This window comes from Bradyrhizobium sp. 4 (genome assembly GCF_023100905.1).
Classification (GTDB): domain Bacteria; phylum Pseudomonadota; class Alphaproteobacteria; order Rhizobiales; family Xanthobacteraceae; genus Bradyrhizobium.
Window position 1 is genome coordinate 2,390,989 of record NZ_CP064686.1, and the last position, 461,373, is coordinate 2,852,361.

The 461,373-nt window shown below is 64.5% G+C and carries 407 protein-coding genes, 5 pseudogenes and 3 riboswitches (2 of these 415 cut by a window edge); of the genes and pseudogenes, 239 read left to right on the forward strand and 173 right to left on the reverse strand.

What is annotated here, in order from left to right; translation table 11 throughout:
• Together IVB45_RS10955 and IVB45_RS10960 are read left to right on the forward strand one after the other, a co-directional pair.
• A protein-coding gene (locus IVB45_RS10955; RefSeq protein ID WP_247359997.1) for a cytochrome P450 crosses the window boundary here: on the forward strand, positions 1–2,105 show its 3' portion. The gene continues 1,126 nt to the left of window position 1, outside the view; only the last 2,105 of its 3,231 coding nucleotides appear in the window; its start codon lies off the left edge, out of view; it ends in the stop codon at positions 2,103–2,105.
• Positions 2,106–2,135: 30 nt separating this feature from the next.
• Positions 2,136–2,810 (forward strand): spermidine synthase, encoded by a 675-nt coding sequence (locus IVB45_RS10960; protein WP_027568902.1) that lies wholly within the window; start codon positions 2,136–2,138, stop codon positions 2,808–2,810.
• Between the two features lie 29 nt (positions 2,811–2,839).
• Here IVB45_RS10960 and IVB45_RS10965 read toward each other — a convergent pair whose 3' ends face one another.
• Both IVB45_RS10965 and IVB45_RS10970 read right to left on the reverse strand, forming a co-directional pair.
• Positions 2,840–3,304, reverse strand: a complete 465-nt coding sequence (locus IVB45_RS10965; protein WP_247359996.1) for a nuclear transport factor 2 family protein — start codon at positions 3,302–3,304, stop codon at positions 2,840–2,842.
• Positions 3,305–3,449: 145 nt separating this feature from the next.
• Positions 3,450–4,364, reverse strand: coding sequence for an alpha/beta hydrolase (locus IVB45_RS10970; protein WP_247359995.1), 915 nt, complete (start codon positions 4,362–4,364; stop codon positions 3,450–3,452).
• A 170-nt stretch (positions 4,365–4,534) separates the two neighbouring features.
• Here IVB45_RS10970 and IVB45_RS10975 point away from each other — a divergent pair, with 170 nt between their 5' ends.
• From IVB45_RS10975 to IVB45_RS11050, 16 genes are all read left to right on the forward strand, one after another.
• Complete coding sequence (locus IVB45_RS10975) at positions 4,535–4,918, forward strand: hypothetical protein (RefSeq protein WP_247359994.1); 384 nt, start codon at positions 4,535–4,537, stop codon at positions 4,916–4,918.
• A complete protein-coding gene (locus IVB45_RS10980; protein WP_007593822.1) occupies positions 4,915–5,997 on the forward strand; it encodes an alpha/beta fold hydrolase in 1,083 nt (360 codons plus the stop codon). Before IVB45_RS10975 ends, IVB45_RS10980 begins: the two co-directional genes overlap by 4 nt.
• A complete protein-coding gene (locus tag IVB45_RS10985; RefSeq protein ID WP_007593821.1) occupies positions 5,994–6,587 on the forward strand; it encodes a GNAT family N-acetyltransferase in 594 nt (197 codons plus the stop codon). Before IVB45_RS10980 ends, IVB45_RS10985 begins: the two co-directional genes overlap by 4 nt.
• 201 nt (positions 6,588–6,788) lie before the next feature.
• Entirely contained in the window at positions 6,789–7,244 is a 456-nt protein-coding gene (locus tag IVB45_RS10990) for a phasin (protein ID WP_027568907.1), read from the forward strand.
• A gap of 158 nt (positions 7,245–7,402) precedes the next feature.
• The gene (locus tag IVB45_RS10995) at positions 7,403–8,689 is read left to right on the forward strand and encodes a DUF445 domain-containing protein (RefSeq protein WP_247359993.1); all 1,287 of its coding nucleotides are present in this window, start codon (positions 7,403–7,405) and stop codon (positions 8,687–8,689) included.
• A 201-nt stretch (positions 8,690–8,890) separates the two neighbouring features.
• The gene (locus tag IVB45_RS11000) at positions 8,891–9,661 is read left to right on the forward strand and encodes an alpha/beta hydrolase (RefSeq protein ID WP_247359992.1); all 771 of its coding nucleotides are present in this window, start codon (positions 8,891–8,893) and stop codon (positions 9,659–9,661) included.
• Positions 9,662–9,756: 95 nt separating this feature from the next.
• On the forward strand, positions 9,757–10,623 hold the full coding sequence (paaX, locus tag IVB45_RS11005; RefSeq protein ID WP_247288567.1) for a phenylacetic acid degradation operon negative regulatory protein PaaX: 867 nt from the start codon (positions 9,757–9,759) through the stop codon (positions 10,621–10,623).
• A gap of 76 nt (positions 10,624–10,699) precedes the next feature.
• Positions 10,700–11,692, forward strand: coding sequence for a 1,2-phenylacetyl-CoA epoxidase subunit PaaA (gene paaA, locus IVB45_RS11010; RefSeq protein WP_247359991.1), 993 nt, complete (start codon positions 10,700–10,702; stop codon positions 11,690–11,692).
• A gap of 10 nt (positions 11,693–11,702) precedes the next feature.
• Positions 11,703–11,990 (forward strand): 1,2-phenylacetyl-CoA epoxidase subunit PaaB, encoded by a 288-nt coding sequence (gene paaB, locus IVB45_RS11015; protein WP_106942621.1) that lies wholly within the window; start codon positions 11,703–11,705, stop codon positions 11,988–11,990.
• The gene (paaC, locus tag IVB45_RS11020) at positions 11,990–12,766 is read left to right on the forward strand and encodes a 1,2-phenylacetyl-CoA epoxidase subunit PaaC (RefSeq protein WP_247359990.1); all 777 of its coding nucleotides are present in this window, start codon (positions 11,990–11,992) and stop codon (positions 12,764–12,766) included. The genes paaB and paaC overlap by 1 nt, the downstream gene beginning before the upstream one ends.
• Positions 12,760–13,263: a 1,2-phenylacetyl-CoA epoxidase subunit PaaD gene (gene paaD / locus IVB45_RS11025; RefSeq protein WP_247359989.1), complete on the forward strand. Its 504-nt coding sequence runs from the start codon at positions 12,760–12,762 to the stop codon at positions 13,261–13,263. The genes paaC and paaD overlap by 7 nt, the downstream gene beginning before the upstream one ends.
• A gap of 2 nt (positions 13,264–13,265) precedes the next feature.
• Positions 13,266–14,348 carry a 1,2-phenylacetyl-CoA epoxidase subunit PaaE gene (paaE, locus tag IVB45_RS11030; RefSeq protein WP_247359988.1) on the forward strand — a complete coding sequence of 361 codons (1,083 nt, stop codon included), beginning with the start codon at positions 13,266–13,268 and terminating at the stop codon, positions 14,346–14,348.
• Positions 14,349–14,403: 55 nt separating this feature from the next.
• Positions 14,404–14,853: a hydroxyphenylacetyl-CoA thioesterase PaaI gene (gene paaI, locus IVB45_RS11035; protein WP_247359987.1), complete on the forward strand. Its 450-nt coding sequence runs from the start codon at positions 14,404–14,406 to the stop codon at positions 14,851–14,853.
• A gap of 28 nt (positions 14,854–14,881) precedes the next feature.
• The gene (paaK, locus tag IVB45_RS11040; RefSeq protein WP_247288579.1) at positions 14,882–16,213 is read left to right on the forward strand and encodes a phenylacetate--CoA ligase PaaK; all 1,332 of its coding nucleotides are present in this window, start codon (positions 14,882–14,884) and stop codon (positions 16,211–16,213) included.
• 64 nt (positions 16,214–16,277) lie between these two features.
• The gene (locus tag IVB45_RS11045; protein ID WP_247359986.1) at positions 16,278–17,282 is read left to right on the forward strand and encodes a zinc-binding alcohol dehydrogenase family protein; all 1,005 of its coding nucleotides are present in this window, start codon (positions 16,278–16,280) and stop codon (positions 17,280–17,282) included.
• Between the two features lie 2 nt (positions 17,283–17,284).
• Positions 17,285–18,343 (forward strand): YeeE/YedE family protein, encoded by a 1,059-nt coding sequence (locus tag IVB45_RS11050; RefSeq protein WP_247359985.1) that lies wholly within the window; start codon positions 17,285–17,287, stop codon positions 18,341–18,343.
• On the opposite strand, the gene IVB45_RS11055 is transcribed toward IVB45_RS11050, so the two are convergent.
• Positions 18,322–19,236: a DMT family transporter gene (locus tag IVB45_RS11055; RefSeq protein WP_247359984.1), complete on the reverse strand. Its 915-nt coding sequence runs from the start codon at positions 19,234–19,236 to the stop codon at positions 18,322–18,324. The genes IVB45_RS11050 and IVB45_RS11055 overlap by 22 nt on opposite strands.
• Before the next feature lie 100 nt (positions 19,237–19,336).
• On the opposite strand from IVB45_RS11055, the gene IVB45_RS11060 reads away from it, so the two are divergent.
• Positions 19,337–20,767, forward strand: a complete 1,431-nt coding sequence (locus tag IVB45_RS11060; RefSeq protein ID WP_247360162.1) for a PLP-dependent aminotransferase family protein — start codon at positions 19,337–19,339, stop codon at positions 20,765–20,767.
• A 10-nt stretch (positions 20,768–20,777) separates the two neighbouring features.
• Here the strand turns inward: IVB45_RS11060 and IVB45_RS11065 are convergent, their stop codons facing one another.
• From IVB45_RS11065 to IVB45_RS11085, 5 genes and pseudogenes are all read right to left on the reverse strand, one after another.
• Positions 20,778–22,001 (reverse strand): bifunctional alpha/beta hydrolase/OsmC family protein, encoded by a 1,224-nt coding sequence (locus tag IVB45_RS11065; RefSeq protein ID WP_247359983.1) that lies wholly within the window; start codon positions 21,999–22,001, stop codon positions 20,778–20,780.
• 25 nt (positions 22,002–22,026) lie between these two features.
• A complete protein-coding gene (locus IVB45_RS11070) occupies positions 22,027–22,686 on the reverse strand; it encodes a sulfite oxidase-like oxidoreductase (protein WP_247359982.1) in 660 nt (219 codons plus the stop codon).
• Between the two features lie 3 nt (positions 22,687–22,689).
• Positions 22,690–22,908, reverse strand: a pseudogene (locus IVB45_RS11075) (alpha-ketoglutarate permease); the annotation flags it as partial.
• Positions 22,909–23,016: 108 nt separating this feature from the next.
• Complete coding sequence (locus IVB45_RS11080) at positions 23,017–24,240, reverse strand: cytochrome P450 (RefSeq protein WP_027568924.1); 1,224 nt, start codon at positions 24,238–24,240, stop codon at positions 23,017–23,019.
• A gap of 54 nt (positions 24,241–24,294) precedes the next feature.
• On the reverse strand, positions 24,295–24,504 hold the full coding sequence (locus tag IVB45_RS11085) for a ferredoxin (protein WP_027516766.1): 210 nt from the start codon (positions 24,502–24,504) through the stop codon (positions 24,295–24,297).
• 135 nt (positions 24,505–24,639) lie between these two features.
• Between IVB45_RS11085 and IVB45_RS11090 the strand changes: the two genes are divergently transcribed.
• On the forward strand, positions 24,640–25,287 hold the full coding sequence (locus tag IVB45_RS11090) for a TetR/AcrR family transcriptional regulator (RefSeq protein WP_247359981.1): 648 nt from the start codon (positions 24,640–24,642) through the stop codon (positions 25,285–25,287).
• On the opposite strand, the gene IVB45_RS11095 is transcribed toward IVB45_RS11090, so the two are convergent.
• The 4 genes from IVB45_RS11095 to IVB45_RS11110 all read right to left on the reverse strand — a co-directional run bounded on the left by IVB45_RS11095 (position 25,284) and on the right by IVB45_RS11110 (position 29,249).
• The gene (locus IVB45_RS11095; protein WP_247359980.1) at positions 25,284–25,934 is read right to left on the reverse strand and encodes an aspartate/glutamate racemase family protein; all 651 of its coding nucleotides are present in this window, start codon (positions 25,932–25,934) and stop codon (positions 25,284–25,286) included. The genes IVB45_RS11090 and IVB45_RS11095 overlap by 4 nt on opposite strands.
• 63 nt (positions 25,935–25,997) lie before the next feature.
• On the reverse strand, positions 25,998–27,011 hold the full coding sequence (locus tag IVB45_RS11100; RefSeq protein ID WP_027568927.1) for an amino acid ABC transporter substrate-binding protein: 1,014 nt from the start codon (positions 27,009–27,011) through the stop codon (positions 25,998–26,000).
• A 12-nt stretch (positions 27,012–27,023) separates the two neighbouring features.
• Complete coding sequence (locus tag IVB45_RS11105) at positions 27,024–28,373, reverse strand: aspartate aminotransferase family protein (protein WP_247359979.1); 1,350 nt, start codon at positions 28,371–28,373, stop codon at positions 27,024–27,026.
• Between the two features lie 3 nt (positions 28,374–28,376).
• A complete protein-coding gene (locus tag IVB45_RS11110) occupies positions 28,377–29,249 on the reverse strand; it encodes a MurR/RpiR family transcriptional regulator (RefSeq protein WP_247359978.1) in 873 nt (290 codons plus the stop codon).
• Between the two features lie 86 nt (positions 29,250–29,335).
• Here IVB45_RS11110 and IVB45_RS11115 point away from each other — a divergent pair, with 86 nt between their 5' ends.
• Together IVB45_RS11115 and IVB45_RS11120 are read left to right on the forward strand one after the other, a co-directional pair.
• Positions 29,336–30,523 carry an ABC transporter permease subunit gene (locus tag IVB45_RS11115; RefSeq protein ID WP_247359977.1) on the forward strand — a complete coding sequence of 396 codons (1,188 nt, stop codon included), beginning with the start codon at positions 29,336–29,338 and terminating at the stop codon, positions 30,521–30,523.
• Positions 30,524–30,525: 2 nt separating this feature from the next.
• On the forward strand, positions 30,526–31,629 hold the full coding sequence (locus tag IVB45_RS11120) for an amino acid ABC transporter permease (protein ID WP_247359976.1): 1,104 nt from the start codon (positions 30,526–30,528) through the stop codon (positions 31,627–31,629).
• Positions 31,630–31,699: 70 nt separating this feature from the next.
• On the opposite strand, the gene IVB45_RS11125 is transcribed toward IVB45_RS11120, so the two are convergent.
• Together IVB45_RS11125 and IVB45_RS11130 are read right to left on the reverse strand one after the other, a co-directional pair.
• A complete protein-coding gene (locus IVB45_RS11125; protein ID WP_247359975.1) occupies positions 31,700–33,118 on the reverse strand; it encodes an amidase family protein in 1,419 nt (472 codons plus the stop codon).
• Positions 33,119–33,273: 155 nt separating this feature from the next.
• Positions 33,274–34,050: an SDR family oxidoreductase gene (locus IVB45_RS11130; protein WP_247359974.1), complete on the reverse strand. Its 777-nt coding sequence runs from the start codon at positions 34,048–34,050 to the stop codon at positions 33,274–33,276.
• A gap of 157 nt (positions 34,051–34,207) precedes the next feature.
• Here IVB45_RS11130 and IVB45_RS11135 point away from each other — a divergent pair, with 157 nt between their 5' ends.
• Positions 34,208–35,281: a tartrate dehydrogenase gene (locus tag IVB45_RS11135; RefSeq protein ID WP_247288600.1), complete on the forward strand. Its 1,074-nt coding sequence runs from the start codon at positions 34,208–34,210 to the stop codon at positions 35,279–35,281.
• Positions 35,282–35,472: 191 nt separating this feature from the next.
• Here the strand turns inward: IVB45_RS11135 and IVB45_RS11140 are convergent, their stop codons facing one another.
• The 4 genes from IVB45_RS11140 to IVB45_RS11155 are packed head-to-tail and all read right to left on the reverse strand — an operon-like array spanning position 35,473 to position 39,687.
• Positions 35,473–36,549, reverse strand: coding sequence for a malate/lactate/ureidoglycolate dehydrogenase (locus IVB45_RS11140; RefSeq protein ID WP_247359973.1), 1,077 nt, complete (start codon positions 36,547–36,549; stop codon positions 35,473–35,475).
• A gap of 11 nt (positions 36,550–36,560) precedes the next feature.
• Positions 36,561–37,472, reverse strand: a complete 912-nt coding sequence (locus tag IVB45_RS11145; protein WP_247359972.1) for an NAD(P)-dependent oxidoreductase — start codon at positions 37,470–37,472, stop codon at positions 36,561–36,563.
• A gap of 14 nt (positions 37,473–37,486) precedes the next feature.
• The gene (locus tag IVB45_RS11150) at positions 37,487–38,737 is read right to left on the reverse strand and encodes a Zn-dependent hydrolase (protein ID WP_247359971.1); all 1,251 of its coding nucleotides are present in this window, start codon (positions 38,735–38,737) and stop codon (positions 37,487–37,489) included.
• Positions 38,738–38,769: 32 nt separating this feature from the next.
• The gene (locus IVB45_RS11155) at positions 38,770–39,687 is read right to left on the reverse strand and encodes a LysR family transcriptional regulator (protein ID WP_027568938.1); all 918 of its coding nucleotides are present in this window, start codon (positions 39,685–39,687) and stop codon (positions 38,770–38,772) included.
• Positions 39,688–39,808: 121 nt separating this feature from the next.
• On the opposite strand from IVB45_RS11155, the gene IVB45_RS11160 reads away from it, so the two are divergent.
• From IVB45_RS11160 to IVB45_RS11185, 6 genes are all read left to right on the forward strand, one after another.
• The gene (locus IVB45_RS11160) at positions 39,809–40,624 is read left to right on the forward strand and encodes a putative hydro-lyase (RefSeq protein ID WP_247359970.1); all 816 of its coding nucleotides are present in this window, start codon (positions 39,809–39,811) and stop codon (positions 40,622–40,624) included.
• Positions 40,625–40,713: 89 nt separating this feature from the next.
• Positions 40,714–41,958: an ABC transporter substrate-binding protein gene (locus IVB45_RS11165; RefSeq protein WP_027568940.1), complete on the forward strand. Its 1,245-nt coding sequence runs from the start codon at positions 40,714–40,716 to the stop codon at positions 41,956–41,958.
• 152 nt (positions 41,959–42,110) lie between these two features.
• Complete coding sequence (locus tag IVB45_RS11170; protein WP_026233279.1) at positions 42,111–42,989, forward strand: branched-chain amino acid ABC transporter permease; 879 nt, start codon at positions 42,111–42,113, stop codon at positions 42,987–42,989.
• Positions 42,989–43,972, forward strand: a complete 984-nt coding sequence (locus IVB45_RS11175; RefSeq protein ID WP_007593738.1) for a branched-chain amino acid ABC transporter permease — start codon at positions 42,989–42,991, stop codon at positions 43,970–43,972. Before IVB45_RS11170 ends, IVB45_RS11175 begins: the two co-directional genes overlap by 1 nt.
• Entirely contained in the window at positions 43,969–44,700 is a 732-nt protein-coding gene (locus IVB45_RS11180) for an ABC transporter ATP-binding protein (RefSeq protein ID WP_007593737.1), read from the forward strand. Before IVB45_RS11175 ends, IVB45_RS11180 begins: the two co-directional genes overlap by 4 nt.
• Positions 44,684–45,388: an ABC transporter ATP-binding protein gene (locus IVB45_RS11185; protein WP_247359969.1), complete on the forward strand. Its 705-nt coding sequence runs from the start codon at positions 44,684–44,686 to the stop codon at positions 45,386–45,388. The genes IVB45_RS11180 and IVB45_RS11185 overlap by 17 nt, the downstream gene beginning before the upstream one ends.
• A 184-nt stretch (positions 45,389–45,572) precedes the next feature.
• On the opposite strand, the gene IVB45_RS11190 is transcribed toward IVB45_RS11185, so the two are convergent.
• Positions 45,573–46,247, reverse strand: coding sequence for an aldolase (locus IVB45_RS11190; RefSeq protein ID WP_247359968.1), 675 nt, complete (start codon positions 46,245–46,247; stop codon positions 45,573–45,575).
• 103 nt (positions 46,248–46,350) lie between these two features.
• Here IVB45_RS11190 and ltnD point away from each other — a divergent pair, with 103 nt between their 5' ends.
• From ltnD to IVB45_RS11225, 7 genes are all read left to right on the forward strand, one after another.
• Positions 46,351–47,268 carry an L-threonate dehydrogenase gene (gene ltnD / locus IVB45_RS11195; protein ID WP_247359967.1) on the forward strand — a complete coding sequence of 306 codons (918 nt, stop codon included), beginning with the start codon at positions 46,351–46,353 and terminating at the stop codon, positions 47,266–47,268.
• Between the two features lie 16 nt (positions 47,269–47,284).
• Positions 47,285–48,067 (forward strand): 2-oxo-tetronate isomerase, encoded by a 783-nt coding sequence (otnI, locus tag IVB45_RS11200; protein WP_027516788.1) that lies wholly within the window; start codon positions 47,285–47,287, stop codon positions 48,065–48,067.
• A complete protein-coding gene (otnK, locus tag IVB45_RS11205; protein ID WP_247359966.1) occupies positions 48,064–49,356 on the forward strand; it encodes a 3-oxo-tetronate kinase in 1,293 nt (430 codons plus the stop codon). Before otnI ends, otnK begins: the two co-directional genes overlap by 4 nt.
• A 169-nt stretch (positions 49,357–49,525) precedes the next feature.
• A complete protein-coding gene (locus IVB45_RS11210) occupies positions 49,526–51,217 on the forward strand; it encodes a methyl-accepting chemotaxis protein (protein ID WP_247359965.1) in 1,692 nt (563 codons plus the stop codon).
• Between the two features lie 254 nt (positions 51,218–51,471).
• Complete coding sequence (locus IVB45_RS11215) at positions 51,472–53,166, forward strand: methyl-accepting chemotaxis protein (RefSeq protein ID WP_247359964.1); 1,695 nt, start codon at positions 51,472–51,474, stop codon at positions 53,164–53,166.
• Positions 53,167–53,320: 154 nt separating this feature from the next.
• Positions 53,321–56,500, forward strand: coding sequence for an efflux RND transporter permease subunit (locus IVB45_RS11220; RefSeq protein WP_247359963.1), 3,180 nt, complete (start codon positions 53,321–53,323; stop codon positions 56,498–56,500).
• The gene (locus tag IVB45_RS11225) at positions 56,487–57,689 is read left to right on the forward strand and encodes an efflux RND transporter periplasmic adaptor subunit (RefSeq protein ID WP_247359962.1); all 1,203 of its coding nucleotides are present in this window, start codon (positions 56,487–56,489) and stop codon (positions 57,687–57,689) included. Before IVB45_RS11220 ends, IVB45_RS11225 begins: the two co-directional genes overlap by 14 nt.
• Positions 57,690–57,796: 107 nt before the next feature.
• Here IVB45_RS11225 and IVB45_RS11230 read toward each other — a convergent pair whose 3' ends face one another.
• On the reverse strand, positions 57,797–59,314 hold the full coding sequence (locus IVB45_RS11230) for an acetyl-CoA acetyltransferase (RefSeq protein WP_247359961.1): 1,518 nt from the start codon (positions 59,312–59,314) through the stop codon (positions 57,797–57,799).
• A gap of 119 nt (positions 59,315–59,433) precedes the next feature.
• On the reverse strand, positions 59,434–60,567 hold the full coding sequence (locus tag IVB45_RS11235) for a nitronate monooxygenase (RefSeq protein ID WP_247359960.1): 1,134 nt from the start codon (positions 60,565–60,567) through the stop codon (positions 59,434–59,436).
• A 303-nt stretch (positions 60,568–60,870) separates the two neighbouring features.
• Between IVB45_RS11235 and yghU the strand changes: the two genes are divergently transcribed.
• Positions 60,871–61,752 carry a glutathione-dependent disulfide-bond oxidoreductase gene (yghU, locus tag IVB45_RS11240; protein WP_247359959.1) on the forward strand — a complete coding sequence of 294 codons (882 nt, stop codon included), beginning with the start codon at positions 60,871–60,873 and terminating at the stop codon, positions 61,750–61,752.
• A gap of 51 nt (positions 61,753–61,803) precedes the next feature.
• Here the strand turns inward: yghU and IVB45_RS11245 are convergent, their stop codons facing one another.
• From IVB45_RS11245 to IVB45_RS11255, 3 genes are all read right to left on the reverse strand, one after another.
• Complete coding sequence (locus IVB45_RS11245) at positions 61,804–63,081, reverse strand: acyl-CoA dehydrogenase family protein (RefSeq protein ID WP_027568951.1); 1,278 nt, start codon at positions 63,079–63,081, stop codon at positions 61,804–61,806.
• A gap of 273 nt (positions 63,082–63,354) precedes the next feature.
• A complete protein-coding gene (locus IVB45_RS11250) occupies positions 63,355–63,735 on the reverse strand; it encodes a VOC family protein (RefSeq protein WP_027568952.1) in 381 nt (126 codons plus the stop codon).
• 25 nt (positions 63,736–63,760) lie between these two features.
• Complete coding sequence (locus IVB45_RS11255; protein ID WP_247359958.1) at positions 63,761–64,540, reverse strand: SDR family oxidoreductase; 780 nt, start codon at positions 64,538–64,540, stop codon at positions 63,761–63,763.
• 165 nt (positions 64,541–64,705) lie between these two features.
• Between IVB45_RS11255 and IVB45_RS11260 the strand changes: the two genes are divergently transcribed.
• Genes IVB45_RS11260 through IVB45_RS11270 form a run of 3 tightly spaced genes read left to right on the forward strand, consistent with a single transcriptional unit; the run spans position 64,706 to position 66,857 of the window.
• Positions 64,706–65,494 carry an enoyl-CoA hydratase/isomerase gene (locus tag IVB45_RS11260; protein WP_027568954.1) on the forward strand — a complete coding sequence of 263 codons (789 nt, stop codon included), beginning with the start codon at positions 64,706–64,708 and terminating at the stop codon, positions 65,492–65,494.
• On the forward strand, positions 65,491–66,477 hold the full coding sequence (locus IVB45_RS11265; protein WP_247359957.1) for a phosphotransferase family protein: 987 nt from the start codon (positions 65,491–65,493) through the stop codon (positions 66,475–66,477). Before IVB45_RS11260 ends, IVB45_RS11265 begins: the two co-directional genes overlap by 4 nt.
• A gap of 2 nt (positions 66,478–66,479) precedes the next feature.
• Complete coding sequence (locus IVB45_RS11270) at positions 66,480–66,857, forward strand: DUF6285 domain-containing protein (protein ID WP_247288628.1); 378 nt, start codon at positions 66,480–66,482, stop codon at positions 66,855–66,857.
• 164 nt (positions 66,858–67,021) lie between these two features.
• Here the strand turns inward: IVB45_RS11270 and IVB45_RS11275 are convergent, their stop codons facing one another.
• On the reverse strand, positions 67,022–67,801 hold the full coding sequence (locus IVB45_RS11275) for an enoyl-CoA hydratase-related protein (RefSeq protein ID WP_027568957.1): 780 nt from the start codon (positions 67,799–67,801) through the stop codon (positions 67,022–67,024).
• Positions 67,802–68,009: 208 nt separating this feature from the next.
• Here IVB45_RS11275 and IVB45_RS11280 point away from each other — a divergent pair, with 208 nt between their 5' ends.
• Positions 68,010–69,284, forward strand: a complete 1,275-nt coding sequence (locus IVB45_RS11280) for an acyl-CoA dehydrogenase family protein (RefSeq protein ID WP_247359956.1) — start codon at positions 68,010–68,012, stop codon at positions 69,282–69,284.
• A 192-nt stretch (positions 69,285–69,476) separates the two neighbouring features.
• On the opposite strand, the gene IVB45_RS11285 is transcribed toward IVB45_RS11280, so the two are convergent.
• Positions 69,477–71,054: a fatty acid--CoA ligase gene (locus IVB45_RS11285; RefSeq protein WP_247359955.1), complete on the reverse strand. Its 1,578-nt coding sequence runs from the start codon at positions 71,052–71,054 to the stop codon at positions 69,477–69,479.
• A gap of 219 nt (positions 71,055–71,273) precedes the next feature.
• Entirely contained in the window at positions 71,274–72,146 is an 873-nt protein-coding gene (locus tag IVB45_RS11290; RefSeq protein WP_027568960.1) for an SDR family oxidoreductase, read from the reverse strand.
• Positions 72,147–72,261: 115 nt separating this feature from the next.
• Here IVB45_RS11290 and IVB45_RS11295 point away from each other — a divergent pair, with 115 nt between their 5' ends.
• From IVB45_RS11295 to IVB45_RS11310, 4 genes are all read left to right on the forward strand, one after another.
• Positions 72,262–73,071, forward strand: a complete 810-nt coding sequence (locus tag IVB45_RS11295; protein WP_018456967.1) for a crotonase/enoyl-CoA hydratase family protein — start codon at positions 72,262–72,264, stop codon at positions 73,069–73,071.
• A gap of 129 nt (positions 73,072–73,200) precedes the next feature.
• Complete coding sequence (locus tag IVB45_RS11300) at positions 73,201–74,745, forward strand: acyl-CoA synthetase (protein ID WP_247359954.1); 1,545 nt, start codon at positions 73,201–73,203, stop codon at positions 74,743–74,745.
• A 93-nt stretch (positions 74,746–74,838) separates the two neighbouring features.
• Positions 74,839–75,243 carry a YccF domain-containing protein gene (locus IVB45_RS11305; RefSeq protein WP_027568963.1) on the forward strand — a complete coding sequence of 135 codons (405 nt, stop codon included), beginning with the start codon at positions 74,839–74,841 and terminating at the stop codon, positions 75,241–75,243.
• Positions 75,244–75,706: 463 nt separating this feature from the next.
• A complete protein-coding gene (locus tag IVB45_RS11310) occupies positions 75,707–75,886 on the forward strand; it encodes a hypothetical protein (protein WP_027568964.1) in 180 nt (59 codons plus the stop codon).
• 134 nt (positions 75,887–76,020) lie between these two features.
• Here the strand turns inward: IVB45_RS11310 and IVB45_RS11315 are convergent, their stop codons facing one another.
• Together IVB45_RS11315 and IVB45_RS11320 are read right to left on the reverse strand one after the other, a co-directional pair.
• A complete protein-coding gene (locus IVB45_RS11315) occupies positions 76,021–76,938 on the reverse strand; it encodes an NADP-dependent oxidoreductase (protein WP_247359953.1) in 918 nt (305 codons plus the stop codon).
• A 345-nt stretch (positions 76,939–77,283) separates the two neighbouring features.
• Positions 77,284–77,907: a TetR/AcrR family transcriptional regulator gene (locus IVB45_RS11320; RefSeq protein WP_247359952.1), complete on the reverse strand. Its 624-nt coding sequence runs from the start codon at positions 77,905–77,907 to the stop codon at positions 77,284–77,286.
• A gap of 125 nt (positions 77,908–78,032) precedes the next feature.
• Between IVB45_RS11320 and IVB45_RS11325 the strand changes: the two genes are divergently transcribed.
• Positions 78,033–78,911, forward strand: coding sequence for an SDR family oxidoreductase (locus IVB45_RS11325; RefSeq protein ID WP_247359951.1), 879 nt, complete (start codon positions 78,033–78,035; stop codon positions 78,909–78,911).
• A 46-nt stretch (positions 78,912–78,957) separates the two neighbouring features.
• A pseudogene (locus tag IVB45_RS39055) lies at positions 78,958–79,080 on the forward strand (Ohr subfamily peroxiredoxin); the annotation flags it as partial.
• Here IVB45_RS39055 and IVB45_RS11330 read toward each other — a convergent pair.
• Both IVB45_RS11330 and dctA read right to left on the reverse strand, forming a co-directional pair.
• Positions 79,081–80,244 (reverse strand): mandelate racemase/muconate lactonizing enzyme family protein, encoded by a 1,164-nt coding sequence (locus IVB45_RS11330; protein WP_275992101.1) that lies wholly within the window; start codon positions 80,242–80,244, stop codon positions 79,081–79,083.
• Between the two features lie 32 nt (positions 80,245–80,276).
• Complete coding sequence (gene dctA, locus IVB45_RS11335) at positions 80,277–81,593, reverse strand: C4-dicarboxylate transporter DctA (protein WP_247359950.1); 1,317 nt, start codon at positions 81,591–81,593, stop codon at positions 80,277–80,279.
• A 195-nt stretch (positions 81,594–81,788) separates the two neighbouring features.
• Between dctA and IVB45_RS11340 the strand changes: the two genes are divergently transcribed.
• Entirely contained in the window at positions 81,789–82,679 is an 891-nt protein-coding gene (locus IVB45_RS11340; RefSeq protein WP_247359949.1) for a LysR family transcriptional regulator, read from the forward strand.
• A gap of 827 nt (positions 82,680–83,506) precedes the next feature.
• Positions 83,507–86,296, forward strand: a complete 2,790-nt coding sequence (gene ppc / locus IVB45_RS11345) for a phosphoenolpyruvate carboxylase (protein WP_247359948.1) — start codon at positions 83,507–83,509, stop codon at positions 86,294–86,296.
• Positions 86,297–86,346: 50 nt separating this feature from the next.
• Here ppc and IVB45_RS11350 read toward each other — a convergent pair whose 3' ends face one another.
• The 4 genes from IVB45_RS11350 to IVB45_RS11365 all read right to left on the reverse strand — a co-directional run bounded on the left by IVB45_RS11350 (position 86,347) and on the right by IVB45_RS11365 (position 90,102).
• A complete protein-coding gene (locus IVB45_RS11350) occupies positions 86,347–87,510 on the reverse strand; it encodes an SMP-30/gluconolactonase/LRE family protein (protein ID WP_027516817.1) in 1,164 nt (387 codons plus the stop codon).
• A 114-nt stretch (positions 87,511–87,624) separates the two neighbouring features.
• Positions 87,625–88,539 (reverse strand): SDR family oxidoreductase, encoded by a 915-nt coding sequence (locus tag IVB45_RS11355; protein ID WP_247288650.1) that lies wholly within the window; start codon positions 88,537–88,539, stop codon positions 87,625–87,627.
• A gap of 5 nt (positions 88,540–88,544) precedes the next feature.
• On the reverse strand, positions 88,545–89,684 hold the full coding sequence (locus tag IVB45_RS11360; protein WP_247359947.1) for a thiolase: 1,140 nt from the start codon (positions 89,682–89,684) through the stop codon (positions 88,545–88,547).
• Positions 89,685–89,688: 4 nt separating this feature from the next.
• Entirely contained in the window at positions 89,689–90,102 is a 414-nt protein-coding gene (locus tag IVB45_RS11365; protein WP_247359946.1) for an OB-fold domain-containing protein, read from the reverse strand.
• A gap of 173 nt (positions 90,103–90,275) precedes the next feature.
• Here IVB45_RS11365 and IVB45_RS11370 point away from each other — a divergent pair, with 173 nt between their 5' ends.
• The 5 genes from IVB45_RS11370 (at position 90,276) to IVB45_RS11390 (ending at position 95,166) form a co-directional block, all read left to right on the forward strand.
• Positions 90,276–91,625 carry an amidase gene (locus tag IVB45_RS11370; protein WP_247359945.1) on the forward strand — a complete coding sequence of 450 codons (1,350 nt, stop codon included), beginning with the start codon at positions 90,276–90,278 and terminating at the stop codon, positions 91,623–91,625.
• Positions 91,618–92,304: a DUF2848 domain-containing protein gene (locus IVB45_RS11375; protein ID WP_247359944.1), complete on the forward strand. Its 687-nt coding sequence runs from the start codon at positions 91,618–91,620 to the stop codon at positions 92,302–92,304. Before IVB45_RS11370 ends, IVB45_RS11375 begins: the two co-directional genes overlap by 8 nt.
• 156 nt (positions 92,305–92,460) lie before the next feature.
• Positions 92,461–93,207 carry a 2OG-Fe(II) oxygenase gene (locus tag IVB45_RS11380; protein ID WP_247359943.1) on the forward strand — a complete coding sequence of 249 codons (747 nt, stop codon included), beginning with the start codon at positions 92,461–92,463 and terminating at the stop codon, positions 93,205–93,207.
• 9 nt (positions 93,208–93,216) lie between these two features.
• Positions 93,217–93,870, forward strand: a complete 654-nt coding sequence (gene alkB / locus IVB45_RS11385; protein WP_027568978.1) for a DNA oxidative demethylase AlkB — start codon at positions 93,217–93,219, stop codon at positions 93,868–93,870.
• Positions 93,871–93,924: 54 nt separating this feature from the next.
• The gene (locus IVB45_RS11390; RefSeq protein ID WP_027568979.1) at positions 93,925–95,166 is read left to right on the forward strand and encodes an MFS transporter; all 1,242 of its coding nucleotides are present in this window, start codon (positions 93,925–93,927) and stop codon (positions 95,164–95,166) included.
• On the opposite strand, the gene IVB45_RS11395 is transcribed toward IVB45_RS11390, so the two are convergent.
• The 6 genes from IVB45_RS11395 to hpaH all read right to left on the reverse strand — a co-directional run bounded on the left by IVB45_RS11395 (position 95,144) and on the right by hpaH (position 101,485).
• Positions 95,144–96,772 (reverse strand): thiamine pyrophosphate-dependent enzyme, encoded by a 1,629-nt coding sequence (locus tag IVB45_RS11395; RefSeq protein WP_247359942.1) that lies wholly within the window; start codon positions 96,770–96,772, stop codon positions 95,144–95,146. The genes IVB45_RS11390 and IVB45_RS11395 overlap by 23 nt on opposite strands.
• A 25-nt stretch (positions 96,773–96,797) precedes the next feature.
• Positions 96,798–97,667, reverse strand: coding sequence for a fumarylacetoacetate hydrolase family protein (locus tag IVB45_RS11400; protein ID WP_247359941.1), 870 nt, complete (start codon positions 97,665–97,667; stop codon positions 96,798–96,800).
• Positions 97,668–97,670: 3 nt separating this feature from the next.
• Positions 97,671–98,654, reverse strand: coding sequence for a 3,4-dihydroxyphenylacetate 2,3-dioxygenase (gene hpaD / locus IVB45_RS11405; protein ID WP_027568982.1), 984 nt, complete (start codon positions 98,652–98,654; stop codon positions 97,671–97,673).
• A gap of 64 nt (positions 98,655–98,718) precedes the next feature.
• Positions 98,719–100,257, reverse strand: a complete 1,539-nt coding sequence (gene hpaE, locus IVB45_RS11410; protein WP_247359940.1) for a 5-carboxymethyl-2-hydroxymuconate semialdehyde dehydrogenase — start codon at positions 100,255–100,257, stop codon at positions 98,719–98,721.
• Positions 100,250–100,648, reverse strand: coding sequence for a 5-carboxymethyl-2-hydroxymuconate Delta-isomerase (locus tag IVB45_RS11415; protein ID WP_247359939.1), 399 nt, complete (start codon positions 100,646–100,648; stop codon positions 100,250–100,252). The genes hpaE and IVB45_RS11415 overlap by 8 nt, the downstream gene beginning before the upstream one ends.
• A 30-nt stretch (positions 100,649–100,678) precedes the next feature.
• Entirely contained in the window at positions 100,679–101,485 is an 807-nt protein-coding gene (gene hpaH / locus IVB45_RS11420; RefSeq protein ID WP_247359938.1) for a 2-oxo-hept-4-ene-1,7-dioate hydratase, read from the reverse strand.
• A gap of 110 nt (positions 101,486–101,595) precedes the next feature.
• Here hpaH and hpaR point away from each other — a divergent pair, with 110 nt between their 5' ends.
• The 18 genes from hpaR (at position 101,596) to IVB45_RS11510 (ending at position 124,919) form a co-directional block, all read left to right on the forward strand.
• Positions 101,596–102,114, forward strand: coding sequence for a homoprotocatechuate degradation operon regulator HpaR (hpaR, locus tag IVB45_RS11425; RefSeq protein WP_247288667.1), 519 nt, complete (start codon positions 101,596–101,598; stop codon positions 102,112–102,114).
• 118 nt (positions 102,115–102,232) lie between these two features.
• On the forward strand, positions 102,233–103,318 hold the full coding sequence (locus tag IVB45_RS11430) for a malate/lactate/ureidoglycolate dehydrogenase (RefSeq protein ID WP_247359937.1): 1,086 nt from the start codon (positions 102,233–102,235) through the stop codon (positions 103,316–103,318).
• A 142-nt stretch (positions 103,319–103,460) separates the two neighbouring features.
• Positions 103,461–104,237, forward strand: coding sequence for an aldolase/citrate lyase family protein (locus tag IVB45_RS11435; RefSeq protein WP_018456947.1), 777 nt, complete (start codon positions 103,461–103,463; stop codon positions 104,235–104,237).
• Positions 104,238–104,331: 94 nt separating this feature from the next.
• Complete coding sequence (locus tag IVB45_RS11440) at positions 104,332–105,855, forward strand: altronate dehydratase family protein (protein ID WP_247359936.1); 1,524 nt, start codon at positions 104,332–104,334, stop codon at positions 105,853–105,855.
• A 186-nt stretch (positions 105,856–106,041) separates the two neighbouring features.
• Positions 106,042–106,563, forward strand: a complete 522-nt coding sequence (locus IVB45_RS11445) for a PAS domain-containing protein (RefSeq protein WP_247359935.1) — start codon at positions 106,042–106,044, stop codon at positions 106,561–106,563.
• Positions 106,541–107,845: a methyl-accepting chemotaxis protein gene (locus tag IVB45_RS11450; RefSeq protein WP_247359934.1), complete on the forward strand. Its 1,305-nt coding sequence runs from the start codon at positions 106,541–106,543 to the stop codon at positions 107,843–107,845. The genes IVB45_RS11445 and IVB45_RS11450 overlap by 23 nt, the downstream gene beginning before the upstream one ends.
• Before the next feature lie 287 nt (positions 107,846–108,132).
• Entirely contained in the window at positions 108,133–111,402 is a 3,270-nt protein-coding gene (locus tag IVB45_RS11455) for a transglutaminase family protein (RefSeq protein WP_247359933.1), read from the forward strand.
• A gap of 27 nt (positions 111,403–111,429) precedes the next feature.
• The gene (locus IVB45_RS11460) at positions 111,430–113,967 is read left to right on the forward strand and encodes a circularly permuted type 2 ATP-grasp protein (protein WP_247807614.1); all 2,538 of its coding nucleotides are present in this window, start codon (positions 111,430–111,432) and stop codon (positions 113,965–113,967) included.
• A complete protein-coding gene (locus tag IVB45_RS11465; protein ID WP_247359931.1) occupies positions 113,964–114,842 on the forward strand; it encodes a transglutaminase family protein in 879 nt (292 codons plus the stop codon). The genes IVB45_RS11460 and IVB45_RS11465 overlap by 4 nt, the downstream gene beginning before the upstream one ends.
• A 216-nt stretch (positions 114,843–115,058) precedes the next feature.
• Positions 115,059–115,886, forward strand: coding sequence for a metal-dependent phosphohydrolase (locus IVB45_RS11470; RefSeq protein WP_027568994.1), 828 nt, complete (start codon positions 115,059–115,061; stop codon positions 115,884–115,886).
• Between the two features lie 12 nt (positions 115,887–115,898).
• The gene (locus IVB45_RS11475) at positions 115,899–116,789 is read left to right on the forward strand and encodes an alpha/beta hydrolase (protein ID WP_247359930.1); all 891 of its coding nucleotides are present in this window, start codon (positions 115,899–115,901) and stop codon (positions 116,787–116,789) included.
• 135 nt (positions 116,790–116,924) lie between these two features.
• Positions 116,925–117,551 carry a GTP cyclohydrolase I FolE gene (gene folE / locus IVB45_RS11480; protein ID WP_018456940.1) on the forward strand — a complete coding sequence of 209 codons (627 nt, stop codon included), beginning with the start codon at positions 116,925–116,927 and terminating at the stop codon, positions 117,549–117,551.
• Positions 117,552–117,578: 27 nt separating this feature from the next.
• Positions 117,579–119,102, forward strand: coding sequence for an FAD-dependent oxidoreductase (locus tag IVB45_RS11485; RefSeq protein ID WP_247359929.1), 1,524 nt, complete (start codon positions 117,579–117,581; stop codon positions 119,100–119,102).
• Positions 119,103–119,277: 175 nt separating this feature from the next.
• Positions 119,278–120,486: an ABC transporter substrate-binding protein gene (locus IVB45_RS11490; RefSeq protein WP_247359928.1), complete on the forward strand. Its 1,209-nt coding sequence runs from the start codon at positions 119,278–119,280 to the stop codon at positions 120,484–120,486.
• 250 nt (positions 120,487–120,736) lie between these two features.
• Positions 120,737–121,969, forward strand: a complete 1,233-nt coding sequence (locus tag IVB45_RS11495; RefSeq protein ID WP_247359927.1) for an acyl-CoA dehydrogenase family protein — start codon at positions 120,737–120,739, stop codon at positions 121,967–121,969.
• A 129-nt stretch (positions 121,970–122,098) separates the two neighbouring features.
• Positions 122,099–123,499 (forward strand): PAS domain S-box protein, encoded by a 1,401-nt coding sequence (locus IVB45_RS11500; protein WP_247288687.1) that lies wholly within the window; start codon positions 122,099–122,101, stop codon positions 123,497–123,499.
• Complete coding sequence (locus tag IVB45_RS11505) at positions 123,492–123,884, forward strand: response regulator (RefSeq protein WP_197031184.1); 393 nt, start codon at positions 123,492–123,494, stop codon at positions 123,882–123,884. Before IVB45_RS11500 ends, IVB45_RS11505 begins: the two co-directional genes overlap by 8 nt.
• A 543-nt stretch (positions 123,885–124,427) precedes the next feature.
• A complete protein-coding gene (locus IVB45_RS11510; protein WP_027568999.1) occupies positions 124,428–124,919 on the forward strand; it encodes a septal ring lytic transglycosylase RlpA family protein in 492 nt (163 codons plus the stop codon).
• Between the two features lie 156 nt (positions 124,920–125,075).
• Here IVB45_RS11510 and IVB45_RS11515 read toward each other — a convergent pair whose 3' ends face one another.
• The 4 genes from IVB45_RS11515 to IVB45_RS11530 all read right to left on the reverse strand — a co-directional run bounded on the left by IVB45_RS11515 (position 125,076) and on the right by IVB45_RS11530 (position 129,856).
• Positions 125,076–126,980: an AI-2E family transporter gene (locus IVB45_RS11515; protein WP_247360160.1), complete on the reverse strand. Its 1,905-nt coding sequence runs from the start codon at positions 126,978–126,980 to the stop codon at positions 125,076–125,078.
• 168 nt (positions 126,981–127,148) lie between these two features.
• Positions 127,149–127,463: a hypothetical protein gene (locus IVB45_RS11520; RefSeq protein WP_247288689.1), complete on the reverse strand. Its 315-nt coding sequence runs from the start codon at positions 127,461–127,463 to the stop codon at positions 127,149–127,151.
• A gap of 146 nt (positions 127,464–127,609) precedes the next feature.
• On the reverse strand, positions 127,610–127,792 hold the full coding sequence (locus IVB45_RS11525; protein ID WP_247359925.1) for a hypothetical protein: 183 nt from the start codon (positions 127,790–127,792) through the stop codon (positions 127,610–127,612).
• Between the two features lie 324 nt (positions 127,793–128,116).
• A complete protein-coding gene (locus IVB45_RS11530) occupies positions 128,117–129,856 on the reverse strand; it encodes a HAMP domain-containing methyl-accepting chemotaxis protein (RefSeq protein WP_247359924.1) in 1,740 nt (579 codons plus the stop codon).
• A gap of 220 nt (positions 129,857–130,076) precedes the next feature.
• Between IVB45_RS11530 and IVB45_RS11535 the strand changes: the two genes are divergently transcribed.
• From IVB45_RS11535 to IVB45_RS11550, 4 genes are all read left to right on the forward strand, one after another.
• Entirely contained in the window at positions 130,077–131,459 is a 1,383-nt protein-coding gene (locus IVB45_RS11535) for an ethanolamine ammonia-lyase subunit EutB (RefSeq protein WP_247359923.1), read from the forward strand.
• A 152-nt stretch (positions 131,460–131,611) separates the two neighbouring features.
• Positions 131,612–133,198, forward strand: a complete 1,587-nt coding sequence (locus IVB45_RS11540; protein WP_247359922.1) for a B12-binding domain-containing radical SAM protein — start codon at positions 131,612–131,614, stop codon at positions 133,196–133,198.
• 6 nt (positions 133,199–133,204) lie between these two features.
• Positions 133,205–133,990: an ethanolamine ammonia-lyase subunit EutC gene (gene eutC, locus IVB45_RS11545; RefSeq protein WP_247359921.1), complete on the forward strand. Its 786-nt coding sequence runs from the start codon at positions 133,205–133,207 to the stop codon at positions 133,988–133,990.
• Between the two features lie 206 nt (positions 133,991–134,196).
• The gene (locus IVB45_RS11550; protein ID WP_027569007.1) at positions 134,197–136,563 is read left to right on the forward strand and encodes an MMPL family transporter; all 2,367 of its coding nucleotides are present in this window, start codon (positions 134,197–134,199) and stop codon (positions 136,561–136,563) included.
• Between the two features lie 122 nt (positions 136,564–136,685).
• Here IVB45_RS11550 and IVB45_RS11555 read toward each other — a convergent pair whose 3' ends face one another.
• Positions 136,686–137,183, reverse strand: a complete 498-nt coding sequence (locus tag IVB45_RS11555) for a hypothetical protein (protein ID WP_027516853.1) — start codon at positions 137,181–137,183, stop codon at positions 136,686–136,688.
• Between the two features lie 461 nt (positions 137,184–137,644).
• Here IVB45_RS11555 and IVB45_RS11560 point away from each other — a divergent pair, with 461 nt between their 5' ends.
• From IVB45_RS11560 to IVB45_RS11585, 6 genes are all read left to right on the forward strand, one after another.
• A complete protein-coding gene (locus IVB45_RS11560; protein ID WP_007593627.1) occupies positions 137,645–137,878 on the forward strand; it encodes a hypothetical protein in 234 nt (77 codons plus the stop codon).
• A 195-nt stretch (positions 137,879–138,073) separates the two neighbouring features.
• Positions 138,074–138,958 carry a squalene synthase HpnC gene (gene hpnC / locus IVB45_RS11565; protein WP_247359920.1) on the forward strand — a complete coding sequence of 295 codons (885 nt, stop codon included), beginning with the start codon at positions 138,074–138,076 and terminating at the stop codon, positions 138,956–138,958.
• Positions 138,948–139,787, forward strand: a complete 840-nt coding sequence (hpnD, locus tag IVB45_RS11570) for a presqualene diphosphate synthase HpnD (protein WP_247359919.1) — start codon at positions 138,948–138,950, stop codon at positions 139,785–139,787. The genes hpnC and hpnD overlap by 11 nt, the downstream gene beginning before the upstream one ends.
• Positions 139,787–141,040: a hydroxysqualene dehydroxylase HpnE gene (gene hpnE / locus IVB45_RS11575; RefSeq protein ID WP_247359918.1), complete on the forward strand. Its 1,254-nt coding sequence runs from the start codon at positions 139,787–139,789 to the stop codon at positions 141,038–141,040. Before hpnD ends, hpnE begins: the two co-directional genes overlap by 1 nt.
• Before the next feature lie 76 nt (positions 141,041–141,116).
• On the forward strand, positions 141,117–143,084 hold the full coding sequence (shc, locus tag IVB45_RS11580) for a squalene--hopene cyclase (protein ID WP_247359917.1): 1,968 nt from the start codon (positions 141,117–141,119) through the stop codon (positions 143,082–143,084).
• Positions 143,081–143,830 (forward strand): phosphorylase, encoded by a 750-nt coding sequence (locus IVB45_RS11585; RefSeq protein ID WP_247359916.1) that lies wholly within the window; start codon positions 143,081–143,083, stop codon positions 143,828–143,830. Before shc ends, IVB45_RS11585 begins: the two co-directional genes overlap by 4 nt.
• A 170-nt stretch (positions 143,831–144,000) precedes the next feature.
• On the opposite strand, the gene hpnH is transcribed toward IVB45_RS11585, so the two are convergent.
• Positions 144,001–145,161: an adenosyl-hopene transferase HpnH gene (gene hpnH / locus IVB45_RS11590; RefSeq protein WP_027569013.1), complete on the reverse strand. Its 1,161-nt coding sequence runs from the start codon at positions 145,159–145,161 to the stop codon at positions 144,001–144,003.
• 35 nt (positions 145,162–145,196) lie between these two features.
• A complete protein-coding gene (ispH, locus tag IVB45_RS11595) occupies positions 145,197–146,123 on the reverse strand; it encodes a 4-hydroxy-3-methylbut-2-enyl diphosphate reductase (protein WP_027516858.1) in 927 nt (308 codons plus the stop codon).
• Positions 146,124–146,583: 460 nt separating this feature from the next.
• Between ispH and IVB45_RS11600 the strand changes: the two genes are divergently transcribed.
• Entirely contained in the window at positions 146,584–149,172 is a 2,589-nt protein-coding gene (locus IVB45_RS11600; protein ID WP_247359915.1) for an MMPL family transporter, read from the forward strand.
• Here IVB45_RS11600 and IVB45_RS11605 read toward each other — a convergent pair.
• Positions 149,140–149,772, reverse strand: a complete 633-nt coding sequence (locus IVB45_RS11605) for a DUF2147 domain-containing protein (RefSeq protein ID WP_247359914.1) — start codon at positions 149,770–149,772, stop codon at positions 149,140–149,142. The genes IVB45_RS11600 and IVB45_RS11605 overlap by 33 nt on opposite strands.
• A 141-nt stretch (positions 149,773–149,913) precedes the next feature.
• Here IVB45_RS11605 and hpnO point away from each other — a divergent pair, with 141 nt between their 5' ends.
• Positions 149,914–151,305 carry an aminobacteriohopanetriol synthase HpnO gene (gene hpnO, locus IVB45_RS11610; RefSeq protein WP_247359913.1) on the forward strand — a complete coding sequence of 464 codons (1,392 nt, stop codon included), beginning with the start codon at positions 149,914–149,916 and terminating at the stop codon, positions 151,303–151,305.
• 115 nt (positions 151,306–151,420) lie between these two features.
• Positions 151,421–151,825, forward strand: coding sequence for a GFA family protein (locus IVB45_RS11615; RefSeq protein ID WP_247359912.1), 405 nt, complete (start codon positions 151,421–151,423; stop codon positions 151,823–151,825).
• A 15-nt stretch (positions 151,826–151,840) separates the two neighbouring features.
• Here the strand turns inward: IVB45_RS11615 and IVB45_RS11620 are convergent, their stop codons facing one another.
• The 5 genes from IVB45_RS11620 to IVB45_RS11640 all read right to left on the reverse strand — a co-directional run bounded on the left by IVB45_RS11620 (position 151,841) and on the right by IVB45_RS11640 (position 156,415).
• A complete protein-coding gene (locus IVB45_RS11620) occupies positions 151,841–152,602 on the reverse strand; it encodes an anti-sigma factor (RefSeq protein WP_027569017.1) in 762 nt (253 codons plus the stop codon).
• A complete protein-coding gene (locus IVB45_RS11625) occupies positions 152,599–153,147 on the reverse strand; it encodes a sigma-70 family RNA polymerase sigma factor (protein WP_247359911.1) in 549 nt (182 codons plus the stop codon). The genes IVB45_RS11620 and IVB45_RS11625 overlap by 4 nt, the downstream gene beginning before the upstream one ends.
• 157 nt (positions 153,148–153,304) lie before the next feature.
• A complete protein-coding gene (locus IVB45_RS11630) occupies positions 153,305–153,640 on the reverse strand; it encodes a cupredoxin family copper-binding protein (protein ID WP_027569019.1) in 336 nt (111 codons plus the stop codon).
• 23 nt (positions 153,641–153,663) lie between these two features.
• The gene (locus IVB45_RS11635) at positions 153,664–154,608 is read right to left on the reverse strand and encodes a metallophosphoesterase (protein WP_027569020.1); all 945 of its coding nucleotides are present in this window, start codon (positions 154,606–154,608) and stop codon (positions 153,664–153,666) included.
• 187 nt (positions 154,609–154,795) lie between these two features.
• On the reverse strand, positions 154,796–156,415 hold the full coding sequence (locus tag IVB45_RS11640) for a GMC family oxidoreductase N-terminal domain-containing protein (protein WP_247359910.1): 1,620 nt from the start codon (positions 156,413–156,415) through the stop codon (positions 154,796–154,798).
• Between the two features lie 200 nt (positions 156,416–156,615).
• Between IVB45_RS11640 and IVB45_RS11645 the strand changes: the two genes are divergently transcribed.
• Positions 156,616–157,788 (forward strand): M20 aminoacylase family protein, encoded by a 1,173-nt coding sequence (locus IVB45_RS11645; protein WP_027569022.1) that lies wholly within the window; start codon positions 156,616–156,618, stop codon positions 157,786–157,788.
• 75 nt (positions 157,789–157,863) lie between these two features.
• Here the strand turns inward: IVB45_RS11645 and IVB45_RS11650 are convergent, their stop codons facing one another.
• The 3 genes from IVB45_RS11650 to IVB45_RS11660 all read right to left on the reverse strand — a co-directional run bounded on the left by IVB45_RS11650 (position 157,864) and on the right by IVB45_RS11660 (position 162,269).
• The gene (locus tag IVB45_RS11650) at positions 157,864–159,492 is read right to left on the reverse strand and encodes an inorganic phosphate transporter (RefSeq protein WP_247359909.1); all 1,629 of its coding nucleotides are present in this window, start codon (positions 159,490–159,492) and stop codon (positions 157,864–157,866) included.
• A gap of 99 nt (positions 159,493–159,591) precedes the next feature.
• Positions 159,592–161,034 carry a UdgX family uracil-DNA binding protein gene (locus IVB45_RS11655; protein ID WP_247359908.1) on the reverse strand — a complete coding sequence of 481 codons (1,443 nt, stop codon included), beginning with the start codon at positions 161,032–161,034 and terminating at the stop codon, positions 159,592–159,594.
• Positions 161,034–162,269: a putative DNA modification/repair radical SAM protein gene (locus IVB45_RS11660; protein WP_247359907.1), complete on the reverse strand. Its 1,236-nt coding sequence runs from the start codon at positions 162,267–162,269 to the stop codon at positions 161,034–161,036. The genes IVB45_RS11655 and IVB45_RS11660 overlap by 1 nt, the downstream gene beginning before the upstream one ends.
• A gap of 163 nt (positions 162,270–162,432) precedes the next feature.
• Between IVB45_RS11660 and IVB45_RS11665 the strand changes: the two genes are divergently transcribed.
• The 3 genes from IVB45_RS11665 to IVB45_RS11675 are packed head-to-tail and all read left to right on the forward strand — an operon-like array spanning position 162,433 to position 168,075.
• Complete coding sequence (locus IVB45_RS11665; RefSeq protein ID WP_247359906.1) at positions 162,433–163,221, forward strand: DNA repair protein; 789 nt, start codon at positions 162,433–162,435, stop codon at positions 163,219–163,221.
• A complete protein-coding gene (locus IVB45_RS11670) occupies positions 163,118–164,710 on the forward strand; it encodes a DNA polymerase Y family protein (protein WP_247359905.1) in 1,593 nt (530 codons plus the stop codon). Before IVB45_RS11665 ends, IVB45_RS11670 begins: the two co-directional genes overlap by 104 nt.
• The gene (locus IVB45_RS11675) at positions 164,707–168,075 is read left to right on the forward strand and encodes an error-prone DNA polymerase (RefSeq protein ID WP_247359904.1); all 3,369 of its coding nucleotides are present in this window, start codon (positions 164,707–164,709) and stop codon (positions 168,073–168,075) included. The genes IVB45_RS11670 and IVB45_RS11675 overlap by 4 nt, the downstream gene beginning before the upstream one ends.
• Before the next feature lie 246 nt (positions 168,076–168,321).
• Here IVB45_RS11675 and IVB45_RS11680 read toward each other — a convergent pair whose 3' ends face one another.
• Together IVB45_RS11680 and IVB45_RS11685 are read right to left on the reverse strand one after the other, a co-directional pair.
• Positions 168,322–169,092 carry an SDR family oxidoreductase gene (locus IVB45_RS11680; protein WP_247359903.1) on the reverse strand — a complete coding sequence of 257 codons (771 nt, stop codon included), beginning with the start codon at positions 169,090–169,092 and terminating at the stop codon, positions 168,322–168,324.
• Positions 169,093–169,267: 175 nt separating this feature from the next.
• Entirely contained in the window at positions 169,268–169,555 is a 288-nt protein-coding gene (locus IVB45_RS11685) for a hypothetical protein (protein WP_007593600.1), read from the reverse strand.
• A gap of 54 nt (positions 169,556–169,609) precedes the next feature.
• Between IVB45_RS11685 and IVB45_RS11690 the strand changes: the two genes are divergently transcribed.
• From IVB45_RS11690 to IVB45_RS11700, 3 genes are all read left to right on the forward strand, one after another.
• Positions 169,610–171,022 carry a CoA transferase gene (locus IVB45_RS11690; RefSeq protein ID WP_247359902.1) on the forward strand — a complete coding sequence of 471 codons (1,413 nt, stop codon included), beginning with the start codon at positions 169,610–169,612 and terminating at the stop codon, positions 171,020–171,022.
• A 145-nt stretch (positions 171,023–171,167) separates the two neighbouring features.
• Complete coding sequence (locus IVB45_RS11695; protein ID WP_247359901.1) at positions 171,168–172,412, forward strand: efflux RND transporter periplasmic adaptor subunit; 1,245 nt, start codon at positions 171,168–171,170, stop codon at positions 172,410–172,412.
• A gap of 38 nt (positions 172,413–172,450) precedes the next feature.
• Positions 172,451–175,567 (forward strand): CusA/CzcA family heavy metal efflux RND transporter, encoded by a 3,117-nt coding sequence (locus tag IVB45_RS11700; protein ID WP_247359900.1) that lies wholly within the window; start codon positions 172,451–172,453, stop codon positions 175,565–175,567.
• Positions 175,568–175,576: 9 nt separating this feature from the next.
• Here the strand turns inward: IVB45_RS11700 and IVB45_RS11705 are convergent, their stop codons facing one another.
• The 6 genes and pseudogenes from IVB45_RS11705 to IVB45_RS11730 all read right to left on the reverse strand — a co-directional run bounded on the left by IVB45_RS11705 (position 175,577) and on the right by IVB45_RS11730 (position 181,221).
• Positions 175,577–176,203 (reverse strand): LysE family transporter, encoded by a 627-nt coding sequence (locus IVB45_RS11705; RefSeq protein WP_247359899.1) that lies wholly within the window; start codon positions 176,201–176,203, stop codon positions 175,577–175,579.
• A 200-nt stretch (positions 176,204–176,403) separates the two neighbouring features.
• Complete coding sequence (locus tag IVB45_RS11710) at positions 176,404–177,366, reverse strand: amidohydrolase family protein (protein ID WP_247359898.1); 963 nt, start codon at positions 177,364–177,366, stop codon at positions 176,404–176,406.
• 51 nt (positions 177,367–177,417) lie between these two features.
• A pseudogene (locus IVB45_RS39060) lies at positions 177,418–177,973 on the reverse strand (hypothetical protein).
• 25 nt (positions 177,974–177,998) lie between these two features.
• Positions 177,999–179,429 carry a TolC family outer membrane protein gene (locus tag IVB45_RS11720; protein ID WP_247359896.1) on the reverse strand — a complete coding sequence of 477 codons (1,431 nt, stop codon included), beginning with the start codon at positions 179,427–179,429 and terminating at the stop codon, positions 177,999–178,001.
• 184 nt (positions 179,430–179,613) lie between these two features.
• A complete protein-coding gene (locus IVB45_RS11725; RefSeq protein WP_247359895.1) occupies positions 179,614–180,393 on the reverse strand; it encodes an enoyl-CoA hydratase in 780 nt (259 codons plus the stop codon).
• 162 nt (positions 180,394–180,555) lie between these two features.
• Positions 180,556–181,221, reverse strand: a complete 666-nt coding sequence (locus IVB45_RS11730; RefSeq protein WP_247359894.1) for a hypothetical protein — start codon at positions 181,219–181,221, stop codon at positions 180,556–180,558.
• A 288-nt stretch (positions 181,222–181,509) separates the two neighbouring features.
• On the opposite strand from IVB45_RS11730, the gene IVB45_RS11735 reads away from it, so the two are divergent.
• Together IVB45_RS11735 and IVB45_RS11740 are read left to right on the forward strand one after the other, a co-directional pair.
• Positions 181,510–182,055 (forward strand): sigma-70 family RNA polymerase sigma factor, encoded by a 546-nt coding sequence (locus IVB45_RS11735; protein WP_027569038.1) that lies wholly within the window; start codon positions 181,510–181,512, stop codon positions 182,053–182,055.
• 2 nt (positions 182,056–182,057) lie between these two features.
• Entirely contained in the window at positions 182,058–182,696 is a 639-nt protein-coding gene (locus IVB45_RS11740) for a DUF1109 domain-containing protein (protein ID WP_027516884.1), read from the forward strand.
• Between the two features lie 10 nt (positions 182,697–182,706).
• On the opposite strand, the gene IVB45_RS11745 is transcribed toward IVB45_RS11740, so the two are convergent.
• On the reverse strand, positions 182,707–183,807 hold the full coding sequence (locus IVB45_RS11745) for a DUF2336 domain-containing protein (RefSeq protein ID WP_247359893.1): 1,101 nt from the start codon (positions 183,805–183,807) through the stop codon (positions 182,707–182,709).
• Between the two features lie 63 nt (positions 183,808–183,870).
• Positions 183,871–185,028, reverse strand: coding sequence for a GGDEF domain-containing protein (locus IVB45_RS11750; protein WP_247359892.1), 1,158 nt, complete (start codon positions 185,026–185,028; stop codon positions 183,871–183,873).
• Between the two features lie 434 nt (positions 185,029–185,462).
• Here IVB45_RS11750 and IVB45_RS11755 point away from each other — a divergent pair, with 434 nt between their 5' ends.
• The 4 genes from IVB45_RS11755 to IVB45_RS11770 all read left to right on the forward strand — a co-directional run bounded on the left by IVB45_RS11755 (position 185,463) and on the right by IVB45_RS11770 (position 189,588).
• Positions 185,463–186,032, forward strand: coding sequence for a sigma-70 family RNA polymerase sigma factor (locus tag IVB45_RS11755; RefSeq protein ID WP_007593582.1), 570 nt, complete (start codon positions 185,463–185,465; stop codon positions 186,030–186,032).
• Positions 186,029–186,724, forward strand: a complete 696-nt coding sequence (locus IVB45_RS11760) for a hypothetical protein (RefSeq protein WP_247359891.1) — start codon at positions 186,029–186,031, stop codon at positions 186,722–186,724. Before IVB45_RS11755 ends, IVB45_RS11760 begins: the two co-directional genes overlap by 4 nt.
• 15 nt (positions 186,725–186,739) lie before the next feature.
• Complete coding sequence (locus IVB45_RS11765) at positions 186,740–188,446, forward strand: S8 family serine peptidase (protein ID WP_247359890.1); 1,707 nt, start codon at positions 186,740–186,742, stop codon at positions 188,444–188,446.
• Between the two features lie 479 nt (positions 188,447–188,925).
• Positions 188,926–189,588, forward strand: a complete 663-nt coding sequence (locus IVB45_RS11770) for a TIGR03809 family protein (RefSeq protein WP_247359889.1) — start codon at positions 188,926–188,928, stop codon at positions 189,586–189,588.
• A gap of 30 nt (positions 189,589–189,618) precedes the next feature.
• Here IVB45_RS11770 and IVB45_RS11775 read toward each other — a convergent pair whose 3' ends face one another.
• The 15 genes from IVB45_RS11775 to IVB45_RS11845 form a co-directional block, all read right to left on the reverse strand.
• Positions 189,619–190,989, reverse strand: a complete 1,371-nt coding sequence (locus IVB45_RS11775; protein ID WP_247359888.1) for a TIGR03808 family TAT-translocated repetitive protein — start codon at positions 190,987–190,989, stop codon at positions 189,619–189,621.
• Between the two features lie 104 nt (positions 190,990–191,093).
• On the reverse strand, positions 191,094–191,747 hold the full coding sequence (locus tag IVB45_RS11780) for a pyroglutamyl-peptidase I (protein WP_247359887.1): 654 nt from the start codon (positions 191,745–191,747) through the stop codon (positions 191,094–191,096).
• Positions 191,744–192,733, reverse strand: a complete 990-nt coding sequence (meaB, locus tag IVB45_RS11785; protein ID WP_247359886.1) for a methylmalonyl Co-A mutase-associated GTPase MeaB — start codon at positions 192,731–192,733, stop codon at positions 191,744–191,746. Before meaB ends, IVB45_RS11780 begins: the two co-directional genes overlap by 4 nt.
• Positions 192,734–192,784: 51 nt before the next feature.
• Entirely contained in the window at positions 192,785–194,299 is a 1,515-nt protein-coding gene (locus IVB45_RS11790; RefSeq protein WP_027569048.1) for a tripartite tricarboxylate transporter permease, read from the reverse strand.
• 4 nt (positions 194,300–194,303) lie between these two features.
• Complete coding sequence (locus IVB45_RS11795) at positions 194,304–194,798, reverse strand: tripartite tricarboxylate transporter TctB family protein (RefSeq protein ID WP_247359885.1); 495 nt, start codon at positions 194,796–194,798, stop codon at positions 194,304–194,306.
• Between the two features lie 89 nt (positions 194,799–194,887).
• Complete coding sequence (locus IVB45_RS11800; protein ID WP_247359884.1) at positions 194,888–195,880, reverse strand: tripartite tricarboxylate transporter substrate binding protein; 993 nt, start codon at positions 195,878–195,880, stop codon at positions 194,888–194,890.
• Between the two features lie 129 nt (positions 195,881–196,009).
• Entirely contained in the window at positions 196,010–196,780 is a 771-nt protein-coding gene (locus tag IVB45_RS11805; RefSeq protein WP_247360159.1) for an RsiV family protein, read from the reverse strand.
• Between the two features lie 53 nt (positions 196,781–196,833).
• Positions 196,834–198,990 (reverse strand): methylmalonyl-CoA mutase, encoded by a 2,157-nt coding sequence (gene scpA, locus IVB45_RS11810; RefSeq protein ID WP_247359883.1) that lies wholly within the window; start codon positions 198,988–198,990, stop codon positions 196,834–196,836.
• 23 nt (positions 198,991–199,013) lie between these two features.
• Entirely contained in the window at positions 199,014–199,478 is a 465-nt protein-coding gene (locus tag IVB45_RS11815) for a GFA family protein (protein WP_247288748.1), read from the reverse strand.
• Positions 199,475–201,346, reverse strand: coding sequence for a methylmalonyl-CoA mutase subunit beta (locus IVB45_RS11820; RefSeq protein WP_247359882.1), 1,872 nt, complete (start codon positions 201,344–201,346; stop codon positions 199,475–199,477). The genes IVB45_RS11815 and IVB45_RS11820 overlap by 4 nt, the downstream gene beginning before the upstream one ends.
• Before the next feature lie 82 nt (positions 201,347–201,428).
• Positions 201,429–201,920: a 2-amino-4-hydroxy-6-hydroxymethyldihydropteridine diphosphokinase gene (gene folK / locus IVB45_RS11825; RefSeq protein WP_247359881.1), complete on the reverse strand. Its 492-nt coding sequence runs from the start codon at positions 201,918–201,920 to the stop codon at positions 201,429–201,431.
• A 1-nt stretch (position 201,921) separates the two neighbouring features.
• Positions 201,922–202,290 carry a dihydroneopterin aldolase gene (gene folB / locus IVB45_RS11830; RefSeq protein ID WP_027516901.1) on the reverse strand — a complete coding sequence of 123 codons (369 nt, stop codon included), beginning with the start codon at positions 202,288–202,290 and terminating at the stop codon, positions 201,922–201,924.
• Positions 202,287–203,147, reverse strand: a complete 861-nt coding sequence (gene folP / locus IVB45_RS11835; RefSeq protein ID WP_247359880.1) for a dihydropteroate synthase — start codon at positions 203,145–203,147, stop codon at positions 202,287–202,289. The genes folB and folP overlap by 4 nt, the downstream gene beginning before the upstream one ends.
• Before the next feature lie 234 nt (positions 203,148–203,381).
• Complete coding sequence (locus tag IVB45_RS11840; RefSeq protein ID WP_007608193.1) at positions 203,382–203,789, reverse strand: DUF4332 domain-containing protein; 408 nt, start codon at positions 203,787–203,789, stop codon at positions 203,382–203,384.
• Between the two features lie 26 nt (positions 203,790–203,815).
• Positions 203,816–204,181 (reverse strand): DUF2267 domain-containing protein, encoded by a 366-nt coding sequence (locus IVB45_RS11845; RefSeq protein ID WP_247359879.1) that lies wholly within the window; start codon positions 204,179–204,181, stop codon positions 203,816–203,818.
• Between the two features lie 346 nt (positions 204,182–204,527).
• Here IVB45_RS11845 and IVB45_RS11850 point away from each other — a divergent pair, with 346 nt between their 5' ends.
• The 3 genes from IVB45_RS11850 (at position 204,528) to IVB45_RS11860 (ending at position 209,065) form a co-directional block, all read left to right on the forward strand.
• The gene (locus IVB45_RS11850) at positions 204,528–206,156 is read left to right on the forward strand and encodes a helicase HerA-like domain-containing protein (protein WP_247359878.1); all 1,629 of its coding nucleotides are present in this window, start codon (positions 204,528–204,530) and stop codon (positions 206,154–206,156) included.
• Positions 206,157–206,289: 133 nt separating this feature from the next.
• Entirely contained in the window at positions 206,290–207,618 is a 1,329-nt protein-coding gene (locus IVB45_RS11855) for a glycosyltransferase family 87 protein (RefSeq protein ID WP_247359877.1), read from the forward strand.
• Positions 207,619–207,670: 52 nt separating this feature from the next.
• Entirely contained in the window at positions 207,671–209,065 is a 1,395-nt protein-coding gene (locus tag IVB45_RS11860) for a M20/M25/M40 family metallo-hydrolase (RefSeq protein ID WP_247359876.1), read from the forward strand.
• 197 nt (positions 209,066–209,262) lie between these two features.
• Here the strand turns inward: IVB45_RS11860 and IVB45_RS11865 are convergent, their stop codons facing one another.
• On the reverse strand, positions 209,263–210,042 hold the full coding sequence (locus tag IVB45_RS11865; RefSeq protein WP_007593534.1) for a class II aldolase/adducin family protein: 780 nt from the start codon (positions 210,040–210,042) through the stop codon (positions 209,263–209,265).
• 180 nt (positions 210,043–210,222) lie between these two features.
• Entirely contained in the window at positions 210,223–211,872 is a 1,650-nt protein-coding gene (locus IVB45_RS11870) for a glycosyltransferase family 39 protein (protein ID WP_247359875.1), read from the reverse strand.
• Positions 211,873–212,185: 313 nt separating this feature from the next.
• Here IVB45_RS11870 and IVB45_RS11875 point away from each other — a divergent pair, with 313 nt between their 5' ends.
• Both IVB45_RS11875 and IVB45_RS11880 read left to right on the forward strand, forming a co-directional pair.
• A complete protein-coding gene (locus tag IVB45_RS11875; RefSeq protein ID WP_247359874.1) occupies positions 212,186–213,058 on the forward strand; it encodes a DUF308 domain-containing protein in 873 nt (290 codons plus the stop codon).
• Positions 213,059–213,230: 172 nt separating this feature from the next.
• Complete coding sequence (locus IVB45_RS11880) at positions 213,231–213,647, forward strand: MucR family transcriptional regulator (RefSeq protein WP_027569063.1); 417 nt, start codon at positions 213,231–213,233, stop codon at positions 213,645–213,647.
• Positions 213,648–213,652: 5 nt separating this feature from the next.
• Here the strand turns inward: IVB45_RS11880 and IVB45_RS11885 are convergent, their stop codons facing one another.
• Entirely contained in the window at positions 213,653–214,084 is a 432-nt protein-coding gene (locus IVB45_RS11885; RefSeq protein ID WP_247359873.1) for a SufE family protein, read from the reverse strand.
• 68 nt (positions 214,085–214,152) lie between these two features.
• Positions 214,153–214,578 (reverse strand): DUF5330 domain-containing protein, encoded by a 426-nt coding sequence (locus IVB45_RS11890; RefSeq protein ID WP_247359872.1) that lies wholly within the window; start codon positions 214,576–214,578, stop codon positions 214,153–214,155.
• A gap of 384 nt (positions 214,579–214,962) precedes the next feature.
• On the opposite strand from IVB45_RS11890, the gene IVB45_RS11895 reads away from it, so the two are divergent.
• The 3 genes from IVB45_RS11895 to IVB45_RS11905 are packed head-to-tail and all read left to right on the forward strand — an operon-like array spanning position 214,963 to position 217,983.
• On the forward strand, positions 214,963–216,894 hold the full coding sequence (locus tag IVB45_RS11895; RefSeq protein ID WP_247359871.1) for a PAS domain-containing sensor histidine kinase: 1,932 nt from the start codon (positions 214,963–214,965) through the stop codon (positions 216,892–216,894).
• The gene (locus tag IVB45_RS11900) at positions 216,887–217,582 is read left to right on the forward strand and encodes a peptidoglycan-binding domain-containing protein (protein WP_247359870.1); all 696 of its coding nucleotides are present in this window, start codon (positions 216,887–216,889) and stop codon (positions 217,580–217,582) included. Before IVB45_RS11895 ends, IVB45_RS11900 begins: the two co-directional genes overlap by 8 nt.
• Positions 217,583–217,638: 56 nt before the next feature.
• Positions 217,639–217,983, forward strand: a complete 345-nt coding sequence (locus IVB45_RS11905; protein WP_027569068.1) for a DUF1491 family protein — start codon at positions 217,639–217,641, stop codon at positions 217,981–217,983.
• Here the strand turns inward: IVB45_RS11905 and IVB45_RS11910 are convergent.
• Positions 217,980–218,978 (reverse strand): DUF2336 domain-containing protein, encoded by a 999-nt coding sequence (locus IVB45_RS11910; protein ID WP_247359869.1) that lies wholly within the window; start codon positions 218,976–218,978, stop codon positions 217,980–217,982. The two genes, IVB45_RS11905 and IVB45_RS11910, sit on opposite strands and share 4 nt — an antisense overlap.
• Positions 218,979–219,233: 255 nt before the next feature.
• Between IVB45_RS11910 and IVB45_RS11915 the strand changes: the two genes are divergently transcribed.
• Positions 219,234–219,422: a hypothetical protein gene (locus tag IVB45_RS11915; protein WP_027516916.1), complete on the forward strand. Its 189-nt coding sequence runs from the start codon at positions 219,234–219,236 to the stop codon at positions 219,420–219,422.
• A gap of 14 nt (positions 219,423–219,436) precedes the next feature.
• Positions 219,437–220,198: a hypothetical protein gene (locus IVB45_RS11920; protein WP_085395547.1), complete on the forward strand. Its 762-nt coding sequence runs from the start codon at positions 219,437–219,439 to the stop codon at positions 220,196–220,198.
• Between the two features lie 5 nt (positions 220,199–220,203).
• Here IVB45_RS11920 and IVB45_RS38910 read toward each other — a convergent pair whose 3' ends face one another.
• The 9 genes and pseudogenes from IVB45_RS38910 to IVB45_RS11960 form a co-directional block, all read right to left on the reverse strand.
• Positions 220,204–220,335 carry a hypothetical protein gene (locus IVB45_RS38910; RefSeq protein ID WP_256379048.1) on the reverse strand — a complete coding sequence of 44 codons (132 nt, stop codon included), beginning with the start codon at positions 220,333–220,335 and terminating at the stop codon, positions 220,204–220,206.
• 59 nt (positions 220,336–220,394) lie between these two features.
• Positions 220,395–220,592 (reverse strand): hypothetical protein, encoded by a 198-nt coding sequence (locus IVB45_RS11925; protein WP_247359868.1) that lies wholly within the window; start codon positions 220,590–220,592, stop codon positions 220,395–220,397.
• A 205-nt stretch (positions 220,593–220,797) separates the two neighbouring features.
• Entirely contained in the window at positions 220,798–220,965 is a 168-nt protein-coding gene (locus IVB45_RS11930; protein WP_247359867.1) for a hypothetical protein, read from the reverse strand.
• Between the two features lie 60 nt (positions 220,966–221,025).
• Positions 221,026–221,211 carry a hypothetical protein gene (locus IVB45_RS11935; RefSeq protein ID WP_027569072.1) on the reverse strand — a complete coding sequence of 62 codons (186 nt, stop codon included), beginning with the start codon at positions 221,209–221,211 and terminating at the stop codon, positions 221,026–221,028.
• A 190-nt stretch (positions 221,212–221,401) separates the two neighbouring features.
• Complete coding sequence (locus tag IVB45_RS11940; RefSeq protein WP_247359866.1) at positions 221,402–222,556, reverse strand: helix-turn-helix transcriptional regulator; 1,155 nt, start codon at positions 222,554–222,556, stop codon at positions 221,402–221,404.
• Between the two features lie 183 nt (positions 222,557–222,739).
• Positions 222,740–223,013: pseudogene (locus IVB45_RS11945) on the reverse strand (LysR family transcriptional regulator substrate-binding protein); the annotation flags it as partial.
• 95 nt (positions 223,014–223,108) lie between these two features.
• The gene (locus IVB45_RS11950) at positions 223,109–223,702 is read right to left on the reverse strand and encodes an amino acid synthesis family protein (protein ID WP_247288779.1); all 594 of its coding nucleotides are present in this window, start codon (positions 223,700–223,702) and stop codon (positions 223,109–223,111) included.
• Positions 223,703–223,711: 9 nt separating this feature from the next.
• A complete protein-coding gene (locus IVB45_RS11955; RefSeq protein ID WP_027569076.1) occupies positions 223,712–224,575 on the reverse strand; it encodes a fumarylacetoacetate hydrolase family protein in 864 nt (287 codons plus the stop codon).
• A 94-nt stretch (positions 224,576–224,669) separates the two neighbouring features.
• A complete protein-coding gene (locus tag IVB45_RS11960; protein ID WP_027569077.1) occupies positions 224,670–225,371 on the reverse strand; it encodes an FCD domain-containing protein in 702 nt (233 codons plus the stop codon).
• Positions 225,372–225,476: 105 nt separating this feature from the next.
• Between IVB45_RS11960 and IVB45_RS11965 the strand changes: the two genes are divergently transcribed.
• The 3 genes from IVB45_RS11965 (at position 225,477) to IVB45_RS11975 (ending at position 228,443) form a co-directional block, all read left to right on the forward strand.
• The gene (locus IVB45_RS11965) at positions 225,477–226,469 is read left to right on the forward strand and encodes a zinc-dependent alcohol dehydrogenase family protein (protein ID WP_247359865.1); all 993 of its coding nucleotides are present in this window, start codon (positions 225,477–225,479) and stop codon (positions 226,467–226,469) included.
• 16 nt (positions 226,470–226,485) lie between these two features.
• Positions 226,486–227,391, forward strand: a complete 906-nt coding sequence (locus IVB45_RS11970; RefSeq protein ID WP_247359864.1) for a VOC family protein — start codon at positions 226,486–226,488, stop codon at positions 227,389–227,391.
• A 74-nt stretch (positions 227,392–227,465) separates the two neighbouring features.
• The gene (locus IVB45_RS11975; RefSeq protein ID WP_247359863.1) at positions 227,466–228,443 is read left to right on the forward strand and encodes a tripartite tricarboxylate transporter substrate binding protein; all 978 of its coding nucleotides are present in this window, start codon (positions 227,466–227,468) and stop codon (positions 228,441–228,443) included.
• Positions 228,444–228,470: 27 nt separating this feature from the next.
• Here the strand turns inward: IVB45_RS11975 and arsC are convergent, their stop codons facing one another.
• Genes arsC through IVB45_RS11990 form a run of 3 tightly spaced genes read right to left on the reverse strand, consistent with a single transcriptional unit; the run spans position 228,471 to position 229,928 of the window.
• Positions 228,471–228,872 (reverse strand): arsenate reductase (glutaredoxin), encoded by a 402-nt coding sequence (arsC, locus tag IVB45_RS11980; protein ID WP_247359862.1) that lies wholly within the window; start codon positions 228,870–228,872, stop codon positions 228,471–228,473.
• Positions 228,869–229,573 carry an MIP/aquaporin family protein gene (locus IVB45_RS11985; RefSeq protein WP_247359861.1) on the reverse strand — a complete coding sequence of 235 codons (705 nt, stop codon included), beginning with the start codon at positions 229,571–229,573 and terminating at the stop codon, positions 228,869–228,871. Before IVB45_RS11985 ends, arsC begins: the two co-directional genes overlap by 4 nt.
• Positions 229,566–229,928: a metalloregulator ArsR/SmtB family transcription factor gene (locus IVB45_RS11990; protein WP_247359860.1), complete on the reverse strand. Its 363-nt coding sequence runs from the start codon at positions 229,926–229,928 to the stop codon at positions 229,566–229,568. Before IVB45_RS11990 ends, IVB45_RS11985 begins: the two co-directional genes overlap by 8 nt.
• Before the next feature lie 133 nt (positions 229,929–230,061).
• Between IVB45_RS11990 and IVB45_RS11995 the strand changes: the two genes are divergently transcribed.
• The 3 genes from IVB45_RS11995 to IVB45_RS12005 all read left to right on the forward strand — a co-directional run bounded on the left by IVB45_RS11995 (position 230,062) and on the right by IVB45_RS12005 (position 233,092).
• A complete protein-coding gene (locus IVB45_RS11995) occupies positions 230,062–230,379 on the forward strand; it encodes a metalloregulator ArsR/SmtB family transcription factor (RefSeq protein WP_063993077.1) in 318 nt (105 codons plus the stop codon).
• Between the two features lie 51 nt (positions 230,380–230,430).
• A complete protein-coding gene (locus IVB45_RS12000; protein WP_247359859.1) occupies positions 230,431–231,795 on the forward strand; it encodes an NAD(P)-binding domain-containing protein in 1,365 nt (454 codons plus the stop codon).
• A 115-nt stretch (positions 231,796–231,910) separates the two neighbouring features.
• Positions 231,911–233,092 carry an MFS transporter gene (locus tag IVB45_RS12005; RefSeq protein WP_247360157.1) on the forward strand — a complete coding sequence of 394 codons (1,182 nt, stop codon included), beginning with the start codon at positions 231,911–231,913 and terminating at the stop codon, positions 233,090–233,092.
• 12 nt (positions 233,093–233,104) lie between these two features.
• Here the strand turns inward: IVB45_RS12005 and fetB are convergent, their stop codons facing one another.
• The 3 genes from fetB to IVB45_RS12020 are packed head-to-tail and all read right to left on the reverse strand — an operon-like array spanning position 233,105 to position 235,536.
• Positions 233,105–233,905 carry an iron export ABC transporter permease subunit FetB gene (gene fetB / locus IVB45_RS12010; protein WP_247359858.1) on the reverse strand — a complete coding sequence of 267 codons (801 nt, stop codon included), beginning with the start codon at positions 233,903–233,905 and terminating at the stop codon, positions 233,105–233,107.
• Complete coding sequence (locus IVB45_RS12015; protein WP_027569088.1) at positions 233,902–234,498, reverse strand: ABC transporter ATP-binding protein; 597 nt, start codon at positions 234,496–234,498, stop codon at positions 233,902–233,904. The genes fetB and IVB45_RS12015 overlap by 4 nt, the downstream gene beginning before the upstream one ends.
• A gap of 3 nt (positions 234,499–234,501) precedes the next feature.
• The gene (locus IVB45_RS12020; protein WP_247359857.1) at positions 234,502–235,536 is read right to left on the reverse strand and encodes a Cj0069 family protein; all 1,035 of its coding nucleotides are present in this window, start codon (positions 235,534–235,536) and stop codon (positions 234,502–234,504) included.
• Positions 235,537–236,030: 494 nt separating this feature from the next.
• On the opposite strand from IVB45_RS12020, the gene IVB45_RS12025 reads away from it, so the two are divergent.
• The 4 genes from IVB45_RS12025 to IVB45_RS12040 all read left to right on the forward strand — a co-directional run bounded on the left by IVB45_RS12025 (position 236,031) and on the right by IVB45_RS12040 (position 238,407).
• Positions 236,031–236,264: a hypothetical protein gene (locus IVB45_RS12025; protein WP_247317834.1), complete on the forward strand. Its 234-nt coding sequence runs from the start codon at positions 236,031–236,033 to the stop codon at positions 236,262–236,264.
• Between the two features lie 17 nt (positions 236,265–236,281).
• Positions 236,282–237,190 (forward strand): DUF1259 domain-containing protein, encoded by a 909-nt coding sequence (locus tag IVB45_RS12030; RefSeq protein WP_247359856.1) that lies wholly within the window; start codon positions 236,282–236,284, stop codon positions 237,188–237,190.
• Between the two features lie 93 nt (positions 237,191–237,283).
• On the forward strand, positions 237,284–237,877 hold the full coding sequence (locus IVB45_RS12035; RefSeq protein WP_247359855.1) for a hypothetical protein: 594 nt from the start codon (positions 237,284–237,286) through the stop codon (positions 237,875–237,877).
• A 29-nt stretch (positions 237,878–237,906) separates the two neighbouring features.
• Entirely contained in the window at positions 237,907–238,407 is a 501-nt protein-coding gene (locus IVB45_RS12040) for a heme-binding protein (protein ID WP_247359854.1), read from the forward strand.
• A gap of 109 nt (positions 238,408–238,516) precedes the next feature.
• On the opposite strand, the gene IVB45_RS12045 is transcribed toward IVB45_RS12040, so the two are convergent.
• Complete coding sequence (locus IVB45_RS12045) at positions 238,517–238,777, reverse strand: DUF1127 domain-containing protein (protein ID WP_081747940.1); 261 nt, start codon at positions 238,775–238,777, stop codon at positions 238,517–238,519.
• Between the two features lie 285 nt (positions 238,778–239,062).
• Complete coding sequence (locus IVB45_RS12050; RefSeq protein WP_247359853.1) at positions 239,063–240,382, reverse strand: hypothetical protein; 1,320 nt, start codon at positions 240,380–240,382, stop codon at positions 239,063–239,065.
• A 333-nt stretch (positions 240,383–240,715) separates the two neighbouring features.
• Here IVB45_RS12050 and IVB45_RS12055 point away from each other — a divergent pair, with 333 nt between their 5' ends.
• The 3 genes from IVB45_RS12055 (at position 240,716) to IVB45_RS12065 (ending at position 244,116) form a co-directional block, all read left to right on the forward strand.
• Positions 240,716–242,677 (forward strand): PAS domain-containing sensor histidine kinase, encoded by a 1,962-nt coding sequence (locus IVB45_RS12055; RefSeq protein WP_027569098.1) that lies wholly within the window; start codon positions 240,716–240,718, stop codon positions 242,675–242,677.
• Positions 242,678–242,912: 235 nt separating this feature from the next.
• On the forward strand, positions 242,913–243,101 hold the full coding sequence (locus IVB45_RS12060; protein WP_027569099.1) for a hypothetical protein: 189 nt from the start codon (positions 242,913–242,915) through the stop codon (positions 243,099–243,101).
• Positions 243,102–243,510: 409 nt separating this feature from the next.
• Positions 243,511–244,116 carry a hypothetical protein gene (locus IVB45_RS12065; protein ID WP_247359851.1) on the forward strand — a complete coding sequence of 202 codons (606 nt, stop codon included), beginning with the start codon at positions 243,511–243,513 and terminating at the stop codon, positions 244,114–244,116.
• Here the strand turns inward: IVB45_RS12065 and IVB45_RS12070 are convergent.
• Together IVB45_RS12070 and IVB45_RS12075 are read right to left on the reverse strand one after the other, a co-directional pair.
• Positions 244,100–244,270: a hypothetical protein gene (locus tag IVB45_RS12070; RefSeq protein WP_247359850.1), complete on the reverse strand. Its 171-nt coding sequence runs from the start codon at positions 244,268–244,270 to the stop codon at positions 244,100–244,102. The genes IVB45_RS12065 and IVB45_RS12070 overlap by 17 nt on opposite strands.
• Positions 244,271–244,284: 14 nt before the next feature.
• Positions 244,285–244,395: pseudogene (locus IVB45_RS12075) on the reverse strand (IS1595 family transposase); the annotation flags it as partial.
• Between the two features lie 295 nt (positions 244,396–244,690).
• Here IVB45_RS12075 and IVB45_RS12080 point away from each other — a divergent pair.
• On the forward strand, positions 244,691–245,086 hold the full coding sequence (locus IVB45_RS12080) for a response regulator (RefSeq protein WP_247288815.1): 396 nt from the start codon (positions 244,691–244,693) through the stop codon (positions 245,084–245,086).
• 36 nt (positions 245,087–245,122) lie between these two features.
• Here IVB45_RS12080 and IVB45_RS12085 read toward each other — a convergent pair whose 3' ends face one another.
• The 4 genes from IVB45_RS12085 to IVB45_RS12100 all read right to left on the reverse strand — a co-directional run bounded on the left by IVB45_RS12085 (position 245,123) and on the right by IVB45_RS12100 (position 249,121).
• Positions 245,123–245,317, reverse strand: a complete 195-nt coding sequence (locus IVB45_RS12085) for a hypothetical protein (RefSeq protein ID WP_247359849.1) — start codon at positions 245,315–245,317, stop codon at positions 245,123–245,125.
• A gap of 346 nt (positions 245,318–245,663) precedes the next feature.
• Entirely contained in the window at positions 245,664–246,248 is a 585-nt protein-coding gene (locus IVB45_RS12090; protein WP_007593446.1) for a DUF1254 domain-containing protein, read from the reverse strand.
• On the reverse strand, positions 246,245–246,823 hold the full coding sequence (locus IVB45_RS12095; RefSeq protein WP_007593444.1) for a DUF1214 domain-containing protein: 579 nt from the start codon (positions 246,821–246,823) through the stop codon (positions 246,245–246,247). The genes IVB45_RS12090 and IVB45_RS12095 overlap by 4 nt, the downstream gene beginning before the upstream one ends.
• Positions 246,824–246,832: 9 nt before the next feature.
• Positions 246,833–249,121, reverse strand: a complete 2,289-nt coding sequence (locus IVB45_RS12100; protein WP_027569102.1) for a PBP1A family penicillin-binding protein — start codon at positions 249,119–249,121, stop codon at positions 246,833–246,835.
• Positions 249,122–249,415: 294 nt separating this feature from the next.
• Between IVB45_RS12100 and IVB45_RS12105 the strand changes: the two genes are divergently transcribed.
• The 3 genes from IVB45_RS12105 to IVB45_RS12115 all read left to right on the forward strand — a co-directional run bounded on the left by IVB45_RS12105 (position 249,416) and on the right by IVB45_RS12115 (position 252,978).
• Positions 249,416–249,931, forward strand: a complete 516-nt coding sequence (locus tag IVB45_RS12105; protein ID WP_027569103.1) for a YcgN family cysteine cluster protein — start codon at positions 249,416–249,418, stop codon at positions 249,929–249,931.
• A 167-nt stretch (positions 249,932–250,098) separates the two neighbouring features.
• Positions 250,099–251,190, forward strand: coding sequence for a M12 family metallopeptidase (locus IVB45_RS12110; RefSeq protein ID WP_247359848.1), 1,092 nt, complete (start codon positions 250,099–250,101; stop codon positions 251,188–251,190).
• Positions 251,191–251,397: 207 nt separating this feature from the next.
• Positions 251,398–252,978: an MDR family MFS transporter gene (locus IVB45_RS12115; protein ID WP_247359847.1), complete on the forward strand. Its 1,581-nt coding sequence runs from the start codon at positions 251,398–251,400 to the stop codon at positions 252,976–252,978.
• A 3-nt stretch (positions 252,979–252,981) separates the two neighbouring features.
• Here the strand turns inward: IVB45_RS12115 and IVB45_RS12120 are convergent, their stop codons facing one another.
• The 4 genes from IVB45_RS12120 to IVB45_RS12135 form a co-directional block, all read right to left on the reverse strand.
• Positions 252,982–254,625 carry an alpha/beta-hydrolase family protein gene (locus tag IVB45_RS12120; RefSeq protein ID WP_247360156.1) on the reverse strand — a complete coding sequence of 548 codons (1,644 nt, stop codon included), beginning with the start codon at positions 254,623–254,625 and terminating at the stop codon, positions 252,982–252,984.
• Positions 254,626–254,703: 78 nt separating this feature from the next.
• Positions 254,704–257,205 carry a GAF domain-containing protein gene (locus tag IVB45_RS12125; protein WP_247359846.1) on the reverse strand — a complete coding sequence of 834 codons (2,502 nt, stop codon included), beginning with the start codon at positions 257,203–257,205 and terminating at the stop codon, positions 254,704–254,706.
• A 114-nt stretch (positions 257,206–257,319) separates the two neighbouring features.
• Positions 257,320–258,975, reverse strand: coding sequence for a thiamine pyrophosphate-requiring protein (locus tag IVB45_RS12130; protein ID WP_256469484.1), 1,656 nt, complete (start codon positions 258,973–258,975; stop codon positions 257,320–257,322).
• A gap of 184 nt (positions 258,976–259,159) precedes the next feature.
• Positions 259,160–259,579, reverse strand: coding sequence for a hypothetical protein (locus IVB45_RS12135; RefSeq protein ID WP_247288826.1), 420 nt, complete (start codon positions 259,577–259,579; stop codon positions 259,160–259,162).
• A gap of 195 nt (positions 259,580–259,774) precedes the next feature.
• Here IVB45_RS12135 and IVB45_RS12140 point away from each other — a divergent pair, with 195 nt between their 5' ends.
• Positions 259,775–261,220: a hypothetical protein gene (locus IVB45_RS12140; RefSeq protein ID WP_247288828.1), complete on the forward strand. Its 1,446-nt coding sequence runs from the start codon at positions 259,775–259,777 to the stop codon at positions 261,218–261,220.
• A 1-nt stretch (position 261,221) separates the two neighbouring features.
• Here the strand turns inward: IVB45_RS12140 and IVB45_RS12145 are convergent, their stop codons facing one another.
• The 7 genes from IVB45_RS12145 to IVB45_RS12175 all read right to left on the reverse strand — a co-directional run bounded on the left by IVB45_RS12145 (position 261,222) and on the right by IVB45_RS12175 (position 266,817).
• On the reverse strand, positions 261,222–261,905 hold the full coding sequence (locus tag IVB45_RS12145) for a class I SAM-dependent methyltransferase (protein ID WP_247359844.1): 684 nt from the start codon (positions 261,903–261,905) through the stop codon (positions 261,222–261,224).
• Positions 261,906–261,913: 8 nt separating this feature from the next.
• Entirely contained in the window at positions 261,914–262,909 is a 996-nt protein-coding gene (locus IVB45_RS12150) for a glycosyltransferase family 2 protein (RefSeq protein ID WP_247288832.1), read from the reverse strand.
• A 171-nt stretch (positions 262,910–263,080) separates the two neighbouring features.
• Complete coding sequence (locus IVB45_RS12155; protein ID WP_247359843.1) at positions 263,081–264,643, reverse strand: hypothetical protein; 1,563 nt, start codon at positions 264,641–264,643, stop codon at positions 263,081–263,083.
• Positions 264,644–264,827: 184 nt separating this feature from the next.
• Positions 264,828–264,992, reverse strand: coding sequence for a Flp family type IVb pilin (locus tag IVB45_RS12160; protein ID WP_027516964.1), 165 nt, complete (start codon positions 264,990–264,992; stop codon positions 264,828–264,830).
• Positions 264,993–265,183: 191 nt separating this feature from the next.
• Entirely contained in the window at positions 265,184–265,366 is a 183-nt protein-coding gene (locus tag IVB45_RS12165) for a hypothetical protein (protein ID WP_027569114.1), read from the reverse strand.
• A gap of 173 nt (positions 265,367–265,539) precedes the next feature.
• Positions 265,540–265,776 (reverse strand): hypothetical protein, encoded by a 237-nt coding sequence (locus IVB45_RS12170; protein ID WP_027569115.1) that lies wholly within the window; start codon positions 265,774–265,776, stop codon positions 265,540–265,542.
• Between the two features lie 57 nt (positions 265,777–265,833).
• The gene (locus IVB45_RS12175; protein ID WP_247359842.1) at positions 265,834–266,817 is read right to left on the reverse strand and encodes a Ku protein; all 984 of its coding nucleotides are present in this window, start codon (positions 266,815–266,817) and stop codon (positions 265,834–265,836) included.
• A gap of 233 nt (positions 266,818–267,050) precedes the next feature.
• Between IVB45_RS12175 and IVB45_RS12180 the strand changes: the two genes are divergently transcribed.
• The 13 genes from IVB45_RS12180 to IVB45_RS12240 all read left to right on the forward strand — a co-directional run bounded on the left by IVB45_RS12180 (position 267,051) and on the right by IVB45_RS12240 (position 283,018).
• Complete coding sequence (locus IVB45_RS12180; RefSeq protein ID WP_007593402.1) at positions 267,051–267,206, forward strand: hypothetical protein; 156 nt, start codon at positions 267,051–267,053, stop codon at positions 267,204–267,206.
• Positions 267,207–267,436: 230 nt separating this feature from the next.
• On the forward strand, positions 267,437–268,108 hold the full coding sequence (locus IVB45_RS12185) for a response regulator transcription factor (protein ID WP_027569117.1): 672 nt from the start codon (positions 267,437–267,439) through the stop codon (positions 268,106–268,108).
• A gap of 121 nt (positions 268,109–268,229) precedes the next feature.
• Positions 268,230–269,606 (forward strand): sensor histidine kinase, encoded by a 1,377-nt coding sequence (locus tag IVB45_RS12190; protein ID WP_247359841.1) that lies wholly within the window; start codon positions 268,230–268,232, stop codon positions 269,604–269,606.
• Between the two features lie 162 nt (positions 269,607–269,768).
• Entirely contained in the window at positions 269,769–271,169 is a 1,401-nt protein-coding gene (locus IVB45_RS12195) for a hypothetical protein (RefSeq protein WP_247288838.1), read from the forward strand.
• A gap of 99 nt (positions 271,170–271,268) precedes the next feature.
• On the forward strand, positions 271,269–271,538 hold the full coding sequence (locus IVB45_RS12200) for a hypothetical protein (RefSeq protein ID WP_007593394.1): 270 nt from the start codon (positions 271,269–271,271) through the stop codon (positions 271,536–271,538).
• A 131-nt stretch (positions 271,539–271,669) separates the two neighbouring features.
• The gene (gene ccmI, locus IVB45_RS12205) at positions 271,670–272,785 is read left to right on the forward strand and encodes a c-type cytochrome biogenesis protein CcmI (RefSeq protein ID WP_247359840.1); all 1,116 of its coding nucleotides are present in this window, start codon (positions 271,670–271,672) and stop codon (positions 272,783–272,785) included.
• A gap of 37 nt (positions 272,786–272,822) precedes the next feature.
• Complete coding sequence (gene ccmE, locus IVB45_RS12210; RefSeq protein WP_027569121.1) at positions 272,823–273,350, forward strand: cytochrome c maturation protein CcmE; 528 nt, start codon at positions 272,823–272,825, stop codon at positions 273,348–273,350.
• The gene (locus tag IVB45_RS12215) at positions 273,347–275,329 is read left to right on the forward strand and encodes a heme lyase CcmF/NrfE family subunit (protein WP_247359839.1); all 1,983 of its coding nucleotides are present in this window, start codon (positions 273,347–273,349) and stop codon (positions 275,327–275,329) included. Before ccmE ends, IVB45_RS12215 begins: the two co-directional genes overlap by 4 nt.
• Positions 275,330–275,333: 4 nt before the next feature.
• A complete protein-coding gene (locus tag IVB45_RS12220; protein WP_027569123.1) occupies positions 275,334–275,816 on the forward strand; it encodes a cytochrome c-type biogenesis protein in 483 nt (160 codons plus the stop codon).
• Between the two features lie 228 nt (positions 275,817–276,044).
• A complete protein-coding gene (locus IVB45_RS12225; RefSeq protein WP_247359838.1) occupies positions 276,045–277,628 on the forward strand; it encodes a Do family serine endopeptidase in 1,584 nt (527 codons plus the stop codon).
• Between the two features lie 281 nt (positions 277,629–277,909).
• Positions 277,910–278,590 carry a response regulator transcription factor gene (locus IVB45_RS12230; protein WP_035969420.1) on the forward strand — a complete coding sequence of 227 codons (681 nt, stop codon included), beginning with the start codon at positions 277,910–277,912 and terminating at the stop codon, positions 278,588–278,590.
• A complete protein-coding gene (locus IVB45_RS12235; protein ID WP_247359837.1) occupies positions 278,574–280,034 on the forward strand; it encodes an ATP-binding protein in 1,461 nt (486 codons plus the stop codon). Before IVB45_RS12230 ends, IVB45_RS12235 begins: the two co-directional genes overlap by 17 nt.
• Positions 280,031–283,018, forward strand: coding sequence for a bifunctional [glutamine synthetase] adenylyltransferase/[glutamine synthetase]-adenylyl-L-tyrosine phosphorylase (locus tag IVB45_RS12240; protein ID WP_247359836.1), 2,988 nt, complete (start codon positions 280,031–280,033; stop codon positions 283,016–283,018). The genes IVB45_RS12235 and IVB45_RS12240 overlap by 4 nt, the downstream gene beginning before the upstream one ends.
• On the opposite strand, the gene IVB45_RS12245 is transcribed toward IVB45_RS12240, so the two are convergent.
• From IVB45_RS12245 to IVB45_RS12265, 5 genes are read right to left on the reverse strand one after another with little or no spacing between them, the layout of a single operon-like run.
• Positions 282,975–283,208 carry a formate dehydrogenase subunit delta gene (locus IVB45_RS12245; protein WP_219680856.1) on the reverse strand — a complete coding sequence of 78 codons (234 nt, stop codon included), beginning with the start codon at positions 283,206–283,208 and terminating at the stop codon, positions 282,975–282,977. The genes IVB45_RS12240 and IVB45_RS12245 overlap by 44 nt on opposite strands.
• On the reverse strand, positions 283,198–284,025 hold the full coding sequence (gene fdhD, locus IVB45_RS12250; RefSeq protein ID WP_247359835.1) for a formate dehydrogenase accessory sulfurtransferase FdhD: 828 nt from the start codon (positions 284,023–284,025) through the stop codon (positions 283,198–283,200). Before fdhD ends, IVB45_RS12245 begins: the two co-directional genes overlap by 11 nt.
• A gap of 4 nt (positions 284,026–284,029) precedes the next feature.
• Positions 284,030–286,903 (reverse strand): formate dehydrogenase subunit alpha, encoded by a 2,874-nt coding sequence (gene fdhF, locus IVB45_RS12255; protein ID WP_247359834.1) that lies wholly within the window; start codon positions 286,901–286,903, stop codon positions 284,030–284,032.
• 10 nt (positions 286,904–286,913) lie between these two features.
• Positions 286,914–288,470: an NADH-quinone oxidoreductase subunit NuoF gene (locus tag IVB45_RS12260; RefSeq protein WP_247359833.1), complete on the reverse strand. Its 1,557-nt coding sequence runs from the start codon at positions 288,468–288,470 to the stop codon at positions 286,914–286,916.
• A complete protein-coding gene (locus tag IVB45_RS12265) occupies positions 288,467–288,943 on the reverse strand; it encodes a formate dehydrogenase subunit gamma (RefSeq protein WP_247359832.1) in 477 nt (158 codons plus the stop codon). The genes IVB45_RS12260 and IVB45_RS12265 overlap by 4 nt, the downstream gene beginning before the upstream one ends.
• A gap of 223 nt (positions 288,944–289,166) precedes the next feature.
• Here IVB45_RS12265 and IVB45_RS12270 point away from each other — a divergent pair, with 223 nt between their 5' ends.
• Entirely contained in the window at positions 289,167–290,060 is an 894-nt protein-coding gene (locus IVB45_RS12270; RefSeq protein ID WP_027569133.1) for a LysR family transcriptional regulator, read from the forward strand.
• 3 nt (positions 290,061–290,063) lie between these two features.
• On the opposite strand, the gene IVB45_RS12275 is transcribed toward IVB45_RS12270, so the two are convergent.
• The 14 genes from IVB45_RS12275 to IVB45_RS12340 form a co-directional block, all read right to left on the reverse strand.
• Entirely contained in the window at positions 290,064–292,394 is a 2,331-nt protein-coding gene (locus tag IVB45_RS12275; protein WP_027569134.1) for a PAS domain-containing sensor histidine kinase, read from the reverse strand.
• Positions 292,395–292,620: 226 nt separating this feature from the next.
• Complete coding sequence (locus IVB45_RS12280) at positions 292,621–293,994, reverse strand: cation-efflux pump (protein ID WP_027569135.1); 1,374 nt, start codon at positions 293,992–293,994, stop codon at positions 292,621–292,623.
• Positions 293,995–294,203: 209 nt separating this feature from the next.
• Complete coding sequence (locus tag IVB45_RS12285; RefSeq protein ID WP_247359831.1) at positions 294,204–295,175, reverse strand: zinc-binding dehydrogenase; 972 nt, start codon at positions 295,173–295,175, stop codon at positions 294,204–294,206.
• A 25-nt stretch (positions 295,176–295,200) separates the two neighbouring features.
• Entirely contained in the window at positions 295,201–296,196 is a 996-nt protein-coding gene (locus IVB45_RS12290) for a nitronate monooxygenase (protein ID WP_007593350.1), read from the reverse strand.
• Between the two features lie 915 nt (positions 296,197–297,111).
• Positions 297,112–297,762 (reverse strand): hypothetical protein, encoded by a 651-nt coding sequence (locus IVB45_RS12295; protein WP_027569137.1) that lies wholly within the window; start codon positions 297,760–297,762, stop codon positions 297,112–297,114.
• A 67-nt stretch (positions 297,763–297,829) separates the two neighbouring features.
• Entirely contained in the window at positions 297,830–298,030 is a 201-nt protein-coding gene (locus IVB45_RS12300; protein WP_007608336.1) for a hypothetical protein, read from the reverse strand.
• Positions 298,031–298,200: 170 nt separating this feature from the next.
• Positions 298,201–298,959, reverse strand: coding sequence for a hypothetical protein (locus tag IVB45_RS12305; protein WP_027569138.1), 759 nt, complete (start codon positions 298,957–298,959; stop codon positions 298,201–298,203).
• Positions 298,960–298,978: 19 nt separating this feature from the next.
• Positions 298,979–300,385, reverse strand: a complete 1,407-nt coding sequence (locus IVB45_RS12310) for a hypothetical protein (protein ID WP_247359830.1) — start codon at positions 300,383–300,385, stop codon at positions 298,979–298,981.
• 282 nt (positions 300,386–300,667) lie between these two features.
• Positions 300,668–301,453, reverse strand: a complete 786-nt coding sequence (locus IVB45_RS12315; protein ID WP_247359829.1) for a fumarylacetoacetate hydrolase family protein — start codon at positions 301,451–301,453, stop codon at positions 300,668–300,670.
• Positions 301,453–302,472: a 2-dehydropantoate 2-reductase gene (locus IVB45_RS12320; RefSeq protein WP_247288860.1), complete on the reverse strand. Its 1,020-nt coding sequence runs from the start codon at positions 302,470–302,472 to the stop codon at positions 301,453–301,455. Before IVB45_RS12320 ends, IVB45_RS12315 begins: the two co-directional genes overlap by 1 nt.
• A gap of 104 nt (positions 302,473–302,576) precedes the next feature.
• Positions 302,577–303,002 (reverse strand): CBS domain-containing protein, encoded by a 426-nt coding sequence (locus IVB45_RS12325; protein ID WP_027569141.1) that lies wholly within the window; start codon positions 303,000–303,002, stop codon positions 302,577–302,579.
• Between the two features lie 174 nt (positions 303,003–303,176).
• Positions 303,177–304,499: an oxalate/formate MFS antiporter gene (oxlT, locus tag IVB45_RS12330; RefSeq protein WP_027569142.1), complete on the reverse strand. Its 1,323-nt coding sequence runs from the start codon at positions 304,497–304,499 to the stop codon at positions 303,177–303,179.
• A gap of 260 nt (positions 304,500–304,759) precedes the next feature.
• Positions 304,760–306,046 (reverse strand): oxalate/formate MFS antiporter, encoded by a 1,287-nt coding sequence (oxlT, locus tag IVB45_RS12335; protein ID WP_027569143.1) that lies wholly within the window; start codon positions 306,044–306,046, stop codon positions 304,760–304,762.
• Between the two features lie 251 nt (positions 306,047–306,297).
• Positions 306,298–306,435 (reverse strand): hypothetical protein, encoded by a 138-nt coding sequence (locus tag IVB45_RS12340; RefSeq protein WP_197031186.1) that lies wholly within the window; start codon positions 306,433–306,435, stop codon positions 306,298–306,300.
• 278 nt (positions 306,436–306,713) lie between these two features.
• Between IVB45_RS12340 and IVB45_RS12345 the strand changes: the two genes are divergently transcribed.
• Positions 306,714–308,045 carry an Hsp70 family protein gene (locus tag IVB45_RS12345; RefSeq protein ID WP_247359828.1) on the forward strand — a complete coding sequence of 444 codons (1,332 nt, stop codon included), beginning with the start codon at positions 306,714–306,716 and terminating at the stop codon, positions 308,043–308,045.
• A gap of 40 nt (positions 308,046–308,085) precedes the next feature.
• Here the strand turns inward: IVB45_RS12345 and IVB45_RS12350 are convergent, their stop codons facing one another.
• The gene (locus tag IVB45_RS12350) at positions 308,086–308,529 is read right to left on the reverse strand and encodes an SRPBCC family protein (protein WP_027569145.1); all 444 of its coding nucleotides are present in this window, start codon (positions 308,527–308,529) and stop codon (positions 308,086–308,088) included.
• 397 nt (positions 308,530–308,926) lie between these two features.
• Here IVB45_RS12350 and IVB45_RS12355 point away from each other — a divergent pair, with 397 nt between their 5' ends.
• The 3 genes from IVB45_RS12355 (at position 308,927) to IVB45_RS12365 (ending at position 309,756) form a co-directional block, all read left to right on the forward strand.
• On the forward strand, positions 308,927–309,136 hold the full coding sequence (locus IVB45_RS12355) for a cold-shock protein (protein WP_007593324.1): 210 nt from the start codon (positions 308,927–308,929) through the stop codon (positions 309,134–309,136).
• A 98-nt stretch (positions 309,137–309,234) separates the two neighbouring features.
• Positions 309,235–309,477: a hypothetical protein gene (locus IVB45_RS12360; protein WP_007593322.1), complete on the forward strand. Its 243-nt coding sequence runs from the start codon at positions 309,235–309,237 to the stop codon at positions 309,475–309,477.
• Between the two features lie 54 nt (positions 309,478–309,531).
• On the forward strand, positions 309,532–309,756 hold the full coding sequence (locus IVB45_RS12365; protein WP_027569146.1) for a hypothetical protein: 225 nt from the start codon (positions 309,532–309,534) through the stop codon (positions 309,754–309,756).
• A gap of 66 nt (positions 309,757–309,822) precedes the next feature.
• Here IVB45_RS12365 and IVB45_RS12370 read toward each other — a convergent pair whose 3' ends face one another.
• On the reverse strand, positions 309,823–310,005 hold the full coding sequence (locus IVB45_RS12370) for a hypothetical protein (RefSeq protein ID WP_007608360.1): 183 nt from the start codon (positions 310,003–310,005) through the stop codon (positions 309,823–309,825).
• A 168-nt stretch (positions 310,006–310,173) separates the two neighbouring features.
• Here IVB45_RS12370 and IVB45_RS12375 point away from each other — a divergent pair, with 168 nt between their 5' ends.
• The gene (locus IVB45_RS12375) at positions 310,174–310,368 is read left to right on the forward strand and encodes a hypothetical protein (RefSeq protein WP_247359827.1); all 195 of its coding nucleotides are present in this window, start codon (positions 310,174–310,176) and stop codon (positions 310,366–310,368) included.
• Positions 310,369–310,379: 11 nt separating this feature from the next.
• Here the strand turns inward: IVB45_RS12375 and frc are convergent, their stop codons facing one another.
• The 3 genes from frc to IVB45_RS12390 form a co-directional block, all read right to left on the reverse strand.
• A complete protein-coding gene (gene frc, locus IVB45_RS12380; RefSeq protein ID WP_247359826.1) occupies positions 310,380–311,657 on the reverse strand; it encodes a formyl-CoA transferase in 1,278 nt (425 codons plus the stop codon).
• 65 nt (positions 311,658–311,722) lie between these two features.
• Positions 311,723–313,456, reverse strand: coding sequence for an oxalyl-CoA decarboxylase (gene oxc, locus IVB45_RS12385; RefSeq protein WP_247359825.1), 1,734 nt, complete (start codon positions 313,454–313,456; stop codon positions 311,723–311,725).
• A 79-nt stretch (positions 313,457–313,535) separates the two neighbouring features.
• On the reverse strand, positions 313,536–314,228 hold the full coding sequence (locus IVB45_RS12390) for a GntR family transcriptional regulator (protein ID WP_197031202.1): 693 nt from the start codon (positions 314,226–314,228) through the stop codon (positions 313,536–313,538).
• A 350-nt stretch (positions 314,229–314,578) separates the two neighbouring features.
• Between IVB45_RS12390 and IVB45_RS12395 the strand changes: the two genes are divergently transcribed.
• The 11 genes from IVB45_RS12395 (at position 314,579) to IVB45_RS12445 (ending at position 327,547) form a co-directional block, all read left to right on the forward strand.
• Entirely contained in the window at positions 314,579–316,708 is a 2,130-nt protein-coding gene (locus IVB45_RS12395) for an acetate--CoA ligase family protein (RefSeq protein WP_247359824.1), read from the forward strand.
• A gap of 61 nt (positions 316,709–316,769) precedes the next feature.
• Complete coding sequence (locus IVB45_RS12400) at positions 316,770–317,612, forward strand: IclR family transcriptional regulator (RefSeq protein WP_247360155.1); 843 nt, start codon at positions 316,770–316,772, stop codon at positions 317,610–317,612.
• A gap of 103 nt (positions 317,613–317,715) precedes the next feature.
• Positions 317,716–318,684, forward strand: a complete 969-nt coding sequence (locus tag IVB45_RS12405) for a tripartite tricarboxylate transporter substrate binding protein (protein WP_018458586.1) — start codon at positions 317,716–317,718, stop codon at positions 318,682–318,684.
• Positions 318,681–319,166 (forward strand): tripartite tricarboxylate transporter TctB family protein, encoded by a 486-nt coding sequence (locus tag IVB45_RS12410; RefSeq protein WP_247359823.1) that lies wholly within the window; start codon positions 318,681–318,683, stop codon positions 319,164–319,166. The genes IVB45_RS12405 and IVB45_RS12410 overlap by 4 nt, the downstream gene beginning before the upstream one ends.
• Positions 319,166–320,665, forward strand: coding sequence for a tripartite tricarboxylate transporter permease (locus IVB45_RS12415; protein WP_247359822.1), 1,500 nt, complete (start codon positions 319,166–319,168; stop codon positions 320,663–320,665). Before IVB45_RS12410 ends, IVB45_RS12415 begins: the two co-directional genes overlap by 1 nt.
• A gap of 52 nt (positions 320,666–320,717) precedes the next feature.
• Positions 320,718–321,518 (forward strand): NYN domain-containing protein, encoded by an 801-nt coding sequence (locus tag IVB45_RS12420; protein ID WP_247359821.1) that lies wholly within the window; start codon positions 320,718–320,720, stop codon positions 321,516–321,518.
• A gap of 85 nt (positions 321,519–321,603) precedes the next feature.
• Entirely contained in the window at positions 321,604–323,406 is a 1,803-nt protein-coding gene (locus IVB45_RS12425) for an adenine deaminase C-terminal domain-containing protein (RefSeq protein WP_247359820.1), read from the forward strand.
• 153 nt (positions 323,407–323,559) lie between these two features.
• Positions 323,560–325,350: a glyoxylate carboligase gene (gene gcl, locus IVB45_RS12430; protein ID WP_247359819.1), complete on the forward strand. Its 1,791-nt coding sequence runs from the start codon at positions 323,560–323,562 to the stop codon at positions 325,348–325,350.
• A 12-nt stretch (positions 325,351–325,362) separates the two neighbouring features.
• Positions 325,363–326,148 (forward strand): hydroxypyruvate isomerase, encoded by a 786-nt coding sequence (hyi, locus tag IVB45_RS12435; protein ID WP_247359818.1) that lies wholly within the window; start codon positions 325,363–325,365, stop codon positions 326,146–326,148.
• A 12-nt stretch (positions 326,149–326,160) separates the two neighbouring features.
• Positions 326,161–327,048, forward strand: coding sequence for a 2-hydroxy-3-oxopropionate reductase (locus IVB45_RS12440; RefSeq protein ID WP_247288886.1), 888 nt, complete (start codon positions 326,161–326,163; stop codon positions 327,046–327,048).
• Between the two features lie 115 nt (positions 327,049–327,163).
• Entirely contained in the window at positions 327,164–327,547 is a 384-nt protein-coding gene (locus IVB45_RS12445) for a DUF1236 domain-containing protein (RefSeq protein ID WP_007593296.1), read from the forward strand.
• Between the two features lie 42 nt (positions 327,548–327,589).
• Here the strand turns inward: IVB45_RS12445 and IVB45_RS12450 are convergent, their stop codons facing one another.
• The 3 genes from IVB45_RS12450 to IVB45_RS12460 form a co-directional block, all read right to left on the reverse strand.
• Positions 327,590–327,967 carry a VanZ family protein gene (locus tag IVB45_RS12450; RefSeq protein ID WP_247288887.1) on the reverse strand — a complete coding sequence of 126 codons (378 nt, stop codon included), beginning with the start codon at positions 327,965–327,967 and terminating at the stop codon, positions 327,590–327,592.
• Between the two features lie 76 nt (positions 327,968–328,043).
• Positions 328,044–328,646, reverse strand: a complete 603-nt coding sequence (locus tag IVB45_RS12455; protein WP_247288888.1) for a thiamine pyrophosphate-dependent enzyme — start codon at positions 328,644–328,646, stop codon at positions 328,044–328,046.
• A gap of 11 nt (positions 328,647–328,657) precedes the next feature.
• Entirely contained in the window at positions 328,658–329,224 is a 567-nt protein-coding gene (locus tag IVB45_RS12460; protein WP_247359817.1) for a thiamine pyrophosphate-binding protein, read from the reverse strand.
• A 267-nt stretch (positions 329,225–329,491) separates the two neighbouring features.
• Here IVB45_RS12460 and IVB45_RS12465 point away from each other — a divergent pair, with 267 nt between their 5' ends.
• Complete coding sequence (locus IVB45_RS12465) at positions 329,492–330,541, forward strand: hydroxyacid dehydrogenase (RefSeq protein WP_247359816.1); 1,050 nt, start codon at positions 329,492–329,494, stop codon at positions 330,539–330,541.
• Positions 330,542–330,727: 186 nt separating this feature from the next.
• Positions 330,728–330,940, forward strand: a complete 213-nt coding sequence (locus IVB45_RS12470; RefSeq protein ID WP_027569161.1) for a hypothetical protein — start codon at positions 330,728–330,730, stop codon at positions 330,938–330,940.
• A gap of 61 nt (positions 330,941–331,001) precedes the next feature.
• Here the strand turns inward: IVB45_RS12470 and IVB45_RS12475 are convergent, their stop codons facing one another.
• The 4 genes from IVB45_RS12475 to IVB45_RS12490 all read right to left on the reverse strand — a co-directional run bounded on the left by IVB45_RS12475 (position 331,002) and on the right by IVB45_RS12490 (position 335,337).
• A complete protein-coding gene (locus IVB45_RS12475) occupies positions 331,002–333,206 on the reverse strand; it encodes a xanthine dehydrogenase family protein molybdopterin-binding subunit (RefSeq protein WP_247359815.1) in 2,205 nt (734 codons plus the stop codon).
• A gap of 7 nt (positions 333,207–333,213) precedes the next feature.
• Positions 333,214–334,230: a xanthine dehydrogenase family protein subunit M gene (locus IVB45_RS12480; protein WP_247359814.1), complete on the reverse strand. Its 1,017-nt coding sequence runs from the start codon at positions 334,228–334,230 to the stop codon at positions 333,214–333,216.
• Positions 334,227–334,718 (reverse strand): (2Fe-2S)-binding protein, encoded by a 492-nt coding sequence (locus IVB45_RS12485; RefSeq protein WP_247359813.1) that lies wholly within the window; start codon positions 334,716–334,718, stop codon positions 334,227–334,229. The genes IVB45_RS12480 and IVB45_RS12485 overlap by 4 nt, the downstream gene beginning before the upstream one ends.
• Positions 334,719–334,857: 139 nt before the next feature.
• Positions 334,858–335,337 (reverse strand): Lrp/AsnC family transcriptional regulator, encoded by a 480-nt coding sequence (locus IVB45_RS12490; RefSeq protein ID WP_027569165.1) that lies wholly within the window; start codon positions 335,335–335,337, stop codon positions 334,858–334,860.
• Between the two features lie 134 nt (positions 335,338–335,471).
• On the opposite strand from IVB45_RS12490, the gene ald reads away from it, so the two are divergent.
• Positions 335,472–336,587 carry an alanine dehydrogenase gene (gene ald / locus IVB45_RS12495; protein ID WP_247359812.1) on the forward strand — a complete coding sequence of 372 codons (1,116 nt, stop codon included), beginning with the start codon at positions 335,472–335,474 and terminating at the stop codon, positions 336,585–336,587.
• A gap of 9 nt (positions 336,588–336,596) precedes the next feature.
• Here the strand turns inward: ald and IVB45_RS12500 are convergent, their stop codons facing one another.
• On the reverse strand, positions 336,597–337,232 hold the full coding sequence (locus tag IVB45_RS12500) for a DsbA family protein (protein ID WP_247359811.1): 636 nt from the start codon (positions 337,230–337,232) through the stop codon (positions 336,597–336,599).
• 201 nt (positions 337,233–337,433) lie between these two features.
• Between IVB45_RS12500 and IVB45_RS12505 the strand changes: the two genes are divergently transcribed.
• Positions 337,434–337,652 (forward strand): hypothetical protein, encoded by a 219-nt coding sequence (locus IVB45_RS12505; protein ID WP_007593267.1) that lies wholly within the window; start codon positions 337,434–337,436, stop codon positions 337,650–337,652.
• A 130-nt stretch (positions 337,653–337,782) separates the two neighbouring features.
• Complete coding sequence (locus IVB45_RS12510; protein ID WP_247359810.1) at positions 337,783–338,841, forward strand: putative sulfate exporter family transporter; 1,059 nt, start codon at positions 337,783–337,785, stop codon at positions 338,839–338,841.
• A 77-nt stretch (positions 338,842–338,918) separates the two neighbouring features.
• Here the strand turns inward: IVB45_RS12510 and IVB45_RS12515 are convergent, their stop codons facing one another.
• The 5 genes from IVB45_RS12515 to IVB45_RS12535 all read right to left on the reverse strand — a co-directional run bounded on the left by IVB45_RS12515 (position 338,919) and on the right by IVB45_RS12535 (position 343,615).
• Positions 338,919–339,791 (reverse strand): ABC transporter ATP-binding protein, encoded by an 873-nt coding sequence (locus IVB45_RS12515; RefSeq protein ID WP_027517023.1) that lies wholly within the window; start codon positions 339,789–339,791, stop codon positions 338,919–338,921.
• Positions 339,788–340,624 (reverse strand): ABC transporter permease, encoded by an 837-nt coding sequence (locus IVB45_RS12520; RefSeq protein ID WP_247359809.1) that lies wholly within the window; start codon positions 340,622–340,624, stop codon positions 339,788–339,790. The genes IVB45_RS12515 and IVB45_RS12520 overlap by 4 nt, the downstream gene beginning before the upstream one ends.
• 68 nt (positions 340,625–340,692) lie before the next feature.
• A complete protein-coding gene (locus IVB45_RS12525) occupies positions 340,693–342,114 on the reverse strand; it encodes an ABC transporter substrate-binding protein (protein ID WP_247359808.1) in 1,422 nt (473 codons plus the stop codon).
• A 165-nt stretch (positions 342,115–342,279) separates the two neighbouring features.
• The gene (locus IVB45_RS12530) at positions 342,280–343,059 is read right to left on the reverse strand and encodes a Crp/Fnr family transcriptional regulator (RefSeq protein WP_247359807.1); all 780 of its coding nucleotides are present in this window, start codon (positions 343,057–343,059) and stop codon (positions 342,280–342,282) included.
• Positions 343,060–343,318: 259 nt separating this feature from the next.
• The gene (locus tag IVB45_RS12535; RefSeq protein WP_247288899.1) at positions 343,319–343,615 is read right to left on the reverse strand and encodes a gamma-butyrobetaine hydroxylase-like domain-containing protein; all 297 of its coding nucleotides are present in this window, start codon (positions 343,613–343,615) and stop codon (positions 343,319–343,321) included.
• Positions 343,616–343,823: 208 nt separating this feature from the next.
• Here IVB45_RS12535 and IVB45_RS12540 point away from each other — a divergent pair, with 208 nt between their 5' ends.
• From IVB45_RS12540 to mmsB, 16 genes are all read left to right on the forward strand, one after another.
• Positions 343,824–344,597 carry a ferredoxin--NADP reductase gene (locus tag IVB45_RS12540; RefSeq protein ID WP_247359806.1) on the forward strand — a complete coding sequence of 258 codons (774 nt, stop codon included), beginning with the start codon at positions 343,824–343,826 and terminating at the stop codon, positions 344,595–344,597.
• 104 nt (positions 344,598–344,701) lie between these two features.
• Positions 344,702–346,444 carry a fumarate reductase/succinate dehydrogenase flavoprotein subunit gene (locus tag IVB45_RS12545; RefSeq protein WP_247359805.1) on the forward strand — a complete coding sequence of 581 codons (1,743 nt, stop codon included), beginning with the start codon at positions 344,702–344,704 and terminating at the stop codon, positions 346,442–346,444.
• A 29-nt stretch (positions 346,445–346,473) separates the two neighbouring features.
• Positions 346,474–346,707: a ferredoxin family protein gene (locus tag IVB45_RS12550; RefSeq protein WP_007593252.1), complete on the forward strand. Its 234-nt coding sequence runs from the start codon at positions 346,474–346,476 to the stop codon at positions 346,705–346,707.
• A gap of 2 nt (positions 346,708–346,709) precedes the next feature.
• Positions 346,710–347,687, forward strand: coding sequence for a HEAT repeat domain-containing protein (locus IVB45_RS12555; protein ID WP_247359804.1), 978 nt, complete (start codon positions 346,710–346,712; stop codon positions 347,685–347,687).
• A 112-nt stretch (positions 347,688–347,799) separates the two neighbouring features.
• Positions 347,800–348,972 carry a fumarylacetoacetate hydrolase family protein gene (locus tag IVB45_RS12560; RefSeq protein ID WP_247359803.1) on the forward strand — a complete coding sequence of 391 codons (1,173 nt, stop codon included), beginning with the start codon at positions 347,800–347,802 and terminating at the stop codon, positions 348,970–348,972.
• Between the two features lie 428 nt (positions 348,973–349,400).
• On the forward strand, positions 349,401–350,366 hold the full coding sequence (gene ytfQ, locus IVB45_RS12565; protein ID WP_027569176.1) for a galactofuranose ABC transporter, galactofuranose-binding protein YtfQ: 966 nt from the start codon (positions 349,401–349,403) through the stop codon (positions 350,364–350,366).
• Between the two features lie 121 nt (positions 350,367–350,487).
• Positions 350,488–352,032, forward strand: coding sequence for a sugar ABC transporter ATP-binding protein (locus tag IVB45_RS12570; protein WP_247359802.1), 1,545 nt, complete (start codon positions 350,488–350,490; stop codon positions 352,030–352,032).
• Positions 352,029–353,021 carry an ABC transporter permease gene (locus IVB45_RS12575; protein WP_247359801.1) on the forward strand — a complete coding sequence of 331 codons (993 nt, stop codon included), beginning with the start codon at positions 352,029–352,031 and terminating at the stop codon, positions 353,019–353,021. Before IVB45_RS12570 ends, IVB45_RS12575 begins: the two co-directional genes overlap by 4 nt.
• A complete protein-coding gene (gene yjfF / locus IVB45_RS12580; RefSeq protein WP_247359800.1) occupies positions 353,018–353,995 on the forward strand; it encodes a galactofuranose ABC transporter, permease protein YjfF in 978 nt (325 codons plus the stop codon). The genes IVB45_RS12575 and yjfF overlap by 4 nt, the downstream gene beginning before the upstream one ends.
• Positions 353,995–354,774 (forward strand): FadR/GntR family transcriptional regulator, encoded by a 780-nt coding sequence (locus IVB45_RS12585; protein WP_247359799.1) that lies wholly within the window; start codon positions 353,995–353,997, stop codon positions 354,772–354,774. Before yjfF ends, IVB45_RS12585 begins: the two co-directional genes overlap by 1 nt.
• Positions 354,771–355,697: a Gfo/Idh/MocA family oxidoreductase gene (locus IVB45_RS12590; RefSeq protein WP_247288915.1), complete on the forward strand. Its 927-nt coding sequence runs from the start codon at positions 354,771–354,773 to the stop codon at positions 355,695–355,697. Before IVB45_RS12585 ends, IVB45_RS12590 begins: the two co-directional genes overlap by 4 nt.
• A 2-nt stretch (positions 355,698–355,699) precedes the next feature.
• Positions 355,700–356,776 carry an aldose epimerase family protein gene (locus tag IVB45_RS12595; protein ID WP_247359798.1) on the forward strand — a complete coding sequence of 359 codons (1,077 nt, stop codon included), beginning with the start codon at positions 355,700–355,702 and terminating at the stop codon, positions 356,774–356,776.
• Positions 356,776–357,654, forward strand: a complete 879-nt coding sequence (locus IVB45_RS12600; RefSeq protein ID WP_247359797.1) for an SMP-30/gluconolactonase/LRE family protein — start codon at positions 356,776–356,778, stop codon at positions 357,652–357,654. The genes IVB45_RS12595 and IVB45_RS12600 overlap by 1 nt, the downstream gene beginning before the upstream one ends.
• Positions 357,655–357,727: 73 nt before the next feature.
• Positions 357,728–358,801 (forward strand): multiple monosaccharide ABC transporter substrate-binding protein, encoded by a 1,074-nt coding sequence (chvE, locus tag IVB45_RS12605; RefSeq protein WP_247359796.1) that lies wholly within the window; start codon positions 357,728–357,730, stop codon positions 358,799–358,801.
• 188 nt (positions 358,802–358,989) lie between these two features.
• Positions 358,990–360,567, forward strand: a complete 1,578-nt coding sequence (gene mmsA, locus IVB45_RS12610) for a multiple monosaccharide ABC transporter ATP-binding protein (protein ID WP_247359795.1) — start codon at positions 358,990–358,992, stop codon at positions 360,565–360,567.
• Positions 360,564–361,754, forward strand: a complete 1,191-nt coding sequence (mmsB, locus tag IVB45_RS12615) for a multiple monosaccharide ABC transporter permease (RefSeq protein WP_247359794.1) — start codon at positions 360,564–360,566, stop codon at positions 361,752–361,754. Before mmsA ends, mmsB begins: the two co-directional genes overlap by 4 nt.
• Positions 361,755–361,837: 83 nt before the next feature.
• Here mmsB and IVB45_RS12620 read toward each other — a convergent pair whose 3' ends face one another.
• A complete protein-coding gene (locus IVB45_RS12620; protein ID WP_247288921.1) occupies positions 361,838–361,993 on the reverse strand; it encodes a hypothetical protein in 156 nt (51 codons plus the stop codon).
• 171 nt (positions 361,994–362,164) lie between these two features.
• Between IVB45_RS12620 and IVB45_RS12625 the strand changes: the two genes are divergently transcribed.
• The 21 genes from IVB45_RS12625 to IVB45_RS12725 all read left to right on the forward strand — a co-directional run bounded on the left by IVB45_RS12625 (position 362,165) and on the right by IVB45_RS12725 (position 384,355).
• On the forward strand, positions 362,165–362,740 hold the full coding sequence (locus IVB45_RS12625) for a cytochrome c oxidase subunit 3 family protein (RefSeq protein WP_247359792.1): 576 nt from the start codon (positions 362,165–362,167) through the stop codon (positions 362,738–362,740).
• A gap of 2 nt (positions 362,741–362,742) precedes the next feature.
• Complete coding sequence (locus IVB45_RS12630; RefSeq protein ID WP_027569188.1) at positions 362,743–363,003, forward strand: cytochrome C oxidase subunit IV family protein; 261 nt, start codon at positions 362,743–362,745, stop codon at positions 363,001–363,003.
• A gap of 96 nt (positions 363,004–363,099) precedes the next feature.
• The gene (locus IVB45_RS12635; RefSeq protein WP_007608447.1) at positions 363,100–363,552 is read left to right on the forward strand and encodes a cytochrome c; all 453 of its coding nucleotides are present in this window, start codon (positions 363,100–363,102) and stop codon (positions 363,550–363,552) included.
• Between the two features lie 39 nt (positions 363,553–363,591).
• Entirely contained in the window at positions 363,592–364,938 is a 1,347-nt protein-coding gene (locus tag IVB45_RS12640; RefSeq protein WP_247359791.1) for a cbb3-type cytochrome c oxidase subunit I, read from the forward strand.
• A 59-nt stretch (positions 364,939–364,997) separates the two neighbouring features.
• Positions 364,998–365,810 (forward strand): CbbQ/NirQ/NorQ/GpvN family protein, encoded by an 813-nt coding sequence (locus IVB45_RS12645; RefSeq protein ID WP_247359790.1) that lies wholly within the window; start codon positions 364,998–365,000, stop codon positions 365,808–365,810.
• A gap of 10 nt (positions 365,811–365,820) precedes the next feature.
• Complete coding sequence (locus IVB45_RS12650) at positions 365,821–367,737, forward strand: VWA domain-containing protein (RefSeq protein ID WP_247359789.1); 1,917 nt, start codon at positions 365,821–365,823, stop codon at positions 367,735–367,737.
• A 73-nt stretch (positions 367,738–367,810) separates the two neighbouring features.
• Positions 367,811–368,476 carry an HAD family hydrolase gene (locus IVB45_RS12655; protein ID WP_247359788.1) on the forward strand — a complete coding sequence of 222 codons (666 nt, stop codon included), beginning with the start codon at positions 367,811–367,813 and terminating at the stop codon, positions 368,474–368,476.
• A gap of 8 nt (positions 368,477–368,484) precedes the next feature.
• Positions 368,485–369,435, forward strand: a complete 951-nt coding sequence (locus tag IVB45_RS12660; RefSeq protein WP_247807615.1) for a sugar-binding domain-containing protein — start codon at positions 368,485–368,487, stop codon at positions 369,433–369,435.
• Positions 369,436–369,750: 315 nt separating this feature from the next.
• Positions 369,751–371,064, forward strand: coding sequence for a sugar ABC transporter substrate-binding protein (locus IVB45_RS12665; protein ID WP_247288933.1), 1,314 nt, complete (start codon positions 369,751–369,753; stop codon positions 371,062–371,064).
• A 92-nt stretch (positions 371,065–371,156) separates the two neighbouring features.
• Positions 371,157–372,029: a sugar ABC transporter permease gene (locus IVB45_RS12670; RefSeq protein ID WP_247288934.1), complete on the forward strand. Its 873-nt coding sequence runs from the start codon at positions 371,157–371,159 to the stop codon at positions 372,027–372,029.
• A gap of 3 nt (positions 372,030–372,032) precedes the next feature.
• The gene (locus IVB45_RS12675; RefSeq protein ID WP_027569196.1) at positions 372,033–372,863 is read left to right on the forward strand and encodes a carbohydrate ABC transporter permease; all 831 of its coding nucleotides are present in this window, start codon (positions 372,033–372,035) and stop codon (positions 372,861–372,863) included.
• 16 nt (positions 372,864–372,879) lie between these two features.
• On the forward strand, positions 372,880–373,887 hold the full coding sequence (locus IVB45_RS12680) for an ABC transporter ATP-binding protein (protein WP_027569197.1): 1,008 nt from the start codon (positions 372,880–372,882) through the stop codon (positions 373,885–373,887).
• A gap of 29 nt (positions 373,888–373,916) precedes the next feature.
• Positions 373,917–374,690 carry an SDR family NAD(P)-dependent oxidoreductase gene (locus IVB45_RS12685; protein WP_247288935.1) on the forward strand — a complete coding sequence of 258 codons (774 nt, stop codon included), beginning with the start codon at positions 373,917–373,919 and terminating at the stop codon, positions 374,688–374,690.
• 38 nt (positions 374,691–374,728) lie between these two features.
• Positions 374,729–376,375: an FGGY-family carbohydrate kinase gene (locus tag IVB45_RS12690; RefSeq protein WP_247359786.1), complete on the forward strand. Its 1,647-nt coding sequence runs from the start codon at positions 374,729–374,731 to the stop codon at positions 376,373–376,375.
• Positions 376,376–376,380: 5 nt separating this feature from the next.
• Positions 376,381–377,316 (forward strand): carbohydrate kinase, encoded by a 936-nt coding sequence (locus IVB45_RS12695; protein ID WP_247359785.1) that lies wholly within the window; start codon positions 376,381–376,383, stop codon positions 377,314–377,316.
• 123 nt (positions 377,317–377,439) lie between these two features.
• Positions 377,440–378,861 carry an amidase gene (locus tag IVB45_RS12700; protein ID WP_247359783.1) on the forward strand — a complete coding sequence of 474 codons (1,422 nt, stop codon included), beginning with the start codon at positions 377,440–377,442 and terminating at the stop codon, positions 378,859–378,861.
• An 84-nt stretch (positions 378,862–378,945) separates the two neighbouring features.
• The gene (locus tag IVB45_RS12705; protein ID WP_247359782.1) at positions 378,946–379,896 is read left to right on the forward strand and encodes an ABC transporter permease; all 951 of its coding nucleotides are present in this window, start codon (positions 378,946–378,948) and stop codon (positions 379,894–379,896) included.
• Positions 379,893–380,786, forward strand: coding sequence for an ABC transporter permease (locus IVB45_RS12710; protein WP_247359781.1), 894 nt, complete (start codon positions 379,893–379,895; stop codon positions 380,784–380,786). Before IVB45_RS12705 ends, IVB45_RS12710 begins: the two co-directional genes overlap by 4 nt.
• A 2-nt stretch (positions 380,787–380,788) precedes the next feature.
• A complete protein-coding gene (locus tag IVB45_RS12715; protein WP_247359780.1) occupies positions 380,789–381,802 on the forward strand; it encodes an ABC transporter ATP-binding protein in 1,014 nt (337 codons plus the stop codon).
• Positions 381,799–382,803 carry an oligopeptide/dipeptide ABC transporter ATP-binding protein gene (locus IVB45_RS12720; protein ID WP_247359779.1) on the forward strand — a complete coding sequence of 335 codons (1,005 nt, stop codon included), beginning with the start codon at positions 381,799–381,801 and terminating at the stop codon, positions 382,801–382,803. The genes IVB45_RS12715 and IVB45_RS12720 overlap by 4 nt, the downstream gene beginning before the upstream one ends.
• A gap of 55 nt (positions 382,804–382,858) precedes the next feature.
• Positions 382,859–384,355 carry an ABC transporter substrate-binding protein gene (locus IVB45_RS12725; protein WP_247359778.1) on the forward strand — a complete coding sequence of 499 codons (1,497 nt, stop codon included), beginning with the start codon at positions 382,859–382,861 and terminating at the stop codon, positions 384,353–384,355.
• Positions 384,356–384,412: 57 nt separating this feature from the next.
• Here IVB45_RS12725 and IVB45_RS12730 read toward each other — a convergent pair whose 3' ends face one another.
• The gene (locus IVB45_RS12730) at positions 384,413–384,673 is read right to left on the reverse strand and encodes a hypothetical protein (RefSeq protein ID WP_247359777.1); all 261 of its coding nucleotides are present in this window, start codon (positions 384,671–384,673) and stop codon (positions 384,413–384,415) included.
• 254 nt (positions 384,674–384,927) lie between these two features.
• Between IVB45_RS12730 and IVB45_RS12735 the strand changes: the two genes are divergently transcribed.
• Both IVB45_RS12735 and IVB45_RS12740 read left to right on the forward strand, forming a co-directional pair.
• Positions 384,928–386,604 carry a methyl-accepting chemotaxis protein gene (locus IVB45_RS12735; protein WP_247359776.1) on the forward strand — a complete coding sequence of 559 codons (1,677 nt, stop codon included), beginning with the start codon at positions 384,928–384,930 and terminating at the stop codon, positions 386,602–386,604.
• A 69-nt stretch (positions 386,605–386,673) separates the two neighbouring features.
• Complete coding sequence (locus IVB45_RS12740) at positions 386,674–387,030, forward strand: hypothetical protein (protein ID WP_247359775.1); 357 nt, start codon at positions 386,674–386,676, stop codon at positions 387,028–387,030.
• Here IVB45_RS12740 and IVB45_RS12745 read toward each other — a convergent pair.
• Positions 386,982–387,935: a helix-turn-helix domain-containing protein gene (locus IVB45_RS12745; RefSeq protein WP_247359774.1), complete on the reverse strand. Its 954-nt coding sequence runs from the start codon at positions 387,933–387,935 to the stop codon at positions 386,982–386,984. The genes IVB45_RS12740 and IVB45_RS12745 overlap by 49 nt on opposite strands.
• A gap of 203 nt (positions 387,936–388,138) precedes the next feature.
• On the opposite strand from IVB45_RS12745, the gene IVB45_RS12750 reads away from it, so the two are divergent.
• The 5 genes from IVB45_RS12750 to IVB45_RS12770 all read left to right on the forward strand — a co-directional run bounded on the left by IVB45_RS12750 (position 388,139) and on the right by IVB45_RS12770 (position 393,415).
• Positions 388,139–388,723, forward strand: a complete 585-nt coding sequence (locus IVB45_RS12750) for a response regulator (RefSeq protein WP_247359773.1) — start codon at positions 388,139–388,141, stop codon at positions 388,721–388,723.
• 452 nt (positions 388,724–389,175) lie between these two features.
• Entirely contained in the window at positions 389,176–390,261 is a 1,086-nt protein-coding gene (locus IVB45_RS12755) for a cytochrome c peroxidase (protein ID WP_027569211.1), read from the forward strand.
• Between the two features lie 17 nt (positions 390,262–390,278).
• Positions 390,279–390,599 (forward strand): plastocyanin/azurin family copper-binding protein, encoded by a 321-nt coding sequence (locus IVB45_RS12760; protein WP_027569212.1) that lies wholly within the window; start codon positions 390,279–390,281, stop codon positions 390,597–390,599.
• A 65-nt stretch (positions 390,600–390,664) separates the two neighbouring features.
• Entirely contained in the window at positions 390,665–392,284 is a 1,620-nt protein-coding gene (locus tag IVB45_RS12765) for a methyl-accepting chemotaxis protein (RefSeq protein ID WP_247359772.1), read from the forward strand.
• Positions 392,285–392,440: 156 nt separating this feature from the next.
• Positions 392,441–393,415: a magnesium transporter CorA family protein gene (locus IVB45_RS12770; protein WP_247359771.1), complete on the forward strand. Its 975-nt coding sequence runs from the start codon at positions 392,441–392,443 to the stop codon at positions 393,413–393,415.
• Positions 393,416–393,459: 44 nt separating this feature from the next.
• On the opposite strand, the gene IVB45_RS12775 is transcribed toward IVB45_RS12770, so the two are convergent.
• Positions 393,460–394,086, reverse strand: a complete 627-nt coding sequence (locus IVB45_RS12775) for an alpha/beta hydrolase (protein WP_247359770.1) — start codon at positions 394,084–394,086, stop codon at positions 393,460–393,462.
• Positions 394,083–395,021, reverse strand: coding sequence for a ring-cleaving dioxygenase (locus tag IVB45_RS12780; RefSeq protein ID WP_247359769.1), 939 nt, complete (start codon positions 395,019–395,021; stop codon positions 394,083–394,085). The genes IVB45_RS12775 and IVB45_RS12780 overlap by 4 nt, the downstream gene beginning before the upstream one ends.
• A gap of 129 nt (positions 395,022–395,150) precedes the next feature.
• Between IVB45_RS12780 and IVB45_RS12785 the strand changes: the two genes are divergently transcribed.
• A complete protein-coding gene (locus tag IVB45_RS12785; protein ID WP_247359768.1) occupies positions 395,151–396,080 on the forward strand; it encodes a LysR family transcriptional regulator in 930 nt (309 codons plus the stop codon).
• 174 nt (positions 396,081–396,254) lie between these two features.
• On the forward strand, positions 396,255–397,823 hold the full coding sequence (locus IVB45_RS12790; protein ID WP_247359767.1) for a hypothetical protein: 1,569 nt from the start codon (positions 396,255–396,257) through the stop codon (positions 397,821–397,823).
• Positions 397,824–397,904: 81 nt separating this feature from the next.
• On the opposite strand, the gene IVB45_RS12795 is transcribed toward IVB45_RS12790, so the two are convergent.
• Both IVB45_RS12795 and IVB45_RS12800 read right to left on the reverse strand, forming a co-directional pair.
• Positions 397,905–400,598, reverse strand: a complete 2,694-nt coding sequence (locus IVB45_RS12795; protein WP_247359766.1) for a hybrid sensor histidine kinase/response regulator — start codon at positions 400,596–400,598, stop codon at positions 397,905–397,907.
• Positions 400,595–401,626, reverse strand: coding sequence for an ABC transporter substrate-binding protein (locus IVB45_RS12800; protein ID WP_247359765.1), 1,032 nt, complete (start codon positions 401,624–401,626; stop codon positions 400,595–400,597). The genes IVB45_RS12795 and IVB45_RS12800 overlap by 4 nt, the downstream gene beginning before the upstream one ends.
• 293 nt (positions 401,627–401,919) lie before the next feature.
• On the opposite strand from IVB45_RS12800, the gene IVB45_RS12805 reads away from it, so the two are divergent.
• The 3 genes from IVB45_RS12805 to IVB45_RS12815 all read left to right on the forward strand — a co-directional run bounded on the left by IVB45_RS12805 (position 401,920) and on the right by IVB45_RS12815 (position 420,790).
• Positions 401,920–402,690 (forward strand): hypothetical protein, encoded by a 771-nt coding sequence (locus IVB45_RS12805; protein ID WP_247359764.1) that lies wholly within the window; start codon positions 401,920–401,922, stop codon positions 402,688–402,690.
• Positions 402,691–402,758: 68 nt separating this feature from the next.
• Positions 402,759–419,084 carry a leukotoxin LktA family filamentous adhesin gene (locus IVB45_RS12810; protein ID WP_247359763.1) on the forward strand — a complete coding sequence of 5,442 codons (16,326 nt, stop codon included), beginning with the start codon at positions 402,759–402,761 and terminating at the stop codon, positions 419,082–419,084.
• Positions 419,085–419,095: 11 nt separating this feature from the next.
• On the forward strand, positions 419,096–420,790 hold the full coding sequence (locus IVB45_RS12815) for a ShlB/FhaC/HecB family hemolysin secretion/activation protein (protein WP_247359762.1): 1,695 nt from the start codon (positions 419,096–419,098) through the stop codon (positions 420,788–420,790).
• Positions 420,791–420,918: 128 nt separating this feature from the next.
• On the opposite strand, the gene bluB is transcribed toward IVB45_RS12815, so the two are convergent.
• The 3 genes from bluB to cobU are packed head-to-tail and all read right to left on the reverse strand — an operon-like array spanning position 420,919 to position 422,838.
• Entirely contained in the window at positions 420,919–421,551 is a 633-nt protein-coding gene (bluB, locus tag IVB45_RS12820) for a 5,6-dimethylbenzimidazole synthase (RefSeq protein ID WP_247288979.1), read from the reverse strand.
• A 4-nt stretch (positions 421,552–421,555) separates the two neighbouring features.
• Entirely contained in the window at positions 421,556–422,338 is a 783-nt protein-coding gene (cobS, locus tag IVB45_RS12825; protein ID WP_247359761.1) for an adenosylcobinamide-GDP ribazoletransferase, read from the reverse strand.
• A complete protein-coding gene (cobU, locus tag IVB45_RS12830; protein WP_247359760.1) occupies positions 422,335–422,838 on the reverse strand; it encodes a bifunctional adenosylcobinamide kinase/adenosylcobinamide-phosphate guanylyltransferase in 504 nt (167 codons plus the stop codon). The genes cobS and cobU overlap by 4 nt, the downstream gene beginning before the upstream one ends.
• A 121-nt stretch (positions 422,839–422,959) precedes the next feature.
• Here cobU and cbiB point away from each other — a divergent pair, with 121 nt between their 5' ends.
• On the forward strand, positions 422,960–423,901 hold the full coding sequence (cbiB, locus tag IVB45_RS12835) for an adenosylcobinamide-phosphate synthase CbiB (RefSeq protein ID WP_247359759.1): 942 nt from the start codon (positions 422,960–422,962) through the stop codon (positions 423,899–423,901).
• Between the two features lie 11 nt (positions 423,902–423,912).
• Entirely contained in the window at positions 423,913–424,875 is a 963-nt protein-coding gene (cobD, locus tag IVB45_RS12840) for a threonine-phosphate decarboxylase CobD (protein ID WP_247359758.1), read from the forward strand.
• On the opposite strand, the gene IVB45_RS12845 is transcribed toward cobD, so the two are convergent.
• Both IVB45_RS12845 and cobO read right to left on the reverse strand, forming a co-directional pair.
• A complete protein-coding gene (locus IVB45_RS12845; RefSeq protein WP_247359757.1) occupies positions 424,864–426,312 on the reverse strand; it encodes a cobyric acid synthase in 1,449 nt (482 codons plus the stop codon). The two genes, cobD and IVB45_RS12845, sit on opposite strands and share 12 nt — an antisense overlap.
• A gap of 10 nt (positions 426,313–426,322) precedes the next feature.
• The gene (cobO, locus tag IVB45_RS12850) at positions 426,323–426,958 is read right to left on the reverse strand and encodes a cob(I)yrinic acid a,c-diamide adenosyltransferase (protein ID WP_247359756.1); all 636 of its coding nucleotides are present in this window, start codon (positions 426,956–426,958) and stop codon (positions 426,323–426,325) included.
• Positions 426,959–426,998: 40 nt separating this feature from the next.
• Positions 426,999–427,217: riboswitch (cobalamin riboswitch) on the forward strand.
• Positions 427,218–427,311: 94 nt separating this feature from the next.
• Between cobO and IVB45_RS12855 the strand changes: the two genes are divergently transcribed.
• The 7 genes from IVB45_RS12855 to cobJ are packed head-to-tail and all read left to right on the forward strand — an operon-like array spanning position 427,312 to position 435,226.
• A complete protein-coding gene (locus IVB45_RS12855) occupies positions 427,312–427,695 on the forward strand; it encodes a DUF1636 domain-containing protein (RefSeq protein ID WP_247359755.1) in 384 nt (127 codons plus the stop codon).
• Positions 427,692–428,726: a cobalamin biosynthesis protein CobW gene (gene cobW, locus IVB45_RS12860; RefSeq protein ID WP_247359754.1), complete on the forward strand. Its 1,035-nt coding sequence runs from the start codon at positions 427,692–427,694 to the stop codon at positions 428,724–428,726. The genes IVB45_RS12855 and cobW overlap by 4 nt, the downstream gene beginning before the upstream one ends.
• Positions 428,726–431,974, forward strand: a complete 3,249-nt coding sequence (gene cobN / locus IVB45_RS12865; RefSeq protein ID WP_247359753.1) for a cobaltochelatase subunit CobN — start codon at positions 428,726–428,728, stop codon at positions 431,972–431,974. Before cobW ends, cobN begins: the two co-directional genes overlap by 1 nt.
• On the forward strand, positions 431,971–433,134 hold the full coding sequence (cobG, locus tag IVB45_RS12870; RefSeq protein ID WP_247359752.1) for a precorrin-3B synthase: 1,164 nt from the start codon (positions 431,971–431,973) through the stop codon (positions 433,132–433,134). Before cobN ends, cobG begins: the two co-directional genes overlap by 4 nt.
• Positions 433,134–433,763, forward strand: a complete 630-nt coding sequence (locus IVB45_RS12875; RefSeq protein WP_247359751.1) for a precorrin-8X methylmutase — start codon at positions 433,134–433,136, stop codon at positions 433,761–433,763. Before cobG ends, IVB45_RS12875 begins: the two co-directional genes overlap by 1 nt.
• Positions 433,764–434,495, forward strand: a complete 732-nt coding sequence (locus tag IVB45_RS12880) for a precorrin-2 C(20)-methyltransferase (RefSeq protein WP_247289004.1) — start codon at positions 433,764–433,766, stop codon at positions 434,493–434,495.
• Positions 434,492–435,226, forward strand: a complete 735-nt coding sequence (gene cobJ / locus IVB45_RS12885) for a precorrin-3B C(17)-methyltransferase (RefSeq protein ID WP_247359750.1) — start codon at positions 434,492–434,494, stop codon at positions 435,224–435,226. The genes IVB45_RS12880 and cobJ overlap by 4 nt, the downstream gene beginning before the upstream one ends.
• Here cobJ and IVB45_RS12890 read toward each other — a convergent pair.
• Positions 435,202–435,948: a cobalt-precorrin-6A reductase gene (locus tag IVB45_RS12890; RefSeq protein WP_247359749.1), complete on the reverse strand. Its 747-nt coding sequence runs from the start codon at positions 435,946–435,948 to the stop codon at positions 435,202–435,204. The two genes, cobJ and IVB45_RS12890, sit on opposite strands and share 25 nt — an antisense overlap.
• On the opposite strand from IVB45_RS12890, the gene cbiT reads away from it, so the two are divergent.
• From cbiT to cobT, 8 genes are all read left to right on the forward strand, one after another.
• Positions 435,947–437,128 carry a precorrin-6Y C5,15-methyltransferase (decarboxylating) subunit CbiT gene (gene cbiT, locus IVB45_RS12895; protein ID WP_247359748.1) on the forward strand — a complete coding sequence of 394 codons (1,182 nt, stop codon included), beginning with the start codon at positions 435,947–435,949 and terminating at the stop codon, positions 437,126–437,128. The genes IVB45_RS12890 and cbiT overlap by 2 nt on opposite strands.
• A complete protein-coding gene (locus tag IVB45_RS12900; protein WP_247359747.1) occupies positions 437,125–437,493 on the forward strand; it encodes a cobalamin biosynthesis protein in 369 nt (122 codons plus the stop codon). Before cbiT ends, IVB45_RS12900 begins: the two co-directional genes overlap by 4 nt.
• On the forward strand, positions 437,490–438,272 hold the full coding sequence (cobM, locus tag IVB45_RS12905; protein WP_247359746.1) for a precorrin-4 C(11)-methyltransferase: 783 nt from the start codon (positions 437,490–437,492) through the stop codon (positions 438,270–438,272). Before IVB45_RS12900 ends, cobM begins: the two co-directional genes overlap by 4 nt.
• Positions 438,272–439,582 carry a cobyrinate a,c-diamide synthase gene (locus tag IVB45_RS12910; RefSeq protein ID WP_247359745.1) on the forward strand — a complete coding sequence of 437 codons (1,311 nt, stop codon included), beginning with the start codon at positions 438,272–438,274 and terminating at the stop codon, positions 439,580–439,582. Before cobM ends, IVB45_RS12910 begins: the two co-directional genes overlap by 1 nt.
• On the forward strand, positions 439,579–440,310 hold the full coding sequence (gene cobA / locus IVB45_RS12915; RefSeq protein WP_247359744.1) for a uroporphyrinogen-III C-methyltransferase: 732 nt from the start codon (positions 439,579–439,581) through the stop codon (positions 440,308–440,310). The genes IVB45_RS12910 and cobA overlap by 4 nt, the downstream gene beginning before the upstream one ends.
• A gap of 45 nt (positions 440,311–440,355) precedes the next feature.
• Positions 440,356–440,576, forward strand: a riboswitch (cobalamin riboswitch).
• A 36-nt stretch (positions 440,577–440,612) separates the two neighbouring features.
• Positions 440,613–441,290 carry an energy-coupling factor ABC transporter permease gene (locus tag IVB45_RS12920; protein ID WP_247359743.1) on the forward strand — a complete coding sequence of 226 codons (678 nt, stop codon included), beginning with the start codon at positions 440,613–440,615 and terminating at the stop codon, positions 441,288–441,290.
• A 45-nt stretch (positions 441,291–441,335) separates the two neighbouring features.
• Positions 441,336–442,085 (forward strand): precorrin-6A synthase (deacetylating), encoded by a 750-nt coding sequence (cobF, locus tag IVB45_RS12925; protein ID WP_247359742.1) that lies wholly within the window; start codon positions 441,336–441,338, stop codon positions 442,083–442,085.
• Between the two features lie 15 nt (positions 442,086–442,100).
• Entirely contained in the window at positions 442,101–443,153 is a 1,053-nt protein-coding gene (cobT, locus tag IVB45_RS12930; RefSeq protein WP_247359741.1) for a nicotinate-nucleotide--dimethylbenzimidazole phosphoribosyltransferase, read from the forward strand.
• Here the strand turns inward: cobT and IVB45_RS12935 are convergent, their stop codons facing one another.
• Positions 443,154–443,726 carry a histidine phosphatase family protein gene (locus tag IVB45_RS12935; RefSeq protein WP_247359740.1) on the reverse strand — a complete coding sequence of 191 codons (573 nt, stop codon included), beginning with the start codon at positions 443,724–443,726 and terminating at the stop codon, positions 443,154–443,156. It abuts the gene before it with no gap.
• Positions 443,727–443,798: 72 nt separating this feature from the next.
• A riboswitch (cobalamin riboswitch) is annotated at positions 443,799–444,001 on the forward strand.
• Positions 444,002–444,117: 116 nt separating this feature from the next.
• On the opposite strand from IVB45_RS12935, the gene IVB45_RS12940 reads away from it, so the two are divergent.
• The 7 genes from IVB45_RS12940 (at position 444,118) to IVB45_RS12970 (ending at position 455,007) form a co-directional block, all read left to right on the forward strand.
• Entirely contained in the window at positions 444,118–446,481 is a 2,364-nt protein-coding gene (locus tag IVB45_RS12940) for a TonB-dependent receptor (protein WP_247359739.1), read from the forward strand.
• Between the two features lie 11 nt (positions 446,482–446,492).
• Positions 446,493–447,920 carry a PepSY domain-containing protein gene (locus tag IVB45_RS12945; RefSeq protein WP_247359738.1) on the forward strand — a complete coding sequence of 476 codons (1,428 nt, stop codon included), beginning with the start codon at positions 446,493–446,495 and terminating at the stop codon, positions 447,918–447,920.
• A gap of 460 nt (positions 447,921–448,380) precedes the next feature.
• Positions 448,381–450,390: a hydantoinase/oxoprolinase family protein gene (locus tag IVB45_RS12950; RefSeq protein WP_247359737.1), complete on the forward strand. Its 2,010-nt coding sequence runs from the start codon at positions 448,381–448,383 to the stop codon at positions 450,388–450,390.
• Positions 450,387–451,967: a hydantoinase B/oxoprolinase family protein gene (locus IVB45_RS12955; RefSeq protein ID WP_247359736.1), complete on the forward strand. Its 1,581-nt coding sequence runs from the start codon at positions 450,387–450,389 to the stop codon at positions 451,965–451,967. Before IVB45_RS12950 ends, IVB45_RS12955 begins: the two co-directional genes overlap by 4 nt.
• A gap of 10 nt (positions 451,968–451,977) precedes the next feature.
• Positions 451,978–453,273 carry an aminotransferase class III-fold pyridoxal phosphate-dependent enzyme gene (locus IVB45_RS12960; protein WP_247359735.1) on the forward strand — a complete coding sequence of 432 codons (1,296 nt, stop codon included), beginning with the start codon at positions 451,978–451,980 and terminating at the stop codon, positions 453,271–453,273.
• Positions 453,274–453,400: 127 nt separating this feature from the next.
• Positions 453,401–454,333 carry an N-carbamoyl-D-amino-acid hydrolase gene (locus IVB45_RS12965; protein WP_247359734.1) on the forward strand — a complete coding sequence of 311 codons (933 nt, stop codon included), beginning with the start codon at positions 453,401–453,403 and terminating at the stop codon, positions 454,331–454,333.
• 5 nt (positions 454,334–454,338) lie between these two features.
• Positions 454,339–455,007, forward strand: a complete 669-nt coding sequence (locus tag IVB45_RS12970) for a flavin reductase family protein (RefSeq protein WP_247359732.1) — start codon at positions 454,339–454,341, stop codon at positions 455,005–455,007.
• Here IVB45_RS12970 and IVB45_RS12975 read toward each other — a convergent pair.
• Positions 455,004–455,666, reverse strand: coding sequence for an aspartate/glutamate racemase family protein (locus IVB45_RS12975; RefSeq protein WP_247359731.1), 663 nt, complete (start codon positions 455,664–455,666; stop codon positions 455,004–455,006). The two genes, IVB45_RS12970 and IVB45_RS12975, sit on opposite strands and share 4 nt — an antisense overlap.
• Positions 455,667–455,722: 56 nt before the next feature.
• On the opposite strand from IVB45_RS12975, the gene hydA reads away from it, so the two are divergent.
• From hydA to IVB45_RS13000, 5 genes are all read left to right on the forward strand, one after another.
• Complete coding sequence (gene hydA, locus IVB45_RS12980) at positions 455,723–457,192, forward strand: dihydropyrimidinase (protein WP_247359730.1); 1,470 nt, start codon at positions 455,723–455,725, stop codon at positions 457,190–457,192.
• 16 nt (positions 457,193–457,208) lie between these two features.
• Positions 457,209–458,183 carry an NAD(P)-dependent oxidoreductase gene (locus IVB45_RS12985; RefSeq protein WP_247359729.1) on the forward strand — a complete coding sequence of 325 codons (975 nt, stop codon included), beginning with the start codon at positions 457,209–457,211 and terminating at the stop codon, positions 458,181–458,183.
• A 1-nt stretch (position 458,184) separates the two neighbouring features.
• On the forward strand, positions 458,185–458,934 hold the full coding sequence (locus IVB45_RS12990) for an SDR family oxidoreductase (protein WP_247359728.1): 750 nt from the start codon (positions 458,185–458,187) through the stop codon (positions 458,932–458,934).
• Entirely contained in the window at positions 458,931–460,367 is a 1,437-nt protein-coding gene (locus IVB45_RS12995; RefSeq protein WP_247359727.1) for an NAD(P)/FAD-dependent oxidoreductase, read from the forward strand. The genes IVB45_RS12990 and IVB45_RS12995 overlap by 4 nt, the downstream gene beginning before the upstream one ends.
• 120 nt (positions 460,368–460,487) lie before the next feature.
• Positions 460,488–461,373, forward strand: the 5' portion of a protein-coding gene (locus IVB45_RS13000) for an ABC transporter substrate-binding protein (RefSeq protein ID WP_247359726.1). Its footprint extends 734 nt past the window's final position; only the first 886 of its 1,620 coding nucleotides appear in the window; it begins with the start codon at positions 460,488–460,490; its stop codon lies beyond the right edge, outside the window.

Genomic DNA, 461,373 nt, shown 5'->3' on the forward strand with positions numbered 1-461,373 from the left:
TCTGGGGTCCGAATCCGGACGCGTTCGATCCGGAGAATTTCAGCCGGGAGGCGGAAGCCAAGCGGCCGATCAATGCCTGGAAGCCGTTCGGCAACGGCCAGCGCGCCTGCATCGGCCGCGGCTTCGCCATGCACGAGGCCGCGCTCGCGCTCGGCATGATCCTCCAGCGATTCAAGCTGATCGACCACCAGCGCTACCAGATGCATCTGAAGGAAACGCTGACGATTAAGCCGGAAGGCTTCAAGATCAAGGTCCGTCCGCGCGCCGATCGCGAGCGCGGTGCCTATGGCGGACCTGTGGCGGTGTCGTCGGCGCCGAAGGCCCCGCGTCAGCCCACCGCGCGTCCCGGCCACAACACGCCGATGCTGGTGCTCTACGGCTCCAATCTCGGCACCGCCGAGGAGCTGGCGACTCGGATGGCCGATCTTGCCGAGATCAACGGCTTTGCCGTGCATCTGGGGCCGCTCGACGATTACGTCGGCAAGCTGCCAAGGGAGGGTGGCGTGCTGATCATCTGCGCTTCCTATAACGGCGCGCCGCCGGACAATGCGACGCAATTCGTCAAATGGCTCGGTGACGAGCTGCCGAAGGATGCGTTTGCCAATGTGCGTTACGCCGTGTTCGGCTGCGGCAACAGCGACTGGGCCGCGACCTACCAGTCGGTGCCGCGCTTCATCGATGAGCAGTTGTCGAAGCATGGCGCGCGCGCGGTCTATCCGCGCGGCGAAGGCGATGCGCGCAGCGATCTCGACGGCCAGTTCCAGAAATGGTTCCCGGCGGCCGCCCAGGTCGCGACCAAGGAATTCGGCATCGACTGGAATTTCACCCGTACCGCGGAGGATGATCCGCTCTACGCGATCGAGCCGGTCGCGGTGACCGCCGTCAACACCATCGTCGCCCAGGGCGGCGCGGTGGCAATGAAGGTGCTGGTCAATGACGAGCTTCAGAACAAGGCCGGTTCCAATCCGTCAGAGCGTTCGACGCGCCACATCGAGGTGCAGTTGCCGTCCAACATCAATTACCGCGTAGGCGATCATCTGAGCGTGGTCCCGCGCAACGATCCGACGCTGGTGGATTCGGTCGCCCGTCGCTTTGGCTTCCTGCCGGCCGACCAGATCAGGCTTCAGGTTGCCGAAGGCCGCCGCGCGCAATTGCCGGTCGGCGATGCCGTGTCGGTCGGCCGCCTGCTCAGCGAGTTCGTCGAGCTCCAGCAAGTGGCGACACGGAAGCAGATCCAGATCATGGCCGAGCACACGCGTTGTCCGGTCACGAAACCAAAACTGCTGGCCTTCGTCGGCGAGGAGCCCGAGCCGCTCGAGCGCTATCGCAGCGAGATTCTGGCCCGGCGGAAATCGGTGTTCGATCTGCTGCTCGAATATCCGGCCTGCGAACTGCCGTTCCACGTCTATCTGGAAATGCTCTCGCTGCTGGCGCCGCGTTATTATTCGATCTCGTCTTCGCCGTCGGTCGATCCGGTTCGTTGCAGCGTCACGGTCGGAGTGGTTGAAGGGCCGGCCGCCTCGGGCCGCGGCACCTACAAGGGTATCTGCTCGAACTATCTCGCCAATCGACGCGCGGGCGACGTGATCCATGCCACCGTGCGTGAGACCAAGGCCGGCTTCCGGCTCCCGGACGATCCATCCGTGCCGATCGTCATGATCGGCCCGGGCACGGGATTGGCGCCGTTCCGCGGCTTCCTCCAGGAACGCGCCGAGCGCAAGGTCAAGGGCGCCGCGCTCGGTCCGGCCATGCTGTTTTTCGGCTGCCGGCATCCCGATCAGGATTTTCTCTACGCGGACGAGCTGAAGGCGCTGGCGGCAAGCGGCATCACCGAGCTGTTCACGGCGTTCTCACGAGCGGAAGGCCCGAAGACCTATGTGCAGCACGTCCTCGCCGCGCAGAAAGACAAGGTCTGGCCGCTGATCGAGCAGGGCGCGATCGTCTATGTCTGTGGCGACGGCAGCAAGATGGAGCCCGACGTGAAGGCGGCGCTGGTCGCGATCCATCGCGAGAAGAGCGGCAGCGATGCCGCCACGGCTGCCCGCTGGATCGAGGAGATGGGCACGAAGAACCGGTATGTGCTGGACGTGTGGGCAGGTGGATAATCCGGCGGCCGATCGTGCTAAAGCTCTCGCATGATTCCCTGGGAAAAGATCGATACCGCCAAAATCCCCGGCTCCGATGAAGAGCTTCGCCTGATGCGGCGAGGCAAGGAGTTTTCCATCAAGCTCGGTACCAACGAGCTGATGAACAACCGCCTGTCAGGCTCGGAGGCCGCGCTCGCCACGCTCGCGGCGAAGCAGATCGAGACGGTCGCAAAACCTGTCGTCCTCATCGGCGGCCTTGGCATGGGTTTTACGCTGCGTGCGGCGCTTACCGTGCTGGGAGGCAAGGCCAAGATCGTGGTTTGCGAGCTCGTGCCGGCGGTCGTCGCCTGGGCGCGAGGCCCGATGGCGCAGGTGTTCGGTGACAGTCTCGATGACGTCAGGGTGAGAATCCGGGAAACCGACGTCGGCGAAACCATCCGAGCACAGCGGTCGGCCTTCGACGCCATTCTCCTGGATGTCGACAACGGGCCGGAAGGGCTGACCCGGAAGGGCAACGATGCGCTCTACAATGCGAGCGGGTTGAAGGCGGCGAAGACGGCGCTGCGGCCGGGAGGCGTGCTCGCGGTCTGGTCCTCGGGACCCAACCCGGCCTTCACCAAGCGGCTCGGGAGTGCCGGCTTCGACGTCAACGAAGTCAACATTCGCGCCACCGGAAGAGGCGGTGGCGCGCGTCACGTGATCTGGTTGGCCAGGAAGAGTTAGGCCGTCTGCGCAGCAACCGGTTCAATCCGTCAGAACATTGTGTTGTTGTTCGCCGGATTTTCCGGGATCGGTTGCACGACGTCCCAGTGTTCGACCACCTTGCCGTTCTCCAGCTTGAAGATGTCGACGATCGCGTTGCCCCTGCTGCCGGGCTCGCGAACCGCGTGAACGTGCAGGATGACGTAGTCGCCATCCACGAAGCTGCGCTTGATCTCGCTGTGCGAGTTCGGGAATTTCTCGCGCAGGAAGCCGATGAACTTTCGGAAGCCGTCTGGACCATCGGCCGCGTTAGGATTGTGCTGGACGTAGCGGTCGCCGACATGGGCGAGGGCTGCATCGGCGTCCTTTTGGTTGAGCCCCTTCTCATAGAACGCAAGCACAGTTTTGCGATTGGCTTCTTCTTGCGCGCTACCCGCCATCGCGGCGCCGCTGGCGAGGGACAGCGTGAGGACTGAAGCAGCCACGATTGCGGCCGACCGGACGATGAGATGCATGTGAACTCGGAGAGGCCGCAGCCTCTTTCTTGCGGATTGAGGTTCTTGGCGATTGAGGAAAGGCTGTATAGCTTTCGTGCCGGCTTGCGTTAAGAGAGTAACCGGCAGCTCACATGGTCACCGTGAGGAGACCTTCTGCGTCGGTTTACGCCGCACGCGCCGCTGCGCCATGTGCGTGCTGGGCGATGGCGCCGATGATCTCCGGCCAGAACCGCATCGGCAGCGCGTGACCCATGCCTTCGATCATCAGCAGCTTTGCGCCAGGAATTGACTCTGCCGTGTCCTTGCCGCCCTCGGGGCGGACCAACGGATCGACGGTGCCATGGATGACCAGCGTCGGTGTCTTGACGCCGTACAGTCGCTCCTTACGGCTGCCGGAGGCGAGCACCGCCCGGAGCTGCCGGCCGCCGCCGGCCGGATTGAGCCCGCGCGCGAACACGCGCTCGGCACGACCGGGATCGAGCGCCTCTTCCTCCGGAAAGGACCCGGCCCGCAACACGTTCCAGGTCTGGCCGTAGCGGACGATGAACTCCTCCTTGCTGCGCGGCGGCGGCGCCATCAGCATCGCGGCGGCCTCACGTGTCGGCGGCGGCACGCGCGGATTGCCGGTCGTCGACATGATCGAGGTGAGTGAGCGCACGCGCTCGGGAAACGACAACGTCACTTCCTGCGCAATCATGCCGCCCATGGACGCCCCGACCAGATGCGCCGACTTGATGCCGAGTGCGTCCATCAGCCCGACCGTGTCTTTCGCCATGTCGATCAGCTTGTAGGTTGCGGCCACGGGAATCCTGAGAAACCGTAGCTTCAACAACTCAAGCGGCGTCAGACGCTTGCCGCCGGTGAGATGGCTCGACTTGCCGATGTCGCGATTGTCGAACCGAACGACGCGAAAGCCCTGCGCCGCGAGCTGCTCGCAGAACGCATCGTCCCAGTGGATCATCTGGGCGCCTAACCCCATGATCAGCAGCAGCGGCTCGGCACTGTCGTTGCCGAAAGTCTCGTAACAGATGTCGATGCCGTTGGCGTGGACGGTTTGCGGCGGCTGATAGGCGTTCACGGGCGCGTTCCCTCGGCTTTTGATCAATGCTGTATCGCATGGTTTCGTCTCGCAATGAAGCCGCGTCCGCGACATCAGACCCGCTGCTTGCCGGTTGACCGGCACCGCGCAACGGTGTGGTATGGCGAAAAAGGAAGGGCATCGAAGCTCTCGAGTTCAGGAGGACGCCGATGACCGACAAGAGCAACGACCCCATTGCCATGTGGCAGAAGATGGTTGGCGAGATGGAAAAGGGGTTCAACTCCTTCGCCAATCAGGCCATGTCGTCGCCCGAATTTTCGCAGGCCGTGAACCGGGCCGGCGGCGTTGCTGCAGGTGCTCAGAAGCAGCTCGGCGAGCTCATGGAGAAATATCTGGTCTCCATGAATCTGCCGAGCCGGGAGCAAGTCATCGGCCTTGCGGAACGGCTGCAGTCCATCGAAGGACAGATCGGTGAGATCAAGTCGATGCTGAGCCAGATGGCGGCGAGTTCCGGCGTGTCTCAGGGCTCCGATGCCGCATTGCGCCCGCCGCGCACCAAGCGCCCGCCATCTGAAGGCGGAGAGCAGACATGAATGCACCCGCCGGATTAGATTTCGCAGGGATCCCGGAGCGCATCCAGTCCGAGGTGCAGCGCGCCATCCAGCGCAGCATCAAGGGCGTCGAATATTTCTCGACGTCCGGTCCCACGCTCGGCTCGACCCCGAAGGACGTGCTGCATTCGCGCGGCACGATGAGCCTCTACCACTATCGTCCGATGTCCGACGAGATCTATCGAATTCCGATCTTGATCGTGATGGCGACCACCAATCGTGGTTATATTCTCGACCTCGTGCCGGGCCAGAGTTTCATCGAGTTCCTGTTGAAGCGCGGCTACGACGTCTACATGCTCGACTGGAGCGCGCCACGACCGGAGGAGAAGAGCCTCCGCATGGAGGACTATGTCCTCGACTTCATCCCGGATTGCATCCGCCGCGTGCAGCAGGATTCCGGCGAACAGGACGTCTCCGTCATCGGCTATTGCTTCGGCGGCGTGCTGTCGCTGCTCTACGGCTCGATCCACAGGGACGGGCCGATGAAGAATTTGATCTGCTTCACCACGCCGATCGACTTTCGCGAGATGAAATTGTTTTCGAACTTCTCCGACCGTCGCTATTTCGATGTCGATCGCCTCGTCGACAGCGTCGGCAACGTGCCGCCCGAGATGATCCTGTCGTCGTTCGAGATGCTGCGCCCGGCCTCGCGCACCGTCAGCCAGATCCAGCTCTGGGAAAACATCTGGAATGACGAGTTCGTCAAATCCTACCGGATGTTCGACCGCTGGGCGACCGACACGCTGCCGCTGGCCGGCGAATATTTCCGCACCATCACCAAGGACCTGATGTGGGACAACAAGCTGTTCAACGATACCATGTCGGTCGGCGGCCGTGCTGCGAAGCTCGAGGACATCAAGGTGCCGTTCCTGCATGCGGTGGCGGAGCATGACCACATCGTGCCGTATGAGGCTGCAAAGCACCTGATCGCCAAGATCGGATCGGAGGACAAGGAGGAGGTGATGCTGAAGGGCGGTCACGTCTCGCTCGTCGCCGGCGCCAATGCGGTGAAGCGGCTATGGCCGAAACTGGATTCCTGGCTGGGGAAGAGATCGACATGAGTGAGCAGCGTTCCTATCCGCGTCATGTGAAGACGGACGCGGGCGATATCGAGATCCGCCTGATGTCGCCTGCGGACGAAGCCGCGGTGCTCGCCTTCGGCAAGGGCCTGCCGACCCACGACCTGTTGTTCCTGCCGCGCAACATCAGTGAGCCGAAGGTGCTCTCCGCCTGGGTCAAGGAGATCGAGCGCGGCGCGATCACGAGCCTGCTCGCGGTCAGGGGCGGCACGGTCGTCGGCTGCGGCACGCTGGTGCGTGACCCGCACTCCTGGTCGCCCCATGTCGGCGAGATCCGGATGGTGGTTTCGCTCGACGTGCGCGGAAAGGGGGTCGGTCGGACGCTGTCGCAGGAGACCTTCGCACTCGCGCTCGGAGCCGGCCTCGAGAAGCTCTCGGTCCAGATGACGGTCGATCAGCAGGCGGCGATCACGCTGTTCGAGAGCCTTGGCTTCAAGGCCGAGGCACTGCTGCGCGATCATGTCCGCGACGTCGACGGCAAGACCCACGATATCGTCGTGCTCGGGCACAACATCGCGCAGGTCCAGGCCCAGATGGAGGCCTATGGGCTGCCCGGCGCCGTCCAGCATTGAGAACCGGTGGACGGGTGTCGGGAACCGGATGGTCAGGGAGGCGCCAGATTGCCTCCCATTAAGGCTATTCACGGTTTCGTGATATCGCACTGCAATATGGATATTGCATCGCACAATTAACTATGCCATATAAGCCGTGCCCCGGGCCAAAACCGGACGGGGTGAGCCCATAGCTCAACCAATGAGGATGGAGAGACCCCAATGACCACCGAAACCAACACCGCTTTCGAAGGCTTCAAGGACGCGTTCAAGAACATCCAGAACCTGGAAGTTCCCGAGGCCGCCCGCGAGTTCGTCAAGAAGTCCGCCAATACCGCCAAGGACCGTGCTGCCGAAGTGTTCGCTGGCTCCGAGCGCGTGACCGCCGCCGTCGAGAACGCGGTGACCGAGTCCGTCACCGAAGCCGGCAAGATCAGCCGCAACATCCAGCAGGCGATCTACGAGGACGCCGAGGCATTCTTCGCGGGCATCGACAAGCTCGCGTCCGCCAAGTCGTTCAGCGAAGCTGTCGAGATCCAGTCCGGCCTGCTCCGCGCCCGCGGCGAAGCGTTCGTCTCGCGCGCCAAGGCGACCACCGACTATTTCGGCAAGCTCGCCGCCAACGGTGCGAAGTCCGCTCAGGACAATTTTGCCAAGGTCTACAACAAGACCGCCTGATACGGCCCCTGAGTAAAAACTGAATTTAAGGCCCGCTTCGGCGGGCCTTTTGTTATTCCGCCGCAGCTGTCATTGCGAGCGAAGCGAAGCAATCCAGTCTGCCTCCTTGCTCTGGATTGCTTCGCTTCGTTCGCAATGACGGATAGGGTGATGCTGTGATGAATACATCAGGCACCTTCTCTTTCGACTCCCCCGGCGACGCCGAACGCGCGGCCGAATTACGCCGCGTGAAAGCGCTGGCGACGCTGGTGCTGGCCTCGACGCTTGTCCTGTTCGTCTTTGCGAAATGGCTGCTGCCTGTGCATCCCGTGTTCGGATTCATCGCGGCCTTCGCGGAAGCCGCGACCATCGGCGGACTCGCCGATTGGTATGCGGTGGTCGCGCTGTTCAAGCGTCCACTCGGCCTGCCGATTCCGCACACCGCGATCATCCAGAGCAACCAGGCCCGTATCGCCGATAAGCTCGGCGAGTTCATTCAGGTGCATTTCCTAGAGGCTGCTCCCGTCGAGGCCAAGCTGAACGAGATCGATTTCGGCTCGTTCGTCGCCGACTGGCTGCGTGATCGCAAGCGTAGTGACGACCTTGCGCGCTTTGCGCTGCGCCTGCTGCCGGAGGCTGTCTCTGCGACGGAAACCTCGGGCCTGATGACCTTCATCATCCGCCGCATGTCCTCGCAGCTCCAGGCGATCGACCTCGCGCCGCTCGCGGCCGGCACGCTGCGGGGCTTCGTTGCCGAGGGACGTCACCAGATCCTGTTCGACGATCTCCTGCGCGTGATGCACGAGACGCTGAACCAGACCGAGACGATGGCGATGATCCGTGAGAAGGTGCGGGCGGAATTGCCGACCCTGCTCAGGCTCTATCGCGCCGACAAGTTTCTGGTGAACAAGATCGTGGCCTCCGCCACCGCTTTCTTCAATGAGGTGCGTAGCGATCCCAAACATCCGTTCCGCGGCGAGTTCGATCGCATGGTGCTGAGCTTCGTCGACCGGCTCGGCACCGACCATGCCTATATCGACCGCATCGACGGTTTGAAGCGCGATCTGCTCGCGCGTCCCGAGCTCGCCGATCTCGCCCGCACCGTGTGGGCCAACACGCGGTCCTTCATCGAGCGTAGTGCAAGCGGCGAGACGCAGGTCCTGCAGCATCATCTCGCCGGTATGTGTGTCGCGGCGGGCGAAGCGCTTGCCGGCGATGGCGAGCTGCGCGGCGAGATCAACAAGGGTCTGGTCGCGGTGCTGCGCAGTTTCGTCGCGGACCAGAAGAGCGGCGTTTCGACCTTCATCTCCGACCAGGTGAAATCGTGGGACATGGCGCAGCTGATTTCGCTGATCGAAATCAACATTGGCCGCGACCTGCAATACATCCGCTTTAACGGCTCGCTGATCGGCGGGCTCGCGGGTCTTGCGCTTTACTCCGTAGAATTCCTGCTTCGATTGTTGTGACTTTTGCGTCACGGACGCTCGCATTCACGCGCCGGCCTATTGTGGCCTCGGGTTTCACCCGCTTGAATGTAGGGAACCGGCGTTCTAGCTGATTCATGGTGCGCTGCGGAACGTTCGAAAAGCTGGCGTGTTGGAATTCATACCTATTTGCCGGCCTCGCAGCCGGTGGTCTTTTCAGCATTTCTTCCGAGGGATCCATTGATGACCGCTACTGCCCAGACGCTGAGCCCGCCGTCTCGCACCCTGATGTTCCTGGAAGGGCGAGCGATCCACGAGTTTGGCGCATTCCTCGGCGCGCTGCCGCTGCTCAGCCTTGCGCCGCGGGGCGATGGGCATCCGGTGCTGGTTCTGCCGGGCCTCGTGGCCTCCGACGGGTCCACGCGTGCACTGCGCACCTTTCTGTCCGGCAAGGGCTATGCGGTGAGCGGCTGGCGCCAGGGCCGCAATTACGGCCTGCGCGAGGGCGTGCAGCACGCGATGGTGGATCTGGTTCAGGAGCTCAGCGACGGGCATGGCCGCAAGATCAGCCTGGTCGGCTGGAGCCTCGGCGGTCTCTATGCGCGCCAGCTCGCCAAAATGATGCCCGACCGCGTGCGCCAGGTGATCACCCTCGGCAGCCCCTTTGCCGGCGATCCGCATTCGACCAATGCCTGGCGCGTCTATGAATGGGCGAGCGGGCGGAAATCCGACGAGGTCGATCCGCAGTTCGGCGGCGATCTCGCCGTCCCGCCGCCGGTGCCAACCACGGCGATCTTCAGCCGCACCGACGGCGTCTGCGCCTGGCAGGGCTGCATGGAGAAGTCGGGCGCGCAGACCGAGAGCATCGAGATCGAGAGCAGCCATTGCGGCATGGGCCATCATCCGGCTGCTGTCTTCGCGGTGGCTGATCGCCTTGCGCAGAAGGAAGGCAGCTGGCGGCCCTTCGACCGCAGCGGCTGGCGCAGCGTGGTCTATCCCGACCCGCATCGGTAGTTCTTTCCCTCTCCCCGTACGAACGGGAGAGGGAGAAACGAGACCGTCGCACCCGTCCATTGTCGCGCCCGCACCAAACGCGCTATGCCTCGCGCATGGCGCATCCGTTGTCCCGCATCATCGAGCAGCTCAAACGCGAACCGTCGCGCACCGGCTCCATCGTCATCACGGTGTTCGGCGATGCCATCGTGCCGCGTGGTGGCTCGGTATGGCTCGGCACGCTGCTGGAATTCTTCGAAAGTCTGGACATCGACAGCGGCGTGGTGCGTACCGCGATGTCGCGGCTTGCCGCCGATGGCTGGCTGACGCGCGAAAAGGTCGGCCGCAACAGTTTTTACCGCCTGGCCGACAAGGGCCGCCAGATCTTCGAGGCCGCGACACGCCATATCTACGATCCGCCGCCATCCGGCTGGACCGGGCGCTTCGAGCTGCTGCTGATCGGCAATGGCGAGGATCGCGACGCCTCACGCGAGGCGCTCCGCAATGCCGGCTTCGGCAGTCCGCTGCCGGGCGTGTGGGTCGCCCCGTCAGGCGTGCCAGTGCCGGACGAAGCCGCGGGCGCCATCCGTCTGGAAGTCTCGGCCGAGGATGACAGCGGCCGACGGCTGCTTAGCGCGAGCTGGCCGTTGGATCGCACCGCAGACGCCTATCTCAAATTCATGAAGACGTTCGAGCCGCTGCGCGCCGCGATCGCGCGCGGCACGGGCTTGTCCGAAGCCGACGCCTTCACGGCGCGCATCCTCCTGATCCACCATTACCGTCGCGTCGTGCTGCGCGATCCGCTGCTGCCCGAAAGCCTGCTTCCGGCGAACTGGCCGGGCAAGGCCGCCCGCGCGCTGTGCGGCGACATTTATCGCGCGCTGCTTGTCCCATCAGAACAATGGCTTGATGGCAATGGAACCAATGAAAAGGGCCCATTGCCGCCGGCGCGAAAACTCTTGGAACGGAGATTCGAGGCTTGATCGTTATGTTACAGAAATATCTTGCATGAGATAATTCTTGTTATATATTGTCTCTCAATAAAATGGGAGGGTGCGCATGTATACCCAGGCGCTGAACACGACCGAGACCGATGATCGCGGTCTTGAGGACGCGGCCAAGGCTGCGCAGTTCCAGGCCCGCATCGATGCCGAGGAGCGCATCGAGCCAAACGACTGGATGCCAGCGGCCTATCGCAAGACGCTGACGCGCCAGATCTCCCAGCACGCTCATTCCGAAATCGTCGGCATGCTGCCCGAAGGCAACTGGATCACGCGTGCGCCGTCCTTGCGCCGCAAGTCGGCGCTGCTCGCCAAGGTGCAGGACGAGTGCGGCCACGGGCTTTATCTCTATGCCGCGGCCGAGACGCTCGGCACTTCGCGCGAACAGCTGGTCGACGCCATGCTCGCGGGCAAGGCTAAATATTCATCGATCTTCAACTATCCGACGCTGACCTGGGCCGACATCGGCACCATCGGCTGGCTGGTCGACGGCGCCGCGATCATGAACCAGATCCCGCTGTGTCGCTGCTCCTATGGTCCTTACGCGCGCGCGATGATCCGCGTCTGCAAGGAGGAGTCGTTCCACCAGCGTCAGGGCTATGAAATCATGCTGACGCTGTGCCGTGGCTCCGACGAGCAGAAGGCGATGGCGCAGGATGCCTTGAACCGCTGGTGGTGGCCGGTGCTGATGATGTTCGGCCCGCCCGATGCCACCAGCCAGCACAGCGACATCTCCACGAAGTGGAAGATCAAGCGCTTCTCCAATGACGAGCTGCGACAGAAGTTCGTCGACGCCACCGTGCCGCAGGCGCAATATCTCGGCCTCACCATTCCCGATCCCGGCATGATTCAGGATGCGGACGGGCGCTGGCGTTACAGCGAGATCGACTGGACAGAATTCAAGCAGGTGCTCGCCGGCAACGGCCCGTGCAATCGTGACCGAATGGCCGCGCGCCGCAAGGCGCACGACGAAGGCGCCTGGGTGCGCGAGGCGGCAGCTAGCTATGCCGCAAAGCGCGCGCAGCGTCGAACTGCACAAGCGGCAGAGTAGGGAGATCGCAATGGCCACGCCAAACACGCCGCTGTGGGAAGTCTTCATTCGCAGCCGCAACGGGCTCGCGCACAAGCATGTCGGCTCGCTGCATGCGAGCGACGCCACGATGGCCTTGCAGGCCGCCCGCGATATCTACACCCGTCGCGGCGAAGGTCTTTCGATCTGGGTCGTGCCGTCGACGGCGATCACCGCAAGCGATCCCGCCGACAAGGGCATGATGTTCGAGCCGGCGGAGTCGAAGATCTACCGGCACCCGACGTTTTACGAAGTGCCCGAGGAAGTGGGACACATGTGATGCCCGTCGCGAACATCGAGGTCTCAGAAACACCACTGGTGCTCTACGCGCTGCGCCGGGCCGACGACGCGCTGATCCTTGGGCACAGGCTGTCGGAATGGTGCGGACATGCGCCGATGCTGGAAGAGGACATGGCGCTCTCCAACATCGCGCTCGACCTCCTTGGCCAGGCCCGCGAACTCTACTCTTACGCCGCCAAGGTCGAGGGCAAGGACAACGACGAGGACAGCTTCGCATACCTGCGCGACGTCAGGCAGTATCGCAATCTGCTGCTGGTCGAGCAGCCCAATGGCGATTTTGCCCAGACGCTGGTACGGCAGTTCTTCTATTCCGCCTTCGCTGATCTCTACTGGCGTGCGATGATGACTTCGCGCGATGCGGCGCTAGCGGCCATTGCCGCCAAGTCGGAGAAGGAGAGCGCCTATCACCTTCGCCATGCCTCGGAGTGGATCATCCGGCTCGGTGACGGCACGGCTGAAAGCCATGCCCGCGCGCAGGCCGCGATCAATCATCTCTGGGCTTTCACCGGTGAGATGTTTGCCGTCGATGAAGGCGAGCGCGCCCTGATCCATGCCGATATCGCCGTCGATCTCGGAAGCTTGCGGGGTCGCTGGATGACGACACTCTCGGGTGTCGTTAGTGAAGCCACGCTAGAGCTGCCGCAGACCGACTGGATGCAGCAAGGCGGTCGTTCCGGGCGGCACAGCGAGCATCTTGGCCATCTTCTGTCCGAGTTGCAGTCGATGCAGCGCACTTTCCCGGGGCAGACATGGTGACGGTGCTGGAGCCCGATAGCGAACTGCGCCAACGGGCCTGGGATGCCGCGGCGAGCGTGGTCGATCCCGAAATTCCGGTCTTGACCATCGCCGATCTTGGCGTGCTCCGTGATGTCGTCCTCGACGGCGATCACGTCGAGGTCGCGATCACCCCGACCTATTCGGGCTGCCCGGCCATGAACATGATCGCGCTGGAAATCGAAGTCGCGCTGGAGCGCGCCGGTTTCTTTCGTCCAAAAGTCCGCACTGTACTCTCGCCGGCCTGGACCACCGACTGGATGAGCGAAGAGGGCCGCCGGAAGCTTCACGCCTACGGCATCGCGCCGCCGCAGGATTCGAATTCCCGCCGCGCGCTGTTCGGCGAGCAAGCTGTTACGTGCCCGCAATGCGGCTCGGCGAATACCGAGTTGCTATCCGAATTCGGCTCCACCTCCTGCAAGGCGCTCTGGCGCTGCAGGGCCTGCCGCGAACCCTTCGATTATTTCAAGTGTCATTGACCATGTCAGCAGCCGCACCACGCTTTCATCGCCTGGCCGTCAACGACCTCCGCCGCGAGGCGTCGGACGCCGTATCGCTGACATTCGCCATCCCGGCGGAGCTTGCGACCGACTACGCCTTCACACCCGGCCAATACCTCACACTCCGCACCACGCTGGATGGCGAGGAAGTGCGCCGCTCCTATTCGATCTGCTCCGGGCCCGACGACGGCGAGATACGCATCGCCGTAAAGAAGATCGATGGTGGCGCGTTTTCGAGCTGGGCAGCGGACGATTTGAAGTGTGGCGACGCGCTGGATGTGATGACGCCCACGGGACGTTTCGGCGTGATCCCGCCGGCCGGCACCGGCCGCATCCATGTCGGCTTTGCCGCCGGCTCCGGCATCACGCCGATCCTGTCGATCGTCAAGGGCACGCTTGCGCGCGAGCCGGACAGCCAGTTCTTCCTGTTCTACGGCAATCGCACGACCGACAACATCATGTTCCTCGAGGCGCTCGAAGAGCTCAAGGATCGCTTCATCGACCGGCTCTCGATCTTCCACGTCATCTCCGGCGAGGAGCAGGACATCCCGATCCTGCATGGCCGGCTCGACGGCGACAAGGTGCGAGTGCTGCTGCGTTCGCTGGTGCCGGCGGAAAGCGTCGATCACGTCTTCATCTGCGGTCCGTCCGGCATGAGCGAGGACATCGAGGCGACCTGCCGAGGGCTCGGCATTGCGGAAGAGCGTATCCATGTCGAGCGCTTCGTCTCCGAGTTCGGTGGCAAGCCGCGGCCGAAGAAGATCGTTGCGCCCGACGCGCCCCCGAAAGCGATCGCGTCGCTGATCATCGACGGCAAGCGCCGCGACGTGCCGGTCGCCGAGGACGAGGCGATCCTCGATGCCGCACTACGCGCCGGTGTCGATCTGCCCTTCGCCTGCAAGGGCGGCATGTGCTCGACCTGCCGTGCAAAACTGGTGGAGGGTGAGGCGCCGATGGATATCAACTACTCGCTGGAACCCTGGGAGCTGAAGGCCGGCTTTGTCCTGACCTGTCAGGCGAAGCCATCATCGGAGCGGGTCGTGGTCGATTACGACCACGTTTGACAGTTTTAGTCAGGCAGCAGAACATCGTGTCCAAACACTCGGAGGGGAGAAGCGCGTGAACGTCAAAGCCGCCTTGTCGCCCGAGGATGTAGCCCGCGCCTGCGCCGATGCGATGTGGGCGCAGGACGATGCCTCCAAAGGACTCGGCATGGAGATCGTCGAGATCGGGCCGGGCTATGCGACGCTCGCGATGACTGTACGGCCGGACATGGTCAACGGCCAGCGCATCGCCCATGGCGGTTTCATTTTCACGCTGGCCGATTCTGCCTTCGCTTTCGCGTGTAACTCGCACAACGACCGCGTCGTGGCGGCGCAGGGCCAGATCACCTTCATCAAGCCGGGCAGGCTCGGCGATCGGCTGGTCGCAAGAGCGCGCGAGGTCACGCGCGGCGGCCGCTCGGGCATCTATGACGTGCGCGTCACCGCCGGCGATACAGTCATCGCCGAATTTCGCGGGCATTCGCGGGTCATTCCCGGCAATTGGCTGCCGGCGCAGGATCAATAAAGAAAAGTAATGATGCGGGGAAACGAGGATGGCTCTGACGAGGCTCAAGGAAGGTGGTAACACCTATCGCGCCGAAATGGATGCGCATGAGCGCGCATCGCGCGACGAGATCATGGCACTCCAGACGGAGCGACTGGCCTGGTCGCTGAAGCACGCCTACGACAACGTCCCGCATTATCGCAAGGCCTTCGACGCGGCCGGCGTGCATCCGTCCGACTTTCGAGAGCTCTCGGATCTTGCGAAATTTCCGTTCACGGTGAAGACGGACCTGCGCGACAATTATCCCTTCAACATGTTTGCCGTGCCCCGTGAAAAGCTGGTGCGCGTGCATGCGTCCTCCGGCACGACGGGCAAGCCGATCGTGGTCGGCTATACGCAACGCGACATCGACACATGGTCGGACGTGATGGCGCGCTCGATCCGCGCCGCCGGCGGTCGAACTGGCATGATCATCCACAATGCCTATGGCTACGGTCTCTTCACCGGCGGGTTAGGGGTGCACTATGGCGCCGAAAAACTCGGCTGCACCGTGGTGCCGATCTCCGGGGGCATGACCGAGCGGCAGGTGCAGCTCATCAACGACTTCCGGCCCGACATCATCACGGTGACGCCGAGCTACATGCTGGCGATCCTCGACGAGTTCAAACGCCAGAAGCTCGATCCACGCCAGTGCTCGCTGAAGGTCGGCATCTTCGGTGCCGAGCCCTGGACCAATGCCATGCGCGGCGAGATCGAAGACGCCTTCGACATGGACGCGACCGACATCTACGGTCTTTCCGAGGTCATCGGGCCCGGCGTTGCGCAGGAATGTATCGAAACCAAGGACGGTCTGCACATCTGGGAGGATCATTTCTATCCCGAAGTCATCGACCCCGACACCGGTGCAGTGCTGCCCGACGGTGAGAAGGGCGAACTTGTCTTTACCTCGCTCACCAAGGAAGCATTTCCGGTGGTCCGCTATCGCACCCGTGACCTGACGCGGCTGTTGCCGGGCACGGCGCGGCCGGGCATGCGGCGGATGGAGAAGGTCACGGGCCGTTCCGACGACATGATCATCCTGCGCGGCGTCAATCTGTTCCCGACCCAGATCGAGGAGGTTCTGCTCGCCACCGACTGGTGCGGAGGGCATTTCATTCTGGAACTGACCCGCGAAGGCCGCATGGACGAGTTGACCATCATTGCCGAGGCGCGGCCGGAGAGCTGGGACGGCCGGGGCCTCCTCGACCATGCGAGCCGGATCTCGACACACATCAAGAACACCATCGGCATCAGCTCCAGGGTAAGCGTGGTTGCGCCGGCCACGCTGGAACGCTCTCTCGGCAAGGCCAAGCGCCTCTATGACAAGCGGCCCAAGGATTGACTTGACGGATTGACTCGACCGTCCCCAAGGGCGACAAGGCCCGCGAGAAATCGCGGGTCTTTCCATGTCAACAGCCGATCCCAAAGCCGTCGACGCGCGCTGTGTGCGCCTCAACGCGAAGGCCGAGAACGCGGCTGCGGTTGCGCCGGTGGTTGAGCGTCAGACGCTCGCTCGCGGCCCTGGCGATCTCCTGATCGACGTGAGGGCCGCCGCCGTCAATCCGTCCGACGTCAAGGCCGCGACCGGGCTAATGCCCTATGCCATCTTCCCGCGCACGCCGGGTCGCGACTACGCCGGCGTGGTGATTGACGGGCCGGCCGGTACGATCGGCCGCGAGGTGTTCGGCTCCTCCGGTGATCTCGGCATCCGTCGCGACGGCACTCACGCCAGCCATCTCGTCGTTGAATCCGACGCGGTGGTGGAGAAGCCCAAGACCGTGTCCTGGGAGGAGGCCGCCGGCATCGGTGTGCCCTTTGTCACCGCGATGGAGGGCTTTCGCCGCGCCGGCATTCCAAAGCCCGGGGAGACGGTGCTGGTGTTCGGCGTCAACGGCAAGGTCGGTCAAGCGGCGGTGCAGATCGCGACCTGGCAGGGCGCGCGTGTCATCGGCGTGGTGCGCAAGGCGGAACCTTATGAGGGCCACACCAACGCCTCTGTCGAGGTGATCGACGCTTCCGCGACCGACGTCGCCACGCGCGTGCGCGAGTTGACCGGGAGTAAAGGTGCCCACATCGTCTTCAACACGGTCGGCGATCCCTATTTCCAGGCGGCGCACAAGTCGCTCGCGCTTCGCGGCCGCCAGATCCTGATCGCCGCGATCGACCGCATCGTGCAGTTCAACATCCTCGAATTCTACCGCGGGCAACACACCTATGTCGGCATCGACACGCTCGGCCTCTCGTCGATCGCGACAGGCGCTGTGCTGCGTGACCTCAGCCCGGGCTTCGCGAGCGGGCACCTGAAACCATTCCCGATCAAGGCGAACGCCGTCTATTCGCTCGAACGCGCGAAGGAGGCCTATGTCGCCGTTGCCGGCTCGTCGCGGAACCGCGTGATCCTGAAGCCTTGATCATGGAGTCGTCCACCCAGCTCGTCATCCTCGCCGGCCTCGGCATCGGCCTGCTTTACGGCGCCGTCGGCCTGCTCAGCGGCTTCTGCCTGATGAGCAGCATGCGCGGCTGGCTGGCGAAGGGGGATGGGCGCTTGGTACGCACCTACGCGTTGGCGATCGCGGTTGCGACCGCCGCGAGCCAATTCCTCGCCGGCAACGGCATGGTCGATCTCGGCAAGTCGATCTACCTGCAACAGTCCTTTTCGGTGCCAGTGCTGTTTCTCGGCGGACTTCTGTTTGGATACGGAATGGTGCTGTCGAACGGCTGCGGTTCGCGCGCGCTGGTGCTGCTCGGTCGAGGCAATCTCCGCTCCTTCGTCGTGGTGGTCGTGCTCGCCATCGCCGCGCAGATGACGCTCAAGGGCCTGATCGCGCCGGTGCGCATCGCGCTGGTCCAGGCCTCGCAAACCACGGTCAACGTGAATTCGCTGCCGTCACTGTTGGCGACGTTCGGTCCGGCTGAAGCGGTTTCGCGCGCGATGGCTGCTGCTGTCGTCGTTGTTGCGCTGATCCTGTTCGCTTTCGCGCACCCGGCGTTCCGGCGTTCCCCCGGCCAGATTGCGGCCGGTGTCATCGTCGGTCTCCTCGTCGCCGGCGGCTGGTTCGTCACCGGCTATCTCGGCGCGGATGACTTCAACCCGGTGCCGGTGACCTCGCTCACGTTCGTCGCGCCGATTGCGGACAGTCTGCAATATGCCATGCTCTCGACTGGTCTGACGCCGAATTTCGGCATTGCAACAGTTGCCGGCGTCTTCGCTGGCAGTCTGGCCACCGCGCTAGCTACGGGCCGTTTCCATCTCGAAGGCTATTCCTCGCCACGCCATATGCTGCGTTCGGCCAGCGGCGCTGCGCTGATGGGTATCGGCGGCGTGATGGCGTTCGGCTGCTCGATCGGGCAAGGGCTCACCGGGGTGTCGACGCTCGCGCTGGGCTCCTTCGTCGCCATCGCCGGCATCCTGCTCGGCACGATGGCGGGCTTGCGCGGGATGCTGCGCGTTCAGCCGTTCGCGGTAGCCTGACGGCGCAGCATACGATCGCCGAGCGTGGCAAAGCCAATGCCACCGATGATCAGTCCGGCCGCAACGGCAAGACTAAAATCAATAGGCTCGCCCAGCAGGATCGCAGCGCAGGCGATCCCGACGAGCGGCGTGCCGGTGGTTCCGAGCGCCGTCGTCAGAGCCGAGATGCTCTTGTTGACCATCGACATGGCCCAATAAGCCAGCGCCGTCCCGATCAGACCGGAGTACAGGAACAGCAGGACGAGTTTCCATGACCATTCCGCGTGCGGCAGCCCCTCCACGATCATCGCAGCCGCTGACAGCACGATCGTGGCAACGAGCACTTGCCAGATTAGGAGCTGAAGTGGCGATGCGATCCAGCGATGGGCCCGAATATAGATGATGTTCGCAGCCCATGAGATCGCGGCCAGGATCACCATGCCGGCGCCAAGCACGACGTTGGCATTCGTCCAGTCGATCGAGGTGGGATTCAGGATCACGGCAAGACCAATCAGCCCGAGCAGGGCGCCGGCCAGTTTTGGCGCAGTCAGCGTATCCTTCCCCAGCAGGGGCGCTGCGATCGCGACCCAGAGCGGCGTGGTGTAGCCGAGCACAATGGCCTTGCTCGCGGGCAGGAAGCGCACACCGGCCGCCACCAGGACAGAGAATATCGTCATGTGCAGCAGCGCGACACTCAGGACCACCGGAATGTCGCGCCGGTTCGGGATCACCAGATTGTTGCTGAGCCCCAGGATCACGAACAATGCTGCCAAAGCGATCCAGCTGCGGATCGCCGAGGTCCAGAGCGGCGGAAGGAATTGCACGAGTTGCTTCGTCACCGACCAGTTTACGCCCCAGGCCAGCACGACGATGAGGAATAGGCCGACGGCCGCGCGGGGCGAGAGGGAGTTCATCGGAAAATCCTTGAAGCAGTTCTATCCGGCGGATAGCATTCCGCCTGGCACCGAAAAAAGTGCCAGATCAGAAAGGATCAAGGTGCCAGTTCCGGAAAGCATGATCTCCGCCCTGATCGAGCTGAACCGGGCCGACGACGAGGGACTGGTGGCTCAGCTGACGAGCCAGCTCCGAAGCTTGATCGCGACCGGCCGTCTCGTCAAAGGCCGCACGCTGCCATCGAGCCGCCGGCTTGCGAGCGATCTCGGCGTCTCGCGCAACACCGTCAGCTATGCGTTCGAGCAGCTCGCCGCCGAGGGATATCTCGAGGCCTCGCACGGACGCCGTCCGATGATTACGCTCGAGGGCGGCGAGCGCATTGCAGAGGCGGGCGCCATCGCATCTCGCATGCGCCTTGCCAGGCCGCGGCTTTCGCCTTGGGCTTCAAGCCTCACGCAGACCGACTGGCCGATGTCTTATCAGGCGCGACTGAGACCCTTGCGTCCCGGGCACGGCGATTTCCGGGAGTTTCCGAACGAGGTCTGGGCGCGCTGCCTGCGCCGCAGCGCCGTGCGCGCGGCCAAGCGCGAGCTCGGACCGGTCAACCGGGCGCGCCTGCGCGAGGCGCTGGCGCATTATCTCGCGACCAGCAGGGGTGTGCGCGCGACGGCGGATCAGATCCTGATTCTGCCGAGCGCGCAGGCCGCGCTGACCTTGATTGCAGCCGCCGTCATCACGCCCGGCGACGACGTCTGGGTCGAGGATCCCGGCTACCCCGGCGCCGCAGCCGCGTTCCGCGCGTCCGGTGCGCGCGTGACCGGGATGAGGTTGGACGAGCAGGGCATGCAGCGGATTCCGGGGATAGCGACCCCGACATTGATCTTCATGACTCCGTCGCACCAGCACCCGACTGGTCGCCTGATGTCGCTCTCGCGCCGCACGGAGTTTCTTGGCCTGAGCAGGCCCGGCAAGACCTGGATCGTAGAGGACGATTACGACGGTGAATTCCACTATGACAGCCGGCCGGTGCCGGCCTTGCAGGGACTCGATGCCCATGGCCGCGTGTTCTATGTCGGTACGTTCTCCAAGGCCATGACCTCGGACATCCGCCTCGGCTATCTCGTCGTTCCTCCGGCCCTGGTCAACACCTTGGAGATCGCACAGCGGCACATCGGGCTGATCGCCCCGAGCCACGTCCAGGAAGCGCTGGCCGAGTTCATTGCCGACGGGCATTTCCTGGCGCATCTGCGCCGGGTGCGCCGGATCTATCATGCCCGCCGCGATCACCTCGTCGAGGGACTAGAGCGCCATTTGGGCGACGTGCTCTCTGCCGAAGTGCCCCCCGGTGGCATTCAGCTCGTCGCGCGCCTCAAGCGCGGTCGCGCGGATCAGAAGGCGGTAAAGCGGCTGGTCGAAGCGGGCGTTGAAACGCGTGCCCTGTCCGGCTTGGCACTGGGCAGGCCGCGCGATCACGGTCTATTGCTCGGCTTCGCGGCCTGGCGCGAGAGCGAGATCACCGCGGCGTTGCGGACGATGGCGTCCTGCTTCTAGCGCAAGCGCGCTAATCCACGGCCCTGGTCACGATCCGAATTTCCGACGTCAGCGTCCGGTGCACCGGGCACTTGTCGGCGATCTCCATCAATTTCTTGCGCTGCTCGGGATCGAGCGCGCCGTCCATCGCGATGTCGCGCTCGATCTGGTCGAGCATGCCGTCGCGCGTCTCGCATTCCGCGCAGTCTTTCGCATAGATCTTAGAATGCTTCAGTGAGACGGTGACACGATCGAGCGGCAGCGACTTGCGGTCGGCATAGAGGCGCATGGTCATGGAGGTGCAGGCCCCGAGGCCAGCGAGCAGAAGATCATAAGGACCAGGGCCGGCATCCTCGCCGCCGGCGGCGACCGGTTCATCCGCGATCAGGCGATGCGGACCGACAGAGATGACCTGGTTGAACTTGCTCTTGCGGGTCTCCTGCACCACGACCCGGCGCGGCGCCTCCGGGAGATCCATTGCCTTCGCGGGTTTGGCTGTGTCGATGTATCGGCTTGCCCAGGCCGCGATCATGTCGGCTGCGTAGAGCGCATCGGCCGGCTTGGTCAGCAGATGATCCGCATGATCGAGCGAGACGAAGCTCTTGGGATGCCGGGCGGAGACGAAGAGCTTGGTCGCATTGTCGATGCCGACAGTATCGTCGACTGGAGAATGCATGACCAACAGCGCCTTGTGCAGGCCCGTGACGTCCTTCATCAGCTCGTGCTCGGCGATGTCGTCGAGGAATTCGCGCTTGATCCGGAACGGGCGTCCCGCAAGCGAGACTTCGACCTCACCTTGGGTGCGAATGTCGTCGAGGTGCTCTTTGAACAGGCCGGTGACGTGGGCGGGATCGGATGGTGCCGCGATGGTCGCAACCGCCTTGGCCTCCGGGATGCGTCCGGCCGCCGCGAGGATCGCGGCGCCGCCGAGGCTGTGACCGATGAGGATCGACGGCGCCTTGCGGACGCTACGCAGATGATCGGCGGCGCGCACGAGATCGGCGACATTGGAGGAAAACGTCGAATTGGCGAAATCCCCTTCACTGGAGCCGAGCCCGGTAAAGTCGAAGCGCAGCACCGCGATGCCCTTGACGGCGAGCGCGACCGAGATGCGCTTGGCGGCCAGCGTGTCCTTGCCGCAAGTGAAGCAATGCGCGAACAGCGCGATGGCCGCCGGCTCGCCGTCGGGTAGCTCCAGCGCGGCCGAAAGTTGATGGCCGCCTTCGCCGGTGAATTGAAAGCGCTCTGTCGGCATGGGCTTTCCCCGTTCTTGCTTGAATCTAATCGCCCGAATAGCGCTGCTCTGCCCAGGGATCGCCGCGATTATGATAGCCGCGGACTTCCCAGAAGCCCGGCGCGTCCTCGGTCAGGAATTCGATCGACTGAACCCATTTGGCGCTCTTCCAGAAATACAGATGCGGCACCACCAGCCGCACCGGACCGCCATGTTCGGCCGACAATGGCTCACCGGACCAGCTATGGGCGAGCAATGCATCCTCGGCTGCAAAGTCGTCCAGCGCGAGGTTGGTGGTGTAGCCATCATGGGAATGCAGCACGACGATGCGCGCGTCCTCGCGCGGCTGGCAGGCCGCGAGCAGCTCGCGCGTAGCTAGCCCCTCCCACTCATTGTCGTAGCGCGACCAGGTCGTGACGCAGTGGATGTCGGAGGTGAACCGCGCCTGCTTCTGGGCGGCGAACTCGGCAAAGGTCCAGAACACGGGGGTCTCGATTGCGCCGTAGACGTCGAGCCGCCAGCGCTCGCGCGAAACCGGCGGCACGATGCCGAGATCGAGCACCGGCCAGTCTTTTGTCAGATGCTGGCCGGGCGGCAGGCGCTGATCTTCCGGGCGCGTGATCTTGCCGGTCAAAAAGCGGCCTTCGCGCGCCCATTTTTCCTTGGTGCGCGTCAGCTTACTGTCGGATGGCGTCTCGTCGGTCATGAGCTACTCGTGGCGGTGCATCGCGGAGGCATGCTTGGTGTCGCGCATGGTGGAATAGATGATCAGCGACAGGCAGATGATACCAGCGAGATAGTAGTAGAACCACTCCTCATGCCCGATGCTCTTGAGATTGAGCGCGATCGCCGGCGCCGTGCCTCCGAACACCGAGACGGTGATCGCATAGGGCAGGCCTACGCCGAGGTTGCCCGATCGAGCCGATGAAGATCGCGTTGATCCGCGCTGGGCGCTGGCGACATCAAAATGCTCAGAGGCCGGTTTGGCTGGTTGCTCAGTCACGTCCCGCCTCTCCGCATCGCTGTTTGGAGAGGTCTACATCGCCTTTCCAAGCAAAAATGGCAACTGGCGGGGACCTCTGACGGTTCCCTGTGACCAGGTCACCGTGCCCGCCGGATCGAGGGCGAAGTCCGGAATTCGCTTCAGCCATTCCTCCAACGCAACCTGCATCTCCATGCGCGCAAGGTTCGAGCCGACGCAGCGGTGGATACCGAGGCCGAAGGCGGCGTGGCGGTTCTCACGGCGGTCAATCACGACCTTGTCAGCATCCGGAAACATTTTCGGGTCACGGTTGGCGGCCGGGAAGGACAGCAGCACCATGTTGCCTGCCTTGACCGGGCAGCCGGAAATCGTGGTCTCCTTGACCACTTCGCGCGCCATCGTCACCGGCGAATAGGCGCGCAGCAGCTCCTCCACCGCGGTCGGGATCAGTCCGGGCTCGGCGACCAGGCGCTGGCGGTCGGCCGGCGTCCGGGCGAGGTGCCAGAGCGAGGAGCCGATCGCGCTCCATGTGGTGTCGATGCCGGCGATCAGGAGCAGTCGCAGCGAGCCCAGCACGTGCGAATCCTCGAGCGGATTGCCCTCCTTGTCCCTGGCATTCATCAGGTAGGAAATGAGGTCGTCGGTCGGCTTGTTCTTGCGCGCTTCGATATGGGCGCTGAAATAGACGGTCATCTCTTGCACCGCCTGGAGCAGCGTGTTTTCGTCCTTGATGCCAAGTTCCAGGATCATGTGGATCCAGCGGATGAAGAGATCGCTGTCTGTCTCGGGGATGCCAAGCATGTGGGCGATCGCGCGAACCGGAATGTGCTTGGTGTAGCGCTCTGCCGCGTCCAGTCCGCCTTCAGTGATGAAACCGTCGATCAACTCGTTGCAGATCGCGCGCACCCGCGGTTCCAGCTTCTTCATCGCGTCCGGCGTGAACGGCGGCAGCAGCAATTGCTTGGCTGGCTTGTGCACCGGCGGATCGGACGTGATCGGCGGGGCGGAGTTTCTGCTGGTGATCTCCGGCCGAACGTCACGGACGATGATGCGGCGCGAGGAGAAATGCTCGCTGTCGTTGGCGATCTGGCGCACCGCTTCATAGGTCGTCGGCAGGTAGCAGCCGAGGAAGCGGTCGGTATGCACGACCGGGCTTGCGGCGCGCAGCTCGTCCCAGATCGGGAAAGGATCTTCCGTCCATTGCGGATCGGTGTGGTCGAAATCATGGACCCAGTCGGTCACGGGCGGATGGGCGGCGGGCTGGCTGACGTCGGACATCTCGAAATCCCTTGGGGCTCGTGTGCACGGAAGGCTCGCGGGGCAGCGGCTGCGCTACTCCTCGATCACGTCGATCGCGATTTCCGGACAATTGGATTTGGCGAGCCAGGCCTTGTCTTCGAGGCCGGATGGGACGGTGCCGTCGCCGGCTTCGTGGGCGTTGCCGTATTCGTCCAGCTCGAACAGCTCCGGCGCCAGCGCCTTGCAGCGCGCGTGCCCCTGGCATTTGTCCGGATCGACGCGAACCCTCAGTCGCTCTGTCATGGCGGCTTCCTCGGTCGTATGCGCTCCGGCCTGAAGGCGGCGCGCGCTCCCATCTGAGTTCTTATTCAAGTTATAGGATATTACATTCGCGGCGGGCTTCCCCTGTCAAGCGCAAACTTATAGGCTCTGCGCAACATGCGTTCACAACTTTCCCGCAAGCCCGAGAACACCTACCACCATGGCGATCTCCGCGACGCCTTGATCAAGGCCGCGCTGCGCGAAGCCGAGCAGGGCGGGACGGAGGCGATCAGCATCAAGGCGCTGGCAAAGCAGCTGGGTGTCTCGCAGCCGGCGCCCTACCGGCATTTCGCCGATCGCGAGGCGCTGCTTGCGGCGGTGACGGCGGAGGCGTTCCGGCAGCTCAACGGGATCTTGCGGGCGGCGATGGCAAAGCCGTCGAAGCGGTCGAAGCTGTCGCTGTTGGCGCAGGCGACGCTGGATTTCGGCTTACGCCGCAATGGCATCTACCGCTTGATGTTCGCCTCTCGCACGGTGTCGTGTGCGGCGAAAGGTAGCGAGTTGCACGAAGCGACCCGCGAAACGTTTGCGCTCGTGATCGAGGCACTGGAAGCTCCGGCTGTTGATTACTTGCGCGAGCGGCAGGCGCTCAAGATCTGGGCGGCGGTGCACGGCGTGGTGATGCTGGCTGAGCAGGGACTGTTCACCGGCGAGGCGGCTCATGCCACGCGCGAAGACCTGGTCGAGGACTTTGTCAGCGAAACCAAGGCAGCGCTTGCGGTGGCGATCAAGGGCGCACGGCGCCGGAAAAAGGCCGGCGCTTAAGCCTTTGCCGCCAACAGCTTCCTCAGCTTCTCGACGGCGCTGTCAGGCGTGGTCACGACGGGGCGGCCGGTAGCTTCTGCCACGAGGGGCGCCGTTGCCGCGATGCTGAACTGCGCGAGCGCGATGACGTCGCAATCGCGCAAATCATGTGAGGCTTCCACGATCAGCCGGTCATGCGTAGCGCGGTCGCCGCGGTCGAGTGCGGCCAGCGCGCCTTCGGCTAGTTTCGGCACGACCTGGACGGAGGAAGGAAACTCCGGCGGCATCGAGGCCAGCGTCGGCGCGAAAGTCGAGAGCAGGCCGATACGCCGGCCCACGGTCACCGCCCGTTCGATCATGGCCTCGTTCGGCTTGAGCACCGGCATCGGCGCATGTGCGCGCGCAACCGCCTCGATGCAGGGACCGAACGCCGAGCAGGTGAACAGGATCGCATCAGCGCCTGTCACCGCGGCGTAGTGGCCGAGCGCAAGAAAGCGTTCGGTCATGGCATCATTGAGCCTGCCATCATGTGCCAGATCCGACGACAGGCTGTCATCGAGCAGGTTCATCAGCCGCGCTTCCGGCCACGCGTTCGCGAACGCAGCTTCGATCGGGGCGATGGAATGCTTGAGGGCGTGGATCAGGGCGATGCGAAGGGACGTCGGCATTGAACGTTACCTGATGCAAGGTCGCGAGCCCCGGACGCAGCGCGTCCGGGGCACGCAAAACGTTTACTTGAACGGCACCGCGTACATCAAGCCGCCCTTGCTCCAGAGGCCGTTGAGGCCGCGCTCGAGCTTGAGCGGGCTCGCCTTGCCGACATTGCGCTCATAGATCTCGCCGTAATTGCCGGTAGCCTTGATGGCTGTGACCAGCCATTTGTTGTCGAGCCCGAGCCGCGAGCCGAGATCGCCGGAGGCACCGAGCAGGCGCTGGATCGCGGGCGTCTGCGACTTCGCCATCTCGTCGACATTGCCTTGTGTGACGCCGAGCTCTTCGGCCTCGATCAAGCCGTAATGCAGCCAGGTGATGATGTCGCTCCAGACCTCGTCGCCATTGCGGGTGAAGGGGCCGAGCGGCTCCTTGCTGATGGTCTGCGGCAGCACGACGTAGTCGGCCGCGTTCGGCGCCGCGGTCGTCACGGCGCCTGCGAGCGCGGAAGCGTCCTGGGTCATGGCGTCGCAACGGCCGCCGAAGAAGGTCTGGTACATGGTGTCGACGCGGTCGAACACCAGCGGCTTCCAGTCGATGCCGTTGGCGCGGCCGTAATCGCCGAGCGTGACCTCATGCGTGGTGCCCTGCGCGACGCAGACGGTGGCGCCCTTGAGATCCTTAATCTCCTTCACGCCGAGGTCCTTCTTCACGACAAAGCCCTGGCCGTCGTAGAAGTTGACCGGTCCCTGCCGCAGGCCCAGCGTGACACCGCGCAGATAGGTCTGCGTCGAGTTGCGGTAGAGCACGTCGATCTCGCCGGACTGGAGCGCGGTGAAGCGGTTCTGCGCGGTCAGCGAGACGTAACGCACCTTGCTGGCATCGCCGAGCACGCCGGCGGCGAGCGCGCGGCAATAATCGACGTCGAGACCCTTGTAGTTGCCTTGCGAATCCGGCGCGGAGAAGCCGGCAAAACCGGCGCTAACGCCGCATATCAGCGTGCCGCGGCTCTTCACCGTGTCGAGCGTTGCCGCCGACGCGACCACCGTCGATGCCGCGAGCACGCCGGCTACGATAACCACTTTCCTCATCATGCTATTCTCTCCTCAGTGATTGACACGACGCAATACGTTGTCGACGGCGGTGCCGAGCTTGTCGACGATCAGGTCGATCTCCTCCGGCGAAGCGATATAGGGCGGCGCCAGCAGTACGTGGTCGCCACGGACGCCGTCCACGGTGCCGCCTCCGGGATAGCAGCCGAGACCGTTGGCGAAGGCCTCCGCCTTGATCTTCTGGTTCAGCTTCAGCGCGGGATCGAACGAGGTCCGGCTGGCGCGATCGGCGACGAGTTCGATCGCCCAGAACAGGCCGCGGCCCCTGATATCGCCGACATGACGGTGATTGCCGAATCGCTCGATGAGCCGCTGCTCGAGCTGCTTGCCGCGCTCCTTGACCCGGTCGAGCAGGCCGTCCTCGCGGATCACGTCCTGCACCGCGAGCGCAGCAGCGCAAGCGAGGGGATGCGCGAGATAAGTGTGGCCGTGCAGGAAGGCGCCCGAACCTGAGCGGACTGTGTCGATGATCCTGCCACTGGCCAGCATCGCGCCGATCGGCTGGTAGCCGCCGCCGAGACCCTTGGCGATCGCCTGGATGTCGGGCGCCACGCCTTCCTGCTCCCAGGCGTGCGTGGTGCCTGTGCGGCCCATGCCGCTCATGACCTCGTCGAGAATGAGCAGCGCGCCGTGGCGGTCGCAGATCTCGCGCACCGCCTTGAAGTAGCCGTCCGGCGCCGTCACGGCACCTGCGGTGGCGCCGACGACGGGCTCTGCGAGGAACGCCGCGACCGTATTGGGACCGAGGCGCTGAAACTCGGCTTCGAGTTCGGCCGCGAGCCGGGCGACGAATTGCGCGTCGGATTCGCTCTCGTGCTTCTCGTGATAGGCGAAGGCCGGGGTCACATGGCTGAAGGCGTCGGAGAGCAGCGGCGCGTAGGGCGCGCGGCGCCAGGCATTGCCGCCCGCCGCGAGCGCGCCGAGCGTATTGCCGTGATAGCTCTGCCGCCGCGCGATGAAGTGTTGCCGCTCCGGCTCGCCGCGCTCGATGAAAAATTGCCGCGCGAGCTTGATGCTGGCTTCAACCGCTTCCGATCCGCCGCTGACGAAATAGGCGTAGGCGAGGCCGCCGGGCTCATGGCCGACCAGCCTCTCGGCCAGCGCCTCCGCCGGCTCGGACGAGAAGAACGCGGTATGGGCATAAGCGAGGGTCGAAGCCTGCTTCGTGATCGCTGCGATCACGCGCGGATGCTGGTGGCCGAGACAGGAGACCGCAGCTCCGCCGGAGGCGTCGATGATGCGGCGCCCGTCCTCGGCAAAGAGATAGACGCCTTCGCCGCCGATCGCCTTGGGCGGCGTTTCGCGCAGCGAGCGATGCAGCACGCGGCTGGTGCGAGCGACCATGGGTCAACCTTTCTCTGAAACGTAAGTTGAGGCCGCGGCCAGCCGCGCCTCGGTATTCTCCAGGCGCTTCTTCGCGGCCGTGCCGCCGAGCGAAAACGTCACGGCGGCGAGCGATTGCGCGATCGCAATGGCGCCGGTGAGGCTGGGGAAAAAGCCGGGAGAGGAGGCCGCCTCGAACAGCAGCACGTGGTCGGCGCCTTCGGCCATTGGCGCCGAAGGGCTATCGGCGATCGCGATCAGGGTGGCGCCGGCACGATAGGCGGCCTGCGCCACCCGGACGCTCGCATGGGTGTAGGGCATGAAGCCGATGACGATGACGGCTTCGCCGGGCCGGAACGCGCCGAGGTCGAGATCGTCGGGGCCGGACGCGCCGACGAGTTGCACCTGTTCGGGGCGAAACAGCCGGAGCTCGTAGTTGAGCAGTTCCGCGACGCTGCGGCAGCTTCGGTAGCCGGTGATCCAGACCCGCTTGGCATCGTGGAGCGCGCGTGCCGCCTCCGCAATCGGCTGGGCCGGGATGCGCGGAAGGCCGGCGGCCTCGGCTTCCAGCTTGTCGGTGACGAGCGCGACATCGGCATTCGGGCCGTGGCGGCGGCTCCTGGCGCGGCCGGAGAAGGGCGCTGTCTGCGAGGGCCGTCGCGCCTCCGTCAGTGCCGCGCGCAATTCGTCCCAGCCCGAATAGCCGATCGCCTTGGCAAGCCGCGTGAAGGCGGCGGGATCGGCGCCGGCAACCGCTGCTAGATCGCGCATCGAACGCGTGGTGGCGTCGTAATCGTTGGCCGCGACGAAACGCCCGACCTCCTGCAACCGCATCGGAAGCGATGGCAATGCAATGCGCAGTTCGCTCAGCGGCGAGGATTTGGCGGGCTCGGCCATGAAACATTTGTTGCACGAAGTAGAGTTTGGTGCAACAGTTGACGTACGCTGCCGGAAATCGCCGTTTTGAGAAGGATTTTTGTGCTGTGACGTCAGACGCTCCGAGACCGCCGCCGCGCCGTCGCTTCTTCGGCGCTTTCGGACAACGCGAGCTGAAAGGCCTGTTCTGGCAGGCCCTGGTGGTGGGGATCGCAGTCGCGGTCATCGCCTTCCTCTGGTCCAACACGGTCACCAATCTCTCCGCGCGCCGCATCACGACCGGTTTTGCCTTCCTGGGCCGAGAGGCCGGCATGCCCATCGCCGACAGCCTGCTCGCCTATAATCCGAGAGACTCATATCTCTGGGCCTTCGTCGTCGGCATCGCCAACACCCTGCGCGTCGCCGTGATCGGAATCGTGCTTGCAACCATCCTGGGCACGGTAATCGGCATCTCGCGGCTGTCGGCCAACTGGCTGCTGTCGCGGCTCGCCGCGGTGTATGTCGAAACGCTCCGCGACATCCCGCTGCTGCTCCAGCTCCTGTTCTGGTACGTGCTGATGCAAGCGCTGCCGGCGGCGCGCGCGGCATGGCGGCCGATCGAGGGCGTGTTCCTGTCTAATCGCGGGCTGATCCTGCCGGCGATTCCGATCGGGACGCCGCAGCTTTGGGTGCTCGGCACGGCAGTGCTCGGGCTTGTGGTGTTCTATGTCATCCAGCGGCGGCTCATCGCGCAGCAAATGCGCGACGGCAAGCCGCGGCCGGCCTGGCCATTTGGACTCGGGTTGCTCGTTGGGCTGCCTGCGGCGGTGTCCGTGCTGCTCGGCGTGCCCTGGACGATCGAATGGCCTGGGTTGCGCGGCTTCAACTTCGTCGGCGGGCTGACGCTCGCGCCGGAATATTTCGCGCTGCTGATCGCGCTCGTCACCTACACCTCGGCCTTCATCGCCGAGATCGTGCGCAGCGGCATCCAGTCGGTGCCGCGCGGCCAGTGGGATGCCGCCAATGCGCTCGGACTGCGCCGCAGCTTCATGCTGCGGCAGATCATCCTGCCACAGGCGCTACGCGTGATCGTGCCGCCAATGACGAGCCAATACCTCAACCTGACCAAGAACTCTTCGCTCGCGGTGGCGATCGGATATCAGGACGTGGTCTCGATCGCCAACACGACGTTGAACCAGACCGGTCAGGCGATCGAGGCCATTGCCTTGATCATGGCGGTGTTTCTGACCATCAGCCTCGGCATCAGCTTTTTCATGAACTGGTACAATTCGCGCATCGCGCTGGTGGAGCGCTGACCATGACGGCGATCGCCGACATTCCAGAAGCACCGCGCACCGCCCGCCCGCAAATTGGCAATCCGGTGCTGCGCTGGCTGCGCACCAATTTGTTCTCGTCGATCCCCAACGGCATCCTTTCCGTCGTGTTGCTGGCGGTGCTCGCAAAGACCATCTTCAGCTTCGCGCAATGGGGCATCGCCAATGCGGTCTGGCTCACCCCCGCGAACGATTCCAGCGCCTGCCGCGCGGTACGCGGCGTCGGTGCATGCTGGGCGATCATCCCCGAAAAATACCGCTTCATCCTGTTCGGCACCTATCCGTTCGACGAGCAATGGCGGCCGGCGCTGGCGGTACTGCTGTTCATCGCCCTGTTCTATCTCTCCACCCGCCGCGCCTTATGGCGGCGCGAGCTGGCCTATCTCTGGATCGCTGCTCTCGCGCTGATCAGCCTATTGATGTGGGGCGGCATACTCGGCTTGACATTCGTCTCGCAGGACCGGTGGGGCGGCTTGCCCGTGACGCTGATCCTGGCGACCTTTGGTCTGGCTTTCGGCTTCCCGCTCGGCATCCTGGTCGCACTCGGCCGGCGCTCAAAACTGCCGGCGATCCGCTCGCTCAGCGTGCTCTATGTCGAACTGATCCGCGGCGTGCCGCTGGTCAGTCTGCTGTTCATGGCCAGCGTGATGTTTCCGCTGTTCATGCCGAACGGATTCAACATCGACAAGCTCCTGCGCGCGCAGGTCGCGATCATCCTGTTCGCGGGTGCCTATCTTGCCGAAGTCATTCGCGGCGGCCTCCAGGCCGTGGCGCGCGGGCAATACGAGGCCGCCGACGCGCTCGGCCTGTCCTACTGGCGCAAGAACCGGCTGATCGTCCTGCCGCAGGCGATCCGCCACGTCATCCCGCCGGCGGTCAACACCTTCATCGCCTTCTTCAAGGACACCAGCCTCGTCCTGATCATCGGTATCTTCGACTTGCTGACAACGGCCAAGACCGCGATCATCGATCCGGCGTGGCAGCAATTCTCCGTCGAGGTCTACATCTTCGTCGCCGGGATCTATTTTGTCTTCTGCTTCGCGATGTCGCGGTATAGCCGCAGCCTGGAGGCGACGAGCGGAAGGTGACTATTTCTCTTGTCCCGGCTCTGCAGCACACCGCTGAAGAAGCGCTGCGCCGCGTCCGGGACACGAGAGGCTAGTTCTTCACGCGCGGATCAATCGGCGTCGTGCCGCGCACGCCCAAAATATCCTCCAGCACCTTGGCGCCGGCGATCACATGCGCATCCGCGCGCGGAGCCCCGACGACCTGCAGGCCGACCGGAAGTCCCGATGCGGTGAAGCCGCACGGCAGCGACAGCGCGGGACAGCAGGCGAGCGTGATCGCATAGACGATGCCGAGCCACTCGACGTAATTGTCGAACTTCTTGCCGGCGCATTCGGCGACATAGCGATGCTCGATCGGGAAGGGCGGCACGATCGTGGTCGGTACCAGCAGCAGATCGTAGCTCTTGAAGAACTCGACCGCACGTGCGGTCATGCCGACGCGCTGCGCCTCGGCGCGTTCGAGCTGCTCGATCGTGAGCTTGAGGCCTTCCTCGATGTTCCAGATCACTTCGGGCTTGAGCAGGTCGCGCTTGGTGCGCAACAGATTGGCCTTGCTGATCGCAAAATCGAAGGCGCGCAACGTATGGAAGCACTCGTGCGCATCGCGCCAGTCCGGGTGCGCCTCCTCGACGATGGCGCCGGCTTCGGCAAAGCGTTCAGCCGCCTTGCGTGTGATCGCTTTGACTTCGGGATCGACCGGCGTAATGCCGAGATCGGGCGAGTAGGCGATGCGCTTCGGTTTCTTGCCTGATTGTGCCGCTGACAGGAATGAGGTCGCAGGCGCGGGAAGCGACAATGGATCGGCTGCATAGTCGCCACTCATGGCATCGAGCAGCAGCGCGAGATCTTCGACGTTGCGTGCCATCGGACCGACGACGCCGAGGTTACGATCGATGGCTGATTTTGGAGTATGTGCGACCCGGCCGATGCTCGGCCGCATGCCCACGACGCCGCAGAAAGCTGCCGGGCTGCGCAGACTGCCGCCCATGTCGGAGCCTTGCGCGACCCAGGCCATGCCGGTGGCGAGCGCAACGGCCGCGCCGCCTGACGAGCCGGCTGCCGACTTGGACGTATCCCACGGATTGAGAGTTGCGCCGAACACCTCGTTGAAGGTGTTGGCGCCCGCGCCGAATTCCGGCGTGTTCGACTTGGCATAGATGACGGCGCCGTTGGCCTCGAGATTTTCGACCAGGATGTCGGACGTCGCCGGGATGTTGTCCTTGAAGATCGGCGAGCCCTGGGTGTTCAGCACGCCAGCAACGTCGGTCAGGTCCTTGATCGGCACCGGCAGGCCTGCTAGCAGCCCGCGCGCACCGGCCGGCTTCCGCATCAGCGCCTTTGCGCTATCCCGCGCGCGATCGAAGCACAGCGTCGGCAACGCGTTGACCTTGCCATCGACTTGACCGATGCGCTTCTCCAGCACATCCAAGAGCTCCAGCGGCGAGACGTCGCCGGACCGCAGCTTGTCGACGACGGTGCACGCGGTTTCGCGGATCAGGTCCTGAGACAATTATTCTACTCCTGTGCTTGTTCTAGGCTCCGTCATTGCGAGGAACGAAACGACGAAGAATCCAGACTTTTACCGCAGATACATTTCTGGATTGCATCCGCCTTCGTTAAAGCTTCGGCGGACAAGTCGCTTCGCTCGCAATGACGTGGACAGACTTAACCCCATCCCGCGCTGATGCCGCCGTCCACCGTGTAAATCACGCCGGACGTGTAGCCCGCGCGATCCGACGCCAGGAACGCCATAAGATCTCCGATCTCGCGCGCATGCGCAGGCCTGCCTAAAGGCAAGCTCTTCTGGAACTCCCTGTAGCGGCTTTCGTCGCCGAACTGGTGCTTTGCCCGGGTCTTCAGCAAGGTGACGTGACGGTCGGTGCCCACAGGACCGGGATTGATTCCGACGACGCGAATGTTGTCGGCGAGGCTCTTGCCCCCGAGCGCGCGAGTGAAGGCCATCAGCGCGGCATTGCCGGCGCTGCCGCAAATGTAGTTGGCGTCGAACTTCTCGCCGGCCGCGCCGATATCGTTGACGATCACGCCGCCGCCCTTCGCCTTCATCTGCGCATAGATCATGCGCGTGAGGTTGATGTAGCCGAACACTTTCAATTCCCAGGCGTGGCGCCAGGTCGCCTCGTCGATCTTGTCGATGGAGCCGCCGGGAATGTCGCCGGCATTGTTGACGAGGACGTCGATGTCGGCGGCTTCCTTGGCGAGCCGCGTCAAATCCTCGCTCTTGCGCAAATCGACGATGCTCGTGGCGGCATCGATCTGGTGCGCCGAGCGCAAGCGCTCGGCCAGAGCCTTGAGCTGATCGCCGTTGCGGGCGGCGAGGAGGAGATGGCAGCCTTCCTCGGCAAAGGCCTCGGCGGCAGCTGCGCCGATGCCCTTGGACGCGCCCGTGATCAGGACGCGCTTGCCACGCAGATGCAGATCCATGGGAGTTACTCGCAGGAGAGGAACGGGAATAAAATCAGTAGGCGGTCGGCCGCGCCATGGTCAACATTGCAGTGCAGCGTTGCACTGCCGCCGCGTTTGGTCCATTGCAGTGCGGTCAAAAAGGCGGCGGCTGCCGGAGCAATCAAGGACGTTCTCGATGAGCAAGAAACAATACCGGATCGCGGTCATTCCTGGCGACGGCATCGGCAAGGAAGTGATGCCCGAAGGTCTGCGCGTTCTGGAGACCGCGGCGAAGAAGCACGGGGTGTCCCTTCATTTCGATCATTTCGACTTCTCGTCCTGGGACTATTACGAGAAGCACGGCCAGATGATGCCGGACGATTGGAAGGATAAGATCGGAAAGCACGATGCCATCTACTTCGGCGCGGTCGGCTGGCCGGCCAAGATTCCGGATCACGTCTCGCTTTGGGGTTCGCTGATCAAGTTCCGCCGTGAGTTCGACCAATATGTGAATCTGCGCCCGGTGCGGCTGATGCCGGGCGTGCCGTCGCCGCTGGCCAACCGCAAGCCCGGCGACATCGATTTCTGGGTGGTGCGCGAGAACACCGAGGGCGAATATTCCTCCGTCGGCGGCCGCATGTTCCCGGACACCGACCGTGAGTTCGTGACGCAGCAGACGGTGATGACCCGCATCGGCGTCGATCGCATCCTGAAGTTCGCGTTCGAGCTCGCGCAGTCGCGGCCGAAGAAGCACCTGACCTCAGCGACCAAGTCGAACGGCATCTCCATCACCATGCCCTATTGGGACGAGCGCGTGGAGGCGATGGCGAAGAAGTATCCAAGTGTGAAGTGGGACAAGTACCACATCGACATCCTGACCGCGAACTTCGTGCTGCATCCGGATTGGTTCGACGTCGTGGTCGGCTCCAATTTGTTCGGCGACATCCTGTCCGACCTCGGCCCGGCCTGCACCGGCACCATCGGCATCGCGCCGTCGGGCAACATCAACCCCGAGGGCAATTTCCCGTCGGTGTTCGAGCCGGTGCACGGCTCGGCGCCCGATATCGCGGGGCAGGGCATCGCCAATCCGATCGGCGCAATCTGGTCCGGCGCGATGATGCTCGAACATCTCGGCGAAAAGGAAGCCGGCAAGTCGATCGTCGATGCGATCGAGCGCACGCTGGCGGAGCGCACGCTCCGCACCAAGGATCTCGGCGGCAACGCCGACACCACGGCTTGCGGCAAGGCGGTTGCGGATATGGTGGATTAGAGCGCTGCTTTCCCCTCCCCCCTTGTGGGGGAGGGTGGCTTCGATGCGAAGCATCGAAGATGGGTGAGGGGTTGTCTCCGCGGAGACAGGCCTCTCAATTGTGCATTTCCCTTCGCGGACAGAACCCCTCATCCGGCGCTTCGCGCCACCTTCTCCCACAAGGGGAGAAGGGAAGAGCACCGTGCTCCGCCTCACGACCCCGCGATCTTCTCGATCGCCGCCTGATCCAGCCCGAACTTCTTCCCGGCCTCCAAGATCTCCTGCCAGGTGGTCGGATCGACCGGAATGCCTTCAGCCAGGCGCTTCTGTTTCGTCTCTCGCTCCGGCTCGCCGGCGATCTTCACCTTGTCGACGCCGACGGCGGGCGGTGAGCCGGTGTGCCAGGCGACGAAGCTCTCGACTTCGCGCGCGAGATTTTCCGCGGTGCCGAGCTTGGTCGGATCGATGATGATCGAGAGCATGCCGTTGAGGACGTTGTACTTGCCATCGGACGGGCCCTTGACCACCTGCCCGCCGGAGAGCGCGCCGCCGAGGATTTCGCACACCAGCGCGAGCCCCGACCCCTTGTGCTCGCCGAACGGCAGGATGGCGCCGTGCGGCGGGATCACGGTGTAGCGCGGGTTGGTGGTCGGCTTGCCCTCATTGTCGATGATGGTGCCGGGCTCGAGCTCGACGCCCTTGTTGTGGGCGACGCGGGTCTTGCCCTGCGCGATCCTGCTGGTGGCGAAGTCGAGCACGATGGGGTCCTTGCCCCCGCGCGGGATGCCGACGCAGAAAGGGTTGGTGCCGTGGCGCCCATCGCTGCCGCCCCACGGCGCCACGATCGGGCGCGAGATTACGTTGACGAAGTGAATCGAGACCAGTCCGTGGTCGATGCACTGCTCGGCCCAGTGGCCGATCCGGCCGATATGGTGCGAGTTGGAGAGGCCGACGAGGCACACGCCGTTGCGCTTGGCCCGCTCGGCAGCCAGCTCCATCACTTCATGGCCGATCACCTGGCCGTAGCCGGTGAGGCCGTCGAGGGTGAGCAGCGGACCGGTGTCGAGCACGATCTTGACGTGCTGGTTCACGGCGAGGCCGCCCGTGGTGACGCTCTGGACATAGCGCGGGATCATGCCGACGCCGTGGGAGTCGTGTCCCTTGAGATTGGCCTCGACCAGATTGGTGGATACGAGCTCGGCCTCGCGGTCCGTGGAGCCGCCGGCCTTGACGATGGCACTGATGGCTTCGATGAGCGGCTGTGCCTTGATGGTGCGATAGTCGGCCATTGTCAGTGCTCTTATCCCTTTACGATTCTACGGCAGTGCTCCCACGCCGCATGAATGAGGTTCTCGCTCGCCTCCGGGGTCCGGAACGCCGAATGCGCCGACAACGTCACGTTCGGCAGTTTCGTCAGAGGATGATCGCCGGGCAGGGGCTCGATGTTGAAGACGTCGAGGCCGGCATGGCGGATGTGGCCCGACTTCAGCGCGTCGATCATGGCGGCCTCGTCGATGACGGCGGCGCGGGCGGTGTTGATGAGGATGACGCCCGGCTTCATCTTCGCGATCATCTCGCGGGTGATCATGCCGCGCGTCTCGTCGTTGAGCAGCAGATGCAGCGATACGACGTCGGCTCTCGCCAACACCGTGTCGAGATCGGCGAATTCCACGCCCGGATAGCTCTTCGGCGAGCGGTTCCAGGCGATCACCTTCATGCCGCTGCCTGAGGCCATGCGCGCGACTTCCGCGGCAATACCGCCGAAGCCGATCAGGCCGAGCGTCTTGCCGGTGAGCTGCATGCCGTCTTCGCGCAGCCAGTTTCCGCCGCGCATCTCCCGGTCCATCATCGCGATGACGCGGGCCGAAGCCCACATCAGCGCGATCGCGCATTCCGCGACCGCCGTGTCGCCATAGCCCTTGATCAGGTGCACGGAGATGCCGAGCTCAGCGAGCTCCTCCGGGTTCATGTAGCTGCGCGCGCCGGTGCCGAGGAACACGACATGCTTCAACCCTGCGCACTTCTTTGCGACATCGGTCGGCAGCGCGGTGTGGTCGACGATCGCGATCTCGGCGCCGTCGAGAATCTCAGGATATTGCTCGGGCTTGATGTCGGGATCCCTGTGGATCCGCACCTTGGGATCGCCGGGCTGCTCCAGCCGCTCCATGATCACGGCCAGGGCTTCGTTGGCGTCGACGAAAACTCCGCGCATGACTCTCTCTCCGGTCAGGATGCGACGCCGGCGATCGCCAGCACCGTGTGCATGAGGACATTGGTGCCCGCGGCGCAATCGGGCTGCGTGGCGTCTTCCAGCTCATTGTGGCTGATGCCGTCCTTGCAGGGCACGAACACCATTGCGGCCGGCATGATTGTGTTGAGATTGCAGGCGTCGTGGCCGGCGCCGGAGGTGATGCGGCGAGAGGAGTAGCTGAGCGTCTTCGCCGCGTTCTCGACGGCCGCAATCAACTTGGGATCGAAATGCGTCGGCGGCTTGCGCCAGACCAGGTCGATCTTCACCTCGACCTTGCGGCGTGCGGCGATCTCGGCAATCGCGCTGCGCAGATCGCGATCGAGCGCATCCATGATCGCGCCATCTGCACTGCGGCAATCCATCGTGAAGGCGATCTCGCCGGGAATGACGTTGCGCGACGGGTTTGCGATCACGGCCTCGCCGATGGTGCCGACTGCCTTCGGCCCGTGCTTGCTCGCAATGGCCTCCATCGCCAGCACGATCTCGGACAGCGTCGCCAGCGCGTCGCGCCGCAGCGGCATCGGCGTCGACCCGGCATGGCTCTCGAAGCCGGAAATCTTGCCGTCGTACCAAAGTACGCCCTGGCCGGAATCGACGACACCGATGGTCTTGCCCTCGGCTTCCAGGATCGGGCCCTGCTCGATGTGCAACTCGACGAAACAGCCGAGCTTCTGGAAACCGACCGGCTTGTCGCCGCGATAACCGATGCTGTCGAGCGCCTGGCCGACGGTGGTGCCGTCGGCGTCCTTGCGCGACAGGATGTCGTCGGTGGTGAAGTCGCCGACATAGGCGGCGGAGGCCATCATCGCGGGAGCGAAGCGCGAACCCTCTTCGTTGGTCCAGTTGACGACGCAGATCGGCGCCTCGGTCTCAATGCCGGCGTCGTTCAACGTGCGGATCACTTCCAGTGCTCCGAGCGTTCCCAGAATGCCGTCATACTTGCCGCCGGTGGGTTGCGTGTCGAGATGCGAGCCGATGCCGACAGGCGGCTTCGACATGTCGCGTCCCTTGCGCAGGCCGAACTGCGAACCGAGCGCATCGGTGTGCACCTCTAAGCCGGCGTCCTCGCAGGCCTTGCGGAACCAGTCGCGCACCAGCTTGTCCTCCGCGCTCAGCGTCAGCCGCCGCACGCCGCCCTTGGCCGTCGCGCCGAACTGCGCGGTCTCGTGGATGGAGCCCCAGAGGCGGGCGGAATCGATTTGCAAATTGGTGGCGGCTCGGCTCATGCGGTCAGTCTCTCAATTGTCCGGCGCCTGTTTCAATGACGCGCCGGCGCGGGCGCGTCAACTGTAAGGCTGCCCTGCGCAATCTGACATGCAAGCTCTGCGACCCGCTCCACCGCCACGACGTCGGGTGAGGCGAGCCAGCTGGCGGTGAATGTCAGCGGCGCGATTTTGAGATCGGTGTCGAGCAGTTGCAGCCGCCCGTCTGCGAGCTCGCTCTCGACGATGGCGTCGGGGATCACGGCGATGCCGAGGCCCTCGACCGCCATGTGAATCACGGTCGCAAGCGAGGCGGAGGCGTGCAGCCGGATCGGCGGAAGCTCCGGCCGGTCGAACACTTCGCGCACGACCTCGTAGGGCCGCGTCTTCCGCGGAAATGTAATGATCGGAAACCGGGCGAGCTCGGCCCGCGTGACCGGCCCATGGCCGAGGCCGAGCGAGGGGCTGGCGAGAAATCCGATCGGATAGTCCGCGAGAACGCGATTGTGCACCCCGGAGGCCGAGAGCGGACCCACGACGAAAGCAAGTTCGATCTCCTGCGCAAGCAGGCGCGCGGTCAGGTTCGGCGTGATGTCGACCTCGATCTCCAGCGACAGGTTCGGGTAGACTTCGTTCATGCTCTTCACCAGCCGCGGCAGCCAGGTGTGCACGATGGTTTCGGCGACGCCGAGCCGCATCACGCCGCGCATCGCCGAGCGGTCGCCGATCTCGGCGATCATCGCGGCCCGTAGGCCGATCAGCTTCTCCGCGTAGACCATCATCTGCCGGCCGCTCGGCGTCGGCGAGGCCACGCGATGGTCGCGATTCAGGAGCTTGACCCCCATCTCGCGCTCGAGCTGGGCGATGCGCTGGGAGATCGCCGGCTGGGTCGTGTTGAGGCGTGCTGCGGCGCCGCGAAAGCTGCCGAGCTTCACAACCCAAAGGAACGTCTCGATCGATCTGAAGTCCAGCATTGGAAGGATTTTCCCGTCCGATAAATGAAATTTATCGATATTGATTAGAAAGGAAGATTAGACTTTATAGCACGCGTGGTGTTGGCTTGTCTTTGTCGAGTTTATAGGCAGGGTCGATCCCATGACTGTTTTGGTGGCAGTGCAGCAAACTGAAACGCCCGACACGCTCCCGAGCCGCAAGGCGCGGCTTGCCTACCGCGAGGGGCTGGTCGCCTCCACCGCCGGCGTTGCCCCCGGCTTCGTCCAGGGCAATCTGGCGATCCTGCCGGCGGAATATGCCGGCGCCTTTCACCGCTTCTGCCAGCTCAATCCCAAGCCGTGCCCCATCATCGGCATGTCCGATGTGGGCAGTCCGCACATCCCGGCGCTGGGCGCCGATCTCGACATCCGCACCGACGTGCCGCGCTACCGCGTCTGGCGCGACGGCGAGGTCGTGGACGAGCCGACCGATGTGACAAAGCATTGGCGCGACGATCTCGTGACCTTCGTGCTCGGCTGCTCGTTCTCGTTCGAAGAGGCGCTGCTCGACGAGGGCATGCCGATCCGCCACATCGAGCACAATGTGCGCGTGCCGATGTATCGCACCAACATCGCTTGCGGCGAGTCCGGTCCCTTCGCCGGTCCCATGGTGGTGTCGATGCGTCCGTTCAAGCCGGCGGATGCGATCCGCGCGGTGCAGATCACCTCGCGCTATCCGGCCGTGCACGGCGCGCCCGTGCATCTCGGCCATCCGCACCTGATCGGTATCAAGGACATCGCCAAGCCCGATTACGGCGATCCGGTACCGGTCGCCGACGACGAGATCCCGGTGTTCTGGGCCTGCGGCGTGACACCGCAATCGGTCATCAACGCTGCCAAGCTGCCGTTCGCGATCACGCATTCGCCCGGCCTGATGCTGGTGACGGATCTCAAGAACAGGACCATGGCCGTGATTTAGTGGGCAGCGTTTGCTGCTTCTTCGAGCTTTACCGAATCCATCAATCGCTTCATTCGATCAGCCGAAATTCAGTAACAGGGGACTTTGCCATGACGATCACTCGCCGCGACGTATTGTTGGGAGCCACCGCTACGGCCGCGCTGGTGCCGCTGGCCGCCCGCGCACAGACTTCGGAAGTCGTGATCGGCGTGATCTATCCGTTCTCCGGCGGCAGCGCGCAGCAGGGCGTCGATGCGCAGAAGGCCTATGAGACCGCGCTCGAGGTCATCAACAAGGACACCGATTTCGACCTGCCGCTGGCGAAGGGCGAAGGCTTGCCGGGTCTCGGCGGGGCAAAAGTGCGCCTCGTCTTCGCCGACCACCAGGCCGATCCGCAGAAGGGCCGCGCCGAGGCCGAGCGCCTGATCACGCAGGAGAAGGTCTCCGCCATCATCGGCACCTATCAGAGCGCGGTCGCCGTCACCGTCAGCCAGATCTGCGAGCGCTATCAGATCCCGTTCGTCTCCGCCGACAACTCCTCGCCGAGCCTGCACCGTCGCGGCCTGAAATATTACTTCCGCGCCGCGCCGCATGACGAGATGTACTCGGCCGCCATGTTCGACTTCTTCGATGCGTTGAAGAAGAAGGGCACCAAGATCGAGACGCTGTCGCTGTTCCACGAGGACACCATCTTCGGCACCGATTCCGGTAATGCCCAGGCCAAGATCGCCGGCGAGCGCGGTTACAAGATCGTTTCCGACATCAAATATCGCGCCAACTCGCCCTCGCTCTCGGCCGAGGTGCAGCAGCTCAAGAGCGCGAACGCCGACGTGCTGATGCCCTCGAGCTACACCACCGATGGCATCCTGCTGGTGAAGACCATGGGCGAGCTCGGTTACAAGCCGAACGCGATCGTGGCGCAGGACGCGGGCTTCTCCGAGAAGGCGCTCTATGACGCCGTCGGCGACAAGCTCGAAGGCGTGATCTCGCGCGGCACCTTCTCGCTCGATCTCGCGCAGAAGCGCCCGATGGTCGGCAAGATCAACGATATGTTCAAGACACGGTCGGGCAAGGATTTCAACGATCTCACCTCGCGTCAGTTCATGGGCCTGATCATCCTCGCCGACGCCATCAGCCGCGCCAAGTCGACCGACGGCGAGAAGATCCGCGACGCGCTGGCCGCCACCGACATCCCGGGCGAGCAGACCATCATGCCCTGGAAGCGCGTCAAGTTCGACGAGATGGGCCAGAACAACGACGCCGACCCGGTGCTGCTGCAATATGTCGGCGGCAAGTTCGTCACCATCTTCCCACCGCAGGCCGCGATCGCCGAGGCGATCTGGCCGATGAAGTAAGACACGGCGAGCGGGAGCACAGATCGTAGCTCCCGCCCTCACCCTGAGGAGCGGGCGCAGCCCGCGTCTCGAAGGACGAGGGCTGGGCCATCCTTCGAGACGCGCGCGGTGCGCGCTCCTCAGGATGAGGACGGATTTCGGGGGACAGACTTTTGACAGCCCAAACCATTATCCAAAGTCTCGCGAGCGGCCTTCTCATGGGTCTGCTCTACGGACTGATCGCCGTCGGCCTCGCGCTGATCTTCGGCCTGATGGACGTCGTGAACTTCGCCCATGGCGAGTTCCTGATGATCGCCATGTATGTGAGCTTCTTCCTGTTCACGTTCTTCGCCATCGACCCCTTGCTGTCGGCGCCGCTGGTAGCCGCCGCGCTGTTCGTATTCGGAGCGGTGGTCTATTTGTTGATCGTGCGCTTCGCCATGCGAGCCAAGGCCAATGCCGGCATGGTGCAGATCTTCTCCACCTTTGGCCTCGCCATCGTGATGCGCGGCCTCGCGCAATTCTTCTTCACGCCTGACTATCGCAGCGTTCCGCAGTCCTGGCTCGGCGGCAAGACGATCTCGATCGCCGGCGTCTTCCTGCCGGAGCCGCAGCTCATGGGTGCGCTGGTTTCGATCCTGGCCTTTGCCGGCCTCTACTTCTTCATCCATCGCACCGATTTCGGTCGCGCGCTGGAGGCCACCCGTGAAGATCCCGGCGCGGTGGCCCTCGTCGGCATCGACAAGAACCGCGTGTTCGCACTCGGCTGGGGGCTTGGTGCCGCGCTGGTAGGCCTCGCCGGAGCGATCATGGCAAGCTTCTTCTATATCTATCCCGACGTCGGCGCGTCCTTTGCGCTGATCGCCTATGTCACGGTCGCGCTCGGCGGCTTCGGCAGCGTGTTCGGCGCTTTCGCCGGCGGGATCATCGTCGGCCTGGTCGAGGCCACCACCGCGCTGGTACTGCCGCCGTCGCTGAAATCGGTCGGCATTTACGCCGTCTACCTGCTGGTCGTCTTCATCCGGCCGCGCGGCCTGTTCGGATCGATGTGATGGACAAGGATTTTGCCGCGCGGCGCCGCCGCGACCTCATCATCGCCGCGGTGTTGACCGCCCTGGCGGCACTCGCGCCGCTGTTCATCAAGGACGTCTACGTCCAGAACATCCTGATCCTGACCTTGATGTATGCGGCGCTGTCGCAGAGCTGGAATATTCTCTCCGGCTATTGCGGGCAGATCTCGCTGGGACACGCGCTCTATTTCGGCATCGGCGCCTACACCACCGAGCTGCTGTTCACCAAATTCGGCGTGCTGCCATGGTTCGGCATGCTCGCCGGCGGCGCAGTCGCGGCCGCGATCGCGATGGGGCTCGGCTATCCCTTCTTCCGCCTGCGCGGCCATTACTTCGTGATCGCGACCATCGTTATCGCCGAGATCGGGCTGCTGCTGTTCCAGAACTGGGAATGGGCGGGGGCCGCGATGGGAATCACCATTCCGGTGCGCGGCGACAGCTGGCTGAAGTTCCAGTTCATGCGCAGCAAGCTGCCGTATTTCTATTTCGCACTGGTGCTATGCAGCCTCGCCTGGTTCGTCACCTGGTGGTTGGAGGACTCCAAATGGGGCTTCTGGTGGCGCGCGGTAAAGGACAATCCGGAAGCGGCCGAGAGCCTCGGCGTCGTCGTGTTCAACTCCAAGATGGGCGCGGCTGCCGTCTCTGCTTTCCTCGTTGCCATCGGCGGCGCCTTCTATGCGCAGTTTCTCGCCTATATCGATCCTGAAAGCGTCATGGGCTTCCAGTTCTCGCTGCTGATGGCGTTGCCGGCCGTGCTTGGCGGCATCGGCACCCTCTGGGGGCCCGTGTTAGGAGCGGCCATCCTGATCCCGATGACGGAGCTGACGCGCTCCTATATCGGCGGCTCCGGCCGCGGCGTCGATCTCATCGTCTACGGCACGCTGATCGTGCTGATTTCGCTCGCCCTGCCCCAGGGTCTGGTGAGCCTGTTCTCTCGTGCGAAGCGGAAGGGAGCCACGCGATGACCCCGCTGCTTGAAACCCGCGGCGTCTGGCAGCGCTTCGGCGGCCTCGTCGCCAACAGCGACGTCTCGATCTCGGTCGGCCGCGGCGAGATCGTCGGCCTGATCGGCCCGAATGGAGCCGGCAAGTCGACGCTGTTCAATCTCATCGCCGGCGTGCTGCCGCCGACGCAAGGCTCGATCTGGTTCGACGGCGAGGATGTCACCAGCATGCCGGCCGCCGAGCGCTGCCAGCGCGGCGTCGGTCGCACCTTCCAGGTCGTCAAGAGCTTCGAGACCATGACCGTTATCGACAACGTCATCGTCGGCGCTCTCGTGCGCAACACCGTAATGCGCGAGGCACGCCGCAAGGCTCATGAGGTGCTCGAATTTACCGGCCTTGCCGCGCGCGCCAACGTGCTCGCGAGCGACCTCGTGCCGGCCGAAAAGCGCCGCCTTGAAGTCGCGCGCGCGCTTGCAACAGAACCGAAATTGCTGCTGCTCGACGAAGTCCTCACTGGTCTTACGCCGACCGAGGCGCAGACCGGCGTCGCCCTGGTGCGCAAGGTGCGTGACGCCGGCATCACCGTGCTGATGGTCGAGCACGTCATGGAGATCGTGATGCCGCTGGTCGATCGCGCCATCGTGCTCGACCTCGGCAAGGTGCTGGTCGAGGGCAAGCCCACTGAAATCGTTCGCGATCCCAAGGTGATCAGCGCATATCTGGGAGATCGTCATGCTGTCGGTGCGTGAAGTCACGACCGCCTATCAGGGCCTGGTCGCGATCTCCGGGGTCAGCATCGAAGTCGCCAAGGGCGAGATCGTCTGCGTCGCCGGCGCCAACGGCGCGGGCAAGTCGACGCTGCTGAAATCCATCGCCGGCGCCGAGCGCCCGCGATCGGGCACGGTGACGTTCGACGGCAAGCGCCTCGACGGCATGGCGCAGCACCACATCACGGCGACCGGCATCGCCTATGTGCCGGAGAACCGCCGCCTGTTTCCGCGCCTCTCCGTGCGCGACAATCTACGCCTCGGCAGCTATCTCTATCGCGGCGAGGCCGATCGCGAGAGCCCGCTCGATCTCGTGTTCCAGCTCTTTCCGCGCCTCTCCGAGCGCCTCGAGCAGCGGGCCGAGACGCTATCCGGCGGCGAGCAGCAGATGCTCGCGATCGGCCGCGCGCTGATGACGCGCCCGCGGCTGTTGATGCTGGACGAGCCCTCGCAGGGCCTCATGCCGAAGCTCGTCGACGAGATCTTCCAGGCTGTGAAGCGCATCCGCGACGCCGGCATGACCGTGCTGATCGTGGAGCAACGCATGGCGGAGTGTCTCGAGATCGCCGACCGCGCCTATATCCTGCAAACCGGCCGCGTGCTGATGCAGGGCGCGGCAAGCGAGATCAAGGGCAATCCCGACGTGCGCAAGGCGTATCTGGGGCTGTAGCCGCGAGGTGTTGGGCACGCTCACGCAACACACTCGGCGTCATCGCCCGCGAAGGCGGGCGATCCAGTATTCCAGAGGCCGTTGGAATTGAGCCGAGAAGCCGCGGCGTACTGGATTCCCCGCCTTCGCGGGGAATGACAGCGGTGAGCAGGACGGTGTTAGTTCACCCACGGCTGCACGAGGCTCATTCCTCGTTCCCGTGCTCCGGCAGCGTCAGCCCAAACACCTTCACCAGATCCTTCACCTGCTCCGGCGACAGATAGTGCGGGTTCATCCCGCGCAGCAGCAGATACAGCTTCGCCGTCTCCTCCAACTCCTCCGTCGCGAACACGGCTGCCTCCAGCGTGTCACCGGCGACGACGGGGCCGTGATTGGCGAGCAGCACGGATGAGTATTTTCCCGCCAGCCCCCTGATCGCATCCGCGACCGCGGGATCGCCGGGGCGGTAATAGGGCACGAGCGCGGTGGCGCCGCATTTCATCAGATAATAGGCCGTCATCGGCGGCAACGCGGCGCGCGGGTCGATCTCCGGCAGCATCGACAGCGCCACCGAATGGGTGGAATGCAGATGCACGATCGCCCTTGCGCTCCCGCGCGTGGTGTAGAGCGCATTGTGCAGCGGAACTTCCTTGGTTGGCGCATCGCCCGAAACCAGTCGGCCCTGATCGTCCAGCCGCGACAGTTTTGCGGGATCGAGGAAGCCGAGCGAGGCATTGGTCGGCGTCACCAGCCAGCCGCCGCCGTCCAGCCTGACGCTGATATTGCCGGAGGACCCGGGCGTCAGCCCACGCTCGAACAGGGAACGTCCGAAACGGCAAATGTCTTCGCGCAGCAATGTCTCGTTGCTCATGGCCGTCATGTCCGTTTGTCTCACGCTTTGGCAGCGCGGCCAAGCCGTGTTATTCGGTTGGCAAGCTGCCGCAAAAGGCGGCCCTCCGGGGAACGTCGCAAGGATCAGTTGTATGTCCGCCTCCACGTCACAGAATCAGCGCATCGCCGTCATCGGGCTTGGCTCGATGGGGTTTGGCATGGCGACCTCGCTGAAGCGCGCCGGTCATGTCGTCACCGGCTGCGACGTCTCGGCTGATGCGGTGGCTCGTTTCGTGACGGAGGGCGGCGCGGGCGCCAAGACGCCGGCTGAGGCTGCCAAGGGCGCCGACATCGTCGTCAGCGTCGTCGTCAATGCCGCGCAGACCGAGACGATCCTGTTCGGGAAGGATGGCGTCGCCGAAACCATGGCCAAGGACAGCGTCTTCCTGTCGTCGGCGACCATGGATCCCGACGTGGCGCGGCGTCTCGCCAAGCAGTTGGAGGCGACCGGCCGGCACTATCTGGATGCACCGATCTCCGGCGGGGCGCAGCGCGCAGCGCAGGGCGAGCTGACGATCCTCGCCTCCGGCAGTCCGGTTGCGTTCGAGAAAGCGCGGCCCGCGCTCGATGCCATGGCCGCAAAGCTCTACGAACTTGGCGATGCCGCAGGCCAGGGCGCCGCCTTCAAGATGATCAACCAGTTGCTCGCCGGCGTGCATATCGCCGCCGCCAGCGAGGCGATCGCGTTCGCGGCCAAGCAGGGGCTCGATATCCGCAAGGTCTATGAGGTGATCACGGCGTCCGCCGGAAACTCCTGGATGTTCGAGAACCGCATGCCGCACGTGCTCGACGGCGATTACACCCCGCGCAGTGCGGTCGAGATTTTCGTCAAGGACCTCGGCATCATCCAGGACATGGCGCGCAGTGCCAGATTCCCGGTTCCGGTCTCCGCCGCAGCACTTCAGATGTTCTTGATGACAGCCGCCGCCGGTATGGGCCGCGACGACGATGCGTCGGTGGCGCGGATGTATGCGCGGGTCACCGGCGTGAAACTGCCCGGCGACAAGTAAGGATAAGAGGATTCCGATGCCCCGTTTTGCCGCCAATCTCTCGATGATGTTCACCGAGGTGCCGTTCCTCGACCGCTTCGATGCCGCTGCGGCAGCCGGCTTCACCGCCGTCGAGTTTCTCTTTCCCTATGAGCATCCGGCCGAGGCGGTCGGCGAGCGGCTCAAGCGCAACGGCTTGACTCAGGCGCTGTTCAACCTGCCGCCGGGCGACTGGAATGCCGGCGAGAAGGGCTTTGCGGCACTCCCGTCGCGATTCCCCGAGCTCAAGGCGAGCCTGGAGACCGCGCTTCCCTACGCCAAGGCGACCGGCGTCAAGCGGCTGCATTTGATGGCGGGCATCGCCAACCGTGGCGAGCGCGTCGCGATCGAGGCGTTCTACAAATCGGTGGCGTGGGCCGCCGAGTTCTTTGCGCCGCACGGCATCGACATCGTGCTCGAGCCGATCAATGCACGGAACGTGCCCGGCTATTTCCTCAACGATTTCGGGTTCGCGCGCGACCTGATCCAGGAGCTAAGGCTTCCGAATCTGAAACTCCAGTTCGACATCTATCACTGCCAGATCATCCATGGCGACGTCACGATGCGGCTGCGTGAGATGATGCCGGTCATCGGCCACATCCAGATCGCCAGCATCCCCTCGCGCAACGAGCCTGATGGCGAGGAGCTGAACTATCCGTTCCTGTTCGACGAACTCGACCGGCTCGGTTATGCTGGCTTCGTCGGCTGCGAATATAATCCGCGCGGCAAGACCACCGACGGCCTTGCCTGGTTCAAGCCTTATGCGGGAGTGAAGCCGTGACAGTTGCAGCGAAAATATCCCTTGGCTGCATTGCCGACGACTACACCGGCGCCTCCGACCTCGCCAACACGCTGACGCGCGCCGGCCTGCGCACCGTGCAGACCATCGGCGTGCCGGCGGACGATCTCGCGCTGCCTGAGGTCGACGCCGTTGTGGTGTCCTTGAAGAGCCGTTCGATCGAGGCCGGCCTTGCCGTGTCGCGCTCGCGCGCGGCCGAGACATGGCTGCGCGGCCGCGGCGCAAGCCACGTGCTGTTCAAGATCTGCTCGACCTTCGATTCCACCGATGCCGGCAATATCGGCCCGGTGATGGACGCGCTGCGCGCCGATGGCGGCGAGGCGGCCGTGCTGGTGACGCCGGCCTTCCCGGAGACCGGCCGCACCGTCTACCAGGGCAATCTGTTCGTCGGCGCCGTGCCGCTGAACGAGAGCCCGCTGAAGGACCATCCGCTCAACCCGATGCACGATTCCAACCTGGTGCGCGTGCTGGCGCGCCAGAGCAAGACGCAAATCGGCCTCGTCGACCTCGCCACCGTCACGCGCGGCGCGGATGCCGTGCGGGCGCGGCTGTCCGAACTCGCCGGCAAGGGCATTGGCGCGGCGATCATCGACGCCGTGTTCGATCGCGACCTCGAAACCATCGGCCTCGTCGCTGCCCAGCATCGGTTGTCGGTCGGCGCCTCCGGCATGGGCCTTGGGCTGGCGCGGGCGCTGGTGTCTACAGGCAAGGTCACATCGACCGCGGCGAGCAGCGAGGCGGCGGGGGCAGCGGTCGGCGGACCGGCGGCGTGCCTGGCCGGAAGCTGCTCGCAGGCGACGCTTCAGCAGATCGCCAATGCCGAGCGTGTCATGCCCGTGCTGCATCTCGATCCGGACCGTATTACTACGGGCGAGGACGAGGCCCAGCGCGCACTGGCCTGGGCGAAGCCGCGACTGGCGGACGGTCCGGTCCTGATCGCATCGAGCTCGACGCCGGATCAGGTCGCCGCGCTCCAGGCGCGCCATGGCCGCGACGCGGCCGGTCACGCCATCGAACAGGCGATGGCCGACATTGCCGAGGGTCTGGTGCGGGCCGGCGTCAAGCGCCTGGTCGTTGCCGGCGGGGAAACATCCGGCGCCGTGGTCGACCGGCTGAAGATTCCCGGATTTCTCGTGGGAGCAGAGATCGCGGCGGGCGTTCCCGTGCTGCGCGCGGTCGGTGCTGAAAAAGGCGACATGTTGCTTGCTTTGAAGTCCGGAAACTTCGGCGGGCCGGAGTTTTTCTCCGACGCGCTTGGGCTCATGCGCTGAGCGCAGGGCATTTTTAGCGTCGTGTTCACTTGTTTCAGGCTTCCGTACTCGTACGGAGTCGTCGTTAACGTCCGCTCAGGTGCTCTGGTGTTGGATGTCGGTGCTGCTCCCTTAGGTTGATTCGTAAAGCTTCCGGACGCGCCGCCGCGCCAGCACAAAGAGACTCCATATGCTCGCCACTATTTCCATCCGCGCCAAGATCATCAGTGTCGTGGCGTTCCTGCTGGTCGCGATGGCCGGCATGGGCCTGCTCGCCGTCATGAAGATGCGGTCGATGAATGCCAACACCGTCGACATCACCACGAGCTGGATGCCCAGCGTGCGCGTGCTCGGCGATTTGCGTGCCGGCGTGATCACTTACCGCAACGTCATCCGGGAGCATATGCTGTCGGAAACGCTGGACGAGAAGCTCGCGATGGAAAAGACGCTCGCGACCGTGATCGAGGCCAACGCCAAGTTTCGCAAGACTTATGAAGGCATGATCACCTCGCCTGAAGAACGGGCACTCTACGGTGAATGGTCGAAGTTCTGGGAGGAGTACAAGAAGGGCACCCAGGAGGTTATGGCGCTGTCGCGCAAGGAGGCCGGCAAGGTCCCGCACGAGGCGCATGAGCTGAACACCAAGACGGTCAACAAGATCGGGCTTCAGGCCGACGAGGTCCTGAGGAAGGACATCGAGCTTAACACCAAGGGTGGAGACCAGGCAGCTCAGGACGCCGCAGATAGCTACAATTACGCCTTCATGCTGGTCTCGATCATTCTTGGCGCCGCCGTGATCATCGGGATCGCCGTCGGCTTCTACCTCGTCCGGGACGTCTCCAGCGGTATCAACTCGATCATCGAGCCGATGCAGGCACTCGGTAAGGGCGAGCTTTCCGCCGAAGTGCCGCACCGCGGTGAGAAGACCGAGATCGGTGCCATGGCCGAGGTGCTCCAGATCTTCAAGGAAGCGCTGATCGCCAAGAAGGCCGCCGACCAGGCTGCCGCCGCCGATGCCGAAGCCAAGATCGAGCGCGGCCGCCGCGTCGACAACATCACCCGCGAATTCGAAACGATGATCGGCGAGATCGTTCAGACCGTGTCGTCGGCCTCGACCCAGTTGGAGGCCTCCGCCTCGACGCTGACCTCCACCGCCGACCGCTCCCAGCGGCTGGCGACCACGGTTGCCGGAGCGTCGGAGGAGGCCTCGACCAACGTGCAGTCGGTGGCCTCGGCCACCGAGGAGATGGCCTCATCGGTCGGCGAGATCAGCCGCCAGGTGCAGGAATCTGCGCGGATGGCGGGCGACGCCGTCGGCCAGGCGCGCACCACCACCGAACGCGTCAGCGAGCTCTCCAAGGCAGCCTCGCGCATCGGCGACGTCGTCGAGCTCATCAACACCATCGCCGGCCAGACCAACCTTCTGGCGTTGAACGCGACCATCGAAGCCGCACGCGCCGGCGAAGCCGGCCGCGGCTTTGCGGTCGTCGCCTCCGAGGTGAAGGCGCTCGCCGAGCAGACCGCGAAGGCGACCGGTGAGATCGGCCAGCAGATTTCCGGCATCCAGGCGGCGACCAACGACTCGGTCGGCGCCATCAAGGAGATCTCGTCGACCATCGAGCGTCTGTCGGAGATCTCGTCGGCGATCGCGGCGGCCGTGGAAGAGCAGGGCGCGGCGACCCAGGAGATCGCCCGCAACGTCCAGCAGGCGGCGCAGGGCACCCAGCAGGTCTCCTCCAACATCACCGACGTGCAGCGCGGCGCGACCGAGACCGGCACGGCCTCCTCGCAGGTGCTGTCGGCGGCGCAGATGCTGTCGAACGACTCGAACCGGCTCAAGACCGAAGTCAGCAAGTTCCTGACCAACGTCCGCGCGGCGTAACGACCGAGGCGCGCGGCGTAAACCCCCGCGTCAACATCCATTGACGAAAGAGCGGCGCCGCAAGCGCCGCTCTTTTTTTTCGAGCGCCGGTAGCCCGATGTCGGTAGCAGGTACCATCATGGGGGTTCCGCGGAAGTGGGCGGGTGGTGTCCTTCATTGATAGTTAAATTCGGCTTACGAGAATGGTCTCAAGGACCGCCGGTTGCAGCCCTGATTGGAATAGCCGCTTATTTCATCCAACTTCTGGGGCTCACATGCGCAAGAATTTACCCGTCACCGATGTCGAATATCCCGTCAGCGACGAGACGCTGATCGTCTCCCGGACCGACCTCAAGGGCAAGCTCACTTACTTCAACGACGATTTTCTCGCAGCAGCCGGCTTCACGTCTGCGGAGCTGATCGGCCAGCCGCATAACATCGTCCGTCACCCGGACATGCCGCCGGAGGCGTTCGACAATCTCTGGGACACGCTGAAGGCCGGCAAGCCGTGGCTCGGCGCGGTGAAGAACCGCCGCAAGAACGGCGATTTCTACTGGGTGCTGGCGACGGCGTCGCCGATTCGCGAGAACGGCCAGGTCACGGGCTTTACGTCGATCCGCACCAAACTGCCAGCCGACCAGCGCAAGCTGGCCGAAGAGGTCTACGCGGCGATCCGCGAGAAGAAGCCGCATGGTTATCGCGTTGACGCCGGCATCATCCGCCGCCGCTCGCTGCTCGACCATTTTGCGGTCTTCACCAGGACGCTGAAGGCGCGCCTGGCCACCACGATGGCGCTCCAGTTGCTGTTCGTGCTCGCGCTTGGCATCGGCGGAGCGCTCTCGACCGGCGGTACGACCAGCCTGAGCCTGGCGCTGCTGGCCGTCGCCGGCGCTGCCGTCCTCGGCTTTGCCGGCCTTACGACCATGCGCGCCGTCCAGGGGCCAATGCAGCAGCTCAACGACACCTTGGTCAACCTCGTCCAGGACAAGCTGGACAACCGCATCCTGATCGAGCGTGACGACGAGATCGGCGAGTCGCTGCGCAATCTGCAGACGGTGCAGACGATCATCCGCTTCAGCCGCGACGAGGTGCAGGCGGTGCAGCGCCGCGCCGAGGGACAGCGCAAGGCCGACATGACAAAGCTTGCCGACGGCTTCGAGGCCGCGGTCGGCGAAATCGTCGAGACCGTATCGTCGGCTGCGACCGAGCTCGAGGCGTCGGCCTCGACGCTGACCTCGACCGCCGGTCGGGCGCAGGAATTGGCGACGGTGGTCGCGTCCGCCTCGGAAGAAGCCTCCACCAACGTCCATTCAGTGGCGTCCGCCGCCGAAGAGATGTCCTCCTCGGTGCGTGAGATCAGCCGGCAGGTGCAGGAATCCGCCCGGATCGCAGGGGAGGCCGTCAGCCAGGCGCAATCCACCACCGAACGCGTCAGCGAATTGTCGCGGGCGGCGTCCCGGATCGGCGACGTCGTCGAGCTCATCAACGCCATTGCAGGCCAGACAAATCTGCTGGCGCTGAATGCGACGATCGAGGCGGCTCGTGCCGGCGAGGCCGGCCGCGGCTTTGCAGTCGTTGCCTCGGAGGTGAAGGCGCTCGCCGAGCAGACGGCCAAGGCCACCGGCGAAATCGGCCAGCAGATCGGCGGCATCCAGACGGCGACGCAGGAATCGGTTGGTGCCATCGGCGAGATCAGCGGCACGATCGCCCGCCTGTCGGAAATCTCTTCGGCGATCGCGGCGGCGGTGGAGGAGCAGGGTACGGCCACCCAGGAGATCGCTCGCAACGTGCAGCAGGCTGCCCAAGGCACCCAGCAGGTGTCAGCCAATGTCGGCGAGGTGCAGCACGGTGCTTCCGAAACCGGGTCGGCGTCCTCGCAAGTGTTGTCGGCGGCGCAGATGCTGTCGCGCGATTCGAGCCGCCTCAAGCTCGAAGTCGGCAAGTTCCTGGACTCGGTCCGCGCCGCATGAGGCCGCCGCATGGCCGCAGTGCGCGTTCCGCAGTGCGGTAGCACGGAAGTGAATGCCGGAAATTGGCGTTTCCGGCGGTGCTCGGGTAAAGGGAGGGAGGGATCCCCGTGGGGGCGGATTCCGTATCCTCGCTTGACCTGGAATTTTCCGGCGAATGATTGCTCTGGTCCGTATTGCCCTGAGCCGGCCCTACACGTTTGTCGTGCTCGCGCTCCTGCTTCTGATCATCGGACCGCTGGCGGCGCTGCGGACGCCGACCGACATCTTTCCGGACATCCGCATCCCCGTGATCGGCGTGGTCTGGCAATACACCGGCCTGCCGCCCGACCAGATGTCGGGCCGCATCACCACGCCGTTCCAGCGCGCGCTGACGACGACGGTCAACGACATCGAGCACATCACCGCCAATTCCTATAACGGCTTTGGCATCATCAAGATCTTCTTCCAGCCGAACGTCGACATTCGCACCGCCAATGCGCAGGTCACCGCGATCTCGCAGACGCTGATCAAGCAGATGCCGCCGGGCGCGACGCCGCCTCTGATCCTGAACTACTCCGCCTCCACCGTGCCGATCGTCCAGGTGGCGCTGTCGGGCGACGGGCTGACCGAGCAGAACCTCGCCGATATCGGCATCAACCAGCTGCGAACGCCGCTGGTCACCGTGCCTGGCGCAGCTATCCCGTACCCGTTCGGCGGCAAGCAGCGCCAGGTCCAGATCGACCTCGACCCGACCGCGCTCCAGGCGAGGGGCCTGTCCGGCCAGGACGTCGCCAACGCGCTCGCGGCCCAGAACCTGATCACGCCGGTGGGCACCCAGAAGATCGGGCAGTTCGAATACAACATCCAGCTCAACAACTCGCCGCTGAAGATCGAGGAGCTCGGCAATCTGCCGATCAAGACGGTCAACGGCGCGATGGTCTATGTGCGCGACGTCGCGACCGTGCGCGACGGCAACCCGCCACAGACCAACATCGTCCATGTCGACGGCAACCGCTCGGTGTTGATGATGGTGCTGAAGGCGGGCGCGACCTCGACGCTCGACATCATCGCGGGCATTAAGCAGAAGGTGATCGACGTCAAGGACCAGCTGCCGGACGCGCTCAAGATCGGCTTCATCGGTGATCAGTCGGTGTTCGTCCGCGGCGCCATCGAAGGCGTCGCGTTCGAAGGCGTGATCGCGGCGCTGCTCACCAGCATCATGATCCTGCTGTTCCTCGGCAGCTGGCGCTCGACCGTCATCATCGCGGTCTCGATCCCGCTCTCCGTGCTCGGCGCCATCATCATGCTGTCGGCGATCGGCGAGACGCTGAACATCATGACGCTCGGCGGCCTGGCTCTCGCGGTCGGCATCCTCGTCGACGACGCCACCGTCACGATCGAGAACATCAATTATCATCTGGAGCAGGGCAAGCCGGTCGAGCAGTCGATCCTCGACGGCGCCAACCAGATCGTGACGCCGGCCTTCGTCTCGCTGCTCTGCATCTGCATCGTGTTCGTGCCGATGTTCTTCCTCACCGGCGTGGCGCGCTTCCTGTTCGTGCCGATGGCGGAAGCGGTGATGTTCGCGATGATCTGGTCGTTCCTGCTGTCGCGTACGTTGGTGCCGACCATGGCGAACTATCTGTTGCAGGCACATGTCCATCACGAGGACGGTCCGCCGAAGTCGCGCAATCCCCTGGTGTGGTTCCAGCGCGGTTTCGAGGCTCGCTTCGAGCGTATTCGCGGCGGCTACCACAGTTTCCTCGGGCTCGCGCTCGCGCACCGTCCGGTGTTCGTGATCGGCTTCCTCTGCGTGGTCGGCGCGTCCTTCGCGCTGGTGCCGTTCCTCGGGCGCAACTTCTTCCCCGCGGTCGATGCCGGCAACATCCTGATGCACGTCCGCACCCAGGTCGGCACCCGCGTCGAGGAGACCGCGAACCAGCTCGCCGACGTGCAGAAGGCGATCCGCAAGCTGATCCCGGGCGAGATCGAAACGCTGACCGACAACATCGGCATGCCGATCTCCGGCATCAACATGACCTACAACAACACCGGCGTGATCGGCCCGCAGGATGGCGACATCCAGATCAAGCTGAAGGAAGGCCACAAGCCGACCGAGGAGCATGTGCGCGTACTGCGTGAGCAACTGCCGCGGCTGTTCCCCGGCGTCAGCTTCGCCTTCCTGCCGGCCGACATCGTCAGCCAGATCCTGAACTTCGGCGCGCCGGCGCCGATCGACCTGCAGATCCGCGGCGCCAATCTCAGTGCCAACTTCGCGTATGCCAACAATCTGCTGGCCAAGGTCCGCAGGATTCCCGGCGTCGCCGATGCGCGCATCCAGCAGTCGCCGAACAATCCGACCTTCAACATCGATGTCGACCGCACCCGCGCGCAATATGTCGGCCTGACCGAGCGCGACGTCACCAACAGTCTCGTCGTCAACCTTGCCGGCTCATCGCAGGTGGCGCCGACCTACTATCTCAATCCGGATAATGGCGTGTCCTATTCGATCGTGATGCAGACGCCGCAATACCAGATGGATTCGCTCAGCGCGCTTCAGACGTTGCCGATCACGGCGGCCGGCAATTCGCAGTCGCCGATCCTCGGCGGCATCGCAGATATCAAGCGCTCGACCTCGAGCGCGGTGGTCTCGCAATACGACATCCAGTCGATGGTGCAGATTTTCGCCACGACCTCGGGCCGCGATCTCGGTGCGGTCGCGACCGACATCCGGCAGGTGATCGCCGACACCGCCAAGGAGGTGCCGAAAGGCTCTTCCGTGGTGCTGCTCGGCCAGGTGCAGACCATGAACAGCGCCTTCACCGGCTTGTTGTTCGGCCTGCTCGGGGCGGTCGTCCTGATCTATTTCCTGATCGTCGTGAACTTCCAGTCCTGGTCCGATCCCTTCGTGATCATCACGGCGCTGCCCGCAGCGCTCGCCGGCATCGTCTGGATGCTGTTCGCCACGGAGACGACGCTGTCGGTACCGGCGCTGACCGGCGCCATCATGTGCATGGGCGTTGCCACCGCCAACAGCGTGCTCGTGATCTCGTTCGCGCGCGAGCGCTACGAGGAGCTCGGCGATCCCATCGCCGCGGCGCTGGAAGCCGGCTTCGTCCGGTTCCGCCCGGTGCTGATGACCGCGCTCGCCATGATCATCGGCATGGCGCCCATGGCCCTGGGGCTCGGCGAGGGCGGCGAGCAGAATGCGCCGCTCGGCCGCGCCGTGATCGGCGGCCTGATCTTTGCAACCTTCGCCACGCTGATGTTTGTTCCCGTGGTGTTCAGCATGGTACACAAGAAGCAAGGCGCCAAATCCGCCGCCTCCCTGGAGACCCCGCATGTCGCCCACTGAACCCCGCTCGCCGGTGTCGCACCGGAAACTGGGCATTTTCGGCGTGGTGGCGCTGATCGCAGCGGGCCTGGTCGTGGGCACCGGCATCCGTGCCCGCGAGGAGCAGGGCTCCAGGCTGAAGGCATGGACCGATGACCAGGCCGTTCCCAGCGTCGCGGTGACGCTGCCCAACGCCAAGGCTCTCAATGCGACCATCGACTTGCCGGGCCGTCTCGAGGCCTATTATCGCGCGCCGATCTTTGCCCGCGTTCCCGGCTATCTCAAAAGCTGGAGCGCCGATATCGGTGCGCGGGTGAAGGCCGGTCAGGTGATCGCAGAGATCGAGGCGCCCGACCTCGACCAGCAACTGCTTCAGGCCCGCGCCGACCTCGCCAGCCAGCAGTCCAGCGCCAGGCTGTCGGAAGCCACCCTCAACCGCCGCAAGACGCTGGTCGCCTCCAATTTCGTCTCCGCGCAGGAGATCGACGAGCGTACCGCCGATCTCTCCAACAAGAACGCGGCGGTTCGCTCGGGCCAGGCCAATGTCGAGCGCCTCGAAGCGCTGGCCGGTTACAAGAAGATCACCGCTCCGTTTGACGGTGTTGTCACGGCGCGAGACACTGACGTCGGTGCGCTGATCAATTCAGGCGGCGGCTCGGGCCCAGCGATGTTCGTGGTCTCCGACATCACCAAGCTGCGCGTCTATATCAACGTGCCCCAGAACTACGTGCCCGCGATCAAGATCGGCGCCAAGGCCGCCATCGTGCTGCCGGAGTATCCGAACCGGACCTTCCAGGCGACGGTGGAGGCTTCCTCACAGGCGGTTGACGTCGCCTCCGGCACGACACGCATGCAACTCGGTCTCGACAATTCCTCAGGCGAGCTGATGCCCGGCGGCTACGCCAGCGTGAAGCTGAGCCTGCAGCGCGACACCGCGCCGCTCAGCATTCCCGCCAGCGCGCTGATCTTCAACGGCAGCGGCCTGCGCGTCGCAACCGTCGGTCCGGACGACAAGGTGCTGTTCAAGCCGGTGACCATCGCGCGCGATCTTGGCAAGGAAATCGAGCTCGCCTCGGGAATTGCAGCGGACGACCGCGTCATCACGGCACCACCGGACGGCCTTTCCGACGGCGACCAGGTCCGCGTGACCGGCGCCGGCGCCAAGGGCAAGCCGGCGACCGCGTCGGAAAAGCAGGCGCCGAAGGGGTAGCCTCGATTTCGTAGGGTGGGCAAAGCGAAGCGTGCCCACCATCTCCCTGCGGTCCTAAAAAGATTGGTGGGCACGGCGCAAGAGCGCCTTTGCCCACCCTACGAGAGCTACGCCACCCGCCACTCCGGCACGCCATCCGCAGCCATCGCGATCTCGCCCAGCGAACCCACCGGCGTCCTGTTCAAGTCGAGCAGATGCGCCAGTGTCGCGGTATCGCTCGCGGGAATTCGCGCCAGTGTGCGCCTGTCATCTTCGGTCCGCAGCATCACCACGCCATGCTCGACATCGCCGCTCCGGCCGTAGAGCACCGTAAAGCTCTCGACCTTGCCCTTGCCTGAGGCCGCCGTGACGAACTCCGGCACCGCGCGCTTGTTGCTGTCTGCCGCCGCTTGCACGCTCGTCTCCTGTGCCAATGCTTCACGCGGCGCCGCCTTCGATACCACCAGCGCATGATGCTTGGTGACGAAGCCGCCCTGGCCGTAGAGCAGGCCGAGCGTTGCGCCGTCGCGCACACGCCGCACCATCGCGCAGGCGGCATGGGTCATGTAGGTGTTGAGCGGCGCACCGAAGAAGGTGAGGCCGCCTGTTACGGTCGGCTTCACGTCCGCACCCAGGCCCAGCGTCCGCCGCGCCATCTTGGGCACGCACGGGAAGCAGCTATAGAGCTCTATCGCATCGAATTTCTTGCCGTCGCCGCCGGCGAGATCCATCGCAGCCTTCAAGACGGCGTTCTGCGGATGGCTCTCGTAAAACTGGTCGCGGAGGAGATAGTCGCGCGGTTCTTCCGCCGAGGCGCCGCCGAGTGGATAGACCAGCTTGTCCTCGGCGATGCCTGCCGCACGCGCCTTGGTGAGGCTGGTGAGCAGCAGCGCGCCGCCCATGTTGACGCTCGGGTTGGCAACCATCAGCTTGTTGTAGGGCCAGGCGATCAGGCGGTTGTCTGCCGTCGGCGTCGTGATTTCATCGGGCGTATAGCGCCGCTTCAGCCAGGCGTTGGGATTTTGCGCAGCGGCCTCGGAATAGCGTGACCAGAGTGTACCCGACTCTGCCATCGCCTCGCGCGGTGTCTGGCCCCAATGGGCGGACGATGCCGCTTCATAGAACGGATAGACCGTCACGGGTCGGAACACGCCGAGCTTCACGGCCAAGGGTTTCTGGAACGCCGCGCCGCGTTTCGGCTCCTCGACGTCATGGGCGAACGGCGTCCATGGCAGCTTCGCGCCGGCGCGCTCCGCCTTGGTCGCCGTCGACTGTGCCTCCGCGCCGCACACCGCGGCAACCCTGCATTCACCGCGCGCAATGCGCTTTGCTGCCTCGTGGATGTAGCGGATCGGGCTCTCGCCGCCGACGGGACCGTAATAGCAATGCGCAGGCGTGATGCCGAGCCGTTGCGCCAGCAGCTGCTCCGGATCGCGATAGCGCCAGCTCAGGAAGTTGACGACGTCGAGCGATTGCACCTCGCCGAGCAGCCTTGCGCCGGCATCAGCTTCCGCGCGCAGCAAGGCCTGTTCGAGCAGGTCGAGCGGCTCGAGGCCATCGGTGATCTCCTTGGGGCGGTCGATAATCTCGCCGACGCCGACGATGACGGGGATGCGGTCTTCGGGGGTATGTTTCTTATCTGTCATGCTTCAATTCACGATGTGTCAGTTGTTTCGTCATTGCGAGCGCAGCGAAGCAATCCAGGGTTTTTCCGCGATGGTAGTCTGGATTGCTTCGCTGCGCTCGCAATGACGGTATGTGGCAATCACTCCGCCACCAGCGCATTCATGTGCTCGACGGCTTCGGCAAACTCTTCCTTGAACTCCTGCACCACCGCGCCGGCCGATTTCACGCTGTCGATCAGCCCGACGCCCTGGCCGACGAAGTAACTCACGAGATCGCGGGCCTTCGCGTTGCCGCCCGCCGCCGCGCGGTCGATCGCGTTGAAGGCGTCGCGGCTGACGATGCTTTGCAGCGGCATCGGCAATGCGCCGGGGCTCTCAGGTGCGCGGTCCCAGGCGTCGGTCCAGACCGAACGAAGCTGCCGCGCCGGCTTTCCGGTGCGGCCCTTCGAGCGCACCGCATCGCGCGACGATGCCGCGATCATCTTCTCGCGAAAGGTCTCCGTGGTCTCGGCCTCGACGGTGGCAAGCCACACCGAGCCGGTCCAGGCGCCGGCCGCGCCCATCGCCATGCAGGCCGCCATCTGCCGTCCGGTCATGATGCCGCCGGCCGCCAGCACCGGCACGTCGCGGATATTCTTGATCGCCTTGATCACCTCCGGCACCAGCACCATGGTCGAGACCTCGCCGCAATGGCCGCCGGCCTCGGTGCCCTGGACCACGAGGATATCGACGCCGGCCGCGACCTGGCGCAGCGCGTGCTCCTTGGCGCCGACCAGCGCCGCGACCGGCACGCCGTGTTTCCTGCCCATCTCGATCATCGCCTTCGGCGGCACACCCAAGGCATTGGCGATCAGGCGGATCGGGTGCTTGAACGAGACCTCCAGCAGCTCCAACGCGGTCCTGCCATCGAACGGCTGCGGCTGATTGTCGGCGACCTCGGTGGTCGTGAGTTCGATGTCGTATGTCTTCAGGAGATCGCGCGTGTAGTCGCGATGCGCCTGCGGCACGCGTGCTTCAAGGCTCTTCCAGGTGACGTCCTTCTCGCCCGCAGTCGAGATGTTTTCGGGGATCAGCACATCGATGCCGTAGGGCTTGCCGTCGACGTGATCGTCGATCCATCTCAGCTCGCGCTCCAGCGTATCCGGCGTGTGCACGGTCGCACCTAACACGCCAAATCCGCCGGCGCGGCTGACGGCGGCGACGACATCGCGGCAATGGCTGAAGGCGAGCAGGGGGAAATCGATGCCCAGCATGTCGCAGATCGGCGATTTCATCGTTCCCTCCGGCGGCCTCGCGTTGCTGTCATTGCAATCTTGAGCGAAGGCTCATCGACGCTAGACCATCGTCTTGCGCAATGCCAATCCGGATTTGGCAGCGCATCTTGCGTGCACACGCCGTATTGCGCGAAGCCGTACGCCCGGCTCGACAGATGCGGATTCTCGTGATGCCCGTGCTCGGCAACGTCGGATGCATGACGCGGCCTCGAGGCCCGCGCCGGACGCAGGGCCGGCAGGGCTTGCCATCGGCCGTCCGTGGGCTAATTAATGCAGACGCATCTTTTTCGCCGGAGCCTTCTCATGACCGACGCCCCCGCCTACGTGCCGCCCAAGGTCTGGACCTGGAACAAGGAGAACGGCGGACAGTTCGCCAGTATCAACCGTCCCATCGCCGGTCCCACCCATGACAAGGAGCTGCCGGTCGGCAAGCATCCCTTCCAGCTCTATTCGCTGGCGACGCCGAACGGGGTGAAGGTCACGGTTATGCTGGAGGAGCTTCTGGCGCTCGGCCACAAGGGCGCGGAATACGACGCCTGGCTCATCAAGATCGGCAACGGCGACCAGTTCGGCAGCGGTTTTGTCGACATCAATCCGAATTCCAAGATCCCGGCGCTGCTGGACCGCTCCGGCCCGGAGTCGATCCGGGTGTTCGAGTCCGGCTCCATCCTCTTCTACCTCGCGGAAAAGTTCGGCGCGTTCCTGCCGAAGGACATCAAGAGCCGCACCGAGGCGATGTCGTGGCTGTTCTGGCAGATGGGCAGCGCGCCCTATCTCGGCGGTGGCTTCGGCCATTTCTACGCCTACGCGCCGACCAAGATCGAATATGCCATCGACCGTTTCGCAATGGAGACCAAGCGCCAGCTCGACGTGCTCGACCGCCGGCTCGCCGACAACGAATATCTCGCCGGCAGCGAATACACCATCGCCGACATGGCGGTATGGCCCTGGTACGGCGCGCTCGCCAAGGGGCTGGTCTATGGCGCCGGCGAATTCCTCTCGGTGCAGGACTACAAGCACGTGCAGCGCTGGACCGACCAGATCGCCAAGCGCCCGGCCGTCAAGCGCGGCCGCATGGTCAACCGCGTCTCCGGCGATCCCGCCAGCCAGCTCCACGAGCGGCATGATGCCGGCGATTTCGAGACCAAGACGCAGGACAAGATCGGCGAGGTCGCCGCGTCATAGGGCGGTTAGCGCCCTCTCCCCGTGAGAACGAGGAGAGGGAGAGGCCGGGCCTTACGCCATGCTCAGCTCGTGGCGTCCCACCACCATCCAGTGCACCTCGTCCGGACCGTCCGCGAAGCGCAGATGGCGGACATCCTGGTACATTTCGGCGAGCGGGGTCCAGTGCGAGATGCCGGTGGCGCCGTGCATCTGGATCGACTGGTCGATGATCTTGCAAGCTCGCTCCGGCACCATGGCCTTGACCATGGAGACCCAGACGCGAGCCTCCTTGTTGCCGAGCACGTCCATGGCCTTGGCGGCCTTCAGCACCATCAGCCGCATCGCCTCGATCTCGCAGCGCGCCTGCGCGATGATCTGCATATTGCCGCCGAGATGGGCGATCTTCTTGCCGAAGGCTTCGCGGGTGAGGCCACGCTGCACCATCAAATCGAGCGCCTTCTCCGCCTTGCCGATGGTGCGCATGCAGTGATGGATGCGGCCCGGGCCCAGCCGAAGCTGCGAGATCTCGAAGCCGCGGCCTTCGCCGAGCAGAATGTTCTCCTTGGGCACGCGCACATTGTTGAAGCGCATATGCATGTGGCCGCGCGGCGCGTGGTCCTGGCCGAACACGTACATGGGGCCGAGCACCTCGACGCCGGGCGTGTCGCGCGGCACCAGGATCTGCGACTGCTGCTTGCTCGGCGCCGCATCCGGATTGGTCTTCACCATCACGATGAGGATCTTGCAACGGGGATCGCCGACGCCGGAGATGTAATACTTCTCGCCGTTGATGACCCATTCGTCGCCGACGAGCTTTGCACTCGTCGAGATGTTCTTGGCATCGGAGGAGGCGACGTTCGGCTCGGTCATGACATAGGCCGAGCGGATCTCGCCGTTCATGAGCGGCTTCAGCCACTTCTCCTTCTGCTCCTTGGTGCCGACGCGCTCTAGCACCTCCATGTTGCCGGTATCAGGCGCCGAGCAGTTCATGCTCTCCGAGGCCAGCGGGCTCTTGCCGAGCTCGGAGGCGATATAGGCGTAGTCGAGATTCTTCAGGCCCTGGCCGGTCTCGTCGTCGGGCAGGAAGAAGTTCCAGAGGCCTTCCTGCTTGGCCTTGTTCTTGGCCTTCTCCAGCACCTCGAGCTGCTTCGGCGTGAAGCTCCAGCGGTCTTGCTTGCCTTCGCCGGCCTTGGCGAACTCGATCGACATCGGCTCGACGGTGTCGCGGATGAACTTCCTGACGTGATCATAGAGCGGCCGGACCTGGTCCGACATCCTGAGGTCGTTGAGCTCGTCGCCGGGATTGAGGGTGTAGTTGGTGGTGCGGGGAATATAGGTGTGTTTTGTCATTGTTCCTCCCGGGGGCGCTGAGATCGTGTTGGACGCGAGAATAGTCGCAGCGTCGCCAAAGTGCGAGCGCGCATTTTTTCAACGCGAGCCCTGCCATGCGATGGAATATCGCGGGCGTTTGAAATGTTGTTTGAATGGGGCTGCATTCTCGCTGTCATCGCCCGACTTGATCGTACGATCCAGTACTCCGTGACGTCGGTGATTCATGAAGAAGCCGCGGCGTACTGGATGCCCCGGTCAAGCCGGGGCATGACAGTGGTGCTTGCGGCTGGCTCAGTTCGCCATCCGATGCATCGCGCAGATTTTGTTGCCATCCAGGTCGCGCAAATACGCGATATAGAGATTGACGCCGGGGCCTTGGCGGATGCCGGGAGGATCTTCGCAGGGAATGCCGCCGGCAGCGATGCCGGCCGTATGCCATGCATTGACCTGCTCCGGCGAGTTGGCGGCAAAGCCGATGGTGCCGCCATTCGCAGGCGTCGCCGCTTCGCCGTTGATCGGCTTTGTGACCGAGAACACGCCGGTCTTGGTGATGTAAAAGATGCGATGGCCGTCGACGCGCGCCGGCCGCACCTCGAGCGTGGACAGCAAATTGTCGTAAAAGGCCTTGGCCTTGTCGAGGTCGTTGGTGCCGATCATGACGTGTGAAAACATGTGCCCGTTCCCCTCATTATGAAAATCAAAACGCCGTATAACCGCCGTCGATCACGAACGTATCCGCCGTGTGGTACGACGACGCCTTGCTCATCAGATACACCGCGATGCCGCCGAAATCGCTGGCCTCGCCGAAGCGCCGCACCGGAATTCGCGGCATCACGTTGGCCACGAATTTTTCGTTAGCCATCAGGCCCGACGTCATGTCGCTCTTGATCCAGCCGGGCAGGATCGCATTCGCGGTGACGCCGTGGCGCGCCAGCTCGACGCCGAGCGCGCGGACCAGCGCGTTGATCGCGGCCTTGGTCGCCGCGTAGTGCTCGTTGCGGGCGGTGCCGAAGATCGAGGCGAGGCTCGAGGTCGCCACCAGCCGGCCGAAGGGATCGCCCGCCTCGGCGCGCTGGGTCATGTGTTTTGCGGCCGTCTGGAACGCGTGGAACACGCCGTCGAGATTGGTCGCAAACATTGTGCGCCATTCCTCTTCGGTGCGTTCGATGAAGGAGCGCCGGCCGCCGCCGCCGATGCCGGCATTGGCGAAGCAGCCGTCGACGCGGCCGAATGTGTCAAGCGTGGCCTTCATCGCGGCATTGACCGAGGCCGGGTCGGTGACGTCGCAGACCCGCGCGTCGACCTTGCCGGGCGAGCCCGCCAGGCTCGCGGCAGCGCTGCTGTTCTTGTCAGGATTGCGGCCCCAGATCGAGACGTTGCAGCCCTGGCCGGCGAGCGCCTGCGCGATGCCGAGTCCGATCCCGCCATTGCCGCCGGTGATCACGGCGACCCGTCCTGAAAGGTCGAAAAGGTTCATGGCGCGCTTCCTGTTTTTGCTTGGCGCGCATCAGCCGCTGCGCGCAAGATTGCTTGCTATGCTCTGATCACCATGGACAAGACCGCGCCAAAAATCAAATATGCGCCCCGGCAAAAGCAATTCCGGTCTGCGAAACTGGTGCAGGCCGCAACTCACGAGGAAACCATGCAGTTCAAACACGTCACGCTCGATCTCGATGGTTCGGTCGCGATCCTCAAGCTCGACCATCAGGAGGTGATGAACGCGGTCTCCGTCGACATGCTGGGCGGTCTCGCGGAAGCGCTCGACGCGATCGAGGAAAAGAAGGACGAGGTGCGCTGCGTCGTGCTCACCGGCGCGGGACGGGCGTTCTGCACCGGCGCCAATCTGCAGGGCCGCAATAACCAGTCGAAGAAGACCAAGGCCGGCCTGACGCTCGAGACCGGCTTTCATCCCTTCCTGCGCCGCATCCGCAATCTGCATTGCCCGATCGTAACTGCGGTCAACGGCCCGGCGGCCGGCGCCGGCATGAGCTTCGCGCTGCTCGGCGACATGATCCTGTGCGCGCGCTCGTCCTATTTCCTGCAAGCCTTCCGCCGTATCGGCCTCGTGCCGGATTGCGGCTCGACCTGGCTCTTGCCGCGGCTGATCGGCAAGGCCCGCTCGATCGAATTGTCGCTGATGGGCGAGCGACTTCCCGCCGAGAAGGCGCTGGAATGGGGCCTCGTCAACCGCGTCTATGATGACGGCGTGCTGATGGAGGAGGCGATGAAGCTCGCGCGCGACCTCGCCAGCGGCCCGACGGTCGCGCTGTCGCTGATCCGCAAGCTCTACTGGGACAGCCCGGAAAATTCCTTCGAGGATCAGCTCAATCTCGAATTCCAATGCCAGCTCCGCGCCGGCGACACGGATGATTTCCGCGAAGGCGTCGGCGCGTTCCTGGAGAAGCGCCCCGCGCAGTTCAAGGGCAAATGATCGAGCCCGAGCTCTCCCGCAGCGTTGCGCGCTGGTGCAAGGGGGCGACCGGCGTGACCGGCGCGGCCAAGCTGTCCGGCGGCGCCAGCCAGGAGACCTGGCGCTTCGACATCGTGCATCCCGACGGGCCGATCGGTGCGATCTTGCGCCGCTCGCCGAAAGGCTATGGCGCGGCGCCGACGCGCGCGGCGGGTCTTGCCGCCGAAGCGCAACTGATGAAGCTCGCCTATGAGGCCGGCGTGCCGTCGCCGCGCGTGATGCATGTGCTGGTGCCCGACGACGATCTCGGCACCGGCTTCATCATGCAGCGGGTCGAGGGCGAAACCATCGCGCGCAAGATCCTGCGCGACGACGAGTTCGCCGCGGCGCGGCCGCGTCTCGCACGGCAGATCGGCGGCGTGCTCGCGAAGCTGCACAGGCTACCAAGCGACAAATTGCCCAAGCTGCGCAGCCGGTCCGCGAGCCAGGAGATCGGCGAGTTCGAACGCGATTATCGCAGCCTGGACTGGCCAAAGCCGGTGTTCGAATTGGCGCTGCGCTGGCTGCGCGACCAGGACCCGGGTCCCGCCGGCGAGACGACGCTGGTGCATGGCGATTTCCGCAACGGCAATCTCATCATCGGTGCCGACGGCGTGCGTGCGGTGCTGGACTGGGAGCTCGCCCATCTCGGCGATCCCATGGAGGATCTCGGCTGGGTCTGCGTCAACTCCTGGCGCTTTGGCGAGATCGACAAGCCGGTCGGCGGCTTTGGCTCGCGTGAGGAGCTGTTCGCCGGCTATGAGGCGGCTGGGCGGAAGGTCGATCCATCTCGTGTCAAATTCTGGGAAGTGATGGGCACGCTGCGCTGGGGCATCATGTGCGGCGGCATGATGCAGCGCTTTCGCGAAAGTCCGGACCATTCGATGGAACGCGCCATGATCGGCCGTCGCGCTTCCGAGACCGAGATCGATCTGTTGCGGCTGCTCGCGCCGCGGGGGAGTTGACCATGCAGGACGAGCCGACCCCGATCGAGCTGACCAAGTCAGTCGCCGATTTCCTCCGCAACGACATCACGCCGCTGATCTCCGGCCACCAGGCCTTCAAGCTGCGCGTCGCCATCAACATCCTCGATCTCGTGACACGGCAGTTGACGCGGGAGGAGGGGAGCGATGCTGCGGAGGTGGCGCGGCTGCGCGGGTTGCTCGGCATGGACGGCTCGGTCACGGACCTGAACCGCGCGCTCGCCGAGCGCATCGCCAAAGGCGAGGTCGATCTGGCAACGCCGGGCCTCGCCGAGCATCTGTGGCAGACGACGATGGACAAACTTGCCGTCGACCAGCCGAGTTATGCATCGTACAAGCGCGAGTTGGGGCGAGACGGGTAAGCGGCGCCTAATTCTCCGCGGTCATCGCCCGCGAAGGCGGGCGATCCAGTATTCCAGAGACGGCAGTGATTGGGCTGAGAAGCCGCGGCGTACTGGATGCCCGGGTCAAGCCGGGGCATGACACCGGTGGTGTTGGGAGTCGTGACGGGCGGAGAGAGACCGCCCTACTTCCCCACCCATTTCGGAGGTCGCTTCTCCGCAAACGCCTTCGGGCCCTCGATGTAGTCCTGCGAGGCCACCATCGCCTTCACCGCCGGATATTCCCGCTGCTCCTCGATCGCCTGCTCCAGCGACACGCCGAGGCCCTTCTGGATCGCCTGCTTCGATGCGCGGATCGACATCGGCGAATTCTTGGTGATCATCTCGGCCCAGCGCAGCGCGGCCGTGAGCGCCTCGCCCTGCGGCACCACCTCGTTGACGAAGCCGAGCTCGTGGCCCTCCTTGGCGCTGACATGGCGCGCGGTGAGGATCATGCCCATGGCGCGCTTCAACCCGATCTGGCGCGGCAGCCGGTGCAGGCCTCCGGCAAGCGCGGCCAGCCCAACGCGCGGCTCGGGCAGGGCGAAGGTCGCGTTCTCCGAGGCAATGATGAGGTCGCAGGCCAACGCGATCTCGAAACCGCCGCCCATGGCGACGCCGTTGACCGCGGCAATGATCGGCTTGTCGCAGTCGAAGCGCGCGGTGAGGCCGGCAAAGCCACCCTTGTCCCAGCCGCGCTTGCCGCCGGCCGCCTGCCACTTCAGATCGTTGCCGGCGCAGAACGCCTTGTCGCCGCTACCGGTGACGACCGCGATCCACTGCTCGGGATCGGCGGAGAAATCGTCAAATACTTTTTGCAGCTCGAAATGCGCGTCGGTGTGCAGCGCGTTGTAGACCTCGGGCCGCGACAGTGTGACGATCGTGATCGGCCCCTTGCGTTCCACCTTTGAGAACTTCAGCTCCATGGTCGCTCCGCATTTTCTCGTGAAGGAATATTGCGGCCATACTAGCGCGCAGGCGCGTTTCAACACCATCGAATTGCGCGGGCACGCCTTGCGCCTCTCACACGCCTCGCATTGCTTGACTTGGCGGCGCTCTTCTCACCTTAATCGTGCGAAGTAAAGCTGCGCCCAGCGCCTTAACGCAAAACGAAAAAACACCCGGGAGAGAGCCGTGGATTTCTCATTGCCTGCCGATCTCGTCGCCTATCTCGCAGAGCTCGACCGTTTCATCGAACGCGAGATCAAGCCGCTGGAGGAAGCCGACGACAACATCCGCTTCTTCGACCATCGCCGCGAATGGGCGCGCACCGATTTCGAGAATGGCGGCCTGCCGCGGCACGAATGGGAAGCGCTGCTGCGCAAGGCCAAGGATCTCGCGGACGCCGCCAGCCATCTGCGCTTTCCGGTGCCGAAGCAATATGGCGGCAAGGATGGCTCCAACCTCTGGATGGCCGTGATCCGCGAACACTTTGCAGCCAAGGGGCTCGGTCTGCACAACGATCTCCAGAACGAGCATTCCATCGTCGGCAATTTCCCTGTCGCCACCATGCTCGATCGCTATGGACGCGACGACCAGAAGGCGATGATCGACGGCTCGATCAAGGGCAAGTACCGCATCACCTTCGGCCTGACCGAGCCCAATCATGGCTCCGATGCCACCCACATGGAAACGCGCGCGGTGCCGGCGACCCGGGACAACGTCAAGGGCTGGATCATCAACGGCGAGAAGATGTGGACCACCGGCATGCACGTCGCTACCCACTGCGCGCTGTTCGCGCGGACCTCGGGCAATGACGGCGATGCGCGCGGCATCACCTGCTTCCTGGTTCCAGCCAAGAGCCATGGCGTGAAGATCGAAGAGTACATGTGGACCTTCAACATGCCGACCGATCATCCCCGCGTCAGCTTCACCGACGTGTTCGTACCGGAGGACGCGCTGTTCGGCGAGGTCGGCCGCGGCCTGTCGCTGGCACAGTGCTTCGTCCACCAGAACCGCATCCGGCAGGCGGCGAGTTCGCTCGGCGCGGCTGTTTATTGCATCAACGAGAGCGTGAAGTATGCGCGCGAGCGAAAACCGTTCGGCAAGGCGCTGGCCGAGAACCAGGCGATCCAGTTCCCGCTGGTCGAGCTTGCGACCCAGGCCGAGATGCTGCGCCTGTTGATCCGCAAGACCGCCTGGGAAATGGACAAGCTCACCGAGGAGCAGATCGAGCGCACGCTCTCCGACCGCGTCTCGATGTGCAACTACTGGGCAAACCGCCTCTGTTGCGAATCCGCCGACCGCGCCATGCAGGTCCACGGCGGCATGGGCTACTCACGCCACAAGCCGTTCGAGCACATCTACCGCCACCACCGCCGCTATCGCATCACCGAGGGCAGCGAGGAGATCCAGATCCGCAAAGTGGCGGGATTTTTGTTCGGTTATATGGGGCCCGGGAAGCATTAGAGGATTGTCGCGAGCGGAGCGATCCAAAGTCTTTCCAGAGAGACAATCTGGATTGCTTCGTCGCAAGGGCTCCTCGCAATGACGGAGGAGAGAGGCGCGCATCTGCCTCCACACCGTCATTGCGAGCGAAGCGAAGCAATCCAGAGATGTCGCCTTGGGCGGAGCTCCCGACGATCGCTTCTCAAAGCGAGCCTAATTGACCCGCCGGTTCTTCCCCGCCCAATACGGCTCCCTCAACTGCCGCCGCAAGATCTTGCCCGACGGATTCCGCGGCAATGCCGGCAGGAACTCCACGCTCTTCGGCGTCTTGAACCCGGCGATGCGCTCGCGGGTGAAGTTGATGATGTCAATGGCGGTCGCTTGCTTGCCGGGCTTCATCACCACCACGGCCTTCACCGCCTCGCCCCATTTGTCGTCGGGTATGCCGATCACGGCAGCTTCCGCAACGTCGGGATGATCGCATAGCGCGCTCTCGACCTCGGCCGGGTAGATGTTCTCGCCGCCGGAGATGATCATGTCCTTGATGCGGTCGTGGATATAGAGATAGCCGTCCTCGTCCATGTAGCCGGCATCACCCGTGCGCAGCCAGCCGTCGCCGCGTAGCGTCGTGGCGGTCGCTTCCGGCAGGTTCCAGTAGCCTGCCATGTTGGAGCCCGAGCGTGTCGCGATCTCGCCGACCTCGCGCGGCGGCAGCGGCTTGCCGTCGACATCGAGGATCGCGATCTCGACACCCGGCAGCGCCTTGCCGGCCGAACGCATTCGCTCCAGCCCCTCGATATGATCCTCCGGCGGCAGCGCGACGATGGTGCCGGTGGTCTCGGTCATGCCGTACATCTGCACGAAGCCGCATTTGAAGATCTCGATGCATTCCTTCAGCAGCGCTGCCGGAATGGGGGAGGCGCCGTACAGCATGTATTTCAACCGCGAGAAATCGACAGTCCTAGCGCGCGGCTGCCGCACCACGAACTGCATCGCGGCGGGCACCATGAACAGCTTTGTGATGCCCGACTGTTCGAAAAAATCCAGAACTTTTGTCGGATCGAACTCGCGCGCGATCACGCCGCGGGCGCCGTGATAGAGCCCCATCACGCCCCAGCCGGAGCCGCCGATATGGAAGATCGGCATCGCGACCAGCGACACATCGTCGGAAGACCACCGGTTCCATTCCGGCTTGTCCGCGGCATTGCCGGTTTGCACGAGGTTGAGGAAGTTCGCATGCGACAGCATCGCGCCCTTCGGCTTGCCTGTCGTACCCGACGTATAGAGCTGAATCGCGATGTCCTTCGTGTCGATCGGCACCTTGGGATCATCGCCACTCTGTGCATTGCGCCACGCCGCAAAGTCAGACCATTCCGGCGCGCCGCCTTCGGTGGTGATGACGCTGCGCACGCCCGGCAACTGATCCTTGATCTGGCGGACCTGGGTGATGAACTCAGGTCCCACGAACAGCATCGGCGCTTTGCAGTCGCCAACGATGAAGGCGACCTCCGGACCCGCGAGCCGCCAATTCACCGGCGCCATCACCACGCCGGCCTTCATGGCGCCCAGCAGCAGCTCGAAATAGATGTCGCTGTTCTTGCCGAGATAGGCGATGCGCTCGCCGCGTCTCACGCCCATCGCGATCAGCGCATTGGCCACTTTATTCGTCTTGACGTCGAATTCGGCAAAGCTGGTGGCGCGCCCCTCGAACTCGAAGGCGATCGCGTTGCCGCGGCTCGTCGCGCGCTCGCGCACCATGTCGGCGAGATTGGCCAATGGCTGTGTGGTCATGTTTCTCCCATATCGTCTTGTTCTTATGTCGCGGAGTGTGGCGTCATCCGCAGGGGAAGACAAGACGGGGAAGGTACGCCATGGCTTCAACGTCGTCGTCCTGGCGAAAGCCAGGACCCATAGCCACAAAACGCAATTTGGCGAAGACTGGCCATGACCAATCTTCGCCAAACAAGATTTGGTGTGTATGGGTCCCGGCCTTCGCCGGGACGACAGCAATTACCCCCGCTTCGCACGATCCTTCTCGTTCTGCGCCATGATGCTCTCGCGCGCGGTTTTCCAGTCGTCGTCGCTCCAGTCGCGGAGCTGGTAGAAATTGCCGCCCATCGCGAGCGCCTGCGCGCCGTCCATGGCGATGGTCTCGCCGGAGATCCAGTCGCAGCCGCCGGAGATCAGGAACACGGCGACGTTCTGCAATTCCTCCATGGTGCCGACGCGGCCCATCGGGTTCATCGCCTTGGTGCGCGCGCCGGCTTCGTCGCCGGGTTTGATGCGCTTGCTCATGCCCTCGGTCGGGATCTCACCCGGCGCGATCGTGTTCAGCCGGATGCCGTAGCGGCCCCATTCGGTGGCGAGCGACATCGTCATCGCATGGATCGCCGACTTGCTCATCGCCGACGGCACCACGTAAGGCGAGCCGTTGCGCACCCAGGTCGTGGTGATCGAGACGACGTTGCCGGGCTGCTTCAACGCGATCCAGCGCTTGCCGACCGCATGCGTCACGTAGAACGTGCCGTGCATGACGATGTTGGCGACCGCGTCGAAGCCGCGCGGCGACAGCTCCTCGCTGCGCGAGATGAAATTCCCGGCGGCGTTGTTGATGAGGTCGGTGAGGGGGCCGTCGCGAAAGATGGTTTCGATCATCTCCTCGACCGCGAGCGCGTTGCGGATATCGACGCCGTGGCTCGTGACGCGGCCGCCATATTCGGCCATCAGCTCGGTCGCGGTCTCGTCGCAGACGATCTTGCGCCGGCCGCAGATGTGCACTTCGGCGCCGAGCTGGAGAAAGCGCGCCGCCATCGACTTGCCGAGCCCGGTGCCGCCGCCGGTCACGAGGATGCGCCGTCCCGCCAGAAGATTTTCCTTGAACATGGCTGTTTCCCCCGCAGTGATTGTCGGTTAATTGATCGATTGACTAAATCCGGCCGCCGTCGTCCTGTAAAGTGGCACCGAACAAGAACAGCCGGGAACCAGGGGAGAATCATCCATGGAAGAGCGCGTCTCGATCTCGATCTCGGAAGGCGTCGCCGACGTGCGCCTGGTGCGCGCGGACAAGATGAATGCGCTGGATCAGGCCATGTTCGAGGCCCTTGTCGCTGCAACCGATCGGCTTTCGAAGGAAAAAGGTGTGCGCGTCGTCGTGCTGTCCGGCGAGGGGCGGGCCTTCTGCGCCGGTCTCGACATGGGGCGTTTTGCCGCCATGAAAGAGAAGGGCGGCAACGGAATTCCGGGTGGCGAAAATCGCGACCTCACCAAACGCACGCACGGCCAGGCGAATTTCGCGCAACAGGCGGTGTGGGGCTGGCGCCAGCTTCCGGTCCCCGTGATCGCGGCAATCCAGGGCGTCGCCTTCGGCGGCGGGTTCCAGCTCGCGCTCGGCGCCGACATGCGCTTCCTCACCCCGGATGCGCGGATGTCGGTGATGGAAATAAAATGGGGCTTGGTGCCCGACATGGCGGGCACGCCGATCCTGGCCTCGCTCGTGCGCGATGACATCTTGCGCGATCTCACCTACACCGGCCGCATCTTCTCCGCGCAGGAGGCGATGGCTTACGGTCTCGCCACGCGCATCTGCGACGACCCGCGCGCTGCCGCGCTCGACGTCGCGCGCGAGATCGCGGGAAAAAGCCCCGATGCGATCCGCGCCGCGAAACGCATGCTCAACAATCTCTCGGTCGATCCGGGCCCCGCGCTACTCGCCGAGTCCGTCGAGCAGCAGAAGTTGATCGGCAGCGCGAACCAGACCGAAGCGGTGCGTGCCAATCTGGAGAAGCGCGCGCCCAAGTTTGCGGATTAGCGCAGACCTCATCCCGAGGAGCCGCGAAGCGGCGTCTCGAGCGATGGGCCACGGGCTCTCATGGTTCGAGACGGCGCTTTGCGCCTCCTCACCATGAGGGGGCAACGTCAACAACGAAGAAAAACAACAATGAGCGAAACCTCAAATTTCCTCGGCATCGTCTCCGGCGGGCGCAGCCGCTCCCATGCCGAGGTCGCTGATCGTGCCGACCGCATCGCCGCCGGCCTCAGCAAGATCGGCGTGGCGCAGGGCGATTGCGTCTGCATGCTGATGCGTAACGATATCGCCTTCATCGAAGCCGCCTATGCAGCGATGCGGCTGGGCGCCTATGGCGTACCGATCAACTGGCACTTCAAGCCGGAGGAGATCAATTACATCCTGAACGACACCAGCACGTCCGTGCTGATCGGCCATGCCGACATGCTGCATAGTCTGCGCGACGCGATCCCGAAAGGCGTCACCGTGCTCAGCGTGCCGACGCCGCCGGAGATCCTGTCCAGCTACAAGATCGATCCCGATCATCTGAAGACGCCGGACTTCGCGATCGATTTCGAATCCTGGCTCGTAGAGCACCAGCCCTATGACGGCCCGGTCGTGCCGCAGCCCATGAACATGATCTACACCTCGGGCACGACAGGCCACCCCAAGGGCGTACGGCGCAACGCGCCGACGCCGGAGCAGGCGGCTGCCGGCGAGCGCATGCGCGCGACGATCTACGGGCTCAAGCCCGGCGCCCGCACGATCCTGCCGGGCCCGCTCTATCACTCCGCGCCGAACTCGTTCGGCATTCGCGCGGGAAAACTCGGCGGCGCACTGGTGCTGATGCCCCGCTTCGAGCCCGAGGAATTTCTCGAGCTGATCGAGCGCTACAAGATCGACACCATCTTCATGGTGCCGACCATGTTCATCCGGCTGATGAAGCTGCCGGAGGAGGTGCGCAAGCAATACGACGTCTCCTCGCTCCGCCATATCATCCATGCCGCAGCACCCTGTCCGGCTGACGTCAAGCGCGCCATGATCGAATGGTGGGGGCCGGTGATCTACGAATTCTACGGCTCGACCGAATCCAGCGCCGTCACCTTCGCGACCTCCGACGACGCGCTGAGGAAGCCCGGCACCGTCGGCAAAATATCGCCCGGCGCCGAGTTGCGCTTCATCGGCGATGACGGACGCGTGCTGGGCGTAGGCGAGATCGGCGAGATCTATTCGCGCATGGCCGGGATGGCCGATTTCACCTACCACAACAAGCCGGAGAAGCGCGCCGAGATCGATCGCGACGGCTTCATCACCTCGGGTGACGTCGGCTATATCGACGAAGAGGGCTACGTCTTCATCTGCGACCGCAAGCGCGACATGGTGATCTCGGGCGGCGTCAACATTTACCCGGCCGAAATCGAGTCGGTGCTGCACGCCGTGCCCGGCGTGCATGATTGCGCGGTGTTCGGCATCCCCGATGCCGAGTTCGGCGAGGCGTTGATGGCCGTGGTCGAGCCGCAGCCGGGCATCGCGCTCAACGCCGGCGATATCCAAGCGCGGCTGAAGGCGTCGCTCGCCGACTACAAGGTGCCAAAACACATCGAGATCCGCGCCGGGCTGCCGCGCGAAGATTCCGGCAAGATCTTCAAGCGCCGCCTGCGCGATCCCTATTGGGAGCAGGCGGGGCGGAAGATCTAGCGGTCGATCTACGCTTTGCGTGCGTCGATACCATCCTGGCAGCGACGGATTCCGAGCCTATATAGACGGGATCATCGTCTCGCGGATCATCCCATGGCTCCCGTTTCCATCCTGCTCAACCTGCTCTGGATTCTCATCGGCGGCGCCTGGATGGCGCTCGGCTGGCTGGTCGCCGCGGTCATCATGGCGATCACCATCGTCGGCCTGCCCTGGGCGCGGGCCGCGTTCAACATTGCGGTCTACACGCTGATGCCGTTCGGCTCGCGGGCGGTCAACCGCTATGAGGTCACCGGTGTCGAAGATATCGGCACCGGCCCGCTCGGGGTGATCGGCAACATCATCTGGTTCGTGCTGGCCGGCTGGTGGCTGGCGCTCGGCCACCTCCTCACCGCCCTGGCCCTCGCGATCACCATCATCGGCATTCCCTTCGCTTGGGCCCACCTCAAGCTCGCGGGCATCGCGCTCTGGCCGATCGGCAAGGTGATCGTGCCGGCCTAGGGGAGTCGTAAGCGTCCCCGCGGCACATCTTTCGAGACGCCCGCCGTTGGCGGGCCCTCAGGATGAGGGCGGAACACGTGGCTGCACCTGCAACAAATCCCGACGCAGCTCAGCCTTATCCTGAGGAGACCGCGAAGCGGTCGTCTCGAAGGACGAGGCGCTTGCTCGGGTCGCGGGATGGGTAGAGCGCCAGCGAAACCGCAATGCGTCACGTTTCATTGCAACTTTTTCCCGCCTTCATTGTTGACGAGCGGGCGCGAACGCGGCCGCAATGTGCCGCGGCTGGCCCTTGGTTCATTCTTATCGGGAGGCGATTGCATGAAGTGGCTTTGTTTGATCGGCTTTGTGGCGGGGTCAGTTGCTCTAATACCCTCACCCTCTGCTTCGGCGATGCCCGTTGCCAAGCCGGACGCACTGGGCGCGTCTCAGACTGACACCATCGAGGTCAAGGGCGGCCACGGACATGGCGGTGGCCACGGCTGGGGTCATCGCGGCGGCCGTGGTCATCATTACGGCTGGGGCAGAGGCCGAGGCCATCACTATGGCTGGCGGCACCATCACCACTGGTAAGCGTCACTATTGTCCCGAGATCGGAGTGGTGATCACGTTTAATGCGGACCGCGAAGCACATCCGGGAGCTTGAGGACCAACTAAGCTCGTAGGATGGGCTAGAGCGTGAGCGAAACCCATCAAACTGTCCGCCAATGACGAAACATGATGGGTTTCGCAAGGGCTCAGCCCATCCTGCACGCTGCGTGCATCAATGGGCATGCTCCCTCAGGGACGAACGCGAATAATCGTATTCCCCTTGCGTCGCTTGGTCGGATTTAACGCGGCGACGGCATCGTCGAGGGTCGAGACGTTGCCGATGTTCGTCCGCAGTCGTCCGTCCCGCACCCGCCGTACGATCTCACTCAGTTGGGCCCGATCGGACTCGACGACGAAGTCGACCGCCAGGCCATCGGAGGGCCGCGTCTCGGCCGGCCCCACGATCGTCACCAATGTTCCTCCGGCCCGGATCAGTGCTGCGGATCGCTTCTGGATGTCACCGCCGATGACATCGAACACCAGATCGACTTTGCCCACGTCCTTCAGGGTGTCGTTGTCGAGGTCGACGAACTCCTTCGCGCCGAAGTCGAGCACTGTCTGACGGTCGGCGGCGCGTCCAGAGCCGATGACGTAGGCGCCGGCCTCTCGTGCGAGTTGCGTCACCATCGACCCGACTGCGCCGGCCGCGCCGTGTGCGAGGACGCTTTGCCCCGCCTGAAGACGGCCGTGTTGGAACAGCCCTTGCCAGGCCGTCAGGCCCGAGATCGGCAGACTCGCACCCACGGTAAAGTCGACGTCGCCCGGCAGCGGTGCAAGGTTGCGTGCCTCGATCGCCACATACTCGGCCAGTGTGCCGTCGCGATACCAGTCCGCGAGGCCGAACACCCGCTGTCCGACTGACAGCCCCGTCGTGCCATATCCGAGGGCGGAGACCACTCCGGCCAACTCATGCCCAGGGATCGACGGTGTTCGGTCACGTTCGAGGCGATCGGTCCAGGTCGAGGGCCACGTCAACTCGGTCGGAACAAATCCCGACGCATGAACCCGAACGATGACGTCGTTTATCGATGCCTGCGGCTCGGGCCGGTCCACCAGCTTCATCCCGGCCGTTCCCGCGGCCCGTTCCGTTACAACGATCGCCTTCATGGGATTACCTCCTCGGTCATTGTCTCTTGATGCAACTGTTGCTGGCAGCGTAAGCACAAAGGCTATCTACAAACTGCCGGGCGGTGTGGAAGTGTCCGCGATCTGCGCTGTCTGCATTGACCGGCTCGTATTGAGACTGCCGATCGGGTTCGCTTCGGTCGCGGTACTAGCAGCTAGATGCGTCGCGCCTTCTCATGAATCCAGTACCAAGATTGCAAATTTTGGCTGTACCAAGCGCATTCAGACGGCGCTTAGCTTGAGCGCGTAGGATGAGTAGAGCGCCAGCGAAACCCATCAAACCGGCCGCCGATGACGAAGCATGATGGGTTTCGCAAGGGCTACGGATCAGGACGACGAGGCGATCCCGTTTTCCAGCAACACTCTGGCTGCCTCGCGGTTAGCCTGGACGATGGCGGGATCACGCGTTGACTGTGCGATCACGAGCGAGCCTTCGAACAGCGACAGGATCTGGATCACGGCCCTTTCGGGTTTGCTCAATGCCAAGGGCTCAATGAGTGACGCAACGAAGCCGTGCAACTTTGTAAAATACGCTGCGATGGTCGCCTCTACGCCCGGGGAGTTTGCCTCCGGGCCGAATTCGGCCATTCCTTTCGCGAACGGACAGCCGCGGAATGAAGGCGCAAGGAGCGGTTGTTCGAGTGCGTCGAAAACAGCGAGAACGCGCTCCACTGGCGTGAGACCGGCTCGCTCGGTGGAGGTCGAAAGCATCTGAAACCAGACGGCGCTCTTGTAGCGCAGGTAGGTGGCGATGAGGTCGGCCTTCGAGGGAAAGTGCTTGTAGAACGTCATCTTGGCCACGCCGCTTTCGGCGATGAGCCGGTCGATTCCGACAGAGTTGATGCTGAACCGGTAAAACAGATCTGACGCCGTCTTCAAAATGCGCTCGCGCGGGGCGAGCGCATCGAGCGGTTGAATATCCACGTCCACGAAATCAAGCAGCGTGCCCATCGATCATCCTTAACGGAGCCGTTTGCGTCACTGGACAGACTATTCTGTCAATTTAGGGATTGCAAAGACATACAGGTCTGTCTATAGGTTCCGTCGTTCCTTGGATTTGAGAGAAAGATCGTGAGATGAGCGGAAAAGTTGTGGTTGTGACGGGTGCGAGCAGTGGTTTTGGGAAACTCACCGCCTCGGAGCTCGCAAGGCGGGGTCACACGGTGGTTGCTGCCATGCGCGACGTCGCAGGAAGAAATAGCCGTGTTCGCGACGAGCTTGTCGAAGCGGCAAAGGCCGAAGGGCGTGCGCTCCAGGTCCTGGAGATGGACGTTGCCGACGAGCAATCCGTCAACGCCGCGATCGCGGATGTCGTCCGGCAGCACGGCAGGGTCGATGCTCTGGTCAACAACGCGGGAATGATGCCCGTGGGCGTCACGGAAGCCTATACGGTTAAGGATATCGAAGCGCAGTTCGCCGTGAACTTCTTCGGCGCCGTTCGCACCGATCGCGCCGTTCTGCCGCACATGCGGGCCGCCGGCGGCGGCGTCCTCATCCATGTCACGTCGCTCATGGGTCGGTTGGTCTTCCCGTTCTTCGGTGTCTATTCCGCCAGCAAGTTCGCGCTCGAAGCCCTCGCGGAAGCCTACCGCTACGAGCTTTCGAGCTTCGGCGTCGATTCGGTCATCGTCGAGCCAGGCCCGTTCCCGAGCAACCTTCTTCCATCCAGCCCCGAACCCTCCGACCAAGCCGTGCTGAAAACCTATGGCGATGTCGCGGCGATCCCGGGTCAGATCAAGGAGCACTCTAACGATGGAAACGATCCGCAGAATCCGCCACAGCCCCAGCGCGTCGCGAATGCGATCGCGCATCTGGTCGAGGCCACGGAACGGCGGCCTCTGCGGACGGTCGTGATGCCCGAAGGCATGGATTTCGGTGTCCAGCGGCTGAACGAGGCCGTCGCCCCGATTCAGAACGACCTCCTTCGCGCGCTCGGCATGGCGAGCATGATTTGACGGGAAGACGACGAGGAACAAACTTTACAGCAACAGGGTCACCGCGATGGGCGGGCGAAGCGGCAGCATCCGTAGCGAGGACGGGATTATCGAGCTTCCGCTGGCGCTTCCCAAGACGATGGGCGGCAAGGGCGCCGCAACCAATCCGGAGCAACTCTTTGCAGCCGGCCTATTCCGCCAGTTCGCGCATGATCTTGATGAGATCCGACTTGCCCTCGAAGCCGATGCCCGGAATGTCCGGCATGACGATGTGACCGTCCTGAACCCGGACCGAATCCGGGAATCCACCGTAGGGCTGGAAGAGGTCCGGGTAGCTCTCGTTGCCGCCGAGCCCTAGACCGGCGGCGATGTTCAACGACATCTGGTGACCACCGTGCGGGATGCAGCGCGACGGCGACCAACCGTGTTGGGCTAGGACGTCCAGGGTCCGGAGATATTCGACGAGACCGTATGACAGGGCACAGTCGAACTGCAGCCAGTCGCGGTCCGGGCGCATGCCGCCGTAGCGGAGCAGGTTGCGAGCGTCTTGATGCGAAAACAGATTCTCGCCCGTGGCCATCGGAGCGGGATAGAATTCGGCGACGGCGGCCTGGAGGGCGTAGTCGAGCGGATCGCCAATCTCCTCATACCAGAACAGCGGGTACTGGCGCAGCATTTTGGCATAGGCGATGCCGGTCTCGAGATCGAAGCGGCCGTTGGCATCGACGGCGAGCTTGGCCTGCGACCCGATTTCCTTGAGCACGGCCTCGATGCGGCCGCGGTCCTCGTCGATCGACGCGCCACCGATCTTCATCTTCACGACGTTGTAGCCGCGGTCTAGATAGCCGCGCATTTCTGCCTGCAATGCGGAGTTGTCCTTGCCGGGATAGTAGTAGCCGCCGGCAGCGTAGACGAAGACCCGCGGGTTGGCCTCCTTGCCCTTCATTTCGGCCAGCAGGCGGAAAAGTGGCTTGCCGGCGATTTTTGCGGTCGCATCCCAGATTGCCATATCGAGCGTTCCGACGGCCACGGAACGCTCGCCGTGACCGCCGGGCTTCTCGTTCGACATCATCTTCGCCCAGATGCGATGCGGATCGAGATTGGTACCGTCGTCGTTCAGCAGGCTGACGGGTTCGGCTTCCAGAATGCGGTCGCGAAAGCGCTCCCGGATCAGTCCGCCCTGACCGTAGCGGCCGTTCGAATTGAAGCCGTAGCCGATCACTCGCCGCCCGTCGCGGACGACGTCGGTTACGACGGCGACGAGGCTGGACGTCATCTTCGAGAAATCGATGTAGGCATTCCGGATCGGTGACGAGATTGGCTTGGTCGCCTCGACGACATCTACGATACGCATCGGCATTCTCCGTTTTAAGTTGCTGACTCGGGTTAGTGGGTTGTCTCGGGAAGTTCGTATTCGCCTGTGATGGGCTCCTTGCCATGAAGGCGCATGGCCTCCGCTGCCTGCTTCTGGTCAAAGGCGCCGTCCCACTTGGCGATCGCGATCGTCGCGATCCCGTTGCCGATCAGGTTGGTCACGGCGCGGGCTTCGTTCATGAAGCGATCGACGCCGAGCAGTAGAACGAGCCCGGCTACGGGAACGGTGTGGATCGAAGAGAGGGTCGCGGCGAGCGTCACGAATCCGGCGCCAGCGACGCCAGCGGATCCCTTCGACGTCAGGAGAAGCACGCCCAGCAGGACAATCTGGTCGCCGAAGGAAAGATCGGTGTTCGTCGCCTGGGCTACGAAGATGGCGGCCATGGAAAGGTAGATCGACGTTCCGTCGGCATTGAACGTGTAGCCGGTGGGCAGCACCATGCCGACGACGGTCTTGTCGCAACCGAGCCGTTCGAGTTTGACCAGCATCTGCGGCATCACCGCTTCGGTCGAGCAGGTGCCCAGGACGATGAGGATCTCGTCCTTGAAGTAACGGAAGAACTGCGGCAGCGAAAAACCGGCCCACGTCGCGATGCCGCCGAGCACCACGACGACGAAGAGAATGGTGGTGACGTAGACACCGAGCATCAGATAGCCGAGCGACCAGAGCGTCGCGATCCCGTACTTCCCGATCGTGAACGCGACCCCCGCCCCGGCTCCTAGCGGGGCGAGGCGCATCACCATGGCCACGATCCGGAACAGGGCGTGCAGCAGGATGTCGATCACGTTCACCAGCGGCTTGCCGTAATCGCCGAGTTGAACCATGGCGATGCCGATCAGCACCGAAATCAGGATGACCTGCAGCATCATTCCCTTGGCGAAGGCCTCCACGATCGTGGTCGGGATGATGTCGAGTAGGAACTGCACGAAACCGTGGTTGCCGTCAGCGGCCTTTACGTAGGCCGAGATCGATCCCGCATCGATGTGGCTGGCGTCGATGTTCATGCCAACGCCTGGCTTGATCACGTTGACGACGACCAGGCCGATCACCAAGGCCAGTGTCGAGACGACCTCGAAGTAGATCAGCGACTTGACACCGATCCGGCCGACTTCCTTGATGTCGCTCATCTTGGCTATGCCGACGACGACCGTACCGAAGATGATCGGCGACAGCAGCATCTTGATCAGTTTGATGAAGCCGTCGGCGAGCGGCTGAAGGCTCGTCCCGACCTGAGGCCAGAGATAGCCCACCAAACCGCCGAGCAGGATGGCAAGGAGGACCTGCACATACAGTTCGCTCAAAAGTCCGAATGATGGCGCTTTTCTCAATGTTTTCTCCCCTGATGGCCGCGCTGTGCCGGGCCGTGGATCGGCCTCTATAGCTGTTTGGAAAGGGCCGCTCCGATGTCCGGAACGACTTCCGTCCTGCTGCGGTGTTGTATAGCCTGCAGTGATCCGTAGGCTTCAGGCGGGGAGAAGGCTAATGCTGTTGCCGAGAATAGTTATGCCGATTTGGCATTACCGATGGAGCTGATCTGGTTTGAGGACTATCTGGCTCTCTCCGAGACCTTGAGCTTCTCCAAGGCGGCCGAAGCCCGTCACGTCACCCAGCCGGCCTTCAGCCGGCGTATCCGGGCATTGGAGGACTGGGTGGGGGCGCCGCTATTCGTTCGCACGACGCACAGCGTGACGCTCACGCCCGCCGGGGAGCATTTCCACGGCCAGGCAGAGATCCTGACCAGAGCGCTTCACCAACTGCGCCGCCAGACCCTCGAAGTGGCCGGCCGGGGCGTGGGACCGCTGTCGATCGCGGCGACGCATGTATTGTCGTTCACGTTCTTTCCGAAGTGGGTCCGGAGCAGCGAGAAGATCCTCGCCTTAGGCAATCTTAATCTGGTTTCCGACAGCATGCTGGCGTGCGAGCGGATGATGCTCCGGGGCGACGTGTCGTTCTTGTTGTGCCACTACCACCGCAGCATGGGCAGCCGGCTCGATACCAGGCAATTCAAGAGCATTGTCGTAGGGACCGACACGCTACTTCCGCTCAGCGCAACGGGCACCGGCCGGAAGCCGCGGTGGTCGCTGCAGAGCGACGAGACCATCCCCTACTTGGCCTACAGCCCGCAGTCTGGGCTGGGCCGTATCGTTGCAAGTCAGTTAGCGAAAAGACACCTGAAGAAGATCTTCACGTCGCATCTCGCCGCGACGCTGCTATCGATGGTCAGGTCCGGAGACGGTGTCGCCTGGCTTCCGCGAACGTTGGCTGAAGACGACATCAAGGCGGGTTCGCTGGTCGCGGCCGGCGATGCCAAGTCCGTAATCCCGATCGAGATACGGCTCTTTCGACCGGCTGCACGACAGAGTCACGAAGTTGAAGCTCTCTGGTTGGCATTCGAACCTGCAGAGGTCGGCTGAAGAAACATTCGGCTCCCATGGTGAATACTACGCCCACGGTCTTCCGACGCCAAAACACGCTACATGCAGGTCAAGGAGTGGCACCGACAAATATTCTGATTGACCGAATTCACGGCTTCGGATAAACCGCAGGACATCCCGGCCCGCTAAAAGGGCGTTTCGCGATCGTCACGATACGTGAGCCGGGATGCGATGGACGCGGCAGCGCCGGCGCGTGACGAGGTGGCGGGGCGGGCTACGCCTGTGAGCCATCGCGATCCGCGCGAACGACCCGGCGCGGTCACAGCGTCTCTTTTCGGCTTCGGGAGCGAGCACGCGCAAGCTTCCGGATGTCCGGGGAGGGACGTCCGCGGACGGCAAAAGCGTGTGGTCCTGACGCCCGGGGTCTGTGCGTCAAGGCTTGCGGTGATGTGCGGCCCGACCGGGTGCGCGCGTCGATCATCCGCGAGGCGACGGGGGCAATAGTGCATCGCTCCCCGGGGAGAGCGCGCCATAAGCCGTAAAACCATTGCGCAGGGAAGGCCGGATGTTCCGGCATCACCTGTGGTCACCCCCGCGTGCGTTTTTCGCGTGCGGACCCTGGGTGCCAGCCGGCGCCCGGCCTTCCCTGCGCCCTTTTTTCTCGACGAGGGCGAAACGGACAGCAAACTCGGGCGCCCCCCGCCGCGAGACCGCGAATGTATGTCTGCGCCCGTCAGCAAGGCGCATTCCCACCCATGATCGGTGATGTTACCGCGCCGCCCCCAACTTCATCTTGCGCTGCGGCAAAAAACTTGCACACTCGGCTGAGCCGGGCAGTCAAGCGAGCTCGACAAGGGGAGCGAGCCATGTCCCTCCAGACCATATCGTCCGACACCCTCGACCAACGCCCCAACCGCCCCGAGGACGTCCTGGCGCTGGAGGCGGATGCGCGGCTGCGGGACGATATCCGCCTGCTCGGGCGCATCCTCGGCGACACCGTGCGCGACCAGGAGGGTGCCGAATTGTTCGATCTGGTCGAGCGCATCCGGCAGACATCGATCCGATTCCACCGCGATGAGGACCGGCTCGCCCGCCGCGAGCTCGAGCAGATCCTCGACAGCATGTCGACCTCGGAGACGGTGCGGATCGTCCGCGCCTTCAGCTATTTCTCCCACCTCGCCAACATCGCCGAGGACCAGAACAACATCCGCCAGATGCGCGCCAACAAGGGCGGCGGCTCCGGCGTGCTGGCCGAGACGCTCGCCCATGCGAGGGCTGCGGGCATCGGTGCCGACGCCCTTCGCAACTTCTTCAAGACCGCGCTGGTCAGCCCGGTGCTGACCGCGCATCCGACCGAGGTCCGCCGCAAGAGCACGATGGACCGCGAGATGGAGGTCGCCGCCCTGCTCGACCGCCGCGAGCGGGTCGCGCTGACCGCGGACGAGGCTGACGCCAGCGACGAGCAGCTCCGCCGCGAGGTGCTGACGCTGTGGCAGACCAATCTGCTGCGCCGGACCAAGCTCACCGTGCTCGACGAGGTCGCCAACGGCTTGTCGTTCTACGATTACACGTTTCTGCGCGAGGTGCCGCGGCTGGTCAACACGCTGGAGGACCGGCTGGAGGAGGGCGGCGAGCAGGCGGCCGGCGAGCTCGCCTCGTTCCTGCGCATGGGCAGCTGGATCGGCGGCGACCGCGACGGCAATCCCTTCGTCACCGCCGACGTGATGCGCGGCACGCTGCGGCTGCAGTCGAGCCGGGTGATGCAGTTCTATCTCAATGAGTTGCACGTGCTCGGCTCGGAATTGTCGATCGCGGCGCATCTCGCCGACGTCTCCGAGGAGCTGCGCACGCTGGCGGAGCGCTCGCCCGATACCTCGCCGCATCGGAGCGGCGAGCCGTATCGTCTTGCGGTCTCCGGCATCTATGCGCGCCTGACCGCAACGGCCGAAATGCTTCAGGTCGAGATCACGCGCCGGCCGGTCGGCAAGGGCGCGCCATATGACAGCGTCGGGGAGTTCAAGGCCGATCTTGACGTGCTGCACCGCTCGCTGATCTCCAACAACGCCGGTGTGATCGCCCGCGGCCGGCTGCGCCTGCTGCGGCGTGCGGTGGACTGCTTTGGATTCCATCTGGCGCGGCTGGACATCCGGCAGAACTCCGCAGTGCACGAGCGCACCATCGCCGAGCTGATGGACGCCGCCAACCCCGGCATGTCCTATCTCGCGCTCGGCGAGGACGCGCGCATCTCGCTGCTCACCAACGAGCTGCGCTCGACGCGCTCGCTGGTGTCGCCGTTCGTCAAGTACAGCGACGAGACCATGGGCGAGCTCAACGTCTTCCATGCCGCAGCAGAAGCGCATGCGAAGTTCGGCTCGGACGCCATTCCCCAATGCATCATCTCGATGTGCAAGAGCATGTCCGACATGCTCGAGGTCGCGGTGCTGCTCAAGGAGGTGGGGCTGGTGCATCCCTCGGGGCGCAGCGCCATCAATATCGTGCCGCTGTTCGAGACCATCGAGGATCTGCAGGCGTCTTCCACCATCATGGACCGCATGCTGTCGCTGCATGATTACCGCCGGCTGGTGGACAGCCGCGGCAGCGTGCAGGAGGTCATGCTGGGCTATTCCGACTCGAACAAGGACGGCGGCTTCGTCACTTCGGGCTGGGAGCTCTACAAGGCCGAGATCGGCCTCGTCGACGTGTTCGAGCGCCACGGCGTGCGCCTGCGTCTGTTCCATGGCCGCGGCGGTTCGGTCGGCCGCGGCGGCGGCCCGAGCTACGATGCCATCATCGCCCAGCCCGGCGGCGCGGTGAACGGCCAGATCCGCATCACCGAGCAGGGCGAGATCATCTCGTCGAAATACTCCAACGCCGAAGTTGGCCGCAACAATCTGGAGATCCTTGCCGCCGCGACTCTGGAGGCGAGCCTGTTGCATCCGCGCCAGAGCGCGCCGCGGCGCGAATATCTGATCGCGATGGACGAGCTTTCAAGTCTCGCCTTCAAGGCCTACCGCGGCCTCGTCTACGAGACCGACGGCTTCGTCGATTATTTCTGGGCGTCCACCGTCATCAACGAGATCGCGACGCTCAACATCGGCAGCCGCCCGGCCTCGCGCAAGAAGACTCGCGCGATCGAGGACCTTCGCGCCATCCCCTGGGTGTTCTCCTGGGCGCAATGCCGCCTGATGCTGCCCGGTTGGTACGGCTTTGGCAGCGCCGTCGAGCAGTGGATCGCGGAGCATCCCGACAAGGGCATGCCGTTCCTCAAGGAGCTCTACAAGGAATGGCCGTTCTTCCGCATGCTGCTGTCGAACATGGACATGGTGCTGGCGAAAAGCTCGATCGCGATCGCCTCGCGCTATGCCGAACTCGTGCCCGACGAAGCTCTGCGTGAAAAAATCTTCGGCCGCATCCGCCGCGAATGGCACTCCTGCATCGAGACGCTCTTGGACATCATGGGCCAGGACCGCCTGCTGCAAGGCAACCCGCTGCTGGAACGCTCGGTCCGCCACCGCTTCCCCTATCTCGACCCGCTCAACCACGTGCAGGTCGAACTGCTGAAGGAGCACCGCGCGCAGAACCCGGACGAGCAGGTCCTGCGCGGGATTCAGCTCACGATCAACGGGATATCGGCGGGGCTGAGGAATACGGGTTGAGAAGCGAGTAGCGAACCGTACGGTTCGCTACTCGCCACTCTATTAATCGCTCACGGCTTCATCGCGCCCTGCACACTGGTGTAGACGGCATAGAGCGATGTCGAGCCACAAATATAGAGCCTATTTCGCTGCTGACCGCCGAAGCACAAATTAGCGACGGTTTCCGGAATATGAATCTTGCCCAGCAACTCGCCGGAGGGCGTGTAGCAGCGTACGCCGTCTTCGTTTGCGTCCCCCCAGCCCACCGAGCACCAGACGCGTCCTTCGGTGTCACAGCGGACGCCATCGGTGATGCTCGGTTTTGGCATCTCTGCGAACACCTTGCTGTTCGACACCTTGCCCCCGGCGACGTCGAGATCGAACACGCGGATATGCGACGGGTTGTCGGGCCCATCCGTGAAGCCGGTGTCGCAGATGTAGAGCTTCTTCTCGTCCGGCGAGATGGCAAGCCCGTTCGGCTCGACAAAGTCGTCGACGACGACCTTGACCTCTCCAGACTTCGGATCGACCCGGTAGACGTTCTTCTTCTCCTGCTCGGGCTCGGCCTTGATTCCTTCGTAGAAACCGCCGATGCCGTAGGCGGGATCGGTGAACCAGATTGCGCCATCGGCCGTCACGACCGCATCGTTGGGCGAGTTCAGTCGCTTGCCATTGAACTTGTCGGCGATGATGGTGATCGAGCCGTCGAGTTCGGTGCGCGTCACGCGCCGACCGCTGTGCTCGCAAGTGATCAGGCGTCCTTCGCGATCAATCGTGTTGCCGTTCGAGTTCATCGAGGGCTGGCGATAGACACTGACGTGGCCGTCGTCCTCCGAGAAGCGCATGATGCGATTATTCGGAATGTCGCTGAATAGCAGGTATCGCCCGGCCGCGAAATATACTGGCCCCTCGGCCCAGCGGAAGCCCGTTGCGACGCGCTCGACGGCCATGGTGCCGGCAAAGGCGGGAAAGCCGGGGGGCCCAAACGATGGCGGCCCCTTCTTGGCGGATTCCAAATGGGCGTCCGGATAACGGCTGCCCGGCAGTGGTCCCAACGGCAGCGGCGCGGTCGATCTTGTCGGTGCACCCGTCTGGCCCAAGGGCGTTACCGACGCCCCCAGGGCTGCGGTCATGGTGACGCCCGTCGCCGCGACTGCTGCCGCGCCCTTCAGCAGGGTGCGGCGCGCGAGAACAGGCTCATTGACGTCGGTGGAGATGGTCAGTGGGTTTGTCATAGTCGCCTCCCATTCTTTTGTTTGGGAGAAAACTGTCCGCCTGCAATCGGGCGTAAAGCGGGCGATCCCCGGCTGGACAACCGGAGATCGCAATGCAGCAAAGGTGGAATTCGCTTACACGGGATCCCAAGGGAAGATGTCGGCGGAGCGGTCGAGCTTGTAGAACGAACCTTTCAGCGCCGGCATGCCGTGTTCCGCGATCGATTGCGGCGTCCAACCTTCGCTCCGGTGCACCGAGCGCAGCGGGCGGTTCTGGCTGAACAGGAACAGCTCGTTCATGCGTGCGCCAAAGATCTGCCCGGAGACGTCCTTGGCGGCGTCGGAGAGCAGATAGGCGCAGACCGGCGCGATCTTCTCCGGCCCCATCTGCTTGATCTTCTCGACCCGTGCCTTCTCGGCTTCGGTCTCGGTCGGGATGGTGCCGATCATGCGGGTCCAGGCGAACGGCGAGACGCAGTTGGAACGGACGTTGAAGCGGCCCATGTCGAGCGCAATCGACTTCGACAGGCCGACGATGCCGAGCTTGGCGGCGGCGTAATTGGCTTGTCCAAAGTTGCCGATCAGGCCCGAGGTCGAGGTGAAGTGGACGAAGGAGCCGCTCTCCTGCTCGCGGAAGATCCGCGCCGCGGCGTGGCTGACGTAGAACGAGCCCATCAAATGCACCTTGATGACGGCCTCGAACGCTTCCACGCTCATCTTGTGGAAGATCATGTCGCGCAGGATGCCGGCATTGTTGACCACGCCGTCGAGCCGGCCGAAATGATCGGTCGCAGTCTTCACGATCTTGCTGGCGGGGATGGCTTCGGCCACCGACTCGAAATTGGCGACGGCGGTGCCGCCGCGCTTCTTGATCTCCTCGACCACTTCCTCGGCGGGCGCGGCGCTGGTGCCGGCGCCGTCCGCGGCGACGCCGGGATCGTTGACGACGACCTTGGCGCCCTCGCCAGCGCAAAGCAGCGCGATCTCCCGCCCGATGCCGCGGCCTGCGCCGGTAACGATGATGACCTTGTCTTGCAGTGATTTGCTCATGTGGATTACCTCTCGTTCGTAAACACGATCGTGCCCGACGCGGCGAACATGCCGCCGACGCCGTGGCACACCGAAATCTTCGCATTCGCCACCTGCGCCGGCGCAATGCCGCGCATCTGGCGGACGCTCTCCTGGAGCGCGTACATGCCGTACATGCCCGAATGCATGTAGCTCAATCCGCCGCCATTGGTGTTGAGCGGCAGCTTGCCGCCCGGGCGCGTGTTGCCGTCGGCGATGAACTTGCCGGTCTCCTCGTGCGGCATGAAGCCGAGATCGCCGAGGCCGAACAGCGGCAGATGCGCGAACGCGTCGTAGATCATGAGATGATCGACGTCCTTGTGCGCGATGCCGGCCTCCCTGAACGCCAGCGGTCCCGCGGTCTTGAACGCGCGCGAGGAATTAAAAGTCTCCATCTGGCTGACCATCGGCGTCTCCACGCTCTCGCCGGTGCCCATGATGTAGACCGGCTTGCGCGGAAAATCCTTGGCACGGTCCGCCGAGGTCAGGATCAGCGCGCCGCCGCCGTCGGTGACGAGGCAGCATTGCAGCAGGCGGAACGGGTAGGCGATCATGCGCGAGTTGAGGACGTCGGCGACCGTGATCGGGTCCTTCATCATCGCGCGCGGATTCTTCGCCGCCCATTCCCGCTGCACCACCGCGACCGCGGCGAGCTGCTCGTGCGTGATGCAATAGGTCTTCATGAAGCGCAGCACGGGGATCGGGAACATGCTGGGCGGGCCGTAGACGCCGAATGGCGCCTCGAACTGGCCTTGCAGGCTGTCGGCGGGGATCGAGCGCGGCGCCTTGCCGATCATCGACTTGCCGCTCTCGGCATGGGTGATCAGCACGGTCTTGCAGAGGCCGGCCTCGATCGCCGCGGCGGCATGGCGGACGTGCAGCATGAAGGAGCAGCCGCCGACCGAGGTGCCGTCCACCCAGGTCGGCTTGATGCCGAGATAGTGGCAGACCTGCTGCGGTGTCTCGACGGCGGTGGCGAAGCCGTCGATGTCCGACAGCTTCAGGCCGGCATCGGCAATGGCATTGAGCGCCGCATCCGCGTGAAGCTGGAGCTGCGAGGCGTTGGGAATGACACCGAGCTCGGTGGTCTCGGCCGCGCCGACGACGGCAACCTGATTGCTGCGCATGGGCTTACCCCTTCGCCGGACGGAACACGGGGAGGGTGATCTTGTCGTCGAGCGTCTCGAAGGAGACCTCGAGCTTCATGTCGAGCTCGAGCGCCTCCGGCGTCTGCGGGCAGTCGATGATGTTGCTCATCATCCGCGGTCCCTCGGCAAGTTCAACCACGGCGATCGCGTAAGGCGGCGTGAAGCCGGGCGCGGCGGGACGATGGTTGATCACGTAGCTGTAGAGGAAGCCCTTGCCACTCGCCTTGAAGATGCTGACCTTGCGCGAGGCGCAGGACGGGCAGAACGGGCGCGGCGGAAAATAGACATGCGCGCAGGCGTCGCAGCGCTGCAGGCGCAACTCACCCGCCTTGGTACCGTCCCAGAAATGCTGGGTCTCGGGCGTCGGTTTCGGTCGCGCGCGCTGCGGTTCGGCCATCTCGGCAGGTCCTCCCAAGGCCAAGCTGAGCCCGGCTGTTGCGATCTTGATGCGACAATCGACCATGGCGCGTCAACGGTCCAGCAATGCGCATGCATGCCATCATGCGCACAATGCTTGTGTCGAACTGAGGCAGCGCTATACATTGCGCGCAAATATTCCGTGAGACAGACATGCCCGATTTTTCGACACTGACGAAGCTCGCCGAAGACCTCGAAAGCGGCCGGACCACCTCCCGCAAGCTGGTCGAGGCTTGCATCGCCAAAATCGCCGACCCGGCCGGCGAGGGGCAGCGTGCCTTCATCCATGTCGACAAGGACGCCGCGCTTGTGGCGGCCGATGCGATGGACGGTTTGCGCAAGGTGAAGGCGGCGCCGTCGCGCTACGCCGGTATCCCGGTCTCGATCAAGGATCTCTTCGACATCAAGGGCCAGGTGACGCGCGCCGGCTCCCGCGCGCTCGACGATTCCTCCCCGGCCGAACAGGATGCCCCCACGGTGGCGCGGCTGCGCAAGGCCGGCTTCGTCGTGATCGGGCGCACCAACATGACCGAGTTCGCCTATTCCGGCATCGGCATCAATCCGCATTACGGCACGCCAAAGGGCGTCTGGAACCGGGCCGAGGGCCACGTGCCGGGCGGGTCGTCCTCGGGCGCCGCGGTTTCCGTGCTCGACGGCATGGCGCATGGCGCGCTCGGCACCGACACCGGCGGCTCCTGCCGGATTCCGGCGGCCTATAACGGCATCGTCGGCTACAAGCCGACGCAGCGGCGCGTGCCGCTCGACGGGGCTGTGCCGCTGTCGTTCTCGCTCGACAGCATCGGGCCGCTGGCACGATCGGTCAGTTGCTGTGCCATTCTCGATGCCGTGCTTGCGAACGAGCCAATCGCCCCGCTGAAGCCCCGGCCCGTCAAGGGCATGCGGCTGGCGGTCCCGACCACGATCGCGCTCGACGACCTCGACGCGGCTGTGGCCGCGACATTCGAGCGTGCACTCAAGAGCCTTGCCGATCATGGTGCGATCATCGAGCGCATCGAGATGGCCGAATTCCACGACATCGGGCCGATGAACGCCAAGGGCGGCTTTGCGGCTTCCGAAAGCTATGCCTGGCATCGCTACCTCCTCACGTCCAAGGGCGACGTCTACGATCCCCGAGTCTCCGTGCGCATCATGCGTGGCGAGGCGCAGAGCGCGGCGGACTACATCGATCTTCTCCACGAGCGCCGCTCGCTGATCGCCCGCGTCAATGCGCGCATCGCGCCCTATGATGCGCTGGTGCTGCCGACCACCGCCAACACGCCGCCGAAAATTTCGGATCTTGCCGACGACAAGGCGTTCACCAGGGAAAACCTGCGGGCGCTCCGCAACTGCACCCTGATCAACATGATCGACGGCTGCGCCATCTCGCTGCCTGCGCATCGCGAGGGCGAGATTCCGGTCGGCCTGATGCTGGCGGGCGCGGGCGGATCGGACCGCCGTATCTTCGAGCTTGCTGCCGGCATGGAGGCCGTAATTCGTGTTTGACCTGACTTTCACCGTTGACGCCCAGGACACCACCACGCCGCTGACGCTGGCGATCGATCAGATGGTCATCGCCGGCTGGACCGGCCGCGATCCGGTCGCGCGCGACAAGCACATTGCCGAGCTGCAGGAGATGGGTATCGCCCCGCCGGCCTCGACGCCGATCTACTATCGCGCCTCGGCACGACGGCTGACGATGGAAGACAGCATCGAATGCACCGGCGGCGATTCCTCTGGCGAGGTCGAGTTCGTGCTGATCGGCTGGCAGGGTCGCATTTTCGTCGGCTGCGGTTCCGACCACACCGACCGCAAGGTCGAGGCCTATAACGTCACGGTGTCCAAGCAGATGTGCGACAAGCCGATCGCATCCACGCTGTGGGAGCTCGAGGACGTCATCGGCCACTGGGACAGGATGATCCTGCGCTCCTGGGCCACGATCAAGGGCGAACGCGTGCTGTATCAGGAGGGCACGCTCGATGCGATGCTGCCGGTCGCCGACCTGATCGCGCGTGGCTTCGAGGGAGGGAAATTTCCCGACGGCTGCGCCATGTTCGGCGGCACGTTTGCGGCGAAGGGCGGTATCCGCCCCGCCGACCGTTTCGATTTCGAGCTGGAAGACCCGGTGCTGAAGCGCACGATCAAGCACGGCTATGACGTGGTGACGCTGCCCGTGAGGGGCTAAGGTCTCTCCGCCGTCATTGCGAGGAGCCCTTGCGACGAAGCAATCCAGGCTGGTTCCGCGGGGGGATTCTGGATTGCTTCGCTCCGCTCGCAATGACGGGGAGAGAGACGGAAATCGGGTGGTAGAGGACGGGGCGGTCTTGCGAAGGTCAGAGCCATGACAGCAACAGCACGCAAATCGCCTCATAAGTCAGCCACGGACCCCGCCGCCCGCGTCGATGCCCTCGACTGGCCCCAGATCACCGGCGAACTCGACACCCAGGGCTGCGCGCTCCTGAAAGGCCTGCTCACGCCGGACCAGTGCCGCGCCGTCGCCGCGCTCTATCCCGACGACGCCAACTTCCGGAGCCGCATCGTCATGGGCCGCCATGGCTTCGGTCGCGGCGAGTACAAATATTTCTCCTACCCGCTGCCTGACCTGATCGCGCAGTTGCGCCCGACGCTCTACGCGCATCTCCAGGGCGTCGCCAACCGCTGGAACGAGGCTATGGGGATCGACATCCGCTACCCGGCCGAACACGCGGCGTTCCTGAAGCGGTGCCACGAGGCAGGCCAAGCGCGACCGACGCCGCTGCTGCTGCAATACGAGGCCGGCGATTTCAACTGTCTGCATCAGGACCTCTATGGCGAGCACGTGTTCCCGTTGCAGGTCGCGATCCTCTTGTCGGAGCCCGGCCGCGATTTCACCGGCGGCGAGTTCGTGCTGACCGAGCAGCGCCCGCGCATGCAGTCCCGCGCCGAAGTGGTTCCGCTCGCGCAGGGCGACGCCGTGGCCTTCGCTGTGCATCACCGCCCGGTGCAGGGGACACGCGGCACCTACCGCGTTAATCTCCGCCATGGCGTCAGCCGGGTCAGGTCCGGTCAGCGCCACACACTAGGTGTGATCTTTCACGATGCGAAATAAACGCTGCCACTGATGGCGGATTTGTTCGATAGCGTTGCCGAAGCCCAGCCGTCGCGCGAGGAGATCGCCGACGGCGCCGTTCTGCTGCGCGGCTTCGTCAAGCCGATCGAGAGCGAGTTGATCGAAGCGGTGCGCGCCATCGTGGCGCAGTCGCCGTTCCGCCGCATGACCACGCCCGGCGGGCATCTGATGTCGGTCGCCATGACCAATTGCGGCGAGCGCGGCTGGATCACCGATCATACCGGCTATCGCTATGATCCCATCGACCCGCGGACCGGGGCGCCGTGGCCGGCGATGCCGCCGGTGCTCCGCGATCTGGCGTTGCGCGCCGCGGAGCAGGGCGGCTTTGCCGGCTTCGCGCCCGACGCGTGCCTCGTCAACCGCTACGAGCCCGGCACGCGGCTGTCATTGCATCAGGACAAGGACGAGCTGGATTATTCAGCGCCGATCGTCTCGGTCTCGCTCGGGCTGCCTGCGACGTTCCTGTTCGGCGGCCTGGCACGCAGCGACAAGCCGCGCCGCTTCCGCTTGGTCCATGGCGATGTCGTGGTCTGGGGCGGGCCGTCACGGCTCGCCTATCACGGCGTCGCGCCGCTGGCCGACGGTGAACATGCGTTGCTGGGGCGGAAGCGGATCAATTTGACGTTCCGAAAGGTCCGCTGACGCGTTTCCTCGCAGCCGCCGCTCGTCTAAGCTTCCGGCGGGGGAGACGGCGATATGGCGACCACACAGCTCTCGGCCGGCACTGGCGCGGCCAACCGTACCGGCTTGTATCTGGCCGTGCTGCAACTGGCGTTCACGCTTGGCTGGACCACCTACGTCATCTATCTGCCAAAGCTCGCGGCTGAGGTCGGCGTCGCGCCATCAGCCGTCATCCTCATCCTGATGCTGGACCAGGCGATCTTCACCATCGCCGACACCGCGATGGGGATCGCCGCCGACAAGATCGCTCCCCATCTCGGCAGGCTAGGCCTGTTCGTCGGGCTCGTGGCCGCGATCTCCTGCGGCGCGTTCGTCGCGCTGCCCTTCGTCGCAGGACGCGGGGTGGCCGCGCAGGGGTGGTTCATTGCCCTGATCGTGGTCTGGTCGATCACCTCGTCCGCGCTGCGCGCGCCGCCGCTGACCCTGCTCGGCAAATACCGCGCCCGGCCGCAGGTGCCGTTCCTCGCCGCGCTCGCGATGCTCGGCTATGGCGTCGCCGGCGCAGTCTCGCCCTATCTCGGCGTGGTGCTGCGCGAGCACGATGCGCGGCTGCCCTTCGTGATATCGAGCGCAGTGTTGCTGTTGACCGCGCTCGGACTGTCACGGATCGAGCACGAGGTGGCCCGCGACACCGCGCCGCCGACACCGCCCGAAGCGGCAAAGCCGCTTGGCCTCGTGCCGATCGCCTTCATCGTCGCGATGGTGGCGCTCGCGCTCGGTTATCAGTTGCACTTCGCTCTGAACAGCGCGCCGTTCTACCTGCGCTTTGCCAAGCCGGATGAGCTGCAATGGCTGATGCCGGTGTTCTGGATCGGTTTCAACATTGCCATGTTTCCGGCAAGCCTCGTCGCCAAGCACCGTGGCGGCGTGATCGTGATGGGCGCGGCCGGACTGCTTGGAGCGGTCGCGATTGCTGCGGCCGAATTCGCCGGCAGCCTCAACACGCTGATCGTCGCGCAGTTTCTCGCCGGAGCAGCGTGGGGCTGCATGCTGATGAGCGCGATCTCGGCTGCGTTGGCCATCGGCTCGACCGGCGCGGAGGGAAAGGTGACCGGCCTCGTCTTCTCGGCGCTGGCACTCGGGACCTTGGCACGAATGGCGGCGGTCGCCGGCGGCTTGCAGAAAGTGCCTGACTACGCGCCGCTGCTGCACTGGGCCCCGGTCGCCTGCTGGGCGGTCGCAGGCGCGGGCCTGCTGGTGATCGCGGCGGCGCGGCTACAGGGCGGCGTTCACCTCAAGGCTTCGGCGGGTGGATGAACGCCCAGGGGCTCACTTCCGAATCCCTGGTCACTTCGATCGAGATCAGATACGGCCCGCCATGGGCGAGCGCCTTCTCCATCGCCGCCTTGAACTGGTCCGGCGCAGTGACGCGCGCTGATGCGACGCCAAAGGACTCCGCCAGCTTGACGAAATCCGGGTTGACCAGATCGGACGCCACCACGCGGCCGTCGAAGCGCTCGCGCTGGTCGCGGCGGACATTGCCGTAGGCGTTGTTGTTGAACACCAGCGTCACCACGCCGATGTTGAACTGCACGGCGGTGGCAAGCTCCTGCACGCCGAACATGAAGCCGCCGTCGCCGGTGATCGCCACCACCGGCTTGTCGGGATTGGCGACCTTGGCGCCGAGCGCGGTCGGGAAGCCCGAGCCGAGCGTGCCCTGATAGCCTGATGTGATGAAGGTGCGCGGCTCGTAGATCGGAAAACCGTACCAGGAGGCGAAACCGAACTGCGACAATTCATCTGTCACGATCGCGTTCGCCGGCAGCACCTCGCGCAGGATGTTGAGATATGCCATCTGCGGCTGGATGCGCTGGATCGCGGCTTGCGCCGTCGCAGCAGCCTCGCGGATGTCGCCCCGCCGGCCGCTGGTCCTGGCATAGCCGGCCTTCGTCACGGCGGTGGCCAGATCGGCCGCGCCGGCCTTGGCGTCGGCGACGATAGCGACATCGGAGGCGAGCCGGCGCATCTCGGCCGGATCGATATCGACACGAATGGATTTCAGCCCCTTCGGCTGATACGGCCAGCGGAAGCCCGATGCCGGCAGTTCGGCGCGCGTGCCGATTGCGATCATCAAATCGGTTGTCGGCCACAGCTTGTAAGCTGCCGCCATGGTGAGCCCAAGCTCATGCGCGTTGGAGACGATGCCGCGGCCGCTGCGGAAGGCGACGACAGGCGCGTCGATCATCTCGGCGAGTTCGAGAATCTCCTCGCGCGCCTCGATCGCGCCGCTGCCGACGAAGATCATCGGCGCCTTGCTGTTCCTGATCAGCGCGGCCGCCTGCTTGATCATATCAGGGTCGGGCTGCGGCGCGGGCAGCGGCTCCAGCACTTGCGCAGCCGCGGTGTCGGCGCGCTGGGTGAAGACGTCCCAGGGCATCTCGACCGAAGCGGGGCCACGCCGTCCGGACGTCATCTCCTGGAAGGCGCGCGCGACGGTGGTCGGCGCGTTGCCGGGATATTCGATCCGATCCGCCCATTTCACATAGGTGCGCAAGGTCGCGAGCTGGTCCGGCATCTCGTGCAGATGGCCGCGGCCCTTGCCCAGAAACTGCGTCGGCACCTGACCGGTGACGCACAGCACCGGCTCGTTGCAGCCGAAGGCGGTGAGCAGCGCGGCGCTGGCGTTGAGCACGCCGGGGCCGGGCACCACGCTGAACACGCCGGGCCTGCCGCTGGAGCGCGCATAGCCGAACGCCATGTAGCCGCAAGCCTGCTCGTGCCGCGCGCCGATCACCTTGAGCTGGGCCTGGTGGAACGCGTCGAACAGGCCGTAGACCTGGGCGCCGGGCAGGCCGAATACAGTATCGACGCCATGGGCGACAAGGCCGCTTACGATGGCTTCGCCGCCGGTGAGGGTAGTCATGGCATTATTCCATTTCGATTATTGTTCAGGCTTCGTCGACGACGCCGTTGCGTAAAGATCCGATGCCCTCGGCCGCGACTTCGATAACATCGCCGGGCTTCAGATAACGCGGCGGGTCGAACCGCGCACCGGCGCCGGTTGGCGTGCCCGTGACGATGATATCGCCGGGAACGAGCGTTGCGAAGGTCGAGATATAGCTGATGAGATAGCGGAACGGAAACATCAGCCGGCTGGTGCGGTCGTCCTGCCGCAGCTCTCCGTTGACGTGCGTGGTGAGGCGGATGTCGGCGACCTGCGATTCCTGTGCGTAGGGCACCAGCCACGGGCCGAGGCTGCCGCTGGAATCGAAGTTCTTGCCCTGCGTGACGTTGAACTTGGCATGGCGCAGCCAGTCGCGCACCGAACCTTCATTGCAGAGCGTCAGCGCGGCGATGTGATCGAGCGCCGAACTTTCCGCAATGTGCCGACCGGCCTTGCCGATCACCAGCACGATCTCTCCCTCATAGTCGAGCTGCGCGGAGGCGCGCGGGCGCACCAGCGGTGTGTCGTGGCCGACGAAGGAGCGCGGCGAGCGCATGAACATGCTCGGATATTTCGGCGCGTCCTGGCCGTCCTTGTACTCGGCATTGCGGTCGGGATAGTTGACGCCGATGCAGATGATCTTTTCCGGCGCGGGCACCGGCGGCAGCCAGATGATGTCACCGAGCGCGTGATCGGGCGTGCGGCCGGCGGCCTCTTCCGCGAAGCTCGCGAGCTTTCCTGCCGCGATCACCTCGCGCAGCGTCGGATAGTCCTTTGCGTGGCGCGCGGAGAGATCGACAATGCCGCCGTCCACGACGGCGCCGTACTTCGTTGCACCCTTGACGGAATAGGTGGCGATGCGAGGGAGGGTCATCGCTTAATCCGCCACCAGCACGTCGGCCACGAAGTTCGGCTCACGCACGGCTTGGCCAGCGAACGGCGAGCCCTGCTCGAACCAGGAGCGCGGGGCGGGCGCGCCCCACAATGTCTGGCGGCGCGGATCTCGCAATGACCAGCGAAGCGGCTCGTGGTCGTGATCGCCGGTGAAATAGTCGCTGGTGTAGAGCTCGAGCCGGTGTCCATCGGGGTCGCGGACGTAGAGGAAGAACGCATTCGAGATGCCGTGGCGGCCGGGGCCACGCTCGATGTTCTTGACGAAGCCCTGCGAGGCCATGACGTCGCAGAGATGGATGATGTTCATCGCCGTCGGCGTCCAGTACGCGAAGTGGTGCAGCCGCGGGCCCTTGCCGTTGGTGATGGCAAAATCGTGGACATTGCCCTTGCGATGCATCCAGGCCGCGGCGATGCGCCCGTTCGGTCCGTCCTCCTCGGCGTATTCGGTGAGGCGAAAGCCGAGCCGGGCATAGAATTCGACGGTGTCCTGCACTTCGGCGGCGAACACGTTGAAATGGTCGAGCCGCTGCGGATGGCAGCCCCTGTAGAGATCGTAGCGGCGCAGCAGGTGCGGCCGCCGGTCCATCGACGCATACAGCTCGATCTGGAAGCCGAAGGGGTCGGTGAACTGCAGCGTGCGGCCCTGGAAGGGCTGATCGACGAAGGCGTAGCCAAGGCCGTTCTCGGACAGGAACTTCGCGGCCTTGTCCAGATCCCCGTCGTTGCCAACTTTGAAACCGAGCCGGTTGCAGGCAGGCGCCGCCGCCTTGCGCAACACCAGCGAGTGATGCTGGTGCTCCTCGGCGGCGCGCAAGTAGACGACCTTGTCGTCGGCGTCCTCCACATGCAGGCCGACAACGCTTTCATAGAACTCGCGGCTGAGCTTCAGGTCGGTGACGTCCAGCACGGCGTGGCTGGAGCGGATGATGTTGAACGGCGGCTCGAAGATATGTTGCGGTACGGGCATTGCGTTTCCCCTCTCTAGACCCCGCCATTCCCCGTCCGCGCTCCGCGCCGAGGAACCGCGGGCGTTAGATTCCCAACTTCTGAATCTTGTGCGTGCCCCGCGCCAGCGAGACGTGCTTGGTTTCCATGTAGAAATCGAACGAGTAATCGCCGCCGTCGCGGCCGATGCCGGAGGCCTTCATGCCGCCAAACGGCGTTGGCAGATGCCGGACGTTTTCCGAGTTCAGCCAGATCATGCCGGCTTCCAGCGCATCCGCGACACGCAATGCGCGGCCAAGGTCGTTGGTCCAGACATAGCCGGTCAGGCCATAGCGGATGTCGTTGGCGATCTCGACGGCGTCGGCTTCGTCCTTGAAGGGCAGCACGGTCAGGAAGGGGCCGAACACCTCTTCCTGCGCCACGCGCATCTTGCCATGCGCGCCGGTCACCAGGGTCGGCTCGACATAATGTCCGCCGCCCGGGCCGTCATAGGCCTTGCCGCCGACGGCAATCGTCGCGCCGTCCTGGCGTGCGACGTCGAAATACGAGCACACCTTTGCCAGATGACGCTCGTGGATCAGTGGCCCGATCTCGGTTACCGGATCGAGGGGATGGCCGACCTTCAGGGCTTTTACGCGCGCCGTGAGTTTCTCGGTGAACTTCTCGGCGATGCCGGCCTGGATCAGCAGGCGGCTCGACGACGTGCAGCGCTCGCCGTTGAGCGAGTAGATCATGAACACGACCGCATCGAGCGCGCGGTCGAGATCGGCGTCGTCGAACACGATCACCGGGTTCTTGCCGCCGAGCTCGAAATGCACGCGCTTCAGCGTGGGCGCGCCCTGAACCATGATCGCGGATCCCGTCGAGCTTTCGCCGACGAAGCCGATCGCCTTGATGGCGGGATGCTCGGTCAGCGCCTTGCCGGCCTCTTCGCCAAAACCGTGGACGGTGTTGAGCACGCCGTCGGGCACGCCGGCTTCCTTGACGAGCTTCGCCAGAATGGCCGCCGTGATCGGCGACCACTCCGCCGGCTTGTGCACGACGGTGCAGCCGGCGGCGAGAGCAGGGGCGATCTTCCAGGTCGAAAGCATGAACGGCGTATTCCACGGCGTGATCACGCCGACCGGGCCGATCGGCACGCGCGTCGAGACGTTCCAATGCTCATCGCTCGGCGTGTTCTGGCCGTCGCGCGCCTCGCCGCATCGATCGGCAAAGAAGCGGAAATTCTCGGCGGCGCGGATCGCGGCCTTGGCCATGAAGCGATAGGCCTGGCCGGTGTCGATGCATTCGAGCACCGCGATGTCTTCGGCGTTGTCCTCGATGGCGTCGGCGACCCGATGCAGCAGCTTCTTCCGCATCGCCGGCGCCATGTCGCGCCAGGGCTTGAAGGCGAGGGCGGCAGCGGTGGCGGCGCGATCGACATCCTCGGCATTGCCGCGGGCGACGCTTGCGAGTATCGCGCCGTCGACCGGCGATTTCGTCTCGAACGTCTCGCCTGAGATTGACGGCACGATCTTGCCGTCGATCATGTGCCCGATACCGTCGGCACGCAGCGTCTTCAGCAGCGGTGCAACGCGGTCTCGGTTGGCCTGGAACACATCGGTTTTCGGCGTGGGCTTATCCATGGGCGGCCTCCGCTTTCAGGGCGTCGTGGATGTTGTTGCGCTTCCAGCTCGTGTCCTTGTCGTTGATCTGCATGTCGAACGAGAGAGCGAATTTCGAGCTTGCGAAGACGGGATCGAGATGCCGGGAGAGCGCCTGGAAGACATGCTCGCCGGCCGTCTTGCGGGTTGGCAGATCGCGGCCTTCGCCGATGCGCAGCACCATGTCGAGAAAGCCGTAGTCTTGCCGCGCGTCCGCAATCGCATAATGCTCGCATCTGACGGCGCGGACGCGGATGCCGCCGAGCGGGAAGATGCCGGTCTCGACCGCCGCCTTGCGCACCACCTCGCACGCCGCGCCGATGTCGAGGCGGTCGTCGAGATTGGCCGAATATTCGATCGTGAAATGCGGCATCGCGGTTTCACTCCCTGTTTTCTTGTTCGTCTAAGCGAAGTAGCAGCTCACCGAGCCGTAGGCGCCATAATCGGCCTGGATTGTGTCGCCCTTGCGGGTCTCGATCGGACGGATGAAAGAGCCGGCGAGCACGATTTGTCCGGGCTCGAGCGCAAGGCCGAGCGGTGCGATCTTGTTGGCGAGCCAGGCAACGGCCGTGGCGGGATGATTGAGCACGCCGGCGGCAAGGCCGGTCTCTTCGAGCTGGCCGTTCTTGAAACACAACGCACCGATCCATCGCAGATCGGCGTCAAGCGGGCGGATCGGCCGTCCGCCGAGCACGATGCCGGCATTCGCCGCGTTATCGGCGATGGTATCGAAAATCTTTCGCGTCGCCTTGGTCTGGGGATCGACGCGCTCGATCCGCGTGTCCAGAATCTCCAGCGCCGGCACCACGAAGTCGGTGGCGTTGAGCACGTCGAATAGCGTGCAGTTGGGGCCCGCGAGGCGTTTGCTCATGACGAAGGCGAGCTCGGCTTCGACGCGCGTCGCGATGAAGCGCTTCGTCGGGACGAGGCCACCATCGGCAAAGAACATGTCGTCGAGCAACACGCCGGAATCCGGCTCGTTGATGCCGAGCGCGCTCTGCATCGCCTTCGAGGTCAGGCCGATCTTGTGTCCCCTAACGATGCGCCCCTCGGCAATCTTGACGTCGACCCAGGCCTTCTGAATCGCGTAGGCGTCAGCGATGCTGATGTCGGGAAAGTCCTGCGAGAGCTGCCGGATCTGTGTACGGGTCTTTTCCGCCTGGTGCAGACGGTTCGCGCAAGCTCGGATATCGTCGTTGGAGAGCGCCATTTGTGATCTTACAAATCGTGGTGCGGGAAGATACTTAACATGTTAAGTGAATGCGTCAATCGCAAATTGGCTTGCTGCACTGCAAACGTTTCGCGGCTTGAAGGGGCGTCATGGTGAAGAGACCGGCTGATCCTGCGAACGGAAGCGAGCCCGCCGTCCGGCAGGTGCCGATGCGCGACTTCTCGCGCTCGCTACCGATGTCGCTTCTGCGGGCGCGCGAAGCGGTGATGCGGCAATTCCGTCCCTCGCTGCGCGAGCATGGCCTGACCGAGCAGCAATGGCGCATTCTGCGCGCGCTCGCGGCGATCGACACGGTCGAGGTCACGGAACTGGCGCGCACCGCGTTCCTGCTCGGACCAAGCCTGTCGCGCATCCTGCGTGATCTGGAGGCGCGCAATTTGATCGAGCGCAAGACGGCGAAGGCGGACCAGCGCCGCAGCATGGTCTCGATCTCGGAAAAGGGCGTGAAGCTGATGGCCTCCGTGGCGCCGTCCTCCGAAGCGATCTATGCGGAGATCACGCGACGCTTTGGCGCACGCAAGCTCGTCGAGTTGCAGGAGATGCTCGGCGAGCTCGAACAAAGTCTCGCAGGGCTCGGCGCGGGCGAGGAGGCAAGTGCCGAGGAGTGAAAGCAGATATGCGCAAGCGCGCGTCAACAATCATGGACATCGCCGCAGTTTTTCGCTCAAGTGCCGCTCAAGCCGATCACTGCAAAATCGGCGCCGAGGTAGAGGCAAACAGACCCTCATGGTCACCATCCAGGTTCAGAAGCTGATCGACTTCGTCACCGAGGTCTTCGCGCATGCGCAGTCGTCGCCCGACGAAGCCCGGCGCATCGCCACCTACCTGACCACGGCTAATCTGACCGGCCATGACAGCCACGGCGTGATCCGCGTCCCCGTCTATATTCGCTGGCAGAAGTCCGGCGCGGTCGTGCCCAACCAGAACGCCGAATTGGTGCTCGACACGCCTTCGCTCGCGGTGATCGACGGCAAGTTCGGCTACGGCCAGACCGTGACGCCGCAAGCGGTCCGGATCGGCATCGAGAAGTGCAGGAAGGCGGGACTTGCCGCAGTCGCGCTACGCAATGCGGGCCATATCGGCCGCGTCGGCGATTGGGCCGAGATGGCCGCCGCAGAAGGGCTGATCTCGGTGCATTTCGTCAATGCCGCGGGCTCGCTGCTGGTGGCGCCGTTCGGCGGCGTCGAGAAACGGCTCTCCACCGCGCCCTATTGCGTCGGCATTCCGCGCGAGGGCCAAGACCCGATCGTGCTGGACTTCGCAACCTCGGTCGTGGCCGAGGGCAAGGTGCTGGTCGCGAGCCGCGGCGGCAAGAAGCTGCCGAAGGGCGCGCTGGTCGATGCCGACGGCAGACTGAGCGAGGAGCCGGCCGTGCTCTACGGCCCCTACACGCCGGACGGGCCGCGCGACCACACCAAGGGAACGGGCGCGATCCGAGCGTTCGGCGAGCACAAGGGCTCGGGCCTTGCCTTCATGTGCGAGCTGCTCGGCGGGGCGTTGACCGGAACCGGGGCCACGTCCGGCGGTCGGCGCTTCGCCAACGGCATGCTGGCCTTCTACATCGATCCGAAAGTGGTCGATACCTCCCATGTCTTCGACGCAGAGGTGTCGCGCTATGCGGACTTCATCCGTGCCACCAAGCCGGTGGCCGGGGTCGATCAGGTGCTGATTCCCGGCGATCCCGAGCGGAAAACCAGGGCTGAGCGGACCCAGAACGGCGTCCCCTTGCCGGATGACACCTGGGCGGCAATAGTGAATACGGCCCGCGAGGTCGGCGTCAGCGAAGTGAGCATCCAGAGGGCGACCGCATAGGTCTTGCGTCATTGCGAGCGTAGCGCGGCGCGCCAGTTCGCGGTAACAGCGGGGCTGTGCTGTCGCGGCGCTCGTCATGGTGACGAAGGTCCAAACAACGACGACTTAAACAATAACGGTCCAAAACAAGAAGGAAGGCAACGTGGCGAACAAGGTCAAGGAAATCTGGAAGTCGGGCAAGGCCGTGGTCAACGCGTGGCTCGCGATTCCCTCCGGCTTCTCGGCCGAGATGATCGCGCAATGCGGCTTCGACAGCGTCACCGTCGACATGCAGCACGGCGTGCAGGATTATCTGTCGATGGTGCAGTGCTTCCAGGCGATGGACAAGCATCCGATCACGCCGATGGTCCGCGTGCCCTGGAACGAGCCCGGCATCATCGGCAAGGTGCTCGATGGCGGCGCCTATGGCGTGATCTGCCCGATGGTCAACACGCCGCAGGAAGCCAGGAATCTCGTCTCCTATGCCAAGTACCCGCCAAAAGGCGTGCGCTCCAATGGCCCGATCCGCGCCGGCATGTACGGAACCGCGGGCTCCTACCAGAAGACGGCCAACGACGACATCGTGCTGCTGCCGATGATGGAGACCAAAACCGCGGTCGAGAACATGGAAGCGATCTTCGACGTCGAAGGCATCGACGGCGTCTATATCGGCCCGTCCGACCTCGGCTTCTCTTACGGCCTCGAGCCGAAGCTCGATCGCACCGAGCCCGAAATCCTGGCGATCTACGAGAAGATCATCAAGGAGTGCGGCAAGCGGGGCCTCAACCCGGGCATCCATTGCAGCGGCGCCGAAGGTGCCGCGCGCGCCATCAACATGGGCTTCAAGCTGGTGACGCTCTCGAACGAGGTCGGCCTGATGACGACCTACGCCAAGATGCAGGTCAATGCCACGCGGAAGGATTCCGGCGGCAAGGCCTGAGAACTCGCGAATGGCGAATGGGGAGTAGCGAATGAGCTGCTCCCTTTTTCCATTCGCCACTCGCTACTCACTATTCGTCTGAAGGAGACCTCCCATGACCATCAGCCCCGTCATTCGCCTGCATCCCGATGATGGCGTGCTGATCGCGCGCGCAAGCTTGCCGCCGGGAACATTTGTGGCCGACGGCGTGACCACGGTCGAGCGCATTCCTTCCGGCCACAAGGTCGCGATCAAGCCGATCGCAGTCGGGGAGCCGGTGATCCGCTATGGCCAGATCATCGGCTTCGCGACCACGCCGATCGCGCCGGGCCAGCACGTGCACGTGCAGAACTGCGGCATGGGCGATTTCGCCAAGGACTATGCCTATTGCGCCGACGTCAAGCCGACGCCGAATTTCGAGCTGCCGGCAAGCTTCGAAGGCATCCGCCGCCCGGACGGCCGCGTCGCCACGCGCAACTATATCGGCATCCTCACCTCGGTGAATTGCAGCGCGCATGTCGCAAGCCTCGTCGCCGACGTCTTCAAGAAGAATCCGTTCACCGGCGACAATCCACTGGCCGACTTCCCCAATGTCGACGGCGTGGTTGCGCTGACCCACAAGACCGGCTGCGGCATGACACAGAACGAGCCCTTGGCGCTGCTCCGCCGCACGCTCGGTGGCTATGCGCGGCACGTGAACTTCTCCCACGTCATCGTGCTCGGCCTCGGCTGCGAGGTGAACCAGATCGGCGGCTTGATGGAGGAGCAGAAGCTCGCCGGCCGCCTGCGCGCGATGGACATCCAGGAGGTCGGCGGCACCCGCAAGACGGTGGAAGCCGGCATCGCCTTCGTGCGCGAGGCACTCGCGGAGTCCAACAAGGTCAGGCGCGAGTCCGTTCCGGTCAGCGAATTGACCGTGGCGCTGCAATGCGGCGGCTCGGATGGCTATTCCGGCGTTTCCGCCAATCCGGCGCTGGGTGCGGCCAGCGATCTCATCGTACGTCACGGCGGCACCGTGATCCTGTCGGAGACGCCGGAGACTTATGGCGCCGAGCATCTGCTCACGCGCCGCGCCGTCAGCCGCGAAGTCGGCGAGAAGCTGGTCGATCTCATGCGCTGGTGGGACGAATACACGACGCGCGAAGGCGCCGAGATGAACGCCAATCCGAGCCCGGGCAACAAGGCCGGCGGTCTCACCACCATTTTGGAGAAGTCGCTCGGCGCGATGGCGAAGGCCGGCACCACCAATCTCGTCGAGGTGCTGCGCTACGCCGAACCCATCACCAAGAAGGGTTTCGTCTTCATGGACACGCCTGGCTACGATCCCGTTGCCGCGACCGGGCAGGTCGCCGGCGGCGCCAATCTGGTCTGCTTCACCACGGGCCGCGGCAGCGTGTTCGGCTGCAAGCCGGCGCCCTCGATCAAGCTCGCCACCAACACGCCCATGTACAAGCGCATGGAAGAGGACATGGACGTCAATTGCGGCACCATCCTCGAAGGCGAGGAGAGCGTCCAGCAGTGCGGCCAGCGCATTTTCGATCTCATCCTCAAGACCGCGTCCGGACAGCCGACCAAGAGCGAGAGTTTTGATTTCGGCGGCGCCGAGTTCGCGCCCTGGGTGCTGGGCGCGACGATGTAATTCCTCGTTGCGCGTCGGCGGTAACCCTGCACGGCAAGCGACGCTCCTAAGTAATGGTACGGAGCCGTCAAGTGAACACGGGGGTTCCCGCGGTCACACCTGATTAACATCTTCTGCCGTAATCCCTTGGGAGGATGCGACCTCCACTCATGTGGGACGTTCGCCCTTCGTGAGGATTCGTCGACGATGACGCGTGTGATACGGCCGACCGGCGTGGAACATCTCCTCGGTGAGGAGGAGCTGATCGTGTCGAAGACCGATCTCAAGGGGCGCATCACCTACGCCAACGATGTCTTCATCCGCATGGCGAAGTACTCCTGGCAGGAGCTGATGGGCGCCCCCCATAGCCTGATCCGCCACCCTGAGATGCCACGCTCCGTCTTCAAGCTGCTGTGGGACACGCTTCAGTCCAGGCAGGAGATCTTCGCCTACGTCGTCAACCTCGCGAAGGACGGCAGTCACTACTGGGTGTTCGCCCACGTCACGCCGACATTCGACGAGCGTGGCAATATCGTCGGCTATCACTCCAACCGTCGCAGACCCGATCCGGCGCAGATCGAGCGTATCAAGCCGATCTACAAGGCGCTGTGCGCGGAAGAGGCGCGGCATGCCAATGCCAAGGACGGCATGCATGCGAGCTTCGAGGCGATGGTCGGGCTGCTCAAGCAACAGGGTGTCGGCTACGATGAATTTGTGCTCTCTCTCTAAGGCGCAGGGAGCGACCGCGCTCGCATCCGTCCTTGCCGTCGTTGCGTTCGTGCTCTCGCTCGCCGGTGCGACCGGAATTTCCGGTGCGGCGTTGCTTGGTGCGACGGTCGTGCTGCTCGGTTATGCCGTCTGGTGCCAGCACCGCACGGGGGTGGCCGTCGACGAGATGGCAGACGTATGCCGCAAGGCCGCACGTGGCGATCTTGAGGCGCGCATCCTCAGCATCCGCCAGCCCGGACGGATCGGCGCCATTCAGAAGTCGGTCAACGACATGCTCGACATCACCGATGCCTATTTGCGGGAAGCCTCGGCGTCGATGGACTATGCGAGCCGCGGCAAATATTTCCGCAAGATTCTCGCGCGCGGACTACCCGGCTCGTTCCGCCGTTCAGCCACCGTCATCAATTCCGGCACCGACAGCCTCGGCCGTCGCGTGGTCGAGATCGCGGACCTGGCAAAGCAGTTCGGCATGCATCTCGACCAGGTCGCCGGCACTCTGATGGGCGCGGCGACCGATCTCGAATCCGACGCCGGCCAGATGGCGGCGGCGGCCGAGAAGACCAGCCGGCAGACCTCCGGCGTGCTCAGTGCGTCCGACCAGGCCTCGCGCAACGTCGCCACCGTCGCCGGCGCCGCGGAGCAGCTCGCATCATCGATCGCCGAGATCGGCCGCCAGGTGGCGGGCTCGACCACCAGCACGGGGCGGGCGGTGAACGAAGCCAATCGTGCCGGCAGCGAGATCCGCACCCTTGCGGACGCGGCGATGCGGATCGGCGACGTGGTCAAGCTGATCAGCGCGATCGCCGAGCAGACCAACCTCCTGGCGCTCAACGCCACCATCGAGGCCGCGCGGGCAGGCGAGGCCGGCCGCGGCTTCGCCGTGGTCGCATCCGAGGTCAAGAGCCTCGCCAACCAGACCGCGAAGGCGACCGAGGAGATCAGCGCCAAGGTCGGCGAGATGCAGCAATCGACCACCAATTCGGTCGCCGCCGTCGAGGCGATCGCGCAGACCATTACCGAGATCAACGGCATCACCGCCTCGATCGCGACCTCGATCGAGCAGCAGGGGCTCGCCACCCGGGAGATCGCCCGCAACGTCCAGGAAGCCTCGGCCGGCACCGCGCAAATGTCCGCCAACGTCACCGGCATCAGCGAAGCCGCCGCCGACACCGGCCGTGTGGCGAGCCGCGTCAACAGCGCCTCCGAACGCGTCCATGGCGAGGTCGAGACGCTCCGGCGCGAGGTGACGCAGTTTTTGCAGCGGCTGACGTCAGCGGCGTAGGACATCGCGGAGAGGACGCGCATTCTTCCCCTCTCCCCTTGTGGGAGAGGGTGGCTCGCCGCGTTTGCGGCGAGACGGGTGACGGGTCTCTCTCCGCGCGCACCTCTCACGCCGGAATCGCGGAGACGTACCCCTCATCCGGCGCTTCGCGCCACCTTCTCCCGCAAGGGGAGAAGGAAGAAAGCGACCGCCCGCACCTTGCGTAGGCACCCTTTGCCCGTTGTTAGTGCTTGATCGAGGTCACCAGCGGTGTTCTGCTCAAAAAAGCTGCTGGAGTACCGCACCCCGTGTCGATCTACGTCGCATTACACCACGTCACGCACTACAAATACGACCGCCCGATCGATCTCGGCCCGCAGACCATCCGTCTGCGGCCGGCGCCGCATACCCGCACGCCGATCCTGAGCTATTCGCTCAAGGTCAGTCCGGCCAATCATTTCGTGAACTGGCAGCAGGATCCGCTGGGCAATTGGATCGCGCGTTACGTCTTCCCGGAGAAGACGACCGAGCTCAAGATCGAGGTCGATTTCACGGCGCAGATGACCACGGTCAATCCGTTCGACTTCTTCGTCGAACCCTATGCCGACAGCTTTCCGTTCGAATATACGCAGGATCTCAAGACCGAACTCGCGCCTTATCTCGAGACCGTCAAGCCCGATCGGCTGTTCGCGAAATATCTCGACACGATCCCGCACGAAGCCCCGAACACCGTCAACTTCCTGGTCGATCTCAACAGGGAGCTGCAGAAAAGGATCGGCTACGTCATCCGCATGGAGGCGGGCGTGCAGACGCCGGAGGAGACGCTCTCCTCCGCGGCCGGCTCGTGCCGCGACTCCGCCTGGCTTCTGATCCAGACCTTCCGGCACCTCGGTCTCGCCGCCCGTTTCGTCTCGGGCTATCTGATCCAGGTCCGTCCCGACATCGATCCGATCGAGGGGCCGCCGGAGGTCGAGAACGATTTCACTGATCTGCACGCCTGGGCCGAGGTCTACCTGCCGGGCGCGGGCTGGATCGGCTTCGACGCGACCTCGGGCATGCTTGCGGGCGAGGGCCACATCCCGGTCGCCGCGACACCGCACTACCGCTCGGCCGCGCCGATCTCCGGCGGCGCGGGCTTTGCCGAGGTCGAATTCGCCTTCGACATGAGCGTCAAGCGCATTCGCGAGGCGCCGCGCATCACAAAACCATTCTCGGACGAATCCTGGATACGGCTCAACGATCTCGGCGAGCAGGTCGACGGCGATCTTGCGGCGCAGGACGTGCGTCTGACCATGGGCGGCGAGCCGACCTTCGTCTCCGTCGATGATCTCGAAGGCGCCGAGTGGAACACGGACGCGGTCGGTCCGACCAAGCGCGGGCTCGCCGACGATCTGATCCGCCGCATGCGCGCGCGTTTCGGACCCGGGGGCCTGCTGCACTTCGGTCAGGGCAAATGGTATCCCGGCGAAAGCCTGCCGCGCTGGGCCTTTGGCCTGTACTGGCGCAAGGACGGCGTGCCGATCTGGAAGAATGCCGACCTCATCGCCAGCATCGAAAATCCGCGGCCGGCGCAGGCCAAGGACGTCCAGGCGTTCGTGGAGGGCGCGGCGCTGCGGCTTGGTCTCGATCCCGGCTACATCATGCCGGCCTATGAGGACACCGCGTACTGGCTGCAGAAGGAATCCGAGCTTCCCGTCAACGTCGATCCATCCGATTCCAAATTGTCCGATCCGGAGGCCCGCGCGCGGATGGCGCGAGTGTTCGAGCAGGGGCTCAACAATCCTCGCGGCTTCGTGCTGCCGGTGCAGCGCTGGAATGCGGCGCCACGCTGGCGCAGCGAGCGCTGGCAGCTCCGGCGCAGTCATCTGTTCCTGATGCCGGGGGATTCCCCGCTGGGCTTGCGCCTGCCGCTGGACTCGCTCGGCTATGTCCCGCCCGATCAATACCCCTACATCGTCGAGCGAGATCCGATGGAGGCCCGCGGCAAGCTGCCCGTGTTCAGCCTTCCAGCGCGTCCGGACTCGCCGGAGCGGCTCGAGCCCGAAGAGCTCAACACCTCCGTCCCGGTTCGCACCGCGATGTCGGTCGAGGTCCGCGACGGCGTGCTCTGTGCTTTCATGCCGCCGGTCGAGCAGATCGAGGATTATCTCGAGATGATCGCGGCGCTCGAAGCGACGGCCGAGGAGATGCAGCTCCAGGTCCATGTCGAGGGTTATCCGCCGCCGTTCGATCCGCGTGTCGACGTCATCAAGGTGACGCCCGATCCCGGCGTGATCGAGGTCAACGTCCAGCCGGCAAAGAACTGGCGCGAGGCGGTCGATATCACCGTCGGGCTCTATGAAGATGCGGGCAAGACACGCCTCGGCGCCAACCGCTTCCTCGTCGACGGCCGCCACACCGGCACCGGCGGCGGCAATCACGTCGTGGTCGGCGGCTCGAGTCCGCAGGACTCGCCGTTCCTGCGCCGGCCTGATCTGTTGAAGAGCCTGGTGCTGCACTGGCAGCGGCATCCGGCGCTGTCCTATTTCTTCTCCGGCCTGTTCATCGGCCCGACCAGTCAGGCACCGCGCATCGACGAAGCCCGCCACGACAGCATTTACGAGCTCGAGGTTGCGCTCACGCACGTGCCGCCGCCGGGCGTTCAGGCGCCGCTGTGGCTGGTGGATCGCTTGTTCCGGCATCTCCTCGTCGACATCACCGGCAACACCCATCGCGCCGAGATCTGCATCGACAAGCTCTATTCACCGGACGGCACGACCGGCCGCCTTGGCCTGGTCGAATTCCGCGCGCTCGAAATGCCGCCGGATCCGCGCATGTCGCTGGCGCAGCAGCTGCTGATCCGCGCGCTGATCGCAAAATTCTGGCGCGAGCCGCAACAAGGCAAGTTCGTGCGCTGGGGCACCGCGCTGCATGATCGCTTCATGCTGCCGCACTTCATCTGGGAGGATTTCCTCGAAGTGCTCACCGAGTTGAAGCAGTCCGGCTATCCGTTCGAGCCTGAATGGTATCTGGCCCAGCTCGAATTCCGCTTCCCCGCTTTCGGCCGTATCCATCATGGCGGCGTGACGCTGGAGCTGCGGCAGGCGCTGGAGCCCTGGCACGTGCTCGGCGAGGAGGGGTCGGCCGGCGGCACCGTGCGCTATGTCGACTCGTCGGTCGAGCGGCTGCAGGTCAAGGCGGAGGGGTTCGTCGAGGGCCGCCATATCGTCACCTGCAACGGCCGCCGCCTGCCGATGACCGCCACCGGCCGCTCCGGCGAAGCCGTGGCCGGCGTCCGCTTCAAGGCCTGGCAGCCGGCCTCCGGTCTGCATCCGACCATTCCCGTTCACGCGCCCCTGACCTTCGATCTTATTGACACCTGGAACGGCCGCTCGCTCGGCGGCTGCGTCTATCACGTCGCCCATCCCGGCGGCCGCAGCTACGACACCAAGCCGGTCAACACCTACGAGGCCGAGGCGCGGCGGCTGGCGCGCTTCCAGGACCACGGCCATACGCCGGGCCCGATGCAGCCGCCGCCCGAGGAACGCACAAATGAGTTTCCGCTGACCCTCGACTTGCGGACCCCGCTCCTGCAATGAGTATGATGCGGGGGCAGGGAGAGGCGCATGGCCGAGGGCGCAGCCGAAGAGGACGACAAGGCGGGTAAGGCGCAAGGTCAACGCAATGGCCAGCGCGAAGGCCAGCGCCGTTTCGCGCAATGGGTCCGCGACTACAGGCGCCTGCCCGGCATCCCCGACGAGTTTCTCGGCCCGGACGGCAAGCCCCGCGGGGTCTGGAGCCGCTTCTTCGATGCCTTCGGCGCGCTCGCGCCCGACGAGGTCGAGCGGCGGTTCGGCATGGCCGACCGTCATCTCCGCGAGGCCGGCGTCACCTATCGCGCGCCCGGCGAGAGCGCCGACCGGCCCTGGTCGATCAGCCATCTGCCGCTGCTGATCGACGAGGCCGACTGGAAGCAGCTGTCCGATGGCATCACCCAGCGCGCCGAGCTGCTCGAGCTCGTGCTGCGCGACATCTATGGCGAGGGCCGCCTCGTCGCCGAAGGCGCGCTGCCGGCGGCCGCGATCGCGGGCAGCCCCGAATATCTCCGTCCCGTCTGCGGCGTGCCGCCGCCGGGCGGGCGCTATCTCTCGCTCTATGCCGCCGATGTCGGCCGCGGGCCCGACGGCCGCTGGTGGGTGCTCGGCGACCGCACGCAGGCGCCGTCGGGCGCGGGCTATGCGCTGGAGAACCGCCTGGTGCTCTCGCGCGCCTTCTCGGATCTCTACAAGTCGATGAACGTGCCGCGCGTCGCGCCGTTCTTCGAGGCGTTTCGCGACAGTCTTCGGGCGCGCGCCGACCGCGACGAGCCGCGGATCGGCGTGCTCACGCCGGGCAGCTTCAGCGAGACCTATTTCGAGCACGCGACGCTGGCGCGCTATCTCGGCTTCCTGCTGGTCGAGGGCGACGATCTCGCCGTCAGCGACAACCATATCCACATCCGCACGGTTGCGGGCCTCAAGCGGCTCGACGTGCTGCTGCGCCGTGTCGATTCCAATTCGCTCGACCCGCTCGAGCTCGAAGCCTCCTCGCGGCTTGGCGTCCCCGGGCTGATCGACGTGCTGCGCAAGGACGGCGTCGTCGTCGCCAACATGCCGGGCTCGGGCGTGCTGGAGGCGCGCGCGATGCTCGGCTTCCTGCCGGCGCTGAGCCGCCGCCTGCTCGGTGAAGAGTTGAAGATGCCGCACATCGCGACCTGGTGGTGCGGCCAGCGCTCGGCGCGCGACGAGGTGCTGTCGCGGCTCGACGAGGTCGCGATCGAAGGCGCCTATCGGCGCGGCGTTCCCGGTTTCGACAGCAACGGTCCGGTGCTCGCGAGCGAGCTCGATGCCGCCGGCCGCCGGCGCCTGAGCAACGCGATCGCTGCGCGCGGCATGGACTATGTCGGCCAGGAGGTGGTTCGGCTCTCGACCATGCCGGTATGGGAGCAGGGGCAGATCACGTCCCGTCCCTTCGTGCTGCGCGTGTTCGCAGCCGCGACGCCGGACGGCTGGGCCATCATGCCCGGCGGCTTCTGCCGGATCGCCGAGCAGCCGGATGCGCGCGCGGTGTCGATGGGCGACGGCGCGCGTTCCGCCGACGTCTGGGTGGTCTCGGACAAGCAGGTCTCGACCGCGACGCTGCTGCCTGCGGTCGACAAGGTGCGCATCCGCCGTATCGCCGGAGTGCTGCCGAGTCGCGCCGCCGACAATCTGTTCTGGCTCGGCCGCTATCTCGAACGCGCCGAGGCGACGCTGCGGCTGGTGCGGGCGCTGGGCTCGCCGAGCGGGCCCAACAAGGGCACCGCGGCCTCGCTGCAATCGGCGGAGCGTATCCAGCGCCTGCTGGTGACCTGGGGCGCGATCTCACAGACCTCGCGCGCGGCGCCCGGCCGCATCGTTGCCGAGGCGCTGCAAAGCCCGGAGCGTTTCGGCTCGGCACTGTCGCTGGTCCGCGCGGCCCAGCGCACGGCGACCTCCTTGCGCGAGCGGCTGTCGCCCGATGCTTGGCAAGTCATCACCGAGATGGTCGAGCGGCTGGCCGTCGAGGTCGAGGACGACGACAGCGTGCTGAGCGCGGCCGAGCTGACCTTGCAGGAGCTCGCGAGCTTTGCCGGCCTTGCGCATGAGAACATGAACCGCGCCGCCGGCTGGCGCTTCCTCGATATCGGCCGCCGCACCGAGCGCGCCATCAACACCACGCGTTTTGCCCGGCAGTTCGCCTATGACGAAGCCGGCGACGAGGATCTCGATATCCTGCTGACGCTGGTGGATTGCCAGATCACCTACCGCTCGCGTTATCTGCTGGCGCCGATCCTTGCGCCGGTGCGCGATCTCGCCGTGCTCGACAGTTACAATCCGCGTTCGGTGGCGTTCCAGGTGACGGCGCTGAACGAGCATATCGCCGCGCTGCCAAGCCTGAAGGAGCACGGCCTGATCGAGAAGCCGCAGCGGCTTTTGGTCGTGCTGCCGGCGATGCTCGCGACCGCGGAGGCCGAGAGGATCGAGGTCAAGACGCTGTTCGCACTGGAGCAGGATCTGCTCAGCCTCGCCGAGGCAGTCGGGCAGCACTACTTCCCGCACGGCCCCAATGCCAGCCGGCCGGAAAAGCTGACGGGGCTGGCGTGATCTACGATATCCGTCACGTCACCACCTACGAATATGAGAGCCCGGTCAGCTTCGCCCGCTGCACGCTGCGGCTGGAGCCGAGGAGCGGCAATGGCCAGGAGCTGATCTCGCATAAGGTCGAGATCCGTCCGCGCCCCGCGGAGCGTAGCGTCCGGCGCGATTTCTTCGGCACCCTGACCGAGAGTGTCGTGATCGAGGCCGCGCATCGCACCCTGCGCATCGATTCCCGCTCTCGCGTGAAGGTGTCGCGCCAGCCGCCGGCGCGCGACGCTGCCAGTCGGGGCTGGGAGAGCATTCGCGACATCGCCTTCGAGGCGACGAGCCTCGGGCCGTCCTCGCCGGTCGGCTATGTCTTTGCGAGCCCGCTGGTGCCGGTGCTGGGACCCGTCAGCGCCTATGCCGCGGAAAGCTTCGCGGCCGGCGCGGGCATCCTCGCCGGGGCGGTCGATCTGATGCATCGCATTCGCACCGAATTTCGCTACGACCCCAAGGCGACGGTGATCTCGACGCCGCTCGACGAGGTCTTCGTCAAGCGCCATGGCGTCTGTCAGGATTTTGCCCATGTGATGATTGCGGGCTTGCGCGGGCTGGGACTGCCCGCGGCCTATGTCAGCGGATATTTGCGCACCATTCCGCCGGCGGGCCAGCCGCGCCTGCAGGGCGCCGATGCCACCCATGCCTGGGTGTCGCTGTGGTGCGGTGAGGAGCTTGGCTGGGTCGATTTCGATCCGACCAACGACCTTATGGTCGCTGGCGACCATATCGTGCTCGCGGTCGGCCGCGACTTTTCCGACGTTTCGCCGGTCGACGGCATCATTGTCGGCTCGCCGAAGCAGAAGCTCGACGTCGCCGTCGACGTGCTGCTGGTGGAATGATTGCGGCTTTGCCGCTACGGAGCCGTCGGCGCCATGGATGTACTGAGTTGTAACCGCAATCTTATGTTGCGTGGCACAACAGCAATATATTTCCGTGTTGTCGTCCCAGGATTTGGTCAGTCGGCCCAAGATGGGCTATGCTGGCGCTTGCGTCGAGGACGAGAATGAGACGTCGGTAGTTGGCGTGGGACACCACCGACAGACGGGGCTGCATCCATGATCACGTTACCGAGACTGGCGGCTGAATCCCTTGAGAAGACGCTAGGTTCGTTCATGCGCCGCAGGTACGGCGATTCTCCGGCAAACATCGTCGAGAGCGCGACCCGTACCGCTATGGAATGCATCGGAAACAGCGACGCGCTCTATCATAATGTCGAACATACGATGCTGGTCACGCTCGCGGGTCATTCCATCCTGAGCGGCCGGTATCTTCATATTCATCTCTCGGCCGAGGATTACGTCCACGTCCTGATCGCCTGCCTTGCGCACGATATTGGCTATGTCCGTGGCTTGTTCGAGGAAGATGACGAGGACGGTTTTGTGGTCGATGCGGCAGGCAGCAAGGTCTCGCTGCCCCGCGGCTCATCAGATGCCAGTCTGATGATGTATCACGTCGACCGTTCCAAGCTCTACGTCATGCGCCGGCTGCAGCATATTCCCGGACTTGATCCAGAGCGGATCGCGCGCGCCATCGAGGGCACCCGCTTCCCGGCCCGCGAGGGCCAGGAATACGACGACGACGCCTCGATCCTGCGCGCCGCCGATTTCATCGGCCAGCTCGGCGACCCCAACTATCTGCGCAAGGCTAACGCGCTCTATTACGAATTCGAAGAAGTCGGCATGAACCGCCAGCTCGGCTACGATTCGCCGGCCGACATCGTGAACCGCTATCCGCAGTTCTATTGGAATAGCGTCGCACCGCACATTCAAACCGAGATCGGCTACCTCAACAAGACCGAGATCGGTCGGCAGTGGATCGCCAACCTCTACAGCAACGTGTTCCGCGCCGAGCGTGACATCACGTTGTCCGGGCCGCAAAAATAGCTCCGCTTTGTAATGCAACAAAAAACTGTCGCCACCGATGTCCTCGATATCGCCTATCGCGAATACGGCGCGCCGGACGGCTGGCCCTGCATCATGGGCCACGGCTTTCCCTACGACGTGAACGCCTATGCCGAGTCCGCGCCGATCATTGCGCAAGCGGGCGCGCGGGTGCTGGTGCCCTGGCTGCGCGGCTACGGGCCGACGCGGTTTCGCTCCGCTGCGACGTTGCGCTCCGGCGAGCAGGCGGCGCTTGGCGCCGATCTCCTGGCCTTCATGGATGCGCTTGGAATCTCGCACGCGGTGGTCGGCGGTTACGACTGGGGCGGGCGCGCGGCCTGCGTGGTCTCGGTTCTGCATCCGGAGCGCGTAGTCGGCCTCGTCTCGGGCAATTCCTACAACATCCAGAACATCGCGCGTTCGATGGAGCCGGCTTCGCCAACCGAGGAGGCGGCGCTCTGGTATCAATATCTCTTCCACAACGAACGCGGCCGCCGCGCGCTGGAGCGCAACCGGCGTGGTTTTGCGCGCCAGCTCTGGTCGATGTGGTCGCCGACATGGGCCTTCGACGACGCGACGTTCGAGACCAGCGCCATCTCGTTCGACAATCCTGATTTCGTCGATGTCGTGATCCACTCCTACCGACATCGTTACGCGCTGGTCGCGGGCGATCCCGCCTATGCCGAGATCGAGGCGAAGCTCGCAGCCCAGCCGCCGGTTCGGGTGCCGACCATCGCGATCGACGGTGACAGCGACGGCGTTAATTTCGGCACCGCGCATCACGCGCACAAGTTCGAGGGCTTTTTCGAGGCACGTGTGTTCGCTAGGGCCGGCCACAATTTGCCGCAGGAGCGGCCGGCCGAATGGGCCCAGGCCGTGCTCGATGTGCGGAAAGCGGCCTCATAGAGCCGGATTTCTCGTCCCGCTGTCTTGCCGCTCTCACAGCTTCCGATTTTTCCTCATCCCGGGAACCTTTTCCGATCGCAGCCGTCCAAGCTGTGGGCCGCCTTCTGTATGCGGTTCGTTGCAGGGGAGTTTTCGATGAAGACGCAAACGCGCAGGCTGGAACGTGTTGCGGTCGCGCAGGCGCCGAGCGAGCGGCCTGAGAGGGCGGAGGTCGAGCAGGCGATCCGCACCATGATCCGCTGGGCCGGTGATGACCCCGCGCGCGACGGTCTGCGCGATACGCCGGACCGGGTCGCGCGCGCCTTCGAGGAGTATTTCTCCGGCTATGCGCAGGATCCGACCGAAATCCTGCAAAAGACCTTTGAGGAGATCGAAGGCTATGATGAGATGATCGTCCTGCGCGGCGTTCGCTTCGAAAGCCATTGCGAGCACCACATGGCACCGATCGTCGGCCGCGCCTGGGTCGCTTATATCCCGCAAGGGCGCGTCGTCGGCATCTCCAAGCTCGCGCGTCTCGTCGACATCTACGCCAAGCGGCTTCAGATCCAGGAGAAGATGACCGCGCAGATCGCCAACACGATCAACGATGTGCTGAGGCCCGAAGGCGTCGGGGTCATCATCAAGGCAACGCATCACTGCATGACCACGCGCGGCGCACACAAGCCCGGGACAGATCTCGTCACCAGCCGCATGCTCGGCGTGTTCCGCGACAATGCGTTGACGCGCCAGGAGCTGCTGGGGCTGGCCAATTCGGACGATTGATCCGCGACGGCTCAAGGAGGCAACGCCATGACCGAGGACAAGAAGCCAAGCGGACCCGACTTGAGTCGAGGCGTGACGCTCGCCGCGTTCAAGGACAGCAAATTGCTCGGCCATGTCGGCGAGGAAGACGTCCTGCTGGTGCAGGCCGGCAGCGAGATCTTTGCGATCGAGCCGACCTGCAGCCACTATCACGGACCGCTTGCAGAAGGACTGGTGGTTGGCGACACCATCCGCTGTCCCTGGCATCATGCCTGCTTCTCCTTGCGGTCAGGCGAGGCGACCCGTCCGCCGGCGCTGAATGCGCTGGCGGTGTGGGAGGTCTCGCGCGATCAAGACAAGATCGTCGTTCAGCGCAAGCGCGAGATGCCGAAGCCTCCGGCGCCTCACCGGACGGCGCCAACGCCGGAAAAATTCGTCATCATCGGCGGCGGCGCGGCGGGTTTCGCGGCGGCGCAGACGCTCCGTCGCGAGGGCTTTGCCGGCGCCATCACCATGCTCAGCAATGACAGCGCGATGCCGGTCGACCGGCCCAATCTTTCCAAGGATTACCTCGCGGGCAACGCGCCGGAGGATTGGCTGCCGCTGCGGGGCGAGGACTATTATCGGGACGTCGGCATCGATCTCAGGCTCAACACGAATGTCGCCGCGATCGAGGCGAAGACGCGCAGCGTGACGCTGGGCAACGGCGACAGGCTGCCGTTCGACCGGCTGCTGCTCGCGACCGGCGCCGAGCCGGTCAGATTGCAGATTCCGGGGACCGACCAGCCTCATGTCCACACCCTGCGCTCCGTCGCCGACAGCCGCGCCATCATCAAGGCGGCCGGCAGCGCCAAGCGTGCGCTGGTGATCGGCGCCAGCTTCATCGGCCTGGAAGTTGCGGCCTCCTTGCGGGCACGCAAGATCGAGGTCCACGTGGTCGCGCCGGACGAACGGCCGATGCAGAAGGTGCTCGGTCCCGAGATGGGCGACTTCGTGCGCGCGCTGCATGAGGAGAATGGCGTCAACTTCCACCTCGAGGACACGGTGGAGAAGCTGGACGGCACGCGCGCGACGTTGAAAAGCGGCGGCGTGATCGAGGCCGACCTGGTCGTGGTCGGTATCGGCGTCAAGCCGCGCCTCGCGCTCGCCGAGCAGGCAGGGCTTGCGGCCGACCGGGGCGTCAGCGTGAGCGAATATCTGGAGACCAGCATAGCCGGTATCTTTGCGGCCGGGGACATCGCGCGCTGGCCCGATCCGCATTCGCGGCAAACTATCCGCGTCGAGCACTGGGTGGTGGCGGAGCGGCAGGGCCAGACCGCGGCCCGCAACATGCTCGGCAAGCGCGAGCGCTTCGAGGCCGTGCCGTTCTTCTGGTCGCAGCACTATGACGTGCCGATCAACTATGTCGGCCACGCCGATAGTTTTGACGACATCGCGATCGACGGCAGCATTTCCGGCAAGGACTGCCTGCTGAAGTATCGCAAGGGCGGCCGTGTCCTTGCGATTGCTTCAATTTATCGCGATCTCGACAATCTCAAGGCCGAGCTGGAGATGGAGCGGACACGCGGCTGAGGCACGCATCCGGTCTTGATTTGCGTCAATGGTGCTGCCCGCGAGGGCGGCTGCGCACCGGCTGATCAGCAACTCGACGCAAGACCGCCTTGTGGAACTCCGCTGATCTGATGTGCTGGCAAAAAGCAGCACGTCGCGCCTTCCGAGTCGTGGCGATCATCACCGGGGAGAAACCATGAAAGCCGCTTTGGTCCTGGCTGCAGCGCTGGCTGCCTGCCTGTCCACGCCTGTCTCCGCGCAGAAATCCTACGGTCCGGGCGTCAGCGACACCGAGATCAAGATCGGCAACACCATGCCCTATAGCGGCCCCGCTTCGCCGCTCGGCATCACCGGCAGGGTGATCTCGGCCTATTTCGACGAGGTCAACGAGAAGGGCGGGATCAACGGCCGCAAGCTCAATCTCCTGTCGCTCGACGATGCCTTCTCGCCGCCGAAGACCATGGAAGCGGCGCGCCGGCTGGTCGAGGGCGATGGCGTCGCCTTCATCTTCGCGACCATGGGCACCGCGCCGAGCTCGGCGATTGCGAAATATCTCAACAGCAACAAGGTGCCGCAGCTGTTTCTGATCAGCTCGGCCTCGAAGTGGAACGACCCGGCCAACATGCCCTGGTCGATGGCGCTGCCGTGGGCGCCGAACTACACCAGCGAGGCGGCCATCGACGTCGCCTATGCCCGCGCCAAGAACCCGAATGCGCGCTTCGCGGTGCTCTATCAGAACGACGATGCCGGCAAGGAATATCTGCGCGGCGTCAAGGAAGCGCTTGGTGCCGACGCCGACAAGGCGATCGCGATGGCGTCGAGCTTCGAGGTCGCCGACCCCACCGTCGATTCCCAGGTGCTGACTCTCGCGAACACCAAGGCCGACGTGTTCATGATCTATTCGGTGACGCCGCGCGCCTGCGCCCAGGCGATCCGGAAAGCGCATGAGGTCGGCTGGCAGGCAACGCGCTTCCTCGCCTCGGGCTGCGCCAACAAGGCAACCGTGATGGTCCCGGCTGGCCTCGATGCCGGCAAGGGCGTGCTCTCGCTCGGCTCGCTCAAGCCGTTCGTCGAGGGGCCAAAGGACGATCCGGCGATGACGGCCTATATCGACTTCATGAAGAAGCGCCTGCCCAATGCCGACGTCAACAACGTCGCGGGTCTCTACGGTTACACCGTCGCCGAGGCGTTGGTCGTCTTGCTGAAGCAGTGCAAGGACAATCTGACGCGTGAGAACATCATGGCGCAGGCGGCCAATTTGAAGAACGTGCCGCTATCGCTGCTGATGCCCGGCATCACGCTCAACACCACGCCGCAGGATTTCCGCCCGATCAAGGACGGCTATATGCTTCAGTTCAACGGCAACGACTGGATCGTCGCGAGCGAGCTGCTGCGCGGCACGTGAGGGACTGCGAAGCGAGCGGCTGCAGAGACGGTGCACCCTCTCCCCTTGTGGGAGAGGGTGGATCGCCGCGAAGCGGCGAGCCGGGTGAGGGGTCTCTCTCCGCGAGTCGTCTCTACATTTGAACTCGCGGATACAACCCCTCATCCGGCGCCATAGCCGAAGCTTTGCTTCGGCGTTCTTAGGAACGCCAGCCGAAGGCCGCCTATGCCACCTTCTCCCGCAAGGGGAGAAGGGAAGAGGAGGAACACCAATGGATTTTCACCACTCCGAACGTTCGCTGGAGCTGCAGGAGCGTGTCCGCCGGTTCATGCGGACGCATGTCGAGCCGGTCGAGGAGCTCTATTACGAGCAGGTGAAGCCGGAAGCGACACGCTACAGGACGCCACAGGTCCTTCAGGACCTGAAGCGGCTGGCGCGCGAGCAGGGGCTCTGGAACCTGTTCCTCTCCGGCGAGCACGGCGAAGACCCTAACAACACTGGCTTGACCAATCTCGAATACGCGCCGGTGAAGGAGATCATGGGCCGCATCCTCTGGGCGCCGGAGGTGTTCAATTGCTCGGCGCCCGATGTCGGCAACATGGAGGTGCTGGCCAATTACGGCACGCCGGCACAGCAGGAGCGCTGGCTGAAGCCGCTCCTGGAGGGGCGCATCCGCTCCGGCTTCTCGATGACGGAGCCGCAGGTCGCCTCCAGCGATGCCACCAACATTCAATGCGAGATCAAGCGCGACGGAGGCGACTACGTCATCAACGGCCGCAAATGGTTCACCTCCGGCGCGATGAACGAGGATTGCGAGATCCTGATCGTGATGGGCAAGACGGCGCCCGACGATCCCGACCGCCACCGCCAGCAATCCATGATCCTGGTGCCGAGAGCGACGCCCGGCGTGCGCATCGTCCGCGACATGCTCACTTACGGCTATGACGACGCGCCGGTCGGCCATCCCGAGATCGTCTACGAGAACGTTCGCGTGCCCGCCGAGAACATCCTGCTCGGCGAGGGCCGCGGTTTCGAGATCGCGCAAGGCAGGCTCGGTCCCGGCCGCATCCATCATTGCATGCGGCTGATCGGCTGTGCCCAGCGCGCGCTGGAATTGATGTGCCAGCGCGCCGTCTCCCGCACAGCCTTTGGCAAGCCGCTCGCAGAGCAGGGCTCGGTGCGCGAGGACATCGCGCACTCATTCTGCGAGATCGCGCAGGCGCGGCTCTTGACGCTGCAAGCCGCCGACAGGATGGACCGCGAAGGCAACAAGGCCGCGCGCGACCTGATCGCGGCCGCCAAGATCGTGGTGCCAAGCATGGCCGCCCGCGTGATCGACCGCGCCATCCAGATCCACGGCGCCGCCGGCGTCTCGCAGGATACCTTCCTCGCGCGTGCTTACGTCTACGCCCGCTTCATCCGCATCGGCGACGGGCCGGATCAGGTGCATCTGGCCGCGGTAGGGAAGGAGCTGATCAAGCGCGGCGGGGTGATGGCCGGGTAGGACCGTTCCGGACGTCACCCGTTGCTGCGGGAACCAGGGTCGTGAACCAGCTTAGGAACGTCCTTGGACTGTCGCGATTGTCGCTGGCAGTTGGCGCGCTGCCCAGCGCGAGCGCTGGAGATCGTCCGCGTGCAGGAGAGCAATCACCCGACAAACGGTCCGGCCGTCCCCGCGGACAATGAGCTGCTGCGTCTCGTATTCGAGAGCGCGACGGACTTTGCTATCTTCACGACAGACCCGAACGGCATCACCACCAGCTGGAACCCCGGCGCCGAGCGGTTACTCGGGTACAAGACCGACGAAATCATCGGAAAATCGGCGGACGTGATTTTTCCCGCCGAGGAGGGTGGTTTTGAGGCGGCAGCCGAAGAACGACGCAGCGCGTTAGCTCAGGGCCGCGCCGAGGACGAACGCTGGCAGATGCGCAAGGACGGCACCCGGCTCTGGGCTTCGGGCCTGTTGATGCCGCTGGCGGAGCGCGACGCGGGTTTCGTGAAGATGCTGCGCGATCGCACCAGCCAGCACCGTGCTGCGGAGCAGCTCGCGCAAAGCGAGGAGCTGTTCCGCGTTCTCGCCACCAATATACCCCAGCTGGTTTTCCGCTCAAAAAGTGATGGTGAGCGCACTTGGGCCAGCCCGCAATGGACCATCTTCAGCGGTCTGAGCTTCGCTGATAGCATCGGTTTCGGTTGGCTTGACGCGATCCATCCGGATGATCGCGAAGAGACCCAGGCGGCCTGGCTCGAAGCGCGCGCCAAGGGCGAGTATTACGTCGAGCACCGCGTCAGGCGTTCCGCCGACAGAGAGTTCAGGTGGCATCAGACCCGCGCGGTACCGATGAAAGTCAGTTCGGATGCAGACGCTGTCGATTGGGTCGGCACGATGACGGACATCCACGAACTGCGCGTGCTTCAAGATCGGCAGAAGGTTCTCTTGGCCGAACTGCAGCACCGCAGGCGCAATCTGCTCGGGGTCGTCCAATCACTTGCCCGGCAGACGATCAGATCGAGCCCGTCCCTGGACGACTTTGCAGACGACTTTGAAAGCAGGTTGGGCGCCCTCTCCAGGGCTCAGGGTTTGCTCGCGCAAAGCGACAATCGGCCGATTGAACTCGGTGATCTGGTCAGGGCCGAATTGGAGGCGCACGCCAGTGCCGACGTGGAGAAGGTGACGACCGAGGGGCCGGCGGCACCGTTGCCGGCGATGTCGGCGCAATCGATGGCTCTCGCGCTGCATGAGCTCGCCACGAATGCGGTAAAATACGGCGCCCTCGGCCAACCCTCAGGCCGGCTGACGGTGCGATGGGAGGTCAAGAACGATCAATCCAGGCGGCAAGCAACCGTGGTATGGTCCGAAAGCGGGGTTGCCATGCCTGAGGGCGGGCCGGCGAGAAAAGGCTACGGAAGCGAATTGATCGAGCGAGCACTTCCTTATCAGCTCGGCGCCAAAACGAAGCTTCGGTTCGAACCTGACGGCGTCCACTGCGAAATCGCCGTGCCGCTCGCGAGCGAGGAGAAGCGTGATGACTGAGTCGCAATCACTACTAGGCCGGCGGCTCCTCGTCGTCGAAGACGAGTACATGATCGCTGCCGACCTGGCCCGTGCGCTGGAAGATCGCGGCGCTGAGGTCATTGGGCCGGCGGGGTCGGTCGAGGACGCCCTGAATCTGGTTGCGGCCGAACAGCGGATAGATGGCGCCGTCCTGGACATCAATCTTCGCGGCGAACGCTCCTATCCGGTTGCCGACGCACTTCGGACGCGCGGGGTGCGGTTCGTGTTCACCACCGGTTATGACGCTTGGGCGATTCCCGATGCTTATGCAGCCGTGCCACGTGTCGAAAAGCCGGTTAACATCAAGGCGCTCAGCGGACTGTTCTCGATCGATCAATCGGACGAGAAACCGCGGACGCTCTAGCCGCGCCCGTTGCGGGGCAAGGCCGCGATCCCACTCCCTGATAGCTGCGTTCCCGGCCTGCAAGATAGGTCGGATGATCGCTTGCCGCATTCGCGCGGCAGCGCGTAGCAGATTTGCCGAGGCAAGGATTACAATCCGATCAAGCGGCGCGGGTGATGGAGTAGGGGCGATCTCTTCTTCGCTTGAGAGGGTGCACGCCTGTGCAGCAGTGTATCTGCGTTGATCGCTTCTGCGGAAAGGACGGTCGATGGGAAAGAAGAGAAGGTCGGACAGGCGAGTGGAACAATCAATCTGATTGTGAGCGCCGCGGGACTCATGTGGCCGCGCCATTTCGCCGTGGCTCTTCTTGTCACGCTGTTGACGCAATGTCCGTCTTAGACGGCGACAACTAAAAACACCGTTTGGAACCATTCTGGTTCCTGCAATGGTTCCGCAGCCGGGGTTGGCTCGACCTGTAAACATCGCGAACCCGAACGCTTCCGCGTTTGCTTGATGATGTTTTGAGGCATCGGAACCGGACAATCGAAAATCACAGGAGATATGATGGTGTTCCGATCCAGCGCCGCAATTTGCGGCGCCGTGGTTGCGCTTGCCGTTTCCGTTACTGTTGCTCGATGCGAAGCCGCTGGAGTTCACTCAAGCGCTGTCGTCAATGTCGCTTCCGGGGAAGCGATCGTCGGCGCGGCGTCCACGTACAATCCGTTCAAGCCGGGCAAAGAGGAGGGCGGCCCGAAGACAGCCTCCGGCGAGCGCTATGATCCCTCAGTCTGGTCGGCCGCCATCAAAACGAGTTTGCGTAAGAAATTCGGTGGAGTCCAGTTTGGCGCGAAGCCGAAATACGCCCTCGTAGAGGCCGTCGGCAAGAAGGTCATCGTCAAGATAAATGACGTGGGACCGCTAAGGCCTGGCCGCATCATCGACCTCAACGAGCGGACGATGCGCCATTTTGATCCGGGCCTGCAGCGCGGGGTCATTCCCGATGTAAAGGTGCGGCCGCTTGCCGGCGGCGATTGGACCCCCGGGCCGGTTGGCTGAACCGTCGCACCAGAAGGTCGCGCAGCACGGTCCTTTGTATGTGACTGAGGGAGTGCCAGGACACACCGGCCTTGAGCCGGATCCGATGTCGGCAGGAACGAAGGCCTTTCGGGTTTGCTGCGCGCCTGCAGCAGCCATGTCTCCGCGTATAAACTGCTAGCCGGCCGTGATCTTCGAAGTCCGGCCTTCAGCGACTGTGCCAAGGGAGTCCACACCCGTCGCCTCTATGCAGAGTTTAAGCGCCCCGCCCAGAGTTGCAGCAGCCAGATCCGCCTTGGCGCCTTCCCGCAGATTTTCCAGCGCCGATGGGTCGATGTCCTTCATCCAGCAACCCAGAATGATTGTAGCCTTCGGCAATTTACGGCGAAGCCGTCGCACCGAGTAACGCATATGGGCCGGGCTGCTTGCATCCATATAGACGAGGCAGACAATGGCGACCCCGTCGGTCTCCAGGCGGAAGATATTCGCCGTCGACAACGCTTCCGCTGCCTCGACTCTGGCCGACAAGCCATGCGCTCCGGTCAGTTGAGCCAGCATGATCGCAGCGGCTTCGTCGATCGGATTTCGCCCGGCCACGCAGAGCACGGGATGTTCGCCTTGCCATTCAGTGGGCAAGTCCTCCTTGCGCAGCACCCGCAGACCCTCATAAGGCGCATCCTCAGCCACGCCTTCTATGGCAGATGTAGCTTCGACATCTGTGGTCGGGCCGACCTTCGGCGGCGGACGCTCATCCTGCTCCGAAATGTTATTGGCAAATTCCTGGACCGCATCCCTGATTTTAGCCAGCCGGTCGGGATCCAGAGCGCCGCGCTCGGCATCCGCTTGAGCCAGCTGCAGTCCTCGCAAGGCGACTTCGTCGTAATAAGAGCTGAGAGATCGCTCCTTCAAGAACTCCTCGGCTTTTGCAGATGCTTCGGTCGGATCGCCGGCGAGCATCCGCTGATAGAATATCTCAGGCGGAGAGAGCGCTGGTCGGTCTCCAAACATGACGTCCAGGAACTCCAGGCGCTCGACGTGGCGGCCCAAGACGACCAGACACACCGTAAGGGGTGTTGCGAGAACGAGGCCGATCGGACCCCAGAGCGCCGTCCAGAATGTCGCAGAAGCGACAACGGCCACCGGCGACAGTCCCGTGCTGTGTCCATAGACCATCGGCTCGAGCACATGGCCGACGACGGGCTCCACCACCACGAACAGCGCGATCGTCCACAGCAGCATCGTCCAGGTTGGATCGACCGCAACCGCGAGAGCGAGAGGGAACGCGGCGGCGATGACCGCCCCAATGTAAGGCACGAAGCGCAGCACTGCCGCCAGAATACCCCACAGGATCGCGCTTGGAACGCCGATCAGCCAGAGACCCATTCCGATGATGATGCCGAAGCCCCCGTTCACGAGAAGTTGGATAAGGAAAAGCCGGCTGAGGCGGCTCGCCGCGTCATCAAGGGCGGCTGTGGTGCGCTGCAGGTCATCCGAACCGGCCAGCCTGATCAGACGATTACGAAGATCCTCGCGCTGAAGCAGAATGAAGATCACGAATATGACAATGATCCCGGTCGTTGCGAGTGGATGAAGCAATGGTGAAATCAGCGTTTGCAAGCTCTCCAGCGCGCCGGGATCGGGCTGAAGCACTTCCACAGGAACGGGCTTCGGCGGGGCCGCTTTCGGAGCTGCTATGGTCCCCAACGAGTTCGCGGCCTCCTTGGGCTTGTCGAGTTCTTTGCTGAGGTCCTTCAACATGCTGGAAGCCCGCTCGAGCGTGCCCCGACCGGCCGTGGTCTCACGGAAGGATTGGATCTTCTCGCTTATTGTGGACTGATATCGCGGCAAATCGCCGGCCAGCTGCGCGAGTTGGGTAGCGAGCAGACTGCCCATCGCAAATATGAATGCGAAGGCGATCACGACCACGCTCACCACAGCCAAACTGCGTGGAATGCGCAGTCGCTGAACCAGTCGAACCAGAGGCGCCAGCACGAAGCTGAGCAAGACGGCCAGCGCTATCGGAATGATGATCTCGCGACCATAATACAGCACCATGACAATGATCGCGGCGAGAATGGCCATCGCCACGGCGCTCAATAGAGAAATCAGTTCTTCCGGTGTTCGTGCTTTGAATGGCTGCCTGATCACAGCTCCTCGCTAGGCCGGGAAAAGCGGCGAGTTTGTTGACGTCCAGTGAGTTCAAAGAAGCCGCGGATTGCTCCGCGGCTTCTGCATTCACCGGCTCGTATCTCAGTAGCGGTCGGTGCCGATCCCGACGCTCACGCCGGGAGCACGGAAGCCGATGCCGCTGCGCTCTTCATAGCCGCGCCGCTCGATGTAGCGCTCGCGAGGCGCATATCCGTAGGAATCGCGCCCATCGCGGATGATAACACGCCGCTCGCTGCGCTCGCGCCAGCAACGACCGTCTTCATTGCAGACCATGCGCACGTTTTGAACGTTGCTGTCCGGAGCGGCATACAGGGTGGGAGACAGCGGGGCTGCAGAAGCAGCGGTCACAAGAAGGGCACTTGCTGCGGCCGTCAGAGCGGCTGTTAAAAATTTCATGGTGTTTCTCCAAAATGTGATGTGTCAGTGAGGCAATAGACTGGGAACCCAATGGTTCCATGGCTGAACAGATATCGTCAGCTGCCGCCACTCTGTTCGCAGGCATCCCGTGCCCGAAAGACAGATCAACTCGCTATGATTGGCGATTATGACTTGGAAGATGGGATTGCGGAGAGAGCCATCGCGCGCTCTCTATGAAGATCGGCTTCGAGATCCTGGACGATGTCGTGGAGCAGAACGGCGGCAAGCGGATCGGTCACCTCTCGCTCCAACGCCCGGTAGCGCAAGATCAGGACCTCCTGTTCGTCGAATTGGCCGTCTGCAGGCATGCTGTAATTCCCTCCGCATACCGACGCAGAGGCGGCTGGATAGTTTCGCTAAAAGTTCTGGATCATTGTCTATGGGGCATCAAGCGACGAGAGGCGGCCTCAGCCGGCCTTCGGCTTTCCACGATCTGCCGGCCCCCAGCGCGGAAAGCTCCAACATTGACATCATGCCCCTGTTTTGCCCGACGGAGCAAATGGATTCGAAAAATCCGCAAAAAATAACGCCGATGGCCAAGCCATTGAAATCGCTGTCCCCGGCGACTGTGCATGGGGTTGTTTTCGCGTTTTATTGATAGAGCGACCCCAGCGCCGCCGGTGGACGTCCCGTCATCCGGCCTTGGCGATGCGGCCGTCCGCTGCGCCCGAGCGGAGGTTCTGGAAGAACTTCTCCACCTCGCGCGACAGCGTCTCCGCCGTCTCGGTCACGCTGCTCGCAGCCGTCAGCACCGAGGAGGCCGCCGTATCGGTCTCGCCGATGGCGTCGCGGAGCGAGCTGATGTTGGCGACGAGGGTCTCGTTGCCTTGGGCCGCCGATTGCGCGTTGGACGAGATCTCGCGCGTGGCGGCATCCTGCTGGCCGATGGCGCCGGCGATCGCCGAGGTGACGTCGTTGATCTCGCGCACCGCGCCGCCGATCTCGCGGACGGCGTCGACCGCGTTGCGGGTGGAGGACTGGATCATCGAGACGTTCTCGCTGATGTCGGCGGTCGCTTTCGCGGTCTGCCCTGCGAGTGCCTTGACTTCGTGTGCGACGACGGCGAAGCCGCGACCGGCATCGCCGGCGCGCGCCGCCTCGATGGTGGCATTGAGCGCGAGCAGATTGGTCTGTTCGGCGATCGCCTGGATCAGGCTGAGCACGCCGTCGATGCGTTGCGTGGCAGCGGCCAGGCTCTCGATCTCGGCGATGGATTTCTCGGTGCGCTGGCCGGTCTGCTCGACCGCGCTGGCGGATTGCCGCACCTGCCGGCCGATCTCCACCACCGACGCCGACAGCTCCTCGGCCGCGCCTGCCACCGCCGTGACGTTGTGCGAAGCCTGCTCGGTGGCGTTCGCCGCCGTGCCGGCGCGGCTGCTCGCGTCCGCGGTGACGCGGGTGATGGTCTGCGCCGTCTCGCGCATCACGGAGGCGTTGTCGCTGAGGCCGCGCATGATCGCGCCGATCGCCTCGCGAAACGCGTCGACGGATTGTTCGATGTGGCGGGCGCGCTCTTCGCGCGCGGCGGAGTCCTGCGAGACCTGTGAGGCGAGGTTGCGGTTACGCGCCATCGCGTCCTGGAAGATCTGGATCGCGCGTGCCAGTGCGCCGATCTCGTCGGCGCGGTGGCTGTGAGGCACCACGACGTTCTCGGCGCCGTCAGCGACCTGCTTGATGGTCGCGGTGATGGCGGAGAGGGGGCGTGCGATCGAGCGGGCGATGATGACGATGCCGATCACGACGAGCGCGAGCGCCACGCCGGCGAGGCAGGTCAGGACGAGGGACAGGATGCGATTGGTCTCGGTCTCGTGCGCGATTTGCCTGGCGCGCTCGGCATAGACCTTGGACAGCCCCTCGAGATCCTTGTTCAGCGCCGAACGCACGGTGCGGTTGGCGTCGTTGTCGCCCCATTCGCGGCCCGCGGCCGCATTGATCTCGACGCCGCGGCGCACCAGCTCCTTGCGAAACTCGACGAACTGCTCGATGCGCTTCCTGAAGGTGGCGAACTGCTCGGCATCGTCAGCCTTGACGATGGTCTCCCAGCGCTTCACGACGTCAAGGATCTGGGCGTTGAACTTGAGCAGGCCCTCGCCGTATTTCTTCACCACGGCGGGCTCGGTCGACATGTAGACGCCGCGCGATTCCATCACGACCGCATAGACCAGCGAGTTGACCCGCTCGACGTTCAGCGCGGCGGCGTTCGCAGTCTCGATCGCGCTCGTCAGGTCGGCACCGCGGCGGCTGTTGTAATCGGACAGCATCGCGATCGCCGCCGTGAGCAACGCGAACAGTGCAAAGATCGCGTAGAGCTTGTTGGCAAGCGTGAAGCGGCCGGCGAGGCCGGTGGCATTCCCAGGTCGGTCAGTTGTCATGGTTTTCAGGGGCCCGAATGGCCGGGAGCGGCCGGAGAGCGCGGTCGTGCAAATTATTGCAAAACTATGCAGAATGAAGATGGACGCGGCGTTAACGCCGGGTTTGGCCCCCTTTGCCCTCGGCCGAAAGAAAGGTAGATATTTCAGCGTCTTGATCTGAAGGTATAGTCTTGGGATCGCCCTGGAGTCGGCCTCTGGCCGACGAACCCCGGAGAGACCTTTGGTCTACCGCCACACCATCGACGCAACGACCTACACGTTCCCGGATTTGCGCGACCTGCTCGCCAAGGCGACGCCGCCGCGCTCCGGCGACCGGCTGGCTGGGATCGCCGCCGCCAGTGCCGAACAGATGATCGCGGCGCGGATGGCGCTGGCCGACGTCCCGCTCGGGCAGTTCTTGCAGGAAGCCGTCATCCCCTATGAGACCGACGAGGTCACCCGCCTCGTCATCGACAGCCACGACGCCAAGGCCTTCGCGCCGGTGGTTTCGCTGACGGTCGGTGCCTTTCGCGACTGGCTGCTGTCGGATGCCGCGACGCCCGAAATCTTGCGGAAGTTAGGAGGCGGCATCACCCCGGAGATGGCCGCCGCGGTCTCGAAGCTGATGCGCAACCAGGATCTGATCCTGGCGGCGCGGAAATGCCAGGTCACCACCGCTTTCCGCAACACCATCGGCCTGAAGGGCCGGATGAGCACCCGGCTCCAGCCCAACCATCCCTTCGACGACGCCAGGGGCATCACCGCCTCCATCCTCGACGGCATCCTGCTCGGCGCCGGCGATGCCTGCATCGGTATCAACCCGGCGAGCGACGACCCGGCCGTGATCGGCCAATTGCTGCGGCTGCTCGACGAGATCATCGCGCGGCTGAAGATCCCGACCCAGGCCTGCGTGCTGACCCATGTCACCACGACGCTGTCGCTGATCGGGCAGGGGGCGCCGGTCGACCTCGTGTTCCAGTCGGTCGCCGGCACTGAGGCTGCCAACCGCAGTTTTGGCATCGACCTTGCGCTTCTGAAGGAGGCGCAGGAGGCCGGGCTGTCGCAGAAGCGCGGTACGGTTGGCCAGAACGTGATGTATTTCGAAACCGGGCAAGGCTCGGCGCTGTCGGCCAATGCCCATCACGGCGTCGACCAGCAGACCTGCGAGGCGCGCGCCTATGCGGTCGCCCGCGCCTTTGCGCCCCTCCTGGTCAACAGCGTGGTCGGCTTCATCGGCCCGGAATATCTCTACGACGGCAAGGAAATCATCCGGGCCGGGCTGGAAGATCACTTTTGCGGCAAGCTGCTCGGCCTGCCGCTCGGCATCGACATCTGCTACACCAATCACGCCGAGGCGGACCAGGACGACATGGACAATCTGCTGACGCTGCTGGCGGCCGCCGGCGTCACCTTCATCATGGGCGTTCCCGGCGCCGATGACGTCATGCTGAACTATCAGTCCACGTCTTTTCACGACGCGCTCTACGTCCGCGACGTCTTCGGACTGCGCCGCGCACCGGAATTCGACGACTGGCTGGTGCGGTCCGGCATTGCGGGCCCAGATTTCCGTCTTGCCGGCGATGCAGGCCTGCTGCCCGATTTTGCGTCACGGCTGATCGCGTGACTCGGCGGAGGCACCCGGCGACCCGAGGCAACCATTGGTGCCCCAGGGAATTAGGCTCATGCCACAATATTGAGAAATTCCGGCGGCAGCATTACGCTATGTGTCTGTCTGGCAATTTCCGCGGCTAAGTCGAGCGTGGCGGGGGAGCTTTGATGCGAGCTGAAAGTAACGGGACGTCCCGGCGGATTCTCTGCGTGTTTCCGCGATACACATCGTCGTTCGGGACGTTCGAGCATTCCTACCCCCTGACCGATGGCGTCCGCGCCTTCATGCCGCCGCAGGGACTTTTGCTGCTCGCGGCCTATTTGCCCAGGGAATGGCAGGTCAAATTCGTCGACGAGAACCTTCGCCGCGCGACAAGGGAAGAGTTCGAGTGGGCCGAGGCGGTCTTCGTCAGCGGCATGCACATCCAGCGCCAGCAGATGAACGATATCTGCCGCCGCGCCCACGAGTTCGATCTGCCCGTCGCGCTCGGCGGTCCCTCCGTCAGCGCCTGCCCGGATTACTATCCGTCCTTCGATTATCTCCATGTCGGCGAACTCGGCGACGCCACCAATCAGCTGCTCGAGATCTTGTCGCGGGACATCTCGCGTCCGGAAGCGCAGGTGGTTCTGACCACCAAGGACCGCGTGCCGATGACGGAGTTTCCGATCCCAGCCTACGAGCTCGCCGACGTAAAGAAGTACTTCCTCGGCAGCATCCAGTATTCCAGCGGCTGTCCCTATCAATGCGAGTTCTGCGACATCCCCGGCCTCTACGGCCGCAATCCGCGCCTCAAATCGCCGGAGCAGATCATCGCCGAGCTCGACCGCCTGCGTGAATGCGGCATGACCGACACGGTCTATTTCGTCGACGACAATTTCATCGGCAACCGCAAGGCGGCGCTGGACCTCCTGCCGCATCTGATCGAATGGCAGAAGAGGACCGGCTACATGGTGCGGCTCGCCTGCGAGGCGACGCTCAACATCGCCAAGCGGCCGGAAATCCTCGAGAAGATGCGCGAGGCCTATTTCGTCACCATCTTCTGCGGCATCGAGACGCCCGACCCCGATGCGCTGAAGGCGATGCACAAGGACCACAATATGATGGTCCCGATCCTCGAGGGCGTGCAAACCATCAACTCCTACGGCATGGAGGTCGTGTCCGGCATCATCATGGGGCTCGACACCGACAAGCCGAACACTTCGGAGGCGCTGCTCGCCTTCGTCGAGGACTCCCGAATTCCGCTGCTCACGATCAACCTGCTTCAAGCCCTGCCGAAGACGCCGCTGTGGGACCGTCTTGAGCGCGAGGGACGCCTGGTCGAGGACGACGGCCGCGATTCCAATGTCAACTTCCTGCTGCCCTACGACGACGTCGTCGCGTCCTGGAAGCACGCCATGGCCGTCGCCTACGAGCCCGAGAAGGTCTACGCGCGCTTCCAGTATCAATGCGACCACGTTTACGTGCACCGCCTGAAGATGCCGACGCCGGATGAGATGAAGACTTGGCCCAACATCAGGCGCGGCCTCGTCATGCTGCGAAACATCTTCTGGAAGGTCGGCGTGCTCGGCGACTACAAGCGCGTGTTCTGGAAGTTCGCGCTGGGCCGCATCAAGCGCGGCGATCTCGAAGGCCTGATCGGCTGCACCCTGATCGCGCACCATCTCATCACCTTTGCGCGGGCGGCCTCGACCGGCCAGCAAAATGCCTCGAACTATTCGATCCGGCTACGCGAGGCTTCCGTCCCCGCCGAATGATGCGACATGTCTGATCCGGCCACCCCGCGTCGCCCGACCCTCGATCTGCGGTCGCTCACGCCTGCGCGCGTCGCGCTCGGGCGCAGCGGCGCGAGCCTGCCGGCGCGGGCACTGCTCGATTTCACGCTGGACCATGCCCGCGCCCGCGATGCCGTGCATGCCGTCTTCGATGCGCCGCGGCTGGTTGCGGATCTCCGCGCGCTTGGCCTCGTCGTCACCGAGGCGAACAGCCGGGCGGTCGATCGCAGGGACTATCTGCGGCGGCCCGACCTGGGCAGACGGCTCGATGCCGGATCAATCGAGGCCCTGGCGCGGAGCGCTTCGGAGCCGTGCCGACTCGCGGTCGTGATTGGCGATGGGCTGTCAGCGGCGGCGGTCCACGCCCATGCGGCCGCGCTGGTGATGCGCCTGCTGCCGTTGCTCGCAGCCGACGATGGTGTCGCGATCAGCCATGTCGTCGTCGCCTCAGGCGCGCGCGTCGCGCTGGGCGACGAGATCGGCGCCATTCTCGGCGCGCGCATGGTCGCGACGCTGATCGGCGAGCGGCCGGGCCTGTCGGCGCCCGACAGTCTCGGCGCCTATCTGACTTTCGCCCCGAAGCCGGGCCGCACCGATGCCGAGCGCAATTGCGTGTCGAACATCCACAAGGCCGGGTTGAGCTATGACGAGGCGGCCTTCAAGATCGCCTGGCTGGTCCGCGAGGGGCTCGCGCGGGAAGTGAGCGGTGTGGCGCTGAAGGACGAGAGCGCGGACCGCGCGCCGCGTCGAATTGGCACGGCTTTGCCCGAATGAAGGGCATTAAGGCAAAATCGCCACATCTTGATCGATTCGGCCACACTCCGCCTGCTTGCGAGATGGGTGATTGACCTGCTAAACCCCTCGCGGCGATTTTCTGCGCATTTTCAAAGGGCAAGCCTCCCATTGGTATGGCATTTTCAAGCCGTTCGCGGGGCGCGACAAGCTCACAGACCCGAGCCGATTTAGGAACTGGACAAGGCATGCTCGAAAAGCACAGCGAGAGTGAGGTTCATGTCGACAAGGTCGAGCAAGGCCCTGCGTCCTCGATCGCCTTCGGGCTGGAGCGCATTGGGCTGATCGCCGTCCGGGCGCCCATCGTCTCCTGCATCGTCCTGCTCGTGCTGATCGTCGGCGCCGTGTTCGGCATCCACCGCATCAAGATCGACGATTCGCTGTCGCAGCTGTTCCGGTCCAACACGCCGGAATTCCGCCAGTACGAAGCGGTGACCAAGAAGTTCCCGGCCGAGGAATTCGACGTTCTCGTCGTAGTCGAGGGCAAGACCCTGCTGGCGCGGAACAACCTCGAGAAGCTGCGCGACTTCGTCACCGACATGCAGCTGGTCGAGGGGACGCGCGGACTGGTCTCGCTGTTCTCCGCGCGTCAGGCGCCGGCGCCGGGCAAGCTTCCCGCCGCGCTGTTCCCGCCCGAGCTGCCCGAGGGCGCGGCCTATGACAAGTTCATCGAGGGCGTCAAAGCCAACGAGATCATCCGCGGCAAGCTGTTGTCCGAGGACGGTACGCTGGCGCTGATCGTGCTGTCGCTCGATCCGGAGGTGGTCGCCTCCAATAAGCTGACCAAGACCGTCGCCGACATCCGCGCGCTGATGAAGGAAGACCTCGGCGACACCGGGCTCAACGTGCAGCTGTCCGGCGTGCCGGTGATGCAGCTCGAGATCCGCAACGCGGTCGAGCGCGACGGGCTCACCTACAACATCCTCGGCATTCTCGCCGGCTGTGTCATTGCCATCATCTTCTTCCGCAAGATCTCATTCATGGTGGCGGCCGCGTTCCCGCCGATGATCGCGATCCTGCTGGCGCTCGGCGCGCTCGGCTGGGCCAATTTCAATCTCAACATGTTCCTGAACGTGATGACGCCGCTCATCATGGTCATCAGCTTCTCGGACTCGATGCAGCTCACCTTCGCCGCGCGCGACCGGCTGATCGCAGGCCAGGACAAGTTCACCGCATTCAAGAACGCGGTGCTGGTGGTGGGACCGGCCTGCGTGCTGACGCACGGCACCGCCGGCATTTCCTTTATCGCGCTCCAGTTCTCCGACTCCGATCTGATCCGCAAGTTCGGCGAGGCGGGTCTCGCCGCCACCATCATCGCGCTGGTCGCGGTGTTGTCGCTGGTGCCGGTGTTCGGCGTGCTGTTGGTGCGCAACGAGAAGGTCTTTGCGACCAAGTTCCAGACTGCGGATGCCGGCGTGCAGGCGCTGCGTAATTTCTGCTACTGGATCGCGGTGCGCATGGTGGGCCGTCCCGGCCTGTTCAGCCTGATCGCCGTGGTGTTCGTGGCGGGCCTCGGCGTCATCTACGCCAATCTGGAGCCGCGCTACCGGCTCGCCGACCAGGTGCCGGACAAGCGCCAGGCGGTCGCCGCCAGCGACCGGCTCGACGCCAAGCTCACCGGCGCCAACCCGGTCAACGTTCTGATCCAGTTCCCCAAGGGTGAATCGCTCTATTCGCCGGAGACGCTGCAGACCATCGCCGACGTGCACGCGACGGTGGAGAAGGCAGCCGGTGTCGGCAATGTCTGGTCGGTCGAGACCCTGCGCCGCTGGCTCGCGGACAAGGCCGGCAGCGCCGACGTCGCGACCCTGAAGGAATATGTCAGCGTCATTCCGGAGCATCTGGTGCGCCGGTTCATCGATGCCGAGCAGGACGCCGTGGTGGTCGCAGGTCGCGTGCCGGACAAGGATTCCAGCCAGCTCCTGCCGATCGTCGACAAGCTCGATTCCGAGCTCGACGCCGTCCGCAAGAAGCATCCCGGCTATGAAGTGGCGGTTACGGGTCTTGCCGCGATTGCCGCGCGCAACTCGGCCGGCATGATCGAGAAGCTCAACCGCGGGCTCACCGTCGAATTCGCGCTGGTCGCGATTTTCATCGGCCTGGCCTTTCGGTCCTGGGTGGTGATGTTCGCCTGCATCCTGCCGGGCATCTTCCCCGTCGTGATGTCGGGAACGGTGCTGTGGGCCATGGGCGAGGGACTGCAATTCGCCAGTGTCGTGGCTCTGACCGTTTCGTTCGGCCTGGGCTTAAGCGCCACCATCCACTTCCTCAACCGCCTCAGGCTCGAGAGCAAGCCGGGCGTCGGCTCGGCGCTCGCGGTGGAGCGCGCGACCGTGCTGGTCGGTCCGGCATTGATCCTGACCACGCTGGTGCTGGCCTGCGGTCTCGTCGTCACGGTGTTCTCCGACCTGCCGTCGCTGCGGCTGTTCGGCTGGCTCAGCGCCTTCTCGATGGTCATGGCGCTCGTCGCCGATCTCTTCATCCTGCGGCCGACGGCGATGTGGCTGATCAATCTGCACGCCAAGCTTCAGGGCACCGACAAGCCGGCGATCTGAGCGGTTTCATTCATCAGACATGAAATCGGCGCGGTCCGGGCGACTGCGCCGCGTCTCCGACAAACAACAAAGCCCCGGTTCGCGAGAACCGGGGCTTGCTGCTTTCGAAGCGGTAAGAGCTGTCAGCCCTTCGTCATCGTGATGTTGACGCCGCGAATCTCGCCCTTGGACGAGATCTGCACCGTTTGCTTGGTGCCATTGGTGCGCAGCGACAGATTGGCGGCAAAGCCGTTGGCCTCGACGAACACCTCAATCTGGCCGCCACCGGCAGTGCCCTGGAGATTGCCGAAGATGTTGCGGTTGGTCTCGCTCCAATTGCCGGAGATGCGCTCGCCCTGGCTGGTCACGTCACTGGTGAGGTCGAATTTGTAGCTGTCGGACGCGCAGTGCAGCGCCTGCTTGAGGCTGAGACCGGTGCCGGCAACCTTGTAGTCGGCCTTGCAGCGGATGCGCTCGGTGGATCCGTCGGACAGCGACACCGTACCCGTGCCGGTCCACGCGCCCTCGAAACCTGCAAACGGTCCGGACGACTGAGCCTGACTTGTCGAAACCGAGAAGAGCAGCACAGCGCCGATGCCGGCCGCCTTGATTGCCAGTTCAGATCGCCCAAAGAATTTCATCTTCAAAATATCCCGTTTTGGAACGACGTCCGCTTGTCACCAAGGACGTCTCGCCACATCGAAGGTTTAGTGTTCCGAGCCTGTGTCAGGTTCAATGGCCGGCCGGCCACATGTCGGCATCGCGAAGTGCGTTTGCCATGGGTAGCCTCCGTATTCTCTGCGTTTCGGCATGTTTCTGGCGCCCAAGGCGGGATGGAGAGATGCAGCTCTGCAACAGGTGCGCAGCAAAACGCGGCGCACCTGGATTATGACGTAGTATCAGTCTCTTACATTTGCCAGAGAAGGCGCAGGGAAGACCTGATTTGGTGGACGTGGCGCCAATTTGGCCGCATTTGCCAGTGCTTGTGCCTTCTCCGAGGCCGCTACTCCCGCGGCGACTTGCCATCAGAACAATCCGTTCCGGTCGTCGCCCAGTGCTGCCCGGGATAGGTGCGATTCTGCCGTCAGAATGAAGGAATACAATGCGTAAGCTTCTCGTCGCTCTCACCTTGCTGTCGGCCTCCCTCTCGACCGCAGCGTTCGCCCAGCAAGGGCGCGGCACCGACGCCGAGCAGAAGGCCTGCTCGCGCGATGTGCAGAAGCTCTGCCGTCCGGTCATCGACCAGGGCGATTTCACCATCCTGGCCTGCCTCAAGGAGAACCGGGCCAAGATCTCGCAGGCCTGCGACCAGGTCCTGAAGAACCACAACCAGTAAGCTCGGCCACTGGCCCACAAAAAGGCGGCCTTTTGGGCCGCCTTTTCGGACCTGATCCGCGAAGGGCAGCCATCGAGAGACAGGATTGGTTTTGCGGCCGTATTCCCCTATATGGGGGCCGCGGCGGCATCGCCGGCACGGGCTAGCGCGAGCGAAAAAGCCCTTCCTGTCCAAACGATTGTAGACCAGCCCTCGATGACCTCTGCGAGCGAATTGCGATCCGGCAAGGGTGAGCGCGACGAGAATTTTCCCGTCGCGTCCTGGATCATTCATCCGCGTCATCGCGCGCTGATCCTGGCGTATTACAATTTCGTCCGCACCGCCGACGACATCGCCGACCACGCCACGCTGCCGCCGGATAAGAAGCTCGCTTATCTCGACCTGCTCGAGGCGGAATTGCTCGGCACGGGCGACACCCAGGCCGAGGCCGTCAGATTGCGGCACGCACTGGCCGAACGTGGCATGGCGCCGCGCCACGCGCTCGACGTGCTCATCGCGTTCCGTATGGACGTGACCAAGTTGCGCTACGAGAATTGGGACGAGGTCATCCATTATTGCCGCTACTCGGCGATGCCGGTCGGCCGCTTCATGCTCGACGTCCATGGTGAGAGCACCTCGACCTGGGCTGCGTCGGATGCGCTCTGTGCAGCGCTGCAGATCAACAACCACCTTCAGGATTGCGGCAAGGATTTCCGCGAGCTCAACCGCGTCTATCTGCCGCGCGACGCGTTGGCCGCGAGTGGCGCCTCGGTCGAGCAGCTCGGACTGGCGCAGTCCCCGCCGGCGATGCTGGCCTGCCTTCAGGCTCTCGCCGTGCGCAACGAAGCGCTGCTGGACGAGGGCAGGTCGCTCAGCGCGGAAATCAGGGATTTCCGCCTCGGCGTCGAGGTCTCGGTGATCCAGGCCTATGCCGACCGCATCGTGCGCCTGTTGAAGGTGCGCGATCCCTTGCGCGAACGCGTGCACCTGAACAAGCTCGAGCTCCTCACCTTCAGCCTCGCCGGCATGATCGGCGAAGTCGGCCGCCGCGCGGTTGGACGCAAGGCCATTTCCAGACCGGGGACTGCACATGACGCTTGAGGCGACCTCGCCCAGCGCCAATTATGGCTCGACCGCATCCGGCAGTTCGTTCTACGCCGCGATGCGCATCTTGCCGCACGACCAGCGCGAAGCGATGTTCCAGATCTACAGCTTCTGCCGGCAGGTCGACGACATCGCCGATTCCGATGGTCCGCGCGACGAGCGGCTCGCCGCCCTTCAGGCGTGGCGCAACGACATCGATGCGCTCTACCAGGGCAATCCGCCGCCGCGGCTGAAGGACTACGTCGCCTCGGTGAAGACCTTCGGCCTCAAGCGCGAGGATTTCCTCGCGATCGTCGACGGCATGGAGATGGACGTGCCGCAGGACATCCGCGCGCCCGACATGGCGACGCTGGATCTCTATTGCGATCGCGTCGCGAGCGCCGTGGGGCGGTTGTCGGTCCGGGTCTTCGGCCTGCCGGAAGAAGACGGCATCGAGCTCGCCCATCATCTCGGCCGCGCGCTCCAGCTCACCAACATCCTGCGCGACATCGACGAGGACGCGGGCCTCGGCCGGCTCTATCTGCCGCGCGAAGCGCTGCTGCATGCCGGCATCACCTCCAACGATCCGGACCGCGTGATCGTCGAGCGCGCGCTGCCGAAGGTCTGCCTGCCGCTGGCGCAGCGCGCAAAGGTGTATTTCGAGAAGTCGGACGAGATCATGAACCGCAACCGCCGCCGCGCGGTGCGCGCGCCGCGGATGATGTCGAAATACTATCATGCCATTCTGGATCTCCTGATCGCGCGCGGGTTCAACGCGCCGCGCGAGCCGGTGCGTGTGTCGAAGGTCACACGCATCGCCATCCTGCTCCGTTACGCTCTCATCTGATGCAAAAAACAGCTCACATCATCGGTGCTGGAATCTCCGGCCTTTCCGCCGCCGTGCGGCTTGCCAATGCCGGCTTCAAGGTCGCCGTGCACGAGGCGACGCAGCAGGCCGGCGGCCGTTGCCGTTCCTATTTCGACGGCGCCACCAATCTCACCATCGACAACGGCAACCATCTGCTGCTGTCCGGCAACAGTCATGCGCGCGCCTATGCGCGCTCGATCGGCACCGAGGCGGGCCTCGTCGGTCCGGAGCGCGCGCAGTTTCCCTTCGTCGATCTCAAGACCGGGCAGCGCTGGCAGATCGACCTCGGCGACGGCCGGCTCCCGACCTGGGTGCTCGACGAGAGCCGCCGCGTCCCCGACACTGGGCTGACCGATTATCTGAAGCTGGCGCCGCTGATCTGGGCATCGGAAGAGACGCTGGTCGGCAAGTCAATTCCGTGCGAAGGCGTCCTCTATCAGCGCCTGGTGCAGCCGCTGCTGCTCGCGGCGCTCAACGTCGATCCCCCCGAAGGCTCGGCGGGGCTCGCCGGCGCGATCGTGCGCGAGACGCTGCTCGCCGGCGGGCAGGCCTGCCGTCCCCTGATCGCGCGCGACGGGCTCAGCGCGGTACTGATCGAGCCTGCCGTGACGTTCCTGCAGGAGCGCGGGCACAGCGTTCAGCTCGGCCATGAGCTGCGCTCGTTTGCGACCCATGACGGCAAGGTCGGCGCGCTGAATTTCGGCGGCGAGGATGTGATCCAGATCGGCGCGGGCGATGTCGTCGTGATGGCGGTGCCGCCGCGCGCTGCCTCCAACCTGCTGCCGGGCCTGAAGACGCCGACCGAATTCCGCGCCATCGTGAATGCGCATTTCCGCGTCGAGCCGCCGGCGGGATCGGCTCCGATCCTCGGCGTGATCGGCGGCGTCGTGGAATGGCTGTTTGCGTTCCCGAACCGGCTGTCCGTCACCATCAGCAACGGCGACCGCCTGGTCGACATGCCGCGCGAGGAACTCGCGCAGGCGATCTGGAACGACGTCTGCAAGGCGGGCGGTGTTTCGGGCGAGCTGCCCCCCTGGCAGATCGTGCGCGAGCGCCGCGCCACATTTGCGGCGACGCCGGCGCAGAATGCCCTGCGTCCAGGGCCGGTCACTGCGCTGAAAAACCTGTTTCTTGCAGGCGATTGGACTGCTACGGGATTGCCTGCAACCATCGAGGGATCGGTCCGATCCGGTGATCGCGCCGCCGATCTGGTTCTGGCCGCCAAGGGATAGTGACAGGCGGCCCTGACGGGCATTTGTCCCGGTCAATTTCGGCCCATTCAATCGACTATCGGAGCAATCGAGCGAGATGGATTCCGTGAACGCGACCAGCCGCGAAGCCCAAGAATTCAGGAACTTGGAATCGAGCATTGCGTCGGCCACCCAAGGCGTCCTCGGCTTCCAGCAACCCGACGGCCATTGGGTGTTCGAGCTCGAGGCCGATGGCACGATTCCGGCCGAATACGTCCTGCTGCGCCATTATCTCGCCGAGCCGGTTGATTCCGTGCTCGAAGCCAAGATCGCCAATTATCTTCGCCGCGTGCAGGGCGCCCATGGCGGCTGGTCGCTGGTGCATGACGGCGAGTTCGACATGAGCGCCAGCGTCAAGGCATATTTCGCGCTGAAAATGATCGGGGATTCCATCGACGCGCCGCACATGGTGCGTGCGCGCGAGGCGATCCATTCCCGCGGCGGCGCCATTCACAGCAATGTCTTCACGCGCTTCATGCTTGCGATGTTTGGCGTCGTGACCTGGCGCGCGGTACCGGTGCTGCCGATCGAGATCGTGCTGCTGCCGTTCTGGTCGCCGTTCCACATCAACAAGATCTCCTACTGGGCGCGCACCACCATGGTGCCGCTGATGGTCATCGCCGCGCTGAAGCCACGGGCGAAGAATCCCAAGGGCGTCGGCATCGACGAGCTGTTCCTGCAGGATCCGCGCTCAATCGGCATGACCGCCAAGGCGCCGCACCAGAGCATGGCCTGGTTCGTGCTGTTCCGCGCGCTCGACGGCATTTTGCGCGTGGTCGAGCCGATGTTTCCCAAGAGCCTGCGCAAGCGCGCCATCGACGCCGCGCTCGCCTTCACCGAGGAGCGGCTGAACGGCGAGGACGGCATGGGCGCGATCTATCCGCCGATGGCCAACATCGTCATGATGTACGACGCGCTCGGCAAGGACGAGAACTTCCCGCCGCGCGCGATCACGCGCCGGGGTATCGACAAGCTGCTCGTGATCAAGGACGACGAAGCCTATTGCCAGCCCTGCGTCTCGCCGGTGTGGGACACGACGCTGACCGCCCACGCGCTGCTCGAAGCCGGCGGCGACAAGGCGGTGCCGGCGGCCAAGCAGGGTCTCGACTGGCTGATGCCGAAGCAGGAGCTCGAGGTGAAGGGCGACTGGGCGGTGAAGCGGCCCGACGTGCGCCCGGGCGGCTGGGCCTTCCAGTACAACAATGCCCATTATCCCGATCTCGACGACACCGCGGTGGTCGTGATGTCGATGGACCGGATGCGCCGGGAGCACGGTGCGACCGGCTATGACGCCGCGATGGACCGTGCCCGGGAGTGGATCGAAGGCATGCAAAGCGACGACGGCGGCTGGGCCGCCTTCGACGTCAACAATCTCGAATATTACCTGAACAACATCCCGTTCTCGGACCATGGCGCGCTGCTCGACCCGCCGACCGAGGACGTCACCGCGCGCTGCATCTCGATGCTGGCCCAGCTCGGCGAGACCGCGAAGACCAGCAAGCACGTCGCGGACGGGATCGCCTACCTCCGCAAGACCCAGCACCCCGAAGGGTCCTGGTACGGCCGCTGGGGCATGAACTTCATCTACGGAACCTGGTCGGTGCTGTGCGCCCTCAACATGGCCGGCGTCCGCCACGACGATCCGATGATGCGCAAGGCGGCCGGCTGGCTGGCCTCGATCCAGAACCAGGACGGCGGCTGGGGCGAGGATGCCGTCAGCTACCGGCTGGACTACCAGGGCTGGGAGGCTGCTCCCTCGACCGCCTCGCAAACGGCATGGGCCTTGCTTGCCCTTATGGCTGCTGGCGAGGTTGATCACCCGGCCGTCGCCCGCGGGGTGGAGTACCTGATTGCAACACAGAACAAAAAAGGACTGTGGGACGAACAGCGGTACACCGCCACAGGCTTTCCCCGTGTATTCTATCTACGGTACCATGGTTACCCGAAGTTCTTCCCGCTGTGGGCGTTGGCGCGGTATCGGAACTTGCGGAACACCAACAGCAGGGTGGTAGGGGTCGGAATGTGACTTTGGGGACGGGGGACTATCTTACCGCGGGTCAAACCGTTGATCCGCGGCCGATATTGATCGTGACTGGACTGGTTCAGGAGGCCCGAATCGCGGCCGGGCCCGGCATGGCGGTCATTTGCTCATCGAGCAGCCCGACCCAGTTGCGGGCGCTGTTGACGGTGCTGGATCCCGAGACGATTCGCGGTGTGATCTCCTTTGGCGTGGCCGGCGGGCTCGACCCGACGCTGCGCTCCGGCGACGTCGTGCTGGCGACCGAGGTGCTCGCGGGCGACACCCGCTGGGCCGCTGGCCTCTCGCTCGGCGACGACCTGATCGACCGCCTGACGTCCGGACGCCGCCGCGTGGTGCGCGGCAGCCTCGCCGGTGCCGAGGAAGTGGTCACGGGGCGGTCCTGCAAGGCGGCGCTGCATTCGGAGACGGGAGCGGCCGCCGTCGACATGGAAAGCCACATCGCGGCCGCCTACGCCGCCGAGGCCGGCTTGCCGTTCGCCGCGGTCCGCGTCATCAGCGATCCCGCCCATCGCGCGCTGCCGGCGCTCGCCCGCGCCGCGATCAAGCCGAACGGCCAGATCGACGTGCTGGCCGTGCTGCGCGGCATCGCGCGCAACCCGACCGCGCTGCATGGACTGGTCTCGACCGGCCTCGACTTCAACCGCGCGCTGCGCTCACTTCGCGGCTGCCGCGACTTCCTGATCGGCACCGAGCTGGTCGAGAGCGAGGCCCTGGTCTCAGAGGCAGCCTGAGCCGGTTCTGCGATCATTAAAAACCAAAAGGCCCGGTCGCCATTGGCGATCGGGCCTTTTCTGTTTCAGTGTGCGTCACTCGGATGGAGCGGAGCGCAATCCGACGACTTCAACGCGGAGGACCGTCCCGGATTTCGCTTGCGCTCCATCCGGGCTACAGGGCATCGCGCTTACGCGGCGGTCGAAGCCTTCCGTGCCGCCTTCTCCTGCGCGGCGGCGGCCTCGTCCTTGCGGATCTCCGACAGGCGCTTCTGCACTTCCGCCGAGAAGATGTACTGCGCCGGGCGCTGCTTGCTCATGTCGATCTCGGGGGCCATCGGACCCGTGGTCCTGACGCCACGCAGCGACACCCACATCGCCTTCAGCGGGTTGTTGATGGCTGCGGTCGCCGCCGTCGGCTCGTAGCCGCAATGGGCCATGCAGTCGGCGCACTTCTCGTACTTGCCGGTGCCGTAGGTTTCCCAATCGGTGGTGTCCATCAGCTCCTTGAAGGTCTTCGCATAGCCTTCACCGAGCAGATAGCAGGGCTTCTGCCAGCCGAAGATGTTGCGCGCGGGCATGCCCCAGGGCGTGCACTCGTATTCCTGGTTGCCGGCGAGGAAGTCCAGGAACAGGCCGGAATGCATGAAATTCCACTTCTTGCCCTTGCCCATCGCGAAGACGTCGCGGAACAGCTTCTTGGTCTTGGTGCGGTTGAGGAAGTGCTCCTGGTCGGGCGCGCGCTCATAGGCGTAGCCGGGCGACATCGAGACGCCGACACCGAGCTCGACGGTGAGGTCGAGGAATTTCGCGATCTCCTCGGCCGGATGGCCGTCGAAGATGGTGGCGTTGACGTTGACGGTGAAGCCGCGGGCCTTGGCCGCCTTGATCGCGGAGACGGCGCGGTCGAACACGCCCTTCTGCGACACGGCCTTGTCGTGGTGCTCCTTCAGGCCGTCGAGATGCACGGAGAAGAACAGATAGGGCGAAGGCTCGAACAGATCGAGCTTCTTCTCGAGCAACAGCGCGTTGGTGCAGAGCGAGACGAACTTCTTGCGCGCGACGAGGCCGCGCACGATCTCGCCGATCTCCTTGTGGATCAGCGGCTCGCCGCCGGGAATGGCGACCATCGGCGCGCCGCACTCGTCGGCCGCGTCCCAGCACTCCTGTGCGGTCATGCGGCGGTTGAGGATCGCGTCCGGATAGTCGATCTTGCCGCAGCCGACGCAGGCGAGGTTGCAGCGAAACAGCGGTTCCAGCATCAGCACGAGCGGATAGCGCTTGCGGCCAAGCAGCTTCTGCTTGATCAAATAGCCGCCGATACGCATTTCCTTGAAGAAGGGGATAGCCATCACAAGTTTCTTTCTGGGCTTGAAATTCGGGTGGGTCAGCTCGCAGCCAGTTGGGCCGGAAGCCGGAATTCGATGTTTTCCTCGCGGCCCGGAAGCACCGAGACCTTGACCGGTCCGATCCGCCGCATCGCTTCGATCACGTCATCCACGAGTACCTCGGGCGCCGAAGCGCCGGCCGTGACGCCGACGATCCTGGCATCTTTCAACCACTCCGGATTGAGCGCGCTGCCGTCGGCAATCAGATAACTCGCGACACCGGCCTCAGTGCCGATTTCGCGGAGCCGGTTCGAATTCGAGCTATTGGCAGCGCCCACCACCAAGATCACGTCGACCAGCTTGCTCAAGTCCCTTACCGCAGATTGGCGGTTCTGTGTCGCATAGCAGATATCCCGGATATCCGGGCCTTGAATATCTGTAAAGCGGGCTTGCAGGGCCGAAATGATGTCTTTTGTGTCATCCACCGACAGGGTGGTCTGGGTGATATAGGCCACTGGCGTATCCGCCGGCAGCTCAAGGGCCTTAACCTCTTCAACGCTTTGGACCAGCAGTACGGGGGCGGGAACCTGGCCCATCGTACCCTCGACCTCGGGGTGGCCGGCATGGCCGATCAGGATCAGGGTGCGGCCCCTGGCGATGTAGCGCTTCCCCTGATTGTGAACTTTCGTGACTAGGGGGCAGGTGGCATTGAGCACCGGAAGGTCGCGCGCAGCGGCCTCTTCCTCGACGCTCCGGGCGACGCCATGGGCGCTGAAGACCGTCACGGCCTTGGGTGGCACCTCCGACAGCTCCTCGACGAAGATCGCACCTTTGTTTTTCAGGCTCTCGACGACGTACTTGTTGTGCACGATCTCATGGCGCACGTAGACGGGCGGGCCGTACTTCTCCAGCGCCCGTTCCACGATCTCGATCGCACGCACCACTCCCGCGCAAAAGCCGCGCGGTTGCGCCAGATAAACTTCCATTGGACGCCCATCACGCAAGTTGCACCAATCCGCTCTCAAGTTCAGGGGACACCCCGATACGAACCAATGAGTTGCAATATCCGCACCATCGGTTCGCGCACGCGGTAGCCGCCCACCCCTGCCGGGGCCCCAGTGCATGGAGGCGCAGTACTTTGTGTCAAAAAATCGGCAGTAAGGAAAGGTGGAATGAACTTTGGTTCCGTGCCGGATCAGTTTCGCGGTATTATAGTAGAGAATGCCCGTGGCAGCAAAGTGGCGACATTTGTGCGCATGCTTCGTCACTTTCCCGCCTCAACTCCTCGGCTATACCGACGGCCCGCATGATTTTGCCATGGTCTTCCGCCGTTTACCTCGAACCTTCTGACGGCGATAACCACTCAAAACAGCAATAGGTTTCGGCCGGGAACTCCGTTAAACAGCGGGCGTTTCCGGCAAGCTGTTAACCGCAGAAAGAAAAGTAGTGCTGCAAAGCGTCGTCGTTGCCATCGTCAGGGCCTGCACCCGGTTTGCCTCCCTCGTCGTCGTTCTCGGGCTCCTGCTGGCGGTGGGGGCGGGCTATTACACGTCCCAACATTTCGCCATCAACACCGACATCAACTCGCTGATTGCCCAAAATCTGGACTGGCGCCAACGCGACCAGCAGTTCGATCGCGCCTTCGACCGCGATGCGACGATTACGGCGGTGGTCGAAGCCAAGACGCCGGAGATGGCGACCGCGGCGTCGGACGCGCTGTATGCCAAGCTGAAGGACAACAAGACCGAATTCCAGTCGATGCAGCAGCTCGGCACCGGCGAGTTCTTCGAAAAGAATGGTCTGTTGTTCCTGCCGACAGAGGAAGTCGCCAAGGTCACCGGCCAGTTCGAATCCGCCGCGCCGCTGATCGAGATCATGGCGGGCGATCCCTCGATCCGTGGCCTGACCGGCGCGCTGGAAACAGGACTTGCCGGCGTCAAGCGCGGGCAGGTCAAGCTCGACAACACCGAACGGCCCTTCAACCAGATCGCGCAAACGGTCGAGACCGTGCTCAACAAGGGCAATGCGACGTTCTCCTGGCGCCAGCTCGTCAGTGACGAGCCGCTGACGGATTCGGACAAGCGCGCCTTCATCGAGTTCAAGCCGATCCTCGACTACAACGCGCTGGAGCCCGGCAAGGGCGCCACCGACGCGATCCGCAAGGCCGCAGCCGATCTGGAATTTGCCACCAAATACCAGGCGCGGGTCCGGCTGACTGGACCGGTCCCGATCGCCAACGAGGAATATGCAACCGTCCAGGAAGGCGCCGTCGTCAACGGCATCGGCACGGTTCTCGTCGTGCTGCTCATCCTGTGGCTGGCGCTGCATTCGGCGAAGATCATCTTCGCGGTGTTCGTCAATCTCTTCGTAGGTCTTGCGCTGACAACCGCCGCCGGCCTGATGATGGTGGGCTCGCTCAATTTGCTGTCGATCGCGTTCGCCGTGCTGTTCGTCGGCCTCGGCGTCGATTTCGGCATTCAGTACAGCGTCCGCTATCGCTCCGAGCGCTACAAACACAACGATCTCTCGGGGGCGCTGATCCTCGCTGCCAAGCGCTCGGCTATTCCGTTATCGCTGGCGGCAATGGCGACCGCGGCCGGCTTCCTCTGCTTCATCCCCACCGACTACAAGGGAATCGCCGAACTCGGCCAGATCGCCGGCGTCGGCATGCTGGTCGCGTTCCTCACCAGCATCACCGTGCTCCCGGCGATGCTGAAGCTGTTGAACCCGCCCGGTGAGAAAGAGCCGGTCGGCTATGCCTTCCTGGCGCCGCTCGATCACTTCCTGGAGAAGCACCGCGTGCTGGTCGTCGGTGGCACGATGTTTCTGGCGGTCGCCGGCCTGCCGCTGCTCTATTTCATGAAGTTCGACTTCAACCCGATGAACCTGCGCAACCCGAAGGCAGAGTCGATCGCGACCTTCCTCGATTTGCGCAAGGATCCCAACACCGGCGCCAATGCCATCAACGTGATGACCACGTCGGAAGAACAGGCAAAGCAGGTGGAGGCAAAGCTGGAGAAGGTGCCGGAGGTGTTGCGCGTGATGTCGCTCAACAGCTTCGTTCCTGAAGACCAGCCGCCGAAGCTGAAGCTGCTCGCGCAGGGCGCCAAGGTGCTGAACCCAGCGCTCAATCCCGACCAGATCGACGCCGCGCCGTCGGACAAGGAAAACGTCGATGCGCTGAAATCCTCGGTCGACAATCTGCGCCGGACCGCAGGCGATGCGAAGGGCCCGGGAGCGGTCGCCTCGCGTCGGCTCGCGGACGCGCTGGAAAAGCTCGCCAATGGCGACGAGGCCACGCGGAACAAGGCGCAGGACGTGTTCGTCGCGCCGATGAAGATTGTGTTCGACCAGCTCCGGAACGCGATGCAGGCCGAGCCGGTCACCCTGAAGTCATTGCCGGCAGATCTCGTCAGCGCCTGGAAGAGCAAGGACGGCATCATCCGCGTCGAGGCGCTGCCGAAGGGCGATCCCAACGACAACGACACGCTGCGCAAATTTGCGGCGGCGGTACTCGTTGCCGAGCCGACCGCGATCGGCGGTCCGGTCTCGATCCTGAAATCCGGCGACACCGTGGTGAAGGCGTTCATCCATGCCGGAATCTATGCGCTGCTGGTGATCGGCCTGTTGCTGTGGGTCACGCTGCGCCGGTTCGTCGACGTGCTGATGACGCTGGTGCCGCTGCTGGTGGCCGGCGCGGTGACGCTCGAGATCTGCGTGCTGATCGGCTTGCCGCTCAACTTCGCCAATATCGTTGCGTTCCCGCTGCTGCTCGGCGTCGGCGTGGCCTTCAAGATCTACTATGTCGTGGCCTGGCGCTCGGGCAGGACAAACCTGCTCCAGACCAGCCTGACGCGCGCGATCTTTTTCAGCGCGCTGACAACGGCGACCGCGTTCGGCAGCCTTTGGCTGTCGAGCCATCCCGGCACGTCCAGCATGGGCAAGCTGCTCGCGCTGTCGCTGGTGACGACGCTTGCCGCCGTGCTGCTGTTTCAGCCCGCCCTAATGGGCAAACCCCGCAATCTCAGGGAGTAGGCAGATGTCGCCGACCTGGTCGGCGGCGCCCTTCTGACCGGGTTTGGCGGTGCCGGTGGCCTTCGGGGCTGCGGGCGCAGCCTGCGCCGCTGTAGCGCCGGTCGTTGCCGGGGCTTTCGGCGCCGCGCCGGTGGGCTTCGGCGCGCCCTTGGCCATGGCGTTGGCGGGGCTCAAGGGAATCGGGGGACTGACCCGGGTCCAAGTCTCGCCACCGCACAGGAACCCCATCACGCAGCCCTTGATCTCGAGCTGGTCGGTGCCAACCGGCGTGATGGTCGCGCTGTAGAGCTGGCCGTCCTTGGCGTTGTAGACCTGACCTTCCCATTGATCGGCGCTGGGCTTCTTCTTCATGTCGATCAGGGTCGCCATGCCCAGCGTGGGCCGGGTCTTTTTCGACGCGTCCGGATTGTTCTCGTCGCGGCCGCCGGGCTGTTTTTCCCAGGAAACCGCGCCCCACATGCTGCCATTGCATTGGGCGACACGAATGTTGGCGACACCGTCGGCAACCCGCCAGTCGCCGGTCGGATCGGCCGCGAGCGCCGGGTTCAGGCAGGTGTAACCGCCAGCCAGTATTAGTCCGGTGTAAAGGGCTAAACGCATGATAGTTCCTTGGCAGTGCAACATGGTCTAAAGCTCTGCTTGCGAAGATGGTCCGAAAAAGGGCAAAAGGCCGCACAGACCGTTTTCAGCGACGTTCCGTTTTCAGTTGACGAGACGGCCCTCAACCGAAGTATGTAGCGGATGCACAGCCCAAATCCAGACATGTCTCAGCTGTTCGCGGACCGCCAGGCCCAGCGCAGCGCCCTGCATAATCGGCATCTGAACGAGCAGTTCGTTCGGGTCCTGAAGACCATCGGCTACGATGTCGGCTTCCAGAAGGGGCAGGGACAGTACCTCTACGACCGCGACGGGGCGCGCTATCTCGACCTCTTGTCCGGTTTTGGCGTGTTTGCGATCGGGCGCAATCATCCGGTCATGCGCGAGGCGCTCAAGAGCGTGCTCGATGCCGACCTGCCCAACCTTGTCCAGTTCGACGTCTCGGTGCTTGCCGGCGTGCTTGCCGAGCGGCTTTTGAAGTACGTCCCCTATCTCGACAAGGCGTTCTTCGCCAATTCCGGCGCCGAATGCGTCGAAGCGGCGATCAAGTTCGCCCGCGGCGCCACCGGCCGTCCGGGCATCGTCTATTGTGCCCACGGCTATCACGGCCTGACCTATGGCGCGCTGTCGCTGACGGGTGATTCGAACTTTCGCACCGGCTTCGAGCCGCTGCTGCCGGGCTGCACCTCGATCCCGTTCAACGATCTCGCCGCGCTCGAAAAGGCGCTGGCCTCGCGCGAGGTAGCCGCCTTCGTCGTCGAGCCGATCCAGGGCAAGGGCGTCAACATGCCCACCGACGAGTTCCTGCCGGGTGCGTCCGCGCTCTGCAAGAAATACGGCACGCTGTTCGTCGCCGACGAGATCCAGACCGGCATGGGCCGCACCGGCCGCTTCCTCGCGGTCGAGCACTGGAATGTCGAGCCCGACATGGTGCTGCTGTCGAAGTCGCTGTCCGGCGGCCATGTGCCGGTCGGCGCGGTGCTGACGCGCAAGAGCATCTTCGACAAGATCTTCAACCAGATGGACCGTGCAGTCGTGCACGGCTCGACTTTCTCCAAGAACGACCTGGCGATGGCCGCGGGCATCGCCACGCTCGACGTCATGGAGTCCGAGAAGCTGATCGAGTCCGCCGCCAAGCGCGGTGCCGAGCTGCGCCTCGCGCTCACGCGCATGGTGCCCGGCTACGAGCTGTTGAAGGAAGTCCGCGGCAAGGGCCTGATGATCGGCGTCGAGTTCGGTCCGCCGAAATCGCTGCGGCTGCGGGCGTCCTGGAACGTGCTGGAGGCGGCCAACAAGGGCCTGTTCTGCCAGCTCATCACCGTGCCGCTGTTCAAGGACCACAAGATCCTCACGCAGGTTGCCGGCCACGGCAGCCACACCATCAAGCTTCTGCCGCCGCTCACCATCACCGAGGAAGATTGCGGCTGGATCGAGCGCGCCTTCGACGACGTCATCGCCGGCAGCCACAAGGTCCCCGGCGCGATCTGGTCGCTCGGCAAGACGCTGGTGGACAACGCGGTGAGGCGATCGGCGTAAGGCCTGTGCTGCGGCCTGATGTCGCGACGTGCGACCTGCTGAAGCAGTCCGTCTCCCGAAATTCCAAATCGACGCTTATTTTCCGGCATTGACCTGACCGGGAGAGGAGTGGGCGATGCCTTTGACTGGGGGCTGTCATTGCGGCGCGATCCGCTACGAAGTCAACGGCGACATGATGGTGCACGCGCTCTGCCATTGCGCGGATTGCCGCCGCCACTCCGGGGCACCGATGGTCGGCTGGGCGATGTATTCGCTCAAGGCCGTCAAAGTCGTGCGCGGTCAGCCGAAGATCTATCAATCATCCGAACATGGACGACGTCACTTCTGTGCCGATTGCGGCACTGGGCTGTTCTACATCAACGAAAACCTGATGCCCGATATCATCGATATCCAGAGCGGGACCTATGATGACCCCGATGCCGTTCCGGCGACGATGCACATTCAGGTCGCCGAGCGGATTGGCTGGATGGAGCGGGCTCACGAACTGCCCGTCTTCGAACGATTTCCTCCGCTCGAATGACTGGATGCGCAGAGGCTAACCCTTCATCGCCGCCTCGAACTTGTCGACGAATTCGGCAAGCTCGTCGGGGGCGAGATCGCTGACGGCCCAGAAGTTCAGGCCGCGATTGCCCCAGCGCCGGCAGTTGAAGCCCTGCATGGTTTCGGTCTTGGGCGCGCGGTATTCCGCGTTCGATGTCTGCGACACGAACAAATTCACCACGTGCTGCCGGCGCTTGTAGACGACCGCACCGATGGCGCGGGCGTCGATATAGTCGAGCCGCCCTCCCACCAGCGTAAACCCTTGTGCGGTGAGGTCGATCACGGGCGGGGCGACGTCGAGCTTGCCGTTGAACCACGGCTTCACCGTGTGCTGGTCGGTCGAGACCACGTCGATGAGGTGGCCGGCCTGGAGCGAGCGCAGATGCGCGGAGACGACCTCCGACAGGATGCGCTGCTGGTCGTCCTGGCGCAGCACCAATGCAACGACGCCGGAGGCGGCGAGCGCGGAGACTGCCGAGCCCATCGCAAAGCCGCGCAGCACAGAGCGGCGGCTCGGCTGTTGACGCTGCGGCTGCGGCTGCGGCAGCGAAGCCTCGATACGCGCACGCAGGCTCGCCGGTGCGGTGTAGCGCAAATCGGCGTCCGCGAGCACGCGCTGCATGTCGCGTTGGGCCGAAAGCTCCGCAGCGCAGGCCGGGCAGCTCGCGATATGGGCTTCGACCTCGCGCGCATGGCCGGCATCGAGCTCGTTGTCGAGCAGCGCGTGAAGCAGGATTCTTGCTTCGTCGCAGGTCATCTTGCTTGCTCCTCATCCGCCGTCCAGGCCGCGCGCAGCATGGCGCGAGCGCGGGCGAGGCGGGACATCACGGTGCCGACGGGCGCGCCGACGGCCTCGGCGACTTCGCGATAGGACAGGTTGTTGATCTCGCGCAGCACGAATGTTTCCTTGAACGGCTCGGCGAGCGCGTCGATCAGCTTGCGGATCGCGCCCGCATCGCGGCTGCGCAGCACTTCGGTTTCGGGGCTAGCCTCGGTCTCCTGCCAGATCGGCGTCTGCTCGGCAGCGCCGGGCGTATCGTCGATCGCGCTGTGCCTGTGCGCGCGCCGTGCATATTCGGCATTGCAGACGTTACGCAGGATCGCGAACAGCCAGGGCTTCATCGCCGGTCCGCGATAGCTGTCGAAATGCTTCAGCGCGCGCAGATAGCACTCCTGCACCGCGTCCTCGGCATCGGAGGCATCACGCAAGAGATAGCGCGCGAGGGTGTAGACGTCGTCGAGATAGGGCAGCGCCGCCTCGCGGAAGCGTTGCGCCTTCTGCAAATCGTCGTTGTCGGGCATCGCTCCTCGCTTTGCCTCTTGTTCTGATCGTTGCTTCGTCTCGTCGTTGCTCGTTTCGTCCCTGTTCGTTTCGTCCCTGTGTGTGACCGAAGGCACACGAGCCCGGCCGGCGTGGGACCACCGGCCGGGCAAGACGTTGATGCCTTGGTTCGAGACGTTACTCAACCTTGATCATCCCCGTCATGTGCGGGTGCAGAGAACAAAAATATTTGTAGTCGCCCGCATTGGTGAAGGTGAACGAGAACTTGTCGTCAGTGTCCAGGGTCTTGGATCTGAACTTCCCGGCCGACACAACGGTATGGGGGATGTCGTCCCGGTTGGTCCAGGTCACGGTGGTGCCGACCTTGATCTTGAGCTCGGCCGGCTGGAAGACGAAATTGTCGATATGCACCTCCATGTCGTCGGCACGGGCGGTTGTGGCGGGTACCAGCATGGCCGCGGCCCAAGCGAGACCGAAGGCGACACCGAAGTCGCGGCGATTGAGAGTCTTCATTGTCAGCTTCCGTTCGCCCTGCATCAACCCTGGAGCGGCGTGTCGATGATCGCGAGCCGCTGCTCATTCTGCTTGAAGTTGATGCTGGCAACGCCGAGCATCGCGCGGAGCTTTGCGTCCTCGACCTTCATCGGTCCGGGCGAGGGGGCAGCTCCCGGCGCCGGCTGCGGAAAGGCGGTGGAGCGTGCGGTGTGGAAGGTGACGTTGCCTTCGACCTTCTGCATCACCTGGTGAATGTGGCCGTTCAGCACGGTGACTGAACCAAAGCCCTTCACCTGTTCCAGCGCGCGGGCGCCGTCCTCAGTGCCCCAGCCCCATTCGGGGTAGACGGTCCAGAGCGGGATGTGGGCGAACAGCACGATCGGCGTCGATTTCGACTTGCCGCGCAGATCGTCCTCGAGCCAGGCGAGCTGCTCGGCACCGAGATTGCCGAGGCCTCCGGCCTTGAGGTCGACGACATTGACGAGGCCGATGAAGTGCACGCCGCCGGCGTCGAACGAATACCAGCCTGCGCCCTTGGTACCGCGGCCGTAGCGCTCGCGATAGAACTTCACGTCCTCGTCGAGGAAGTCATGCTCGCCGGGCACGTAATGCACGTCGAGCTTGCTCTGCGAGATGATGCGATCGGCATTGTCGAACTCGGCGGCCTTGGAGAGATGCGTAATGTCGCCAGTGTGGATCATGAAGGACGGCTTGACCGGCATCGCGTTGATCTTGTTGATGGCTTCCTCCAGCGTGCCGAGCGCGTTGGGATTGGCCGGCTTGTCGAAGCCGACATGGCTATCGCTGATCTGGAGGAAGGTCATTCCGGGCGCGGCCGCGGTCGCAGCTTGCGCGGAATCGATGATGCCGAGCGAGCGCGGGACGCCACCGGTGATGGTCCAGAGCACCCCGGTGCCGGCCCAGGTCATGCATTCCAACACCTTGCGGCGGCTTAAGCCGTCCTCGCCGTGATCGTGTCCGCTCATCGCGCAGCTCCACTTCGCCCGGAATTGGGCTTCGGGGAGGTGATTGGGGGAGCGGGGGTGTTATTCCCGAACGCGATGACGTTTTCGTGAGGTGGTTGGACGCGTAGCCCGTATGGAGCGTTGCGGAATACGGGACCAATCGAGCGTCCTCTCCCGGATTTCGCTACGCCCGATCAAGGCTACGCATTCACTTCGCATCCTCCAAAATCATCGCCGCACCCTTCTCGGCGATCATCGCGGTCGGCGTGTTGGTATTGCCTGACGTGATGGTCGGCATGATCGAGGCATCGACAATGCGAAGGCCGCCGAGACCGTAGAAGTGCAGGCGTTCGTCGACCACCGCCATCGCATCGCTTGCCGCGCCCATCTTCGCGGTGCCGACGGGGTGGAAGATGGTGGTGCCGATGTCGCCGGCGGCCTTCGCGAGCGAGGCATCGTCGTCGCCGACCGCGGGGCCGGGCAGATATTCGCTCGGGCGATATTTTGCCAGCGCCTTCTGCTGCATCAGGCGGCGGGTGGTGCGGATGGCGTCGGCGCCGACCTGACGGTCATCATCCGTCGAAAGATAATTCGGCGCGATGATCGGCTTCTCGTCCGGCGTCGCCGAACGCAGACGTACGGTGCCGCGCGAGGTCGGCTGGAGATTGCAGGCGCTCACCGTGATCGCGGGGAAGCGGTGCAGGGGATCGCCGAACTTGTCGAGCGACAGCGGTTGCACGTGAAACTGGATGTTGGCGCGCGCGCGCGTCGCATCGGAGCGGGTGAAGATGCCGAGCTGCGACGGCGCCATGGTCAGCGGCCCGCGGCGGCGGAAGGCGTAGTCGAGGCCCATCAGGCCGCGTCGAACCAGATTGTAATAGGTCTCGTTCAGGGTGCGCACGCCCTCGACCTTGTAGATCGCGCGCTGCTGGAGATGGTCCTGCAGATTGCGGCCGACGCCGGGCTTATCCATCACGATGTCGATGCCGAGCGGTGACAGCCAGTCGGCAGGTCCGATGCCGGAGCGATGCAGCACCTGCGCCGAGCCGATCGCGCCTGCCGAGAGGACCACCTCGCGTTTCGCACGCGCCTCGAAGATCTCGCCATTCTGGATGAAGCGCACGCCGACGGCGCGACCCTGTTCGATGATCAGACGGTCGACCAGCACATGCTTTTCGAGCCGCAGGTTCGGGCGGTTCAATACCGGCTTGAGGAAGCCGCGCGCCGATGACCAGCGCCGGCCGCGCTTCTGATTGACGTGGAAATAGCTCGTGCCTTCGTTGTCGCCGGTATTGAAATCCGGGATGCGCTTGATGCCCATCTCCTCGGCCGCGTCGCCCACGGCATCAAGCACGTCCCAGGACAGCCGCGGCGCCTCGATGCGCCAGCCGCCGCCGGCGCCGTGATGCTCACTCGCGCCGAGGAAATGATCCTCGAGCCGTTTGAACAGCGGCAGCACGTCGTCGTAACCCCAGCCGGTCATGCCGAGCTGGCGCCAGTGATCGTAATCGGCGGCCTGTCCACGCATCGAGATCATGGCATTGATCGCCGAAGAGCCGCCGATCACCTTGCCACGGGGATAGGCGAGCGAGCGGCCGTTCAGCCCTGGCTCGGCCTCGGTCTTGAACATCCAGTCCGAGCGCGGATTGCCGATGGCGAAGAGATAGCCGACGGGAATGTGGAACCAGATCCAGTTGTCGTCGCCGCCGGCTTCGAGGACGAGGACGCGATTGCTGGAAACGGCGGACAGCCGGTTGGCAAGGATGCAGCCCGCCGTGCCGGCACCAACGACAATGTAGTCAAACTCACCTTCGAGCCGCCTTGGCATTCTGCTTCCACCCAACAGGCGTCATGCCCGGGCTTGTCCGGGGCATCCACGCGCTTTCCGTTCTAATAGTCAGACGTGGATGGCCGGGACAAGCCCGGCCATGATGAGAGGACAGAGCTACCCGGAGCCCCCGCCAGTTGGGTGGACTGGTGCTTGCATGGTAGACAGGCCTGCATTTTCAACAAAGCTTGAGACCCTCCATGCCCATCGTGAACCGCGTCGCCGACCTTCAACCCGATATTCAGGCCTGGCGCCGGGACATCCACCAGCATCCGGAGCTGCTCTATGACGTCCACCGCACCGCAGCATTCGTCGCGGACCGCCTGCGCGAATTCGGCTGCGATGAGGTCGTGACGGGCATCGGCCAGACCGGCGTGGTCGGCGTGATCAAGGGCAGCAAGCCGGCCGGCGAGGGCCTCAAGGCCATCGGCCTGCGTGCCGACATGGATGCGCTGCCGGTCGAGGAACAGACCAACCTGCCCTACGCTTCGAAGACCCCGGGCAAGATGCACGCCTGCGGCCATGACGGCCACACCGCGATGCTGCTCGGTGCTGCGCGATATCTCGCCGAGACCCGCAACTTCGCCGGCGATGCGGTGGTGATCTTCCAGCCGGCCGAGGAGGGTGGCGCCGGCGGCTTGGCCATGGTCAAGGACGGAATGATGGAGCGCTTCGGCATCGAGCAGGTCTACGGCATGCACAACGGCCCGGGCATTCCGGTGGGCTCGTTCGCGATCCGGCCGGGTCCGATCATGGCCGCGACCGACGAGGTCGATATCATGATCGAAGGCCTCGGCGGCCATGCCGCGCGTCCGCACAAATGTGTCGATTCAGTTCTGGTCGGCGCACAGGTGATCACGGCGCTGCAGTCGATCGTCGCGCGCAGCGTCGATCCGCTGGAATCGGCCGTGATCTCGATCTGCGAGTTCCACGCGGGCAATGCCCGCAACGTGATCCCGCAAACCGCGACACTGAGGGGCACCATCCGCACGCTGTCGCCGGAGGTGCGCAAGCTGGTCGAGAAGCGCGTGCACGAGGTCGTGGCGGGCGTGGCGCAGATCACCGGCGCCAAGATCGACCTGCGCTACCAGCGGAATTATCCCGTGGTGAACAACCACGCCGCGGAGACAGAGATTGCGCGTCGCATCGCGGGGCAAGTTGCGGGCGAGGCCAACGTGCTCGAGATGTCGCCGCTGATGGGCGGCGAGGATTTCGCCTATATGCTGGAGGCGCGCCCCGGCGCGTTCATCTTCTGCGGCAACGGCGACAGCGCCGGTCTGCATCACCCCGCCTACAATTTCGACGACGAGGCGATCGTCTACGGCACTTCGTACTGGGTCAAGCTGGTCGAGCAATCGCTCGCGGCGTCGTAAGGTCAAGCCGAAAGCACAAACGAAAAGGACCCGCGCATCGCACGGGTCCTTTGTCTTCGAGCGACGTGATCGGCTTCAGAAGATCCGCGAGAAGATCACGTACAGCGTGCCCGACAACAGGATAGCGACGGGCAAGGTCAGGACCCAAGCCATCACCATGTTCCTGATGGTGGCGATCTGGAGACCCGAACCGTTCGCGGCCATGGTGCCGGCGACGCCGGACGACAGCACGTGGGTGGTCGAGACCGGCAGCCCGAACACGTCGGCGGCGCCGATCGTGGCGGCGGCGACGAGCTCGGCGGAGGCACCCTGCGCGTAGGTGAGATGGGTCTTGCCGATCTTCTCGCCGACGGTGACGACGATGCGCTTCCAGCCGATCATGGTGCCGAGACCGAGCGCGATGGCGACCGCGACCTTCACCCAGGTCGGGATGAACTTGGTCGCGCTGTCGAGGCCGCCCTTGTAGGCGTTCAAGGTCGCGACCTCTTCCTTGCTAAGGTCATTTTCCTTGTCCTTCATCAGGAAGCGGATCGCTTCCGAGGTCAGGTACATGTCGTTGCGGGTGTTGCCGACGACTTCCGCCGGCACCTTGTTCAGCGAACCGTATTTCGCGACCTGCTCGCCGACATCCTTCACCAGCACTGACAGAGAAGGATAGGTGCCTTCGCTGATGTGATGCGAGGTGACGTACTGCGTCACCGCAGGACGGGGATCGCCGATGATCGCATGGCCGGCGCCCTTGGCCGCAACCACCTTGGAGGCGGCATCCGAGACCTTCGCGAACTGGGCGACTTGCGACTCCGGCAAGGCGCGGTTGAGCGCGTAGGCCGTGGGCACGGTGCCGATCAGGATCAGCATGATCAGGCCCATGCCCTTCTGGCCGTCGTTCGAACCGTGGGCGAAGCTGACACCGGTGCAGGTCAGGATCAGCAGGCCGCGAATCCAGATCGGCGGGGCTTTGTGACCCTCAGGGGCGGCATAGAGCGCCGGGTTCTTGACGATCAGCTTGAGCAGCAGCAGCAGGCCGGCGGCGCAGACGAAGCCAACCAGCGGCGACAGCAACAGCGCATAGCCGATCTCGGTGGCCTTGCCCCAGTCCACGCCCGAGGTACCGTCGCGGCCGCGCATCAGCGCGTTCGCGACGCCGACGCCGATGATCGAGCCGATCAGCGTGTGCGAGGAGGAGGCCGGCAGGCCGAAATACCAGGTGCCGAGGTTCCAAAGGATCGCGGCGATCAGCAGCGCGAACACCATCGCGAAGCCGGCGCTGGAGCCGACTTGCAGGATCAGCTCCACGGGCAGCAGCGAAACGATGCCGAAGGCGACCGCGCCGGAGGACATGAGCACGCCGAGGAAGTTGAAGAAGCCTGACCACATCACCGCGACTTCGGCCGGCAGCGAATGGGTGTAGATTACGGTCGCAACCGCGTTGGCGGTGTCGTGGAAGCCGTTGACGAATTCGAAGCCGAGCGCGATCAGGAGGGCGACGATAAGGAGGATATAGGGCAGGTAGCTCGTGACCCGCGTGCCGGTCGCATCGACATCCGAATAGATGCTGTAGGCCACATAGAGCAGGCCCGCGGCGAGGATGCCGAAGAACAGGATCAGTGTCAGCGGATTGAAGCCCTTGTCGAGATTTGGCCGCGAGGCCGGCTGGATCGGCGCGGGATCGGCTACCGCGCGATCGAATGCAACATCGGTCATGTCTGGACGCCCCTTAACTTTCTGTAAGGGCTATTGTCCCCGATGGATTTGAAGGCTGGATGACAGGACGGCACCTGAAAGGGGTTTTCCCGCCCGTATTCAGGCGGCGCGCGCGGCTTTCTTCTGCAAACCGGCGACGATCTTCAAATCTTCGACAAAGCGCTGATATTCCAGCACCTTGGCTTCCGGATCGGGCAACCGCAGCAGATAGGACGGGTGCACCGTAACCAGCGCCTTGTGACCGTCGGGAAGGTCGATCAGCCGGCCGCGGGTCTTGCCTACAGGGGTGATCTTGCCGAACACGCTCTGCGCGGCGGTCGCGCCCATTGCAACGATGAGATCGGGCTGGATGACGGAGACTTCCCGCTCAAACCACTGCCGGCAGGCTTTTATCTCCGGCGTATTCGGCTTCTGATGCAGGCGGATCTTGCCGCGCGGCACGAACTTGAAGTGTTTCACCGCGTTGGTGACATACACCTTCTTGCGGTCGACGCCGGCCTCCTGCAGTGCCCTGTCGAGCATCTGGCCGGCCGGACCGACGAAGGGATGGCCGGCGAGGTCTTCCTTGTCGCCGGGCTGCTCGCCGACCAGCATGATGTTGGCGGACTTCGGGCCTTCGCCGAACACGGTCTGAGTGGCGTCCTTGTAGAGATGGCAGGCGCGGCAGTGGGCGGCCTCCTCGCGGAGCGCTTCGAGATCGTCGGCAGCGGTCTTGCGTTTCATCGGAGCCTCCGGCCGCTTTTGAGGCTTGTGCGGATCGGTTGCGGCATTGGCGATCATGGCGCCGGTCATGCGCTCGGCGTCCTCAATCAAGGGCTTAATGATCGAAGCCTCGGGCAGGTTCCTCCAATATTTCTTCGGCATCTCGGCCTGCATCGCCTTCACCTTCAGGCGGGCCGGATTGAAGATGCTGGCGTAGTAGCGCCGCCAGGTTTCCTCCAGCCGGTCTTCGCTCGGTGCCTCGCTCTTGCTGACGCCTGATGTGAACGAGAGCGCGTGGCCATCCCAATGCGCGCATAAATCCGGCGTCAGGATCGACCAGGGCATGTCGGCAAAGCGCCGGGCGAAGAACGGCGCGGCGAGCTCGACGATATGATGCTCCGGCTCGAACCAGGCGACATAGTGTGCTTCGCGTTCCCTGCCGATCTCGCGGAAGCGCACGAAGGCGTGCATCTTGTGCTCGTCGCGGTAGACCGCCTTTGCCATGGCCGTGACTTGCGCGACATCGAGATCGGTCGCGACCTCGATGAGATCGTGATTGTCCTTCAGCCGAAACAGCAGGCGATAGAGGATCGCGAAACGCTCGGGATCGCGATGCAGGATCGCGGCCTTGGCGAACTCGACGAATTTTGCAGGCACGTTGAAGGTGCCGTCGCCAGCCGCCGGCAGCGGAGACGATGACGGCGTCGCGAACAGCTCCGCTTCGCCGCCCTGCACGGCCCAGATGACATCGGCCGGTTTCATTTGGTGAAGCACGAGGCTACGCGCGGCTTTACGCCAGCCATCGAAATCGGTTTCGTTCTCGAGGGTGATATATTGCATCAGAAGCCAAATCCCAGTTGCGTTGCCTTCGGCTTGAACCGTTCGATCAGCCGTGCCTCGTCGAGGCGGTGCGGCGCGGGACGGTGGTCGCTGAGGACGATGAACGGCAGCGCCTTGTTGCGGGGCACATGCAGCCGCGCGAGATCGGCAACGCGGATCGTGGTCGTGCGCCGCGTTGCGATGATGCGATCGACCGCCTTGGTGCCGAAGCCCGGCACGCGCAACAACTCCTCGCGGCTGGCGCGGTTGACGTCGAGCGGGAAGCAGTCGCGGTGGCGTAATGCCCAGGCGAGTTTTGGATCGATGTCGAGCGGCAGCATCGCACTGTCGTCGACGATCTCGCCGACGTCAAAACCGTAGAACCGCATCAGCCAGTCGGCCTGGTAGAGTCGGTGCTCGCGCAGCAAGGGCGGCGCGCGCAGAGGCAGCGCGCGGCTGGCATCGGGGATCGGGCTGAACGCGGAATAGTAGACGCGCCTCAGCCTGTATGAACCGTAGAGATTGGCGCTGGTGTGGAGGATGGTGTGGTCGGAGGCCGCGTCGGCGCCGACGATCATCTGCGTGCTTTGGCCGGCCGGCGCGAAGCGCTGCGGCTTGGCTTTCGTGTTCGCGTTGCGGCTTTCCTCGGCCTCGTCCAGCTTCAGCCGCAGCCGGCCCATGGTGCGGCGGATCGCGCGCACGTCCTTCTCGGGCGCGAATTGCTGCAGGCTCGTCTCCTGCGGCATCTCGATGTTGATGGAGAGACGGTCGGCATATTTGCCAGCCTCGGAGATCAATACATCGTCGGCCTCGGGGATCGTTTTGAGATGGATGTAGCCACGGAAGTGATGCTCCTCGCGCAGTTTGCGCGCGACGCTTACCACCTGCTCCATGGTGTAGTCGGGGTTGCGGATGATGCCGGAGGAGAGAAACAGTCCTTCGATGTAATTGCGCCGGTAGAAGTCGAGCGTCAGCTTGACGACTTCGTCGATCGTGAAGCGGGCACGCGGCACGTTGGAGGAGGCGCGGTTGACGCAATAGAGGCAGTCGTAATTGCAGGCGTTGGTCAGCAGCACCTTGAGCAGCGAGATGCAGCGGCCGTCCGGCGCGTAGGAATGGCAAATGCCCATGCCGGGCGCGGTCGATCCCATGCCCTTGCCGTCGCTGGAATCCCGTCTCTCGGTGCCGCTGGAGGCGCAGGACGCGTCGTACTTGGCGGCGTCCGCCAGGATTTCCAGCTTGCGTTGCACGTCCATATTGGAATCCCTTTGATTCAGCTGATGAATCCCGAAGAGTGCCAATTCGATTGACTCTCCAGGCGGCGTTAGCTTTATATTAGAACATACCATGAACAATTGAGCCAGCCGTTGGTTCTCTTTTTGAGAGCCACGGCAATCACCCCTTCAAGGAGCGGCGACCATGAGCGGCGCACGCATCAGCGCGCTTGCAGCCTTGCGCGGCCAGATCGAGCGCATCGAGACGGCGGAGGTCGTGCATCATCGCGACCGTGTCGCGCTCGGCCATCGCGAGGCCGACAACGCGCTAAAGGGCGGGCTCGCGCGCGCGGCAATCCACGAGGTATTTTGCGAGGGGCGTCAGGGCGCGGCCGCGACGGGCTTTGTCACCGGACTTGCGGGGCGGATGACGGCGCGAAAACCGCTGCTGTGGGTGCGGCAGGATTTTTCAGAAATTGAAACCGGTGCGCTGTCGATGAGCGGGCTCACCGAGATCGGTCTCGATCCGCGCCGCATGGTGATGGTGCGCGCCGCCGACGTGGAGAGTGCGTTGCGCACGTCGGCCGATGCGCTCGCCTGCGACGCGCTGGGTGCCGTCGTGCTCGAGCTCTGGGGCGAGACGAGGCAGTTCGATCTGGTGGCGAGCCGCAAGCTGACGCTGGCTGCGCAATCTTCCGGTGTCACCGGCCTGTTGCTGCGGATGGCCGCGCAACCTTTACCCTCAACCGCCGAGACCAGATGGATGCTGCGCGCGGCGCATTCGCCGCCGGGCGCGATGTGGAGCGCTTGGGGGGCGCCGCGTTTCGATGCCGAGCTCCTGCGCAATCGTCATGGCCCGTGCGGGCGGTGGATCATGGAATGGAAATGTGATGAGTGCCAGTTCTCTGAATCGTCGGCGTATCCTCAGCCTGTGGCTGCCGCGCCTGCCCATCGATCGGATCCAGCGGTTCTTCGGCAACGTCGGACTGCATGAAAATAATGCGCCCAGCATCGTCGTTGCCAAGGACAGCAACGCGTTGGTGATCCATGCGCTGCACGAGGCGGCCGAGCGCCTCGGTCTGCATATCGGCCAGCCTCTGGCCAATGCCCGGGCGATGTGTCCTGATTTAAAGGTGTTCGACGCCGATGCCGTGGCCGATGCCAAGACGATCGGCGACATCGCCGACTGGTGCGATCGTTTCACGCCGCTGGTGGCACTCGATCCGCCGCACGGGCTGTTCCTCGACATCACCGGCTGCGCGCATCTGTTCGGCGGCGAGGCTGCGCTGTTGCAAACCCTTGTCCGTGCCCTCGATCGCCAGGGCTTTGCCGTCAGCGCGGCGATCGCCGGCACCTCGGTCTGCGCGCGCACGCTGACGCGGCAATCTTCAAGGACCATCGTTGCCGATGGCGGGGAGGCGGCGGCAATCAGCCGGTTTCCGGTGTCAGCGCTTGGCGCGGGTGAGGCCATCAGCACCGGCCTGCGACGCGCCGGCCTGAAGACCATCGGCGATGTCGCCTCGCGCACGCCGAGCGAAATCACGGCGCGGTTCGGTGCGCGGTTCTCCACGCTGCTCGCGCATGCGCTGGGGCAGGGCGATGCGCCGATCAATCCACGAAAGCCGCTGCCCGATTACATCGTGGAGAAACGCTTTGCCGAGCCGATCGCGACCGACACCATGATCGCGATGACGCTGTCGCGCCTGGCGGACACGCTGATTGCGTCGATGGAGAAGCAGGGCAAGGGCGCGCGCCGCCTGGAAGCAGCCTTCTTCCGCACCGACGGCGCGGTGCGCGCGATTATGGTCGAGACCGGACGTCCCGTGACGCAAAGCAAAGTCATCGACCGGCTGTTCCGCGAGCGTCTCGATGCACTCGCCGATCCCCTCGATCCCGGCTTCGGCTTTGACATGGTGCGGCTGTCGGCAAGCCGCACCGAGATCGTGGTGCAGGAGCAGCGCGATCTCGACGCCCATGTCCACGACAATGACGAGCTTGCCGCGCTGATCGACCGCATCGCCGCGCGCATCGGCGGAAAGCGCGTCGTCGTGCATCTGCCTGAGGATACCCATATCCCCGAATGTGCGGTGCTGGCCGCACCGGCGCAGCATCATCTCGCCGTGGCCATGCAGGCCGAATGGCCCGCGCGCACCGAGACTGAGCCGCCGCTGCGTCCGTTGCGGCTGTTCGACAAGCCTGAGCCGATCAATGTGCCGTTTGCGACCGTGCCCGACGGGCCGCCGCATCAATTCACCTGGCGCCGCGCGCAGCATGTGGTGGTGCGGGTGGAAGGCCCCGAGCGCATCGCCATGGAATGGTGGCGGCAGGACGGCAAGCAACTGACGCGGGATTATTTCCGTATCGAAGATGCCGAAGGCTTGCGCTTCTGGATCTTTCGCGACGGTCTTTACGAGGGGGAGTGCTTCGACAGCGACGGCAAGCCTGTTCCTCCCGGCTGGTATGTGCACGGTCTCTTCGCATGAACACGCCCGCTTATGCCGAGATCGGCATCACCACGAATTTCTCCTTCCTGCGCGGCGGCTCGGATCCGCGCGCCTATGTGCACCAGGCCAGCAAGCTCGGCATTCCCGTGATCGGCATCGCCGACCACAACACGCTCGCTGGCGTAGTGCGCGCCTACAAGGAGCTCGACAATGACGAGGTGCTGCACAAGCCGAAGCTTTTGATTGGCACCCGCATCGTCTTCATCGACGGCACGCCCGATATCCTGGTCTATCCGCGTGACCGCGCCGCCTATGGCCGGCTGTGCCAGCTTCTCACCCGGGGCAAGCGCGGCGACGGTATCACGAGGATTGCGAAGGGCGAGTGCCATCTCACCTTCGCCGATCTCCTTGCGTTTTCCGAAGGCCAGCTCCTGATCTTGACGCTGCCGTATCGCTTCGATGCGGCGCAGACGCAGGACATCCTCGCCAAGCTGAAGGCAAGTCGTGCCGAGGGCGTGTGGCTGGCGGCGAGCCTGGTCTATCGTGGCGACGACCGCCGCCGCCTCGCGCAGCTCGATGATCTCGCCGCAAAAGCAAAAGTGCCGCTGCTTGCGACCAACGAGGTGCTCTATCACCACCCCGCGCGCCGTCCCCTCCAGGACGTGCTGACCTGCATCCGGGAGAAAACCACGATCGAGGCGGTCGGCCGGAAGCTGGAAGCCAATGCCGAGCGATTTCTGAAGACGCCCAGGGAGATGGCGCGGCTGTTCCGCGATTTCCCCGAAGCTATCGCGGAGACCATGCGCTTTGCGGACAAGATCACCTTCTCGCTCGATCAGCTCAAATATCAGTATCCGGATGAGCCGGTGCCGCCGGGAAAGACCGCGCAGGGGCATCTGGAGGATCTGACCTGGGCCGGTGTCGACAAATATTTCGGCGGCAAGATCGACGACAAGCTGCGCGCCACCCTGAAGAAAGAACTCGCACTGATCGCCGATCTGAAATACGCGCATTACTTCCTCACCGTGCACGACATCGTGCATTACGCCCGCAGCCAGAACATTTTGTGCCAGGGGCGGGGATCGGCGGCGAATTCGGCGGTCTGCTACGTGCTCGGCATCACCTCGGTCGACCCGACCAAGGTCGATCTGCTGTTCGAGCGCTTCATCTCCAAGGAGCGGCTGGAGCCGCCCGACATCGACGTCGATTTCGAGCATTCGCGGCGCGAGGAGGTGATGCAATATGTCTATCGCCGTTACGGCCGCCATCGCGCTGCGATCATCGCCACCGTCATTCATTATCGCCCGCGCAGCGCCATCCGCGACGTCGGCAAGGCGCTGGGCCTGACCGAGGACGTCACCGCGGCCCTCGCCGACACCGTCTGGGGAAGCTGGGGCAAGGGCCTCAACGACATGCAGGTCAGGCAGGCCGGCCTCGATCCGCAAAATTCAATGATCAACCTCGCAGTCGAGCTCGCGACCGAGCTGATCGAATTCCCCCGTCATCTGTCCCAGCATGTCGGCGGCTATGTGCTCACGCAGGACCGGCTCGACACCTATGTGCCGATCGGCAATGCCGCGATGGACGATCGCACCTTCATCGAATGGGACAAGGACGATGTCGACGCGCTCAGCATGATGAAAGTCGACGTGCTCGCGCTGGGCATGCTGACCTGCATCCGCAAGTGCTTTGATCTGATCGAGCAGCACAAGGGCGAACGCTGGATGCTGGCGAGCGTCCCGCAGGATGATTCCAAAGTCTACGACATGCTGTGCGACGGGGAGTCGCTCGGCGTATTCCAGGTCGAGAGCCGCGCGCAGATGAACATGCTGCCCCGGCTGAAGCCACGGACCTTCTACGATCTCGTCATCGAGGTCGCGATCGTGCGGCCGGGGCCGATCCAGGGTGACATGGTGCATCCGTATTTGCGGCGGCGGAACGGCTTGGAAAAAGTGAACTATCCATCGCCGTCACCGGAGCATGGCGACAAGGACGAGCTTTACAGAGTGCTGCACAAGACCCTCGGCGTGCCCTTGTTTCAGGAGCAGGCGATGCGGATCGCGATCGAGGCCGCGAAGTTCACGGCCGAGGAGGCCAACGGCCTGCGCCGTGCGATGGCAACGTTCCGCAATGTCGGCACCATCGGCAAGTTCGAAGACAAGATGATCGGCAACATGATCGCACGCGGTTATGCGCCGGATTTTGCCAGAAACTGTTTCGAACAGATCAAGGGCTTTGGCAGTTACGGCTTTCCGGAGAGCCATGCCGCAAGCTTCGCGCAGCTTGTCTATATTTCCTCATGGCTGAAGCATTATCACCCTGATGCATTCTGCTGCGGCCTCCTGAACTCGCAGCCGATGGGCTTTTACGCCCCGGCGCAGATCGTCAGCGACGCTCGCAAGAACGGCGTCGAGGTGCGCGATATCGATGTGTCCTACAGCTTTGCGCAGAACACGCTGGAAGAAGGAAGTGGCAAATATTGCGCCGTGCGCCTGGGCTTCCGCCAGATCGACGGTTTTCATTGGCTCGATGAGGATGAGGAAAGGCTGAAAAGAGGCGCGCCTCGGAATGAGTATGTGGAGAGAGCGCCCGACTGGGCCGACCGCATCGTCGCCGCGCGCAACCGCCGGCCCTTCACCTCGCTGGAAGATTTCGCCCGCGACACCGGTCTGCCCAAGCGCGCGCTGATCTTGCTCGCCGATGCCGACGCGTTCCGCTCGCTCGGGCTCGACCGCCGCGAGGCGCTGTGGCAGGTGCGGCGCCTGCCCGGCGATGTGCCGCTGCCGCTGTTCGAGGTGGCCACCGCACGCGAGCAGCCGGACGAGCACGCCAGGCCGTTGCCGGTGATGCCGCGGGCCGAACAGGTGGTCGCGGACTATCAGACCATTCGGTTATCGCTGAAGGGGCATCCGATGGAATTTTTGCGCGAGATGTTTTCGCGCGAGCGCATCGTCGCCTGCAAGGACATCAATCATGACAACGAGCGGCGCCGTGTCCGCTGTGCCGGCGTCGTGCTGGTACGGCAGCGGCCGGGCAGCGCCAGCGGCGTCGTGTTCATGACACTGGAGGACGAAACCGGCATCGCCAATGTCGTGGTGTGGCCGAAGATCATGGAGCAGTACCGGAAGGAGGTGATGGGCGCACGCCTCATCCTGGTCGAAGGCTATATCCAGAGCAGCCCCGAAAAGGTGACGCATCTGATCGCCCAGCGGATGATCGACCGTTCGCACGATCTGGTCGGCCTCGCCAACGACGCCCTCGGCCGCAAGCATCCGGTGCCGGCAGGCGCCACCGTGGTCGAACCGCTCAACGACGATCCCCGCGCCCACACCGATGCGCCCGCGCAAAAACTTCGCCACCCCCGCAACGTCCGCATCCTGCCGCCGTCGCGGGATTTCCATTGAGGAATGTAGAGCACTCTGCTGCCACACCGTCATTGCGAGCGCAGCGAAGCAATCCAGACTGTTACCGCGGAAAGACTCTGGATTGCTTCGCTGCGCTCGCAATGACGAGTTTGTTGAAGCGATCGCGCGCCTCACTCTCAGTCGTCATACCCCGCGGAGGCGGGGTATCCAGTACGCCGCGGCTTCACGATTCAGTCGCCTCGGAATACTGGATCGCCCGGTCAGCCGGGCGATGACAGCGTGGCCTCAAAAATTCACCCGGTTCGAGATCGCCCCATCCACGACGAGATTGGAGCCCGTGGTGAACCCCGACACCGGGCTCGCCAGAAACACCGCTGCGCTCGCGATCTCCTGCGGCGTCGCCATGCGGCCGGTGGGGTTGCGCTTCATCGCATCATTGTAGCGCTCGGGCATGTTCTGCTCGATCGTATTCCAGACGCCGCCCTTGAAATAGACCGTGCCTGGCGAGACCACGTTGACGCGGATCTTCTTCTTCGCATATTGCCGCGCCAGCCCCTTGGCCATGTGGATCAACGCAGCCTTGATCGGGCCGTAGGAGCTCGCCGTGTCCGCTTGCGCCGCGGAGATCGATGAGATGATCACGAAAGCGGCATCGCCGCTGCTTGCACCGCTGGCCTCGAGGAACGGCCGCGCGGCGTCGAACGCATGCACGGCGCCGAGCAGGTCGAGCCGAAAATTCTGTTCCCACGAAGCGGCATCATGGCCTTGTGCCATCGCGCCTGCGTTGGAGAACAGCATGTCGATGCCGCCAAGCTCCTTTGCAGCATTCTCGATCCAGGATTTCAGTGCCGCGCCGTCGGTGACGTCGACCGGACTGCCGGTCGCGCGAATCCCGCTCGCCTTCAACTCCGTAACAGTGGCGGCAACCTGATCGGCGTTGCGCGCACACACCGCGACATTGCTGCCTTCGCCGGCCAGCGTCGCCGCAATCGCCCGCCCGATGCCGCGCGTGCCGCCAAGCACGACGGCGTTCTTGCCCTTGAGACCGAGATCCATTGTTTGGTTTCCTTTTTTGTTGGTCGCAGCGAGTGTAGCTGTTTCGAGAGACGCCCAAAAGCCTCCACATCGTCATTGCGAGGAGCTCTTGCGACGAAGCAATCCGGAATGCCACCGCGGAAAGACTCTGGATTGCTTCGCTTCGCTCGCAATGAGCGTGTGGAAACAGCGGCCCTCACTCCGGTGCCGCCCCCACCGGCGGGCCGCCGGGCGGGCGGTGCAGGAATGTCAGTGAGACGTAGGCGCCGGCCCAGGAGCCGATCGCCGCGAAAGCCACATAGAAAGCGTTTTCGGTGTAGCTGATCACCGCATAGGAGGAGAGCATGTACCAGACCGCGCTCCAGTTCGCCGCGGGCACGCGCTTGCGCGCGATCACGGCCGAGGTGAACATGACATAGACCGCGTCGGTGGCCGCCGTTGCGATGAACACGGCGCCTGCGGTGAGAGGATCGATGGCGGCCATTGCATGTCCTTGTGTGCTAATGCGATGGTCGCAAACTAAAGGGAGAGAAGGGTCATGCAAAGCCCCACCGAAATTCTCAGTGGCATCTGGACCTCCGCCGGTGGTGACGCCGCCGCGCTCGCGCGCGTGCGGCTGACGGGCGAGGAGCCGCAGATCCCGTCCTCGTTTCGCGTCGCAATTGCCGGCCAAACGACTATCGCCGCCGCCGGCCTTGCCGCCGCCGAAATCTGGAGATTGCGCAGCGGCGAAGCGCAGGACGTCAGCGTCGAACTGCGCCATGCCGTCGCCGAATGCCGCTCCGAGCGCTACTTGCGCGTCGACGACAAGCCGCCGCCGCCCGCCTGGGATGCCATCGCCGGCGTCTACAGAACCGGCGACAACCGCTTCGTCCGCTGCCACACCAATTTCCCGCATCATCGCGACGCCGTCTGCAAGGTGCTCGGCTGCGAACCCGAGCGCGAGAAGGTGCAGGCCGCATTGATGCAATGGAAGGGCGAGGATTTCGAGACTGCGGCTTACGCTGCGGGCGGCGTCGTTGCCCTGATGCGCTCCTACGACGAATGGTCGGCGCTGCCGCAGGCCCGCGCGCTCGCCGAATTGCCGCTGGTCTCGATCGAGAAGATCGGCGAGGCCCCGCCGAAGCCATGGCCGCAACGATTGCCAAAAGGCGATCGCCCGCTCTCGGGCCTGCGCGTGCTTGATCTCTCCCGCGTCATCGCGGGGCCAGTCGCCGGCCGCACGCTCGCCGCGCACGGCGCGGATGTGCTGCTCGTGTCAGGCCCCGAACTGCCGGCCATTCCGTGGCTGACCATCGACACCGGCCGCGGCAAGCTCACCACCTTCATCGAGTTGAAGAGCGAGGCCGGACGTGCGCGGATGCGCGCGCTGTTGAAGGACGCCGACATCTTCTCACAAGGCTATCGCCCGCGCGCGCTCGCCGCTCTCGGCTTTACGCCCGAGGACGCGGCAAAAATCAATCCCGGCATCGTCTACGTGACGCTGTCGGCCTATGGCCATGCCGGCCCATGGGCGGAGCGGCGCGGCTTCGATTCTCTGGTGCAGACCACGACCGGCTTCAACCATGCCGAGGGACAGGCTGCCGGTATGGATGGACCGAAGGAATTGCCGGCACAGATGCTCGACCACGCCACCGGCTATCTGATGGCGTTCGGCGCGATGATGGCCAAGGCCCGCCAGGCCCGCGAAGGCGGCAGCTGGCACGTGCGCGTATCGCTGGCGCAGATCGGGCGCTGGCTGTGGAATCTCGGACGGCTCGATAATGGCCTGAATACCCCGGATATTACGGGCGAGGCCGTACACGCTGCATTCATCGAGAGCATGCCATCTGGCTTCGGCCCGTTGAAGGCGGTGCGCCATTCAGCGATGCTGTCGAAGACGCCGGCGCAATGGAGCCGTCCGGCGATGCCGCTCGGCAGTCATCCGGCAGAGTGGCCGGTGACAAACTGACGTGAAGCTGACGTGTCGCAAATTTTTAACGCAAACCGAAAGGCGCCCGGCGTTTTTTAGGTTGTTTGAAATCACAATTCGGCACTATTAGCGCGACCGATGACGCCGGCATCCGCTGGTATCATCGCAGACATGACCGGGCCCCATGGTAGTTGAAAATACCAAGCGATTGCAGGTGCTTACAAAACAACGGGTAATTACATCCGTAGTTTTACTAGCTCTTGCCGGTGCCGGGGCTTACGGCTTCCTCCATGCGGGAGCGAAGGAGAAGAACCACTCCGAGATCTCCAGCCAGTCGCGCAGGAATGCGCAGAACTTCACGCCGACGCCGTCGGAATGGGCGACGCTGACGATCGAGCCGGTCAAGGCCAAGACCTTCCGCGCCGAGTATGTCACCGAGGGCAAGGTCGCAGTCGACGAGGACCGTTCGACGCCGGTGTTCTCGCCCTATGCGGGCCGGGTGACCAAGCTGCTCGCCAAGCCCGGCGAGGTGCTGAAGCAAGGTCAACCGCTGTTCACGATCGAGGCCGCCGACACCGTGCAGGCCCAGAACGATTTCATTGCAGCGATGAGCTCGCAGAACAAGGCGAAGTCGGCGATCGATCTTGCCGACATCCAGTTCAAGCGCGCCAAGGACCTCTACGAGGGCCATGCCATCCCCCTGAAGGACTATCAGCAGGCGGAAGCGACCCAGGTTCAGGCGCAGAACGACATGCGCTCATCGGCGACGGCGCTGGAAGCAGCGCGCAACAAGCTGCGTATCCTCGGCTTCACCGACGAGACCATCAAGGCGTTCCAGGACAAGGGCGTCATCAATCCGGAAGTCACGATCTATTCGCCGATCGCGGGCACGGTCGTGCAGCGTAAGATCGGCCCCGGCCAGTACGTCAATTCGGGCGCCAGCGATCCGGTCTTCGTCGTCGGCGACCTCTCCACGGTCTGGCTCACCGCCTTCGTGCGCGAGAGCGATGCGGCCGCCGTGTGCATCGGGCAGGACATCAGCGTCAACGTGATGGCGCTCCCGGGCCGTCCCTTGACCGCCAAGGTCAACTACGTCGCCGCCGCGATCGATCCGAACACCCGCCGCCTGCTGGTCCGCGCCACCATCGACAACAAGGACGGTCTGCTGAAGCCGGAGATGTTCGCCAACGTCACGATCTATTCGTCCGGCGATCGCGCCGCGCCGGCCGTACCGAAGCAGGCCTTGATCTACGAAGCCGACAAGGTCCGCCTCTGGGTGGCACGCGAGGACAAGTCGGTCGAGCTGCGCGAGATCAAGATCGGTCTCATCAATGGCAATCTCGTCGAGGTCACCAGCAATCTGAAGCCCGGCGAGCAGGTGGTCACCAAAGGCAGCCTGTTCATCGACCGCGCGGCGTCCGGCAGCTGATCGACGGGCCGGGAAAAAAAGACAAGCTGAAGACCTGAATGGATCGCCTCGTCGCCCTTGCCGTCAACCGGCGCTTCCTGATGGTCGGGATGTTCGTCGCCGTGCTCATCGGCGGCCTGATCGCGTTCAACCAGCTCAACATCGAGGCTTATCCCGATCCGACCCCGCCGATGGTCGACATCGTGACGCAGAGCCCGGGGCTGTCGGCGGAGGAGATCGAGCGCTACATCACGATTCCGATCGAGACCCAGGTCGCGGGTCTGAAGAACGTGACGACCATTCGCACCATCTCGCTCTACGGCCTCTCCGACGTCAAACTGCAGTTCTCTTTCGCCTACACCTATGACGAGGCGTTGCAGCAGGTCTTGAACCGCCTGGCGCAGCTCGCGCCGCTGCCCGGCAACGTGCAGCCGCAGATCTCGCCGCTCAGCCCGATTGGCGAAATTTTCCGCTACCGTCTCGTCGGTCCGCCGAACTACAGCGTGCTCGACCTCAAGACCATCCAGGACTGGATTCTCCAGCGGCGCTTCCGTGCCGTGCCCGGCGTGATCGACGTCACCGGCTGGGGCGGCAAGAGCAAGACCTACGAGCTCCAGGTCGACTTCAACAAGCTGGTCGCCAACGGCCTGACGCTGCCGCAATTGCTCCAGGCGGTCGGCAATTCCAACGTCAATGTCGGCGGCAACACCGTCAATATCGGTCAGCAATCGGCCGTGGTGCGCGGCGTCGGCCTGATCCGCTCGATCGACGACCTCGCCAACACCATGGTCTCGCAGACCAACGGCAATCCGGTGCTGGTCAAGGACGTCGCCACCGTCACCGTCGGCCAGAAGCCACGTCTCGGCATTGCCGGCCTCGACGAGGCGGACGACATCGTGCAAGGCATCGTCCTGATGCGCCGCGGCGAGCAGAGTTCGCCAACCATCAAGCGCGTCCACCAGCTCGTTCAAACCATCAACGAGTCCAGCATCCTGCCGCCCGGCGTGCGCATCGAACGCATCTACGACCGCGGCGACCTGATTGAGCTCACCACCCACACCGTGCTGCACAACATGGTGGTCGGCATTCTCTTGATCGTGCTGCTGCAGTGGATCTTTCTCGGCGATCTCCGCAGTGCGCTGATCGTCGGCGCCACCATTCCGTTCGCGTTGTTCTTCGCGGTGATCATCCTGGTGCTGCGCGGGGAATCGGCGAACCTGCTGTCGGTCGGTGCGATCGATTTCGGCCTGATCGTCGATGCCACCGTCATCATGGTGGAGGCGATCTTCCGGCGCCTGACGCAGACGACGCCGATGTCGGAATCCGAGCAGATGTCGTCTGAGACGCTGTTCGGCATGAAAAGCCACGCCATCCTCAGCGCGGCGGCCGATGTCTCCCGTTCGATCTTCTTCGCCGCGGCGATCATCATCGCGGCCTTCCTGCCGCTGTTCACGCTCTCCGGCGTCGAGGGCAACATCTTCGGACCGATGGCGCGCACCTATGCCTACGCGCTGGCCGGTGGACTACTTGCGACCTTCACCGTCACCCCGGCGCTGTCCGCGATCATCCTGCCCGCGCATGTCAGGGAGACCGAGACCAAGGTGATGCTGATCCTGCATCGGATCTACATGCCGGTGCTGCATTGGGCGGTCGCCAACCGCGGCATCATGCTCGGTGGTGCGTTCGGCCTCGTGCTGATGACGGTTGCGCTCAGCCGGTTGCTTGGCCTCGAATTCCTGCCGAAGCTGGAGGAGGGCAATCTCTGGATCCGCGCCACGCTGCCGCCGACCATCTCGCTTCAGGAAGGCAACTCCTACGTCAACGAGATGCGCAAGGTGATCCGCGCGCGGCCTGAAGTGGAATCCGTGGTGTCGCAGCACGGCCGCCCCGATGACGGCACCGACGCCGCCGGCTTCTTCAACGCCGAGTTCTTCGCGCCGCTCAAGCCCGCCAGCCAATGGCCCGGCACCCGCGACAAGGAAGAGCTGACCGCGCAACTGCTCAAGCAGCTCGACGATCGCTTCCCCGGCGTCGAGTTCAACTTCTCGCAATATCTCCAGGACAACGTCTCCGAAGCCGTCTCCGGCGTGAAGGGCGAGAACTCGATCAAGCTGTTCGGCAGCGACCTCCAGGCGCTGACCGACACCGCCAACAAGATCAAGTCGGTGCTGTCAACCGTGCAGGGCGTCACCGATCTTGCGGTGTTCACCTCACTCGGGCAGCCGACCATACAGATCGACATCAACCGTGCCAAGGCCGCGCGCTACGGCCTCGCGCCGGGTGACATCAACGCCACCATCAAGGTCGCGATCGGCGGCGACACCGCCGGAGACATCTACGAGGCGGGAAGCGACCGCCACTTTCCGATCATCGTTCGTCTCGCGCCGGAATTCCGCAGGAGCGCCGAGGCGATCCAGAATTTGCGGATCGGCGCGCCCGGACCAAACGGCACCGTCACGCAGATCCCCCTGAGCGAGGTCGCCAGCATCAGCCTCGTCTCGGGTGCGGCCTACATTTATCGCGAGCAGCAGGAACGCTATCTGCCGATCAAGTTCTCGGTGCGTGAACGCGACCTCGGCAGCGCCATCCGCGAGGCGCAGCAGAAGATCGCCGATCAGGTGCAGCTGCCGCCCGGCGCGCACATGGACTGGGTCGGAGAATTCGGCAATCTCCAGGACGCGATCCGGCGATTGTCGATCGTGGTGCCGATCTCGCTGGCGCTGATCGGCGTCCTGCTCTGGTTCAATTTCGGCTCGATGACTGACACGCTGCTCGCCATGAGCGTGATCCCGATGGCGATCTTCGGCGGCGTGCTCGGTCTTTTGATCACCGGCACCGCCTTCAGTGTCTCGGCGGCGATCGGCTTCATCGCGCTGTTCGGTATCGCCGTGATGGACGGCATCATCATCCTGTCGCAGTTCAACCAGCTCATCGAAGAGGGCATGGACCGCATGAGCGCGGTGATACGCACCGGCGAATTGCAGCTTCGGCCGGTGCTGATGACCTGCGTTGTCGCCGGCATCGGCCTGTTGCCGGCCGCGCTTTCGGAAGGCATCGGCTCGCAGGTGCAGAAGCCGCTCGCGGTGGTCGTGGTAACCGGCATGATGCTCGCCCCGATCGTGATCCTGGTGACGCTGCCGGTGTTGATCTCCTTCTTCTCCCGCCGCGCACGCTGACGCCGCCAATCACAGCATCCGCTGCGCGATCCGCACCAGCATCATGGTGCCGAGGCCCAGCAGCATCAGGCTGGCCAACCGACTGCTCATCGACAGCATGCGCGGCGTCAGCCGTGATCGCGCCGTTGCCACGATCGTGCTGAGCACGGTCCACCAGATCGCGGAACCGACGAAGACACCGGCGATCAGCGGGGCTGCCGCGGCCTGCATGGAGAAGGCGTGCAGCGCAGCCAGAAACAGGATGACGGTCAGCGGATTGGTGAACCCAAGCGCGATGGCGCTGAGATAGGCGCGCGCCAGATGCACGTTGTCGATGTCGTCGGTCGCCTGGAGTGCGACCGAGCCGCGATGGGTTCGGATCACGAACCACAGCAACGTGAGCGCCGAGACGATGCCGAAGCTGGCGGCATTGGCCTCGACCCAGGGCTGTGCAAGCGAGCCCAGGCCCAAAACCGCGAGGGCGCTGTAAGTGAGATGCACGGTCGCCGCGCCGAAGCCGGTTGCGAGGCCCGTGGCCATGCCTGATGCCAATGTGCGCTGAATGCACAGCATGCCCATCGGTCCGATGGGGGCGGCGACGGTGAAACCAATTCCAATGCCGGAAAAAAGCGCGGCAAGATAATGCGATAAAGGCATGCACCCGCACGAACAAATGAAATCTGTGCGTGTGGGTAGCCCCGAAAATGAATCGCCGCCTCAACCAGAAGGGTGAGAAACGAGCGAGAGCACAAACACGTTCGTGTGAGTCCAAGGAGTTTGTGCCTTCGCGACAACAGTTCCACACTTCACTGTGGAACTGTGTCGCGGTCGTTGAACCGAATTGCGCCTGTCGCGACTCAGAACCCGTAGAGTTGCGCCGGGTTGTCGACCAGGATCTTCTTGCGCACATCCGCATCCGGCGCCCACACCGGAAGCTGGTTGAGCAGGCGGCCGTCGTCGATCTGGTAGAGCGGCGCGATGTCGGTGGCTTTGCGTCCCTCGACACGGCTCGAATCGGGATGCGGCCAGTCCGTGCCCCAGACGATGCGGTCCGCATTCGCCGCGATCAGTGCGCGGGCATAGGGCACCATGTCCTGATAGTCGGGCGCGAGCTTCGAGGAGCGATAGGCGCCGGAAATCTTGACATAGGCCTTGCCGGATTTCACCAGCGCGACCAAGTCGGCAAATCCTGGCTGCTCCAGCCCAAGCGAAGCCTCGAGGCCGCCGAAATGGTCGAAGACAACGGGTACTGGCGCCGTCTCGACGAGGTCCTTGATTGCCGAGATCATCGGAAGCGTGGTGTAGAGCTGCACGTGCCAGCCGCGCGCCTTCATGCGCTCGACTGCGGCGGTGAAACGCGGCCGGCCGACATTGGGGTCGTTGACGCCGCCGGTCGCGAGATTGAGGCGGACACCGCGAAAGCCGTCCGCCTGCATGGTATCGAGCTGGGCCTCGGTCGTTTTGTCGTCAATCACGGCCACCCCGCGCGCGGCCGCGCCACGCGCCTTCATGCCGAACAGGGTGGAGGCGTTATCGGTGCCGTAGACACTCGGCGTCACGATCACAACGCGCTCGATATGCAGCGCCTTGTGCAATGCGGCCATTTCCTCCGGCGAAGCCGGCTCCGGCGTGTAGACGCGGCCCGCGAAGAACGGAAATTTTTCGACGTCGCCATGGATGTGGGTGTGACAGTCGCAGGCATGGGCCGGGACGTCGAAATTAACGGGCGTCGCGGGCTGCGCGGCACGTGCGTGGGCTTTGTTGGACATGGCAACTCCGGCGGCAAGGGAGGCAAGCAGGACGCTGCGTCGGCTGAGCATGGTTTCTCTCCCCGTTTTGTTATTTGGCGGTGGCGTCGGGACAGTATCACATCAGCCCGGCAGCCGCTGCGCTTCGCTGCATAGCTGCTCGACGAGGTCCGCAAGCGGGCGTGAGCCGTCGACGCGCACGACCGGGCAGGGCAGCTTCGCGAACCACGCTTCATCTTTTGCGAGACTGCGGCCGTCGCGGTCGCCGGCTTCGTAGTGCGAGGCCCAGTCGACGAACGACTCCGCCTCCTCATGACGCCAGCCGCCCTGTGCGACGGCATCCGCTCCGAAATGCGTAGCCTCGCGGTCACGCAGGCGCTACAAGCGAAGCTCGCGCGGCGTCGTCACAGACGACGAGATCGAAGAATGGGACGAGCTCGTCGCCCCAGCCGGTGACGGTTCCGCTCAGCACCCAATCGAGCCGCGGCAAAAACATCTCGCGCATCAAGCGCAAACGCTCGGCGGCAGGGCGTGTCGTCTGGTAGGGCGGCGCCGTCGGCAGCCAGAAGTAATCATCGCTGTCGTGATGCGGCAGCGCAAGCCTGCCGGCGAGCGCGCGACCGATCGTCGTCACGCCGGAGCCGGAGGCTCCCATCAGATGGATGCGGCGGCTTTTCATCGGCACCAAGGCGGACGATTTGAAGCTACTGCCCGGACGGCGTGCGCAGACCGTGCCAGGCGTCGCGGACTTGCTGGTAGTGCACCTCGGGCAGATAGTCCGGCGTGTTCAGGCTCAAGGTCTTGACGTCGAGATGGCCGACGGCGCTGAGCAGCGTGTAGGAGGCGATTACGCGGTCGCGATTGGCGCCGATCAGGCGGGCCTTGGCCTGGATCAAATCGGCCTGCGAGTTCAGCACATCCACCGTCGTGCGCTGTCCACCCGCGGCCTCGCGCTGCACGCCCTGGAGCGCGACGGTCGCCGCCTTCACTTCGGACTCCGAGGCCGAGACCGCAATCTTGGCGCCTTCGTTGGCAACCCACGCGCTGACCGCCGCCGTGCGCGCCTGGTTGCGCACCTGGTCGAGCACGAGCCGGCTCTGCGCCGTGATCTCCTTGGCCTGCCGGGTCTGTGCGGCGGCCTGGCCGCCGTCGTAGATCGGCACGGTGACATTCGCGACGATCGAGGCCTGATCTTCGGCGAAGGTGCCGAGCGTCGGGTCGTTGTTGCGGCTCTTGCTGGCGCTGCCCTGGACGCTGGCGCTCGGCAGCAGCGCGCCTTCGGCGACGCGGATGTTGGTGGAGGCGACATCAACGTCGAAGCCCGCCGCCATCACCGCCGGGTGCTGGCGGATCGCAATCGTCAGCGCGTCTTCGCGGCTCTTCGGCAGATAGCGGTCGACGACTTCGGCGGCGCGAAGCTGCGACGGCGCATTGCCGATCACCTGCGCGTAGATCGCCTGGCTCACCGCCAGCGCGACTTCGGCGGCGTTGAGATCGGAAAGTCCGCGGTTGAGCCGCGCCTCGGCCTGAGCGCTGTCGGTCGGCGTGACGTCGCCGGCGTTGAGGCGCCGCTGGGTGACCGAGAGCGTTTCGCGCAGGAAGGCGACGTTGGAGCGCTGCGCCTCGACCAGCGACTGGTTGGCGAGGACATTGGTGTAGGCGGTGACCGCGTCGAGCAGCACGCCCTGGCCGACGTTGCGCAGCGCCTCGCGGCCAGACTGCACCTGGAGTTCGGCGGCGCGCACGTTGTTGGCGGTGCGGAAACCGTTGAACAGGGTCTGCGACACGGTGACGCCGATGATCCATGGCTTCAGATTGGCGGTCTGGATGGTGTTGTCGGGCAGCAGATTGCGCACCGATTGCAGCCCGGCGCTGAGGCTTGCCACGATCTGTGGCCGGTAGCCGGCGAGCGCCTGCGGCACGTTCTCGTCGGTGGCCCGCTGCCGCGCACGTTCGGCATTGAGCTGCGGGTTGGTCTGGTAGGCCTTGGCGAGCGCCTCCGGCAGCGCTTCCGCCCGTGCGGCGGAGGGCAGGGCGCAACAGAGCGCAAGCGTGGTCCATGTCGCGAGCACAGGAGCCACGCCCGATCGATGCCGCGCCATCACGCGACCAGCTCTGGCGGCACGCCCAATCATGTAATCCGCAAATCCTGGCTGTCCGCCCCCGCCGACGGCGGCTCTCTTAACTGTTTAACCAGCCGAGGTCCCGCAGGCAAACTGCCGCGGGGGAAACCCCCATGTATTCCGTGCTTGTTGCAGCTACATCACAGGGATTCTGCGGGAAAGGCAGAGTCTTACACCAGCCTGACCGCTCGCCTCCTTACCGGTTCTTGTTCGCCGGCTTCCGCTTCTCGATGAACGCCGCCATTCCCTCGGAGCGGTCCTCCAGCGCGAAGGTCGAGTGGAACAGGTTGCGCTCGACGCTCATGCCCTCGGCGAGCGTGGTCTCGAAGGCGCGGTTGACCGCTTCCTTGGCCATCGCGACCGCGGGCCGTGACATCGCGGCGATCTTCTCGGCCGCGGCCATCACCTCTTCCATCAGCTTGTCGGCTGGCACGATGCGGCTGACGAGGCCGCTGCGCTCGGCTTCGGCTGCATCCATCATGCGGCCGGTGAGGCAAAGGTCCATCGCCTTGGACTTGCCGATCGCACGGGTCAGGCGCTGGGTGCCGCCGATGCCGGGGATGGTACCGAGGGTGATTTCGGGTTGGCCAAATTTGGCGGTGTCGGCGGCGATGATGAAGTCGCACATCATCGCGAGCTCGCAGCCGCCGCCGAGGGCATAACCCGCGACCGCGGCGATCGTCGGCTTGCGGCAGCGCGCGACCCGATCGCCGCCGATCGCGGCAAAATCCTCCGAGAACATGTCGATGAAGCCTTTCGGCTGCATCTCCTTGATGTCGGCGCCGGCGGCAAATGCCTTCTCGCTGCCGGTCACGACGATGCAGCCGATGGCGTCATCGGCTTCGAGATCGTCGACGGCCGCGGCGATCTCGCGGAAGACGCCAAAGGAGAGTGCGTTGAGCAGCTTCGGCCGATTCAGCTTGATGATGCCGACCGCGCCTTTGCTTTCGACGATGATGTGTTCGAACGTGCTCATGCTCCACCCACGCTTTTGGTTGAGCGGGCAATGTGCCCGCTGGCGCGGTGGGCTTCAAGAGGCGCTAAAGCCATCGGAGCAGCAACGGCCGGAACACGCGGCGAGATGCGCGTTCCGGACGAGGTCCCGCGGGCCGGCGATCAGGCCGTAATCAAGCCAAAGTCACGCCATGAACATGCGCGCGGCGGAGGCCAGCGTCAGCAGTGTGCCGACGCCGATGAAGATCTTTCCGATCAGGGAGCTCTGGTCCCAGGCCGAGCTCTGCTGGCTGCTTGCCATCACCGGTGCCGGACGCGGCTGCGCGTCGATTGCGGCAATCACCGCCTTCTGCGCCGGCGCGTTGTCCTGTTGCAGGGCGCGGTCGATATCGTTGAGCTGATCGGGTGCGACGACCTGGCTATCGGGGTTCGGGGCGGCGGTATTATCGGCCGCGGCCTGGACGTTGTCGTTGGCCCGGCCGGTCATTGCTGAGGCGGCAGCCGCGGTCGGCGTATCGGCGGCGGCGAGCTGCGCATTGGCGTTGGCGACTTCCGGCGGCATCTGGCTCGAGGCCGGGACCTCACGAGTGTCGGCCTTCGCCTCGTCGGCCGTTGCCGCGGCGTCCTTCTTGTCGGCCTTGTCGTCGGATTTCTGCGCCGTCTTGGTGTTGTCGCGGTGGCGCGACGTGTGACGCCGCTGCTTGCTCGGCTTGACCTCGTCCGCCTGTTTGCTCGCATTGTCCGACTTGCTGCTAGCGGCTGAACTCGGCGCCGACTGTGCAACGCCCCCGAACAGCACGAAAAGCCCGGCCAGGAGAATCAGGGCCGCGCGCCCGCTGGCTTTCATCATGTTGACATCTCCCCAAGTCCGCCCGTCCCGGACCGAACAGAGACCCTGGCGCGTGACGACAGCGGGGCAGAAAATGGGAATCTTCGGGCCACACCGGGCAAAAGCGCGGCAATCCCTTGCCGTCGCGGCCGGCCGCGGGTGCGTACGGGACCGATCGGTGTTATGAGCCGTCGCAGATCCTGACGGCCGTATCGGTTGCGTGGCCAAGCATGATCACGAATTCGTGATCACGCTGCCGCCGGCGTAACAAACTGAAAGAACGGCCGAATTGCATGGTGAGGGGCGCGCGTGCGCGGACGTGAGGACGAGTGGACCGACCTGATGCGGTCGGCCATGGCAGGCGATGACGCGGCGTATCATCGTCTGTTGAAGGCGGTCACGCCTGTGCTGCGCGCTGCCGCGAGGCGCGGCCTGGCGCGGGCCGGGCAGCCTCCCGACCAGGCCGAGGATATCGTGCAGGAGATTCTGTTGGCGGTGCATCTGAAGCGGCACACCTGGGACAGCGAAGCCCCCTTCGCCCCGTGGCTGTTTGCGATCGGCCGCAACAAGCTGATCGACATGCTGCGGCGACGGGGCAGGCGGATCTTCGTCAACATCGACGATTTCGCCGAGATCCTGCCGGGTGAGGCGCCGCAGGAGACGGTCTCGGCCGGCGAGGTCGCCAGCCAGCTCAATACGCTGCCGCAACGCCAGCGCGACGTGTTGCAGTCGATCGCGGTCGACAGCACCTCGATCAAGGACACGGCGGCGAAATATTCGATGAGCGAGGGCGCGGTGCGGGTCGCGCTGCATCGCGGACTTGCGGCGCTGACAGCCAAACTGCGGGACCACTAGTCATGGATACCGATCAACTCATTCGCTCCCTCGCGGCCGACAACGCCCATCGCCCGCCGCGCGTCGGCGCGGTGCTGACCATGGCGCTGCTGGTCGCCGCGCCGCTGTCGATCCTGATCTTCGCCACCTTCCTCGGTGTGCGTCACGACGTGATGAGCGCGATGCGCAACCCGTTCTTCGACATGAAGTTCGCGGTCACGCTCTCGCTCGCGATCCCGGCAATCATCGTCAGCCTGCATCTGTCGCGTCCCGAGGCCTTGCTGCGTGGCTGGGGCTGGCTGCTGCTGCTGCCCGTCGGGCTGCTCGCGGTGGCGATCGGCAGCGAGGCGATGATGGCGCCGGCCATGCCGATGACGATGCGTTTGATGGGCAAGAATTCCAGGGTGTGCCTGTTCGCAATTCCTGCGATGTCGCTGCCGCTGCTTGCGGGGGCCCTGTTCGGCCTGCGCCACGGTGCGCCGTCGCATCCCGCGCTCGCCGGTGCGCTCGCCGGCCTGGTGTCGGCGGGCCTTGCCGCGACGCTGTACGCCTCGCACTGCACCGATGACTCGCCGCTGTTCGTCGCGACCTGGTACACGCTCGCCACCGCGTTGGTGACGGCAATTGGCGCGCTGGTGGGGGCGAGGGTCCTACGCTACTAGCTCGCCGGCTTCAAGCCGGCGTCGCGCCCTGCTGCATGCGGTGGAAGCGCAGCACCTGCTGCGCGGTCGAGCTACGCAGCGCCTCGTAAGCGTCGCGCAGCGTCAGCATGTCGGTCTGAGGGCCGCCTGAGAGCTTCTCGCGCAGGGCGATGATGGCGCGGACGCTCGACCATTGCATGGCCGCGACCTTGGCGAGGATCATCACGCCCTCGACCCGGCTTTCGATCATCATGGTCTCGGCGGTCTCGACTGCGACGCCCGCAAGCGCCGCGAGCCCCGCATTGGTCTCGTCGAACTTGCCCTGCTCTGCGAAGGTGGCGACCTGGAGTTCGGTCAGGCGGCCGTCCTCGTGCAGCGACTTCACCAGCGCCCGCGCCATCTCGGTCTGCCGGGTCGTGGTGGCGGCGCGGATCCGCTGAGCCGCTTCCTGGACCACGCTGGACACGTCGTCCGCGAGCTCCGGATGCGCGGCCTCCAGCTTCCGGCGCACGGTCAAGGAGGCCTTCGCGACCAGCTTCAAATAATGATGGCGGGGCAGGTCGGCCCGCAGGCCGATGCAGCTGGCGAGGTCGTCGTCACGTTCGGCGCGGGTCACGAGGTCGGCGAGACTTCCCTCGGACAGTTGCGCGCCCGGATTGCTGACGGTCGATTGCACCACGTCCTCGTTGCCGCGGGTCACCAGCACGTCGCTCAGCGCTTCCGACAACACCCGCCGGAGCGAGATCGCCTTGAGATGGGCCTGGCCCCTGGTGCGCGCGATCTCGATCAGGGTCGCCTCGTCCAGCCGTTCGGATTTCGACAGCACCGGGCCGGAAACCTCGATCACCTCGTCGAGCGCGAGCGTGCGGATGATCTTCGGCGGCGCAGCCGCGATCGATGCGAGGCGGTCGGCGAGCAGCGCCCTGGCGGACGTCTCGATCCGCTCGATCAGGCATTGGAACACGTCGTCGAACACGCGGACGTGGTCGTCGGAATAGTCCACCGCGTTGCCCACGAACAGATCGGTTACGCGGCGCAACGTCTCGACCCGGTGCGCAACGGTGCCGTGCGAGAGCGCAGTTTGCAATTCCTCGAGCAGACTCTCGGATGATTTTACGGCTTTGGATCTCATTGCCCTGTCCTGGAGCGTTCGGCCCGGCCGCGGCTTCTGTCGCGCCGGGAGAAAATGGATTGGTCAGCTCGTTGCAATGCGGTTGCGCCCCTGTGCCTTGGCGGAATAGAGCGCGCTATCGGCGCGCACGAGAAACGTGTCGGCAGTATCGTTGTCGCGTAGCGTCACGACGCCCGCGGAAATGGTCACGCGCATGCCCGGGGAGAATGCGCTCCAGTCCAGATCGGCGACGATGCCGCGCAGCCGATCGAGCATGCGTGACGCCGCATCGCCGTCCATCCCCGGCAGCAGCAGCAAGAATTCCTCGCCGCCGTAGCGTCCGAAGCAGTCGGCCGGGCGGATGTTGGCGAAAATGGTGATCGCGAAGGTGCGCAGCACCTCGTCGCCGATGGGATGGCCATGGGCGTCGTTGATGCGCTTGAACCAGTCGAGATCGATCAGCGCGATCGCGCAAGGGGTCGACGTCTGCCGCGATTTTTCGATCTCGGCGTCGAGAAGCCGCATGATACAGCGGCGGTTGTAGGAGCCGGTGAGCTCGTCGAGCTCCGCCAGTTCCTCGATGCGCCGATAGGCGGCCTTCAGCTCGATGCTGCGCCGGTACAGGATCTTGCGCAACGTGGCGCCGAACAGGCCGAGGAAGGCGCACTGGCCGATCACCAGCACGAAGCACAGCATCGATGCCGCCCGTTGCAGCTGGGTCGTAACCGGCAGTCCGATTGGCAAGTCCGAGGCGAGGAAGACCAACGCGAGCCCGCAAGTGGTGAGACCCCAGGTGAGCATTGCCTGGCTCGATGTCATACGAAGCGTGCCGAAGGCGAAGATCAGAAACAGCACGGCCAGGAACGCGACTCCGACTGTCGGCACCGCGAGCAGGAACAGCAGCTGCAGCGTCATATGCGCCGAGATCTGGAAGACGGTGAGGTAATGATCCTCGAACCGGTCGCCGAAGCCCGCTTCCGATAGCACGGTGAAGGTACCGATGATCAGTAGGCCGCTGAGCCAGAACAGCGACGGAACGCCCATGGAGATCACGCCGTCAAAGGCGTAGAGCAGCAGGACGGAGGCGCCAAGCGAATAGCTCGCCACCTGGCCAACATACATCTGGCGCCGCTGCCGGATCCGGCGTGCCAGGACCTCGGGTGCCGCTGCCTCGGTCGTCAAGGCGAGATCCGCGGCTTCAGCGGCATTCCTCTCGGGAAAGGACGTCGCAGCCGTGCTCATGGTCCCGCCAGTGGTGGATGTCAGCTCAAAAATCTACGTCGCAAGCCTTTAGGTTTGGTATCCTTCGAAACCGAATCCACGCTGTGCAGCGCGGCAGCAGGGGACGTCGATCGCTCCAGGAATTTGCCGGCGATTAGGCACCGTGTGCGACGGGGTCGAGCCAAAGCAGGGCTTCGGAAGACATATGTCGTGCTAGGCTGCTAAGGTTCCATGCACGTCGGGCCGTCTCTACTGGGACGGCATTGCTCAGGAAAGTGCTTCATTACTATGTTACCGTTCTTGAGCGAGGCGCCCAGCCGCGGGTGGCAACAGGAAATTTCGCGTATGTCGGGTAGATCACACAGCCTCCCGTATGACTGCGGTAGGCTGAACAATTTTACCCCTCCCGTCGAACCGTCTGCCGCATCGACCCGACCAACCTTGCGAGACGGTCTTTGAGCGTGACACAAGCGGCTTCGGACGAGATCCTGATCGCCAGGATCGCTCAAGGTGACCGGCTCGCCATGCAGGTGCTGTACGGGCGGCACCATGTCAGGGTGTATCGGTTCGGCCTCCGGCTCGTGCGGGACGAGCAGGCGGCGGAAGACCTCATCAGCGAGGTGTTTCTCGACGTCTGGCGTCAAGCCGGCAAATTCGAGGGCCGATCCGCCGTTTCCACCTGGCTGCTGGCCATTACCCGATTCAAGGCCCTGTCTGCGCTTCGGCGCAGGAAGGATTTTGAGTTGGACGACGACGCCGCGAACGCGATCGAGGATACGTCCGACAATCCGGAAACGGCGGTGCAGAAGAAGGATACCAGTGAAGCGTTGCGGGAGTGTCTGACGGGCCTCTCGCCGGACCATCGGGAGATCGTCGATCTCGTCTACTACCACGAGAAATCCGTGGAAGAAGTGGCCGAAATCGTTGGCATCCCGGAGAACACTGTGAAGACGCGCTTGTTCTATGCGCGCAAGAAATTGGCCGAACTGCTGAAAGCAGCCGGCATTGAGCGAGGCTGGCCATGATGGCTTTGAGCAAGAAGATGCTGGAGCAAGAGCCCGGTGAAATTGAACTGCTGCTGCCGTGGCACGCCGCCGGCACGCTGAACCCGCGCGATGCGCGCCGCGTCGACGAGGCGCTGGCGCGCGATCCCGAGCTCGCGAAGCAATATGCCGCGATCCGCGGCGAGTATGAAGAGACCATCCATCTGAACGAGAGCCTGGGGGCTCCGTCGGCGCGTGCGATGCAGAAGCTGTTCGCCGCGATCGACGCTGAGCCTGCGCGTGCGGCCGGTTCGCTGCCGCTGTCGGCGCGCATCGCCACCTTCTTTGCGAGCCTGTCGCCGCGCACTCTGGCCTGGTCGGCGAGCCTTGGCGCCATCGCGCTCGTGCTGCAGGCCGGAATCATCGGCGCCGTGTTGACGAAGACCCAGACTGCGACCTTCCAGACTGCTTCGCTCTCGACCAGCGCTCCGATCACCCGCGACCTCGGCACGACCGTCCCGCCAGCGCGCGCGCTGGTACGCTTCACGCCCGAGGCGCGCGTCGTCGATATCACGGCATTGCTCGACGGCTACCAGGCTTCGATCATCGGTGATGCCAAGGGCGGTATGTTCCGCCTCCAGTTCGACAAGGCGATGAGCCGTGACGAACTCACCTCGCTGCTTGGCAAGATGCAGCGCGAGAAGTTCGTCAACCTCGCCGTCGCAGCGCCGTAAGGCGCTTCCAAACCAATGACGCGCAAGTTTGAAAGTAGAGTAAGAGCGGGGGCCTGCGCTTCGTCGGTCGCAGCCGCGCTTCTGCTCGCCGCCTGTCTCGGCGTCGAGGTTGCGCAGGCGCAGGCGATCATGCGCACGCCGACGATCAGCGTCCCCTCCCGAATGCCGACGATTTCTCCTGGCATCGCCGCACGCGTCAGTCCCGGTGTTGCCGCCAGAGCGGTGGCCGTCGGCCGCGGTCCCGGTCCGATTGTGACGACGAGGATTTCGGCGCGGATGGGGCCGACGCCGGTGCTGCCTTATGCGCGCTACTCCCCGAACCTCTATCCCGCCTGTACCGCGCCCGATCGCGACGCCGCCGGCGAATGCCTGGCGCAGCAGAACGCAGGCGGCGATGGCTCGGGCAAATCGGGCAAGAAGACCGCCGGAAAGGGGCGCGGCAACAACACGCCCGTCGCCGCGGATTTGCGCACCTTTGCCGGCGAATTTGTCGCCGAGATCGACGGCGGGCTGTCGTTGAGCCAAGCCGACGAGCTTGCGCGTCGCCATGGCCTGACGCGTGTGTCCTCCGAGAATTTTCCGCTGATCGGGGCGACGTTCGGACTGTTCCGCATCACCGACGGCCGGCCTTCCGCGACGGTGCGGCGTGAATTCGCGGCCGACGGCAGCGTGCGTTCGGTCCAGCAGAACTTCCGCTACCTGCTTCAGGACCAGAAATCGTCGGTGCCGACCGAGGGAGATCCCGCGCAATATGCGCTGGCCAAGCTCCGCCTGCCGCAGGCACATACTCTCGCGCATGGCGCCAATGTGACGGTCGCCGTGATCGACTCCGGCATCGACGTCCAACATCCGGAACTTGCCAATTCCATTGCCGACAATTTCGATGCGCTTGGCAGCGCCGAGGGCCCGCACATTCACGGCACCGGCATTGCCGGCGCCATCGTGGCCCATGCCAAGCTGATGGGCAGCGCGCCCGAGGCGCGCCTCATCGCGATCCGCGCCTTCGGCGGCACCACCGGCGGGGCCGAGAGCTCGTCCTACGTCATCCTGCGCTCGCTGAACTATGCCGCCGAGCATGGCGCCCAGATCGTCAACATGAGCTTTGCCGGTCCCAAAGACGCGGTGATCGAGCGGGCCATCGCGGCGACGGCCGCGCGTGGCCTGGTGCTGATCGCGGCCGCCGGCAATGCTGGCGCGAAGTCGCCGCCACTCTATCCAGCCGCCAATCCCAACGTGATCGCGGTGAGTGCGACCGACCAGCAGGACAGGCTGTTCACCGCCTCCAACCGCGGCAACTACATCGCGGTCGCGGCCCCCGGCGTCGATATCTTCCTGCCGGCGCCTGACGGCAAATACCAGATGACGTCGGGCACCTCGTTCTCGGCCGCCTATGTCTCCGGCGTCGCGGCGCTGCTGCTCGAGCGCAACTACGCCTTGAAGCCGGAAGCGCTGCGCGCGACGCTGGCAAAGACGGCGCGTGACCTCGGTTCACCCGGGCGTGACGATCTGTTCGGCGATGGTGAGGCCGACGCGTTTGCCGCGGTCATGGCCGTTCCCGCCGCCGGCGCGACGCCGGTCGCGGCCGCGTCCGGTACAACAAAACGTGAAGATCTCGAGAAGCGTCGCGACGGGCCCGGCATCCGCGCATTAGAGCAACCTTCGTTGTCGAGCACCGAGGATAAAGCCACGGTTTCTCAAGCGGATAAGCCGACGACGCGATAGCGGCTGCGACAACTTTGCGCGCGGCGCGAAGGTCGAAAAATCAAACGCCGCGTTGAACGTTCGGCCCGCTGCCACGACCAAATTATGTGGGAGCGGTTATCCCTCCCCATAAGTCATATTAGGCGCGAGCGCCCATCCACCCCAAGCGCCCATATGGCTCGACCCGTCCGGTTGTCCCCCCGGACGGGTCTTTTCTTTTTGGACGTCCAATTCCTCGAAGCCCTACGCGAGATCAGCTTCCGGTTGAGAGGTCGTAGCTCACTCAACGCTACCGCTCCGCCGGCACGCCGCAAGCGCGCTATGCTTGCGCGAAGCTTGACTCCAAAACCCCTTGAATCTCCGCACGACTACGGAGTTTGGCGACGAAAACATCGTCGTTGCTGGACAAGTCAAAACTTTTCCACAAAATATTCACGTCGCGTCTAAATTGATTCGTGTGCGTTGCGTCGCGTCCGTATTTTCTCCTGACGGGCTGATTTATGACACATCGCCAAGAGGCTATTCGCGACGTTGCTATTGGCCGCGACGTTGCGGCACGCTGGTGCGCTCTCGCCGAGCAGCGGTTGGTGCATCTCTCCGAGATGTTCGAGACCGGGCGCTGGCGCCGCTATCATTCCGAGATCGCATTTCTCGAAAACATTCAGGAAGCGAAGCTCGCCGTCCAGACGTGGCGCGCGCTTGCCACCGGCGCTGATGTCGCCACGGCGGCCGCGAGCGTGTCGCCCGCATTCGGCTGGTCGCCGGCGACAATGCCCCGCATGTTTCCGCGCGAGCCCCAGGCGCAGACCGTGCAACCGAAGGCCGTGCACATCGCCCCGGAGACCGCCGTCCCGGTCAGGCTCGATCCGAAGCCGGGCGTTCTCGCCGAAATCACCGAAGCCCCGACCGCGCCGATCGCCGCGCCTGCGCCGGTGGCACCGCTCAGAGTGCCGGCTGCCATGGCGCCGCCCACCGCGCCCGTGGCAATGACCGGGCCCAAGGTGCCGGCAGCGCCCAAGGCGCTGGCTGCGATGGCGGCGCTTCTGCCGCAGTTCTCTCCGCCGGCAGCCGAAATCGTCGCAGCCCCCGAACGTCTGGTTGAGTTCACCTTCAGCCTCGACGGCCTCGAAGCGAAGTACCCGCTGCTGCGGAACGCGTTCTAGCGTTCGAGAGCCAGAGGCGAGGAGCCGCAGCTACCGCCGCACCGCATTCCCACCGACGACCAATTGCGCAAACCGCTGAGCGCCGTCCGCCGACAGGTCGGACGTTACGGCGCGCGCGTGATCGAGCCCGACGACGGCGCCGCGCGGGGTTTCCGAGATCATGTTGTTGTTGACGAGCGCGGTGCCGGCGCCGGGCACGACGGACACGCCGACGCCTGCCAGTGCCTTGCGGATCACGTTGCCTGTGATGGCGACGTCGCGGAGATATTTGCCCCAGCCGGCGACGATGCCGTAGGACGGCGCGTTCTCGATCACGTTGCCGGTGACCGATGAATCCGCCTCGATGTAGATGCCGATGCCGGCATCGTCATCCGGCGCGGTGCCGATCGGCCGCTTCGGGATCAAATTGCGGATGATGTTGCCCTGGACCACGGCGATGCGGCCGCCTTCGTTGAAATTGCAGACGGAGACGCCGACGGCGGCGCCGTCCACAATGTTGTTGGCGATCACCGCAGCCTCGAAAGCGAATTCCGAATAGAGCGCGACCTCGCGCACGTCGCTGACGCTGTTGCCGGTAATGTGGATGTTCGAGGCCGAGTTGCCGCGCACGGCGGAGTAATCGCAGTTCTTGATGCGATTGCCACGCACGATGACGTTGCCGGCGCGGAACGCGTTGATGGCGTTGCCGTACTGGCCGGAGCCGCCGGGGCCGGCCTTGATGTCCTCGATGCGGTTATCAGCGACCAGCGTGCCGTCATCGCCGATGGCCGAGCGCAGGATCTCGATGCCGTTGTCGTTGGTGCCGGTGATGGTGTTGTGGGAGACGCTGAGACCCCTGGCGTCGAACGACACCACTGCCGTCACCGCGATGTTGGTAAAGATGTTGCCCGAGATGTCGCCGGAGACCTGCTCGAGCCAGATGCCGCTGCCACCGGAGCCGGTGATCGCGCAATCGGTGATGCGGACGTCGCGTCCGCCGAGGATCTGGATCAGCCCGCGTCGCGTCGGCAGCGGAATGCCGCTGCCGTCAAAGGTGATGCCGGAAATGCCGATTGCATCGGAGCCGTCGCTCTGGATCGCCGACGCCCCGCCGGTGAAAACGAATTTTGTCGCGCCGCGCACGCCGATCAGTTGCGCGCCATTTGGCAGACGCAACAGTCCCGTGCGGTAGATGCCGGGTGGCAGCGCCAGCGGCATTTGCGCCCGCGCGGTCTCGTCGATCGCACGCTGGAGCGCGCGGGTCTGATCCTCGCTGCTGCCGGGGCGCACGCCATATTGCGTGGCATCGCGGCCGAGCAGCGACGTCAGCGGCGCTGCGCGCGCGGCGTCGGCTGGTATCGCGAGCGCGCCGGCGATGCCTGCGGTCGATGCTCCGATGAGATGGCGGCGATTGAGGTCCATGGATGCGTCCTCCGGCGGACGCGGGGGCCCGCAGCGGTTAGGTAGCGCAAAAACGGGACCGCGCGGCTGGGGCCATGAGGATAGTTCACGGTAGGGTTAAATGTTTACGCAGTCGTGTTCCGAGCCTTCCGTGCCAACTGCACCATCTCCATCAGCATCGCTTCCCCGGCGTCCACCAGTTCCTCCAGCGTGATCCGCGGCGCGCCCTTGCGGCGCACGGCGCCACTGCGCGCGAGCAGGGGAATATGGATGAACGCCGCAAGCTGCGGCCCGCCGGCCCTGACGTTTTCGATCGCGCGCCAGCTCAGGTAATTGCAGAGATAGGCGCCGGCATCGCGCGAGGGGCGCGCGTCGATGCCGGTGAGGCGCGCGGCGCGCAGCAGCCTTGCGGTGTGCGGGCCGAACGTTATCGCGTCCGCATTACCGGCGATGCCGCGCTTGCTTGAGCGGGTGTTGGCGGCATCGGGCCAGAGCATGGTGACGGCGTTGCGCGCGCGGCTCTCGATGCGCAGATAGGGTGTGCGTGCGGCGAGGCCGAACATCAGCAGCGCATCCGGCTTCTCTTTCGCGAGCACCTCCGGCAATTGCCGGTCTACCGCAGCATAGGTGACCGGGAAGATGTGGCTGGAGATCGCGGCATCGTCGAGTGCGGGTCGGCGCAATTGCGCCAGCCGGGCGACCAGTGGCTGGGTCGGATTGTAGGGCGCGCCGGGAAACGGGCCGAAGCCGGTGAGGAGAATGCGGAGCTTGGCGCTCATTGCAGCAACTCCAGGATCTTTTCGGCGGCGAGCGCCGGCGTGAGATGGCCGTCGGCGACCTCAGTCTCGATCTTCCGGACCTTGGTCCGCACCGACGCCTCGCTGCGCAACCGTGCCAGCATGCGCTGCTCCAGCATCGACCACATCCATTTCACCTGCTGCTCACGCCGCCGTGCGGCGAAGTCGCCGGATGCATTCATCGCCTTGCGGTGATCGAGGACTTTCTGCCAGATCTTCGCGATGCCGTCCCCGGTCAGCGCCGAATAGGTCTCGACCGGCGGATGCCAGTGCTCGGAGCGTGGCGTCAGGATATGCAGCGCGCCGCGATAATCGGCGGCGGTGATGTTGGCGCGCTTGAGATTGTCGCCGTCGGCCTTGTTGATCGCGATCATGTCGGCGAGCTCCACCAGGCCCTTCTTGATGCCCTGCAATTCGTCGCCGCCGCCCGGCAGCATCAAGGCCAGGAAGAAATCGGTCATGTCGCAGACCGCGGTCTCGGACTGGCCGATGCCGACCGTTTCCACCAGCACGACGTCGAAGCCGGCCGCCTCGCACAGCAGCATCGCCTCGCGTGTCTTGGCCGCGACGCCGCCGAGCGTGCCCGAGGCCGGCGAGGGCCGGATGAAGGCGTCGTCGGAGGCCGACAGGCGGGCCATCCGCGTCTTGTCGCCGAGGATCGAGCCGCCGCTCCGCGCTGAAGACGGATCGACCGCGAGCACCGCGACCTTGTGGCCTTGCTCGATGAGATGGGTGCCGAGCGCGTCGATGGTGGTGGATTTGCCGACGCCGGGCGAGCCGGTGATGCCGACGCGGACCGCCCTGCCGGTATCGGACAAGAGCATCTGCACCAGCTCGCGCGCCAGCGCCTGATGATCGCTGCGCCGGCTCTCGACCAGCGTGATGGCCCGCGCCAGCGCCGCGCGGCTGCCGGCGCGGAGGTCGTGGGCGAGGGATTTGATGTCCAGTGAAGGCTTCTTCTCAACCATGCCCTGCTTTACAACGCCCCCGGGGGGCAGGCGAGGGCCGCCCGCCCGATATCACCGGGATGTCGCCGCCACCCCCGTCCGCACCGGTTTCACCTTCCGCCACGCCCAGACCATCACCGGCCACAGCAGCGCCCCGATCGCCATGGCGGCGAGGATCGCGGCGACCGGGCGTTCGAAAAACGGCAAAATGCTGCCGTCCGACTTGATCAGCGAGGTGACGAAAGCCTGCTCGACCATGGTGCCCATGACGATGCCGAGCACCATCGCGGCGACGGGATAGCCGTTTGCTTCCATGACATAGCCGATCACGCCGAAGGCGGCGACGGTGACGACGCCGAACATGTTGTTGCCGATCGCGAACGAGCCGACCGCGCAGCACAGCATGATGATCGGCATGATAGCGGAGCGCGGTGCCAGCAGGATGTAGGCGGCAACCCGGATCATGGCGATGCCGAGCGGGATCATCAAAATATTTGCGATGATGAACATCAGATAGATCGCGTACATGCTCGACGCTTTCTCGGTGAACAGCGTCGGTCCCGGGTTCAGCCCCTTCATGTAGAGCACGCCGATCGCGATCGCCGCGATGGTGTCGCCGGGGATGCCGAACAGCAATGATGGCACCCAGCCCGAGGCGATGCTGGCATTGTTGCTGGCGCCGGCCTCGACCAGGCCTTCGACATGGCCGGTGCCGAACTTTTCCGGTTCCTTGGAGAAGCGCTTCGACATCGCGTAGGACACCCAAGCGGCCATGTCGGCGCCGGCGCCGGGCAGCACGCCGATGATGATGCCGACGATGTTTCCGCGCGTCATCTGCCAATGGTATTTCTTGGTCAGCTTCCACTGGCCGGCCATGATGCTTCCGAATTTGCGCCGCGGCAGCGGCGGCGGCTCGGGGGTCAGCATTGCGCGCATCACCTGGGCCACCGCGAACACGCCCACCAGCGCGGGGATCGGCTCGATGCCGCCGAACAGATCGGTGAGGCCGAAGGTGAAGCGCGGCACGCCGCCGGGATTCTCGATGCCGACGCAGGAGACCAGCAGGCCGAGGAACATGCCGGCGATTGCCTTTACCGGCGAGGAGCGCGCCACCAGCGTCGCGCACATCAGGCCGAGCAGCGCCAGCCAGAAATACTCGAAGGTCGAAAACGACAGCGCGATCTCGGCCAGCGGCGGCGCCAGGATCATCAGCGACAGCACGCCGGCGATGCCGCCGACGGCCGAGAACCACACGCCGGCCCCGAGCGCCAGCTCGGCCTGCCCCTTGCGGGTCATGGCGTAGGCTTCGTCCGCATAGGCGGCGGAGGCGGGCGTTCCCGGGATGCGCAGCAGCGCGCCGGGAATGTCGCCGGAGAAGATCGCCATCGAGGACGCGGCGACGATGGTCGCAATCGCCGCGATCGGCGAGAGGTAGAAGGTGACGGGGACGAGCAGGGCGGTTGCCATCGTCGCCGACAGGCCCGGCAGCGAGCCGATCACGAGCCCGTACACCGAGGCTGCGAACATCGCGATGATGACCTCCCAGGTGGAGATCAGTGCGAACGCTTCAATCAGGGTTTTCAGCATGGGGTCACCAGGGCGTCGGCAACAGGCCGGCGGGCAGCGGCACGCGCAGCAGCTTGCCGAAGATCAGGTGGATGGCGAACGGCGACAGCGCTGCGAGCGGCAGCGCCAGCTTCCACTTCGCCCCCAACGCGGTCGAGGTGACGTAGACCATGATCGCCGCGGTGATGATGAAGCCGAGCCGGTCGGCCGCGACCACGTAGAACAGCAGCAGCGCCGGGGGCAGCAGCGCGCGCAGGCTGTACAACTTTCCCTGTGGCGGCGGGGCAGCCGCTGCCTGGCCAGCCTCGAGCGGGATCAGCTCTTCCGCCTCCTCGAAGGTGTGGCCGATCCCGAACACGATCGCGAGCCCGCACAGCGCAAGCCCAATGCCGATCACGAGCGGAAATACGTTGGGGCCGACCGGCTGCCCGGGCACCGGCGGCAGCAGCCAGCCGCCATAGGCGGCTGCTGTGCCGAGCACGACGAGAAACGATCCCGTGACCGAGTCGGGAAGACGCATGGGAGAATCCTATGTGAGGTATTCTCTCTCTCCCCGCGCGGGAGGAGAGAGAGGCGATCAGCGCGTGTAGTCGGGAAATGATTCCAGGGTCACGCCTTGCTCAGACCCGCCGCCTTCATCGCTTCGCCCATCTGGGCGTCCCCCTTGTCCATGAAGCTTGCGAACTGGCCGGCATCGCCCCACACGGTGCCGAAGCCGCGATTGCTCATGAAGTCCTTGAATTCGGCGGAGTCGTAGACCTTCTGCAGCGCCGCGGTGAGCTTCGTTGCGATCTCCGGCGGCAGGTTCTTCGGCCCGGCGATGCCGCGCCAGGCGCCGGTCGCGTAGTCGATGCCCATCGCCTCCTTCAGCGTCGGCACGTCCTTGAAGATCGGATTGCGCGCCGGGGCCATGATGGCAAGGCTCCGGGCCTTGCCGGCCTCGATGATGGCGCGGGCTTCCGGCACTGAGCAGGTGGTGAGGTCGAGGCCGCCGGCGGCGAGGTCCTGCATCGCGGGGGCGGCGCCGTTCGACGGCACCCAGGCGACCTGGTTGGCGGGCAGGCCCATCGCCTGCATCCAGCCGACCAGCGCGAGATGCCAGATGCCGCCCTGGCCGGTGCCGGAGGCCTTGAACTTGCCGGGAGGGGCCGCCTTGATGGCTTCGGCGAGTTCCTTCACCGTCTTGTAAGGTGAGGAGGAGGAGACCTGGATGCCGGGGGGATCTTCGTTCATCAGCGCCAGCGGGGTGTAGCTCTTCGGCGCCAGTTCGGTCAGCCCTTGCCAGTGCATCATCGAGATTTCGACCGTGAGCATGCCGATGGTGTAGCCATCGGGCTGCGCGGTCGCGATCGCGGTATGGCCGACGACGCCGGAGCCGCCGGTGCGATTGACCACGTTGAAGGGCTGGCCGAGATCCTTCTCCAACAGCGCTGCGACAATGCGCGCAGTCGCGTCGGTGCCGCCGCCCGCGCCCCAGGGCACGATCACGGTGACGGGCCGCGCCGGATAGGCTTGCGCGCGTGCGGGTGTGAGGCCGAATGCGGCGGATGCCGCGACTGCGGCAGATGAAGCCGCAAAGCTGCGGCGCGTAATCTTGGACATCAATGCCTCCCAACGGCGCCCATGACGTCAGGCGCTCTTGTCAATGGCGACATTCTAGTCGGCTTTGCAGCGCGGCTGCAAGGCAGCGCTACCAGCGCTCTGCGAGCAAGCTGTCGCTGCTCAACACGATCATTGCGGCTCGTCCGCGTCACTCTTCGGCCGCGAGCCGCCGAAGATGCGAGTGCCTTCCGCGGTGAGATAGGGCTTCAGCGCTTCCCACGGCACGAACGCGACATATTCGCCCTCGGCGTAGGGGCCGACTGCGTAGGGTGGGTAGTGGAAAGTGAGGCCGGAACTCTTGCCCGCATCGGTTGAAGGCGCGAGCGTCACCGCGCCGATCTTGAGCAGGCTCGGTGCGAGCTCCTTAAACCACTCGTCGGTCGCGGTCTCGCCGGCGCCGCGCTTCTTCTTCTCGGTTTTCAGTGAGGCGATCACCGCCTTCACCATCGCCTTCATGGCCGGGCCGTTGTCGGCGGTCTCGGTGAAGAACGGGCGGATGGAGATGCGCTTGTTCTCCGCCCTGTCCCACAGGACCGTGTTCACGTCGGAATTGGGATGGGCGCCGTGGGTGTCCATGTAGTCGTTGCGGAGAATGCTGACATAGCGGTCGGCGACGACGGAGCGGACCGCATATTTGCGCTCAAAGTCCCAGCCGCCTTCCTTGAAGAACTGCGGATCCTCTTTGCGCGAGGCGGCGGCTTCTGCCGCGTTCTTATCGAGCCACTTCCTGCCTTCAGTCAGGCAATCGGCCGCCAACGCCGCATCGACCTTGACCTTGTCGTCGAGGAAGACGCGAGCCTCGATGCTCTTGGTCTTGATGACCGCGTCGGGCTTGGGGTTGGCGGCATGGGCGGTAGCCAACAACGCGCTGCAGGCTGCGACCACGATTAGCGCGCGCATGAAGGCTGGCGCTGAAAATATCACGCACTGTCCTTTCAAAGAGCGATGGCGACCTACTCCGCCGCCTCGCTATGCCCGAGACGGGCGTTCAGCTTGCGGATCAGCTCCTCGGCCGCGTCCGCAATCACCGTGCCCGGTGGGAAGATCGCTTCGGCGCCGGCCGCGTAGAGCGCGTCGTAATCCTGTGGCGGCACCACGCCGCCAACGATGATCATGATGTCGTCGCGGCCCTGCTTCTTCAGCGCGGCCTTCAGCTCCGGCACGGCGGTGAGATGGGCGGCCGCGAGCGAGGAGACGCCGAGGATGTGGACGTCGTTCTCGACCGCCTGGCGCGCGGCTTCGTCGGCAGTCGCGAACAGCGGCCCGATGTCGACATCGAAGCCGATATCGGCGAAGGCCGACGCGATCACCTTCTGGCCGCGGTCGTGGCCGTCCTGGCCGATTTTTGCGACCAGGATGCGCGGGCGGCGGCCTTCCGCCTCCTCGAAGGCATCGATCAGCGCCTGAACCTTCTCGACCCGGTTACCCATGCTGGACGCCTCCCGCTTGTAGACGCCGGTGATGAATTTGATCTCGGCGCGGTGCCGGCCGAACACTTTTTCCATCGCGTCCGAGATCTCGCCGACGGTTGCCTTCGCGCGCGCGGCATCAATGGCGAGCGCGAGCAGATTGCCGTTGCCTTCGCCGGCCGAGCGCGTCAGCGCGGCGAGCGCGGCCTCGACCTCCTTCTGGTTGCGTTCGGACTTCAGCCGCGTCAGCTTGTCGATCTGGAGCCGGCGGACATTGGTATTGTCGACCTTGAGGATATCGATCGGAGCTTCGTCCGTCGGCTTGTATTTGTTGACCCCGATCACCGCCTGCTTGCCGGCATCGATGCGGGCCTGGGTCTTGGCGGAGGCTTCCTCGATGCGCAGCTTCGGTACGCCGGCCTCGATCGCCTTGGCCATGCCCCCGAGCTCCTCGACCTCCTGGATGTGGCTCCAGGCCTTGGCGGCGAGGTCGCGTGTCAGCCGCTCGACATAATACGAGCCGCCCCAGGGATCGATGATGCGGGTGGTGCCGCTCTCCTGCTGCAGGAAGAGCTGCGTGTTGCGGGCAATGCGCGCCGAAAAGTCGGTCGGCAAAGCGAGCGCCTCGTCGAGCGCGTTGGTGTGCAGCGACTGGGTGTGGCCCTGCGTCGCCGCCATCGCTTCCACCGTCGTGCGCATCACGTTGTTGAAGACGTCCTGCGCGGTCAGCGACCAGCCGGATGTCTGGCAATGCGTGCGCAGTGACAGCGAGCGTGGATCCTTCGGATTGAAGGGCTTGAGCAGCTTCGCCCAGAGCAGCCGCGCGGCGCGCATCTTGGCCACTTCCATGAAGAAGTTCATCCCGGTCGCCCAGAAGAACGACAGCCGCGGCGCGAAGCGGTCGACATCGAGGCCCGCCGCAAGGCCGGCACGAAGATATTCGACGCCGTCGGCGAGCGTATAGGCGAGCTCGAGGTCCTGCGTCGCCCCGGCCTCCTGCATGTGATAGCCGGAGATCGAGATCGAATTGTATTTCGGCATCTTCTGCGAGGTGTAGGCGAAGATGTCCGAGATGATCCGCATCGAGGGCGCGGGCGGATAGATGTAGGTGTTGCGCACCATGAACTCTTTCAGAATGTCGTTCTGAATGGTCCCTGAGAGCTTCTCCGGCGGCACACCCTGTTCCTCGGCAGCAGCAACGTAGAGCGCGAGGATCGGCAGCACCGCGCCGTTCATGGTCATGGACACGCTCATCTGGTCGAGCGGAATGCCCGCAAACAGCGTGCGCATGTCGTAGATGGAATCGATGGCAACGCCGGCCATGCCGACGTCGCCGCCGACGCGCGGATGGTCGCTGTCATAGCCGCGATGGGTGGCGAGATCGAACGCGACCGAGAGGCCCTTCTGTCCGGCCGCGAGGTTGCGGCGGTAGAACGCATTGGAATCCTCCGCCGTGGAGAAGCCGGCATATTGCCTGACGGTCCAGGGCTGGTTGACGTACATGGTCGGGTAGGGGCCGCGCAGATAAGGCGGCATGCCCGGATAGGTCTCGAGGAAGTCGAGGCCGGCGAGGTCGGCCTCGCCATAAGCGGGCTTCACCAGAATGCCCTCGGGCGTCAGCCACGGCTCGGCGCTGCCTGATGGCGCGGCGCTTGTGGTGCGCTCGAAGGCGATGTCTGCGAAATCAGGAATGCGGCTCATGGTTTCAACCATATCATGGGCGCTCAATCATGGTCGGGATGCTGATGGCTGACGATGGTTGCCATCTTCTCCGGCCCGTAATTTTGCTGCGTGGTCTGGCTTGGTAGATTGGCGATCCCGACCACCCAGCCGAGACGGGACTCGGAACCGAACTGCCGCGTCGGCACCACGTGATCGGGGCGGTCGAACGCGCCGGTCATGATCTCGATCCGGTCGCCGTCGATGCGGCCAAAGCTTAGCGGCGTGCCGCAGGCGGCGCAAAAGCCGCGCTCGGCGATGGAGGAGGAGCGGAAGAACGACGGCTTGCCCTTGGTCCATGCAAAGTCCGTCTTGTTGATGTCGGCAAAAGAGGCGAACGGCGCGCCGCTGGCTTTCTGGCACATCCGGCAGTGGCAGATCGAAACCCTGTTCGGCGCCGTCGTGACTCCAAAGCGCACTGCCCCGCATTGGCAGCCGCCGGTGAGAACGGGTTTGCCTGCTTCCGTCATGGCTGCTCCATCCGTCGATACGTGTCTTGCAATGTCGCAAGCGCGTCGCCCCCGGCGAAGACAAAACCGGTGACGCCGGCTGCACGCAGCGCCGCCTCGGCATCGGTCGGGCGGCCTGCCAGATAGATAAGTCGGGCGCCGGCGGTTTGCAGGGCCTGCGCCGCGGCTTCGGCGTGTTCCGCATTGACCTTGTCGCTGGAACAAAGGCAGGCGAGCCCGGCACCGGAGGACTTGAAGGCGGCAGCCAACTGGGCCGGATCGGCGAAGCCCTGGCTGTCGACGGCCTGGATGCCGCCGGTCTCAAACAAGCTCTTGGCAAAGGTCGCGCGCGCCGTGAAATCGGCGGGCGTGCCGAGATTGGCCAAGAACACTTTCGGCCGCGCGCCGTGTGCCTTCAACGCCGCATCGGATTTGTCGCGCAGTGCCTCGAACGGTTCCGCCAGCCGGATCGGCGGCAGCGCGTCGAACTTGTATTTTTGCTCGCCATAAGGCGCCAGCGCGATCGGCGTCGCCTTCAGCACCATCGTCTCGTTCTCGTGCAGGTTCGGAAACTCGCTGGCGCCGGTCAGCACGTCGCGGCGTTTTGCGATGTTGGCGTCGCGGGCTTTTCGCGCGGCCGCGACCTTGCTCTGGAACAGGCCCTGCTGAAGCGCAGAGAAGGCGCCGCCGGCTTTCTCGCTCTCCTGGAATAGCGCCCAGGCGGCGTCGCAGAGCTGGCCCGTCAACGTCTCGATGCCGCCTGCGCCTGCCGCGGGATCGCTGACCTTGGCGAGATTGCTCTCTTCCAGCAGCACGAGCTGCGTATTGCGCGCCACGCGCCGCGCGAACGGATCGGGCAGGCCGAGCGCCAGCGTATGCGGCAGCACGGTGATCGCGTTCGCGCCGGCGAGTCCGGCCGCAAACGTCGCTATGGTCGCGCGCAGCATGTTCACATAGGGATCGCGTTGCGTCAGCATGCGCCAGGCGGTATCGGCGGCGATGAACAGCGGTTTTGGCATGAGCCCGCACGCCGTCTCGATGCGCGCCCACAGCAGCCGCAAGGCGCGGAATTTTGCCATGGTGAGGAACTGATCTGCATCCGCGGCAAGCCGCGCATAGACCATGCCTTGCGCCTGCTCCAGCGGAACGCCCGCGCCCTCGATCGCGCGCAAATAGGCGATGCCGCAGGCGAGCACGAAGGCGAGCTCCTGCACCTCCGAGCCACCGGCATCGTGGACGACGCGTCCGTCGGCTGATGCGAACGGTCCCTTGAAGCCGAGCGCGGCGAGGCCCTTGATGCCGCCGGTGACGGCCGGAACGATCTCGTCCCAGGTATAGGGGCTGTGGCCCCACACCGCGCCGGCCGCGAGCGGGTCGAGCCCGAAGCGGATGTCACAGGCCGCGGGATCGATGCCGTTGCTCTTCACATATTCCGCGACGTGGATCGCCGCCATCCGCGATTGCGGACCGATCTCGAGCTCCAGCCCGATGCCGGCGTCGAGATGGATATCCTTCAAGATCTTCGCGATTGCGTCTGCGGTCGGTTCCAGCCCGAAACCGTGAGCGGCATTGCCGCCGGCGAACACCAGCGCAAGCCCTGTCGCGCCATTTTCGAGATCGGTCAGTGCCTGTGCATTCGCCGCACTTGCATCGGGATGGTCGATCCGCTGCATGATCTGCCAGGGCGCCGCCGCCGGCCGTCCCACCACGGGCGCAACGCCTTTGGCGCGCGGATAGAGCGGATCGATCCTGATTCCGTCATAGGTCTTGGCGACCAGCTTCTCGAATGGCGCGCCCTTCAGCACGCCATCGACCAGCTTGCGCCAGTCGTCGACGGTCGCTTTGGGAAAATCCGCCGCCAGCGGCAGGTCGTCAGTCGCGGAGGTCATGCGGCGAAGGGCTCCCGAAAAATCTTGTTGTTCGCAGGCGAAATTGCCACGGCCGGCCGTCCCTGCAAACGGTTGTTTTTGGTTAACCGGTATCCGGAAGCCGCTCAATGCCTTGTGTCGAGACGCTGGCGAGACCGTCACGGACACGAATGCCTGCGATCACGCGGTCGGGCGCGATCTCGGCCAGCGGCACCAGCACAAAGGCGCGCTCGAACAGGCGCGGATGCGGCAGGGTCAGATCGGGCTTCTGCATCGACACATCGTCATAGGCGATCATGTCGAGATCGAGCGTGCGCGGGCCCCAGCGCCGCTCCTTATCGCGCGAGCGGCCGAATTTCTGCTCGACCTTCTGCATCACGAACAGCAGTGCATGCGGATCGAGGCTGGTGTCGATCTCGACGCAGGCGTTGATGAAGGGAGCCTGGTCCTCGTCGCCCCAGGGCGGCGTTGCATAGTCCGACGAGCGCGCGATCAACGCAGCCTGGGCCATGCCGCAGATATGGGCGATCGCCTTCTGGAACGTCGCGCGGACATCGCCGACATTGCCGCCGAGCGCGATCAGAACGCTTGCCATGTCAGGGGTGCCGCGAACGCGTCAGCATGATTCCGACGTCGTCGAAGATCGCGGCGATCGGCGCATGCGGCTTGTGCACGGTGATCTTCACGGCGCGGATACGCGGGAAGTGCGAGAGGATGGCATCGGCGACCGCGCCGGCCGCGCGCTCCAGCAGCTTGTAATTGGTGTTCTTGAAGGCCGCGGTGGTCGTCGCCACGACGTCGGCGTAAGACACGGTGTCGGCGAGCCGGTCGCTGCGCGACGGCTCCGACAGGTCGGTATAGAGCTCGAGGTCGATGACAAAACGCTGGCCGACCTCGGTCTCGTGCTCCATCACGCCGTGGCGGGCATGGATCGACAGGCCGCTCACGAAGATCGTATCGGTCATGGCTTGCTCTCGATTGCGTGCGCCACTCGCAGGGCCTGCAAGGTCTCGGCGACGTCGTGTGTCCGGATGATTTTCGCGCCGCGCTGCGCGGCGATCAGATGCGCGGCGATCGAGCCGGCGAGCCGCTCTGTCGGCCCCGACGGCGACACCGAGGCGATGAAGCGTTTTCGCGAGGCACCAACGAGGATCGGCAGGCCAAACATGTCGAGCTCGCGAAGTCGCGCCAGCGCAATCATGCTCTGTTCGGCTGTCTTGCCGAAGCCGATGCCGGGATCGAGCACGATCTTGTCGCGGGCGATGCCGGCTTTTGCCGCGATCTCCAGCGAACGCAGGAAAAACGCTTTCATGTCCACGACGATATCGATGGCGGGATCGACGCTGTCGCGGTTGTGCATGACGATGACGGGGGCGCTTCTCGCGCCAATCAGCGGCGCCATGGCGGCATCGCGCTGCAGGCCCCAGACGTCGTTTGCAATCGCCGCGCCCTGATCGAGCGCGAAGGCCACCACTTCCGCCTTCATGCTGTCGATCGAGACGGGCACACCGAGCGCCACGATCTCCGATAGCACCGGCCGCAGCCGCGCCAGCTCGTCTTGCGCCGTGACCGGCCGAGCGCCCTTGTAGGGCCGGGTGGACTCGGCACCGATATCGATGATGTCGACCCCGGCCTCGATCATCGCCCGTGCCCGCGCGAGCGCCTGCTCGGGCGCGATGAATTCGCCGCCGTCGGAGAATGAATCCGGAGTGACGTTGAGCACGCCCATGACCGCCGGGATCGGCCGCTCCAGCAGCGTCCGCAGCACGTCAGGCCCGACTGAACCGGCCGCCGGGACGGATGGAGAGGGCGAGGCATTCATGCGGCCCGCTTTAGCGGTCGGGGAGGGGGGATTCAAGGCGGGATTGGGGGGCGATCCAGTCGCCCAATGCACTCCGGGGCCGGTGAGGGCGCGATGCTCTTGCCACGCTCCGTCATTACGAGCGCAGCGAAGCAATCCAGGCTGCCGCTGCGGAGGGACTCTGGATTGCTTCGCTGCGCTCGTAATGACGAGCGGGAAGGAGCGGTGCTCTATCTGCCCAGCCTTGTCCCCGGATCAATACGAAATCTTCGGCGGCAGCTTTTTCGCCTTGGCGATGATGTCGCCGACCGACTTTTCCGAGGGCAGGATGCGGAGGAGCTTTTTCTTCTCGTTGGCATCCCGCATGCTCTGGGCCAGCCTTGCCGGATTTCGGTAGGCGAGCTCGCGCACGGTGGTGACGCCGGCGGCGCGGACCAGGCCGACCTTGGCCCGGCCCATGCCGGGGATGCGCATGTAGTCGGAGACGTTGGCCCATTCCAGCAGCAACTGCTCGCTGATGCCGGTCTTGGCGGAGAGCGCCTTGCGGCCCTTCACGGTCGAAGCCGCCTCGAGCAACGCATCGGTGGTGCGGATACCCTGCGCCTTCAACTTGTTGGCGGCAAAGGCCGACAGGCCCTCAATCTCGGAGATCGGATATGTCATGATACTCGATGTGAAATGCGCAGGCGTCAGGCGAACTGGCTGAGGCCCGGGGTCCCCGCGATGATCTTGCCCATCTGATCCGCTCCGATTTTGTCTCGGCCGAAGCGAAAAAGTTCACGGGCGATGTTCTGAATCTCGGACATGCCAAGTCCCAGGCCCATCAGGCGCGTGCCGACCGCCATCAGGCCGCCGCCCATCAGCCGCGACAGTCCTGCGCCGCTGCGGGACGCCTCGATTGCCGCTTCTGCACCTGGAATTTGGTCGATCAGGACCTGGACGCTGTCGGAAGGACCCTCGTTGCGGAGGAAGCCCAGGATAATGCCGACGGTCTTTTCAGCGACAGCACCATCTATGCTGGCGTTTGTCGCCAGCCGCCCGATCAGCTCGTCCATATGGCCGCCCCTCAGCCGGTTCACATGCCGGAGTATTGCTTTCGAAAATGATCTTGAGCCGGTGTGATGTGAAATACAAGCGATGAACGCCGTCAACGTTCCGATTCATTCTCGAACGCGCGAGAAGTGTTGCAGCGATGCAAGGGCGGAGATGAAATCGGCAGAAAAATGCCGCGATGCGAATGCGTCGTTCCTACTTTCGGCGGATGTCACTCGCATGTTTCCGACCATGTCGCATGCCCGGAGCGCGTTGAATGGTTTCAATCAGCGCGCGATATGCGTTAAACTACGGAACTGGTGCATTCGAGTTTCGATATGCGAAACAAGGCAGAGAGATCAGGGCATAATGACCGCACAGGACAGCAAGCTCGGTGATACCGACGACAAGATCTTCGTCGGTAAAGGAAGCGAGCAGGCATGGCTGACGCTGGCGTTCGCCAATCGCCACGGCCTCGTCACGGGTGCAACCGGAACCGGCAAGACGGTCTCGCTGCAAGTGATGGCAGAAGGATTTGCGCGCGCTGGTGTTCCAGTGTTCGCGGCCGACATCAAGGGCGACCTCTCAGGCATCTCCGAAGTCGGCGAAGCCAAAGATTTCATCGTCAAGCGCGCCACCGAGATGGGACTGACGTTCCAGCCCGACCAGTTCTCGACGGTGTTCTGGGACGTGTTCGGCGAGCAGGGCCACCCGGTGCGGGCGACCGTCACGGAAATGGGCCCGCTGCTGCTCGCACGTATGCTCGACCTGAACGATGTGCAGGAAGGCGTGCTCAACGTCGCCTTCCGCGTCGCCGACGACAACGGGCTGACGCTGATCGACATGAAGGATCTGCGCGCGCTGCTCGATGCCATCGTGCCCGACGCCGGCAAGAAGGGGGCGGATGCCGAGGAGAGTCCGCTTGCCGAGATCAAGAAGGCGGCGCAGGGTTTTGGTAACGTCACCAAGGCCACTGTCGGCACCATCCAGCGCCAGCTTCTGGTGCTGGAGAATCAGGGCGCCACCAAATTCTTCGGCGAGCCGGCGCTGACGCTGAAAGACTTCATGAAGACCGACCGCGACGGCCGCGGCATGGTCAACATCCTCGTCGCCGACAAGCTGCTGCAGAGCCCACGGCTTTACGCGACATTCCTGCTGTGGATGCTGTCGGAGCTGTTCGAAGAGCTGCCCGAGGCCGGTGACCTGCCCAAGCCGAAGCTGGTCTTCTTCTTCGACGAAGCGCATCTGCTGTTCAACGACGCGCCCAAGGCGCTGATGGACAAGATCGAGCAGGTGGTGCGCCTGATCCGCTCCAAAGGCGTCGGCGTTTATTTCGTCACGCAAAACCCGGTCGACGTGCCCGACCGCGTGCTCGGACAATTGGGCAACCGGGTGCAGCACGCGCTCCGCGCCTTCACCCCACGCGACCAGAAGGCGGTCGCCGCCGCGGCCCAGACCTTCCGGCCCAACCCGAAGCTCGACACTGCCAAGGTGATCATGGAGCTCGGCAAGGGCGAGGCGCTGGTGTCCTTTCTCGAAGGCAACGGCACGCCGGCGATGGTCGAGCGAGTGATGATCCGGCCGCCATCGGCCCGGATCGGACCGATCACGCCGGAAGAGCGCAAGGCGATCATGGATGCAAGCCCGGTGAAGGGCAAATACGACACCGCCGTCGATGCGGAGTCCGCCTACGAGATGATCCAGAAGCGCATTGCCGGCACGGCTGCGACTGCCGATCCAGGCGCGGCTGGCGGAAATGGAGGCGGCGGCATCCTCGGCCAGATCGGCTCGATCGTCGGCACCATCTTCGGTACCAACGTCAAGCGCGGCCGCCTCTCGACGGGGCAGGTCATCGCGCGCGACATGACCCGATCGGTCACCAATCAGGTGATCGGGGGGATGGCCGCCAATATCGGCAAGTCGGTCGCCGGCCAGCTTGGTGGCTCGATCGGCCGCACGCTGGTCCGCGGCGCGCTCGGCGGCTTGCTGCGCAGGTAGGCAGAAAGCCTCGTTTGAGGCAATTCATCCGCAGACCCGCCGCTTGTGCGCGGCGGGTACAAATTCGGGTGATCAGGACTCTCCAAGCGTCCGTTGGTCTGCTAGGTGCTATGGCCCCTGACTGGACCACATCGTGACCTCACCTGAATCTTTCGTCCGACCCGGCGCATTCCGAAACCTGTCGTTGCGTGCGCCGCTCGACCTGCTCTTCCTGCTCTGCTGCTTCATCCTGGCTGCCGATGTCCTCGGACCCGAGATCTTCGGGCACGGCAAAACCAAGGACTATGGCCTGTGGTACTGGGCCGGGCAGCAGGTCTTAAAGGGTGGGCCGCTCTATCCCGGCGACATCGGTGCGTACTTCGAGTTCATCTACCCACCGCTGCCGGCGATCCTGCTGGCGATCCCGAGCTGGTTCGGCAAGATCGCGCTCTACAGCGTGCTGTCGATCCTGAATATTACGGCGTGGTGGTACACCGGGATGCTCTCCAACGCCATGACCGGTTCGGGCCGCACGCCTGGCCCCTGGCTGGAGGCGCTGCCGGCTCTCGTCACCGTGACCTTCGTGTTCGACATGTTCGATCTTGGCCAGCCGAACCTCGTGCTGCTGGCGATGATGCTCTACGGCTTCTGGAGCTTGCAGCATCAACGCTCCTGGCTCGCAGGCTTGATGTTCGCGCTCGCCACCGCCATCAAGGTGTTTCCCATTGCGGTGCTGCCCTATCTGGTCTGGCGTCGAAACTGGGGAGCCGCCGTCGCTACTGTCGCCTTCACCGGCATGCTTCTCTATATCGTGCCGGCCCCCATACGCGGCTTCGAGCGCAACGCCGCCGAGGTCAAGACCTGGTATCAGGGCATGGTCGGGTCGAGCTCGGAAAAAGGATTTGGCCAGCGCGACGAGCAGAACTGGTCGTGGGTGAACCAGTCACTCATTGCCGTCACGCACCGGCTGGTCCGGCCGATCAACTACAATCAGGAGGATTCCAACAAGCCGCCGCGCACGATGAATGTCATCGACGTCGATTTCAGGACGGCGAACTGGATCGTGCTGGCGCTGTCGGCCTTGCTCGGATTGGGCTTCGTCGCGGTCATGCCACGGCAAGCGCGGCGTACGGCGCGCTCGGACGCCGAGGAGCTCGGCATCCTGTTCTGCCTGATGACGGTGGCATCGCCCCTGGCGCGGCAATACTACTTCATGTGGCTGTTCTTCCCGATGACGGTGCTGATGCATCGTGCCGCCTTCGACGAGCGGGCGAACGTGCGCCTGGGAACCTGGCTTTCCCTTGGCGCCGCCGGCATGCTCATGCTGCTGGCACTGCCGTGGTTTCCCAATGTCTTTCAGGCTTGGGGCAATAACCTCGTCGCCACAGCGGTCCTCGCAGCTAGTCTCGCATGGCACATCCGGCATCCGCCGGTTGCGGCTGGCCCCAACGCCGCGGCAGCGCTAAAAGCCGATAGTTCTTGAGAAGACAGCTTGAGCCCCGACGTCTTGGGATTCGAACGCAGGGAATACGACAATGGCAAATGCGCAGCTTCAATCCGTGCTCGACCACATCGACAAGGAGTTCGACAACAGCCTGGAGCGCCTGTTCTCGCTGTTGCGGATCAAGTCGATCTCCGCCGATCCGGCCTTCGCGGCCGATTGCAAGGCGGCGGCCGAGCATCTTGCCAGGGACATCGCGAGCCTCGGCGTTGCGACTGAAGTGAGGCCGACCGCCGGCCACCCCGCGGTCGTTGGCAAGAGCGTCGCGGGCGGCCGGCCGCATGTGCTGTTCTACGGCCACTATGATGTGCAGCCGGTCGATCCGATCGAGCTCTGGCACCGTCCGCCATTTGAGCCTGTTGTGACCGACCATGCCGACGGCCGCAAGATCATCGTGGCGCGCGGCGCCGAGGACGACAAGGGTCAGGTCATGACTTTCGTCGAGGCCTGCCGCGCCTGGAAGAAGGTGACGGGATCGCTGCCGATCGACGTCACTTTCCTGATCGAAGGCGAGGAAGAAGTCGGCTCGAAGAACTTCGTGCCCTTCATCGAAGCCAACAAGGACGAGTTTAAGGCTGACTACGTGCTGGTCTGCGACACCGGCATGTGGGACCGCAACACGCCCGCGATCACGACCTCGCTGCGCGGTCTGCTCTATGAGGAGCTCAAGATCACCGCCGCCAATCGCGACCTGCATTCCGGCGTGTTCGGCGGCAGCGCGATGAACCCGATCCGGGTGCTGACCAAAATTCTCGGCGGGCTGTTCGACGATGACAACCGTATCACCATTCCCGGCTTCTATGACGGGGTGAAGGACACGCCGTCGGACATTCTCGCGCAGTGGAAGAAGCTCGATTTCACGCCGGACACGTTCCTTAAGCCGGTTGGACTATCGATACCGGCCGGCGAGAAGGGCAGGCTCCTGGTCGAGCAGGCTTCCACGCGTCCGACCTGTGACGTCAACGGCATCTGGGGCGGTTATATCGGTGAGGGCTCGAAGACGGTGATCCCGTCGCACGCATCGGCCAAGGTCTCGTTCCGGCTGGTCGAAGGCCAGGATCCCGCGAAGATCCGCAAAGCTTTCCGTGAGTACGTGACTGCGCGCATTCCGGGGGACTGCAAGGTCGAGTTCGGCGACCACTCTGCCGGGCCCGCGATTGCGCTCGACTGGAACATGAAGCCGCTTGCCGCGGCCAAGACCGCGCTGACCGAGGAATGGGGCAAGGAGACCGTGCTGATGGGATCGGGCGCCTCGATCCCGATCGTCGCGGACTTCAAGCGCACGCTGGGGCTCGACTCGCTGCTCGTGGGTTTCGGCCTCGACGACGACAATATCCACTCGCCGAACGAGAAATACGACCTCCGCAGCTTCCAGAAAGGCATCCGTTCCTGGGCGCGCATCCTCGCGGCGCTGGCGGAGGTGAAGTAGCGGGCGCTCTGTCCTCGTCATTGCGAGCGTAGCGAAGCAATCCAGAATCTCTCCGCAGAGACAGCCTGGATTGCTTCGTCGCTTCGCTCCTCGCAATGACGGGGCCAAATAAAAACGCCGCCCGGAATTGGGCGGCGTTTCATTCCGAAAATGTGTAGAGGGTGTTGAGACCTACCCTACACCAAATCCCGAAAATCTCAAGAGCGGTAGCCCGGAAGCTCGCGGTCCAGCTTGCGCAGCAGTGGCGGCCACACGAGGTTGGTGGCGCGCAACTCGGCGCGGTCGCGGTTGGCGAGCAGCTCGGTGTTCTTGTCGATCGCGACATCGTCGACCGGATAGACCGGCGTGCCCAGCGCGCGCGTACGTACCTGCATCGAGCAGGCCCGCTCAAGGTGATACATGCGCTCGAAGGCCGAGGCCACCGACCGGCCGACCGTCATCGTGCCGTGGTTGCGCAGCAGCATGTGGTTGTGGTCGCCGAGGTCCTTCTGCAGCCGCGGCCGCTCGTCGTGGTCGAGCGCGATGCCTTCGTAGTCGTGATAGGCGAGGTCGTGGGTGACGAGCTGGGCGGTCTGGTTCAGCGGCAGCAGCCCTTCGGCGCTGCTCGAGACCGCGGTGCCGTCGAGGGTGTGGAGATGCAGCACGCAGATGGCGTCCTCGCGCACCTCGTGGATCGCCGAATGGATGGTGAAACCGGCGGGGTTGATGCTGTACTCGCTCTCGGAGAGCTGGTTGCCGTGCAGATCGACCTTGACCAGGCTCGACGCCGTGATCTCGTCGAACATCAGCCCGTAGGGATTGATGAGGAAATGATGGTCGGGGCCGGGCACGCGCGCGGAGATGTGGGTGTCGACCAAATCGTCCCAGCCGTAGAGCGAGACGAGGCGATAGCAGGCGGCGAGATTGACCCGTTGCTGCCACTCGGCCTCCGTCATGTTCGACGGCACTTCCTTCAGGCGCGCTTCCGCTGGCGACATGGTTGATCTCTCCGAACATCGTTGTTGCGGGGACGGAGCGTAGTCCTGCCGCGAGCTGCCAGCAAGGCACACAAAGCGCGGCAGTCCAGCGTAGTCCGCATGAGCGACGCGACATGCGGGGCTGCCTGATAGGCCCCGGATGTCGCTGCGCTCACCCGGGCTACGATCCGGAGAAATTTATTACGGTGCCGGGATCGAGAGCAGGCTGGAAATGCTGCTGCCGCGGATGTCGTAGACGCGGGCGAACACCACGTCGTCGCGCTTGATCTCGACCAGCACGGGCGCGGTGAGGCCCTTGCAGTAGAATTCACCGAGCGTCATGGCGAAGTCGGCGGCATTGGAATCCCAGCCGATGGTGAAGTCGGGGCCGAGCGCGACCTGGGCGGGGCGCTGCGGACCGCACACGGCGACCTTCCATTTGCGGTTGCGCGGCGGCACTTCCTGGCGTTCGACCAGTTGCTCGCGCAATTCGTCCGAGGCCTGCTTCAGCGCCAGGCCCCAATAATCCAGCATGAAGCGGTCGTCGGCGCCGCGCACGGTGCCGGCGATGTGGTTGAAGTGGGTGTATTGATAGGGATGCAGGCGGATCATCTCGGCGAGCGAGAGCGCAAGGCCAAAGCAGAAGGTGGCGAGCACGACCGGCTGCCACGTGCGGTGATTGGCGCGCAGCCGCTCCATGGCCCAGCCAAAGGCGACGCCGCCGAGCACCGCCATCGGCGGGATCACGAAGACGAAATGGCGGATGCCGTTGTACAGCGCCGGTCGCTTCACCATCGCGATCGCGAGCGGCAGCGTCGCGGCGAGCGTGAGCATCAGCAGGATGGTCTTGCGGCGTGCGGGAACCTCGCGACGCGGCAGCAGTGCGAAGGTGCCGATCACGGCGCCGAACATCAGCACCAGCATCACCTCGGGCAACTGAAGCGCGAACAGCGTCGGCAGATAGGACCACGGCATGTCGGGCACGGATACGATCGCGCCGTCGAACATCTCCTTCCAGGGTTTCTCGAAGAAGTGCGAGAAGTAGGTCAGCGCCTCGAAGGGATTGCCGGGCTCCATGATCGACCACGGCCAGATCAGCCCCATCACGAGGTAGCCGAGCACGAGGCCGGGCAGCAGCACGTAGACGACATAAGCGAAGCGGCGGACCGACTCGCGCAGGCCCTCGCTACGCAGTTCCTCCAGGAACAGCGGCATGAAGCCGATCACGGCATAGACCAGCGCAAGGCCGCCGAGGATGCGGGTGCCGAGCGAGAGGCCGGCACCAAGGCCGACGATCAGGATCGTGCGCGGCGAAGGCTGCGGATATTCCTCGGCGAGGCGGACGAGACCCAGCATCAGGATGATCATGGCCACCGCGAAGGGCGCATCCTTCGGGTTCATGAACATGTGGCCGTAGAAGATCGGGCAGAGCGCGAGCAGCAGGAGCGAGGCAAGTCCCGCAAGGGGGCCGCCGATACGGCGGCCGAGCCGCCACGTCACCGCAAGTCCGATCACGCCGACGACGGCGCCGACCAGACGGCGCGTCTCGAACAGCTCGAGCGGAATCACCTTGTGCAGGAGGGCCGCGACCATGTCGAAGCCGCCGCCATACATGTAAAGGTTGGCGAAGGAGAGTGCCGCGGTGTCCTTGAAACCGGAACCGAACATGCGCAGCAGCAGGTCAGCATATTCGGCGTGGGTGTAGTCGTCCCAGCCGAGCCCGTAGTCGCGGAAGGTCAAACCGGCAATGACGGCGACCGCAGCCAGCACCAGCATGGCGAGATCGTCGCAAGTCCGTTCAACCGAGCGCCGCAGAGGCGTGTCGATCGCCGAAGTCGTGATGGATGTCATGGCTATTGGTGACCCGGAATCCCCTCTTGGCCCTGCTGGTGCGCGCGGGCCTGCTCCCCGGAATCCCTATAGCGCAGTTCCATTACCAAGTAATTGGGCATTATGGCTAAATTCCTGATGCGACGCAGCAAATCCGACCAGCTCGAGAGCAGCTTAGAAGTAGCGAGCCGTAGCTGAAGGGAATGTGAATAAGTCCCTGATTTCCTTTCCTTTAGGAACGCAGGCTATAATTCGACGTTGGCGTGGAACACCGGATGACGGTATCGTGGCGTGACGAGTGTCGCGTGTGGCTGCGCGGCCGGGGGTGAGTTCGATGGCGTTGGTATTGTTGATCGCGGGGATTTTCGCCGTTTTGGCGGGCCTCCTTGCGATCCTGTTCGGCTTCACCGTCAGGGAATTCAGTCTCGGCAGTACCCTCATAATCTCCGGCACCATCGGCGTCTGCTCCGGAATGTTACTGGCCGGCCTCTACGTCGTGGTCGCGGAATTGAAGGGCATGGCCCGCCGGCTCGCTGGATCAATCGCACCATCCGACGTTCGGGTCCGGCCCGTACTGCCGGGTCTCGGGATGCCTGGAACGCCTGCCCCCTCGCCTGAGCCGGGCGCGGAGAAGATGGAGCCGGCGCCGCCATTGCCGGCCGCAGGCCCGCCGCCCTGGCAGAACGAAGCAGCCGCGCGCGAGCGACCGCGCGTCGAACCTCCGCCACCGCCGGAAGCTCCGAGCCCGCCTGAGGTTCCGGAGCCGCCGCGCCGGCGCAACTTGCTGTTCGCCTCGACCTCCCGCAAGGAGCGCGAGCGCGCGGAGGCGAAGACCGGCGAGGGCGTGCCGCCGCTGCCGCATGCCGAGCCGTCGGGGGAGCCTGCCGCCCCGGAGGCGCCGCCTGCGAGCTTTGACGACGCCTGGCCGAAGCCGGATCGCATGAGGCCTGCAGAGCCGCCGGCCGCCTCGCGGCGCCCGCCACCACGCTCGCCGTCGACCTTCGCGGAGGCTGCTCCGTCACCTGCACCGGAGCCGACGGCCGCGGCCGAGCAGGCGCCCGTGACCGTGCTCAAATCCGGCATCGTCGACGGCATGGCCTATTCGCTCTACTCCGATGGCTCGATCGAAGCCCAGATGCCGGAGGGGATGATGCGCTTTGCCTCGATCGACGAACTGCGCTCCCACCTTGACCAGCGGGGCGCTTGAAGAGCGCGTATTCAACTCTGGCGCAGCCAAGTAAAGCGCTGGCGTTCTTGTTGGTTCGTCAGTAAATCAGCCCATACTCCTCAGTCGTCCCATTTCAGCCAAACGTATTGTTGACACGGAATACTCTGACGTCGTCTCTCCCGTGAGACGCAAGGTGGAGAAAGGCGGGGCGATGTCGGATGCCGGGGCTAAGAATTTCATTGAGCTGACGGCAGGCATCGTGTCGGCCTATCTCAGCAACAATCCGACGCCTGCGGCTGAGATTCCGAACCTGATCAGCCAGGTGCATGGCGCGCTGGTGCGCGTTTCGTCGGGCCGCACCGAGACGGTGCCGCTTGAGCCCGCGAAGCCGGCGGTCTCGCTGAAGAAGTCGATCGCGCCCGATTATCTGGTCTGCCTGGAAGACGGCAAGCGCTTCAAGTCGCTGAAGCGCCATCTGCGCACCCAATACAACATGACGCCGGAGCAATATCGCGAGAAATGGGGCCTGCCGGCCGACTATCCCATGGTCGCGCCAAACTATGCGGTGGCCCGCTCGCAGCTTGCGAAGCAGATGGGACTGGGACAGCAGCAGCGGAAGCGGAAGTAGATTTTCTACGACGCTTCCGCGAGCGCCTCTTTCGCGTCGGTCTTGATGCGCTCGACCATCGAGCGCAGGCCGTTGGAACGCTGCGGCGTCAGATGATCGCGAAAGCCGAACTCGTCGAATACGGCAATGGCATCGGTTGCAAGAATCTCCTGAGGCGTGCGGCCGGAGTAAAGCGACAGCACGATCGCGACCAGCCCGCGCACGATGTGGGCGTCACTGTCGCCGCGATATGTCAGGACCGGCTGGCCGCCATCGCGATGATCGATCAGCTTCTGAAGCCAGACCTGGCTGACACAGCCATTGACCTTGTTCTCGGCCGAATGCTCAGCCTCGGACATCGGTTCCAGGGTGCGGCCGAGCTCGATGACGTACCGATAGCGGTCGTCCCACTCGTCCAGAATCTCGAAATTATCCCTGATTTCGTCGATCGTCGTCATGCTGGCCCAAAGTTCCCGTTCAGGCCAATATAGGGACGCAAAGCGCCGAAATCGATAGGGTTTGGGCGCTAATTCGCCGGTGCGGGCGCAGGGCCGCGCCATTCCAGCGCGAGGTCGTCCTGGGACAGGGTGTCGCGCGGCGCTTCGCTGGTTGCGGTATCGCCTTCGCCGGCCAGCGCGATCGAGCCGGTGTGGTCGGGCGCCTTCTTGTCGGGCTTCTCGAGCTGCTCTTTTTTGTCGTTGATGATCTGGTAGATCTTCTTTGCGCCGTCCTGCGCGCGCTGGCCGATGATGGTCGCGGCCTGTCCGCCGACCTCGCAGGCCGCCGGCTGGCGCTTGCAGAACTGGGTCATGTCGGAGACGGCCGCGGTCGCAGCCTGCACCGCGTCGGCAGCGCCGATCTGCGGCAGCTTGTCCGATTCGGGCGTCTTGTCCCGCGGCAGGAGCACCAGCACCAGCCCGAGCCAGAATGTGATGCGAAGCAGAAAGCGCATCTTGCGACCTGTATGTTAGACCCCGTCGCGGCGATCTCCGCGGATGTCGGACCTAGCAACTCTCGATAAATCGCAAGTGATTGCCTTCCGCTTAATTCGCGGAAAATTGACTCAAGAATCTTTGCAATCGACGGTGTCGTAAATTTTCGATTGACTTCCGTGCCGTGAGCTCTGCGGCCGCGCCCGTCCACCATTTCGAAACCATGCGGATCACGGGGAAACCCTGTGTTCACCATCCTCGCCGATGACGTCGTCAAATCGTCTAAAAAGCCCTGCGATGACGCGGTGTCCGGCGGCGCGCCGCGCTGCCTTAGTGTTCGTTTAAGGTCGCTCTGACACGGTGGCTCAACGATAAGGAGGCGTTCCGGCGCGTCTTCCCGACGAATGAGCCGAAGCGCGAGACCCGTGACAGTTTTGAGTATCATCCGCGATTGTCTCGATGCGCTGCTGCATCCCTCCGCGCGTTACGACGCGCTGACGCGAGCGCGCCATCGTGCCTTCATGGCCCCGCGGCTGCTCGGCAGCCTGGCCGCCTTCGCCGCATTCCCGGTCTATCTCGCCATGCGCGGCGCGCCGAGCGCGATTGAGGTCGCGGCCTTCGCCTGGCTGATTGCGCCGATCCTGTTGTCCTGGTTCCTGTCGCGCACCGGCCGTTACGAAGGCGCGCATGTGCTGTCGTCGCTGGCGCTCTCGGGCCTGATCATGGCGGTTGCGGTGACGACTGGCGGCATCGAATCCTTCGCCGCGATCTGGCTGGTTGTGGTTCCCCTCGAAGCTGCGCTGTCGGCCTCGCGCCGCGTCGCGGCCTTTGCATCGCTGCTGGCACTGTCCTGCGCCGGCATCCTGATCCTCGTCAGCCAGCTCGGCTGGCTGCCGATTGGCGACACCAGCGCTGCGGAACGCGGCGTGCTGATGGCGTTCGGCGTCGCCTCGGCGACGCTCTATGCCGCGGGCCTGGCTTTCGGCGCGGAATCGCTCGCGCGCACCAGCGTGGCGCTGCTGTCGCGGGAGGAGGAGCGTTACCGCCTCCTGGCGCGGAATATGAGCGACGTCATCTCGCGGCATCAGCGCAACGGCGCGGTGCAGTTCATTTCACCGGCAGTGGAAGCCATGCTCGGCGTGCCCGTCGCGCAACTGCTCGGCCACGGCCTGTTCGATCGGGTCCATGTCGCCGATCGGCCGGCGTATCTGACGGCGCTGTCCGATGCTGCGCGCGGCGACGTGCGCAGCGTCGAGTTCCGGTTGCGCCGGGAACGTGCCGGCTCGGAACGCGGCCAGGTTGACTTCATCTGGGTCGAGATGCGGTGCCGCCCGCTCGATCAGGATATGGGCCGTGATGCCACGCGCGAGGCCGATGTCGTCGCCGTGATGCGCGATGTCACCGACCGCAAGCTCGGAGAGCAGGCGTTCGACGAGGCACGCCGCGCTGCAGAGGCGGCCGACGCCGCCAAGACGCGCTTCCTCGCCACCATGAGCCATGAGCTGCGCACGCCGCTCAACGCCATCATCGGTTTCTCCGAGATGATCACGCAGGAGCAGACCTTGATGCTGGGCGCGGCCCAGCGGAGGGAATACGCCCAGCTCATCAACGATTCCGGCCAGCATCTGCTCTCGGTCGTCAACGGCATCCTGGACATGTCCAAGATGGAGTCGGGCAATTTCGAGATGGCGTCGGAACCGTTCGCGCCGCGTGCATCATTGATGCATTGCTGCAATCTGCTGGCGCTGAAGGCGCGGGAGAACGGCGTCGATCTCGTCACCGATGCGCCGCAGGACCTGCCTGTCATGACCGGCGATCCACGCGCCTTCAAGCAGATCGTGCTCAATCTCGTCGCCAACGCCGTCAAGTTCACCGAGCGCGGCGGTCAGGTCACCGTCACAGCCGCGGTCTCGGGTTCGCAGCTTGCGCTGCGCGTCAGCGACACCGGTATAGGCATCGCGCCTGACGATCTCAAGCGCATCGGCGCGCCGTTCTTCCAGGCCGGCAAGACCTATCAGCGCCGTCACGAAGGCACCGGCCTCGGACTTTCGATCGTGAAGAGCCTGGTGGCGTTGCATCTCGGCGAATTGACGGTACAAAGCAGGCTGGGCGAGGGCACTGCCGTCACCGTCAAGCTGCCGCTGGTCTACACGCCGCAGGCCAAGACGTCTGATATGAAGACTTCTGATGGCAAGATGTCCGACAGCAAGGCGAGCGAGAGCAAGATCGCGACCTTGACGCCGGTGCTGCGCCAGGAACTTCAGGACCACGAACTTCACGACCATCCTCACGACCAAGTTCAGGACCAACCCGCTCTGGTGAAGAAAAGTGCCTAAGAAGTCTGCCAAGGACGAAGCCGCTCCGCGCCGCCGTGGCGCCAAGGCCGCGGTCATCGATGTCGAGACCGAGCGCAATCTTGTGCTGCGCGTGCTGCTGCATAGCCCCAAGGATACGCTGGCCGGTCTCGTCGCCGTTGCCGCCATCGGCGCGATCGTTGCCAATGCGCTGTTCCTGCAGACCGGCCGGCACCCGGCGCCGATGTTCGGTACCGTGATCAATCTTCCCGCACCGTCGTCCATGGCGCTGTCGAACCCCTTGCCCCGTCCGCGTCCCGTCGGCGCCGATACCTCTCCGCTCGAGCCGAGAGCGACGGAGTTTCGTGCCGAGCCCAAACCTGCAGACAAGCCGCCGGAGAGGCCCGTCGAGGCGACTGCATCGACGCCGCGCTTGGGCGATCCCATGACCAATCTGGTCAAGCAAACGATTTCGGCGCCGCCCTCCGTCTCACGTCCGCCGGCGCCAATCCCCGTGCAGCAGGGCCCGGCCGCGCGGCGCATCGCCGGCGTGCAGCGCGCGCTCTCCGAATACGGCTACGGGAATTTGAAGATCACGGGCGCGATGGGCGCCGAGACCCAGTCCGCGATCCAGAAATTCGAGCGCGAGCACAAGATGCAGGTCACCGGCCAGCTGTCCGACCGCCTGCTCCGCGAGCTCGGCGCCGCGATCGGCCACCCCGTCGAATAGTCGTGATGTTGTGCGAAGGCTGGTGCTGATTGCAGCGCTGTCCTATCGTGGCCTCCATGCGTTTGAAATCAAACATCTGGGTCTCAGCCTATCTGCGCCGGTGCCAGACCGAGGGCGTGTACGGCGCGGTGCGTCGTCGCGGCGCCGAGGAGGCGGGTGCGGTGTTCGTGAAGGTCTCGCTGCTTGACGGCAATGCGATGCTCTATGTGCCGGCGCCGCAGACCTCTTATGACGACGGTCGGCCGGTCGATCGCTTCTTCGTGCCGCTTGCGCCGCAGCCGATGCCGGAGTCCGCGGTGGAGGAGCGTCTGACCAAGGAGATCCGCTTCGACTCCGACATCTGGATCGTCGAGACCGAAGACCGCGCCGGGCGGCATTTCCTCGAGCTGGCGAAGACCTAACGATCCGATCCGTCAGTCCCCGTCCGCACCGCAGGCGCGGAGCCGGGCTGCACGCCCGGACGCGTCTGGCTTGCGCCCGCACGTGCGCGCTGGCGCTCGCTGTCGTGCAGCGACGGTTGGTACTTGGCACGAGTGACGGCAAGCGTCGAGCCGCGCCAGGCGGCCAGCATCACCAGCGCCGCGCGGTCGCTGAGGCGATCGTAAAGCCGCGACAGTCGGTACACGTCGGTCACGGAGTTGCCGATCTCCGGCTTGAAGAACAGCAGGATGCGCTGGAACACCGGGCTTGGCATGTCGAGTGCGCGCGCGGCGACCGCGAGCGCTTCGCCGCTTGCATCGTCGACGATCTGGGCTGCGACGCGCGAGGGCAGGATCAGGCTGTCGCAAAGCTCGAAGATGAAATTCTCGACATCGCCCGCGATCGCCGCCATCTCGAGGATCTGGATCGCGCGCTTGGCGCGGACGGTCGGAATCCGCGGCGCGGCCTTCAGCGGCGTCTCCGCCAGATTGTGCAGGATCAGCGCGCGCTCGGTGGCGCCGGCGCGGAAGAACATGTCGTGGATATCGGCCGCGTCCTTTGGCTGCATCGCCATGTTCGAGGCCATGCGCAGCTCGGCGTCGCTAGGCGTGCGAACCGGCAAGGGGACAGGAGCGGGGGCAGGAGCGGGGGCAGGGACGGGCGCCGCGATTTCGCGCGCGAGCGGAACCCTGCGGCCCTCCTGCGCGGCCGACAGTCCGAGCTTCTGCATGATCGGCGTGGGCGTCGACGGATAGATCGCAAGCCGCGACTTGACGGCCGCGCGCGTCGCGTCGTCGACCTGGTCGATCAGTCGTGTGGCGAGCTCGACGAACTGGCGCTGCTCGTCGTCGCTATGGGTGCTCGACTGGACATAGAGGTCGGTCAGCACGCGCAGCAGCGTCGGACGAACATCGACGCCTTCGCGACGGGAGAGGGTCATCAGCCCGTCGAATCCTGGAAACAACGACTTGGTCATGGAGAGATACGCGACCTGGAAGAGATACTCGCCGCCAGCCTATCGCGGGCTCCTTTAAAGGCTCGTTAAGGAAAACGAGGCGTGAAGCCGAACGGGCAATTTTGAAGCGTTCTCGTGCCGCAACGGGACGGCCGGGTCCCGCCCGTGCGGTTACGGTCCCGCCGGCACGTTTACACCCCGTTAACCATGAACTGATCTTAATGAATGCATGTTGCAGAGGCGCGCCGGGTCGCGCGGCAATTGAAGAGAGCTGATATGGGGACCATCATCGAATTTCCGGCCGGTCGCCGGGTGAGCGCGTCGGGGGACGTGGCTCCGCGCGCGGACATGGGCACGATTTTGATCCTTCCCGTGATCCGCATCGAGCGCGAGAGCGACGAAACCAGCGGCGATCACGGGCCGGAGCAGGGCACAGCGCCGGGGCGCCGTCGTCGTCGCCGCTAGCCTTCGGCCTTGAAATGCCGGAGAACCTCCGCCAGATCCGGCCGGTCGTAACGGCCATCATGCTCGCAGTGCTGGGCGCGACGCTTGCCGCCTGTAGTGGTGGCGATTTCGGCCGGACCCGCGCCGACATGCGCAGCGACGACATGCATCGCTGGCTGGGCGCGGAAGTCACCTCCAGCGTCGGCCTCAAGCCATCCCAATTCCAGCTCACCGACGAGGAGCGCCAGCTTCGCGACCTCGCCTATCCGCTGATCGAACCGCCGCTGTCGCGGCCCGCCTGGAAGAGTGTGTTCGGCGACTACAAGGCGCTGCCCTCGCCCTGGCGGCAAAAGATCGTGTTCGACCGCACCATGTATGGTCGCACACTGATCGACGAGCCGCACCGTTCGCATTCTTCGCGCTACACGCAGCTGATGGAGGACGTGCGCAACGACATCACCCGCTTCGAGCCGTTCTTCGCCTCCGCGATCCGCGTCATCGACCTCGACAAGAAGCGCAATGCCAGCATGGCGCGTGTCTCCTCCCTCTCGCCGAAGGAGAAGGAGGACGCGGTCGAGCGCATGCAGGAGAATTCGCTGATCATCCAGTGGGTGCAGCAGTGCCTCGAGCAGCGCGTCTCGTCCTATCGCTGGGGGCTGGAGCGGCTGGTGATCCAGGCGCCCGACGGCATGGCCGCCGATGCCGACCGCCTGATCGGCGAACTCGCCGCCCAGACCGCCAACCCGCCGGTCGCGGCCCAGCCGCCCTACGGCCGCGCGGTCGTCTCGAAGGGCTAACCCAGTTAGTCGCACAAGGGCGATATGGTCGGCTGCACTGGAGCCGCGGCCTCGCTCGCCGACGCGCGTCCCCAGATCATCACGGCGACGATGTGAACGACGAGGAATGCGGCTGCGACCGCCAGGAGCCAACGCATTTCACTGCGCTGCGGAGACCGCACCGTCAATCCTGCCTCAGCTGTCCTGTTCGCAACGATCATTCTCGTTCTCCGGCATCATGTTTGAGTTCGTTGGTGAGCAAGTGCTCGTAATGGCGCAGGACGCGACCTGCCTGATGCCGTCGCGAGGCGTGCAGCGCCGACATGATGAAGGCGAAGATGCCTCGCGATTCCGGTTCGACGTGGCGGTTGGGAGCCTGAGAGGCCGCTCCGGGCCAAACTGAAATGATGCTCATGGTCGAACCCGATCGGTCAGAACAACCCGGCGCTGAGATCCAACCCGTGGGTCAGCGACGGCAGCCATACGAAGAGGACGGCTCCGCAGCACAAAGTGAGCTGCTTGAGAACATGCGCCCGCAACGAAGACGCGGGGATTGCGCGAGCAAAAGCGCTCGCAATGGTGGCGGTTGCGAGGGCTCGCATGATGATCCGGACCGTGGGCTAATGGCCGGGCCTGACCGGCCGTTGCGCTTCGCGCGTGAACTCGTCGTACCGTTGCCGGCGCCGGCGGGCTTCCTCGATTTCCCAGAACGCCCAAACGAAACACGCGCCCAGGCAGGCTGAAATCAGCATGAGCAAAAACGCTTGATCGCTCGCGGTTTGAGTCATGAAATGTCCAATGCAAATAAAAACCAAATCGAAGCAAAGGGTGCGCCAACGCGGCCTCACTCAAGGAATGTTGATTGCCGGCAGTGGGCCGGTGGCAAGAATTGAGACGTCGCTGGCTTGCTTCTGCTCGAACATGGCCAGCAACATCAGCGCGATCAGAAAGACGTAAGACGCGAGACGCCATCGCTTTGGTTCGGGCCGATGGTCGTCCGTATCGAGGCAGCGCCCGCCAGTTGCCGTCCGCATCGTTGATCTCCTGATGTCGTGACGATGAGAAAATCAGTCATCCCGCATCGCCGCATCATCGGAACCAATGAAACGCAACCGTCGTCGACGAATTTTTTCGTGTCTGGAGATTTCGCCCGGCATGCGTAGCGCGGCGCAAGCCGGCGGCGCAGGCAAATGACGACGATTTAGGCGTATGTCAGATGACGAATTAGCCGACAGCGCCTTGTGCGGGCAGAAGCGGCGGCGTCGCGCTTTGCAGCAGGCGAAGCAGATCCGTTTGCCTCGTCGTGTTCGTCTTGGCAAAGATGCGCTGCAGGTGAGAGCGCACCGTTGACTCGCCGATGCCGAGCATGTCGGCCGCCTCTTTCGCGCCGAGACCTTGCGCGAGCGTCATCAGCACGCGAAGCTCGCCGCCCGTGAGCTTGTAGAGCCTCGCAAAAGCCTCGCCCGGCATCATCGGCACCTCGGCGGGGTCCTTCATGAAGACGGCTACCGATGCGGCAAACGGGGCGAGGATTCCGCTGCGCTGACCGCGATCGACAGGAAGCAGGGTGGCGATGTAGCCGGCGCCGTCGATATCGGGGATCGCGAGCGAGTGTCCGCTCAAATCCGCATCGTCGCGGGACGCTTCGTCGATGGCCTTGGACAGCGCGTCGCGGGCGGCGGCATCGGTCGGAAAGATCCGGTTGCCGAGAACACGAACGGCGTTGCCGGTCTTGATCTGCCGCTCGGCAGTCTCGTTCATGTAGACGACCCGGCCGTCGCGCGCCGTCAGGAAGACACCGACGGCAAGCATGTCGAATGTCCGCTCCAGCATCTCCGACCGCAGCGTCCTGAGGTCGAGTGCGTCGGAGATGGTGAGGGCGCGGCAGACATGAGGGGACAGCATCTTGAACAGGTTGATGTCCAGCTGCTGATAGCGATGCGTCTTCGCCGTCCGAGAGGCATGCATGGAGGCCATGCGCCCGCCGGTCCGCAGAGCTGGAAACCAGATGATGTCCTGCAATCCGTGAGGCTGGAGAATGTCCCGGTAGAACCGGCTTTCGAGCAGCTCATCGAGATCGTTCATCGAGAGCGCGCTGACATGACCGATGTCGGCGACGATATCCGCGGCCGCCATCGGCGTCTTCGCGTAGTTTTCGCCGAGCTTTTCCAGAAACGTCGGCTCATAGCCGAACACGAACAGCTGGTCGTTCTGGACGTGCTTCATGTCGTGAACGCAGATGCCGCCCGCCGTGCTCTCGCAGAGATCGGCGATCTTCCGGCAGGTGGCCGCCCAAAGCTGCGGATTGAGGGCGCAGTCGTAGATGGCGCCGATGGTGTCGGATAACGCTTGGGCGGAAACCCCCTCCAAACCGATCATGACGCCTCTTTCATTCTTCTTTGATTAGTTTTTAGGCAAACAACCGGCGTAATATACATAGCACATGATTTGATGGATTTACGAGCGCTACTTTGCGCTGCAATATGGATGCGCTAGCGCGGACGAGGCGATCTCTTCGCGTTCGCCACGACCGCTCGGCCCCGTGGAGACTTGGCCCGCTGCTTTTGACACTGCGACGTCCGGATTGCCGCGCGCCACGCCTTCCGGGATAATGGCGATGCCGACCCCGGCAGCGACCAGCGCCATGGCCCAGTCTTCCGATTGCCACTTGTTTCGCAATGGCAGCGGTCGATCAAGGGGACGCGGGCGAGATCGGCGGTGCGAAGCTTCTCCCTCAGTGCCAGCGGATGCGACGGCGGCGGCGCTGCGACATAACGCTCGCTCACATCGCGACGAAATGCTCGTCAGCGCGCAACATGGTCTTCGAGATGATCTGAACCACGGCGATCGCGTGAGCGTCGTCAACAGCCACGATCCCGCCGATTATGAGCGCTGCAGGTGCGACGCACATTGAGTGCGCTGCTCGGGCCGTCAGCGCTGTCCGTCGTGCGCGGAGATCGCGGATGCCGCGAGGCCTCCGATGCGCGCGTGAGGCCGGCCGCCGGTCGCCATCACGAGCCCGAATGCGATCTCGTCGCGCCGTGGTGAATCCCACAGCGTCATCTCCGCGGTGCCGAAATGGCTGCGGACATAGGCGGCGTGGATGTGTCCGAGCGGAACCATGAGCCGCGTGCCCGGACCGCCGATGGTCTTCGCCGCTGGAACGATCGCCTTGGGCTGACCGAGCACCTCGCGCATGCCCTGGCCGCCGGCCTCGTGCCAGACCGCGCCGTGCTCGAGCTCGCCGTCCTCGCCGACGATGATGCCCTTGCCATAGGCTTCGATCTGCGCGGCACCGCCGAGCTGTGCGATCAGCCGCGTTGCAAGCTCGCGCCCGAGTTCGCGCAAGGATGCCTGAAACGGCATCAGGTCAGGTTCGAAGCGGCCCGCGAAGGGATTGCGGATCACCGCAATGGCCGTGCCGACCAGCAGAGGCTTCTCCAGCCGGGGACCGCGCTCGTGCCAGATGGTCTCGACGCTAAGGGCGGTCTTGCGGATGTCATGGGACACGTCTTGAGACGACATGCGCAGGCGCTATGCTTCGTCGACGACGGGATTGCGCAGCACGCCGATGTTCTCGATCTCGACCTCGACCACATCGCCGGGCTTGAGGAAAACAGGCGGCTTGCGGGTGAAGCCGACGCCAGCCGGCGTGCCGGTGGCGATGACGTCGCCGGGGACGAGGTCGAAGATGGTCGAGCTGTACTCGATCAGCCGCGGGATCGAGAAGATCAGCATCGAGGTGTCGGAGGATTGTACCACCGCGCCGTTGACGCGTGTCTCGAGCTTCAATTTGGTGGGATCGCCGATCTCGTCCGGCGTCACCAGCCATGGTCCGAACGGGCCGGTGCCGACGAAGTTCTTGCCGGAGGCGATCTGCTGGGCGTGACGCTGCCAGTCGCGCACGCTGACGTCGTTGTAGATCGAGTAGCCCGCCACGTGATCCCAGGCGTTGGCCTGGCTGATGTGACGGCCGCCCTTGCCGATGACGACAGCCAGCTCGCCCTCCCAGTCGAAATTGTCCGAGACCTTCGGCCGGATCACCGGCGCGTTGTGCGCGACCTGGGAGCGCCAGACCCGGAGGAAGATCGGCGGAAATTCCGTGATCTCGCGCTTCATCCCGAACGCCACGGCTTCATTGTGGTGGTCGAGATAATTGCGCACGGCGCAGACGATCTTCTCCGGACGCGGGATCACCGGCAGATATTTGACGTCGCTCAGCGCCATCGTGGGCTTGTGTCCGGCGACGATGGCCTCGCGCCGCGCATAGTCGTCGCTGCCGAGGAAGTCCGCGAGAACAGGGTACTGGGGCAGGGCGCGGCCGAGATCCACGACGCCATTTTCGACAACGGCGCCCCAGCTTTCCCGATTTCCGTCCAAGAACGACAGCAGCTTCATGGTTACGCCCCAAAGGTTGGCATTTTCGATCTTGCATATTATTTTCGAAAATCGGGCGGGGCGCAAGCCCACGGCGGTAAAAAGCCGTTGCCGCCTATTCGATATCGAGCAGATGCGCGGCGTAGGTCGCAACGTTGTCGGCGGTCGTGCGGATATGCGTCTCGATCAGCTGCACCGCGAGATCCGGATTGCGCGAGATGGCGGCCTGCATGATCGCCTGGTGCTCGCCGGCCTTGTCGCGCGGCCGCGGCCGGAAATTGGCCGACAGATGCCGATAGCGCTCGGCGCGATCGAACAGGTCGGCGCGAATGGCAAGAAGGGTAGCGGAGCCGCAGGCGGACACCAGTGCTTGGTGGAATTGGCGGTGGGCGATCTTCCATTCGGGATCGCGCAGCGGATGTTCGGGATCGCGCTGCTCGATTCGCTTCAATCTATGCAGCGTCGAGATGACGGCGATTTCCCAATCGTCGTCGCCCCGCTCGATCGCGCGGCGGATCAATTCCACCTCGATCAGCACCCGGGCATCGGTGACTTCCACCAGGTCCTGGCGGCTGACCGGCGCCACCCGAAATCCGCGCTGCTCCTGCGCGTCGACCAGGCCTTCGGCGGTAAGCGCCGTCAGCGCCTCGCGCAGCGTCGTGAAACTTACGCCGAATCGTTCGCGCAGGACGTCGAATCGCAGCGGCTCGCCCGGCGCCAGGCCGCAGGCAATGATCTCCTCGCGCAGCCGATGGGTGATGTCGGCGGCAACGGTCTTGCCGAATTCCTTGCGGGGGCGAATGGCGCTTTCGGACATGGTTTCTGCCACTGAATCGATGGCTCAACATGCCGCGCTAACGAGCATCTTGCAATAATTTTCGTAAACGATATTATTTTCGAAAATATGGGCGGAGATGAAATCATGAGGGCGGTGCTGGTGCGTCAGCCGGGTGGGCCGGATGCACTCGAACTGGTGGAGCGTCCGGTGCCTGTGCCCGGACCCGGCCATGTGCAAATCCGGGCCGAAGCGTTCGGGGTGGGGCAGCCCGATGTGCTGATCCGGCGTGGCGTCTACAAATGGATGCCGCCGCTGCCGGCCAATCCCGGCAACGACGTTGCCGGCCGCATTGCCGCGCTCGGGTCCGGCGTAGAAGGGTTTGCGATCGGCCAGAAGGTGCTGCTGAGCGCACGCGATCTGTCGCAGCGTGGCGGCTGCTACGCCGACTATGTGGTCGCGCCCGCCGACGCCATTCATCTGCTGCCCGACGATGTCGATATGCAAGCGGCCGTGTGCCTGTCGAACTACCAGGTGGCCTACGCGCTGCTGAACGAGTGCCGCCATCCTCGCGCACCGGCGAGCGTGCTGGTGATCGGGGCGGCGGGTGGTGTCGGCACCGCGCTGGTGCAGCTCGCCAAGCTCGCGCAGATGAATGTCATCGGCACGGTTTCCAACGAGGAGAAGGCCGCATTCGCGCGGGGCAACGGCGCCGATCACGTCATCTACTACCGCCGCGAAGACGTGGTGGCGCGGACCCGCGAGCTGACCAATGGCGAGGGCGTCGGCCTCGTGCTCGATCACGTCTGTGGGCCCGAATTCACCGGCTATCTCGGCGCGCTCGGCAAATGGGGCACGCTGCTGTCGTACAACGCCTTCGCCGGGTTGCCGGAAGAAAACCTGATGGCGGCGATGCGCGACCATCTCGACATCTGCCCGGCGATACGCTGCTTCTCCTTCCACATCTACGACCACGATCGCGACGGGCGTCGCGCGCTCATGCGCAACGTGATCGACGCGCTGAGCCGCAATGCGATCAAGCCGGCGATCTCGGCGGTCCTGAAGCTCGACGAGGTCAGGCAGGCCCACACGCTGCTCGAGCAAGGCTCGGCGCTCGGCAAGATCATCATGACGCCATGAGGGGGTGGATTGCACGATGACGACACAAGCACCCATTGCACGCTTCACCCGGCTCCGGCACGCGAGCTTTGCCTCGCCCGATCCCGAGCGGTTGCTCGACTATTACCGCGCCGTGATCGGTCTTGGCCTCGTCGGCCGCGACGGCAACCGCATCTTCCTTGCCAACGATTCCGAGCAGCTTTCGCTGGTGATCGAACCCGGCGACGCGGCGCTGACGAGCATCGCCTTCGAGATATCTCCTGATGTCCAGATCGAGGCGCTGGGCGCCGCGCTGAAGCAGGCCGATCTGCGGCCCGAGCTGCATAGCGATCCCCTGCCTGGCGTTTCCAAATCGCTGTCGTTCAGCGACCCCGAAGGCACGCGCTTTGAGTTGATCCAGGGCTGGACGCCGACGCCTGCGCAGGAGCGGATCGGTGCGCTTGCCGTCACCAAGCTCGGCCATGTCGCGCTTGGCACGCCCGATCCGCGCGCCGCCTCGGAGTTCTACGCGAACATGATGGGCCTGCGGGTTTCAGACTGGATCGAGGATCGCTTCGTGTTCATGCGCAGCGGCTTCGAGCATCACACGTTGAACTTCGCCGGCGCGCCCGTCCGTGGCCTGCATCATGTCGCGTTCGAGCTGCGTGGTGCCGCCCACATGCACGAGGCCTGCGATCATCTCGCGCGGCACAAGCTGCCGGTTCTCTGGGGGCCGGTTCGTCATGGCCCCGGGCACAACACCGCGATCTACCACCGCAATCCCGACGGGCATGTGGTCGAGCTGTTCTTCGATCTCGACCGCATGACCGACGAAGAGCTCGGCTACTTCGAGCCGCGTCCCTGGCATCGCGATCGACCGCAGCGGCCGAAAGTCTGGGTCGGTCTGCCGCGCGACGTCTGGGGCATGCCGCCATCGCCTGAATGCACGGAGTTCGCCCGCTAGCGGATTCAAACTCGACTTGAAGAACGCCGCCTCGTCGCGGCCAACGATAGAACAGTCAAAGGGAGGACGCATCCATGCGAAGGATGAAGCGGCTTGCTGCGGCGATTTTTCTGTTTGGCGGCTTTTTAGCAGCCACTTCGGCGTCGGCGGACAATTATCCATCGCGCCCGATCCGGCTGCTGCATGGATTTGCCGCCGGCGGCGCGGCCGACACGTTGTCGCGCATCATCGCCGACGGGGTCTCGAAGAAGCTCGGCCAGCCGATCATCGTCGAGGCCAAGCCCGGCGCCGGCGGCAACATCGCCGCGGATGCCATCGCGAAAGCGGCGCCCGATGGCTACACGATCGGGCTCGTCACCGGCGCTCACGCGATTTCCGCCGCGACCTACAAGAGCCTCGCCTACCAGCCGGCCGAGAGTTTCGAGATGATCTCGACGCTGGTCTATTACGCGCTCGTCATCGCTGTGCGTAGCGATTATCCGGCAAAATCGCTGGGCGAGCTTGTCGCCATGGCAAAGCAGAAGCCGGGTGCGCTCTCCTTCGGATCGGTCGGTTTCGGCAGCACGCACCATCTTGCAGGAGAGCTGTTGAACGCAGCCGCCAGCGTCGAGATTGTGCACGTGCCCTATCGCGGCGATTCTCAATCGGTCACCGCGCTGCTCGGCGGAGAGGTTCCGGTGATCGTCGGCACGCCGGTCCTGCTCGCTCCGCAGATCCAGGCCGGTGCGATCCGCGGCCTGGCGGTGACCTCGCCGACGCGCACCGCATTGCTGCCCGATGTGCCGACGGTTCAGGAAGCTGGTATCAAGGGATATGACGTGCGCACCTGGGCCGGCCTGCTGGCCCCGAAGGGAACGCCGCCCGCCATCATGGCCGCACTCAATGCGGCGACGCTCGACGCACTCAGGGATCCCGACCTCAAGCAGCGTCTGGAGACCGCCGTCGGCGGCGAGGTTCGCGGCAGTTCGCCCGAGGAGATGAAGGCCCTGATCGAGACCGAGATCAGCAAATGGACCGGCGTGGTGGAGCGGGCGAAGATCCCGAAGATCTGATCCCAATAGGACAGGGATCTCGTAAGCCTATCGCGCTTCGACCACCTCGCCATCCTCCTTCACGAACCGGCCGACGGAATGGTCCAGGAGATCGATCACGGCTTCCGAAGGACGACACAGGCGTGTGCCCTTGGGGGTCACCACGATCGGACGATTGATCAGGATGGGGTGCGCCAGCATCTGGTCGATCAGCTCGTCGTCGGACAATTTCGGTTCGTCGAGGCCGAGCTCCTTGTAGGGCGTGCCTTTCTCGCGCAGCAGCGCGCGAACGGAGATGCCGAGGGCCTTGACGAGTTCGGCCAGCGTTTCGCGGGATGGCGGCGTCTTCAGATATTCGATTACGTCCGGCTCGACGCCGCTCTGCCGGATCATCGCCAGCGTGTTGCGCGATGTGCCGCAGGCGGGGTTGTGGTAGATCGTGACGCTCATCGGGTGGTCTCCGCGATTGGGATGGGGTCGGCCGCGCGGGCGTCTGCGAGCAGCCAACTCATCAGCAGCACGCTGGCGAACGCTCCGCAGAGCTCCGCGAGAATGAATCCGGGCAGGTCGGCGGGACGTATGCCCGTGAACGTGTTGGTCAGCGACCTCGCAATGGCCACGGCCGGATTGGCGAACGAGGTCGAGGCTGTGAACCAATAGGCCGCCGTGATGTAGAGACCGACCAGCCAGGGAACCGCAGTGCGCTGAAACCGGATGCCGGCCAGGATCGTTGCGACCAGACCGAAAGCGGCGACGGCTTCGGCGAACCATTGCGGTCCTCCGGTTCGCATCTTCTCAGAGAAATCGAGTAGCGGCAGTCCGAACATCAGATGCGCTGCCATCGTTCCCGCGATGCCGCCGGCGATCTGCGCGACGACGTAAAATGCGGCGTCGTTCACCGGCAGCTCCCGCTTGCCGGTGAAGACGAGGGTCACTGCCGGATTGAAGTGTCCGCCGGAGATCGGTCCGAGCACGGTGATCAGGACGACCAGAATGGCACCGGTCGGCAGGGTGTTGCAGAGAAGCGCAAGCGCGACGTCTTTGGTCAGCGTCTCCGCCATGATGCCGGAGCCGACCACCGTGGCAACCAGAATGCCCGTGCCGAGCGCCTCAGCCGCGAGACGCCGCGGAAGATCGAATTGATCAGGCACGGCTTCGCTCCTTTCGTCTCGGCTTGCAGCAGGCTTGCAGGGTTTCGACGACAGGTTCGCAGACTTCCGGCCGTCCGCCGCAGCAATCCCGCAGCAGGAAGACCGCGACGTCGCGAAATTCGCCGAGATTGGCGCGGTAGACGATCGAACGGCTGCGCCGCTCGGAGGTCACCAGCCGCGCGCGCGTCAAGATCGACAGATGCGCCGAGAGCGTGTTTTGAGGGACCTCCAACAGCCGTGCGAGATCGCCCGCAGCGAGACCATCAGGCTCGTGCCTGACCAGTGCGCGGAAGGCCTCCAGGCGGGTCGATTGGGACAGCGCGGCGAGCGCCATGACGGCTTCTTCTGTTTCCATATATCCAGACTTATGGAACTAATTGGAGCGCGTCAATCCGGAATTCTTGCCCGTTGGGCGGCCGAGCCGATATTTCGAAGATTCTAGAAATACGGTTTGACAACTTGGCATCCGCAGGCGCATCCTGGCGGTCATGAAGATCGACGACGCAGCAGCACGCCTGGAGGCCCTGGGTAACCGGACCCGGCTTCAGATCTATCGTGCCCTGGTGCGGGCAGGGCACAAGGGCATGCCCGTGGGTCGCTTGCAGGACAAGCTGAAGATACCGGCATCGACGCTGTCGCATCACATCAAGACCCTGGTCTCGGTCGGGCTCGTCAGCCAGGTCCGGGAATCGACGACGCTGATCTGCCACGCAAACTTCGACGCGATGCGGGGTCTGGTCGATTTCCTGGCGGCGGAGTGCTGCGCAGACGAAGTCGGATGCAAGACGACGCAAACCGCGGCGTGAACGTTTTTGGCTAGCGTCTTTCGATGATTCTAGAATTATGGGAGAAGTCGAATGAACGCAAAAACAATAGCCATCATCGGGGCAGGGCCTGTCGGCCTCGCAGCAGCTGCGCACGTCCTGGAGCGTGGCATGTCACCCATCGTGCTGGAGGCAGGACCCGAAGCGGGGCATGCGGTTCGCCAGTGGCAGCAGGTCCAGCTCTTCTCGCCGTGGGACTACAATATCGACAAGGCCGCCGCGCGCATGCTCGCGCCGACGGGATGGAATTCGCCGGACCCGGGCTCCTATCCGACCGGCGGCGAGCTGATCGACCGATATTTGACGCCGCTTGCGACGCGAACGCCGTTGCGCGAGGTGATCCGGACATCCAGCCGTGTCACGGCCATCAGCCGCGTCGGCTTCGACAAGGCGAAGACGACGGGGCGTGAGCAGGCGCCGTTCGAAATCCGCTACCAGAACGGCAAAGGTCCTGAAGTGCTGCGCGCGGATGCCGTGATCGATACATCCGGCACATGGTTCTCGCCCAATCCCGCCGGTGGTAATGGTCTGCCCGCGATCGGCGAGCGTGAATGCGCCGGCCACATCGCCTATGGCATGCCCGATGTCCGTGGTGTCGGCCGCGCCAGATATGCCGGGAAGACCGTCGCCGTGCTCGGCGCCGGCCACTCCGCGGTGGGCACGCTGATCGATCTTGTGCGTCTCGCGGACGAGGTGCCGGGGACGCAAGCGATCTGGCTGTTGCGCGGCGCCGATCCCGCCAAGGCCTTTGGCGGCGGCCGGAATGACAAGCTTGCCGCACGCGGAGAGCTCGGCAGCGCCTTCGCTGCGCTCATTGCCGCCGGGAAGATCAAGGTCGAAGCCGAATTCGGCGTCACGCATCTGTCGGACTCCGCAAGCCGCCTCGAGATCGCGGCCGGCTCGGGTTGCGGCGGACGGAGCTTGATCGTGGACGAGCTGATCGTCTCGACCGGCTTTCGTCCCGACTTTTCGTTCCTGTCCGAATTGCGCCTGCGGCTCGATCCCGCCATCGAGGCGCCGGTCGCGCTGGCGCCGCTCATCGATCCCAACGCGCACAGCTGCGGCACGGTGCGCCCGCACGGCGCGCGCGAGCTCTCGCACGACGAGCCGGGCTTCTACATGGCGGGCATGAAGTCGTATGGCCGCGCGCCGACCTTTCTCATGATGACGGGGTATGAGCAGGTGCGCTCGATTGCGGCCGATCTCGCCGGCGACAAGAAAGCCGCCGCAAGGGTGGAGCTCGTGCTGCCGGAGACCGGCGTCTGCACGCGCGGCGGCGTGGAAGCTGCAGGAGCTGGATCAGGATGTTGCGGGCCGGCGAAGCAGGAACCGACGGCCTGTTGCGCCGACGACGAAGCGGCGAAGAAGGCCGGCGCTTCCGGCTGCGGTTGTTCATGAATTTGGGTCTTGCAGGTGAAGCCGGAGAGTTGCCCATTGTGGTTGGTGCGCCGTGTCGGCGTGGGGGCGGGAGGACAGCATTCGTAACTTGAGCGGGCGGTCTCTGATCGCGGTGATGTGCATCGGCCAGGTCGGCAATCTGCTGCCGCATGTGACGTTGTCCGCGAATCTGGCGCAGCATCTGATGCCGGCGTGGGGGCTGTCGGCGGCCGAAGGCGGCTTGATGGCGAGCGGTTATGCGTTCGGCTACATGCTCGCCGTGCCCGTGCTGACGACATTGACCGACCGGATCGACGCACGGCTCGTTCTGCTCTGGGGTTCTATCGTCAGCGGACTGGCGACCGCAGCGTTCGGAATCTTCGCGCAAGGGTTCTGGTCCGCGATCGCGATCTGGTCCCTGGCAGGGCTCGGATTTGCCGGCGCCTACATGCCGGGCCTGAAGGCGCTGACGGACCGGCTTCCCCCCGGCGACACCTCGCGCGCCGTCACGCTGTACACGTCGAGCTTCTCGGTCGGCGTCGGCCTCTCGTTCCTGGTCGCGCAAGTGATCGCCGACCGCTGGGGATGGAGGACCGCCTTCCTTGTCACCGGCTTCGGTCCGATCGCCATGGTCGTCGCGTGTCTTCTGATGCAGGCGCAGCGGCCCGCGCCGAAGGCGGGACGGCTCTTGAACTTCGCGCCCGTCTTCGCCAACCGCGAGGCGCTCGGATACATCTTCGGCTACGGCGCTCATTGCTTCGAGCTCTACGGCATCCGCACCTGGCTGGTCGGGTTCTGGACCTTCGTCGTCGCCCACCAAGGCGCGCCGTCGTGGTTGAGTCCCGTCGTGCTGAGCTTCTGCTTTGCGGTGATCTCGATGCCGGCGAGCATCCTCGGCAACGAGGCCGCGCTGAAGTTCGGCCGCCATCGCGCGATCACGGTCGTGATGATCGCGTCGGCCTGCGTCGCGCTCATCATCGGCCTTAACGCGACAGCGCCGGCATGGGTGCTCGCGCTTCTGCTGCTCGGCTACGCTTTGACCGTGCCGGCGGATTCGGGCGCATTGACCGCCGGCATGTCCGCGGCGGCTGTGTCCGAACATCGCGGCGCGACCCTGGCCCTGCATTCGACGGTCGGCTTCGGCCTGTCGGCGGTCGGCGCCTGGGGCACCGGCGCCGCGCTCGACGCAGCCGGTGGCCCGCAGAGCGCGACCGGCTGGCTCTTGGCGTTCAGCGTCCTCGCGGCTGGTATCGCGTTGGGTCCATTCGCGCTGCTGTGGGCGCGGAAAGGCCAGTCTGTTCGGGCGCAGTCGATGTGAGGTCGCGCAATTCTACTCGTCGGTGGAAAATCGATCGAGGCGCAATCGATGCCGATGATCGGTGAGAAGGCGAGCACCTCCCATCACGGCGGCGAGCGTTCCCAATCCCGTGCCGCCGGCGATCAAGAACATGATCAGGAGTTGATACTTGACGGCGTCAATCGGTTCGACGCCTGCAAGGATTTGACCGGTCATCATCCCCGGCAAAGAGACAAGGCCGATCGCAGCCATGCTGTTCATGATTGGCGTGAAGCCGCTTCTCAATGCGTCTCGCAGGACCGGCAGCAACGCCTGATACCGGGTGCCGCCAAGAGCAAGGCAAGCTTCGATGGCGGCTCGTTCGCGCACCAGTGTATTCGTCAGCACGTCCAGCCCCAGGCTTATTCCTGTCATGGTGTTGCCCAGGATCATGCCCAACAATGGCAGCGCATAGCGCGGATGATACCAGGGATCCGGGCGTAGCTCCGTCAGAAGCGCGAACATCGTAACGGTACCGGCCGCGAGCAGCATGCATCCCGCTCCTAAGCCATAGCTCCAGATACCCGGTAGGCGTCGCTTCTGCCGAGCGACGATTTCCCGTGATGCGAACAGAACCATGACGACGGCGGCGAGGGCGGTCCAGAGCGGCGAGACCGCGGCAAACAGGAACGTCAATACGTATCCGACGAGCACCAGCTGAACCACCATCCGCACGGTGGCGATGGCCAGCTGCTTTTCAAGCTTGAGGCGGAGAGCGAGCGAGAGAGCGCCGTCCATGACGACAAGGAGCGCGGGCAGAACCAAGTCGCCGTATGCCAGGTGAATGTAACTCACGGCCGATTGTCCTCAATTCCGCCCTCGGCATTCATCACAAGGACCCTCGACCCGACGCGGCGGGCCTGGGCGTTGTCGTGAGTGCTCCAGACGACACTCGTTCCATTCGAAATGCGTTCGGCGATCAAGGATTCCACGGCCGCCGTCGATGCCGAATCGAGGGCCGAAGTCGGCTCGTCCAGGAGAAGAACCCGCGATCGCAGCATCAGCGCCCGCACCAGCCCCAGCCGTTGTCGCTCGCCGGTCGAAAGTCTCTGGACCGGCCAGGGACCGCAACTGCAGGGCAATCCCAGTCTCGTGACCAGTGGCAAGGCATCATCCCAGCCGCCGAAGTGATCTTGCACGATGTCTGTCCACCAGCCCGGCTCGGCAGCGAGGTAGGTCACTCGCTTGCGCCAGGCGGGGGCGGGCATCGCCTCCCTGAGCGTTCCGTCCAGTTTGACCATTCCTTCGTTGGGATCGAGATCCGCGATCGCGCGAAGGAGTTGGGTCTTCCCTACGCCCGAGGGCCCTTGCAGGGCGACGCATTCGCCGTCCTGCAAGTCGAATGAAACGGAGATGTGCAAGCGCTTGAGCGCGCGGACCGTCAGCATGTCTCAAAGCTTGCGCCGGAGCCGATCGGCAACTCGCCTCGCGATCTCCGCCGGCGCCTCGTCCGGATAAGGATGCACCGAGCTGACATTGATCTCACCGAGTACATAGCTGTCGGTCCCGTCGGCAAGGACCGGGCCAAGCATGAAGTCGGCGTCCCAAATCGCAGGCAGGTCGAGCCGCGGAATATCGAGCAACGACGTCAGCTGCGGCGTCCACTCGTCTTCCATCAAGCGACGCAGCCGCTGGAAGCGCGGGTCTGCGTTGGACGAATAGAGCCGTGGTCCGGCCTCGGCGCGTGCGGCTGGCGAATCAACCAGGGCTTTGACCTTGTGATGGCCGAAGCCGGCACAGCGATCGCCGGCCATGTAGCAACGTACGATGCCCTCGCCCAGGCGAGGCTGGAATGGTTGGTCGATCACGCTACCGTTCTCGAAATACTCGGCGCAACGACGGAGAAAATCATCCAGCGTCAGTTCCTCGGGCGCGTCCTTGGTCGCGTCCAGCACCTTTATCATGGAGGAGGTCGGCAGACTCTCGACCTTCCAGACGCCTTGGCCGCCATTGCCCCGGTTCCGCTTGATCACGCGCGGACCAGCGGCGAGCCGTATCGGCAACTCGGCGCGCATCGCCGCAGCGGTTTCATATAGCGCCGTGTCGCTTCCCCAGCCCATCGCACGGGTACGATACAGAACCTCCTTGGTGCCCATCTTGAGGATGACATCGGGATGGGCACTGACCCACACACCCTGCGCCGCGACGTCCCGCAGCAATGCGTCGAGACCAATGCGACTTCGACCGTCCTGAATGGGGTTAACCCAGACCAGCACGCCGTCCACCCCGAGCAATTGTTCACGGACGCCCTCGGCGAAGCCTTCATCATAGATCGCCGGCTGGGCTTCAATGCCGACGGCGGCGAGCGCTTCGAAAAGCTGCGCGAAGCGGCTGTTTTGCGCCGTCGCATCCCGCCGCGCGGCAGCGTCTCCGCGTGAGAGGATGGCGACGGTATGTTGGTGAGAAGGGTGTCGTTCGGTGTCCATGCGCAAGCTCCACAAATGGCGTGCTGCGCAGAGCTTGGACCGAGGCCTCACGGGGAGTCTGCTTTGTCCCCACGCAAAGGACAGTAGCGGGGCCGTCCGCCAGTTTCAAGGCGTGGCCGGCGGGGTTCCGCGGAGCGGTGAACTCTTTGTGACGTTCGCCGGCGGCGTCGGTGCGCCGCCCAAAGCCTGGGCCCGTTGACAGCTGCCGCCCTCGGGTTTTTACTTGGGGCTCGGGGATGTGCGATCTCCCCGTGAGGCGACATGCCCAAGCATCGCGTCCTGATCACCAAGGGCGCAGCATGTCATCATACATCCCCGATTTCATCCGTCAGACCGGCTCGACTTTTCGGCACGGCGTCCGCGCCGGTCGCGTCGCTGTGCACATTAATGCCCGCGGCCTCTTGCGCCTTGTGGGTGTCGCGTAGGGGAAGATCGCGAAACGGACTTCACCTGGGGCAAGAAAACTTGAGGCAGGACAAACCAGGAGAATGATCATGCGAACACGACCAATCTTCCGCACGGTTCTGTTGCTTGCGGTCGCGGGCGGGCTGTCGAGCGCGCACGCCCTGACACAGGAGGAGCTCGTCGCCAGGATCCAAGCGGCCGGTTACGCGCAAGTCAGCGATATCAAGTCGACGGCCGAAGGCATCACCGCCAAGGCGGTGAAGAACGGCAAGGCGGTGACGCTCGTCGTCGACAGCAGCGGCCAGGTCAAAGAGCGAAACTGAAGGTGAGGAGTAGCGCGATGAAAAGAATCATCTGGGCCGTGGTCGGCGTTGGTGTCTGTCTTCTTGCATTTCGCTTCGGCCCCTTCATCCCGGCATATGCTCAGGATGCCGACTGGCAGAAGGTGGACGCGAACCTGGGTCGCAAGCCCGCCGTCTCGGACGACGTCCGCCGTTACGGCTTTCCCCGCAGCGATCTCTCCGTGACGTTGGATGGGGTTGCGATCAAGCCGGCGCTGGCGCTGGGCGGCTGGATCGCGTTCAAGCCTGCGCATGGCGGCGCCATGGTCATGGGCGATCTCGTGCTGCTCGAGACCGAGATCAATCCTGTCATGGCGAAGATGATCGCGAGCGGGCTCGAGATCACCGCCGTGCACAATCATCTGCTGCGTGCGAGCCCGGCCACGTTCTACATGCACGTCGCCGGCCATGGCGATCCCGTCAAATTGGCCTCGGCGATCCATGATGCGCTGGCCGAAAGCAAGACCCCGCTGACGGTCACGGCGCCGGCGAACCCGCCGCCCGCCATCGACCTCGACACCGCGAAGCTCGATCAGATCATTGGCGTCAAGGGGCAGGCGAACGGCGGCGTCTACCAGTTCAACGTGAAGCGGCGCGATCCCATCACGGAAGACGGCATGTTGTTGACGCCCGTCGGCGCGATGGGCGTCGCGATCGCCATCAATTTCCAGCCGACGGGCGCGGGTAGGGCGGCCATCACCGGCGACTTCGTGCTGACCAGCGACGAGGTAAACCCGGTCATCGTGGCGCTGCGGACGCACGGCATCGAGGTGACCGCGCTGCACAGCCACATGCTGGACGAACAGCCGCGGCTCTTCTTCATGCACTTCTGGGCCAACGACGATGCCGTCAAACTTGCAGAGGGTCTCCGTGCGGCGCTCGACAAGACGGCGAGCACGAAGGGCTGACGCATGGACAAGTACGTGGACAAGCACCTGGACAAGCTCGTGGGCATGCTTGCGCTGGCATCCATGCTGGCTTTGTTAGTGGGAGGGAACGCCATGGCCGAGACCTTGAATTTCGACAACGCTGCTGCCGGAACCTCGCCCGACGGATGGACTTTGACGATGACCGGCAAGGGACAGCCGAAATGGACCGTCGAGGCCGAGTCGACGGCGCCAAGCAAGCCGAACGTCCTCAAGCAATCCGGACGGGCGACGTTTCCCCTCGCCATCAAGCGCGATACGTCCATCCGTGACGGCTTCGTCGAGGTGAAATTCAAGGCCGTCGCCGGCTCCGAGGATCGCGCGGCGGGAGTTATCTGGCGTGCGAAGGATGCCGACAATTACTACGTGGTCCGCGCGAATGCGCTGGAGGACAATGTCGTGCTGTACAAGACGGCCAATGGCGTCCGAACATCACTTGAGATCGTGGGTCGCAGAGGCGGCTATGGCGTCAGCGCGCCGGTGTCGTCGGCGCAATGGCACCTGCTGCGCTGCGACTTCGCAGGAAGTCGGTTCAAGGTGAGCTATGACGGAAAGCAATTGTTCGAGGTGGAAGACGCCACCATTCCGGACGCCGGCATGATCGGCCTTTGGACCAAGGCAGATAGCGTAACCCTGTTCGATGATCTGACATATGGTGGGATCAAATAGGCGTTTGGTCACCTTTGCCGGAGATTGCCATGAACGTTCGATGCCTGTCGGTCGCGGCGGCCCTGCTGATTGCGTCCATCTGCCCGGTGCGGGCGGAGGAAGGTCTGGTCGCCTACAAATCCCTCGGTCCGGAACTGGCGCTCGATCTTGCGCGCGCTGCGTTGGCGAACTGCCGCACCCGTGGATACCAGGTTGCAGTTGCGGTCGTCGATCGCTTCGGCGTCACGCAAGTGATGTTGCGCGACCGCTTTGCAGGCCCTCACACGCCCTCGACGGCAGCAGGCAAGGCGTGGACAGCTGCCTCGTTCAAGACCAGCACGACCGAGCTGAATGCGATCAGCCAGCCGGGCATGATGCAGGCGGGCATTCGCAACCTTCCCGGAACGGTCGTCATCGCCGGAGGACTGATCGTCGAAGCCGGCGGCTCCCTGGTCGGAGCGGTCGGCGTGTCCGGTGCGCCGGGCGGTGACGCGGACGAAGCCTGCGCGAAAGCCGGAATTGACGCCATACGAGACAAGCTGGACTTCTGAGGCGTAAAGATCGTGGTGGAAAAATCTTCAGACCTTTGCGAGCTTGGCGGCCGTCCGATCCGCAGAGACAAGCAGACGCGCCGCCTTCGCACGCGCAGGTGTCGGGCGCTCACCGACAGGAATCGACAATATCCGATTTGTCACGCCAACCTGAGAAATAAGACCGTCGAGCTTCCCCAACGATTGTTCTCGATAAGCCGATGTCCGCGAGAAGCCGGTCGTCCAGTTCGAGAAGCTCGTCGTACTGGCGGCGCCGTGTGATGCCGTCCAGCAGCGCGAGCGTGAGTTTCCAGAACCATCCAGGGTTTGGAGAAGGAACGAAGGCTGCGTTGGATGTGCAGATTGAGCCAGTGGTGCTGTCGCAAGACATGTTTCACCTCCATAATGGAGCGAAACAACGCTTGGCTCGAAAGCTGGTCGGGCGGTTGTGTTTGACCCGATGGCGCTTGCTATCATGCTCGTCCTTGACGCGCAAGCGACCCTGCCGACTTCGGCAAGTGACCCATTGCGGACCTCAGGTTGCTGTGGGTCGGTGGCTATCTCTACGTCATGGGGTATCCTACTCCTCCAGCTCTGCGAAGGAGCATACTTGCGTGTTTACGCTGAGCGACTCTGTCCGCCGCAGAAGCGGTGGCCCCATCATGGTAGCATCTTCTCATTGGAGCTGACTAATGCGACCGAGGATGCGTGACTGCCAAGGCTTGAGGTTTGGGTCGTTCAAATGACTTCTTGCTCGTTCGAGCACGTCGCCAGCCGGAGCCAGCCGGCCCCGAGCAAATTGTCGCTCCAACTGTTTTTCGAGAAGTGAAATCGTGGCTGGTTCCGTTATCGGAGCAAACACCAGGTCGAGCATCACATCATCTGGAAAAGTGCGCTCATCTAATCGCAAGTTGTATATGGCTTCGATGCCCATGTTGATCCGAAAGGCTTCGTGACTTTTGAGCAAACGAAGAATGCGCTCTCTCAATAGTTGAGGTTGCGTCCTCGATGCATTGGATGCGATCTGCGACCAGGTCCATCTTGCCGTTCCGAGCGCATCTGCGCCAATCGCGTCCTTTTGATCGAAGTATTTCTCAACGCCAGTCAGCACTTCGTCGAATGGGAACGGCTCGGCTGGTTTTCGGAGAGTTTCGATGTCAGTTCCGATAGCGTTTGCGAGAAAAGACAACCGGTCGATCGGCGGCCCTGCATCGATTGCTGGCGGTCGCCTTTCAAACAGAAGCAGGAATTGCGTTCGGTTCGAGAGGCCACCTTTGATATGACGAGCCAGAAAGCGATCCTTGCCGCCAATGCGTTCAAAATATTCGTCGGTTTCGCCCGTGAACCCCTTCGGAAGATCTGACTTTCGTGGCCATCTCGCGTCTGACGTTATTATACGTAACAGTAAACCGTCCTCAAATTCGGCGACTTCCCGTCGCGTCGCACACTTTCCGGGGTAGCCCCATAGAAGAAATTCAAGAGCAAGTCTGGCGTTATCTTTCCCAAGACATGTAGCGCCCTCAGCTTGGGAATAGAGCATCCAACTACGGGGAGCCCGAGTGTTAGATCGAAGCGCAACCGTGTGATTGGATGTGGCCAGAACCTTGATACAGACCTTATCGCAAAGATTATTGTTGTCGTCTTCAACCGCGAGCAGCGTATGGTTTTTTCGCTCGGGTTCGGCCGTGTAGGATGTGAGACCTATGAACAGATCCTTTTCTTCCGTTATCAGTAAGAACGAACCGCCATAGACGATGCCGGCAAGGATGATCGGTCCAAAAACAAAGCCGATTCGCTGTTTCGCAAGTCCATAGATGGGCAAAAGAATGAACGGCGCGGCATATGCAGCGAAAAAAAGAACCATTAAGCCGGGCGCGAACATGAGCACGATGCCCATCGCGACAGCCGCGCTCCAGACGCAAGCCGCCGAGAAGGCGGCAATCACAGCGGAGATGCAAGTGTCGCCAAGAATCTTAAATAGCGCTTGAGATTTCACCTGCGGTCGAGGCTCTTCGCTAGATGGTGGAACAGCCTTTGGTTGTGGCCCGCAGCACCCTAATGGTTGGTAAACCGTGGTCCTTGCGGAGCGACATCGGGGCGGCATCGCCATTTTCGGTACCGAAACCGATAGGCGCTCAGTTCAGCGAAGTCCGCTTGTTGGCCCTCAGCAGACATGCCACCAGCGCTTTTTCTGGAATCCGATAACCCCCTTAACGGACTTCAGACCCCGACAGAGATCATGCCATCCGAGGCTGGCACGGAGCAGCACTACGGAACAATAAAAAGACTTCGCGGTTAAACTGTTTCCCCCGACACCGGAGTCGACCATTTGCAAGCCCACCAGTCAAAACTTGACGGGATCGACGATACTGCGCGCCTTCAACTGCTCATCGACGCAATCGTTGATTACGCCATCTACATGATCGACCTCGACGGCACAGTCCGCAGCTGGAACTCCGGTGCCCAGCGGTTGAAGGGCTACTCGCCTGACGAAATCATCGGCAAGTCGTTCGCATCCTTCTATACGCCAGATGATCGCGCCAATGGGCTTCCAGAGCGCGCCTTGAGCGTCGCAGCACGAGAAGGCCGCTTCAGCGCCGAAGGATGGAGAGTCCGCAAGGACGGAAGCCGTTTCTGGGCATCGGTCATCATCGATGCCGTCCGCAATCAAGCCGGTGAAGTGATCGGCTTCGCCAAGGTCACGCGAGACGTTACCGAACGTCAGGAAGCCCATGAAGAGCTTCTCGATAGTGAGCGGCGCTATCGCCAGCTGGTCGAGGCCGTGGTCGATTACGCGATCTTTCAGCTCGACCCACTCGGCAACGTGACAACCTGGAATCCCGGAGCAGAGCGGATCAAGGGCTACGCGCCGCCGGAGATCATCGGTCGGCATTTCAGCGCTTTTTACACGCCTGAAGAGATAGAACTCGGTGTGCCCAAGCGTGCGCTTTCAGAGGCGGCGGAGCATGGTCGCTTCGAAGCGGAAGGCTGGCGCCTGCGAAAAGACGGCTCCCGCTTTTGGGCGTCGGTCATCATCGATCGCATCACGGACGAGGCCGGAAACATCGTCGGGTTCGCCAAAGTCACGCGCGACGTTACGGACCGAAAGCGCGCTGAGGACGAGCTCAAGCACGTTCAGGAGCAACTCGCCGCATCCCAAAAGCTGGAGGCGGTGGGGCAACTCAGCGGCGGGATCGCGCACGACTTCAACAATCTGCTCATGATCGTCCTTGGCAATCTCGAGACAGCTGAACGGCACGCCAAGGCGCCCGGAGCCAATCTGAACCGGGCGCTCGCAAACGCCAAACGAGGCGCGCAGAGAGCCGCGGCGTTGACCAGTCGCTTGTTGGCATTTTCGCGCCGACAAGCGCTCGATCCCAAACCAATCAACATAAACAACTACGTCAATAGCCTGCAGGAATTCCTTCAGCGCACGCTCGGAGAGCGCATCGAAGTCCAGACCGTCGGAAGTGCGGGTCTTTGGGAAATCGAAGCCGACGCCAATCATCTGGAGTCAGCCATCGTCAACCTGGCAATCAACGCTCGTGACGCCATGCCCGACGGCGGAAAGCTGACTTTGGAAGCAGCCAACATCTCCGCCGACGATGATTACTGCCGGCTCAATCCTGAACTGGCGCCTGGTCAGTACGTCGCTATTTGCGTGACTGACACCGGAGGCGGAATGTCGCGGGACGTTCTCAGTCACGCCTTTGAGCCCTTCTTTACGACAAAGGAGCCGGGCCACGGCACCGGCCTTGGCCTGAGCCAGGTCTACGGCTTCGTCAAGCAATCCGGAGGCCACGCAAAAATCTACAGCGAGGTGGGGCAAGGCACCACCATCAAGATGTACTTTCCGCGCTTTTCCGGAAGCACACCGCGCGAGGAAATCGCACCCGAAGAAATTGCCGAGGGTGAGCTATCCGAGACCGTTCTCGTCGTCGAGGACGATGAAGATCTGCGCGTCTATATCTCTGACGTCCTGCGGGAGCTCAACTATCGCGTCCTCTCGGCCCGCAGCGCCCAGGCCGCTCTGACCATTCTCCTGCAAGACGACTCGAAGGTGGACCTTCTTCTCACTGACGTGGTCATGCCGGGGATCAATGGTCGCGAACTCGGCAGGCGCGCGCATCAAATTAGACCTGGACTGAAGATCCTGTACATGACCGGCTATTCGCGCAATGCCGTGGTCCATCAGGGAAGGCTTGATGAAGGCGTCAACCTGCTGGAGAAGCCAATCTCGCAAGCAAAACTAGCGCTGAAGGTGCGAGAGATTCTGGATCAGTTTGAATGACCAAGGTCTAACCAGCGGTAGTATCCTGACCGCTGGCCGGCGGCGATCACTGTAGCACCGTCCGCTCTCTGGGCCTTAGCCGTCATCCCTCCCTGTCTGCCTGGTGCCTCAACGGGCACCAAGATTCCCGTACTGCGCTCACCCTGAGGGAGTGGATCGGTAGCCGGACTTTCCCCGCTTGACCTTTTTTCGCGCCGTGAGATTTTTACGGGTCGGAGAAAAGCCGGGGGCGGCGATGAAACTGTTGACCGAATACCTGGAGCGCGCCGTCAGTCTGGAGAAACTGGCCGCGGGCGAGCAGGATTCGACCTTTAAAACTCAGCTGTTGAACCAGGCGGCGGCTTACAGAAAGCTGGCGGCAAAGCGCGCCTTGGAATACGGACTGCCGCCACCAAGCCCGCCAGAAGAACCGCCGCAGCCCTGAGAGCGTGAAAAGATCGATCTAGATCCAGGCCGCCTGCGGCCGTGCGGCTGGGAATATTATACCTCGGTGCTACCATGAGTAGCGCCGGGGGTCGTCGATTCGCGCCCGCCGCTCAACTCCCTTTCGGGCTGGTGAGTCTTGCGGACATGATGAATTTTCATCTTATTGAGACGCTTCACATTTTCCAGATGCTCGGAATGTTGGAGCGTCGTCCAATCCCGCCCTCGAACTTGGCGCCACTTTCGCAGCCCGGAGGCTTGCTAACTCTTGCCGACCTCGGAAAGAACCTTGGTGAGCTCGCGACCGCGCTAAGTCGCTACTGAACGAGATTTCCCAACTCGCAACGCAGCTAGGTTTAGACGCAACGCATCATCGGATTATGCTTTTCAGCACCTCTCTCGGTTTCAAAATGAAGCCCGAGGACTTTATCGTTGAGGTGCGAGTTTTGCGAGAAACGCTTTCTGGCGAGCTTGGCAAATGCATGTTCTATCATTATCCGCCCGACAAACTTAGGGTGATGCAGGGTTTTTACCCCAGTTGGAAGCGCATCAATGAAGCGTTCCCGACAGCTAAGGATGAAGCTCTAGCAGCCATAGATTGCTACGCCCTCGGCCACAATATTGCGTCTGTATTTCACAGCATGCGCGTGGCGGAGTACGGCCTCAGGGCTCTAGCGAAAGAGAGGAAGATCCAGTTGCCGCGCAATAAGCCGCTCGAATGGGGGACTTGGCAGGAGATCATTACCGAACTGGATAATTACGCAAAAAGGATTGTTCATAAGGTCCGCCCAGGTAAGCCTAAGGATGATGCTCTCGCGTTCTACAGTGGGGCTTTGGCTGATCTAAGTGGGTTTAAAGACGAGTATCGAAATCAAGTGATGCATGTCCGTAAACAATACGATGAGCATCAGTCTTTACGAGCCTATACCAAGGTCCATGCATTCATGGAGCGTGTTGCTGAGAAGATAGATCATAAGCACCACACCATCAGGTGGGGGCTCAAGTTTTCTCCCTAGCGATACGTTTAAGCGCCGCCTCGAATTTATCTCCCGCTTCGTCAGCGCCAAGCTCCCGAGCGGTTTCCATAAACAGCTCGGATTGCTCTTTGTCACTTAGCTTTGGTTTCGGCTTTGCCTTTTTCCCCTTTGGGGGAGCGGCGGCTTTTGCCATATGGTGCCCCTTGGCTAGTTAGTCGTTCGATAGGTGAGCCGCTTCCCAGCGGCCCCCTTCAAGGCACGTTCTGCACGGTCGGTATCGTTTACGCCGAGCGCCACGCGGTTGCTGTAGCGAAAGTCGGGTACGGGAAGTATAATACTCCCGTGCGGCTGGTGTGATGTCAGGCGCGATAAGCCGCCGGCCAAGCCAAAAGTAAAAGTCCGCGAGGGCGATTAGGCCCGGCGGCGCATCCTCCACGAGCATGTCGCGGGCCTTCGCGAATTGATCGGGAAGTTGCGCAAGAAGCTGCACTCCTGAAGTCGAGCTGACATTCGTTGGGCGGGGGACCCTTGCTCGCTGTGTTCAAAATGGAACATAACTCTTTATCGCGAGTTCCTTCCCCGATCGCACAGCGGGGTGCGCGGGGGGGCCAGCATGCAAGGGGCGGGAGTTACTATCCTCGTCGTCGAAGACGAACAGCTTATCCGCGACATGGTGGCCGACGCATTGTCAGATGGCGGCTTTGAGGCCGAAGTCGCCGTCAGTGGGGAGGATGCAGTTAGTCTTCTGCAGGGCAACCAAACCAAGTATCGCGCACTCGTTACCGATATAAATTTGTTCGGAAAGCTCGATGGCTGGCAAGTCGGCCATCGCGCCAGGGAGCTAAATCCGGACATCTCTGTGATTTACATGACAGGCGCGGCGGCCGATCAATGGCCCGCCCACGGCGTGCCCAACAGCATCTTGCTGACCAAGCCATTTGCACCTGCGCAAATCGTGACCGCCGTAGCTCAACTTCTGAATACCGGAGCTCCGCCCGCTCAGTCCTGAGGGGAGTGGACGAAGCCTTCGCCGACCGAGGCAGCCTTAGTTCTTCGCCAAGGGCTTGGGCGGCTCTTCGGCCATGGCCTCGACATCGATGGCAGGAAGCTCGCCGGTGCCGTCTTTCAGGTCTGCGGCACGCTGTACGAAGCCAGCAGCGACCGTGGGATCCTTTGTGGTTTTTGCCATGCGCAGCAATTCCGCTGCGGCCTCACGGGCGAACTGATTTAAGCGCGACACGGTTGGACATCCGACACTCAGCCGACGTGGAATGATTCAAAAGTCGAATGTTCGTTCCCAATTCAGGCGAGGACAATCTCGAACGAGCCCCGCCATTCTAAGCGCAAGCTGCTCCAGCATGAAAAAAACCGCGTCGGATTGCTCCGCGCGGGTGAACTTTCGATGCTGCCATTCTGCCAGTGTTTTGCCCGACGAGTCAAAGCTGAACAGCGCGACGGGCAGGGATGTATCGGTCCGGCAAACGCCTATTTGGTGCAACCAAAATGGCTAATGATTTCAATACCCCCGCTACTGTGCATGGGGTTGTTTTTCGACTTTTTGTTTTGCGGCTTGCCGAAGCCGCGCCTCAGCGCCGTCCGCGCGGCGCTTCGGCCTTGGCCGGCGGCTCGGTTTGGGGTCCGCAGCTCGCGGCCGCAAGCGAACCTTGCGCCTGCGGCATCAGGCCGGGCTCGGGGGCGAGCGCCTTCATCACGATCAGGCCGGTGGTGCTCGGGGAATCGATGATCAGGCGGTCGGCCGCGGTGATCTCTTCGTCCTCCGGCAGCTCGTTGTGCTGCGGCTCGGTCATCAAATCGAGCTCGATCACCTTCTTGCCGGCCGAGCGGTCGTTGATGGCGTAATAGGCGATCTCGTTGCGGGTGTAGAACGACACCGAGGTGTAGGCCTGGCTGACGGGCACCGTCAGCTTGATCGGCCCGTTCGACAGATCGTAGCGGCAGATCGCCAGCGCAAAGGCCGGGTCCATGAACGGCATCGGCGAGGTCTGCGGGTCGGCGAGCGGAAGCTGGGTGACGCCGTTGAGCTTCGTCATCGGCGTCAGCCGCGAATAGGCGTCCTGGGTCGCAATCCGCGGCAACGCCAGCACGCTGACGAGATGGACCACGAGGCCCAGCACCACGCCGGCAACGATTGTGAACAACAGCCGGATCATGAGCAGCCCGCCGTCGTGATGGTGGGCATCGGCGCGTCACGCTGGGTGCGGGTGGCAACGCCGACCGGGGTGTCGTAGAGCCGCAGCATCAGCGCGTAACGCTCGATGCCGCCGGTCGGCAGCCAGTTGCCGGCGCGCGAGCGCGAGGCGATGCGGATCTCGAACGAGCCGTCGGACTGCCGCACGATCTCCTGGCTGGTGAAGCCGTAGCGCTGCAGCGAATTCGGGACGAGATGACCCTTGCGGTCATAAAGCGTCAGCGTCCAGAACCGTGCCGGCGGCGTCACGCCGGAGACCACGACGTCGCAGCGGCCGTCGAGCACCTTCTTCTTGTCGTCGGCGGTTGCGGTGAATGCGACGCCGTCGCCGGTGCCGATCGGCAGCTCGCCGTTGCGCACGATGGTGGCGCGCGAATAGGGATCGACGTCGGCGGTGCCGGTGCGCGGACGCGCGGTCCACGGGCCGATGGTCAGCGCGCCGATCTCGGTGCCGCGCGTCGTCGTCATCCAGGTCGCGCCGACGCCCACCACGGTTGCGAGCAGAAGAGCCGTCAATGTGATCAGGATCAGCCGCACTTGTTTCGATCAGTTCTTGCGCGGAGCGGATGCGTTCGCATTCTCTTCCGCATAGTTCTGCGGGAAGGCGAGCGCGCTCGTGGACGATGCCGGCTTGGCTTGCTTGGGATCGGTGGCCGCCGATTTGGTCGCGGTCCTGGCAGCGTCATCCAGCAGCTTCTCGACCCGCACCAACACGTCGGCGCCGCGCTTGGTCAACACCGGCGGCGGACCGGGCTTGGTCTCCAGCACCTTCGGCGCCGCATTGGCCTGCGCGTTGGCGATCCGCTCGGGCGGCAGCTTCTGGCCCATGCCGATGCCGGCGATTTCCCGGACCTCGACGCCCTGATGCGCCGCGAGCATGATGTCGTGCCAGGTCTGCGCCGGCAGCGAGCCGCCGGTCATGCGGTTGGTCGGCGAATAGTCGTCATTGCCGTACCAGACCGCGCAGGTGAAATTGCCGGTGTAGCCGACGAACCAGGCGTCGCGATAGGCATTGGTGGTGCCGGTCTTGCCCGCGGTCGGAATGCCGTCAAGGGCTGCGCGGCGCGCGGTGCCTTCGCTGACGACGTGGCTCATCATGCCGGCCATGTCGGCGGCCACCGAGGCGGGGATCGCTTGGCGCGGCTTCGGCCCGTCGCGGTCCCAGCGCCAGACCGGATCGCCTGCGCCGGTGCGCACTTCGAGCACGGAATGCGGCGTCACCGCCTTGCCGCGGTTGGGAAAGGTCGCATACGCCACCGCGTGCTCGAGCACGGTGACTTCGTCCGAGCCGATCGGCAGCGACGGCGTGTCGGGCAGCGGCGCCTTGAGGCCGAAGCGGCGCGCGACCTCGACGATCTTGGCGCGGCCGACCTTGGCCGGGTTCTGCGCTTTGGGCTCGTTCTTCTGGCCGATGGCGATCGACAGCTTGACCGGCACGACGTTGATCGAACGCGTGATCGCCTGTGTCAGCGTCACTGCGCCGGAATAGGAATGGCCATAGTTCTGCGGGCACCAATTGCCGATGCAGACCGGGCCGTCCACCACGATCGAATTCGGCGTGAAGCCGTTCAGGAGCGCGGTGGTGTAGACGTAAGGCTTGAACGACGAGCCCGGCTGGCGGTAGGCGTCGGTGGCGCGGTTGAACTGGCTGGCGCCGTAGTCGCGGCCGCCGACCATGGCGCGAATGCCGCCGTCGAGATCGGAGACGACGGTCGCTGCCTGGGTCGCGTGATAGTCGCGGCCGAACTGGCGGAGCTGGTTCTCGACCGCGTCCTCCGCAGCCTTCTGCACATTGGTGTCGATCGCGAGCCGGACCACGAAGACGCGCTCGGTGTAGGATTTCGGGAAGGTGTCGACCAGCTTGCGCATCTCGTCGAAGGCGTAGTCGAGATAGTAATTCGGCGACGCCTCGTAGCGGCGGTCGACCGCGAACGCGGGATTGCGGCGGGCGCCGAACACCTGGCCCTCGGTCATGAAGCCGGCGTCGACGAGGTTGTCGAGCACGACGTTGGCGCGGGCGCGTGCGGCGGGCAGGTTGATGTGAGGCGCGTATTTGGTCGGCGCCTTGAACAGGCCGGCGAGCATCGCGGCTTCGGCGAGCGTCACGTCACGTGCCGACTTGTTGAAGTAGAAATGCGCGGCGCCGTCGACGCCGAAGGTGCCGCCGCCCATATAGGCGCGGTCGAGATACAGCTTGAGGATCTCGTTCTTGGTCAGGCGCCATTCCAGCCAGACCGCGAGGAAGGCTTCGTTGACCTTGCGTTCGATGGTGCGCTCGTTGCTCAGGAACAGGTTCTTGGCGAGCTGCTGGGTGATCGAGGAGCCGCCCTGGCGGACGCCGCCAGCCTGGGCGTTGGTGACGAGCGCGCGCGCGGTGCCGGCGATGTCGATGCCGAAATGCTCGTAGAAGCGGCGGTCCTCGGTCGCGAGCGTCGCCTTGATCAGCACGTCCGGGAAATCTTCCAGCGGGATCGAATCGTTGTGCTTGATGCCGCGGCTGCCGATCGGGTTGCCGTAGCGGTCGAGGAAGGTCACCGCGAGGTCGGACTTCTTCAGCCAGTCCTCGTCCGCGGTCTCGCGGAAGGCGGGGATGGCGAGGGTCAGCATCACAACCAGGCCGCCGAGGCCCAGCGTCGCAGCCTCCGACAGCGGCTCGATGAACACCCAGCGCTTCCAACGCCCGACATAGAAGCGGTCCATGAAGGTCGAGTAGCGCTCGTAGAGCTCGCGGATGCCCTTGGCCGAGGAGAACAGCGAGGAGTCGATGCGCGCATCGAGATCCAGGAAGAAATTCCGGATCCGGGCCTTCCAATGCGGTGGTATGATCTGGCGCACCTAGAACCCTTGCGGCTTGGTTCGAAAGCGTTCAAGCACCCGGCCGGGGCGGCATCGAGACGTCTTGCGGGAGTGTTGCGGCAAACCCAAGGCGCCCGGCCAGCGACGGTGGGGACTTGCTGTTCCTTCTAGCCGAGCAGGGCCTATAAACCAATGGTCACACTTGCGATTTTGAACAACAGGCCTAATTGACCCCGGTTCATTACGGGCCTCACGCGGGCGTTGCTTGCAGCCCCGCGGCCGCACGCCCTAGATGGCACCAGCCGTAGCTCTTTCGAACTTTTGTTGAGGCGCATGACCGCAGCTCCCAAACGACCTTCAGGCCAGGAAGGATTCTTCTGGAAAACCAAGACGTTGGAAGAGATGTCGGGGCCCGAATGGGAGAGCCTGTGCGACGGCTGCGGCCGCTGCTGCCTGAACAAGCTCGAGGAAGATGGCACCGGCGACATCTATTTCACCCATGTCGGCTGCAAGCTGCTCGATGGGGTGACCTGCGGCTGCAAGGACTATGCGAATCGTTCCGACAAGGTTCCGGACTGCGTCCGCCTGACCCCGGCCAATGTCCGCACCCTGAACTGGCTGCCGCCGAGCTGCGGCTACAAGCTCGTCGCGGAAGGGCGCGACCTCTATTGGTGGCATCCGCTGGTGTCAGGCGATCCCGACACCGTGCATGAGGCGGGCGTCTCCGTGCGCGGACGGGTCGAAGGCAGCGAGGTGGAGATCCCGGACGATGAGCTCGAGAACCACATCGTGCAGTGGCCGGCGCAGCTGCCGAAACGGGCCCGGCTGAAGCGACGTCCGAAGGACTGATCCGCCTGCGAGATCGACGTCGCGCCGGCGCGGACGCCCCGCCCCTGGCGCAGCATATTGATACAATCTGAGATTGTGATAGACTGGCGCCGTTTTACGGATCCGTTTTTTTCTCTTGCCTTCTGTTTTCAGTCCCCACTTGGGGCGCAAATCTTTTGGAGAGCCATATGGCAAAGTCGCAAAAGCAGGCGAAGAAATCTCCCGTGGTCAAAGGTCAGGCCCGGCCATTTTGTCAGAACGGCCCAAGAGTCCTGCCGCAGCTCAGTCCGGCTGTCATGGCCGACACCCTTCGCGCACGTGCGATTATCTCGAGCCGATCCAAGTGGGTGAACGGCACGGTCCTGCACTACTGCTTTTTCACCTCGGGTCACTTTGAAGTTCCCAGGGCCCAGGCGGACGCGGTACGCAAGGCTTTCGCGAAATGGAAGGCGGTAGGCATCGGCCTCGAATTCCAGGAGGTCTCCCAACTCGCTGAAGCCGAAGTGCGAATTGGCTATTCAGTACCAGACGGATCGTCGGCCTCGCAGGTTGGCAGAGACGTGCTGCAGGTATCCCAGACCGAGCCGACCACCGTGTATGGTTGGGATCTGACCTCGCAATATGGCAGCGGCACTGCGCTGCACGAACTCGGACACGTGCTTGGCATGGAGCACGAGCATCAAAACCCCTTCGCCGGCATCAAGTGGCATGACGAGGCTGTTTACAAGTCGCTGGGCGCCCCGCCCAACAAGTGGAGCCGCTCGACGACGTTTCACAATATCCTGGAGAAGCTCACCCCGCAGCAGGTACAGGGTTCAACATGGGACCCGGATTCCATCATGGAATACGAGTTTGAGCCGGGGCTGATTGCGGAGCCGAAGCCTTACGAGGCCAATGGTCTGGTTCCTCCGGGGACGCTCTCCGCCGGAGACAAGCAGTGGATCCGCCGTTGGTATCCGCCGCTACAGCCGGCCTTGACGACGCTTCAGCCCTTCCATCCGGCCGTGGTCGATCTCGCCGCTGGTCAGCAGATGGACTATGCGATCAAACCCAGCGCCTCACGCAAATATACCATCGAGACCAAAGGGCCGTCTGACGCAACGCTGGTCCTGTTCGAGGAGGTGAACGGAACGCCGCGGTTTCTCGTGGGCGACGATGATAGCGGCGAGGATCGAAACGCGAGGATTTCCTACAAATTGTTCGCCGGCCGAAGCTATATCGCCCGGCTGCGACTGGTGCATCCAGGCCCCTCGGGCAAGACGGCACTGATGTTTTCCTAAAGGTGCCCTGGGACGTCGCAGGGCTGCCAGCAGCGACGGGGGTCCTGCGACTCTCACCTGGGTCCGTACGCCAATCGTCGCGATGGCCCGACTTTGGGATGCACCCATGCGCCGCGGTGCCTGCCTGGGAAGAACTTTGCTGTCTACATTGGACTGCATAGAACGAATCCTTCGCGGCGTTGCGCCGCCCCATGGCTTCCGGTCGAGATGAACAAGTTCGAGCGGCAGAGCAGTTCTGCCGACACCCAGACATTGCCCGACGACATCGCCGAGGAATTGTCCCGCCTTCCGAGCGAGGTCTTGAGCGTCGATGACGCTCCCTCGCTTGCGCCGCCGGCGCCGTTGTCGCAGGACGAGGTCCGCACCATCGTCATCAGCCTGATGCTGACGATGTTCCTGGCCGCACTGGACCAGACCATCGTTGCCACCGCGCTGCCGACCATCGGACGCCAGTTCCACGATGTCTCCAATCTCTCCTGGGTCATCACCGCCTATCTGCTCGCGTCGACCGCGGTCGCGCCGGTGTTCGGCACACTCAGCGACATCTACGGCCGCCGCATGATGATCATCATCTCGCTCAGCCTGTTCGTCGCGGGCTCGGTGCTGTGCGCGATCGCGCCGAACCTGCCGATGCTGATTCTCGCACGCGGTCTCCAGGGACTGGGCGGCGGCGGCATCATGCCTGTCGTGCAGACCGTGATTTCCGACGTCGTGAGCCCACGCGAGCGCGGCCAATACCAGGCCTATTTCTCCAGCGTGTGGATGGTCGGCGGCATTCTCGGCCCGGTCATCGGCGGCGTGTTCGCCGAGCATCTGCACTGGTCGATGATCTTCTGGATCAATGTGCCGCTCGCGGCCGCGGCGATCGCGCTGCTGTTGCCCCGGATGAAAAAGATCCCGGTGTTCCACCGCAAGCGCAAGGTCGACTGGCTCGGCGGCGTGCTGCTGATGGCCTCTGCCGTCGTCTTCATGCTGGTGCTGACCTGGGGCGGCACGCGCTTCCCGTGGCTCTCGCCGACCGTTCTTGCGATGGTGGGCGGCGCGGTCGCGCTCGCGGTCACCTTCGTTTGGCACGCGCGACGGGCGGACGAACCGTTCCTGCCGCTGCCGCTGCTCGGAGGATCGGTTGTGCCGTTCGGGCTGACGGCCGGCGGCTGCGCGCTCGGTGCGATCACGGGCCTCACCGTTCAGCTGCCGCTCTATTACGAGGCGGTCTATCACCTCAGCGCCAGCGAAGCGGGCCTTGCGCTGATTCCGCTCGCGGCGGTCTCGACCGTCGGCGCGGCCGTCGCCGGCCGCACCATGGCGCGCGCCAAGCACTACAAGCGGGTCGCCATCGTCGGAACGTCCTGGGCTGCGCTGTGCGGCCTCGGCCTGACGTTGACGACGTTGCCGCTCTGGGCACTGCTGACACTGATGGCCGCGTTTGCGCTTGGCCTCGGCACCACCTTTCCGGTCTGCGTGGTCTCGGTGCAGAATTCGGTCGCCCGTCCGCAGGTCGGCACCATCACCGGCGCCTTGAACTTCTTCCGCTCGCTGATGTCCTCGTTCACGGTCGCGGCGTTCGCGGCCATCCTGCTCATCGCCCTCGGTGCCGACGTTCCACTCGCCGGCGAGCATCACGGCGCCGTCAATGCGATCCCCGCCGAGGACATGCGGCATGCGTTCCGTTACGTGTTCGGCGCCGCCACGGCGCTGATGGCCGGCGCCGCGCTCTGCCTGATCATGATGGAGGAGCGCCCGCTGGCCGGTCCCTCCGTCGCGCAGCAGGTGGAGATGGCGGAGTAAGGGTTAGCCACCGCGGTCGGGATCATCGTCGCCATTGCCCGCGCCCGTCTTCCGCGCTTTCGTCGCGAGCTGGTACTTGAGCCGTGCGAGCGCTTCGGCAGACCAATCGCCGACATCTGTGACCGCGACCCAGCCATCGACGTAGTGTTCGGGCGCGTAGACATGGCCAAAACCCATCGGCGTGTTGGTTGCGACCGCCATGTCGAGAGCGAGCTGCAGCATCGTGACGATGGGGTACCATCGCAGTTCCGTCGATACGTCAGGCCCGCGCGGCGCGTCCATCCAGGCCGGCGCCTGATAGGCGTCGCCGTAGTCGAAGAATGTGATCGCGTCACTGGCATATTGCAGATAGACCACGCGCATCGGGCCCCAGGGCGTATCCGGCGGCACCGTCGGTCCGTTCTGGTTCATGAAGCGCACGAAGCGGCCGTCGCGGAATTTTGGCAGCCACGCCGGTGATCCTGGATTGCGGTTATCGGTAATCGAGCGCCAGATGCGGCTCTCGAATGGCGCTCCGCTCCATAGTGCGCCGGCGATGGGATCGCCGATTGTTTCGAACAATTCTGCGGATTTTTCCGAGTTCATGGCGCCGAGGCTGAGCCCGTGCAGATACAGCTTTGGGCGCTTGTCCTTGGGCAAGCTCGTCCAGTAGCCGTAGATTTCGGCGAACAGCGCACGCGACGCCGCCGCTCCGTATTCGGGCTGAAACAGCAGCGACAGCGGGCTGTTGAGATACGAATATTGCATCGCGACGCTCGCGACATCGCCGTGGTGGAGATATTCCACCGTATCCATCGCGGATGGATCGACCCAGCCGGTGCCGGTCGGCGTAATGACGACCAGGACCTTGCGTTGAAAACCGTGCTGGCGCTTGAGCTCCTCGAGCGCAAGCTTGGCGCGCGCCTGGGCCGTGTCGCGGCTGCCGAGACCGACATAGACGCGCACGGGATCCTGCGCGGGCTGTCCCGTAACGGCGCTGATCTCTGTCGCGTTCGGGCCCGAGGCAATGAACCGGCGCCCCATGCGCCCGAGTTCCTGCCACTTCACCAGCGACGCAGAACTCCCGGTTCGATCGGGGGCGGCCGGTTGCGGCCGCTCGGGCTCTTGCAGGGCGTCGAGTTCGCGGAAGGAGGAGTCGAGCGCGTTGAACGCGGTCCGGACCAGGACGTTGCTGGCGATCGACCAGAACAGCAAGCCTGCGATCAACACACCGAGGACATTGGCGAGCTTCCGCGGAATCACGCGCTTTGTGCGTACGGCGAGGAAGCGGGCGACAAACGCGAACAGCCGCCCCAGCACCAGCAGAACGGCGAACGTGATCAGGGCGATGACGCAGACCTTGAGCGGATGCGCGGTCTCGACCGGCGTCATCTTCATCACTGTGCGGATCGAATTCTGCCATTCGGCGGTTCGCCGCAGGAAGATAACGACGACCAGCAGGCAACCGGCCGTGACCAGCGCATTCACAATCGATCTCGCCCGCGGCGAAGGTTCGGGGAATTCGAGATAGTGCCATAGCCGGCGCCACAGCACGCCGGCGAAATAGCCGATCGCAAAACAGCCGCCGGCAAGCGCGCCTTGCGTGAGATAGCTCCGCGGAATCAGCGTCGGCGTCAGCGCGGCAGCAAAGAACAGAGCGCCCAGCATGAGGCCGACACCGGACAGCGAGAGCAATTGCCGTCGAACGAGCCAAGCCAGATTCGTCACGGCATCCTCCGGGCGAGTCTATCTCTTGTTCTGGTCTGAAAAGCTGCTCTGTCGCGGCAGCCGGATCGTGAATTCCGTGAACTTGCCCGGCTCCGTCGCGACGTCGATGGTGCCGCCGTGCTGCTTCACGACGATGTCGTGGCTCATCGACAATCCGAGACCGGTGCCTTCGCCGGCCGGCTTGGTGGTGAAGAACGGATCGAACATCTTTTCCTTCACGTCGTGCGGAATGCCGGTGCCATTGTCGCGGATGCGGATCTCGATGCTGTCGCCCCGGTCGCGTGTCGCGGCGATCACCACCGGCTCGTAATCGGCGGCGCCATCATCCGACTTGCGCTTGGCGACCGCGTGGAAGCCATTCGAGATCAGGTTCAGCAGCACCCGGGTGATCTCCTGCGGAAACACTTCCGCTTGCCCGGCCGCCGGATCGAGCTCGCGCTTCAGCGTCACGTCGAACTGTGGCTTCTCGGCGCGGGCGCCGTGAAAGGCAAGGTTGAGGCTCTCCTCGACCAGCGCGTTGATGTCGCTCAGCCGATGCTCGCCGCCGCCCTCGCGGGAATGCAGCAGCATGTTCTTGACGATGGAGTCGGCGCGCCTGCCATGCTGCACGATTTTCGCGAGATTGTCCTTCAACAGTCCAGTCAGCTCGTCGACCTCGCTGCGGACGTCGTCCGCGAGCGGGACAGGCGCGAGCGCCTCGTTCAGTTCGTCCGTCAGTTCGGCGGACAGGGATGCAAAATTGTTGACGAAGTTGAGCGGATTCTTGATCTCGTGCGCGATGCCGGCCGTGAGCTGGCCGAGCGACGCCAGCTTCTCGGTCTGGACCAGCCGGTCCTGGGCTGCGCGCAAATCGTCGAGCGATTTGGCGAGGTCCCGGGTGCGATCCTGCACCTCGTTGAACAGGCGCGTGTTCTCGATGGCGATCACGGCCTGGTCGGCAAAGGTCTTGAGCAGGGCGATCGCCTTGTCCGGGAAAGGACCGGCCTCCGGCCGCGTCACGCCGATGGTGCCGATCGCGACGCCGTCGCGCAGCATCGGGATCACGAGGATGCTGCGATAACCTCGCGTCCGCGCCAGCTCTCTCATGGCGTCCGTGAGGTCGGGCTCGTTCTGCATGTCGCTGCGGGATGCGAACTCTCCGCTTCTTGCCACCCGGCTGTGAATGCCGGATGCCGACAGCGGCGCCGGGAACGAGCTGAGCAGCTCTTCATTGCCGGCTTCATTGTCGGTGCTGAAGGCGGCCAGGTGCAGCAGGCCGTCGATGACGCGCGTGACGGTGGAGGAATGGCCGCCGACCAGGGACTTGGCGCTATCGGAGATCGCCTGGAACACCGGCGTCACATCCGCGGGCGAGGCCGCGATCACCTTGAGAATGTCGGCGGTCGCGGTCTGCCGTTCCAGCGCTTCCCTCGTGGTGTTGAACAGGCTGACATTCTTGATCGCGATCACCGCCTGGTCGGCGAAGGTCTGCAGCAGCCGCACGTGATGCTCGCCGAACGCGCCGGTCGCGCGTCGCGTGGCGATGATGACGCCGATGGCCTCACCGTCGCTCATCAAGGGCGCGAACAGCATGCTGCGGTAGCCGCGGGCGCGCGCGATGTCGCGGGCCGCCGGTTCGACCTCGGTGTCGGGTAATTGCGCCGCCACCCCACCGGCCACGAGCCGGTAGGGCGGGAACTGCGCGAATGGCACCGGGAACGAGGACTGCAGCACGCGATCACCGGCCGGATCGGTCGGCGTGAACGCCGCAAGGTGCGCGGCGCCGCCGATGTAGCGCAGCACCGCCGTGGAGAAGCCGCCGATCAGCCGGTTGGCGTTGGCGGCGATGGCGTCGAACACCGGCTGTACGTCGGACGGCGAGGCGGCCATCACTTTCAGGATGTCGGCGGTGGCGGTCTGGCGCTCCAGCGTCTCGCGCGTCTCGTTGAACAGCCGCGCATTCTCGATCGCGATCACCGCCTGATCGGCAAAGGTCTGGAGCAGCTGGACGAGGTCGGTTGCGAACGCGCCGGGCTCGGCGCGCGTGACGCTGATCATGCCGACTGGCGTCCCCCAGTTCATCAAGGGCATGAACAGCACGCTGCGGAAGCCGCGCAGCCGCGCGAGATTCCGGTTCAGCTCCGGGACCTCCGCGGCTTCGCTATCTGGAAACTGGATCGTCTCGCCGCCACGCACCAGCGCGAAGGTCGGAAAGTCGGCAATCTTGCGCGGGAACGACGCCTTGAGCCCTTCGTCCGCCTCGGGGCTGGTTGGTGTGAACGCCACGAGGTGGAGCTCGTCCTCGATGAACTGAAGCACAGTGGCGGAGAAGCCGCCGAGCAAGCGCCTGGAGCTGGACGCGATCGCCTCGAAGACCGGCCGGGCATCGGACGGAGAGGCCGCGATGGTGCGCAGAATCCCGGCGCTGGCGTTCTGACGATCGCGCGCAATCGCGAGCTCGCTGCGAAGCTGCGCGTTCTCGGCCGTGGCCGCCTGTAACAGGCGCTTGAGTTCCGCGATGTCGTTGGAAGGGGCGGTCATTCGCAATCCGGCTTGATGCTGCGACAAGCGCGGCACCAAGGCGGATTATCACATCTCCTGCGGCCGGAGCCAGCGTCCGCGACAGCGAGTTTTGCTGCCGGAATCCAGCCCGCTTTATGTGCCCGGCCGAGACACCTCGGTCTCCTTGCTGGTGATGAACTCCAGCAGCACGGGAACGCCTTCCTGCGTCTTCTGGATGCCGCGCCTGATCGCGGGGATGATGTCCTCAGGTCGCGTCACCCGCTCGCCATAGCCGCCGAAGGCGCGCGCCATCGCGGCGTAGTCGCCGGAAATGTCGGTCGACCGATATTTCTCGGTCGACACCGGCATCACCTTCAATTCGATCGCCATTGAGAAATTGTTCAGCAGGATCGACATGATCGGGATGCGCTCGCGCACCGCGGTCTCGAAATCCATCCCGGTGAAGCCGATCGCGGCGTCGCCCCAGACATTGATGCAGAGCTTGTCGGGCTTTGCGAGCTTGGCGCCCATGGCCAGCCCAAGGCCGTAGCCGAGCTGCGTCGTCTTGCCCCAGCCGAGATAGGTGAGGGGCTCGACCGACTTCCAGAACGGCGAGAGCTGGTCTCGCGGGCTGCCGGCATCGTGGGTGATGATGGTGTTGCCGATGTCGACGGTGTGCTGCAGGTCCCACAGCACGCGATAGGGACTCAAGGGCGCGTCATTGCTGGTGAGCTTCGGCATCCATTTCGCCAGCCACTCCTTGTGCGAGGCCGCGATCTCGGCCGCGACCACCGAGGCGTCGCGATCCGCGGTGACGGTCTTGCCGATCTCCTCCAGCAGCGCATCGAGCACGAGCCCGGCATCGCCGACGAGGCCGATCCTGGCTTCGACGTCCTTGTTGAGATGGTTCGGATCGAGTGTGGAGTGGATGATGGTTTTGTCTTTCGGCATCGCGATGCCGAAGCTTGTTTCGGTGAAGGAGCAGCCAATGCCGAAAATGACGTCGGCCTCGGCCAGGAACTTCGGCACCGCGCGCGGCACCGCAAGGCCGCCAGAGCCAAGCGAGAGCGGATGCGTCTCTGGGAAGGACGATTTGCCCCCAAGGCTGGTGGTGACGGGAATGGCGAGCCGTTCGGCCAGCCGTTTCAGTTGTGGCCACGCCTGCGCGTAATGCACGCCCTGGCCGGCATAGATCACCCCGCGCTTGGCGTTGACGAGCAGGTGGGCGGCCTCCTTCACATGAACAGGGTCCGCCCCATAGCGGGTGCGCAGCACAGGCGTGTAGTTCAGCGGCTCCGGTACATCTTCGTTCCACATGTCCGCGGGGATCTCGACGATGACAGGCCCGCCTCGGCCGTTCTTCAGCTTGGTGAAGGCGCGGCGAAAAATGTTGGCGACCTCGGCGGCAAGGATGATCGGTTCGGACGATTTCGAAAACGCCTTCATCGCCTCGCTGGAATTGAAGTTCGGCTCGATATGCGCAAGCCTGCGCTGATAACCCATCGGCAGCACCAGCACGGGAACCGATTCGCCGTAGCATTGCGCGACGCCGCCCATCGCGTTCTCCGCGCCGGGCCCATGCTGCATGCAGAACGCGCCAATCGAGCGTCCCGACGTCACCCGCGAGATCGCATCCGCCATGTGGATGCCGACGCGCTCCTGCCGCACCATCACCGGCCTGATATCGGCCTTGGCCGCATGTTCGATCAGATGGTTGACCGGATAGCCGCAGAGAATCTCAATTCCCTCGCGCTTCATGATTTCCGCAATCGCGGTGCCGAGCTTCATGGCGTCTCTCTCCCTGGGCAGGCCGGTTGGTCCGGCTGATTAGGGGAGAGAGGATCAGGAAATTGGCGGAGGGTAAAGCGTGAGCGCGTGAGAGCTGCGGTAGGTCTGCCATGCAGCGAGCTGCCGTAGCCCGGAGGGAGCGCAGCGCAATCCGGGGCCGTGCCACCCGGATAGACCCGTGACCAATTTCGCCGCGCTCCGTCCGCTACTTGCAGCTTTGGCAGATCCTCAGCTTGCGTTTCAACGCCTCGTCTTCTTGATCGATCAATTGCTCAGCGGCGCCTTTAGCACCCGGGTCGGCCCTGGAGCCCGTCGCCGTGCGTGACCTCACAGGCGGGACCACCTGATGCGATGTGTCGTTATCGTCGCCAGTGCCTACGCTGAAGCCATCGTAGTCGGCGGCTGGGCTCGGCGCCGATGAAAGCCCGCCGATCACCGGCGGCGAAGCCTCTTTGATGGATGCTGCCGGCGGAGGTCTGGAATTTTTGGCGCCCGCGTGCGACGGCGATCCATTGGGCGGAGAAAGCGAAACCGGCGGTGCGGCCGAAGTCTGTCCTCTCGCGCCGTCCTGCGACCAGACGCCGACAAAGACGAGGCTGAAAGCCAAGAGCATCACGCTTCTCATCCGCATCCTTGCAGCTGTGGTTGGTTGATTGACAGTATGAAGGGTATCAGGACCCGCATGGTCGTCAAAGCGCCGCAGCCCGGATTTCGCGGCCGGGAGTATGGTTCACAAAGCGTGACCGGCCCGCCGCGCACTCCCCAGCCGCCGTGAACGTCAAAGAGGAATTTAACGCTTGGGCCTTAACTTGCGCTCGCCATGAGTGAACAGGCCGTCCACAGCGAGGTTCAACCGTTTTCGGCGCGCGCGGCGCTCCCCTGGCTGGTGAGCCTTGGCGTCTATGTCCTGCTGCTGATCCTAGGACCGCGGCTGCTCAATGATCCCGACACCTATTCGCACATCGAGGTCGGGCGCTGGATCATCGCGCACGGCACGCTGCCGGCGAGCGATCCATTTTCTTTTTCGAGGCACGGCGCCCCCTGGATCACCTTCGAATGGCTCTCGGAGATCATCTACGCTGGAGCCTACGCGCTTGCCGGCTGGCAGGGCGTCCTCGTCGTCGGCGCCGCGGCGATAGCGCTCGCCTTCGGCCTGTTCACGTTCTTCCTGCTGCGCGAGCTTTCGCCGGCCCAGACGCTGCTCATGGTGATCGCGGCCGTGATCCTGTTGGCGCCGCATATGCTGGCGCGGCCACACGTGCTGGTGCTGCCGCTGATGGTGACCTGGGCGGCTGCCCTGGTACGCTGCATGGATCGTGGAGGGCCTCCGCCGTACTGGGCTCTCCCGCTGTTGGTCGTGTGGGCCAATCTGCACGGCAGTGTGGTGCTGGCGCTTGGACTGATCGGCCCTGCGGGGCTCGAAGCGCTGCTGCGCGAGAAGCGCAGCGAATGGCCGCGCGTATTCCTGCGTTGGCTGCCGTTCACCGCGCTTGCGGTCGCGGCGTCCTGCCTGACGCCCTATGGGCCGGAACCGCTGCTGATGCCCCTGACCACGCTCGGCCTCGGCCCCGCGCTCGGTTGGATCGCGGAATGGCGGCCGCAGGATTTCAGCCACATAGGCTTCTTCGAGTTGCTGCTGCTGGCCGGCATCTTCGCGCTCTCGCGCGGCGTGACGCTGCCGGTCGTGCGGGCCTTGGTCGTAATCGGCTTGCTGCATTTCGCGCTGGCCCAGATCCGCAATGCGGATCTGCTGGCCATGCTGGCGCCGCTCTATCTGGCGGCTCCGCTGGGGCGGAAGTTCGGCGGACCGATTGCGGAAGATGCTGCCGGCTCGTCGCGCGGCCTGAACCTGGCCACACTGGGTGTGTTGATCGTGGTGAGCGGGGCGACGCTGGCCCGTGATATACGGCCGGCTCCGGCCATTACCCCTCAGGCTGCCATCGCTGAAGCCAAGCTCGCCACGACGGGGCACGTGCTCAACGACTATTCCTTCGGCGGCTATTTGATCTTTGCCGGCATTCCCACCTTTATCGACGGTCGCGGTGAACTGTACGGGGGAGCGTTCATCAACCGCTACAATCGCGCCCTGGCGCTGGTCGATCTCGGCGACTTTCTCAAGTTGCTCGACGAATACAACATCGGCGCGACGCTGCTCGCGCCGGGGACGCCGGCGATAGCGATGCTGGACCGGCTACCCCAATGGCAACGCGTCTACAGCGACGACGTGGCGGTCGTGCACAAGCGGCGAGATATGCCGCAAAGATAGATCAAGCGGTCCCGAAGGCGGCGTATTGGCCGCCGAGCGGCATGCCGCTCAGGGTCGCTTCGAGGCGCCGCGCGGGCTTGGTGTCCCAGGGCAGCAGCAGGAAATGGCGCGCACCGATCTCGCGCAAGCCGCCGGCAGCCATCAATTTTCGGGCTTTGTCCGCCCCGAGCAAGACGGCGTCCCGATCGAACTCACAACGCGCGACGGCAAGGCGGGTCAGCGGGTTGTACGGATTGTGCTCGATGACGCAGACGAGTCCACCGGGGCGGGTCACGCGCCGCATCTCCGCGATGAATTGCGCCCATTCAGCCGGCACGACGTGGTGCATCACGCAGACGGCCGTGACCAGATCGAAGCTGGCATCGTCGAATGGAAAGGTGCGGCCGTCAAACTCACGGTAGTCGACCCTGCCATTGTCAGCGCGTGCCTGCGCCAGGCTGGCCGAAGAAACGTCGATGCCGCTCAAGCGGCCGACCATGCCGTGCAGCAGCGGATGAAGGCTGCCGACGCCGCAGCCGACGTCCAGCATGTCGGGCCTCTCCGTGTCGAGCCGCTGCGCGATCAGATTGCCCAGCAGATCGGCCTTGGCGCGCATGAAGAAATGATGCGGCAAGCCGGAGAAGTCGATCGAGGATTGGACCACGTCACGGTAGTTGTCGTGATAACCGTCGAAGAGCTCGGTCATGCGCGGGGTCACTCGTTGACGGCGTGGATCGCGGGCGCGGCCGCCGCCTCGTTGCGCTCGAAGCCGGCGCGCGTCTGCACCACGTAGAGCGGACGGCGTTTCACCTCGGCATGGATGCGGCCGACGTAAAGCCCGACGATACCCGTCATCAGCATGTTCATTCCACACAGCAGGGACACGACGACCATCGTCGAGGACCAGCCGGTCACGAGATGACTATCGTTGCTGAGCCACAACAGGATCACCCAGCCGCCATAGAGCAGTGCCAAACCCGACACCGTCAATCCGCACCAGATTGCGAGCCGCAAGGGCAAATCGGAAAAGCCGAGCGCGGCGTTCGTCGCGAGCCGCACCATCTTGAACAGCGGATATTTGGTCTCGCCCGCTGCACGCTCGAGGCGGTGGAAGGTGACCTCGGCCTGCCGGAAGCCGAGCCATGCGATCATGCCGCGTACGAAGCGGTCCTGCTCCGGCATCTGCCGAAGCGCGTCGAGCACCTTGCGATCGATCAGGCGGAAGTCGCCGACGTCGGCGGGGATGCCGACCGAGGACATCCTGCCGAGAAGCCGGTAGAAGAGATGCGCGGTCGCGCGCTTGAATCGGCTTTCGCCGTCGCGCGACAGGCGGCGGGCGTGGACGATGTCGTTGCCGTCCTGCCATTTTGCGATCAATTGCTCGATCACTTCGGGCGGATCCTGCAAATCGGCATCCATGACGATGATCGCTTCACCTTGCGCGGCGTCCATGCCGGCGGTGATGGCAATCTGATGCCCGAAATTTCGCGACAGGCCGATATAGCGAAAGCGCGGGTCGCGCGCGGCGAGCGCCTGTAGCACGATCGAGCTGGAATCACTGCTGCCGTCGTCGACGAAGATTGCTTCTGCCGGCCCGTCGAGCCGGGACAAGACCAGGTCGAGCCTGCGCAGCAGCACCGGCAACACGGCTTCCTCGTTGAACACGGGGATGACGAGGCTGTAGCGGATCGACTGGAAATTGGCCGCCATGCGAGAGAGTCCAACTCGTTGCAGGAGCGGAAGTCTATGCCGGCGGTGGTTAAGGTCGCCTTGCCACAACCATTAAGGATATGGGGCGCCGTGGCGGCTTCCAATGAGGCGGGTGCGGATGGGGATACCCGATTAACCACGCTGGGCGGCGCTTCGGCCTAGGACTTCGGCCTAGGACTTGCGGCGGATCTTGTAGAGAACAAATCGCTCCGAGGTGTCCAGCGCTTCCAGTAGATCCGGCAGCGGGTTTGCGACCTTCGGCCCGAGGACGTAGAGATAGTCGTAATCCTGGTGCCAGGTGCTGACGAACGGCGGAACGCCAGCCGGCTGCCGGCTTGCCGCAATCGCGGTAAGCACGCCGAGCGGCACCGGCCCCCCGTAGGGAATGGCAAGACGGCGCACGTCCTCGCGGGGCCGTACGGGCTGCTTGCCCGCTTCCGTGAATAGATTGGGCACGAACGCGTTGGCATAGTGCACGGCCAGCGTCGGCGCATAATACATCGGATACGAGGTGAGGTCGGCGAAGGGCGGGTCTCCATTGTCGTCCGTGCTGGCGACGAGGATACGCGAACCGCGATCGATCTTGTGGAACGATGCGACGATGGCCGCATAGTCGGTGCGGTAAGGCAGCCAGACCGCGAGCACGACAGCGAGATTGATCAGTATGACGCTACTGACCGCGGCGAGCGCTGCCATTCCCCATGCCCGGCTGGGCAGCGTCAGCGAGCAGAAAGCCGGCAGGATCAGAGCCGCAGCGGGAATCACGCGCAGGTCGACGAACGAGGTTCCGAACAGCTTCGAGGGAATGACGACATAGAGCAGCGCGAAGCCGATCGCGAGCCAGATTCCGGCTGCTTCGAGCTTGAGGACGCCGCGCCTTGCGGCGAAGAACAGCGAGATCATCAGCGTCAGTCCGGTCGCCGCCGCGACCGTCAAATTGTAGCCGTTCATGATGCGCAGCGGCCAGATCGGCTTGAATCCGAAGAACCAGTTCGTTCCTTCGCTTCCGATCGATCCCGCGGTCATGCGCATGATCCCAAACAGGGCAAGCGCCGGCATGGCCAACGCGGCGAGCCGCGCGGCGGCGACACCGTAAGATATTCGCCCATGGCGGATGCGCGAGAGTTCGTAAAGGCCGAGCGTCGCGCCGTAGATGCCGAGGGAGAAGAAATGCGCCGCAAACAGCGCCGCGACGAAGACCATGTTGACGACGAAACGCAGTGGCCATGGGCGTTCCGCGAGCATCAGATAGAGCGCGATGCCGCAGAGAGCGAGGCCCAGTCCGAACTCGAAATTCACGAAGCCCCAGCTGAAAGGCAGACAGTAAAGGAAAGCGAGCGCCGCAAAGCCGGCGAGATGGACCCGTCCCTTCCGGGCCCATTCGAGCAAAAGCGCGCCTCCGACGATCAGCAATTGGCTCAGGAGCAGAAACAGCCGCGTGGCGTTCTCGAGGCTGATCAGCCGCGCCATTTGCGGGACCAGCAGATCCATTCCAAGGTTGGGATAGAATGCCCAGGCCACTTCGTAATACGGATTGGCATTGGGAGTGCCGTTCTGGCTCAAAATGTACATCCGGGCGAGGTGATTGGGATAGTCGACCATCGCGGGGATAGGGGTCAGCAGCACCGGAAGAAACGACAGGGCCGCCAGGACAGCAAGAACGGTGATCGCCACCGATTGGTCAGAGCCAAGACGAGCCCGGATTGTCGAGGTCGGCTTGTCGGAAGGAATCATGTCATAGGGCCGCTGGAGTTTGAGCTTACGCTCTACGACGGCGCAACCGCACGACACAACGCCATAATGTGAACTTCGCGAAAATCAAGCTGGGGTCGCCGCCGCATCGGAAGGAGGAGCCCGTCATCCGGCGCGCTGCACGCGGACTCGTGCTGATGACATTGCGGCGCGCCGGCTATGCCGGCTACTTCACCGCCGCGCTGATCGAGTTGAATTTGCCGCTCAGGAGTGCACCGCCCGTGTTGTTCACGGCCGTGATGATCGCGAGCGCGATGCCCGTGGCGATCAGACAATACTCGATGGCGGTGGCACCATTTTCGTCGGCAAGAAATGACTTGAGCAAAGTCATCGTCAACTCCTGTTCATCCGTCCAACCTAGGCTGGTGCCGTTTTCGGAATGGTAAATTGATTCACTAATTTTTCGCGGGCGCGTCAAAACGCAGGTGGATGGTCCTCACCTGCCGTTTGATATGGTGTCATCGATTGACTTAAGGTTTCGTCACCCAATTCGGACGCATTTGGCGATTTCGTCGTGGTGTCTCAGGACGATATTTGGCGTTTCGGCGCGGCCTTGCCGGGGCGTTTCAGCACTATCGCCAGACGTCCGACCAGATAGCTGACCACGGACGGCTGCGCCCGCGCGGAGCTGCCGGCGAGGCTTTCTTCCTCGGCCGCGTCGTTGACGATGCCGATGTAGTTCTTTCTGGCGTCCTGCTGCTGCACGAGCCTGCAACCCCGAGTTCAATCGAGGGCGACCATGCTGCGCTGAGCGGGAAGCGTCGGTTAATTTTGTCTTCCGTAGGATTACGTGCCGCCCCCGCGACTGCGGGCAGACGCTGAAAGCGCGGGCTTGGCTTAACGGATTGTTGAGCCTGTTCTCGACCGGGGTGCAAAGCTCAGTCGCGCCGAGCGTCCGCATTCAGCGCCCGCAACACCGCGATGCGGGCGAACATCATCCAGCCGCCGCCGGTCTCGGCCGCGTTGATCAGGGTTTCGATCGCGGTCTGCCAGTGGCTCGCATGCTGCGTATCCTCGGGCAGTCGCATGATGTGATCGGCAGCTTCTTGCAGCGTCCGAAGCTTGCGCCCGCCACGTAACGAAATGGGGTCGTCGAACGCGGTCGACCAGGGCATGTCAGGTCGACCGATCGACGAGGGGAGGTATCACGGCGTCGTCGCTGTGCGATGCTGCTAGCCGGCCTTCTTCGCCCGCGCCGGCGCGCGCGCTGGCTTGTCGGCCTTCTTGGGAGCGGCTTTCGCAGCAGCGTCCTTGCCGCCCTTGCCGGCGATCGGCAGCAGCATCTCGCGCTGGCCTTCGACGCGCTTCTTCGGCTTCTTGCCCTTGACGGCGTCCTTGCTCACGTCCTTGGCGACCTTCGCCGGGGGGCTTGCGTCCTTCTCGTTCGCGATGCTCTTCTTCAGCGCGTCCATGAGGTTGATAACGTTGCCGCCGGTCTTGGGCGCGGCCTTCGCGGCGATGGGCGCGCCGCTGCGCTTCTTGTTGATGAGGTCGATCAGCGCGGTCTCGTAATGGTCCTCGAACAGCTCGGGTTCGAACGCGCCGGACTTCTTCTCGACGATGTGCTTTGCAAGGTCGAGCATGTCCTTGGTCAGCTTCACGTCCTGGATGTCGTCGAAATAGTCCTTCTCGCCGCGCACCTCATAGGGGTAGCGCAGCAGCGTCCCCATCAGGCCGCTCCCGAGCGGCTCCAGCGCGATGATATGCTCGCGGTTGGTCAGCACCACGCGGCCGATCGCGACCTTGTCCATGCTCCGGATCGTCTCGCGGATCACCGCAAAGGCGTCGTGGCCGACCTTGCCATCGGGCACGAGATAATAGGGGCGGATCAGATAGCGGCTGTCGATGTCGGTCTTCGGTACGAACTCGTCGATCTCGATCGTGTGGGTGGAGTCCAGCGCGATGTCGTCGAGCTCGTCCTTGGTGACCTCGATATAGGTGTCGGTGTCGACCTTGTAGCCCTTGACGATGTCATCCGAGGTCACCTCGTTACCGGTCTCGGCGTCGACCTTGAGGTACTTGATCCGGTGGCCGGTCTTGCGGTTGATCTGGTTGAACGAGACCTTCTCGGTATCCGAAGTGGCTGGATAGAGCGCGACCGGGCAGGTCACGAGCGACAAACGCAGAAAACCCTTCCAATTGGCGCGGGGGGCCATGGGCTACTCCAAACGCAACGGGGACAGAAGACGAAGATACCATCGGGGAACAACGAATCATAGCAAGGCGGATTGCTGAATCTTGCAACTGCGTTAACCGGCCGCCCGGTGCGCGGGTGCAACCTGATCAGGCCGCAAAGGCCGGAACATCATATCCCATCATGCGTTGCCACGAGACATTCCGCCGCGAGCAGTCGCGGCCATCCGACGCGACAGCCAGAATTGAGGTCACCATGGCAACCACGCGAGACCAACGTCAGATCGTGGAAACTCCGACCGAGGCGCGCCAGGGCGAGCCTGGGCCGTCGGTGGCGGCGCTGCTCGCCATATCCACCGGGCTTGCGATCCTGATCCTCGCGGTCATCTGGTTCGTGTTCTTCCGGACCTGATCGGCAGATCGACCGGACGGTTCGCACCTTCCGACTCGCCGCATAACGCGGCACATTGCGCCCGCCAGGCCGTCGGTTCGTCCGGTGGCTTGGCGGGCGCAATGCGTTTAGCGCGAACAGGTCGGATATGACCAAAAAGTAACGCGGCCGGTTCCCCGCGTTCATATTCAGTTCACGCCGGAATTGCTCATCTGTGCGGGTGTTCATGCGGCCTAATTCTGGAGAGAAGCGTGCGCCTGCTCGTCGTTGAGGACGACCCCGATCTCAATCGCCAGCTCACCAAGGCGCTGACCGACGCCGGCTATGTCGTCGATCGCGCCTTCGACGGGGAGGAGGGGCATTATCTCGGTGACAACGAGCCCTACGATGCCGTGGTGCTCGACATCGGCCTGCCGAAGAAGGACGGCATCTCGGTCCTGGAAGCCTGGCGGCGCAACGGCCGCACCATGCCGGTCCTAATCCTCACCGCGCGCGATCGCTGGAGCGACAAGGTCCAGGGCTTCGATGCCGGCGCCGACGACTACGTCGCAAAGCCGTTCCACCTGGAGGAGGTGCTGGCGCGCATCCGCGCGCTGCTGCGCCGCTCCACTGGCCACGCCCAAAGCGAGCTGAGCTGCGGCCCCGTCACGCTCGATACCAGGACCGGCCGGGTCAGCGTATCAGGCAATCCCATCAAGATGACGTCGCACGAATATCGGCTTCTGGCCTACCTGATGCATCATTCGGGGCGCGTCGTGTCCCGCACCGAGCTGGTCGAGCATCTCTACGACCAGGACTTCGACCGCGACTCCAATACCATCGAGGTCTTCGTCGGCCGCATCCGCAAGAAGCTCGACGTCGACATCATCCAGACTGTCCGCGGCCTCGGCTATCTCCTGACCCCGCCGCCCCCCGGCGCTTGAACCGTGGTGTCTCGAACGATCTTGTCTAGACGTATCTTGGCTTGACGGGCGGCCCGGCAGAGGCCTTGTTCGGGTCATGAGTTCCGACGCCATGCCACCCCGCGCCTCCGGGATCATTCCGATGCCCGCCAGCTCGCTCGCGAACCGCCTGTTCCTGTCGGCGACCGCGTGGCTCGTGGTGATCCTGGCCATCACCGGCGTGGTGCTGTCGTCGGTCTACAAGAACGCCACCGAGCGCGCCTTCGACCGCCGGCTCAATCTCTATCTCCGCACACTGATCGCCGAGGTCGCCACCCCCGACGAGCCGCCGGACCGCCAGTTCCAGTCGCTCGGCGAGCCTCTGTTCGAGCTGCCGTTGTCCGGCTGGTACTGGCAGATCACGCGGACCGACCCCGAAAAGCCGGAGGTGCGCTCGTCGCGCTCGCTCTGGGACAAGAAGCTGCCGAAGCTTGAAGAGCAGGGCACCGAGCTTACCGCCGCCGGCATCCGGATCGCTTATGTCGACGGTCCGGAGGGACAGAACCTGCGCATGGTGGAGCGGCCGGTCGATCTCGGCGCGGACGGCAAATTTCTCGTCAGTGTCGCCGGCGACGACACGGAGATTTTCGACGAGACGCGCAGTTTCGACTACTATCTCGGCGGCACCTTCACCGCGCTCGGCATCGTGTTGCTGCTGACCACCGTGTTCCAGGTCCGCTTCGGTCTCGCGCCGCTCAAGCGCATCTCCGAATCCATCGCCGACATCCGGTCCGGGCGGGCGGAGCGGCTCGAGGGCGAGTTCCCGGTTGAGATCGCGCCGCTGGCGCGCGAGACCAACGCGCTGATCGACGCCAATCGCGAGATCGTCGAGCGCGCCCGCACCCATGTCGGAAACCTCGCTCACGCCATCAAGACGCCGCTCTCGGTCATCGTGAACGAGGCCGGCGCGCATCCCGCCGATCCGTTCGCGGCAAAGGTGATGGAGCAGGCGGACGTGATGCGCGACCAGGTTGCCCATCATCTCGAGCGCGCGCGCATCGCGGCGCGGGTCTCGGTCGTCGCGACGGTGACGGAGGTTGCACCGGCCATCGAGGCATTGCGGCGGACCATGGAGAAGATCCACCGCGGCCGCGGCATCGTGGTCGAGGCCGAGGCTGATCCGTCGGCGAAATTTCGCGGCGAGCGGCAGGATCTGGAGGAGATGGTCGGCAATCTCGTCGACAACGCCTGCAAATGGGCGGCCTCGCGGGTCTTCGTCGAAGTTCTGGTGGAAGCGCCGCATCAGGCGAGCGCCGGTCCGCGGCTGCATATCATCGTCGACGACGACGGCCGCGGCCTGTCGGAGGCCGAGCGTACCCAGGTCTCACGGCGCGGCCAACGGCTCGACGAGTCCAAGCCCGGATCGGGGCTGGGGCTGTCGATCGTGACCGAGCTCGCCGCGCTCTACGGCGGCAGCCTCTCACTCGGCCGCGCGCCGACCGGGGGCTTGCGGGCGGAGCTGGTCCTCCCCGGAATATAATCCCTTGTTCCGACGCGACTATTTGACCTGCAGAAGCACACCGATCCGGACGAAACCAGGGGTATTCGGAGCGACTTCCTAAACGGCTTCTTAAGCGGGCCCACCTATGATCGAGCAGGACGGATCCCACGTTCGCCATTTTACCGTTCATTACCCGGGCGCATGAGCCAGACATCGATCGAGCGGCTGAGGGAATATCTCGCGCAGCTCCCGCCGCAGGCGCAGGCACTGCTGATGCGGGAGTTCGAGCGCGCGCTCGAGCGCGGCCAAGACACGGCCGTGGCGACCCTCGTGCTCGACCAGCTGCGCAAGATTGTCCGCAAGACGGAAGCCGAGGAAGCAACACCGCCGCGCACGGACGATCTGTCGCGGCTACTGTTCCAGGTACTGGAACCATTCCTGGTCGAAGCAGGCGCCCCGATCCGGGCCGGGCAGATCCGCCGCTCTTCCCTGGCTCCGATCTGGCAATGGCTCGGCCGCGACGGTGCTCCGGCCAAGCTGAGCGAATTCGAGGCGGCGCTGGCGCGCATGCCGGCCGACAGTGCAGGGCAGGTCGAAGCGCTGGCCTCGAAGCTCCAGGCGGTCGCCGCGGATGCCATCTTCGAGCTGACGGGGCCGGGCGGGGGTGACAAATCGCGTGCGCTCGCCCGCGTCGGTCCGCCCAACGTGATCGAGGATCTCTATTCGACCGGGGCGGTCCTCGCGGTCCGCGAGGCTATCGGCACCCTGAACGAGAAGCTGCCGCGCTCTTTGCGCGCCTTCGGCGATGCCCAGATCGCCTCGGTGACTGCCGCGCTCAACATTCCCGTCCTCCAGACGCCGCAGATGCTGCCCTTCGCGCTCTCGATGGTCGTGCAACGGATGACCGCGCCGTGGCAGATCATCCGCCTCGCCATCAAGATTGCCGCGTCCGACGACGAGATCCGTGTCGCGGCAACGCCCTATGGAGTCGCCGTCACAATGGCGCTGCATGATCTGTCCTGCGTGGCCGCCGTCCTGCGCATGGACATCAAGCGCGGCCATTTCGACAATGTCGCCGGCAATCTCAAGACGCTGCACGACGGCGTCCGGGGCCTGCGTACCGAACTCGACCTGCGCAACGATTCCGCCTGGGGCAAGCAGTTGACCTCGATCCGGGCCGACATCTCCAACGCGCTGCAATCCGAGATCGACAGCGTTCCCGGCCGCGTCCGCCGCATCCTGCGCCAGCGCGCCGAGAAGGACATTCCGCCGGGCGCGCGGATCGACAGCACCGAGGTCGAGGAAACCGTGGCGCTGATCGATTTCGTCGCGACCTGTCGCAACTATGCGAGCGAGCTTGCGATCAACGAGGTGACACTGCGCACCTATTCCGACCTGCAGCAATATGTCGAGCGTTCAACCGAGCAGCTGGTGCAGTCGCTGCGCGGCGCCGATCACAAGGTCCGCACCTATCGGCAGCAGCAGGTGCAGGCCGCGATCCGCTTCTGCCAGGTGCTGTTCGGCGATGATTATGCTTCGCTGATGAGCCGCGCCGCGGAGAACGCGGCCACGGGCGAGCGCAAATCGTCGCGCGCGAGCTGATCCAGGCGCATATTTCAGTAGTCACAATTTCAGGTTGACGATGCCGATGTCGGGCCCTACGGTCGCCGTGCAAGTTTTGATATTTCTATCTGTGGGCGCATGAAATCCGTTATCAGTTCCATCGAAATCGAGAATCGCGTCGTCGTTGCCAAATATCAAAGGTTGATGGTCGGCGCGAAGGTGGTGCTGGTCGAGAAGGCAAGCGGTCGGCAGCTTCCTGAGACGGTCACCAGGGTTGCATCGCCCGTTCCGGTCGGGGCGTTGCGCATCAGATTGCCCGACGCTATCGAGCCGGGAACATACTTCCTGAAGGCCTTCAACGGGCATGGCGAGGACGCCGCTCAAAGCGCGGACTTCGAGATCGGCTAAGCCGTTGGATTTTCACCATTTCGGGACTGTGCGCGGTCGCGCCGAATTGACAATTGTCAATTGCCGCATCGTCCGGCCGTGGTGTAAAGCCACCTGTGGGCGCGACTTGCGCGCTGCCGGAAGCTTGCCAGATGATGCTATGGTTCGTGTTCGCGCTGATGACGGTCGCGGCGACCTTCGCCGTGCTTTTGCCGCTCGGCCGTAGCGGACGCGCGCAAAATGAGGGCAGCGAGGTCGCGGTCTACAAGGACCAACTCGCCGAGATCGAGCGTGATCTTGCCGCAGGGCTGATAGCTGCGCCCGAAGCCGAGGCCGCGCGCGTCGAGGTCAGCCGCAGGCTGCTCGCCGCGGCCGGCAGCGAGCCCGCAACGGCGCCGAAATCCAGCCTCAAATGGCGCCGCGCGGCGGCCGTGCTGGCGCTTGCCGGCCTGCCGCTGGTTGCGATCAGCGTCTATGTGCCGCTCGGCTCGCCCAGGCTCCAGGACTTTCCACTGGCGCAGCGGGAGCGCGGATCCGGGTCCGGCATGGCGCAGTCGCTCGAAAATCTGGTCGTCCAGGTCGAGCAACATCTGGAAAAGAATCCGACCGACGGGCGCGGCTGGAACGTGATCGCGCCCGTGCTGGAGCGGCTTGGCCGCTTCGATGACGCCGTGCGGGCCTATCGCAACTCGCTCACCTACAATGGCGAGAGCGCGGAACGCCGGTCCGATCTCGGCGAAGCGATCTCGGCCGCCGCCGGCGGCGTCGTGACCGCCGAGGCCAAGACCGAGTTCGAGCGCGCGCGGGCGCTCAGCGCTGACGACCCCAAGGCGAACTATTTTCTCGGTCTCGCCGCCGAGCAGGACGGCCGCAAGGACGATGCCGCCAACATCTGGCGCGCGCTGCTGGCGAAAGCGCCGGCGGATGCGCCGTGGCGTCCTCTGGTGCAGACCTCGCTCGCCCGGGTCGGCGGCGGTGGCGCTACGATGCCGGCGCTGTCGGATGAAACCCTTGCAGCTTCCAAGGACATGAAAGAGGGCGATCGCAACGCGATGGTTCGCGGCATGGTCGAACGGCTCGCCACGCGCCTCAAGCAGAACGGCGACGACGTCGAGGGTTGGCTGCGCCTGGTGCGCGCCTATCTCGTGATGGGTGATCGCGACAAGGCGGTGGGGGCATCGACCGATGCCCGCCAGGCGGTTGCCAACGATGCAGCGCGGTTGCGCCAGCTCGATGAAGGCCTCAAGACACTCGGGCTCGACGGATGACGATGTCAGGACGAGACGGGCAGGGAATGGATACGCCATGACGCGCAAGCAGCGACGTATGACCATCATCGGCGGCTCGCTTGCCGTGCTCGCGCTCGCCGCCGCGCTGGTGCTCAACGCATTGCGCGACTCCATCGTGTTCTTCTCGACGCCGACCATGGTCGCCGAGAAGCACGTTGCGCCCGGCAAGCGGTTTCGCCTCGGCGGCCTGGTGCAGCCCGGCTCGCTCCAGCGCGGCGACAATCTCGCAGTGACCTTCGAGGTCGCCGACGGCGGCGCAAAGCTTCCGGTCGCCTTCAAGGGCATTTTGCCCGATCTGTTCCGGGAAGGGCAGGGCGTCGTCGCCGAAGGCGCGCTCGACGCCGATGGCGTGTTCAAGGCCGACACCGTGCTCGCCAAGCACGACGAAACCTACATGCCCAAGGACGTCGCCGATGCCCTGAAGAAGCAGGGGCACTGGAAGGATGACTACGGCGCCAAGGCTTATGATGGCGTCAAGGCTTCCGATAGCGTCAAGCCCGCGGCCACGACAGCGCAGGGCAATCCGCAGGGAGCAGTGCGGTGATCGCGGAGTCAGGACATTACGCGCTGGTGCTGGCGCTCGGATTGGCACTGATCCAATCCATCGTGCCCCTGATCGGTGCGCGGCTGCGCGATGATGCGCTGATGAATGTGGCGCGCTCCACTGCGCTGGCGCAGCTTCTGTTCGTCGGTGCGTCGTTCATCGCATTGGTGATGCTGCACGTAGAGTCGGATTTCTCGGTCGCGAACGTCTACGAGAATTCCCACTCCATGAAGCCGCTGCTCTACAAGATCACCGGCGTGTGGGGAAACCATGAAGGTTCGATGCTCTTGTGGGTGTCGATCCTCGCGCTGTTCGGCGGATTGGTCGCGGCCTTCGGCAACAATCTGCCGCTGTCGCTGCGCGCGCATGTGCTGGCCGTACAGGCGTGGATCGCCAGCGCCTTCTATCTCTTCATCCTGATGACTTCCAACCCGTTCCTGCGCATCGCCAACCCGCCGATCGAGGGACGCGATCTCAATCCGGTGCTTCAGGACATCGGTCTCGCCGTGCATCCGCCAATGCTCTATCTCGGCTATGTCGGCTTCTCGATCTCGTTCTCCTTCGCGATCGCGGCGTTGCTGGAGGGGCGGATCGACGCCGCGTGGGCGCGCTGGGTGCGGCCGTGGACGCTGGTCGCCTGGATCTTCCTGACCCTCGGTATCGCCATGGGCTCGTACTGGGCCTACTACGAACTGGGTTGGGGCGGCTGGTGGTTCTGGGACCCGGTCGAGAACGCCTCGTTGATGCCGTGGCTTGCCGGAACAGCGCTGCTGCATTCGGCTCTGGTGATGGAGAAGCGCAACGCGCTGAAGGTCTGGACCATCCTCTTGTCGATCCTGACCTTCTCGCTGTCGCTGCTCGGCACCTTCCTGGTGCGCTCGGGGGTCATCACCTCGGTGCATGCCTTCGCGACCGATCCAACCCGCGGCGTGTTCATTCTCCTGATTCTCTGCCTGTTCATCGGGGGCAGCCTGTCGCTGTTCGCGGGGCGCGCGACCTCGTTGAAGCAAGGCGGCCTGTTTGCGCCGATCTCGCGCGAGGGTGCGCTGGTGCTGAACAATTTGCTGCTCACGGTCGCCTGCGCGGTGGTGCTGTTCGGCACGCTTTATCCGCTGGCGATGGAGATGCTCGCCGATTTCAAGATGTCGGTCGGTGCTCCCTTCTACAATCTGACCTTCGCCCCGCTGTTCACGCTGTTGCTGCTCGCCGTGCCGTTCGGGCCGATGCTGGCATGGAAACGCGGCGATCTGCTTGGCGTCACCCAACGTCTGCTCGCGGCCGGCGTTGCCGGGCTTGTCGCCGTTGCCATGGTTTGGGGCTGGGCGCTCGGCGGCAGCGCGCTGGCGCCATTGGCAATCGGACTTGGCGTCTTCGTCATTGCCGGCGCTGCGACGGATCTGGCCGAACGAACCGGCTTGTTCCGCCTGCCGTTCGCGACGACGCTGCATCGTGCCCGCGGTCTGCCGCGCTCGGCCTGGGGCTCGGTATTCGCGCATGCCGGCCTCGGCGTCGCGCTGATCGGAATCGTCTGCGAGACCACCTGGAACAGCGAATATATCGCCACGATGAAGCAGAACGACGTCGCCCATGTCGCCGGCTATGACGTCAAGCTGGACGGCCTGTTTCAGCGCCAAGGGCCGAACTTCCACGAGATGATCGCCGAATTCAACGTCAGCCACGACGGCGAGAAGCTCAGCGTGATGACGCCGTCCAAGCGCAGCTTCACCACCCGCGGCTCCTCGACCACCGAGGCCGCGCTGCTGACGCGTGGCGCCAGCCAGCTCTACATCTCGCTCGGCGACGCCACTGCCGAGGGCGCCATTGCCGTGCGCATCTATCACAAGCCGCTGGTGCTGCTGATCTGGTGGGGGCCGGTGCTGATGGCGTTCGGCGGCGTGCTGTCGCTGTCGGACCGGCGCCTGCGGGTCGGTGCGCCAAAACCGGCGCGGGCAAAGCAGCGCCTGCAGCCGGCGGAGTGATCTGATGCGCCGAATGATGGTCGCGTTCGTCGCACTGATGCTGCTGGCCTTGCCTGCGGCGCATGCCGTGCAGCCCGATGAGATCATGTCGGACCCTGTGAAGGAGTCGCGTGCACGCGACTTGTCGCGCGAGCTGCGCTGCATGGTCTGCCAGAACCAATCGATCGACGATTCCGATGCGCCGCTCGCGCGCGATTTGCGGCTCCTGGTGCGCGAGCGCATCGCGGCCGGCGACAGCAATTCGCAAGTGCTCGATTTCCTGGTCGCGCGCTACGGCGAGTTCGTGCTGCTCAAGCCGCGCTTCGAGCGCCAGAACATGCTGCTGTGGCTGCTCGCGCCGCTGCTGCTGCTTGGCGGCGGCCTGGCGCTATGGCTTCAAATCCGCCGGCGCTCGCGAAATGGTGCAGACCTACCGGCTCCGCCGCTCACGCCCGACGAGGAAGCGCGGCTCGCCGCATTGATGGCGGATGAAGCCAAATCGCGCTAGCTACGTTGCTGCGCATCGAGCCGGCACTGCGCGGGCGTTCCTGGAACCTCGTTAAGTTCCTGCCGGTTCAACACTTTCGGCCGCGATAAACTGCCGCATCCGCATCCGCGTTCATTACAAAAGTTTAACCCCGCCGCCAGCGCACGGTAAGGCGGCAGCCCCCATCTTCAGGTCCGTAAGGTGCCGCGTCAGGCGCCAAATGGATTTCAAGGCCCTGGAGATCTCTGCATGACCGACCGTTCCGACCTCTCGAACCTTCCGTCCTACCGGCAGCCCCGCCGATCCGTTTTCTCGGCCCGCAAGATCGCGCTGATGGCCTCGGTCGTCGCCGGCCTCGGCGCCGCCGTCTACGGCTTCGGCACGTCGACCTCGCCGGCCGACCTGTTCTCGAGCCCGGCGCATGCACAGGTCAACAACGAGGTCCGCAAGGTCGAACGCCCGATCGGTTTCGCCGACATCGTCGAGCGCGTGAAGCCGTCGGTGATCTCGGTGAAGGTCAACATCAAGGAAAAGACCGCGAGCAATGATGATGGCGATGACGCGCAGTCGCCGTTCCAGCCGGGCTCGCCGATGGAGCGGTTCTTCCGCCGCTTCGGCGGTCCGGATGGCATGCCGGGCCTGAAGGGTGGTGGCGGTCGTGGCCGCGTCGTGCAGGGCCAGGGCTCCGGCTTCTTCATCTCGGCTGATGGCTTCGCCGTGACCAACAACCACGTGGTCGACGGCGCCGACAAGGTCGAGGTCACGACCGACGACGGCAAGACCTACACCGCCAAGGTGATCGGTACCGATCAGCGCACCGACCTCGCCTTGATCAAGGTCGAGGGCAGCTCGAACTTCCCGTTCGCGAAGCTTGCCGACGGCAAGCCGCGGATCGGTGACTGGGTGCTCGCGGTCGGCAACCCGTTCGGCCTCGGCGGCACCGTGACTGCCGGCATCGTTTCGGCCAGCGGCCGCGACATCGGCAACGGCCCCTACGACGATTTCATCCAGATCGACGCGCCCGTGAACAAGGGCAACTCCGGCGGTCCGGCCTTCGACACCAACGGTGAGGTGATGGGCGTCAACACCGCGATCTACTCGCCCTCCGGCGGCAGCGTCGGCATCGCGTTCTCGATTCCCGCGAGCACAGTGAAGAGCGTGGTGGCGCAGCTCAAGGACAAGGGCTCGGTCAGCCGCGGCTGGATCGGCGTGCAGATTCAGCCGGTGACATCCGACATCGCCGACAGCCTCGGCATGAAGAAGGCCGAAGGCGCGCTGGTTGCCGAGCCGCAGGCGAATGGTCCGGCGGCCAAGGCCGGCATCGAGTCCGGTGACGTGATCACGTCGGTCAACGGCGAATCGGTCAAGGACGCCCGCGAGCTCGCCCGTACCATTGGCGGCCTGGCGCCCGGCGCGACCGTGAAGCTCAACGTGCTGCACAAGGGCCAGGACAAGGTGGTGAACCTCACCCTCGGCCAGCTGCCGAACACGATCGAGGCCAAGGCCGACATCGACAAGGACAGCGGCAAGGGCGCGAGCCGCGGCACCGACGTGCCCAAGCTCGGCATGACCGTGGCGCCCGCCGATTCCGTGGCCGGCGCCGGCAAGGAAGGCGTCGTGATCACCGAGGTCGATCCGAAGAGCGCGGCTGCCGAACGCGGCTTCAAGGAAGGCGACGTGATTCTCGAAGTCGGCGGCAAGAGCGTGAGCACCGCCGGCGAAGTCCGCGACGCCATCAACACGGCGCGGACCGACAACAAGAACAGCGTCCTGATGCGAGTGAAGAGCGGCGGCCAGTCGCGCTTCGTCGCCGTGCCCATCGCCAAGGGGTAACGAAGGGCCCGGCCTCAGGACCTCCGAGATGAAGGGTGTCGCCGGCATCAGTCGCCCCCGCCGACGGCGCCCTTCGGGGGAGCAGCGCAACGTTTGCTTCCCCTGTCTACCTTCCGGTGGAATACGCCCCCCTCCGTCGGAAGGCCTAGGGCGGTGAAGTCCCCCCAGCTTCACCGCCCGCCTTTTTCTCCATGCCAGAGTCTCTCACTCGGCTTGCATGCGATTGCCGCTCGCGCCATGTTTAGAGAAGGTTCACTCCCTTGACCGTTGCCGAACGCACGATGCGCCTCCTCATCATCGAAGACGACCGCGAATCCGCCGACTACCTCGTGAAGGCGTTTCGCGAGGTCGGGCACATTGCCGACCACGCCGCCGACGGCGAGGAAGGCCTCGCCATGGCCGAGAACGGCGACTACGACGTGCTGGTGGTCGACCGCATGCTGCCCAAGCGCGACGGCCTGTCGGTGATCGGCGCGCTTCGCGACAAGGATGATTCGACGCCGGTGCTGATTCTCTCCGCGCTCGGCCAGGTCGACGACCGCATCAAGGGCTTGCGCGCCGGCGGCGACGACTACCTGCCGAAACCCTATTCCTTCGCCGAGCTGTTGGCCCGGGTCGAGGTGCTGTCGCGCCGCCGCGGCGGTCCGGCCGAGGACACGTTGTACCGGGTCGGCGATCTCGAGCTCGACCGGCTCTCCCACCGCGTCGCACGCGGCAAGGACGAGCTGACGCTGCAGCCGCGCGAATTCCGCCTGCTCGAATATTTGATGAAGCATGCGGGCCAGGTGGTGACCCGCACCATGCTGCTGGAGAACGTCTGGGACTATCATTTCGATCCGCAGACCAACGTGATCGACGTGCACATTTCACGGTTGCGTTCCAAGATCGACAAGGGTTTTGAGCGGCCGCTGCTGCACACGATCCGCGGCGCGGGATACATGATCCGTGACGGCATTCGGTAAACTCGTCCGCACCACGGCATTCCGGCTGACGCTGGTCTATTTGCTGTTGTTCGCGATGTTCGCGGCCTCGCTGCTGGCCTATTTCGCCTGGAATACGCGGCGGCTGATCACCGAGGAAATCACGCAGACGGTCAATGCCGAGACGTCTGAGATCAACGAGATCTACGGCCGCCGCGGCTTGCGCGCTCTCGTGCTCGCGATCGAGTACCGCGCGCTGCGGCCGGGCGCCAACCTCTATCTGGTGACGACGCCGACCGGCCAGTCGATCGCCGGCAATGTCGGCTCGCTCGCGCCCGGCGTGATGGCGACGCGCGGCTGGTCCGAGACCGCCTACCGGCGGATCGAGGATGCCGACGATCGGGACCATCTTGCGCTCGTCCGCGTCACCGAATTGGAAAACGGCTTCCGGCTTCTGATCGGACGCGATCTGGCCGAGCGGCGACGGCTGTTCGGCATCGTGGCGAAGGCCGCGCAATGGTCGATCCTGATCGTCGTGGTGCTCGGCCTTGGCGGCGGCATCTTCGTGGCGCGCAGGGTGCTCAGGCGCATCGACGCGATGAGCGGCACCGCCCATCGCATCATGACGGGCGATCTCAGCGAACGCCTGCCTGTGGGGCGCAGCGGCGACGAGCTCGACCGCCTCGCCGAAAACCTCAACGCGATGCTGGAGCGGATCGAGGCGCTGATGGCGGGGCTGAAGGAGGTCTCCGACAACATCGCCCACGACCTCAAGACGCCGCTGACGCGCCTGCGCAACCGCGCCGAGGAGGCGCTGGCGAAATCCGGCGGCGAGGCCGACTACCGCGCCGCGCTGGAGCGGACCATCGAGGAATCGGACGGGCTGATCCGCACCTTCAACGCGCTGCTGATGATCGCGCGCGCCGAGTCCGGGCAGGCGCGCGGCAACATGGATGATTTCGACGCGGCCGATGTCGCCAACGGCATTCACGAGCTCTACGAGCCACTGGCCGAAGACGATGGCATGACCTTGAAGGTCAGGTGCGAGCCGACCCCGGTCCACGCCAACCGCGAATTGATCAGCCAGGCCCTCGCCAATCTTGTCGAGAATGCGATCAAATACGGCAAGCCGGCCGCGCAGCCGGCGGGAACTGTGGTCAGCATGGAGGGCAGGCAGATCACGATCGAATCGAGGCGCGAGGGCGATCAAGTGCTGCTCAGCGTCACCGATCGCGGTCCCGGCATCCCCGAAGCCGACCGCAAGCATGTGGTGGAACGATTCGTGCGGCTGGAAGCGAGCCGCACGCTGCCTGGATCCGGCCTCGGCCTCAGTCTCGCCTCCGCGGTCGCGACATTGCATGGCGGTGAGTTGAGGTTGGGTGACGCCCAGCCCGGTCTTGTCGCCACGCTGGTGCTGCCGGCGCGCTCGGGGGCCGGCGACAGGGTTGCTCCGCCAATGCAGGATGTGCCACAGAAGGTGGCATGAACCATTCCGCGCCGGGAAACGCGGACAAGCATGGTGAGAGACTTGCCGCGCGCTTTGCGGAGGCTCCCCATATTGCCGCTTCCGTCACCGACCAAGGACGTTTTGAAAGCTGGCTGGCCGAGCTCGAGCCCGCGCAATTCACTCGTCTTGAAGCGCTGCTGGCTCACCGCTTCGCGCGGGACGTCCTGGCCGGCATCGCGGAATTCTCGCCTTATCTGTTTGAGCTGCTGCGCGTTGATCCGCAGCGTCTGATCCGGCTGCTGGAATGCGATCCGGATGCGCATCTCGCCACGCTGGTCGCGGAGGCGAACGGCGCGGTGCTCGCGGCATCCGACGAAGCCGAGGTGATGCGGCTGCTGCGCCGCATGAAGGCGGAGGCCGCGCTCCTGATCGCACTGTGCGACATCGGCGGGGTCTGGCCGGTGATGCGGGTGACCGCAGCGCTCACCGATGTCGCAGTGTCCTCGGTGCGGGCGGCGCTTCAATACCTGCTGCGGCAGGAAGCCGCACGCGGCAAGCTCTCGCCGCCCAATCCCGAGGCGCCGGAGGAGGGCTGCGGGCTGATCGTGCTTGCGATGGGCAAGATGGGCGCAGGCGAGCTGAACTATTCCAGCGACATTGATCTCATCGTGTTTTTCGATCCCGACAATACGACGCTCGCCGCCGATATCGAACCCCAGCCATTCTTCGTGAGGGTGACGCAGGGGATGGCACGCATTCTCCAGCAGCGCACCTATGACGGTTACGTCTTCCGCGTCGATCTGCGCCTGCGTCCCGATCCGTCCTCGACGCAGGTGGCGATTTCGCGCGACGCCGCGCTGAATTATTACGAGCGGGAAGGGCGCACCTGGGAGCGCGCCGCGATGATCAAGGCGCGCGCCTGCGCCGGCGATCCCAGGGCGGGCGAGGCGCTGCTCGCGGAGATCGCGCCCTTCGTCTGGCGCAAGCATCTCGACTTCGCCGCGCTTGCCGACGTTCACGACATGAAGCGGCAGATGCAGACCTATCGCGGCCAGAGCGAGGTCGCGGTCGAAGGCCATAACGTGAAGGTCGGGCGCGGCGGAATCCGCGAGATCGAGTTCTTCGCCCAGACCCAGCAATTGATCGCCGGCGGCCGGCATCCCGAACTGCGCGTGCGGCCGACGCTCGCCGCGCTCGGCGTGCTAGCTTCCAGCAACTGGATCACGGTCGCCGCGCGTGACGAGCTGACCACGGCGTACCAATTCCTGCGCCGGGTCGAGCATCGCCTCCAGATGATCGCCGACGAGCAGACCCACACGCTGCCCGAGGACAAGGAAGCGGTCGAGCGTTTCGCCTGGTTCTTCGGTTATCCGGATCGCGAGGCCTTTGCCCGCGACCTTTTGCGCCAGCTCGAGATCGTCCAGGGCCACTACGAAAAACTGTTCGAGGGCGACGATCCGACCGGCACGGCCAAGCTGCCGGCGCTCGACTACGGTGCGGGTCCCGACGATTCGCGGCTGCTTCAGTATCTGGCCACGCTCGGCTTCAAGAAGCCTGCCGCCGTCGCGCAGACCGTGCGTGACTGGATCACCGGCGAGTACCGCGTGTTCCGCGTTGAGGCGACGCGAAACGCATTCGTCGAATTCGTGCCGGCCCTGATCGACGGTCTCGCTCATGCCGAGGAGCCGGATCGGGCCGTCGTGGCGTTCGACCATTTCCTTGGGGCGCTTCAGCGCGGCGGCCGGCTGATCACGCTTCTCGGTCAGAACCGCGATCTCGTCGCGCTCGTGGCCCTGGTGCTTGGCGCGGCGCCCCGGCTCGGCGAGATGCTGGCGCGGCAGCCGCAGCTCATGGATGGCCTGATCGATCCGCGCTTCTTCGGCGCCATGCCCGACAGGCAGGAATTGTCGGGGCGGCTTGCGACCACCGTGCAGGATGCCGGCTCTTACGAAGAGTTCCTCGACCGCCTGCGTCTGTTCGGGCAGGAGAGCCTGTTCCTGATCGGCACGCGCATTCTCTCCGGCACCGTCTCGGCGCAGCAGGCGAGCACGGCCTTTGCCGACGTCGCCGAGGGCATCGTCCATACCGTGCATGGTCTCGTCGCCGACCGCTTCGCCGCCCAGCATGGCCGGATCGAAGGGCAGGAGAGCGCAATCATCGCGATGGGCCGGCTCGGCAGCCGCGAGATGACCGCGTCATCCGATCTCGACCTGATCCTGCTGTACGATTTCGACAGCGACAATCCGGACTCCGACGGTGCGAAGTCACTGCAAGGTGCGCATTACTTCGCCCGCTTTACCCAGCGCCTGATCAGCGCGTTCACGACGCGCACCAATTACGGGGTGCTTTACGAAATCGACATGCGGCTGCGCCCCTCGGGGCGTGCCGGCCCTGTGGCCTCGAGCCTCGTCTCGTTCGCGGACTACCAGGCCAACGAGGCCTGGACCTGGGAGCACATGGCGCTGACGCGCGCGCGCGTCGTGTCGGCTTCGCCCGAATTCCGGGAGCGCATCGAACACGTCATCCGCGATGTCCTGACCCGTCGCCGCGATCCCGCAATCATCGCCAACGACGTTGCCGACATGCGGCGTGCGATTGCCCAGGAGAAGGGCGAGGCCGATTGCTGGGATCTCAAATATGCAGCCGGCGGCATGGTCGACATCGACTTCATCGCGCAATATCTCCAGCTCGTGCATGCGCACGAGAAACCGGAGATTCTCGACGTCGGCACCACGCAGGTGCTGGACAATGCATGCAGGCTCGGCGTGCTCGCGCAATCGGAGACCGAGATATTGCGTGCCGCGGCGCGGCTCTATCACGACCTGACGCAGATCCTGCGGCTCTGCGTCAGCGACCGGTTCAAGCCGGAAACCGCCGGCACCGACCTCTTGCGCGTGATGGCACGCGCCGGCGACGCGCCGCATTTCTCCTCGCTGGAGGCGCGCGTGAAGGAGACGCAGAGCGAGGTGCGGCGTGTCTTCAGGGCGCTGCTGGAAGGGACGTCGTCGGCTTCAGCGAGGTGAGCGCCTCCCGCACATTCGGCTCAAGACCCACGCCGCCGGCATCGAGATGGGCGAAGATCGCGCGCTTCATCCGCGGGTCCCAGAATTTCTTGATGTGGTCGGCGATCCCCGGCACGGCCTTGTCGTGGCCCTGGCTCCGAAAGAACGTGCCGATCTGGTTGGCCATGTAGATCAGGCGGTCAGGCGACATCGGCAACCTCCGTGGCATGACAGGCGACAACCCGGCCGCCATGCGAAAACACTTCGAACCCGTCCTGGCGGGCAATGGCAATCAGCGTGATGCCGGCGGCCTCCGCGGTGCGCACCGCAAGCGCGGTCGGCGCAGAGATGGCGACCATCACCGGCGCGCCGATGGCGGCGGTCTTCTGCACCATCTCGACCGAGACGCGGCTCGTCAGCAGCACGATGCCGCCGCTTGCAGCCGTGCGGCTGCGCGCCAGCGAACCGGCGAGCTTGTCGAGCGCGTTGTGGCGGCCGACATCCTCGCGCAGCGCGACGATACCGCCGGCAGGCGTCCAGAACGCGGCGGCGTGAACGGCGCGGGTTTGCAAATTTATTGATTGCAGCGGTGCGATGGTCTGCATCGCCGCCATCACCTGCTCGGGCGTAAACATCTGTCCCTGCGGCACGACGGCCGCAGGCCGCACAGCTTCGGCCATCGAGTCGATGCCGCAAATGCCGCAACCGGTCGGGCCGGCGATGTGGCGGCGGCGCTCGCTGATTCGCGCAGCATTTTCCGGTGCCAGCCACATGCGCAGCTCGATGCCGTCGTCGAGGCGGACTATTTCGAGCGACTTGACGTCATCGACGGATCTGATGATGCCTTCGTCCAGGCTGAAGCCGACCGCGAAATCTTCGAGGTTCTGCGGCGTCCCCATCATGACGGCGTAGGTGCCGCCATTGTAGGTCAGCGCCAGCGGCGTCTCCTCCGGAATCAGCCGCGCTCCTTCGGACGCGACACCGTTGCGCCAGATCTCGCGGTCGATGGCCTGGACCGGTACGTGCATGCCGCTACTCCGCGGCCTCGGCCGGCGCGATACGGCGGGAATGCCGCGCCTGTGCGTCGTAGGCCTTCTGCCAGTCGGACGGGCCGTTCGACGGCGAGATCTGCACCGCCGTGACCTTGTATTCGGGGCAGTTGGTTGCCCAGTCCGAATAGTCGGTCGTGATGACGTTGGCCTGCGTGTCCGGATGGTGGAAGGTGGTGTAGACGACGCCCGGCGCGACGCGATCGGTGATCTCCGCACGCAGCGTGGTCTCGCCGGCGCGGCTCTTCAGCCGCACCCAGTCCCCGTCGCGCACGCCGCGCTGTTCGGCATCGTGCGGATGGATCTCCAGCCGATCCTCGGCATGCCAGACTACGTTCTCGGTACGCCGGGTCTGCGCGCCGACATTGTACTGGCTGAGGATGCGGCCCGTGGTGAGCAGTAGCGGATAGCGCGGGCCGGTGCGTTCGTCGGTCGCGACGTATTCGGTGACGACGAACTTGCCCTTGCCGCGGACGAAGCCGTCGATATGCATCACCGGCGTGCCCTCGGGCGCCTTGTCGTTGCAGGGCCACTGCACCGAGCCGAGCTCGTCGAGCTTGGCATAGGAGACGCCGGCGAAGGTCGGGGTCAGCGCCGCGATCTCGTCCATGATCTCGGAAGGATGGCTGTAGGTCATCTCGAAGCCCATGGCCCTGGCGAGGCCGATGGTGACCTCCCAGTCGGCAAGCCCGTTCTTCGGCGTCATCACCTTGCGGACCCGCTGGATGCGGCGCTCGGCGTTCGTGAAGGTGCCGTCCTTCTCGAGGAAGCTCGAGCCCGGCAGGAACACGTGGGCGTAGTTCGCGGTCTCGTTCAGGAAGAGGTCGTGGACGATGACGCATTCCATCGCCGAGAGTGCTGCCACCACATGCTTGGTGTTGGGATCGGATTGCAGGATGTCCTCGCCCTGCACGTAAATCCCCATGAACGTGCCTTCGACCGCGGCGTCGAACATGTTGGGAATGCGCAGGCCCGGCTCGGGGTTGAGCTTGACGTTCCACAGCGCTTCGAACTGGTCCCGCACGGCGTCGCCCGAGATGTGGCGGTAGCCGGGCAGCTCGTGCGGGAACGAGCCCATGTCGCAGGAGCCCTGCACGTTGTTCTGGCCGCGCAGCGGGTTCACGCCGACACCCGGACGGCCGATATTGCCCGTGGCCATCGCAAGGTTGGCGATCGCGATCACGGTGGTCGAACCCTGGCTGTGCTCGGTCACGCCGAGACCGTAATAGATCGCGCCGTTGCCGCCGGTGGCGTAGACGCGCGCTGCTTCGCGCAGATCCTTCGGATCGACGCCGGTGAGGATGGCAGTGGCTTCCGGGCTGTTGTTCGGCTGGGCGACGAACGCCGCCCATTCCTCGAACTCGCTCCAGTCGCAGCGTTCGCGCACGAAGGTTTCGTCGACGAGGCCTTCGGTGACGATCACATGCGCCAGTGCCGTCATCACCGCAACGTTGGTGCCGGGCATCAGCGGCAGGTGCAGCGCCTTCACATGCGGCGATTCCACCATCTCGGTACGGCGCGGATCGATCACGACCAGCTTGGCGCCCTGGCGCAGCCGCTTCTTCAGGCGGGAGGCGAACACCGGATGGGCCGAAGCGGGGTTGGCACCGATGATGACGACGACGTCGGTGTCCTCGACCGAGTCGAAATCCTGCGTGCCGGCAGAGGTACCGAACGTGGTCGAGAGGCCATAGCCGGTCGGGGAGTGGCAGACGCGGGCGCAAGTGTCGACATTGTTGTTGCCGAAGCCGGCGCGGATCAGCTTCTGCACCAGATAGGTTTCTTCATTGGTGCAGCGGGACGATGTGATGCCGCCGATGGCGTCGCGGCCGTATTTCTTCTGGATGCCGCGCATCCTGTCGGCGGCAAACGAGAAGGCCTCGTCCCACGACACTTCGCGCCAGGGATCCTCGATCCGCTCGCGGATCATCGGGTTGAGGATGCGTTCCTTGTGGTTGGTGTAGCCCCAGGCGAAGCGGCCCTTGACGCAGGAATGGCCGCGATTGGCCTTGCCGTCCTTGTACGGCACCATGCGGACGAGTTCCTCGCCGCGCATCTCGGCCTTGAAGGCGCAGCCGACGCCGCAATAGGCGCAGGTGGTGACGACCGAATGTTCGGGCTGGCCGATCTCGATCACGGATTTCTCGGTCAGCGTCGCTGTCGGGCAGGCCTGCACGCAGGCGCCGCAGGAGACGCATTCGGAGCCGAGGAAGCTCTCGCTCATGCCCGGCGACACGCGGCTGTCGAGGCCGCGGCCGGAGATCGTGAGCGCGAAGGTGCCTTGCACCTCCTCGCAGGCGCGGACGCAGCGCGAGCAGACGATGCACTTGGAGGGATCATAGGTGAAGTACGGATTGGACTCGTCCTTCGGCATCCAGGCGGCGTTGATCTCGCCGTGGGATTTCGCGAAGACGTGGTTCTCCCCCTCATAGCCGTAACGCACGTCGCGCAGGCCCACGGCGCCGGCCATGTCCTGCAACTCGCAGTCGCCGTTGGCGCCGCAGGTGAGGCAGTCGAGCGGATGGTCGGAGATGTAGAGCTCCATCACGCCCTTGCGGAGCTTCTTGAGCCGTTCGCTCTGGGTGTGCACGATCAGGCCGGACATGACAGGCGTGGTGCAGGAGGCCGGTGTTCCGGCGCGGCCCTCGATCTCGACGACGCAAAGGCGGCACGAGCCGAACGCATCGACCATGTCGGTCGCGCAGAGTTTCGGGATCTGGTGGCCGGCGTCCATCGCCGCCCGCATGATCGAGGTGCCCTCGGGCACCGTGACCCGGTTGCCGTCGATAGTCAGCGTCACCATCGTTTCCGATTTCGAGTGCGGCGTGCCGAAGTCGATTTCTTCGATCAGAGACATTGTCGTTCTCCTATTCCGCGGCCTGAAGCGTGGTCGGGGCCGGGACGAAATCCTTCCGGAAGTGCTTCAATGCGCTGAGCACGGGGTAGGGCGTGAAGCCGCCGAGCGCGCAGAGCGAGCCGAATTTCATAGTGTTGCAGAGGTCTTCGACGAGTGCGAGGTTTTCGCTCACGCGCTCGCCCTTGATGATCTTCTCGATGGTCTCGACGCCGCGGGTCGAGCCGATCCGGCACGGCGTGCACTTGCCGCAGGATTCGATGGCGCAGAATTCCATGGCGAAACGCGCCTGCTTGCGCATGTCGACGCTGTCGTCGAACACGACGATACCGCCGTGGCCGATCAGGCCGTCGCGCGCGGCGAAGGCCTCGTAGTCGAACGGCGTGTCGAACAGCGCGCGAGGGAAGTAGGCGCCCAGGGGGCCTCCGACCTGTACCGCGCGGATCGGGCGGCCCGTGAACGTGCCGCCGCCGATGTCGTCGACGAGCTCGCCGAGCGTCACGCCGAAGGCCGTCTCGAACAGCCCGCCGTGGCGGATGTTGCCGGCGAGCTGGATCGGCATCGTACCGCGCGAGCGACCCATGCCGAAATCGGCATAGGCCTTGGCGCCTTCGGCCAGGATGAAGGGGATGGCGGCGAACGACAGCACGTTGTTGATGACGGTCGGCTTGCCGAACAGGCCGTGATGCGCGGGCAGTGGCGGCTTTGCGCGCACGATGCCGCGACGGCCTTCTATGCTTTCCAGCAGCGAGGTCTCTTCGCCGCAAACGTAAGCGCCGGCGCCGACGCGCACCTCGAGATCGAAGCTGTGCGCGGAACCACCGATGTTCGCGCCGAGATAGCCGCCGCGCTTCGCAGCCTGGATGGCCGCGTTCATCGCCTCGACCGCGTGCGGATATTCGCTGCGGATGTAGATGTAACCCTTGGTCGCGCCGACGGTGATGCCGGCGGTCGTCATGCCCTCGATGACGAGGAAGGGATCGCCTTCCATGACCATGCGGTCGGCGAAGGTGCCGCTGTCGCCTTCGTCGGCGTTGCAGACGATGAACTTGCGATCCGCTTTCGCCTGCGCGACCGTCTTCCACTTGATGCCGGTCGGAAAGCCCGCGCCGCCGCGGCCGCGCAGGCCGGACGCCGTCACTTCATTGAGGATGGCTTCCGAGCCGAGCGACAGCGCGCGTTCGAGGCCCTTGTAGCCGCCATGGGCGCGGTAGTCATCGAGCGAGCGCGGGTCGATCACGCCGCAGCGCGCGAAGGTGAGGCGGGTCTGGCGCTTGAGCCAGGGGATCTCGTCGGTGGCGCCGAGCCGCAGCAGATGCGGCGTGTTGCTCGCGAGCGCGTCGAGCAGGGAGGGCACATCGGTCTCGGTCACGGGGCCGAACGCGATCCGGCCCTGCGGTGTCGCGACCTCGACCAGCGGCTCGAGCCAGTACAGGCCGCGCGAGCCGGTCCTGACGATCTCGACGGCAACGCCACGCTTGGCTGCAGCCTGCTCCAGCGCCAACGCGACCTCGTCGGCGCCGACCGCAAGCGCGCCCGCGTCGCGAGAGACATATAGACGGATGCTCATCGCTGCGCCTCCGCAACGAGCGCATCGATACGCCTTTCATCGAGTCGGCCGATCAGTCGGCCGTCGAGCATCGCGGATGGCGCGGTCGCGCACAGTCCGAGGCAGTAGATCGGCTCCAGCGTGACGCGATCATCGGCCGTGGTGCCGCCCAGCAACACGCCGAGCTTCGCCTCGACACGCGTCGCCAGCGCATCGCCGCCCGCCGCCTGACAGGCCTCCGCGCGGCAGAGCTTCAGCACATGGCGGCCGGCCGGCTTGTGGCGGAAGTCATGATAGAACGTGAACACGCCATGCACTTCGGCGCGCGACAGATTGAGTGCGTGCGCCACCATGGGAATGGCCGCCGCCGGCACGTAGCCGAACGCCTCCTGAAGCGCGTGCAGGATCACCAGCGTCGCGCCTTCCTGCCCGCTGTGTTCGGCGATGATCTCGGCGCCTCGCGTTTCGTCCCAAGGCTCAAAAACCGTTGTCATTCTTCGTTCTCGACCAGAGCGTCTGCCGATCTCAAACTATTTGGAATCGTTCGAAGATCAATAAAGCTGTCTCATGCTGCGATTGCGGATTCCGATCGATTTGCGATGGCAATCACTCGATCTGAATTTGCGATTGGAGCCGTCCGCCGGGCGGTTTTTGCGTGTTGGGAAGGGGCGGGCATGCTAGCTTGTATGCCACCACACAGTCCGAGGGGATGACCGGTTGCTCGACAAGCTTGAACTGCTGCTGGCGCTGGCGAAGGAGCGGCATTTCGGCCGGGCCGCCGAAATGTGCGGCGTGACGCAACCGACGATGTCGACCGGGCTGAAGCAGCTCGAGGAGATCCTCGGCGTGATGCTGGTCCAGCGCGGCTCCCGCTTCCAGGGTTTTACGCCGGAAGGCGAGCGGGCGCTGGATTGGGCGCGCCGGATCGTCGGCGATGCCCGCGCGATGCGTGACGAGATCAACGGGCTGAAGCATCAGCTCTCCGGCGAGATCCGTATTGCCGCGATCCCCACCGTGCTCGGCATGGTCGCTGCGCTGACGACGCCGTTCCGCGCCAGGCACCCCGAGGTGCGCTTCAGTATCCGCTCCACGACCTCATCCGAGGTGCTGGGATTGCTCGAGAATCTCGAGGTGGATGCGGGGCTGACCTATATCGAGAACGAGCCGATCGGCAAGGTGCGCACCATCCCGCTCTACAGCGAGAGCTATCGTCTGCTCACCGCGCCGGATGGAATGTTCGGCGATCGCGAGACGGTGACGTGGAAAGAGGTCGGGCAGGTGCCGCTGTGCCTGCTGACGCCCGACATGCAGAACCGCCGCATCATCGACCGCGCGTTACGTTCGGTCGGCGCCGAGGCGACGCCGACCTTGACGTCGAATTCGCTGCTCGTGCTGTTCACGCATGTGAAGACGGGGCGCTGGGCCAGCGTGATGCCGGCCAAGCTCGCCGAAACGCTCGGCCTGTCCGATACGGTGCGCTCGATCCCGATCACCGATCCCGATGTCAATTACAGCATCGGCATGGTGATCCCGCAGCGTGATCCGATGACGCCGCTGATCGCGGCGCTGGTCAATGTCGCGCGGGAAGTCGCGCCGTCGCTGCAATCGTAGCAATCAGGCCGCGGCCGATATTCCTGACGCCGACTTGATCGCGTCGCGGGGCAGGGTGACGCGCACGACGGTGCCGACCTCCAGCTTGGAGCGCAGCCGCATCGAGCCGCCATGGAGCTGCGCGAGCGAGCGGGCGATCGCCAGCCCCAGTCCCGAGCCATGATAGGTCTTGGTGAGCTGGCTCTCGACCTGCTCGAAGGGGCGGCCGAGCCGCGCCAGTGAATGCGGCGCGATGCCGATGCCGGTGTCGGCAATCATCAGCACGATCCTGTCGTCGAGCTGCCGGCTGCGCACCACGATGCGTCCGCCGTCAGGCGTGAACTTCACGGCGTTGGAGAGCAAATTGACGATGATCTGTTTGGTGGCGCGGCGGTCGGCGACGACGGAGATGGATTTCGCGATGTCGGCGTCGAGCGTCAGGTGCTTGTCCTGCGCGCGGCCGGTGACGACCCGCAGGGATTCCGCCAGAGTCTGTGCCAGGTCGAGCTCTTCCATGTCAAGTTTCATGCGGCCGGCCTCGATCTTGGACATGTCGAGGATGTCGTTGATGACTTCGAGCAGGTAATGCCCGCTGGTCAGGATGTCGTGGCAGTATTCCTGGTACTTCTCCGAGCCGAGCTCGCCGAACATGCCCGAGCCCATGATCTCGGAGAAGCCGATGATCGCGTTCAGCGGCGTGCGCAGCTCGTGGCTCATATTGGCAAGGAATTTCGACTTGGTCTGGTTGGCTTCCTCGGCGCGGGTCTTCTCGCGCTGATATTTCTCGGCGAGATCGGCGAGTTCGCCCGCCTGGCGCTCCAGGGCTGCCTGCGAGCGCTTGAGGTCGATGACGGTGGCGCGCAGGCGTAGATCGTTGTCGACCAGCTTCTGCTCGTGCTCCTTGATGCGGGTGATGTCGGTGCCGACCGAGACGTAGCCGCCGTCCTTGGTGCGGCGCTCGCTGATGTGCAACCAGCTGCCGTCGTCGAGCTGCGCCTCGAAGGTGCGCGCGCCGGGGCCCTGGCTCGCCGTCTCGTTGTGTCGGGTGCGGACTTCGGGCATGCGGCCGACCTCGAGCACGGTCTCGTAGGAGGTGCCGGGGATGACGGCGCTGTCGGGCAGCTTGTGCAGGCGCTGGAAGTGCGAATTGCAGAGCACCAGGCGGTCGCTGGCGTCCCACAGCACGAAGGCTTCGGGAATGGTCTCGATCGCGTCGCGCAGGCGCAAATCGGCTTCGACAGTTCGCTCGGCGAGGCTCTTCTGCTCGGTGATGTCGACGGCGATCCCGATCAGGTGAACGCTGGAGTCCGTCGCGCCGCTGGTCTTTTCGCAGCGGACGCGCAGCCAGATCCAGTGGCCGTCGACATGCTGCATGCGGAAGGTCTGGTCGATGTGGTCGATCTTCTCGGAGATGAGCTGGTCGGCGATCTCGAACAGGTCGATGTCGTCGGACTTCACCAGCGCGTTGACCTCGCCGAAGGTGAGGAGCTCGTTGCGGCCGTCGAGGCCGAGCATGGAAAACATCGACTGTGACCAGAAGATGCGGCCGCGCGACAGGTCCCAGTCCCACAGCCCGCAGCGGCCGCGGTTGAGCGCGGTGTCGATCCGGCCGCGCACGGCGTCGTTGATCAGGTCGCCCTCGCGGGCACGGGTGGACTGCCAGTGGAAGGCGAAGCCGAGGATCAGGACGACGAAGCCGGTGGTGGCCGACAGCGTGACCGACAGCGCGGCGTCCGAGCCCCAGATCGGCTCGTTGCGCTCCTGGATCACGGTGACGAAGCCGGGCAGCGACTTGATCTGCCGCGAGGTCGCCATCGCGGCGTTGCCATTCGGCAGCGTCATGTCGGAGATGTTGCCGTCGCGCGGCGGCGCCGCCAGCAGTTGCGCCGTCGTGATTGCGTCGAGCAGGCGGTCGTTGCCCGAGGGATCGCTGTCGACCGGGATGCGGGCGAGGATGCGGCGGTCGAGTCCGGCCGAGGTGACGATGACGTGCCGGCCCGAGGCGGTGCCCCAGGATGGAATGAGGTCAGGCAGCAGCGCCGGCAGGCTCTCGATGTTCTTCAGCCGCTCCTGTCGCGCGGAGGTGAGGCGGTCGATGCGCTCGGCGAGCAGGTCGGCGAGCGCCGAGATGTCGTGGCGGATCACCAGACGCTTCTGGCGCGTCTGGTCGACGACCTGCACGAACGCGCCGAGGCAGATCGTGATCAGGAACGCGATGATGAGCGTCGGCACGGCACGGCGCAGCGCAGGCTCCGCGATCAGGAGCCGATGATAGGCAGGTTTCGCGATCGATTGCGCCAATCCTTTGATCGAATCGGATTGGACGCACGCGTTCGCGGCGTCTGCACGCGACATGCCTAAAGCCCCCTGGAACCTGCTTGCAACTTGATTTTGGAAGCAGCCCCACATCGCTTCCGAATCATAGTCGATTTGAATCCAGATTTCGCGGGCTGTCGAGAGTCAACGAATCGTTAACGCGAATTTATTCTTATCCAACGCGCAGTTTGTGCGTCGCGCGTCCGCAAACTTACGTGCGCGGCGAGTCCGAAACGAGAACGTGTGACTCCTCGCACATTCTCTGTCACGCACGCGGCGGTTCGGCATGACTGATGACGCGCTTCACGCTCGGGAACGCGCGCCGCAACGCGCGCTCGATCGCGTCGACATGCTCGTGCACCCTGATCACGCTCATCGACGGCTCGGCGCGGCAATGGAAGTTGACGATTTCGCCGGCGTCGGTGTTGCGGACGCGGACATTGTGGATGTCGTGGATCTCGCCGCCGGCGGCATACTCTGTCAGGGCGGCGGCGATGGCCTGCACCCGTTCCGACGCGGCATCGACCCCGAACGGCAGTTCCGGTTCCAGCGGCTCGATGTGGACGTCGACCTCGACGTCCGCGCCGAACTCTTCCTGGATGTTGCGTTCCAGCGTGTTGGCGACCTCATGGGCGGCGTCGAGCTGCATCCCGGCGTCGACCTCGAGGTCGATGCTGACGATCAGCTTGGCGCCGAGATCGTGCACGGTGACGTGGTGGATGGCGAGGCCCGAATTGTGGGCGATGACCATGATGCGGTCGCGCACGGTCTCGTTGTCGCGCGCCACGGGGACTGCGGTGAAGGTGAGGTCGGTATCGCCGAAGGCCTTCTCGACGGCCGCTTGCGCGTTGCGCTTGATGTCCTCGACCCGGTCGATGGGGTAAGTCCGCGGTACCTTTGCGATCGTGTCGATAAACGTGGTGGCACCGACCATGCGCACGCGGAGCCGCTCGATGTCGATCACACCCGGTACGCTGCGGATCGCGGCCGTGGCCGTCTCATGCGCGCCTTCCGGGGCGCGGTCCACCAGCGTCTGCACGGTCGAGCCGGCCATGCGTAGGCCGAGCAGGGCGATCATCACGGCCACCGCGGCGGCGGCAGCCGCGTCGCCCCACCAGAAGCCGAGACCGGCGAGGATCAGGCCCACGATCACGGCGAACGAGCCCATCACGTCGGAGGCGAAATGCAGCGCATCGGCGGCGAGCGCCTGGCTCCTGGTCTCCCGTGCGGCACGGTGCAGGGCACGTGCGCGCCAGAAATTGACGGCGATGTCGATCACCAGCACGACGAAAGGGACGGCGGAGATCGTCGGCGGCGCAACTCCCTCTCGGAGATGGCTGTAGGACTGGACCAGGATTCCGCCGGCGAGCACGTAGAGCAGGGCGGTCACGCCCAATGCCGAGACACTTTCGAGTTTGCCGTGGCCGTAATGATGCTCCTCGTCCGCCGGCTTGTCGGACACCCGCACCACCGCCCAGGTGATGATGGTGGCGACCAGGTCGATCGAGGAATGCAGCGCCTCGGAAATCAGCGCTAGCGAGCCGATCGCGATCCCGACCGCAAACTTCGCCGCCGCCATGCCGCCACTGGCGAAGATCGAGATCGCTGCGACCGAGGTCTTGTTGTGTTGGGAGCTCATGGCGGGGGATTTAGCAGGCCACGGGTGAACATCAAGCGACGATCCACAGGCGTAGACGCTAGTGAGTTGCAGGAGCGGGATCCCCCGGTTTTGTAGGGTGGGCAACGGCGCGGAGCGCCGCGCCCACCATCTTTCGGGGACGCTGACGCATGGTGGGCACGCTTCGCTTTGCCCACCCTATTAGACCTAGGTCTTTGGCCCCAGGAATGTTACGGCACCGTCACGACGATCTTGCCGAGATGCTTGTTGGCCTCCATGTGTTCGAACGCCTTGTCGAGGTCGTCGAAGGCAAACACCTTGTCGATCGGCAGCTGCAGTTTTCGCGACTCGACCGCGCCCCAGATGTCCTTGCGGACCTCCTCAAAAATATCGCGGACCTCCTCGATGGTGCGGGTGCGGAAGGTGACGCCGACATAGTCGATGCGGCGGGCCGCGTGCAGGTCGAAGTTGAAATCGGCATGGGTGCCGCCGAGCCGGCCGACATTGACGATTCGACCCTTGACCTTGGTCGCCGCGAGGTTCTGGTTCGCGACCTTGCCCGAGACCTGGTCGACGATGAGGTCGACACCTTCGCCGTTCGTCGCCTTCAGCACCTCGTCGACCCATGTGGGGTCGGAGGAGTCGACCGCGAGGTCGGCGCCATACTCCTTCAGTCGGCCGCGGCGGGCGGCATCGGTCGAGGAGCCGATCACGAGTCTTGCGCCCTTGAGCTTCGCAATCTGCATCGCCATCAGGCCGACGCCGGAGCTTGCGCCCTGGATCAGCACGGCTTGCCCGGGCTGCACGCCGCCGATGGTGACGACGGCGTTGTGCATGGTCGCGAGCGCGACGGGCAGGGTGGCGGCTTCCTCGAAGTTCATGTTCGAGGGCGCGCGGAACAGCCGGCCGTGATCGGCCAGCGTATATTCGGCAAACGCCGCGCCGCCCGAGCCCATGATGCGGTCGCCGACCTTGACGCCCTTGGCATCCGGTCCGAGTGCGGCGACCTCGCCGGCCCATTCCATGCCGAGCACGGTGCCGGCGCCGCCGGCCGCGCCATGGGCGTGGCCCTTGCGCATGCCGGTGTCGGCGCGATTGAGTCCACAGGCGCGGACCCGGACCAGCACCTGCGTGCCTTCAGGCTTTGGTTGAGCGACGTCGGAAATTGTAGCGCCGCCAGGGCCGTAGACATAAGCCTTCATGTATTGCTCTCGCTTCTTGCAGTGATTATTCCGCAGCCTGCGCTGTAGGATGAACGATCATGCCTTCGAGCCGGCTGCGGATGATGGCCTCGGCTTCGCGCACGATGCGGGAGATCAGCTCGGCGCAGGTCGGGATGTCCTGGATCAGGCCCTGGACCTGGCCCGCTGACCAGATGCCTTCATCCGAGTTGCCGGTCGCGTAGACCATCTTGCCGCGGGCGCCCGCGACGAGCTCGCGGATATCCTCGAACTTGGCGCCTTCCTTCTCCATCGCAACGACCTTGGTCGAGATCTCGTTCCTGGCGACGCGGGAGGTGTTGCGCATGGTGCGGAAGATCAGCTCGGTCTCGCGCTCGTCATTGGCGACGATCTTCTCCTTGATGAGCTGATGAATGGGGCTCTCTTTGGTCGCCATGAAGCGCGTGCCCATGTTGATGCCTTCGGCGCCCAGCGCCAGTGCGGCGACGAGGCCGCGGGCGTCGGCAAAGCCGCCGGAGGCGATCATCGGGATCTTGATCTTGTTGGCGGCGGCCGGGATCAGGATCAGGCCGGGGGTGTCGTCCTCGCCGGGATGACCGGCGCATTCGAACCCGTCGATCGAGATGGCGTCGACGCCCATGCGCTCGGCCGAGAGCCCGTGACGGACGCTGGTGCATTTGTGCACGACCTTGACGCCGTGCTTCCTGAACTCGTCGACGTGCTCCTGCGGCTTGTTGCCGGCAGTTTCGACCACCTTGATGCCGCTCTCGATGATAGCGGCGCGATATTCGGCATAAGGCGGCGGCTTGATCGCGGGCAGGATGGTGAGGTTGACGCCAAACGGCTTGTCGGTGAGATCGCGGCAGCGGGCGATCTCCTTCCTGAGGTCCTCCGGTGTCGGCTGGGTCAGCGCCGTGATGAAGCCGAGCGCTCCGGCATTGGCGACGGCGGCGACCAGCTCGGCGCGCCCGACCCATTGCATGCCGCCCTGGACGATCGGGTGCTCGACACCGACGAGCTTGGTGAACCGTGTCTGCAGCATGGTCTGTTTCCTCCGCCTGTGTGGCGCTCTGTTATCGTTTGATGGCGGCAGGATGCCGCCCGGGTCGGGAAAAGTCTATTGGAAGGGCGTGCGGTGGAGGCGGGGCGATCATGCGGGGAGCGGGGGGATTCCGTGAGGCGGATAATTGAGGTGGTAGCACCGGGTGGCGCGAGGGTTTTGTGCGCCGCTGCTTCAACACCGACGGAGGATGAGGAGCTTTCGGAGACCATCAACTTGCATTTTCTCGCAAGGCACGCCTCCGCCCTCTCGCGGCGCATTCGCCCGAGCTTTGCCCGATCGCATCGCCCTCGTCGTAACAAGGGCGCAGGGAAGGCCGAGCGCCGGCTGGCACCCGCAGATCCGTGCACGATAGAAATGCACACGGGGTGGACCACAGGTTCGCCGGATCGCCCGGCCTTCCCTGCGCGATGGTTTAACGTGTCCTTCGTGCTCTCCCCGGGGAGCGATGCACTATTGCCCCCGTCGCCCCGCAGATGACTGATGCGCGCGCCCCGGTTGGACCGCCACATCACCACAGGACTTGACGCACAGACCCCGGGCGTCAGGACCACACGACTTGTTCGTCCGCGCACGTCCTCGCTGGGACTTCGGGAGCTGGCGTGTGCTCGCACCCGAAACCATGCGAAGACGCTGTCGGCGCCGTGTCGTAGACGCGAAAGCCTTTGCTCACGGTTTCCCGCCCTGCAAGGCTCGCCGCGCCCGACGCCGTCGCGTCCATCGCTGCCCAACCCGCGGTTCGTGACGATCGCGATCCGCCCCTTGTCCCGGGTCAGGGTATCGCTCACGTACGACAAATCCGAATTTCGGTAAAGTAGAATATTTTGGCGAGCCGGGATTGACACGCGACGCGGGAATTTGCGCGGGTGTTTTGCCCGACGGGCAAGACGGCTTCAGCTACTCCGCCGACAGCCGCACCATCTGGCGGCCGCCGTTCATTTCCTTGAGGCTGTTGACGAAGTTTTCCGGGCGCTGCCAGCGGTTGGGGACCTTCAATCCCATGTACTCGGCGATGTCGCCGATGAAGCCGGTGCAATTGGTGGTCTCGGCATTCCAGACCGGCGAGCTCGCCTGCAATTTCTTGATATAGGCAAACACGCGCTTGGCGTCCGCTTCGTTCAAATAGACGCGGTAGTTCGCGGTCAGGTAATCGGGGTCTAGATCGCCGTAGCTCGCGCCGGTCTCCGCCGGCACCCAGGTGAGGTGACCGAGCACATAGGCCCAAGTGTCGCCGGCCGGCGTGAGCCCTGCCACTTCGACGGCACGCTCGCTGGTCTTGCCGTACCAGACGAAGGCGTGACCCCAGCTCGCGGCCGTGCGGGCTCGAAAATCGACGTAGTACGGGCCTTTCTCCGCGCGCGCGACTGCGCGCCGCGTCGTTTGCGGCGCCGGCCGTGATACGGCGTCGGTCGTGGCAAGCGCGTTTGCGTCAGCAACGCGCTTGTTCGCTTCGTGGGCCGAGGCCGAGGGTGTCGTGCACGCGAGCATGGCCGCGAGCGCGAATCCCGCAAGGATGCAGGGTCCCGATCGATCAGGTTTGTTCGTCACGCTATGCCCCTCGAATGTCGGCCACTCACGCAGAGTCTACGCTTGCTTCTGCGTATTTCGCTGCGCGTCAGTAGCGCGCGGCGACGGGGCCGGGCGCCTTGCCGATCGGGGCCTTTCCAACCGGGCTCTTGCCAATCGGCATCTTGCCGATCGGTGCCTGCTCGGAATAGACGGGAACGGGCTGGCGGCGCGGCAGATCCGCAGCATTCGCAACCGTCACCAGAGCAAGCGTAGCACCCACGACAAATACAATCTTCTTCACAGTCATACCCCTAGAAGGTTTGGTCCAAACACGGCACCGCCGTGCCCCCAGACACGCCTCACAGAAGGGCGGCCGAATGCGTCCACAGTGCGGCATCCGCGCGACATGTTGGCGGCATCTGCCGGGCGCGCGGAGACGTGATGTGTCTGAATGTTCGCCTTCGCGCCGCTCGTTGGTCAGTGATCGGCGCTGAGGCGGAAATGCATCTCGATCTTCGCGGGTGACGCATCGCCCGCCGCGCGCCAGGGTGAAAAGCCAGGGGTGGGATCAGGATCGGAGGGGAGATCGATCGGCCAGCTCTGCGTCGGCGAACCCGGAAGCGTCAGGCTGACGGCGCGGTGACGCGTTTTGTACGTCAACGATGTGGAGGCAATGATCGCTTTGCGCTCGCCTTCATGCGCGCGCCAGTTCGGAGGCAAATTGGCATTGGCATAACCTGTCGCTTCCTCGACCTCGATGTGCACATCCTCCGCCTTGTCCGGCAGCGTCATGCCGGCGGGAAGGCGAAACTCGATGTGGAGCGTCATGTAGCCGTGACTGAGATAGGGCGAGCGGATGAGTTCGTACCAGCCCCAATAGCCAAGGATTGCCGCGATGAGCAGAACGGTCAGAGCAAAGGGCGCAGAGAGCTGCGTGGTGCGGTGAGGCGTAGTGTCGGAGGTTTCCGTGGGCGGCTGTGGCGTTGCGTTCCGGACCAGGCCGAAGCGCACGAACAGCCAGATGCCGGCGATCAGGCCAACCACACCGCCGATCGGACCGATGTCGAAGAAGGCGCCCATGGCGATGCCGCCATCGCGGTCTGGCCCGGCCAGCGCGATCACCAGTGCGGCAAGGGCGGACCAGCCGGCGAGCGCGCCGAGCAGGGCGGAGAAGAGGCCGAGGATCAAGCGCATGTCCGGATTGGTCGCGCGGATGGGGATCGCGGTTCGAACCATCCCGAAGGATCGGGTGCCTTCACCCGATCCGGTTCAGGCTGTTCCTGATGGTCGAGAAGATGCCGCCGATGTCTTTTCGCAGGCCGTCGAGCGCGTTGAAATTGTCGAAGATGCGGGCGAGGCGGTCCTCGACCTCGCGCTTGCTCTTGGTCAGCGCGTCGACGCGCGAGGCGAGGCTGACGTCGCCGCTCGCCTCGATCTCGCTGACGGTTTTGGCGAGGAGGTCGCGCGTCGTGCCGACGTCCGCGATCATGGCCTCGATTCCGAACACGGGCGCCTTCAGTGGGACGAGGTCAGCCTGCGACTTCGACAGCTCCGTCTTGAAGGCGTTCAGCGTCGCCAGCGTTTCCTGTAAGGCGCCGAGGCGCTGGCGCGACTGGAGAACAAAATCGTTCAGCGCATTCTGGCGGTCGGCAAGCGTCTTGCCCTCGGCGTCGATCTCGACACCGGCAAGCGAGCGTTCGAGCTGGGCCCGACGCTGGCCGAGTTCTTCGAAGTCGAGCCCGATCCCTTTCAGGATGTGGAAGCTGTCGTCGATGCGGGCCAGGCGCTGCTCGATCTCGACCTTGTTCTTCGACAGCGTCTCGACGCGGGTGCCAAGCGGCGCTTCACCGACGGTTTCGAGCTCGTCGACGCTCTTGACGAGGCGCTCATGGCTGAGGCCCAGCTCGCCAATCAAGGCATTGAGGCCGGCGTCCGAGGCGCGCAGCGGCACCAGCTCGGCGTGGGACTTCGCCAGATCTTCCTTGTACTGGTTCAGGGTCGCAAAGGTGCCCTGGACCGTGCCGACCCGGGACAGCAACGTCGATACGTCGCGCGCGATGTCCTTGAGCCGGTCGGCGAGATTGTTCTTGCGGTCGTCGGTCTCGAGGTCGTGCAGCGAGCGTTCGAGCTGGTTCTGGCGGTCGCGGATCTCGGTGAAAACCGGCTCGACCGCGCGGCGCTGCTCGGCGACCTTGCCCACCATGTCGCGCAGTTCCTGCTGGCGGCGGCGGATTTCGGCGAGCTGGTCGTGCATGTCGGTGGATTCGTTGCGGCCCCGCTGCAGCAGGGCGCGCTGCTCGGTCTCGCCCAGCTTGTCATGGAGGGCGGAGACGGCCTCCCGGGGATCGCTCTCGATCAGGTGCTGGACGGTAGCGTCGAGGTGGTTCTGCAGGGCATGAGCGACGACGACGTCCTCGCGGGTCTTCTTGAGGCGGTCGCGCAATGTGTCGAGGCGCCGGTCCTGGCGCGAGAGCCGCCAGGCGGAGGCGCCGATCAGTGCCAGCGCCAGAGCCAGGATCGCGCCGGTCGCAAACCGCTGCGGGACAGGCAGGCCTCCGAACCAGGCAGGCAGGTGGCCGACATCGTAACCGAGCGCCTGCTGGGCGAAGATCGCGATGGCGGTGAGCAGAACAAACCAGGCAACCAGGAAAAACAGCCACATCGTGACTTCCTCACGCCGGCACACATTATCGCCATAATTGCTATTGGAGAGCGGAACCGAGATCAAGGGCGGCGCGGGCTTGCCGGATAGGTCCGGTCGCACGATCCACGGCTGAATGCGTCAGCCGATCGGTGGAGGAGAAGTTGGTTGCCGGGATTTCCCGAGCTTGGACGAAGTGTCCGTAGCCTGGATGGAGCGAAGCGCAAGCCGGGTTCTGCAAGCCTTGAGTGCCAGCCCCGGAGTTCGCTTCGCTCCATCCGGGCTACCGCACCGCGTTGGTGGCTACAGCCGAAACTCGTTGGTCAGCTCGCCGATGCTGTCGATCGCGACGGTCACGATGTTCACCGGCTCTTTCATCACGCCGACGCCGACCGAGGTGCCGACGGCAATGAGGTCGCCGGGGAGCAGGGTCATGTCGTGGGAGATCCTGCTGACCAGCTCCTGCGCGGAGAAGATCATGTCCGATATCAGATAGTTCTGCCGCTCCGCGCCGTTGAGGATGGTGCGGACCACCAGCTTTGCCGGATCGAGACCGGTGGCGATGACGGGGCCGAACGGGCCGTAATCGTCGATGCCCTTGGCCCGCGCCCATTGCGGGAAAGTGGGATCGCTGGTCAGGATGTCGTTGGCAGTGATGTCGTTGACGCAGGTGTACCCGAAGATGAAGTTGTCCGCTTCCGCCGGCGACACCCGGGCGCAGGTCTTGCCGATGACGATGCCGAGCTCGCCTTCATACGTGGTCTTGCCGTCGTAATAAGAGGGACGGCGGATCACCGCGCCGGGCGTCGTAATGCTGGTGGTGGCCTTCAGGAGGTAGAGCGGCTCCGGCGGCTCGGGCTGGCTGAGCTTGGCCGCGAGCGCGTGAAAATTGTTCCAGAGCGCGACGATCTTGCTGGGCGCGCAGGGCGCGAGCAGTTCGACCTCCGACAGCGCCAGCGTCTTGCCGGTTGCCGCATGGCGGCCGAACATGTCGCCCTCATGCACGCTGATGCCTGACGAATTCAGCGTGCCGAAGCCGGTGGCACCGCTATTGCGGAAGCGGAGCCATCGTTTGATCTCGCGAGCCATCACGCCACCGCCAGTGCGCGCGGATCCGATCGTGTCGAGATGCCGTCGTAGAGACCGGCGATGCGGGCGCGCTGGGTCACCATCGCCAGCACTGAATCGAGCGCGGGGGTGGCGATGCCGGTGAGGCGGCCCATCTCCTGCACGACGGTGACGAGCGGGTCGATCTCCATCGGGCGGCCGCGCTCGAGATCCTGGAGCATCGAGGTCTTGTGCGCGCCGACCTTGCGGGCGCCTTCGATGCGGCGCTCGACGTCGACGCGGAATTTGACGCCGAACGTCTCGGCGATGCCTTGCGTCTCCATCATGATCGCGCGCGACAGCGCGCGGGTAGCCGGATCGGTGCAGATCACGTCGAGTGTTGCATGGGTGAGTGCGCTGATCGGGTTGAAGCAGACATTGCCCCACAGCTTGAGCCAAATCTCGTCGCGGATGCGGTCGAGCACCGGCGCTTTCAGCCCGGCTGCGACGAAGAGATCGGCGAGGCGTTGCACGTCCGGGGTGGTCTCGCCGGAGGGCTCGCCGAGCGGAAAGTTGTTGCCGTAGACGTGACGGATCACGCCGGGCGCCTCGATCTCGGTGGCGGGATAGACGATGCAGCCGATGGCGCGCTCGGCGCCGATTTCGCGCCACTGCCGTCCGCCGGGGTCGATGCTCTCCAGCGTCGAATTCTCGTATTGGCCGCCGTGCTTGTAGAAGTACCAATAGGGGATGCCGTTGACGGCGGTGACGATGCGGGTGTGGGGGCCGAGCAGCGGCTGCATTGTCTCGATCACGCCGGTGATCGAGTGCGCCTTCAGCGTGATGATGATGTAGTCCTGCACGCCGAGCTCGGCCGGATCGTCGGTGCAGCGCGGATGCACGGTGTGCTTCTCCTCGCCCGCGAGCAGCGTCAGGCCGCGCTCGCGCATCGCGGCAAGGTGCGCGCCGCGTGCGACTAGGCTGACGTCGGCGCCCGCGCGCGCGAGCTGAACCCCGAGATATCCACCGATTGCGCCGGCGCCGTAGATGCAGATCTTCATGGAATCCTCGCGGAGCAGCAGAAGCCGGATTTCGGGACGAAAGATCCGGTCCGGCTCGGAAGGGTCCGAGCCGGGGCCGGTAGTCGCAGGGGAAGTGAGGCGCTTTAAGCTGCTTGCGGCGTGCCGTTGAGTGCTTCGTCGATGACGGCCGCGATGTCGCGCATGCTGATGACCGAGACGAGGCTGTAATCGTCGATGACAGGCAGGTGCCGGATGTGATTCCGGTTCATCAGATGGCGGACGTGCTCGATCGTGTCGCTCGAGGTGCAGGACACGAGTTGCTGCACCGAGACGAGCTGCGAGACCTTGACGTTGACGGCATTGGCGCCGTGCTCAGCGACCGCGCGCACGACGTCGCGTTCGGTGAACATGCCGACCGCGGTGTTACCCTCGGAGCGGACCACGTCCTTCACCACCAGTGCGCTGATGTTGTTGGCGCGCATCAGCTTGGCGGCGATACCCACCGTTTCGTTCATTCGCACCGTGACAACGCGCGGTGTCTTCTTGCGCAGAATGTCTCCGACCAGCATTGCAACCTCCCTGGGTGAATGATGTGGCGAGTGTGGTATACATAATGCCAATCGTCAAGCGTCGGTTTGGCTGATCCGAAAATTCTTGCGGCAGCAATGCTGACATTTATCGTGAGCCAAAAAGGAAGGGGCGCATCGCTGCGCCCCTTTTCATCCGTGCAAGGTGCGTGTTCGTTATGCCGTCTCGGTCTTGGCGTTCCCCGTCGCGGCGTTGGCGCTCTCGGCTTCCTTGCCGAGGATGAAGGAGCGGCGCATCGGCTTGATCACGAACAGCGCCGTCAGGGCTGCCGTCGCGTTCAGCGCGACTGCGACCACGAACACGGCCTTCCAGCCATAGGTGGCCGAGATCACGCTTGCGAGCGGAACGAGCAGGGACGCCGTCCCCTTCGCCGTGTAGAGCATGCCGTTGTTGGTGGTTGCAAACTTCGAGCCGAAGGTGTCCCCGCAGGTCGCGGGGAACAACGAGTAGATCTCCCCGAACACGCCGAAATAGACCGCGGTGGCGAGCACGAAGACGACGGGCACGTGGCCATAGGCCGACAGCGTCAGCAGCATCAGCGCGGCGGTGCCGAAGGCGATGAACATGGTGTGCTCGCGGCCGATCGTGTCGGAGACGAAGCCGAAGAAGGGCCGTCCGAAACCGTCGAAGATGCGGTCGAGCGAGATCGCGAACGTCAATGCCGCCATCTGGAAGCCGGCGAGCGTGACCGGCGTGTCGGCGATCTTGAAGTCGTGCGCGATCGGGGCGATCTGCGCTGCGGTCATCAGGCCGCCGGAGGCAACCATGACGAAAACGAGATACATCACCCAGAAAACAGGGGTGCGCAGCACCTCGGGCGGGGTAAAGTCGATCTTGGTCTGCGGCAGATTGAGCTGCTTCTTCTTCGGCGGGATCGAAATCCGCGGCGGCTGGATGAAGAAGGCGAGCACGAAGACGATCACGCCCTGGCCGATGCCGAAGGTGAGAAACGCGTGCTGATAGCCGCTCGTTGCGATCATGGTCGCGATCGGCACGACGGTGAGTGCAGCGCCTGCGCCGAAGCCGGCGGCGGTCGCACCGGCGGCAAGGCCCCGGCGATCGGGAAACCATTTCAACGCATTGCCGACGCAGGTGCCGTACACCGCGCCCGCGCCCATGCCGCCGATGATCGCGGCCGCGTAGAGCAAAGTGAGGCTGTCGGCATAGGAATTGAGAATCCACGACAGTGCGATCATGACGCCGCCGAACATGATGACGATGCGCGGGCCGTATTTGTCGACGAACCAGGCCTCGATCGGCACCAGCCAGGTTTCGGTGACGACGAAGATGGTGAAAGCGAGTTGGATCGCGGCGCGTCCCCAATGGTGCGCGTGATCGATCGGATCGACGAACAGCGTCCAGCCGTATTGCAGGTTGGCGATCATCGCCATGCAGACGATGCCCATGACCAGCTGGAGCCAACGGAAACCTGTGCGAAGAGGCGCGGCCGTGACAGCGCCATCGGTGCTGGAAATCATCAAAAACCTCCCGAGCGCCTGTCTGGTTCGACACCGGTCGCAAGATGACCTGGTGTCGCAATATTGTGGCGTATCGTCGCAAGCGCGATGAGGACCTTGGTATACCATATTCCAGATTGCAAGCCCTATCTTGGCGCGCCACTGACAAAAATATGCGGGGTTCCGTTTGGGAACGGCGGACTCATGAAGACGTTGCGCAAAACGAAAACGCCCGGCCGTGAGGCCGGGCGTTTTGCACGAGAAGGCGCTTTTGGAGCGCGTCAGACAGTCGATTGCGCGACCACCACCTTGCGCCAGGGCTTGAGCACCGCGATCGCCAGCGCCGAGGCCAGGATGTTGGCGCCGGCTGCGATGATGAACACGTTGTCCCAACTGCCCGACGACTGCTGCATGTAGTTGCCGATCGGGACCAGCAGCGCGGCCGTACCCTTTGCGGTGTAGAGCAGGCCGGCATTGGTGGTCGCGAACTTGGCGCCGAACGTATCGGTGCAGGTCGAGGGAAACAACGAGTAGATCTCACCCCAGGCGAAGAACACGAAGCCCGAGAGCAGCACGAACCAGAGCGGATCCTGGCCCCAGAGGTAGAGCATCCAAATGCCGATACCTTCCATGCCGAAGGCGATGAACATCGTGTTCTCGCGGCCGATCATGTCGGAGATCCAGCCGAAGAACGGACGCGTCAGGCCGTTGAGCACGCGGTCAATCGTGGCCGCGAAGGTCACCGCGGTCATGGTCACCGCCATCAGCGTGACCGGCACGTTGTCGATCTTCCAGTCGGCCGCGATCGGCTTCAAATTGGCCGTCACCATCAGGCCGCCGGCGCCGACGATCACGAACATGAAGTACATCAGCCAGAAGATTGGCTGACGCAGCACTTCGGTCGGCTGATAGTTGCGGCGGGTCTGTTGCAGATTGGCGTTCGCCACCACGCTGGGCACCTGGCCTGCCTTGGGCGCCAGCAGGAAGAAGGCGAGAATGCAGATGATGATGCCTTGTCCGAGGCCGAAATAGAGGAAGGTGGTCTGAAAACCGCTGTCCTTGATCATGGCCTGGATCGGCGCGACGGTCAGCGCAGAGCCTGCACCGAAGCCCGCGGCCGTGATGCCTGCGGCAAGACCGCGCTTGTCCGGAAACCACTTCAGCGCGTTGCCGACGCAGGTGCCGTAGACGCCGCCGGCGCCGATGCCCGCGATGATCATGCCGAGATAGTAGCCGTTGAGCGTGGTCGCCTGCGCGTTGATCGCCCAGCCGGCGGCGCAGAGCACGCCGCCGACCAGGACGACGAGGCGCGGACCGTATTTGTCGACGAACCATCCTTCGATCGGCACGAGCCAGGTCTCGAACAGCACGAACAGGGTAAAGGCCCATTGGATCGACGCACGATCCCAGCCGAACTTCTTCTGGATGTCGGGGACGAAGAACGTCCAGCCGTATTGATAGTTGGCGATCATCACCATCGCAGCGACACCGACCGCCAATTGCGTCCAGCGATACGTGTCGCTAACGCGCGCGGCTGTCGGGGCGGTTGCTTGCACCATGTCCGTCATAAAGCCTCCCGTGGCGCCTCTCATTTTTTCTGCGAGCGCTGGAACGGCATTCTTGTATGCATTATGCCAAGCTTCAAGCGCTGGTCAGGTCACCGTGCGCAAATGCCGCAGGACCTTGCCCGGTTGCGGCTGTGACTCAGGACAGCACAAGTAGAAATGGCCCCGTCATCCGGGGCCATTCATCAAAAGTAGTATGCGGACTGATCTAGAACCGTCTGCCGCTGTGCGCGCAGGGCGGGAGGCTGCCCGGGTCACAGGCCAAAGCGCGGCAGGTCACCGTTGTGATTCGAGATCCTGGCGCTCGCCATCAGGAGGCGGTCGATCGTGGCCATCAGACGGGCGAACAGCGAGGAGGAGGGCGCGAGAGCGACGGAAGCGGTCTTGGACATCGAATTCCCTTTCTTGAGACGGTCAGTAGTGCTGTCTCATTTCGAAGGGGAATTTATGTATACCAGATGCCAATGTCTATGCATGCCATTGCATAGCAGCATTTAGCTCTTCGCATTGCAGCATAACAATCCGTTAAATGGGCCGGTTTGAGCGGGATATGCCCAAGACCGGCCGAAACTGAACCATTTGACCGTCGATGTCCAAAAACGGAGCCTTGGCAGCGGTACACGAAGCCGTTAGTGGTCTGCCCCCTTCCAATCATCTGTCAGAGTGGTTCATGTCGAGCGCCTCGCCCGCCGTCTCGATCGGCATCGATTTTGGGACCAGCAACACGGTCGTGGCCCTTGCAGCGGACGACCGCCGGGTCGAGGCCATCCGCTTCGACCATGGCGGACAGCGCCAAAGCGTCTTCGTGTCGGCGCTGTGTTTCTGGGAGGACCGGCCGGGCGCCGGCGCCCAGGCCGAAGGCGGCCCGTGGGCGATCGAGCAGTTCCTCGAAGGCCGCCATGTCTACCGCTTCCTCCAGTCGTTCAAGACCTTCGCCGCGAGCTCCAGCTTCAACACCACCCAGGTGTTCCGGCAGCGCTACAAGTTCGAGGATATTTTGGCGGCGTTCCTGCGGACGCTGGCGCGTCATGGCGGCGATAAATTCGGCTTCGAGACGTCCACCATCACGGTCGGTCGCCCCGTCCGCTTCGCCGGCGGCAATCCCGACGAGGCGCTGGCGATGCAACGTTACCGGGCCGCGTTCGAGCGCCTTGGGGCCGGCCACGCCCGCTACGTCTACGAGCCTGTCGGAGCCGCGTTCTCCTTCGCCCGCCGGCTGGAGCGCGATGCGACCGTGCTGGTCGCGGATTTCGGCGGCGGCACCAGCGATTTCTCGGTGATGCGGTTCTCGCGTGCCGGCGGGGCCTTGCGCGCCGAGCCGCTCGGCCATGCCGGCATCGGGATTGCGGGCGACACCTTCGATTACCGCATCGTCGATCACGTCGTCTCGCCGCGGCTGGGCAAGGGCTCGAGCTTCCGCTCGTTCGACAAGGTGCTACCGATCCCCACCGGCCACTACACCAATCTCGCGCGTTGGCATCAGCTCGCGATGATGAAGAGCAACGGCGACCTGCGCGAACTCCGGGAGCTTGCGCGCACCGCGGTGAAGCCGGCTCTGCTCGAGGATTTCATCACCATCGTCGATCTCGACCTCGGCTTTGCGCTGTACCGCGCGGTGTCCGACGCCAAGGTCGCACTGTCGGCGCAGGACCAGGTAGAGTTCCGCTTCAAAGGCGGTGGCGTCGACATCGGCTCGACCATCACGCGGAAGAATTTCGAAGCCTGGATTGCCGACGATATCGCGAGGCTCGGGGCTACCGTCGACAAGGTGCTTGGCGAAGCCGGCATTACCGCGCGCGAGATCGAGAAGGTGTTTTTGACCGGCGGCACGTCCTTCGTGCCAGCCGTTCGAAGACTGTTCGCCGAGCGGTTCGGCAACGAACGGCTGATGTCAGGCGACCAGTTCGAGTCGATCGCCTACGGCCTTGCTTTGATCGGACATAGCCCGGATCCCGACCGCTGGACCGCAAGTGGCGGCCTCCAGTCGAGGGCGGGCGCGTAGCCTGCGGTACGCGCGGCCGCCCCTAAGTCCCGTCCGGTCGCTATTGCTTGATCTCAGGCTCGACGAGCTTCGCCAGATTGCGCAGCGATTCCTGCCAGCCGAGATAACATGCCTCCGGCGGGATGACGTCGGGTATGCCGGCCTGCGTGATATCCAGCTCAGTGCCGACGGATACTTTCTTCAGGATCACGGTGACCTGGATCTCGCCCGGCAGATTGGGATCGTCGAACCTGTCGGTGTAGCGGAGACGTTCGCCGGGGACGAGCTCGAGATATTCGCCGCCGAAGGCGTGGCTGTTGCCCGTCGTGAAGTTGCGGAACGACATCTTGAACGTGCCCCCGACCTTCGGCTCGAAATGATGGACGGTGCAGGTGAAGCCGTTCGGCGGAAGCCATTTCGCCAGCGCATCCGCCTCCAGGAAGGCGCGATAGACTTTCTGCGGGCTGGTCGTGAGAACGCGGTGCAGGTGGACAGTGCTGGGCATGATCAGTCTTCCTCGTGAAGCGCCGGGCTCGACGTCAGCGTCTATTGCCCGTTCATGTCCAGATGACGGACGAGGTGCCGCCGATCCGACGGGGCATCTCGAATTTTTTGATGGATCCACGCATGTGGCGCTCGGCAGCCCTCCCAAAGCAGCTCGCCGGCGGCGAACGATGAGCGCCGAATAGCACACGTCCTGTGCCTACCGCCGGGCTCCCGAGCCGTTAAATTCGGCCAAGCCTTGCAAATAGCGAGGATGTGGTATACGTTGAGGCTGTTCGTTCAGCCGCTGTGCCTTGTTGAATGCGCCCGCGGGCTCCTTTTCCATAGACATCGACGAATAGAATTTGTTCTGCGTGACGAGCACGCGGAACCTGCGCGTATGCGCTTTGGAGAAGAAAATGACGACAGGTACTGTGAAGTGGTTTAACGGCCAGAAGGGCTTTGGATTCATTCAGCCGAACGACGGCGGCAACGATGTGTTCGTTCACATCAGCGCGGTCGAGCGGGCTGGTCTTGCAGGTCTCGCTGAAGGCCAAAAGGTCAACTTCGAGCTCAAGACCGACAAGATGCGGGGCAAGGTCAGCGCCGAGAATCTCTCGCTGGCCTAAAGCCTTGGTGCCGTTTCACGGATGTGCTGAAACGGCCATGCCACCCGCTCGATCCCAGGATTGAGCGGGTTTTTGTCCGTTGCAGAGCAGGGTGAATAATGAGCGCCAAGAGACCGGCCGAACCGTCACCCGAAAGCATCGCGCGTACTAACCGTCAGCGGTTGGCCGCAGAGGAAGGCGCTCGGGCGATGGTGGATGTTGGAAAGCAAGCCGTCGATGTTCGCAAGAACATGGCGCGGCTTCGAGAGCTGCGCGAAGCCAAGGAAGCGGCAGACGCCGCCCTTCAGGCATCATTGCCCGCCGCCACCCCGACGAAGCGCAAGAAGAAGGTGACGCCATAGCTGGCTTCCATTGCGCCGACGACACCTCGGAGAGGGCCGATCACATGCCAAAGAGTGCGGGTCGTGCCTAGAATCAAGTCGGATGGCGGAGGCACCATCACCTTCTTTCTCGCGCTTGGCGCGGGACGACAGATGTGCCGTCTTGCGACGACCTTCCTGACGCAGAAGCAGGCTTTCAGTTATCTTCGCAAGAACCGGACCGAGTTCGAGCGCATGGCGCGGGCGCGGCTCGCTTCTGGTGCAGTCGAAGACGGAATCGTCGTGCTATCGATGCTGTAGGGCAGGCGCAGATTTCAGTGCCGCGCCTTCAGCGCAATCCGCGATCGGAGTCTGGGACCGACGCTCTTATTCGGAGCCGCTTCCCGGCTTCGCCTCCCGGGCCAATCGCTCCGCTTTCAGCCGTTCGCGATTCTCGTTGAAGGAGTTCTGATCCTTCGCATAGTCATTGATCGGCTTCTGCGTTGTCGCAGGCTTGAACGCCTTGTTGGCTTCACGCTTGGCGCGATCAGAGGATTGATCTTTCGACATTTAAGCCCTCAATTTGATCAACGAGCGTGGTCCTGGCGAGTGCCGGACGCGACGCCACCTGTGCCCGAACTGAAAGGCCGACTTGCCATCCTCGGAAGCGGAGGCGACCAGTTCTTCAGCGTGGGGCAGGGTCTTTGCGAGGCGTGCTGCACTCGCCGTGGAGATTGCATGCTGGCTTTTCCGGGCATGCTCGCATTTCCGGGAGCACGCCGGTCGAGGAGTAACGGCCGGCCACCGCATCTGTTCCTCGCGAAACAATCTTTAATCCAGCCTTGGCGGCGCGGCAAGCGCGCCGATCGTGCGATGCAGCCTTTGCGCGCCAACAAAAAGGCCGCCGAAGCCGGGCGGCCTTTCGCGTCGTGAGATAAGCCCGCTTACTCCGCGGCCTGCTTTTGCGGCGGATCGAGCGCGCCGGACTTGTGGATATCGGCGACCTGATGGTCCGAGAAGCCAAGCACGGTGCGCAGGATCTCGTCAGTGTGCTCGCCGAGCAGCGGGGAGCGCTCCACCTCGCTCCGGGAGTCCGACAGCTTGATCGGGTTGCCAACCGAGATGTACTTGCCGCGGGTGGGGTGGTCGACCTCGACCACGGTGCCGGTCGCGCGCAGCGACTGGTCTTCGGCGATCTCCTTCATCGACAGGATCGGGCCGCAGGGGATGTCGTCCTTGTTGAGGATTTCCATCGCCTCGAACTTCGTCTTCGTCATCGTCCACTGTTCGATGCGGCCGAAGATTTCGTTGAGGCGCGGCAGGCGGACGGCCGGCTTGGCGTAGTTCGGATCGGTCTTCCAGGAGGGCTCACCGATCACGTCGCAGATCTTCTCCCAGACCGGGGCCTGGGTGATGAAGTAGATGTAGGCGTTGGGATCGGTCTCCCACCCCTTGCACTTCAGGATGCGGCCGGGCTGGCCGCCGCCGGAATCGTTGCCCGCGCGCGGCACGGCATCACCGAACGGAATGCCTTCGCCGAACTGGCTGTATTCCTTGAGTGGACCATGGGCGAGGCGCTGCTGGTCGCGCAGCTTGACGCGCGCGAGGTTGAGCACGCCGTCCTGCATCGCGGCCGTCACCTTCTGGCCCTTGCCGGAATGGGTGCGCTGATAGAGTGCGGTGACGATGCCGAGCGCCAGATGCAGACCGGTGCCGCTGTCGCCGATCTGCGCGCCGGTGACCAGCGGCAGGCCGTCGCGGAAGCCGGTGGTGGAGGCGGCGCCGCCGGTGCACTGTGCGACATTCTCATAGACCTTGCAGTCTTCGTACGGTCCGGGACCGAAGCCCTTGATCGAGGCGACGATCATCTTCGGGTTGATCGCCTGGATCTTCTCCCAGGGGAAGCCCATGCGGTCGAGCACGCCGGGACCGAAGTTCTCGACCAGCACGTCGCACTTCTTGATCAGCTCGGTGAGGACTTCCTTGCCCTTGGGGTTCTTGGTGTCGAGCGTGATCGAGCGCTTGTTGTGGTTGAGCATGGTGAAATACAGGCTGTCCACGTTCGGGATGTCCTGCAGCTGGCCGCGGGTGATGTCACCGACACCTGGACGTTCCACCTTGATCACGTCGGCGCCGAACCATGCGAGCAACTGCGTGCAGGTCGGCCCGGACTGGACGTGGGTGAAGTCGAGAATGCGAACGCCCTCGAGCGCTTTTGTCATCGTGTTGCTCCGTACTCTGATCTACCCCTGCACCCGCAGGGACCTTATGGGTTGAAGGGGAGTGCTTACTTCTTCTTCTGCAGAACGCTCTGCGGATTGAGGTTGCCGATGCGGCCGCTTTCGGAACCGGCGGCTGGATCGATCACGGCGTTGATGAGCGTCGGCTTGCCCGAGGCCATGGCTTCGTTGACGGCGCGCTTGAGCTCGTCCGGCGAGGTCGCGTTCACGCCGATGCCGCCGAAGGCTTCCATCATCTTGTCGTAGCGGGCGCCCTTGACGAACACGGTCGTCGCCGGATCGGCGTTGACGCTGTTGACGTCGGTACCGCGATAGATGCCGTCATTGTTGAAGATGACGACGCAGATCGGCAAATTGTAACGGCAGATGGTCTCGACCTCCATGCCGGAGAAGCCGAAGGCCGAGTCGCCTTCGACCGCGAGCACGGGATGGCCTGTCTCGAGAGCCGCCGCGATCGCCTGACCCATGCCAATACCCATCACGCCCCAGGTGCCGACGTCGAGACGCTTGCGCGGCTTGTACATGTCGATGACGCCGCGGGCGAGGTCGAGCGTGTTGGCGCCCTCGTTGACGAGGATCGCCTCGGGATGATCCTTGATGACGTTCTTCAGCACGCCGAGCGCGCCGTGATAGTCCATCGGCGATTTGTTGTTCATGAGCTTCGGCGCCATCTTGGCGACGTTCTCTTCGCGCTTGGTCGAAATCGCCTTGGTCCATTCGGCCGGCGGGGCGGTCCAGCCCGAAGCCATCGCCTGATTGAAGGCGGAGACGACCGAGCCGATGTCGCCGACGACGGGCGCGACGATCTCGACGTTGGAGTCCATTTCCCTGGGCTCGATGTCGACCTGGATGAACTTCTTGGGCGCTTCGCCCCAGTTCTTGCCTTTGCCGTGCGAGAGCAGCCAGTTCAGCCGGGCGCCGATCAGCAGCACGACGTCGGATTCTTTCAGCACCGTCGAGCGGGCGGCGCCTGCGCACTGCGGATGCGTATCGGAGAGGAGGCCCTTGGCCATGCTCATCGGCAGGAAGGGGATGCCGCTCTTCTCGACGAAGGTTTTGATCTCCTCATCGGCCTGCGCGTAGGCCGCGCCCTTGCCGAGGATGATGAGCGGACGTTTTGCGCTCTTCAAAACATCAAGCGCGCGCTTGATCGAAGCGGGCGAGGGGATCTGCGCGGGAGCCGCGTCGATCACCTTGACCAGCGACTTCCGGCCGGCATCGGCGTTCATTACCTGCCCGAACAGTTTTGCCGGAAGGTCGAGATAGACGCCGCCGGGACGGCCGGAGACGGCGGCACGGATGGCACGGGCAAGCCCGATGCCGATGTCTTGGGCGTGCAGCACGCGATAGGCTGCCTTGCACAGCGGCTTGGCGATCGCGAGCTGGTCCATCTCTTCGTAGTCGCCCTGCTGGAGGTCGACGATCTCGCGCTCGGAGGAGCCCGAGATCAGGATCATCGGGTAGCAGTTGGTGGTGGCGTGCGCGAGTGCGGTGAGACCGTTGAGGAAGCCGGGCGCGGAGACGGTGAGGCAGATGCCGGGCTTCTTGGTGAGGTAGCCGGCGATGCCCGCCGCATAACCGGCGTTCTGCTCGTGGCGGAACGAAATCATGCGAATACCGGCCGCCTGGGCCATGCGACCCAAATCCGTGATCGGGATGCCCGGCACATTGTAGATGGTGTTGATGCCGTTCAGCTTGAGCGCGTCGATGACGAGATGAAAACCATCCGTCAATTCCTGCTCGGTGCCCGGTGCTTCGGACTTGGTCGCGGTATTCAGCATGGGCCTTGTCTCCCTGATCTCAAGATGCCGTTTCAGGCTTTTGGGGGCGATGCCTCGCCCTTCTGGTGAACGTTGCTGGCTAGAAGAGTTCCTGACCATGCGCTTCGACGTAAGCGGCAAGGCCAAGGGTGTGATCGCGGGCGCGCTTCTCGGCGAGTTCGGTATCGCGCGCCTCCAGGGCTTCGATCATGCCGAGATGCTCGGGTAACGACGTCGCGGTGCGGTCCTTGCGTCCGATGGTCAGTTGCCGATAGCCACGCACGTGCAGCAGCAGGTCGTTGGTGAGATCGACCAGCACCGGCGATTCCGACAGCGAGATCAGCGCCTGGTGGAAGGCGATGTTGGCGCGCGAATATTCCTCGACATGATCCTCGGGGAGGCGGTCTTTGCCAAAATCCTTGAAGTAGTCGCGCAGCGCCGTGATGTCTTTCTTGCGCGCCGTGGCGGTGATGAGACGGGCCGCCATGCTCTCCAGCGCCGCCCAGGCGCGGATCATGTCGACGATCTCGCTCTTGGTCCTTCGCACCACCATGATGCCGCGGCGCGGAACCGTCTTCACGAAACCGTCCTGCTCGAGCATCGCGATGGCTTCGCGGATCGGCGTGCGGCTCACGCCCAGGCGCTCGGACAACGCGCGCTCGTCGAGCATCACCGGCTCGGGCGTCGAGTAGATGTCCATCTTGAGGATGGCTTCCTTCAAGGCGTCATACGCCTTGTTCTTGAAGCTCGACTCCGGGGCAATACGAACGATTGCGATATCTGCCTCGGCCATGTTCGGCAACGCCTTGGTTGGTTTCCGCAGTGACACGACGAATCTCCTCCAGTGGGAGTCGTCTTTTACAGGATTATTAACGGGAAAGTTTTTGGCATACCAAATACCAGAATGTCAAGCTGCCTATTTTTTGCAGCGTTCTAAGGTGCGCTGCAGCTTGACAAGTTGGCTTCTGGCATACCAAATGCCATCGCCAGCCATTTTTGATCCAAGCCGGCGGAGTAATCTCGGCTTTATGCCACTCCGTTCCGCGCGATGGAACAGAGCGCGGCGAATGGAAAAGCATCACGGGCAGCCGCAACACGCGCGCGCTTTGAGAACGCAAGAACCAAGGTCAAGGGAGAAGCCACATGTCCAATTCCAAAGATGCCGTCCGCAAGGTGCTTGACCAGGTCAAGGCGGACAAGCGCACCAGCCTGACCGCGCCGGAAGGTAAGCTGGTCTGCGACGCCTATGGCATTGCGGTGCCGAAGGAGGGGGTGGCGAAGTCGGCCGGCGAGGCCGGCAAGATGGCCGCCTCGATGGGCTTCCCGCTGGTGATGAAGATCGTCTCGCCGGACATTCTCCACAAGACCGAAGCCGGTGGCGTCATCGTTGGCCTCAAGTCGGCCGAGGACGCCGAGAAGGCCTACGAGACCATTCTCGGCAACGCCAGGAAGTACAAATCCGACGCCAAGATCGAGGGCGTCCAGGTGCAGCAGATGCTGGCCGGCGGCACCGAAGTGATCGTCGGGTCGATCACCGACGCCTCGTTCGGCAAGCTGGTTGCCTTCGGCCTCGGCGGCGTGCTGGTCGAAGTTCTGAAGGACATCACCTTCCGCCTCGCACCCGCGACCAAGCAAGATGCGCTGTCGATGCTCGACGGCATCCAGGCGCACGAAATTTTGAAGGGCGTTCGCGGCGGCGAGCCGGTGAACCGCACCGCGCTCGCCGATGTCATCGTCAAGGTCTCGCAGCTTGTCACCGATTTCCCCGAGATCGTCGAGCTCGATCTCAACCCGGTGTTCGCGACGGCCAAGGACGCGATCGCGGCCGACGTCCGCATCGTCGTCGACTTCGCTTACGTGCCCAAGCCGAAGCCGCGCCCGACCGAAGAGATCGTCGCGGCGATGAGCCGCATCATGCAGCCGAAGGCGGTTGCCGTGGTCGGCGCTTCGGCCGAAGACGGCAAAATCGGCAATTCCGTGATGAAGAACCTCATCAACGGCGGCTACAAGGGTGACATCTACCCGATCCATCCCAAGGCCGCCGAGATCCTCGGCTACAAGGCGTACAAGAGCGTCAAGGACGTGCCCGGCGTGATCGACACCGCGGTGTTCGCAATTCCCGCGAAGTTCGTGGCCGCGGCGCTCACCGAATGCGGCGAGAAGAAAATTCCCGGCGCGGTCCTGATCCCGTCGGGCTTCGCGGAAGCCGGCGCGCCGGAGCTCCAGGCCGAGATCGTCGAAGTCGGCAGGAAATACGACATCCGCCTGATGGGGCCGAACATCTACGGCTTCTATTATACGCCTGCCAATCTCTGCGCGACCTTCTGCACCGCCTATGACGTCAAGGGCCATGCGGCACTGTCTTCGCAATCGGGCGGCATCGGCATGGCCATCATCGGCTTCTCCCGTTCGGCCAAGATGGGCGTGTCGGCGATCGTCGGCCTCGGCAACAAGTCCGACATCGACGAGGACGATCTGCTTGCCTTCTTCGAGCAGGATCCGAATACGAACCTGATCGCGCAGCACTGCGAAGACCTCAAGGACGGCCGCGCCTTTGCGGAAGCGGCAAAACGCGTCTCCAAGAAGAAGCCGGTCATCGTGCTCAAGGCCGGCCGCACCTCGGCCGGTGCGAAGGCGGCCTCGTCGCACACCGGCGCGCTCGCCGGCAACGACAAGATCTACGAGGATGTCCTGGCGCAGTCCGGCGTGATCCGCGCCCGTAGCTTGCGGCAGCTGCTCGAGTTCGCGCGGGGCGTGCCGGTGCTGCCGACGCCGAAGGGCGAGAACGTGCTGATCATCACCGGCGCCGGCGGCTCGGGCGTGCTGCTGTCGGACTCCTGCGTCGACAACGGCCTGTCGCTGATGGCGATGCCGGCGGATCTGGATGCGGCCTTCCGCAAGTTCATCCCGCCGTTTGGCGCGGCCGGAAATCCCGTGGACATCACCGGTGGCGAGCCGCCGATCACCTACGTCAATACGGTGAAGCTCGGCCTGACGGACGAGCGCATCCATTCGCTCATTCTCGGCTACTGGCACACCATCGTCACACCGCCGATGGTGTTCGCCCGCAACATGGTCGAGGTGAAGAAGGAGATGGAGGCCAAGGGCTTCGTGAAGCCGATCGTCGCCTCGCTCGCCGGCGACGTGGAGGTCGAGGAGGCCGCCGAATATCTCTACCAGAACGGCATCCCGGCCTATGCATACTCGACCGAGCTGCCGGTGGAAGTGCTCGGCGCCAAGTACAAATGGGCGCGCGGGGCAGGGCTGCTCTGAGTCGACGATGCCGCTTCGCCTCTCCTCGCGTGCGGGGAGAGGCGAGAACAGTCAGGTCGCGATGAGCAGGAACGTGATCCGGCGCAAATCTCTCGAGCCCCGCTCGCCATCGGAGGCCGACAACGAGGTGCGCGACGGCGGCGTGCAATCCGTCGACCGCGCGCTGTCGATTCTCGAGACATTGTCCGAGGACGACGAGGGCTATCGCCTCAGCGACCTCGCTGTTCGCACCGGGCTCTCCGCCTCGACCGTGCACCGCTTGCTCGCCACGCTGGAAAGCCGCCGCTTCGTCCAGTTCGACCGCGCCGAATCCAAATGGCATGTCGGCGTGCGCAGCTTCACGGTCGGCGCGAGCTTTGCGCGGCGGCGCAATTTCAGCGCCCAGGCCATCCCCTATTTGCGCAAGCTGCGCGATCTTACCCGCGAGACCGCTAATCTTGCCATGGTCGACGACGAGTTCATCATCGTGCTGACCCGCATGGAGAGCCGCGAGATCATGCGTTCGCTGACCCAAGTCGGCGGCCGCGTCCCCATGGTGACCTCCGGCGTCGGGAAGGCGGTACTCGCCACCTATTCCGACGAGGACGTCGGTGCCGTCATCCGCCATCACGGCATGCCACGCTTGACCGAGAAATCCATCGTGCGGCCGAGCGATCTGTTCAAGGAGCTCGAAAAGATCCGAAAGCAAGGCTACGCGCTGGATGATGAAGAGGCCTGCATGGGCCTGCGCTGCGTTGCCGCGGTGGTCTACAACGACTGCGCCGAGCCGCTCGCGGCGATTTCGGTCTCCGGCATGACGAGCCGGCTGACCGATCAGCGGTTACCGGAAATCGGGCAGATCGTCCGTGATGTTGCTGCCGAACTGACGGCCGCGCTCGGCGGGGCAGTTCCGACACCCCGCTAATCGGAAACCCGGGGTATGTCACTGGACAGTGTCGGCTGTTTTGGCTGATATGCGACCAAACGACACGATGCGGCAAACGTCCGCATAAGCCCGGAGACGTCCCATGTTTCAACTTCCCGCGCGCCTCGTCGGCGCAGCCGTCGCGCTGACCCTTGCGGCAGCGACGCCGGCCTTTGCCCAGCAGCTCGAGCTCAAGCTGATGGCACCGGCGGCGCCGGGCGGTGGCTGGGACCAGACCGCGCGCTCGATGCAGCAGGCGCTGGTCGCTGCCGGCGTCGCACGCAGCGTGCAGGTCACCAACGTTCCCGGCGCAGGCGGCAGCGTCGGCATCGCGCAGTTCGTCAACGGCGCCAAGGGTGACGGCAACCAGCTGATGGTCAACGGCTTCGTCATGGTGGGCGCGCTCGCCATGAACAAATCACCCGTCACGCTCGAACAGGTGACGCCGATCGCGCGCCTCACCGAGGAAATCCAGGTGATCGTGGTGCCGGCGAATTCACCGATCAAGACCGCGCAGGATCTAGCCGCAGCGGTGAAGGCCGACATCGCCAAGGTGACCTTCGCGGGCGGCTCGGCCGGTGGCGTCGATCATGTGATGGCGGCATTGTTCGCCGGCGCCGTTGGCGCCGACGCGAAGAAGATCAACTACATCCCGTTCTCGGGCGGCGGCGAGTCGCTCGCCGCCATTCTCGGCGCGAAGGTCACTGCCGGCATTTCCGGCCTCAGTGAATATGACGGGCAGATCAAGTCCGGCAAGCTGCGCGCGATCGGCGTGACCTCGGAGAAGCGCATTCCAGGCAGCGACATCCCGACCTTCAAGGAGCAGGGCATCGACCTCGTGATCGCCAACTGGCGTTCGGTGGTCGCGCCTCCCGGAATCACGCCGGAGCAGCGCAAGACGCTGAGCGACGCGGTCGAGAAGATGGTGAAGTCGGACGCCTGGAAGGACATCCTCAAGCAGAAGGGCTGGGAGGATGCGTATCTCGGCGGCGACGCCTTCGCCGACTTCCTGAAGAAGGAAACCGTGCGCGTCACCGACGTGCTGAGATCAGTCGGCCTGGTCAAGTCATGACCACAGGCGATCCGGTCCAGCCGCCGCAGCGCGTTGATCGCGCCGGCGTCGTCATTGCTGCGTTGCTCGCAGGTCTTGCCGCGGTGCTGGTCTGGGACGCGCGCGGCCTGCAATCGACCACGATGTACGGGATGGGGCCGGAAGCCATGCCGGTCGTGATCGCCTCCGGCCTCGCGCTGCTCGCGATCGGCAATCTCGTCGACGCGCTGCGCGGTCATTTGCCGGCGCGCGAGAGCGCCGATCCCGTGCCTGTGGTCTTGATCCTCGCTGGTCTTGCGCTGTTGATCGGCATCATCGGCTTCGGCGGCGGGTTCATCCTGGCGACGTCGGCGCTGTTCGTCACGACCTCGGCAGCATTTGGGCGTCGCGCCGTCCTCGTCGATTCCGCCATCGCCCTGGTGATGTCGATCCTCATTTATCTCGCGTTCGACCGCCTGTTGACGTTGAGCCTTCCGGCCGGCCCCCTGGAGCGACTGCTGTGATGGAAACTTTCGCGGCGCTGGCCCATGGCATGGCGGTCGCCGTCCAGCCGATGAATCTCCTCTACGCCCTGATCGGCGTGTTCCTCGGCACCGCCGTGGGCGTGCTGCCCGGCATCGGCCCGGCGTTGACGGTCGCGCTGCTGCTGCCGGTGACGTACAAGCTCGATCCCGGCGGTTCGCTGATCATGTTCGCCGGCATCTACTATGGCGGCATGTATGGCGGATCGACCACGGCCATCTTGATCAACACGCCCGGCGAGAGCGCCTCGATGGCGACGGCGCTCGAAGGCAACAAGATGGCCAAGGCCGGCCGCGGCGGGCCGGCGCTCGCGACCTCCGCGATCGGGTCCTTCGTCGCGGGCACGATCGCCACCATCGGGCTTGCCTTTCTCGCGCCGTGGCTGGTCGATTTCGCCGTGCGCTTTGGCCCGGAGGATTATTTCGCGCTGATGTGCGTCGCCTTCGTCACGGTGTCGGCGACCTTCGGCGATTCCCCGATCCGCGGCCTGACCAGCCTGTTCATCGGACTGACGTTGGGCCTCGTCGGCATCGACAAGCTGACCGGTCAGGCGCGGCTTGCGTTCGGAGTGCCCGAGCTGCTCGATGGCGTCGAGGTGACGACGCTCGCGGTCGGCCTGTTCGCGGTGGGCGAGGCGCTCTACGTCGCGTCGCGCCGCCACCACACCGAGGAGAAGCTCGAGCCGGTGCGCGGCTCGCTGTGGATGACCAAGGAAGACTGGAAGCGATCGTGGAAGCCGTGGCTGCGCGGCACCATGTTCGGCTTCCCGATCGGTGCGCTGCCTGCGGGCGGCGCGGAGATCCCGACCTTTTTGTCCTATTCCTGCGAGAAGCGGCTGACCAAATACCCCGAAGAATTCGGCAAGGGCGCGATCGAAGGCGTCGCAGGACCGGAGGCCGCCAACAACGCTTCGGCTGCGGGCACGCTGGTGCCGCTCCTGACGCTGGGATTGCCGACCTCGGCGACGGCCGCGATGATGTTGGCGGGGTTCCAGCAATACGGCCTCAACCCGGGGCCACTGCTGTTCGCCGAGCGGCCCGACCTCGTGTGGGGCCTGATTGCGAGCCTGTTCATCGCAAATTGCATGCTGCTGGTGCTCAATCTGCCGCTGGTTGGCCTGTGGGTGCGGCTGCTGGCGATCCCGCAACCGTGGCTCTATGCCGGCATCCTGGTGTTCGCGACCATGGGCACCATCGCCGCAAAGCCGTCGGTGGTCGAACTGTCGATGCTGGCCGGCTTCGGCGTGCTCGGCTTTTTGATGCGGCGGTTCGATTTTCCGATCGCGCCCGTCGTGGTCGGCCTGATCCTCGGCCCGATCGCCGAGAGCCAGCTGCGTCGCGCGCTCGCGATCAGCCTCGGCGATCCCATGACGCTGCTCCAGAGCCCGATCTCGGCGACGCTGCTTGCACTGGCGTTGATCGCGCTGCTGGCACCCTTCGTGCTGAAAGGGATGGGACGCTTCAAGGCGAACGAGGACTAGCCATCCCGACGCGAGCGTCTTCTAATGCTACGTTCATCTCGTGGGAAAAGTCATGCCGTCAGAGCTCCGTTCGCCCCGTCTCGCTGTCCTGATTGATGCCGACAATGCTTCGGCAAAGATCGCCGATGGACTCTTCGAGGAGATTGCCAAGATCGGCGAGGCCAGCGTTCGCCGCATCTACGGCGACTTCTCCAATGCCAGGTCGAGGGGCTGGGCCGACATCCTGTCGAAGCACGCCATCATCCCGCAGCAGCAGTTTGCCTATACGACCGGCAAGAATGCTTCGGACATCACCTTGGTCATCGACGCGATGGACCTGCTTCACAGCGGCCGTTTCGACGGCTTTTGCCTGGTGTCCTCGGACAGCGATTTTACCCGTCTCGCCGCCCGAATCCGGGAGCAGGGCATCGATGTCTTTGGGTTCGGCGAACAGAAGACGCCGGAGAGCTTCCGGCAGGCCTGTCGAAGGTTCGTCTACACGGAGAACCTGCTTCCCGCGCCGGCGAACACCCAGGACCCCGCCTCGAGATCGACGTCGCTTCAGCCGCTCGATGCCGCAACCCCCATCATCAAGAAGGTCATCACCCAGATGGAGAGCGAGGACGGCTGGGTGACGCTCGGGGAAGTCGGTCGCCAACTTGCCAATCTCGCGTCCGATTTCGATCCTAGAACGTTCGGCTTCCGCAAACTGAGCGACCTCGTGCGAAAGACCAATTCCTTTGAGATCGACGAGCAGAACGGGAGGTCGATGCGGATTCGGGTCAAGCCCGCTGCCGCACCGGCCCCGCGAAGGCGGAACTCGCGCAGACCCGCGAGGCCGGCGGCGGCAGGCGGTTCGACGCCTAAGGCGTAAGCAGGGCGTGCCGTTATATTTGCGCTTGCCCGGTCGGGCGCGGAGCGTAACCATCGCAGGGCCATAACGCCACGCGAGGGTCCTGATGACCAGACTTACCCGCTTCGCCGTCGCACCGTTGCATTCGATGACCCGGCGTCTCGCCGATGTGGCCTCGGCCCGTGTCGCGCCGGATCTCGTCGTCACCGGCGCGCGCGTGCTCTCGACCTATTCGGAGCGCATCCATCAGGGACGTGAGGTCTGGATCACCGGCGGCCGCATTGCGGCGGTGAAGCCGGCTGGAACGGCCAAGAAGGCCTGGAGCGGCGTCACGACCTACGATGCCGCTGGCGGCATTATCGCGCCGGGCCTAGTTGATCCGCACATCCACATCGAATCCTCGATGGTGACGGCCTGCGCCTATGCCGAAGCCGCCCTGCTCAACGGCACCACCACGATCTTCTGCGACAGCCACGAGATCGGCAACGTCATGGACGTCGCCGGCGTCGAGGCGATGCTGGAGGACGCGCGCGAGGCGCCGTTGTCGATCTTTTTGACCGTGCCAAGCACGGTGCCGGCCACCTCAGCCGCACTCGAGACCGCGGGTGGCGACCTCACGCCCGACAAGATCGCCGGCCTGTTCGACCGTTGGCCGGAAGCGGTCGCGCTCGGCGAGAAGATGGACTTTGTGCCTGTCACCATGGGGGACGAGCGAAGCCACGCCATCCTCGCCGCCGCCCTGAAGCGCGGGCGCCCGGTGTCCGGTCATGTTTATGGCCGCGAGTTCGTTGCGGCCTATGCGGCGAGCGGCGTCACCGATACGCACGAGGCGATCGACCGCGACATCGCCGACGATTTGCTCGATGCCGGCGTCTGGGTGTTCCTGCGCGGAGGACCGCCGACCACACCCTGGCACTCGCTGCCGCAGGCGATCCGGACCATCACCGAGCTCGGGGCCTCGCATAAGCGCACCGCAGTATGCACCGACGATCGCGACGCCGACGATCTCCTGCTGTTTGGGCTCGATTGGGTGGTGCGCGAAGCCGTGAAGGCGGGAATGTCGCCGGAGCAGGCTTGGTCGATGGGATCGCTGCATGGCGCCACGCGCTTCAACATGGACAGCGATATCGGCGGGCTCGGCGGCGGCCGCCGTGCCGATCTGGTGCTGATGCACGACAATCTGAAGCCGCAATGCACCTGGTACGGCGGCGAGCTGGTGGTCGAGAACCGCAAGATCACGCCGCGGCTCGATCAGGCATTGTCGCAGCGATATCAATACCCGCAGGCGGCCTACGCGACTGTGAAGCTGCCGGAGAAGCTGAAGCTGACGCCGAAGCTGCCGGCGAAGGCCTGCACCGTCAATGCCATCAAGACCGCGTTGCCCGGCATCACGCTGATCCATGAGAAGATCGCGATCGAGCCCGCAAAGGACTGGCCGACGCTGTTTGCGCGCTACGGCCTGTGCTTTGTCACGGTGGTCGAGCGCCATGGCAAATCGGCCGGCAATGTCGCCTATGGCCTGTTGAAGGACTTTGGCCTGAAGCGCGGCGCGGTCGCCTCCAGCGTCGGGCACGACAGCCACAACATCATCGTTGCCGGCACCAACGAGGCTGACATGCAGGTCGCGGTCGCCGCCATCAAGGAGCAACAGGGCGCCGTCTGCCTCGTCGCTGACGGAAAGGTGAGGGCGCTGGTGCCGTTGCCGATCGCTGGGCTCTTGTCCGACAAACGCGTCACGGAGGTGGCGGAAGAGGTCAAAGTGCTGAAGAAGGAATGGGCGGAAGCTGGCTGCACCATCCCCTACATGGGCTTCAATTTGATTCCGCTATCGGTCATTCCGGAAATTCGTATCACCGACAAGGGTCTCGTGCTGGTGCCGCAGATGCAGCTGGCGCCGCTGTTCGAGTGAGCGCTTTCACGCGTGTCTCGATCTAACTGACTGAAGCTACCGCGATTTTTCCGCGGCTGCCGCATCGTGGAAAATAAAATCGATCTCGTTGAGTGAAGCCCTCGCGGGCCCGATGATCTCGCTCGAGCCAATGCAACTCAAGCGAGGTCCGATATGGCGAAGATGCGAGCCATCGATGCTGCCGTGCGAATTCTGGAGAAGGAAGGTATCTCGACTGCCTTTGGCGTTCCCGGGGCGGCGATCAATCCGCTTTACTCAGCGCTGAAGAAGCGCGGCTCGATCCGCCATATCCTGGCGCGGCATGTCGAAGGCGCCTCGCACATGGCCGAGGGCTATACGCGGGCCAAGGCAGGCAATATCGGCGTCTGCATCGGAACCTCGGGGCCGGCCGGGACCGACATGATCACCGGGCTCTATTCGGCGATCGCCGATTCCATCCCGATCCTCTGCATCACCGGGCAGGCGCCGCGCGCGCGGCTCTACAAGGAGGATTTCCAGGCCGTCGATATCGAGTCGATCGCAAAGCCCGTGACCAAATGGGCGGTGACGGTGCGCGAGCCGGCGCTGGTGCCCCGCGTGTTCAGCCAGGCGTTTCACGTGATGCGCTCGGGAAGGCCCGGCCCGGTCCTGATCGACATGCCGCTCGACGTGCAGCTCGCCGAAATCGAGTTCGACGACGAGACCTATGAGCCACTGCCCGTCTACAAGCCGACCGCGACCCGCAAGCAGGTCGAGAAGGCGCTGGAGATGCTCAACGCGGCCGAACGTCCGCTGATCGTCGCGGGTGGCGGCGTGATCAACGCCGACGCCTCGGATTTGCTGGTGGAATTCGCCGAGATCGCCAATGTGCCGGTCGTGCCGACGCTGATGGGGTGGGGGGCCATCCCCGACGACCACGTGCTGATGGCCGGCATGGTCGGTCTTCAGACCAGCCATCGTTACGGCAATGCCACCATGCTCGAATCCGATTTTGTGCTCGGCATCGGCAACCGCTGGGCAAACCGCCACACCGGCTCGGTCGAGACCTACACCAAGGGTCGCACCTTCGTGCACGTGGATATCGAGCCGACCCAGATCGGGCGCGTGTTCAATCCCGACCTCGGCATCGTCTCGGACGCGAAGGCGGCGCTCGAACTGTTCGTCGCCGTCGCCAGGGAGTGGCGCCGCTCAGGCAGGTTGCGCGAGCGCCAGGCGTGGCCCGCTTCCTGCCGGGACCGCAAGAAGACGATGTTGCGCAAGAGCCATTTCGACAACGTCCCGATCAAGCCCCAGCGCGTCTACGAGGAGATGACCAAGGCGTTTGGCCGCGACACCTGCTACGTCACCGTGATCGGCCTTTCGCAAATCGCCGGTGCGCAGTTCCTGGGTGTCTACAAGCCGCGCAACTGGATCAATGCCGGGCAGGCGGGGCCGCTCGGCTGGACCCTACCTGCGGCGCTCGGCGTGCGCGCGGCGTGCCCGGATCGCGATATCGTCGCGCTCTCGGGCGACTACGACTTCCAGTTCCTGATCGAGGAGCTCGCGGTCGGGGCGCAGTTCAACCTGCCCTACATCCACGTCGTCGTGAACAATTCCTATCTCGGCCTGATCCGCCAGGCCCAGCGCGGCTTCGACATGGACTATCACGTCCAGCTCTCCTTTGAGAACATCAACGCGCCCGAGCTCGGCGGCTACGGCGTCGATCACGTCGCCGTCGCCGAAGGGCTCGGCTGCAAGGCGATCCGCGTCACCGATCCCAAGGACGCGCAGGCCGCGTTCGCCACCGCACGCGAATGGATGGCGAAGTACCGCGTGCCTGTGATGGTCGAGTTCATTCTCGAGCGCGTCACCAACATCGCGATGGGCACGGAAATCGACAACGTCGTCGAGTTCGAGGAGGTGCTGGACCTGCCGCTCGACGAGGTGGCGACCGCGCGGCCGGGCGTGCTGCAGCCGGCGGAATAGGGGACCAGCATCATGCCGAAATTCGCCGCCAACCTCACCATGCTCTTCAACGAGATGCCGTTCATGGACCGTTTCGCCGCGGCCAAAGCGGCGGGCTTTTCCGGGATTGAGTACCTCTTCCCCTATGATTTCGAGAAGGCGCAGTTGCGCGAGCAGCTCGACAGCCTTGGGCTGACGCAGGTGCTGCACAATCTGCCGGCCGGCAATTGGGCCGCGAGCGAGCGCGGCATCGCGATCCTGCCGGATCGTGTCAGCGAGTTCAGGGACGGCGTGTTTCGCGCCATCGACTATGCCAAGGCGCTCGATTGCGAGCAGCTCAATTGCCTCGTCGGCATCGCGCCTGTCGATGCCGATCCGCGTGAGCTCAACGAAACGCTGGTCGGGAATCTGCGCTTTGCGGCGTCGACCCTGGCGCGGGAGAACATCAAGCTTCTGGTCGAGCCGATCAACACGCTCGACATTCCCGGCTTCTTCCTGAACGGCACCGAGCAGGCCGTGCAGCTGATCTCCGAGGTGCGCTCGAACAATCTGTTCATCCAGTACGATATCTACCACATGCAGATCATGGAGGGCGATCTCGCCCGTACCATGCAGGAATATCTCCCGCAGATCGCGCACATCCAGCTCGCCGATAATCCCGGCCGCCACGAGCCCGGCACGGGCGAGATCAACTATCCCTTCCTGTTCCGCCATCTCGACGCGATCGGGTATCGCGGCTGGATCGGTTGCGAATACAAGCCGCGCACCACGACGCTGGACGGCCTGTCCTGGCACGCGGCGCAGACTTTCGAGACCTGAGGAAACTTTGACATGATCGACATCGGCTTTATCGGACTTGGCACCATGGGACGGCCGATGGCCGGTCATCTTCTGGCCGCAGGCCATCGCGTTCTCCTGCACGATGTCGGGCCGGTCGCACCCGAGCTGATCGCCGCCGGCGGCGTTGTCTGCAAGTCAAGCAAGGAGGTTGCGGAGGAGGCGGATGCGGTCATCATCATGGTGCCGGATACCCCGCAGGTGGAGGCCGTGCTGTTTGGCAAGGACGGCGTCGCGGGCGGCATTTCCAAGGGCGAGATCGTGGTCGACATGAGCTCGATCTCGCCGCTGGCGACCAAGGAGTTTGCGAAGAAGATCGAGGCGCTCGGCGCGGACTATCTCGACGCACCGGTGTCAGGCGGGGAGGTCGGTGCCAAGGCGGCAAGCCTCACCATCATGGTCGGTGGCCCCGAGCGCGCCTTCAACACCATGAAGCCGATCTTCGACAGGATGGGAAAGAACGTCACCCGGGTCGGCGCCAATGGCGACGGCCAGACCACGAAGGTCGCCAACCAGATCATCGTCGCGTTGACGATCGAGGCGGTCAGCGAAGCGCTGCTGTTCGCGTCGAAAGCCGGTGCGGATCCGGCGCTGGTGCGGCAGGCCCTGATGGGCGGCTTTGCGTCTTCGCGGATTCTCGAAGTGCATGGCGAGCGCATGGTGAAGCGCAATTTCGATCCCGGCTTCCGCATCGAGCTGCACCAGAAGGATCTTAACCTCGCGCTTGAAGGCGCCCGCGCGCTCGGCCTGTCGCTGCCGAGCACCGCAGTGGCGCAGCAACTGTTCTCGTCCTGCGCCGCGCATGGCGGCAAGGGCTGGGACCATTCGGCGATGGTGCGCGCGCTGGAACTGATGGCGGGGCACGAGATCGCCGCGGCCTGAACTGTTACCGGGTAACAGTCTCCGTTGTGGTTCTGCCTAGATCGGGCGAGGGAACCGGAACAATGATCCGGCCCCGCGGTTGAAGGCGCACAACAATCACTGGAGACATAAGCACATGAAAACCCGTCTTGCGATTTCGTTGGCTGCCGCGTCGCTGCTGGCGTCGAGTGCAGCCTTTGCTCAGTCGACGACCGAAGAGGGCGCCAGGAACGGCGCACGCGCGGGCGGCGACATCGGCGGTCCGGTCGGTGCGATGGTCGGTGGTACCGTCGGTGCAGCCGTGGGCGCCGGCCTTGAAATTCCGAACGCGATCCTGGGCGGAATTCCGCGTGATGATTCCGTCGTGGTTCACGAGCGCGTCGTGGTCGGCGAGCCCCTGCCGCCGACCGTGGTGCTGCGGCCCGTGCCGAACTACACCGAGTATCGCTATGCGGTCGTGAACGATCGCCGCGTGATCGTGGAGCCGCGCACGCGCCGCGTCGTCAAGATCATCGACTGATCGATCGGAGCGTGAGCTTTGAAAGGCGGGCCCTGCGGAGCATCACTCCGCGGGGCCTTGGCTCGTCAGGGCCGAATTTGCGCGAAACCGCGTCAAGGCCCAATCGGCGACGGTCGCGAGGGCGAAGCCGATGCAGGTGGTGCCGGCATCGACCAGAAAGTCCTCCAGCCGCGCATGTCGTCCCGGTGCCCAGAATTGCATCAGTTCGAGCAGGCCGATCAGCACCACAGCGATGGCTGTAGCCGACAGGCGGCGGCGCGGATAGGCGAGGCCGAAGGCTAGTCCCACCAGGACGAAGGCGAGGGCGTGTTCACCGTCCTGGCCAAGGTCGGAATGGGGCCGCAGGCCGGGCGGGCCGAGGGTTGCAAAGGCGACGGCGGCGGCAAGCAGCCAGGCAGAGGAGCGAACCAAAATGGACATCCGCACCGCTTAGCATGGATTGCAGCAGCCTGCCGAGGGGCCGGGATCAGATCGCCGTGTAGTTAATGACAAAACGTTAAAGCGGCTCACGCACGCCCAGGCCGTGCATGAAGCGTTCCCGGATTTGTACGGGGTCGCGTCGGGTGGCGCCGACGCCAGACTTGTCATCGATACGAACGGCGATCAGGCTCGGCTCGCCGGCCGACATGGCTTCTTCGACCAGACGCTCGAAATCCTCCTCGTCCGCGGCCCAGGCGCTGTTGGTAAGCCCGGAGCCGGTCGCGATGGCGACGATGTCAGCCACGTTCGCGGCCGGTGTCGGCTGCGCGCCGGTGATCTGATAGATGCCGTTGTCCATTACGATCATGGTGAGGTTCTTCGGCTTCAACGCCGCAATCGTCGAGAGCGCGCCGAGCTGCATCAGCAGCGAGCCGTCGCCTTCGAGCGCGAAGACGCGCCGGTCCGGCTGCGCCAGCGCCACGCCCAGCGCGATCGGGAAGGCGAGCCCCATGCTGCCGAGCATGTAGAAATTCTGCGGACGGTGGCCGGCGGCCCAGAGGTCGAAATTGGTGTTGCCGATGCCGCCGATCACGGCTTCCTCGTGCTCGAGTTTCGCGATCAGGCGCGAGGTGACGTCGAAGCGGTTCATCACTTTGGTGTTGCGCGCGTCTGTATTCATTTGAGCCGGCCTCACTTGTCGAACACCTTGCCGCCCGTGAGCAGCGGGTTGAGGATCAGCGCGACCGGCGCCTGCGTCGTCATGGCCTGCTTGATCGAGCGGTCGGCAATGAATTCGAGCTCGTCGAGCCGGGTGATGGTGTGATGCTCCAGCGCCAGAGAATCCAGCACCGGACGCATGGTGCGGCAGACCAGTGACTGGCCGTAGTTGAATTCGCCGAGCGTGCCGCGTTCGGACACGAACATGATCAGCGGAATCTGGTAGGGCACCGCGAGCGAGGCCAGCACGTTGGCGAGCGTCGCAAAGCCCGAGGTCTGCATCAGCACCGCACCGCGCCGTCCGCCCATCCAGGCGCCCGAGACGATGCCGACGGCCTCCTCCTCGCGGGCGGTGGCAAAGGTGGTGAAGAACGGATCGGCGTGCAGGTTCTTGATCAGCGGCGTCAGCACGCGGTCGGGCACGTAAGGGACGAGGCTGATCTCGTTCCGCTTCAGGGTTTGCAGGACGATGCCGTGCCAGCTCTTGTCGCTGGAGGTCTGCGCCGCCTCGGACGAGGTCTGTTGCTCCGCAATCGCCATTGCGTTCTCCCTTCGGCCGCGCATGCTTCTTGGTGTTTTGCCTTTGTCGTGGCCATCGTCTTGGCCGTCGCGGCGGTCTGCCGAACTTGACGCAGGCAGCGGGATTGTCAACATGCCCGGGCTGCACCGTGATCTGCGCCAGACGACCTGCCGCGGCCGGTGCCGCCGTGTCATAAGCGGCAATAACAAGAGAACGGAGGAACGCATGACAGGAGCGCGCGAAGCGCTGGCCCTGCGGATCTCCTGGAGAGAGCCGGAAGGGTCCTGATGTCCGTCAACAGCAAGCGCGTCTTCTACGTCAAATATTTGGCCAACTCGATCTACATCGACATCCTGAAGGCGCGGCCCGACGTCCGGCTCGATCGCATCGAGAACGAGAGCCCCGAGGACTTTTTCGCGCCGATCATCGAAGCGGCTCATGTCTACCAGATCGGCGCCGCCCGCGACGAACTGGCCCCGCACTTCCATGTCGATGCTGCCTTCCTGAAGCGCGCGCCGAACCTGCTGCTGGTCTCCAGCAACGGCGCGGGATTCGATCCTGTCGACGTCGAGGCGTGCACCGATGCGGGCGTGCTGGTCGTCAACCAGTCCGGCGGCAATGCCCATTCCGTCGCCGAGCACGCGCTGGCGATGATGCTGACGTTGTCCAAGCGCATCATCCAGTCCGACCGCAAGCTTCGCAGGGAGGCCAACGTCAACCGCAACGAGCTCGTCGGCAACGAGGTCGAGCACAAAACGGTCGGCATCATCGGCCTCGGCAATGTCGGCCGGCGCATCGCCGCGTTGTGCCAGGGCCTGCTCGGCATGAAGGTGCTGGCCTATGATCCTTACCTCACGGCCGAGGTAATGGCCGAGCGGGGCGGCGAGAAGGTCGAGCTTGACGAGCTGCTGCGCCGCGCCGATTTCGTCTCGATCTCCTGTCCGCTCAACAAGGGCAGCCGCAACATGATCAGCGTGCGCGAGTTCGCGCTGATGCAGCCGCATGCTTATTTCGTCACCACCGCGCGCGGCTTCATCCACGATGAAGATGCGCTGCTCCAGGCGTTGCGCGAGAAGCGCATTGCGGGCGCCGGTCTCGACGTCTGGTCCAAGGAGCCGCCGCCGCCGGAGCATCCGCTGCTCCAGCTCGACAACGTGCTGGCGAGCCCGCATACCGCGGGCGTCACGGTCGAGGCACGGCAGAATATGGGTCGGATCGCCGCCGAGCAGGTGCTGCATACGCTCGACGGCAAGCGCCCGCCGCGCATCATCAATCCCGAGGTCTGGCCACGCTATGCGGAGCGATTCAAGCAGGCGTTTGGTGTGACGCCGGGGTAGTCGGAGGTCGCTTTGTCCTTCCGGGGTGCGATGCTCCTGCTGCCCAATGTCCCGGTTAGCGCTACGCGCCACCGAATGATCGGCGGGCGGGAATCGCGCCCGACTTTGATCCGCGTCAAAATCTCCCTCCCGCAATCCGGCTAAATGGGATTAGAGTGAGCGCCGCCGGGGCAGGCAGGAGGTCCCATGTCAACTTATGTGGTCAGGTTCATGAAGGACGTGCTCGGCCAATACGGCCGGCAGATCGAGGTGTGCCAAGGCACGCTCGAGGTCGACGCTTCCGACGAGGACGAAGCCAGAGAGCGGGCGAAGGCAAGGTTTTGCGCGGACCAGGCGTTGCACCACTGGTCGTTGCATGCCGACCGCATCCAGGTCAGACCGGCTGACTTTCCGTCGTGAGGGGCTTGGCGGCCGGGCGCCGTGAGGTCACGCTGGCGCCAAGCGGGACCGCTGCACCGTCTCAGTCGAGCAGCTTGTCCAGTGTGATCGGGAAGCGGCGGATGCGTTTGCCGGTGGCGTGATAGACGGCGTTTGCGATCGCCGCCGGGACGCCCACAATGCCGATTTCGCCAATGCCCTTGATGCCGAGCGCGTTGATGTGCGCGTCCGGCTCGTCGACGAAGATCACGTCGATGTCGCGAACATCTGCGTTCACCGGAATGTGGTACTCGGCGATATTCGCATTCATGATCCGGCCGAAGCGGTGATCCATCACCGTCTCCTCGTGCAGGGCCATCCCGATTCCCCAGACCACGCCGCCCATGATCTGGCTGCGGCCAGTCTTGGTGTTCAGAATCCGCCCGGCCGCGACGGCGCTGACGACCCGCGTCACGCGAACGACATTTAGCTCTTCGTCGACCTTGACCTCGGCGAAGACGGCCGAATGGGTGTTGCGCGCGTGCTTCTTGTCCTCATCGAACTGGTTGAGCTTTTCCTTCTCGATGCGTTCGACCCCGCCATGGCGCATTGCGTCGGCGATCGAGACCGCGCGGCTGTTGTCGCTGGCCCTGGCAATGCTGCCGTCGGTCAGCACTGTATCGGCCAACTCGGCGCCGGCGAGCGGCGAGCCTGGCATCTTCCCGGCCAGGCGTAACAGTTCCTTGCGCACCTCCTCGGCGGCTGCGAGCACCGCATGTGCGCTCGAGGCAGCCATCCAGGAGCCGCCCTCGACAGGCGCCTGCGGCAGACTGGAATCTGCGAGCCTGACGCTGATGTTCTCGATCGGCAGGCCGAGCGCATCGGCTGCGACCTGCGCCACGATCGTGTAGGTGCCGGTGCCGATGTCGGATGCGGCGCATGACACCTCGGCATGTCCGTTCGACGTCAGCACGATACGGACAGCGACCGGCATTTGCAGTGCTTCCCACACACCAGTGGCCATGCCCCAGCCGACCAGCTCCCTGCCGTCGCGCATCGAGCGCGGCGCAGGATTGCGTCTGCTCCAGCCGAAGGCGTCCGCGCCGCGCGCGTAGCATGCCCGCAACTGCTTGCTGGTGTAGGGCAGGTTTTCGCTCTGGTCGCGGTCCGAGTAGCACTTCAGCCGCAGGTCGACCGGGTCGAGCTTGAGTGCGACGGCAAGCTCGTCCATCGCGCATTCGAGCGCGCAGACGCCCGACGCCGCGCCCGGTGCGCGCATGTCGCAGGGGGTGGAGACGTCAAGGTGGACCAGCTTGTGGGGCAAGCGGCTGTTCGGGCTGCGGTAGAGCTGTTCGGCCCAGCCGGTATCGTTGCGGGCAAAATCCTCGTAGCGCGAGGTGACGGCAATGGCCTCGTGCGTGACCGCATCGAGCGTACCATCTGACTTTGCGCCGAGCCCGACGCGCTCGATGGTCATTGGCCGGTAGCCGAGCCCGTACATCTGCTGCCGTGTCAGCACGACGCGAACGGACCGTTTCAGCGCGAGCGCGCCGAGCGTTGCCAACACCACCTGATATTGCGGCCGCAAGCCGGAACCGAAGGCGCCGCCGACGTATGGCGAGATCACCCGAATGTCCTCCGGCTTCCTGTGGAACACGCCGCAGAGAAATTTGTGGACGTTCTGGACGCCCTGCGTCTTGTCATAGATCGTGAGCTTGCCATTGCTGTCCCAGACCGCCGTGGTCGCATAGAGCTCCATCGGGTTGTGATGCTCGGTCGGTATCACGTAGTCCGCCACATGGCGCACATCAGCTCCCGCAAGGGCGGCTGCGGCGTCGCCCCGCGGCTTATGCGGCTTGTCCTTCTCGGCAGCGTTGCCGCGCTCGCCTTCGAGGTCGGTCGCAAAACCATGCTGCTCATAGTCGACCCGCACGAGCGTCGCGGCGAATTTCGCGGTTTCCCAGTCCTCCGCGACGACCAGTGCGATCGGCTGGCCATTGAACTTGATTTTGTCATCATAAAGCGGACGGAAAGGCGAGCCTTCCTCGGGCGCCACCTCGTCCTTCCACGCCTCGTCCTTATCGGCCAGCGACGGACGGTTCGCATGCGTGAGCACGTCGAGCACACCCTTGATCTGCAGCGCCGCATTGGTGTCGAGGCGGGCAATGCGCCCGCATGGAATGGTAGCTTCGACGACGAACCCATGGAGGAGCTTGTCGGCCGGAAATTCGCCGGCGTATTTGGCGGCGCCGGTGACCTTGGCGCGGCCGTCGACACGCGACGTTGGCGTTCCGACATAAGCGTTCATGGGGTCCTCACGCGATCTTCTTGTGGGCCTGGGATTGCGGCGTGGCGTTCGCCGCCTGTGTGAGCGTCCGCACAATGGCGCGGCGTGCGAGCTCGACCTTGAAGCCGTTATGTGAGCGGGCCGTTGCTCCCTGGAGCAAGAGATCCGCGGCGTGCGAGAAGTGATCGGGCGTTGCGGCCTGGCCGCGCAACGCCGCTTCGGCTTCGAGGCTGCGCCAGGGCTTGTGCGCCACGCCGCCGAGCGCCAGGCGTGCCCCGCTGATCGCGTTGCCCTCCAATTCGAGCGCGGCGGCGACCGAGACCAGAGCGAAAGCATAAGACATCCGGTCGCGAATTTTTAGGTAGCTGTAGTTTTGTGCAAAGCCGCGCGGCGGCAGCTCGATCGCCGTGATGATCTCACCGGTGCCGAGATTGGTATCGACATGAGGCTTGTCGCCGGGCAGCCGATGGAAATCGGTCAGCGCGATGGTGCGTTCGCCGGAAGGACCCGCGACGTGCACGAGCCCGTCCAACGCGGCAAGCGCCACGCTCATATCGGATGGATTGGTCGCGATGCAGGCGGCGCTCGTGCCCAGGATCGCATGGTTGCGGTTCAGCCCGTCCATCGCCGAGCAGCCGCTGCCGGGATGTCGCTTGTTGCAGGGCGTGGCCGTGTCATAGAAGTAGGCGCAACGCGTTCGCTGCATCAGATTGCCACCAACGGAGGCCATGTTGCGCAATTGCGCCGACGCGCCGGCTAGGATCGCGCTGGCGAGCAGGGGATAGCGCTGCTCGATCAAGGGATGGTAGGCGAGGTCCGAGTTCGGCACCAGGGCGCCGATGCGCAAGGACCCGTCGGTCGTCTCCTGGACCTCCCGGAGCGGCAGGCGGGAGATGTCGATCAGCCGGGAGGGGCGCTCGACATTCTCTTTCATCAGGTCGATCAGATTGGTGCCGCCGGCAATCAGCTTGGCGCCGGGATTGGCGGCGAGCAGGCGGATCGCGTCGGCGACATCAGTGGCTCGGGCGTACTGGAAATTGTTCATGGCTGGCCCATTGCCTGCTGGATGGCGGCGACGATGTTCGGATAGGCGCCACAGCGGCAGAGGTTTCCGCTCATCAGCTCCCGGATCTCGTCGGAATCACGGGCACGGCCTTCGGCGAGCAGTCCGGCCGCCGAACATATCTGTCCCGGCGTGCAATAGCCGCACTGGAAGGCGTCATGGTCGATAAACGCCTGTTGCACGGGATGCAGTGCGCCGTCCTTGGCAAGACCTTCGACAGTCGTGATCTCCGCGCCGTCCTTCATGACGGCGAGCGTGAGGCACGAATTGACGCGCCGGCCATCCACCAGCACAGTGCAGGCGCCGCACTGACCATGGTCGCAGCCCTTCTTGGTGCCGCTCAGCGCAAGATGGTCCCGCAAGGCGTCGAGCAGCGTGGTCCATGGCACGAGATCGAGCGTGTGACTGACGCCGTTGACGACAAGATGGATCGGGATTCGTTCGGAAATCTGATGCGTGACATCGCCCATGTCCTGCTCCCTGCGACGGCGACCGTGCCGGACGTCAGCCGTGTTGACGCGGGGGCACGCCTCCGCCGGCCAATAGCGCCCAACGGACCACCGACCGGTTGGTTCCTTGCAGGCAGTTCGCCTTTCCGAGAGGTTGCGGTCAGCGCTTTGCTTCGCCGAACACCACATTCGGCACGGCGCGGTTGACGACCTCGCGCAGCGCGAAGCTCGATTGGACCCGCGCGACGCGCGGCAGGCGCGACAGCTCCATGCGGTGGATGCGCTCGAAATCCTGGATGTCGCGGGCGAGCACGATCAAAATGTAGTCGTCGGTCCCCGACATCAGGAAGCAGCGCACGACGGACGGGCATTTCACCACCTCCGCCTCGAACGCCTTCAACGCCTCATCGCTCTGGCTTTCCAGCGCGATGCGGACCAGTACCGTGGTGGTGAGGCCGAATTGCGCGAGGTCGAGCGTGGCCTGATAGCCTTGGATGTAGCCGTCGTCCTCAAGTGCCTTCTGCCGCCGCGCGAGCGCGGTGCTGGATAGCCCAACCTTGTTGGCGAGCTCGGTGTGGCTGGCCCGCGCATTGGTCGTGAGTTCCGCGAGGATGGCGAGATCTTTCCGGTCGAGGGCCAAAGTTTCGTTTCCAGCGTGAAAGGGCGTTTGCGCGCCGGAAACCGGCGCAGGGACGCCAAAGCTAGCGGATATTTGCACGAAACCAAACCGGGCAGGTCGCTACGATCATGAGGTGAATCAAAAGGAGGCCCGGGATGCGCGTCGGTGTGCCCAAGGAAATCAAAGTGCAGGAATATCGCGTCGGGCTCACCCCGGGTGCAGTCCGCGAATATGTCGCGGCGGGGCACGAGGTGACGGTCGAGACCGGTGCGGGTGGCGGCATCGGCGCCTCCGACGAAGTCTACCGGCGGGCAGGGGCGATCATTGCCGACAGCGCACGCGACATCTTCGCGAACTCCGACATGATCGTGAAGGTGAAGGAGCCCCAGAAAGGCGAGTGGGCCCAACTCCGCGACAGCCAGATCCTGTTCACTTATCTCCATCTCGCGCCGGATCCCGAACAGGCCAGGGGTTTGCTCGCCTCCGGCTGTACTGCGATCGCCTATGAAACCGTCACCGACGCGGCCGGTCACCTACCCCTGCTTGCGCCGATGAGCGAAGTCGCCGGCCGCCTCGCCATCGAGGCCGCCGGCGCCGCGCTCAAGCGCTCGGCTGGGGGCCGCGGACTGCTGCTGGGCGGCGTTCCCGGCGTGCAGCCGGCGCGGGTCGTCGTGCTCGGCGGCGGCGTAGTGGGAACGCAAGCCGCGCGCATGGCCGCGGGCCTTGGCGCGGAGATCACCGTGATCGACCGCTCTATTCCTCAGTTGCGGCAGCTTGATGATCTCTTTGCCGGGCGCGTACGCACCCGCTTCTCCACCATCGAATCAGTTGAGGAGGAGGTGTTCGCTGCCGACGTCGTGATCGGCGCGGTGCTGGTGCCGGGCGCGAGCGCGCCCAAGCTCGTCACGCGTGCGATGTTGACATCGATGCGACCGGGCGCCGTGCTGGTCGACGTCGCGATCGATCAGGGCGGCTGCTTCGAGACCTCGCACCCGACCACGCATGCCGATCCGACCTATCTGGTCGACGGCATCGTGCATTATTGCGTGGCCAATATGCCCGGCGCGGTGCCGGTGACGTCGAGCCAGGCGCTGAACAACGCGACGCTGCCGTTCGGCTTGATGCTTGCGAACAAGGGTTTTGCTGCAGTGCTGGAAAATCCACATCTGCGCAACGGGCTGAATGTGCATCGCGGCCGCATCACCAACAAGGCGGTGGCCGAGAGCCTCGGGCTGGAGTTTGCTCCGGTGGGGAGCGGGCTGGCGGCTTAGCGTTGCCGCTCATACCGGCTTGCGATGGCGGCTGCCGAGCGCGGCTTCGATCGTCTCAGGCTTCTCGATGCGTTCGATCAGCATGTCGATGCGGTCGCCGCCCCAGAACAGCTCGCCGTTGAATACCATGGTCGGCACGCCGAACACGCCGAGCGCTTCGGCCTCGTCAATGATGCGGTCATGCTCGGCGCGGGCGGGGCCATGGATGTAGGCTTTGAACTCACTGGCTGAGCCACCGCAGGACGTGATGACGTCCGTGATTGCGGCGAGATCGTCGATCTCGAGCTCATGGCTCCAGAACCGACGAAACACCGTGTCGTGATACGGACGGAAGAAGCCGTGCTGTTGGGCGAACAGCATGCCGACGCTGGAATAGAACGCGTCGTAGATCCGCCGGGGCCCTTTCATGACGAGCCCCCGCGCATTGGCATAGCGCCGAGCGTCCATATAGGCGTAGCGCACCTTGCGCCAGAAATGCGGCGTGCGCTCTTCCACGGTCCCCATGAATTCGGCAACGCGCAGCGTATAGGGCAGCCATTCGAGCTCGACGCCGTGCGTCTCCTCGAGTTCGAACAGGCGCTTGTTGGCCACGAATGCGTAGGGGCTCTTGTAGTCGGTGTAGATACGCACGCGGGGGTTTGGCATTGGCAGATTCCTTTCATACGCGCGGCGCTACCCGCTCGCCGTGGCGCCGGTGCTCAAATAGGCCGGAAGAAGAAAACTATTGCCCCGGGTCCGTCCGGCGGAAGGAGTTTCCTCTTCGGGAGGCAAAAAAGCCAATCGCTTCCATTGCTGTTTGGGGCCGAAACGACGACATTTCCTCGAGAAATTGATGGATTGACTGCCATGGAACGCACCAGGTTTGAACCTTTCGGCGAGCAATTGGTGTCCGCAACGGACACCCAGCCGCGCTCGCGCGGGTCAAAGCTGCTGCTGCGGGTCGGCACCGGCCTGTTCTGGTCGCTGGTCGCCGGCATCGTGCTGGCGCGTGCAGCCTTCTTCGAACCCGGCGTCTATGACGGTTTCAGCCGCGTCGCCTCGCTGGCCAAGAGCCTGATCTTCTAAGGCGCGCCTGACCTTCCGAGCCGGATTATCCCGGGCTGAGGATAGAACTTCCCTGAGCCCTGATATGTCGAAAACTTATTTCCCAATCGGATGGCGCTGCGTATAAATCCTTCTCCTCGGGGAGAGATTTGTGTCGCAGAATCAAGCATCCAGCCCGGCCGACGCCAAGCCGACCACGGCTACTGGCCGCATTGTAGCGCTGATTCCCGGGATCCTCCTCTGCATCGCCGTGGCCGGGGTTTCGGCCCTGCTCGAACGGGCGGAATTGGGCGTCTTCGAACATCCCTATGTCGAGGCGCTGGTGATGGCGATCTTGCTCGGCATGGCCGTGCGCAGCTTCTGGAAGCCCGCGCCGCGCTGGCAGTCCGGCATCGCCTTCAGCGCCAAGCAGCTGCTCGAAGTCGCCGTCATGCTGCTTGGGGCCTCGATCAGCTTTGCTGCTATCGCGGCGTCCGGCGTCGCGCTGTTGGCCTCGATCGCGGCCGTCGTTGTGGTCGCGCTCTGCGTTTCCTTCGGCATCAGCCGCCTGCTTGGTCTCTCGACGCGGCTCTCGATCCTGATCGCCTGCGGCAACTCGATCTGCGGCAACTCGGCGATTGCCGCGGTGGCGCCGATCATCGGCGCCAACAATGACGAGATCGCATCCTCGATCTCCTTCACCGCCATCCTCGGCGTGATGATGGTGCTCGGCCTGCCGCTGCTGATCCCGCTGCTGCAGCTATCGGCCACGCAATACGGCATCCTCGCAGGCCTCACCGTCTATGCCGTGCCGCAGGTGCTGGCCGCGACGGTGCCGGCGGGGCTCGTCTCGACGCAGATCGGCACGCTCGTCAAGCTGATGCGGGTGCTGATGCTCGGGCCGGTCGTCGTCGGCCTCTCGCTGACGGCCTCGCGCTGGCACAGCGACGCCAAGAAGACCAGTGTCGGCTTTTTCCGCCTGGTCCCGTGGTTCATCCTCGGCTTCCTTGCGCTGGCGACCCTGCGCTCGCTCGAGATCGTGCCGTCCACGGTGGTTGCGCCGATCACGCGGATCACGGGCTTTCTCACGGTGGTATCGATGGCCGCGCTTGGCCTCGGCGTCGATGTAAAGGTGCTAGCCAATGTCGGAGGACGGGTGACGGCGGCCGTAACGCTGTCGCTGATGCTGCTGCTCGGCATCAGCATCGCACTGGTGCACTGGTTCAAGTGAAGGTGGCTGCAGCCGCGAACTCTTCTTCCTTCGCGCAAGGGGAGAAGGGAAGTAAGAGGGTAAGGGTCGAGAAATCGCTAAATCACATCGGCGAGTGAATGCCCGTGCAGCTCGATATTCAGCCCCTGCATGCCCATGTCGTTGAGCTCGCCGCCCATCGCCTTGATGCTTTCCTCGCGGATCAGCGACATCAGTCCGCGACGCAATGCCAGGAATTCCGACGACATCATCATCGACTGCTGCCGCGGCCGCTCCAGCGGGATCGGAATCTCCGCCTTGATCGAGCCGGGGCGTGCGGTCATGCAGTAGACACGATCGGACAGGAAGATCGCCTCGTCGATGTCGTGGGTGACGAACAGCACCGAGATCTTCAGCCGCTGCCACATGTTGGTGAGGATCTGCTGCATGATGACCCGGGTCTGCGCGTCGAGCGCGCCGAAGGGTTCGTCGAGCAGCAACACTTTGGGTCCCGTCGCGAGCGCCCGGACGATGCCGACGCGCTGCTTCATGCCACCTGAGAGTTTCTCGGGGTAATGCTTTTCGAAGGCTTCGAGGCCCGCGAGTCCCAGCAGCGTGCGCGCGGCGCGCTCGCGCTGCGAGCGTGGCATGCCGCGCATCTTCAGGCCGAACTCGACGTTCTCCCGCACGGTCTTCCAGGGAAACAGCGAATATTGCTGAAACACCATGCCGCGCTCCGCGCTCGGGCCGTTCACCTTCTCGCCGTCGACGGTGACGATGCCCGTGGTCGGCTTGAGGAAGCCGGCGACCGCGTTGAGCAGCGTCGACTTTCCGCAGCCGGAGGGTCCGACGATCGAGACGAACTCGCCAGGCTTCACATGAATCTGCGTATCGGTGACGGCTTCGACCGGCCCCTCGATGCTGTCGTAGCTGAGGGAGAAGTTCTTGACCTCGATATGGCCCTGCGGTGCCTTGACAACGATCTCACTCATCTTGACCTCCACGGCATCACCAATTGTCCGGCGCCTCGGATCAACATGCTCGATCCGAGGCCGAGCACGCCGATCGCGATCATGCCGAGCGCGATGTCGGCATACTGAACCAGCGAATAGGCCTCCCAGGTGAAATAGCCGATGCCGTACTGCCCCGAGATCATCTCGGCGGCGATCAGCGACACCCAGGCCACGCCCATGCCGACGGTCAGGCCGGTGAAGATGTGCGGGAGCGAGGCCGGAAAATACACATTGCGGAAGATCGAGCGCTCCCGCGCGCCGAGACATTGCGCGGCACGCACCAGCACGGGATCCACCAGCGACATGCCGTGCAGCGTGTTGACCAGGATCGGGAAGAACGATCCGAGGAACGTGATGTAGACGATGCTCTGCTCGTTGGTCGGCCACAGCATGATCGCCATCGGCACCCAGGCAATCGCCGGGATCGGCCGCAGCACCTCCGCGACTGGGAAGATGATCTCGTGGATCAGCTTGAAGCGGCCCATGATCAGGCCGAGTGGCACCGCGACGATCGCCGCAAGCGAGAAGCCGAAGAAGATGCGCCGGCAGCTCAAGAGGACGTGCAGCAGGAATTTCGGATCGTGGATCGCCTTGGTGAAGCTCGCATAGACCGCGAGCGGCGAAGGCACGTTGGTGAAGCGCACGAAGAACACGACGCGATAGGTCGTCAGCAGATGCCAGACCAGAAGAAAGGCGAGCAGCGAGATGATGCCGATCGCGGTCGCGCGCAGCCCGCCCCGGTTGAGCCGGTACCAGCGCAGTGCGAGCGTGCCGAAGGAGGGTGGAGACGCGGGTGGCGTGGAGGCGGGCATGGCGCTTGCCTCCGCGATTGCACTTGCCGGCATGCTGTCCTCGGAATGTCTGAGGAGGGCGGGACTGCTCACGTCTTGCCCCCGCTGACCGCCGCCTTTACCGCGTCGTCGAAGCCGAGCACCTTGCCGCTGATCTTGGCGGCATAGGCTTCGGCATCCTTCTTCAGCAGGAACGGCGCAACCTCGCCATTGCCGACCGCGAAGAAAGCCTGGTCTGCGAACAGCTTGATGCCGCGGGTGGTATCGAAGACGTAGGCGACGTTGATCTTCTTGCCCTTGGCCTTGTAGTCTGCATAGGCGCCGAGCGTGCAGCTGGCTGACGAGAAGGGCAGGATGCCTGAATCGTCGACCCAGACCTCGCCGGCCTTGCGCGGATCGGAGATCGGTTTCTTGCAGAAGGAATCGTCGCCGGAGATCTCGTAATTCTTGGTGCTCGCAAGCTGCGCGTCATAGTCGAGCTTCATCTCGGCATACGCTTTTCGGATGTAGCTGTCGTCGACCCATTTCTTCGGGTCGAACTCCTTCATCCGGCCGAGGTTCTGCAGCACCTTGACGTCGGCCGTGGCGGCATCGATCAGCGCCGGCTTGACCGTGGGATCGGTGGTCATGTTGCCGCTGGGGCCGAGGAAGATGTAGACGACCTCCTTGCTGATGCCGGTCCATTCCTGGATCTTCTCGGCGGCGAGCTTGGGATCGTCTCGCAGCCATTGATTGGCGGCGATCACGGCCTTGAAGTAGGCGACGACGACCTCAGGGTATTTCTCGGCGAAATCGGTGCGGACCACGATGCCGTGGAAGGTCGGGAGATTGGTCTCGACGCCGTCGAAGATCTTTCGCGCAAAACCGCGGAACGGCAGCAACTCGGCGAACGGAACGAAGTCGGCATGAGCGTCGATCTTCTTCTCCTGGAGATTGGTCGAGCCGACCTCCGGGCTTTGGCTGACCAGCTGGAAGAAGTCCGACGCGTAGCCGCGGTCCTGCATCGCCTTCAGCACCATGCCGTGCGCGGCAGAGCCGAACGGCACGCTCACGAGCTTGCCCCTGAGATCGGCGAGATCGTAGTAGGGCGAATCCTTGTGAACGACGATGCCGTTGCCGGAGCCCGACAGGCTGTAGGCGGCGATCCCGATCAGCCGGCTCTTGCTCTCCGGATTGCTGTCGAAAGTGAAGCCGTTCACGATCAGCGGATAGTCGCCCATCATGCCGATCTGCAGCTTGTTCGCCATCATCGCGTTGGTGACGGGCGGGCCGGAGGTGAAGTTCTGCCACTCCAGCTCGAACTTGATGTTGGCGTATTTGCTGTCCTTCGGCAGATATTTTTCGAGGAGATGGAGCTGGCGGATGACGACCCCGGCGGTCACCGTGTTGGTCGTGGTATCCTGCGTTCCGATGCCGAGCGTGACGGTTTCCGCCGCGGCCGGCTGCGCGAGGAGAAGCGCCAGCGACGTCACCGACATCGCGATCGAGAGCGTGGGAAGATGGCGGACCATTCTCATCCTCATTCGGTTGGATGTGCTGTGGTTGCCATGATTGGGTGAGGGCGTGGGCAGGGCAAATCCGGAATGAGCGCCACAGTCGATTAGTTGCCGGGAAAAGTTGATTGCATACTCCTTGGGCAGTCCTGCACTATAAAGCTGCTTGCATGGGCACCGGCCCTAGTCAGACCCTTGCCCTCGCATCTCTTCCAGCACGTCGGGCCGGCAGACCACGATCTGGGAGCGCTTGGTCAGCACGATTCCCTTCTCCTGCATGCGCTTCAGGCTGATCGTGACCCATTGCCTGGTGGCGCCGACCATGTGGGCGATATCGGCATGGGTGAAGGCGGCGGCGATCACCCGGCCGTCGGCGTCATCGACGCCATAGAGGTCGACGAGATGCAGCAACAGATGCGCAAGGCGCTGTGTGATCGAGCGCGTTCCCAGCATCTGGGCCAGAGCCGAATAGCACTTGCCCTTGAAGGTCAGGCCTTCGATCAGGCCGATCGCGAGGTTCGGGATCTCTAGGGCCAGGGAGCGCAGCTCCTTTCCGGGCAGATGCACCACGCTACAATTGCTGGATGCAACGCCGGACCATTGATGCACGGTGCCTTCGAACACTTCGGGGCCGCCGACGAAATTGCCGACATGCCAATAGGCCAGCGTGATCTCGCGGCCGAGCGGGGAGGTGTAGAACACCCGGATACGGCCGCTCTCGATCAGCCAGATACCGTCATGCTTGCTACCCTGGCTGAACAGCGTCTGGCCACGGTTGAGCACTTTCCGGCGGCCCTGCTTCAGCACCAGCTCACGTTCGCGCTGACTGAGCTTGTCCATCAACGCCGGCGGTCCGCCGATCCATTGCTGGTTCTCGGTGAGCAGCAGCGAGGAACCGCCGGCAGGCCGGACCGTTGCGGGAACCGTCCCGCGAACCACATTGGCCGCTGCCTGCAACATCATTTGCCTCCGGAACGTTCAAACCGTTCTAAAGAGGAGCAATGTCCGTGCCAGATTCACCCCGCTGTCATCGCCCGGCTTGACCGGGCGATCTAGTATTCCAGAGACGTCAATGGGTTATCGAGAAGCTGCGGCGTACTGGATTCCCCACCTGCCGCCTACGCTAAAAGCTTCGGCGCCCTTGGGCCTGAACCCCGGCGAAGCCTTGGCGTAGCCGGGTCGCGGGGAATGACAGCGGAGTTTGGAGGACGACCTGTGGCGTCTACCGCCCGGCCAGGCTCAACAAATACGGCTTCGGGTAAATCCCCCGATTGTGCCCATCCGAAAACGAGATGTTCAGCCCGTAACCGAGATCGCCGATCTCGGTGATCGCGATGCCAGGAAACCGCTCGGGGAAGCGGCCGTCGAAGCGGGCGCGGGTACAGTGGGCGCATTTGCAGGAGAGGCGGAGCGTTTCCGCGGGCAAGTCCAGCGTGTCGTCCTGAGCGGTGCGGACGCGGAGCGTCGCGAGGTCGGCGCTTGCTTCGTAATCTGCCACGGTCGGTGCCACCAAGGTCATGACGTGTCTCCGACCCTTCTCTACGTTGCCGCAGCGCTGCTGCGATAGCAACTAATTGCCAGGCGCAGGTGCGAGGCGCTGATCTTCGTTGCCTGCTGTTCGATCATCGCCCGCGAAATGTGAAACTAATCCACCGGGAATTTCAGTTCGGCATTGCCGGATTCCTGTCTCTCCGAAACCTTGTGCGCAATCGAGATCAGGAGAGACAATGAGCGCATTTCAGAAGGAAACGGTCCTCTCGGTCAGGCACTGGACCGATAGCCTGTTCAGCTTCACCGCGACGCGCGATCCGGGCTTCCGCTTCCAGAACGGCCAGTTCGCGATGATCGGGCTGGAAGTCGAGGGCAAGCCGTTGCTGCGGGCCTACAGCATGGCGAGCGCCAATCACGAGGAGGCGCTCGAATTCTTCTCGATCAAGGTGCAGGACGGTCCGCTGACCTCGCGCCTTCAGAAGATCAGGGAGGGCGACGTCATCCTGGTCGGCCGCAAGGCCACGGGCACGTTGATCACCGGCAACCTCATGCCTGGCAAACGCCTGTTGCTGCTCTCGACCGGAACGGGGCTCGCGCCGTTCGCCAGCCTGATCAAGGACCCCGACGTCTACGAGAATTACGAGACCATCGTGCTCGCCCATGGCTGCCGCCAGGTCTCCGAGCTCTCCTATGGCGAGCACCTCGTCGAAGGCCTGCGCGATCACGAGTTCTTCGGGCCGCTGATTCGTGACAAGCTCGTCTACTACCCGACCGTCACCCGCGAGCCGTTCAGGAATCGCGGCCGCATCTCCGACCTGATCGCGTCGAACCAGCTGTTCGACGACATCGGTCTGTCAGGCCTCGATATCGAGACTGACCGCATCATGCTGTGCGGCAGCCCGGCGATGCTGGAGGAACTTCCCGCGATGCTTTCTGCGCGCGGGTTTGTCGAGGGCAATCACAGCCGGCCCGGCCATTTCGTGATCGAAAAGGCCTTTGTCGAGCGCTGAGGCGCAAATCGCAGCCCGGCGACAACTAATTGCTATCGCCGGGACGCCTGCTGAACAAATCTGATGCAAAGGCGCCGGACCTGCCGGCGAACCAGGAGCAAGCGATGTCACTAGATCAGATCGTCGACGGACTTTCGGAGGTTTCCTGCGACGTGCTCGTCATCGGCGGCGGCACGGCCGGCCCGATGGCGGCGCTGAAGGCGAAGCTGAAGAACCCGAAGGCGAACGTCGTCCTGCTCGAAAAGGCCAACGTCAAGCGCTCCGGAGCGATCTCGATGGGCATGGACGGCTTGAACAATGCCGTCATTCCCGGCTATGCGACGCCCGAGCAGTACACCAAGGAAATCACCATCGCCAATGACGGCATCGTCGATCAGAAGGCGGTCTACAAATACGCGCAAAACTGCTACTCGATCATCGAGGAACTCGACAGCTTCGGCATCCGCTTCCTGAAGAACGAGAACGGCGACTACGCCGTCAAGAAGGTGCATCACATCGGCACCTACGTGCTGCCGATGCCGAACGGCGAAACGGTGAAGAAGGCGCTGTATCGCCAGCTCCGCCGCGCCCGCATCCTGATCTCCAACCGCTACATGGCGACGCGGCTGCTCAAATCCGCCGACGGCCGCATTGCCGGCGCGATCAGCGTCAATACCCGCACCGCCGAGATGCTGTTGATCAAGGCCAAGGCCGTTATCCTGTGCATGGGCGCCGCCGGCCGTCTCGGCCTGCCGACCTCCGGCTACATGTTCGGCACCTACGAGAATGCGGCCAATTCCGGTGACGGCTATTCCATGGCCTATCACGCCGGTGCGGCACTGGCGAACCTCGAATGTTACCAGATCAATCCGCTGATCAAGGACTATAACGGGCCGGCCTGCGCCTACGTCGCTGGTCCCTTCGGCGCCTTCACCGCCAACAACGAGGGATCGCGCTTCATCGAATGCGATTACTGGTCCGGCCAGATGATGCTGGAGTTCTACAACGAGCTGCTGTCCGGCAAGGGCCCGGTGTTTCTCCAGCTCAAGCATCTTCACCCCGACACCATCTCGGAGATCGAATCGACCCTGCACAAGGTCGAGCGTCCCACTCGCGGCCTGTTCCAGCAGGGGCGCGGCGTCGACTATCGCAGCGAGTCGATCGAGATGCATATCTCCGAGATCGGCTTCTGCTCCGGTCACAGTGCGTCAGGCGTGTTCGTCGACGACAACGCGCGCACCACCGTGCCGGGCCTCTATGCCGCCGGCGACATGGCCAGCGTGCCGCACAATTACATGCTCGGCGCCTTCACCAACGGTTCGGTCGCCGGCATCGACGCGATGGAGTTCGCGGACAATCACGACTTCGCGGAATTCGACGCGGCCGATGTCGCCAGCGAACGTGACCGCGTGATGGCGCCGACCAAACGCGAGGACGGCATTCCGCCGAACCAGATCGAGTACAAGACCCGGCGTCTCGTCAATGACTATCTCCAGCCGCCGAAAGTCACGCGCAAATACGAGCTCGGCATGCGCCGGCTCGCTGAAGCGAGGGAAGACATGCAGGAGCGCATGATCGCGCGCAATGCGCACGAACTGCTCCGCGCGCTCGAAGTCCAGTCGATCATGGATTGCGCGGACATGGCCGTGCATGCCTCGCTCTACCGCGAGGAAAGCCGCTGGGGCCTCTATCACTGGCGGACGGATTTCCCGGAGAAGGACAACGAGAACTGGTTCTGCCACACGCTGCTCAGCAAGCAGGACGGCAAGATGACCAGCGAGAAGCGTGCCGTGGAGCCCTATATCGTGCCGATCGCCGACGACGAGAAGGATCTCTACGACAAGCAGCGCATCCGCGCCACCGCCTGACCCGCCGCACAAATAACAGGAGACATACGATGCCTCTCGCTTCTTATCAGACATCGGTTCCGGTGGTCGTCGACGACGCCAAATGCATCGCGGACAAGGGCTGCACCGTGTGCGTCGACGTCTGCCCGCTCGACGTGCTGCGTATCAGCGATATGACCAACAAGGCCTACATGGCCTATGACGAATGCTGGTACTGCATGCCCTGCGAGGCGGATTGCCCGACCGGCGCCGTCACCGTCAACATTCCATATCTCCTGAGGTAGTCATGTCGAGCCCGTTCGAATCCTACGACGATCTCGAAGATGCCGACGAGCGGCTCCAGGCCGCCGATCCAGGGGAGCGCCGCGTCGCCATCATCGCGCTCGGCCATTCCGGCGATCCCGCAGCGGTCGGCCATCTCGCCAAAATGGTCGCCGATCCCGATGCCGGCGTCCGCCAGCAGGTTGCGATGGCGCTCGGCGAGTTTGATGGGCCGGAGGCCGCCAGCGCGCTGGTCAAGCTGCTTGTCGACCCCGAAAGAATCGTCGCGGCCGCCGCGGCCGACAGCATGGCGGAGTTCAAAGATCCCGCCTGCGCCGAAATCATCCTGCCGCTGGTCAAGCATGCCCACGCCTTCGTCCGCATGGGCGCGTTGCGTGCGCTGAAGGAGCTGCGCTGCAAGGACACCTTGAAACCCGCGCTCGAAGCGCTCCAGGATTCCGATGCCGCCGTGCGGGTGCAGGCGATCGGCGTGATCGGGTTCCTCAAGCTGGAGGAATCGATTCCGGCCCTGACCGCGCTGATCAACGATCCGGACGCGCATGTGCGCCGTGCTGCGGTGAGCGCGCTCGCGTTCTCGCAGATGAAGCCCGCGGCCGAGATGATCACGCGCGCGTTGAAGGATTCGGACTGGATGGTGCGGGAGATGGCCGCGGAAACGCTGGGCCTCAATGTCAACGGATCGATTGCCGCCGACCAGCTCATCGCTTCGCTCAGTGACGAGTTCTGGCAGGTGCGCCTGAAGGCAATCCGCAGCCTTGGCCGGATGAAGATCGAGCGCGCGGTTCGCCCGATTGGCAATTGCGTCAACCACGACCAGGCCAATTTGCGGAAAGAGGCGGCTGCTGCGCTCGGCGAAATCGCCCACCACGACGGCGAAGCCTTCCTGGCCGTCATCGCCGACGATCCCGATCCCGAGGTGCGCAAGAACGCGCGCTGGGCGCTTCAGCAGATTGCGGCGCGAAAAGCGCGGGCGGGGGCATAGCGGCTCTTCGCTGCCGGTCTGGACTTCCCCTGCCAGACGTTTATTGGTCTTCGCAATGTGATCGGCCGCCGTTCGAACGCGGCCGGTCCGAAAAACAGCGAGGACGCCGGCCATGACGACTTTGTCCGTTAAAGATCTTCTCCCCGAGGACGGCACGCGGGGAACGCTTGTCGGCCGCGTCTGGCTGCCGCAGGCGAATGGCCCGATCGTGGTCGCCGTGCGCGGCGATGGTGTGTTCGACGTCACCGCAAAATTTCCGACCGTCAGCGCGCTTTGCGAAGAGGATCATCCGGCCAAGGCGCTTGCCGCGACCAAGGGCGAGCGCATTGGCGATCTTGAAGCGATCGTGGCCAATACGGCCCCCGATGGTCGCGACCCCAAGAAGCCGTGGCTGCTCGCACCCGTCGATCTCCAGACGCTGAAGGCAGCCGGCGTCACCTTTGCCATCTCGATGCTGGAGCGCGTGATCGAGGAACGGGCGAAAGGCAATCCGGCCTCGGCCGAAGCGATCCGGACAGAAGTGACGCGGCTGATCGGCAATGATCTGTCGAAGCTCAAGCCCGGTTCGGACCAGGCGATGCACCTCAAGCAGGTGCTGATCGACCAGAACGCCTGGAGCCAGTATCTCGAGGTCGGCATCGGCCCCGATGCCGAGGTCTTCACCAAGGCGCCGACCTTGTCGTCGGTCGGCACCGGCATGGATGCCGGGCTGCATCCGAAGTCGACCTGGAACAACCCCGAGCCGGAGCTGGTGCTGTTCGTCTCGAGCCGCGGCAAGATCGTCGGCGGCGCGCTCGGCAACGACGTTAATCTGCGCGACTTCGAGGGCCGTTCGGCGCTGCTGTTGTCGAAGGCCAAAGACAACAACGCCTCGTGCTCCATCGGCCCGCTGCTCCGTCTGTTCGACGACAGCTTTACCCTCGACGACGCCCGCAAGCTCGACATCAGCCTGAACGTGAAGGGGCAGGACGGTTTCGTCCTCGACGGCCATTCCTCGATCAGCATGATCAGCCGCGATCCGACCGATCTGGTCGAGCAGACCATCGGCAAGGTGCACCAATATCCAGATGGCTTCGTGCTGTTCCTCGGGACCATGTTCGCGCCGGTCAAGGATCGCGACGCGCCGGGACAGGGGTTCACCCACAAGCGCGACGACATCGTCACGATCTCGGCACCCCAGCTCGGCAAACTCGTCAACCGCATGCGGACCAGCGACGAGTGCGAGCCCTGGACGTTCGGCATCGGTGCGCTGATGAAGAATCTGGCGCAGCGGAAGCTGATCTAGCTCACTGCCCGCCGGGTGTGGGGGACTCTCCACGAGTCGCCTTGCTGGATAGACGAAGAAGCTCTCCCCACCGTCATTGCGAGGCAAGCGAGGCAATCCAGAATCCCTACGCGGAAAGACTCTGGCACTGCGCTCGCAATGACTGGGAGAGAGGTTGCGGGTACGTCTTTCACCGTCTCGCAGAGGTACCCCTCATCCCAACCGCGTATCATTTCTTCATCTCCTCGTTGCATCGCTGGAACAAAATCGCGCTGGGCGTGTCATACCCGGGCCCTCCTGCCAGCCATCGCACCGATCCAAATAGTCAGATAATATGACTAGTCGGAACCAAACTTCCGTGAAATAGTCCCTCCCGCCGCCTCAAAGGTCGGCCTGTGGGTGCGATGCTACCAATCGGCGCCCCGGATAACATTTGGGAGATACGCCTGATGATCCTCAAAGCCCTCTTTGCGGCTAGCGCCACGGCCGCGTTGCTACTCGCGCTGCCGGCGAATGCCGCCGAGCTCACCATCGGCTTCTCGCAGATCGGATCGGAATCCGGCTGGCGCGCGGCCGAGACCTCGGTCTCCAAGCAGGAGGCCACCAAGCGCAAGGTCAATCTCAAGATCGCCGACGCGCAGCAGAAACAGGAGAACCAGATCAAGGCGATCCGCTCCTTCATCGCGCAGAACGTCGATGCGATCTTCCTCGCGCCCGTCGTCTCGACCGGCTGGGACTCGGTGCTGAAGGAAGCCAAGGAGGCCAAGATTCCGGTCGTGCTGCTCGACCGGGACATCGATCCCTCCGGCAAGGAGCTCTATCTCACCGCCGTGACCTCCGACAGCGTGCATGAGGGCGAGGTCGCCGGCGATTGGCTGGCGAAGACCGTCGGCGCCAAGGCCTGCAACATCGTCGAATTGCAGGGCACGGTCGGCGCCAGCGTCGCCGCCAACCGCAAGAAGGGTTTTGACACCGCCATCGCCAAGCATGCAAACCTGAAGGTGGTACGCAGCCAGACCGGCGACTTCACCCGCGCCAAGGGCAAGGAAGTGATGGAAAGCTTCATCAAGGCCGAAGGCGGCGGCAAGTCGATCTGCGCAGTTTATGCGCACAACGACGACATGATGGTCGGCGCGATCCAGGCGATGAAGGAAGCCGGCCTCAAGCCGGGCAAGGAGATCCTCACCGTCTCGATCGATGCGGTCCCCGACATCTTCAAGGCGATGGTCGCCGGCGAAGCCAATGCCACGGTCGAGCTGACGCCGAACATGGCTGGCCCCGCGCTCGATGCCATCGCCGCCTTCAAGGACAAGGGCACCGTTCCGCCGAAATGGATCCAGACCGAGTCGAAGCTCTACACGCCCGCCGATGATCCGCAGAAGATCTACGACAGCAAGAAGGGCCTCGGTTACTGAGGCGAGAGTGTCGCCGGACGACCGTGTGTCGGCAGTCCGGCGATCCCGCTCGAAACCGCCGCGCGAACGAACAGGCTCCGTGTCCGCATCGTCAGCGGGCGCCGTTGGGAGTGAATTTGTCATGGAGAACAGCCCGGATTCCGCTGCTTCCCTGCTGGAGGTGCGTGGGATCAGCAAGAGCTTTGGCGCCGTGCGTGCGTTGCAGGAGGTCGACTTCACGCTTCGCGCCGGCGAGATCCATGCGCTGCTCGGCGAGAACGGCGCCGGCAAGTCCACGCTGATCAAGGTGATCACGGGCGTGTTCCCGCGCGATGCTGGCATCGTCAGGATCTGCGGCGAAGAGGTCGCGCCACGCTCGGCCAAGGAGGCGGTTCAGGCCGGCATCGCCACCGTCTACCAGGAGGTCAATTTGCTGCCGAATCTCTCGGTGGCGCAGAACCTATTCCTCGACCGGCAGCCGATGCGCTTCGGCATCGTGCGTGAAGGCGAGATGCGACGCCGCGCGAAGTCGCTGCTCGCGGATTTCGGTCTCGACATCGACGTATCAGCGCCGCTTGGCAATTATTCGGTGGCGATCCAGCATGTCACCGCGATCGCGCGCACCGTCGATCTCTCGGCGCGCGTGCTGATCCTGGACGAGCCGACCGCGAGCCTCGATCGCCATGAGGTCGAGATCCTCTTCGGCGTCATGCGTCAGCTTGCCAAGCGCGGCATTGGCATCGTCTTCGTCAGCCATTTCCTCGACCAGGTCTATGAGATCTCCGATCGTATCACCGTTTTGCGAAATGGTCGCCTGGTCGGCGAGCGCGAGACCGCGTCGCTGTCGCGGCTCGAGCTGATCCGGATGATGCTCGGCCGCGAGCTGGCCGAGACCACCAGCGCGCGGGCATCGGCAGGCGCACAGACGACGCGTGAAGTCTGTGCGAGCTTCGAGGGTTACGGCAAGGCCGGCTATGTCGCGCCGTTCAATCTCGAGCTGCGGCATGGCGAAGTGGTTGGTCTCGCCGGCTTGCTCGGCTCGGGCCGGACCGAGACGGCCCGGCTGGTGTTCGGCGCCGAGCGCGCCGATCGCGGACAGGCGAGGGTGGAAGGCGCGCCTGTCCGGCTTCAGTCGCCGCGTGACGGCGTGCGCCACGGCTTTGGCTATTGCCCTGAGGAGCGCAAGACCGACGGCATCGTCGCCGAGCTCACCGTGCGCGAGAACATCGTGCTCGCGCTTCAGGCCAAGCGCGGTTTGCATCGGCCGCTGTCGCGGCGCGAGCAGGACGAGATTGCGAGCCGTTACGTCAAGATGCTCGACATTCGTCCGCCCGATCCGGAGCGTCCCGTCGGCCTGCTGTCTGGCGGCAATCAGCAGAAGGTGCTGCTGGCACGGTGGCTTGCGACCTCGCCGCGGCTGCTCGTGCTGGACGAGCCGACCCGCGGCATCGACGTCGGCGCGCACGCTGAGATCATCCGTCTGATCCGCGAGCTCTGCGACGACGGGCTCGCGCTGCTCGTGATCTCCTCCGAGCTCGACGAGATCGTGACCTATTCCGATCGCGTGGTGGTGCTGCGCGACCGCGCTCATGTCGAGGAGCTCACCGGCGAGGCCATCGACGTCGGCAGCATTCTCGCCGCCATCGCCGCCGATGACGCCAGTGTCGCACATGAGGGCCGGGCATGACCGCGCTGTTGCCGCGCCGCGGCCTTGCCCAGATCCTCGCGCTGATCGTCATCCTGGCGGTCGATCGCGTGGTGTCGCCGCAATTCTTCGATTTGCGCCTCCAGGACGGCCGGCTGTTCGGCAGCATGATCGACGTGCTCAACCGCGGCACGCCGGTCGCGCTGCTCTCGCTCGGCATGGTGCTGGTGATCGCGACGCGCGGCATCGACCTGTCGGTCGGTGCGGTGATGGCGATCTCCGGCGCGATCGCGGCGAGCCTCGCCGACAACCACAGTCTGGCCGTGGTGCTGGCGGCTGCGCTCGGCGCGGGCCTGATCTGCGGATTGTGGAACGGATTTCTTGTCGCGATACTCGGCATGCAGCCGATCGTGGCGACCTTGATCCTGATGGTGGCGGGACGCGGCATCGCCCAGCTCATTACCGAGGGTCGAATCGTGACCTTCTCCTCGCCCGATCTGGTCTGGCTCGGCAATGGCTCTATTCTCGGTCTGCCGGTGCCGGTCGCGATTGCGCTGGGCATGCTGATCCTCACCGGCGCGGTGGTGCGCGGCTCGGCACTCGGATTGCTGATCGAGGCAACCGGCGGCAATGCGCGGGCGAGCGAGCTTGCCGGCGTCGGCACGCGCGCGATGATCTTGGCGGTCTATGTCTGGTGCGGCGTTTGCGCTGCGCTTGCCGGCGTCATCGCAGCGGCCGACATCATGGGCGCGGATGCCAACAATGCCGGCCTCTGGCTCGAGCTCGACGCCATCCTCGCGGTGGTGATCGGCGGCACCTCGCTGTTCGGCGGCCGCTTCAGCCTCGTGCTGGCCGTACTCGGCGCGCTGATCATCCAGACCATGAACACCGGCATTCTGCTGTCGGGCTATCCGCCGGAGTTCAATTTGCTGGTCAAGGCGGTGGTGGTGCTCGCCGTGCTGCTGCTGCAATCGCCGAAGCTGTCCGGCTTTGCCGGCGTTGTGACGCGGCTGCGGGGGACCAAGGCATGAAAGGCCTGCCGCCCGTCCTCATCACGGCGATCGTGCTCGTCGCGGGATTCGTGCTCTGCGCGATGCAGTTTCCCAACATCGCCTCCACCCGAGTGGTCGGCAACCTCCTGACCGACAACGCCTTCCTCGGCATCGTCGCGACCGGCATGACCTTCGTCATCATTTCCGGCGGCATCGATCTCTCGGTCGGCTCGGTGATCGGCTTCACCACGGTGTTCGTCGCGCTGGCGATCGAGCGCTGGGGAATGCCGCCCTTGGTCGCCTTCGTCGCCATTCTCGCGCTCTCGGCCGCCTTCGGCGCGGCAATGGGCGCGGTGATCCATGTCTTCGATCTGCCGCCTTTCATCGTGACGCTCGCCGGCATGTTTTTGGCCCGGGGTGCCAGCTTCCTACTCTCGACGGAATCGGTGCCGATCACGGCACCGGTCTATTCGACCGTGTCGGACTTCGCTCTGCGACTACCCGGCGGTGGACGGGTGACGGCGGTCGCGATCATCATGCTTGCGATCGCGATCGGCGGCGCATTGCTGCTGCAGCTCACCCGGTTCGGCGCCAATGTCTATGCGCTGGGCGGCAGCCGGGCGACCGCGAGCCTGATGGGCGTTGCAGTTGGCAGGATGACGGTAAAGATCTACATGCTGTCGAGCTTGCTCGCTGGCATCGCCGGCATCGTCTTCTCCTTCTACACCAGCGCCGGCTACTCGCTGTCCGCCGTCGGCGTCGAGCTTGACAGCATCGCGGCCGTCGTGATCGGCGGCACGCTGCTCACGGGCGGGCAAGGCTCGGTGATCGGAACCTTCCTCGGCGTGCTGATCCAGGGCATGATTCAGACCTACATCAATTTCGACGGGACGCTGTCGAGCTGGTGGACCAAGATCGCGACCGGTGTGCTGCTGTTCGCCTTCATCGCCTTGCAACAGGGATTGGTTGCGCTCGCGCGCCGGCCCGTGGCAAAGCGCGCGGGAGCAGTCTGATGACCACCTCGCGTATCCTCGTCATTCCGACGCGCCGGGCGCACTCAAATCACGCGGAAGTGGCCCGCTCGATCGGCGTTGACATCATCGCCGGCCGATATGCAGAAGGGACGCGGCTGCCGGGCGATGCCGAGATGATCGCGATGTTCGGCGTGTCGCGACCGGTGCTGCGCGAGAGCGTGAAGACGCTGGTGGCCAAGGGCCTGCTTACTACCAAGGCGCGCGTCGGCACCGTCGTGCGCGAGCGCGTCGCCTGGAACATGTTCGACGCCGACGTGCTGGCCTGGCACCTGGATGCCGGGATCGACAAGCGCTTCCTCAACGACCTCGCCGAGATCCGCCTCGCGGTCGAGCCGCGCGCGGCCGCGCTGGCGGCGGCGCAGCGGTCGGAGCAGGATCTCTCCGAGCTCCGTCGCTGCATGGAGCGGATGCGGCTTGAGGCCTCCGATTCCGTTGGCTTCGCCGATGCCGACCTTGCGCTCCATGTCGGTGTGGCGCGCGCCTCCGGAAATCTGTTCATGCGCTCGATCGGGCACGTCATCGAGGCTGCGTTGCGCGCCTCATTCCTGCTCAGCGCACCGGTCGAACCGGAGGACCGCGACACCGTTCTGCTCTGGCATCAGAAGATCGTCGATGCCATCGCCGCCGGCGAAGCCGCGACTGCGTCGGAGGCGATGGTCTACGTCATTCACAACGGCATGCGCCGCCACGAGGGTACAGTGATCGAGACTGTACCAACCGAAGCGCTGCCGTCCGCGGAAGCTGGAGAAAGATCGTGACTGAACTTCGCATCGCCATCGTCGGCTTCGGCAAGATCGCGCGGGACCAGCATGTCGGCGCCATCGCAGCGGTTCCCGGCGCGACGCTGGCGGCCGTCGCCAGCCGCAACGCCTCGCTGCCGGATCTGCCGCATTTCGCGACCATCGAAGAGCTGCTGGAAAAAGGTCCGCCGATCGACGCGGTCTCGCTCTGCACGCCGCCTCAAGTTCGCCGCGCCCAGGCCGTCGCAGCGCTCAGGGCCGGCAAGCATGTCATGCTGGAGAAGCCGCCGGGCGCCGGCGTTGCCGAGCTCGATCCGCTGATCGCGATGGCGAGAGAGGCCAAGCGGACGTTGTTCGCGACCTGGCATTCGCGCCATGCGCCGGCGGTCGAGCCGGCGCGCGAGTGGCTCGCCGCTCGCCGCGTCCGTTCCGTGCACATCAACTGGAAAGAGGACGTCCGCGTCTGGCATCCCGGGCAGGCGTGGATCTGGGAGCCGGGCGGGCTCGGGGTGTTCGATCCCGGCATCAATGCGCTGTCGATCCTGACCCGGATCCTGCCGAAGCCCGTGTTCGTCACCGCGGCCGAGCTCGCCTTCCCCGCCAATTGCCAGGCGCCGATCGCCGCGAACCTGACGCTGACCGACATCGACGGCCTGCCTGTGACCGCCGAGTTCGATTTCCGCCAGACCGGACCGCAGAGCTGGGATATTCTGGTCGAAACCGACCAGGGCCGGATGACGCTATCCCGCGGCGGCCGGATCATGGCGATCGATGGCAAGACCGTTGCCGAGGCGCCCGATGAGGAATATCGGGAGCTTTACCGGCGCTTCGTCACGCTCGCCGCGACAGGGGCAAGCGACGTCGATCTGGCGCCGCTTCGTCTCGTTGCGGACGCCTTCCTGCTCGGCAGGCGCACGATCGTCGAACCGTTTGTGGATTGATCATGGCTGAATCGAAAACAGAGAGAGACGTCTTCGGAACGCTGCCGGACGGCCGCAAGGTGGACCGCATCGTGCTGCGCGGCGAGGGCGGGTTCGAGGCGCGGATCATCACCCATGGCGCGGTGATCCAGGCGCTGCTGGCGCCGGACGCCAAAGGCGGCTACGACGACGTCGTGCTCGGCCATGATGGGTTCGCCGGCTATCTCGCTGAACGAAAGTTCTTCGGCGCCACCGTCGGCCGCTACGCCAATCGCATCGCCAACGGACAATTCTCGCTGGACGGCGAGACGGTGCAGCTTCCCGTCAACAACGGTCCGAATGCGCTGCATGGCGGCCTCGACGGCTTCGACCGCAAGCTCTGGGACATTGCGGAGATCGACGACGGCGCCGAGCCCGCGGTCACGCTGTCCTATGTCAGTCCGCACGGCGAAGAGAACTATCCCGGTCGGCTCGATGTGCGCCTGACCTATCGCGTCACCGGCCCGACCGAGTTATCGCTTCGTATGGAGGCGCGGACCGACCGACCGACCATCGTCAACCTGACCAACCACAGCTTCTTCAATCTGGAAGGCGCGACATCAGGCACGGCCATTCTCGATCACAAGCTGACGGTCGCGGCCGGGCATTTCCTCGCGATCGATCCAACCGCCATTCCGTTGCCCGAGCCGCCGCGCAGCGTTGCCGGCACGCCGTTCGACTTCCGCGAGCCGCGGCCTGTCGGCGAGCGCATTCGCGAGAGCGACCAGCAATTGCGCTACGGCAAGGGCTACGATCACACCTACTGTCTCGCGCGTGACGGCAAGCTTGCGCTCGCGGCGCGGCTGGAGGCGCCGCGTTCGGGGCGCATCATGGAGCTGTTCACTGATCAGCCCGGTCTGCAGGTCTATTCGGGTAATTATCTCGACGGCACGATTTCGGGCAAGGGCGGCAAGCTGTTCCGGCAGTCGGACGCGATGTGCCTGGAGCCGCATATCTGGCCGGACGCACCGAACCGGCCGGATTTCCCGAGCCCGCGCCTAGCGCCCGGCGAGGTCTACCGCCATCATACGGTCTATCGCTTTGCGGTGAGGAGGTCCTGATGGAACAGGTGCCGACCTCGGTTCTTTCGAACGATCCTTGCCATCTCGGCGAGGGACCGACCTATGACGTGACCACCGACACCGCCTGGTGGTTCGATATCCGCGAGGGACGACTGTTCGAGGCGCAACTCGGCAGCGGCAGCATTCGCGTTCATGCGCTGGGCCGGATGGCGAGCGCACTTGGACGGATCGACGCCGAGCGGCAGTTGATCGTCGCGGAAGACGGCCTCTATATCCGCAAAACTGCCGACGGGGCGATGACCTTGTTCTGTCCACTCGAAGCCGACAATCCCGCGACCCGCGCCAACGATGCCCGCGTGCATCCCTCCGGCACGTTCTGGATCGGTACCATGGGCCGCAAGGCGGAAGCAGGGGCAGGCGCGATCTACGCGTTCCATCACGGCGAGATATCGATGCTGTTTCCGCGCATCAGCATTCCCAACTCGATCTGCTTCTCGCCCGATGGCGCCACCGGCTACTTCGCCGACACTGCGCGCGCGGTGCTCTACGCGGTGCCGCTCAATCCCGCGACCGGCCTGCCCCGCGGCGAGCCGGAAGTGCTGCTGCGCCACACCGGCGTCGGCGGCCTCGATGGATCGGTGTGCGACGCGGACGGAAACATCTGGAACGCCTGCTGGGGCGCGAGCCGCGTCGACCTCTACTCTCCGCAAGGCGAGCGGCTGCGCTCGCTCAGCGTGCCGGCAAAGCAGGCGAGCTGCCCCGCTTTTGTCGGCCCTGATCTGTCGCGTCTCCTCGTCACCTCGGCCTGGCAGGACATGGATGCGGCGGCGCGTGCCGCCGATCCGCAAGCCGGCTACACCTTCCTGTTGGAGGCCTCCGCGCGCGGTCGCGCGGAGCCTGACGTCAAGCTCGCATAGGAGGCTCGAAGCCGCACACGACCAAAGTTCTCGACGACACGAAAAAACAGTCTGACATCCAAGGGAGTGAAACATGTTGAAACTGAAGACGACCTTCCTCGCGCTCACGGTGGCCGGCGCTGCGACGATCGCCGCGGGCGTCACCGCCTCGGCCCAGGACAAAGCAACAGTCGGCATCGCCATGCCGACCAAATCGTCGGCGCGCTGGATCGACGATGGCAACAACATGGTCAAGGTGCTGAAGGAGCGCGGCTACAACACCGACCTGCAATATGCCGAGGACGACATTCCGAACCAGCTCTCGCAGGTCGAGAACATGGTGACCAAGGGCGCGAAAGCGCTGGTGATCGCCGCGATCGACGGCACCACGCTGTCCGACGTGCTCAAGCAGGCGAAAGCAAAAGGCATCACCGTGATCGCCTATGACCGCCTGATCCGCGGCACGCCGAACGTCGACTATTACGCGACCTTCGACAATTTCCAGGTGGGCGTGCTCCAGGCCGAGTCGATCGTGCAGGGCCTCGGCCTCAAGGATGGCAAGGGCCCGTTCAACATCGAGCTGTTCGGCGGCTCGCCCGACGACAACAACGCCTACTTCTTCTACAACGGCGCGATGAGCGTTCTGAAGCCGTACATCGACAGCGGCAAGCTCGTTGTCGTCTCCGGTCAGATGGGCATGGACAAGGTCGCGACCTTGCGCTGGGACGGCGCCACCGCGCAGGCCCGCATGGACAATCTGCTCAGCGCCTACTACGGCAACAAGAAGGTCAACGCGGTGCTGTCGCCGTATGACGGCCTGTCGATCGGCATCATCTCCTCGCTGAAGGGGGTCGGTTATGGCAGCGCCGGTCAGCCGATGCCTGTCATCTCGGGCCAGGATGCCGAAGTGCCCTCGATCAAGGCGATGCTGCGCGGCGATCAGTATTCGACGATCTTCAAGGACACCCGCGATCTCGCCAAGGTGACCGCCGACATGGTCGACGCTGCGCTTGCCGGCAAGCAGGTCACCGTCAACGACACCAAGACCTACGAGAACGGCGCCAAGACCGTGCCGTCCTATCTGCTCAAGCCGGTCGTGGTCTACAAGGACAATTGGGAGAAGGTCCTGGTCGACAGCGGCTACTACAAGAAGGCCCAGTTCCAGTAGGAGGTCTACTCCCTCTCCCGACCTGCGGAGAGGGAGTTCTTTAGGGTTAGGGCGAAGCGCATGTTTATCAACTCGTCATGCCCGGGTTTGTCCCGGGCATCCACGTCCCTCTTCGCAAGCGGCTGCACGTGGATGGCCGGGACAAGCCCGGCCATGACGATTGTGGAAGCCCCCGGGAGAATGAACCGATGACCGCAATGCTGGAGATGCGTAACGTCAGCAAGAGCTTTTCCGGCGTCCAGGCGCTGCGCGATGTCAACTTCTCGGTTGAAGCCGGGCAGATCCACGCCCTCGTCGGCGAGAACGGTGCCGGCAAGTCCACGCTGATGAAGGTGCTCAGCGGCGTCTACCCGGCCGGCAGCTACGAGGGCACCATCATCTTCGATGGCGAGGAGCGCCGCTTCCGCGACATCAACGATTCCGAGGCGCTCGGTATCATCATCATCCATCAGGAGCTGGCGCTGATCCCGCTGATGTCGATTGCCGAAAACATCTTCCTGTCGCATCCGCCGTCCAAGCTCGGCGTGATCGATCGCGACGAGGTCTATCGGCGTACCCGGGAACTCCTGGCTCAGGTCGGCCTCAAGGAATCGCCGGACACGCTGATCACCGATCTCGGCGTCGGCAAGCAGCAGCTTGTCGAGATCGCCAAGGCGCTGTCCAAGCGGGTGCGGATGCTGATCCTGGACGAGCCGACCGCCAGCCTCAACGAGGCCGACAGTGCCGCGCTGCTCGAACGTCTCATGGCCTTCCGCGAGCAGGGCATCGGCGCGATCCTGATCTCGCACAAGCTGAACGAGGTCGCCCGCGTTGCCGATCACATCACCGTCCTGCGCGACGGCCGCACCGTCGACGGCATCGACTGCCGCGCCGAGCCGATCCAGGAGGACCGCATCATCCGCAGCATGGTCAACCGCGATCTCGCCCATCGCTTTCCGGAGCGCAGCGCAAAGATCGGCGAGCCCGTCCTCACCGTCGAGAACTGGTCGGTCTACCATCCCATCCATCCCGAGCGGCAGGTGATCAAGAACGTTGATTTCAGCGTGAAACGCGGCGAGGTCGTCGGCATTGCCGGATTGATGGGCGCTGGCCGCACCGAATTCGCCATGAGCCTGTTCGGCCGTTCCTGGGGCACCACGATCAGCGGTCGCATCCGGCTCGAGGGCCATGAGATCGTGCTGCCGAATGTCGCAGCCGCGATTGACGCCGGCCTTGCCTATGTCACGGAGGACCGCAAGCAGCTCGGGCTGATCCTCGCCGACGACGTCCGCAAGAACATCACGCTCGCAAGCCTCGACCAGGTCGCTCCTCGCCGCGTGATCGACGACATCGCCGAGCTGAAGGTCGCCAGCGACTACCGCAACCGGATGCGCATCCGCTGCTCCGACGTCTATCAGGAGACCAGCCAGCTCTCCGGCGGCAACCAGCAAAAGGTCGTGCTGTCGAAATGGCTGATGACGGATCCCAAGGTCTTGATCCTGGACGAGCCGACCCGGGGCATCGACGTCGGTGCCAAGTACGAGATCTACTGTATCATCAACGAGCTTGCAGAGGCCGGCCGCGGTGTGGTGGTGATCTCCTCGGAGATGCCCGAGTTGCTCGGCGTCTGCGACCGCATCTGCGTCATGAACGACGGTGCCTTCGTCGGCGAGTTCCCCGGCACCGAAGCGACACAGGAAAAGATCATGCGCGCCATCATGCGCAACGACAGAAATTATGGAAGCCGCGCCCTGGCGGGTGCCGAGATGGGAGGATCGCAGCCATGACCGACAAGACGGTTTCGCTGCCCGAGGAGCGCCGGAACGGCAGCTTCATCAAGAACAATCTGCGCAACTACGGCATGCTGATGTCGCTGATCGCGATCATGCTGTTCTTCCAGGTCATGACCGGCGGCACGCTGCTGCAGCCGCTCAACCTGACCAATCTGGTGCTCCAGAACAGCTACATCGTCATCATGGCGCTGGGCATGCTGCTCGTCATCGTCACCGGCCATATCGACCTCTCGGTCGGCTCGGTCGCGGGTTTCGTCGGCGCGGTGGCCGCCGTGCTGATGGTGACATACAAGGTCGACTACACGCTCGCCTTCATCGCCTGCCTGCTGCTGGGCGCGGCAATCGGCGCCGCGCAGGGCTATTGGGTGGCCTATTTCAAGATCCCGTCCTTCATCGTGACGCTAGCGGGCATGTTGGTGTTCAAGGGGCTTGCGCTCGCGGTGTTGCAGGGCCAGTCGCTCGGACCGTTCCCGGCGACCTTCCAGAAACTGTCCTCCGGCTTCATTCCGGAGCTCTTGCCGGAGGCCGGCACCCTGCATCCGACATCCATGCTGATCGGTGCGGTGCTCGCGCTCGGCCTCGTCTACGCCAGCGCCAGGGGAAGGTCGCGCGAGCAGTTGCACGGCATCGAAGTCGAGCCCTACGCGTTCTTCCTCGGCAAGAGCATTCTTCTGGCCTGCGCCGTGTTCTATTTCACCTATCTGATTGCCTCGCATCGCGGCCTGCCCAACGTGCTGGTGATCATGGGTGCGTTGATCGCGCTCTACGGCTTCGTCACCCGCCGCACCGTGATCGGCCGGCAAATCTATGCGGTCGGCGGCAACGCCAAGGCCGCAAGCCTGTCGGGCATCAAGACGGAACGGTTGACCTTCCTCACCTTCGTCAACATGGGCGTGCTCGCCGCGCTCGCCGGCCTCGTCTTCGCCGCGCGCCTCAACACCGCAACGCCGAAGGCGGGTCTCGGCTTCGAGCTCGACGTCATCGCCGCCTGCTTCATCGGCGGCGCCTCAGCCTATGGCGGGGTCGGCCGCGTCGGCGGTGCCGTGGTCGGCGCCATGATCATGGGTGTGATGAACAACGGCATGTCCATCCTCGGCATCGGCATCGACTATCAGCAGGTCATCAAGGGCCTGGTCCTGCTTGGGGCAGTGTGCATCGACGTTTATAATCAGCGGAGATGAGGCTGCGTAGCCGGATGGAGCGAATCGCAATACGGGACCACTGACCCGCATTCCGCTCTGCTCCATGCAGGCTGGGGCAGCCGTTACTGCGTCGTGAACAGCACCGCCGCGATCGCGACGGAGATGCTCACCGCCGACACGGTGGCCACGGTCGATAGCACGCCGATTCGCCGGAGCGCGATGGCGAAGACGATGATGATGGGCGTCGCGGTCATCAGCCCGATTTGTGCATCGCTCATGTCATCGCTCGCAGCTCCATGGAACCTTCGGCGTTTCGTACCGCGACCCGGCAGGCTGGACGTTGTGACGGCGCAAACAAATTGATCGGCATTCCCCAAGTTTGTCCGGCAACAAACTCGGATCGGTACGGCTGAGCTAGGTCTGGCCGGTGTCCTGATCCGGAAGAGCAGATGTCGTCAGCCGATTGCGAACCACAGGGAACGGGTTGGGGAATTCTGGACGATCTTCCCGGCGATCCCATGATCTGGGTGCTGATCTTCAGCGAACTCGCCGCCTTCGGTCTGTTTCTCGGTACCTTCACGGTCGCCCGCGCGATCCATCCCGCCGTGTTCGCGGCGGGGCAGGCGGCGCTTGATCCGGGTCTCGCCGGATTGAACACTATCGTGCTGGTGACGAGCGGTTGGGCCGCGGCCCGGGCTACGAAGGCCGCGCGGGCCAGCGAGAGGCGGGCGACACGATACTGGCTGTTCACAGCCATGGGGCTTGGTGGCCTGTTCGTGGCGGTCAAGCTCGCCGAATATGCCGAAGAGATCGGACGCGGCATCGGAATTGAAACCAGCCCCTTCTTCACACTCTACTTCCTCCTGACCGGCTTCCATCTCCTGCACGTCTGCCTCGGCATCATCATCCTCGCATTGGTCTGCCGCCGCGCTGAAGCGTTCGGCGTCGAGACGGGAACGGCCTTCTGGCACATGGTCGATCTGGTCTGGATCGTGATGTTCCCGATTCTTTATCTGGTGCGGTGACGATGCCGGATCGCCTGGACATCACCTGGATCGCGCTGATCGGCCTCGCGCTCGCGACCATCCTGGTGCCGCCGCTGGTGCCGCGGCCACTGCTCGGCAACGCTCTGCTGCTGGCCTTGGCCGCCGTCAAGGGCCGCCGGATAGTACTCGACTTCCTCGATCTTCGCGCGGCGCCCGCGCTCTGGCGCGGCCTCGTCAGCGCCTGGATCCTCATCGTGGTGCTGTTTGCCTGGCTCACATCCGCCGTCGTCGCCCTGATCTGACTCACTCCTTGCGCCCTGACAAAGAACGGGCTGGGCCAATCGGCAATAAATCGCATCACCGATTTACGCGACAGGACTCAATTGAAAGGATTGGCAATGGCTGAACGCCTGACCAAGTCGGCCGCTCGAAACGTCTTCTACGGCGGCTCGGCTTTTTTCTTCGCCATCTTCATCGGGCTGACGGCGCACAGCCACTACTACATGGCCACGACATCCACGGACGCGGCGACGCTGACGTCGTCGGTCGCCCGCGGCAAGCATGTCTGGGAGAAGAACTCCTGCATCAACTGCCACACCTTGCTCGGTGAAGGCGCCTATTTCGCGCCCGAAGTCGGCAACGTCTGGGATCGATGGGGCGGCAAGGAGGATCCGGCCGGCGCGCGAGAGACGTTGAAGGCCTGGATGCAGTCGCAGCCTTCGGGCGCGGAGGGCCGGCGGCAGATGCCGCAGTTCAACCTCACCGATCAGGAGCTCAACGATCTCGCCGATTTCCTGCAATGGGTGAGCACGATCAAGCGCCAGGATTGGCCGCCGAACAAGGCCGGCTGAGCCCGCCGCTTTCCTCTTTCAAGACAGAGAGAATCCGAGATGAAATATCAAACCCAGAAAGTCGCGATGCTGTATTTCTACGGCGCGCTGACCCTGTTCCTGGCCCAGGTCCTGTTCGGCCTCCTCGCCGGGACCATCTACGTCCTGCCCAACACGCTATCGGTGCTGCTGCCGTTCAACATCGTCAGGATGATCCACACCAACGCGCTGATCGTGTGGTCGCTGATCGGCTTCATGGGCGCGACCTACTTCCTGCTGCCTGAGGAAACCGAGACCGAGCTGTACAGCCCGCTGCTCGCAAAGATCCAGTTCTGGATGTTCTTTGGCGCGGCGGGCGTCGCGGTGGTGGGCTATCTCTTCCACTACCACGAGGGCCGCGAGTTCCTTGAGCAGCCCTTCATCATCAAGGTCGGCATCGTCGTCGTCTGCCTGATGTTCCTGTTCAACGTGACCATGACCGCGCTCAAGGGGCGCAAGACCACGGTCACCAACATCCTGCTGTTCGGCCTGTGGGGCGTTGCGATCTTCTTCCTGTTCGCCTTCTACAATCCGGCGAACCTCGCCGTCGACAAGATGTACTGGTGGTACGTCGTCCATCTCTGGGTCGAGGGTGTCTGGGAGCTGATCATGGCCTCCGTGCTCGCCTATCTCATGATCAAGCTCAATGGCATCGATCGCGAGGTGATCGAGAAGTGGCTCTACGTCATCATCGGCCTCGCGCTGTTCTCGGGGATTCTCGGCACCGGCCACCATTTCTACTGGATCGGCGCGCCCGGCTACTGGCAGTGGATCGGCTCGCTGTTCTCGACGCTCGAGGTCGCGCCGTTCTTCACGATGGTGATCTTCACGGTGCAGATGACCTGGAAGGCCGGCCGCAAGCATCCGAACCGCGCCGCACTGCTGTGGTCGGTCGGCTGTTCGGTGATGGCGTTCTTGGGGGCCGGCGTCTGGGGTTTCCTGCACACGCTGTCCTCGGTGAACTACTACACCCACGGCACCCAGGTCACCGCCGCGCACGGCCATCTCGCCTTCTTCGGCGCTTATGTGATGCTCAATCTTGCCGTGATGGCTTACGCCATCCCGCAGATCAAGGGACGCGCGCCCTATAACCAGTGGCTCAGCATGACGAGCTTCTGGATCATGTGCACGGCCATGATGACCATGACATTCGCGCTGACCTTTGCCGGCGTGGTCCAGGTCCATCTCCAGCGCGTGCTCGGTCAGGGCTACATGGACGTGCAGGACCAGCTCGCCTTCTTCTACTGGGTGCGGCTCGGCTCCGGTGTGTTCGTCGCGATCTCCGCGCTGATGTTCGTCTGGGCCGTGCTGGTGCCCGGCCGCGAAAGGCAGGCGACCATTCCCGCCGCGCTGCAGCCGGCCGAGTAAGCGTGAAGGCGGCCGCGTTTCATCGCGGCCGCCTCTTCAGACATTTTCGGAGAGAGATCATGAAAGCAGCTCTTCACGCCTTGGCCACGCCGGCACCCGCGCTACCGGCCTATGTCGCAAGCGGCAACGAATGCGTGCTGTTCGAGCATGCCTGGCGGCACCGGCTTCCGGTCCTGCTGAAAGGGCCGACCGGTTGCGGCAAGACACGTTTCGTCGCGCATATGGCGGCACGGCTGGGCTTGCCGCTGCACACCGTCGCCTGCCACGACGATCTCACCGCCGCCGATCTCACCGGCCGCTATCTGCTGAGGGGCGGCGACACCGTGTGGACCGACGGTCCGTTGACGCGCGCGGTCCGCGAGGGCGGCATCTGCTATCTCGACGAGGTGGTGGAAGCCCGCAAGGACGTCACCGTCGTGCTGCATCCGCTCACCGACGACCGCCGTATCCTGCCGCTGGAGCGAACCGGCGAGGAGCTTGTTGCTCCCGCGAGCTTCATGCTCGTCGTCTCCTACAATCCCGGTTACCAGACCCTGCTCAAGGAGTTGAAGCCCTCGACGCGGCAGCGCTTCGTCGCCATCGAGTTCGCCTTCCTGCCGGCCGAGCAGGAGATTGCGGTGGTGTCGGCCGAGAGCGGGCTGCCGCCGGATCGCGTACGGCCGCTGGTCGCGCTTGCCGGACGTCTGCGGGCGCTGAAGGGGCATGATCTGGAGGAGGGCGTCTCGACCCGGCTCGTGGTGTATTGCGCGACCTTGATTGCGGCGGGAGTCTCGATCGCCGATGCCGTGCTCGCCGGCATGATTGAGCCGCTGACCGACGATTCCGACGTCAAGGCGGCGCTGCTGGATGTCACGCGCGCCGTGATTGGGTGAGGCCGATTCCATGCTCGACTTCCTCGAATTGGAGGAGACGGTCGGCCGTGCCTGGCACCGGATGGTCGGCGGCACCGCGAGCTATCCGGTTCACGATGATCACGTGGTCGCGCTCGCAGAGGTGAGAGGCCGGCTCGCGGTGATGTTCCGTGCGCTTGGGGGCGAGACGGGTGTTCAGATCGCAAGCGCAGGCGCACGCAGAGCGGGCCATCGGCTCGGCTGGCGGCAACGCATCGGCCTTGGAGACGAACGTCTCGAACAGCCGGGCCGCGACGCCGCGACCGTCTTCCTCCCCGATCGCATCGCGATATTTGCCGACCGCGGCCTCAACGCATGCCTCTATCGCTGGCTTGCGGCGTGGTTCGCGGTTGCACCGATCGAGACGATCACGGAGGATGATCCGCTGCGGCGGGACCTTCTGGTCCTGCGCCGGGCGAGCGAGACGGCGGTCTTTGTGCTCACGCAGTTTCCCGGGCTCGCCGCCGATTACGCGCAGCTCGCTGCAGCAATGGCCGAGGCCCGGCCGCGACGTCCATTGCCGCGTCTCGAGCAGGAGATCGAGCAGATCGCTCTCGCCTTGCTCGGGGCCGGAAAGGCGCCCGCGGGCCGGCTGTGGCCGGCGATGATGGGAACAGGTCCGCTGCCGGACAAAGCGCCGCCGGGCTATCGCTCGGTCCTGCCGTGTCCGCTCTGGGGCGATTGCTGGACGCGCGAGCTTTCGCCCGCGCATGCGGGCGACGACGCGTGCGCGCCTGGCGCGGGGGCCGCGACCCAGGACAATCGCAAGCGCTTTGCCGTACGCGAGCGCGAAAACAACGCCAATCGCCGCGATCCCTTCGTGCTCAACCGCTTCGAAAAGATCCTCGCGATGGCCGAGATGGTCAATGTCGACCGTCCGGCCGACGACAACGAGGACGAGGACGCGCAGAAGGCCGCGGACGATCTCGAGGAGATCACGCTCAGTCGTCGCAGCGGCAAGCCGGCGAGCCGGCTCAAATTCGATCTCGACCTGCCGCCGGAAGCCCTTGATGCCTCGCCGCTGAACGCAGATCTCACCTATCCCGAATGGGACTACCGCAGCAGCTCCTACCTGCCCGATCACTGCCACGTGCTCGCGGGCGCCGCGTCCGAGACCGGCGAGACCTGGTCGCCCGACGAGTCCATGCGCCGGCATATCCGTCAGGTGCGGCGGCGCTTCGAGATCTTGCGGCCGCGCCGCGAATTGATGCGCGCCCAGGCCGATGGACACGACCTCGACCTCGACGCGCTCGTGCGCGCGCGGTGCGATCTTCGCGCCGGCAGCGGCGGCGGTCTCGATCGTATCCATGTCGCGATGCGCCCGCAGGGGCACGATCTCGCCGTCACGCTGCTTGTCGATGTCTCGCTCTCGACGGACGCCTGGGTCGAGGGCCATCGCGTGCTCGACGTCGAGAAGGAGGCACTGCTCGTGCTCGCGCACGGCCTGTCGGCCTGCGGCGACCACCATAGCATCCTGACCTTTACGTCCCGCCGACGGTCCTGGGTGCGGCTCGAAACGGTCAAAGCCTTCGGCGAGCCGATGGGCGGGGCAGTGGAGCGTCGTATCGGTGCGCTGAAGCCCGGCTACTACACGCGGATCGGCGCGGCGGTGCGCCACGCCTCGGCCGAGCTCGCCCGTCAGCCGCAGCGCAAGAAGCTGCTGCTCGTCCTCACCGACGGGAAGCCGAACGATGTCGATCACTACGAAGGCCGCTTCGCGGTCGAGGACACCCGCAAATCGGTGCAGGAGGCGCGCCGGCTCGGCATCGCCGCCTTCGGCGTCACGGTGGACGCAACCGCGCAATCCTATTTCCCGACGCTGTTCGGGCGTGGCGGCTACGCCATCGTCGGTAATATCCGCCGACTGCCCGCGGCGCTGCCGGCGATCTACCGGCAGGTGGCGCACTGATCCGGGAAAGGGTGCGGCCTTCCGTCTCTGGTGAGCTATTGCCCATGCTATGGGTATATGATCGAATGGCGGGATGGACCAGGGCCGGCGGAAACCCGATCTGATCATCTTCGACTGCGACGGCGTGCTGGTCGATAGTGAGCTGTTGAGCTGTCGGTGTCTGTCCGACGTGCTGGCCGAATGCGGCCTCGCGCTGAGCCCGGAGCAGGCGCTCGAACTCTTTCTCGGACGCAGCACCAAAGCGGTCGAGCAGCATTATCGGGATCTCGGGCAGGTCGTGCCGGACGGCTTTCTGCCGCGCTTGAAGTCGCATGTGTTGAGCACGTTCGCCGGATCACTCCAGCCGATCGCGGGTGTTGCCGCCTTGGTATCGGAATTGCGGACACCATTCTGCGTGGCCTCGTCCAGCGACATCGACCGTATCGCGCTCTCCCTTGACGTCACCGGCCTGCGGGCGCATTTCGGCGAGCGGATCTACACCGCACAGATGGTCAGGCACGGCAAGCCGGCGCCGGATCTCTTTCTCCACGCGGCAGAGCGGACGGGCGTGCAACCTGCGCGCACGCTGGTGATCGAGGACAGTGCGAGCGGCGTGCTGGCGGGTAAGGCGGCCGGCATGACCGTCTGGGGATTTGCCGGCGGCAGCCATTATCGCGGACGCGACGGGCACGCTATATTGTCGGGTGCGGGGGCCGACCGGGTCTTCGCGCGCATGATTGATTTCTGGAAGGACGCCTGACGCCCGCCATGGCCGCCGAGAACGAAAAGACCAGGCTCGATGACGCCGCGCGTGCCGGCTGGCTGTATTTCATTGCCGGTCACACCCAGGACGAGATCGCGAAGATGCTCCAGGTGTCGCGCGCGTCGGCGCAGCGGCTGGTGTCGCTGTGTCTCGCCGAACGGCTCATCACCTTCCGGCTGGAACATCCCATCGCCGCGTGCATGGAATTGGCGGCGCGTCTGAAGGAGCGTTTCGAGCTTACCCATTGCGAGGTGGTGCCGGCAGATTCCGCTGCGCCCCAGGCCACAGCAGGCATTGCCGAACGCTGCGCCAACCTGCTCGATTCCACCCTGCGTTCGGAGACCCCCGTCATCGTCGCGCTCGGCACGGGACGCGCCGTGCGCGCCGCGGTCGAGCGCGTCACGCCGATCGACCGGCCCAATCACCAGATCGTCTCGCTGGTCGGCAATATCTCCGCCGACGGTTCCGCTGGCTTCTACGACACCGTCGGCCGGCTCGCCGACCGCACCGGCGCGCGGCACTATCCGATGCCGCTGCCGTTCCTGATGTCGTCCGAGGACGAGCGCAACAAGATGGTCCGGATCGAGCCGATCGCGAAGGTGAAGGCGGTCGCGGCCAAGGCAGATTTGCGCCTCGTCGGCATCGGCCAGATGGACCAGAAGGCGCAGGTCCATGTCGACGGCTTCGTCACCCGCGACGAATTGTTCGAGATGATGCGGCAAGGGGCAATCGGCGAGATCACCGGCTGGGCTTATGATTCCAAGGGCCGCCTGCTGAAGGCCGGCACCAACAGGCGCCTGACCAGCATCCCGCCGGAAGTACCCGCGAAGACCACGACGATCGGCGCCGCGGTCGGTGCGGCCAAGGTGCCGGCGATCGCGGCGGCGTTGAATGGACAGTTGATCAACGGGCTGATCACGGACGAGGCGACCGCAAGGGCGATTCTGGAGCGCTGAGGCAGGCTCGCTCTTCGCGTTGGCGAGGCAGGCGGTCTTTTCCTACACCACACTGTCATCGTCCGCGCAGGCGGACGATCCAGTACGCCGCGGCTCCTCTTAGGGCAAACCAATAGACGACACGGCGTACTGGATGCCCCGCTTTCGCGGGGCAAGACACTGAGTGTGAGACGAGAGCTCAGCCCATCTCCCGCACCGCAGCACTCATAAGTTGCGCGAACAGCTTTGCGCCTGCTTGACAACGGCCCGCCCTCAGTCGAACATACGCCCAACGCGTGGGCATATGCTCAAAAGCGCGATCCTAGGGAGGTCACCGTGAAACACGTCCTCGGCGCCGTCTGCGGCGCGTCTTGCCTGTTGCTGGCCGTCCCTGCGATGGCCGAAACGACCCTGACGATCGCCACCGTGAACAACGGCGACATGATCCGCATGCAGGGGCTGACGGCTGAATTCACCAAGAAGAACCCCGATATATCGGTCAAATGGGTGACGCTTGAGGAGAACGTGCTGCGCCAGCGCGTCACCACCGACATCGCCACCAAGGGCGGCCAGTTCGACGTCCTCACCATCGGCACCTACGAGGTGCCGATCTGGGCCAAGAAGGGCTGGCTGGTGCCGCTCGCGAATCTCGGCGCCGACTACGACGTCGCCGACCTCCTGCCCAAGATCAAGGATGCGGTCTCCGTCGACGGCAAGCTCTACGCCGCGCCGTTCTACGGCGAGAGCTCGATGGTGATGTACCGCACCGACCTGTTCGACAAGGCCGGCCTCAAGATGCCGGAAAAGCCGACCTGGGATTTCGTCGTGGACGCCGCCAAGAAGCTCACCGACAAGAGCACTGGCGTCTACGGCATCTGCCTCCGCGGGAAGGCCGGCTGGGGCGAGAACATGGCGTTCCTCTCCGCCATGGCCAATTCCTATGGCGCACGCTGGTTCGACGAGAAGTGGCAGCCGCAGTTCAACACCCCGGAATGGAAGGCGACACTCACGACCTATGTCGACCTGATGAAGCAGGCCGGCCCTCCTGGTGCGAGCTCGAACGGCTTCAACGAGAACCTGGCGCTGTTCAATGCCGGCAAGTGCGCGATGTGGATCGACGCCACCGTCGCGGCGTCCTTCGTCACCAACCCGAAGGACTCCAAGGTCGCCGACAAGGTCGGCTTTGCGATGGCGCCCAACACCGGGCTCGGCAAGAACGCCAACTGGCTGTGGGCCTGGAATCTCGCAATCCCCGCCGGTTCGAAGAAGGCGGAAGCCGCCGAGAAGTTCATCGCCTGGGCGACGAGCAAGGATTACACCAGGACCGTCGCCGCGAAAGAGGGCTGGGCCAACGTGCCGCCGGGCACCCGAACCTCGCTCTACCAAAATCCTGATTATCTGAAGGTCGCCCCGTTTGCGAAGCTGACGCTGGCCTCGATCGATGCCGCCGATCCGAACAAGCCTACGGTGAAGCCGGTGCCCTACGTCGGCGTGCAATATGCGGCGATCCCCGAATTCCAGGGCATCGGCACGCAGGTGGGCCAGCAGTTCTCGGCCGCGCTTGCGGGATCGATGACGGTCGATGCCGCGCTCACCGCGGCGCAATCCTCAACCGAGCGCGAGATGAAGCGCGCGGGTTATATCAAGTGAGCTCTAGCTCTCCCTCCTGAGCTCAGACTTGCGGCCATCCACCGCTAAGGATGGATGGCCGCCTTCTTCCCGCAAGCGGAGAGAAGCCAAGAATGGCAACCCGGCAGACGCAGCTTCTCGCACGGACGCTCCTGACGCCGGCCGTCGGGCTGCTGTTCATCTGGATGATTGTCCCGCTCGCGTTGACGATCTATTTCTCGACGCTGCATTACAGCCTGCTCGATCCCGGCTCGGAATCGTTCGTCGGGCTGGAAAATTTCCGCTACTTCCTCACCGATCCCGCGTTCCTCGCCTCGCTCCAGAATACGCTGGTGCTGGTCGGCTCGGTGCTGGCGCTGACTGTCCTGCTCGGAATTCCGCTGGCGCTGCTGCTCGATCAGCCCGTGATCGGCCTCAACATCGTGCGGCTGATGGTCATCGCGCCGTTCTTCGTCATGCCGACGGTGAGCGCCTTGGTCTGGAAGAACCTGTTGATGCATCCGGTGTCCGGGCTGTTTGCCTGGATCGCGTCGCTGTTCGGGTTGACGCCGATCGACTGGTTCACCGACGCGCCGCTGCTCGCGGTGATTCTGATCGTGTCTTGGCAATGGCTGCCGTTCGCGACGCTGATTTTGCTCACTGCGATGCAGTCGCTCGACGAGGAGCAGAAGGAGGCCGCCGAAATGGACGGCGCCAGCGCGGTCTCGACCTTCATCTACATTACGCTCCCGCACCTCGCGCGTCCCATCACGGTGGTGATCCTGATCGAGACGATCTTCCTGCTCACCGTCTTTGCCGAAATTTACGTCACCACGGGCGGCGGCCCGGGACTGTCGACCACCAACATCGCTTTCCTGATCTATTCGCAGGCACTGATCCAGTACGATGTCGGCACCGCCTCGGCGGGCGGCCTCGTCGCCGTCGTGATCGCCAACGTCGTAGCTTTCTTCCTGGTCCGCATCGTCGGCCGCAATCTGGAGGCTTGAGACATGGCGCGGATAGCGACGAGGCAGCGGGTGGTGGTCTCGACCATCGGGGCGTGGTTCTTCGGCTTCCTGATCTTCTTCCCAATCCTCTGGATGGTATTGGCGAGCTTCAAGACCGAACTTGAGGCCTTCGCGATTCCGCCGTCCTTCCTGTTCTTCCACTGGACCACCGAGAACTACGCAACGGTTCAGGAGCGCAGCGACTATTTCCTCCACGCAATGAACTCGATCATCATCGCCGGCGGCTCGACCTTGATCGCGCTGCTGATCGCGATCCCCGCCGCCTGGTCGATGGCGTTCTCGCCGACCAAACGCACCAAGGACATCCTGCTCTGGATGCTCTCGACCAAGATGATGCCGCCGGTCGGCGTGCTGGTGCCGATCTACCTGATCTACAAGTCCTTCGGCTTGCTCGATTCCCGCATCGGGCTCGTCTTCATCCTGTGCCTGGGAAACTTGCCGATCGTGATCTGGATGCTCTTCACCTATTTCAAGGAGATCCCGCGCGACATCCTGGAAGCCGCGCGCATGGACGGCGCCACCATCGGCCGTGAGCTGGTCTATGTCCTGACGCCGATGGCGATCCCGGGACTCGCATCGACCATGCTGCTGAACCTGATCCTGGCCTGGAACGAGGCGTTCTGGACGCTCAATCTGTCGACCTCGAACGCTGCGCCGCTCACCACGTTCATCGCGTCCTATTCGAGCCCGGAAGGGCTGTTCTGGGCAAAGCTGTCGGCGGCGTCGACGCTGGCGATCGCGCCCATTCTCGTCCTCGGTTGGTTCAGCCAGAAGCAGCTCGTGCGCGGGCTCACCTTTGGCGCGGTAAAGTAGGAAGGGCTGCCGGATCATGGGTCAGATCACACTTCAGGACGTGCAGAAATCCTTCGGCCCCGTGCACATCATCAAGGGCGCAGACCTCGAGATTGCCGACGGCTCCTTCGTGGTGTTCGTAGGTCCCTCAGGCTGCGGCAAGACCACGCTCTTGCGGCTGATCGCGGGGCTCGAGGACGTCTCGGGCGGAAAGATCCTGATCGACGGCAAGAACGTGGTCGACACGCCGCCCGCCAAGCGCGGGCTGTCAATGGTGTTCCAGTCCTATGCGCTCTATCCGCATATGAGCGTGCGCGGCAACATCGGCTTCGGCCTGAAGATGGCGGGTCTTTCCAAGGACGAGACCAACCGCAAGGTCGAGGCCGCCGCCGCGACGCTGAACCTCACGCCCTATCTCGACCGTAAGCCGCGCGAGCTCTCCGGCGGCCAGCGCCAGCGCGTCGCGATCGGGCGTGCCATCGTCCGCGAGCCCAAGGCGTTTTTATTCGACGAGCCGCTCTCCAACCTCGACGCGGCGCTGCGCGTCCAGATGCGCATCGAGGTGACGCGGCTCCAGAAGCAGCTCGGCACTACCGCGATCTATGTCACCCACGACCAGGTTGAGGCCATGACCATGGCCGACAAGATCGTGGTGCTCAACGGCGGTAAGATCGAGCAATACGGCTCGCCGCTGGAGCTCTACGAGAGGCCGGCTAATCTCTTCGTCGCCGGCTTCATCGGTTCGCCGAAGATGAACTTCGTCACCGGCGAGCACGCCCTGCAGAAGGGCGCGGCGACGATCGGGGTGCGGCCGGAGCATCTCAAGATCGAACGCGACGGTGCCGGCGGCTGGCAGGGAACGATCGCGGTGGCCGAGCACCTCGGCAGCGACACCTTCCTTTATGTCGATGCCGGACAGCTCGGCATGCTGACGGCGCGCTACATCGGTGAATTGAGCCTGCATGCCGGCGATCATGTGTCGCTGGTGCCGGAGCCCGCGCGCATCCATCGCTTCGACGCGAGCGGCAACGCCATTCGGAACTGACAAGAAACGGCAAGAAGCGGAAGAGCAACATGTACCTGGAAAAGTTCAAGCTGAACGGCAAGACCGCGTTCATCACCGGCGGCGGGCAGGGGATCGGGCTCGCCTGCGCCGAAGCGCTGGCTGAAGCCGGCGCCAGGGTCGTCATCGGCGATCGTGACAGCAAGGTCGCGGACAGCGCGAAAGCCAGCCTGAGGGCGAAGGGCTTCGACGCCGAGACGGCGATCATGGATGTCACCGACACCAAGCGCGTGGCGGAGGTGGCGAGCGACCTCGTCGCGCGCCACGGCAAGGTGGACATCCTCGTCAACAACGCCGGCATCGCCCGCAGCGAGACGCCCGCGGAGACCGTGACCGACGAGCACTGGCTCAACGTCATTGACGTCAATCTCAACGGCACCTTCTGGTGCTGCCGCGAGTTCGGCAAGCACATGCTCAATGCCAGGAGCGGCGCCATCGTTAATGTCGGATCGATGTCCGGCTTCATCGTCAACAAGCCGCAGGAGCAGTGCTTCTACAATGCGTCCAAGGCCGGCGTGCATCATCTGACGAAATCGCTCGCCGCCGAATGGGGCACGCGTGGCATCCGCGTCAACGCGGTGGCGCCGACTTATATCGAGACGCCGCTCAACGCCTTCGTGAAAAGCAATCCGAGAATGTACGACGCCTGGATCGGTGGAACCCCGATGGCACGGATGGGGCAGGTCGATGAGATCGCTTCCGTCGTGCTGTTCCTGGCCTCCGAAGCCGCGAGCCTGATGACCGGCAGCATCGTGCTGGTGGATGGCGGCTACACTTGCTGGTAGGCTTGCGTCAAAACTGACGAGAGCTTCCGGGGGCGACAATGCCGCGAGCGTATATCGGCATCGATGTAGGGACCACGAGCACGCGGGCAGGGGTGTTCGACGAGGCGGGCACCTTGCTGGCGATGGCACGGCATCCGATCAGGATATGGCACGAGGCCGGCGACATCGTCGAACAATCGTCCCAGGATATCTGGGACGCTTGCACTGCGTCGGTGCGGGCCGCGATGGCGGAAGCTGCGATCGCGCCCGACAGCGTCGGCGGTATCGGTTTCGACGCCACCTGTTCCCTCGTGGTGCTCGACCGGCAAGGCGAACCGCTCACCGTCAGCGCCTCCGGCGACAGGCAGCGCAACGTCATCGTCTGGATGGATCACCGCGCCACGGCCGAGGCGCGGCTGATCAACGAAACCGGTGATGCCGTGCTGCGCTATGTCGGCGGTTCGATCTCGCCCGAGATGGAGATGCCGAAACTGCTGTGGCTGAAGCGGCACATGCGCGCGAGCTTCGATGCTGCAGGGCACTTCTTCGATCTGGCGGATTACCTGACCTGGCGCGCAACCGGCTCGCTTCAGCGCTCGACCTGCACGGTTACCTGCAAATGGAACTATCTCGCCCACGACGGCGGCGGCTGGAGCGCGCCATTCTTCAAGCGCATCGGCCTGTCGGATTTCGTCAACGAGAAATACGCCCGGATCGGCACCGAGATCGTCGCCCCCGGTACGCGCCTGGGCGCAGGTCTCTCCCGCACTGCCGCGGCCGATCTCGGCCTGTCAGCGGGCACACCGGTCGGAGCGTCCCTGATCGACGCGCATGCAGGCGGCATCGGGGCGATCGGCGGGCGCGATGAATCGGACGGCGCGACGGATGTCTCCGACCGTCTCGCCTACATCATGGGAACGTCGGCCTGCATCATGGCGACGACGAAAGAACCGTGCTTCGTGCCGGGCGTGTGGGGTCCTTACTATTCCGGCATGGTGCCGAATTTCTGGCTCAACGAGGGCGGGCAGTCGGCTGCGGGCGCTGCGATCGACCATCTTCTCAAGTCGCATCCTGGCCACGCCGAGGCGAGCGCGGCGGCGCGCAGCGAGGGCCTCGACCTCATCGAGTTCCTCGAGCGCCGCATCATCGCGCGCGCAGGCGGCGCCAGCCGTGCCGCGCTGCTGGCCAGCGACGTCCATGTACTTCCTGAATTCATCGGCAACCGCTCGCCCTACGCCGACCCTGACACGCGCGCGGTGATCGCCGGCCTCGATCTCGACACCGGCATCGCCTCGATGGAACGGCTGTTCGTCGCCGGTCTGTGCGGGCTCGCCTATGGGCTTGCCGAGGTGATCGAGGCCTTTGCCGCGCATGGCGTCCATTCCGGCATCATGATCATGGGCGGCGGCGCCAGCCGCAGTCCGCTGGTGCGGCAGGTCATGGCGGACACCACCGGCCTCACGGTCGCGCTGCCGCAGACCAAAGAACCCGTGCTGCTCGGCGCTGCCATGCTCGGCGCAGTCGCCGGCGGCGCCTATGCCTCGATCGGCGAGACCATGGCAAAGATGTCGGCGCTGGGACGCAAGAGCGAGCCGACCACGCCCGACATCGCCGCCTTTCACGCCCGCAAGCGCGAGGTCTACAAGCTGCTGCGCGAGGTCGATCGCGGCAGCCGCGTCGCGATGCGCGACATCGCGGGAGGTTGAGACGGATGCTGATTTCCTGCGGCGATGCGCTGATCGATTTCGTTCCGACGCGAAACACCGACGGGCGCGAAGCGGTGATGCCGGCGGTCGGAGGCTCCTGCCTCAACGTCGCAATCGGCATGGCGCGGCTTGGCGCGTCGACCGGCTTTGTCGGCGGGATCTCGACGGACATGTTCGGGCGCATGATCGCCGAGCACGCCGCTGCATCCAATGTCGAGCTCGCGCTCGCCACAAGCAGCGAACACCAGACCACGCTCGCTTTCGTTCGTATCGTCGCGGGCGAGTCGCATTACGCGTTCTACGATGCCGAGACGGCGGCGCGGAACTGGGTCTACCAGCGCGGCTCCATTCCCTTCGACGCGATCGAAGTTCTCCACGTCGGCTCGACCACACTCGTTAACGACCAGGGCGCGACCGAGACCAAGGCCCTGATCGCGGACGCGCGGTCGTCCTCGACAATCTCCTTTGATCCGAACTGCCGACCCAACCTCGTGAAGGGCAAACCGGCTTATCTCGCGCGCATGACCGCGTTTGCGGCCAGCGCCGATCTCATCAAGATGTCGGACGTCGATTTTGCCTATTTGTTCGGCGACGAGCCATATCACCAGCGTGCGAGCACGCTGCTCGCGGGGGGCGCGAGCCTGGTCGTCATCACCCGTGGCGACAGCGGCGCGATCGCGTGGCATGCGGGGGCAGGGCAGATCGAGGTCGCCGCGCCCAAAGTCGTGGTCGCCGACACCATCGGCGCGGGCGACAGTTTTCAGGCGGCGTTGTTGTTCGCCCTGCACAAGCAGGGACGTCTCCCTCGACAGCAATTGAAGGATATCGGCGCAGACGAGCTTCGCCGTGCACTGTTCTTTGCCGCCAATTGCGCCGGTCTCACCTGCACCCGTCGCGGTGCCGATCCGCCCTGGAGCCATGAGGTCACCTGGAGCTGGTAGCTAGGGCAGACCTCGCCGCACTTCCGAGTTGTTTCGGTGGCCAGCGGCCATGCGCAAGCCGAAATGGACAGGATCGGTGCACGCTGGCAAGGTCCGCGCATCCTGAAGCGAGCCGGTCCTTCCATGAACGATGATCTCTGTTTCTTGTCCGCCACCGAATTGCGCGCGAGCATCGACCGCAAGGAGGTCTCCCCCGTCGAACTCGTCAGCGCGGTGCTCGCCCGTGCCGAGGCGCTCCAGCCTGAGCTGAACTGCTTCATCACGATCTGCGGCGACGAGGCGCTTGCCGCCGCGCGCAAAGCCGAGCGCAAGGTGATGGCCGGCGAGCCGCTCGGCCAGCTGCACGGCATCCCCGTCACCGTCAAGGACATCGTCAACACCAGGGGCGTCAAGACCACTTTCGGCGCCATTCCCTACAAGGACAATGTTCCGAACGAGGATGCCGTCGCGGTTGCAAGGCTGCGCGCGCAAGGCGCGATCCTGATCGGCAAGACCACGACGCCCGAATTCGGCAGCAAGTGCCTGACCGACTCGCCGCTGTTCGGCCGCACCCGCAATGCGTGGAGCGCCGAGCGCTCGCCGGGCGGCTCCAGCGGCGGCGCGGCGGTGGCGGTGGCGAGCGGCATCGCGCCGCTTGCGATCGCGACCGATGGCGGCGGCTCGACGCGGATTCCCGCCGCCTGCAACGGCGTGGTCGGGCTGAAGCAGAGCAACGGCGTAATCCCGCACAGCCAGGCGCTGGACGCGTTCGGCAACCAGACCTATGTCACGCCGATGACGCGGACCGTCGCCGACACCGCGTTGATGATGCAGGCGATGGCCGGCGAGGATTCTTGCGATCCCTGGTCGATCGGCGTTCCCGTGCCCGACTTCATCGGCGCGGCCGCCCCGCGCGGCGATCTGCGTGGGCAGAAAATCCTGTACTGCCTGTCGCCGCCCGGACGCCCTGTCTCTGCCGATGTCGAGGCCGGCTTCAAGGCGACCCTCGATCGGCTCGCGGGCCTGGGTGCCGAACTCGAGGAATTTTCGGGCGAGGGGTTCGACATCGAGCCGATCTGGCGCGCCATCAATCACACGGTCTGGCGCACGCGCTTTGCCAAACTCGCGGCCGAGCATGGGGACGCGCTGAGCGAGGCCTTCCTCAAGCAGCTTGCGCTTGCCACCGACGTCAGCGGCGTCGCCTATCAGGAGGCGATGTTCGCGCGCACGGCTCTGTTCCGCCGGGTGCAATCCCTGCTTGCGCGCGGGCATCTGCTGGCGATGCCAACCATCACCCGCACCGCCCTGCCGATCGATCAGGACCTGTTCGGCACCATCGAGATCGAAGGCAAGCAGTTTGACAGCGTCCGGCCGCACTGGTTCCCCTGGACCATGCCGTTCAACATGACCGGACACCCCGCGATCAGCCTGCCCTGCGGCTTCGGCCGCGACGGCCTGCCGATCGGATTGCAACTCGTCGGCCGCTTCCGCGCTGATGCGGACTTGCTGCGCGTGAGCGCGCTGTTCGAGGCCTCGCAAGGCCTTCTGTCCCGCTGGCCCGGTTGAGCAGATGGGGATGCAGCAAAGCACTTGCCTCCGGTGCCCGGACATGTTGATCGTGCAACGGATGAGCCCTGAATCCGAGCGCGCATGAGCGTATTTGTCCTCCGACGTCTGCTGACCTTGCTGGCGACGCTGGTCGGCGCATCCGTGATCATTTTCCTGGTGCTGGATGCTCTCCCGGGCAACGCTGCGCAGATGCTGATGGGCGCCGACGCCTCGCCAGATGCGGTCCGCGCGCTCACGGTCAAGCTCGGGCTCGATCAGCCGCTGGCGGTTCGCTATTTGCAATGGGTCAAGGGGCTGCTGGTCGGCGATCTCGGCAACTCCTATGTCTACGGCACACCGGTTGCCGCCTTGATCGCGGAGCGGCTGGTGCTGACCATTCCGCTCGCGATGATGTCCATGCTGATCACGGTGACGCTGGCGCTCTCGGCCGGCATCTACACCGCCGCCAACCACAACAAGCTCGGCGACGTCGGCGTGATGTCGCTGACGCAGGTCGGCATCGCGCTGCCGAATTTCTGGTTCGCGATCCTGCTGGTGCTGTTGTTTTCGGTGCGGCTGCAATGGCTGTCCGCGGGCGGCTTTCCCGGTTGGGAGGACGGCATCTGGCCCGGCATCAAATCGCTGCTGCTGCCGGCGGTGTCGCTCGCGGTGGTGCAGGCCGCGATCCTCGCACGCGTCACGCGCTCGGCGGTGCTGGAAGTGCTGCGTGAAGACTTCGTCCGCACGGCGCGCGCGAAGGGCCTCGGCAAGCGCGAGGTGCTGTGGAAACACGTGCTGCGCAACGCCATGATCCCCGTGATGACGGTGATGGGCCTGCAATTCGCCAATCTGCTCGCCGGCACCATCGTGATCGAGAACGTATTCTATCTGCCCGGCCTCGGCCGCCTGATCTTCCAGTCGATCGCCAACCGCGACCTCATCGTGGTGCGCAACTGCGTGATGCTGCTCGCGACCATGGTCGTCATCGTCAATTTCGTGGTCGACGTGCTCTATGCCTTCGTCGATCCCCGCATCAAGGTCCACGATCTGTGAGCGCGCCGCTGACCACCCTCGTCGACGCTCCGGCCATGGCGCGCCCTCTGCCGGCCCGGACCTTCTGGCGCCGCGCGCTGCGTCATCGCAGCTTCGTGCTCGGTGGCGCGCTGAGCGTGCTGGTTCTCGCCTCGGCGCTGCTGTCGCTGGTGTGGACGCCCTGGTCGCCCTACGAGATCGACATCGCGTCAAAGCTCCGACCGCCCTCGGCCGCGCACTGGCTCGGTACCGACGTCTTCGGCCGCGACATCGTCTCGCTGCTGCTCGCCGGCGCCCGCTCCACCATCATGGTCGGCATCATCGCGGTGAGCATCGGTCTCACCTTCGGCGTCTGTCTCGGCCTGATCGCCTCGGCCAGGCGCGGCTGGACCGAGGAGATCATCATGCGCTTCTCCGATTTCACCTTCGCCTTTCCGGCCGTGCTGTCCGCCATCATGCTCGCCGCGGTCGTGGGGCCCGGCATGGTGACCTCGATCGTCGCCATCGGCATCTTCCAGATCCCGACGCTGATCCGGCTGACGCGCGGCTCGGCCAACGCGATCTGGGCGCGCGAATTTGTGCTGGCCGCGCGCGCGGCGGGGAAGGGCAAGTTTCGCATCACCATCGAGCACGTGCTGCCCAACATCATGTCGATCCTGATCGTACAGGCGACGATCCAGTTCGCGCTCGCGATTCTTGCCGAGGCCGCTTTGTCCTATCTCGGTCTCGGCACGCAGCCGCCGCAGCCGTCCTGGGGGCGGATGCTGAACGACGCGCAGACGCTGCTGTTCCAGTCGCCGATGCTCGCCGTCTATCCGGGCGCTGCGATCGCGATCGCGGTGCTCGGCCTCAATCTGCTCGGCGACGGACTGCGCGATCTGCTCGATCCACGACTGGCGCGGGAGCGATGACGATGGGCGAGCGCTCGACCATGCCGTTGATCGAGGTCGAAAATCTCGGCGTGCGCCTCAACACCAGCCGCGGGCCGGCACAGGCCGTGCGCGGCGTCAGCTTCGCCCTGAAGCGCAGCGAGACGCTCGGGCTTGTCGGCGAATCCGGCTGCGGCAAGTCGGTGACGGCGTTGTCGCTGATGGGGCTGCTGCCGGACAGCGCGTCCGTCACCGGCAGCATCAAGCTGGATGGCGGCGAACTCGCTGGATTGTCGGACGCGGACTATTGTCGGCTGCGCGGCAATCGCATCAGCATGATCTTCCAGGAGCCGATGACCGCGCTCAATCCGATGCACACGATCGGACACCAGGTCGCCGAGCCGCTGCGGCGTCACAGGAAATTTTCGGCATCGCAGGCGCGCAAGGAAGCGATCGCCTTGCTCGACCGCGTTGGATTGCCCGATCCGGCGAGGCGCGTCGACGCCTATCCGCACCAGTTTTCCGGCGGCCAGCGTCAGCGCGTCACCATTGCGATGGCGCTCGCCTGCGAGCCCGACCTTCTGATCGCGGACGAGCCGACCACGGCGCTCGACGTCACCATTCAAGGCCAGATCCTCGACCTCATCGCCGATCTCGTCGAAGAGCGCGGCATGTCGATGATCCTGATCTCGCACGATCTCGGCGTCATCGCCGAGAACGTGCAACGGATGATGGTGATGTACGGCGGCACGATCATCGAGAGCGGTCCGACCGACGAAGTGTTCCGCCGGATGGGCCATCCTTATACGCAGGGCCTGTTCCGCGCCCGACCGAAACTCGGCGCACGCAAGGGGACGCGGCTGACGACGATATCCGGCTCGGTGCCGGAGCTCGCCGATCTGCCTTCCGGTTGCACCTTCGCCGATCGGTGTCCGCTCGTGATCGAGCAGTGCCGGGCCGCGCTTCCACCGATGGTGGACGTCGGACCCGGCCACTTCGTGCGCTGCATCCGGACGGACGTCTCCATGGCCGAACGCGTCGGAGCGCTGACCGCATGAGCACGGCGCCTCTTCTCGACGTGAAGGATCTCGAGCAGCGCTACACGCTGCCGCGCGAAAGCGTGTTTCGCCCGCCGGGGCAGGTGCGCGCGCTCAACGGTGTGAGCGTGCGGGTCGACGCCGGCAAGAGCCTCGGCATCGTCGGCGAGTCCGGTTCAGGCAAGTCGACCTTTGCGCGTGTGGTGATGGCGCTGGAACGGCCGACATCGGGGCAGGTCGCGCTGCTCGGCCGCGACCTCAACCGCATCTCCGCTGGCGAGCTGCGCCGCGCCCGCCGCGATTTCCAGATGGTGTTCCAGGATCCCTACGGATCGCTGGACCCACGCCAGACCATCGCGCGCGTCGTTGCCGAACCGCTCACCGTGCTGGAAGACGCCGACCGGAATACGTTCCACGAGCGCGTCTCCGCAGCGCTGCGGCAGGTGGGGCTGCGCGATGCCGACATGGAGAAATATCCGCACGAATTCTCCGGCGGCCAGCGCCAGCGCATCGCTATTGCGCGCGCGCTGATCACCCAGCCGAAGCTGATCGTTGCCGACGAGCCGGTCTCGGCGCTCGACGTTTCCGTGCAGGCGCAAGTCTTGAATCTGATGCAGGACCTCCAGGAACAGTTCGGCCTCAGTTACGTCCTGATCAGTCACGACCTCGCCGTCGTCGACTATCTCTGCGACGAGGTCGCGGTGATGTATCTCGGCCGCATCGTCGAGCAGGGCAGGCCAGAGGATTTGTTCGAGCGCTGCGCCCATCCCTACACGCGAGCACTGCTGGACGCCGTGCCGCGGGTGCGCGCCGGTGGCGGCCGGCGGCGGCGCGGGGCCCAGGCGATCGCCTCACAATCGGCGGCGGCGACCGGGTGCCCCTATGTCTCGCGATGCGCGCTCGCCGACCAGCATTGCCGCGAGGTTCTGCCTGAGCTACGCAAGGTGGGCGAGACGCATCTGGCCGCCTGCCATAAGGCGGAAGCCGTGATGGCGTTGCCGCAATTGCCCGTGGAAGGTTAGCGTCCGCGGCGGGATTGGCGTAGGCTTGAGACGAGACAAGGCCGGGGAGTTACGCATGTTCAGGAAACTATCGATCGTCGCATTCGCCGCCGCGCTTGCCGTGGCTCCGTTGCCGGTGCTGGCGCAGTCCAAAAAGGACAGCGTCGTCATGGCGATGGCGCTGGAGCCGCCCGGGCTCGATCCCACCAATGCCGCCGCCGCCGCGATCGCCGAGGTCACGCTCTACAACATCTATGAGACCCTGACCAAGATCAACGAGGACGGCACCACGTCGCCCCTGCTGGCGGAGAGCTGGACCGCATCGCCCGATCTGAAGACCTATACGTTCAAGCTGCGCAAGGGCGTCAAGTTCCACAATGGCGAGCCGTTCGACTCCGCGGCCGTGAAGTTCTCGTTTGAGCGCAATGCTGTCGCCACCAGCACCAACAAGGACAAGAGCCTGTTCCAGAGCTTCGAGTCCGTTGCCGCGCCCGATCCCGATACGGTCGTGATCAGCCTGAAGAATTCCGAGCCGAACCTGCCGTTCCTGCTGGGGCAGGCGAGCGGCTCGATCGTCGAGCCGAAGAGCGCTGCCACCAATATCACGCAGCCGGTCGGGACCGGGCCCTTTCAGCTCGGTGCCTGGGCCAAGGGCTCCTCGATGACCCTGACCAAATGGGCCGACTACCGCAACGCCACCGCGATCAAGCTCTCGAAGGTGACGATCCGCTTCATCTCCGATCCGTCCGCGCAGACGGCCGCGCTGCTGTCGGGCGACGTCGACGCGTTTCCCCGGGTGTCGGCCCAGCGCACCATCGCGCAGTTCAAGGCTGATCCGCGCTTCAACGTTATGGTCGGCGGCTCCAGGGCGAAGACCATCGTCGGCATCAACCATCGCAAGAAGCCGTTCGACGACGTTCGCGTGCGCCGTGCGATCCTCGCCGCGATCGATCGCAAGGCGATGATCGACGGCGCCGTCGATGGTTTCGGCACGCCGATCGGCAGCTTCTACGTCCCGACCGCGCTCGGCTATGTCGACACCACAGGCATCAACCCGTTCGATCCCGAGAAAGCCAAGAAGCTGCTCGCCGAGGCCGGAATCACCACGCCGCTCGAGCTGTCGCTGAAGCTGCCGCCGCCATCCTATGCGCGGCAGGGCGGCGAGATCCTCGCAGCCCAACTCGCCAAGGTCGGCATCATCGCCAAGATCGAGAACGTCGAATGGGCGCAGTGGCTGTCGCAGGTATTCGCCGGCAATGGTCCGCACAATTTCGACCTCACCATCGTCAGCCATGTCGAGCCGTTCGATCTCGTCAAGATCACCGAGCCGGACTACTATCTCGGCTACAACAACGACGCCTTCAACGCGCTCTACAAGCAGATCGTGTCGACGCCGGATGAAGCCGCCCGTGTCAAGCTTCTCGGCGACGCCCAGCGGATGCTGGCAACCGACGCGGTCTCCGGCTATTTGTACCAGCCGCAGCTGATCACCATCACCAACAAGAAGCTGAAGGGCGTCTGGAAGGACGTGCCCCAATACGAGAACGATTTCTCGACATGGGCGTGGGAGTAGGGTCGCGCAGGTCGATTGCCTGATTTCGGTGACGATCTCTCCCAACGGAAGAGATCGTCACGAGGCCGGTCCAAACAAAAACCTGAAAAACAACCCCATGCACAGTAGCCGAGGGTAGTGATTCCAATGACTTGCGCGCGACGCGATCGATGAGTTGCGCGTCGCGCGATGCCGTTGACGCGTCGGGCAAAACACTGGCATGATGGCATCATCGCAGAACTCGTCGGCCGCCGTCGCCACCACATGCCAAGTCTGCCCGGACGAGGTGAAGATCTGACCGGCCGTCTCGATTGCGAGCAAACCTTGCAGGCGCGTCATCGCCAAGACCTCGTGGTCAGGCAGACCAAAACCAACCTTGGTCTTCCAAGCGGCGTCTCTCGCTTCTTTCCCGCTGACTCACAACAGACCGTCTGTCTCACGTCAGTCTGAGCCGGAGCGCCGCAGTTGAACGCGCCGCCCGGCATCTGCTGTGGCAATCCCGTAGTCACACGATGGTCATCGGTTAGCTTTCGTCAACCAACTCGAACAAGGATGCAGGGCGTTTTATTAACCCTTTGCTTGCGGGAGCAAACATGCGCCTGAGCGTTAAACTTTGCCTACTTGGAATCGTTTCCCTCCTTGTGCTGCTTCTAATGGCGCAGGCATGGATGGCACTTTCCCGCGCGGCAGCGCTAAATGCGAATGCGGAAGACCTTGCCACCAATTGGTTGCCTGCGACGAAAGCGCTGGGTGACGTCAAGTATTGGTCGACACGCGGCCGGGTCGCCGGCAGCCGCCTGATCGTGACCACCGACCCGTTGCAGCGCAGAACTACAGAAGGGCAGCTCTCGCAATATATGGCTAATGCCGAGAAGGCCGCGAAGGTCTATGAGGCTACCATCGTATCGCCTCAGGAAAGGGCGCTTTGGGATAAGTTCCAGCAAAAGTCAGGTTTCTATAAGAATGAGCAGGATCGCATCCTGATGCTGGCCGCGAGTGATCCGGCCAAGGCGATAAGCGACTACAATGGCTTGGGGAGTGCAGCGTTCAGTGAGGCGCAGAACGCCATCGACGCCGTTGTCGAATTCAATGAGAAGGGTGCCGCTCAGGCCGTTTCAGAGGCACGCGGCAGCTATTCGCTCGCAAAACTGGTGACGTTCACGGTCGGGGGCGTCGCACTCTTGATGGGTCTCGTCGCTGCATGCTTTGTGTTGATGCGGGTGACTTCGCCGCTCCAGCGGCTGAACGGCACGATGCGGACTATCGCCGACGGGAACCTCGACACCGAAGTCGTATATACGACGCGCAACGACGAAATCGGCGACATGGCCAAGGCACTCCTCGTTTTCAGGGAGAACGGCCTGCGCGTGCGCCGGATGGAGGATGAGCAAAAGGCCAACGAGCAGGCGGAAGCAAGGCGTCGCAAGCTGGAAATGGAGAAGCTTGCCAACGAGTTCGAGCACGCTGTCGGCGAGATCGTGGACGCCGTGGCGTCCGCTTCTACCGAGCTGGAAGCCTCAGCCAACACGTTGACCCATTCCGCGACACGTGCTCAGGAGGTCACCACGACCGTTGCAGCCGCGTCCGAGCAGGCTTCTGCCAACGTCCAGTCGGTTGCGAGCGCAACGGAAGAACTGTCGACGTCGGTTAACGAAATCGGCCGGCAGGTTCAGGAATCGGCGCGGATGGCTGGCGAAGCCGTCGGCCAGGCCCGCAACACAATGAACCAGGTCAGCGAGCTGTCGCGGGCCTCGACCCGCATTGGCGACGTGGTTGAGCTCATCAACACGATCGCCGGACAGACCAACCTGCTGGCGCTGAATGCAACGATCGAGGCAGCGCGGGCCGGCGATGCGGGCCGCGGCTTTGCAGTGGTTGCCTCCGAGGTGAAGGCGTTGGCCGAGCAGACCGCGCGGGCAACCGGCGACATCGGACAGCAAATCACCAGCATTCAGGCCGCAACGCAGGAATCCGTCACGGCGATCAAAAGTATCAGCGGTACGATCGAACGACTTTCTGAAATTTCGTCGACCATTGCGGCAGCGGTGGAGGAACAGGGCGCCGCCACTCAGGAGATCGCGCGCAATGTCCAGCAGGCGTCCCAGGGCACTCAGCAGGTTTCCTCCAACATCGTCGACGTTCAGAGGGGGGCGACGGAGACGGGCGGGGCGTCCAGCCAGGTGCTGTCCTCGGCGCAATCACTGTCCTCCGACAGCAACAGGCTGAAAGCTCAGGTACAGCGGTTCCTCTCCACCGTACGCGCCGCCTGATCTGAAAAGCAACGGGCGCCTGGTGAACGCCAGGCGCCATCCCGTTCTCTCCAGTATCGATTGTCCAAGATGTCGAACGTCACAACCTTGCACCTTAGCGAGCCTGTGTTGAAACAGCGTCTCATCGCAGCCGATCTCATTGCGCAAAGCAAGGAGACCAGGGAAAAGAGGGCGAAATTTGCACAGTGCTTCGCCGAACTGGAATCGACCATCGAAGCGTTGAACGGTGCGAAGCGGCACGGCTATCGCATGCGCTTTCGGGGGCTTCAGAGGGAGCTGAAAGCTGCCCTCGAGGAGCTGGTGCTGTTGGAGAAGCAGCTCTGCGACATTCGCCGATACGTCGCGCGCCAAGCCGTGGCCGAACGAAGGGGCCGCTTTCACCGGCTTTCTTTGAGCTTTCGGAGGTCGCTGGGCAAAATTCCATAAGCTCTTTTGAATGATCGGCTGAAGTGGGTCAGGTCCGAAAATCCCCAGCCGAGAGCGATGTCACTGACTGAACGGTGTATTTGTCTCGGGTCTTCCAGCGCGTGGCGGCATCGAGCCAGTCGCTTGGTTTGGACGAGCCGCATGATTGAGCTGCCCTGCGTTCCGAGCAATCTGTTGGCTTGGCGAACGCTAATTCCGACACGTTCGGCGATTCGCTCCGGCGTGAGGTCGGTATTCTGCAATCTCGCCTCGATGACGCGGTGAATGTGCCAGACAAGGCGCGATTTATTGGCCGGAAGTTGCGTTGGCCTATCGACCGCGTTCCCGAGGGAGAGCGCAATCAAGTCGATTGCCTGCGTCGAGATGGTTTCCTCGCTTGTCTTATCGAGTGTACCGCTCAGCTGTTCCAGCTTGGCTGCAAAGAATAGGGTTAGGCGCTCCTGCGGACCCAACGGAGCGATGCGGCAAGCCGCAATATCGAAGTTCGTACCGAGCCTTGCTTCAAGTTCCGTTCGCGGAACTTTGATGATGAGCGTGGACGACTGATCGAGAAAGTGCATCGTGTGGGCGAGCCGCGGGTCCACACACGCGAGTGAGCCTGCGTCCAAGGACACCCTGCGATCGCTTTGTTCCAGCAGGATTCGACCAGCGAGCAAACAGAATAACAGGACTTCGCTGGGGTCCGAGCGGGCCGCATGCCGGTTTGTGGAAGCGACCTGAATCTCGGAGTTACATGATCTAACCAGGCCCAGCGACCCAACGCGTCCGACCGACAGCTCTGCTTTGAAACCGTCGCGAGAGGAAATCGAGGAGTCGTGGTCGGCGATCCGCTCGCGCGTGGCAGCTTGCCAATAGTCGAAACGGTCCCGCGGATGCACGTCTGCGGTGGAGAATGCGACCTCCATAAATCTCCTCCCAATTCCCCGTTGGCCGATGGATTGGACCCAACAAGCCGAGCGGATGAACCGCGCCTGTTTAAGCGTCGATGCAAAGCCTCGCTCGATTCGGCGAGCATCAGCACTGACCTTTTGGCATACAGCATATGAATCGCGCGAGACGTAATTGTACGGGTAGTCCTTCCGTTCAAGTGCCTGCCGGACCTGTTCTGGTGCTGGATGACGAACCCGCGGTCTGGCAGACGGTCTCGCTCGTGCTCACCAGGGCGGGGTTCGATGTGATCGGCTGCAACGATCCGAAGTCATTCATTGCGTTGTGCCTCGATTCCAATCCTTCTTGCATCCTCGTCGACGTCGTTCTGAATGACACTTCGGGGTTGGAAATACTGAGGGAACTCCGGAACCGAGGTTTTGATCGGCCCATCATCATGGTGTCCGGTTGCAGCGACGTCGTAACGGCTGTTCGCGCGATCAAGCAGGGCGCCTTTGATTTCATCGAGAAGCCATTTCGGGGCAACGACCTCGTTGCGCGGGTTGCGGCAGCTCTGAAGCCTGGGGAGTCCAGGAGCTCGGGGCCTGTGTTTCATTTCCCCGGACGGCCGCCGCTCACGGTTCGCGAGCGGGAAGTTCTGTCCGAGCTGATCGGCGGGAGGTCGACCAAGGAGATCGCAGACCGCATGGATCTGAGCCCACGCACCATCGAGAGCCATCGGGTCAATATCATGCAGAAGGTCGGCGCGAAAAATCCCGCCGAGCTGGTGCGCCTTGCGATTACGGCGAAGCGTTCCGGCACGTGAAGACAATTTCGACTGTACCATCGGCAGGCATGTCGAGCCGCGGTCTCTGGCACCCTGTACCAAGTCGAGCCCTGAACAGGATCGCTGCTCAAGCATGATCACCAAGTCGTCCGGCTATCCATTCTTGGCCGCGGATTGCTCTTGCGCCGCAATTCAATTGCCACTGCTTCCCGGTTCACGCGTGCGGAGGCGCACGCACCGGGAAAGGCTAAATACTCCGTATTGACATGGTTCCAACTCAGACGGCTCACCCTGCAACTTCGGTATCATGACGGTTGTTGCCGCTTTTTCCTGCAATTTGTATTTGCTGGTTTGCCGAAAATACATGCCGATCTGCTGGCGCCAACATTTTATTTTAACGATCTGCCTCTATTTTCATCACGCCAGAAGGGCGGTGCATTGCCTCGAAGGTTTTCCAGTGTCGCGAATGACACCCTCTCGAGGGACATTGCATGCCGATGTTCGGCTCCTCACGTTATACCATCTTCGCCGCCGCAGTCGCATCGGCCGGTATTGGCGCTATCGGCTTCAGCACGATCGGTTTCGGCGCAGCCGTCATCGGTGAAAGCCGCAAGGTCGAGATCACACAGAAGGCGCCGGGCGGGCTCGACGCCCTCAAGGCCCTGTATCGCAGACCCTCGACAATCCCGTTCCCGAAAGAAAATCCGTACACGCCCGAGAAAGCCGCGCTCGGCAAGAAGCTGTATTTCGACACCCGCCTCTCGGTGACATCGGCGCAGTCCTGCGCGAGCTGCCACAGCCCCGGGTTCGGCTGGGGCGACGGGCTGGCGGTCGGCGTCGGCCACGGCATGGCGAAGCTCGGGCGTCATTCACCGACCATCGTCAACGCGGCCTGGAGCGCCATCTTCATGTGGGATGGCCGTCTTCCGACACTGGAGGAGCAGGCGCTCGGCCCGATCCAGTCCCCCGGCGAAATGAACATGAAGCTCGACGAGCTCATGCAGCGGCTTTCCGGCATTCCCGAATATAAGCCGATGTTCGAGGCCGCCTTCCCGGGCGAAGGAATCAAGGCGAAGACGCTGGGCCAGGCGATCGCGACCTATGAGCGTACCGTCGTCTCCGAACGGGCGCCGTTCGACGGCTGGATCGACGGCGACGAGAAGGCGATCTCGGAAGATGCCAAGCGGGGCTTCGCGGTGTTCAACGGCAAGGCGCAGTGCGCGGCCTGTCACGAAGGCTGGAACTTCACCAATGAAGGTTTTCAGGACATCGGGCTGCCGAGCAGCGACGTCGGCCGTGGCGAGTACCTTCCTGGTGTCATCAAGATGAAGCACGCCTTCAAAACCCCGGGCCTTCGCGAGATCAGCCGCCGCAGCCCCTTCATGCACGACGGCTCGCTCGCAACGCTCGAAGAGGTCATCGAGCACTACGATCACGCGGGTATCGATCGACCTAGCCGCTCGGATCTCATGCGCCCTCTCGAACTGACAGCGCAGGAGAAGGCCGATCTCGTTGCGTTCCTCAAGACATTGACCAGCGAACTCGCCCCGACGGCCGTGCCGGTCCTGCCGCGCTAAATTTGAAAGGATACCCCATGCGTGCACTTGCTCTGTTCACTTGCGTCATCGTCAGCGGGCTTTCGGTAGGCGCCTATGCGGCCACCGAAGTCATCCACCAGCAGGGGCGCGTCTTCTCGGCCGAGAACATCTCGGTCAAGAAGGGCGCCGCCGTCACGTTTCTGAACGATGACACGGTGCCCCACAACATCATGTCGGCCAGCAAGGGCAACGAATTCAACCTCGGATCGCAGGCGCCCGGCACCTCGACGGACGTCAGCTTCAAGGATGCCGGCGAGGTCCTGGTAATCTGCGCCATCCATCCGCGCATGAAGATGATGGTCAAGGTAACTGACTAACGACCACGTGGCGCCGGAGATTGATGATGTCGATACGCTACAAGATATTCGGTGCCTTCAGTGTTGTGATCCTGCTGGCCTGCGGGATCGCGTTCTACGGCATACGCGCCATCGGCAATTCCGGGGACCTGGTGATCCGTCTCTACGACGGACCGCTGATGGGCATCAACCATGCGCGGGCCGCCCACGCGGCGCTGCATGAGGCCCGCCTCGTGCTCCAGCGAAACCTGCTCGCGGGCAGCTCGGGCGAACAGGTCAAGAAGTTCGAGGATCTGGTGCGCAGCAGCTTCGAAGATCTGAAAGTCGTGCGCGAACGCACCTCATCGCCGAATGTCACGAATGTCCGCGAGAAGGTCGAGGGCCAGCTCAAGGAGTGGTCCAGCGGCGCGCTGAAGATTCTCAAGTCGTCCGCCGGCGGTACAACGGAGATTCCGACCAGCTTCCTGCTCGCGCAACAGGGCGACCGGTTGATGACGTCGATCGACGATCTCGTCGAGCTTGTCGCGGCTTACGGCTATGAATATCGCACGGAGGCGGAAGCAGCGGTCAATTCGGCCCGCACCACGATGGTGTCAGTGGCGGTCGGGACGGCGCTGATCGGACTCGTCATCGCGCTCGCCTTCACTTACTCGATGAGCCGGCCGATTTCGGCCGCAGTCCGGATCGCTGAACGCGTGGCAGCCGGCAACTTCATGGACGATATATCCGTCCGTCGTCGCGACGAGCTTGGTCGGCTCCTGAAGTCTCTGGCCGTGATGCAATCCAGCCTGAAAGCCCGCGCCGATGAGGACTTGGCCTTGATCGCCGCCAAAGATCAGAGCAGCGCCGAGCAGATCGGCCGCCGGCAACGTGTGGAGGCCGAGATCGATGCGTTCCGCGCCGCCTTCAGCTCCGTGCTCAGCCACACCGACCGCATGACCGGGGAGTTGACGGACACGGCGCAGAACCTGGCCGAGACGGCGCGCGTCGCTGGCACACGTTCGAGCGAGGCGGCTTCGACTGCCAAGCAAACGTCCAGCAACGTCCAGACCGTTGCGAGCGCCGCGAGCGAACTCGGTCAATCCGTGCAGGCCATTAGCTCTCAGCTGGCCGACGCCTCCACAATCGTCCAGCGCGCCTCCGGTATGGCGGAGTCCGCCAACCAGACCATCGGCAGGCTTGCAAGCGCGGCACAGCAGATCGACGAAGTGGTCGGTTTCATCCGGACCATTGCCGGGCAGACCAACCTGCTTGCGCTCAACGCCACCATCGAGGCCGCGCGGGCCGGCGAGGCGGGTCGGGGCTTTGCCGTCGTCGCGTCGGAGGTCAAGGCGCTTGCAACGCAGACTGCGAAGGCAACCGAGGAGATTTCGTCGCAAATCAACGAGGTGCAGTTGGCGACACGGCAGGCAGTCGACAACGTTGGAGCGATCGCCTTGATCATTGGCGACATCGACAGTTTCACAGGCCGGATCGCCGCGGCTGTCAGTCAGCAGAATGCGGCGGCGGGAGAGATCTCCAGAAGTATCGGTCAGGCCGCGACCGGTACGGCCCAGGTTGCCCGAAGCATTGCCGGAACGGCCGAAGCTACGGATAATGCCAACCGTTCCGCCGACATGGTTCTGGCAACCGCCCACGATCTGTCCAGCCAGGCGGCACAGCTGCGCTCGTCGGTGGATCGCTTCCTCGCCAACGTGGCGGCTTGAGCGGTCCTTGCGTAGATTTCAGTTGGCGATCGCGGCCAGCTCTTCAGCTCGGGTCCGCGCGGCAAAGGCACTGAACGTTTGGAATCGTCAGACGTTAGCCCGGTGGATGGCAGCCCAATGAACCATCCGGCGTGACGACGTACGGAGTTCGGTTCCTTGCTCAAGCTGTACAGGTGGCCGTCCGACGACTGGCAGAAGATCGGCGCGCAGATGCCGTCCGAGATCATCTGGGCTGATCTTTTGGACGCGACCGCAGAAGAAAAGCAGTTCGTCGAACGATTGCTCGGGATACGCGTTCCGTCCGAGGATTCGCTCAGCGAGATCGAAGCGTCGAGCCGCCTGATCCTCGACAACGGCACGCTCTATCTCAGCTCGCCGGCGGTCCGGCTTAACGAGGACAACGAGGCCGAGATCACGCCCGTGGGATTCGTCATCGGCCCGCGCGTGCTGGTGACGGTGCGCTTCGCGCAGCTGCCGATCTTCGACGACATCGGCAAGCGTATCGGTTCCGATGACAGCCTGGAGAACGGCATGTGCGTGTTCACCAGCTTGGTCGAGGCCATGGTCGACCGCGGCGCCGATGTCCTTGAGCATCTCGGCGCAAAGGTCGACAGGCTCTCGCGCGGCGTCTTCAAGGGCGGGCTCGTTCGCTCGAAGCGGCCGGTTCGCTCCAGCCGCAGGATGCGCGAGGCGCTGGAGAACATCGGTGAGTTGGCCGATCGGCTCGCCAAGGCGCGCGATGTCCTGCTTGGCGTCGGCCGCGTCGCCTCGTTTGCCGGCGATGTCGGGGGTGAATGGATCACGCCCGCGTCGAAGAAGCGCCTCGAGGCCGTCTCGAAGGACGTCGTTTCGCTCGGCGATTACGAGACGCGATTGTCGGACAAGATCCAGCTTCTGCTCGATGCGGTGCTCGGCTTCATCAACATCCAGCAGAACGAGCTGTTCAAGATATTGACGATCGTCTCGGTCGTCGGCGTGCCGCCTACGATCATGGTCGGAATCTGGGGCATGAACTTCAAGCACATGCCGGAGCTGGACTGGACGTTCGGCTATCCGCTGGCGTGGCTTGCCATCATCGCCAGCGGCGTGCTGCCGCTGATCTGGTTCAAGCGGCGCGGCTGGTTCGAATGAAGCCGCGGCGCACCGTTCGAAAACGATGCGCCGCTTTTTCCGTATCAGGCGACTTCGACGGCGAGTTTGCCGATCCAGTCGCGGGCGAGCGTCACGTCCGCTTGCGACAATTGATGGCCCGCCGGCAACACCTTGTGTGCGACCCGCGCTCCGGCTTCCGACAACAGCGCTGCAAGCTTCGCCGAATTGCTCGCCGGCACGATGGGATCAGCCTGCCCTGACAGAAGCAGGACCGGCTTGCCGCCGAGCTCAGCCTTCGGCGGATCCAACAGCGGCACCATGGCGCGGAGCAGGATCGCGCCTGCCAGCACGTCCGGCTCCAGCAGCAACAGCGCGGCTGCGATGTTGGCGCCGTTGGAGAAGCCGACCGCGACCGGCGCGGCGAGGCCATATCGCTGCCGCGCCTCCGCGACGAAGCCGCCGAGTTCGTGCGCGCGGCGGCGCACGTCGTCCTCGTCGAACACGCCTTCGGCCAGGCGGCGGAAGAAACGCGGCATGCCGTGCTCGAGCACGCGGCCGCGCGGCGAGACCAGGGCCGAGCCGGGCGAGACCATCTTGCCAAGCCCGAGCAGATCGTTCTCGTCGCCACCGGTGCCGTGCAGCAGCAGGAGCGGAGGGGAGCCCGCGCCGGTCGCGGGCTCCAAACGATGGATGAATGAACTCTCGGTCACGACACCCTCTCTTCCAAATTCGGCAGAACACCTTCGATCTGCTTGCGCTGCGCTTCGAGGAAGCTCGGCAGCTTCAGGTCGCGTCCCAGCGTCTCGACGGGCTCGTCGACCGCGAAGCCGGGGATGTCGGTCGCGATCTCGAACAGCACGCCGCCAGGCTCGCGAAAGTAGATCGAGCGGAAGTAGTTGCGGTCCCGCTGCTTGGTCGGGTGCAGGCCGTGATCGCTCACAAGCCTTCGCGCCATCTTGCCTTGCTCGGCGTCGTCGGCCGCGCGGAAGGCGATGTGATGCACGGAGCCGCCACCTTGGTGCCCGCGCAAAAAGCCCTTGGCCTCGTAGATGTCGACGACGCTGCCTTCGACATCGCCCGGTGCCTTGAAGCGGATCACGGAGCCTTCGCGCGCCGTCTCCTTGAAGCCGAACACGTCGGTGAGGACGGCCCCCGTCTTCGCCGCGCTGTCGAGCAGCAAGGTCACCCCGTGGAAGCCGCGGATCGCATGCTCGGCCGGCACGTCGCCATTGCTCCAGCCGGGCACGCTCTCGGCACCGGGAATGCCGACCAGCGCGAGTGCCATGCCATCAGGGTCTGTGAACGGCAGCACGGATTCGCCAAAGCGCTTCTCCAGCGCCTCGTAGGCGATGCCCTTCTCGACGAAGCGCTGCGTCCAATAGCCGAGCGAGCGTTGCGGCACGCGGAAGGCGGTCTGGTGGGTCTCGCCGACGCCGCGCCGCCCGGCCGGCACACCGGCCCAGGGAAAGAAGGTCAGGATGGTGCCGGGACGGCCGGTCTCGTCGCCATAGTAGAAGTGATAGGTGCCGGGATCGTCAAAATTGACCGTCTTCTTGACGAAGCGCAGGCCGAGATCCCGGGTGTAGAAGCCAAAATTCCTGATCGGGTCGCCGGCGATCGCGGTCACGTGGTGCAGTCCAGACATTGTCGTCCTCCAAAGCTCGGGGAGCGGTCTTGCTCTGACCGGAAATATCGTTCCGCTTTGGATTGGAGACAATCCGTGCAAATATGACGTCTATGTCTACGATTTGGAAACAATCGCCCGCGCCAGCCCATGGATAAGGTCGCCAGCCTCCGGGCCTTCGTAAAGGTGGTCGAAAGCGGCAGTTTTGCCGAGGCGGGCCGGCAGTTACGGCTGTCACGCTCGGCAATCAGCAAATACATCGCCGACCTCGAAGAAAGCCTGGGCGTGCAACTCCTGAACCGGACCACGCGCCATGCGAGCCCGACCGAGAACGGCCAGCGCTATTTCGAGCGCGCGGTCGTGATCCTGTCGGAGATCGAGGCGGCCGACCAGGCCGTGGCGCAAGCCCAGTCGGCGCCGCGCGGCCTGTTGCGCGTCAACGCGCCGATGTCGTTCGGCACCCTGCGGCTCGGGCCGGTGCTCGCCGATTTCATGGCGCGATATCCGGAGCTGCAGCTCCAGCTCGTGCTCAGCGACGATCTGCTCGATCCCGTCCAGGACGGTTTTGACGTGACCTTGCGGATCGCGGAATTGGAATCATCGAGTTTGATCGCGCGAAAAATCATGCCGGTGGCACGCATGATCTGCGCTTCACCCGATTATCTCGCACGTCACGGCACACCGAAACATCCGCAGGATCTGCGCGGCCACGCTTCGCTGACCTACGGCTTCCTGCTGACGGGCAATCAGTGGAAGCTCACCGGCACCGACGGCGATCACTGGATCCAGCCGGCCTGGTCGCTCTGCGTCAACAATGCCGAAGTGCTGCGCGACGTCGCGATCAAGGGCAGGGGGCTCGCGCTGCTCCCGGAGTTCATCGCCGCCGATGCCTTGAGGAAAGGCGAACTGCGAACGGTGCTGAACGATTATTCCGCGCCGCCGCTCGCGCTCTACGCGGTCTATCCGCCGACCCGGCATCTGTCGGTGAAGGTGCGGCTGTTCATCGATTTCCTGGTGGAGCGTTTTGGCCGGGAGGGCGACGAAGCAGGCGGGAGCGGACATGCGGAGGCCAGGCTATAGATCCATGGATCTGCCGACAGGTGAGTTTGCGAGAGTCCGTCCGATACCAAACGTCGCGAGCATTGTGAGCTGGTTCACAACCGCCTGCCAGTGTTTCTGGCAATGTAACGCGTAGTGCGGCTGTGCGAATGGATTCAGCCGATTACAGATGCCTTATTGTTTTGGAGGCACGCTATGATCGATCAGTTTTTCACAACAATCCACCTCGACGCCGCGCACCTTGTGGCGGGAGTGTTGACGGCCTTTTACGCCGGTCATCGTTTTGCCACGCCCAGGACGCTCAGGTCAGAGACGACCCGCTTTCAATATTACAGCAGCTACGTGACGTATATCATATCGTGCATCGGGCTTCTGATGTTCTTGAGCTGGACCCTTGCCCACAAGCCGGAATTGCTTGGTCTCCTGTACTCGCCAAGCCCCATTCCTGAAGGATTGAAGAGCCTTGATGCGCCACTTGTGGCCGCGCTTATCCTAACGACGTTGCTGCCATCGGTTCCTGTTCTGCGGGATATTGACGGTGCCATGCTGCGTTTTTTTCACCGTATGGGCGCGATCCCGCTTGGAGCTGTTCGCTGGGCGCAGCGGATCAACATGACGCAGCTTACGATTTCTGAAAGATTGGTCGCAGACACCAAGTTTTATATCGCCAACAGCACGCTTCTGCCTGACTCTCTGGCCGCGCAGCTGCAGGCCGATTTCACGTTGGATAGCGTGCGCTTTCGGTTTACACGATGTCTGGCGCTCTACGTTGCCTTGAGCAATCTGCCCGGTTGGACTGCTTATTCCGCCGACTTTCCCGAAGAGCGAGCTACCTTCGAGAAGAAGATGAGCAGCTTCTTCGCTCAGTCCGTGGCGTTTTTCACTCTCACAAGTCAGATCGCTCAGCGTCAGCTTGAGCCAGCGGCGGAGCCGGTTGACCAGTTTCGTTCTTATGCACTCGAAGCCTACGAGGACATTCGGTTGATGCTTGCCAGAGTGCTCCTGTACAGTTGCAATAGCGACAGCGAAGTCGCTCACCAGTTTGCAAGGATTGGCTTTTCCATACAACGGCCGTCTCTGATCCGCCTGCCGTTAAATCTGCTGAGCTTGGACTTCGCCGGGGTCGTTGCGCTGTTCGTCATAGTGACGATTTCCCTGGCCGGCGGCGATTTGGGCAGGGCATTAGGCATTGGGATGCTTGTGGCGGTCAATCAGTCAATCGCGGCGGTGTGTGCCCTCGCACCGAAGCAGTTGTGGAACTTTGCCGATTATCGTTGCGTCAGGGAAAGGCCTACTCTGTCTTATCTGATCTCCGGCGCATGTACCCTCACGATAACGCTGCCCATTTCGTTTTGCTTCTATCTGCTCCGGGCGCATTTTCCAGTCGATGCCGTTCATCCGGTCCTGCCGTTCGTGGCCCAGGCCAAATGGCTACTGCTCCCCACCGTGCTTTCAATAGCATTGGCTTTTGCGTGTGACGATACAATCGAAGCGGATCACGAACCGTGGTGGCTCAGGTGGGCGGAGAGCGCCGGGCTGGCCGTACTCATGGGCTTTTCGGGCTTTCTCGTGATGCACTGGTTGAGCGTGAACCAGCCGACAGTACAGCACCTGCTGTTGATACCGTGCCTGCTCAGCGCCTCAATCGGTGCGCTCTTTGGCGTCACGATTCCGTACTGGTATCGAAAAACCATGAGAGGGGGAGAGTTGGAGGCGACAAAGCCGGTGCAGTCGGGTGCGGAAAAGGTCGCGCCGGCAGTCTGATGCAAGGCGCCTGCCTTGATCTGGACTGGTAAGGCTCCGCCAGATTTTTCTTCGGGCCCAAAATGAAGAACTCGAGCGCATCTAGCTGATCGTACGCTGCTTCGCCGGCCGGAGCAGATCGTCCAGCGCGCTCATCGAGGCCTCTCGAAGCACGGCGAGCTCGCGGGCGGCGCTCTGGGATTCGGGAGAGGACATCGAGGCTGCTGCCAGCTCGACCTCACGGCAAAATTCAAACAGGCGGACCAGGCCGAGCGCGCTCGCGCCGCTGCCGAGCTGGTGTGCGGATCGCGCGAGCTGCGCGGGATCGCCAATCACTGCTGCCTTGGCGATGTCCTCGATCAGTTTTTCGCTCGTCTCTTCCAGCAGGTCGTGGAGTTTTGCGATCTGCGCCGCGCCCAGCAGCTCCTTCTGGTCATCGAGGAAATGCCGGTCGATCAAAGCGCCTGCCGCGAGCTGCGGCGCGGCGGGCTGGTTCTGCGCATCGTCCTCGATCGCCTCGCGCAGCGCATTGATCAGGATCGGCTTGCTGACGATCCTGGCAATGCCTGCCCCCGCGAGCCGCTCGCGGGCGCGGCGCGACATGTCGGCGGTTACCGCGATGATGCGCGGCATGGTCGGCAGACCGAGCGTTCGGATCCGCGATGCCGCCTCGACGCCGTCCATGTCGGGCATGTGCAGATCCATCAGGATGATGTCGAATGCCTGATCGCGCGCGTGAGCGATGGCCGACGCGCCGTTCGTGGCGATGGTGGCGTGGTAGCCGAGCCTCTTCAACATCGCTTCGCCGACCTCGCAATTGACGGGGTCGTCGTCGACCAGCAGCACGCGAAGCTGCCGCGATGGCGGCTGAACCGCCCCTTGCGCGATGTCGTTCGCGGCGAGGCCAAGCGGTACCTCAAGCATGAACGAGCTGCCCGTACCCGGCGTGCTCGCCACCGTCAACTCGCCGCGCATCAGGCGGGTGAGGCGCCGCGCGATCGCGAGGCCCAGGCCGGTGCCGCCAAACCGCCGCGCGATGCTGTCGTCGGCCTGGACGAAATCCTCGAAGATCCGCTCGTGCATGTCGGGCGCGATGCCGATGCCGGTATCGCGAACGGTGATGCGCAGCAGCACATGATCGTCATGTGCCTCGGCGGCCGCGCTCAAGCCGATGCCGCCGCGCGGCGTGAACTTGATCGCATTGCCGATCAGATTGAGCAGAATGCGATTGAGCCGAACCGGGTCGCCGTGCGCGGAGGTATTGACCGTCGCATCGCAGGCGAGATCGAAGGAGAGACCCTTGTGAGAGGCCTGCGGACGCATCAGATCGGCCGCCGTTTCGACGAGCTGGTCGAGGCGGAAATCGCGGGTCTCCAGAGTCTCGGCGCTGGCCTCCAGGCGCGCATATTCGAGGATGCCGTCGACCAGCGCGATCAACGTTTCGCCCGACGCGGCCGCGGTCGTGAGGTGGCGCCGCTGCGCTTCGCCGAGGCTGCCGTCGTCGAGCAGTTGCAGCACCCCCATGACGCCGTTCAGCGGCGTGCGCAGCTCGTGGCTGACGACCGCGAGAAAGCGCGATTTGGTCTCGTTGGCCGCGACCGCCGCGCTGCGTGCGCGCTCGGCGGCATCGTGCTCGGCAAGGGCCTGGTCGCGAGTCTTTTCCAGTTCGGAGGTGCGCTCGATCACCTTGCGCTCGAGCGTCGCATAGGATTCGCGCAAGTGAGCGGCCATCCGGTTGAACTGATCGCCGAGCGCCTCCAGCTCGTCGCCGGTCTTGATCGCGAGCCGCAGGCCGAGGTCGCCGCTGCCGATCCGCCGCGCGCCCTGCGTCAGGATCTGGATCGGCACGGTCATGCGCCGGCTCAGAAAGAGAGAGACCAGCACCGCACATGCCAGCAGGATGACCAGGAGAAAAGTCGAGCGTCCGATCGACGCATAGATCGGCGCATAGGCCTCGGTGAGCGGCAGCTCGACGAACACCAACCAGCCCAGCGAGGGGACCGTCGCATAGGTCGAGAGCACGCGTTGACCGGACAGATCCTCCTTGACCAGGCCGCCGGAGGGCGGCCCGACGCCATCGAGCGCGGCGCGGACGTCGGCATGGCCGGAGAGATCGCTGCGGCGCAGTGCCGGCCACAAATCGGGATGCGCGATCAGCAACCCCATCCGATCGACCACATAGGCCTTGCCGGTGTTGCCCACCCTGATCCCGGCGACGAGGTCCCAGATGAAGCGAAGATTGACTTCGGCGACAATCACATCGGGCGTCAGGCCGGTTCCGCGCGTGGCGAGCGTCATGAACGGTTCGGTGTCTCCGAGGAAATAGACCGGCCCGTAATAGGCGCGGCTTTCATTGGCGCCGCGGAAGGCATGCGAAGCAGAGAGGTCGGCCTTGCTGCCGATCCTGTCCGCGACACGGCGCGACACGCGCACCTGCTCGCGGCCTTGGGCGTCGAGCTCGGCGATTTCCGCGATCGCCGGCGAGAGGCGCAGGAGGCGGATGGCGTTCAGCCGCTGGTCCTCGTTCGTGGACAGCTCCGGCGGCAGGCGCGAGAGCCATCTGATCTGGTTTTCGATCTGACCAATGAACTGGCCGATCTGGATGGCGGCGCTTGCTGCCTGCTCGCGCTGGGTCGCCGCGAGTAGCTGTTTCTGCTCGCGATAGGAGAACCAGACGTCGAAGCCGGTGTTGATGGCGAGCGCGGCGAAAGCGAGCGCGACGATCGAGTAGAGATATTTGCGGAACAGCCGGCCGGGAGGTGGCCGCGAATCTCCCTGGTCGATCGTCTCGTTCACTCGCGGATCTCGTCGGCGCGCGCGAGCAGCGTGAATGGTATGGTCAAATCCAGCGTGCGGGCGACCGTGCGGTTGATCAGGAGTTCGTATTTCCGCGGCGATTGCACCGGCAGATCGCCGGCCTTGGTGCCGCGCAGGATGAGATCGACATAGTCAGCCGAGCGCACTTCGAGCGTCGGCCCGTAGCTCATCAGGCCGCCCGCATCCATGAAATAATAGAACGGGTAAATCGTGGGCACGCGATATTTGGCCGCCGCGGCCACCGCAGCCTGTCGGTGGACCACCAGGAAGCTGTCGACCAGCGCAATCATCGCCGCCTTGGGCGGTTCGGAGAAGGGCCTGACGGCTTCGTCGATCTCGGTTGGCGCGCTGACGGGGGCGGGGACCACGGACACGCCGGCCAGTGCTGCCTCTTGCTCGATGGAATCGAGGAAGAAGCGGCCGCCGCGAGGCGTGGTCGCCGGGTTGTACAGAATACCGACGCGCGCAAGATCCGGCACCGCCTCGCGAATGAGCTGAAGCCATTTGCCGCCCATCTCGGCGCTGCTGTTGGTGAAGCCGGTCACGTTGCCGCCGGGATGGGCGAGGCTTTCGACGAAGCCGTTGCCGACGGGATCGTTGGCGGTCGCGAACACGATCGGGATGGTTTTGGTGGCCGCCAGGACTGCTGCGGTTTCGACCGTCGAGCCGGTCAGGATCACATCCGGCTTGAGCGCCAGCAATTCCTGGACCGCGGTTTTCAGTCTGTCCGGCGCGCCGAAGGTCGAACGGAGTTCGAGGCGGAAATTGACGCCTTCGACCCAGCCTCGCTGCCTCAAGCCCACGATGAGGCCGCCCAGGCGGGAGGTCGGGCTGTCGATCATGCTCCTTCTGGTCAGTTCGTCGTCGAGCGGCAACGCCGTCAGCGATGCCACGATCCGCACGCGATCAGATGTTGCGCCCAGCGCCAGCCATCCTGCGGCGGTTGTGCTCGCAAGGCGAATGAACCCGCGGCGATCGACCGCGAGCGCGGAAGGCCGTTCGGTCATGAAAGTCTTTGCATGATGCTTTGCCCCAAGCCGATGCTTAGCGCGAACGGCCGGCATCCACAATTGATGAAAAATTGCGTTTGTGACTGCTCATTCGCAGCGTTTGGCAGCCCGATACCGTATTCCTACGCCGCCAAAGAGTCGCTGTTCGAACCTTGCCTCCTCCGTGACACCTTGTAACGCACTGCGGCGTTGCAACATTTTCCGTCTCGGTCGTGATGACGGTTCGGGGAGGCTGATTTCGTAGCTGCTGATTTTTGAAGCGTTGTTTCAAATTTTTTCGAAGGTTTTCGATGCGCAAAATCTATCTCGTTCCGGCCCTCATTGGCCTGCTCACCTCTGTTGCAGCGGGACCCCTTGCGGCCCAGGGCGCCGTACCGAAGCAGAAAGCTGCGCCGGCCCCGAGAGCCGCCGGTGCCGCTCCCGCAGCAGCCGGTACGCCGGTCGCTGCCGGCGCGACGTCGGCAGCCGCCGCCGAGACATCGGCCCCGGACGACAAGTCCAAGGCGATCGACTCCAAGGCGATCGAGGGCTTCCGCTCCGCCAAGTTCGGGATGAACGAGGCCGACGTGCGCGCGGCGATAGCCAAGGATTTCGGCGCGAAGCCCGACGCCGTCAGGGCGCAGGACAATGCATCCGAGCTGACGCACAGCCTGCTCTATTCGGCGCCCGAGCTGCTGCCGAACGGCGGCACCGCGGAGCTCTCCTACGTGTTCGGCTACAAGTCGAAGTCTCTGATCCAGGTCGGCGCGGTCTGGTCGAAGGGCACCGACGCGGCGATCACGCCGGAGAAGCTGTTCTCCAACGCCAACATCCTGCGCGCCCATTTCCTCAGCGAGGGCTTCAAGCCCGACTCCATCGCGGTCAACATGCCCGTCAACGGCGGCATCGTGATGTTCCGCGGCAGCGACGCCAAGGACCGCTCGGTCATTTTGCTTCTCCAGGGCACGTTCGAGAACAAGGACAACAACCAGCGAGTGCTGACGCCGACCAGCCTGCTGCTGTTCTACGTGGCCGATGCCAAGAGCCCCGACATATTCAAGCTGCCGCCCGGCCAGTTCTGATGCCGCGCGCCACGACATTCTCCCACCCGGTTGTGGATCGGCCCCAGTGCCGATGAAGAGGATCTGAAATGCGCCGACCATCTGCAAGGCGAGACAATGACGAGCTGACGCTGCGGGGGCTCGCGCGTTTCCGCTCGATGTCACTGCTCTGCGCGATGCAGATGGTCTTCCTGCCGGTGTTCAGCGTTCGCCTGCAGGCGCAGCCGGCGAACGTGATCACGCCGGACGGCCGCACCGGGACCAGCCTTCAGACGTCTGGCAGCGTGACCACCGTCACGACGTCGACCGTCTCCGGCACCAGTGCCTTCAACTCGTTCTCGCAGTTCAGCGTCGGGCAGGGCAACACGGTCAATCTGCAATTGCCGACCGGCACGCAAAATCTCGTCAACATCGTTCGCGACGCACCGGTCTACGTCAACGGCACGCTGAACTCCTACATGAATGGCGCGATCGGCGGTAACGTCTATTTCGCCGATCCCAAGGGCTTCGTGGTCGGCCGCAGCGGCACGGTCAATGTCGGCAGCCTCAACGTCTCGACGCCGACGCGCGAGTTCACCGACAGCCTGATCGGCGCGCAGGGGCAGATCAACGGATCGGCCGTCGCCAATCTGATGGCGGGCTCGTTCCCGGTCTCGCCGGACGGCAACATCCGGATCTACGGCCGGGTCAATGCCATCGATGGCGTGCGCCTGACCGGGCAGAACGTCCTTGTCGGTGGCGCCAGCCAGCGCGACATTGCCAATCTCGATCACGCCGCAAAGTTTGCGGCCTCGGTCAATTCCAAGGGGCTGCGGAGCGCTGCCGCGATTTCCGTGCGCAACGGCTCCATTCACATCGGCGCCGTCAACAGCGCCAGCGTCAACGGACGGCTGACCGCGCGCAGCAGGACCACGACGCCGAGCAATATCACGGTCGTGGCCGGCAACCAGGCCGAACTCGGCAAGAATGCGCGCTTGAGCACGGCGAGCAGGACCGCGGATGCCGGCGGCGTCCTCGTCAACGCCGGCAACGACGTGACCGTGAAGAGCGGCGCGAAGATCAATGCCAGCTCGAAAACCGGCAATGCGGGCCTGGTCGAGCTGAGCGGAAACGGCATCATCGACGTGGGCAGCGGCGTTACCATCAACCTCGCCGCGCCGAATGGCCGGGCCGGCACGCTGCTGATCGACCCGACCGATGTGGTGATCGGCGACGCCAGCCAGGGCGACGTCGGCGTAACCCTTGGAAACACGTCCGTCGCCAACGCCATCGCGGCGCTCAGCGCTGGTGGCACCTATCTGGTTCAGGCCGACAATTCGGTCACACTGGCCGCGCATGCGGTGATCGATGCCCGCAACCTCGACGCCACCAAGACTCATTCCGTCGGCAACGCCATCAATGTCGAGATCGACGCGCCGACCATCAGCATCGTCAATGGAGCGAAGATTCTCGCCCAGGCGATCAATGTTGGTGGAACGAACTACGCCAGCGGCAGTGTCACGTTGACCGCGACGGCGACTGATACCAAGCTCTCGGGCCAGGCCACCGCGACCACAGGAATCACGATCGACGGCCAGATCACCGGCGGCGACATCTCGATTGGTGCGACCTCGACGGCGACATCGAGCTTCACCAGCTCGGTGCCCGGCCTCTTCACGCTGGTCGGCACCACGCTTGCAGCCTCGCTGCTCGGCCTCAACGGCGGCTATGTGGCCGCGAGCGCCACGGCGACGGTCAACATCAACAGCCACGCCAACATCAACGGCATCGGCAACGTCGACATCAAGTCGGACGGTTCGGAAACGGCGCAGGATCCGGCGCTGGCGAGCACCTTGCTCGGCGGCTCGCCGATCGGGGCCGCCGCCGTCGTCGGCAAGCTCGACGGCAATGTCACCACCAACGTGGCCTCCGGCGCCACGATCAGCGCGGGCGGCAACCTCAACATCCACGCCATCAACGACGCCACGCTGAACGTGACTGCGGTCGCGGCGACGTCCAGCGCGCAGTTCGTGGCCACCGTTGCCTATTCCACCGGCTCGGTCTCGACCACCGCCAATGTCGCGACCGGCGCGAACCTTTCCGTCGGCAACGTGATTGCATCCGGCAACGCGCTGACGGTGCGTGCGATCAACAACAACTCGTTCGCGACCAGTGCCACCGCGGTCGCGCTGAGCACACCGAATGCGAGCGGCGGCATAGGCGGGGCGCTCGCCATCAGCGACGTCACGACGTCGGCCACCGCAAAGCTCGGCGCGTCCCTGGGCACCAGCACGTCGTCCCGGATGAACGGCTCCGTGATGGTCGAGGCGACGTCGAACACCACGAGCAACTCGACCATGGCCTCGACCATCGTCGGTACGCCGGCCGTGATCGGCGCGATCCAGGATTTCATGGTCTCCACGGCCAGCCCGGGTTCGATCATCGCCCAGCATATGATCCCGCTGATGCCGGTGAATTTCAATTTGAAGGCCGCCGCCGCGCTGTCGCTGGCCAACAGCACCGAAAACGCCACCGCGTCGATCGGCCAGAATCCGAGCGGCGGCGCACCGAACCTCTATGTCAGTGGCAACGTCGCCGTCGTCAGCACCCTCGTCGACCGCGGCGTGCGCAGCAACGCCACGGCTTCCGCGATCGCCTCGGACCCGACGAGCGGCGAGGGGGTCGCGATCAGCGCCGCGGTCGCATGGGGCAATTTCAATCACAATTCGAACGCCTATGTCGGCGGCGGTACCGTGATCAATGCGGCCAACATCGCCGTCGACGCCAGCACCTGGATGCCGATCACCAATACCTGGCTGAAGTGGGACGGATTGACCGAGGTTCTCAGCCACCTCAACGGCAATCTCGGCGTCGGCGGCAACATCCTGACCAGCTATGCCAACGCCACGGCCGACGCGGGCGATACCGCCGCCGTGGCCGGCTCGGTGAACCATTTCGTCGTGAACAACGATACGACGGCGTGGGTGGCCAGCAGCGCCAGCCTGACCGCGACATGCACGGCGGCTTGCGGCAGCAGCTGGTCCGCGACGGCGAACAACGGCGACGTCCACACTTACGACGCCAGCATCCAGATCGCGGCGACGACGACGACGGCGTCGATCGACGCCGCCGGCAATGTCGGTACACTCGGCTTCCTGCCCGGCAACACCTCCGGCGGCTCCTCGGTGGGCGGATCGCTCAATTTCGTCCAGTTCAACACCAGCACGATCGCCGGCGTTTCGGAGAGTGCATCGCTGCGGGCGGCGGACGATATCGCCGTCAACGCGATCACCTCGGATCAGTTCGTCGCGGTCGCGCCGTCGTCCGGAAAGGCCGGCGGCGCGCTGGCTCTGAACGGCATCACCTCGCTCGGCTTCCTCAACAACACGACGCACGCCGCGATCTCCAGCCAGGCCAGCGTCTTTTCTCCGACGCTCAACGTCCTGGCGCAGCAGGATCTCTCGGTCGTGACGATCGCAGGCGCGGTCAATGTCGGCGGCGGTTCGGCGGTTGGATTGTCCGTTGCCTATCTGGGCGCGAATATGGATACGTCCGCCTATATCGGCGACAACCACTCCGACATCCGGCCCGGTCCGTTCAGCAGCAACGATCCGTTTGCCGGCAACGGCGGCGGAAGCGGCTCGGTCAACGCCGACAACCTTACGATCAGCGCCACCACCTCTGGCCGGATCACGTCCGCGGCCGTCGCGGCTTCGATTAGCGAACCGTCATTGTCCAGCTTCGCCGACAAGGCGAACGCCGCCGGTGCCGCCGCGACCGGCGGGCCGGCCGGGATCGCGCTGGCTGCAAACAAGATCAGCTCGGGCTCGGGATCGAGCACGAGCGGCTTCACCATGGACCTTGCGGGCAGCTCGTCCGTAAGCGACGTCTCGCTCGGGACCAGTGCTTATATAAAGAATACGTCGGTCAACAAATTCACCACGGCGACCGCGGTGAACACGAATACGATCGTGCAGGCGCTCAACGACACGATTCTGAGCAACGGCTCCGGCTCCGCCGCGGCCAACATGTCGGGCGGGTCGTCTCAGGGAGCCGCGATCGGCGCCGCCATCGCGGCTGCGATGTCCAACAATGCCACGCTCGCCTATATCTCCGGCACCACGATGCAGAACCAGATGTCTGTGACGGTGCAGGCGCTCAATGGCGGGTCGGAAACCGTCGTCGCCCTCGGCGTGGCCGGCGGAACGTCAGCCAATGCGCTCGCTCTGTCGGGATCTGTCGGCATCGTCACGGACAGTGCCAATGCCTATATCGAGAACTCGACGATCACGGGCTTCGCGACGGGGACCAACCGCGCGATCGAGGTCGATGCCTATCAGACCACGAACATCGCGATCGGCGGCGGTTCGCTCTATCTGTCGGGCGGCAAGGCCGGTGTCGGCATCGCGCTGACCTATGCGTCGATTGCCGATCCCTCGGGCGGTAATGCCACCGACGCGCATATCCGCAATACGTCGATCTCGAACTATGACAGCCTGCTGGTGCTGGCTGACAGCGCCAGCGTGATTGCGGCGGGCGCGGCCTCGGGCGGGGCAGGGAGCAACGCCAACGGACTTGCCGGGGCAATCGTCGTCGACGAGATTACGCCCACGACGACGGCGTATATCAGCAGCAGCGCGACGGTGAACATCAATGTCGGGCGCGTGACGGTGCTGGCGGACAGTGGCGCTGTGTCGGACCTCGATACGGCGCTCGGAAATCTGGTCAAGAAGTCGAACAGCGGTCATCTCGCATCTGACACGTGCACGGCCGCCGCCGGAAACGGCACGGCGAATTGCATAGATTTCAGCGCGGCGGCGCTCAACGGCGGCGCGGGTAACGGTCCGGGCGCCGGCATCGTCTCCGTTGCGGGCACCATCCAGGCAGGCAAGAACAATGTCGGCGCTTCGATGGTGTATGACACCATCGCGACGACGCATTCGGCCTATATCGCCAACGTCCGGATGTCGGCCCTCGGCACAGTCAGCGTGAATGCGGTCGACACCACGAAGATCCAGTCGGTCACGATCGGATTCGGTCTGGCGAGCGGCCAGTTTGCCGGCGTTGGCGGCATGACGATCAGCTCGATCGCCAATACTGTTTCGGCGGCTATCGGCAACAACCAGTCCGACACGACGCAATCGACCGTGACGGCCTCCAACATCTCCGTCACCGCGACCGAGAATTCCAGCATCACAGGAGCCGCCGCCGTCGCTGGCGGCTCGACGCAAGGCAGCGCCGCGGGCCTGGCGCTCGTCTACAGCAGCATTGCCAACAATGTCAGCGCCGGTGTCACCGGTTCCAAGCTGACCGCCTCGGGCAATGTCGCCGTCAACGCGAACTCGAACGCCAGCATCTCGACGGTTGCCGTGGGTATTGCGATTTCTTCGCAGATCGGCCTTGCCGGCTCGGTCGCCACCAATCTGATGGGAACCAACGTCACCGCCAGCATTGCCGGCGGGGCCGACGTCACCGCGAACAACAACGTTGCCGTGCTTGCCGGAAATAATGACAAAGCGGGCGTTTTCGCCGGCGCCGTGTCCATCAGCAAGGGCGCGGCCGGCGGCGCGGGCTCGATGGTCACGAACAAGATCACCGGCACCACCGCGGCCTATATCAGCGGGACGACGACCAAAGTGGATGCGCGCGGAACCAGCACGAGCGACGTGCTTTCGGTCAACAGCGGCACGCTCGCGCACGCGATCGATCTCGGTGGCTTCAGCGCGCCCACCGACACCACGCCCGATCTGAGCGAGACTCAGGAGAGTGTGCGCGGCCTCGCCGTCGTCGCCAGCTCGCACCAGGCCGTTGTCACCAACGTCGCCACCCTGTCCGCGGGCTCGGGCATCTCCATCATGATCAATCCGATCACCAATGTGATGAGCGGATCCACCAAGGCCTATATCGACGGCGCGGCGATCGACACGCGGCTGGCAAGTTCGACGCTGGACCCGCAGATCGACGTGGCCGCCAGCAGCTTCTCCTATTCGGGCGCGTTCGGCGCCGGCGTGGTGCCGCCAACCGGGAGCGGGGGCGGCGGCGCGACCATTCTCAGCACGACGATGTCGCGTGACACCGAAGCGTACATCACCAATGCGACCGTTGGTGGCGTGCAGTCGACGAGCGCAACAGTGGGCGCCGTCACCGTGAAAGCCAATGCCGAGCAGGACGCGTCATCGATCGCGGTCGGTTTCGGCACCGGCTCGGTCGGGCTGAACGTCTTCGTCGCGACTACCGAGGCCTATGTCGACGGCGGCTCCCTCACGGCGTCGTCGCTCACGGTCAACGCCTACGACGCCACAGGTATCGCGTCGGCGAACGGCTCGGGCGCGTATGGCAGCCAGGCCGCGATCGGCGCGGCGTTCCTGGTTCAGGTCTCGGCGAACCGGACGGAGGCCTATGTCGGCGACGAGTTCCACTACCACGGCAACGGCGCGGCGCACACCACCGCGGTCAATCTGAGCGGTGCGCTCGACGTCCAGGCAACGACGAAAAACCGCTTCCAGGCTTATTCGATCGGCGGGGCGCTTTCGACCGGCACGGCGGCGATCGCCGGCATGGCCAATATCGAGATCGCCAACAACACCACCATCGCGGGCGTTTACGACACCACGCTGCAGTCCCCCACGGGCGGCGCGGCTGGCGCGGTCACCATCAACGCCACCGAGGACGTTGCCATCAAGGAGATCGCCGGCGCGCTCTCGATTGCAGCCAGCGGATCCGGCGTCGGTGTCGGTGCAGCGGCGAACGTCATCGTCTTCAAGAGCCAGACCATTGCGGAAAGCCGCAACAGCAACCTCAATTCGTCCGGCGCGATCAATGTCGGCGCGCTCAGCACCAAGGAAGTGCTGTCCTACGCGGTCACCGCGGGTATCGGCGGCAGCGTCGGCATCGGAGCGACCGTCGGCGTCATCATCATCGGCACCAACACCGCCGATCCGGATACGCAGGGCGAGCAGACCGGCCAGCTCAACCAGGGCAACAACGGCACCCTCGCGTCGGTGAACGCGGGCACCAATTCCTCGCACGGCAGCGACGCGGTCGCGAGCGGCACCTCGGGCAATCCGGGCAACGCCAACGCAACCTCGACCTACGACGTCAGCACCGTTTTGACGGGCGGCAATGACGGCGTCACCGCCCAGATCGCGGGCGGCAACGTCACCGGCACGCAGGTCAACGTCGCCGCCACCAGCGCCAACGCGACCAAGATGTTCCTGCTCGGCGCCGGCTTTGCCAAGAATGTCGGGATCGGTGCCGGCATCGGCTACACCAGCGTCAACAGCAGCGTGCTCGCCAATCTGAGCGCGATCGTCGCGGCGCCTTCCGTGACGGTCGCCGCCCGGGTCAAGGACGCCGACACCGGACCTTATTCGGGCAAGACCGTCGACAGCGAGGCGATCGCCGGCGGTGCAGCGCTCTACTTCGGCGCGGACGCGGCCGTCGCTGTCGGCAACGTCGCCAACACCGTGACAGCCCAGCTCGGCGGCTCCGTCACCGGCACGGGCGGCACCGGCGTCGCCGTCATGGCGATGGACAGCTCGACGCAGAGCGTGACCGCGGGCGGCGGCACCGGCGGCCTTGCGGCCATCGGGGTATCGATCGCCACCACGGGACGATCCAGTTCGGTCGCGGCAAAGGTGCTGTCGAACGCGACGGTGAACAGCTCGACCCTTGCGGTTGGCGCAGGCGAGGCCGGCGCAATGTCGGCGTCCGCGACCGCGGTCGCGGGGGGCATCGTCGCCGGTGACGGCGCAGTCGCGACGGCAAAGGAAAATTCGACTGTTCTGGCCGAGATCGGTTCCAGCGCATCGATCACCACCTCCGCGACCGGCGTCGGCACGCTGGTCTCGGCATCGCTCACCCCCAATCTTTCGAGCAAGGCGATTGGCGTCGCGGTCGGCGGCGGCGCCATCGGCGTGTCCGTCGCGGAATCGATGGTGACGGCCACCGTCACGGCCGATGTCGGCGACAACACCACCTTCTCGGGCGGTGCGCTCGCCGTGACCGCGATGGCGCTGGTTCCGACGAGCGGCACGACGACCTACGCCTGGTCGCTCGCTGGCGGCGGTGGCTCGCTGATCGGCGCACAGGGCAGCTACGCCAGGGCGTCCGAGAACGCGACGGTGAGCGCGTATGGCGGCACCGGGATAACGCTCCCCAACGCCGACGTGGTCATCACGGCCCAGAACGACAGCAGCCAATACGCCCAGGCGACCGGCCTTTCGACCGGCTTCCTGGCAGTGGGTGCGACGGTCGCCCAGACGTCGTCGAGCGCGCACACTTACGCTTATCTGGGCGCCCCCGACGATATGGACGCGACCCATCTGAATCACGCCGACTACACCGGCATCCTCCAGATCACGGCGACCGGCAAGGACATCAACGTCTCCAACGCGACGGTTGGCGCGGGTGGCACTTATGCCGGCGCTGCCGCGGTCGCAACGACCAGCTCGACCGCGGTGACCAATGCGCGGTTCGACGGCGGCGCAACGGATGACACGCTGTTCTTCGGCGGCCTCAACATCCAGGCCAAGCACACCACGAACTATGCCGCCAGCGGCGATGCGTACCAGGCGTCCACGGCCGGCGTCTCCGGAGGCAGCGCGCAGAACGACGTCAACGCGACCACCACCGTCGACATTGGACCTCATCTGATCATCAACTCGGCGGGCGGCGACATGGTCGTCATCGCCAACGACATCGTCAACCAGGCCGGTGGCGGCGCGCGGTCGGGCTCCGGTGGCGTGTTCGCGGGTGCTGCGGCACTGAGCAACACGCATGTCACCCAGACCGTCACCACCAATATCGGCGCCGGGACGGTGCTGAGCCTCAACGGCGATCCCCGGACATCGGCGGCGGTGATCAACATCGAGGCCTACAACACGCTCAATACCAACGACACGGCGAGCCTGGCCACAGCCGCCTTCTTCGCCGGCGGCGGCGCCGAATCCAACATGACGGCGAACGCCACGCTCGCGGTCAACATCAATGCCCGCGAACTCTTCAGCGCCGGCAAGATCTATATCGGCACGGCTGCGAAGATGGCGGCGTCCAACAACGCCAATGCCAGTCTCTATGGCGCGATCGCCGGCGTCGGCGCCAGCACCAACAGCTGGGTTCACGCCAACCAGGCCGTCAACGTCGGCAACAACGCCAAGGTCGAGGCCTGGGGCCAGATCAACATCTTTGCCGGCATGTCGGGCGATACCATCATCTTCAGCAGCGTGCAGGCTACCGCGACGACGGTCGTCTACAACAACACCGCCATTCCGATCTCCACGCTTTACCGCGGCACGGCCAATGCCGACGACACCACGAGCCTGACGCTCGCCAACACCTCGAGCGTGCTCGGCGTCCAGAACATTTCCCTGGGAGCGACCCAGGGACAGGTCACCGCCTCCGGCAACGGCAGCAACTACAATCCCTATCTGGACATCTTCAGCGCCAAGAACAGCGACAACCACAGCCATACCAGCGGAACCGGCGACGTCGCACTCAATGGCCTGGTGGTAGCGGGCATCAACAACGATATCACCATTACGATCGACGTTGGTGCGGGCGCACCGACCGCGAGCACGACGAGTCCTTACTCGTCACTGCTGTCCGGCGGTTCGTCGACACCCACCCTCGAATATGTCGCCGACGTCGATCACTTCAACCCGATGATGAGCTGGAACCACCAGGTGGTCCAGTACACCATCGTCGGCGGCTTCAATCCCTACCAGAGCGTCGTCAACCAGCTCGCCACGCTGACCGGCCTGACCGAGACGCAGATCCGCTCGCAGCTCGCGGCGGCGACGCCCGCGGCGCCCGCCACGATGTCGCCGTCCGGCACCGATCCGACCGGCGACTTCCAGCGCCAGATCAACGCGCTGATCCAGCAGGCGCCGTATACCTCCGACGCCGCCGGCAATGCCTTCGCGTTCGACGATATGCTGGTGTCCGCCGGCAACGTCTCGATCCTGGCGCAGAAGCTGACCGGAAACAGCGGCACGAACCCCGCAGCGCCGGCGGTCATCGCGCGCAGCTCGCCGATGATCAAGATCGAGAACAGGGGCCTCGACTTCATGGACCTGGCCAACCTCACGGTCACCAATATCACCGGAGGAAACATCACCTACCGCCAGATCGACCATGTCGACCCGGATTCGCACTCCAATGTGACCTTCACGGCCACGCCGAGCGCGACGCCGATCATCGACATCTCGGCCACCTACAACCGCCTGGATCCCTCCAGCGGACTCGGCGTCGACCAGAACGGCAACCAGCTGACCCGCACGCCCGACATCTATTTCGACGGCGTCGTCAACAACGAGAACGGCCTGCTCAAGATCACCAACAATCTCGGCAGCATCGTCGCGTCGCAGTCGCTCAACGCCGCGACTGTCCAGATGGTGGCGCCCAACGGCTCGTTCGTCTTCCTCGGCGGCATCGGCAGCTTCTACACCTCCAACCACGATGTTCTCTCGCAATGGTCGGGTGTCGAATTCAAGCCGGGTGATAATGACACGCTGACGGCGGTGATGGCGGCGGCGACCTATCTCGGCGCCTATGGCGATTACGCGAACAGCCCGCATATCGGCGCGGGCGGCGGTCACCCGTATTCCTACTATTGCTGCGTCGACGGCAATAACGGCGTTCAGCAAACGGCGAGCAACAGCACCATCTTCACCGCGCGCATGCTGGATCTGTATTACGACGGCCTGTCGCTCTATTCGGCGATCTTCCTGCCGATGGGCCAGGGTGCGCCCGGCGCCGGTAACCCGAACGTCGGCGGCGTGCCTAACGCTGCTACGCTCGCGATCATGGAGGGCCCGACGGCTCAGACCATCTCCACCGCGCCGTGGGAGCGAAATACCTATACCGGGCAAGGCGTCTACAGCAACTCGACCTACGATTACACCACGATCTCGACAGACGCACAGGGCAACACCACCACCACCAACCACACGGCTACGTATTACTCGCCATTCAATTGCGCGGGGTGCTCTGCCTACTTCCAGGTCGTCAATATCCAGCCCGACGTGATCACGCCGAAGACCGCGTCTTCGAACTCAGCCGCGAACTCGAGCACGGGGACCAACCCGCCGGCTAACGCGCCCTTCATCTTCGGCAAGGCGATCATCATCTCGGCGGGGGTCATCAACATTAACGGCACCATCCAGAGCGGCACGAGCAGCGATTACTCGGTCGATATCGGCGGCTCCACGTTGACCGCCATCAACGACCTCAAGAGCCGCAATGCGGGCGCGGACTTTGCCCAGGCTCAGGTCAACGCCCGGAACGGCAGCTATTACGACATCACGGCCTCCGCGACGACGGAGGCTGCCGGCGACATCAAGATCGGGGTGAAGTACAACGCTCTCACCGACCAGATCCTCGTGAACGGCGTGGTGCAGGGCTCGGGCGGCTACGTCTATCTGAACGGCAAGATCATCTCGACCTCGACCCAGGACGGTGTCTCCCAAGGCACGATCGCGGTCAAAGGCGGCGCCGGCTCGATCACGGTCAACAACACGACCGGTCTGCAACTCGTCACCAACACCATCAATACCGGCGTGAGCGCGCCGAGCGTGATCGAGATCGTCGATCAGCTCAAGCAGCAGACGACGTGGTACGTCTACAATCCTTCCGCCGCGGGCGGCCAGCAGGTGTCGACGTATCAAACGAGCGGGGTCAATGCGAGCCACTATACCGACACGATGCTGACCGGCCTCAGCGGCACGGCAGGCATCCAGTACGCGACCAAGGCAAACATGTTCTACCAGTGGGTCGATACGGCTACGCTGGATCGTCCGACCAGCTCGACGCAGTTCGACTACGGATGGCACTATACGCCCAACTCGGCCACCGGGCAGAACTGGACCCGCACCATCAGCCTGGTTTCGGACGTGCAGCAGGCCCAGGGCGGCGGCGGCAGCACTGGCCCACAGACCTCGAACTTCCAGGAAGTCGTCACCGCAACCGGTTCCTATCACACCGGTGGCGGCAACACCCATCCCGAGAAGTGCTGCGGCACGGACAACCAATACAATTGGTACCAGAATATCTATGATCACCTGACCTTGACGCTGACCAATACGGTCAAGGCGTCGAACCCGATCAACATCTCGTTCAGCGGCGGCGGCAACAGCACGGTTCTGGTCACGTCCAACTCCGGCATCGTCGTCAACGGTCCGATCAACAACCTCTCGGGCACGACGACGGTCAGCGCCACCGGGGCCAATTCGGCCATCACCAGCGGCACGAACGCGAACAACCCGATGATATCGGGCCGGAGCGTCATTCTCTCGGCGGATGGCGGCATCGGCACGATCGGCGCGAACGGTGTTCCCGTCCAGGTGCAGGTCTATGGCGGCAGCCTGACGGCCAGTTCGATCGACCACGACATCGCGATCGCGGCCGTCGGCTCGCTTTCGATCAACCAGGTGAAGGTGAATTCGGCAGGAAGCACGCCGCAGGGCAGCGTCTTTATCTCGGCGACCGGCGACATCAACTCGGCCTCGCCCTACGACGTCGCCAACCCCGTCGTGATCGGCAAGAACGTCGAGATCAACTCCACCGCCGGCGCGATCGGCGCGACGAGCGCCGTCATCAACGGCGCGAGCACCCTGACCAATATCAATCCGCTGGTGATCCAGGCGACGGGCACGACGCAGGCCGGCGGCACCGTCGACGGCGGGGTTCTCGACAGCGCATCGGCGACCGGCACCTACATCGTGCAGTCCAAGGGCGACCTGCGTCTCGGCACGGTCCAGTCGAGCGGCGGCCCGGTGTTCCTCGAGGCGGCCGGCTCCGACGGCAACCAGGCCAGCATCCTGAACGGAAGGGCGGCGGTTGGTCTCACCCAGGCGCAGAGCCAGCATCTCCAGGACGTCTGGACCAGCCTCGACCTGCTCAGCGGCAACGCCGCCACCAACGCCGTCAACAGCTACCAGTCGATGGTGACGTCGGCCTATAACGACTACTTCCAGCTCAAGAACCTCGCCTTCGCGAGCGGCAGCACCTACAACCCGACTTCGGTGGGATTGACGGTGCTGCGGGCGCAGGTGGCGGCCAAGCTCGGCATCGATCCCGCAAACGTCTCGACGACGGACATGAAGGTAGAGGCCACGACGCGGTTCCTGAGGGACCAGTTCCTGCTCGGCAAGATCACGACCGACGAGCTCAAGACGTCACTGACGACATTGCTCGGCACGGCACCGGCAGATCCGCTGGGGACCGTGTTCGGCAGCTCGTTGTCGTCGACGCTGTTCACGAAGCTGTTCGACGGCGTAACGACAGCCAATCAGCGCCTACCGAGCAATACGGCGCTGCAAACGGCGCTGAACACTTACAATGCGAACTACGCCTATGCGCTCGCGTCGACCGAGCGGGTCTACGGCATCATCACCGCGGGCGCGCAGTGGACGCAGAGCCAGCTCGCCTACACCGTCTCGTCGTCGGCCGTCGGCGCGGCGCCGCCGCCGATCGACGAGAACGTCGTGGCCAATGTCAGCGCCAACCAGATCATGCTCTACGCGCCGCACGGCTCGGTCGGCAATTCGGCAGCGCCTCAGACGTTCACATTCACCAGCGTCGATTCCTCCTCGCTGACGCCGGCGCAGAGGGGATTGCTCGCGACGGCCGGTCCGGGTCAGCTCACCGTCGGCGCGGTCACGGATCCGACCACCCACGTCGTGACCTATACGGTCAGCCTGTCGCAGCAGAACCTCGTCGTCGTCGACAACCCGATCGCGATCTCGGCCAAGGCGCTGACCAACATCTATCTCGGCAGCAAGAACAGCCTCACGCTCGGCGGCATCACCGCGAATTACGGCCCGATCGCGGCGGCGCAGGCCAACGGCATCGAGGTGACCGGCCGCGGCGATGTCAAGCTCGACGCCGTGACCAGCATCACCGCCGCCGCCGGCGTGACCGGTACGCCCGTGATCTCCGGCGATATCGGCAATCTGACTCTGATCGCCGAGCACGGCAATGTCGGTGCCCCCGGCGCTGCCGGAAGCAATCCCGCGACCAACGCGAACGCGATCCAGATCGCCTTTGCCGACCCGGCCAACGACCAGCTCGACCAGGTCTCGTCGGCGCAGGGCATCTATGTGAAGCAGACCACCGGCGATCTCATCCTCGGCAACATCGCCGCCGGCAATGCAATCCAGCTCGCGGCGACCGGCAGCATTTACGCCGAGTCCGGTTTCACGGATCGTACCGCGATCCATATTCTCGGCACCGATCTCGATCTGCGCGCCGGCGGCAGCATCGGCTTCAACGGCTCGACCTTCCAGCCGGTGCAGGTGAATATCTCCGGCGCCGTGACCGGCTCGGCGCTCGGCGATCTCAGCATCCTCGCGGTCACCGGCGACCTCGTGGTCGGCACCAGCGGCGGCTATGGGACGCTGACATCCGGCGGCGCACTGACGCTGAACGTTGCGCGCGGCGCGCTCACCATCAATGCCGACCTCGCCAGCGGCGGCCTGATGCAGCTCCTCGCCAACCGTGGCATGACCTTCGCGGCCGGCACCGGCACGGCGCCGGTGGTTGCGACCAGCAGCTCCGGCGGGGTGACGCTGGTGGCCGCGACGCTGTCGATGGGAGCTTACTCCGCCATCAACGCGGCCGGCGTGATCTCCGTGACCACCACCGGCGACGCGACCATCGGCCAGCTGAATTCGTCGCTGTCCTATGCGGCGGCCTCGAACGCGCCTTCGATCATCGTCACCGCTGGCGGCGTTGCCTCGCTCGGAGCGATCATCGACAATGGCGACGGCCAGACCAAATTCGTCGCGGCCGGCTCGGGCGCCGAAGTTTCGCTGAGCGCGTCCAACGGCATCGGCAACGCGGCGAGCCGGTTCATCCTCAGTGCCGCGCGGCTGTCGGCAAGCACGAGTGCCGGCGACATCTATCTGAAGTCTCTGACCGACACCGAGGCGAGCCTGCTCTCGGCGGTCAAGGGCAGTGTGGACATCCTCGGCACCGGCGGCCTGACGCTCGACCAGGTGCTGGCAGGTACGGATGCAGGCGCGAGCGGCACCTTCAGCGCCGTCGCGAACAACGGCAGCATCGTCATCGGCACCGCCGACAGCAGCGGCTCGCAGACGGTCCACGCCACCCAGAACGTGACGTTCAAGTCGCTCGCGGCCACCGGCTACAGCGGCGACGTCGGCAACATCAATGTCACGGCCGACAACGGCTTCATCCTGGCGCAGACGGTGATGTCGGGCGGCGTGCCGACGCTGGGCTCGGTCTCGGCCAACGGCTCGGCAAGGCTGATCGCGGCGGGCACCAACACCGGTCATAACCTCACGGCCGCGACCGGCACCGCGGTCCTGAGCGGCACCGTGGTTCATTGGGATAATCTCACGGCCGGCGGCACACTCGACGTCACCGCGACCGCCGGGGGGATTACCGTTGGCACCGCCATCAGCGGCGGCACACAGACCTTGCACGCCGTCGACGACATCGTCTTCAGCCAGCTCACCACGACAGGCATCCCGGGCGACGCCGGCGACCTCAACGTCAAGTCCGACACCGGCTCGCTCCGTGGCGGATCGATCTCGGCCAGCGGGGATACGCATTTCGATGTGGCCGGATCGGTCTCGCTCGACCGGGTCAGCGGCAATGTGATCAAGCTGACTTCGTCGGGCGACCTGACCATCGATTGGGTCAGCGTGGTCAGGGAACTCGATCTCGCCGCCGATACCATCAACGTCAAGGGCGAGCAGGTCCGCTCGAACCCGTCGGTTCCGCTGATCATGAACATCACCGGCCATAACGGCGGCGTCGCGACTTCGGCCAATATCTCGATCGATCCGGACAGCATCATCATCAACCAGTTCAAGGTGGTGGACGCGAACTTCTGGACTGATGCGCACGCGGTCGCGATCCTGAACGGCTATGTGCCGGGTCAGCTGATGCTGACCACGGCAACCCAGCAGGTGCTGCTCAACAACCGTACGCCGGCGCCGTCCAACTGGCCGTCGCTCCAACTCTACCAGCCGGATGGCGTGTTCACGATGAGCCAGGTCGGGAATGCCAATGTCAGCAACGCCTATGTGGTGTTCTACACCGGCGACGTCTCGGCCACCGTTAGCAACTATGGGCCGACCCACACCTGCTGCTACGACTTCACCGGCGCCAGCATGGTGCGCAACATCCCGGTCGACGGCGAGGGCAGCGAGAACATCGAGACCTGGCTCGCGAAGAAGGACGGGGGGACGTTCTACCTGCTCGGTCTCTCCGGCAAGGCGCGGCTTGATGCGCTGCTGACGCCGCAGCCGGTCGAGACCATCGGCTCTGGTCCCGCCGTCAACGTCGAGGGACTGAGCGACATGCGCAAGCTGCGCCGGCAGGGTCAGCGCGTGGGACGCGCCGGCTGGAAAGACGCGGCGATTGAGGCGACGAAGCCGGCCATTGGCCGTCTCGCACAGGCATGGTAACGGGATTCGGGATGCGGATTTGGGGGGCAGCGTTAGGGATTGGGCTGGCAGCGTCGTGCATCGCCCCCGCGCGGGCGCAGATTCCGTCGATCAATCCCGGCGTGATCCAGAACGACGTCGACCGGCAACGCCGGCAGCTCGAACAGCAGAGCGCGCCGCCCAAGCTCAACGGGCCGGCGGTGATTGGCGGCGAGCGGGAGAAGTCCCAGCTCCTGAAGCCGGGCGGGCCGAAATTTCGCCTGCGCAAGGTTGAATTCGACGCCTCCAAGTTCATCACGTCGGCCGAGCTCGACGAGATCGCGAAGAAGTATGTCGGCAAGAACGTCGACATCGCCTCGCTGCTGCAGCTCGTCGCCGACATCAACGCCATCTATACCGAGCGCGGCATCGTCACGGGCATCGCGACGCTGCCCGAGCAGGATGCCAAGGGCGGCATCGTCCGCGTCAAGCTGACCGAAGGCCGGCTGCAGAAGACGACCATCGAGGGCAACAAACAGACCCGCACCGAGTACATCCTTCAGCGCGTGAAGGAGCCCGAAGGCGAGGTCCTCGACGTTCCCAAACTCAACCGCGACGTGATCTGGTTCAACCGAACCAACGACGTGCAGATCAAGGCGCTGCTGCAGCCCGGCACGAGCTTCGGCCTGACCGATCTCCAGTTCGCCGTGATCGAGCCTCCGGTCGACACCTTGCAGCTCTTCACCGACAACCAGGGCGCGGAAAACACCGGGCGTTGGGAGGGTGGGGCCTTCTACAAGCGCCACGGCCTGTTCGGCGTCGACGACCGCCTGACCTTCTACGGCGTCCGTTCCGACGGTAACCTCAACGGCAACGTCGCCTACAGCATCCCGGTCAATCCCTGGGGCGGCCGCGCCGGCGTCAGCTATACCGAAGGCAAGATCAAGATCATCCAGGGACCGTTCGTCGCGCTCGACGTCACCGGACGCTCGAGCCAGGCCGCGGTCAATTTCAGCCAGCCGGTCTGGGTGACGCAGAACTGGCTGGTGCTGCTCAACGCCGCGGAGACCGAGGGCAAGACGGTCAGCCGCTTCGCCACGGTCGCCGTGACTCAGGATCACTACGACAAGGCCACGGCGGGTCTCTCGGTGACCAATTCCGGCAACACCTATTCGATCACGGTCTCGCCGGCGGTGAACTACATCACGTGGCAAGACCACGTGCTCGGCAATAATCGCACGTTCAACACCTATACCGGCTCGATGTTCGCGACCAGCGCCGCAGGGCCGGCGAATTTCAGCACCAACGTGCTGGCGAGCTGGCAGTACACACAGGAAAAGCTGCTGCCGGGCGACCAGATCTTCTCGATCGGCGGTCCCACCACCGTGCGCGGTTATCCCTCCAACTCGGCGTCCGGCGACAGCGGCTATTATTTCAACGCCGAGCTGCACTACAATTGGTCGCAATGGCTCAGGGGTTTCGACACCTACATCTTCACCGACTGGGGTGCGGTGTATTCGACCTTCCCCGGGATCACCGAGTTGGGCTCGGTCGGCATCGGCTTCTCCTGGACCTACGCCTCGTTCATGACGTTCGAGGCGAATTACGCGACGCCGCTGAAGATGGCGGTCTCGACCCAGAACCATTACGAGGCCTATGGCCGTGTCATCTTCCGGCCGTTGTTGATGTTCCAGAAGCAGGAAAGCACTGCGCCTGTCGCGGCAGTGGCCGGCAGGAGCAAGTCGTAGCTGAAGCTCTCTCCGTCGTCTTTGCGAGGAGCTCTTGCGACGAAGCAATCCAGACTGATTCGGCGGCAAGATTCTGGATTGCTTCGCTGCGCTCGCAACGACAGGCGATGGACTGCGAGGCGGTCTGATTAACGCCGCAACGTAAATTCTTCCGCGCCGCGCCGCTGCTCCCACTTCGCCTGTTCCAGCTCGGGCCGGTCGCATTCGACCTCCGGATAGCCGATGCAGAGATAGGCGATGAACTTCCAGGTGTCCGGGACGTCGAGACTAGCGTGGATGCGATCTGGATGGAGGATCGATACCCAGCCAAGCCCGATGCCCTCGGCGCGCGCGGCGAGCCACATCGCGGTGATCGCCGCGACCACGGAATATTCCGTCGTCTCCGGCATTGTCGCGCGGCCGAGGCCGTGACCGATGTCGCTGGCCTTGTCCGCGAACACGGCGAGGTGGCCGGGGGCCTGTTCGAGACCCGACAGTTTCAGCGTCGCATAGCGCGCGGCGCGCTCACCGGCATAGGCATTCAACGCGTCGGCGTTGCACGCTTTGAAGTCGTCGATCACGGCGCGACGCCGTGCGGCGTCGTCAACGATGACGAAGCGCCAGGGCTGGCTGAGGCCGACCGAAGGCGAGAGACAGGCCGTCTCGATCAGGCGATCGACGGCGCCGTCAGGCAACGGATCGGCGCGAAAGCGGCGAACGTCGCGGCGCCACACGAACAGCTCGCGCAAGTGCTGGCGGAAGGTGTCGTCGAATTCGACCATCGCATCACCCTCCGATCTGGAAAGCTGCGGCAACCAGCAGGATCAGGATCTCGCCGGCCTGCTCGAACGCGCCGAGGATGTCGCCGGTCTGCCCGCCGATCTGGCGGATGGCAAGTCGCGCCAGCATCAGGCCGGCGAGAGAGAGCAGGATCAGGCTCACCAGCGCCTTGCCCGGCCCAAGCGCGAGCACGAGCGCGAGGGTTCCAACAGCGAATGCGATCGCAACGCTGCGGCCCGGCGGTGATCCGGCGCTCGCCGACAGGCCGTCAGGTCGTGCAGGCGCGACCTGCGACATGAACGCCGGCAAGCCCGCGCGGGCCGCTGTATGCGCAGCGCACAGCGCGAGCGCGACGGCCCACGGATTGGCGATCGCCGCGAGCGCGCTCCAGCGCAGGCCGAACGACAGGATCAGCGCGCAGACGCCATAGGTGCCGATCCGGCTGTCGCGCATGATCTCGAGCTTGCGTTCGCGCGTGCGGCCGCCGCCGAGCCCGTCGGCAGTATCCGCAAGGCCGTCCTCGTGCAGCGCGCCGGTGACGAGGGCGGTCGCGGCCAGCGCGAGCAGGGCGGCGAGGCTCGATGTCAGACCGAACCGGCTGGCGATCGCATAAACCAAAGCGCCGGTAAGCCCGACCGCCAGCCCCGCAACGGGAAGCGCCCAGGTCGCGCGCGCGATGGCCCCATCGCCGGCTGGCTCCGACGAGGCGACGGGAAGGATCGTCACGAACGATGCCGCGATCCTGAGATCGCCGATGACGAATCGCAAAAGTTGGTCGCGCGGCATCATTTCAGCTTCATCGGCAGGCCGGCGACGACGAACTCGGCCTCGTCGGCAACGGCCGCGATGGCCTGGTTCATGAACCCGGCGGCGTCTCGGAAGCTCCGCGCCAGCGCATTGTCGGGGACGATGCCGAGGCCGACTTCGTTGGTGACGAAGACGACGGGGCTCTTCTGGGCGCGCAGGAAGACGGCGAGCTTCATGACTTCGTGATCCCAGTTGCGCTGCGCATGCATCATGTTGGAGAGCCACAGGGTCAGGCAGTCCACCAGCCTAGGGCCGCCGCCATCGGTTTCGATCAGCGCCTGCAGAAGATCAAGCGGTACCTCCCGCTCGATCCAATCGGTTGAGCGGCGTCTGCGATGCTTTTCGATGCGTGCTTCCATTTCCGCGTCGAGCGCCTCGGCCGTCGCGATGTAGACGGGTCGGCCCGGAAAGCTGCGTGCGCGCTTTTCCGCATGGGCGCTCTTGCCCGATCGCGCTCCGCCGGTGATCAAGATGACGGCCATAACGGTCTCCTGTCGGCCTGACTAATCACCAAACGCGGCCAAAGACAAAGCCGAAATCAGGCGGTCAGGGGCTTGCGTTCGGCCTTCGCTTTGCGCAACAGGGGCGGGACAGGAGACGGGTGTGGGTTTTGCGGGTGCGATGGCGGTTGCGATGGCGGTGGATGCCCTGTTGGGCTGGCCGTCGTGGTTGTTCGCGCGGATCGGCCATCCCGTCACCTGGCTGGGCTGGCTGATTTCTGCCATCGACACCGCCTGGAATCGACCGTCTGATCCGCCGGCATTTCGCCGTGCCGCTGGTCTCGCCGGTGCGCTCGTGGTGATCGCGCTCTCCGTCGCGCTCGGCTGGGCACTTCAGTCTCTGCTTCCCCTGGGCTGGATCCAGATCGTGCTGGTCGGCGTCCTGGCTTGGCCGCTGGCCGCCTTGCGTTCGCTGCACGACCACGTTGCTGCCGTCGCGAATCCCATGCGGGCCGGTGACATCGCCGCCGCGCGCGACGCGGTCTCGCGCATCGTCGGTCGCGATCCCCTGACGCTCGACGAGGCCGGCATCGCGCGCGCGGCGATCGAGAGCCTCGCCGAGAATGCATCCGACGGCATTGTCGCGCCCGTGTTCTGGGGCGCGCTGTTCGGCCTGCCCGGCATTTTGGGCTACAAGGCGATTAACACTCTGGACTCCATGATCGGCCATCGCTCCAAACGCCACGAAGCCTTCGGCTGGGCCGCAGCGCGCATCGACGATGTCGCCAATTTCTTTCCGGCGCGGCTGACCGGATTCTTGTTCGTGCTGTTGGCCCCACAGCGATCAGAGGCGCTGTCGTGCATGACGCGGGATGCACGCCGTCACCGTTCGCCCAATGCCGGCTGGCCGGAAGCAGCCATGGCGGGTGCGCTCGGCGTGCGGCTCAGCGGTCCGCGGATCTATCACGGCAGCACCACGAACGAGCCCTGGTTGAATGAAGGTGCGCGCGATCCGCTTGCCGCCGACATCGATCGGGGATTGACGGTTTACCGCCGCGCCATGCTGCTGCTCGCCGGCCTCCTTGCGATCCTGGCCTTCGCGTGAAAGAAGAGCACATGCGCGAGCACGGTGGAAATCTCGATCAGGCCCAGCAGCGCTTCGGCGGTCGCGCGGAGGACTGGATCGATCTGTCGACCGGGATCAACCGTCTGCCTTATCCCGTTGGCGAGGTGAGTTCGCGCGCGTGGAGCGCGTTGCCGTCGCGCGCCGAGATCGAGGCTCTGCATCGGGCGGCGCGGCACGCTTACCGCACGAGCGCGGCGGTTGTCGCGCTTGGCGGCGCACAGGCCGCAATTCAATTGCTGCCGCAACTCGCACCGGCCGGCCGCGCGCGCATCCTCGCGCCGACCTACAACGAATATGCCGGGGTCCTCTCGGCCGCGGGCTGGGAGGTCCAGGAGGTCCGGGAGCTCGACGCGCTGGTCGGCGCCGACCTCGCCATTGTCGTCAATCCCAACAATCCCGACGGCCGATGTCATACGCCAAAGGATTTGCTGGCCCTGCTGCCGCGCACCGGCCGTCTTGTCGTCGACGAGAGTTTTGCCGATGCGGCCCCGCAGCTATCGCTTGCATCCGAGGACCGGCCGGGGCTGCTGATCCTGCGCTCCTTCGGAAAGTTTTACGGCCTTGCCGGCCTGCGGCTCGGCTTCGCGCTCGGCAATTCGTCCGACATCGCCAAGCTTGCGGCGATGTCGGGACCTTGGCCGGTCTCGGGAGCGGCAATCGCGATCGGTTGCCGCGCTCTGCGTGACGATGCCTGGGCCGAGGTCACGTCCGCGCGGCTCGCGCGAGACTGCGGTCGCCTCGACGGTATGGTGCAGTCGCAAGGCTGGACGGTCATTGGCAGGACGCAGCTGTTTCGTCTCTACGCGACGCCTGACGCGATTGCCGCGCAGGAGAAGCTGGCGCGTCGCCATATCTGGTCGCGCGTGTTCGCGCGAGAGCCGACATGGCTACGCCTCGGGCTTCCGGGCGGCGAACCCGAATGGACGCGCCTGGCCGAGGCTCTAGCGCGCTAGCGCGAGCAGGCCTTCGACGTCGAGATGGCCTTCGATGTGATCGGCAAGGGCATCGAGCGCGCTCTCGACCCTGGCGTGATAGGGCTCGTCGCCGGCGGGAATGTCGAGCTTCGCCAAAAACGCCTTGCGGAACTCATCGGACGTGAACAGGCCATGCAGATAGCTGCCCTGCACGCGTCCGTCGCGCGAGATCGCGCCCTCCGGGTCGCCGTTCAGCTTTGCGAATGGCCGCGCGCGATCCGGACCATCGGTGCGACCGATGTGGATTTCATAAGCCTGAATCGGCTGATCTGTCGCGGCGTGCACGGCCGCAACGCGCGTCAGCGTCTTCTCCGAGCTCATCACCGTTTCCACATCCAGAAGCCCGAGACCCGGAGTGTCGCCGGCGGGGCCCTCGATTCCATCGGGATCGGTGACGCTGCGTCCCAGCATCTGGTAGCCGCCGCAGAGGCCGAGCAATTGGCCGCCTCTGCGGTGATGCGCCAGAAGATCGATGTCCCAGCCTTGCGCGCGCAGAAAGGCGAGATCGCCGCGGGTGGATTTCGAGCCGGGGATGATGACGAGCCTGACGTCGCCGGGAATGGCCTCGCCCGGCCGCACCATCACGAGATCGACGCCAGGCTCGAGCTTGAGCGGATCGAGATCGTCGAAATTGGCAATCCGCGACAGCGCGAGACAGGCGATCTTGCATTGGCCCGGCTTGCGCGCATCGCTCAGGCCCAGCGCATCCTCGGCCGGCAGCTCGCCGGCGCGCGCGAACCAGGGCAGCACGCCAAAGCCGCGCCATGCGGTCTTTTCTTCGATCAGCTTATAGCCGTCGTCGAACAGCGTGGGATCGCCGCGGAACTTGTTGATGACAAATCCCTGGATCATCGCGGCATCATCCGGGTCGATCACCGCCTTGATGCCGACGAGTTGTGCGATGACACCGCCGCGGTCGATGTCGCCGACCAACACGACCGGCACATCGGCCTTGCGCGCAAAACCCATATTGGCGATGTCGGCGTTGCGCAGGTTCACCTCGGCCGGACTGCCGGCGCCTTCCACCAGCACGAGATCGGCGCGCGCCTTCAGCCGCTCGAAGCTCTCCAGCACAGCGCCCATCAATGACGGTTTCATCGCCGCATATTCACGCGCACGCGCGGTCGCGATGCGTTTTCCCTGCACGATCACCTGCGCGCCGACATCCGTCTCGGGCTTGAGCAGCACCGGGTTCATGTCGGTGTGCGGCTCGACGCCGGCGGCGAGCGCCTGGAGCGCCTGGGCGCGGCCGATCTCGCCGCCGTCGACGGTGACGGCAGCATTGTTCGACATGTTCTGCGGCTTGAACGGGACCACGCGCAGGCCGCGTCGCACAAAGGCGCGCGCGAGGCCGGCGACGATGAGCGACTTGCCCACGTCCGAGCCGGCCCCCTGAATCATCAATGCGCGCGCCATCGCGAGCTTCTCAGAACTCGACGCCGGCTTGCGCCTTGATGCCTGAGCGGAAGGGATGCTTGACCAGCGTCATCTCGGTGACGAGATCGGCGATCTCGATCAGTTCGTCCTTGGCGTTGCGGCCGGTGAGCACGACATGCGTCATCGGCGGCTTTTGCGTCGTCAGGAAATCGACGACTTCGGCGATGTCGAGATAGTCGTAGCGCAGCGCGATGTTGATCTCGTCGAGCACGATCATGCGGAGATTCTGGTCGAGGATCAGCTCCTTGGCCTTCTCCCAGCCGGCGCGCGCGGCGGCGATGTCGCGGGTGCGGTCCTGCGTCTCCCAGGTAAAGCCTTCGCCCATGGCGTGGAATTGGCAGAGGTCGCCGAAATGGCCGGTGAGCATGCGGCGCTCGCCGGTATCCCAGGCACCCTTGATGAACTGCACGACCGCGCAGGGGAAGCCATGGGCGACGCAGCGGACGATCATGCCGAAAGCCGAGGAGGACTTGCCCTTGCCAGCGCCGGTGTGGACGATGATGAGGCCCTTTTCGCCGCTCTTGGTCGCCATGATCTTGTCGCGGGCGACCTTCTTCTTCGCCATTTTCGAGGCGTGACGGGCGTCGGTTTGGTCGCCCGTCTGGGTATCCGGTTCTGACGTCATCGGACGGGGTCCTTCGGCTTGACAAGAGGCGGTGGGGGGCAAATGGTGGCCCCGCGTTGGTTCCTGTCCTACGACAGGCGAAGAGGGAATGCGATAGGGTCCGAATCGGCAAGATTTGGTTCCAAAATGCAGCCGCCCCCGCGACCGTGACCGGAGAGATGCCCGAAGCCACTGATCCCTTGGGGATCGGGAAGGCGGGGATCGAAGGGGAAACCCTGCTCCGGAAGCCGGGAGACCTGCCAGCGTGGACGATTTTGGACCGGCGGACGGGGTGTTCCGCGACGGGGAAACGGGCCTTCGCAAGAACGGTTCGTGGGCCTCTTCGCTTCCCGCTGTTTATTCTGGAAGAAGCGATGACCGTCACACTTCATGTCTGCATCACCTGCCGCGCCGGCCAGACGCTTGGCGAGGGCGAGACGACGCCCGGCAAGCGCCTGCATGGTGCGATCCTCGAGGCCGGCGTGCCCGATGGCGTCAGCGTGGTTCCGGTCGAATGCCTATCTGCATGCAACCAGGGTTGCTCGGTCGCGCTCAGCGCACCCGGCCGCTGGTCCTATGTCTATGGTCGCCTCTCGGATGCGCATGCGAGCGACGTGGTCGCGGGCGCCGCGGCCTATGTGGCCGCACCCGATGGCCTCGTGCCCTGGCGCAGCCGCCCGGAGATCTTCCGCAAGCAATCGCTTGCCCGCATTCCCCCCATTCTCCCCTTGGCCGTCGTGCCGGAGGCCGCCGAATGAATTCGCTTGCAAAAGTCCCCGTCACGGTCGTCACGGGCTTTCTCGGCTCCGGCAAGACCACGCTGATCCAGCACCTGCTTGCCAACGCTAACGGCAAGAAGCTCGCGGTGCTCGTCAACGAGTTCGGCAGCGAGGGTGTCGATGGCGAGATTCTGAAATCCTGCGCCGATGCGAATTGCCCGGAAGAGAACATCATCGAGCTCGCCAATGGCTGCATCTGCTGCACCGTCGCGGAAGATTTCATTCCGACCATGGAGAAGCTGCTGTCGCGGCCGGTGCGGCCCGATCATATCCTGATCGAGACCTCGGGCCTGGCGCTGCCCAAGCCGCTGCTCAAGGCATTCGACTGGCCGGAGATCCGTTCGCGCATTACGGTCGACGGCGTGATCGCGCTGGCCGACGCCGAAGCTGTCGCCGCTGGCCGCTTCGCGCCCGACCCAATTGCGGTCGAGGCGCAGCGCGCGGCGGACGGCAATCTCGACCATGAGACGCCGCTGTCGGAAGTGTTCGAGGACCAGATCGCCTGCGCCGACATCGTGCTGCTGACCAAGGCCGATCTTGCGGGTGCGGCAGGGCTCGAAGCAGCCAAAGCGGCGATCACCGCCGAGATGTCGCGCCGCGTGCCGATGCTGGCGATTACCGACGGCGCGATCGACGCGCGCGTCATCCTCGGCCTCGGCGCTGCCGCCGAGAACGATCTCGCCGCGCGTCCCTCGCATCACGACGGCGAAGAGGATCACGAGCACGACGATTTTGCGTCCGTCGTGATCGATCTTCCTGAAGTCACCGACATCGACGCGCTGGTTGCATCGGTTCATCGTCTGGCGCGCGAGCAGAATGTGCTGCGCGTCAAGGGTTACATCGCGGTAGAGGGCAAGCCGATGCGTCTCTTGCTGCAAGCGGTCGGCGAGCGCGTGCGGCACCAGTTCGACAAGCCCTGGGGCGCGGGTGCGAGGCGGTCAAAGCTGGTCGTGATCGGCGAGCACGGAAACATTGATGAAGCCGCGATCAAGGCGGGACTCGGTATCTGATGCACGTCGTCTTCCGCGAGAGCCGCGGTCTCGAGGAGACCGCGATACCAAGGGACATCGGCCAGGACCCGGCCGATCTCGTGGTGCTCTCGTATTCGGATTCCGATCTTGCCACATTCGCGGCCGGCTGGCGCCGTGGCCGCGACAGCCTGCCCTCGCTACGGCTCGTCAATCTCGCAGAACTCCGTCATCCGCTCTCGGTCGACACCTATATCGAGCGCACGCTTGCGCAGGCGCGCGGCATCCTCGTCCGCCTGATCGGCGGGGAATCCTACTGGTCGTATGGGCTCGGGGCCCTGCAGCAACTGGCGAAGGAGCGCGGCATCGTGCTGGCGGTGCTGCCGGCCGACGGCCGCGACGACACGCGTCTGGATGCGTATTCCACCCTGCCGGTCTCGACGCTGCGGCGGCTCAAGGTGCTCTGCGACACCGGCGGCCCCGTCGCATCGCAAGCCGCGATCGCGCAGCTTGCGCTGGCTTCGGGCCTCTATGCCGGCCCCGTGATCGGCGAGACGGCCGTGCCCGAGATGGGCTTTTACGATCCGGCGCGCGGTGTCATTGCCGCGCCGGCGTTGGGTGAGGGCAGGCCGCGTGCGCTCGTGACCTTCTATCGCTCCTATCTCACCGCTGCCGACACTGGCCCGGTCGATGCCCTGATCGCCGCATTGCGCGAGAAGGGGTTCGACGCGCATGGTGTGTTCGTCACCTCGCTGAAAGCCGCGGGGGTCGCGGATTGGTTGCGGGTGCATCTTGCGCAAAATCCTCCTGCCGCGATCGTCAATGCGACGGCGTTCTCGGCGATGGGCGACGACGGCACGACGCCGTTCGATGCCGCATCCTGCCCGGTGTTCCAGGTCGCACTCTCCACGGCACGCCGCGAGGATTGGGCGAGTTCGCTCCGCGGCCTGTCGCCCGGCGACCTCGCGATGCATGTGGTGCTGCCCGAGGTCGACGGCCGCCTGTTTGCGGGCGTGGTGAGCTTCAAATCGGCAGCGATGCGCGATCCCGATTTGCAATTTTCGCATCTGGCACACAGGCCGGACGAGGAGCGCGTGAAGGCCGTGGCCGCGCGCGTTGCGGCCTGGCGTCGCCTTGCGGAGAAGCCGGCCGCCGAAAAGCGGATGGCACTCGTGCTCTCGAACTATCCGGGCCGCCCGCATCAGATCGCGCATGCGGTCGGTCTCGATGCGCTGGCCTCGGTCGAAGCCCTGGTATCCGACCTCGCGGAGGCCGGCTTCGATCTCGACCCGGTCCATGCGCTCGGCGAGACGCTGCTCGAGCGGACCTTGAGCTGGAGCGTTGCCGATTACCGCGCTACGCTCTCGCGCCTTCCGCAAGTGTTGCAGGATGATCTCGCGCAAGCCTGGGGCGCGCCGGAGACCGATCCCGGTTGCCGCGACGGCGCATTCCGTTTCGCCGCGATTCCATGCGGCCGGTCGATCATCGCGGTTCAGCCGGAGCGCGGCGATGCGGCAACGCGCGATGCCGACTATCACGATCTCGCGCGCACGCCGCGCCACGCTTATGTCGCGTTCTATCTCTGGATGCGCGAGCAGGGCTGTGATGCCGTCGTGCACATGGGCGCCCACGGCACGCTGGAATGGCTGCCTGGAAAATCCGTGGCGCTGTCGCAGGCGTGCTGGCCGGAAGCCCTGATTGGCGATCTGCCCGTGATCTATCCCTTCATCGTCAACGATCCCGGCGAGGCCGCGCAGGCCAAGCGGCGCCTGGGCGCCATCACGATCGGCCATCTGCCGCCGCAGCTCGCAGCATCAGCGGTGCCGGACGGGTTGCGCAGGCTCGAACAGCTCCTCGACGAATACTCGACCGCCGATGGCCTCGATCCCGTCCGCCGCCAGCGTCTGATCGCCGCGATCCGCGACGAGGCACGCGCGGCAGGCCTCGAAGACGATCTTGGCCTCGATGCAACGGCCGCGCCCGCCGAAGCGATCCCGCGGATCGACCGTTTCGTCTGCGATCTCAAGGAAAGCCAGTTCGGCGACGGCCTCCACGTATTCGGCCGCGGTGCCTGCGGGGACGCGGAGCGCGACGCTTTGCGGGCCGCGCTTGCAGGACAGCGCGTCGCGCCGGGGCCGTCAGGCTCACCCTATCGCGGCCGGCAGGACGTGCTGCCCACGGGACGCAACCTTTTCGCCGTCGATCCGCGCGCGGTACCTACGCCGTCGGCGCATGCGCAAGGCATCAAGCTCGCCGAAGAATTGCTACGTCGTCATCTGCAGGATCATGGCGACTGGCCAAAGGGACTTGTCGTCGACCTCTGGGGCTCGGCGACGATGCGCACCGCGGGCGAGGAGTTTGCCATGGCGCTGCATCTGGCCGGCCTCGCACCGCGCTGGGATCACGCTTCCGGCCGTGTGACCGGCTACGACATCATCGCGCCTGCCGAGCTTGACCGGCCCCGCATCGACGTCACGCTGCGTGTCTCGGGCCTGTTTCGCGATGTCTTCTCAGGCCTTGCGCAATTGTTCGAGGCGGCAGCCGAGGCGCTGTCGGCCCGCGAGGACGAGGGCGACGAAAATCCATATCGGCACCGCACATCGCGCGTGTTCGCGCCGCGTCCCGGACAATACGGCGTGGGCCTCTCGGCGATCCCGGACGCCTTCACGCCCGAGACGCGCGAAGCCGCCGGCGAAGCGTGGCTGTCGGCATCGTCGTGGGCGTTCTCCGCCGATGGCGAGATCAGGCTCGATCGTGCCGGTATCGAGAAGCGGCTCGCATCCGCCGATGTTTTTGTTCACGTGCAGGATTTGCCGGAAACCGATCTTCTGCTCGCGGCCGACTATGCCGCGCATGAGGCCGGCATTGCGGCCGCCGCGGCACATCTCGGTGCGGCAGGGCCATCGCTCTATCATCTCGATGCGACGCGCCCCGAGCAGCCGCATGCGCGTACGCTGACCGAGGAAATCTCCCGTGTCGTCCGCGCGCGCGCGGCCAATCCGGCCTGGATCGCCGGCATGATGCGCCACGGTTTTCGCGGGGCGGCCGAGATCACCGCAACGCTCGAGCATATGGCCGCCTTCGCGCATCTGGCCGGCGCCGTGCCACCGCATCTGTTCGACCTCTACTACGATGCGACGCTCGGACATGACGAGGTCCGGGCCTTCATGGCCCGCGAAAATCCGGCGGCACTCGCGGCGATGGAGACGTGTTTCACGCGCCTGCATGAAGCCTCGCTCTGGCGAACGCGCCGCAATTCGATCGCGGCTGCGCTGCGGGAGGCGTCATGAGCGCTTCCGTGGTCAAGGGCTGGTGTCCCGGCGCCCTGCGCCCGATGCAATCGGGCGACGGGCTCGTGGTCCGCGTGCGTCCGTTCGGCGGACGGCTCGACGCGGCCCAGATCTCCGGACTGGCCCATCTTGCCGAGCGCCATGGCAACGGCCTGGTCGACGTGACCAGCCGGGCCAATCTCCAGATCAGGGGCGTCAACGAGACCAGCCACAGGCTGCTGCTCGAGGGCCTTGCCCAACTGGCGCTGCTCGATCCGGACGCTGACACCGAATCCCGTCGCAACATCCTTGTGACGCCGTTCTGGCGTGCCCGCGACGCGACCCAATCGCTCGCCGCCGAGCTCGAGGAGGCGCTCGCCGATAGCTCGCTCGAACTTCCAACCAAGTTCGGCTTCGCCATCGACGACGGCACCTCACGCGTGCTTGCGGGCGATTCCGCGGACGTGCGGATCGAGCGCGATCATTCCGGCGCACTGCTGGTCCGGGCTGATGGCGACAAACTCGGCCGCTCCGTCGCGCGTGGCGAGGCCGTGACCACCGCGCTCGCATTCGCCGACTGGTTCGTGATCTCAGGCGGCGCCAGAGGCGGGCGAGGGCGGATGGCGGCGCATCTTGCCACTGGCGCAATCCTGCCGGAGGCATTGCGCGGCGAGGCCGAGCCGGCGCCGATCATGGCGGCGGCGCGTCCCGGCCTCTATGCGCAAGGTGCGATGGTCGGCGTCGCCTTCGGGCAGATGGCGCATGCGACGCTCAACCAGTTCGCCGGTTGCGGACATGCGCTGCGCATGACGCCATGGCGGATGGTTTTGAGCGAGGGCAAGCGCGCGATGCCGAGCGCGACCGGTCTCATCACCGAGGCCTACGACCCTGCGCTGCGCGTCATCGCCTGCAGCGGTGCGCCACGCTGTCGCGAGGCGCATGCCGATACCCGCGGCCTTGCCGCGGCGCTGGCGCCGAACATCGGCGCGGCCGCACGGCTCCACGTCTCCGGCTGTGCCAAGGGCTGCGCCCATTCCGGTCCGGCCGCCATCACTCTGGTCGCGACCGGCGCAGGCTTCGATCTCGTGCGCGCCGGGTCGACACGCGATGAGCCCATCCTGCGCGGGCTGAACCGCGACGACATCGTCAGAGATCCCTCCATCTTGATGGGAGGGCACTGATGCCGCACATTTACGAGACCGACGGCGCGGCGATCTACCGGCAGTCCTTTGCGACCATCCGGGCCGAAGCCGATCTTGCGCGCTTCACGCCGGACGAGGAGCAGGTGGTGGTGCGGATGATCCATGCCGCCGGCATGGTCGGCCTCGAAGCGCATATCCGCTTCACATCAGGCATGGCGGTCGCCGCCCGCGCGGCGTTGCAGAAGGGCGCACCGATCCTGTGCGACGCGCGCATGGTCTCCGAAGGAATTACGCGCGCGCGGCTTCCCGCCGCCAACGCCGTCATCTGCACGCTGGGCGACGAGACCGTTCCCGCGCTCGCGCAGTCCATGCGCAACACCCGTTCGGCTGCGGCCCTGGAGCTGTGGCGGCCGCATCTCGACGGCGCGGTCGTGGCGATCGGCAATGCGCCGACCGCGTTGTTTCATCTCCTCAACATGCTGGAGGACCGGAGCTGCCCGCGGCCCGCGGCGATCATCGGCTGTCCCGTCGGCTTTGTCGGCGCAGCCGAATCCAAGGCTGCGCTGATGGCCGATCCGAGCGTCGCCGCGCTGACGGTCGAGGGCCGCCTCGGCGGCTCCGCGATCACGGTCGCCGCCGTGAACGCGCTGGCGAGCCGGAGCGAATAGATGGGACGCATCATCTGCTGCGGTCTCGGCCCCGGTGATCCCGATTTGATGAGCGTGCGCGCCGATCGCACGGTGCGCGGCGCAAAGCATGTCGCCTATTTCCGCAAGAAGGGCCGGCCCGGCCAGGCGCGCCGCATCGTCGAGGGCATGTTGGCGGCCGACGTCACCGAATATCCGATGGAATATCCGGTCACCACGGAAATCGCCTTCGACACGCCTGAATATGTCCAGCTGCTTGCCGGCTTCCACGACGAATGGGCGGAACGTCTGGCCCGGCTGGCGCGTGCGGTCGACGTCGTCGTGCTCTGCGAGGGCGATCCTTACTTCTACGGCTCCTTCATGCATCTGCACACGCGCCTGCAAGGCCGTGTCGAGATCGAGGTGATCGCCGGCATTCCCGGCATGGTCGGCTGCTGGAATGGCGTGGGACAGCCGATCGCGCTCGGTGATGACGTGACGACGGTGCTCATGGGCACGCTCGCCGAGGCCGAGCTCGAGCGCCGCATGCGCGATTCCGATGCGCTCGTGATCATGAAGACCGGGCGCAATCTGGCAAAGGTCCGCCGCGCGCTCGCTGCCGCCGGACGGCTGGATGACGCCTGGCTGGTCGAGCGCGGCACCATGCCGGGCGAGCGCGTGGTGCGGCTCGCGGAGATCGATGCCGCCGACTGCCCCTATTTCGCGATCGTGCTCGTGCACGGCAAGGGCCGGCATCCGGACGCCGCCGAATGACGGGCACGCTGACCATCGCGGGCCTCGGGCCGGGCAGCGATGCGCTGGTGACGCCCGAGGTCTCCGCCGCGCTTGCCGCCGCGACCGACATTCTGGGCTACGCGCCCTATGTCGCGCGCGTGCCAGCGCGGGCAGGGCTCACTTTGCATCCTTCCGACAATCGCGAAGAGCTGCAGCGTGCAAGCGAGGCATTGCGGCTCACGGCCGAAGGCGGGCAAGTCGTCATCGTGTCCTCGGGCGATCCCGGCGTCTTCGCAATGGCTTCTGCCGTGTTCGAGGCGCTCGAACAGGCGCCGCAATGGCGGGAGCTGCCGATTCGTGTGCTGCCCGGCGTCACTGCGATGCTGGCGGCTGCCGCGCGCGCCGGCGCGCCGCTCGGCCATGATTTCTGTGCGATCAACCTCTCCGACAATCTCAAGCCGTGGGCGGTGATCGAGAAGCGCCTGCGGCTCGCCGCGGAAGCCGACTTTGCCATTGCGATGTATAATCCGCGCTCGGCGAGCCGGCCGGAGGGATTTGGCCGTGCGCTCGCAGTGCTGAACGAGGCCGGCTGCGGCGAACGGCTCGTGATCTTCGCGCGCGCGATCAGCGCCGCCGATGAAAAGATCGAGACCGTCAGGCTGAACGCAGCGACACCTGAAATGGCCGACATGCGCACGCTGGTGATCGTGGGCAACTCGCAGACACGCCGCGTCGGCCGCTGGGTCTATGCGCCGAGGCAGGTGCGATGACCGAGCCATTGCATGATCTCGGCCACGCCCTCGACCCGCAATCTTTCCGGCAGTTGCGGTCGTGCGATCATGATCACCGGCAGGCCGAGTACCCGCGCAGCGTCGATCTTGGCGCGCGCGCCGTCGCCGCCCGAATTGCGGGCGACGATCCGGGTGATGCTGCGTTTGCGCATCATCTCCAGCTCGCCCTCAAGCGTGAATGGCCCACGCGACACGATCACGTCCGCGGCAAAGGGCAGGGGCACATCGGGCGGATCGACGAATCTCAACGTGTAGGCGTGCTGCGGCCTGGTCGCGAACGGTGCGATGTGCTGGCGGCCGATCGCGAGGAACACATTTGCCGCCGCCTCGGGGAGTGCGGCGACCGCGGCGTTGACATCAGGTATTTCGATCCAGTTGTCGCCGGGCGCTTTGGTCCAGGGCGCCCGCTCCAGAGCGATCAGCGGCGTCCCGGTTTCCGCGCATGCCGCGACCGCATTGCGGCTCATCTTGGCGGCAAAGGGATGGGTCGAGTCGATCACGTGCGTGATCTCTTCCCGACGAATGTAATCGGCAAGACCGCCGACGCCGCCAAAACCGCCGATACGCGTCGGCAACGGCTGACCGGCGGGCGCGCGGGTGCGGCCGCCATAGGAATACACAGCGTCAATGCCGGCGCGCGCGATCTCCGCCGCGAGCAGGCTCGCGTCGGCCGTTCCGCCCAGAATGAGGGCGCGCGTCATGGCTGATCCCTGGCTGACCATCATCGGTATCGGCGAAGATGGCCTTGCCGGGCTGTCCGAGGCAAGCCGAAAGGCGCTCGATGATGCCGAAACTGTCTTCGGCGGTGAACGGCATCTTGCGCTTGCCGGCGTGACCGGGCGCGGCCGTCCATGGCCGGTGCCGTTCGATGCAGATGTCGTGCTGAGCTGCCGCGGCCGCCCCACAGCGGTGCTCGCCTCCGGCGATCCGTTCTGGTACGGCGCCGGCGCGAGCCTCGCCAAGAAGCTGGACGCGGGCGAGTGGATTGCGCATTCCGCGCCGTCGACCTTCTCGCTCGCCACGGCGCGACTAGGCTGGCGCCTTGAGTCCGTGGCGTGCCTCGGTCTCCACGCCGCGCCATTCGAGCGTCTCGTGCCGCATCTGGCGCGAGGCGCACGCATCATTTGCCTCGTGCGCGACGCGAAGGCGGCAGGCGATCTCGCGAAGTGGCTGACGGCGCGCGGATGGGGTGCCTCGACATTCTGGACACTCACCGCGCTTGGCGGGCCGCGCGAAATCATCAACGAGCATCGCGCCGACGGTTTTGCAGGCGATCTTGCCGGGAGCCTGGTGACGGTGGCGGTGGAGGCGAGAGGAGCGCAGGGCCTTCCCCGCAGATCGGGACTATCGGACGAACTCTTCGTCCATGACGGCCAGATCACCAAGCGTCCGATCCGTGCGCTCGCGCTCTCGGCGTTGGCGCCGCGTCCCGGTGAACGGCTGTGGGACATTGGCGCGGGCTCGGGTTCGATCTCGGTCGAGTGGACGCTGTGCGGCGGCACCGCGATCGCCGTCGAGGCGCGCGAGGATCGCGCCGCCAACATTCGCAGCAATGCAGCGGCGTTCGGGTTGGCACATCGGATCACAGTCATCACGGGAAAGGCGCCTGAAGTCCTTGCTGACCTGGACGCACCTGACGCCGTGTTCATCGGCGGCGGTCTCGACATCGCGATGTTCGACGCGGTCTGGTCGCGGCTCTCGCCCGGTACGCGGTTGGTCGCGCATTCAGTAACGTTGGAAACGGAAGCGCTGCTGGGTGAGCTGCACCAGCGCCACGGCGGTGAACTGATGCGCGTGGAGATTGCGCACGCCGCTTCCCTCGGCCGCTACCGGTCCTGGGAGGCGGTGCGGCCCGTGGTGCAATGGAGCGCGGTCCGATGAAGGTCGCCGGGCTCGGATTCAAAAAGGATGTCACGCTGGCCTCGCTGCGTGAGGCGCTTCTGGCGGCCGGTGGTCCCGAAGGCCTCGCAGCAGTGGCGACGGTCAGCGACAAGGCCGACGCGGGGGTGCTGAAGCAGCTCGCGCGCGAATGCGGCGTGCCGATCAAGGCGGTCGCCGCCGAAATGTTGGCCGGCATCGACACGCCGACGCAGTCAAACCTCATCGCGAAAAAGTTCGGGACGGGATCAGTCGCCGAAGCGGCAGCGCTTGCGGCAGCTGGTCCTGGCGCGCGATTGATCGCGACGCGGGTGGTCTCGCAGGATCGCACCGCGACCGCGGCGATCGCGGAAGGAGACGGCGCATGACGGTGCATTTCATTGGCGCAGGGCCGGGCGCTCCTGACCTGCTGACGTTGCGCGGGCGAGATCTGATCGCCGCCTGTCCTGTCTGTCTCTATGCCGGCTCGCTTGTCTCCGAAGGCGTCTTGGCGCATTGCCCGTCCGGCGCGCGGATCGTCAACACCGCGCCGATGTCGCTCGACGAGATCATCGCGGAGATCGCTGCCGCGCATGCCGGCGGCAAGGACGTTGCGCGGCTGCACTCGGGCGATCTCTCGATCTGGTCGGCGATGGGCGAGCAGCTCCGCCGCCTGCGCGCGCTCGGCATTCCCTACACGGTCACGCCCGGCGTTCCCTCTTTCTCGGCCGCCGCGGCTGCGCTGGAGGCCGAGCTGACGCTGCCCGGCCTTGCCCAGACGGTGGTGCTGACGCGCACGCCGGGCCGCGCAAGCGCGATGCCCGAAGGCGAGAAGCTCGCCGCCTTCGCCGCTACCGGCGCGGTGCTCGCGATCCATTTATCGATCCATCTGCTCGACAAGGTCGTCGCCGAACTGACGCCACATTACGGCGCGGATTGTCCGGTCGCGATCGTCTGGCGCGCGAGCTGGCCCGACCAGCGCATCGTCCGCGCCACGCTCGCAACACTCGACGCGGCTGTCGGCAGCGAGATGGAGCGCACCGCGCTCATCCTGGTCGGCAGGACGCTGGGCTCGGCGGATTTCTCCGAGAGCCGTCTCTATGCTGCTGACTATGACCGCCGCTATCGGCCGGTGGGCGCCGAACCGCGCTTTCCGGAGGTGTCGTGATGGCAGCAGGGCTCGTCATCTCCGCGCCGGCCTCCGGCGTCGGCAAGACCACGCTGACGCTGGCGCTCGCGCGCGCCTGGCGCAACAGCGGATTGCGGGTGCAGTGCTTCAAGAGCGGCCCCGATTATATCGATCCCGCGTTTCATGCCGCCGCTACGGGACGCGCCTCGGTCAACGTCGACAGCTGGGCGATGGATCGCGGGACAATCTCGCATCTCGTCAGTCGCGGCATTGACGCCGATGTCGTGCTGGCCGAAGGCTCGATGGGCCTGTTCGACGGCGTTGCCGCGCGCGGCGTCTGCGGCACGGGAGCGACCGCCGATATCGCAGAGATGCTGGACTGGCCGGTGCTGCTGGTGATCGATCCTTCGGGCCAGGCACAAACGGCGGCCGCAATTGCCGCGGGCCTTCGCGACTACCGCCCCGGTGTGCGCCTTGCAGGCGTCGTGCTCAATCGCGTTGCCAGCCCGCGCCACGACGCCCTCGTGCGGCGCGCGCTGCTGGATGCCGGCATCGCCGTGTTCGGCGCGTTGCCGCGCCATGCCGAGATCAGCCTGCCTAAGCGGCATCTCGGACTGGTCCAGGCCGAGGAGCAGGCGGAGATCGGCAAGCTGATCGACGAGGCCGCACGCTTCGTTGCCGAGCATGTCGATCTCGACGCGGTGCTGCGTTCGGCTGCCACCTGGTCGCCGCAACCTGCCGCAAGCGGCGTGAACGTGACGCCGCCCGGCCAGCGCATTGCGCTTGCCCGTGACGCCGCGTTCTCCTTCGTCTATCCGCATATGCTGGAAGCGTGGCGCGCGGCGGGTGCGGAGATCTCGACATTCTCGCCACTGGCGGACGAGGGCCCTGATCCGAGCGCCGATGTGTGTTGGCTGCCGGGCGGCTATCCCGAGCTGCAGGCCGGCAAGATCGCGGCCAATGCGCGCTTCCGCAGCGGATTGCGGGCCTTCGCGGAAACGCGCCCGGTGCATGGCGAATGCGGAGGCTATATGGTGCTGGGCACCGCTTTGACCGATGCCGACGGCATCCGCCACGAGATGACGGGCCTGCTCGGCCTGGAGACGAGTTTTGCCAAGCGCCGCATGCATCTGGGCTATCGTCTGGCCGAGCTCGCCGCGCCGATGCCGGGTCATCAGGCGGGTGCACGCCTGCGTGGCCATGAATTCCACTATTCGACGATCGTCGCGCAACCCGATACGCCGCTGGCGGTCGTGCACGACGCGACAGGCGCCGTCATCGCCGAGACCGGCTCGCGGCGGGGACAAGCCACCGGCACGTTCTTCCACCTGATCGCGGAGGACCGGTGAGCGGTTTTGTGTCCTTTGTCTCCGCCGGGCCCGGCGATCCCGAGCTGCTCACGCTCAAGGGTGCCGCGCGCCTGCGCGAGGCCGACGTCGTGCTCTATGACGATCTTGCTTCGGGCGCGATCCTTGATCTGGCCCGGCCCGGCGCCAATCTCGTCGCGGTGGGAAAGCGGGCGGGACGGGCCTCGACCAAGCAGCACCACGTCAACCGCCTGCTGGTCGACTACGCCGTGACAGGCGCGCGCGTGGTGCGATTGAAGTCGGGCGATGCCGGCATCTTTGGCCGGCTCGAGGAGGAGCTCGAGACGCTGCGTGAAGCGGGCATCGGCTACGAGATCATTCCCGGCGTCACGTCGGCCTGTGTCGCCGCCGCGCAAGCCGGCATTCCGCTGACCCGGCGTCACACCTCGCGCCGCGTGCAGTTCGTGACCGGGGCAGACGTCACCGGCGAGCTGCCGCCAGACCTCAATTGGGCGGCGCTGGCCGATCCGGAGGCGACGACCGTGGTCTATATGGGCCGGCGGACGTTTCCGGCGCTTGTCGTCAAATTGATCGAGCACGGGCTTGCCCCAACCACGCCGGCGTTGTTTGCCGAATCGCTCGGCCGTCCCGATGAGCGGCTGGTCCGCACCACCATTTCGGAACTTGCCGAGCAGCTTGCGCGGGGCGGGGCGGCCTCCACGGCGGCCGTCATCCTGTTCGGCGCGCTGGCGGGGGATTATCCGTCATGACGGTCTCGGCCGCCCTTCGCCCCTTGACGCCCGGCTGGCGAAAGGGGCACACAGGAGACGCATGGTGCTCGACGCGGCGCAAAGCGCCGGAGCATAATCGGGAATGGGGATGGGCGGACCCAGTTGCGGCGCCCAAAACCCCAGCCGCCCCCGCGACTGTAAGCGGTGAGGGACTTCGATCAGCCACTGGGCCGCAAGGCTCGGGAAGGCCGGAGACTCCCAGTGAACCGCGAGCCAGGAGACCGGCCGTGCACGTTTTGAGGCCAAGGCCGTCGGGTGTGACGGCAAGAAGGATCTGAGCCATGCATATCGAACCCGGACTAGTCTCGGACGCCAAGCTCGTGCTGAGTTACGCAACTGGCATCGCCGTTGGCGGCGTTGCCTTGAAGCTCGCGGTCGAGACCGTGCGCGAGCAGGGCATCACGTCGTTCGCGGCGCGCACGCTCGCCACCACCGGCCTCGTGTTTATCTTCTTTGAGATCCTGCCGCACTTCCCGGTCGGCGTCTCCGAAGTGCACTTCATCCTCGGCTCGACCTTGTTCCTGCTGTTTGGAGCTGCGCCTGCGGCCTTCGGCCTCGCGTTCGGCCTGCTGTTCCAAGGCATCTTCTTCGAGCCGCCCGACCTGCCGCAATATGGCATGAACGTCACCACGCTGCTGGTGCCGCTGTTCGGGATCCAGGCGATCGCCACGCGGATCATTTCGAGCAACACGGCCTATGTCGATCTGAAGTACCGCCAGGCGCTGGCGCTTTCGACGACCTATCAGGCGGGTGTCATCGCCTGGGTGGCGTTCTGGGCGATTTATGGCTCCGGCTTCGGCGCGACCAACCTCGCCAACATTGCGACCTTCGCGGCGTCCTATGCGCTCGTTATCGTGATCGAGCCGCTCGCCGATCTCGGCGTGCTGGCGCTGGCGAAGTCGCTGCGAGGCGTCACCGCGGCCGGCCTCGTCACTCCGCGTTTGCACAACGCGGCCTAGAGACAAGCGAATGGGCGGCCGTTATGGCCGCCCTTCGCAGCTACGATGCTCACGCTCTCCCTGATAGGCATCGGTTGCGGCGATCCCGAGCAGCTCACGCGCGCCGCGATCACTGCCATCAACGCGGCCGATCTCGTCCTGATCCCGCGCAAGGGAACGGCCAAGTCCGACCTCGCCGATCTCAGGCGGACGATCTGCGCCGATGTGCTCACCAGTGACACGACGCGCATCGCCGAGTTCGATCTGCCCGTCCGCGACGCCGCGGAAGCGGACTATCGCAAGGGCGTGGACGATTGGCACGATGCCGTCGCCGCGGCCTGGTCACAGACGATCGCAGATCATCTCGAAGGCGAGGGCAAGGTCGCGCTGTTGATCTGGGGCGATCCCTCGCTTTACGACTCCTCGCTGCGCATTGCGCGGCGGCTCAATCCCTCGCCAAAGATCGAGGTCGTTTCCGGCATCACCTCGATCCAGGCGCTGTGCGCGGCGCATGCCATGCCGCTCAACGACATCGGCGAGCCGTTTCTGGTCACGACCGGACGCCGCTTGCGCGATGGCGGTTGGCCGGCAGATGTCGATACCGTGGTAGTGATGCTCGACGGCGGCACGGCGTTCCAGTCGCTTGATCCGGCGGGCCTGCACATCTGGTGGGGGGCCTATCTCGGCATGCCCGATCAGATCGTGATGTCCGGCGCGCTGGCCGAGATCGGCCCGCGCATCGTCGCGGTGCGGCAAGAGGCGCGCGAACGGCACGGCTGGATCATGGACAATTACATCCTCAAGCGCAGGCTGTGAGGCAAGCGAGGCAGCATGCTCCCCGAATGGGTCACCCAACAATGCCCCGACATCTCCGCAGTCCACCGCGAAGCGGCGGTGGCGCGGCAGGCGCAACTGACGAAACCGACCGGCGCGCTCGGCCGGCTCGAGCAGCTCGCAATCGAGCTTGCGGGCCTGCAAGCGACCGAGCAACCGCGCGCGGCGCGGGTGCCGATCATCGTCTTCGCCGGCGATCACGGTATCGTCGCGCAGGGCGTCTCGGCCTATCCGCAGGAAGTGACCATCGCGATGCTGGCGAACTTCGCCTCCGGCGGTGCCGCGATCTCGGTGCTCGCGCGTGAGCTGGGCTCCAGCCTGGAGGTTGTCGACGCCGGCACGCTGGCGCAGGAGGAGATGGCTGGAATCGTGACCGACAAGCCGCGCAGCGGCACGCGCGATTTCAGCATCGAAGCTGCGCTCACCCCCGCAGAGCTGGCATTTGCGTTCGAAGCCGGCCGACGTGCGGTGATGCGCGCGCAGGCCGGGCAGCCCGATGTTCTGATCTTCGGCGAGATGGGTATCGGCAACACCACGACATCGGCGGCAATCGCGGCGAGCCTGCTCGGCGTGAGCGCTGAGGAGATCGCGGGCAGCGGAACCGGCGTTGACGCGGCCGGCCGTGTGCACAAGGCGCGGGTGATCGACGCCGCGGTTGCACGCCATGGCATTGCGGGCGCTTCGCCGGAAAAGATCCTGTGCGCCGTCGGCGGTCTCGAAATCGCGGCCATCTGCGGTGCAATTATCGCGGCTGCACAGCGCCGCATCCCCGTGTTGATCGACGGCTTCATCGTGTCGGTGGCGGCGCTGGTGGCGGCGCGGCTCAATCCCTCGTGCCAGCCGTTCCTGCTGGCCTCGCACCAGTCCGCGGAGCAGGGGCATCGGCTGGTGCTTCGCGCGCTGAACGTGCAACCGCTGATCAGCCTCGATCTCAGGCTAGGCGAAGGATCGGGCGCGGCAATCGCGCTGCCGCTGGTGCGGTCGGCCTGTGCGCTCCACAACGGCATGGCGACCTTTGCGCAGGCCAATGTGCCTGATCTTCCGGCCTGATCAAATCGTCCGCTGATTGACGTAGACGACGCGCCAGCCGGTCGCGAGCCGGTCGATCCTAGTCAGCGACAGCGGATCGATCACGAAGCGCAGGGCCGCTTGTGGCGTCAGGTCCAGCGCGATGCACAGGGCCGCGCGGATCGTGCCGGAATGCACGACGAGCGCTGCGGCCCCGGCGCCGACCCTCGACAGACCCAGCCGGACCCGCGCGACCTGTTCCTCGAAGCTCTCGCCGCCCGGCGGCCGTCCGCGCGCAGGATCGCTCCAGAACTGTGCATAGGCCTTGCCACCGGTCGCGGCGAGTTCGTCATGCCGACGGCCGGTCCAGTCGCCAAAGTTCTGCTCGCTGAATTCGTCCAGCTGCAGCGGCTCGAGCCCCAGCGCGCGGGCCGTTTCGAGCGTGCGCCGTGACGGGCTCGCATAGCTCGTGGCGTCCCGCGGCAGGCGCTGCCGCAGCGCCTCCAGCTGCGCGCGAGCGCCGAGATCGGCCGGCGCATCGGCCGCATGGATCGTCCCCGTGACGCCATCGACGGGCGCGTGCCGTATCAGCCAAAGGAAGGTCTCGCCTTCCATGCTTATCTCCAAGGAAACTGGTCGTTGTGGCAATAACGCCGCAACTGGCACATTGACTCTGTCTGGATCGTAATCCTAGATGCTCGTGACGGTTTCCCCGAGAGGGGATGAAAAGGGAATGCGGTGCGGGGACATTGTCCCCAATGCCGTGGCTGCCCCCGCAACTGTAAGCGGCGAATCTTGCATCACATGCCACTGGGTATCTCGGTCCCGGGAAGGCGACGCAAGGTAGTGACCCGCGAGCCAGGAGACCTGCCGTCAGCCGTGGTCACACGCGAAGATGTCGGTCGGGGAGTACAGACATTCGGCTTCATCGGAAGGCTTATGAGCCGGAAGATGGGACCTTGGTTCGCGGTGACGTGCCACTGACGTCACACCGAGGTCCAAGACCGTGTATTCCCTTTGTATCGTACGACCACGCCGTTTCCTACTGGCATGCGCCGCTCTCACATCTTTCATCGCCATCGACATGCCAGCGGCCTTGGCGCAGCAGGCCCGCGAGCCACTGCCGCCCGTCGAGGTGTCGGCGCCACAATCCCGCAGGCAGGCCAGCCCGGCCGGACGGGACGCGCAGAGCTCACGCCGCGCAGCAGCGCGCCGGCCGGAGACTGCATCCGCAGTGCCCAAGCCTGTCGTGCCGACTGCGGCAGCACAGACGCCGCTCAATACCAATGCCGTGGCCGAAAGCGCCTCGCGCCTTGGCCTGACCGTTCGCGAAACGCCCGCGACCGTGGAGGTGATCTCGGCCGCAACCATGCGCGAGCAGGGCTATCGCACCGTGTCCGACGTCGCGCAGGGAGCGGTTGGCGTCACAGCCGGCGACAATCCGGCCGAGCCGTCGGCTTTCTCCATGCGCGGCTTCACCAACAGCCAGATCAACACGCTCTACAACGGCATCAAGATCGGCCCGCAGAACATGACCTCGCGGATCACCGACACGGCCAACCTGGAGGCTGTCGAATTCCTGAAGGGTCCGGCGTCACTGATGTCAGGCGAGGGCGCCGCCGGCGGCGCGATCAACTTCGTCACCAAGCAGCCGCACACCGGTCCGATCCGGAACGAGGCGGATTTTTCCTGGGATTCGCTGAACTCGTTCCGGGCGCATTACGGCTCGGGCGGCAGCACCAATGTGCAGGGACTGGACTACCGCTTCGACGTCAGCCGTTCCTCGCTCAACGGCTTTGCCGACGACACCAACACCAAGACGCTCGACGTCTCGGGCCAGCTCAACTACCGCATCTCCGACGGTCTCAAGGTTTGGGGCGCGATCGAATACCGCGAGGATCGCTCGAAAGCCTATTGGGGTGCGCCACTGGTACCGATCGCCTTCAGTGGTTCGCACGCGACGACGGGGATCGTGTCCGGCAATTATTTCAACAAGACTGATCTCGGGGCCGTCACGATCGACGACCGCACCTTCAACACCAACTACAACGTCTTCGACAACAAGAACGTGGCGAAGGAAGTGTGGCTGCGCGGCGGCTTCGAGCTGAAGCTGGCGCCTGACCTGACGCTGAAGAGCCAGGCCTATGGTTATGGCGCAGAGCGCACATGGTTCAACAATGAGGTCGAGGCGTTCAATGCCAGTTCGGGCCTCCCTAACTCGAACATGGTGGATCGCGAGCGTTTCTATGTCGCGCACAGCCAACGCTTGGTCGGCAACATCACCGACTTGATCTGGGATGCGAATATCGCCGGCTTTGACAACCGCTTGGTCACGACGCTTTCCTCAAGCTACCTTGACTTCGTCAGGCCGGGCGCCGCAAATTTCCCCGATGATTCCGTCTCGCTGGTCAATCCCGATCGCGGCTATTACGGCTTGCTCACGACTAAGCAGCAGACCGCGCGGATCGACAACGAGGCGCTGTCGTTCGAGGACCGGTTGAAGTTGACACGGACCTTTGCGCTAGTCGGCGGCCTCCGCGTCGAGCATATCGGGCTCGACCGCAACTCGACCGACAAGACGGGCCTTGTGAATGCGGGTTTCCCGTTCTCGCAATCCTGGGTCCCGACGACGGGCCGTATCGGCTACACGTGGGAAGCCGTTCCGGGCCTGGCCTTTTTCAGCCAATATGCGACTGGCGCCGACATCGCAGCCAACAACATCTTTCTGCTCAATCCGACCGATCCGCTCAACCTGACCACCGCGCGCACCTACGAGACCGGCGTCAAGCACCTGTTCTGGGACAATCGGGCGGAGTGGTCGTTCTCGGCCTATGACATCTTGCGCAAGAACGTCTATGCGGCGGCGGGCGGCATGCAGCTCAACCTCGCCGGGCGGCAGGAATCGAAGGGCGTCGAGCTTGCCGCCGCGGTGCGTCCGATCGAGCCGCTGCGCCTCTGGGGCAACATCGCCTATGTCGACGCCCGCTATGCCGACTACGATTTCGTCGGCGGCTCGTTCTCCGGCAATACGCCGCCAAACGTGCCGCGCGTCGTCGCCAATGCCGGCGCGTCGTACCGTTTCTTCGCGCCCTGGGCGGTTGAGCTCGGCATCATCGGCCGCCATGTCGGCGACCGCTACAACACCGATGCCAATGTCGTGACGCTGAAGGCCTATACAGTGGCCGATGCCTACGCCTTCGTCGATATCCCGAAGACGGTGTTCAACGCGGTCGATCAGGCCCGCCTGACCTTCCGGGTGCGCAACATCGCCGACAAGCGTTACGCGATCTGGGGCGATCCGTTCTATCCAGACCAGATCCTGCTGGGCGCGCCCAGGACCTATGAGATCTCGGCCGCGTTCAAATGGTAGGACGCTGACCGATGATGCGCGCGATCGTCCTGCTGCATCGATGGCTGGGGATCGCGTTCTGCCTGCTGTTCGCGATGTGGTTCGCGACGGGAATCGTGATGCATTTCGTTCCGTTTCCGTCCCTGACGGAAGCGGAACGCTTTGCCGGCCGCGTGCCGCTGGGTCGCGTTGAGACGACGATCGCGGTCGCCGATGCCGTTGTCGCGAGCGGGATCGCGGATGCGACGCGCGTTCGCCTGATCCAGCGCAGCAACGGACCAGTCTATGTCGTTTCGGGGCCATCGCGCGCGGGCGCAGTCCACGCCTCCGACGGGGTCGGCGCCTCAGTCTCGTCTTCCGAGGTCGCGCTGGCCATCGCGCGAGACCACGCACGCAGCCGCGGGCTAGATGCCGCGCGGGCCGCGATCGTTGCGCGCTCGGATTACGACCAATGGAGCGTGCCGAACGGCTTTGACCGCCATCGGCCCTTGTTTCGCATTGCGCTCGGCGACGCCGCCGGAACCGAGGTCTATGTCTCCTCGCTCACCGGCGAGATCGTCCTGGATACGACGCGCAGCGAGCGGACCTGGAATCTCGTCGGCAGTGTGCTGCACTGGATCTATCCGACAGTTCTGCGAAGCAATTGGTCGCTGTGGGATCGGGTGGTCTGGACCTTGTCGCTGCTGGCCCTGATCGCAGCTTTGCTTGGCGCTGTGCTCGGGCTTGCGCGGATCAAACCTCGAAGCGATCTAATCGGATCGCCCTATCGTGGCTGGCATGCCCTGCATCATCTCATCGGCCTCGCGGCCATGGTGTTCGTACTGAGCTGGATTTTCAGTGGCTGGCTCTCCATGGATCATGGGCGGCTGTTCTCGCGTGGGCAATTGACCTCGGCTGAATCCAGCGTGATGAACGCTTCACCGAACTGGGCGGCGGCTGCATCGCTCGATCGGCAGCCTGTATCGCCGTCGACCCGCGAGATCGAATGGTTTGCCTTCAACGGCACTCTCTATCGGCGGGACCGGACGGGCCTTGCCGGCCAGACCTTGATCAAGGCAAGCGACCCGCCCCGCGATGGACCAACGGGATCTCTGGATGTGCAGGAGGTCCAGGGGCTGACCGCGCGCCTCGCGGCCGGCTGCGGCGCACCGTCCGTACTTGCCGACAACGACGACTATCCCGCGCAGTCCAATGTCCCGGGCGCCCCGGTCTACCGCTCGCACTGCGGTGACCTCTGGTTCGACATCGACGGCGCCGACGGCAATTTGCTGCAAAGGCTGGACTCGTCGCGGCGGGCTTATCGCTGGTTCTACGGCGCGCTGCACACGTTGGATTTTCCGGTCCTGCTGACGCGTCCGTTGCTGCGCGACGGCTTGGTCGTCGGGCTCTGCACCCTCGGCCTTCTGTTCTCCATCACGGGCATCGTCATCGGCTGGCGCCGCTTGGTCGCGATGCGTTGAGCGGGCAAAACCACTGCTTACTGATCGTACAATAAAGAGAGGCTGAGCCCACTGCCATGCATAGCTCGTGAGCAATCGCACGGCCCGTAGCGCCGGTCGATCGCCTGCAAATTAGACAGTCCGCGCGCGGCGTGTGGATTGCAGTGCAGCGGATGTCGCGTCTCGTCCGGGAAAACTCGTGGTGCGCCGCACTTATCTCGCGTGGAACGATCCGCACTGGCCTGCACTCCCCGCGGGCAGCGCTGCCCTAAAATGTGCCTTGGCGCGCCGCGCCGGTCGCGGGCTGCTCCAGTGCGCTGCGACAACTCTGACCTATCCCGAGCCCATCGCTCTGTCGCACGCTCGCAAGCGGTGGCATGACAGGGGATGACGATGAGCGCTCTCGGCTTGGGATTGAATTTCGCGACGGACGGGAACCACCCGCCGTCCGGTTCGAATGTCTTCCGCAGCTGATTCACACATGAGCGCTGACGAAAATCACTGGGAAGTCGGCACCGATATCGGTGGCACTTTCACCGACATCATCGCAATCCGACACTCCCCCGCGGAGGCACGGATCGCGAAAGTGCCATCGCGCCCGCAGGCTCCGGTTCAGGCGATGCTGGAGGCGATCGAGGCGGTGGGCCTGCGCAAGAGCGAGGTCAAGCGCTTCGTCCACGGCACCACGCGCGTGACCAACGCCATCGTCGAAGGACGGCTGCCGAAGGTGGCGCTGGTCGCGACCGAAGGCTTTGCCGACGTGCTGGAGATCGCGCGCTATCGCCGCCGCGATCTCTACCGTCTCGACATCCCGCCGAAATCGCCGCCGCTGGTGCCGCCGGAACGATGTTTTGGGCTTGCCGAGCGCCTCGATCACGAGGGGCAGGTACTGAAGGCGCTGGATGAGGCGGAGATCGAGCGCCTGGTGGCGTGGCTGAAAACAACCGGCGTGCAGAGCGTCGCGGTCGCGCTGCTTCATGCCTACGCCAATCCGGTGCACGAGAAGATGATCGGCGAGCGGCTCAAGGGCGTCGTTGCCCACGTCTCGCTGTCGCACGAGGTCAATCCCGAGGCGCGCGAATACGAGCGGACTTCGGCGACCGTTTTCAACGCGGCCGCCATGCCGATCGCGGTGGAATATCTCAGCGAGCTGGAGCAGCGGCTGCCGATCGGCCCCGGCCTGCAGGTGTTTCATTCGGCCGGCGCCATGGTCCCGATCTCGGCCGTGAAGCGGCGGCCGCTGGTGATGGCGATGTCGGGTCCGGCGGCCGGCGTCTCGGCATCGGTCAGCATCGCGCGTCAGCTCGGCACATCGCGCATGCTGACGTTCGACATGGGCGGCACCACGACCGACGTCTGCCTGATCGTCGACGGCCAGGCCGAGATGACCGACGGCCGCATGCTCGGTGACAAGCCGCTGCGTCAGCCGATGCTTGCGGTTCATTCCATCGGGGCGGGCGGCGGATCGATCGTGCGCCATGGTCCCGGCGGCCTGACCGTCGGACCGGAAAGCGCCGGCTCCGAGCCGGGACCGGCCTGCTACGGCCGCGGCGGTACCGAGCCGACTATCACCGACGCTAACGCCGTGCTCGGCTATCTCAATCCCGAAACCAGGCTCGGCGACCGGATCGGAATCAATATCAAGGCAGCCAGTGATGTCATCGCGCCGATCGCGCGCACTCTGGGGCTGAGCCTGACCGAAACCGCGCTCGGCATCATCAAGGTCGCGAATGCGACAATGGCGCGTGCGCTCCGCCGCGTCACCGTGGAGCGCGGCATCGACGGGCGCGACTGCACGCTGCTCGCCTTTGGCGGTGGTGGCCCGATGCATGCCGCGGGCCTTGCCGATCTCTACGGGATTGCCGAGGTGGTCGTTCCCAGCGCGTCGAGTGCGTTCTCGGCGCTGGGCTGTCTCACTGCCGATTTCAGCTTCCTCCAGCAGCAAACCTTGCGTGCTGCGCTTGACGGCATCGACCTCGCCCGCGTGTCGGAGCGGATCGGGGTGCTGATTGACGATGCCTCGGCGCCGCTCATCGCCAACGGCGTTGCCACGACTGAAATTCGGGTCGAACTGGTGGCCTTGATGCGCTACGCGGCGCAGAACGACGCCATTCCGGTGCCGTTCGCGCGACCGCTCGACATTGTCAGGCTGAAGAAGGACTTTCTGGCCCGGCACCACGAGCTGTTCGGCTATGCGACGGGCGAGAGCTGCGTCATCGAATCCGTGCGGGTGCAGGCACGCCGTCGATCGACGACCGTCGTGAGCCGGCCGGCCATCGCGGTCAGAACGGTCTCCAAAGGCGAGCGCATCTGCTCGTTCGATGGCCTTCACGACATCGCCACAAGCATCATCGACCGTGCCTCGCTGACCGAAATCGTCAGCGGCCCGGCCATCATTGAAGACGCATGGTCGACCGTGGTGGTCCCGCCCGGCTGGCAGGCGAGGCCTGATGTTTCAGGCAATCTGTTCCTGAGGCGGGGGGCCGCATGAAGCTCGATCCGTTCGTCGTTGAGGTCATCAGGCACGGGCTCTCGGCCGCGGCCGAGGAGATGAGCCTGGTGATGACGCGCTCGGCGCGCTCGCCGCTGCTGCGTGAGGCCGGCGACCTGTCGTCGGCGATCACGGACGCCCGCGGCGACCTGGTCGGGCAGGGGCGCGACATCCCGATCCATCTCGGCGCGATGGCCTACACGGTCCTCGAATTGCTGAAGGTGGTGCCGCGCGACAGCCTGAACGACGGCGACGCACTGATCTACAATGTGGGCCCGCTCGGCGGCAATCATCTCAACGACGTCAAGGTCGTGCGGCCCGTCTTCGTCGACGGCGAGATCGTGGCGTTCGCGGTCAGCCTCGCGCATTGGCCCGATATTGGCGGCACCTGGCCCGGCAGCTATTTTGCGAAAGCCATCGACACCTTCCAGGAGGCGATGCGCATTCCGCCGGTTCTGATCGCCACGGCGGCCGGCGTCAATACGCCGATCGTGCAGCTGCTCAAGGCCAATGTTCGGGATCCCGAATCCTGCGAGGGCGATCTTCTCGCTCAGATCGCCGCAACGAAAGCCGGTGAGAAGCGCATCGTCGAGCTCTGCCGCGAGCACGGCAAGGCGGTCTTCACGGCGGCGCAGTCGCGCCTGCACGATCTCTCCGAAATCGAGATGCGCGAGGCGTTGCGCGATCTGCCTGATGGCGTCTACGAGGGCGAGGATTATCTGGACGACGGCGGCGTCGATGACGCGCCCGCGCGCATTCATGTCAAGATCACCATTGCAGGCGACGAAGCTACCTTCGACCTCGCGGGAAGCTGCGACCGCGTCTCGAATTTCTGCAACACGACGCCGTTCATGGCGCGTTCGGCAGTGGCCTATGCCGCGCGCATCATGAGCGGGCGCGACATGAACCAGAACGCGGGCGCGTTGCGGCCGCTGACCATCGTCACGCGCCCGGGCTCGATCCTGGAGCCGGGCTGGAATGCCTCGGTTGCGGCCGGCAACCACGAGACCTCGATGCGCATCGTCGATGCGATCTTCCGCGCCATGCAGCACACCATTCCCGAACGTCTGTCGGCCGGTGGGGCGACCACGGCGGGCGTCCTGTTCTTCGCCGAGCCGCGACAGAACGGTTCATGGAAGATGCTCTACGAGGTCCACGGCGGTGGCGAGGGCGCGCGGCATGATCGGGCCGGCATCTCGGCGACGCGGGTGCATCTGTCGAACACTTCGAATACGCCGGTCGAGGTAATCGAGGCGAATTACGCGATCCAAGTCGAGCAGCAGGCCATTCGCTGGCGGTCCGGCGGCGCGGGCGCCCATCGCGGCGGAGACGGCGTCATTCGTAGCTATCGCATCCTGGCACCGTCGATGCATCTGACCACCTGCATCGAGCGCATGGTGATGGCGCCGTTCGGCATGCAGGGCGGCGAGCCCGGCAAGGCCTGCCGCATCTCGCTGATCCGGCAGGGCGCGAACGTCGCGATCGACGGCAAGTCGAACCTGGTGCTGCAGCAAGGCGATCTCGTCACGATCGAGACCTGCGGCGGCGGCGGCTACGGCGCCGAGGCCGCGCAATGAAGGGATTGCGATGAGCAGATTGCTGCGAACCGGGCTGAATGCCGGCGACAGCGCGCCCATGGCCGTGGTCGGCGGCGAGGGCGTCTATTTCCATCTGTCAGATGGTCGCAAGCTCATCGACGGCAGCAACACCGGCGGCGGCCTCGGACATCGTCATCCCGCGATGGTGGAGGCGATTCGCCGCGCCGCGGATACGCCCGTCGTGAACGAGGGCTGGACCTGGGTCGGCCGTGAGCAGGCCGCTGACGATTTGATGGCCACCGCGTTCAGAGGCGAAGAGGATTGGGTCGGCGCGGTGCGCTTCTGCATTAGCGGCAGCGAGGCCAATGACATGGCGCTGTCGCTCTGTCAGGCGCTGACGCAGCGGTCCGCGCTGACGACGCGCGAACGCGCCTATCACGGCATTACGGGCCTGTCGCGCAGCATGACGGTGCAACCGCAATGGCATGGCGGCCTTGCGGTGCATTCAGGCGGCTCAAAGCTGCCGGCGCCGATGGCGCCGGTGCGGATATTGCCGGCGCCGCAGGGCGCGATCTACGGCGCGCCGGCCAACAATGTTCCCCCCAGCGAATATCTGGCCGATGCCACGCGCCTGCTTTCGGATACGGCAGCTACGATCATCGACTACACCCAAGGCGGCATCTACTACGATGGCGCCTATCAGGACGAGGTGGCGCGGTGCGCGCGGCAGGCTGGCTCCTACTGGATCGCCGACGAAGTGGTGACCGGTGCGGGCCGCGCCGGGCGCTGGTTCGCGTTCCAGGGTGCCGAAAGCCGCCCTGACATCGTGACACTCGGAAAATCGCTCGGTGGCGGCGCGGCGGCGGTTGCCGCGGTGGTGGTGTCGAAGGACATCGTCGAACGGCTCAAGGGCACGAGCTGGCAGAATTACGGCACGCTGCGCGGGCATCCCATCAGCATGGCTGCCGTCAGCGCCTATCTGAAGGTCGTCAACGATGACAAGATTTTGGAGCACGTGAGGGGCCTCGAAAAGCTGTTCACCCGCCGCCTTCTCGCCATCGCGCAGAAACATCCAAGCGTGCAGCGCGTGGCGGGGCAGGGGCTGCACTGGACCGTGGAGCTGCACGGGCCGGACTGGCGCTCCTGGCATGCCGACACCACCGAGGTGCCGATTGCCTCGCGCGTCGCGGAGCGGGCGCTGGAGGCGGGCGCCGTGATCGGGACCAGCGGCGAGCAGACCTCGCTGTTCCTCGCTCCGCCACTGGTGATCTCCGAGCATGAGGCCGGGCAGCTTCTGGATGCACTCGACCATGGCCTGGATGTTGCCGATGCGGAACAGAGATGAGCGTGCAGCGCACACCATGCCGATGGCCAGGCCGGCTGGAAAGTCCGAGCGATGCTGCGTTATGCTGCGCGCGTCGGCACATGATTGAAACTATGGCTCAGACTGAAAAATCACCGGGAAATAGCTGATGCGTATCGTCAATGTCGCCGCCGCCCAGATGGGCCCGATCCAGAAAGCCGACAGCCGCGAGGCCGTGGTCAAGCGCATGATCGCGCTGATGGATGAGGCCAAAAGCAAGGGCGCCGACCTGATCGTCTATCCGGAACTGGCGCTCACGACCTTCTTCCCGCGCTGGTATGCGGAGGATCGGGCTGAGTTCGACAATTGGTTCGAGCGCGAGATGCCGAACGCGGCCACGAAACCGCTGTTCGAGCGCGCGGCGCAGCACCAGATGGCGATGAATTTCGGCTATGCGGAGCTGACGCCGGACGGGCATCATTTCAACACTGCTGTTCTCACCGACAAATCCGGCAAGATCGTCGGCAAATATCGAAAGATCCATCTGCCGGGCCATGTGGAATACGACACCAAGCGCTCGCACCAGCATCTGGAGAAGCGCTATTTCGAGCCGGGTGATCTCGGCTTCAATGTCTGGCGCGAGCTCGGCGGCATCATTGGCATGGCCATCTGCAACGACCGGCGCTGGCCCGAGACCTATCGCGTCATGGGCTTGCAAGGCGTCGAGATGGTGCTGATCGGCTACAACACGCCGTCCGTTAATGCGGAGAGGAGCGATGAGGGCGTCGAGAAACGCCTTTTCCACAATCGCCTCTCGGTGCAGGCCGGCGCCTACCAGAACGCGACCTGGGTCGTCGCAGTGGCCAAGGCCGGTAACGAGGACGGACACCCGCTGTTCGGCGGCAGCCTGATCGTCGATCCCAATGGCGAAATCGTCGCCGAAGCGAAGACGGAGGAGGACGAACTGCTGGTCCACCCTTGCGACCTCGATGCCACCACCTTCGGCAAGACCACGATCTTCAATTTCGCGCAGCACCGCCGCATCGAGCATTACGGCCTGATCACCAGCCGTACCGGCGCGGTGCCGCCGCCGGAGACATGACGTCGATGACTGGCCAGAGCACATCCGGCATATCCTTGCGCGAGCTCGATCCGCGCGACCGCTACAAGCTGCTCTGCGGCGTGGTGGTGCCACGGCCGATTGCGCTGGTGACGACGCTCGATGCGAACGGGGCGGTCAACGCCGCGCCGTTCAGCTTCTTCAACGTGTTCTCGGAAAGTCCGGCGCTGATCGTGCTCGGGCTTCAGCACAAGCCGGATCACAGCCCGAAGGACACCACCCGCAACATCCATCGCGACGGCGAGTTCGTCGTTCACATGGTGGACGAGGCGCTTTCGGTGGCGATGAACGACTGCGCGGTCGATTTTCCGTCCGGTGACAGCGAGGTCGCTGCGGCAGGCCTGGCGACCCTTCCCTCAATCGACGTGAAGGTGCCGCGCCTCGCCGCGGCACCCTTTGCGCTCGAATGCCGGCGCCATGTCGCGCTGACCTTCTCGCCCGATCGCGAACTGCTGGTCGGCGAGGTCCTCCGGGTTCACGCCCGCGAGGGCCTCGTCGACGAGGCCAATATGTATGTCGACCTCGACGCCTACCGGCCGATCGGTCGCATGTTCGGCAATCTCTACACGACGCAGCGGGATACGTTTGCGCTTGTCCGCGAGAGCCATGCGCAATGGCTCGCGCGGCAGGACGCCAAAGAGCTGAAGGACGCCTAGTGAGTCGAGAACTGCACCGTACCCAGCGCCATGGTGACGGCCGCCTGTGTCGGGTCGATCACGGCAATACCGAGCGCGTCTTCGAGGGGACGGCGATGGCGCGCCATGCCGGCGCAGCCCATCACGATGGCGCGAGCTCCGTCCTCGTCGCGCAGCGCGCGGCCGACCTCGATCATCTTCGCCAGCGTGCCTTCGCCCGAGGCGGTTTCCGCGACGCTCATGTTGAGCGGCCGCTCGCCGGCGAGGCGTTCGGTCAGTCCCATCTGCCTGAGATAGCGCATGTGCCGCGGGATCGAGCGCTGGGCGATCGCGATGACGCCAAAGGTCTCGGCGCGGGCCAGCGCGGTCAGCACGCCGCACTCGGCAATGCCGAACACGGGCCGGTCGGTGCCTTCGCGGCAGACCTGAAGCCCGGGATCGCTGTAGCAGGCGATGACAAAGGCAGCCGAGCTGTTGTCGCCTTCGACCAACCGGCGCAGCGGCATGGCGACGCCATCGACATCGGCCTGGCTTTCAATGCCGAACGGTCCCTCGGCCAGCGTCTGGCAGACCAGTTCCGGCCCGCCCTCGAAACCGAGCGGCTTCAGCGCGTGCTCCAGCCCTCGCGTGACCGCAGGATTGGAATTTGGATTGATGACGAGGATGCGCGGTCGGGACATGCTGGTCTTCCTGCAAGATTTCGATCACTTGGCTTGAGCCTATCATGGAGTGCCTCATGACTGAACCCACTTACGACCTGATCATTCGCGGTGGGCGCGTCGCGACGACGACCGACGTCTTTGAAGCCGACGTTGCCATCTCCGGCGAAACCATCGCCGCGATCGGCCGCGGGCTTCCGTCCGCGAAGCGCGAGATTGACGCCCGCGGCAAGCTGGTGCTGCCAGGCGGCGTCGACAGCCACGCCCATATCGAGCAGTTGTCCGCTGCCGGCATCATGAATGCCGACACGTTCGAGAGCGCGACCGTCTCGGCCGCCTTTGGCGGTACGACCACGGTGATCCCGTTTGCCGCGCAGCATGTCGGCATGAAGCTGCCGCAGGTGGTGGAGGATTATCACGCGCTGGCGAAGAAGGGGGCGGTGATCGACTATGCCTTTCATATGATCATTGCGGATGCGACCAAGGAAACAGTCGAGGAGCACATTCCGGCGCTGGTGAAGCAGGGCCATGCCTCGATCAAGATTTTCATGACCTATGACCGGCTCAAGGTCGACGACGAGCCGCTGCTGGACATCCTTCTTGCCGCGCGCCAGTCCGGCGCGATGCTGTGCGCCCATGCCGAAAATCACGGCATCATCGCCTGGATGGTGAAGCGCCTGCTCGCGCGCGGCTACACGATGCCGAAATACCACGCCGTCAGCCACGCCCGCGTATCGGAGGCGGAGGCCTTTACCCGGCTGATCGGCATGGCGGCGCTGATCGACCAGCCCATCATGATCTTCCATGTCTCGACCGCCGAGGGCGCCAAGGTCATCCGGGATTCGCGCGGGCAGGGATTGAAGGTGTTTGCGGAGACCTGTCCGCAATATCTGTTCCTGACCGCAGCCGATCTCGACAAGCCCGGGGTGGAAGGGGCCAAGTGGATGTGCAGTCCGCCGCCGCGCACGCATGCCGACCAGGAGGCGCTGTGGCAGGCGCTGTCGCTGGGCGATCTGCAGACCATCTCGTCGGATCACGCGCCTTATCGTTACGACGAGACCGGCAAGCTGCGGGCCGGTCCAAATCCCAATTTCAAGCAGGTAGCCAACGGCCTGCCGGGGCTGGAGCTGCGCCTGCCGCTGCTGTTCGACGCGATGGTGTCGAAAGGACGGCTGGGCCTGGAAAAGTTCGTCGAGCTGACCTCGACGGCGCCAGCCAAGATCTACAATCTGCATCCGCGCAAGGGCTCGATCGCGGTCGGCGCCGATGCCGATATCGCAATCTGGGATCCCGATCGCGAGGTCGAGATCGCCGATGAGATGATGCACGATCTCACCGGCTATACGCCGTTTGCGGGACGGAAGCTGAAGGGCTGGCCGGTTTCGGTGCTGTCGCGCGGTCGGGTGATCATCGACGGCAACAAGTGCCTCGCGAGCGCCGGCAGCGGCCAATTCCTGGCACGCAGCGGGGGCGAGGCGGCCAAGCCGACGGGACGGCTCGTCGCCGACATGGATCCGGAGCGGAATTTCGGGGCAAAACTGCTGTGACGGCGGATCGCGCGCGATGAAGATCGTCATCTTCGGCGGCACCGGCTTTGTCGGCCTCAATGTTGCGGAGGCGCTGCTGGCGCGTGGGCACGAAGTGACGCTGTATGACCGTGCAGAGTTGCCGCCATCCGCGCGGCGGTCTCTTGCCGACTGCGGCGCACGGCTCAGAGCCGTGCAGGGCGATATCACCGACGCAGCGGCCATCGACGCCCTCATCGCCGAAGGCGTTGATGCGATCGTGCTTGGAGCCGCGATCACCGCCGGTGACGAATTGGAGAGAGCATCGACCGCGCGCGTTCTCGAGATCAACGTGATGGCCCAGATCCCGATCCTGCTCTCCGCGATCCGGCATGGCGTGCGCCGGGTCGTCAATCTCTCCTCGGCATCGGCCTACGGCGCCACGGGTGCGCGGGTCGAGATTCTCGGCGAGGACACGCCTTGCGATCCGGTCTCGTTTTACGCCATCAGCAAGTTCACCTCGGAGCGATCGGTTGCGCGTCATGCCGAGCTCTTCGGCGGCGATTTCCTGAGCGTACGGCTGAGCGCCCTGTTCGGCCCGTGGGAGCGACCGAGCTCCGTGCGCGACACGCCAAGCCTCCAGTTCCAGATTCTGGCGGCATTCGCTCGCGGCGAGCCGGCGGTCATGCCCGAAGTGGGCATGCGGGACTGGATCTACGCGCCGGATGCGGCCGAGGCCGTCGCACTGCTGATCGAAGCCGAGCGGCCGCGTCACCGGCTCTACAACATCTCCCGCGGAGGGCTTTGGCCTGCGCTGCAATGGGGCGAGGCCTATGCAGCGTTGCATCCCGGCCTGCAATGCCGGCTCGCGGCTCCCGGTGAGAAAACCGTCATCAAGCTGCATGGGGCCTATCGCGCGCCGCTGTCGGTGACGCGGATGGCGGATGAATTCGGCTGGCGGGCGAAGTTCGGCTGCGCCGAGTCGGCGGCTGCGATGAGCGCCTGGTTGACGCAGCACAAGGAGTGGATCTGAGATGCGGCTGCAAGGGCGCACGGCCATCATTACGGGCGCGGGTTCGGGTATTGGCCGCGCCAGCGCGAAGCTGTTTGCAGAGGAGGGCGCACGTCTTGCTCTGGCCGATCGCGATGCCGCGGGGCTTCAGGAAACGCTGAGCCTGGTGGGCGAGGCAACGACGCATGTCGGCGACGTCGGCGATGCCGGTTTCGCCGAGAGTGTTGTCGGCGATGTCGTGGCGCGGCACGGCCGGCTGGATATCTTGATGACGGCAGCAGGCTTTTCCTGTGGCGGCACGGTGCTGACGACGGACCCCGCCGATTGGGACGCGGTGTTCCGCACCAATGTCGGCGGCACCTGGCTCTGGGCGCGCGCGGCCGTGCCGCAGATGCAGCGGCAGAACAGCGGTTCGATCATCACGCTGGCCTCGCAGCTCGCGATTGCCGGCGGCAAGGGCAACAGCGCCTATATCGCCGCCAAGGGCGCAATCGTCAGCCTGACCCGGACGATGGCGGTGGACTTTGCGACCGACGGCATTCGCGTCAACGCGATTGCACCCGGCGCGATCGACACGCCGATGCTTCGCCGCAGCTTTGCCCGACACGCCAATGCGGAGGAGGTACGCGAAGCCTCCCGCAACCGCCATGCCATGAAACGGTTCGGCCAGGCCGAGGAGATCGCGCAGGCCGCGCTCCACCTCGCAAGCGATGCATCCTCCTTTACGACCGGCACCGTGATGGTGGTCGACGGAGGCTGGCTCGCGGCATGAGTAATGCGCTGACAGAGCTCGAAGTGAACGTTCGCGCCGATCTCGCGCGGATCGCGCATCCCGGTGCCGCCTGGCTCGAACCGAAGGTGGGGCCGGACGGCAAGCCGGCGCTGGATGTGCTCGTTGTCGGCGCCGGCCAATCTGGCATCGCCATCGGCTTCGGCCTGATGCGCTCCCGCGTCGGCAACATCCTGCTGCTGGACAAGGCCGAGGAGGGGATGGAAGGCCCTTGGCTCACCTATGCCCGCATGCCGACGCTGCGCAGCCCGAAAGATTATACAGGACCCGACCTCGATCTTCCGAGCCTGACCTACCAGTCCTGGCATGAGGCCCGTTTCGGCAAGGAGAGCTGGCAGACACTCGACTTGATTCCGCGCGGACACTGGGCCGAGTATCTGCTCTGGTTGCGGCGCACGATCGGCTTGCCCGTGAGCAACGGGAGCGAGCTTCTGGAAATCCGGCCAGCGGCGGGTGATTTGCTCGCCGCACGCGTGAAACGTGGCGGCGGTATCGAGACGCTCCATGCGCGCAAGATCGTGCTGGCGACCGGGCAGGAGGGAATGGGGAACTGGATGATCCCCGAGCCGCTGCGCGAACTGCCGGCCGACTCGGTCGCAACCGCCGCCGACGATATCGATTTCGAAAACCTCCGCGGCAAGCGCGTCGCCGTGATCGGCGCCGGCGCATCTGCCTTCGACAATGCGGCAACCGCACTGGAGGCTGGCGCGGCGGAGGTGCATCTGCTGTGTCGTCGGACGCAGATCCAGCTGATCCAGCCCTATCGCTGGCTGACGTTTCGCGGCTTCCTCCGCCATCTCAGCGATCTCGACGATGCCTGGCGCTGGCGCTTCATGCGCACCATCCTCGACATGCGCGAAGGCTTTCCGCAGCCGACCTATGATCGCTGCGCGCGCCATGCCAATTTCACATTGCACGAGGGCGCGCCGCTTGAGGCCGCGCGCGAGACTGGCAAGGGCATCGAATTGCAGACGCCGCGCGGCGTCATCGCAGCGGATTTCGTCATCTGCGGCACCGGCATCGACATGGATTTTTCCGGCCGTGGCGAGCTGCGCGCATTTGCCGGCAATATCGCAACCTGGGCCGACCGCTACGAGCCCCCGGAGAGCGAACGCAGCGCGCGGCTCGGCCGCTTTCCCTATCTCGCCGACGATTACGCCTTCACCGAACGTGTCGCGGGCGAAACGCCGTGGATCTCGAATATCCATCTCTTCGCCATCGCCTCAACCATGAGTTTTGGTCCGTCGGGATCATCGATCAACGCGATGACCACCGCGGCGCCGAAGCTGGTCAATGGCCTGACGCGCGGCCTGTTCCGCGCCGATATCGAACGACACTGGGCCTCGCTCCGCGCCTATGACGTGCCGCAGGCCATGGTCACGCGGCCGGCGCGAAAAATGGAGGAATCGCGATGATCGTCCATGCGCCGCCGCGACAAAGCGTCCACAAGAGCGCTTCATGAGACTGGCGCGCAACTTGCTTCTTTCTTAACCTGTCCTGTCGGCGTTCTTGTCGAAAATTTTTGGGGAAAACCAATGCGTTTTGTGTCTTTCAGGTCGGCATCCTCCGTGCTCGCCACCACCGCGTTGCTGCTCGTCGCCACCGCGCCCTCGCAAGCGCAGACCAGGGCCGAGACGTTGCGCTATGTCACCGGTGCTTCCGTCAACACGCTCGATCCCAACATCCCGGGCTCGACGCGCGAATCCTTCGCGCTGAGCATGAGCACCTACGACCGCCTTGTCGCGTTCGGCCGCAAGCAGCTCAACGGCAAATGGGTGTTCGATCTCGACAAGATCACCGGCGAGCTCGCCGAATCCTACGTCGTCAGTCCGGACGGACTGAAGCTGACGTTCCGTCTGCGCAAGGATGCCAAGTTCCAGGACGGCTCGCCCGTGACCGCCGAGGACGTCAAATGGTCGCTCGATCGCTGCGTCACCGCGCCGATCCTCGGCAAGGCACAATTGCTGACGGGATCGTTGACGTCGGCCGACCAGTTCAAGGTGATCGATCCCCTCACGATCGAAGTGACGCTGCCGAAGCCCGACAAGCTCGCGCTGCCGAATCTCGCCACGGTCTACCCGCTGATCATCAACTCGAAGGTCGCCAAGGAGCACGCGACCCCGGAAGATCCCTGGGCCACCGCTTGGCTGAAGGAGCACACCGCCGGCAGCGGCGCTTACGTCATCGAGAGCTTCAAGCCCGGTGAGCAGGTGATCATCAAGCGCAACGAGGATTGGAACCGGGGCTCGCCCGACAAGCCGGCGTTCTTCAAGCGCGTGATCGTGCAGTCCGTGCCGGAGCCCGCGACCCGCGCCAACCTTGTCGAGCGCGGCGACGCCGATCTCGTCGTCGATCTCCAGGCCAGCGACGTGCAATCGCTCGAGGCCAAGGGCAAGCTCAAGGTGATCTCGACGCCGCAAT

Bases quoted from the DNA above. Each gene is read 5' to 3' on its own strand.
- folE (WP_018456940.1), top strand. From the start codon at position 116,925: ATGAAGACGCAAACGCGCAGGCTGGAACGTGTTGCGGTCGCGCAGGCG.
- IVB45_RS11305 (WP_027568963.1), top strand. From the start codon at position 74,839: ATGGCTCCCGTTTCCATCCTGCTCAACCTGCTCTGGATTCTCATCGGC.
- IVB45_RS12245 (WP_219680856.1), bottom strand. From the start codon at position 283,208: ATGTCGCCTGACCGCCTGATCTACATGGCCAACCAGATCGGCACGTTC.
- IVB45_RS12675 (WP_027569196.1), top strand. From the start codon at position 372,033: ATGGCGCGGATAGCGACGAGGCAGCGGGTGGTGGTCTCGACCATCGGG.
- mmsA (WP_247359795.1), top strand. From the start codon at position 358,990: ATGACCGCAATGCTGGAGATGCGTAACGTCAGCAAGAGCTTTTCCGGC.
- IVB45_RS11845 (WP_247359879.1), bottom strand. From the start codon at position 204,181: ATGGACGAGCTGATCGGGCGGCTGGCGACAAACGCCAGCATAGATGGT.
- IVB45_RS12735 (WP_247359776.1), top strand. From the start codon at position 384,928: ATGCGCCTGAGCGTTAAACTTTGCCTACTTGGAATCGTTTCCCTCCTT.
- IVB45_RS11740 (WP_027516884.1), top strand. From the start codon at position 182,058: ATGGATACCGATCAACTCATTCGCTCCCTCGCGGCCGACAACGCCCAT.
- IVB45_RS12415 (WP_247359822.1), top strand. From the start codon at position 319,166: ATGGAAACTTTCGCGGCGCTGGCCCATGGCATGGCGGTCGCCGTCCAG.
- IVB45_RS12315 (WP_247359829.1), bottom strand. From the start codon at position 301,453: ATGGCTCGCGAGATCAAACGATGGCTCCGCTTCCGCAATAGCGGTGCC.
- IVB45_RS11935 (WP_027569072.1), bottom strand. From the start codon at position 221,211: ATGCGGACGGCAACTGGCGGGCGCTGCCTCGATACGGACGACCATCGG.
- IVB45_RS12290 (WP_007593350.1), bottom strand. From the start codon at position 296,196: ATGCTGCAGACACGGTTCACCAAGCTCGTCGGTGTCGAGCACCCGATC.
- IVB45_RS11285 (WP_247359955.1), bottom strand. From the start codon at position 71,054: ATGACCACACAGCCATTGGCCAATCTCGCCGACATGGTGCGCGAGCGC.
- yjfF (WP_247359800.1), top strand. From the start codon at position 353,018: ATGAAAGGCCTGCCGCCCGTCCTCATCACGGCGATCGTGCTCGTCGCG.
- IVB45_RS11860 (WP_247359876.1), top strand. From the start codon at position 207,671: ATGGCAAATGCGCAGCTTCAATCCGTGCTCGACCACATCGACAAGGAG.
- IVB45_RS12360 (WP_007593322.1), top strand. From the start codon at position 309,235: ATGAGCGCCAAGAGACCGGCCGAACCGTCACCCGAAAGCATCGCGCGT.
- IVB45_RS12375 (WP_247359827.1), top strand. From the start codon at position 310,174: ATGCTGGCTTTTCCGGGCATGCTCGCATTTCCGGGAGCACGCCGGTCG.
- IVB45_RS11350 (WP_027516817.1), bottom strand. From the start codon at position 87,510: ATGACAAACCCACTGACCATCTCCACCGACGTCAATGAGCCTGTTCTC.
- IVB45_RS12145 (WP_247359844.1), bottom strand. From the start codon at position 261,905: ATGACCGAGCTCTTCGACGGTTATCACGACAACTACCGTGACGTGGTC.
- IVB45_RS11710 (WP_247359898.1), bottom strand. From the start codon at position 177,366: ATGCTCAGCCGACGCAGCGTCCTGCTTGCCTCCCTTGCCGCCGGAGTT.
- hydA (WP_247359730.1), top strand. From the start codon at position 455,723: ATGACTGAACCCACTTACGACCTGATCATTCGCGGTGGGCGCGTCGCG.
- IVB45_RS11245 (WP_027568951.1), bottom strand. From the start codon at position 63,081: ATGACAAAACACACCTATATTCCCCGCACCACCAACTACACCCTCAAT.
- IVB45_RS11695 (WP_247359901.1), top strand. From the start codon at position 171,168: ATGGTAGTTGAAAATACCAAGCGATTGCAGGTGCTTACAAAACAACGG.
- IVB45_RS11050 (WP_247359985.1), top strand. From the start codon at position 17,285: ATGGAGTCGTCCACCCAGCTCGTCATCCTCGCCGGCCTCGGCATCGGC.
- IVB45_RS12950 (WP_247359737.1), top strand. From the start codon at position 448,381: ATGAGCGCTGACGAAAATCACTGGGAAGTCGGCACCGATATCGGTGGC.
- IVB45_RS12685 (WP_247288935.1), top strand. From the start codon at position 373,917: ATGTACCTGGAAAAGTTCAAGCTGAACGGCAAGACCGCGTTCATCACC.
- IVB45_RS11655 (WP_247359908.1), bottom strand. From the start codon at position 161,034: ATGCAATATATCACCCTCGAGAACGAAACCGATTTCGATGGCTGGCGT.
- IVB45_RS11880 (WP_027569063.1), top strand. From the start codon at position 213,231: ATGTCGGATGCCGGGGCTAAGAATTTCATTGAGCTGACGGCAGGCATC.
- IVB45_RS11520 (WP_247288689.1), bottom strand. From the start codon at position 127,463: ATGAAATTTTTAACAGCCGCTCTGACGGCCGCAGCAAGTGCCCTTCTT.
- IVB45_RS12620 (WP_247288921.1), bottom strand. From the start codon at position 361,993: ATGAGCGATGCACAAATCGGGCTGATGACCGCGACGCCCATCATCATC.
- IVB45_RS11460 (WP_247807614.1), top strand. From the start codon at position 111,430: ATGGCCGAGGGCGCAGCCGAAGAGGACGACAAGGCGGGTAAGGCGCAA.
- IVB45_RS12650 (WP_247359789.1), top strand. From the start codon at position 365,821: ATGCTCGACTTCCTCGAATTGGAGGAGACGGTCGGCCGTGCCTGGCAC.
- IVB45_RS11700 (WP_247359900.1), top strand. From the start codon at position 172,451: ATGGATCGCCTCGTCGCCCTTGCCGTCAACCGGCGCTTCCTGATGGTC.
- fdhD (WP_247359835.1), bottom strand. From the start codon at position 284,025: ATGCACGTACCGGTCCAGGCCATCGACCGCGAGATCTGGCGCAACGGT.
- IVB45_RS11605 (WP_247359914.1), bottom strand. From the start codon at position 149,772: ATGCGTTTAGCCCTTTACACCGGACTAATACTGGCTGGCGGTTACACC.
- IVB45_RS12485 (WP_247359813.1), bottom strand. From the start codon at position 334,718: ATGGGCGATGTCACGCATCAGATTTCCGAACGAATCCCGATCCATCTT.
- IVB45_RS12325 (WP_027569141.1), bottom strand. From the start codon at position 303,002: ATGCTGGTCGGAGACATTCTGCGCAAGAAGACACCGCGCGTTGTCACG.
- folK (WP_247359881.1), bottom strand. From the start codon at position 201,920: ATGGCAAGCGTTCTGATCGCGCTCGGCGGCAATGTCGGCGATGTCCGC.
- IVB45_RS12595 (WP_247359798.1), top strand. From the start codon at position 355,700: ATGGCTGAATCGAAAACAGAGAGAGACGTCTTCGGAACGCTGCCGGAC.
- IVB45_RS12400 (WP_247360155.1), top strand. From the start codon at position 316,770: ATGAGCAGGAACGTGATCCGGCGCAAATCTCTCGAGCCCCGCTCGCCA.
- hpnE (WP_247359918.1), top strand. From the start codon at position 139,787: ATGCAAAAAACAGCTCACATCATCGGTGCTGGAATCTCCGGCCTTTCC.
- IVB45_RS12000 (WP_247359859.1), top strand. From the start codon at position 230,431: ATGAACGCAAAAACAATAGCCATCATCGGGGCAGGGCCTGTCGGCCTC.
- IVB45_RS12405 (WP_018458586.1), top strand. From the start codon at position 317,716: ATGTTTCAACTTCCCGCGCGCCTCGTCGGCGCAGCCGTCGCGCTGACC.
- IVB45_RS12390 (WP_197031202.1), bottom strand. From the start codon at position 314,228: ATGGCCGAGGCAGATATCGCAATCGTTCGTATTGCCCCGGAGTCGAGC.
- IVB45_RS11765 (WP_247359890.1), top strand. From the start codon at position 186,740: ATGACGCGCAAGTTTGAAAGTAGAGTAAGAGCGGGGGCCTGCGCTTCG.
- IVB45_RS11665 (WP_247359906.1), top strand. From the start codon at position 162,433: ATGAGCGGCGCACGCATCAGCGCGCTTGCAGCCTTGCGCGGCCAGATC.
- arsC (WP_247359862.1), bottom strand. From the start codon at position 228,872: ATGAGCGTCACGATCTACCACAACCCCGCCTGCGGCACATCGCGCAAC.
- IVB45_RS11815 (WP_247288748.1), bottom strand. From the start codon at position 199,478: ATGACGGAAGCAGGCAAACCCGTTCTCACCGGCGGCTGCCAATGCGGG.
- IVB45_RS11265 (WP_247359957.1), top strand. From the start codon at position 65,491: ATGATCGAGCCCGAGCTCTCCCGCAGCGTTGCGCGCTGGTGCAAGGGG.
- IVB45_RS12155 (WP_247359843.1), bottom strand. From the start codon at position 264,643: ATGATTCCTTCCGACAAGCCGACCTCGACAATCCGGGCTCGTCTTGGC.
- IVB45_RS12900 (WP_247359747.1), top strand. From the start codon at position 437,125: ATGAAGGTCGCCGGGCTCGGATTCAAAAAGGATGTCACGCTGGCCTCG.
- IVB45_RS12410 (WP_247359823.1), top strand. From the start codon at position 318,681: ATGACCACAGGCGATCCGGTCCAGCCGCCGCAGCGCGTTGATCGCGCC.
- ccmI (WP_247359840.1), top strand. From the start codon at position 271,670: ATGATGCTATGGTTCGTGTTCGCGCTGATGACGGTCGCGGCGACCTTC.
- bluB (WP_247288979.1), bottom strand. From the start codon at position 421,551: ATGGTCGAATTCGACGACACCTTCCGCCAGCACTTGCGCGAGCTGTTC.
- IVB45_RS12645 (WP_247359790.1), top strand. From the start codon at position 364,998: ATGAAAGCAGCTCTTCACGCCTTGGCCACGCCGGCACCCGCGCTACCG.
- IVB45_RS10965 (WP_247359996.1), bottom strand. From the start codon at position 3,304: ATGCATCTCATCGTCCGGTCGGCCGCAATCGTGGCTGCTTCAGTCCTC.
- IVB45_RS12700 (WP_247359783.1), top strand. From the start codon at position 377,440: ATGAACGATGATCTCTGTTTCTTGTCCGCCACCGAATTGCGCGCGAGC.
- IVB45_RS12305 (WP_027569138.1), bottom strand. From the start codon at position 298,959: ATGGTTCGAACCGCGATCCCCATCCGCGCGACCAATCCGGACATGCGC.
- otnI (WP_027516788.1), top strand. From the start codon at position 47,285: ATGCCCCGTTTTGCCGCCAATCTCTCGATGATGTTCACCGAGGTGCCG.
- IVB45_RS38910 (WP_256379048.1), bottom strand. From the start codon at position 220,335: ATGCGTTGGCTCCTGGCGGTCGCAGCCGCATTCCTCGTCGTTCACATC.
- IVB45_RS12005 (WP_247360157.1), top strand. From the start codon at position 231,911: ATGTGCATCGGCCAGGTCGGCAATCTGCTGCCGCATGTGACGTTGTCC.
- IVB45_RS12150 (WP_247288832.1), bottom strand. From the start codon at position 262,909: ATGGCGGCCAATTTCCAGTCGATCCGCTACAGCCTCGTCATCCCCGTG.
- IVB45_RS11690 (WP_247359902.1), top strand. From the start codon at position 169,610: ATGCAAAGCCCCACCGAAATTCTCAGTGGCATCTGGACCTCCGCCGGT.
- IVB45_RS11525 (WP_247359925.1), bottom strand. From the start codon at position 127,792: ATGCCTGCAGACGGCCAATTCGACGAACAGGAGGTCCTGATCTTGCGC.
- IVB45_RS11640 (WP_247359910.1), bottom strand. From the start codon at position 156,415: ATGCCAAGGCGGCTCGAAGGTGAGTTTGACTACATTGTCGTTGGTGCC.
- IVB45_RS11505 (WP_197031184.1), top strand. From the start codon at position 123,492: ATGACTGAGTCGCAATCACTACTAGGCCGGCGGCTCCTCGTCGTCGAA.
- IVB45_RS12555 (WP_247359804.1), top strand. From the start codon at position 346,710: ATGTCGAGCCCGTTCGAATCCTACGACGATCTCGAAGATGCCGACGAG.
- IVB45_RS11395 (WP_247359942.1), bottom strand. From the start codon at position 96,772: ATGACTACCCTCACCGGCGGCGAAGCCATCGTAAGCGGCCTTGTCGCC.
- IVB45_RS11750 (WP_247359892.1), bottom strand. From the start codon at position 185,028: ATGAGCACGGCTGCGACGTCCTTTCCCGAGAGGAATGCCGCTGAAGCC.
- IVB45_RS11165 (WP_027568940.1), top strand. From the start codon at position 40,714: ATGACGATCACTCGCCGCGACGTATTGTTGGGAGCCACCGCTACGGCC.
- IVB45_RS12420 (WP_247359821.1), top strand. From the start codon at position 320,718: ATGCCGTCAGAGCTCCGTTCGCCCCGTCTCGCTGTCCTGATTGATGCC.
- IVB45_RS11290 (WP_027568960.1), bottom strand. From the start codon at position 72,146: ATGTTCAAGGAAAATCTTCTGGCGGGACGGCGCATCCTCGTGACCGGC.
- IVB45_RS11555 (WP_027516853.1), bottom strand. From the start codon at position 137,183: ATGAAATTCTTTGGGCGATCTGAACTGGCAATCAAGGCGGCCGGCATC.
- IVB45_RS12960 (WP_247359735.1), top strand. From the start codon at position 451,978: ATGAGCAGATTGCTGCGAACCGGGCTGAATGCCGGCGACAGCGCGCCC.
- IVB45_RS11355 (WP_247288650.1), bottom strand. From the start codon at position 88,539: ATGAGCAAATCACTGCAAGACAAGGTCATCATCGTTACCGGCGCAGGC.
- IVB45_RS11950 (WP_247288779.1), bottom strand. From the start codon at position 223,702: ATGTCGTCTCAAGACGTGTCCCATGACATCCGCAAGACCGCCCTTAGC.
- hpaH (WP_247359938.1), bottom strand. From the start codon at position 101,485: ATGGCGCTCTCCAACGACGATATCCGAGCTTGCGCGAACCGTCTGCAC.
- oxc (WP_247359825.1), bottom strand. From the start codon at position 313,456: ATGCTGAATACCGCGACCAAGTCCGAAGCACCGGGCACCGAGCAGGAA.
- IVB45_RS12600 (WP_247359797.1), top strand. From the start codon at position 356,776: ATGGAACAGGTGCCGACCTCGGTTCTTTCGAACGATCCTTGCCATCTC.
- IVB45_RS12805 (WP_247359764.1), top strand. From the start codon at position 401,920: ATGCGCAAAATCTATCTCGTTCCGGCCCTCATTGGCCTGCTCACCTCT.
- IVB45_RS11650 (WP_247359909.1), bottom strand. From the start codon at position 159,492: ATGACCGATGTTGCATTCGATCGCGCGGTAGCCGATCCCGCGCCGATC.
- IVB45_RS11915 (WP_027516916.1), top strand. From the start codon at position 219,234: ATGGGGACCATCATCGAATTTCCGGCCGGTCGCCGGGTGAGCGCGTCG.
- IVB45_RS12480 (WP_247359814.1), bottom strand. From the start codon at position 334,230: ATGAACAATTTCCAGTACGCCCGAGCCACTGATGTCGCCGACGCGATC.
- IVB45_RS11100 (WP_027568927.1), bottom strand. From the start codon at position 27,011: ATGATGAGGAAAGTGGTTATCGTAGCCGGCGTGCTCGCGGCATCGACG.
- IVB45_RS12065 (WP_247359851.1), top strand. From the start codon at position 243,511: ATGAAGCCCGAGGACTTTATCGTTGAGGTGCGAGTTTTGCGAGAAACG.
- IVB45_RS11470 (WP_027568994.1), top strand. From the start codon at position 115,059: ATGATCACGTTACCGAGACTGGCGGCTGAATCCCTTGAGAAGACGCTA.
- IVB45_RS12560 (WP_247359803.1), top strand. From the start codon at position 347,800: ATGACGACTTTGTCCGTTAAAGATCTTCTCCCCGAGGACGGCACGCGG.
- ispH (WP_027516858.1), bottom strand. From the start codon at position 146,123: ATGGAAGTTTATCTGGCGCAACCGCGCGGCTTTTGCGCGGGAGTGGTG.
- IVB45_RS12935 (WP_247359740.1), bottom strand. From the start codon at position 443,726: ATGGAAGGCGAGACCTTCCTTTGGCTGATACGGCACGCGCCCGTCGAT.
- IVB45_RS12125 (WP_247359846.1), bottom strand. From the start codon at position 257,205: ATGACCGCCCCTTCCAACGACATCGCGGAACTCAAGCGCCTGTTACAG.
- IVB45_RS12030 (WP_247359856.1), top strand. From the start codon at position 236,282: ATGAAAAGAATCATCTGGGCCGTGGTCGGCGTTGGTGTCTGTCTTCTT.
- IVB45_RS11775 (WP_247359888.1), bottom strand. From the start codon at position 190,989: ATGGACCTCAATCGCCGCCATCTCATCGGAGCATCGACCGCAGGCATC.
- IVB45_RS12785 (WP_247359768.1), top strand. From the start codon at position 395,151: ATGGATAAGGTCGCCAGCCTCCGGGCCTTCGTAAAGGTGGTCGAAAGC.
- IVB45_RS11130 (WP_247359974.1), bottom strand. From the start codon at position 34,050: ATGGATCTGCATCTGCGTGGCAAGCGCGTCCTGATCACGGGCGCGTCC.
- folB (WP_027516901.1), bottom strand. From the start codon at position 202,290: ATGACCGATACGATCTTCGTGAGCGGCCTGTCGATCCATGCCCGCCAC.
- scpA (WP_247359883.1), bottom strand. From the start codon at position 198,990: ATGAGCCGCATTCCTGATTTCGCAGACATCGCCTTCGAGCGCACCACA.
- IVB45_RS11975 (WP_247359863.1), top strand. From the start codon at position 227,466: ATGCGAAGGATGAAGCGGCTTGCTGCGGCGATTTTTCTGTTTGGCGGC.
- IVB45_RS11210 (WP_247359965.1), top strand. From the start codon at position 49,526: ATGCTCGCCACTATTTCCATCCGCGCCAAGATCATCAGTGTCGTGGCG.
- IVB45_RS12025 (WP_247317834.1), top strand. From the start codon at position 236,031: ATGCGAACACGACCAATCTTCCGCACGGTTCTGTTGCTTGCGGTCGCG.
- IVB45_RS11510 (WP_027568999.1), top strand. From the start codon at position 124,428: ATGGTGTTCCGATCCAGCGCCGCAATTTGCGGCGCCGTGGTTGCGCTT.
- paaX (WP_247288567.1), top strand. From the start codon at position 9,757: ATGGCGCATCCGTTGTCCCGCATCATCGAGCAGCTCAAACGCGAACCG.
- IVB45_RS12105 (WP_027569103.1), top strand. From the start codon at position 249,416: ATGACCGCAGCTCCCAAACGACCTTCAGGCCAGGAAGGATTCTTCTGG.
- IVB45_RS11680 (WP_247359903.1), bottom strand. From the start codon at position 169,092: ATGGATCTCGGTCTCAAGGGCAAGAACGCCGTCGTGCTTGGCGGCACG.
- IVB45_RS12035 (WP_247359855.1), top strand. From the start codon at position 237,284: ATGGCCGAGACCTTGAATTTCGACAACGCTGCTGCCGGAACCTCGCCC.
- IVB45_RS11635 (WP_027569020.1), bottom strand. From the start codon at position 154,608: ATGAGCGGACACGATCACGGCGAGGACGGCTTAAGCCGCCGCAAGGTG.
- IVB45_RS12190 (WP_247359841.1), top strand. From the start codon at position 268,230: ATGCCCGCCAGCTCGCTCGCGAACCGCCTGTTCCTGTCGGCGACCGCG.
- cobW (WP_247359754.1), top strand. From the start codon at position 427,692: ATGAATTCGCTTGCAAAAGTCCCCGTCACGGTCGTCACGGGCTTTCTC.
- IVB45_RS12200 (WP_007593394.1), top strand. From the start codon at position 271,269: ATGAAATCCGTTATCAGTTCCATCGAAATCGAGAATCGCGTCGTCGTT.
- yghU (WP_247359959.1), top strand. From the start codon at position 60,871: ATGACCGACGCCCCCGCCTACGTGCCGCCCAAGGTCTGGACCTGGAAC.
- IVB45_RS11970 (WP_247359864.1), top strand. From the start codon at position 226,486: ATGACGACACAAGCACCCATTGCACGCTTCACCCGGCTCCGGCACGCG.
- IVB45_RS11135 (WP_247288600.1), top strand. From the start codon at position 34,208: ATGAGCAAGAAACAATACCGGATCGCGGTCATTCCTGGCGACGGCATC.
- paaA (WP_247359991.1), top strand. From the start codon at position 10,700: ATGTATACCCAGGCGCTGAACACGACCGAGACCGATGATCGCGGTCTT.
- IVB45_RS11995 (WP_063993077.1), top strand. From the start codon at position 230,062: ATGAAGATCGACGACGCAGCAGCACGCCTGGAGGCCCTGGGTAACCGG.
- ald (WP_247359812.1), top strand. From the start codon at position 335,472: ATGCGCGTCGGTGTGCCCAAGGAAATCAAAGTGCAGGAATATCGCGTC.
- IVB45_RS12350 (WP_027569145.1), bottom strand. From the start codon at position 308,529: ATGCCCAGCACTGTCCACCTGCACCGCGTTCTCACGACCAGCCCGCAG.
- IVB45_RS11220 (WP_247359963.1), top strand. From the start codon at position 53,321: ATGATTGCTCTGGTCCGTATTGCCCTGAGCCGGCCCTACACGTTTGTC.
- IVB45_RS12970 (WP_247359732.1), top strand. From the start codon at position 454,339: ATGACTGGCCAGAGCACATCCGGCATATCCTTGCGCGAGCTCGATCCG.
- IVB45_RS11415 (WP_247359939.1), bottom strand. From the start codon at position 100,648: ATGCCGCATTTCACGATCGAATATTCGGCCAATCTCGACGACCGCCTC.
- IVB45_RS11275 (WP_027568957.1), bottom strand. From the start codon at position 67,801: ATGGAGCTGAAGTTCTCAAAGGTGGAACGCAAGGGGCCGATCACGATC.
- IVB45_RS11095 (WP_247359980.1), bottom strand. From the start codon at position 25,934: ATGCCGACGTCCCTTCGCATCGCCCTGATCCACGCCCTCAAGCATTCC.
- IVB45_RS11885 (WP_247359873.1), bottom strand. From the start codon at position 214,084: ATGACGACGATCGACGAAATCAGGGATAATTTCGAGATTCTGGACGAG.
- IVB45_RS11930 (WP_247359867.1), bottom strand. From the start codon at position 220,965: ATGACTCAAACCGCGAGCGATCAAGCGTTTTTGCTCATGCTGATTTCA.
- IVB45_RS11175 (WP_007593738.1), top strand. From the start codon at position 42,989: ATGGACAAGGATTTTGCCGCGCGGCGCCGCCGCGACCTCATCATCGCC.
- IVB45_RS11110 (WP_247359978.1), bottom strand. From the start codon at position 29,249: ATGGCCGAGCCCGCCAAATCCTCGCCGCTGAGCGAACTGCGCATTGCA.
- IVB45_RS11055 (WP_247359984.1), bottom strand. From the start codon at position 19,236: ATGAACTCCCTCTCGCCCCGCGCGGCCGTCGGCCTATTCCTCATCGTC.
- IVB45_RS12655 (WP_247359788.1), top strand. From the start codon at position 367,811: ATGGACCAGGGCCGGCGGAAACCCGATCTGATCATCTTCGACTGCGAC.
- IVB45_RS12730 (WP_247359777.1), bottom strand. From the start codon at position 384,673: ATGACGCGCCTGCAAGGTTTGCTCGCAATCGAGACGGCCGGTCAGATC.
- IVB45_RS11870 (WP_247359875.1), bottom strand. From the start codon at position 211,872: ATGACATCCATCACGACTTCGGCGATCGACACGCCTCTGCGGCGCTCG.
- hyi (WP_247359818.1), top strand. From the start codon at position 325,363: ATGCCGAAATTCGCCGCCAACCTCACCATGCTCTTCAACGAGATGCCG.
- IVB45_RS11800 (WP_247359884.1), bottom strand. From the start codon at position 195,880: ATGTCCAAGATTACGCGCCGCAGCTTTGCGGCTTCATCTGCCGCAGTC.
- IVB45_RS11440 (WP_247359936.1), top strand. From the start codon at position 104,332: ATGACCATCAGCCCCGTCATTCGCCTGCATCCCGATGATGGCGTGCTG.
- IVB45_RS12525 (WP_247359808.1), bottom strand. From the start codon at position 342,114: ATGGTCCGCCATCTTCCCACGCTCTCGATCGCGATGTCGGTGACGTCG.
- IVB45_RS12790 (WP_247359767.1), top strand. From the start codon at position 396,255: ATGATCGATCAGTTTTTCACAACAATCCACCTCGACGCCGCGCACCTT.
- IVB45_RS11380 (WP_247359943.1), top strand. From the start codon at position 92,461: ATGACAGCAACAGCACGCAAATCGCCTCATAAGTCAGCCACGGACCCC.
- IVB45_RS11960 (WP_027569077.1), bottom strand. From the start codon at position 225,371: ATGTCCGAAAGCGCCATTCGCCCCCGCAAGGAATTCGGCAAGACCGTT.
- IVB45_RS12455 (WP_247288888.1), bottom strand. From the start codon at position 328,646: ATGAATACAGACGCGCGCAACACCAAAGTGATGAACCGCTTCGACGTC.
- IVB45_RS12135 (WP_247288826.1), bottom strand. From the start codon at position 259,579: ATGAGAAGCGTGATGCTCTTGGCTTTCAGCCTCGTCTTTGTCGGCGTC.
- IVB45_RS11090 (WP_247359981.1), top strand. From the start codon at position 24,640: ATGCGTTCACAACTTTCCCGCAAGCCCGAGAACACCTACCACCATGGC.
- IVB45_RS12140 (WP_247288828.1), top strand. From the start codon at position 259,775: ATGAGTGAACAGGCCGTCCACAGCGAGGTTCAACCGTTTTCGGCGCGC.
- IVB45_RS12955 (WP_247359736.1), top strand. From the start codon at position 450,387: ATGAAGCTCGATCCGTTCGTCGTTGAGGTCATCAGGCACGGGCTCTCG.
- hpnH (WP_027569013.1), bottom strand. From the start codon at position 145,161: ATGGCTATCCCCTTCTTCAAGGAAATGCGTATCGGCGGCTATTTGATC.
- IVB45_RS11370 (WP_247359945.1), top strand. From the start codon at position 90,276: ATGCCCGATTTTTCGACACTGACGAAGCTCGCCGAAGACCTCGAAAGC.
- cobD (WP_247359758.1), top strand. From the start codon at position 423,913: ATGCGCGAGCACGGTGGAAATCTCGATCAGGCCCAGCAGCGCTTCGGC.
- IVB45_RS12285 (WP_247359831.1), bottom strand. From the start codon at position 295,175: ATGAAGGCTTATGTCTACGGCCCTGGCGGCGCTACAATTTCCGACGTC.
- cobN (WP_247359753.1), top strand. From the start codon at position 428,726: ATGCACGTCGTCTTCCGCGAGAGCCGCGGTCTCGAGGAGACCGCGATA.
- IVB45_RS11925 (WP_247359868.1), bottom strand. From the start codon at position 220,592: ATGAGCATCATTTCAGTTTGGCCCGGAGCGGCCTCTCAGGCTCCCAAC.
- shc (WP_247359917.1), top strand. From the start codon at position 141,117: ATGGATTCCGTGAACGCGACCAGCCGCGAAGCCCAAGAATTCAGGAAC.
- IVB45_RS11270 (WP_247288628.1), top strand. From the start codon at position 66,480: ATGCAGGACGAGCCGACCCCGATCGAGCTGACCAAGTCAGTCGCCGAT.
- hpnO (WP_247359913.1), top strand. From the start codon at position 149,914: ATGCACAGCCCAAATCCAGACATGTCTCAGCTGTTCGCGGACCGCCAG.
- IVB45_RS11225 (WP_247359962.1), top strand. From the start codon at position 56,487: ATGTCGCCCACTGAACCCCGCTCGCCGGTGTCGCACCGGAAACTGGGC.
- IVB45_RS11645 (WP_027569022.1), top strand. From the start codon at position 156,616: ATGCCCATCGTGAACCGCGTCGCCGACCTTCAACCCGATATTCAGGCC.
- IVB45_RS11045 (WP_247359986.1), top strand. From the start codon at position 16,278: ATGTCAACAGCCGATCCCAAAGCCGTCGACGCGCGCTGTGTGCGCCTC.
- IVB45_RS11120 (WP_247359976.1), top strand. From the start codon at position 30,526: ATGACGGCGATCGCCGACATTCCAGAAGCACCGCGCACCGCCCGCCCG.
- IVB45_RS12760 (WP_027569212.1), top strand. From the start codon at position 390,279: ATGCGTGCACTTGCTCTGTTCACTTGCGTCATCGTCAGCGGGCTTTCG.
- IVB45_RS12300 (WP_007608336.1), bottom strand. From the start codon at position 298,030: ATGACTGTGAAGAAGATTGTATTTGTCGTGGGTGCTACGCTTGCTCTG.
- IVB45_RS11340 (WP_247359949.1), top strand. From the start codon at position 81,789: ATGGAGCTGATCTGGTTTGAGGACTATCTGGCTCTCTCCGAGACCTTG.
- IVB45_RS12355 (WP_007593324.1), top strand. From the start codon at position 308,927: ATGACGACAGGTACTGTGAAGTGGTTTAACGGCCAGAAGGGCTTTGGA.
- IVB45_RS11155 (WP_027568938.1), bottom strand. From the start codon at position 39,687: ATGCTGGACTTCAGATCGATCGAGACGTTCCTTTGGGTTGTGAAGCTC.
- IVB45_RS12530 (WP_247359807.1), bottom strand. From the start codon at position 343,059: ATGATGTTGCAGGCAGCGGCCAATGTGGTTCGCGGGACGGTTCCCGCA.
- IVB45_RS12240 (WP_247359836.1), top strand. From the start codon at position 280,031: ATGAACCATTCCGCGCCGGGAAACGCGGACAAGCATGGTGAGAGACTT.
- IVB45_RS11805 (WP_247360159.1), bottom strand. From the start codon at position 196,780: ATGCGCGCGCTAATCGTGGTCGCAGCCTGCAGCGCGTTGTTGGCTACC.
- IVB45_RS11780 (WP_247359887.1), bottom strand. From the start codon at position 191,747: ATGAGCGCCAAGCTCCGCATTCTCCTCACCGGCTTCGGCCCGTTTCCC.
- IVB45_RS11390 (WP_027568979.1), top strand. From the start codon at position 93,925: ATGGCGACCACACAGCTCTCGGCCGGCACTGGCGCGGCCAACCGTACC.
- IVB45_RS11990 (WP_247359860.1), bottom strand. From the start codon at position 229,928: ATGGAAACAGAAGAAGCCGTCATGGCGCTCGCCGCGCTGTCCCAATCG.
- IVB45_RS12260 (WP_247359833.1), bottom strand. From the start codon at position 288,470: ATGAGCATCCGTCTATATGTCTCTCGCGACGCGGGCGCGCTTGCGGTC.
- IVB45_RS10975 (WP_247359994.1), top strand. From the start codon at position 4,535: ATGACCGACAAGAGCAACGACCCCATTGCCATGTGGCAGAAGATGGTT.
- IVB45_RS12585 (WP_247359799.1), top strand. From the start codon at position 353,995: ATGACCACCTCGCGTATCCTCGTCATTCCGACGCGCCGGGCGCACTCA.
- ytfQ (WP_027569176.1), top strand. From the start codon at position 349,401: ATGATCCTCAAAGCCCTCTTTGCGGCTAGCGCCACGGCCGCGTTGCTA.
- IVB45_RS11705 (WP_247359899.1), bottom strand. From the start codon at position 176,203: ATGCCTTTATCGCATTATCTTGCCGCGCTTTTTTCCGGCATTGGAATT.
- IVB45_RS11940 (WP_247359866.1), bottom strand. From the start codon at position 222,556: ATGATCGGTTTGGAGGGGGTTTCCGCCCAAGCGTTATCCGACACCATC.
- IVB45_RS11720 (WP_247359896.1), bottom strand. From the start codon at position 179,429: ATGATTGGGCGTGCCGCCAGAGCTGGTCGCGTGATGGCGCGGCATCGA.
- IVB45_RS12505 (WP_007593267.1), top strand. From the start codon at position 337,434: ATGGAACGCACCAGGTTTGAACCTTTCGGCGAGCAATTGGTGTCCGCA.
- IVB45_RS10990 (WP_027568907.1), top strand. From the start codon at position 6,789: ATGACCACCGAAACCAACACCGCTTTCGAAGGCTTCAAGGACGCGTTC.
- IVB45_RS11160 (WP_247359970.1), top strand. From the start codon at position 39,809: ATGACTGTTTTGGTGGCAGTGCAGCAAACTGAAACGCCCGACACGCTC.
- IVB45_RS11320 (WP_247359952.1), bottom strand. From the start codon at position 77,907: ATGGGCACGCTGCTTGATTTCGTGGACGTGGATATTCAACCGCTCGAT.
- IVB45_RS11840 (WP_007608193.1), bottom strand. From the start codon at position 203,789: ATGACATATCCGATCTCCGAGATTGAGGGCCTGTCGGCCTTTGCCGCC.
- oxlT (WP_027569142.1), bottom strand. From the start codon at position 304,499: ATGATTTCCAGCACCGATGGCGCTGTCACGGCCGCGCCTCTTCGCACA.
- IVB45_RS11560 (WP_007593627.1), top strand. From the start codon at position 137,645: ATGCGTAAGCTTCTCGTCGCTCTCACCTTGCTGTCGGCCTCCCTCTCG.
- ppc (WP_247359948.1), top strand. From the start codon at position 83,507: ATGTCCCTCCAGACCATATCGTCCGACACCCTCGACCAACGCCCCAAC.
- IVB45_RS11315 (WP_247359953.1), bottom strand. From the start codon at position 76,938: ATGAAGGCGATCGTTGTAACGGAACGGGCCGCGGGAACGGCCGGGATG.
- IVB45_RS10960 (WP_027568902.1), top strand. From the start codon at position 2,136: ATGATTCCCTGGGAAAAGATCGATACCGCCAAAATCCCCGGCTCCGAT.
- paaK (WP_247288579.1), top strand. From the start codon at position 14,882: ATGGCTCTGACGAGGCTCAAGGAAGGTGGTAACACCTATCGCGCCGAA.
- cobO (WP_247359756.1), bottom strand. From the start codon at position 426,958: ATGACGTCAGAACCGGATACCCAGACGGGCGACCAAACCGACGCCCGT.
- IVB45_RS11675 (WP_247359904.1), top strand. From the start codon at position 164,707: ATGAACACGCCCGCTTATGCCGAGATCGGCATCACCACGAATTTCTCC.
- IVB45_RS11070 (WP_247359982.1), bottom strand. From the start codon at position 22,686: ATGACCGACGAGACGCCATCCGACAGTAAGCTGACGCGCACCAAGGAA.
- IVB45_RS11875 (WP_247359874.1), top strand. From the start codon at position 212,186: ATGGCGTTGGTATTGTTGATCGCGGGGATTTTCGCCGTTTTGGCGGGC.
- IVB45_RS12220 (WP_027569123.1), top strand. From the start codon at position 275,334: ATGCGCCGAATGATGGTCGCGTTCGTCGCACTGATGCTGCTGGCCTTG.
- ccmE (WP_027569121.1), top strand. From the start codon at position 272,823: ATGACGCGCAAGCAGCGACGTATGACCATCATCGGCGGCTCGCTTGCC.
- IVB45_RS12160 (WP_027516964.1), bottom strand. From the start codon at position 264,992: ATGACTTTGCTCAAGTCATTTCTTGCCGACGAAAATGGTGCCACCGCC.
- IVB45_RS12515 (WP_027517023.1), bottom strand. From the start codon at position 339,791: ATGAGTGAGATCGTTGTCAAGGCACCGCAGGGCCATATCGAGGTCAAG.
- IVB45_RS11920 (WP_085395547.1), top strand. From the start codon at position 219,437: ATGCCGGAGAACCTCCGCCAGATCCGGCCGGTCGTAACGGCCATCATG.
- IVB45_RS11300 (WP_247359954.1), top strand. From the start codon at position 73,201: ATGAGCGAAACCTCAAATTTCCTCGGCATCGTCTCCGGCGGGCGCAGC.
- IVB45_RS12195 (WP_247288838.1), top strand. From the start codon at position 269,769: ATGAGCCAGACATCGATCGAGCGGCTGAGGGAATATCTCGCGCAGCTC.
- cobF (WP_247359742.1), top strand. From the start codon at position 441,336: ATGCTCACGCTCTCCCTGATAGGCATCGGTTGCGGCGATCCCGAGCAG.
- hpaR (WP_247288667.1), top strand. From the start codon at position 101,596: ATGGTGAAGAGACCGGCTGATCCTGCGAACGGAAGCGAGCCCGCCGTC.
- IVB45_RS12450 (WP_247288887.1), bottom strand. From the start codon at position 327,967: ATGTCCATTTTGGTTCGCTCCTCTGCCTGGCTGCTTGCCGCCGCCGTC.
- IVB45_RS11250 (WP_027568952.1), bottom strand. From the start codon at position 63,735: ATGTTTTCACACGTCATGATCGGCACCAACGACCTCGACAAGGCCAAG.
- IVB45_RS12090 (WP_007593446.1), bottom strand. From the start codon at position 246,248: ATGATCCGGCTGTTGTTCACAATCGTTGCCGGCGTGGTGCTGGGCCTC.
- IVB45_RS12225 (WP_247359838.1), top strand. From the start codon at position 276,045: ATGACCGACCGTTCCGACCTCTCGAACCTTCCGTCCTACCGGCAGCCC.
- IVB45_RS11820 (WP_247359882.1), bottom strand. From the start codon at position 201,346: ATGACCTCCGCGACTGACGACCTGCCGCTGGCGGCGGATTTTCCCAAA.
- IVB45_RS12755 (WP_027569211.1), top strand. From the start codon at position 389,176: ATGCCGATGTTCGGCTCCTCACGTTATACCATCTTCGCCGCCGCAGTC.
- IVB45_RS12170 (WP_027569115.1), bottom strand. From the start codon at position 265,776: ATGCCCTGGTCGACCGCGTTCGACGACCCCATTTCGTTACGTGGCGGG.
- IVB45_RS12740 (WP_247359775.1), top strand. From the start codon at position 386,674: ATGTCGAACGTCACAACCTTGCACCTTAGCGAGCCTGTGTTGAAACAG.
- cobS (WP_247359761.1), bottom strand. From the start codon at position 422,338: ATGATGCCGCGCGACCAACTTTTGCGATTCGTCATCGGCGATCTCAGG.
- IVB45_RS11065 (WP_247359983.1), bottom strand. From the start codon at position 22,001: ATGCCGACAGAGCGCTTTCAATTCACCGGCGAAGGCGGCCATCAACTT.
- IVB45_RS12690 (WP_247359786.1), top strand. From the start codon at position 374,729: ATGCCGCGAGCGTATATCGGCATCGATGTAGGGACCACGAGCACGCGG.
- IVB45_RS11150 (WP_247359971.1), bottom strand. From the start codon at position 38,737: ATGAGCCGAGCCGCCACCAATTTGCAAATCGATTCCGCCCGCCTCTGG.
- IVB45_RS11060 (WP_247360162.1), top strand. From the start codon at position 19,337: ATGATCTCCGCCCTGATCGAGCTGAACCGGGCCGACGACGAGGGACTG.
- IVB45_RS11910 (WP_247359869.1), bottom strand. From the start codon at position 218,978: ATGACCAAGTCGTTGTTTCCAGGATTCGACGGGCTGATGACCCTCTCC.
- IVB45_RS11540 (WP_247359922.1), top strand. From the start codon at position 131,612: ATGCGAGCTGAAAGTAACGGGACGTCCCGGCGGATTCTCTGCGTGTTT.
- IVB45_RS12810 (WP_247359763.1), top strand. From the start codon at position 402,759: ATGCGCCGACCATCTGCAAGGCGAGACAATGACGAGCTGACGCTGCGG.
- IVB45_RS11180 (WP_007593737.1), top strand. From the start codon at position 43,969: ATGACCCCGCTGCTTGAAACCCGCGGCGTCTGGCAGCGCTTCGGCGGC.
- IVB45_RS12110 (WP_247359848.1), top strand. From the start codon at position 250,099: ATGGCAAAGTCGCAAAAGCAGGCGAAGAAATCTCCCGTGGTCAAAGGT.
- IVB45_RS11670 (WP_247359905.1), top strand. From the start codon at position 163,118: ATGAGTGCCAGTTCTCTGAATCGTCGGCGTATCCTCAGCCTGTGGCTG.
- IVB45_RS11790 (WP_027569048.1), bottom strand. From the start codon at position 194,299: ATGCTGAAAACCCTGATTGAAGCGTTCGCACTGATCTCCACCTGGGAG.
- IVB45_RS12985 (WP_247359729.1), top strand. From the start codon at position 457,209: ATGAAGATCGTCATCTTCGGCGGCACCGGCTTTGTCGGCCTCAATGTT.
- IVB45_RS12800 (WP_247359765.1), bottom strand. From the start codon at position 401,626: ATGACCGAACGGCCTTCCGCGCTCGCGGTCGATCGCCGCGGGTTCATT.
- IVB45_RS12945 (WP_247359738.1), top strand. From the start codon at position 446,493: ATGATGCGCGCGATCGTCCTGCTGCATCGATGGCTGGGGATCGCGTTC.
- IVB45_RS11905 (WP_027569068.1), top strand. From the start codon at position 217,639: ATGCGTTTGAAATCAAACATCTGGGTCTCAGCCTATCTGCGCCGGTGC.
- mmsB (WP_247359794.1), top strand. From the start codon at position 360,564: ATGACCGACAAGACGGTTTCGCTGCCCGAGGAGCGCCGGAACGGCAGC.
- IVB45_RS12345 (WP_247359828.1), top strand. From the start codon at position 306,714: ATGTCGAGCGCCTCGCCCGCCGTCTCGATCGGCATCGATTTTGGGACC.
- eutC (WP_247359921.1), top strand. From the start codon at position 133,205: ATGTCTGATCCGGCCACCCCGCGTCGCCCGACCCTCGATCTGCGGTCG.
- IVB45_RS12045 (WP_081747940.1), bottom strand. From the start codon at position 238,777: ATGTCTTGCGACAGCACCACTGGCTCAATCTGCACATCCAACGCAGCC.
- IVB45_RS12115 (WP_247359847.1), top strand. From the start codon at position 251,398: ATGAACAAGTTCGAGCGGCAGAGCAGTTCTGCCGACACCCAGACATTG.
- IVB45_RS12990 (WP_247359728.1), top strand. From the start codon at position 458,185: ATGCGGCTGCAAGGGCGCACGGCCATCATTACGGGCGCGGGTTCGGGT.
- gcl (WP_247359819.1), top strand. From the start codon at position 323,560: ATGGCGAAGATGCGAGCCATCGATGCTGCCGTGCGAATTCTGGAGAAG.
- meaB (WP_247359886.1), bottom strand. From the start codon at position 192,733: ATGGTTGAGAAGAAGCCTTCACTGGACATCAAATCCCTCGCCCACGAC.
- ltnD (WP_247359967.1), top strand. From the start codon at position 46,351: ATGTCCGCCTCCACGTCACAGAATCAGCGCATCGCCGTCATCGGGCTT.
- IVB45_RS12425 (WP_247359820.1), top strand. From the start codon at position 321,604: ATGACCAGACTTACCCGCTTCGCCGTCGCACCGTTGCATTCGATGACC.
- IVB45_RS12910 (WP_247359745.1), top strand. From the start codon at position 438,272: ATGGCAGCAGGGCTCGTCATCTCCGCGCCGGCCTCCGGCGTCGGCAAG.
- IVB45_RS12745 (WP_247359774.1), bottom strand. From the start codon at position 387,935: ATGGAGGTCGCATTCTCCACCGCAGACGTGCATCCGCGGGACCGTTTC.
- IVB45_RS12175 (WP_247359842.1), bottom strand. From the start codon at position 266,817: ATGGCCCCCCGCGCCAATTGGAAGGGTTTTCTGCGTTTGTCGCTCGTG.
- IVB45_RS12670 (WP_247288934.1), top strand. From the start codon at position 371,157: ATGGCAACCCGGCAGACGCAGCTTCTCGCACGGACGCTCCTGACGCCG.
- IVB45_RS11080 (WP_027568924.1), bottom strand. From the start codon at position 24,240: ATGTCCGACGTCAGCCAGCCCGCCGCCCATCCGCCCGTGACCGACTGG.
- IVB45_RS11745 (WP_247359893.1), bottom strand. From the start codon at position 183,807: ATGAGATCCAAAGCCGTAAAATCATCCGAGAGTCTGCTCGAGGAATTG.
- IVB45_RS11450 (WP_247359934.1), top strand. From the start codon at position 106,541: ATGAATTTGTGCTCTCTCTCTAAGGCGCAGGGAGCGACCGCGCTCGCA.
- IVB45_RS11310 (WP_027568964.1), top strand. From the start codon at position 75,707: ATGGCGGTGGCCACGGCTGGGGTCATCGCGGCGGCCGTGGTCATCATT.
- IVB45_RS12545 (WP_247359805.1), top strand. From the start codon at position 344,702: ATGTCACTAGATCAGATCGTCGACGGACTTTCGGAGGTTTCCTGCGAC.
- IVB45_RS12310 (WP_247359830.1), bottom strand. From the start codon at position 300,385: ATGTGGCTGTTTTTCCTGGTTGCCTGGTTTGTTCTGCTCACCGCCATC.
- IVB45_RS11400 (WP_247359941.1), bottom strand. From the start codon at position 97,667: ATGACCCTCCCTCGCATCGCCACCTATTCCGTCAAGGGTGCAACGAAG.
- frc (WP_247359826.1), bottom strand. From the start codon at position 311,657: ATGACAAAAGCGCTCGAGGGCGTTCGCATTCTCGACTTCACCCACGTC.
- IVB45_RS11140 (WP_247359973.1), bottom strand. From the start codon at position 36,549: ATGGCCGACTATCGCACCATCAAGGCACAGCCGCTCATCGAAGCCATC.
- IVB45_RS12815 (WP_247359762.1), top strand. From the start codon at position 419,096: ATGCGGATTTGGGGGGCAGCGTTAGGGATTGGGCTGGCAGCGTCGTGC.
- IVB45_RS12635 (WP_007608447.1), top strand. From the start codon at position 363,100: ATGGCTGAACGCCTGACCAAGTCGGCCGCTCGAAACGTCTTCTACGGC.
- IVB45_RS12015 (WP_027569088.1), bottom strand. From the start codon at position 234,498: ATGCTGACGGTCCGCGCGCTCAAGCGCTTGCACATCTCCGTTTCATTC.
- chvE (WP_247359796.1), top strand. From the start codon at position 357,728: ATGTTGAAACTGAAGACGACCTTCCTCGCGCTCACGGTGGCCGGCGCT.
- IVB45_RS12575 (WP_247359801.1), top strand. From the start codon at position 352,029: ATGACCGCGCTGTTGCCGCGCCGCGGCCTTGCCCAGATCCTCGCGCTG.
- IVB45_RS12475 (WP_247359815.1), bottom strand. From the start codon at position 333,206: ATGAACGCTTATGTCGGAACGCCAACGTCGCGTGTCGACGGCCGCGCC.
- IVB45_RS11430 (WP_247359937.1), top strand. From the start codon at position 102,233: ATGGTCACCATCCAGGTTCAGAAGCTGATCGACTTCGTCACCGAGGTC.
- folP (WP_247359880.1), bottom strand. From the start codon at position 203,147: ATGAATGCCTCGCCCTCTCCATCCGTCCCGGCGGCCGGTTCAGTCGGG.
- IVB45_RS12370 (WP_007608360.1), bottom strand. From the start codon at position 310,005: ATGTCGAAAGATCAATCCTCTGATCGCGCCAAGCGTGAAGCCAACAAG.
- cobM (WP_247359746.1), top strand. From the start codon at position 437,490: ATGACGGTGCATTTCATTGGCGCAGGGCCGGGCGCTCCTGACCTGCTG.
- IVB45_RS12680 (WP_027569197.1), top strand. From the start codon at position 372,880: ATGGGTCAGATCACACTTCAGGACGTGCAGAAATCCTTCGGCCCCGTG.
- IVB45_RS12725 (WP_247359778.1), top strand. From the start codon at position 382,859: ATGTTCAGGAAACTATCGATCGTCGCATTCGCCGCCGCGCTTGCCGTG.
- IVB45_RS11190 (WP_247359968.1), bottom strand. From the start codon at position 46,247: ATGACGGCCATGAGCAACGAGACATTGCTGCGCGAAGACATTTGCCGT.
- hpaE (WP_247359940.1), bottom strand. From the start codon at position 100,257: ATGGATAAGCCCACGCCGAAAACCGATGTGTTCCAGGCCAACCGAGAC.
- cobJ (WP_247359750.1), top strand. From the start codon at position 434,492: ATGACGGGCACGCTGACCATCGCGGGCCTCGGGCCGGGCAGCGATGCG.
- IVB45_RS11895 (WP_247359871.1), top strand. From the start codon at position 214,963: ATGAGCCGAAGCGCGAGACCCGTGACAGTTTTGAGTATCATCCGCGAT.
- IVB45_RS12275 (WP_027569134.1), bottom strand. From the start codon at position 292,394: ATGTCGCGTGCAGACGCCGCGAACGCGTGCGTCCAATCCGATTCGATC.
- IVB45_RS12020 (WP_247359857.1), bottom strand. From the start codon at position 235,536: ATGGACACCGAACGACACCCTTCTCACCAACATACCGTCGCCATCCTC.
- cobT (WP_247359741.1), top strand. From the start codon at position 442,101: ATGCTCCCCGAATGGGTCACCCAACAATGCCCCGACATCTCCGCAGTC.
- IVB45_RS11865 (WP_007593534.1), bottom strand. From the start codon at position 210,042: ATGTCGCCAGCGGAAGCGCGCCTGAAGGAAGTGCCGTCGAACATGACG.
- IVB45_RS12520 (WP_247359809.1), bottom strand. From the start codon at position 340,624: ATGCCCGCCTCCACGCCACCCGCGTCTCCACCCTCCTTCGGCACGCTC.
- paaD (WP_247359989.1), top strand. From the start codon at position 12,760: ATGGTGACGGTGCTGGAGCCCGATAGCGAACTGCGCCAACGGGCCTGG.
- IVB45_RS11725 (WP_247359895.1), bottom strand. From the start codon at position 180,393: ATGAGCACGTTCGAACACATCATCGTCGAAAGCAAAGGCGCGGTCGGC.
- IVB45_RS12120 (WP_247360156.1), bottom strand. From the start codon at position 254,625: ATGCTGGGCGCTCTGTTCTTTGCTGCCGCGCTGACGCCGACGCTGATT.
- IVB45_RS11145 (WP_247359972.1), bottom strand. From the start codon at position 37,472: ATGCGCGGAGTTTTCGTCGACGCCAACGAAGCCCTGGCCGTGATCATG.
- IVB45_RS12630 (WP_027569188.1), top strand. From the start codon at position 362,743: ATGCCGGATCGCCTGGACATCACCTGGATCGCGCTGATCGGCCTCGCG.
- IVB45_RS11490 (WP_247359928.1), top strand. From the start codon at position 119,278: ATGAAAGCCGCTTTGGTCCTGGCTGCAGCGCTGGCTGCCTGCCTGTCC.
- IVB45_RS11260 (WP_027568954.1), top strand. From the start codon at position 64,706: ATGCAGTTCAAACACGTCACGCTCGATCTCGATGGTTCGGTCGCGATC.
- IVB45_RS12230 (WP_035969420.1), top strand. From the start codon at position 277,910: ATGCGCCTCCTCATCATCGAAGACGACCGCGAATCCGCCGACTACCTC.
- IVB45_RS12890 (WP_247359749.1), bottom strand. From the start codon at position 435,948: ATGACGCGCGCCCTCATTCTGGGCGGAACGGCCGACGCGAGCCTGCTC.
- IVB45_RS11475 (WP_247359930.1), top strand. From the start codon at position 115,899: ATGCAACAAAAAACTGTCGCCACCGATGTCCTCGATATCGCCTATCGC.
- IVB45_RS12395 (WP_247359824.1), top strand. From the start codon at position 314,579: ATGTCCAATTCCAAAGATGCCGTCCGCAAGGTGCTTGACCAGGTCAAG.
- IVB45_RS12880 (WP_247289004.1), top strand. From the start codon at position 433,764: ATGGGACGCATCATCTGCTGCGGTCTCGGCCCCGGTGATCCCGATTTG.
- hpnC (WP_247359920.1), top strand. From the start codon at position 138,074: ATGACCTCTGCGAGCGAATTGCGATCCGGCAAGGGTGAGCGCGACGAG.
- IVB45_RS12080 (WP_247288815.1), top strand. From the start codon at position 244,691: ATGCAAGGGGCGGGAGTTACTATCCTCGTCGTCGAAGACGAACAGCTT.
- IVB45_RS12465 (WP_247359816.1), top strand. From the start codon at position 329,492: ATGTCCGTCAACAGCAAGCGCGTCTTCTACGTCAAATATTTGGCCAAC.
- IVB45_RS12470 (WP_027569161.1), top strand. From the start codon at position 330,728: ATGTCAACTTATGTGGTCAGGTTCATGAAGGACGTGCTCGGCCAATAC.
- IVB45_RS11620 (WP_027569017.1), bottom strand. From the start codon at position 152,602: ATGACCTGCGACGAAGCAAGAATCCTGCTTCACGCGCTGCTCGACAAC.
- IVB45_RS12570 (WP_247359802.1), top strand. From the start codon at position 350,488: ATGGAGAACAGCCCGGATTCCGCTGCTTCCCTGCTGGAGGTGCGTGGG.
- fdhF (WP_247359834.1), bottom strand. From the start codon at position 286,903: ATGTCTCTGATCGAAGAAATCGACTTCGGCACGCCGCACTCGAAATCG.
- IVB45_RS11365 (WP_247359946.1), bottom strand. From the start codon at position 90,102: ATGGCCGAACCGCAGCGCGCGCGACCGAAACCGACGCCCGAGACCCAG.
- IVB45_RS11515 (WP_247360160.1), bottom strand. From the start codon at position 126,980: ATGGCCATTCTCGCCGCGATCATTGTCATGGTGCTGTATTATGGTCGC.
- IVB45_RS12640 (WP_247359791.1), top strand. From the start codon at position 363,592: ATGAAATATCAAACCCAGAAAGTCGCGATGCTGTATTTCTACGGCGCG.
- IVB45_RS12715 (WP_247359780.1), top strand. From the start codon at position 380,789: ATGGGCGAGCGCTCGACCATGCCGTTGATCGAGGTCGAAAATCTCGGC.
- IVB45_RS12340 (WP_197031186.1), bottom strand. From the start codon at position 306,435: ATGTCCAAGACCGCTTCCGTCGCTCTCGCGCCCTCCTCCTCGCTGTTC.
- IVB45_RS11445 (WP_247359935.1), top strand. From the start codon at position 106,042: ATGACGCGTGTGATACGGCCGACCGGCGTGGAACATCTCCTCGGTGAG.
- IVB45_RS11325 (WP_247359951.1), top strand. From the start codon at position 78,033: ATGAGCGGAAAAGTTGTGGTTGTGACGGGTGCGAGCAGTGGTTTTGGG.
- IVB45_RS11495 (WP_247359927.1), top strand. From the start codon at position 120,737: ATGGATTTTCACCACTCCGAACGTTCGCTGGAGCTGCAGGAGCGTGTC.
- IVB45_RS11085 (WP_027516766.1), bottom strand. From the start codon at position 24,504: ATGACAGAGCGACTGAGGGTTCGCGTCGATCCGGACAAATGCCAGGGG.
- cobU (WP_247359760.1), bottom strand. From the start codon at position 422,838: ATGGCCGTCATCTTGATCACCGGCGGAGCGCGATCGGGCAAGAGCGCC.
- IVB45_RS12875 (WP_247359751.1), top strand. From the start codon at position 433,134: ATGCCGCACATTTACGAGACCGACGGCGCGGCGATCTACCGGCAGTCC.
- IVB45_RS11255 (WP_247359958.1), bottom strand. From the start codon at position 64,540: ATGAACCTTTTCGACCTTTCAGGACGGGTCGCCGTGATCACCGGCGGC.
- cobG (WP_247359752.1), top strand. From the start codon at position 431,971: ATGAGCGCTTCCGTGGTCAAGGGCTGGTGTCCCGGCGCCCTGCGCCCG.
- IVB45_RS11965 (WP_247359865.1), top strand. From the start codon at position 225,477: ATGAGGGCGGTGCTGGTGCGTCAGCCGGGTGGGCCGGATGCACTCGAA.
- IVB45_RS11530 (WP_247359924.1), bottom strand. From the start codon at position 129,856: ATGACAACTGACCGACCTGGGAATGCCACCGGCCTCGCCGGCCGCTTC.
- IVB45_RS12060 (WP_027569099.1), top strand. From the start codon at position 242,913: ATGAAACTGTTGACCGAATACCTGGAGCGCGCCGTCAGTCTGGAGAAA.
- IVB45_RS12180 (WP_007593402.1), top strand. From the start codon at position 267,051: ATGGCAACCACGCGAGACCAACGTCAGATCGTGGAAACTCCGACCGAG.
- IVB45_RS11660 (WP_247359907.1), bottom strand. From the start codon at position 162,269: ATGGACGTGCAACGCAAGCTGGAAATCCTGGCGGACGCCGCCAAGTAC.
- IVB45_RS11105 (WP_247359979.1), bottom strand. From the start codon at position 28,373: ATGGTCGCTCGCACCAGCCGCGTGCTGCATCGCTCGCTGCGCGAAACG.
- IVB45_RS11770 (WP_247359889.1), top strand. From the start codon at position 188,926: ATGACACATCGCCAAGAGGCTATTCGCGACGTTGCTATTGGCCGCGAC.
- IVB45_RS11685 (WP_007593600.1), bottom strand. From the start codon at position 169,555: ATGGCCGCCATCGATCCTCTCACCGCAGGCGCCGTGTTCATCGCAACG.
- IVB45_RS12535 (WP_247288899.1), bottom strand. From the start codon at position 343,615: ATGACCTTGGTGGCACCGACCGTGGCAGATTACGAAGCAAGCGCCGAC.
- IVB45_RS11330 (WP_275992101.1), bottom strand. From the start codon at position 80,244: ATGCGTATCGTAGATGTCGTCGAGGCGACCAAGCCAATCTCGTCACCG.
- IVB45_RS12540 (WP_247359806.1), top strand. From the start codon at position 343,824: ATGAGCGCATTTCAGAAGGAAACGGTCCTCTCGGTCAGGCACTGGACC.
- IVB45_RS11000 (WP_247359992.1), top strand. From the start codon at position 8,891: ATGACCGCTACTGCCCAGACGCTGAGCCCGCCGTCTCGCACCCTGATG.
- paaE (WP_247359988.1), top strand. From the start codon at position 13,266: ATGTCAGCAGCCGCACCACGCTTTCATCGCCTGGCCGTCAACGACCTC.
- IVB45_RS11760 (WP_247359891.1), top strand. From the start codon at position 186,029: ATGATGGCTTTGAGCAAGAAGATGCTGGAGCAAGAGCCCGGTGAAATT.
- IVB45_RS12720 (WP_247359779.1), top strand. From the start codon at position 381,799: ATGAGCACGGCGCCTCTTCTCGACGTGAAGGATCTCGAGCAGCGCTAC.
- IVB45_RS12780 (WP_247359769.1), bottom strand. From the start codon at position 395,021: ATGTCTGGACTGCACCACGTGACCGCGATCGCCGGCGACCCGATCAGG.
- IVB45_RS12705 (WP_247359782.1), top strand. From the start codon at position 378,946: ATGAGCGTATTTGTCCTCCGACGTCTGCTGACCTTGCTGGCGACGCTG.
- paaC (WP_247359990.1), top strand. From the start codon at position 11,990: ATGCCCGTCGCGAACATCGAGGTCTCAGAAACACCACTGGTGCTCTAC.
- IVB45_RS10985 (WP_007593821.1), top strand. From the start codon at position 5,994: ATGAGTGAGCAGCGTTCCTATCCGCGTCATGTGAAGACGGACGCGGGC.
- IVB45_RS11550 (WP_027569007.1), top strand. From the start codon at position 134,197: ATGCTCGAAAAGCACAGCGAGAGTGAGGTTCATGTCGACAAGGTCGAG.
- oxlT (WP_027569143.1), bottom strand. From the start codon at position 306,046: ATGACGGACATGGTGCAAGCAACCGCCCCGACAGCCGCGCGCGTTAGC.
- IVB45_RS12265 (WP_247359832.1), bottom strand. From the start codon at position 288,943: ATGACAACGGTTTTTGAGCCTTGGGACGAAACGCGAGGCGCCGAGATC.
- IVB45_RS12500 (WP_247359811.1), bottom strand. From the start codon at position 337,232: ATGCCAAACCCCCGCGTGCGTATCTACACCGACTACAAGAGCCCCTAC.
- hpaD (WP_027568982.1), bottom strand. From the start codon at position 98,654: ATGCCCGTACCGCAACATATCTTCGAGCCGCCGTTCAACATCATCCGC.
- IVB45_RS11295 (WP_018456967.1), top strand. From the start codon at position 72,262: ATGGAAGAGCGCGTCTCGATCTCGATCTCGGAAGGCGTCGCCGACGTG.
- IVB45_RS11795 (WP_247359885.1), bottom strand. From the start codon at position 194,798: ATGCGTCTTCCCGACTCGGTCACGGGATCGTTTCTCGTCGTGCTCGGC.
- IVB45_RS11890 (WP_247359872.1), bottom strand. From the start codon at position 214,578: ATGCGCTTTCTGCTTCGCATCACATTCTGGCTCGGGCTGGTGCTGGTG.
- IVB45_RS12660 (WP_247807615.1), top strand. From the start codon at position 368,485: ATGGCCGCCGAGAACGAAAAGACCAGGCTCGATGACGCCGCGCGTGCC.
- IVB45_RS12550 (WP_007593252.1), top strand. From the start codon at position 346,474: ATGCCTCTCGCTTCTTATCAGACATCGGTTCCGGTGGTCGTCGACGAC.
- IVB45_RS12280 (WP_027569135.1), bottom strand. From the start codon at position 293,994: ATGAGCTCCCAACACAACAAGACCTCGGTCGCAGCGATCTCGATCTTC.
- cbiT (WP_247359748.1), top strand. From the start codon at position 435,947: ATGGCTGATCCCTGGCTGACCATCATCGGTATCGGCGAAGATGGCCTT.
- IVB45_RS11625 (WP_247359911.1), bottom strand. From the start codon at position 153,147: ATGCCCGACAACGACGATTTGCAGAAGGCGCAACGCTTCCGCGAGGCG.
- IVB45_RS12975 (WP_247359731.1), bottom strand. From the start codon at position 455,666: ATGTCCCGACCGCGCATCCTCGTCATCAATCCAAATTCCAATCCTGCG.
- paaB (WP_106942621.1), top strand. From the start codon at position 11,703: ATGGCCACGCCAAACACGCCGCTGTGGGAAGTCTTCATTCGCAGCCGC.
- IVB45_RS12070 (WP_247359850.1), bottom strand. From the start codon at position 244,270: ATGGCAAAAGCCGCCGCTCCCCCAAAGGGGAAAAAGGCAAAGCCGAAA.
- IVB45_RS12625 (WP_247359792.1), top strand. From the start codon at position 362,165: ATGTCGTCAGCCGATTGCGAACCACAGGGAACGGGTTGGGGAATTCTG.
- IVB45_RS11630 (WP_027569019.1), bottom strand. From the start codon at position 153,640: ATGAAGACTCTCAATCGCCGCGACTTCGGTGTCGCCTTCGGTCTCGCT.
- IVB45_RS12920 (WP_247359743.1), top strand. From the start codon at position 440,613: ATGCATATCGAACCCGGACTAGTCTCGGACGCCAAGCTCGTGCTGAGT.
- IVB45_RS11215 (WP_247359964.1), top strand. From the start codon at position 51,472: ATGCGCAAGAATTTACCCGTCACCGATGTCGAATATCCCGTCAGCGAC.
- IVB45_RS12965 (WP_247359734.1), top strand. From the start codon at position 453,401: ATGCGTATCGTCAATGTCGCCGCCGCCCAGATGGGCCCGATCCAGAAA.
- IVB45_RS12460 (WP_247359817.1), bottom strand. From the start codon at position 329,224: ATGGCGATTGCGGAGCAACAGACCTCGTCCGAGGCGGCGCAGACCTCC.
- IVB45_RS10980 (WP_007593822.1), top strand. From the start codon at position 4,915: ATGAATGCACCCGCCGGATTAGATTTCGCAGGGATCCCGGAGCGCATC.
- IVB45_RS12445 (WP_007593296.1), top strand. From the start codon at position 327,164: ATGAAAACCCGTCTTGCGATTTCGTTGGCTGCCGCGTCGCTGCTGGCG.
- IVB45_RS12320 (WP_247288860.1), bottom strand. From the start codon at position 302,472: ATGAAGATCTGCATCTACGGCGCCGGCGCAATCGGTGGATATCTCGGG.
- IVB45_RS11360 (WP_247359947.1), bottom strand. From the start codon at position 89,684: ATGCGCAGCAATCAGGTTGCCGTCGTCGGCGCGGCCGAGACCACCGAG.
- IVB45_RS11485 (WP_247359929.1), top strand. From the start codon at position 117,579: ATGACCGAGGACAAGAAGCCAAGCGGACCCGACTTGAGTCGAGGCGTG.
- IVB45_RS11955 (WP_027569076.1), bottom strand. From the start codon at position 224,575: ATGAAGCTGCTGTCGTTCTTGGACGGAAATCGGGAAAGCTGGGGCGCC.
- IVB45_RS11230 (WP_247359961.1), bottom strand. From the start codon at position 59,314: ATGACAGATAAGAAACATACCCCCGAAGACCGCATCCCCGTCATCGTC.
- IVB45_RS12995 (WP_247359727.1), top strand. From the start codon at position 458,931: ATGAGTAATGCGCTGACAGAGCTCGAAGTGAACGTTCGCGCCGATCTC.
- IVB45_RS11185 (WP_247359969.1), top strand. From the start codon at position 44,684: ATGCTGTCGGTGCGTGAAGTCACGACCGCCTATCAGGGCCTGGTCGCG.
- IVB45_RS12440 (WP_247288886.1), top strand. From the start codon at position 326,161: ATGATCGACATCGGCTTTATCGGACTTGGCACCATGGGACGGCCGATG.
- IVB45_RS11235 (WP_247359960.1), bottom strand. From the start codon at position 60,567: ATGAAATCGCCGATCTGCGACATGCTGGGCATCGATTTCCCCCTGCTC.
- IVB45_RS10995 (WP_247359993.1), top strand. From the start codon at position 7,403: ATGAATACATCAGGCACCTTCTCTTTCGACTCCCCCGGCGACGCCGAA.
- IVB45_RS11850 (WP_247359878.1), top strand. From the start codon at position 204,528: ATGACCGCACAGGACAGCAAGCTCGGTGATACCGACGACAAGATCTTC.
- IVB45_RS11730 (WP_247359894.1), bottom strand. From the start codon at position 181,221: ATGATGAAAGCCAGCGGGCGCGCGGCCCTGATTCTCCTGGCCGGGCTT.
- IVB45_RS12695 (WP_247359785.1), top strand. From the start codon at position 376,381: ATGCTGATTTCCTGCGGCGATGCGCTGATCGATTTCGTTCCGACGCGA.
- IVB45_RS12855 (WP_247359755.1), top strand. From the start codon at position 427,312: ATGACCGTCACACTTCATGTCTGCATCACCTGCCGCGCCGGCCAGACG.
- IVB45_RS11615 (WP_247359912.1), top strand. From the start codon at position 151,421: ATGCCTTTGACTGGGGGCTGTCATTGCGGCGCGATCCGCTACGAAGTC.
- IVB45_RS12845 (WP_247359757.1), bottom strand. From the start codon at position 426,312: ATGGCGCGCGCATTGATGATTCAGGGGGCCGGCTCGGACGTGGGCAAG.
- hpnD (WP_247359919.1), top strand. From the start codon at position 138,948: ATGACGCTTGAGGCGACCTCGCCCAGCGCCAATTATGGCTCGACCGCA.
- IVB45_RS12040 (WP_247359854.1), top strand. From the start codon at position 237,907: ATGAACGTTCGATGCCTGTCGGTCGCGGCGGCCCTGCTGATTGCGTCC.